Below are 461,373 nucleotides of genomic sequence, written 5' to 3' on the forward strand. Positions count from 1 at the left end.
CTTCACTGGGAAAGTAGGAGGCCCAGTCTTCCTTGCGTTCGACGATGATCATCAACTGGCTGGAAGTTCTGATCGAGCCATTTAAATAATTTGCAGAAGTTATTGCTGTCGGCAACTTTTGCTCAGATACTTCGCGCCAATGACCTTGTACCGCTGACATAGTGATTGATCCATTGAAGAACAAGACCTTTCCTATTAAGCACGAACTTTTTCGAAAGTCCCGTTTCGTTACGCAACTTTTACGGCGGTCATATGAATCCTGTTTTTCGCTTGGCGGTAGTTGAAGACATACCGGCACTGCTGGCACTCGAACAGCAATGTTTCACCACGGACCGGCTCAACAGTCGCAGTTTTCAATGGATGATTAGTCGGGCTCACGGGCAACTGCTGGTGGCCCAACGTGGCGAGCAATTAGTGGGCTATGCGGTGGTGCTGTTTCACCGGGGCACTTCATTGGCGCGCCTGTACTCGATTGCGATAGCCCTTGATGCTCGCGGCAGTGGACTGGGCAAGCAATTGCTCGAACGTGTCGAGGCCTGCGCCGTTGAGCATGACTGCGCCTACCTGAGGCTGGAAGTGCGTATCGACAATCCGACGGCGATTGCTCTGTATGAGCGCAACGGCTACCGGCGTTTCGCGCTGATTCACGACTATTACCAAGACCATGCCGACGCGCTGCGATTGGAAAAACGTATCCTCCACCACCACGATTCACGCAACATCAAGGTGCCTTACTACCCGCAGACCACCGAGTTCACCTGTGGCCCGGCCTGCCTGCTGATGGCCATGGGCGCGCTGCAAGACGATCGAGCGTTGGAGCGCGGCGAAGAACTGCAAATCTGGCGTGAGGCGACCACGGTGTTCATGACGTCTGGTCACGGTGGCTGCAGCCCTCAAGGTCTGGCGCTGGCAGCATGGCGGCGTGGCTTTCGGGTGCGGCTGCAACTGAGCATGGCCGGGCCGCTGTTTCTCGACGGTGTGCGCGATGCTCATAAAAAGGATGTAATGCGCCTGGTACACGAGGAGTTCACGGCGCAGCTGCAAGCCACCGACGTGGAACGAATGATCGGCGGACCACTGGATCTGCCACGGTTACTGCACGATGGTGGACAGCCGCTGGTATTGATCAGCAGCTATCGCCTGACCCGTTCCAAGGCGCCGCACTGGGTGATCGTCACCGATTGCGATGAAGAGTTCGTCTACCTGCATGATCCGGATGTGGATCACAGCCAGCATCGTCAGCCGATGGACTGCCAGCACTTGCCGGTCAGCCATGGGGAATTCGACAAAATGTGCAGTTTCGGACGAGGCAAGCTGCGGGCTGCGGTGATTCTCTACCGGCGTGAGTAAACCTGTGGCGAGGGAGCTTGCTCCCGTTCGAGTGCGAAGCAGTCGATTGCATGGGGGGCGCTTGGCACCCCAGCGGGAGCAAGCTCCCTCGCCACAGGTTATGCGTTTTACTTCAACCCAACCTTGTACAACACACCATCGTCCTCATCGGTCAGCAAATACAAATACCCATCCGGCCCCTGCCGTACATCGCGAATCCGTTTATTGAGTTCACCGAGCAACCGCTCTTCGTGAACGACTTTGTCGCCTTCGAACTGCAGGCGAATCAGTTCCTGACTCACCAGCGCCCCGATAAATACGTTGTGCTGCCAGGCCTTGAAGCGATCGCCGTCGTAGAAGGCCATGCCGCTCAGGCCCGGGGACTTTTCCCAGACATGGTGCGGGGCCACGGTGCCTTCGGCGGTTTCGCCCTTGGCTTCCGGGATCGGCAGGCCGGAATAGTTGATGCCGTGGGTTGCCAGCGGCCAGCCGTAGTTCTTGCCTCGTTCGATGATGTTGATCTCGTCACCGCCTCGGGGGCCGTGCTCATTTTCCCAGAGTGTGCCGCTCCAGGGGTTGAGTGCCGCGCCTTGCGGGTTGCGTTGGCCGTAGGACCAGATTTCCGGGCGAACGCCTTTTTGCCCGACAAAGGGGTTGTCCTTCGGCACCTTGCCATCCGGGTAGAGCCGCACGACCTTGCCTTGGAGCTTGTCGAGGTCCTGCGCCGTGGGCCGGTCGTTATTCTCGCCCAGGGTGATGAACAGATAACCGTCGCGGTCGAACACCAGCCGCGAGCCGAAATGATTGCCGACCGAGAGTTTGGGCTCCTGACGGAAGATCACATTGAAATCCTTGATCGCCGTCAGGTCTTCCGACAACCGTCCGCGACCGACCGCCGTGCCGGCCTTGCCGCCTTCACCGCCCCCTTCGGCGTAAGACAGATAGACCATGCGGTCTTGCTTGAAATCGGGCGACAACACCACATCGAGCAACCCGCCTTGCCCCTTGGCCCAGACCTGAGGCACGCCACTGAGCGGGCCCGAAAGTTTGCCGTCGGCGCTGACCACCCGCAGGTTGCCGGGCCGCTCGGTCACCAGCATCCCTTGGCGGTCGGGCAGAAACGCCAGCGCCCAAGGGTGCTCCAGGCCTTTAACGATTGGCGTGAGCTCAACGGTGCCCTGCTCGCTTTTAAAATCCTGTGTTGGCGCCGCGAAGACGGGCGCCGTGACTGTCAATAACGCGCTGGCACAGAAAGTGGCCAAGAGGGTTTTACCCAACATGCACGATTCCTTTTGTCGTCAAAATGGCTGGCAAGACTTCTGTCCTGCCGTTCAACGGTAGTTGCGGCCCGAGTCCCGGGGCGGTGGATTGGGAATGAATTTCGGTGGGCTGCTGGGAGCCGATCGATCTTGCGGATAGCGGTTGCCGATACCGCCGTTATCGAGCGTTGGGGGTCGTGGCACAGGCACCGTGTTTGGACCGCGGATCACCGGGATGCTTGGCTGGGTGCCTTGCATGCTGTTGGGATTGGCCCGACGGATCGGGCTGTTGTAGGGATTGTTATTGGTGCTGCCCGGCAGGTTCTGCGCCATCAGCAAGGACGAGGACGGCGATGCGGCGTCTGCCAGAGCCAAAGGGCTTAGCAGGCCACTCAATGCCAGCGCGATGACGCCGAGCACACATCGGTTCATGGGGACCTCTCTAAATGAGCGTGCCACATTTCATGGATGAATGAAGCCACGCTACGCCCAGGGTTCGAATTTGTTAACTGAAACCTCCCCCACAAGATGTAACACGAGTTAACGGCACCGCCGATCCGCCCGCAGGACCGGGCCGCTGCCGACTGAAACTTTTGCCCTTGACCACAGGTCACCAGAACATCAACGACGAGATCACGACGATGGCACGGGCAATCTGGAAAGGCGCAATCAGTTTCGGTCTGGTGCACATCCCCGTGGCGCTGGTTTCGGCGACGTCTTCGCGCGGGATTGATTTCAACTGGCTCGACAGCCGCAGCATGGACCCGGTCGGCTACAAGCGCATCAACAAGGTCACCGGCAAGGAAGTCAGCCAAGAGCACATCGTCAAAGGGGTCGAGTACGAAAAGGGACGTTACGTGGTGCTCAGTGAAGAGGAGATTCGTTCGGCCCATCCAGTGTCGACCCAAACCATCGATATTTTTGCCTTTGTCGCCAGCAAGCAGATCCCTCTGCAAAACATCGACACGCCCTACTACCTGGCGCCGGACAAGCGCGGCGGCAAGGTCTATGCGCTGTTGCGCGAAACCCTCAGCAAAACCGACAAGGTCGCGCTGGCCCGCGTTGTGTTGCATTCGCGCCAGCACTTGGCGGCGCTCATGCCGCTGGAATCAGCCATGGTGCTGGTGATGCTGCGATGGCCCGCCGAAGTGCGCAGCCTTGATCAACTGGAACTGGGCAGTGAAGTGACCAAGCCGGATCTGGCCAAAGGTGAGCTGGAGATGGCCAAACGACTGGTGGAGGACATGAGTGCCGACTGGACGCCCGAGGAGTACCGCGACAGCTTCGAAGACAAGATAATGGCGCTGGTCGAGAAGAAAGCGAATGAAGGCAAGATCGAAGATGTCGAAACGGCGACAGGGGAAGAGGTGCGTAAAACCGCCGATGTTATCGATCTGACCGAGCTGCTCAAGCGGAGCCTAGGTGGCAAGGGTGGCGGTAAAACGACAGCAAAAGCCAAAACGACTACAGACAAAAAAGCCACGAAGCATTCTCGTGGCTGACCGCTCCCACAGGTTCGGCGGGCGCGTGGATACTGCGGGAGCGGGCTTGCCCGCGATGGCGTCATGCGCCACAACGCAAAATTCAGATCAAAACAAAAATCACCAGCAACCCACCAAAAACCGCCCACTTCTCCAGGTAGTAGCGAGTGCGGTTACGTTTCTTGAGCGCTTTGCCGCGCAGGCGAATCTTGTAGATTTTGGCGAACAAGCGGTTGATACCACCGACCTTGTCGCCGGCATCGTTCGGCGCCCCCGCCGCCGCCATCACCGTACGGCTGAACCAGCGGTTGAACGCCGCCGCCCAGCGATACTTCATCGGCCGCTCAATGTCACAGAACAGGATGATGCGGTTCTGCGCGGTGGTGTTTTCGGCGTAATGAATGAAAGTCTCATCGAACATCACCGCTTCGCCGTCGCGCCAATGGTAGTTCTCACCGTCGACGTTGATGTAGCAACCGGCATTGTTCGGCGTTTCCAGTCCCAAGTGATAACGGTAGGAGCCGGCATACGGATCGCGGTGACGCACCAGTTTCGAACCCGGCGGCAATTCAGCAAACATCGCGGCCTTGATCGAGCCGATGCTTTGCACCAGCTCAGTCGTGCGCGGGCAGAGCTTTGCGGCCGATGGGTGACTGTCGCCGTACCATTTCAGATAGAAACGTTTCCAGCCACTTTTGAAAAACGAGTTGAAACCAACGTCGTCGTACTGATTCGAACGCTTGATCTCCCCGGCCTTGAGCAGATTCTGGCCTTCGGCGCGAATCTCTTCCCAATGAGCCTGCAAAGGGCTCAAGTCGGGAAAGTCTGCCGGATTGAGATAAGGCTTATTGGGTGTTTTCGAGAACAGATAAAGGAAGCAATTGATCGGCGCCAGAAACGTCGAGTGGTCGCTCAGTTGGCGGCCTAATTTGTGGCGCACTTTTCCACGCAAGTGAACATATGCGATGGAGATGACATAAATAGCGGCAATAATAAGTTTCACGAAAATCGTCACACGTCAGAAGTGAACAAACTGCGTCCCAATGGCGCGTTCTTGAGCCATGCCGACGGTCGGCACAGGGTCGAAAGATGGCATTTTAGCCATACTTTGTAATTAATAGTTAACCTTCAACTGTGAAAATGTGTCCACGTTATTGTTAGCGCGGGTCGGCCGTAATGCGAACCGCTCTCCCGATAGTAGCCTCCTGCCATACCACCATCCGTCGCATATGTAAACACGACACTCAATACGAGGCCCTGTCTGGCTTAGGCTTTGCAAAGCCCGGACCTAGCAGCCCCAGAGCGACGTAATTCTGACGCGGCGGCAATTAAATTAACGTTTAGGACTCCAGCGATACGCTTGGTCAGTCACCGGGAGATGTAACGTGTCAACTCTCAATGAAATCGCAGCGAACCACGCGAGAATGGCTAAGGCAAAAGAAGAAGAGTCGACCGGGCTGAGTGAGCGACACCTTCAAATAGTGGGAAGTTTTGAAATCCCATCCATTGATGAACAACAACACATTCCACTGCACCTCATCACCGGAGGGCAGGACAACCACCTCGGACAAGCCACTGGCTACTTGCTCTGAGTCTCGATCTGGTCAGTCACCGGTTTGTCGCGCGCGGTTCAGCGTGCGGCAAAGCCAGAGTTTCAACTGCTGTTGCTCAGCGGCAAATAGTCATTGGCACCACTGCGACTCACAGGGTATTGCGTCGTTGTCGCCGTCCATTTTCATTCCTGGGCAATTTTGCAGAAAGTTCTTGGCCTCTGCACACGAGGTCATCTGCGAACAATACTTGCGTCCATCACATTTGAAAGGAGCTGAAACAGGCTTTGGCGCAGTCACGACTGTAGCGATTTGTTTGGGATTCGATAGTTGAGCCGCAGCCCAGGACTGTAGTTCAGGGGAAAGCTTCCAAGCCAACAGACCAACAACAAGCATCACCAAAATCAGTTTCATTTTGATCCCATCCATGATGAGAGACCATTTGCGCTCCCGCTATCGATCAGGTGATGGTCAGCGGTGATGACAACGAAGCGCCAGCGCGCCCGGAAACCCGGCCCCTGACGAAGAAGAATAGACCCCTCTGCACCGCCCTGCGCGACATAAGGGAGACGAATCTGAATAGGTGCCCACCCTGACCAAGTGCTGGCCATTCAGTAATCCATCTGAAACACACCAGGCCGGGCAAGCGGTGCTGACTTTACCCAGAGCCACGCCCGGTGTCCCGAACACAACGCTGAACAAAAATAACATCGACGTGTGATCAAGGAGTTCCCCTACGTGTGCCCGCCCCCTGAATGAGCCAAACCATCAGACAGATCCCGGTTCTGCATAAACCAGCGCCGAACCTTGAAGAAGCGTGCGACACGTTATCGCCCACCGTACAACTGCCGTCACACTTATGCGACAATATGCACAATGTCTGGCATGAATCCCGCCTTTATTGCCCAACAGCTTGGACACAGCGTCCAGATGCTGCTCTCGACTTATGCGCGCTGGTTGAACTCTAGCGGTGACTGGGGAGAGATGGAAAGAAACTCCAGAACGCCCCAGGAATGGCCTAAGCGCCAATTGCGCAGCTCGCAACCCATTGATAGGTAAAGTAATTGATCTCCACAGCTAACATCACGATGCAGTTCGGCGCCAAGCCGCTATTCGAAAACGTCTCGGTCAAATTCGGCGCCGGTAACCGCTACGGCCTGATCGGCGCCAACGGTTGCGGCAAGTCGACCTTCATGAAAATCCTCGGTGGCGACCTCGAGCCGTCCGGCGGCCAGGTCATGCTTGAGCCGAACGTGCGTCTGGGTAAATTGCGTCAGGACCAGTTCGCCTACGAAGAATTCACCGTGATCGACACCGTGATCATGGGTCACGAAGAGCTGTGGAAGGTCAAGGCCGAGCGCGATCGCATCTACTCGCTGCCGGAAATGACCGAAGAAGACGGCATGGCCGTGGCCGAGCTGGAAACCGAATTCGCCGAAATGGATGGCTACACCGCTGAATCCCGTGCCGGCGAGCTGTTGCTGGGCCTGGGTATCGGCATTGAGCAGCACTTTGGCCCGATGAGCGAAGTGTCCCCGGGCTGGAAACTGCGCGTATTGTTGGCGCAGGCACTGTTCTCCGATCCTGAAGTGCTGTTGCTCGACGAACCGACCAACCACCTGGACATCAACACCATCCGCTGGCTGGAAAACATTCTGACCCAGCGCTCCAGCCTGATGATCATCATCTCCCACGACCGTCACTTCCTGAACAGCGTGTGCACCCACATGGCTGACCTGGACTACGGCGAGCTGCGCCTGTTCCCGGGCAACTACGACGAGTACATGACCGTAGCGACCCAGTCCCGCGAGCAACTGCTGTCGGACAACGCCAAGAAGAAAGCGCAGATCTCGGAACTGCAATCGTTCGTCAGCCGCTTCTCGGCCAACGCCTCGAAAGCCAAGCAGGCCACTTCCCGCGCCAAGGCGATCGACAAGATCCAGCTGGCCGAGGTCAAGCCTTCGAGCCGTGTGAGCCCGTTCATCCGTTTCGAACAGACCAAGAAGCTGCACCGTCAGGCGGTCATCGTCGAGCGCATGGCTAAAGGCTTCGACGGCAAGCCGCTGTTCAAGGACTTCAGCTTCCAGGTTGAAGCCGGCGAGCGCGTGGCGATCATCGGCCCGAACGGTATCGGTAAAACCACCCTGCTGCGCACCCTGGTCAACGAATTGACTCCGGATGCCGGTACTGTGAAGTGGACCGACGCCGCGGAATTGGGCTATTACGCCCAGGACCACGCTCACGACTTCGAAGATGACTGCAACCTGTTCGACTGGATGGGCCAGTGGACCCAGGGCGGCGAGCAACTGGTTCGCGGCACCCTCGGCCGTATGCTGTTCTCCAACGACGAGATCCTCAAGTCGGTCAAGGTCATCTCCGGTGGTGAGCAAGGCCGCATGCTGTTCGGCAAGCTGATCCTGCAAAAGCCGAACGTGCTGATCATGGACGAACCGACCAACCACTTGGACATGGAATCCATCGAGTCGCTGAACCTGGCGCTGGAGAACTATCCGGGCACGTTGATCTTCGTCAGCCACGACCGTGAGTTCGTATCGTCCCTGGCCACCCGCATCATCGAGTTGAGCGCCGACGGCGTGATCGACTTCAGCGGCACCTATGACGACTACCTGCGCAGTCAGGGTGTTTTGATGTAAGACGGCTTCTAGCCTCAATTGAAAAGCCCTGTCCTGGTGACGGGGCTTTTTGCATTTCAAGGCCAAGGGATGCTTTGGTGCTGACACCTTCGCGGGCAAGCCTGGCTCCTACGGTTTTGTGTCGTTCGCGCGTAATGCGAACAACTCGGGACCTCTAGGAGCGAGGCTTGCCCGCGAAGAGGCCCTCGATAACGCTGCAAAATTCAAAGGCCAATATAGTTAGCCTGCTTCCTTTTATTCCCCACCCACGCCATGATGCAGTTCTCCTGCCGCCGCCCGCGAACGAGCTCTCATGTCTGTGCAGCAACTGCCCCCGCAAAGCTCAATAGCGATCACCCTGCAGATCGTCTCCATCGTTTTCTATACCTTTATTGCCTTCCTCTGTATCGGCCTGCCGATTGCCGTGTTGCCGGGGTATGTCCATGAGCAGTTGGGGTTCAGCGCCATCGTGGCGGGGCTGACCATTGGTTCTCAGTACCTGGCCACCCTGCTCAGTCGGCCCATGGCCGGGCGTCTGTCGGACAGCATCGGTACCAAACGGGCGATTGTTTACGGCTTGTCGGGGATTGCGTTGAGCGGCGGGCTGACATTGCTGTCGACCCTGCTGCAAAGTGTGCCGTGGTTGAGCCTGATCATCCTGATCGCTGGCCGGTTATTGCTGGGCATCGCTCAAGGGTTGATCGGGGTCGGCACGATCAGCTGGTGCATGGGCCAGGTCGGTGTCGAGCACACGGCGCGTTCGATTTCCTGGAACGGCATCGCTTCGTACGGCGCCATCGCCATCGGCGCGCCATTGGGCGTGGTGATGGTCGCTGAACTGGGGTTCACAAGCCTCGGGATCGCGCTGTCGTTACTGGCCCTGCTAGCGCTGCTGTTGATCCGCAACAAACCTTCGGTGCCGGTGATCCGCGGCGAGCGTTTGCCGTTCTGGGCGGTGTTCGGGCGCATTGCCCCCTTCGGCGCGAGCCTGAGCCTGGCGTCCATCGGTTACGGCACGCTCACCACTTTTATTACCCTGTATTACGTCAGCCGTGGCTGGAGCGGCGCGGCTTACTGCCTGACGGTATTCGGGGTCTGCTTCATTCTGGCGCGGTTGTTGTTCATATCCAGCATCAGCCGTTTCGGCGGCTTCACCTCCGCCATCGCGTGCATGACCATTGAAACCGTCGGGTTGGTCCTGCTGTGGCTGGCGCCCTCGACGGGTTATGCCTTGATCGGCGCCGGCCTGACCGGGTTCGGCCTGTCGCTGGTGTATCCGGCGCTGGGGGTGGAAGCAATCAAGCAAGTGCCCAATGCCAGTCGCGGAGCGGGTTTGAGTGCTTATGCGGTGTTTTTTGATCTGGCACTGGCGATTGCCGGACCGCTGATGGGCACGGTGGCGTTGAACCTGGGGTATTCGTGGATTTTCTTTAGTGCGGCGTTGTTGTCGGTGACCGGGCTCGGTTTGACCTTATTACTGAAACACCGCGCAATGGCCTAAGCCTGCCGTAAATCTCCTGTGGGAGCGGGCTTGCTCGCGAATGCGGTGGATCAGACACATTAATGTCGACTGACACGCCCCTTCGCGAGCAAGCCCGCTCCCACATTGGTTTGTGTGTTACCGATCAACCTTATGCCTGGCCGCATACAAACACAGCATCTCCATGGCCAACGTCGCCGCCGCCAGTGAGGTAATGTCCGCGCAGTCGTAGGCCGGTGCCACTTCCACCACGTCCATCCCCACCAGGTTGATCCCGCGCAACCCGCCGAGAATCTCCAGCGCCTGCACCGTGCTCAAACCGCCGCACACCGGCGTTCCGGTGCCCGGCGCAAAGGCCGGGTCGAGGCAATCGATGTCGAAGGTCAGATACACCGGGTGGTCACCGACCCGCGCACGAATCGCCTCGACAATCGCCTCGCACCCTTGCCGATGCACCTGCCGCGCATCCAGTACCTGAAAGCCCTGATGATCGTCATTGGTGGTGCGCAATCCAATCTGCACCGAGCGCGATGGATCCACCAACCCTTCTTTGGCCGCATGCCAGAACATCGTGCCGTGATCGACGCGTTTGCCCTCCTCATCCGGCCAGGTGTCGCTGTGGGCATCGAAGTGAATCAATGACAACGGGCCATGCTGGCGGGCATGCGCCTTGAGCAGCGGATAACTGATGAAGTGATCGCCGCCAAACGTCAGCATCGCGCAACCGCCGCTCAGGATGTGCCCGGCGTGAGCTTCGATGCTTTCCGGCACCGATTGCGGCGTGCCGTAATCGAAGGCGCAATCGCCGTAGTCGATCACCGCCAAGTGATCGAACGGGTCGAACGTCCACGGCCAGTGGCGTTCCCAGGCGATCCCGGTGGATGCCGCCCGAATGCCGCGCGGTCCGAAACGCGCGCCGGGGCGGTTGCTGGTGGCGGTGTCGAACGGCACGCCACTGACCACGACGTCGACACCACGCAAGTCGCGGCTGTAGCGACGGCGCATGAAACTGGTGATACCGGCGTAGGTGCTTTCGGCGGCAGTCCCGTAAAGACTGTCGCGGGTCATGGCCTGATCGTTCTGTGCAGGGACGTCCATGAGTGTGTTCCTTATTGTGGGCTTATTGGCGGCTACGGAAAGTGGCCCACAGACGGGTGCGCTGACGCATGTCCTTGAGGCTCATGCTGCGGTCGGCATACAGCCGCTCACGCACCTCGCTCTGCGGGTAGATGTCGGGATCGCTGCGCACCGCCTCATCCACCAATGGCGTCGCCGCCCGATTGGCCGTGGCGAAGAACAGCGTATTGGTCAGCGCGGCGACGGATTCGGGACGCAACATGAACTCGATGAAGGCCCGGGCGGCTTCGGGGTGCGGCGCATCCTTGGGAATCGCCAAATTGTCCTGCCACACCAGCGTGCCCTCCCGCGGAATGCGGTACGCCACCTCGAATGGCTTGTTGGCCTTGCGCGCCTGATCGGCAGCCATGCTCGCGTCACCGTTGTAGGTCAATACCAGGCAGACGCTGCCATTGGCCAGATCGTTGATCTGGCGTCCGGTGGCGACGTACAGCACCGATGGCTGCAACTGACGCAACAGCGCGTCGGCGGCTGTCAGATCAGCCTTGTCGGTGCTGTAGGGATCTTTACCCAGATAATGCAGTGCCAGGCCGATCACCTCTTGCGGCGAGTCGAGAACCGCAATGCCGCAGTCTTTCAACTTGCTGGCGTATTCGGGTTTGAACAGCAGGTCCAGGCTGTTGAGCGGTACGTTGGGCAAGCGCTGCTGCACTGCTTCGACATTCATTCCCAACCCGAGGGTGCCCCAGGTATAAGGCACGCCATACCGATTGCCGGGGTCGACCGCCGCCAGTTTTTCCAGCATGTCCGGGTCGAGGTTGGCGTAACCCTTGAGGCCATCGTGAGGAATTTCCTTCAGCGCGCCCGCCGCCAGCCCACGGGCCAGCACACTGGACGACGGCACCACCACGTCATAGCCGCTGCCGCCGGTGAGCAGCTTGGTTTCCAGGACTTCCGGCGCATCGAACGTGTCGTAGCGCACATGGATGCCGGTTTCCTTTTCGAACCGTTGCAAGGTCTCGGGCGCCACGTAATCGGCCCAACTGTAGAGATTGAGGACTTTTTCCTCTGCCTGGGCCGGCACGGCCATGGCGAGGAACAGCGCGGGTAAACACAGCTTGAAGAGCGGAGCCATGACAAACACCTGACCGGAGGAAGTGGTTGCAGAATGCGTCGTCAGTTACATTGGAAAAATACCAAGTTAGTTATCCTGACTTTAGTGCGGAGTAATGTTTGATGCTCGGTCAACTTCACGACCTGGACCTGCACCTTCTGCGCCTGTTTGTCAGCGTGGTGGAATGCGGTGGCTTCAGCGCGGCCCAGGGTGACCTGGGGCTGAGCCAGTCGAGCATCAGCCAGCAGATGGCCAGGCTCGAAACCCGGCTCGGTTATCGCCTGTGCAGTCGCGGCAAGGGCGGGTTCAAAGTCACCCCCAAGGGCGAACAACTGCTCCTTGCCATTCGCGCCTTGTTCGAGTCGATCGAAGCGTTCCGACATCAATCCAACGGCGTGGCCGGACGCTTGATCGGTGAAGTGCGCCTGGGCTTGTCCGAAGCGCTTGATCAGTCGGTGCTGCAACGGGTTGCCGAGGCGATCCGGCGCTTTCGCGAACGGGATGAATCAGTGCGTATCGAGCTGATCAGCGCCATGCCCGGCGAGATGGAGCGGTTGTTGCTGCAACAACGGCTGGACCTGGCGATCGGTTATTTCTCACAGGCGCAGAGCGCTTTTGACTACCGCGAGTTGTTCACGGAAACCCAGCATTTGTATTGCGCCCCCGGGCATCCGTTGTTCACCGATGAGGCGCCTGACGATCAAGCACTTCAGGCCTGCGACCGGGTCGATCACCCCTACCGCTTCCTGCGCAGCGACGAGCCGTTTCAGGGGAAGAGGTGTTCGGCGCGTTCCGAGCAGGTCGAAGGCACCCTCGCCTTCATTCTTTCCGGCAAGCACGTTGGCTACCTGCCCGATCACTTCGCCCGCAGCTGGGAAGACAAAGGATTGCTGCGCGCCGTGCGCCAGGGCGATATGAGTTTTGAGGTGGCATTTCACCTGGCGCGCCATCGTGCTCAGGTGCCGGGGGATGCGCAGAAGGCGTTTGAAGAGGATTTGCTCGCGGCGTTTGCGGCGCCCGTTTAATCCCCGGCGCACACTGTGGCGAGGGAGCTTGCTCCCGCTGGGCTGCGAAGCGGCCCCAAAAATCGGCTATCGCGATATTCCAGTTAAACCGCGTGTGCCGGGTTTGCGACTGCTGCGCAGCCGAGCGGGAGCAAGCTCCCTCGCCACAGGTTTTGTGTATGCCCCTCTGTACCGTTTAGCGTTGCCCTCGCTGCTCGCGGCTGGCATCCTGCGCCTCCATTTTCTGACCCGGCCCCGCCTTTCGGCACGCAAACCACCATGACCGCCTCTGAAAAAGCCCCTGCCCCACGCCACAACGACCTGATTTACGGCCTCGACGATCGCCCCCATCTGACCGCCACGGTCTTCGCCGCCCTGCAACACGTGCTGGCAAGTTTCGTCGGCATCATTACCCCGACGCTGATCATGGGCAGCGCCCTGGGCCTGCAAAGTGAAGTGCCTTACCTCATCAGCATGGCACTGTTCGTTTCGGGGCTGGGCACGTTTGTGCAGGCGCGACGGTTCGGCCCGGTCGGCTCCGGCCTGTTGTGCCTGCAAGGCACCAGCTTCTCGTTTATCAGCGTGATTCTCAGCGCCGGGTTCATGGTCAAAGCACGTGGCGGCGGCACCGATGAAATCCTCTCGACGATTTTCGGCGTGTGCTTTTTCGCCGCGTTCATCGAGGTGGTGCTGAGCCAGTTCATCGGCAAGCTGCGGATGCTGATCACCCCGGTGGTAACCGGCACCATCATCACCCTCATGGGCCTGTCGCTGATCAAGGTCGCCATGACCGACATCGCCGGCGGTTTCGGTGCGACGGATCTCGGCGCCGCCAGCCATCTGGCGCTGGCGGCACTGGTGCTGGGAACCATCGTGGTGTTGAACCGGGTGGATGTGCCGTTCCTGCGCCTGGGCGCGATCGTCATCGGCCTGGCCCTCGGTTACGCGGTCGCCTGGTTCATGGGCCAGGTCGATTTCGCCAGCCTGCCCGCCGTGCCGCTGATGAGTGTGCCCGTACCGTTCAAGTACGGTTTCTCCTTCGATTGGGTCGCGTTCGTGCCGGTGGCGGTGATTTTCCTGGTGTCGCCCCTGGAAGCCGCCGGTGACCTGACCGCCAATTCGATGATTTCCCGGCAGCCAGTCAAAGGCCCCCTTTATATCCGCCGGATTAAATCCGGCCTGCTGGCCGACGGTCTCAATTCGGCGATGGCGGCGGTGTTCAACAGCATGCCGATGGTGACCTTCGCCCAGAACAATGGGGTGATTCAGCTCACTGGTGTGGCCAGCCGTTATGTGGCGTTTTTCATCGCCGGCCTGTTGGTGGTGCTGGGGTTGTTCCCGATGATCGGCGCGGTGCTGCAACTGATGCCGAAACCGGTGCTCGGCGGCGCTGAACTGGTGATGTTCGGCACCGTGGCAGTGGCCGGGATCAAGATTCTCGCCGAGGCCGGCCTGCATCGACGCAACATGCTGATCGTGGCGATTTCCCTCGGCATGGGCCTGGGCGTCGCGGCAGTGCCTGACGTATTGCGCGAGTTGCCGAAGGCGCTGCACAACATCTTCGAATCACCGATCACTGTCGGTGCGTTGTGCGCTATCGTGCTGAATATCTTCTTGCCCGAAGAGTTCATCGAGCTGGAAGAAGACGAGTTCGATCCGGAAGCCTCGGTGCTTCAGGTGATGCAGAACCCGGATGTTGCGGCCAAGGGTGAACCCGTGCCTCCCGTGGTTGTCGCACAGTTGAACCGTCCGTAATGCTCGAAGGCCGAGCCATGCACGGTTCGGCCTTTTACTTTACGAGAGCCTGTCCATGCGCAGATTAATTGCCCTGTCCCTCCTGCTGCTCTCTCTCAGTGCATGTGCCCTGTTTCCCAGTCGCGACCCGCTGAACATCAACGTGGTCGGTATCGAGCCGCTGCCAAGCCAGGAACTGGAAGTGCGTTTTGCGGTAAAACTGCGCGTGCAAAACCCCAATGAAACGGCAATCGACTACAACGGCGTGGCGCTGAATCTGGAAGTGAATGGCCGACAACTTGCCTCCGGCGTCAGCGACCAATCGGGCTCGATCCCCCGTTTCTCCGAAGCGGTGGTAGTGGTGCCGGTGAGCATTTCGGCGTTCACCGTGCTGCGTCAGACCCTCGGCCTGAGTCAGACACAAACACTGGATAATCTGCCGTACGTGCTTCGGGGCAAATTGGCTGGCGGCGCGTTCGGCACTATGCGTTTTGTCGATCGCGGCAAACTCAGCCTGCCGGGTTCTACCTCCGGGACCTGGTAACGTTCATCGGCCGCTACATAACGGGGTCGATCACCTGCGTCACACAATGCTTGAGCCCTTCTATGTGCCAGTTGGCCCATAGCCGGGTTTTGCCGTTGCTGCCTTCATCAGGCTCTATCGCCAGCCAGTTTCGAGCAGCAATCAGGTAACGCCCCCTTGCGCCGATGGGCAACATGGTTCCGGTGATGGCGTAGTCGATCTGCTCCTGGTTCCCGCCGATGGACTCCAGAAAGTGCACCGCCAGGGCCGGTGGCGAAGGATGGACGACGCCGGTGGAAATCAATTGATAGATCTTCCCTGATCCGTCGCTGCCATGCCGGGCCAACTTCGATTCGATTACGCAGACCCCAGCCACATGAACATCGCCGGACACCAGCGTGACCTTGCATGATTCGGCATTGGCAAAATCCAGCAGGCGCATGATCAGCCGCTTGCGTTCGTCCCGGTGGGGCAGGCTTCGCCAGTGGTCGCGCAAATCGTCCTCGAGCTCCTGCTGCCCCGAAAGCAGATCCAACGCCTTTTCGGCAGATTGCAAGTCAAGGTAACCCACGGGAATACTCGACATCAGCAGCAGGTGCTTATGCGCCTTGACCTTGCCTAGCCAAGCGTAGATCGCATCCCAACTGACTGGCGAAATGACCCGAGTTTGTTGAACCCGTGGGGCCGTCAAATCCGGCGCACGTTCGCTGCGCAGGTCGGGAACCAGCAATGCCAACTCGCCCAGACCGGTGAACCCCAGGTGAAAGCCGTCAGCGGTGTCGGGAATCGCGCAGGGATGAGTATCAGCGGAAGGCTTGAGGTGAGGATGAGTCTGGATCAGTTGCTGCTGGAAAATCCTGAAATAGCGTTTGGCCATGGCAAACAGCCCCTGAAACACCGGACTCGAATGCAGTATCTCGTCGTAGGAGCCCCAGCCATCGATGATGTCATGGTCATCCCACATCATCACCGTCGGGATGACGCTGAACACTTTCGCCACCTCAGGCTGTTTCCAGCGTTCCAGGTAGAGCCGGGTGAAAAACCTATCCAGATCGGCTTCGATCACCTTACTGTAGACCGCCTTTTTACGGTCGGCGAAGGGTTTGGCGAACCATGTTTTCATGGACGACACATTGCTGCGCATGTCGTCGCTGTAAACCTGATCGCCCCCCATCAACAGCAGGTGATAAGGCTCGCCTTGATGAACGCCCCACATGTGCTCCCAGCGCTCGTTATTCCTGTCCACCTTCTCCATATCCTTGGGGTCCGAGAAGCCGTTGCACGACACATACGCGATGCGCGGCGTCTGGCCCTCGGCAGGAACGACGAAATTGGTCTCCGTACCCTCTATCTTGATCGTGTAGGTAATGGCAACGCTCTGGTCTTGCACCGCTTTGAAATCGATGCGCCAGACGCGGTACTGAGGGTTGAGCAACGGGATATCGGCGGTGGCCAACGGTTTGCCGGCGGTGACACCGCTGGGTACTTTTACGCTGGGCGATAACCCGCCCAAAGGTAAAACCACTAGAGCAGACACGTTATAGACATTACTGTTGATACCACGAAATTGCAGAATCGGGCCTAGTAACAAACTCATGGGTAGTCCATCCATTGACAGGGGTGTGAACGCCTAAAGATTAGACGACAATCGATGCTGCGCATGAAGCGCATCGCCCGCCCGTACAAGGAAGTCACCCACGATGCACCCTGCTCCAACGCTCTACACCGAACGACTGATTTTGCACCCGCTGGAACTGGCCGATGCCGAGGCCATCCAGCAACAATTCCCTCACTGGGACGTGGTGCGTTATCTGAATGTCCTGGTGCCGTGGCCTTATCCCGCCGATGGCGCGATGACTTACCTGCGTGATATTGCCCTGCCGGCGATGGCCCGTGACGAAGAATGGCACTGGTCGATCCGCCTGAAGTCAGCGCCCGATCAACTGATTGGTAATGTCAGCCTGATGAATGAACAGGACAATAACCGCGGCTTCTGGCTGGCCCCGCAATGGCAAGGACAGGGGTTGATGGGTGAAGCCAGTGCAGCGGTGACCGAGTACTGGTTCGAAACACTCGGCCGGCCGTTGCTGCGCGTGCCGAAAGCGGCGCCGAATATCGGCTCGCGCAAACTCTCGGAACGTACTGGCATGCGCTTGATACACATCGAAGAGGGCGACTTCGTCAGCGGGCGATTCCCGAAGGAACTGTGGGAGATCACCCGTGAAGAGTGGCTTCAACTGCGCTGAAGATCCAATGTGTGTGGGGCTTGCTCGCGAAGAGGGCGTGTCAGTCGACATTAATATCAGCTGACACACCGCCTTCGCGAGCAAGCCCACACATTTGTTATGCGTTGAACCGCACACCCGGCTTGGCCCGCTCATCCACCGTCAACTCAAACACGTCCGGGCGCGCGTAGTGCCCGACCACGTCGTAGTCGTAACGGGCGCGGATCAGGTCGGCGGTGTCGATTTCGGCGGTGAGCAAACCCGCCTCGTCGCGCAGCGGTCCGGCGAGAATGTCGCCCATGGGCCCAACAATCACGCTGCCGCCAGCAATCAACGGACGCTGCGCCGGCCAGTTGGCGATTTCCACGCCCAAGGCTTGCGGTGAGGCCTGGACCTGACAGGCACTGACCACAAAGCAGCGTCCTTCATGGGCGATGTGGCGCATGCTGACTTGCCACATTTCCCGCTCGTCCACCGTCGGCGCGCACCAGACCTCCACGCCTTTGGCGTACATCGCGGTGCGCAGCAGCGGCATCATGTTTTCCCAGCACACCACCGCGCCAATCCGCCCGACCTGGCTGTCGATCACCGGCAAGGTCGAGCCATCGCCCTTGCCCCAGATCAGTCGTTCGGTGCCGGTGGGCATCAGTTTGCGGTGCTTGGCGACCAGCCCGGCCTGCGGATCGAAATACAGCGCGGTGCAATATAAGGTGCTGCCCGTGCGCTCGATCACGCCGATCACCAGGTTGGCGCCAGTGCGCGAGGACAATCCGGCCAGGGCTTCTGTCTCGGCACCGGGCACGTCGATGGCGTTGTCGAAATACCGCGCAAACGCTTCCCGCCCCTCTGGCAGTCGATAGCCCAATTGCGTGCCGAAGCCCTCGCCTTTGGGGTAGCCGCCGAGCAATGCCTCCGGCATGACCACCAGTGCCGCACCGGATTCGATAATGGCGGTTTCCCAGGAGAGGATTTGATCGAGGGTGTCGGCCTTGCCGCCGGGCAACGCGCCGATTTGCAGCGCAGCAACGATGGACTTGGGCATCGTGGTAACTCCGTCAGTAATGAGGTGTTGCTCATTCTGCGGCGCCACAGGATCATGAATAAAGCCCGACTCACTGCTGAATGATATGAACCAAATGAATATCGCGACCGTCGATCTCAACTTGCTCAAAGTCTTCGAAGCCCTGCATGAAGAGTCCAGCGCCAGCCGTGCCGCGCTGCGTCTGGGCGTGACGCAATCGGCGGTCAGCGCGGCGTTGCGTCGATTGCGTGAGGTGTATGGCGATCAGTTGTTCGTGCGCACGGGTCGAGGCCTTGCGCCGACGCTCAAGGCCAACCAGTTGAAACCGGTGGTCAGTGATGCGCTGAATAAATGCCGCCAGAGCCTGGCGATGGTCGATCCGGCTGCGCATCAATACGACGGGCGCTCGGTGACGGTGGGTTTGTCGGATGATTTCGAAATTGCCTACGGGCGACGATTGATTGAAGAAATCGCTGATCGCGCGCCGAAACTGCGATTGATCTTTCGCCAGACCCATAGCCAGATCGTCGCCCGGGCCTTGATGGAACGCAGCATCGATCTGGCGATCACGGCAGGCGGGTTTGCCGAGCGTTTGCTCAGTCGTCAGGTGCTGGGTGAAGGCGATTATCGGTGTCTGGTGGATCCCCTCAGTCTGGCCGAAGGACAAGAGACTCTCAGCCTTGAGGCGTTCGTCGCCCGCGAGCACATTCTGGTGTCATCGGGCGGTTTTATCGGGATTACCGATGAAGGCCTGGCAGCGTTGGGGCTGAGTCGGCGGGTCTGCGCGTCGACCACGCATTTTGCGGCGTTGCCGTATCTGCTCAAGGGCAGCCAGGCGGTGGCGACTATTCCAGCCCATGCGGCTCGAAGTATCGCCGCGCTCAGCGGACTGGCGTTGCTGCCCTGCCCTTTGGCGCTGCCACGCTACCCGATCGAACTGGGCTGGCGCACCAGCACGCAGCTCGATCCGGTGGTGCTGAAAGTGCGCGAGGCGATTATCGCGACCTTTTCCCATCTGTAGGCGCTGGCGCAGGCAATTTCGAAACTGTCCGTGCTGGAAGCCTATTTAGCGGCCATCAGGCGATTGACTTCACTGCGCACCATGTTCGCGAATTCCGGCGGCGACATGCCGTCGAGTTCGGCGCGGACCCACTCGGCCCATTTGCCTTTGCGCTTGGCACGCTCACCGAACAACCGTGCGGCTTCGCCCTTGGATTTACCCAGGTTGTTTTGCCAGAGTTCGAACAGACGGGATTTTTCATCTTCCAGCGCCGCGCGCTCGGCAAGGGGTTTGTCGGCCAGATTGAAGCTCATGGGAATTACCTGCTGCGTAAAATAGGCGACATCTTACACTGTAGAAAGAAATGTCCTGCCCTGGATTTTTTTTCAGGGTGGAGTCGCCACGCAAAATTGTGCAACTTTTGCCATGGCGCCAGACTCCATTGTTCACTGCCTTTTCACCTGCAAGGAGTACTCCAATGGCCCGCAAAATCATCGATCAAGTCGCCGAGGATCAAATCAAGGATCAGGTCTTCAGCGAACTTCAGGCCCTGATCGAAGAGTCGGAAAAACTGCTGAAGAGTAGTGCTTCACTGGTCGGTGAAGAAGCGGACACCCTTCGTGGTCAAATCGCCCAGAAACTCCAGCAGGCCCGGGGTTCAGTCTCCAGTATGCGTGACCGGACCAAGCCCGCAGTCGAGGCCAGCGAAATCTACATCGGGGGTCATCCCTGGCAAACCGTAGCCATCTCCGCCGGATTCGGTTTGGTGGTGGGGCTGTTGTTGGGCCGGCGTTAAGCCATTGAGCAACAGTACGGAACCTGTGGGAGCGGGCTTGCTCGCGAAGGCGGCGGTACAGTCAACATTGATGTTGCCTGACACACCGCTTTCGCGAGCAAGCCCGCTCCCACATTAGGGATTGCGGTGGACCTCAGAGCCCTGCCAGCTCTCGCAGATTCGCCAGCGTCTGAGCGTCGAGCGCAATGCCTTCGGCCTTGGCTTTGGCACGCTGCCGGTGACGTCGATCACCCGGTAACCGCTTGAGCCCCACGCCGTGCATCTGCCGGACCAGCTCCTGACTGCGCTCGGCAAAGTTCTGTCCCGCCGATTTGCTCGGGTCGATCACGATCAGCAGTTGACCGGTCCAGGGTGTTTTCGCCCCCGGATGGTTCGACCAGTCGAACTCGAAAGAGAAATGGCCTCCGGTCAACGCCGCCGCCAGCAACTCGACCATCATCGACAACGCCGAGCCCTTATGCCCGCCAAACGGCAGCAACGCGCCGCCTTCAAGGATCGCTTTCGGGTCCTGGGTCGGCTGGCCGAGGCTGTCCACCCCAATGCCCGCCGGCAAACGCTCGCCTTTACGGGCAGCGATCTGTACGTCGCCATGAGCGATAGCGCTGGTCGCCAGGTCGAAGACAATCGGATCACCGTTGGCCCTGGGCGCGGCGAAGGCAATCGGGTTGGTCCCGAACAGAGGACGATCGGCACCGTGCGGCACGACGCAGGTCATGCTGTTGACCACGCTCAGTGCCACCAGCCCTTCATCGGCAAACGGCTCGACGTCTGGCCACAAGGCGGCGAAATGGTGGGAATTACGAATGGCCAGCACCGCAATGCCGGCACTGCGGGCTTTTTCCACCAACAATGACCGCGCGGCCGCGAGGGCCGGTTGGGCAAAACCATTAGCGGCGTCGACCCGGACGAAACCGGAGGCCACGTCCTCGACCACCGGCACCGCCTGACCATTGACCCAACCGCTTTGTAATGTCGACACATAACCGGGAATGCGGAACACACCGTGGCTGTGTGCACCGTCGCGCTCGGCGCCGGCACAATTGAGGGCCAGGGTTTTGGCGACATCGGCTGAGGTGCCGTGGCGCAGGAAGATCTGCTCGAGCAACGCCGTCAGCGCTTCGAAGGACAGGTTTTGCGAAACCGCAGTAGAGACATGATCGTGTGGCGCAGACATCTGAAGCTCCAGAGTAATTATTGGAGGGGGCAACAGCGTACGAAAACCAACCGATTAACAACGGGCGACCAGCAGCCTGTCAACCTTTCGCTTGAACCGGTGCACCTGATCAGAACCGATTGAGCCGAAAAGCTGCTTTGGCGCCTGTTTGCACGAACATCGGGTGGCCGTGCGGTAACTATCTACCACCTTCGACTCACCCGCGACTTTTAGTCTTGAGCCTCAATCCACAGGCGCACCCCGCAGCGCCCTGAACGAGACTCGACAATGCCCACACCTCCCGCCCCACTGTTTTTCCCCGAGGCCCTGCGCGCTCCCAGCCACTGGAATGATCTGGGTAAAACCCATGGGCTGACGCGCAAGGATTTCGAATGGCTCAGTCATCTGGAACTGGCCAGCCAAAGATTACGCAGTCAACAGACCCCATCGATGTTCGCCGAAAAAATTCTGCTCAAGTCGGACGCTCTGGGCCCCATTCCCTTGGCCGGCAGCTTCGTGCTCAGCCTCACTCCGGATGACAAAGGGGAGATTCTCTACACCCCGTACGCCGGCATAAAGAAGTTCGACAGCCGCGCAGCCTTGACCGAACAGCTTAAACGTCAGCTGGACAACGCGACCGAGGACCACGACCTGCTGGCCTTCATGTCGTTGTCTGCGCGTAAAACGCTGGCGGCCGCACCCCGTATTCAAGTGAGCTTTCAGGCCATCGAGGGCGACGTATTCGAAGACCAGCGCACCGTCATCGCCAATAACCAGCGAATGAACGAGCAGGCCATGCTGGACGAGTTGATCAAGCTGCCGACGCTCACCTCGCTCCTCACTACGCTGCTTGATGAGTTGCTGCAGTCGCCATTCCCGGGCGTTGATCAACGCCAGACCCGACTCAACTTTTACTCCGTTGCACCGCCCCATGACGGTAACCAGGAAAGTGCCCCGAGCCGCCGCTGGATCAACTCCATGTCCTTGAGTGACGCCGTGCTGTCGTACTACCGCCATCAGCGATGGCCGAGCGGGCAGCTTCACGAGTTTTCTCATCCGGAAAAAGCGCCGGCGAGCACCGACCAGCGCCACTGGGAAACCGCTGTAAAGACCGCCTCCAGCAAACTGATAAGCCTGCTGTCCGGGAAACTGCAGCACTACTGGGACACGGCAGCGGCCGACGGCGCACTCCGTCGCGACTTTTTCAGCCGGGCCATCCGGGAGAAGGCGCGCGCAGAGTTCCTGATCAAACGCGAAGCCGACATCATCAACCCTGAACAGAGCCAGGCCTTGCACCAGCTGATTCAGCCGACAGCCGGCACGTCCTCGACACTCAGCCTTGAAACCGTGCGTCTTTGGGAACACGAGGCCAACTATGTAGAGCTGGCGGGGTCGCTGATGATCAGTCATTCCTCGTCCAATGCCTTCCTCTACACCCCCACTCAGGGCCTTCAAGTTCTGAAAGACGATCAAGATCTCAAAGACACCTTGCTGAGAAAATTCAGCGCGGTCGGTCACGAAGACGAGCTCTACGGTCTCCTGAATCTGGACGAACGGAATCGGTTCATCGGTTTCAACCACCCACAGGTCTGCGGCGAGGTGATTTCGGGGTCGGTATTCAAAAAGCTGTTTGAGGCGATCATTACCAAGCAACTGCAAAACATGGAATACGTTCTGCAGGTTTACCGCCACAGCGACGGCACCGTGGACCTCCATGCCCTGTTCGACAAGGCACTGGATATACGCTCAATGATCAGCGATCAATTGCTGACGCTCAATGTTCAGGAACGCTGGACTACCCGGCCAGTGTTGTCTGGCAACCAACTGCCGTCCATGGTGCTGGCAGACAAGACAGCGGCTTTGGTAAAAACCTTCAGCGCTGTCGAATCGCTGATCAGCACGGAGTTCGCCTCCCAGCCAATCGCCTCTCTGGCGCTACAGAGCGTTTATCTGGACAAACTGAAACCCCGGCTGGCCCACGCATTTTCCGTGGGTTTGCGCGGCGAAGCCAGCCTGCGGGTACTCAACGCAACGCTGCGGGGTAGCGACCGCGCCATTGTCGATACGGTGCTCAATCCAGATCAACCGGATCGAAAAACGCGCATTGCCCTCAATGGTTTCAAGCCTGATGCCTATTCACTGATTCTTGAGCGTACCGGGCAGAGAAATGTTCTCCCCCTGGCCCATTGCGTACTGTTGACCGAACGTGGCGGGCTCGATGTCCGGCATTCGGGCCGGGCGATTCTGTGGACGCCTGCGGCCGGGCTGGAAGTTTTTGCGACGATCAACAGCGCAACGACGGAACTGAACCGGCGTCTGCTCGACGCCAACAAACGTCTGGAACTGCTGGAAAACCTCAGCCCGGCCCAACGCACATTCAACCAGCGCTACAAGCTCAACTCCTTGCGACTGATTGAAGGCCATGTGTTGCAGCACCTTGCGCAATCCTCCATTGACCACTTCCTGGCCCGTTGCGAACACCTGCGCAGCCTGAAGCTGGACGGTGCGCAGCAGATCAAAGCGTTGAAAAAAATGACGCAAAGGGTTATCGACACCAACTTGCAAAGAGCCACGTTGATCTCGCAGGCAATCACCCGACAACAATCCTTGCCTGCGTGGCTCGGCATGGCCCCTGTCGAAGAACAGCAGTTGCACATCGAACTGCTGGAGCAATACTGCAACAGCGTCACCGACGACAAAGACTACTTGCACGGGATCCAGCCCCTGACGTCCTATGTGCATGACCGATTGGTATCGTTGATTGGCAGCCGATTCCCTGGAACGCAACTGAACCCCGATCACATCAGAATCACGCCAAACCTGGCCCTGGCCGGGCCGTCGCGTAGCTTGACCGAATTTGCCCTGAACCCTATCAACGCGGCTCAAGGCACCGGGTTCAAGATTGCCTCGACAACTTCTCAAGCCCTTCCCGTGCACCTGAATCAGGACACCGTGCGCCAGCTTGTGCAATCACTGAATATCCAGAGCGATTATGCAAAGCGCGTGACAGATGCATTGACTAAGGCCGGCACCGATGCCGACAGTCGAATGCAACGTTTTATTCAGCAACTACCCTGGCAACTGCTGCAACACGCTCATGCGCTGAAACTGCAGCAACGTCTTTCCGGCAGCGCCTTTGATTTGATCTGGCAGGTTCTCGACATGCCGGACGCGATCGCCCGCGCGGCGGTAGCAGGTGCCCACGCCATCGTCAGGCCGCTGGAAATGATCAAGACCGCAGGTGCCGCAGCGGTCAAAACCCTGGGCCTGTACCTGATCGGTCCTGGTGCCGGACATGCCGGGCCGCAAATCCTCTATGCGCCTTACCACGCAGGCCCCATATTCTCCGAATTCGAGAACGAGGCCAGCGTTATCTCAGCGATTAATACACCAGGGCTACTTCAGGAATTGATGATTCGCAGGCTTCCCGAGGCTGAACAGTCTTCATTCAGCAACTTGCTCAAGTCCACCGTCGGGCAACAGAGCGAGATCACCCTCGCCTCCGCCCCCATCAGCGGCAACCTGCTTGCACAGTTGTTCCGCGATAACGTCAGCCTTCTTTCGAACATCCTCGGCTGCCACTCCGAAATCACCGGCCAGGCAGAATGGGAAGCCGCCAAAAACTTGTTCAGCTCTGGTATCAGACTGATTTCGGGCCTGTTGCCGGGCAAACTCTCCCATGTGCTGTTTCTGTGGCAAAGCTACAAAGACTTCAAAGACTCCGCCGAAGCGCTGCAGGATCATCACTGGAAACAGGCATTGCAGACGTTTATTGCCGGTGCCGCGCAATTGGTGTCGTTGGGACGGTTGTCACTGGAGGAGTCTCTCGAGTCGGCGCCGGCAATGGCCACCACGCCACCTGTTGCTCAGCCGTTGGTTGTCCCGCAATGGTCGCAAGTAAAACCGACAGCACCAACGCGCACGGTTTTACAGCCTTTTGAGACCACTGCTGTGGCGTTGAAAGATCTGACCAGGCGCACGACTGATGGCACTTATCTGGAGGCGACCAGCCAACGAACCTACGCACCGGTCGACGGAAAGGTATACCGCGTCGCCAAAACCGGGGCGATCTGGCGAATGATCAACGACCAACAACAGGGGCCCGCGTTACTGACAGCGCCTGGCAAGCAATGGGTGATCGATCCGGACTCACATACGATTCACTACGGCAAAGCCCTGTCGAAAATGCACAACCAATATGTTTCCAATGGCGTAATCAACAGCGTGCTGAATATCGAAGCACGGGGAATGGAAGACATTCGGAGAAAACACCCGGAAAAAGCACGCATGATCGTGCAAGCCATAGACCTGGCTCGCTACTACGCGTTCAACAGTCTGCATAACCTGGTGCAACTCAGACACCTGAAGCCGGGGACGCGGCTGGATACCTTTCTTAAAGCCTTTTTTGATGCTGACAATCTCGATTCCAATATTCTCGACAAAATCAAAAAAGTCATCGTTCCTATCTGCAAGGCCCTGGTGGACCCAAACGAGGATTTGTTGAATACCGATCGTTTTGTGGTCGGTTCAAACACAGACTGGCTCGACAGTACGATCGCTTTTGTTGTGAATGACGATGCTCAGAGACGTGTGCATTTCACTGAGAGGTTTTTTGACCCGAAACTCGACTGGTACGAGTATTGTCTGACTGAGCCTTTCGACGTTGACGACCATTCCCGGGCCGCGACCCTGATTCATGAGTTTTCCCATCTTTTTTCAAAAACCGTGGATATTGCGACGGTTGAGGCAAGGCGTCCGTTCACCGACCTCATCGCCACCGTCACCGGTTTCGGTGTGGTAATCAAACAGACGCAGCAGGACTTCCAGCGAAAAGCATTGTCCCTGGCCACCCCGAGAGAAGAACTGTTTACGCGCTGGAACGAACAAATCCAGGCATGGATCAGTCTGGACTCGATTGAGGGGTTGGAGCATGTGGGTAAGGACATCCTCACAACGACGGGCTGCACGACGATGGATGAAGCTCGCAACGCCTTCCTCAATCCACGAAATGCGAATCTGCGCATCGACACCATTTTGCGCAACGCCGACTCGGTCGCTCGCTTGATATGTGAAATGGGCCGACAACTGGATCCGGTGCCAGTCCCATAACGGTTTGACTTGAAGCACATAAAATCAGGCGCAGGTCACCCGATCTGCACCTGCTTTTCTCGTCCGGGTCAGAGTTCAGTCCTGCTGACCTTGACCATTTTTTCACTCCATCTGTGGATACTGCCTGACGACGCCCTGTTTTTCAGGGGATGCGGGTGAAAAATAAGTTGCACTTTGATGGGCAATTGCCATGACGGTTGTTCTCGCAGACTTCCCCTCAAGGTTAGAATGCGGGAAATCAGGATGAGTCAATGACCGACCACACTCTCTCTCAAGCTCAATACGACGCCATCACCGATGCCGCTGCGCACTGGTGCATGCGTTTGCATGCAATCGACTGCACGGCCGAAGAGCGTCAGGCATTCGAGCAATGGCGTGATGCCCATCCTCTGCACGCCTTCGAGTACGAAGCCATGTTGGAGATCTGGGAGGTTGCGGGCGATTTGCCTCGTCCCGAGTCTCCCGCGCCGACTGTTCGCGGCAAACCGACAATGCCTTGGCGCACTTTCGGCATTGCAGCCACCGTCTGCGCCTTGGCGTTGCCGCTAGCGGCCTATACCGGATGGAACCTGGGTTGGCTGCCCAATGCCTACCAGCATTTCGAGGCGACCGATAATGTTCGTCAGGTCACGCTGGGCGACGGCAGTCAGGTGGAGCTGAACCTGGGCAGTGAACTGACGTTCAGCAATTACAAGGACCAGCGTCGTGTCACGCTGAAAAAAGGCGAAGCCTTCTTCAGCGTCAGTCATGACCTGCAGCATCCATTCATCGTCAGGGCAGCCGATGGCAGGATTCGCGTCACCGGCACCCAATTCAACGTCTGGATGTATGAAGACCAGGTACGCGTGAACCTGATCGAAGGTTCTGTGCTGGTGACCAGCAACGGTACCCTGCCCGGTGAGGGTCTGCGTCTCGAGCCTGCCATGCAGGCGCGTTACCGGCACGGCGACTTTTCGCCGCAAATCAGCCAGACCTCCACCAATGACCATTCGCTGGCGTGGCGCAGCGGCAAACTGGTGCTCGATGATCTGACGCTGACCGACGCCCTGCCCTTGATCAATCGTTATTTGAACAAGCCAGTCATGATCGCGGACCACAGTACCGGCTCGATACGCCTCGGCGGTATCTACAACATCAAAGAGCTCAATAACCTGGTGGCTTCGTTGCCCAAGGTGCTGCCGGTCTATCTGACCCGCAACAAGGACGGCAATCCGGTCCTCAATTCGATCCCGCAACAAGCCCCAAAAAGCTGAAGGCCGCCACCCTTGCGGGGTGCGGCCTTCACTTTTGATTCAAACGCTCTTGCGACTACTGCGCGGCGATTTTCCCTGCTTTTTCATCCTGTTCGCGAATCGTCTGAGCCTGGTACTGCGGATCAGAGGTGATCTGCTGTTCGGTAAATGGCAACACACTCAACTGTTTCTTCGAAAAGGCCAGTGTCTGGTCCCGGGAATACTTCGACGCCGGGTCACTGGACAATGAGAATGCCAGTAAGCCCTGAGCCTGAGGCCCCTTGTCATCGAACGTCACCACCTGCAAATAGCTGGTGCCACTGACGACTTCGCGCTTGCCGTCGGTTCTCGGCACACTTTGGATCGCGTTATACACACCCAGCGTACCCGGCCCGCCGTGGATCGGCGTTTGCTGCCCGCCACTGCTGACCACCTGGATATCGCCCCAGCGGCTATCGGCTTTCAGGCCAAGGGATTTTACCTGTTCGACCGAAGCCAGCATCGCCGCCCGAATCGCTTTGGCGACGTCTGGCCGTTCAATTGCCAGGCCACGCGGTGTGTGTTGCGGATCTTTCGGGTCGAACGCCACACGCCAGATATCAGGGATTTGCTGTAACGGCACCATGACATTCTGAAAATGGACAAAGCCCAGTCCACTGTCCAGATTCACACGGCGATCCCAGGCCTTGAGGCTGGCACATAGCGGCATAAGCGTCGGCGCATCGGTACCGAGATCTGCGGCACAGAATTGCAGCAGATCCGGCATCACTTGGGCCGCCTGATACACCTGATCGTCCATCACCATGTGTTGCAGATCGGCCGCAGCGACAGGGCCGGCCTTGCTCAAGGTGCCCAGACGCGCCAGTGCGAAGCGCGAACGCAGCCCCAATGGCTGATTGTCCTGACTGATCAACGGCGAGAAACCGGTGAGCGGTTGCGCCGGGTTGGCCATCCAGGCCGAATCATTGGAATGCTGCACAAAGTCTTTGCGCAACAGTTGCGGCAACTTGTCTGCCGCATAGATACCTTTTTGCGCAGCCAACGGGTCGATATCCCAGGCGCAAGCGCTGTTGGAGCCGTCGAGCAGGATCATCTGTAACCCGGCCCGCGGATCGCTGCACTTGGCCAGTTTGTCGGCACTGACGTTCGGCACCACCGACAGGTTCATGTAAAGCGTCTGCCCCTGATCGTCCACCGCCAGGGTATTGACCCACGGAATCCCCTGAATCCTGTGCACCGATGCCTGCAAATCCTTAAGGTTGGCGGCACGGTTCATCGCATACCACTGTTGCAAAACCCGGTCGTTATCCAGATTGGCATCGCGCAGGCTGTAGGCGAACTGGTTGTCCCAGTCCAGTTTTCCGGGCCATTGCACAATCGGACCGAATTGCGAGCTATAGACCACATGGGAAATCTGCCGGGTCTGGCCATCGGGTTGCTTCACGTTCACCGTCAGCGTCTGCTTTTTCATCGGCAAGGACTTGCCATCCAGCAGGTAACGGGTCGGGTCCTTGGGATCGAGTTGCAGGCGATACAGGGTAAAGTGCTTGGACGAATCCACGGTGTGGGTCCATGCCAGGTGTTGGTTGAAACCAATATTGATCATGGGCAGGCCGGGCAACGCGGCGCCCATGACATCCAGCTTGCCCGGAATGGTCAGGTGCATCTGATAGAAACGCATCCCGCCCACCCACGGAAAGTGCGGATTGGCCAGCAACATCCCGCGACCGTTGAACGAACGCTCGCTGCCGACCGCCACGGCGTTACTGCCTCGATCCAGGGCGAAGCGTTGCATGCGTGAGGCCGCCAGTTGAAAAGACGCGGGCTCGCCCGCCACATGGGCAACGGTTTTCGGCGGGGTAGCGCCGGCCAACGCTTCGGCAAACTGCCCCACACCGCCTTCGACCAGCAGACGTCGGGTCAACTTGACCAGGTCCTGCGCAGTCAACGCGCGCACCCATTCACCCTGGCACTGCTGCGGCAAACCGTGCGCCCGACGTTCTGTCAGCGAACGGTTGTAACCCGCCACATAACCTTCGATGAGTTCGCGGACTTCAGGTGTTTGCGCCTGCCAGAAAGCGGCGACAGCCTGGGGGGTGTTCAGCCAGTTGAAAAACAGATCGCTGGCCAGGTTCCCGCGCTCTTCGACGGTAAACTGGTCCGGGCCGAAATACCGGGAGCGCTCGCCATTGACAGTGACAATCTCATTGGCCAGCAAGCACAGATTGTCCTGAGCGTAGGCATAGCCAATGCCATAGCCCAGGCCTCGCTCGTTGTCGGCCCGAATATGCGGCACACCGAAACTGGTTCGACGAATCTCGGCAGTCGCCTGCTCTGGCTGGTTGCGCGCATTTGCCGCAAGACTCAGCCCTAGAAACACACCCGCAAGGCTCAACCTGGTTAACTGCCTGGAAATAATCACGCTCGCTCCTGATCGAAAAGACGTATGACACGCAATGCGCCTCCCCTTTAAACGAAGCAAACCGCAAAAATTTAGGCCCTTGAGGGCGTCCCCACGCCCGGCTCACGGGCCGCTGACGTAACGTCGACAAATTTTCTACATGCGGGTCTTCATTATTTGCCTGGCTCGTTCGTCTTATTGATTGAGAGCACCCATCACTTTTTCCTGATCAGGCTCTGAAAAGGAGTTTTTGCATGTACAACCCGCAACTGCCAACGGACGGTAGCCATGCGCCAAAAGCCAGCACCCTGGGCTCCGGCGTTTTCAATCAACAAGCCGAACGCCACGGCAACGAACGGATCAGGTTTTTGCTCAAGAGTTTTGGCCTGCGTACCAGCCTGATTCGCCTGAAAGTCATCGACGCCTTGCTGACCGCCGCCGAAAACGACCGCAGCCTGGGCGTGCGGGGCGTGCACAGCCACTTGCTGGACCTGGACATTCCCCTGTCCTTTCTCAGCGTCCGGGAAGTGTTGAAACGCTTGTGCGGTGAAGGCGTGATCACCCTCAATCCGGACAAAAGCTACAGCCTGCATCCACAGGCTGCTGCTGTCCTTTTTAGCGAGCAATCCAGCCAAGAGGCGTCGCTCAAGGCTTGACCTTGCGACGCATTACGCCATTGATCACCACCACGAGCACTGCCACGCCAATGGCGATGTACTGGAATAACTGCTCTGTGATCATCCCTGCATTTTGCAGCCAGGAAAGGCCGAACATGATCCCCAGTACCACCAGGGAAATCAGAATCGAATATTTCAAACGTTGCGACTGGGTCATTGCGGGTTCCTGAACCAAAAAATGTATCCGGTTTGTATCCGATCGCATGCAAAGCCCCGGCGCTTGCGCGGGAATGAGGGCTGCAATCGGGAACTCATGTTACAGCCGATGAAGCATTTTGACTTCATTGCGGCGATCACCATGGGGATTTTGAAATGCTCCGTCAAATCACGCCGCTGATTCCCCTGCTCGCTCTACGGTGACTATCAGCATCGATAGCGTGAAATCGTTTCCTCGACGACTGAATGGCCGACTATTCACTCATAGTGATGAAGTATTTATCCTACAAACCCCGTACAAATGCCTGCTCCATAGCGGGTACTTTTCCTATAGGGTTATTTCTTATCCAGCTGTAATTTTTTTACAAAACCCCACTCTTTTCCCCCTTGAACTTCCAATCAGACACACAGCGAAAGGTTTTGAAATTTCTAGCTTCAAATAAGCCAATGAAACGCCACATGGCTCATAGCTATTCTTGTCCTGCTGTCCGATCAAACTTCCAGCACCAACAGGAACGTCATGCGCAAACCTTTAATAGATATAAGTCCACCTCGATTACTTGGGTTTTGCCTTGCAATAACTTTTTTCGAACTTCTGACTTATATGGCCAGCGATATGATCATGCCGGCCATGTTGACCGTAACCCATCAATTGAATGCCAGCCCGAGCCATGTTCCTTACGCCTTCAATCTTTATTTGGCGGGGGGCATTTTTTTGCAATGGTTAATCGGTCCGTTGTCAGATCACTTCGGTCGTCGCAGGACGCTGCTGATCGGTTGTGCTGTATTCGCCTTCGCCTGCACCGCAGCGTTCAACGTACAGAGCATCCTTGCCTTCAACGGCTTGCGGCTGATTCAAGGCATGGGATTGGGGTTCATCATCGCGGTGAGCTATCCAGCCTTGCAAGAAATCTTCTGCGAAGCCGACGCAGTAAAAATCATGGCGTTGCTGGGAAACGTTGCGCTGCTCTCCCCGCTGCTGGGGCCCTTGCTCGGCAGCCTGATGCTGGAATGGCTCTCCTGGCGGGAGCTATTTTTACTCTTGGGGGTCAGTGGCGCGATAGCCTGGCTCGGGCTTTACCTGTTCATGCCGGAAACCGTGGGCACCTTGCGCCATGACGGACAGCGACTGACGGCAGTGCCTTTTGAATGGGGCGGTACGCTGCGCCGCTATACAGCCTTGCTCACCAACCCGCCATTTCTGAGCGCAACCGTCGCCCTGGGCCTGATGAGCTTGCCGCTGATTGCATGGATCGGGCTGGCGCCACTCTTGCTGATCCAGCACCAGGGGCTTTCCCCGCTGCGCTATGGCCTATGGCAGATCCCGGTATTTGCGGCCGTCATTTTCGGCAATCTGATACTCAACCGATTGATTGCCAATACTGAGCTACCCCAACTGATTCGCTACGCGTTCTGGCCACTTTGCGGCGGCCTCATCGCCTTGGCCGTCATTTCTTTTACCGGCACTTCAACAGTCCTGTTGGTCAGTTGCCTGTCCCTTTACGCCATCGGTCTTGGCATGAGCAATGCCGCACTCTACCGGCTCGCACTGTTTTCCAGCGACGACAGCAAAGGCCTGGTGTCGGCCATGGTTGGTATGATTTCCATCGCCGTCATGGGTGGCGGCGGCTCGATTATCACTGAGCTGGGTGCCGGTGACAGCCTTGAAGCCTTTGCCTTGATGGCCGGTCTCGCGGGGCTCTTGTGCCTGCTGCCCTTGCGATTGTTTTTGCGACGCTCCCCCATCGCGCATGCCGTCTGACACTACACCATAGGTCTTTAGATGATCCATCTACCCCACACCGATGCGCTTTGCGCGTTGACGCAACCCTATTGCCTGGATTCCGTGCCGGAAGGCCTGTTCGACCAGGCCATGGGTGAAGTCAGCCTGTTTCATTGTCACCACACACCTGGCTACGAACGCTGGCTGAACGCCAACGGCCTTGATGCCAACGCCCTGGAAACGCTGGACGATTGGTCAAGGCTACCGCCGATTTTCGCCAATTACTTCAAACGTCATTCGGTGTTCAGTCCCACTGGCGAAGGTGCGCTGGAGCTGACATCGTCCGGCACCAGCGGCCAGAAAAGCTGCATGCGCTACGATCCTCGCAGCATGGCCGCCGCCCAAGGCATGGTGAGCCATATTTTCCGGCACTACGGCTGGGATACTCCACACAGCCCCTGCAATTACCTGCTCCTGAGCTATGAACCCGAGGCAGCCATCACCCTTGGCACGGCCTATACCGATCAATTTCTGTGCAGCTATGCCCCCGTCAACCGAGTCGTTTACGGCTTGCGTCTGATCGGCAAAGGCCACGAGTTCGACCTCTTCGGTGTCATTCGCACCCTGCAGGAGTTTGCCGAGGAAGGATTGCCCGTTCGTATTCTCGGTTTTCCGGCGTTCCTTTCGCATGCCCTTCAGCGCATGGAGGACACGGGCGTGGCCGATTTGCAGTTGCCTGCCCAGTCACTGGTATTTCTGGGTGGAGGCTGGAAAACCCAGGCGGCACACAGGAAATTCCCCTCCATCAGCTGTATGCCCGAATCAACCGGCAATTGGGTATCGACCTGTCCCGCTGCCGGGACGGTTATGGCGCCGTAGAGCATGCCGTGCCCTATATCCAGTGTGCCCACCATCATTTTCATGTACCGATCTACTCGAAGGTTTTCGTGCGCGCCCCATCCGATTTCACTGTCCAGCCATACGGCCAGCGCGGCTTGCTGGAGTTCGTTTCTCCCTACATTTCGTCGAGCCCTGCCCATGCCGTGGTCATGGGCGATCTGGCGACATTGCACCCCGGCGCCAGTTGCGGATGCGGCCTGGCGACGGATTGGTTCGAGCTGCATGGCCGTGCCGGCACCAGCGCCAGTCGCAGCTGCGCCATGGCCGCTTCTGAATTGATCGGGAGGGCTTGATATGTACCTGATCAATGGCCAACTGCGTGACGACGTTACCCCGGAAAGGGTACTCGAGCTCCTTGAACAACAACTGCCCCGGCTGCTGGCTGCACCAATCGATAGCGAAACCGTCATCGAGTCCGCCGCTCGCTTTGCCACGCAGTTGCAGGCTCGCCACCTGGATCTACCCCTCGATGACGATCAATATCAGGGACTGATCGATTTCTGCCAGCGCAGCAACCTGAGCACCAAGCTTGATCGGGAACTGGGCCTGCAACCGCGTTCGCTGCGACTTATTGACTACCGGCAACCGTGCTTCGAAAGCTGGCACCCGTTGGGGCTGGTGGTGCATATCACCCCGGGCAACGCACCGTTGCTGGCGTTCTGCGCGGTGCTCGAAAGTCTGTTGGCCGGCAACATCAACTGGCTGCGCCCCAGCGCCAGCGATCAGGGTTTGACCGCGCAGTTGCTCGCCACCCTTGTGCGGTGCGACACCAGCGGCAGACTGGCCGAATTCGTAGCGGTTCTACCGGTGGACACCTCTCATATCACTCAACTCTGCGCCAAGGCCGATGGGGTATCCGCCTGGGGCGGAGAAGCGGCGCTTAAATCGATCCGCCAACAGATCCCGTCCGGCTGTCGCTGGATCGATTGGGGACACAAGATCAGCTTCGCCTACCTGTCACTTGATGCGGCGACGCCTTCGGCGCTCGATGCATTGGCGGATGAAGTCTGTCGACTGGATCAACAAGCGTGTTCCAGCCCTCAATGGGTGCTGGTGGACAGCAACGATCCGGCCGTCTTGCAGAACCTCGGAGATCGACTGGCCGAAGCCCTCAACCGTCGCGCCCCGCAATGGCCGGCGTTGGTGCCGACAGATCAGGAAGCGTCGGAAATCACTACCCGCACCGCCATGGCGCGGCTGGATCAGAGCTTCAAGAACCAGATCGGCCAAGTGTGGACCGGCCCCGGATGGCGGGTCATCTGGGAGCACCATCAGAAGCTGGCACCGTCGCCGCTGTTTCGTACGGTGCTGCTCAAACCGGTTCCGCGGCACCTGCTCAGCGAGACGCTGTTGCCCTGGCGCACCGTCCTGCAAAGCTGCGCGCTGATGTGTCCCTCGGCAGACACCCCCGCGCTCGTTCGAACATTGGTCAATGCCGGCGTCAGCCGCATTGCGCCTTGCGAGTCGATTCATGACGGCTACGCCGGCGAGCCTCACGATGGCGTCTACGCGCTGTCGCGTCTGAGTCGCCGCCTCTCGGTGACTCTGCCCCCGGATGCCTCGACTGGCCGTGCAACGCTCGATCCGCTTCCGCCCGACCCTGACACAGCCCATGCCCCCATCATGGACAAAGACACGTTCATGACCCAGCCAATCGTCTCCGCAACACAGTTGTACTTCCGCTCCGGCGGTAGCAGCGGGACTCCGGCCCTGGCCGGCTTCAGCTACCGAGACTTTCAACGACAAATGCGCGCCGCGGCTGATGGCCTGTTCTGTGTCGGGCTCGATCCGTCACAGGACCGGGTGATGAACCTGTTCTACGGCGGCAACCTTTATGGTGGTTTTTTCAGTTTCTCGAACATTCTTGAACAGATGGGCGTTGTGCATTTACCCATGGGGGCCCCCCAGGACGATGACTTCAGCGAAATCACCCGACTGATCGTGGAGCAGCATGTCAACGTGCTGATCGGCATGCCCAGTACGCTGCATTGCTTGTTCCTTAAAGAGCAGGCACGACTTCGCGCCTATGCCGGTATCAGCAAAGTATTCCTTGGCGGCGAACATCCGGGCGAGGCCAGTCGGCGCCTGATGGAAAGCTGTGGGGTGTCGACGATTCGCTCTGCCATCTATGGCTCCGTCGATGCAGGCCCCTTGGGGCATGCCTGCCCGGCAACCGCGAACGGCATATTTCACTTGATGAGCGAAACCCAGCATCTGGAAATAGTTCAGCTCGAACAGGATGTGCCGGTGCAGGCCAATGAAATCGGTCGTCTGCTGTTTACGTCCCGCGCCCGGCAAGGTCAGCGCGTGTACCGATATGACATCGGCGACACCGGCCGCTGGATACCCGGGGCCTGCCCTTGCGGACTGGAAACGCCGCGATTCGAGCTGCTACAGCGGCATGGAAAGCTGGTGCGAATTGGCACGGAACTCATTTCACCTTCGGCGCTGGAACACAGCGTAGGAGTGCCCATTCAAGTTGTCCTGGACCACACCGCCAGCGGAGTCGAACGCATGCAAGTTCGAGCAGATGCGGATGCCGACTGGGTACGCCAAAAACTGCTGACCCATGAAGCATTGGCAAATGCGGTGAGTGCTGCACTTTTAATTGTGGAGGTGACCCTGTGCGCCGAACAAACCTTCACCCGAAACAAACATAGCGGTAAAACACCATTAATTATCGATCAAAGAAAATAAAAGCAGACACTTCGATGATGCTGCTTTCTGACAAAAACACCTGACAAAAAAGAGAACCCAGTGAACCCAACTTATTCGCTTGAACAATTAGTACCTTATATAAGGCAACACTCAAATTTTTACAGCAAACACCTGGAGCATTTGCCCTCGAAGGGTATTACTTTAAAAGATCTGCCACTAACCGACGTATCCGACTATTGGGCCGGCAGCAACGATTTGAGTCATTGGCCGGTCCTGACCGGAAACGTCGATGATGCGCTGGTGTTTAAAACCGGAGGTTCGACCAGTCAGGGCAAACTGGCGGTTTACTCCTGCGAGGAATGGCAAACAAACCCTGGTCAGTACATTCGGAAACAGTCTCTCCTCTCAACTGAACAATGGCGACCGCGTCGCCAATCTGTTCTTTTCAGGGGATCTCTATGCCAGTTTTCTGTTTATCCACGATTCCCTGGCCCATGTCGGACGATCCATCTGTGAATTTCCGTTTACCGGAGACGTCGAGCTGGACGTATTGGCGGATGCCATAGAGCGGTATCGGATCAGCGTTCTGGCCGGAGTGCCGGCACAACTGCTGCGATTCTGCGCCTACCTGGCGCAGCATCGGCGTGTGTTGTGCGGAGTCGAGACGCTGTTATATGGAGGTGAAAGCCTGTTTGCCCCGCAGTTGGCAATCCTCGGGGAAGTGTTCCCCAATGCCCGTATCGCCTCAATCGGCTATGCCAGCGTAGACGCCGGGCTGATAGGCGCCAGTGACCGCGACTGTGCATTGGGCGAGCATCGAGTGTTCGATCAACAAACCCTGTTGGAAATCGTCGATGAACACACCGGTGAAGTGATTGAAGAATGCGATCGCACCGGCTTGTTGGTACTGACCAACCTGACACGCCGGCTTATGCCGCTGCTGCGTTACCCGGTGGGCGACCGTGCCTGTTGGCGTGAGCCGGCCGCAACCCCGAGGCGTAAATTCGCGCTCAAAGGGCGCGGTGCCCACAGTCAACGAATACGAGTCGGCGTTCTATCGCTGTTCACCGAAGAAATACACGAGATCGTTCAGCGTGTAGCGCACAGCGAACAATGGCAATTGCTGATCGAACAGACCGGCACCAAGGATCTGTTGAGCGTGAAGTGGGTGCCCGATCCTCAGTTGCAAGCCGTCGACTCGATGCTCCGCGCATTGCATGAAGCGCTGCTTGCCCACTACCCCGCCATCGACAACCTGATCCGTCAGGGTCTGCTGGAGTTGCGAGTGCTGGCCTGCGCAACCACCGACCTGAAGCTTCACCCTCGTTCAGGCAAACAACTGCGGGTGCTGGATTCGCGCGTGTATGACGTTCTCCCACTGGAGCCCGTGTGATGAACCGGTTGATTGTTCGGCCCTTCCGTCCCTCCGACTCCATTGCCGTGAGCCAGTTATTCCGAGAGGTCTACGGCGATCATTATGTTCAGCCAGATATCTACCTGCCGAACATGATCAGTCAGCACCACGCCGAAGGCAGCTGGCAATCGATGGTAGCCGTGGACGACGGCCGCGTTCTCGGGCATGCCGCGTTGTGTCGTGACACGCCTTCAAGTACCGCGGAACTGGCCCTCAGCGTGGTGCACCCCGCCGCCCAGGGGCAGAATCTCGCGACCCGCCTGGGCCTTGAGCTACTGAAGCAGTCAGACTCTGTGGGGCTCAAGAGTGTCTCGATCAAGCAAGTGACCCACCATCCCTACACTCAACGCATGGCGGAAAAAATCGGCTTCCACAGCACTGGCTTGCTTCCTGACTTTGTCCCTTCGCCCTTCGCTGAACCCTTTCCGGAAACCATCGTGATGGGCTGCCACCTGATCGCCGGACACATGCGCCCGCTCCCCGACATCCCTTGGCCCGAAAGCTGCCGGGCGTTTATGCAGCACTTGTGTTCGGTGTTTGGAACCCACCAGGACAAGACATCACGGCCCGCGATGCCCTTGCAAATAAAGCAACAGCAGCATCGGTTCGACATTGTCATTCAGCGTTTGAACACGCGTTTGCTTGAGCAGATCAGCCAACTACCCAGGCACTGGCTGATCTCGGCACGACTCGAACTGTCCCGGCACTTCGCCCGGGACGTGCACAGTTTTTCGGCTCTGGGCTTCGCCTTCACCGGCCTGATTCCCACGCCAGGTGACGATGGCTGGTTTGCATTGTTTCATCGAGGCGCACAGGTTCGATCCCTCAATCTGCATTGCGTGCACATGCAACAGTTGCATGACGACATGCAGCAGAACGCCAACGCCTCTATTGGTAACCGCTCAGCCGCGTGAGTCATCTCTATAAAACCCATTGGCCGACTGCGCACAGAGTTCCACCATCCAGTCGACGAACACCCGCACCCGCCGGGACAACTGGCGATGAGGAGGATAGAGCGCCGTCAGCGGCATACCCGGTGGCGGCACGTCCCTCAGGACCTCGATCAAACGCCCCTCCTTCAGTTGGCGGGCAACGTGATAATACGGAGTCTGAACCAAGCCATATCCCGCCTCACAGGCTGCCAGATAGCCATCAGCGCTATTGACCGAGACGTGCTTGGGCAGGTCGATCAACCGCAACTGATCATCGAGTACAAATTCCAGTCCGTAGCGTTTGCCGGTGTCATTGGAAAAGTATTCCACCATCTGGTGCCCCTTCAGATCCTCCAGACACAGCGGAGTCCCGCAACGCTGCAAGTAATCCGGGCTGGCACAGGTGACTTGATCCATCACGCCCAGCGGTCGTGCCACCAGTGAGTCGTCCAGGGTCGAGCCACCCCGCAACACGCAATCGATACCTTCGCGGATCAGATCCACAGGCCGGTCATTCAAACCGATTTCCAGTTCGATCAATGGATACCGGGCAGTGAATTGCGGCAAGGCCGGAATCACGATCAAACGCCCCACTCCCGCCGGCATATCCACTCGCAACAGACCCTTGGGGTTGTGGCGAGCAGCGGAAAATACCGCTTCGGTCTCCTCCAGATCCGCCAGCAGCCGCACACAACGCGGGTAATAGGCTGCGCCATCGAGCGTCAGGCTGATCTGCCGGGTGGTGCGTTGCAGCAGTTGCACGCCCAGATGTGCCTCAAGTTGCTTGATCAGAATGGTCACCGAAGCCCGGGGCAACTGCAGGCTGTCCGCCGCTTTGGCAAAGCCGCCCAGTTCGACGATTCGGGTGAATACGCGCATGGCATTGAAACGATCCATTGCTTTGGCTTACCGGCTGATTATTTAGAAATTACAAATAGTGATAGCAGTTTTAGCCGGTTTATCTTGTTTCTGTCGAGGTCAACAATAGGATTTCAATTCACAGGGAGCTGATTTCATGCAAACACGTCAACTGGGCAAAAACGGTCCGCAGGTTAGCGCGATCGGTCTGGGCTGCATGGGCATGACCGATTTCTACACCACGGGCGTGGACACCCGCGAAGCCACGGCCACTTTGCACCGCGCGCTGGAATTGGGGATCAACCTGCTCGATACCGCAGACATGTATGGCCCACATACCAATGAAGCGCTGATCGGCAAAGCCATTGCAGGCAAGCGTGACCAGGTGTTTCTGGCCAGCAAGTTCGGCATTGTCCGCGACCCATCCAATCCCGGTGCACGGGGCGTCAACGGTCGACCGGAATACATTCGCGACGCTATCGACGGCACCCTAAAGCGCCTTGGCGTGGAAACCCTGGATTTGTATTACCAACACCGCATCGATCCGCAGGTGGCCATCGAGGAAACCGTCGGCGCCATGGCAGAACTGGTGAAAGCCGGCAAGGTGCGTTACCTGGGCTTGAGTGAAGCATCGGTCGCCACGCTGGAGCGAGCGAACAAGGTTCATCCGATCAGCGCACTGCAAAGTGAGTATTCGTTGTGGAGTCGCGATCAGGAGGAAAACGGTTGCCTGGCCGCGTGCCAACGCCTGGGCGTTGCCTTTGTGCCTTACAGTCCGTTGGGCCGGGGCTTTTTGACCGGTGCCCTGAGAAGCCCGGATGATTTCGCCGCCGACGACTACCGCCGCTTCAGCCCACGTTTTCAAGGGAAAAACTTCGCAAAGAACCTGTTGTTGGTGCAGCAGGTGCAGGCTTTGGCCGCCGACAAGGGCGTGACCGCGGGCCAACTGGCATTGGCGTGGGTCTTGGCCCAAGGGGATTATCTGATTCCGATTCCAGGCACCAAACAGCGTAAATACCTGGAAGAAAATGTGGCCGCGCTGGATGTGAAGCTGAGCCGCGAAGAGTTGCTGGCCCTGGAAGCGATATTCCCGGCCAATGCCACGGCAGGCCTGCGTTATCCAGAAGAAGTCATGAGGTTGCTTGACCGATAGCAGGTGCCTGGCCCGTTCGATAGTTGAGCGGGCCAGTTGCCGAACATCACGCTCTGGAGTTGACCCCCTTGTCGGTCGGGGTCGTACCGTTGCCCTTGCCGTAAGTTTGCAAGTTCTGCAGTACGTAGATCGCCGTCTTGTATTCAGGGATCAGGCCAGCGGCGTACTTGTCACCCTTGATACTGTTGTTCTGAATGGTGTCCAGTTGCGTGGCGAAATACTCCAGCGCATTGAACTTCGCATCCGGGTCTTTCTGAACGCCAAACCGGTCAAACTTGTCACCGGCATTAAGCAAGGTCATCGAAGTAATATCGGAAATCAGGCCTTTGGCTCTCAAGAAGGCACTGAGATTGCCCAATTGCTTGGCGGAGACATTTTCCGGATCGAAGCCCTTGATGTTCCTGTGCAGTTTCTGTTCATCCATTTTCGCCGTATTCAGCGCATTGGGATTACTTCCCACCAGTGCCAGCATCTGCTTGACCCTGGCGCTGTGGGTGACAGGCTTGCCGCTGCCGGTATCCTTGACCAATAAACCTGCCTTGCTCGTCCAGGCACCTGTATAGCCGATTGTCATGACCGGGCTCCCGACTGTGTGGCGGGATGCCGATCATCCAAAACACACAGACGTCCTTGTGAGGCGACCATAAAAGTTCCTTGTTTAACCGAGTTAAGTGCGCGCGAGTATCGGTGCGCGCTCTAACGTCACCAACAAATATTTCCGTTTTTTACAAATTTTATACATTTACGATACATACCAGAAAGCGCCTTGTTTCATTGCTCTACATGAACTTTTCGATAGGGGCGCAAATAACTAATCAAGTCTTTATGTACGCCTTGGTTAGTTTGTTTGTATCGAGGGTGCCGGGCAAACCAGTCACAGGCTGGCATCCCCCCTGTGGCGAGGGAGCTTGCTCCCGCTAGGGCGCGCAGCGGCCCCAAATCTGCCACCGCGCCGATCCAGATAGAACGCAGGTGTCTGTTTTACGACTGCTTCGCAGCCGAGCGGGAGCAAGCTCCCTCGCCACAAATGCTTTACTCATGCTGTATTACTTCGAAACAATCCGCCTCCTCTTCACCAGAGAAAAAGATCAAAATACATCTTTTTGGCTACAACCCGAGACGAGATCCCCATGCGAACCCACCTGCGTCTGGCCGCCCTGAGCGCCCTCTTCATCTCTTCCCTGGCCCAGGCCGCCGAGCTGATCCCCATCGAAGTTCACCGCGACGCCAATTGCGGCTGCTGCAAAAAATGGGTCAGCCATCTGGAAGCCAACGGTTTCAAAGTTGAAGACCATGTCGAAGCCGACATGAGCCAATTCAAGCAACAACACGGCGTGCCACCTCGCCTCGCGTCGTGTCACACCGGCCTTATCAATGGCAAATTCGTCGAAGGCCATGTACCTGCCGATCAAGTACTGGCCTTGAGCAAGCGTGACGATCTGTTGGGGGTTGCCGCCCCCGGCATGCCCATGGGCTCGCCCGGCATGGAAATGGACGGCATGAGCGATGCCTATCAGGTGATCGGCCTGAAAAAGGACGGCACTGACGTGGTGGTGGCGGACTACCCCGCCCATTGATGCTCGGCGCATACATCGGGCTGTTTCTCGCGGCGTTCGGTGCTGCAACCCTGCTGCCTTTGCAATCCGAAGCAGTGCTGGTGGGGTTGTTGCTCAGCGACCAGTATTGGCTCTGGTCGCTGCTGGCAGTGGCAACGCTGGGCAACGTGCTGGGTTCGCTGCTGAACTGGTGGCTGGGGCGCGGCATTGAGCGGTTTCACGATCGGCGCTGGTTTCCGGTCAGCCCCCGCCATCTCAAGCAAGCCCAAAAGCACTATCAGCGTTACGGCCATTGGTCGTTGCTACTAAGCTGGGTGCCTATCATCGGCGACCCTCTGACGCTTGTGGCTGGCATCATGCGCGAGCCGCTGGGGCGTTTCCTGGTGATCGTGACGCTCGCCAAGGGCGCCCGCTATGGTGTGTTGGCCCTTGCTACGCTGGGGTGGATGAGTTGAACGACCATGCAGGCTCGACAGCTGCTACAAAGAATGCGTCGCTGCTGAAATCGCTTAACTGACCGGCATTACGGCCGTGACCTCTGTTTAATGTCACCCTAATCATGCCGATCCAGCATCGGCAGATTTCCTGTGGAGCTCACCCATGTCGCGCATTTTCTCCCGCTGGTTACCGGGCCTGCTGCTGACGGCGGCCCTGCCCGCTCTTTCGCACGCCCAATCCCAAACCGAAACGCCGGAATACGGCCCGCAACTTGAGGGCTTCGAGTACCCCTACACGGTCAAGCACTTCGCCTTTGAGTCCCAGGGCAAATCCCTGCAGATGGGTTACATGGACATTGCCGCCCAAGGCAAGGTCAATGGACGCAGCGTGGTGCTGATGCACGGCAAGAACTTCTGCGGCGCGACCTGGGACAGCTCGATCAAGGCGCTGAGCGAGGCCGGTTACCGGGTCATCGCGCCGGACCAGATTGGCTTTTGCACCTCCAGCAAACCGGACCACTATCAATACAGTTTCCAGCAACTGGCGTCCAACACCCAGCAACTGCTCAAGGCCCTCGGCATCCAGAAGGCCACCCTGCTCGGCCACTCTACCGGCGGCATGCTCGCTACCCGCTATGCGCTGCAATACCCCGATCAAGTCGAACAACTGGCGCTGGTCAATCCCATCGGCCTGGAAGACTGGAAAGCCCTCGGCGTGCCGTATCGCACGGTTGATCAATGGTATGAACGCGAGCTGAACGTTACGGCGCAAGGTATCCACGACTACCAACGCAGCACCTATTACGATGGCCGCTGGAAGCCGGAGTTCGATCGTTGGGTGAACATGTACGCAGGCCTGGCCAAAGGGCCGGGCAAAACAGCGGTGGCGTGGAACTCGGCGCTGATCTACGACATGATCTTCACCCAACCGGTGTACTACGAGTTCAAGGACCTGAAGGTACCGACCCTGCTGCTGATCGGCACCTCCGACACCACGGCCATCAACAAAGACATCGCACCGCCCGAGGTGAAGGCGAAAATCGGTCATTACGACGTACTCGGCAAGCAAGTGGCGAAATTGATTCCACAGTCGACGCTGATTGAATTCCCGGGCCTTGGCCACGCGCCGCAAATGGAAGAGCCGGCGAAGTTCCATCAGGCATTACTCGACTGGCTGAACAAAACCAATCCCGTTCGTTGATGAGGTAAGGCTGATGGCAGTGCAGATTGCGGTGATCGATGACTGGCAGGACGTCGCTCGCGACGTGGTGGACTGGTCGGTGCTGGACAGCATCGGCCAGGTGAGTTTTATCCATGACTACCCTGCCGACAACGAAACCCTGGCCGAACGCCTGGGCGCATTCGAGGTGATCTGCGTGATGCGCGAGCGCACCCGGTTCGACGAAGACCTGCTGCGCCGCTTGCCCGCACTAAAACTGCTGGTCACTGGCGGCATGCGCAACGCCGCCCTGGACCTGAAAGCCGCCGCCGCGCTGGGTATTCAGGTCTGCGGCACCGACAGCTACAAACATGCCGCCCCCGAGCTGACCTGGGCGCTGATCATGGCCGCGACCCGCAACCTGGTGGCCGAAGCCAACGCCTTGCGCGCAGGCCAATGGCAGCAAGGGCTGGGCGGCGACCTGCAGGGCAAGACCTTGGCGATCCTCGGTCTGGGCAGCATCGGTCAACGGGTAGCCCGGTTCGGTCAGGTGTTCGGCATGCGGGTGATTGCCTGGAGCGAAAACCTGACCGCCGAACGGGCCGCCGAAGTCGACGTCACCTATGTCAGCAAGCAGGAACTGTTCGAGCAGGCCGATGTGTTGTCGGTCCATCTGGTGCTCAGCGAGCGCAGCCGAGGGCTGGTGGACACTCAGGCACTGGACTGGATGAAACCCACGGCATGGCTGATCAATACGGCTCGCGGGCCGATCGTCGATGAGTCGGCGTTGATCAAGGCGCTTCAGAAACAACGCCTGGCGGGCGCTGCGCTGGACGTGTTCGAGCACGAACCGTTGCCCCGTCATCATCCCTTCCGGACACTGGACAATGTGCTGGCCACGCCTCATGTCGGGTATGTCAGCCGGCAGAATTACCAACTGTTCTTTTCGCAAATGATCGAGGACATACAGGCCTGGGCGGCTGGGAAGCCGGTTCGGATTCTTAGCTGAGACCGCGTTATCGTTCATCGCGGGCAAGCCACGCTCCCACAGGTTTGGCGTCATGCCCATTGCCGGCGTCCGACACAAATCCTGTGGGAGCGTGGCTTGCACGCGAAGAGGCCCTAAAACTCACCACGCCTCCCCAAATAATCCGCACCACAATGGCGCACATAACCTCCCATCACGCCCGATTAGCGTGACCTCCCGGTCCCGATCTGACCCACACCAGAAAATAAACCTGCCCTTCGTCGGTGCGGCTCCCCGCAAAGCCTCGTGTTTATACCCTCACCCAACCGATTGTCGAACAATTTCACCCGTTGACCGACCCCGCTCTAAGTTCTGGCCTAGACTGATTTTCGCGGAGTAAAACCGGCTGGTCATTCGGTGAAAATAATCGAAACTTTTGGTGCTGGCCTCGTGTCAGGTGAAAGGTAGGGCCACAGCGACTGGTGCATTCCTTGCAACAGCCACTTCACCCATTCTGCTTCAGCGCATGGGCAGCACTTGCTCACCGATGCGTAGCGCGTTTGCGCCCGGCCACAGGATTTGGCCACGAATACCGTTTGTGCCAGGCCTAGAATTAGATCAACAACACGGGAGATTCATATGATCAGTGCGGCTTTAGATATTCAGGGAGAACGTGCTCATCAGCAGGTCGGGGAAACGAGCACCGTTGGTGTCCTCAGTGCCAAATCGATCAACATGCCGATCCCCAAGACACTGGCACCGGTAGCCAGTCAGAATCCCAATAAAAAGAAAGTCCTGTTCGTCACCTCGGAGATTGCCGACCTGGTAAAGACCGGAGGTCTTGGCGACGTTTCCGCCGCACTGCCGCGGGCCATGGCGCATCTGCACGATGTCCGGGTGTTGATCCCCGGTTACCCGCAAGTGCTGAACAGCGAAAACCCGATTCATATCATTGGTGAACTGGGCGGGCACGCCGCGTTGCCACCCTGCAAGATCGGGCGCATGGACATGCCCGACGGCCTGGTCATTTACGTGTTGATCTGCCCTGAATTGTACGAGCGCGAAGGTTCACCTTATGGCGCCAACAACGGCCGCGACTGGCCGGACAACCATATTCGTTTCGCCCGGCTGGGCCTCGCAGCAGCCGATATCGCCGCCAATCTCGCCCAAATTCACTGGTGCCCCGACCTGGTGCATGCCCACGACTGGCCCGCTGGCCTGGCCCCCGCCTATATGCACTGGCGCGGCCAACGCACCCCGACCCTGTTCACCATCCACAATCTGGCATACCAGGGCGTCACCAGCCTCGGCTCGTGCCCGGAACTCGGTATCCCCATGCACGCCTTGCAACAGGAAGGCATGGAGTTTTACGGCAAGATGTCATTCCTCAAGGCCGGCATGGCCTACTCGAGCCACATCACCACCGTCAGCGCCACTTATGCCCAGGAAATCACCACGCCGGCCTTCGGCTGCGGTCTCGACGGTTTTCTCGCCGCCAAGACCCAGCAGGGTCTGCTCAGCGGGATTCCCAATGGCATCGATGAAAGCTGGGATGCAGCGACTGATCCGCATCTGTTCCACCCGTTCGGCATCGGCGATTGGGAGGGTAAAGCCGTCAACGCCGCGCACGTTCGCAGGCTGTTCGATCTCGAAGACTCCAAAGGTCCACTGTTCGCCGTGGTTTCGCGGCTGGTCTACCAGAAAGGCCTGGACCTGACCGAAGCGGTGGCTGAATACATCGTCGCCAACGGCGGGCAGATCGCGATCATCGGCCGTGGCGAACCGGAAGAAGAACAAGCCATGCGTGAACTGGCGTTGCGCTTCCCCGGGCAAATCGGCGTGCACATCGGCTTCAATGAAACCGACGCTCGCCGGATGTTCGCCGGCAGTGATTTCCTGCTGATGCCTTCGCGTTACGAACCCTGCGGCCTGAGCCAGATGTATGCCCAGCGTTTCGGTTCATTGCCGGTGGCCCGCAATACCGGCGGCCTGGCCGACACCATTGAAAACGGCGTGACCGGTTTCCTCTTCGACGAATCCACGGTAGAGAGTTATCGCGAAGCCCTGGGCCGCGCGTTCAAGGTGTTCGCCTTCCCCGGCCTGCTCAACGCCATGCGTTGCCGGGCCATGGCGGCGCCCTTCAACTGGTGCAAGGCTGTCGAGCCCTACGCCGAACTCTACGAACAACTGGTGACTAAAGCGCTGGGAAAATCGGGCAAACAGTAAGAGGCTTTCAACGATGCCGTTACGGACCCTTGAGACCTGGCCCCACGGCGCAATCATGCTGGACGCAGAACACACGCGTTTTGCCTTGTGGGCGCCAGATGCGTTTTTCGTCAGTCTCGAACTGGACGATGGACAATCCCTGCCACTGCTGCCTCAGGCCGATGGCTGGTTTGTGATCAAGACCCGCTGCCCTGCGGGTACCCGCTACCGCTACAACATCGATGGCGAACTGGAGGTGCCGGACCCGGCCTCCCGCGCCCAGGCGGGCGATATCGACAGCCACAGCGTGGTGGTCGATCCCCTCGCCTATCGGTGGCAACACAGCGCCTGGCAGGGGCGGCCATGGAATGAGGCGGTGATCTATGAACTGCACGTCGGTGCACTCGGCGGGTTCAGCCAGGTTGAGCAGCATTTGGAACACCTGGTCGAGCTGGGTATTACCGCCATCGAACTGATGCCGCTGGCGCAGTTTCCCGGTGAGCGCAACTGGGGCTATGACGGGGTTTTGCTTTACGCGCCTCAAGCCTCTTACGGCTCGCCCGAACAACTCAAACACCTGATCGACACGGCCCACGGCCATGGCCTGGCGGTGATTCTCGACGTGGTCTACAACCACTTCGGCCCCGACGGCAATTACCTGCATCGCTACGCCAAAGGCTTTTTCCGCGAAGACAAACACACCCCGTGGGGCGCGGCGATCGACTTCCGGCGGCGCGAGGTGCGCGACTTCTTTATCGACAACGCGCTGATGTGGTTGCTGGAGTACCGCTTCGACGGCCTGCGCCTGGACGCGGTGCACGCCATCGAAGACCCGGACTTCCTTCAAGAGCTGGCGCAACGGGTTCGCCGGCAAACCGATCCGGCACGGCACGTGTGGCTCATGGCGGAAAACGAGCACAACCAGGCCAGCCTGCTGGAGCAAGGTTTCGACGCGCAGTGGAACGACGACGGCCATAACGCCCTGCACGTTCTGCTCACGGGTGAAACCGATGCTTATTACGCCGACTATGCCGAGCAGCCCACCGAACAACTCGCCCGTTGCCTGAGCCAGGGCTTCGTGTTCCAGGGCCATATCACCCGCCACGGTACACCGCGAGGTGAGCCGAGCGGTCACTTGCCACCCACGGCCTTCGTGCTGTTTCTGCAGAACCACGACCAGATTGGCAACCGCGCCTTTGGCGAGCGCCTGCATCAACTGGCCCATCCTGATGCCCTTTACGCCGCCACCGCGCTGCTGCTGTTGTCGCCGATGATCCCACTAATGTTCATGGGCGATGAGTTCGCCGCCGAGCAACCGTTCCTGTTCTTCACCAGCCACCACGGTGAATTGGCGGAACGGGTGCGCGAAGGGCGACGCAATGAGTTCGCGGCCTTCAGTGCCTTTGCCGACCCGCACAAACGTGAGCAGATTCCCGACCCGAACGCGACGCAGACCTTCGAAGCTTCACGGCCGAAGCTGACCACCAGCCACCAATCGCCGATTTATGACCTATATCGCCAACTGCTGCAGATCCGCCACCGACACATCATCCCGCACCTGCCCGGCGCCCAGGCGCTGGGTGCGCAGGTACTGGCCGAGGGCGCGGTGACGGCGCGCTGGCGGCTGGGCGATGGCAGTCAGTTGCGCATTGACCTGAACCTCAGCGATGCGTCCGTGGTCCACACCCCACAGGCCGACGCGACATTGCTGTTCGAACACCCGCCACAATCGGCCGGTCTGAATCAGGGCATGCTTGCCCCGTATTGCGCGCTAGTCAGCCTCACGGCCGCAGCCCCTTTGCTACCCCCGGATGGAGAGCGCCCATGAGCAATACGCAACTGGAAATACTGGCCAGCCGAGCAGGCCTGGCCGTCGACTGGATCGACGCCAATGGCCGTCCACAGAAAGTGACCCCGGCGGTGTTGCGCTCGGTGCTCAGCGGCCTTGGCCATCCCGCCAATACCGCCCAGGAGATCGACGCCAGCCTGCTGCAACTGCAGGAGGTGCAACAAACCCGACACCTGCCACCGCTATTGACCTGCGACGAAGGCGTTGGCCTTGACCTGTCCCACTACTTCGAACCGCAGACTCCGTGTGAAATCCATCTCGAAGACGGCTCACGGATTAACTTGAAGCTCGATGACAACGCTGTGTTGCCCGGCCTGGTGCCGGTGGGTTATCAGCACGTCAGCATCGACGATCAATCCTTCACCCTGGCGGTGGCACCCCAGCGCTGCTACAGCGTCGGGGATGCCGTTGACAGTAAAAACCCGCGTGCCTGGGGCCTCAGCGTGCAGTTGTACTCGCTGCGCCGTCCCGGCGATGGCGGTTTTGGCGATACCCAGGCCCTCGAAGATCTGGCCCGGGTGGCCGGCGAACGGGGCGCCGAGGCGTTGGCGATCAGCCCGCTGCATGCGATGTTCAGCGGCGACACCCAGCGTTACAGCCCCTACTCGCCGTCCAGCCGCTTGTTCCTCAATAGCCTGTACGCGGCGCCCGGAGCGATTCTCGGTGAGCGAGCCCTGCGCACCGCGATCGACGCCACCGGCCTTGCCGCTGAGCTCAAGCACCTGGAAAAACTGCCGCTGATCGACTGGCCCACCGCCGCCGAGGCCAAGCACCGCTTGCTCGAAGCCTTATATGAAGGATTCACCCACGGCGAACACCCCTTGCACCCAGACTTCAGCAGTTTCCGCCATGCCGGTGGCGAAGCGCTGGAAAATCATTGCCGCTTCGAAGCGATTCAGGAAGCCCGGGCGCGGCGCGGTGAAAGCCTCGACTGGCGCGAGTGGCCCGAACAATGGCGTGACCCGCGCAGCACCGCCCTGGCGCATTTTGCCGAAGAAAACTCGACCCGCATCGGCTACTACGCGTTCTGCCAATGGCTGATTGCGCGCAGCCTGGAACGCGCCCAGACCGCCGCCCGCAGCGCTGGCATGGGCATCGGCCTGATCGCCGATCTGGCGGTGGGCGCCGACGGCGGCGGCAGCCAGGCCTGGAGTCGCCAGGACGAATTGCTCGCCTCACTGACCGTGGGTGCGCCACCGGACATTCTCAACCGTTCCGGCCAGGGCTGGGGCATTTCCGCGTTCTCCCCCGAAGGTCTGGTGCGCAACGGCTTTCGCGCGTTCATCGAAATGCTGCGGGCCAACTTCGCCCATGCCGGCGGCCTGCGTATCGATCACGTCATGGGCCTGCAACGACTGTGGGTGATCCCCAACGACGCGCCGCCCAGCGACGGTGCCTACCTCTATTACCCGGTGGATGACCTGCTGCGCTTGCTGACCCTCGAATCCCATCGGCATCAGGCCATCGTCCTCGGCGAAGACCTCGGCACCGTGCCCGAGGGTTTACGAGAGAAACTCATCGCGCGCTCGATCCTCGGTATGCGTGTGCTGCTGTTCGAACAGGACAATACTCACTTCAAGCCGATTCTCGACTGGCCGGACAACGCACTGGCAACCACCAGCACCCATGACCTGCCGACGCTCAATGGCTGGTGGCATGGCCGCGATATCGACTGGAGCGCGCACTTGAATCTGGTCGACGCGCCGGGTGAAATCGAATGGCGCCAGCACCGTGAGCGCGAGCGCGAAGGTTTGCGCCGGGTATTGAGCGAGGACCCGCAAAATTTCCGCGAAGAGTCCCACGAAACCGATCAGGTGCTCGACGCCGCGATCCGCTTCCTTGGCCATACCCGCGCCCCGCTGGTATTGCTGCCCCTGGAAGATGCCTTGGGTATCGAACAGCAGGCCAACCTGCCCGGCACCACCGATACCCATCCCAACTGGTCCCGCAGGCTACCCGGCGACAGCGAAGCCCTGCTCGATGATCCAGACGCCGCCCGGCGCCTGGAACTGCTCGCCTGTGCGCGACTTCAGGCGGCCGAGCGTGACCAATGACTCAACCGTTCATCCAACCGTTGCGGGCGACCCTGCGGCTGCAATTTCATAAAGGTTTCACCCTGGATCAGGCGGTGGCGCTGGTGCCGTATTTCGCCAGCCTGGGCATCAGCCATGTCTATGCCTCGCCGCTGCTCGCCGCCCGCGCGGGGTCCATGCATGGCTACGACGTGGTGGACCCGACCACCGTCAACCCTGAACTGGGCGGCGAAGCGGCATTGCGCCGTTTGGTCGGTACGTTGCGCGAACAGAACATGGGGCTGATCCTGGACATCGTCTCCAACCACATGGCCGTCGGCGGTGGCGATAATCCCTGGTGGCTCGACTTGCTGGAATGGGGGCGACTGAGCCCCTACGGCGAGTTCTTCGACATTCAATGGCATTCGCCCGACCCCTTGATGGAAGGCCAATTGCTGCTGCCTTTTTTGGGCAGCGATTACGGCATCGCCTTGCAGGACGGCACCCTGCCCTTGCGTTTCGATGCCCGGCACGGCGTCTTTTATGTCGAGCACTACGAGCATCACTTCCCGATTTGCCCGACGAACTACGGCGAACTGCTCAAGGCCGATGATCAATTGAATGCCGAGCAGGCCGACCGGCTCAAATCCCTGGCAGACCGCTTCAGTACCTTGAGTTACCAGACTGACGCGCACAGCCTGGCGATTCCGTTGAAAGCCGAGCTGCGGGAACTCTCCAGCGATCCGGCCATTCTTCACGCGATCCAGCATACGCTAGGCACCTACGACTCACTCACCCCCGAGGGTTTCCAGCGCCTGCATAACCTGCTGGAGCGCCAGAGTTATCGCCTGGCCAGCTGGCGCACCGCGGCGGACGATATCAACTGGAGGCGCTTTTTCGATATCAATGAACTGGGTGGCCTACGGGTCGAACACCCGGCGGTATTTGAGGCGACCCACGCAAAAATCTTCGAGCTGGTGGCCGAAGGTCTGATCGACGGGCTGCGCATCGATCATATCGACGGCCTCGCCGATCCGCGTGGCTACTGCCGCAAATTGCGCCGCCGAGTCGATAGCCTGGCACCGGAGCGGCACCTGCCGATCTACGTCGAAAAGATCCTCGGCGAAGGCGAAACCCTGCACCGCGACTGGTCCGTCGATGGCAGCACCGGTTACGAATTCATGAACCAGTTGTCGTTGCTGCAACACGACCCCGAAGGCGCCCAGACCTTGGGTGAGCTCTGGAGCCGACACAGCGAACGCCCCGCCGATTTCCGTCAGGAAGCGCAACTGGCGCGCCAGCAGATTCTCAACGGCTCCCTCGCCGGGGATTTCGAAAGCGTCGCCCACGCCTTGTTGCAAGTGGCCCGGGACGACCTGATGACCCGGGACCTGACGCTCGGCGCGATCCGTCGGGCCTTGCAGGAACTGATCGTGCACTTCCCGGTGTATCGCACTTACATCAGCCCGCTGGGCCGACACTGCGCTCAGGACGAGGAGTTTTTCCAGCAGGCCATGGACGGTGCAAGGCAAACCCTCGGCGAGGCCGACTGGCCGGTACTCGATTGCCTGGCCGGCTGGCTCGGTGGCCAACCCTGGCGCAAGTACCCGGTGGGTCGCCCACGCAAACTGCTCAAGCATGCGTGCGTGCGCTTCCAGCAACTGACCTCACCGACGGCGGCCAAAGCGGTGGAAGACACCGCGCTTTATCGCTCGGCGGTGCTGCTGTCGCGCAACGATGTCGGCTACAACACCGAGCAGTTCAGTGCCCCGGTGGCTGACTTCCATGCTGCTTGCGCCAATCGCCTCGCCGAATTCCCCGACAACCTGCTGGCCACCGCGACCCACGACCACAAACGCGGCGAAGACACCCGCGCGCGGCTGGCGGTGTTGAGCGAGCGCAGCGCCTGGTATGCCGAGCAGGTCGAACATTGGCGAACATTGGCCAACGAATTGCGCATTGAACCCGGCGCGCCCTCGGCGGGCGACGAGCTGATTCTCTATCAAGCGATCCTCGGCAGTTGGCCGCTGGAGTTGCGCAGCGATGATCGGGTGGCGCTCGAGGACTACGCCAAACGCCTCTGGCAGTGGCAACAGAAAGCCCTGCGCGAAGCCAAGTTGCAAAGCAGTTGGAGCGCACCGAACGAGGGGTATGAGCAGGCGACCCATGGGTTTCTCGAACGCCTGCTGCTCAGCCCCGAAGGCCAGCCACTACGCGCGGCCCTCGGTGCGGCGGCGCAGAGTATCGCCGCTGCGGGTGCGTTGAATGGCTTGGCGCAAACCTTGCTGCGAATGACCGTGCCGGGGGTACCGGACCTCTATCAGGGCAACGAGTTCTGGGACTTCACGCTGGTCGATCCGGACAACCGCCGGCCGGTGGATTACATCAGCCGTCAGCAGGCCATGCACGTGCGATTGGACCTGCCCGATCTATTGGTGAACTGGCGTGACGGGCGCATCAAGCAAGCCCTGATCGCCCAAGCGTTAAACCGGCGTGCCGAGCATGCCGAGCTGTTTCAAAAAGGGACGTATCAAGCCCTTGAAGTCGTCGGCAGCCAGGCTCACCGGGTACTGGCGTTTGCCCGTGAATGGCAGGGAAAACGGGCTATCGTGATTGTACCGATACGTTGTGCCGAACTGCTGGAAGACAGTGCCGAACCACAGGTTGAAGCGCCGCTTTGGGGCGATACACGAGTCAAATTGCCGTTTGCCGCCGCTGAAGAAAATCTGAAGGGACTTTTTGCGAGCGTCGCAGTCACAAAACACAGGGAGCTGATGGTCAGCGCCGCGCTGGGGGATTTCCCGGTCAATCTCTTTATCCAAACTACCCAAGCTTGAGTTCAGTTCAGGAGCATTGCGATGAGTACCGACGATAAACGCATCCGCGAATTTGCCTATCAAATCTGGGAATCCGAAGGAAAACCCGCAGGCCAGGAAAAACGCCATTGGGAGATGGCCTGCAAACTGGCCGACGCTGAAACCCAAGCCAAAGCGCTGGCACCTGGCAAGTCATCGAAAGCTGGCAGCAAAAGCCTCGGTGCCAAGTCCGCGGTCGGCAAGCCCGACGGCAAGCTCAATTCCAAAGGCGTCGAACCCAAAACCAAGGCCAAAGCCAAACCCAAACCCTCTGCTTCGACAGTGACCCCGCCTGGCGAAAAAAACGTCGAGAAAAAGCCTCGCGCTGCGCGCAAACCGCCAACGACCTGACGCGTTTATCGCCTTGCCTCGCTTGATTTGTGGCGTGTTTCTCGCCACCGAGGGCGCGCTCGCCCTCGAAAAAAACCAGAGCCACGGTTCATCGCAGTCGAGTACCGTCACCCCATGCAGGAGCAACTATGAGCAGTCCAAAGAAAACCGCGCCCGAACCTCGTACCGAGGCCTCGCGAATCCGTGAAGGCTTGCCCTTCCCGCTAGGCGCGACCTGGGATGGCCTGGGGGTTAATTTCGCGCTGTTTTCGGCTAACGCGACCAAGGTCGAACTGTGCATCTTCGACGATTCCGGCGAGTTGGAACTCGAGCGTATCGAGTTACCGGAATACACCGACGAGATCTACCACGGCTACTTGCCCGACGCCCACCCTGGATTGATCTACGGCTATCGCGTGTACGGTCCTTACGACCCGGCCAACGGTCATCGTTTCAACCCCAACAAGCTGCTGATCGATCCTTACGCCAAGCAATTGGTCGGCCGATTGAAATGGTCCGAAGCGTTGTTCGGCTACACCATTGGCCACCCTGACGCCGACCTCAGTTTCGATGAACGGGACAGCGCGCCCTTTGTGCCCAAATGCAAAGTGATCGACCCCGCTCACACCTGGGGTCATGACCATCGGGTCAGCGTGCCGTGGGACAAGACGATCATTTATGAAACACACGTACGCGGCTTCAGCATGCGTCACCCCTCCGTCCCCGAGAACTTGCGCGGCACCTTCGCCGGGTTGATGGTCGATGACGTGCTCGAGCACATCCGCAAGCTCGGCGTGTCGACCGTGGAATTGCTGCCTATTCATGCCTTCGTCAATGACCAGCATCTGCTGCACAAAGGCATGACCAATTACTGGGGTTACAACAGCATCGCGTTCTTTGCCCCGGACCCGCGCTACCTGGCCAGCGGCAAGATCGCCGAGTTCAAGGAGATGGTCGCGCACCTGCACGAGGCCAATCTGGAAGTGATCCTCGACGTGGTCTACAACCACACCGCCGAGGGCAACGAACAAGGCCCTACCCTGTCGATGCGCGGCATCGACAACGCCTCTTACTACCGCTTGATGCCCGACGACAAGCGTTACTACATCAACGATTCCGGGACCGGCAACACCCTGGACCTGAGTCACCCGTGCGTACTGCAAATGGTCACCGACTCCCTGCGTTACTGGGCCACGGAAATGCACGTGGACGGTTTCCGTTTTGACCTGGCGACCATTCTCGGGCGCTACCACGATGGCTTCGACGAACGTCATAGCTTTCTCGTCGCTTGCCGTCAGGACCCGGTGCTGCGCCAGGTGAAGATGATTGCAGAAGCCTGGGATTGCGGCCCCGGTGGTTATCAGGTCGGTAACTTTCCGCCGGGCTGGGTCGAGTGGAATGACAAATTTCGCGACACCGTACGCGCATTCTGGAAAGGCGACGACGGCCAACTCGCCGACTTCGCCAGTCGCATGACCGCCTCCGGCGAGATGTTCAATCAGCGTGGCCGGCGACCGTACGCCTCGGTAAACTTCATCACCGCCCATGACGGTTTCACCCTTAACGATCTAGTGTCGTACAACGACAAACACAACGAAGCCAACGACGAGAACAATCAGGACGGCAGCAACAACAACCTGTCCTGGAACCACGGTGTCGAAGGCCCCACCGACGATCCCGAGATCAATGAGCTGCGCCAGCGGCAGATGCGCAACTTCTTCGCCACCTTACTGCTGTCCCAAGGCACGCCGATGCTGGTGGCCGGCGATGAGTTCGCCCGTACCCAGGAAGGCAATAACAACGCCTATTGCCAGGACAGCGAGATCGGCTGGGTCAACTGGGACCTGAGCGAAGACGGCAAGGCCCTGCTCAAGTTCGTCAAACGCCTGATCAAATTGCGCCTGGCCTATCCGATTCTGCGTCGCGGGCGCTTCCTGGTGGGCAATTACAACGAAGACATCGGCGTCAAGGACGTGACCTGGCTGGCCCCGGACGGCAGCGAAATGTCCACCGAACAATGGGAGGAAGGCCACGGTCGTTGCCTGGGCATGCTGCTCGATGGCCGCGCCCAGGAAACCGGCATTCGCCGCAAAGGCGCCGACGCGACCCTGCTGCTGGTGGTCAACGCCCACCATGACATCGTCAACTTCCTGCTGCCGGAAGTGCCTGACGGCGGTTTCTGGACCTGCATGATCGACACCAATCAACCGTCGATTCGTGGTCAGGAACGCTTCGAGTTCGGTCACGAATATTCGGTCACCGGCCGCTCGCTACTGCTGTTCGAATTGCAGCGCGAGGAAGACGAGTAAAGCGCATCCTGTAGGAGCGAGGCTTGCCCGCGAAAGCGGTGTACCAAGCACCAATGATGTCGACTGACACACCGCTTTCGCGAGCAAGCTTCGCTCCTTGTATGTTGGCCGAACACCCGGCTGGATAGCCGGTACAGTTTTGCTGACTATTTGCGACACCTGACACAGCCCGGATTAAAAAAACCGCATCAGACCAAAGACTGAGGCGACGAATAGCGTTCCATGAGCAATACTCTGCTCGCGGCAATCCAGGGTTCGGAGCGCTGCAATTTGCTATTTACCCCGCCTTCACGGGTCTGCCAGCTTGCTTCCCTGCAAGTCATGCGCATGGCTGAGGGCAAGACAGAACAAGGAAGTAGCGCCTATGAAATCCGTTTCCATCAGTGAAAACAGTTTGCCCGCGCAGATCTGGAACAGCGCCCCGCAACTGGACAACATCCCTGTCATCAACACCGAAACGCTGGTCCCGACCGGCGCTCGCGCGGTAGTCATCGCACCGCATCCCGGTGATGAAGTGGTGACCTGCGGTGGCCTGCTGCAGTTACTGTGCTCCCTCGGTCATCCTCTGCAATTGATCTCGATCACCGACGGCAGCGCCAGTCATCCGGGGTCGCGACAATGGTCGGAAAAACGCCTGAGCGTAATCCGCCCCCAGGAAAGCGTCGAAGCGTTGCGCCGGCTCGGGCTGCCGATGCACAGCCTGAAGTGGATTCGCGGCGGCTTCACCGACAGCGGACTGGGCGAGCGGGAGTCTGAGTTGACCCAGTTCATCGTCCGCTACCTGCGCCCTGGCGATGTGGTGTTCAGCACCTGGCGCGAAGACGGTAACGTCGATCACGACGCCGTCGGCCGGGCCTGCGCCAGAGCAGTGGCTTTGGTTGGCGCGACGTTCAACGAAATACCGATCCAGGCCTGGCATTGGCCGACACGCGATCAAGGGCTGATCCCCTGGCATCGCGCACGCAAGGTACGTCTCGACACCTGGACCGTCGCGCGCAAAAGCCACGCCACCTACGCCTACGCCAGCCAACTCGACGGCGAGCCGGCGATCGGCATCGCCCCAATGCTGCCCCCGATGATTCTGGAGCGCATGCGATTGCCGTATGAAATTGTGTTTGTCTGAGTCATTCGAGGAATGTCTTTTGTGGCTGGGGGGGCTTGCCTGTGGCGAGGGAGCTTGCTCCCGCTGGGGCGCGAAGCGGCCCCAAAAGCTTTGCGACTGCTTCGCAGCCGAACGGGAGCAAGCTCCCTCGCCACAAAAGCTCCTTTGCTATAAATCACGCTGAACTGCTCGCCCATGCATCAGTCGCATGCATACATCAGCCCTGATTCAGAGGAGTGAACGTGACCAGCGATGCCGAACGACAGGCCGTCGAATCAATGCCATCGAACGCGCCTCCGGCGATTCATCGTCTGAGAGTGCTGACAGTCAACACCCACAAAGGCTTCACCGCCCTCAACCGGCGTTTCATCCTCCCGGAACTGCGTGAGGCGGTACGCAGCACGTCGGCAGACCTGGTGTTTCTGCAGGAAGTGGTCGGTGAACACGACCGGCATTCTTCCCGTTACAACGATTGGCCACAGACCTCGCAATACGAGTTCCTGGCCGACAGCATGTGGAGCGATTTCGCTTACGGTCGCAACGCGGTCTACCCCGACGGCCACCACGGCAATGCCTTGCTGTCGAAATACCCGATCCGCGAATTTCGCAACCTCGATGTCTCGATCACTGGCCCCGAGCGGCGCGGGTTGTTGCACTGTGTGCTGGATGTGCCGGGCCATGCCGAAGTGCATGCCATTTGCGTACACCTGAGCCTGTTGGAAAGCCATCGACAACTCCAGTTGCAATTGCTCTGCCTGTTGCTCGAGTCGCTGCCCGATGACGCCCCGGTGATCATTGCTGGCGACTTCAACGACTGGCAGTTGCAAGGCAATGCCGCCCTCGCCCGGCGCGACTACCTGCATGAAGCCTTCGAACGCCATCATGGCCGACCGGCGAAAACTTACCCGGCGCGTTTCCCCCTGCTGCGCCTGGACCGGATCTACCTGCGTAATGCCAGCAGTCATGAACCGCAAATCCTCGGCCATAAACCCTGGACGCATCTGTCGGACCATTTACCGCTGGCGGTGGAAGTGCGCCTGTAACACCGTCAAATGACAGTCGCCAAAGACTGCCAGCGCTGACAGAAAAAATGACAGCAATGGCGCGCCGACGCCGTTTGTTTATCCTGCACTGGATCATCCGTCACGCAACCGATAGTCCCCTATCCAACACGTCTGGCGTGCGCCTTTCGGGATGATTTTTTGCACAAACAACAACTTATATACGCGCCAAATATCAGTCACTTACAACGCCTAAAATAGCTATACCGCTTATCGGCCACTTTCTTGACGCAACGCCAGCCGTCTTCTTAGCTAGTGCTTACTACCCCCGGAAATCCATCAGGGGCAAGCCTCCAGACTCCTGTAAAAACGGGCGGGTCTGACCTTGCCTCAATCCATTCGGTCGCCCCTCATTCGGGGTAGGAGAGACGCCAAAGCGAGATACGCATGCGATTGCAAGGTAGACCCCCATGAGAACTTCATTCACCTCACAAGAGATCAAAATCACGTTTTGCACGGTTACGGGTTCATTCCTGCTGTGCTCATCCATGGAGGTGCAGGCCTCGCCTGCCGAGGACGAAACAACCCTCTGGTACAACCAGGAACTGCCGACCCTCACCTTGCCAACCGACTCCGCCACGTATCCCGGCCGCTTACGCTTCAATCCAGACTTACAAAGCTCACGCCTGACGGTTGAAGACGCCGCGCCTTCGGCCTGGGACCACGTCTATGGCAAGACGTCACGACAGGCCCAAACCGATTATCTTGCCCTGGGTTCTTCTATCCCCGGCGCCAGTGAATTCAAAGGCCCGGCGCTGCTGACCGTACAAAGCAACAGCGGCCATACCCAACGGGTTGGACTGATCGGCGGCACCACCCATTTCCAGGGCAATGACAACGGTCTGCTGACCAGTCGCGCCCTTGCCGACCCCGGCCATGACACGCTCAACCTTCAAGGCCAAAGTCTCGGCGCCTACTGGAGCCTGACCGGCCCGCAAGGCTGGCACGTAGACTTGTCGGCCAGCGGTGGCCGGGTCAACGGTTACAGCCGTAACGATCAAGGCGCGCGACAAGCCACCGAAGGCAGCGCGGTGACGTTGTCGGTGGAAGGTGGTTTCCCGATTGGTCTGGGTAATAACTGGGTGATCGAACCCCAGGCACAGTTGATCAATCAACGCATCACGCTGGATACGCCGTATGCCGGCTCCGGGAATTCCTCATCCAGCGACATGACGTCCTGGAGCGGTCGGGTCGGTGCACGCTTGAAAGGCAGTTACGATATCAACGGCCTGCCAGTCGAACCGTATGTGCGCACCAACGTGTGGCACACGGTGTACACCGGCAATACCGTGAGCCTGGATCAGGTCGACAAAATCAGCAGCAGCCGCAATTCATCGACGGTGGACGTGGGTCTGGGTTTGGTGGCTAGAGTGACGCCCTTGGTCAGCTTTTATGTCAGCGCCGATTACAGCAGTGATGTGGATGACAATGATTTGAACGGGTTGATTGGCAGCCTTGGGGTGCGGATGCGGTGGTAACGAGGACTCAAGGGATGTGTTGTGAATTCTGACGCCATCGCGAGCAGGCTCGCTCCCACATTGGTTTTGTATATGACGACAATCCAATGTGGGAGCGAGCCTGCTCGCGATAGGAGCGACGCGGTTCTAGATCAACCCTCAGGACGCAAAATCAACACCGCCAACGGCGGCAGGTTCAACTCCACAGAGAGGGCCTGGCCATGGCTCGGCTCTTCGTCGGTGAACACGCCGCCGCCGTTTCCATAATTGGACCCGGCATAGGTGTCGGCATCGCTGTTGATCAACTCGACCCAGCGCCCGGCAAACGGTACACCGACACGGTAAGACTGACGCGGCACTGGGGTGAAGTTGGCCACCACCAACACCGGCCGCCCGTCCTTGCTCCAGCGCAGCCAGGCGTAGACACTATTGACCGCATCGTCGCCAATCAACCACTGGAAGCCTTGCGGGGCATCGTCCTGATCGTGCAACGCCGGTTCTTCGCGATACAACCGGTTCAGGTCACCGACCAGTTTGCGCACCCCTTGGTGTTCCGGGTATTGCAGCAAATACCAGTCCAGTTGCTGATCGTGATTCCACTCGCGCCATTGGCCGAATTCGCAGCCCATGAACAGCAGTTTCTTGCCGGGATGCGTCCACATGAAACTCAGATACGCCCGCAGGTTGGCAAACTTCTGCCAGCGATCCCCCGGCATCTTGTCGATCAGCGAATGCTTGCCATGCACCACTTCATCGTGAGAAATCGGCAGGATGAAGCGCTCGGACCAGGCATACACCAGGCCGAAACTCAGCTCGTTGTGATGATGGGCGCGGTATACCGGATCCTGCTGAATGTAATGCAGTGAATCGTGCATCCAGCCCATGTTCCACTTATAGGCAAAACCCAGCCCACCCTGTTGCGTGCTCTGGCTGACACCCGGCCACGCTGTGGATTCTTCGGCAATCACCAGCGCGCCCGGCGCTTCCAGGGCCACCACATCGTTGAGATGGCGGACGAAATCAATGGCCTCCAGATTCTCCCGACCGCCATGACGGTTGGGCACCCACTCGCCGGCCTTGCGCGAGTAATCGCGGTACAGCATCGACGCCACTGCGTCCACGCGCAGGCCATCGACGTGGAAATGCTTGAGCCAGTGCAACGCCGACGCCAGCATGTAGCCGTGCACCTCGGTGCGGCCCAGGTTGTAGATCAGTGTGTCCCAGTCCTGGTGAAAACCTTCCTGCGGGTTGCCGTACTCATACAACGCGGTGCCGTCGAACTGCGCCAGGCCGTGGGTATCGGTGGGGAAATGCGCCGGCACCCAATCGAGGATCACGCCGATCTCGGCCTGGTGACAGGCATTGACGAACGCGGCGAAGTCATCCGGCGTGCCGTAACGGGCACTCGGGGCGAATTGCGACAGCAGTTGATAACCCCAGGACCCACCGAACGGATGCTCCATGATCGGCATCAGTTCGATGTGGGTAAAACCCAGCTCCTTCACATAAGGAATCAGCCGCTCGGCCAACTCGGGCCAGGTGTACTGACGGGCGACCTCGCCCAGGTCATCCAGCTCGCATTGCCAGGAACCGGCATGCAATTCGTAAATCGACAGCGGAGCGCTGGTTCGCTGACGTTCACCCCGCGACTGCATCCAGGCGTGGTCCTGCCAGTCGATTTTCAGCGGTGAGGCGACTTTCGACGCAGTGTCCGGGGGCAAAGCGGTGGCAAGGGCCATCGGGTCGGCCTTGAGCGGCAGAATGCCGTGGGCGCCAAGTATTTCGTATTTGTAGAGCTCCCCCGCTTGCAGGCGCGGAATGAACAACTCCCACACACCGCTAGGATGACGCAGGCGCATCGGATGCCGACGGCCGTCCCAGACGTTGAAATCGCCGACCACCGAAACCCTTCTGGCATTCGGCGCCCACACGGCGAAGCGCACGCCGTCGACGCCATCAATCGTCTTCAGTTGCGCGCCGAGGCAACTGCTCAAATCACGGTGGTTGCCTTCGGCAAACAGGTACAAGTCCATCTCGCCGAGTAACGGGCCAAAACTGTAAGGGTCCTCGGCGAGTTGCTCGCCACCGGCCCAACGGGTTCGCAACAGATAGGGCCGGGCCCGCTCGAAGTGCCCGACGAACAGCCCCGGGGTTTGGGTGGTCTCAAGGCTGCCGAGCTCTTCCCCGGATTCCTTGTCCACCACCTGGACGCTTAAGGCGTCCGGTAGATAGGCTCGAATGAATTGCCCGCCAGCGCCATCGCCGTGCGGGCCGAGAATGGCAAAGGGATCCCGATGCTCGGCGCGTACCAACGCATCGATATCCCGCGCCCCGGGTAGCAGCGCCTCTTTAACGTGCCCCTGTTCCTTGTTCGAGAAACTCATGACTACTCTCCACCAAGATCGGAAAAGGGTTTAAGCCCGCTCAATAATCCATACAAACCGTGCAACGGCACGGGCAGCCAGGTGGGGCGATTTTCAGCCTCATAGGCCACTTCATACGCCGCCTTCTCCAGACCGAACAACGCCAGCGCGGCGTCCTCGCCTTCAGGATCTTGCCATGCATGAGCAAGACTAGCTGCCGCCAGCCGATAAGCGTCGACAAATGCTTGCCGCGCTTCCCTCAGATAACGATCGGCGACCCGTTGACGCGCCGCCTGAGCGTCGGCGGTGTTATCGACGTTATGCACGTTGATCGTCATCGCCGCGGCGTAATCGAAGGAGCGCAACACGCCGCTGACATCTTTATAAGGGCTGTGTTTGCCTCGGCGCTCATGCAGCGGCCGCGCCGGTTCGCCCTCGAAATCGATCAGGTAGGCATCGCCCTTGATCACCAGCACCTGCCCCAGGTGCAAGTCACCATGGACGCGAATACGCAGGCCACCAGCCGCTTTCTTACCCAACTCCTGAACATGGCTGAGGATGGTTTTTTTGTTGTCCAGCAATCGACTGACCAATGCCTGATCCGCGGCGTTCAGTTCAGTTTGATGCTGCTTGAGTAACTTCAGGGCATGTTCCAGTTGCGCCGCCACGTCCTTGGCCGAGGCCAGGGCATCTTTCTGGGTGGTGATCTGTGGAGCGAAGTCCGGGTTGGCGCTCGGGGCCGCCAACACCTGGTGCATTTCCCCCAGACGCTGGCCGAGCATGCCGGCAAAATCCTTCAGCTCGCCAAGGGCGTTGTAGTGCTGCTCCTGTTCCGACACGGCATCAGCGAGTTCGTCGCGAAGCGCCCGCTCGAGGTTGTTCTGGGTCCACTCCCACGCGTCGCCCTGATTGCTCAAGTAGCCTTGGGCGATCATCAACAGCGTGTCCTCGCCCGCCGCATCGCGACGAATCACGGCCCCCAGCAGCGGCGAAATATTTTTGAAACCAGCGTGGGTCAGGTACGCACTCATTTCCAGTTCCGGGTGCATGCCTGACGCGACCTTGCGGATCAGTTTCAGCACCAGACTGCTGCCGATCACCACCGAACTGTTGGATTGCTCGGCCGACAGGTAACGCACCTCCGACTCGGCGCTCAGCCCCAGTTTTGCCAATTCGTCGGTTGGCTCGAAACGGATCTCGCCACCGCCCGATGGCAACACGGTGCTGGCCTGCAGCCCCTGCAACACCGCATGAACAAAGCTGTCGAGGCTGAAGGCGTCGGTGATCAAACCGACCTGCCGACCGCGCCGAACCCTGGCCAGCGCCAATTGCTGGGGTAAGGCCGCGCCGACGTGCTCTTCGGAAATAAAGCCGAACGGCAACTGATAGCGGCTGGTCTGGCCAGCGCTGGTGACGTCGATTTCACTCAGCAGCACCGGATGCTGCGGGTCGCCGAAGCGCACGCCGTAAGCGAGGTTGACGCTGTCGATGGTGCCATCCTTGCCGGCATACCAGCGACGATTCTGCAACCAGCTCGGCAGGATGCCCTGTTCCAGGGTGTGGCGGGACGGCGCTTCGAGCAGCTCTTCCATGCGTTTTTTCAGCACCAGAGTAGTGAAGTCCGGCAGGCTTTGCGCCGGCTCCACGTGCCAGCTCGGCATCTGGTTTTCCGCCGCCAGCCCGAACCAATAGAAACCGTAAGGCGCCAGCGTCAGCAGGAAATTCAACTGGCCGATGGGCGGGAACGCGTTGCCGCCGAGCATCTCAACCGGGACCATGCCGACATACGCCGACAAGTCCAGCTCCGCCGCTTGCGCACTGCGGGACACGTTGGCCACGCACAAAATCACCTCGTGTTTGCCGTCCGGCCCGGTGAATTCGCGGGTATACGCCAGAATCCGTCGATTGCTCGGCGAGAGCATCTTCAGCGTTCCACGACCAAAGGCCTTGGACTGCTTGCGCACCGCGAGCAAGCGCCGGTTCCAGTTCAACAATGAATGAGGGTCACCGGCCTGGGTTTCGACGTTGACCGAAAGATAGCCGTAGAGCGGGTCCATGATCGGCGGCAACACTAGGCTGGCCGGGTCGGCGCGGGAGAACCCGCCATTACGGTCGATCGACCACTGCATCGGCGTGCGCACACCGTCGCGGTCGCCGAGGTAGATGTTGTCGCCCATGCCGATTTCATCGCCGTAATACAGGGTCGGTGTGCCGGGCATCGACAGCAGCAGACTGTTAAGCAGTTCCACGCGACGACGATCACGTTCCATCAATGGCGCCAGGCGTCGACGAATCCCCAGGTTGATCCGCGCCCGACGATCGGCCGCGTAGTAATTCCACAGGTAATCACGCTCCCGGTCGGTGACCATTTCCAGGGTCAGCTCATCGTGGTTGCGCAGGAAAATGGCCCATTGGCAATTGGCGGGAATTTCCGGGGTCTGCCGCAGAATATCGGTGATCGGGAAGCGATCCTCTTGGGCCAGCGCCATGTACATGCGTGGCATCAACGGAAAGTGAAAGGCCATGTGGCATTCGTCGCCGTTCTGGCCGCTGGCGTCGGTGTTGCCAAAGTACAGCTGAGTGTCTTCCGGCCACTGATTGGCCTCGGCCAGCAACATGCGGTCGGGATAGTTTGCGTCGATCTCGGCACGGATCTGCTTGAGGACATCGTGGGTCTCGGGCAGGTTTTCGTTGTTGGTACCATCGCGCTCGATCAGGTACGGGATCGCGTCCAGCCGCAGACCGTCGATGCCCATGTCGAGCCAGTAACGCATCACCGACAGCACAGCTTTCATCACTTGCGGGTTGTCGAAGTTCAGGTCTGGCTGGTGAGAATAGAAACGGTGCCAGAAGTACTGACCGGCCACCGGATCCCAGGTCCAGTTGGACTTTTCGGTGTCGAGAAAAATGATGCGGGTGCCGTCGTATTTCTGATCGTTATCGGACCAGACATAGAAGTCGCGGGCCGCCGAACCGGGCTTGGCCTTGCGCGCACGCTGGAACCACGCGTGCTGGTCCGAGGTGTGGTTGATGACCAGTTCGGTAATCACCCGCAGACCGCGTTCATGGGCCTCAGCAATGAAGCGCTTGGCATCGGCCATGGTGCCGTAGTCAGGATGCACACCACGGTATTCGGCGATGTCGTAACCGTCGTCGCGTCGTGGCGAGGGGTAGAACGGCAACAGCCAGATGGTGTTGACGCCCAGATCGGCAATGTAATCGAGTTTGGCGATGAGGCCGGGAAAGTCGCCGATCCCGTCGTTGTTGGAGTCGAAAAAAGACTTAACGTGAACCTGGTAGATCACCGCATCCTTGTACCAGAGCGGGTCCTTGATAAAGGTGGCTGACCTGGGTTTCTTCGCCATTTGTAACTCCTGAAAAATTCTGGGAAAACATCAACTGCTTGAAGAAATGCGGTCAGTGTGGGAGCTGGCTTGCCTGCGATAGCAATCTGTCAGTGAGCATGTTCGGCGCTGGCCCACCGCTATCGCAGGCAAGCCAGCTCCCACATTGATCTTCGCCAGGTTCAGGAACTGGTAATCCTCCAAATCCCGAACGGCTGATGCCACGGTTCGATCCGCATGAACTGGTACTTGCCGTGCCAGGTCCAGCGGTGGCCGTTCATCAAGTCTTCGCCCTGGGTGCTGGCATCGTCGGGGAGGCCCATTTCCCACAGCGGCAGTTCAAAATTCGCCTCCTGGGCGTGATGCGGATCAAGGCTGACGGCTACCAGAATGAAATTGCTGCCGTCGACGCTGCGTTTGCCGAAATACAGAATGTTGTCGTTCCAGGCGTTGTAGACCTTCAGGCCCAGGTGCGTTTGCAACGCCGGGTTCTGCCGGCGGATGCGGTTGAGCTGGGCGATTTCGGCAATGATGTTGCCCGGTGCATTGAAGTCCCGAGGGCGGATTTCGTACTTCTCGGAATTGAGGTATTCCTCCCGGCCCGGCACCGGTGCCGCCTCACACAGTTCAAAACCCGAATACATGCCCCACAGCCCGGAGCCCATGGTCGCCAGCGCGGCACGAATCAGAAAACCGGCGCGCCCGGACTCATGCAGGAACGCCGGGTTGATGTCCGGCGTGTTGACGAAAAAATTCGGCCGGTAGCATTCACGCCACGGCGATTCATTGAGTTCGGTGAAATAGGTCGCCAGCTCGGTCTTGGTGTTGCGCCAGGTGAAATAGGTGTAGCTCTGGGAGTAGCCGACCTTGCCCAGGCGCGCCATCATCGCCGGCGTGGTAAAGGCTTCGGCCAGGAAGATCACCTCGGGGTACAGCGCCCGCACATCGGCGATCATCCACTGCCAGAACGGCAACGGTTTGGTGTGAGGATTGTCGACGCGAAACAGCTTCACACCCTCCTTGACCCAGCCCACGACGATGTCACGCAACTCGATCCACAGGCTTGGAATCGCATCCACGGCATAGAAATCGACGTTGACGATGTCTTGGTATTTCTTCGGCGGGTTCTCGGCGTATTTGATCGTGCCGTCCGGTCGCCAGTTGAACCAGCCCGGGTGCTGTTTTAGCCACGGGTGGTCCTGGGAACACTGAATCGCGAAGTCTAGAGCGATTTCCAGCCCATGCTCGGCAGCGGCCGCGACGAGCCGGCGAAAATCTTCGCGGCTGCCCAGTTCCGAGTGAATCGCCTCATGCCCGCCCTCTTCGCTGCCGATGGCGTAAGGGCTGCCCGGATCGTCGGGGCCGGCGGTCAATGAGTTGTTCGGACCTTTGCGGTAGCTGCGGCCGATCGGGTGGATCGGCGTGAAGTACAGCACGTCGAAGCCCATGTCCTGGATCATCGGCAGCCGCGAATGCACGTCGTTGAAGGTGCCATGACGGGCCGGGTCATCGGTGATCGAGCGAGGGAACAATTCATACCAGCTAGCGAATTGCGCCAGCGTGCGCTCCACCTCCACCGGGTATTCCGGGCTCAGGCTCAGGAAGGGACGATGGTCATCAGCCTGGGCCATCAAGTCCGCGCTGCGTTGGTGCAGAAACAAGGCGACTTGCTCGGTTTCGAGCAGACCGGACAATTCATGATGCAACGCCGCCAGTTGTTCACTGAGCGGGCCTTCGGAGCGTTCGGCGGCCTGCTGGACGTGAGTGCGCCCTTCCTGCAGCTCCAGGCTGACCGAAACGCCGACGGCGTGTTTTTTCTCCAGCTCATAACAAAAACTGGCGTACTGATCGATCCAGGCTTCGAGGCAGAACACATAGCGCCCCTGCTTCTTGACACGAAACTGGCCCTGCCAGCCGTTATTGCCCAGCTCGGCCATCACCTCGCTCTGCCAGGTTTCGTCGCCGTCGGCACGCCAGCGGATGCGCACGGCCAATTTGTCGTGACCGTCGGCAAACACTTTGCTGGTCACCACCACGTCCTGATCAATCACGGCTTTAACGGCGAATTGCCCGCCATCGAGGGTCGGCATGGTGTTTTCGATCACGATCCGCGGCAGCAGTAACGCCTGCGACAGCGGTATATGCGGGTTGTAGCTCAACTCTGTGGGTTTTTTCTCAGCGGTCATCGAGCATCTCTCCTTAACGCCCCAAGGACGCTCTTGTGCCTGGTCGTCGTTCACACGAAGCGATCTGCCCCGGCATGAACTCACTTAAGTTCCGAACAGCAGGCGCCGGTAAAAGTTCAGAGGGATTTGCCAAGTCTTTCGGGGAATCAAATTCCCTGAGTACGGGTCAATCAACTTAAGCACGACTCACGCCATCTGCCACTGGAGACTGTAGCGATGAGTATTCCAATCCCGGCCGAGACACCCGATCCGAACATCGATCAGCCGACGATACCGCCAACGCCGCCGACCGAACCCGACCCCGTCCCCGCGCAGGAACCGCCAGGCACCAGACCGCCACCCCGGGAAGTGCCGCCGAGCAGCCAGCCGCCGGAGATCGTGCATCCGTAAACTGCATGAAACTCACTTACGGGTTTCGATCCTTTTCAAACTGGCGCACGACGACAGGCATCACAGCGAGAATCACCAACGCCAGCAACGTACTGAGCACCGCTGTCGCCTCGCGCCCCATCCCGGCCGAAACGCCAATGGCCGCCGTCATCCACAAACCGGCGGCGGTGGTCAGGCCTTTGACATGGCCCTCGTCGCCATCGGTGTTTTTCAGGATAGTCCCGGCGCCGAGAAAGCCGATGCCGGCGATCACACCCTGCACCACGCGGCTCATGGCATCGGCCTGGGATCCTGACATCTGCGGCACCAGCACAAACAGCGCCGCGCCCAGCGCCACCAGCATATGGGTGCGAATCCCGGCGGCCTTGCCCTTCTGTTCACGTTCGAAACCGAGAATGCCGCCCAGCACAGCGGCCATCAGCAAGCGCACCGTAATGCGCGTCAGTTGTGAAGCATCGCCAATGTCCGCGAACTCCGCTTGCAGCGTCACCCAAACCTCGTGCCACCAGGCGTCCATGGCGCAGTCCTTGTGATGAATTAATGACTCGATAAAGGATGGACCGCACCCACCATTAATCGGTTGCACAGAACGATGACTGGTGGATGAGCCCTAACGCTCAAGAACCCGCAGAAAAAGGACGCCCCCATGACCGTGCGCATCGAAAACCAGACCTGCTTTTTCACCACCGAAAGTGGCGAAGAAATTCGTCTTTGCCCCGACGTGACCATCATCACCGACGGGGAAAAATCCATGTCGGCGGTGGACCTCGACGGCCAGCGCATCTACATCACCGAAGCAGAAGCCGATGCATTGACCGTAGCAGGCGCAACGGATGGGCGTCGGCATCTGAAGGCCACGGACAGTGATTCGGTGATTTGACTGACCCGCATCAACACCCGTCGCAAACACTTGGCATAGGTGTTTGCGGCCAGCCGTTGCGGGTGCATCAAGTTGTCGCAGGCGGGTGCCAGGAACTCATCTGATCCGCTTTTTATTGCTTTAGCTGAGTCTGTTATGCAAACAGATCGCTGGTCATAGTGCTCAGGCCTGATGGAGGCTGATGAGCGAAAGACCATGAGCGATAGAATCCCCGTCCGAACCGTTGAACCTGCCTCATTTATAAAAAGCAATGAGCCTTTGCGTCCAAAGACAAAGGCCAAATCCAGCGACAACCTGATCCACACCCGCAGCTTCACGGGTTTGTTCCGCACCCTGCGCATGAGCGGCGCGGGGTTTCTGTTTCTGCTGTTCTTCGGCACGGTGTGGCTGAACTGGGGTGGCCGCCAGGCGGTGCTCTGGGACCTTTCCGAAAGCAAATTCCATATCTTCGGCGCTACCTTCTGGCCACAGGATTTCATCCTGCTCTCGGCGCTGCTGATCATCGCCGCGTTCGGCCTGTTTGCGATCACCGTGTTCGCAGGCCGGGTCTGGTGCGGTTACACCTGTCCGCAGAGTTCCTGGACCTGGATCTTCATGTGGTGCGAAAAGCTCACCGAAGGCGAGCGCAACCAGCGGATCAAACTGCAAGCCGCGCCCTGGGGCCTGAACAAACTGATCCGCCGCTCGGCCAAACACACCTTGTGGCTGGCCATCAGCCTGCTCACCGGCCTGACCTTTGTCGGCTACTTCACGCCGATCCGCCCATTGGCCGAAGAACTGCTGACCTTGCAAATCGGCGGGGTCAGCCTGTTCTGGGTGCTGTTCTTCACCGGCGCCACTTACATCAATGCCGGTTGGCTGCGCGAAGCGGTGTGCATGCACATGTGCCCCTATGCGCGCTTCCAGAGCGTGATGTTCGACAAGGACACCCTGACCATTTCCTACGATGTGGCCCGCGGCGAAAACCGTGGCCCGCGCAAGCGTGAGGTGAAACCTGCCGAGGTCGGACTGGGTGATTGCATCGATTGCCAATTGTGCGTGCAGGTCTGCCCGACCGGCATCGACATCCGCGACGGCTTGCAGATGGAGTGCATCGGTTGCGCCGCGTGCATCGACGCCTGTGATTCGATCATGGACAAAATGGGCTACGCCCGGGGGCTGATCAGCTACACCTCGGAACATGAATTACAGGGTGGCAAGACTCACCTGCTGCGCCCGCGCTTGATCGGTTACACCGCCGTGCTGCTGGTGATGATCGGCGCCCTCGCCCTGGCGTTGGTGGAGCGGCCGATGGTGTCGCTGGACGTGAGCAAGGACCGTGGCCTGTTCCGCGAGAACAGTGCAGGCCAGATCGAAAACATCTACAGCCTGAAGGTCATCAACAAGACCCAGCAACGTCAGGATTATCGATTGACGCTGGTCGATGGCGATGGCTTCCAGCTGCAAGGCAAGACCGAACTGAGCCTGGCCCCCGGTGAGATCGTCGATGTGCCGGTGTCGGTGGCCATGACCACGGAACGGCCGAACAGCAGCTCGCAGACCATCAGTTTCAAGATTGTCGACAGCGATGAACCGGACATCTACAGCGTGGCCAAGAGCCGGTTTGTTGCGCCGATGAACCGTTGAGCCTTTAAGATGCAGTCCTTTGTCAGATGCGGTCCTCTGTGGCGAGGGAGCTTGCTCCCGCTGGGGTGCGAAGCGCCCCCAAAATTTTACGACTGCTACGCAGCCGAGCGGGAGCAAGCTCCCTCGCCACAACAGCGCAACCACTGAATAACTTCAAACCGGGCCTTTGATGAAACGCTACGAAAAATTCGCCGACGACATCGCTGAACTGATCCGCTCCGGCGTCCTCGGTCCCGGCCAGCGGGTGCCATCGGTGCGCTACGCCAGCCAGACCTACGGCGTCAGCCCGTCCACGGTGTTCCAGGCCTATTACCTGCTCGAACGCCGTGGCCTGATCCGCGCCCGGCCGCGTTCCGGCTACTTCGTCAATGCGCATGCACCGAGCCCGTTCTCCGAGCCGGTGATCAGCAGCCAGGTCAATGAGTCCACCGAAGTCGACGTCAGCGAACTGGTGTTCTCGGTGCTGGATTCGATCAAGGACCCGAACACCGTGCCCTTCGGTTCGGCGTTCCCCAGCCCCACGCTGTTCCCGCTGCAACGCCTGTCTCGCTCGCTGGCCAGTGCCGCCCGGGAAATGGACCCACGCATGGTCGTCACCGACATGTCGCCGGGTAACCCGCAACTGCGTCGGCAAATCGCCCTGCGCTACATGGTCGGCGGGCTGATGCTGCCCATGGAGGAACTGCTGATCACCAACGGCGCCCTCGAAGCCCTGAACCTGTGCCTGCAAGCTGTGACCGAACCCGGCGATCTGGTGGCCATCGAAGCTCCGGCGTTCTACGCCAGCCTGCAAGTGCTGGAACGGTTGAAGCTCAAAGCCGTGGAAATCCCCGTCCACCCACGAGACGGCATCGACCTCGGCGTGCTTGCCCAAACCCTGGAACGGCATCCGATCAAGGCCTGCTGGTGCATGACCAGTTTCCAGAACCCCATGGGCGCGACCATGCCCGAAGCGAAGAAGCAGGAGCTGGTGGAGCTGTTGCGCGGCCATCAAGTGCCGCTGATCGAAGACGACGTCTACGCCGAGCTCTATTACGGGCAACAGGCGCCGAAACCGGCCAAGGCTTTCGATACTGAGGGGTTGGTGATGCATTGCGGATCGTTCGCCAAGAGCCTGGCCCCCGGTTATCGCATCGGCTGGGTCGCTGCCGGGCGTTATGCGCAGAAAATCGAACGCCTTAAGCTCATGACATCGCTCTGCGCCTCGATGCCCGCTCAGGCCGCCATCGCCGATTACCTGCAACACGGCGGCTACGACCGGCACCTGCGCAAACTGCGTTACGCCCTGGAAGAACAGCAAAGTGCCATGCTCGCCGCCATCGCCCGCTACTTCCCGGCCCAGACCCGCGTCAGCCAACCGGCCGGCGGTTACTTTTTGTGGCTGGAACTGCCGCCGCAGATGGATTCATTGAAGTTGTTTCAGATGGCATTGGCACAAGGGATCAGCATTGCGCCGGGGCCGATCTTTTCACCGACCCAGCGGTTCAGGAATTGTATTCGGTTGAACTACGGCAGCCCGTGGGATGAGGCGGCCGAGAAGGCGATGGAGACGTTGGGTAGGATCGTACGCTCGTTTTGACAAAATACCCTTAGTCGCAAAAAAGTCCTGCCAACAAAAGCTGGCAGGACTTTTCCTGATAAATAAATCGATGCCTGACAAGTAATACCCGGCCAATACCGGCCAACCTCAGCAGCGACTACAACATGCAATGGCTCTTCTCCAAGCGCCCCTTAATGATTGGCTCTCTCAGCCAACATCGCTCAATTCCAAAACGCCCGCCCCCCTGACCTGCAAGCCAAGATGCACTCCATTAGGCCAAAACATCACATGTTCAGCATGCAAAAATGTATCCGAGAAATATTGCTGCGGGTCATTTCGAAGGCGCCCTTCTTGTTTATAGAAATAAGTAGGCTCGCCAAGCTGATCCTCTACCAGTTTAAGAACGCTGTAAGCGGACGATGCTCCGCCCAAGAGCCCTTCTGACGCACTCGACCTCTTAGCCACATTCCTCAATCGAAAGAGATCGGGTGCTACGGTCTCAAGATAGAATCGTGTCGGCTCACCTTTCTCCAACACCATCAAGTTTTGAGTTGACGTTTTTTCACCCCTGGCGTCCAGGATACTTTCCATACTCAGAAAATAACCGTAAAACTTCCCGGGTGTCGCAACACGGAGCGTATAACGATCATTATCCCAACGAAAGTGAATCAACAATGGCGCATCGCGTTCGTTATCAGCCACTGTCAGGAAACCACCTTCACTCCGAAGCTGACGATCATATTCCACGCGTTGAGCCGGCGTCAGACGCGGTCGCTTCAGCCTGTTCTCCATAAGCTGATAGTTCAATACCAACGGCTTCCCCTCAAGAAAAAGATAGGCCACCATAGACTTATTTTCATCTTCCACACTCATTCAAACACCTTAACCTTAAATAGAACAATATTACTTTAAATATTCCCGCCAGCAAAATAAAAACAATACAACGACTGACAGCTTGGTGACCACATCGAAAAACAGCCCCAGTGTAAATGGGTAGCGCCTGCAACTTATTTACAGCAGGCGCTCGCTGCCAACCTCACAAAGAAACAGCTTATTCTTTTAGAAAATTACGTTTGCGTCGTTCCAGAATCAAATCATCTGCAAACTTGGCCGCATCCGACAAAAAATTTGCGGGGGAAGTCACCGAAAAATTGCTGTACACATGGTTCAGTATAAAACCTTCCCAAAGCGCCACTTCATCCTGATTAAATATCCATTTAAGTTTTCCATTAATTAGTTTAAGCCCCACCTCTTGCAGAGCGCCAACAAAGAATAGTCACCCAAACTTCAAAACTCAACGTCCTCCCCACAACAAACCCAATACAAAGAATGTCGGAAGTACGTTTTCTTACCAAACTCGCAAGAAGTCATTAGCCAGAAAAAAGACAAAACAATCACAGACAACACAACAATATAAAACCAGTAACTACCAACAAAAGCATGACGCTAATTGATGGGTCCCCCCGCAGAGTGGACGATCCAAAAAAGAAGGGGCATAACTGATGGAGTGTTGTTTTCAAGGCCAATCTTTCACCGACCCAGCGGTTCAGGATTGTATTCGGCTAATGACGACAGCCCGTGGGATGAGGCGGCCGAGAAGGTGATGGAGACGTTGGGCACAATCGTGCGGTCGTTCTGAAAGTTCGATATTGCCGGCGCTGGCCTCATCGCGGGCAAGCCTCGCTCCCACAATGAACTGTGTTGGTCAAAAAGCTTGTGAACGACACAAATCCTGTGGGAGCGAGGCTTGCCCGCGATGAGGCCAGCACTGACAAAGCAACGCATCAGGTTTAACGCCCACCGCCAAGATCGACGAAAGTCCCCGTCGCATAAGAAGCCTTATCCGACAACAACCACACAATCGCCTCCGCCACTTCATCCGGCCGCCCACCCCGAGCCATCGGGATCGCCGATTCCAGCTTGCTGACCCGATCCGGATCACCGCTCAGCGCATGGAAATCGGTGTAGATGTAACCCGGCCGCACGGCGTTGACGCGAATCCCCTCGCCCGCTACTTCCTTGGACAGGCCAATGGTGAAGGTGTCCAGCGCGCCTTTGGACGCTGCGTAGTCGACATATTCGCTGGGGGCGCCCAAGCGGGCAGCGACCGACGACACGTTAACGATGCTGCCGCCCTGCCCACCGTGTTTGGGTGACATGCGCAGGATCGCGTGTTTGGCGCAGAGGATCGGTGCCAGGACGTTGGTCTTGAGGATTTTCAGGATGCGGAATTCGGACATTTCGTCTATCCGTGACTTGTGCCCGACGGGCACCGGCGTGCTTGGGCGCCGAGTGCGCGGCTGCCGCCGGTGATGACGATGACTTTGTCCATGTTGGCATTTCTCCCGTTTCAAGCGTAAGCAGTCGGGGCCAAAAATAACCGCCATTGCGGTTTTACATGAACCTGCGTCAATTCCAATGACACAGACCTGTGGCGAGGGAGCTTGCTCCCGCTGGAGTGCACAGCGCTCTCCCAACCCAGGTCGTTGCGATACATCAGATAAATCGAGATGTCTAGTTTACGACTGCTACGCAGCCGAGCGGGAGCAAGCTCCCTCGCCACAACAGCACACCCGCTGAATAACTTCAAACCGGGCCTTTGATGAAACGCTACGAAAAATTCACCGACGACATCGCTCCCGCATAAGAAGCCTTGTCCACTAAACCAAGCTCCGACGAACGGCCGTGAATTTGGTGAATACCTATTACTTCTGACAGTAGACGGGAGTGTTGCCGTATTGTTTAACTAAGCAGGAGTTCACTTGACTAGCCCAACACTAGTTAAAGTTAACTTCTTCTTAAACTCGCTCGCAAGCACTCAAAACCTCAGGGATTGCAAATGAACAATTCAAATCCTATTCACTACTTCACAAACTTTGACCATGGATGGATTACCGCCCCAGGCAATGAAACAGTCATGAAGGACGACCTTCATCATTATTTATCCCTACCCCTAACACCTGGCGGTGACATTTCGTCGATAGAAGTGAGAAAAAAGCTCGAAACCGTGTTTGAGCAGCGCCCAATCCAAATTGATTTGTGCGTCCGTCTACCAGAGGGCCTCGAGGTGACGCAATTTGCTGTCACTGCTATAGGAGAGGCAAACGGTGGGTATGGAGATTTCACTATTCCTCCATCGGATGGGCAATGGCACGACACATCCGCTTCGTATACACCTAAAACCAGTGGACTAAATACAATCTGGATTCTCCTAAAAGCAAAGGCGGCCAGTGGAAGTATAGACATTGATAACATTTACATTGGTCAGCGATAACATTGATGTTGGTGTGAAACACGGCCCCCGCTATATTGACTGAATAGCCGTGTTTCACTCTCGTTGCTTCATGAACTGATGTTTCTGATCCAGTTCCAGCCTACATTCCCGCTTTTTTACCGTCCGCCACCAAGATCGACGAAAGTCCCCGTCGCATACGACGCCTTATCCGACAATAACCACACAATCGCCTCCGCCACTTCATCCGGCCGCCCACCCCGAGCCATCGGGATCGCCGATTCCAGCTTGCTGACCCGGTCCGGATCACCGCTCAGCGCATGGAAATCGGTGTAGATGTAACCCGGCCGCACGGCGTTGACACGAATCCCCTCGCCCGCCACTTCCTTGGACAGACCGATGGTGAAGGTGTCCAGCGCACCTTTGGACGCTGCGTAGTCGACATATTCGCCGGGGGCGCCCAAGCGGGCAGCGACCGACGACACGTTGACGATGCTGCCGCCCTGCCCACCGTGTTTGGGTGACATGCGCAGGATCGCGTGTTTGGCGCAGAGGATCGGTGCCAGGACGTTGGTCTTGAGGATTTTCAGGATACGGAATTCGGACATTTCGTCGATCCGCGACTTTTGCCCGACGGTACCGGCGTTGTTCACCAGCGCCGTGACCCGACCGAGTTCGGTGTCTACGCGGTGGAACAGACCGATCACTTCGTCTTCGATACTCACATCGGCGCGTACCGCAATGGCTTGGGCGCCGAGTGCGCGGACTTGTTCCAGCACACTGTGCGCCGCCTGCTCGTCGGACTGATAGTTGATACAGATCCGATAGCCTTGTTCTGCGGCCAACAGAGCCGTGGCGGCGCCAATTCCGCGGCTGCCGCCGGTGATGACAATGACTTTGTCCATGCTGGCATTTCCCCCGTTCAAGCGTAAGCAGTCGGGGCCAAGAATAACCGCCATTGCGCGGTTTTGCATGAACCTGCGTCAATTCCAATAACGACAACCTGTGGCGAGGGGGTCCATCAGCCCGCAGCCAGCTGCTCCCCACGATGAACATCGGCCATGAAGCGATCGGCAGGCAGGGGATGCCCCAGCAGATAACCCTGCAACGAGTCGCATCCGAGTTGGGTCAGGAAGTCTTGCTGGACACCGGTTTCCACCCCTTCGGCGACGATCCGCAAACCCAGTGCCTGGCCGAGGGCGACGATGGCCGAGACGATGGCCGCGTCGTCGCTGTCGTGTTCCAGATCGCGGACGAAACCCCGGTCGATCTTCAATTCATTGGCTGGCAGGCGCTTGAGGTACATCAAGCTCGAATAGCCGGTGCCAAAGTCATCGATGGACAGGTCGACGCCCATTTCCGAGAGTTCCTGCAGCACTGTCATGCTCGCATCGGCGTCGCTCATGGCGGTGGTTTCGGTAATTTCCAGGGTCAGGCTGTTGGCTGGCAGATGATGAGTGGCCAGGGCCTTGGCGACGCTCTGTACCAATCCGGCATGGCAGAACTGCAAGGCCGAGAGGTTCACCGCGATGCGCCAGTCGGTGTAACCGAGCACATACCACTCACGCATCTGACGGCAGGCTTCGTTGAGCACCCACTCGCCGATCGGAATGATCAGCCCGGTCTTCTCCGCAAGATCAATGAAACTGTCCGGCTGCAGCATGCCTTGAGTCGGGTGCGCCCAGCGCAGCAACGCCTCGGCGCCCACCGGTCGGCCATTGCCGGCGTCGAACTTGGGTTGGTAATAGAGACTGAACTGATGCTGATCGAGAGCATTACGCAGGTCTTGCAGCAATTGCAGCTGTTTGCGCGCGTTGCTGTTCATCGAGGCGTCGAAGAAACGATGGCCGTTTTTCCCGGCGCCCTTGGCGTGGTACATCGCGGCGTCGGCGTTCATCAGCAATTCCTCGGCGGTCTGACCATTGCCCGGATAGAGCGCGATGCCGACGCTGGCGGAAATCTGCAAGTCATGCTCCGCGACCCGGAACGGTCGCGCAATCAGCCCCACCTGTCGCGCCGCCAGGTTCAACGCGTCATTCGGCTCGGTGAGTTGCACCAGCAGCACAAATTCATCGCCGCCGATCCGCGCCAAGGTGTCCTGGCTGCGCAAATCCTCGCGCAGGCGCAGGCTGACCTCACGCAGCAACTGGTCGCCCATGTGGTGCCCGAAAGCATCGTTGACCGGTTTGAAGCCGTCCAGATCAATGAACATCAACGCAAAACAGCCGCCCTGCTCCTGCACCCTCGACATCGCCTGATCGATACGGTCGGCCAGCAATACTCGGTTCGGCAGCCCGGTCAGTGTGTCGTGCAGCGCCAGTTGAGTGAGTTCTCGATTGGCTTCGGTCAGCGATTGAGCGAGGTCCGCGGTGCGAGCCTCCAGGCGTGCATCGAGGATCGACGTCAGCAAGGCAATGCTCAACACCGCCAGGGTGGTGATCAGAACAAGACTGTCCAGTCCCCTCGCCGTTCAGGCCATCAGCCGCCGCACCACAGAAACTGCCATCGGCAAAACGAGCCGCAGCCATGCCGGTGTAGTGCATACCGACGATGGCGATGCCCATGATCACCGCTGCTCCGCCGCGGATCAGACGAACATACGGTGCGTGCCGACGCAGGCGGAAAGCGATCCACAACGCCGCGCCCGACGCACCGACGGCAATCAGCAGCGACGCGCTAAACAGTGCCGGGTCGTAATCGATGCCCGGCTGCATGCGCATCGCGGCCATGCCGGTGTAATGCATGGCGCTGATGCCTGCGCCCATGACCAGCGCGCCGAACAACAGTTGCCAGGCCGGCAGTTGTGGCTGGCTGACCAGCCACAGGGCAAAACCGCAGGACAAGACCGCAATCAATAGGGACAGCGCCGTAAGGGTCGCGTCATAGCCCAGATCAATCGGCAAGGTGAACGCGAGCATGCCGATGAAATGCATCGACCACACGCCAATGCCCATCGCAAAAGCGCCGCCAGCCGTCCACAGATGCACCGCCCGCCCCTTGGACGTGGCGATGCGACCGGTGAGGTCGAGCGCGGTGTAAGAGGCCAGTATCGCCACACAGAGCGATATGAAAACCAACGTAAGAGAGTAACTACCGATGAGCATGGGACTTCTCGCGACCGCTCCCGCATCCGTTCTCGGGGGAGCAAAGTCGGGGATTGTACTGACTCCGCTGACGAACGCACTCACAAAGTCATCAAAAGGCCATCAAGGCGATTGTGGCGAGGGAGCTTGCTCCCGCTCGGCTGCGCAGCAGTCGCAAACCGGTTGATGCGTTTTGTCTGAATATACGCGTCAGCCTCTTTGGGACGGCTTCGCCGTCCAGCGGGAGCAAGCTCCCTCGCCACAGGGATGGGGTTATTGCTGGTCACTGACCTGAAGCTGTCCATCCCACCCGCCACCCAGTGCAGCAATCAACTGCACGCTGGCGATCAAGCGGCTCTGCAGCAAGCTCAGCACGTTGCGTTCGTTGCTCAACGCCGTGGCCTGAACCACCACCACATCCAGATAAGCGATCAACCCGGCCTTGTACTGGTTCCGGGTCAAGCGAAGGGACTCGCGTGCCGCATCCAGTGCTTCCTGGCGCACCTTGGCTTCGTCTTCCAGCACCTTGAGCTGCACCAGATAGTTTTCCACTTCACGGAAGCCATCGAGCACAGTCTGGCGGTACTTGGCGACGGTCTCGTCATAGGCCGCTTCGCTGCGATCGACTTCCGCCGAGCGCTGCCCACCGTCGAACAGGGTCATGGCCAGTTGCGGGCCGACCGACCAGAAGCGGTTCGGCACGCTGATCCAGTTGTTAGAGGTGCTGCTGCTATAACCGCCGTTCAGGCTCAGGGTCAGGTCTGGGTAGTAAGCGGCTTTGGCCACGCCGATGTTGGCGTTGGCGGCCATCACCGAGCGCTCGGCGGAAGCGATGTCCGGGCGGCGTTCCAGCAACTGCGAAGGCAGGCTCAGCGGCACCTGCGGCAATGCCGGGATGTCCTGTGTTTCAGCCAGGCCGAACTCGGCCGGCGGCAGACCAATCAGTACGGCGATGGCGTTCTCGAACTGCGCGCGCTGCCAAATCAGGTCGACCATTTCTGCCTGGGTGCTTTTGAGCTGCGTGGTGGCCTGGGCCACTGCGTCCTTGCCGGAGACACCAGCGCGGTACTGGTTTTCGGTCATTGTCAGCGAACGTTGATAGGCCTCGACCGTCGCTTCCAGCAGGCGTTTCTGTTCGTCGATCACCCGCAGTTGCAGGTAGTTCTGCACCAGCTCCGATTGCTGGCTCAGGCGCATCGCCGCCAAGTCAGCAAAACTCGCCTCGGCGTTGGCCGTGTCGGCTTCCAGGCCTCGGCGCAATTTGCCCCAGACGTCTGCTTCCCAGCTAACCCCGGCCTGCGCCGTATAGGTGTCGCGAATACCACTGGAGGAACTGCTCAGGCTCGAACTGCTGCTACCGGTGCCTTGGCTGGAACGGGTTTTCCCGACCGTCAGGTCCACCGTCGGGAAAAACGCCCCCCGGGCACTGCGCACCAAGGCCTGGGCCTGTCGGTACTGGGCTTCGGACTGGGCGACGGTCTGGTTTGCACTGTTGAGTTTTTCGATCAAACCATTGAGCTGCTGATCGCCATACAGCTCCCACCAGGCTCCCCGCGCCAGAGAATCGCTGGGATTGGCCTGACGCCAGCCAGCCGCTTCCTTGTACTGTGCCGGCGCGGCGGCTGGCGGGCGCTGGTAATCCGGGCCGATGGCGCAGGCACTGAGCATCGCTACGCACAGCGACAGGCTCAGCAAGCGCGAGCCTCGGGCTGTGATCAGCGGTGCAACCAGGTTGATAAGCGAACGGTCAGTCATAGCGGAGTTTCCAGAGCAGCATCGGTACGCACCCCACGCCAGTGGTTGAAGCGATGGCGCAGTTTGTCGAGATAGAGGTAAACCACCGGGGTGGTGTAAAGGGTCAGCACCTGGCTGAAGACCAGCCCGCCGATGATGGTCAGGCCCAGCGGCTGCCGCATTTCCGCCCCTTCGGCCCGGCTCAGCAGCAACGGCAAGGCACCGAGGATCGCCGCCAGAGTGGTCATCAGAATCGGTCGCAGCCGTTGCAGACAGGCGCTGCGGATCGACTCCAGCGGCTCAAGGCCTTGGTGCCGTTCCAGTTGCAGCGCCAGGTCGATCATCAGAATCGCGTTTTTCTTCACCACGCCGATCAGCAAGAACAACCCAAGCAAGGAAATCAGGCTGAACTCGCCGCCCAGCACATAGATCGACAACAACGCCCCGACCCCGGCCGACGGCAAGGTCGAGAGAATGGTCAGCGGATGAATGTAGCTTTCATACAGCACGCCCAGCACCAGATACACCGCCACCAGCGCGCCAAGGATCATCCACGGCTGGCTCTTCTGAGCGGCGGCGAAGGCGTCGGCGGTGCCGGCCATTTTCGCGATGACGTCTTCCGGCAGACCGACCTTGGCAATCGCCCGCTCGATGGCCGCCGAGCCCTGCTCCACCGTCACGCCTTCGGCCATGTCGAAGGCGATGCTTTCTGAAGCGAACTGGCCTTCGTGGCTGACCCGGTCGTCTTCCAGGCTGTTTTCGTAGTGAGCGATGGTCGACAGCGGAATCCGCGCACCGTCGGCGGTGATCACCTGCACTTGCTTGAGCGTGATCGGGTCCTGGGCGTATTTCGGGTTGACCTCCATCACTACCTGATACTGGTTGAGGCTGTCGTAGATCGTCGAAATCTGCCGCTGGCTGTAGGCGTTGTTCAGCACCGCCGTGACCATGTCCATGTCCACGCCCAGTCGCTTGGCCTGATCCCGATCGACAATCAGGGTCACTTGCGGGGCGCCACGGCCTTCGCGTGCGTCAATCGCCGTCAATTCCGGCAGCGCCTTGAGGGCGGTGACGACTTTCGGATACCACTCGCGCAACGCGCCAAGATCGCCGCTTTGCAGGATGTAGGAATACTGCGAGGAGGTCTGCTCGCGGCCGCCGCCAAATTGCAGGTCCTGATCGGCCATCAGCATCAATTGCGCACCGGGCACCTTGGGCATTTCCTTGCGCAGGCGTTCGATGACTTTCTGCGCGGACAGGTTGCGTTCCTTGATCGGCTTGAGCCGCACCAGCATGAAGGCGTTGTTGGTGCCGTTGTTGCCACCGATAAACCCAGCGACGCTCTCCACCGCCTCGTCCTTGAGCACGGCGCGGCGGAAGACTTCCATCTTCGGCTGCATCACGCTGAACGACAGGCTGTCGTCGCCACGCACGAAACCGATCAATTGGCCGGTGTCTTGCTGAGGCAAGAAGGTTTTAGGAACAACGACATACAGCGCGATATTCACGCCAATCGTCACGATCAGGCTAAGCAAGGTCAGCCGACGGTGACGCAGCACCCAGTCGAGGCTGGTGGCGTATTTGCCGACCATCCACTCGTTGGTCCGTTGGCTCCAGCGTTGCAGGCGGTTTTCCTGCCCCGGCGTATGCGGCTTGAGCCAGCGTGCGCAGAGCATCGGCGTCAGCGTCAGCGACACCAGCAACGACACCACGATGGCGGCCGCCAGGGTGATGGAAAACTCGCGAAACAGGCTTTCGATGATCCCGCCCATGAACAGGATCGACAGAAACACCGCCACCAGCGAGACGTTCATCGACAGCAGCGTAAAACCGACTTCCTGGGCCCCGAGGTACGCGGCCTTCATCGGCGGCACGCCCTTGTCGATGTGCCGGGAAATGTTCTCCAGCACCACGATGGCGTCGTCCACCACCAGCCCGGTGGCCAGGATCAGCGCCATCAGCGACAGGTTGTTCAGGGAGAACCCGTAGAGGTACATCACCGCAAACGTGCCCACCAGCGACACCGGCACCGCCAGGGTCGGAATCAGCGAGGCACGGAAGTTACCGAGAAACAGGAACACCACCAAAATCACCAGCGCCACGGCAATCAGCAAAGTCATTTCCGCTTCATGCAGGGTGGCCTTGATCACCGGCGAACGGTCCATCGCCAGGTTCAGTTTGACGCTGGCCGGCAGCACGGCCTGCAACGCCGGCAGCTGCGCCTTGATCTCGTTGACCGTCTCGATGATGTTGGCGCCGGCCTGGCGGTTGATCACCAGCAACACCGCCGCGTCGTCGTTGAAGAACCCGCTGTTGTAGCGGTCCTCGACGCCGTCGCTGACCTTGGCCACATCCTTCAGGCGCAGGGCCGCGCCGTCGGCGTAGTGAATGATCAGCGACTCGTAATCCTTGGCTTTCTCCAGTTGATCGTTGGCCTGCACCTGCCACAGCCGCTGACCGTCTTCGACCGAGCCTTTGGGCCGGCGTACGTTGGCGTTGGCGATGGTGGTGCGCACATCGTCCAGGGCCACGCCGTACTGGTTGAGCGCCTGGGGTTCGAGTTCGATGCGCACCGCCGGCAACGAACTGCCACCGATCTGCACTTCACCCACGCCCTGCACCTGCGACAGGCTTTGCGACAAAATGGTCGAGGCCAAGTCATAGAGCTGGCCTTTTTCCAGCACATCCGAAGTCAACGACAGTACCATGATCGGCGCCTGGGACGGATTGACCTTCTTGTAGGTGGGCATGCTGCGCATCCCGCTTGGCAGCAAATTGCGCGAGGCGTTGATCGCCGCCTGCACCTCCCGCGCCGCGCCGTTGATGTCGCGGTCCAGATCGAACTGCAAAATCACTCGGGTCGAACCCTGGCTGGAACGGCTGCTCATGGTGTTGACCCCGGCGATGGCGCCGAAGGAACGCTCAAGCGGCGTGGCCACGGTCGAGGCCATGACCTCGGGGCTTGCACCGGGCAAACTCGCCTGAACCACGATCACCGGGAAGTCCATCTGCGGCAGCGGCGATACCGGTAACAGGCCGAAGCTCACACCGCCCAGCAACATGATCGCCAGGCTCAACAACATCGTTGCGACCGGGCGTTTGATGAAAGGTCCGGACAGGTTCATGGCTGTTCTACCGGTTCCACAGACTCGGACTTACGGCCCCAGCGCCGCCCGAGGCGGTCGAAGTACAAGTAGATGACAGGCGTGGTGAACAGCGTCAGCACCTGACTCACCAGCAAGCCGCCGACCATCACCAGCCCCAGAGGTTGGCGCAGTTCCGCGCCGGAACCCGTGGCCAGCATCAGCGGCACCGCGCCGAACAACGCGGCCAGGGTGGTCATCAGAATCGGCCGGAAGCGCAACAGCGCTGCCTGATAGATCGCGGTTTGCGGGTCCATGCCCTGGTTGCGTTCAGCTTCTAGGGCGAAGTCGATCATCATGATCGCGTTCTTTTTCACGATACCAATCAGCAGGATGATGCCGATGATCGCGATCATCCCCAGGTCATTGCCGCTCAACAGCAACGCCAGCAAGGCGCCGACCGCCGCCGAGGGCAAGGTCGAGAGAATGGTAATCGGGTGAATGTAACTCTCGTAGAGCACGCCGAGCACGATGTACATGGTCACCACCGCCGCCAGAATCAGCAGCAAGGTGCTCGACAGCGACGCCTGGAACGCTTCGGCCGCGCCCTGGAACTGGGTCTGCACGCCAATCGGCATGCCGATGTCTTTCTGCACCTGATCGATGATCTCGACCGCATGCCCCAGTGCCACGCCGGGCGCCAGGTTGAAGGACATCATCACCGCCGGGAACTGGCCGATGTGGGTGATCGCCAGTTGCGCCTGACGCTCCTCGACATGCGCCAGGCTGGACAGGCGCACCTGACCGCCATCGGTGGTCTTGACGTGAATCTGGTTCAGCGCATCCGGGCCGATCTTCTCGCCGGACTGCGACTGCAGCACCACGCGGTACTGGCTGGCCTGGGTGTAAATGGTGGAAATCTGCCGCTGACCGAAGGCGTCGTACAGCGCGTCGGTGATGTTCGATACGGATACACCGACCCGCGACGCCGCATCGCGGTCGATCACCAGATAAACCTGCAAGCCCTTGTCCTGCAAATCGCTGGCGACGTCGGTCAACTCCGGCCGTTGCGCCAGAGCCTCCACCAGACGCCCGCTCCACAGGCTGAGCAACTCGGCATCCGGCGACGACATGCTGAACTGGTACTGCGTGCGGCTGACCCGGTCTTCGATGGTCAGGTCCTGCACCGGCTGCATGAACAGACGAATGCCGACCAGCTTGTCCAGCTCCGGTTGCAGGCGCGCAATCACTTCGGTGGCACTCAGGTCGCGATTGCTGTGGGATTTGAGGTTGATCAGCAACCGACCGCTGTTCAACGTCGAGTTGTCACCGTCGACCCCGATATAGGACGACAGGCTCTCGACCGCCGGATCGGCCAGGATCACCTTGGCCAGTTGCTGCTGGCGCTCGCTCATCGCCGCAAAGGAAATCGACTGCGGCGCCTCGGAAATACCCTGGATCACGCCGGTGTCCTGCACCGGGAAGAAGCCCTTGGGCACCACCATGTACAGGAATACGGTCAACGCCAGCGTGCCAATGGCCACCATCAGTGTCAGCGGTTGGTGCTTGAGAACCCACTTTAACTTGCGCCCGTAAGCCGCGATCATCCAATCAATTGCGGCACCACTGGAGCGGTAGAACCGGCCCTGTTCTGCTTCCTTGGGCTCACGCTTGAGCAGCCGCGCGCACATCATTGGCGTCAGGGTCAGGGACACCACCAGAGAAATCAGGATCGCCACCGCCAGGGTGATCGCGAACTCGCGAAATAAGCGCCCCACCACGTCGGCCATGAACAGCAGCGGAATCAACACCGCGATCAGCGACAGGGTCAGGGAAATCAGGGTGAAGCCAATCTGCTTGGCGCCCTTGAGCGCCGCTTGCAGCGGGCTGTCACCCTCTTCGATATATCGGGAGATGTTCTCCAGCATGACGATCGCATCGTCCACCACGAAACCGGTGGCGATGGTCAGCGCCATCAGGGTCAGGTTGTTGACCGAAAAGCCTGCGAGGTACATCACGCCGAAGGTGCCGATCAACGACAGCGGCACGGCCACCGACGGAATGATCGTGGCGCTGGCCCGCCGCAGGAACAGGAACGTGACCATCACCACCAGCGCGATGGCGATCAGCAGTTCGTGTTGCACGTCGGTGACCGAGGCGCGGATGGTCTGGGTGCGGTCGGTGAGTACCGTGACCTCGAGACCGGCCGGCAGGTTGTCGGTGATGCTTGGCAGCAAAGCCTTGATCCGGTCGACCACCTCGATGACGTTGGCCCCGGGCTGGCGCTGAATGTTCAGCAATACCGCCTGGTTTTCGTTGGCCCAGGCGGCAAGACGTTCGTTCTCGGCGCCGTCGACAATTTCTGCCACGTCCTTGAGCCGCAACGGTGCGCCATTGCTGTAGGCCAGAATCAGGTTGGCGTAGTCCTTGGGCGAAGTCAGCTGGTCGTTGGCGTCGAGCATCGACACCCGGGTCGGGCCGTCGAAGTTGCCCTTGGGCTGATTGACGTTGGAGGCGCCGATCAACGTGCGCACGTCCGACAGGTTCAGGCCATTGGCCGCCAAGGCCTCGGGGTTGACCTTGATCCGCACTGCCTGACGCTGGCCGCCGGCAATGCTGACCATGCCGACGCCGCTGATCTGCGCGATTTTCTGCGCCATGCGGGTGTCGACCAAATCATTGAGCTTGGGCAACAGCATGGTTTTTGAGGTGATGGCGAGGGTCAGCACCGGGGTGTCCGCCGGGTTGACCTTGTTGTACACCGGCGGTGCTGGCAGGTCTTTGGGCAGCAAGTTGGTCGCGGCGTTGATCGCCGCCTGCACCTGCTGCTCGGCGACGTCCATGTTGATGTCAAGGCTGAAACGCAGGGTCAGCACCGAGGCGCCGCCGGAACTGGTGGACGCCATCTGGGTCAGGCCGGGCATCTGCCCGAATTGGCGCTCCAGCGGCGCGGTCACGGCGCTGGTCATAACATCCGGGCTGGCACCGGGATAGAGCGTCATGACGCGAATGGTCGGGTAGTCGACCTGGGGCAATGCCGACACCGGCAGCAGCCGATAAGCAATCACGCCGGCCAGAATAATCGCCAGCATGCTCAGGGTCGTGGCGACCGGGCGAAGGATGAACAGCCGCGAGATGTTCATGCGCCGCCCTTTTTCGCCTTGTCGGTGGTCGTCGCGTCAGGCGCAGTGGCGGCCGACTTGCCTTGCAAGTGTTCGGTCGGGGTGGTCGGCACATCCTTGCTGTCGTTGACGACCTCCACTTCGCTGCCTTCCTTCAGGCGGTCGGTGCCTTCCAGCACCACCCGATCGCCAGCGGCCAGGCCTTCGGTGATCACCGTGTTATCACCGTCACTGGCGCCGACTTTCAACTGGCGGATGGTGACCTTCTTGTCACCGTCCATGGCATAGACGAACGTGCCGTTGGTGCCGAACTGGATCGCCGCCGAAGGCGCAAGCACCACGCCTTTGAGGGTGTCGGCCAGCAGGTGGACGTTGACGAACTGATTCGGGAACAACGCTTGATCACGGTTCTCGTAGCGGGCCTTGAATTTCAGGGTACCGGTGGTGACGTCGATCTGGTTATCGAGGCTTTGCAATACGCCAGTCGCCTGCAATTTTGTGTCGCCGCGGTCCCAGGCTTCGGCGGGCAGCTTGGCGCCGGTGCGATAGCGGGCCAGCACGGTTTCCAGGCTGTTTTCCGGCAAGGTGAAGGCCACGCTGATCGGTTGAGTCTGGGTGATGATCACCAGCGCCGTGGTGTCGTTGGCCGCCACAAGGTTGCCGACGTCCAGCTGACGCAGGCCCACACGCCCGGCGATCGGGGCGCGAATTTTGGTGAATTCCAGATTGAGCTTGGCGTCGTTGACCGCCGCCTGATTGGTCTTGACCGTGCCCAGGTACTGCCCGACCAATGCTTCGGCGGTGTCCAGGGTTTGCTTGGCGATACTGTCTTCGCGGTACAGGCCGCGATAGCGCTCGACATCGACCTGGGCGTTTTTCAGTTGCGCCTGATTCTGTAGCAACGTGCCTTCAGCCTGGAGCAAGGCGTTCTGGTAAGGACGCGGGTCAATCTCGGCCAGCAGGTCGCCTGCCTTGACCATTTGCCCTTCTTCGAACGAAATCTTGATCAGCTCGCCGCCCACCCGGCTGCGCACATTGATGGTGTTCAGCGCCGTGACCGTACCCAGCGCCTTGTAATACAGCGGGAAATCGCCCTTAACCGCTGGCGCCACGCGCACCGGAACCGGACCGGTCGCCCCGCCGAACCCCGGACGCATCCCCCCCGACCGGCCGGTGTGCCCGGCAACGGCTTTCTGCCCTGCGCCCTCCTTCGGGCTGCTGCTTGCGGGCCAGAATTTCCAGCACAGGCCAGCGATGACCAACAGGACAAGCAGGCCGAACAGCCAGCGACGAGGATTGCGGGAAGCGGAGGATTGCATGGAATGATCAACCATTGGGCGCGTGAAGCTTCTTTCTACAGGAGGCTGAACGATAAGCACTGGCGGGTATTAAGCAAAGCGCCTTTACCGGCAATTTACCTTTGGCTTACGTAACAGGAGGTTTGGCTAAGACACTGAAGCACAAATGAAAACGGCCTGGACAGAGCCAGGCCGTTAACAATTGTAAAAGTAAACTTATTTCAGAACGGCAAGTGCTGCTTCGTAGTTCGGTTCTTCAGCGATTTCCTTGACCAGTTCGCTGTGCAGGACCTTGTCGTTTTCGTCCAGCACCACGACGGCACGGGCGGTCAGGCCTTTGAGCGGGCCATCGGCAATCGCCACACCGTAGTTCTCGATGAACTCGGCACCGCGCAGGGTCGACAGGTTCTGGACGTTTTCCAGGCCTTCGGCGCCGCAGAAGCGGGCTTGGGCGAACGGCAGGTCAGCGGAGATGCACAGCACCACGGTGTTGGCGATGTCATTGGCCTGGGCGTTGAACTTGCGCACGGAGGTAGCGCAGGTCGGGGTGTCGATACTTGGGAAGATGTTCAGCACTTTGCGCTTGCCGGCGAAGCTCGCCAGGGTCACATCGGACAGATTGCCCGCAACCAGGGAAAAGGCTGGCGCCTGGGAACCGGCTTGTGGCAATTGGCCGTTGACTTGAACCGGGTTGCCTTTAAGAGTGACTTGAGCCATGAACGGAGTCCTTCTGAACGTTGGTGTAGAGAATTTTGACGAGGCCGAAGTTAACCACGAAATGGTCTGGCGACCTATGCCCAGATACAAATTGTGATATGTCGTCGCACAAAACTGGATACACGCGTTTCAACAAAACTTACTGACACTGCATAACCCTGTGGGAGCGGGCTTGTGTGGCGAGGGAGCTTGCTCCCGTTCGACTGCGTAGCCGCCGCAAAGCTTTTGGGGCCGCTTCGCGACCCAGCGGGAGCAAGCTCCCTCGCCACATAAGCCTCACTCCTACAGACAGATCGGTGTCAGCCCAGCAATCGAAGCATATTGCGGTGCCGCGCTTCGAAAACCCGCCGCATGTAGGCATTGACCACCAGCCACTCCAACGGCGCGCCCCCCATGGCCGCATAGGTCACACGGTCGGTGTACAGCGTACCGCCCTCACCCGCTGCAACCCGATGTTCATGACGAAAGGCAGCCATTGGCCCCTTGAGCATTTCATCGATGAAATGGTGCTCGCCCACCTCGCGGATCACCACCGTCCAGCTCACAGGAATGATATTGAACATCCAATGGCAAAAGCGGAACTGGCGACCGGCTTCGATACGCAGGTTACTTAAATCGATATCGCTCAACAGTGTGACGCGCTCTGGAAAGATCTTCGGGAAGTTGACGCCTTCCAGGCAGAAGTCGAGGACTAGCTCAGGTGTGCGGTTGGGGATCAGGGTAGTGAGTTCCAGTACAGGCATAGACGGTAACATTCCTTTGTTTGGCGGGATGGTTGATGAGTAGCTGCGTTGGAGCAAAGTGGTACTAGGACTTCGCTTCAGCAACGGTCATTTCGGGATATTCGCGCCGATCTCGGAACATGATGTAAAGCGGGTCCAGGCCAGACGCTGGCGGGAAGACGACAACATAGTCATCGCAACGAATCGCAGCCATGTCGCTGAAGGACTCCAACACAGGCACAGGCGAAGAGCGAAGGAATCCCAGCCGATACTCGGGGGATGGCGTCAGGGTCGAGATGGTTTCAAGGTTAGCTGGCGCGCTCCAGCTCACAATTGCCGGGACCGGCCCGTCAGCGGTAAAACAATAGGTCTTCAGCTGCTCATTCCAGACGGCGGCTCGCACCCTCACTCTGGACGACAATGCATTGCCATTAGTCGGCGTAATGGCCACCTGTAACAACGTCTTTATTTCTCTCAGGCCTCGGGACATCGTCCCTGGTGGAACGGCGTACGTGCCGCTGCTCATCCTGAACGGAAGATCGACTTCGGCCCCCGTCGCGGCCAGGCCTTGCCAATCCTGGCCCTCGATCGGCAGCAACTCGAGCAGAGGAACGCTGAGCCCATACCTCCCCACTTCGGCCCGACTGGAAAAATCGAATTGCAGCACCGCTGCGTATCGACCTTGATGGTCTTGCGCTCCCGAGGTTATCTGCCAGGTAAACTCCGCCACTGCCGAGCGTATGGCTTTTTGCAGTGCAACCCGATGGGTCTCCAAGGGTTGCGAAAGACCACCATCGAGGAAAATACCCGGTCGCGCATTGGCAAAGGCAAGCGGTGCAAACAGCAGCCCGGACGCTTGAGTCGGCCCTGCTCCCTGCTGGTAACGCTGATCAACGAGCTGTGTTTGCGCGACCACCAGCAGTGCTTCAGCGTCCGCTTGAAAGCGATGGAGGCGTTGATTGATCTCGTTCAGCTTCGCCAGATAACGGTCGTAAATAACGCTGACCTGCTGGGCGATGTTTTGCCACTGCGCGTGTTCGGACCGGGCGTAGGACAGGTCGCGCCGCGCGCTGTCCTTTTTGAACTCGATACGCATTTTCCAGAATTCGTACTGGCGGGTTGCCAGGCGCGCTTCAAATTCAGAAGCCTCCAGAGCACGGATGTCCGCCTCGCGCCCTCGGATGTCTACGTGTTCGCTCTGTCGTTGACGCAAGTATTTGATGCGTTGCTCGAAAAGACTGAGTGCAACTTCTGCAGCGCGCTCTGAAGCCGCCAGATCAACGGCGATTTTTTGTACGTCAGCCAGATTTTGCGCAATACGCTGCTGCGTCATCTGCTCCAGGGTCAGCGGTGCTCCCGGTCTTGCAGCAACCGGACGCGGAACAGGAGCGCCCTCCCCCTTGAACGCAGCACGGCCCTGTTTGTGGTGCCAGTCTTTGACGTAGTACACGACCGAGCCGGAGGAGTGGGCGTTATAGTCATCCTCTGGCGGATAAAACAGCAGGTCCCCCCCTTTGGGGTGACCCACGATGCGGTCGAAATGATTGATCAGTCGGTCGTGATCCTGTTTCGGCAGATCAACGGCCCAGATTCTGTTCACCAGGGCCTGAAATTCCGATTCGGTGTAATCCTTGAGTGTTGCTTTAAGTTCCATCTTTATTGCTTCCTTGTTTCTGGCACACAACGGCTGCCAGATAACAGCATCTGCTCATGCTGTGATGAGCAGATGCCTTTGAATTGTAGGCGTGCAGTTACTCTGGCTTGAAGCCGGGTTTGTTATTGAGTGCGCGCCATTCTTTGACTTCTTTCAGGATGCCCTCAGGGCTGTCCTCTTGGCCTTCCTTGGGATAGAAGATGACGTCAGAGCGGTCGGGGTGTTCGGTAATCATTTCAAAATGCTGAACGCGCTCAATCATATAGTTATCAAACTCGTCCGCTGTTAAGTCCTCTCCTCCATCAAAAAGCTCTCTAAGGAAATCAAGAAATTCAGACTCTGTGTAATCTTCGAGGCGCGAGGTGTGTTTCATAATTAATTGCCTCCTTTGTGTACAAGAACATGTCGTCTCGGCGTCATTACCACAATATTCTCCATGTCATACACCCCGCCACCTTGTGCAATTTCTAATCGGTGATGGAGTTCAAACTTTACTCGACCTCCGTACTGATCATTTGTGATTGGGAAAGGTGCGCTGCCCTTGCGCATAAACCTTAAGTTTGTGGCATTGAACTGAGTGTTTAAGCTTATGTCAGCCGCAACAGTTCTCCAAAACGCCTCTCTGAACCTATGAAAGTTAGCAAACTCCTTCCCTCTTAACTGGTCTGCGATCTGCGAAGGAATCGGCGCACCGTCCGTTCGTGCGACTTCGCCGAGCCATACCCCTGAAACCGACTCCCCAAACCCCATCGCCACACCTGGATCATCTCGCCGGTCCAGAAACAGAACATCCGGCGAAGGCAACTCCATATCCGCCGGATACCCCGGAATACTGGCACCGATCTGCCCTTCGTCAACAGCCGGAAACGTCTCGTTTTGCGGTAGGACCGGGATGGCCGGTGTGCCGGGATAAACCGCTGGAATCGGCGGTATGACAGGTAAGGTTGTAGGACCGAGCTGTTCGATACCTGGCGGAACCAGGGGTGTCCAGGTTCCGACGCCGACCGGACGAATCGGCCAGGGCAGGACCGCAGGAGTGATCCCCAGTTGTCCCTGGCTGCTTTGCGGCGTGGTGATGCTGATTTTGTCGAGGTTGAAAGGATTGGCGCCGAACTCCGCCCGCTCCTGGTAGCGCAGTTCGAACTCGCGTCGCTCACCGACCCAGGTACTTTTCGGTGCATAGGGCGCGAAGCCTTGTTCGATGCGTTTTTTGTTGACCTTATCGAATTGGGCGATGAGCGCCGGATGCTCGCCTAGGGTTCGCCACAGCGCTTCATCGAAAGTGGCGAGCGACTTGAATTCACGGCCACGGAACTGGTCGCCGATCTGCACGGGAATGGCGGCACCTTGTGCCTGGCTCGCGGTTTTCCACCAGTCATTCGCCGCCGGTTTACCGACCCCTGTGACGACGCCCGAGCCTATGGGTGGCAGATTGAAGGTGAAGTAAATCGGCGGCTGATCAGGCACGCACACAATGCAATCGCTGATACGCAGATCGACGCCCGTCGCAATGGCCTCGACCTGTGGTGTCAACATGCTCAGGCCGGGCTGACTGGCAGTGGCAACCTGAGTGGTGTCCTGGGTGAATTGCAGGTGCCTGGCTGGCGATCCGGGAATCTCGGCGCTATAGCGGCCGGTCAGCGGGTCAAGCACCGCGTTGATGACCGGCACATCAGCACCAATATCATCGCCCGTAGTGACAGCGATGATCGCGGTGCCTTCCGGCACGGTTTCAGGTTTTAGTCGGTACGCGACCTCCACTGAACCGCCCGCATCGGCGACCGATTGCATCGCTTGGCGGTCAGTAAGGCCCAACGCTTGCGCCGGCACCCCGAAAGCCTGAAACAAACGCTGACGTTGCTCAGCGCTCAACTCACCATTGCCAAGGGTTGGCGAGTACACCATCGCAGTGACGAACACCGGCCCCGTTTTTGCGGCAATCCCCCCGAAATCAATGAAGGCATTGACGGCAGACTGGACAGCCATCTCAAGCACTGCAGCGCCTTGCTGCGCAACGAATATACCCTCGCGCGTCAAAGCCATCCCGCCAGCCGTCAGCGAAGACATGGGGATCGTAAGCGAGTTAGCCTGCCTGACCCGCTCGACCCGTACATCTTCATCGGTCTGCTGCTTGAAGCGAACTCGAGCTTCACGCTGCTCCGCGTACTGGCGCTGGGCCTCCCAGACCGCTTCCCTTTCGCGCCAGACAATCGTCTGCTCGACATGACGCCTGGCCAGCGCGTTGGACTTGTCAGTGAGTGCGCTTATCTGTGCGGATAGCAGCCGCGCTTCGTGGGCAGCGTTGTAGGCGTTTTCCCAGATCTGGTGGCCGTCGTTGAGTGCCTGGCCGAACTGCCCCAGTCGCGTCAGGTAATCGTTCGAAGTGCGGATAAGTGGATCGTGCCCATCGAATGAGCGAGCGACCGCGTTCCTGCCATTGATCTCGGCGGTTTTTCGGGCGATGAGCCCGTCGATTTCGTTTTTTTCTTTGGTAATCAGGTAAAGCTGCCAGCGTTCACTCGAATCGCTGTTGGGCGGCCGTCGAGTAGCCGATATTTCGTGTTCAAGGGATGGCGCGAGTTGCCCTGCCTTGTCGACAAAACGACGGTCCACCTCAGCCCTGATGACGTCGTGACGCTGCGCCAGCCCCGCCAGAAACTGGTGAAGAGCCTGGACGCGGGCCTGTTCCTGCGTTTGTGCAGCGGCGGCCTGTGCTTGAGCCGCCTCGGCCTGCGCTTTGGCCTCGGCTTGCGCGCGCTCTTTTTCCTTTTTCTGACGATCCGCTTCTATGGCTCGCCTTCGGGCCTTTTGCTTTTTCTTGCTGGTTTTACCGAACCCGCCTGAAACCCCTCCGCCGCCACCAAAACCGCCGCCAGAGCCACCACTGGAAGCGGGTGGTCCGGACCTGATGACAACACTGCCTGACGTTCCATCGTAATGTGTTTGTTGTGCCATACAGTCACTCCTTGTCTGTAGGGCACAGCATGTCGATGGAGCCGCAGTCGGGTGCGGTACATAGTTATCGGTGTGGATTTAAATCGAAGTGCTATTGGGGGGGATGAGCCACCCACGTCGGTAACAAATCCGCTCCTTTTGCGGTTTTTCGTTAGAGGTAGTGTCGATTCAGGCGAACGCCATTCGACTAGACAGCAAATCTCTCAAATCCAGCGGAGACAAGACCATGCGATTCATGATCATTGTGAAAGCCAGCCCGGATTCCGAAGCCGGTGTGATGCCCAGCGAAGAACTGATGACCGCGATGGGCAATTTCAACGAGGAGCTGGCCAAGGCCGGCATCCTTATCGATTGCGATGGCCTGCAGCCCAGCAGCAAAGGCGCCCGCGTGCGTTTCTCGGGTGACCAGCGCACAGTGATCGACGGCCCGTTCGCCGCGACCAAAGAGCTGATCGCCGGCTATTGGCTGTGGCAGGTGAAGTCGAAAGATGAAGCGATCGAGTGGGTCAAGCGCTGCCCTAACCCGATGCCGGGGACAGAGGCCGAGATCGAGATTCGTCAGGTGTACGAGGCCGAAGACTTCGGTGCCGAATTCACACCACAATTGCGCGAGCAGGAAGAACGAGTGCGTGCGCAGGCGAAGAAGCACTGAAGCACACCTGACATACCGCTTTCGCGAGCAAGCCCGCTCCTACATTTGATCTCTGGCGTACACAGAATGTGTGACCAAAACAGATCCAGTGTGGGAGCGGGCTTGCTCGCGAAGAGGCCCTCAGCCTCGCCGCATTACTTGGACTTGGACTTGAGTTTCAGATACGACTGATGCATATCCGATGCCCAGCCATCGATCACGTTTTTCACGTCACTGGCCTTCATCACCTGATCTGCGCTTTCCAGCGGTTTGCCAATGCCCTTGCGCACCACTTGGGCCACGACTTTGTTGTTGGCGCCGTCGAGAAACACCGCTTCGGTGGCCAGATTGGTTTCCTGGTCGCGAATGCCGCTGGCTGTACTGACTGCCGCCGCCACCAAGGCAATCGGGATCACTTCATAAGGCTGGAGGCCTTCGGTCTTGCTGGTAACAGAGGTGATCGCCGCACGCACCACCATAACGCCAGGGCCGGGGCCGCTGGCCAATGGCAGGGATTTACCCACCTCGCGTTTGAGCGCCTGATCGTAGTAGCTGGTGATGCCGTTCAGCGTGGCCTGAGGGATTTTCACCGTCGGTTGCGGTTTGGGATAGAGCTGAGTCGGCTCGATGTAGACACTGGTGAACTTGTTGACGTCGAGCTTGGGGTCCATCCAGCGCATGACCACGGCGCCCGATGGCGACTTGGCTTCCTTAAGCTGACTGTAGTCCTTGAGAAAGCCGGAATACTGGTCCGGCTCGACGACTTTGCTCGAGCAGCCCACCACCCCGAGCGAGGCGATGCACAGTGTGCTCATCAGTAACGCAAGCTTCATGCTGTAACTCCTGTCAGAAGGCCGGGCAACAATATTGCATAGGGGAATTACAGGTATAGCCAATGCCCGGCACTTTGTTATCAAAAAGGCACAATATTCATCCATTGCTGAAGTGATCGCGGCAATATTCAAAGGCCCCTTCGCGGGCAAGCCTCGCTCCTGCAGGTCCGGGTTGCCCGAAGACATCAGCTCAAACAACACAAACCTCATCGGGAAAAACCTGGTCAATCACCACGAAGACCCGCTTTTCGCCGCCAGCTCCCGCCGACTATTGGCCCGCATCGCCTTGATCAACGACACCGTGCCCACCAGGATGATCACCGCGGCGAACAGGAAGTCGATGGTGTACAGCTGGAAGTCATTCAACGGCCCCACCAGAAACACCCGGATCGCACCAATACTCACCAGCGTCGCGAGAAAATCGATGCCCGGTTCATCGCGATAAAACACGTGCAGCAGCGGCAGGCACATCACCAGCAACAACAGCAGCACAATCACCTTGAACGAGCCCTTGCGCTCGACGCTGAACGCGCACTCGTAGGCGCTGTAGGGCTTGTAGTCTTCCTCGCGAATCAACGAATTTTTCTCGTTGATGTACTCCACACGGTTGTACTTCTGGATCGGCGTAAAGGTGTTCGACATTTCCATGCCAGTGGTGATGTGCCTGAACTTCAAATCGATGCGCTCATTGCCCTTGAGGATGTACAGCACCGGTTTGTAGCCGTAGCGATAGGTGTCGAACGGAAAGTCCGTCGACCGCCCCTGGACCCCGATGGGTCTGGACTCGAGTTCTGCGTAGGCACTTTTGTTGGTCGAAGACAGGTTGCGGCTCAGGGGCTTGATTTTGACCTGTTCCATGAGAATCGGCGCAATGCCGTAGGACCACTGCATGGGTTCCATGCGCAGCCGCAGTTCATTGCGGCCCAGATCATAACGATCAAAGGTTCGCTCGGAGACGATCACCGCGCCCGAGAGCATGAACTCGCCATGAACGTTGTTGGTGATGTGCAGCGACAGTCGGTCCTTGCCCGAATCGCTGGCATCGCTGGCCGGCGGCGTGCCGCACCAGGCGTAGCTGCTGAACGTCTCCCCAAGCTGGCCGTTACGGTTCTCTTTGAACACATAAAAATAACTGCCCCACAGCGCCGCCATCAGCAGCAACGCGAAAAGCCCTAAAATCTTCTTGCCCACGCTCAAACCAGACTCCTTTCTTTGCTGACTCCTTATGAGGCGCGGACTCTATCAAAATGCCATCACTGGCCCAAGCAAAAATACCCAGACAAGGAAGACCCCCTCGCCACAGGGCTTCAGCGCCGCCGAAATAACGGCCGAGGTTCAATCACCGAACGCCCATAAAGCACACTCATCCCCGCCAATCCCTTCAGCGCATCTTCGGCGGATTTGTCTTCGCGCACGGCGAAGCTGTCGAAACCGCATTGGCGCATGTGGCTGAGTTGATCGCGCAGTACATCACCAATCGCGCGCAATTCGCCTTGCCAACCGAAGCGCGTACGCAACAGATAGGCCTGGCTGTAGGCGCGTCCGTCACGAAAACTCGGGAAGTCCAGGGCAATCAGCGGCAAGTCGGGAAACCACGGCGTCAGGTTTGTCACTTCGTCGTTGGGACCGAGCCAAACGCCTTCGAGCGCTGATGTTCTGTCGGCATTCAGGGCCAGCCACTGGGGTAACGGCAGTATCAGCGGTCCGGCCGGCAACTCCTCCGTTGCTTCACGAATCAACTGCCACGGATCGTCGCGCACCCACTCAGCGCCCCCGTCTTGCAAACGAATCAGATTGTTCATGCCGACACCTCCAGCATTTTCGGGTACACCCGCTCCTTGAACGGCTCCAGACCGATGCGTGCAAAAGTATCGACGAACAATTCCTCGCTCTCCCGATAGCGAACGAACGTGGCGATGATCCGTTCAATGACATCGGGCACTTCGGCGGCACTGAAGGACGGGCCGATGACTTTGCCCAACGCGCTGTTCTTGCCCTGGGCGCCGCCGAGGGTGATCTGGTACCACTCGCTGCCATTTTTATCGACGCCAAGAATGCCGATGTTGCCGATGTGGTGGTGGCCGCAGGCGTTCATGCAACCTGAGATGTTCAGGCTGATATCGCCCAGGTCGTGCAGGTAATCCAGATCCTCGAATCGCGCCTGAATCGCTTGCGCGATGGGGATCGACTTGGCGTTGGCCAAGGCGCAGAAGTCGCCACCGGGGCAAGCGATGATGTCAGTCAGCAAGCCGATGTTGGCACTCCCCAGGCCTTGCTCGCAGGCCAGGCACCACAGCGCATAAAGGTCTGCCTTGGGCACGTCCGGCAGGACGATGTTCTGTTCATGGGCGATGCGGATTTCGCCGAAACCGAACTGCTCGGACCACTGCGCCATCGCTTCCATTTGCTCGGCGGTGACATCCCCCGGTGGCGCAGCGATGCCCGGCTTGGTCGACAGCACCACGCTGGCATAACCCGTCACCTTGTGCGGCTGAACGTTGCGCGCCACCCAACGGGCGAATGTCGGGTTCTGGGCCAGGCGTGTGCCGAAGTCCAGGTCGGTGCCGGCCAGTGAACGGTAATCGGGGGGCACGAAGGCACTGGCGACACGCTCATATTCGACGTCGGTCAACTGCGCCGGACCGTCCTTGAGGTGCTGCCATTCCTCCTCCACTTCCTTGGCGAACGCTTCGATACCCAGTGCCTTGACCAGAATTTTGATCCGCGCCTTGTACTTGTTATCGCGCCGCCCGTGGCGGTTGTAGACCCGCAACACCGCCTCGACATAGGACAGCAGGTGCTGCCACGGCAAGCCTTCGCGAATCTGCAAACCGAGGATCGGCGTGCGCCCCAAGCCGCCGCCAACGATCACCCGCAAGAGCATTTGCCCGCTGTCATCGCGATAAAGATAGAGGCCGATGTCATGCATCATGATCGCCGCGCGGTCCTGCTTCGCCGAGCAAATGGCGATCTTGAACTTGCGCGGCAGGAACAGGAATTCCGGGTTGATGGTCGACCATTGCCGCAGGATCTCTGCCAGCGGGCGCGGGTCCATCAACTCGTCCGCCGCGACGCCGGCGAAGGCTTCGGTGGTGATGTTGCGCACGCAGTTGCCGGAGGTCTGGATCGCGTGCATTTCCACCTGGGCCAGGCGTTCGAGGATGTCCGGCACCCGAGCCAGCTCGATCCAGTTGAACTGCATGTTCTGCCGGGTGGTGAAGTGGCCATAGCCACGATCGTAGTCCCGGGCGATGCTCGCCAAAATGCGCATTTGCTTCGCGCTCAGCGTGCCGTAGGGAATCGCCACGCGCAGCATGTAGGCATGCTTTTGCATGTACAGGCCGTTCTGCAAACGCAGGGGCAGGAACTCTTCTTCACTCAACTCCCCGGCCATGAAACGTTCGACCTGATCGCGAAACTGCGCAACACGCTCGAACACCAAGGCCCGGTCATAGTCGTCGTACTGATACATGTGGCTGCCACCTCATCAGGAATTTTGCACAGAACCTGTGGGAGCGGGCTTGTGTGGCGAGGGCACTTGCTCCCGCTGGGCTGCGCAGCGGCCCCAATGATGTGAGTGCTGCGCACTCAAGCGGGAGCAAGCTCCCTCGCCACACAAGCCCCCACAGGAATTGCGGTACGTCGAACGCTGCGGCTCGATCTGGGGGGCCAACTATGCGACAGCAGCGCAGCACGTTACAGATTCAGCTAAACACTAAAAAACCGTATCAGAGCGCGGCAGATAGCCGCAGAAAGCCATCCAATCTGATCCGCACAAATGAAATATTCCTGAGTCTGTTTTGTTTGCGGCAGGGTTTCTACAGTTCATGGCATGCCAGACCGGGTGGCCTGGCAAGACTTTGCAACCGTGGAAGAACTGACCATGAGCACAGCAACAATCGGACAGGCCTATAACTACAAGGTCGTTCGCCAATTCGTCGTGGCAACCATCGTCTGGGGCGTCGTCGGGATGGCGATGGGGGTGTGGATCGCCTCGCAACTGGTGTGGCCCGAGATGAACCTCGACCTGCCGTGGACCACCTTCGGCCGCTTGCGCCCGCTGCACACCAGCCTGGTGATTTTCGGCTTTGCCGGCAGCGCGCAATTCGCCGCCAGTTACTACGCGGTACAGCGCACCTGCCAGGTGCGACTGTACTCCGACAAGCTCGCCGCGTTCACCTTTTGGGGCTGGCAATCGGTGATCGTGGTGATGCTGATCACCCTGCCGCTGGGCTACACCACCACCAAGGAATACGCCGAAATCGAATTCTCCGGCGCGGTGTGGATGACGGTGGTCTGGGTCGCTTACGCCATCGTGTTCTTCACCACCGTGGTGCGACGCAAGACCCACCACATCTACGTCGGCAACTGGTTTTTCGGCGCATTCATCGTGGTGATTGCCATGCTGCACGTGGTCAATCACCTGTCGATCCCGGTGGACTGGTTCAAGTCATATCCGGTGTATTCAGGGGCCACCGACGCCATGGTGCAGTGGTGGTACGGGCACAACGCGGTGGGGTTCTTCCTGACCACCGGCTTCCTCGGGATGATGTATTACTTCGTGCCGAAACAGGTCGGGCGACCGGTGTATTCCTATCGTTTGTCCATCGTGCATTTCTGGGCGCTGATCACCCTGTACATCTGGGCCGGCCCGCATCACTTGCACTACACCGCACTGCCGGACTGGGCACAGTCGCTGGGCATGGCGATGTCGCTGATTCTGCTGGCGCCGAGCTGGGGCGGGATGATCAACGGCATGATGACGTTGTCGGGCGCCTGGCATAAGTTGCGCACCGACCCGATCCTGCGCTTCCTCGTGCTGTCCCTGGCCTTCTACGGCATGTCGACCTTCGAAGGGCCGATGATGGCGATCAAGACGGTCAACGCCCTCTCCCACTACACCGACTGGACCATCGGCCACGTTCATGCCGGGGCCTTGGGCTGGGTGGCGATGATCACCTTCGGCGCGATCTACCACATGGTCCCGAAAGTCTTCGGCCGCCCGCAGATGCACAGCATCGGCCTGATCAACGCGCACTTCTGGCTGGCGACCATCGGTACCGTGTTGTACATCGCCTCGATGTGGGTCAACGGCATCACCCAGGGTTTGATGTGGCGCGCGATCAACGACGACGGCACGTTGACCTACTCCTTCGTCGAAGCCTTGCAGGCCAGTCATCCTGGGTTCGTGGTGCGCTTTGTCGGCGGGGTGTTCTTCCTCAGCGGCATGTTGCTGATGGCCTACAACACCTGGCGCACGGTGCGGGTGTCGGACGTGAAGATGGCCGAACTTGAAGCGCAGATTGCCTGAGGCAAGGAGCCTGACAATGATTGAGATGGCGTTGAATCTATTGGGCGTTTTGGGGCTTTGGCTGGCGGTCGAATATTGCCTGAAACACCAAACCGCCCAGAGCCTGGACGATGCCAGCCTGATTCCGTTCGCCGATGACCCCGAGGTGGCGCGGCGGGTGGAGTTGGCCACAGGCAAGAAAGTGAACGCCGTCGCGCCGGAAGAGGCGAAGCCGGGTTGGGGCAACCTCGAAATCTGAGGTACACCCCATCCACTGTGGGAGCGGGCTTGCCCGCGATGGCGGCTTAACTTTCAACATTTGTATCGACTGACACTCCGCAATCGCGGGCAAGCCCGCTCCCACAGGGTTGAGTGTCGATTAGCCGCGCTCGCGGGGAATCAGGCTCTGCAGCTGCTGCGCCAGGAAGTTCGCATCGAAAGCAAAGGTGTCCGGGTCTTTCAAGCCATTGGTCTTGCGCCACTGCCAGGCGCTGGACGGCGGCAGGCACACCAGCGAAATGCTGCCATAGCGCGCTGCAGTCAACCCCATCACGGCCAGGGAAATCTGCCCACCCGCGCCCATCACGTCCGGCACAAACTCCACCGGTTTCCCGGCGATGACGATACTCAGCTTCTCGGTCTTGAACGTCGACGTCTCGACGGGCACGCTCGGCCCGGACGCGACATACGCCTCGCGGCTCACTTCCAACAGATTCGGCGTCAGGACCGGCGCCAGCCACTGCTGGATCTGATCGAACAACTCACCAATGCGCGTCGCCCACACGGCCGATTGCGACTCAAACAGTTGCTTCTTGTGCGCTTCGCTATCTGCGTAGTGGCGAAGCATCTCACCCAATTGCTGTACGTCGTCCATTGCGGTGTTCCTTTGGTTGAAGCGGTGCTGCGGACTTTGAGCATGGCAGATGCTGACAACTCGCGTACGGAAAAGGTGCGAACGGCTGCAGAGGCTCGGTAGATGAACAGCACCATGACACTTCACCAAAGGATGAGCGGTACAGTTGATTTTCGCTGGTATCCGTCATTGGACAAATGGACACTCCCTTCAGGCCTGGCCCATTGACACAGGCCACAGCCTGAGGAAATCCAATGCGCACCATCGGCCTTATCGGCGGCATGAGCTGGGAGTCCAGCGCCGAGTATTACCGTCTCATCAACCAACAGGTACGCGACCGACTGGGGCCGCTGCGTTCGGCGAAGTTGCTGATGTACAGCGTCGACTTCGGCCCTGTTGAACAGGCCCAGCATGCCGGACGCTGGGATGACGCGGCGGCGATTCTGGTGGATGCGGCCTGGCGTCTGCAGGCGGGTGGCGCCGAGTGCGTGGTGCTGTGTACCAACACCATGCACAAGGTGGCCGGGCAGATTCAGGCAGCGATCGATATTCCGTTCCTGCACATTGCCGATCCGGCTGGCCAAGCGGCACTGGACGCTGGTGCTCTGCGGGTGGGTTTGCTGGGCACTGCGTTCACCATGGAGCAAGACTTTCTCAAGGCACGCCTGACGGCCAAGGGTCTGACGGTGCTGGTGCCGGAGGCTGATGAGCGCCAGGCTGTGCACCGGATCATCTATGACGAGTTGTGCGTCGGGGTGATCAGCGAGGCGTCACGCCAGGTTTATCAACGGGTGATCGAGTCGCTGACCGAACGCGGCGCCCAGGCGATCATCCTCGGCTGTACGGAAATAGGCCTGCTGATCAAACCCGAGCACAGCGCCCTGCCCTTGCTCGACACCACCGAACTGCATGCGCAGGCGGCGGTGGCGTTTGCGTTGGGCGACTGAGTCAATAAGGCGCAGAACCTGTGGGAGCGTGGCTTGCCCGCGATGAACGATGACGCGTAATACCTGAAAAAACGCGGTGCATTCTTCGCGGGCAAGCCTCGCTCCCACAGGATTCTCGTCGCTCAAACTTTTTCACTTACTGGCGCGACGCAACCGCGCCATGCTCAGGGTATCGACCAGCCGACCGTCACGCACGGCGTAATCGCGAAACAGGCCTTCGGTCTCGAAGCCGAATTTCTGGTACAGGCCGATGGCTGCTTCGTTGTCGGCGTACACCGAAAGTTCGACCCGTTGCAGGTTCATCCAGTTGTCGGCGACGTCCAGCGCTGCTGCCAGCAGTTTCGAACCGACGCCCTTGCCCTGCCACGCCACGGCGACCCCCATGCCGAAGCTGCCGGCGTGGCTGCGGCGGATTCGCGAAAACTGCTCAAGGCCAATGTTGCCGATGACCGTTCCCTGATGCAGCGCCACCAGTTTCACCGCCCGCTCGTTGTCCGCCATCAGGCGTTGGCGCCAGACTTCGCTGGACTGAAACGGCATTTGCAGCACCTGACGGGCCACGGCCGGGTCGTTGTAGAGCGCGGTGATGCCCTCGATGTGGGATTCGCTGAAGCGTTCGAGGTGAATGGCGGCGTCGTGGTCGGGCATGGTGGTGTTCGTCCTTGATCGGTGTGTGGGCCGATCACTCTAGCCGCCCTTCACCTGTCTGGCGACATCAATACCGGGGAAATACTCTTTTGTGGGGAGAAGACGCTCTGTGGCGAGGGAGCTTGCTCCCGCTCGGCTGCGAAGCAGTCGTAAACCCGGCAAATGCGGTTTATCGGATACAACCGGGTTGAATGATTTTGGGGCTGCTGCGCAGCCCAACTGGGGCAAGCCCCCTCACCACAAATGAGCGGGGGTCAGTCAAGGAACGAGCCTACACGCAAACCATCTGTTTCAGGCGTTCAGCCGGTTGACTGCCCTGTCCTCACTCCCTATCCTCGCGCCTGTCACGACTCATTCGTGATCGGGTTTGACGGCTCGGAAAGTCCAAGACGCACATTGCTCTCTAATGTGCTCGTGCACTCGTGTGCCCGACGCACTGCTCAATGGTGACTGTGTGCGGGGCATCTTCGGGTGCGCCGGGTGTCTTGGACCGGTCCGTCAACCTGCACACAGTTGCCACCTATTCGTTTGACGGCGATGAAGTGGCAGTTCTCTGACTTCCAAGAGGCTACACCCATGACCAACGCAACCACAAAATCCACCCCCTTCGCCCCCTGCGACCACGTCGACCATCACCTCTTCGCCGTCCAACCCGGCATCCCGCTACTCGACGCCCTGGAACACGCCTCGGTCTACCTCAGCTGCGCCGAAGCCCTCGCCCATCAAGCCCCCACCGCCACCCGCCCGGAACACAGCGCTTCATTGCGGTGGGCCAGCCAGCAGATGCTCGGCACCGCGCGCTCACTGGTGCAAGCCTCCATCGACGGTTTGCACCGCGCGCAAGCAGGCGGTGACGCATGAATCCGCACATGCCGATGACTCACAATGACGGTGACATTCCGGTGCTGCTGGTCGCCACCCAAACGCCGCTGGATCTGCTGCACCGCAGCGCCGCCAGTCGTTTTCTGGCGGTGACGCAGATGATGGAAAGCCTGGCCAACCTCGACATCACCCGCGCCAGTGGCGCCGACGTGCAGCAACTGGCGCATGCGGCGGCGATGTTGTTGCGCGATGGCTGTGATGTGATGGATGTACTGGGACGGCGGATTCGAGCGCGAGTCTGACCGTCGAGCCCTAGCCCTGTGGCGAGGGAGCTTGCTCCCGTTGGGGCGCGTAGCCCCCCCAAAACCATTCAATCCGGTACATCAGACAAACCGGGTTATCAGAATTGGGGCTGCTGCGCAGCCCAACGGGAGCAAGCTCCCTCGCCACAAAAGTGTTCTTGCCAGCGGGTTATTCGATCAACTCAAACCACTCCCGTCGCTCACTGAACGTGTTGTGGATCAGCTCGACGATTCCCTGCACCTCGGTCTCATTCCTGGAGTCGGCATTGACCGCCATCCACACCTGGCGCTGCATCGGTTGCTTGAAGAGCCCCGGCAACGCCACCAGCCCCCGGTCGAATTGGCTCATGTAGTGCGGCAGCAGACCGATGCAGGCGCTGCAACGGATCATCTCTAGCATCAGCTCATAGGAATGCAGCTGAACCACCCCCGCCAGGCGCTGCTCCACCAGACTGTTCCACGGCCCAAAAGCGCCGACATGGCGATCGTGCTGCCATTGCACCAGCATGAAATCGGCCAGGTCACCCAGGCTGTCCGGCCGCGCCGCGACCCGTGAATACCGTTTGGCGATGTGCGGCAGATAGTCCAGCCGTGCCAGACGCTGGGGTTCGCTGATGGCAAAACTGGGACCTGGCAACGGCGAATCAGTGCCCGCCAGCCACACCACCACATCGGCACTGATCGCGCGCAGGGACAGTTCGCTGTCCAGGGAAATGATGTCCAGGCCACGGCGCCGCACAGCGCACGAACCAGGTCGCGCCGAGGGCATGTCAACACACCGGTCTCGGCCAGGCGAATCAAGGGCTGTTCGATCACCGGCAACTTGCGCTCATGCACCAGCGCGATCAACCGCGCCTGCAACTGCTGGCCGTCACGACTCAAGGTCAGCGAACTGCCCTGGAACTTGAACAACGAACGTTGCAGCTGATCTTCCAGCTGCGCCAGGTGCTTGCGCAGCAGGGTCGCCCGCACATTGAGACTGCGCGCGGCCTGCATGAAACAGCCGCAACGGGCGCTGACCAGAAAGTACTGCGCCACCTCGGCCTCAATCCCGGCGGCCCGTGCCAGCCAAGACTCGGATGGCCCCTGCGGGGATCGGTATTCGACAACACCCTGACGTCCTGTGGGTTCTATGAATGACATCGATGACTCCCTGTCGATCTTTGGTTTTGATTGCTTCCAGCGCGATGAAAACTCTTAAAACCAGTGAAAAACCTGTGGGAGCGGGCTTGCTCGCGAAGAGGCCGGCACATTCAACATCCCCGGCGTCTGACATTCCGCCATCGCGGGCAAGCCCGCTCCCACAGGATTTATGGTGAATATGGTTTAGCGTTTTTCCTCCAGCACTTTATTGAGCTCGGCGCCGTCGATACTCAACGTCGCGGTATTGAGCATCCCTTCCAGATAAGCCTTGGCAATCTGTTCCTGACGCTGGGCACGCAAGGCCTGGGTCAGGCGTTCGCGCAGTTCGTCCAGGGTCGCGGTGCGGGCCGGTTGCTGTTCGGTGAGTTTGATGACGTGAAAGCCCGCCGCGCTCTGCACCGGCTCCGACACCCCACCGACCTTGAGTCGCGACACGGCGCCGCGCACTTCCGGTACCAGTTGTTGCAAGGGCTGCAGACCCGTGTCGCCACCCCGTTCGGCGCTGGCTCGGTCTTGGGAATACTGAGTCGCCAACGCTGCAAACTCCGTCGGCGCGACCTGGGCTTTTTTGCTCAGTTCCACAGCCTGTTTGCGCACGGCATCGATGTTTTGCGGGTCGCTCACCCCGAGGAAAATCTGGCTGACCCGGTACATCGGCGGCGTCACCCAACCGGCCTTGCCGGCCTCATACGCCTGCTGCAATTCGGTGGCACTGGGGTAATCGGTCGGCACCTGACTAACTGACTGCAAGTAATCGCGAAAGACAATCTGCTCGGTGGCGGCGCGGGTTTGTCGCTCCACCTCCGGGCGCTGACGCCAGCCTTGGGCGTCGGCCTGTTCGAGCACGGCTTTCTCGGCCAGGCGCGAGCGAATCCAGCTTTCCAGCGCCCCGCGATTGGCCCGCAGTTGTTCGCGAGCTTCCGTCGGCAACGTGGCGAGCAACGCTTTGAGTTCTTCAGGGGCGACTTGCTGATTGCCCAGTCGCGCGACCGCAGGCTCACTCGTTGCTAATACCGCCGATGGCGCCGGCTGCTGAGCCGCGACCGGGTCATTGCCCGGTCGCAACCCCAGTGCAACCGCAACCACCAACACGGCCAACGCACCTGCGCCGGCCACTACCGTACGCTTTTTCACAGGGCTGGAACCTCTTGCGCAGGCACCTCGACGGTTTCAGCCTGGGCCTGCAACTGCGCAGCGTTCTGGCTGTATTCACGCAGGTAAACGATGAACTCCTGAAGCAAACGATCCCACAGTTCAAGGTTGCCACGCAGATGATCGTCGCTCACCCCGGCGGCGACCACCACGTCCATCTCCATCACCAGAAACTCGCCCTGTACCGACAACCGGGCAAAGCGTCGCGACGCATTCCACAGCTCCGCCAGCCCGGCCGGCAACTCGCCCTGCACCCGCAAGGCGCAGCTGAAAGTGAAGTCGACGTAGCTGCCCTGCTCCGCTGCCGGATTGCCGAAACGCACCGCGTAGCCGATGCCCTGGCTGGCGCTGAGCAACTGCACGATGCCGCTCTGTTCGGTTTGATTGACCCGGTAACCGGCGGCTTGCAGCACCTCGGTGAGGGATTGTGGCGATACGTGGCTGATCAATTGGGTCATGTGAAGTTCTTCCCTGTCATTCAATGAGCGATCGCGGCCTGGGGCGCGTCAAATTGCGTCTTGTAGAGTTCGTCGCCAAAGCCTTGGGCCAGTTCTTCGAACTTGACCCTGGCTGCGCCTGCGAACGGTTGGCGGATCTTCATCACCTCGGCGACGTCGATCTTTTCGTAGGCCGCGAGGATCTCCTTGGCCACGCCGTACATCTGTTGATTCTTGACCGAACATTGCTGCATTTGTGTGTCACGCTCAGCCAATTGCGTCGCTAGCCGGGCGCGTTCGGCTTCTTTGCCCCGGGCCATCACCAACAATTCTTCATACGCTTTCTTGAATTTGCCGATCTGCTCGCTGCTGGCCGCCGCTTGCGCCTGGGCCTGGCTTTGCAGGCTGTCGTGCTGGCCGGCCAGTTGTTCAGCCACGCCTTTGACCTTGGCCAGTTCCGCCGTCAGTTGCTTGATTTGCGCCTGCGCAGCCTTGGCCTGACTCTCGGCCGCCACTTGCGCGGCGCTGGCCTGAGCCTGCTGGCTTTGCAGGGCCTGCAACTGCTGGGTGGTGCTGCGCAGTTGAGTGCGCAAGCGTTCCTCCATGCCTTCGGCGCTGGCCCCTTGAGTCAGCAGCAACCCCAGGGCAAACAGCAGGATTTTTGTGTGCATGACGCTCTCCCTGCGCCTTAGAAGCGCGTGTTGATTTCAAGCTGCAAGACGTCGATGTCGAATGGCGCGCCGTACACCGCTTCGGAACTCAACCAGCGACCGGTGGCGAAGACGTTCTTGGCCAGACCGTAGTTGCCGCCGAGGAAATAGCCCTTGGCATTGGTGCCGCCGAGGTGGAACGACGAGTCGTTGAAACCGTCCGGCAAGGCGTCCGGCTGGATGTACTTGTAGCCGGCGAAGAAATTCCAGTCGCCCTGCTTCTTCAAGTCCAGCGAGTTGCCGAGGGTGAACTGCACCATCCAGGCATTGGCGCCGCTTTCCACTTCGCCATTGCTGTCGAGGTTGTTGACAATCTGCCCCGCCGAGCGTTTGCGCATCTCCCCTTCGTCGTAACCGAGGTTATGAACATAGTTGGCCTGGCTGCGCAGCTTGAAGTCTTCCGGCAGGTCGGTGTCCCACACCACGTTGAGGTCCAGCAGGTTGAATTCCGAGGCCAGGCCGACGAATTGCGGTTGCGGCGTGGTGGACGGGTTGAGCGGGTTCGGCGTGATGTCGCGCAGCAGGAACACGCTGTTGCCCTTCTGCATGAACGCCGAGCGGCTGCCGTCGGTGTCGCAGCCCGGTGCGCCGGCCCAGGGTTCGCAAGGGCTGGAGCGCTGGCCTTCGATGTCGTCGAAACGGTAGTAGGCCAACGCGCCTTTCAAGCGGTTACTGGAATTGATCGCCCAGTTGGCGCCAATTTGCGCGCCGTACAGCCACTTGTTGTCGCTCTCTTCCTTGTCGAAACCGTTGCTGCTGCTGGTGTCGTTGGTGTACTCCACCGGGAACGCCCCGACGGTGCCGAACAGGCCCCAATCACGGTTGAGCTTGTGGTCGAAAATCGCAGCCACGCCGTCGAAGTTCAGGTCGGTGGAATAGAGCATGTCAGTGGAGAAGAACGGATTGGCGATCCGCCCGCCGGTCAACGTCAACTGATCGGACGGCTTCCAGGTCAGGTAACCCTGATCGAGCCAGATGTCTTTTTTGCCGAAGCCGCCGCCGAGGGTCTGGGTGGTGGACACCGGGTTGTTGTCCGAACCGGTGCCGATGCGGATACCAGCGGTCCATTCCGGCGAGATCACTGCTTTCATGCCCAGTCGCGCCCGCAGGCGAAACAGGTTTTCGCGGTCTTCGCGGGTGTTGAGCAACGGCGGCAGGCTGGTGCTGCTGTTGGGGTTTACGTCGTACGGACCGTTGTTATTGAGCTTGGCGAAGTCGACGATTTCGTTGCTGTTGGTGCCCGAGTAGTAGCGCGACTCGTCGCGCAGGCGAATGTCGCCGTCGAAGCTGATGCGCGAAACCCAGTCCGGGAAGGTATTGGGCTGGGCCCAGTTTTCCTGTTTGGCGGTGGCCATGACTTCAGCCTTGACCTGATCGCGGATCTGATCGCGCACCGCGGCCGGTACATATTGCACCCGTACATCGCCGGGGGCGGCGGCTGGGCCAGCAGCGACGGCAGTGCTGGCCTGACGCGCCTGCACCGCTTCTTTTTCCGCCTGAGCGATCAGGCCGTCGGCTTGTTCCTGCTTCAACACACCTTGCTGCACCAGCAAGCGGATCAGATTGATCGTGGCGTTTTCCGAGGGCGCAGGGGCTGCCGCTGCGTGCCCGACCAGGGTCGCAATGACCATCCCGACCGCCAGGGACAATCGATTCACGTTGGAAATCATCTGCACACAACTCCTTTTGGCAAAACCTGAAAATGTTCGGTTAACCCGGACGCCGCCCTTGCAGGGACAGGCGCACGGGCAAGGTCATGGAGGCCGGTGGCCGTTCGGTTAAATGCGGCGCGCCGCGCAACGCGGCGAGCACCTGGGCGTCGACTTCCGGGTTGCCGCTGGACTTCACCAGCTCGACCCGGGTGATCTCGCCCACGCTGCTCAGCCAGACGTCGGTCTGCAGCGAAAAAGCCAGGTTGCGCAGGTCCGGGTTTTCCCGCAGCAAGCGCTGAAAGGTGAACGCCAAAAACTGGCTGTACGTGCCATTGCCCACACGCCCGCCCCCGGCACCGGCCATGCCGCCGCCCTTGCCGGCGCCGATATTGAAGGCGTCATTGCCGGACTGGGCGTCGCCGTCCATTTGCATCGGGTTGGCCAGGTCATCGGCGGGCGATGGTGGCGCCTCTTCTTCGGGCTTGACCGCCTCCGGTTCCGGGGTCGGTTCAGGCTCGACCATTTTTTCTTCCACGGGGGTTTGCGGCTCCGGTGGCTTTTCCGGGGGCGGAGGCGGCGGTGGTGGCAACGGGATAATCGTCGGCACCTTCGGGGCTTCCCGGCGCACGCCACTCATGTCGTTGGCCCATTGCCAGAGAAACCACGCAGCCACGCCGGCGAGCAGTAACCCGGCGCCCCACTTCACAAAGCGCAGGGGCGACGGCTTGACGGGCGACGGGCGGATGGGGAGTTGTGCGGTCATGGTCAGCCCTGGGTCGGTTTGCCGGTGACGAGACCGACCTGGGACAGTTCGAGCCGGCGCAGCAGGTCCAGCACCTCAATGACTTTCTGGTACTGCACCGTGGCGTCGCCGCGCACGATCACCGGGAAGTCGGGGTTCTGCGCCTTTTCGATGCGCAAGCGGTCTTCGAGCTCACCCAGGGTCACCGGGTAGGCATCGAGAAACACCTGGCCGCCGTCATTGACCGAAATCGCCTTGGTCTTGGCTTCGGACAGCGACACCGAAGCGCTGGCCTTGGGCAGGTTGATCTGGATGCCGGACACCTGGGCGGTGGCGGTGAGGATGAACATCACCAGCACCACCATCAGCACGTCCACCAAGGGCGTGATGTTGATGCTGTCCACCGCCGCATCATCGTCATCGTCGTGGGAGGTATTGACGCTAGCCATGTCAGTACTCCTCAGGCCGGGACGGATGCGTGGGTGTGATGACCACGGCGATGGGCCGCTTCACTGGACTGACTTTCGCCGTGCATCTCCGCCAGGCGGGTGATGAACTCATCGACGAATACCCGCATGTCGGCGCTGACTTCCTTGTTGCGGGTGATCAGCCGGTTGTAGCCAAACAGCGCCGGGATCGCGACGAACAGGCCCATGGCGGTGGCCAGCAACGCAGCGGCCATGCCTGGGGCGATGGCATTGATGTTGACGTCACCGGCCATGGCCGTGCCGAGGAACACCACCATGATCCCCAGCACCGTGCCGAGCAGGCCGATGTACGGGCCGCCGGCGATGGCGTTGGACAGCGTTGAGAGTTTTGAACTGAGCGCCTGGTTTTCGCGGGTGCGCACGCCGTCCATCGAGCAACGAATCGCTTCGATGGTCGCGGCCGAGACTGACGAGGTGTCGGCGCCCTGCTCGCGGCGGGTGCGGATTTCTTTCACCGCGACTTGATACAAGCGCCACAGGGACGAGTGCTGCAAACGCTGGGCGAGGTCCTGATCGTCGGCGAACATCTCCAGGCGCGTACCGACCGTGGCGAACTGCTCGCGGAACGCTTCGTTGGCGGCGCTGAGGCGGCTGACCATGCGGTTCTTGCGGATCATGATGACCCACGACTGGAACATCATCAGCACCAGCACCGCGATGATCACCCAGGCGTCCATCGGCACGGCATTGAGCAGGAAACCGAGGCTGCCGAAGCCGTAACCCGACTGTTCTTCATCGACGCCGTAAGCCAGCAGTTTCGACTCGGCACCCTGGGAATTGGCGTCTGCCAGCAACTGCGCGGCAGGCCGGACGACCTTGGACAGGCGCAGCTCATCGATGGCACCGGTGAATGGCTGATACGTGCCGGCGGTTTCGCTCGGCAGATCGGCGCCGATGGCCATGATTGAATTGAACGCCGGCATCGCTACTGCAAGGCTCGCGGTTTCACGCCCGTTGACGTACAGCGAAACCTTGCTGCCCTCGGCGGTCAGCGCCAGGTGCTGCCATTGACCGGGGTTCAACGGTTGAGTGGACACGGCGCGCTGGCCGTCGATCTCCACGAACGGCGTGCCTTGGCTCAGACCCAGCAACAGGCTGTTCGCCCCTTCCCGCCGCACGAGTACAAGCTGTTCACCATTGGCCTGATCCAGACGCAACCAGGCACTGAAGGTGAACGCGCTACCGGCGTTGTGCTGCAACGATGGACTGCCTGGCAGCAGCAACGGCTGGCCACTGAACTGCAACGCCCGCCCCATCACGCCGTCGATGCTCGCGCCGGTAGCGCTTTGCGCAGTGTTGCCGTAGGCCGTGGTGTCCTTGGGCGGTGTGCCGTTGGCGCCGTCGAAGTGATAGAGCGCGGTGAAATTCGGGTCGAAGGTCAGCTGACCGTTGCTTGTGGCCGGGGCTTTCTGGTTGCCGTAATACATCCAGAGGTCCTGGCGCTGACCGCCGGTAATGACAGGCACATCGACCCAGATCAGCGCCATGCCCATCAACGGGTCGAAGCTTTCGATCTGGTGGTTGAACACAGTCTTGTCATCGGCGGCGACGAAGCGCAGGTCCGAACCGTCCTCCTTGACGCCATCAAAGGTGAAGTTGCCGGTGTGCAAGCGCACCAGCAGCGCGGTGCGACCCAGCGTCTCGTTGATCGCCGCGCCCTGGGGCGTGGTGTCCACCGAAATCTGTTTGCGGTAATGCCAGTCGTCTTGCCACCAGGCCTGGGCGGTGGCCGGGAGCACGAAGCCCAGGCAGATCAGGAAAGCGATGAATAAGCGCTGCATGAAAAATTACTCCGTAGGTTCAGAATGTCGCTTGCAGGTTGAAGTGCAGGCGCGATTCCTGTTTCGAGGTGTTCGGCCCTTCGAGCAGCGGGTAGCCCCAATCCACGCTGCCGGACAGCCATTTGCTCAAGCTCGCGCGGGTGCCCAGGCCAACACTGGCCAGGGCGTAATCGGCGTCCTGATCGGGGAGCTCGTCACGCAGGTACAACTGGGCGCCTTCGGCGAAGGCGTAGAAACGCCATTCCTGGACGTAAGCGCCCAGGTACTTGGCGAGGGACGGCGTACGCAGCTCCTGGGACAACAGGTAGCCGTCGTCACCGGTGCGCTCGGCAGCCAGATAACCGCGCACCGAAGTCGCGCCGCCGGCCGAGAATTGCTCGTTGGATACCAATGGCCCGGACGCCAACTGGAACGCGGCTTTGCTCGCGGTCTGCCAGTCGTTGCCGAAGGTGAAGGTGTAACTGGTGTCGCCCTTGAGCACGGCGAAGCTGGGGCTGGCGCGGTAGCGTTTGTAGTCGAAGTCTTCGTCGGAGCTGCCATAACCGAACAGGCTGCGAGTGCCGGCGACCAGACTCAGGCCCAGGCCCAATTGGGAGTTTTCGGTGTAGCGAAAACCGTTGTAGGCGAAGGTGAACGGTGCGTATTGCAGCGGCACGTTATCGCTCTCGCCAGCCAGGGTCAGGCGCTCGTCGAAGTCCTTGAAGTCGATGCCGGCCGAGAACGAGTTGGACCAGTTGCCGCTGGACGGCAGCGTGTAAATCGCCGAGATCCCGTAGGAATGGCCCTTGCCCAACACGTTGCTGCCGCCGATGGTCGCGACGTTGCTGTCGGATTGATAACCGGACAGTTGCACGCTCCAGCGCTCGTTCAACGGCGCGGTGTAGGAACCGGACCAGACCTTGGCGTTGTCGGTGTCCTGGGGCGCGGTGAAGTAAGTCAGCGAGATGCTGTGGCCCAATTGCCAGAGGTTGTTGTAACCCAGGCTGGTGACCGCGCGCAGTTTCTCGGTGTCGGCGCTGTAATCGTTGTTCAGCCCGACGCTGGCCTGCCACGGATTCTGGTCCTCGACCTGCAAGTCCACGTCCATGGTGCCGGGGCGCTGACCTTCACGCACCAGCGGCATCACCTGCCGGCCCGGGGTCTTGTTGAGTTGCGCCAGCTCACCCTGGACCTTGCTGAAGTCCGGCACTTCGCCTTCCTTCAGGGCCGGCACGTCTTCGCGGATGTCCACGGGCGAATAGTGTTTGGCACCGACCACCCGCACCCGGCCGACCTTGGTTTCGCTGACCTGCAGATAAACGATGCCGTCCTCGACCTTCTGCTCCGGCAACTCGACGAACACCGACTGATAACCACGGGCCTGATAAACCTTCTGCAAGGCTTCGCGGGCGCCTTCGATATCGTTCAGGGTCTTTTGCGGACCGAGAAACGGGTACACCGCCTCTTCAATCGCCCGAGCGTCGAGCACGGTGTTACCACGCACGAAGTATTCGTTCACATCGACCAGTTTTGTCGACGCCGCGGTTTCGGAATCTTCGGCGAACACCGGCTGCACACCGGCCGCCACCAGCAGCCAGCCCCACAGCGCCAGCCGTGACTTGAAAAGATGCTCCACACCACCCCCTGAATTCGAAATGACCGTCGCTGTTTGCCCAGCGTTCGGCCCACTCAATTGCTTGTTGTCGACGTCGCGGCGTGTTTGCCCAGCCAGGTGTGCAGCAGCGCGAAGTTCAAGGAGAACTCGGGCATTTGCAGCAAGGCACCGCAGAACACTTCGCCAATGATTTTCTGGATCAGCTGCACCGCCCGCGGGTTGTTCAGCAGCGTGGCGATGTCGCGGTTCAAGACGTTGAAGCTCCAGACCTTCTGGTTCAGGTCCAGGCCGACGAACCAGCGGAACAGCAGGTTGTAATTGAGCTGCTCGTAGAGTTGCTGCTCGCTGGGCACCGAATAGAGCAGCTGCAGCAGCAGGATGTGCATGACCGTTTGCGGGGCGATGAGCATGCCGGGCTCGGCGTTGAGGCCGTGCAAGATGTCGCGGTGCTCTTCGAGCAGGTCATCGATTTGTGGGCGCAGCAACACCAGTGAATGACCCGGCGGGATGTAGCTGGACACTTCTTTCAAGGCGCCCTGCCAGTCATCCTGGGACACGATCCAGACCCACGGCGCGCCGTAGCGATAGACCGAAACCGGCTTCTTGCGCGCGGCTTCGACGATCTTCGACAGGCGTTGATCGAGTTCTTGCATGCCCACTTTCGAGTAGCGTTCCATAGTCCCCATTGCCTCACTCCCGGCTTCCCGCCCTCGGCTGGAAAAGTGGCCTCGCGGCCCCCTCAAGCGCGTCACATAGGCATGACCGGAATGGCGATGTGCTACCGAACTTTTGTCACAAAAGCTTCATTTCAAAAGAGGGTCAGATCAACCCGTAGGAGCGGGCTTGCCCGCGAAGACGTCGATACAGTCAACATTGATGTCGCCTGATACACCGCTTTCGCGGGAAAGCCCGCTCCTACTACACTCGCCGGATTCGCAAAAAAAAGGGCGACCCGAAGGTCGCCCAAAATTTACAACGAGAGTTCTATAGGGTGAGGCTGCCCCGCTCCTCCTCGGTCAAGCGCTGGCGCGCCGACTCATCCAGCGCCCCGGCCCCCAACACCTGCACCGGGCTGTTCGGGTTGTACCCGGCCTCCGGCGTGCGGCTGGCGCCGTCGCGGGTCGGCGCCAGTTGCTCGGAGCCGAAGCTCAACACCTGCACGGTGAATACCGATGCCTGATTCTGCCGCGCCGCAGCCTGTTGCTGACGCGCCACGTCCTCCGCCGCCTGGGTGGCCGACGACGCCGCGGAACTGGCCGAGGTAATCGCCCCGGTGTTCACCGAAGCGGTCATCGGCACACCGGTCGACTTGCCTTGGGTCTGAATGTTCGCCGCGTTCACCACGGTCAACGCCGCGATGTTGACGTTGCCCGACACCCGAATCCCCGCCTCGCCGGCATCGATGGTGCCCAGCGGAGCGATCAGGTCGATGTCACCCGGCGCTACTTCCGGAATCGGATTGAGCGTGGCGATCCCCGCGCCGGTACTCGGCACCGATGGCGACAGGGTCACATTGCCCCAGGTGTCGTACAGACGTTTGGGTGGCGTATAGACCACGGTGGTTTTCGAACCGCGACCGGCGTTGATATCGCCCTGGGCCGACCAGCCGAGGATCGAGCCGCCAAAGGTGGTCATGATCCGACTCTGCCCCAGTAGAATGTTGTTCTGTGCATACAACTGGATATCGCCCTCGCCCTGGGTAATGACCCCGGCGGTGGACGGCGGCGCGTTACCCTCGATGCCGAAGGTCTGCCCGCCGCCCGGCGTGAGCATCTGGATGCCGCCGCCGAAATCGGTGTGCACACCCGCCCCGCCGAACATGGTGATATCTCCTTTGTAGGTGATCGCATTGCCCGCCACATCCTTGGTCGGGAACAACAGCGCGATGGCCTCCCGGCCCCGCAGGTAGCTGCCCTGGCGCACGCCGCCCACTTCGTTGTACTCACGGCCACCGGCCTTGAGCTCGGCGAAGTACACATCGCGGGCAAACACCCGTTGCTGCTCGGCCGGCAGCGTCGCGAAGTAGCTGCGGGCCTGTTCGGTGTCGCCGCTGAAGCCGAAGCGTTTCTCCAGCCAGTCCACCAGTTCCGCCTCGTAGGTCTTGGCGACCTTGCCGTCCTGGTTCGCCAGGGGCACACCGGCCAGGGCCTGGTTGGCCGGGTCCAGGTACGCCTTGACGAAGCGCTCGTAATCCGCGCCGTTGAGGCCCGCGCCGGCTTGTAGCACCAGGCTCGCGCCGGGGCGCGAATCCCCTGGCACCACGGCGCCGAGGCTGGTGATGCTGACCTTGTCGTCCATCAGGATATTGCGCCCGGCGGTGATTTCCAGCAGGCCGGGGCCGGCGACATTGAAGCTGCTGTAGAGGATGTCGCGCCCGGCTGACACGATGGAAATGTCGGTTGGATTGTTGTGGATGAAGAGGTTGCCGGCGCTGGTGTAATTACCCACGTCGGGGTTCTCATTCAGAGACCCGCCCAGCGGTATGCTGCTGCTGACAATGTCTCGCCCAGCCATCATCCGTACAGGTCCGGCGCCTTCGTACGCGATTCGCCCCGGCCATCTGCCCGTAGAGACTGATGTCATCGACCGTCCAGTGGCGACTGCCAGCAAGTCACCTTCAAGCGCATAGAAGCGAGCAGGATCGACATTAAGGGCCCATTCGCTGGAAGCGCTGCTGGTGTCGAAGGCAAGCAGCGGCAATATGTTCGCATCAGGGCGCGCGAAGTTACCATCGGCTGAAAGATTGCTGGCCTTTATGACGAAACCATCGACGATACCGACAAAGGCCGGCCTGAACGGTGTGGCCAGGGCTGCAGACGATGCTCCGGAGCGACTGACCGACATATCGCCGCCGTAGATGGAATCGCCGGCCATGAATTGCAGTTCACTATTGACGCCGGGAGCAAGCAACAGGGCTGGACGATTGACGCCGTTATAGCCTCTGTCATACAGTTCCGAGGACTTCCCGTAGTAAAGGCTGCCACTGGCTGCCACAGCTCTCAGGATGGACGGATAGACCACCGCCAGATCCGTTGCGGTGCTGAAGGTGAGAGGCGTCAGGTTACCTCCCGACGACCACAAGTCGACCGCAGTATTGGCCGTCCACAGCGTGAACCAACTGACGCCCGATCCGTTGGTGTTACCGTCCTCGAAGCGTGAGGCACTCATCATCGGCGCCCGCCCCGGATCGGCGACGTCCATCACCACAAGGTCGCCTGAAGTCGTCAGATCGAAGGCAGCATCGCCCGGCATGAGGGTCAGTCCACCGGTCGCAAACCCTCGTGTGGATTTGAAGGAATCGTAGGCCCGCGTTTCTCCAGGTGACTGTACTGCGACAGCATTGCCGTATTGAAGGTCGATTCGACCAATGGCGCCGCTGTCGATCTGCGCGTGGCCCCGCAGGTTGATGACCGCGCCGTTCAGATGCCCGTTCACGAACAGGCCCTCGGGATTCAAAGCACCACCCACACGCAGATTGAGATCACCACCGCCGGTCAGTTGCAAACTCCCATCGGCACCTACCCGCCCGGTGCTGCCCACGGCAAGAACCAGTCCTTGACTGCGGCGGTTGCTGCGCGGCTCAAGAAGACTCCCCGCCATTTGATCGAGCACACCAGCATCACCCGCCACTTGAACATTCAGATCGCCCCCACCCAGCGTACCGAAGCCGGTAAAACCAACCATCAGGTCAGCATTGACGGGATCCTGCGCAGCGGTGTAGCTACCAAAGTTGATCCACCACGCGGATGGTTGTGCCCCGGTACCCGTGGCGACTGAACCGTTGCCTTGACGCCACAGCCAGTTACCGACGTTGACCGTGTCGTAGCCGCTGTCGAGCAGGTTGGGCCGCCCATAATTGCTGCTGGAAACATCCATGGCGTTGCCGATCAAGTCACCGCCGACCTTCAGGGTCAGGTTGCCGCCTGAGTCAGGGTACCAAGCGCGATAGACACTGTTGACGCCGCCGTCCACGAATTGCTCGTTTTCGCCTGTATCGTCATTGAGCACTTTACCTTCTGCACCCAGTGCCTTGGGCTGGTTGTATGGATCGCCGGCGTAGGTTGCGTTGGCCGAACTGCCGGCGGTGTAGACCCCATAAAGGGAATCCATTTTCAGATCACCTGCCGATAGCAACTCAAGGTCTGCCGTGCCAGTGCGAATGACACTCCAGCGTTGGCTGCCCGGCTTATATCCGGGGGGACCATCCTCTTCACAGCGAGACGGGTCGTCGATGCACAGATTAGGATCGCCGAACCCAACGAAGTCCACGGGTTGCCCCACCATACTGGTGTCACCAAAAAACTCCAGCGATCCTGCTTCGCTCCACACCATATTTGGCACGCCAAATACACCGTAATGACTGTCAGCCAGATGAAGATCGCCACGGGCCGATGCAGGCTGCACGACCCGGCTGTCCGCCGCCTGTGTATCGGCGCCCGCCACGAGGCGCAACGACCACGACTGCGAGCCCTCTGCCAGCATCGGTGCGATGGCCCAGTTGCTCCCCGCCACTTCCGGACGCAACTGCACCGACTCGACACCGGCCGGCAGTTTGATGTCTGTACCTGAAGGAATTTTCGAACCCACACTCAGTCCCAGGGGGCCGTTGAGACGCAGGACGTTGGTCAAGCCATGGGGCGCGTCCGCAATGCCTGGCAATGCAACGCCTTTAGGCCAGATCAGGCTGCCGATGGTTGCGCTGCTGCCCAGCAGGCTACCCGCCCCCAGCACTGTTCCTGCCTCGAGGGTCTGAGTCGAAGCCAACAAGGTGCCGGCCGCGAACAACAGGTTACCCAAGGCGTCATGCACCGCCGCGGCCAGCACCGTACCGGCCGGCAGCACCAGTGGCTGATCAAGCGTCGCGGCGACCGGCAGACGTGTTCCCGCCGCCAAGGTCGCGCCCTTGAGCGGCACGTCGAAGTTGAGCACCGAGCCCGCCGGAAACGCCGTATCGTCCGCCAGGGTCACGCCGGTACCGGGCACAACGATATCGCCCGCCGCGAAATCAATGCCCGGCAACAGCACCCAGCCTTTGTCATCGTTGCTGGCCCGCGGCTGGGCGAACCCGTCGGTGATGCTGCCGTAGATGTTCAGGTCACCCCCGGCCCGCAGTGTCAGGCTGCCGGATTCGCCGGAGCCGTAGACTCCGCTCAGAACGTTATGCGGATTGAGACTCTCATAGCGATAGCGCGAGAGGTCCAGGTCACCCTGGACCACCAGGTCACCATCGGCCGTCGCACTCACCACCTCCACGCCGGGGCGCAGATGCAACACGTCGCGGTAGCGGCTGTTGTTCAACCCGGCGAGTTTGCGCTGCAACAGATCGTTGTTGCCGAGGGCGTTAGTGATAAAGGCGGTGTTGTCCTTATGGGCGAATTCGTCCAACCAGGCCTGATCGATGACCTGATAAGGCCTACCGCTGGCCGCCGGCACGTCGATCAGCGGCGCGTCGCTGTATTGCCACATAGCAACCAGCGAGATCGAGCGGGCGCCTTGAATATCCAGGGCGCCACTGGCATCGACAGCCACGTCGCCACCCGACACGCCACCCAATCGAGGTACATTGAGCTGCAACGTCCCGCGAGCACGACCGTCATTCATGCCGGGCGCGCCGCCCAGCGCGATCTCGGTGCCGTGGCGCAGGTCGATACGGGCACCGTTGCCCAGGGTCAGGCGCCCTTCCCTGGCGGTCAGGTCGACAATGGCCCGGTTCGGCGAATCGATGATCTTGCCGTAGCTGTCTACACGCAGGCGTCGACCATGGGCGTCGAGCACAGCACCGCTGCTCAAGGTCAGGACATTTTGGGCGGCCAGATAAATGCTGCCGACCCGCTCGCCGCTGGCGTCCACCGTGCCGTTGACCAACAGGCTGCCGTTGTCCAGGGATACATCGATGGTTGAGGCCTTGAGTTCGTTGCCGATCACCAGGTCGCCCTGCTTGAGCTGGAAACTGCGGGAGCCAAACACCTGCCCGTCGTTCAACCGTTGGTTCAACGCGGCGAACTGCTCACTGAGACTGCCGCTACCGCCCAGGCGTTGGGCCTGGATTTCCACGCTACCGGCCAGGTACGGCATGGCGGTACCACCGGCGTCATATTCGCCCGTGCTGCTGCCGAGGATACGCCCTTGTAAATCGACCACTCCGGCCGCGCCGCCCAGGGCCACCGCACTGAGCCGACCGGCCTGGTTGTGGAGGGCCGAGAGGTCGATGCTCGAGCTATCGGCCTGGCGGATGTTGCCGTTCTGGCTTTGCAGGATCACCTCGCCACCGGCGCTGTAACGCGTGACATCGTTGAAGGTTACCGTGCGCCCCGCCACATCGATTATCGCCTCATCAGCCAGGGTCAGGTCATCCGTCGCGCTGAGGGTCAGCTTGCCGCTGGGCAGCACCACCGCACTGGCCAGGTTGAGGCTCTGGCCCTTGAGGGACAACTCGCCGCCAAGCCCGGGGACGGTGCCCGGCTTAGCGGTTGTGCCCGTTACATTGACTGTGCCGCCTGCAGTGATGCGGTTGACCGATCCGGCTTCACCGGTGAGCAACGGAGTGAGGATATTCAGGTTGCCGCCGCTGTAGGCGTAGCCCGTTTTCGCGTCATAGGCCCCTTGGCTTTGATACACCGCCAGGCTGCCTTTGTGGTTGGCCGTCAGGTGTTCGCTGGCGCTGAGGTTGATGTTGGCGAATCCCAGTGCAAGACGGTCCAGGGTGGTGACCGAGCCAGGCTGGGTGAAATCACCGTAGCCAAATTCGATGCGCTGGGCCTGGATATCCAGGCGACCGGCACCGGTGCCGGCACCGCCGGCAATCACCGAACCCGGCGCGCCAACGGCACCGTTCCAGATCAGGTTGGCGGTGCGAATGGTCGCCACGTCATTGGCGCTGCCGGCGCCATAGATGGCCGGGGTGCTGAGCATCAGGTTATTCAGGCGCGACTTGCCTGTTGTCGGGTCAAAGGTGTCGAGACTGGCGGTGCCGTAGAAATTCAGCGCCTGACTGGCCGACAATTCGAGGGTTTCCAGGGCCGGAGCACCGTATTCGGTGTCCCCGCGCAACAGGCGATCGAGCACGGTCTGGCTCAGGGTCAGCCCCGCCGGCAAGACCTGGCGCGTCGCCGCGTTGCTCAGGGCCTGGGCGGTGCCGACGTTGATGTTGCTCAGGGCCAGGGTCAGGTGACGGGTGCCGTAACGCACCTGATCGTCCAACTCCAGGCTGCTGCCGGACGCAGCAACGATGCTGCCTTCGGAGTGAATCCGGGTCACGCCGTTGCACGGTGTCAGGCTGCACCCGCCGATGTTGACCGTGCCACTGGTACCTGACAAAGGGGCCAATACATTGAGCAAGCCATTGGAGGCGGCCAGCAAGCTATAGTTTTGGAACTTCACATTGAGGTTATAGATAAAACCATCACGGACATCGTAAGCGGCCTTGCCCCGTCCGATGGTGTTGATGGCGGCGCCTTGTTCCACCAACAGTTCGCCGCCGTCGGCCAGGAGGAATACCTCAGGCGCCGACAGGGTCGCACCTTCACGCAGCGCGACACTGCGGGACACCCTTTGCGGCGTGATGTAGTTGCCACCCTGGCCATAGAGCACCGAAAACTGGCCGCCAATCACCTGACGCGAAGCATTCAACGCATTGAGGCTTTCGGCATTGAGGGTCACGCCCTCGAAGCCGGCCGTGGCCCCCCACCCTTCGGCGACCACCTCCAGCGCGGTACCATTGCTGGCGACCACCGCGACGGTTCCGCCGTACCCCCCGGTCTGAGGCGCGAACTTGCCGATGCCCTTAAAGGAGAAGGCCTGATCTGCGGCGCCTTTTGCAAAGTTTAACTTCAACGTCTTGGCATCTACCGGCAACAAAGCCCTGGGAACGCCCAAACGCGCGGCGTCGGCCACAGCGAACTGGGCGTAGCTGGTTTCGTTGTATTGCGAGTAGCGACGCAGCACATCTCCCGAGGTCAAGATGACTTGGCTGGACAAACTGTTGCGCTGCCCGGTATTGACCACCGACAGCACGCCGGCGGTGGTCCATGAACCGTTGCGCATCTGTTGCGCGCTTGAAGTGGAGCCTTGCCCCGCCAAACCGTTGACCTCCACCCGGAATGCTCCCGGCAGCAAAGCATAGGTGGACGGCATCAGGGTGTAGGTACCGGCAGCCAGCCCGGGCACACCGGCACCTATGGTGATTTGCTGACCTACCCTCAGATCCACCGCGCCCCCCTCAGGGGCGACCGGCGCATACTGGCTCTGGTTACCCGGCACGATGGCATAGACCGGATTGCTGGACAGCCCCGGTAAGGTGAAACCGCCATTAGCACCGATTTGTACCAGCGGGTTGAAGCGAACATCGGTGGAACCGCCTCTGCCAGAGATAAAACCGGCGCCGAGCAATTCACCGCCACCAGAGAGGTCGAGCACTGAGCCTTCCTGGGCCGCCACCGACTTGCCGCCGAGAATCACGCCGATATTCAGGTCACCATAGTCGGAGAGCACCGCGCCTTGCCCTAGCAACACAACCTTCTTGCCAGCGTATTGATAACTCTGGCCATCGACAGTGCCGCCATAAGGCAGCACCAGCCCCAGGCCGCTGACCGAAGTCAGGCTTCCCGGTAACAGCTCCACTCGATCAGTGGTACCCAAGCCATCGTTTATGCCGACTTCAATCAACCCCAACGGTGCCCGTACCACCCCGCCCTGCTCAATCTTCGCACTGCCCAGTTGCAAGCGGCCAAATGCCGAATAAGGCACTGCAGGTGTGACCTGGGTAGTACGCTCAATGACCAGACTGCGTTCCGGGTCATAGACAGGGGCACTGGCACCTGTATACCCCGCCAACACCCGTGCTCCAACCCCGGTCGCCGGATACAGCTGCGCCGCTTGCAACACCATGTCCGAAGGGGTCAGCAATTGGGTGGTAAAGCCCGTAGGCAATCCCTCACTGGAGAGCCCTGCCAGGAATCGCAAATCACCCCGACTGCGTAGCTGAACCCGGTCGAAACCGGCGCGTTCCAGCTCGACGGTATTGCCGTCGGCCTGCCTCACCGTGCCTTTGCTACTGAACATCACACTGCCCTGCACATCCAGCAGGTCCGCGTTGACGGAAAACACCGCCTTGTTCGCCAATCGCGACACCCCGCCGCCATCGACCACTGGCCGGGTATAGGGGTCAAAACTCGGTCGAGTCGTCGCCAGCCCTGTCGCAAGTGCCATCAACACATGGGGTGCATTGAGCTCGACCCGGGTATTGGCTGGCGCGGTTGCACTCAATCCAAAGCTGCGGGCGTACAGACTCAGGCTCTGGCCAAGGGACATCGACAGGTCGCCATCGACGCTCATCAGGCCGTTGCTTAACAGGGACAGGCTATCGAAACCACCGGCCTGGACCTGATTGACACCTAACCGCCCGTGACCATAGACCAGCGAGTCTGCCGAGGTTTCAGCCGTATCGCTCAGTGGGCTCGCCTGGGCAGCGCGCGCCAGCACCAGTTCACGCACCTTCAACACCCGGTCACTGACCGCACTCTTGAGGTAATAGGGCGTTTCCAGCGCTACCGACAAACTACCGCCGGCGGCCCCTGTTCCACCCGAACGGGCGCTGAATGAACCGTCCAGGTACAGACCATTGGCCGACGCCAGGGAAATACTGCCGCCACTGCTTGCCACAGACGTACGCCCCTGGCCTGGAATATCCAGCACAGCCTGGCTGCCATCCGCTTGCAAACGCGCACCGTCGCGCACCACCACAAACAATTCGGACGCCGAAGTCGATCCTTTCGCGGCATCGATCTGGCCGCCGATGACAATCTGCCCGCCGTCGCGCACCAGGCCGTAGGTCTGACCGCGCATGTCCCGAGCTGTTACGGCCCGGCTCGATACATCGATCAGTGCTTGTTCACCAAGCCAGATGGAACGACCGTGGCCCTGGGCATTGACTTGATCGCGGACCGTATCGCTGACGCTCAACTCGGTAAGACTGACCCGACCGCCCCAGGCGTTGAGGGTACCATTGGCGGTCAGTTGACCGATGCTACGCACATCGATGTTCTGGCCCGGATCGACGCTGATCACGCTGCCCTTACCCAGATTCAATACCGTGCTCGCCATGCCGGCGGCGCTGGAGTTCGCGCTACCGCCAGTGAGGCTAAGGTTCGCACCACGACGCTGGGTAAGGACGCCTTTGATCGCGTCTTCCTGATACAGCTCCGGCGTCCAGCGCCGCAAAGCATCAGCCGGTTCTGCATCGCTGCCGGTGCTCAACGCCTGCTCGCCAAAACGGTACACCGGCATCGTCACATCGAGCCGGGTCCCGTCGGCCACCGTCAGGCCTTCGTTACCGGTGATGTCATAGGCCGAGAAGCCTTTGTCGAAGAAGTCACCGCCCAGTTGCAAGGTGCCCGGTTCAAGCGGCGAGCCGCTGTTGCCGATCAGCACTTTATTGGCCGCTAGCTTCAAGGTCCCGCCACCGCTCACTCCGGTGCCGCGCAGTTCACCGTCAAGGTTCAAGGCGCCGTTACCGGACGATGCGCCGGTACTGGCGGTCAGGGTCAAATCACCGCCCTTGCCGCCACGGGCCTTGCCATTGGCCATGACCGCGGCACTAGAGCTGACATCGATCACGCTGCCCTGGTGCACATCGATGTCGCCGCTGCTGCGTACGGACACGGTACCGCCATTGATGAACGGCAGACCCTGGCGGTCGTTGCCATCGAGCAGCAGGTTGCTCCACCGGCCAGCGGTGTTCAACGTCACGCCCTCACCCAACTTGACCGCGGCACGCTGATCTGTGGCGGGCGAAAGCACGACGTCTTCCATCTGGAAATTATCGGTTCTGATCTGTTTAAGCACATTACCCAAGGCAATGCGACCGCTTCGGGTCGTCAGGTCGGCGTTCATTTCGATCTGCGGTGCATAAAGCGTGATGTCGCCGCCATCGGCTACCTTGAGTGCACCATCGACCTTAATGCCCTCAAGCGCCGCCACCTTGACTGCCCCGAGTTGGAAGCCATTGAGCAGCGCGTTATCCAGCACCAACTTGCCTTGCCGGTCGCTGCCGACCACTGAGGTCAGGTCCAGGCCCGCGGCAATCTTGTCGGTTACCTTGCCGACGGTGACCTGATCAAAGGTGGGGTTCAGGCCGCTGTTGATCACACCGCTGGTCTTGTCATAGATCGGCGTGTAGCTGCCCACCCACAACTGGGCCCGTCGGGCCACGGCGTTTTGCGATTGCTGGTAGCCATCGAGGTTGAGGTTCGGCGCCTGGGTCTGGCGTTCACCCTGGTAGACCTCGCCGACGATCTGGCCTTCCAGCAAGGCGTTGCGGGTCGACACCACCAGCTTGCCGGCATCGCGGCCGACGGTGTAGCCGGCTTCGAAGCGCTCTCGAGGAGCGATCAGCGGGTTGTAGTAGTAATGGGTCTGGCCCCAGCGCTGGCTGTGGTCTTCGTAGCCCTTGTAGATACCGGTGTAGAGGATGTCCCCTGGCGCCCGGGACAATTCATACAAGCGCCCGTTGGGGCCCTTGAGCCAGGACTGGCGTAGGTAGCCGCTCTGCACATCCAAAGTGCCGCCGGACAAGTTCAGTTGCGCCGCTTGCTGGGTCACCACGTCGTTACCGGTGAACGTCAGGGTGCCGCCCTGGGCCGCCCATTCGCCAACGCTGTGGCCTCGGGTGCCCAGGTAACCACCAACCTCCAGCAAGCCACCTGCTGTGTACCAACGATCCGTGGCGTAGCCATTGGTGCCCGCCGGCACGTAGATCAAGTCACGCACGTCCACCCAGACATCGTTGTTGGTCAGCTTGCCGCCTTCGCGGTTCACCGGCGCATCACGCTGTTCGTTGCCCTGCACATTGACCTTGATGGAATTGGATTCCATCGCCACCTTGACGCCGATGGCGCCGGACACATCGATCACCGCGCCATCGCGCACCAGGCTGCGACCGGTGGCGCTGACCGCGACCTGGCCGCCGGTGGCCAGGGTAATGGAGCCGTTCTGAAAGTCGACGCTGCCGCCACTGACGATCTCGACCCGCGACTGATCGCTGCGGTCAACCACGCTGCTGAGGTTGTTGAACTGGCCGCTGATCAGGTTGTTCGGCGTGCCATCCAGACCGGCGGGCCCGGCGTTGCGCTGGCTGTCCAGGGCGCTGCCGCCCGCGGCATCGAGCAGCACCGCCGTGGCGCTGCCCTGCCCCAAGGTCACGCTGCCGCTGCTGTCGCTCGCCGCGCGTTGAGCAGGTGCACGGTGCCACGGGTGTCCACCGAACTGCTGGCGACGGCCACGCCGTTCTGCTGCACGCGATGTCCAGTGAGGGTGATATCGCCTGTGCTGGCCTGGATCAGGCCACTGTTGATCACCGTGCCGGCGCTGCTCCCCGGCTTGAGCGAGGTCGCGACCTCGTTGCCACGGGTGGTGGAGCGCAGGTTGCCGCTGGTGCCCTGTCCACGTCGGATGTAGAAGCTGTCGCCCGCGGCCAGGGTGGTCTGGCCCTTGGCGGTGATAATTGACCCGGCGTTCTCTACTTCGGAACCCAACAACAAGGCATAGCCGCCCCCCGCGGTGGAAGTGGCGGCGCGGTGGGTTTCGATCAGCGCGCCCTGCTGCACTTGGACTTTGCCGGCGGCGTCAGTGAAGGTCGGCTGGCTGCCGGTGGCATCGACGTACAAGCCGCGCTGGCTGAATTGCTCATCGCTGATGTTCGCCGCCACCGCCGCCAGGTTGCGCACGTTGACCTGGCTGCTGCCGCTGAACACGATGCCGTTGCGGTTGACCAGCATCACCGTGCCGTTGCCCTTGATCTGGCCCTGGATCTGGCTCGGTCGTGCCAGGGGATCGTTGACCCGGTTGAGCACGGCCCAGTCCGACTGCTGCTGGAAATCCACCGTGGTGTTGCGCCCGACGTTGAAGGTTTCCCAGTTGAGAATCGCCTTGTCGGCGGTTTGCTCGATCTTCACCGTGGTCTTGCCATCGGCCTGGGTCTGCTGCGGTCCCTTGGCGTTGAGCCAACCCTGGGTCAGGCTGTTATCGACCTTGAGCCCGCCATCGCCCAAACCATCGGACACCACTTGAATCTGGCCGAGCGCAGCTTGCCTACCCGCAGCCTGGGCCGCCTGCTGAGCCGCGATGGCGGCCACGGTGTTGTTGAGGTTGGTCAGCGAACGTTGCAACTGCGCATTGGCCCGTTGCTGCTGCGCCAAGGGTGGCGGCATGCCGGGCTGCGCCGTCGTGGGCCGCCCCGCGCCACCGGCCTGGGACGCGCCCTTGTCGGCAAACCAGGCTGAACTGAACGCCGTCGCCGCATGGGCATTGCCGGCCACCATCAACAACGCAATGACCTGGGCCAGCGGCTTGAGCCGCAACATCGACAACTCGCCATCGCGACGTGGAGCATTCAGGTTCGTCTGGGGTTTGCAGCGCAGCATCCTACTCATCCTTTCGGTTTGCTCTAAGGGGGCGCAACGCAGTGCTGTCAGGCTGCCAGCGTTGGTTATAGGGGATAGGCAGTTACAACCGCTCGGGACCGAACGGATGTCATGAAAATTTCATATGGCTGTGTTGGTGCGGGTGCCACGCGAAGATCAACAACGACCCCGGTCATTGCTGATTGATGTTGTGGATCGCTCCAAAGTGGTTTACATCGGACGACCGATGCCGTTGCAGACGTTGGGGTTGCCAACGCTTAACGGGTTGGTAGCCGACCAGAAGGTGGTCTGAACCGCCAGTTTCCAAGCGGGTGGCAATGGAACCAAGCGGTTAGCGGTGATAGCGGGGTCATTGCTGACGGGAGGGTGCGGGATGTAATGGCGACGGAGGAAGTCTCTTACTTGCGCGCTCTGGGTGGGGTCGGCATAGCACTGGCTGAAGATCAAGTTAGTGAAACCCAGGATCGGGTAGCCTGTGGTCGGGTACGCCACGACGCTTGGATCGTTGGGGTTGGTGGTTGCCGCAAATATCGGCACCCAGGCGTTTGGGTTGGCACGGTTGGCAACAGCGGGATAGGGAATCGAGGTGATGGCTGCCTTGACGTTCGCTGGTGCTGGAGAAACACCTGCAACTTGAGCCACTTTTGTCGCGTCATCCAAACCGGCCAACGTCGACGCCGCATAGGCGGGACTCATATAGGTGATACGACCTTGACCCGCGTTAACCGCATTCATGACACCTTGGCTACCGTTTGCTGATACCGCACCGGCTGGCAAGCTGCCGCTATAGCTGGAAGCGAAGTTGGTGGTGACGGCGAACGTCCCGGTTTCGGCGCACTTGGCATTCAGGAAACGGGTAAACAGCTCCGTAGTGCCACTGGAACCTTGAGGATAAACAACGGTAATCGCGCCGGTACGGCCTGCACCGGTGATCTGGCTCCAGTCAGTAAGCCGTCCGGAGAAGATGCCGCACAGTTGATTAACGCTCAAATCGACATTAGCAGTCCCTGCTTTATTAAAAGGAATAGCAATCGACGTGGCTGCCGACGGTATCTGGATCAATGGCCCCCAGGTCGCACCGTGAGCGCTGACGTAGGTATTCAGTTCGGTAGCGGTGAGCTTCGAGTCGCTAGCAGCCCAGTGCACATTTTTGCTGGTGTCGCCTGGCACGAACCGGGAGTAGTCGTTGCTCAGGAACGCTGCCTTGCCAGCTCCACTGCCCACACCGATGTAAGGTGCAAAACCGGCGGTCAACACGCCGGGCGTTTGGTAAAGCAGCTGAGGCAAAGTAGCGCCGCCACCATTGACATCTGCCATAGCCAACGGCGCGCATATACCACTGCACAACAATGCTACAGCCTTGGAGAAATGATTGAGCATGACAAGACTCCTGTCTTGGAATGCTGCGCCTGGCCCGAGCAACCCGAGCTGTAAGCGCAGCTGAAGGGTATGAAACGACCACCGTTAACTACAAAGAGATCAGCAACGGCTTGCGCCGTTGCTGATCGGTGTTGCGTGTCGCTCAGATGTGGTGTTACAGCGGACGACCGATGCCGTTGCAGACGTTGGTGTTGCCGATGCTAAGAGCGTTGGTTGCGGTCACGAAGCTGCCACGGATGGCGGACTTCCAGGCCGTTGGGAGCGGTACGAAGCGGTTGGCAGTAATTGCTGCGTCGTTGCTGTTCGCTGCCGTGCCGTTGTAGTGACGGGTGAAGAAGTCGCGCACCTGCGTGGTTTGCGCAGCGTCGGCGTAGCACTGGCTGAAGATCACGTTGGTGAAGCCCAGGATCGGATAGCCGGTGGCTGGGTAAGCCACGACGCTTGGATCGGTCGGGCTGGTGGTGGCGGCGAACACTGGAACCCAGGCGTTGGGGTTGGCGCGGTTGGCAGCGGCAGGCACAGCGACGGCGGCGATGGCTGCCGACACGTTGGCAGGCGCTGGCGAAACACCGGCAACCTTGGCGACTTTGGTGGCGTCGCTCAGGCCAGCCAGAGTAGTGGCCGCGTAGTCCGGGCTCATGTAGGTGATGCGACCTTGAGCAGCGTTCAAGGCCGTCATCACTGCCTGGCTGCCGACCGCGGACACAGCATTGGCCGGCAGGCCACCGCTGTAGCTGGAAGCGAAGTTGGTGGTGACGGCGAAGGTGCCGGTCTCGGCGCATTTGGCGTTCAGGAAACGGGTGAACAACTCGGTAGTACCGCTGCTTTCACCACGATAAACCACGTTGATCGCACCAGTACGGCCCGAACCGGTGATCTGGCTCCAGTCAGTCAGACGACCCGAGAACACGCCGCACAGTTGATTGACGCTCAGATCAACGTTGGCAGTGCCGGTTTTGTTGAACGGAATGGCGACCGAAGTGGCCACCGAAGGCACCTGGATCAATGGACCCCAGGCAGCGCCATGGGCCGATACGTAGTTGCTCAGTTCGGTGGCGCTGAGTTTGGAATCGCTACCGGCCCAATGCACATTCTTGCCGGTGGTGCCGGCCACGAACTTGGTGTAGTCGTTGTTCAGGAAGGCCGCTTTGCCGTTGCCGCTGCCGACACCGATGTAGGCGGCGAAGCCAGTGGTCAGTACGCCAGTGGTCTGGTACAGCGGTTGTGGCAGGGTCGCGCCACCACCGTTGATGTCAGCCATTGCAGCCTGTGCCGAGCACAGGGCAGCGAGGGTCAGGGATACCGCGAGAACGTTGCGCTTAAACATGAAGAATCTCCTTTCGTCGTGTTCGTACGTTGGGTGAGTTGCTCGTGCATGACGCCATGGCGCTCAAGTGCTGTGCCCGGAACCGCGAGGGTTGGACGGCGTATGGGGTGAGGCCATGGGTCAGAAGTTCGCAGCTTCCAGTGACAGATAAAGGAAAAAACCTCGGGAGCCGGAGGTTGATTTTTCGGCAAATTCTCGGGTGTTCGCGGGGGCTTTCAACGGTGTTTGCCGCGAGATTTTCAGCGGTTTGGCCGAAGCTCGGCTGGAGGGCTTGATGGGGCGTTGTACATGACAGAACGGCGAACCCGAGGATGGCTCGGGTGATGGTGCGAGGCTTGAAAATAATTTTGTGTGGGTGAACAAAATCTTGTCGTGTTGTGCCATGACCCATTTACAGAAACCACCATCAGTGCGTTTTCACACAGACTGTTTCGGGCCATGTTTCATTTTGCTCATGCACAGATGCTTTTGTGGCGAGGGAGCTTGCTCCCGCTGGGTTGCGCAGCGACCCCAATCCCGGCGATCGCGGTGTTTCAGACATACCGCATGCCCAGGCTTTGCGACTGCTGCGCAGCCGAGCGGGAGCAAGCTCCCTCGCCACAATAAGTGCTCTCACCCCAGACTTTCGTCAGCCTTGCGGATCGAGGTTATCCAGCACCCGGTTCACCGCCAACTCCCCGAGCATGACCACCGATTGAATCCCCAACATTATGTTGCGATGGGGCATGTCCATTAACCCGGCGAACTCACTGAGCATCATGCTGGCCGATGCCAGGGATTCGCAGGCGTTGACCAGCAGGGTTTCGTTATCGACCTTCGCACCCACGTGGTAAATGGTGCTGGGTTTGCGCGCAGTGTCTTTGGGGGTGGGCGGTTTGAGGTAGTGGTCGAGGGCGCGGTCGGCGGCTTCGTGGAGTCTTTTCGAATCGAGGGATTCGTAGGGGGAAACGTCGTCGGGTGCCGGAGGATTTGGCGTTGGTTTGAACATAGATGAAACTCCTAATTGAAATTAAGGAGCCGTCACCCTCGCTACCAAACGAAAGGTGGTGGCCATACGCGGGTTGGTAGACCGGCAATTAGGACCCGGCGCTCCCGAAGGAGCCCTGCGCATGGCCACCATAAAACTGAGACCTGAAAAGGCCTGCAATGGTGGCGCTATGCGCCTAATTGTCGGGCTACCAAACCCGATCGCTGTTTTTCAGCGACAGGGAAACGATATAGCCCGGGCCACAGGCGCACTAGCCGGCGGATTCTGGCGTAGTCGTAGGCAACGACGCAAGAATGTGTAGCCTGAGAGAGTGTCTGGAGATGTGTGTTAAACGCCTTCGTTTAATTCCCGACCAGAACTCAGCCATGCCTTTCACTGCACCAACTGATTGATCTCGATGATCGGCAACAGCACCGCCATGACGATCACCAGCACCACGCCGCCCATGACCACGATCATCAACGGTTCCAGCAACGCGGTCATGCCCATGGCCCGGCGTTCGATGTCCCGGGACAGGGTTTGCGCGGCGCGCTCGAGCATCGGTGGCAGCGAGCCGGTTTTCTCGCCGCTGGCGATCAGGTGGATCAGCACCGGCGGGAAGACTTTCTCGACCCGCAGCGCAGCGGCCAGGTTAACGCCCTCGCGAACCTTGGCCGTGGCGTCGCTGACGCTCAAGCTCAGGCGGTCGTTGGACAAGGTCTGGCGCGCCGCTTCCAGTGCCCGCAACAACGGCACTCCGGCGCCACCGAGGATCGCCAGGGTCGAGGCAAAACGTGCGGTGTTCAGCCCCAGCACGAAGCGCCCGATCAACGGCAAACGCAGGATTCGACTGTGCCAGCTCAAACGCGCCGCCGGGTTGCGCAAGTACAGGCGCCAGCCCCAGAACCCGCCCGCCATCACGCTGAAACACAACCAGCCCCAGCCGCGAATGAAGTCACTGGCATTGAGCATCGCCAAGGTCAGCCCCGGCAGGTCCTGCCGCGCCTGGGAAAACGCGCTGACCACCTGCGGCACCACGTAACTCAGCAGGAAAATCACGATGGCAATCGACACCAGCCCCACCACACCAGGATAGATAAACGCGGTGAGAATCTTGCCCCGCAGGTTGTTGCGCTCTTCGATGTAATCGGCCAGCCGCTCCATCACCTGGGCCAGGTCACCGGACTCCTCGCCCGCCGCAATCAACGCCCGATAGATCTCTGGGAAATCCCGTGGTCGCGCCGCCAACGCTTCGGCCAGGCGCATGCCGCCGCGAACATCGGCGCGCACCGCGCTCAAGGTCTGGGCGATGTGTTTGCGTTCGGCTTGTTCCACCGTCGCGCTCAACGCGGCTTCCAGCGGTAGGCTCGCACCCAGCAGACTCGCCAGTTGCCGAGTGGCCCAGGCCAGGTCGTTGTCCGAGAGTTTGGCGCTGAACAGTCCGCTGCCACCGCCCGCCGGCGTGTTGCTCTCGACCTGCACCAACAACGCCGTCAAGCCACGGCTGCGCAATACACTGAACGCCGCGCTCTGGCTGTCGGCTTCCAGATGGCCGGCCTCGATCTTGCCGTTGGCATCGGCGGCTTCAAAACGGTAGCGGTTCATCAGGCGTCCCGTGTCACGCGAAGGATTTCTTCCGGCGCGGTGGCACCGCTGCGCACCCAGCGCTCGCCGTCTTCACGCATGCTGAACATCCCGGCCTCGCGGGCGGCGGCTCTCAAGGCCTGCTCGCCGGCACCCTGATGGATCAGCGTGCGGATGTCATCGTCGATGCAGAACAGTTCGTGAATGCCGGTGCGACCGCTGTAGCCGGTGTGGTTGCACGCGGCACAACCGACCGGGCGCCAGGTGCCGGGGGCGGCCGGGTCTTGCTGTTTGCAGTGCTGACACAGCCGTCGCACCAGGCGTTGCGCGAGTACCCCAAGCATCGATGACGCCAGCAGAAACGGTTCGACGCCCATGTCGATCAGCCGGTTGACCGCCGACACCGCGTCGTTGGTGTGCAGGGTTGCCAACACCAAGTGACCGGTGAGCGAGGCCTGCACGGCGATTTGTGCGGTTTCCAGATCGCGGATCTCGCCGATCATGATGATGTCCGGGTCTTGCCGCAGAATCGCCCGCAGCGCCAGGGCGAACGTCATGTCGATCTTGGCGTTGACCTGAATCTGGCTGATGCCCGGCAAGTCGTATTCCACCGGGTCTTCAACGGTGAGGATGTTGCTGGTGCTGGCGTCCAGCCGTGCCAGCGCGGCATACAGGCTGGTGGTTTTGCCGCTGCCGGTGGGGCCGGTGACCAGCACGATGCCGTGGGGTTGGCGAATCAGGTGGTCGAGTTTGGCCAGCACTTGCGGGTCCATGCCCAGGGTTTCCAGTTGCAGGCGCCCGGCCTGTTTGTCCAGCAGGCGCATCACCACCCGTTCGCCATGGCCGGTGGGCACCGTGGACACGCGAATGTCGATCGGCCGCCCGGCCACGCGCAAGGCAATGCGGCCGTCCTGGGGCAGGCGTTTTTCGGCGATGTCGAGTTGCGCCATGATCTTGATCCGCGACACCAATGCACCGTGCAGCGCCTTGCGCGGCGAAACCACATCCCGCAGCGTGCCGTCGACCCGATAGCGCACCACCGAATGGCTTTCATAGGGTTCGATGTGAATATCGCTGGCCTCGTCCCGCGCCGCTTGCGTGAGCAAGGCGTTGATCATGCGGATCACCGGCGCGCCGTCCTGAGTGTCCAGCAGGTCGGTGATTTCCGGGATGTCCTGCATCAGCCGGTCGAGATCGACTTCGTTTTCTGCCGCGCCGACCACCGCCGCCGCGCTGCCGGTGTCGGCATAGGCACTGGCGAGCAAGCCGTCCAGTTCTTCGTCGCGCACCCGCTCCAGCCGTGCCGGGCCGAACTGACGCCGCACTTCGCTGATCGACCAGCCCGGCGTCGACGGACACACCGTCAACACCGCGCCCTCTTCCCCAGTGCGCAGCAGGATCCGTTGGGCCTTGGCCCAGGCGTAGGGCAACGCGCTCATGAACGACCACCCTCTCTCGAAAACACCACAACCTCTGTGACCAGTGAGCGCTTTGTGGCGAGGGAGCTTGCTCCCGCTCGACTGCGCAGCAGCCGCAATCTGGGTGCATGCGGTTTACCAGAAGGTTTGAGGTTGCAGGTTTTGGGGGTGCTTCGCCCCCCAACGGGAGCAAGCTCCCTCGCCACAAAAAACAGTCCATTCATTGCATAGGTGTTCATTGGATGGGCACCGCACGAATCGTCGCCCGTGGCTGCGAACTCGAAACCGGCGCCGACCCCGGCACACCCTGCGCCGCCGTCGGCAATTGCGGTGCCTGCATGTCCGGCATGGCCCAGCTGCGCTCCGGTTGCATCCCGCCCTGGGCGCGGCGCATGAAGTCGTAGCGGTTGAGGGTAATCGCGCGCCCGGCGCCGCTGTCGCGAATGATGTACGGACGCAGGAACACCATCAGGTTGGTCTTGGTGATCGCCCGGCGCTCATTGCGAAACAGCGCCCCGATCCCTGGAATCGTCGACAGCCATGGCACCGCGTCATTGCTTTGGCTGTAGCCGTCCTGCAGCAAGCCACCGAGCACCATGATCTGTCCGTCGTCGAGCAAGATGCTGGTGTCGATCGCGCGCTTGTTGGTGACGATCCCGGCGGCGGAAGCGCTGTTGGACGCGCGCTCGTCGATGCTGCTGACCTCCTGATAGATGTCGAGCTTGACCGTGCCGCCTTCGGAAATCTGTGGCCGCACATTGAGCTTCAACCCGACCTCTTCACGGGTCACGGTCTGGAACGGGTTGTTGCTGGTGCCGCCACCGCCGGTGACGTAGCTGCCGCTGACAAAAGGAATGGTCTGGCCGACAAAAATACTCGCCGCTTCGTTGTCCAGAGTCAGCAGGTTGGGTGTCGACAGCACGTTGGTTCCGCCCTTGCTCTTCAAGGCGCGGGCGAGCACTTTCAGGTCGAGGATCTTGCCGATGCCGGGTATGTCCACCGTGCCGTTGACGTAGCCAAGGTTGAGGCCCGCGGGCAACACGTCGATGCTGGTCTTGGCGTTGGTATTGATCCCCGAACCACCAAGGTTGGCACCACCGATGACGCCGTTGCCGCCCAGATTACCGGTCTGCCATTGCACGCCGAATTCACTGGCATCGTCCTCACCGACTTCGACGATCAGGCTTTCAATCACCACTTGCGCACGACGCTGGTCGAGCATGTCGATGACTTCGCGCAGGTTGCGGTATACCGGTTCCGGTGCGGAAATCAGCAAGGTGTTGGTGGTGCCGTCAGCCTGGATGGTCACGCCGCCCGCACTGAAGGCGACGTTCTGTTCACTCTGCTGACCGCTGCCGGTCTGGCCGCTCGAGCCGCTCGAGCCCTGCCCGTAACCGGTGCCGCCCGTGGTGCTGCTGCCCGACGTAGAGGTTTGCGTGCCGCTGCTGCTCTGGCTGCCGCTCGTCCCGTTCTGGCCGCCGCTGGTGTTGCCGCCCATCGCGCTGAGTACCGAACGCGCGCCATCGCTGCTGCCGCTGTCGCTTTCCCCGGTGAGCAAACCGCGCAGGGCCTGGGCCAGTTTGGCGGCCTGGGCGTTGCGCAGGTACACCACGTGCAGGTTGCTCGGGTTGCTTTGGGCGTTGTCGAGTTTGTAGATCAGGTTGCGAGCCAGCTCGGTGCGTTCCGGGCTGCCGGCACGGATGATGATCGAGTTGGAACGCGGATCGCCAATCACCGAAATCTTCTGCGTCGGGTCGTTGCCCGGCGCCTCCAGCAAGTCCGAGACCATGCCGGCGATGTCCGCTGCAATACCGTTCTGCACCTGCACCACGTCGGTGTCGATGGCGCTTGGGCTGTCGATGCCCTGAATGATCTGCGCCACCCGCGACAGGTTCTCGGCGTAGTCGGTGACGACGATGGTGTTGTTGCCGGGGTAGGCGTTGATCGGGTTGTTCGGCGATACGATCGGGCGCAGCACCGGGATCAGGTTCACCGCGTTTTCGTATTGCAGGCGAAAGGTGCGGGTCAGCATGCCGTTGCCGGCGGGTTTGTCGGCGCTGTAAATCGGCCCGCCGAGCAACTTGGCATCGGCCTCCGGCACCACTTGGGAAACCCCACCGACATCGACCACGCTGAAGCCCTGCATGCGCAAGGTAGCGAGCAGCATGTCGTAGGCCTGATGCGCTGGCACCTGCCCTTCGGAGACCAGCGTCAGGTTGCCTTTGACCCGTGGATCGACCAGAAACTGGCGACCGGTGGACCGCGACAATGCGCGCACCACCGCCGGGATATCGACGTCGACAAAGTTCAGCGTCACCGGTTGATTACCCAATGGATTGCTCGCTGGCGCGCTACCGGCAGGCACTGAATTGCTGCGACCGGGGCTGCTGATTGTGTGTTGCACGCCTGGCGGCTGCTTCAATTGCGCCTGGTTTTTTTGCCGATCCGCCAATGCATCGCCGGTGCGGTTGGTGTCGGCCAACGGGCGTCCCAATTCGCTGTCCACCAGCAACGGCGGCTGTTGCGTCGTCGCGGTGTTGCTGCACGCGCTCAGTGCCAGCAATAAAAACGGCGCGGCGATGCGGCAGTGACGCGCATACAGAGAACCTGACCACTTCATGAAGCTTCCTTAGCGCCAAGCGCCTGATCCATGCGAACGGTTCCGGACAGAGTGCCTGCCGTGTCATTGGGCAAAGGTTCGCCTGCGCGCTGCAAACGAACCTCGACCACCTCAAGGGAAAATTGCCGGGGATTGACCAGCAGCCAGCCGACCACGGCATCGGCCGGGGCCTCGTCGAACGTCAAGCGCCAGGCTTGGGGGGTTGCGGTGTCTGGCACCCGCAATTGGTATTGCCCGGCCAGGCCGCTGGCTTCCAGGCTCTGGCGCAGTGATTGTTCGAGGCCTTGCGCGGTGGGCGCCCGCGCCACCTCACGCAGCAAGACCTCCAGCGCTTCGGCCTGAGAACGCAGCTTCGGCGTTTCGGCCTGCCAGTATTCGATCTTTTTCAGCGGCGGTTGAATCAGCAACAGCCAGGTCAACAAGCCAGCCAGCACCAACGCCATGCCCGCGACCATGCGTTTCTCGCGCAGGGCCAGGCCTTGCCAGAGCACTTGGGTGCGGGCGTTGAAGTGCTGCCAGCGCGCACGGTAAATCCCCAGGGAATATTTACTCATCGTCGGCTCCGCTGGCGGTGTCTGCGTCGCTGGCCGCAGCCTCGGTGGCCGGGCGCAAGGTCCAGCCATCTTCGGTGGCGTTGATCGCAACGCCGGCCTGGGTCAGCGCGGTTTGCCATTGCTTGTCGCTGCCGGTTTTGCGCGCATCGCTCAGCAAACTCAGCTGCAATTCGCCCTGCTCAAACACCAGCTGTTGCACGCTGCCGGCGATGAAAGGCATGCCGCTGCCGGCCTGTAGCACCAGGCTGGCGAAGCGCTGGGTCGGGTCGGTCGCGGCGCCGCTCTGGCGGGCGGCCAATTGCTGACGCGCCTGTTGCAGCGGATTGAGGATCACCGGCAGCTCAGGAAAGGCCTGCTTCACCCGCTGGTTCATGTGCGTCTTGAGTCGTTGGCCTTGCGTCGCTTCGCGAGCCGCGTACAGATTCAGTCCCACGGTCCAGACCGCCACGGCCATCGCACAAAAGGCCGCCGCCCGCCCCCAGCCTGGTTGGCCGGCACGGCGTTGTTGAATCCCGCCGTGCAAGCCCCATCCGGGCAAGGCACCGGTCCAGCGTTGTTCGGCGGGTAAGTGTGTGATCGTCTCCTCCGACAATGCTTCGCCGATCCATTGCACGCGGGCGCCGTTCTCCAGCAACAGATCACTCAATGCCTCCTCCACCGCCGGGTGTACGACCGCGTGCTGAAGGCTGTGACGCACCAACAGATGCCCGTCCCGAACACAGGCCACCGGGCCATCCGCGACAGGCAAACAATACGCACCCGAGTACAAACCGCGCAGGGTCAATCGCGCCATCCGCAGTAGCTGACCGAACTGGCTCAGCCATTCCCGGGACAACCACGCGATGTGCACACGCCCCTGCTCGTCCCGTGGGCTGTGAGCGATGTGCATCTGCTCGCAGGCCCCGAGGATCAACGCCTGCGCCGCGCACTGCACCGCTGCCGTGGTTTTGCTGGCCGGTAAAATCGGCAGGTCGATGCTTGCGAGCAAGCTGTCCTGAGGGTGCAGAAAAAATGCAATCGCCGGGGTTTTCCCGCTCTGGCCCAATTGCAGCAAGGTACTTTGACCCTCGCGGGTCACCTGCCCCTGACGGTCCAGCCAGGCGAATTCCAGCGGGCTGTCGAGGGTCAGATCAGCCAATGGCGGCAAGGCGATGCGCAACTGATTCATACGCCCACCCGTGACCAGATCACCTCGGGCAAGCGGTCTTCGCTGCGGTGTAGCAAGGCATCGAGGCGGACCCGACGCTGATCGCTGCGAGCCTTGCCGCGCAAGCGAAACCAGTCACTGGTGATCCCGACTTTGACGGTCGCCAGCTCCAGATTCGGCATGCGCAGACGGTTGACGAAATCCCCACGATTGATGAACCACTGGCCGCCGTCACGCTCGTTGATCAAGGCCTGGGCGCGCTCGATCGACAGCCCCGGCACATAAGCGGCCAGCACCGGTGCGCTGGCGGTGTTGCCGTTGAGCCAGGTATTGGCCGGGAGAACGGTCAGGTAAGGCGTGATCTTCGCCAGCAGCGCGTCATTGATTCCTTCGACACTGCGCAGATCGTCGAGGCTGCGCAGCATCGGGTGCGTGGGCAATTGAGGTTTGCGCACGGCATTCGGCGAGGTATCGCGGCCGCTGTCAAAACCGCTCTTGGGCGGGGCTTTGTCTGCCAACTCAGGGTTCAACAGGCGTGGATAAGAAGCAATCACCCGCTGGCTGATGCGCTGGCTCAGGGTTCCGTTGACCCCGATCAACTGGCACAGGCGCTGGAAATTCACCAGTTGTTGCTCGTCGATTCGTTCATTGGCGACCAGGTTGCGCAGGTTGAACTTGCCCTGCTCGTCTTCCAGCCGGCCTTCGAACGGCAAGTCACGACCGTCATAACGCGCCATCACCAAGGGCTGCGCCCACGGCTGATCGAGTCGGGTCAACGGGTCACGTCGGCGCGCCTCCCACAACAGCTGTCGGCTGATCTCGATGCCGCCGTGCAGCACCCAGGCGCCCTGCACTCGCAACTGCTCAGCCTCAAGGCTTCGGGTAAACACCGTTTGCCGGGTGAGCATGCCGCCGGCAATCACCGCCACCACCGCCGCGATCAGCAAGGCACTGATGATCGCCATGCCGCGTTGCTTCGCCACTGCCAACGAATAGGCTTTCATGACCGCGCTTACAACTGCCAGGAGCCAATATCGGCATTCACGCCCTCGCCGTCCGGCTGGCCGTCGGCACCGAGGGAGAAGATATCGACTTCACCATTCGCGCCCGGATTCAGATAGTTGTAGGGACGGCCCCACGGGTCATTGGGCAGGCGCTCCAGATACGAACGCCAGTTGCTGTTTTTGGCGTCCGCCGGGCGTTCGACCAGCACTTTCAAGCCCTGGGTCATATTCGGATAGGTGCCATGGTCCAGGCGATACAGCTTTAAGGCTTGCATCAAGCCGCCAATGTCCTGTTTGGCGGCCGTGGCCCGCGCCTGGTCTGGACGGTCCAGCACCTTGGGCACCACCATCGCCGCCAGAATCCCGAGAATCACTACCACCACCATGATCTCGATCAGGGTGAAACCTTGCTGCCCCCGAGGCAGGCGAGGCTGCTGATTCAGCAACTTGAAGCGCGCGATATCCATCCCGACATTCCCTGGCTTGATTCGATTCGACGCGCAGTGTTGCAAGAAGATATGTCAGTGATGTTGAAAATCCTCGGGAGCTTTGGTCGTCAAGCCGTCAAGCCCGGGCGCTACCGTCAAGGGCTGTTCCAACTGCCCGAGCGCCTGATGCGACGCCCTTCCCGAGAAGCCGGTTTTACCTTGATTGAAGTGCTGGTGGCGCTGGCGATCATTGCCGTCGCGATGTCCGCCGCGGTGCGGGTAGCCGGGTTGATGACCCAAAGCAATGGCCTGTTGCGTGACAAATCCATCGCACTGCTGGCGGCCCAGAGTCGTCTGGCCGAGCTGCGCCTGGAGGGCCGTTTACCGCTGGGAGCGAAAGCGATCGAATGTGATCAGGGGCGGTTGTTGTTGCGCTGCGAGCAGGCCATCGGCAATGCACAGAACGAACGCTTGTTGAGGGTCGATCTGCAAGTGTTCGACCGCAGTCGCGAGGCGCCGCCATTGGCCCGACTCGACACCTTGCTCAGTCGGCCAATAACGAAGTAAGCCACAACACGGTCCGTGTAGGAGCTGCCGAAGGCTGCGATCTGCTCCTACAGGGATTGTGGTGGATTTAGGGTTGGGTCAGTACGGGCAGCGAAGGTGAATCGGGCAGTTTGTCGAGCACCAGCCGGGTTTGTTCGGTGCCGCGTTCGATCACCACGGCGTCGCCGTCGATGGCCACGACTTTTACCCCTTGGCTCACGCGCTCACCCACCAGAAAGCTGCGCGGCGGGCCGTCGTTGAGGCTGAGGATGGCCACGGCACCACGGCTGCCCGCCAGCACGCCGCCAACCTTGATATCAACCGGCGCCGGTTGGTTGGAAAACCATTGCAGGGCCGGGTTACTGGAGCGCTCGGCAATCAATTGCGGCGCCGCCTCCGGGGTTCGGGATTCGGCCCGGGTGAGCAGCAGTGACGACCAGGTGACGACGCCGGCCAGGGTCGCCAGCAAGGCAACGGCCTGCACGCACTGCGCCGGGGAAAACCGATCGGTGAACGACATGGGCTGAATCTCCTTTTAGTCCCTGCCCTGAGCCTACCGCTTAATTCTCACGTTTTTATTTCACACACCCATCATCTTTGCCGTGCAGGATAAAAACCGACGCAAAGGAGCGCGCAGTCGATGAATGGCTTCAAACAACAGGGCTTTACCCTGATCGAGTTGATGGTGGTCTTGGTGATCATCGGCATCGCCAGCGCGGCGATCAGCCTGAGCATCAAACCGGACCCGTTGCACTTGCTGCGCAAGGACGCGGAGCGTGTGGCGCAACTGCTCCAGGTGGCGCAAGCCGAAGCCCGGGCCGATGGGCGGCCGATCACTTGGCTGGCCGACGCCAAGGGTTTTCGTTTCAGTCGCCACAATGACCAGGACAAAGGCTTCGATCACTTCAACAACGACCCACAACTGCGCCCTCGCCCTTGGCAGACGCCGGGGATGGAGGTGCGCGTGGAGCCCAGGCAAAAAGTCGTGCTGAACGCAGAATGGATCAACCCGCCCTTGCAGCTGAAGCTGTCGGACGGGCTCAACAGCATCAACGTACAACGCAATGCCGCCGGCCAGGTGAGCGTCCAATGAAAGCCCAACAAGGTTTTACCCTGATCGAAGTGATGGTGGCGATCATGCTGATGGCCGTGGTCAGCCTGATTGCCTGGCGCGGCCTGGACAGCGTCACCCGCGCCGACGCTCATTTGCAGGCCAGCACCGAACAGACCGAAGCCCTGCTGCGGGCGCTGAACCAGCTGGAGCGCGACGTCGCGATGCGCGCCAGCATCGAGCTCTCCGAACCGGCCAAACCCGGGGTAGACGACGAACCGCCCAGCGCCCCGCCCGCGCTGACCGTGCGCAGCACCGATGGCAAAGGCTTTCGTCTGGACGTGATCCGCGTCGCGCCCAACCAGAATGGCGAATTGCAGCGCGTGCGCTGGTGGCTCAAGGGTGACACGCTCTACCGGGCTCAGGCGCCGTCGCGCAGTCAGTATCCGCTGCCGGCTCCCACCGGTGGAGTGGCCATACTCAATGACGTCAGCGAAGCCACGTTGCGGGTGTGGGAGGTGGATAAGGGCTGGAGGAAACTGAGCGGTAACCGGCGGGAGAATCCGCTGGGGATCGAGGTCAGTTTGACGCGGCAGACGCCCCAAGGGGTTGAGCAGTATCGGCAGGTGCTGGGGCCGTTGGAGTGACTCAGGAAGACCGCGTTATCGTTCTTCGCGAGCAAGCCCGCTCCCACAGGGTTATCGGTTAGCCGCAATATTTGCGGACAATACACATCCCCTGTGGGAGCGGGCTTGCTCGCGAAGGCGTCAGTCGCAACACCCATAACCTCAGGCCAACCCCTAGCTGAGCACCACCACCCCACCTGGCAACTCAGTGCATTTGGCCCCATACGCATCGCGGATCAACAGCGCCACTCCCGCCAGTTGATCCAGGTTGAAGCGTGCCTGAACCTTGCGCTTGCCCAATTCGCTGTTGAGCAACAGCAACATCCCGGGGCGGTAACGGTTGATCTCGTCGATCACCGTCGACAGCGTGGCGTCGTTGAACACCAGTACTTGCTGACGCCAGGCAATCACCGCCGAGGTGTCTACCGCTTGCGGCATGCCGACTCGCTGGGCGTCATAGGTCAGTTGCTGGCCTGATTCCAGGCGAATGCTGCGCCCCTGCACATCCACCTGCAACGCGCCGTCCAGACAGGTAACGCATACGCTCTGATCAGTGTTGCGCAGGTTGAACCGCGCCTGGCTCGCACTCAACCACCCTGCTCCCGCCTGAACCTTGAGCGGCGCCTGAGCACGGGTCAGGACTTCGACTTCGCCGCTGACCAGTACGAAATTGGCATTGTCACGACGGTTGATCCGCGTCTGGGTATTGAGTTCCAGGCTCACGCCGTCCGCCAGATCGACCCGCCGCTGTTCGCCGACTTCCGTGATGTAGTCAGCGCCGAGCCCGGAGAAACCGCCCGGCACGGTGCCACGAATCAGCAAAAACGCCGCGGACGCCGCGATGGCGCCGCCAAGAAACGCCCGACGACCCAGGTGTCGCGGTGCCTGCAAACCTTCGGCGGCGGGTTGCAATTGCTGCCACAACAGCTTGCTTTGCTCGAATGCACGGGCGTGTTCGGGGCTTTGTGCGCACCACTGGCGCAAAGCACGAGCATCGGCGACGGTCGCACGGCCCGAGGTCAAAAGGATCAACCAGTCCTGGGCTTCGCTTTGCAGCCGGTCCTGGGGTGTCGCCTCAGGGAATGACATACGGAAGATGTTCAAGCGCGGGGGTACTCACGGATTAATCTGGACTCTTCTATCAAGACGGTTTTCCCGCGCCGGGACCGAACCGCTGAATAACTTTTCTTTCCAGGCGCGCGGCGCAATGGCCCAGGGCGGCTTTGATTTCTTTCTCGACCATCCGTGTCGAAATGCCGAAACGCTGGGAGATTTCCAGGTGCGGCGCCTCTTCCAGACGCGCGGCGATAAAGATCTTGCGCCGCCGCGCCGGCAGCTCGTACAGCGCTTTGAGCAGCGACTGAATTTCCTTCTGTCCGCCCACCACCCGTGCCGGGTCGAGCGCTTCGTCAGACACCTGCAACAGCTCCTCCACCTCACTGCCGGTCAGCAACCGGGCATCCGACTGGCGCCGGTCGGCCGCGATGTTCAGGGCCATGCGATAGAGGTAGGCATTGGGTTGCGCGATGTTCGGCGGGGCTTCCATGCGGTCAACCCGCAGGTAGGTTTCGTGCAGGACGTCGTTGGCCAGGTCCTCCGAACCGAGGCGTCTGCGCAAGCGCACCTTGAAATCGTCATAGGACGTCAGGAACAGCCTGACCATCGAACTTTGCCCGGTGTCTTTCATCCCCCGGAAACTCCTTCCCATTGTGTGCATTCCATGCGTTTTCCTGACGATTCCGGTAGCAAAAGCAGCGTGACCGGCTGGCCAAGAGAGCTAGGCGCCGGGCGTTCTATTCTGAGGTTGCGTAAACTTTCCACCAGCGCCGAGTCGCGCTGAACATCACCTGTGGAGCTGACCAGACGACTGTACTGCACCACACCGTCACGGCCGATCCACAGTTGCAACAACGCCCGAAAACTGCCCGGCCGGGTCAACGGCGAGCGGCACAAACGACGTTCGAGCGCCGTTTGAATCGCCGTCGCATAACTGCCGCCCGCAAGCGGCGCATTGTTTGCGACTGTGCCTGACACCGAGGGCACCTCGGCGACCTGCGCCACCTGCAAGGTGAAGGCATCCGCTCGGGCATACCGCGCCATCAGTCCGCTGCCACTGAGCATCAGGCTCAGCGCATCGGTAGCATTCAAGTGCCCTTTCACGGCGACCGAACGACGACCGCGAGTCAGTTGGCGATCCACGAGCACAGCCATGCCGGTGGAGCGACTGAACCGTTCAAGTGCGCTGGCCAATGCCTGGGCCGGGATGTCCAGTTCCAGCGGTGTGCGCGGATCGACCGGACCTGCGGACACTGCCGATGACATCAACCAAAACAGCAACGCCAGGCAAGCCTGGCGAACATGAGTCATGAAAACCTGGCGCCCGTCCCTGGCTCTGCCTCGCTGCACGGCTGACGTACCCCTGAAAACCGTCATCCTGAGGGCTGTATATGAACCTGATGTGACGGCCGGTGCAAAAAAACCATCACGCGCCGTTAAAGCGCTTTGCTCTAGACTCACGCTCCAGAGCGGCCCCTTTGTGGCCGGCCAGGAGGCCTTCAATGAAACATCTGTCGAACCTAGCAGCGGGCGTGTTGCTGATGACCGGGCTGTCGCTGGCCCAGGCCGAACAACCGCCGAGTTGCGTCGAAGTGACGGTTGGTAGCTACAAGGCGCCAGACTACAACTGCCTCAGCCAGCAGATGGGCAACAACCCCGAGGGGGCTGTCGCTGCGCAGAAAAATCAGCAGTCGATGAACGTGCCTATCAACAAGCGGCCACCCCATCAGTTGGGCCTGGCCACACCGGCCGCCACCAGCACGCGCATGGGCAATACCTTTGGCACATCGGTGAAACCGCAGCGGCCGGCACCGGCGACCGGGACTTCGCCGCTGCTCAATGGCAGGTGATCAGTTATTGCATGGCAATTTCGGTAAGTTAAAAAATTTGAGCGACGAAAATCCTGTGGGAGCGTGGCTTGCCCGCGAAGAATGCACCACGGTTTTTCAGGTATTACGCGTCATCGTTCTTCGCGGGCAGCCACGCTCCCACAGGTACTGCGTCTTAACTTATCAATCACTGGGCGTTTGCCGAAAGCTCACCGCCAGGCGATTCCAGCTGTTGATGGTGCTGACGGCCACCGTCAGGTCGACCAGTTCACCTTCGCTGAACTGCTCCCTGGCCAGTGCGTAAACGTCATCTGGCACGTGGCTTTCCGAAAGCAGCGTTACCGCTTCGGTCCAGGCCAGGGCCGCCCGCTCCCGAGGGTTGAAGAAGTTGCTGTCGCGCCAGACCACGATCGCATACAGCCGGCGGTCGCTCTCGCCGAAGCGGCGCGCGTCCACCGAGTGCATGTCGGTACAGAAGGCGCAGCCATTGAGCTGCGAGGCGCGGATTCTGATCAGGTTCAGCAACGCCGGTTCGATGCTCAGGTCGCGGGTCAAGGCCTCCATGGCGATCATGGCTTTCATCGCTTTGGGGGATGCGCTGTAGTAATCCAGACGGGAGTTCATGGGGCGACCTCGTGGATCGGATAGGTGACTCCAAGGTAGAGCCTGTCCCCTGAACGTCACAGGTCCAATTTGTCGAAAAAACCATGGACCGCCCGGTAGCAGGCCAATCGCAGGTTTTTCGCCCACGCAACTTCTGCGCAGGCGTTCATGCGGGTAATCTGGCGCGACGCACAGTCGCCTCAACCGCCCCAGGAGCCCCGCCGGTATGGAACTTCATGTTGTCATCAACGGCCGCAAGGACCTGGCAGGCCAGTTGTACCGGCAACTGCGCGACGCCATTGAATCCGGCCGCCTGACAGCCGGGACGCAGCTGCCGCCCAGCCGCTTGCTGGCCGAACAACTGGGGATCTCGCGCAAGACCATTTCCGACACGTATGCGCAATTGACCTATGAGAACTTCCTTACCGGGGTGATCGGCAAAGGCACTTACGTCAATGCCCGGGCGGCGAAAACCGTCCGCAAGCAGAGCCATTCGGAGCTGGCGAGCTTTGATGTCATCGAACGCTGGCGCAGCCTGCCGACATTCTTGCGCCACCCGACGCTGGAAGGCTCATTGCGTTACGAGTTCATTGGTGGCGCCACCAGCAAGGGTCAGTTTCCGCAGGACGATTGGCGCCGCTGCACCTCCCATGCCTTGCGCCAGATAGCCGGTTCCAAAGGTTTCTATAGCCAGCCCGAAGGCCTGCCGGCGCTGCGCAATGCGATTGCACGGCACATCGCGTTTTCACGTGGGGTCAATTGTCAGGACGAAGACGTGGTGGTGTGCAACGGCGCGCAACAGGCGCTGGACCTGATTTCCCGGGTGTTGACCCAACCGGGCAGCCTCGTGGCCATGGAAGACCCCGGCTACCCGCCAGCGCGCCTGTTGTTCGCAAGCCATGGCGCGACGGTGGTTGGCGTGCCGGTGGATGCGCAAGGCATTCAGGTCGAGCACATTCCCGATGGCACCCGGCTGATTTACGTCACCCCGTCCCACCAGTTCCCTTTGGGCATGCCCATGAGCCAGCCCCGCCGGGAGGCCCTGCTTGCAAGGGCCTATGAGCTGGGGGCGATCATTATCGAAGACGATTACGACAGCGAATTCCGCTACGAAGGCCGGCCCACCGACTCGCTGCAAAACCTGGATCAGCGCGGCATCGTCGCCTACGTCGGCACGTTCTCGAAGACCCTGTTGCCGGAGCTGCGGCTCGGTTACGCGATTTTGCCACCGGCGATTCTCGAAGCGGTGATCCGCGCCAAGCAGCTCACCGACCTGCACACCTCCACCCTGCCCCAATGGGCGCTCGCCAAGTTCATCGCCGAAGGCTGTCTGCTCAAGCACATCCGGCGCTGCCATACGATTTACGCCGGGCGCCGCGAACGGATTCTGGCGCGCATGGCGGGCGACCTTTCGCCGTGGTTTGAAGTGGTGCCGACCACAGCCGGGTTCCACATGGCGGTGCTGTGCAAGGTGCCGGTCGATATTCCATTGGTGATCGAATTGGCAAAAAAAGTCGAAGTGGGGCTCTATGCCCTGGACAGCTTTTTTTACCAGCAAACGCCGCGGGCCGGGCTTTTCCTGGGGTTCGGCGCGATCGAAACCCTGGACATCGACATCGCCCTGGACCGGTTAAGGGACATTTTGCAGCAGCTCGGCTGAGGGATTGGTCTGCGGCTTTATCCGGCGATTGGCTATTGGCGGTCTGGGGGGGCAGGCCTATCCTGATTGGGCGTTATCCCTCAATGAGCAGGATTCGTCCGGCCTGATTCAGGAGTGTGAGCAATGTCCAATGAAGTGATCACCACCGTAAAGGTGCAGGCCGCCGCCGGCCGCTCGGACGAACTGGGTAAGCAACTGCAAAAGATTGTCGACACCCTGCGCGAACTACCGGGCTGCGATTCCTATATGGTCGACCGCTGCCCCGAGGACGGCACCCGCTGGACGGTCAGCGCCCGCTGGCAATCGGAAGCGGCCATGCAATCGCATTTCAACTGCCCCCAAGTGCAAGGCTTTATCGGCCTGATCGACAGCCGACTGGCCAATGCCGTCGACTTCAACAGCTTTCCAATCGTCTGACAAACACCTGTGGCGAGGGAGCTTGCTCCCGCTCGTCTGCGCAGCAGACGTAAATCCGGCGAACGCAGTCTGTCTGGTCCTGCGCGTCCACCGGTTTTGGGGTCGCTTCGCAACCCAGCGGGAGCAAGCTCCCTCGCCACAGTTCATCACCCCTTAGCCCTGCGCACTCTGTGATTGGTCCCCTCACCTTCCCGAAAATTGGCCGTTTGATTGCCCGATAGCGCGGCTTACTGTGGTCCCTGACGACTCACCACCTCAGGTAATCAACCATGAATGCGCTTCGTTTTTTTGCTGCTCCTCTCGCCGCCCTGACGCTGAGTGTTTCAGCCCTGGCCTTCGCCCACGACACCGCACCCCCTTCAGAAAAAATCACCGTCCTGCAGGACCAGATGCTGAAAAACGCACCCGGCAAAAAAGCCTTGATGATCGAAGTCGATTACGAGCCCGGCCAATCGTCCATCGCCCATAAACATCAGGGCACGGCCATGGCTTACGTGCTTTCGGGGGAGATCATTTCTCAGGTCAAAGGTGAAAAAGCGATCACCTACAAGGCCGGCGAGTTCTGGTACGAACCGGCGGGGTCGGAACATCTGGTCTCGAAAAACGCCAGCGCCACCCAACCCGCCAAGCTGCTGGTGTTCATGGTGTTGGCGCCGGATGAGAAAGTGTTGATTCCTTTGGAGAACTGATCGCCGAGGTGATGCTGACGGCCTCATCGCGGGCAAGCCCGCTCCCACAGTGTCCGTGTCGTGCTCAACTCCTGAGTCACCCACAATACCTGTGGGAGCGGGCTTGCCCGCGAAGAGGCCCGCCCAGCCGCTGCAAATCTCAGACAAAAAAAAAGCCCCATCTCTTTCGAGACGGGGCTTTTTCATTCAACGCCTATCAGGCAGCCGGCTCCAGCTCGGCGCTGACAGTCGTATTGGCAGTGGCAGGCACCACCGCTTGACCGCTCAACGCCACATCCAGCAATTCACGGTTGGCCACCGCGTACATGGCGTAGTCAGTGCCGCTGGCGGCACGGATTTCCACCAGCATGGCGCGCCAGCGTTCGATCATGCCTTCGTGCTCTTCCATCCACAGCGCCAGGCGTGTTTCCACGTCCAGGGTGCCGTCGCCCTGTTGCAGGACCGAGATGGTGATCGCACGTTGTTGCCAGTCGACGTCATCGCGGAACGCTTCACGGGCCAGGGCCTGCCAGTTGTTTTCAACCGGCAGGGCGCTGATCTGTTGCAGGTACCAGGTGATGTCCAGCGCGCTGCCCACGGCGAAGTAAGCCTTGGCCACGTCCGCCGGATCCTGGCCGGTCACGTCAGAGGCTTCGATGATCGGCAGCAAGGTGTACAGGTGCGTAGTGCCAGCCACCATGCGCGCCAGCAACTCCGGCACACCGGCTGCGACGTACGCCTGATAGCGGGCCTGCCAGGTTTCGCGAATTTCGCCACTGAGCAGTTCGTCGAGCTTGAGGCCCAACTCCTTCAGGTGCGGACCGAAATGCGCGACGTCACGGGCAGCATTCTGCTCGTTGCGGCGGGCACGCAGGAACCAGCGCGTAGCGCGGCGGCCCAGACGCATCAGCTCGTCCATCAGCTCCAGTTGCACGTCAGCGGAAACCTGATAGTCCAGCGCTTCGATCTGACGGAACCAGTGCGGGAGATGGAAAATGTCACGCACAATCACGTAGGCACCGGCCACGTTCGCCGGGCTCATGCCGGTCGACTCTTTGAGTCGTTGAACGAAGGTGATGCCCATGTGGTTCACCAGATCGTTGGCGATCTGGGTGCTGACGATTTCGCGCTTCAGACGGTGACGGCGCATGGCGTCGGAGAACTTGCTCACCAGCGTCGGCGGGAAAGCGGTTTCCATGTCGCGGGTCAGGTAGTCGTCGTCCGGCACCAGGGAGTTGAGCAGCGCTTCCTTGAGGTCGATCTTGCTGTAGGAGATCAGCACCGACAGCTCGGCACGGGTCAGCCCATGGCCTTCCGCGAGGCGCTCGTTGATCGCTTCTTCCGACGGCAGGAACTCGATGGCGCGATCCAGCTTGCCGCGGCCTTCCAGATCGTTCATCAGGCGCTTGTATTCGGCGATGCGCACGAAAGCACGGCGTGCCGCCAGGGACAGGGCCTGAGTCTGCTTGTAGTTGTTGCCCAGCACCAGGTTGCCGACTTCGTCGGTCATGCTCGCCAGCAACTGGTTACGTTGCTTGTCGGTCATGTCACCGGCATGCACGACTTCGTTGAGCAGGATCTTGATGTTCACTTCGTGGTCGGAGCAATCCACGCCGCCGGCGTTGTCGATGAAGTCGGTGTTGGAACCGCCGCCATTGAGGCCGAATTCGACACGACCCAGCTGAGTCATACCGAGGTTACCGCCCTCGCCCACGACTTTGCAGCGCAGTTCGTTGCCGTTCACGCGCAGCGCATCGTTGGCCTTGTCGCCGACATCGGCGTGGCTTTCGGTGCTGGCTTTCACGTACGTACCGATACCGCCGTTCCACAGCAGGTCTACCGGTGCCTTGAGCAAGGCATTGAGCAGTTCGGTCGGGGTCAGCTTGTCAGCCTGAATGTCGAAGCGCTCTTTCATCTGCGGGGAAATCGCGATGCTTTTTGCGCTGCGCGAGAAGATCCCGCCGCCTTCGGACATGATGCTGGTGTCGTAGTCCGACCAGGCCGAACGCGGCAAATCGAACAGACGCTGACGCTCGGCGAAGCTGTTGGCTGGCTCCGGGTTCGGGTCGATGAAGATGTGCAGGTGGTTGAATGCAGCGACCAGTTGCAGCTTGTCGGACATCAGCAAGCCGTTACCGAACACGTCACCGGCCATGTCGCCGACGCCCACCACAGTGATGCTGTCTTCCTGAACATTGATGCCGCGCTCGCGGAAGTGGCGCTGTACGCCAACCCACGCGCCCTTGGCAGTGATGCCCATTTTCTTGTGGTCGTAACCGGCCGAGCCACCGGACGCAAAGGCGTCGCCGAGCCAGAAGCCGTAGTCGATAGCGATGCCGTTGGCGATGTCGGAGAAGGTCGCAGTGCCCTTGTCCGCCGCCACCACCAGGTACGGGTCATCGTCGTCATGACGCACGACGTTGGCCGGCGGAACCAGCACGCCGTCTTTAAGGTTGTCGGTGATGTCCAACAGGCCCGAGATGAAGATGCGGTAGCAGGCGATGCCCTCGGCCGCGATCTCGTCACGGCTGCCGCCCAGTGGCAGGCGACGCGGCAGGAAGCCGCCCTTCGCACCCACCGGTACGATGACCGAGTTCTTCACTTGTTGGGCTTTTACCAGGCCCAGGACTTCGGTGCGGAAGTCTTCTTCACGGTCGGACCAGCGCAGGCCGCCACGAGCGACGTTGCCGAAGCGCAGGTGCACGCCTTCAACGCGAGGCGAGTACACGAAGATTTCGAACTTCGGAACCGGCTTCGGCAGCTCTGGAATCTGGTGCGGGTTGAACTTGAAGCTGAAGTAGGACTTGTTCTGACCGTGCGCATCGGTCTGGTAGAAGTTGGTGCGCAGGGTCGCTTTGATCAGGTCCAGGTAGCGACGCAGGATGCGGTCTTCGTTCAACACCTGGACATCGTCCAGTGCGCTCAGAATCGCGTGTTCCAGACGCTGCTGCTTGTCTTCCAGATCGTCAGTACCGAGCTTGCGCGCCAGGTAGAAACGGGTCTTGAACAACCGGGTCAACTCGCGAGCGATGTCGGTGTGGTTGTTCAGGGTGCTGGCGATGTAACCCAGGTCGAAGCCCAGACGGATCTGCTTCATGTAACGCGCGTAGGCACGCAGCAGCGCCACATCGCGCCATGGCAGGCCGGCGGTCAGCACCAGACGGTTGAACGCATCGTTCTCGGCATCGCCACGCACGATGTGGACGAAAGCGTCCTGCAAGGTGTCGTTGAGTTGCTGGATGTCGAGTTCCAGTCCTTCGGCGGCGGTGAACGCGAAGTCGTGAATCCAGAACTCGCGGCCGCTGTTGTGGCGCAGGCGATACGGGAATTCACCCAGTACGCGCAGGCCGAGGTTTTCCAGGATCGGCAGTACATCGGACAACGCCAGCGGCGTGTCGGCGTGATACAGCTTGCAGTGCAGCTCACGTTGGCCCGATACCTGACCCAGTGGCTGATAGAAGCTCATCACCAGCGGATTCTTTTCGCTCAGGCTCAGCAGATGCTGCATGTCGACCACAGCCGAGTGGGCGGCGAAACGCTCGCGGTAACCGGCCGGGAAGCCTTTCGGGAAGTCGGCCAGCACGTTGGTGCCCTGGGCTTCGCCGAAGCTCTCGACCACCAGGCTCGCGTAGTCGTCCTGCCAGCTGCGGCAGGCCTGCACCACTTCTTTTTCCAGCAGCAGTGGATCGATATCCAGACGGTTCTTCGGATCGACGCGCAGAATCAGTTGCACACGGGCCAGCACGGACTCGGAGAAGAAGGTCCAGAACTCGCAGTCCGAGGCTTTCAGGCGATCCATCAGCACTTGCTGGATCTTCTGGCGCACTTCGGTGGAGTAGATGTCACGCGGCACGTAGGCCAGGCAGTAGCAGAAGCGGCCGTACGGGTCTTTGCGCAGGAACACGCGGATCTTGTTGCGTTCCTGGATCTGCACGATCGACATCACGGTGGTGAACAGCTCGTCCACCGGGGTCTGGAACAAGTCGTCGCGCGGCAACACTTCAAGCACCTGGGCCAGTTCCTTGCCCAGGTGAGCCTTGGCCTGGAAGCCCGAACGCTTTTCGATGACCTCGACCTTGCGACGGATGTAAGGAATGACCCGCACGCTTTCGCCATACACCGACGAGGTGTACAGGCCCATGAAGCGGCATTCCTTGATGACCTTGCCATCGGCATCGATCTGGCGGATCGACACGTAATCCGGATACGCCGGACGGTGCACGCGGCTTGGGTGTGCCGCCTTGGCGAACGACAGCGGTGTCGGTTCGCGCAGGTAATTGACGGCGTAGTCTTCGATGCGCAGGTCATCGACGCTCAGGCCGGCGCGCAGCAGTCGGGTCAGCCCGAGGAACGAGTCCTGGTCATATTCGATGTAACCGCCCTTCTGATCCTCGCCCACCTGGAATTCTTCGTAGCCCAGGAAGGTGAAGTGGTTGTCCACCAGCCATTCCAGGAAGCTCTTGATTTCCGATTTTTCGTCGGCATCGACGATGAACTGGCTGTTGTCGATGCCTTGGATCATTTCCTGGACCTTGGCTTTCATCGGTTCGAAATCGGCGACCGCGACGCGGACTTCACCGAGAACCTGTTCCAGTTCTTTGGTCAGGACATTGAGTTCGGCCGTGTTGGCGCAACGGTCGATTTCCAGGTACATCAGCGATTCTTGCAGAATGCCTTCGCCCTGGGTGCCTTTGGGCAGGATTTCCAGCAGCTCGCCCTTGCTGCCGCGACGCACGCTCAGCACAGTGGTTTGCAGGGTATGAATGCTGTAGCCGCGACGGTTCAGCTCGGTGCGCACCGAATCCACCAGAAACGGCAGATCGTGGTGCAGCACTTCGACGGCGGTGTGGGTCGACTGCCAGCCGTGACGTTCGTAATCGGGGTTATAGACACGCACTTGTGGATGCGCGTGATCGAAGCGCTCAAGCAGGCGCCACGCAGAAAGGGTGCAGCCGGCGAGGTCGGACAGCCGACGCTGGGTCAGCTCGTCGAGGGAAATAATGCCGAAGAATTGCTCGGCGAACAGCGCCACTTGTGGCAGTGCCTGTTCACTGATGTGCTGCGCCAGTGCCGCTTGCAGTTGGTGCTGGAAGTCGGCTTTGCTGGCTGCGGTGAAGAACGCCATCTGTGGTACTCCGCTTGGGCTTGTTATTGATGGAAGCGTCGCGTGCAAACCCCTTTCGGGGCAATCCGTCACCCTGTTCCTGATTCTCGGGCAGAGGAAACAGGATGACAGGTGGATGAAGCTGGACGAGACACTCAGGTCACATTCACCTTCCATAAATGGGCATCTGCAAAAACGACTGCCAAGGCAACAGGCAATGCCTTTACGGGTGCTCATCCGTTGCGCAGCTTAACGAGTGCGGCAAGGGCCATGCTTGCAGCGCTGCGACATATTCGGTCATCGGTACGCAGCGCGCGGCTTGCGCCTTGAACAACACTAGCAGCCGCACAGCAAAACGGGCGGTTTATACCCTGATTTACGGTGTCTGCGTACTAGAAATGACCAGCAACACACTGAGTGTTCACGACACATTCTCTGACACTCGGGCGAGCATTAATTCCCCTGCGCTGGCAGAATCACCTTTTGTAGTGCTCACCACCTTCGTCGGCCCAGGAAATCCCCATGCAAATGACCACCCCCCTCTTGATCGTCAATCCGTGCGATGACGAAGAAGACAACATGGCGATGCTGTGCTGCCACAGCGAACAGGGCGAAATGTTCCTGATGACTCGCTACCCGGACGAAGACGAACTGGAAATCACCCTCGACGGCGAACCCTCCACCCTTGATGGGGTGAAAGTGACGCTCAGTTCTAGCCGTTTGCTGATCGAAATTGCCGCGGCGGATGCCGATGCACTCAATGGTGACGATTCGCTGGAAATCCTGCACAGCACCGATGCGCAGGATCTGGCGGAAGTGGAAGAAACCTTGCAGAACATTCTCAAGGGCACTGGCACCTATATAAGCCAGCTCTGATGGTGTTCGGGCAGGCCTCATCGCGGGCAAGCCCCGCTCCCACAGGATCTGATGTGTTGCAAAGATTGCAAGCGCACCGCTGAAACTTGTGGGAGCGGGCTTGCCCGCGATGAGGTCAGAACAGCCACCGCCCAGCCCCCCTACAAAATTCCAACAATTTCACCCATCAATTCCCGCACTTTGCACAAAATGCCGTTAGTCGCCGCACCCTGCGATGGATTAAAGTAACGCCCCCAGCCCTGGCGTTATTCGAACGTCTTCGCTCACCCTTTCCAGGAACAGTCATCGATGGAACATCGTGAAGCGCTGCTCGCGCTGCGAACCTTTCTTTCAACGCAGATTCTCGGCCAGGAAAAACTCATCGAGCGCTTGCTCATCGCCTTGCTCGCCGACGGCCACATGCTGGTCGAGGGCGCCCCTGGGCTGGCCAAGACCAAGGCCATCAAAGAGCTCGCCGAGGGCATCGAAGCACAGTTCCATCGCATCCAGTTCACCCCCGACCTGCTGCCGGCCGACATCACCGGCACGGAAATCTATCGCCCGGAAACCGGCAGCTTCGTGTTCCAGCAAGGCCCGATCTTCCACAATCTGGTGCTGGCGGACGAAATCAACCGTGCCCCGGCCAAGGTGCAGTCGGCCCTGCTTGAAGCCATGGGCGAACGCCAGGTCAGCGTCGGGCGCAGCACCTACGACTTGTCGCCGCTGTTTCTGGTCATGGCCACGCAAAACCCCATCGAGCAGGAAGGCACCTACCCGCTGCCCGAAGCCCAGCTCGACCGTTTCCTGATGCACGTGAAAATCGGTTTCCCTGACGCCGCCGTCGAACGGCGGATTCTGCAACAGGCCCGCGGCGAAGCACTGCATGGCGAAACCAAGCCTGAACGCCGGGTCAGCCAGCAGGCGATCTTCGCCGCGCGCAAGGAAATCCTCGGGTTGTACATGGCCGACGCCGTGGAGGAATACCTGGTGCAACTGGTCATGGCCACACGCACCCCGGCCAAGTTCGACCCGGAAATGGCCGAATGGATCGCCTACGGCGCCAGCCCGCGTGGCTCCATTGCCCTGGACCGTTGCGCCCGGGCCCACGCCTGGCTGGCCGGTCGCGACTTCGTCAGCCCGGAAGACATTCAGGCGGTGCTGTTCGATGTGTTGCGCCACCGCATCATTCTTTCCTTTGAAGCCGAAGCCGCTGGCATCGACCAGGACCGGGTGGTCCAGCGGATTCTCGACGTCGTAGCCGTCGCTTGACCCCGATGAGCGCCCTCCTGCCGCCCGAGCCGGGCATCCGCGTCAGCCTCGCCGAGCTGATCGAGATGCGTCATCGCGTGCGTGAAGTGCAGCTGTTTTCCACGCCGAGCCAGCGCAGCCCGCTGATCGGCCTGCACCACTCCAAACTGCGCGGGCGCGGGGTGGACTTCGATCAGGTGCGGGTCTATCAGGCCGGCGATGATGTGCGAAGCATCGACTGGCGTGTCACCGCCCGCACCCAGGAGCCCCATACCAAGCTGTTCCACGAAGAACGCGAGCGACCGATTTTCATCATGGTCGAACAGAGCCGCCGGCTGTTTTTCGGCTCGGGGCTGATGTTCAAATCGGTGCTGGCCGCCCAGGCGGCGAGCCTGATTGGCTGGGCCGCTTTGGGTCATAATGACCGGGTCGGCGGGCTGGTGTTCGGCGACGACGAGCACTACGAGATCAAACCGCGACGCAGTAAACAGAGCCTGCTGCAATTGCTCAATCGACTGGTGCGGGTCAATCAGTCGCTGCACACCGAACGCGAGCCGGACCGCGACGCCTTCGGCATTGCCCTGCGCCGCGCCCGGGAAGTATTGCGCCCTGGCAGCCTGGTGATTGTGATTTGCGACGAACGCGCCTTGTCCGACGGTGCCGAGCAGCAGTTGAGCCTGTTGTCACGCCATTGCGACCTGTTGCTGCTGCCCGTGTCCGATCCGCTGGATCACGCCCTGCCCGCTGCCGGGCTTTTACGTTTCGCGGAACGGGGGGCGCAGCTGGAACTCGACACGTTGAATTTCGACTTGCGCCAGGCCTATCGCGCACAAGCGGAGGCGCGTATCGCCCGCTGGGAGTTGCTGGCGCAGAAACTACGGGTATTGTTGATGCCGTTGAGCACCCAAAGCGAAATGGTCGAGCAACTGCGCGAATACCTGAACCCGCAGCGTCCGGGGAAAGGCCGATGAGCAGCCTCGATCAACTGCAACCGCTGATTTCCCCGCCACCCATCGGCTTCTGGCCGCCGGCGCCGGGCTGGTGGCTGCTGCTGTTATTGCTGCCGCTGATCGGTTACGGCCTGTGGCAGTTGCGCCGCTTCATCCCGAACAAGCGCCCTATCGTCCGCGCCGAACAACCGCTGGACCCGGTACGTCTCGCTGCGCTGGCCGAACTCGCCCAGATGCCCAAGCCCTACGACGGCGCCCCGGCCGGTGCCTGGTTGCAGCAACTCAATGGCTTGCTCAAACGTCTGTGCCGCAACCACTACCCCTACAGCCAAAGCCACACCCTTAATGGGCGCAAATGGCTGGCGTTCCTCGATAACCGCTGCCCGGCCGCCGGCCTCACGCGCTGGATGGTGCTGGTGGAAGGCGCCTACAAACCCGAATGCAAACTCGACGACAAGGCCATTGCCGGCCTGACGCAAGCCGTCGACACCTGGATTCGCAAACATGTTTGAGTTCGCCTGGCCGTGGATCTTCGCCCTGCTGCCACTGCCGTGGCTGATGCGGGTGCTGCTGCCGGTGGCCGACAGTGGCGAACCGGCGCTTAAAGTCAGCTTCCTCAGCGACCTCGAAGGCCTCGCTCGCCGCCGCGCCCGGGCGAATCTGCCGGCCTGGCGTCAGCAAGCACCGTTCATTTTGCTGTGGCTGTTGCTGCTGATCGCCGCGGCGCGCCCGCAATGGCTCGGCGACCCCCTGCCGGTTGCCGCCAGCGGCCGCGATCTGCTGGTGGCGGTGGACGTGTCCGGCTCCATGGATTTCCCCGACATGCAGTGGCAGGACGAAGACGTCAGCCGACTGTCGCTGGTGCAACATTTGCTCGGTGATTTTCTCGAAAGTCGCGACGGCGACCGGGTCGGGTTGATCCTGTTCGGCAGCCAGGCCTATCTGCAAGCGCCTCTGACCTTCGACCGGCACACCGTTCGCGTGTGGCTCGACGAAGCGCGGATCGGCATCGCCGGCAAAAACACCGCCATCGGCGATGCCATCGGCCTGGCCCTCAAACGCCTGCGCCAACGCCCGGCACAAAGCCGCGTGCTGATTCTGGTCACCGATGGCGCCAACAACGGCGGCGAAATTGACCCGCTGACCGCTGCACGACTGGCGGCCAACGAAGGCGTGAAAATCTACCCGATCGGTATCGGCGCCGATCCGGAACAAAGCGGCACCCTGGGATTCCTGGGCATCAACCCGAGCCTGGACCTCGACGAACCGGCCTTGAAGGCCATCGCCCAAGCCACCGGCGGCCAGTACTTCCGCGCCCGCGACGGCGAGGAGTTGCAGGCGATCAAGCGTACCCTCGACAAACTGGAGCCGGTGACCCAGCAACCCACTCAGGCCCGCCCGGCCCAAGCGTTGTATCACTGGCCTTTGGCGATGGCACTGCTGTTGAGCATGCTGCTGGTCATTCGCGAGCGCTGGCCGGATAACCCGTTGCAACGGCTGTTTACCAAGAAGCTGTTTACCAAAGAGCGGTTTCTGCAATCGCAACTGCCCGACTGGCGTCAGCGACTCAAACGCCTGCGCCTGCGGAGGCGCCGATGATTGCCCTCTGGCCGCACTGGTTCCGCCCTTGGTGGCTGCTGTTGTTGCCGTTGCTGGGCTGGTTGCTCTGGCAACTCTGGCATCGGCAGAAGCGCGCTGGCCGCTGGCAAATGATTCTGCCGCCGGCCTTCCATGCCGCGTTGCTCAGTGGTGGCAGCGGTCGCGAGAGCAAACTGCCGTGGGTCGCCCTGGGTCTGGCCTGGGTGTTGACGGTGCTGGCCCTGCTGGGGCCGAGCTGGCAGCGCGTCGAGCAAACCAGCCAGAAACCCGCCGACCCGCTGGTGGTGTTGCTTGAGCTGACCCCGGAAATGCTCGCCACCGACAGTGCGCCGAACAGGCTGGAACAAGCCCGGCGCAAACTGTTCGACCTGCTGCAAAACCGCAGCGACGCCCAGACTGCAATCATCGTCTATGCCGGCAGCGCCCACACCTTGGTGCCGCTGTCGGATGACCTGTCGACCAGCCGCAACCTCGTGGATGCACTCAAGCCGTCGCTGATGCCCCTGGCCGGTCATCGTGCCGATCTGGCGGTGGCCAAGGCCCTTGCGCTGCTGGATCAGGGCGCCCTCGGCCAGGGTCGGATCCTGCTGATCGGTTCGTCGCTGACCGAACAAGAACGCCAAGGGATTCGTCAGGCGCTGGACGACAAGTCCACGCCATTTCTGATGCTCGGTATCGGCACCGCCGAAGGTGCGCCGGTCGCTCAGGACGACGGCAGTTTCCTCAAGGATGACTTGGGCGCAATTCTGGTGCCCCGTCTGGACGGCCCCAGCCTGAAAGCCTTTGCCAACGGCCTGGGCGGACGTTATCGCCAGGCGCGTCTGGACGATGCCGACCTGCGCGGCCTTGGCCTGCTCGATGGCCCACGGGACCTGCGCAACGACGGCCAGACATTACGCCTCGACACTTGGGCCGATCAGGGATACTGGCTGCTGCTGCCACTATTATTGCTGGCCGCCTGTGCCGGGCGCCGGGGTTGGCTGTTCTGCCTGCCGCTGCTGTTCATGCTGCCACAACCGAGTTACGCCTTCGACTTCGAAGACCTGTGGCTGCGTCCCGATCAGCAGGGCCTGCATTTGCTCAAACAAAAGCGCCCGGCCGAGGCCGCGCAGCATTTCGAAGATCCGCAGTGGCAAGGTGTGGCGCTCTATGAAGCCGGCGACTACAGTGGCGCCGCCCAGCGGTTTGCCCAAGGCACCGATGCCCACGCCCACTACAATCGGGGTAACGCCCTGGCCAAAAGCGGTGAGCTGGAAGCGGCGCTGGATGCTTACGATCAAGCACTGGAACGTCAGCCGGATCTGCGCCCGGCCCTGACCAACAAGGCACTGGTGGAAAGCCTGCTCAAGCAGAAAACCTCAGCGCCGCCCGTCGAGCCGGACAAAACCGCCGAGGGCAAAACCGAAACCATCACCCAGGAACCGCCGCCAGGCAGCGCCACCCAACCCAGCAATAGCGAGCCGCAAACCGACGCCGAGCAAACCACGCCGGACGCCGAGCAGCCGCCCACGACGCCACCGCAACCGGGCGCCAATGAAGTCCCGGGCAGCGAGTTGGGGGATGAGCAAAGCACCACGCCACCTCGGCGCCCGGCCAGCGACATGATTGAAGGCGAACAGCGCCAGGCGCTGGAGCAATGGCTGCGCAAGATTCCGGATGACCCCGGCGAATTGCTCAGACGCAAATTCTGGTACGAACAGCAACAACATCAGGATCAGGAAAAAACTCGATGACCCGCTTCACCGCCCTCTTGCTCGCATTGTTGCCCGCCCTGTTGCTCTGCACCGCTCAGGTCCAGGCTGCAGAGCTGGTCGCCAGCGTCGATCGCAGCCGCCTGAATTCTGGCGAGACGGTCGAACTGACCCTGGAAACCAGCGACGTGACCCAGTTCGGCAAACCCGACCTGACCCCACTGGAGCCGCTGTTCGAAGTGCGCGGCACCCGTCAGGTCAACCAACTGAACACGCTCAACGGCAACACTCAAGCAACCACCCGCTGGATCATCACCCTGTTGCCCCGGCAAAACGGCAGCGTGGTGATTCCGTCGCTGCAACTGGGCGACGCCCAGAGCCAGCCGATTACCCTCCAGGTGATCGAAAGCGAAACCCAGGACAGCAGCAACGCACTGGCGCCGGTGTTCATCGAGGCCAGCCTCGACCAGAACAGCGTCTATGTGCAGGCTCAGGCGATCCTGACCTTGCGCATCTACCATTCTGTGTCGCTGTACGACGACAGCAGCCTGACCCCGTTACAAATTCCCGATGCGCGCATCGAACAGTTGGGCGAGTCGCGCACCTACGAAAAAGTCATCAATGGATTGCGCCATGGCGTGATCGAAATGCGCTACGCGATCTACCCGCAACACAGCGGTGAATTGATTATTCCGGCGCAAATGTTCAGTGCCACGCCGGTCGATACCCGGCCGTCCCAGGACGCAACACCCCAAGGGCCTAAACCGGGCAAGCAGATGCGCGTCAAATCCGCCGAGATCCCGCTGACGGTCAAGGCCAAACCCGCCACCTATCCCGCCGATGTGCCCTGGCTGCCGGCCCGCAGCCTGAGCCTGAGCGAAAGCTGGAGCCCGGAACCGGATAATGCGCAGGTCGGCTACTCGCTGACCCGCAGCCTGACCCTGAACGCCGAGGGCCTCGCCAGCTCCCAACTGCCACCCTTGCCCGCCACAGAGATCAACGGTCTGCGGCGCTACCCGGATCAACCGGTGCTGGGCAACCAGAGCAGCGATCGCGGCTTGATCGGCAGTCGCGAGGACCGTGAAGCCCTGGTGCCGACCCGCACCGGCAACATTGATTTGCCGAGCGTGGAAGTGGTCTGGTGGAACACCTTCGAAGATCACCTGGAACACAGCAGCCTGCCCGCCCGCACGCTGCAAGTGGCGAGCAATCCTAGCCTGATCGTCGATACTCCGGCGGGCAGCCCGCAGGCAGTCTCCAGCGCCAGCAACGAAGCCCTCTGGTGGTGGAAACTCAGCACGGCGATCCTGGCCTGCACCACGCTGCTGGGCTTCGGCCTGTGGTGGCGCGCCCGCTGGCAACCGGCGATCCTGCGCGCGACGCAGACCGGCCCGAGCCCACGCACCCTGCTCGATGACCTCAAACGCGCCTGCCAGGCCAACGACTCCCACGCCACCCGCCAGGCCCTCGACGCCTGGGCCCGGCAACAACCGGAAACCCTGGCCGACATGGCGGCGCGTTTTGTGCCGCTGTCCGACGCCCTCGATGGCCTGAATGGCGCGCTGTACAGCGAAACCGGCCAGTATTGGCAGGGCGAAGATCTCTGGCGCGCGATTCGTGCGATCCCGACGGCCGAAGGGGTTCAAGACCTGGTTGGCGATACTGGGTTGCCGCCGCTTTATCCGAAATAATCACCGCACCCTGTGGCGAGGGAGCTTGCTCCCGCCGGGCTGCGAAGCGGCCCCAAGACCACATCACTCGTTTCTTCTGGCATAACGCTTCAGCCATTTTGCGCCTGCTGCGCAGCCGAACGGGAGCAAGCTCCCTCGCCACAGGTCTTCGGTTCGATCAGATCCATCGCGCCATCCCATGTGTTTGCCAGTAAACTCTCCCCTCTTTAGCCGCCACCATTTTCCCCGCGGCCATTACCTTATTTCCTACGGAGTACGCCTTGCGTCTGTTTCACACCTCCGACTGGCACCTTGGGCAGAACCTGCACGGCCAGGAGCGCGATTTCGAGCACGCCTGCTTTCTCGATTGGCTGCTGCGTCAGCTGAAGCTGGATCAGCCCGATGTACTGCTGATAGCCGGCGATATCTTTGACACGGTCAACCCGCCGGTCAAAGCCCAGGAACGCCTCTACGATTTCATCGTCAGCGCCCATGAACAGCAGCCATTGCTGACCATCGTGATGATCGCCGGCAACCACGATTCCGGTTCGCGGATTGAACTGCCGGCGCCGTTGATGCGACGGTTGCGCACTCACGCCCTCGGTCGCGTGCTGTGGCTCGATGACGGTCAACTGGATGCCGAACGCCTGTTGCTGCCGTTGCCAGATGCCAGCGGCGAAATTGCTGCCTGGTGCCTGGCGCTGCCGTTCCTGCGCCCCGCCGAAGTGACCGGCGCGCATTTGGGCGATAACTATTTGCGCGGCATCGGCCAGGTTCATGAATGGCTGATCGAAGCAGCAAACATCAAGCGCAAGCCGGGGCAGGCGCTGATTGCCATTAGCCACGCGCACATGGCTGGCGGTTCGGTCTCGGAAGATTCCGAGCGCAGCCTGATCATTGGTAACGCCGAAGCCCTGCCCGCCAGCCTGTTCGGGCCGAGCATCAGCTATGTCGCCCTCGGGCATTTGCACAAGCCGCAGAAGGTCAACGGTGAAGAGCGCATTCGCTACTGCGGCTCGCCGATTCCGTTGTCGTTCTCCGAGATCAATTACCAACATCAGATCCTCGACATTCAACTCGATGGCGAAACATTGGTCAGCGTCGAACCGCGCCTGATTCCGCGCTCCGTCCACTTGCAACGCCTCGGCTCCGCACTGTTGGCGGAGATTCTGCTGCAACTGGCCGACCTGCCCAACATTGACCTGCTCGCCGATATCCAGCGTCAGCCGTGGCTGGAAGTGCGGGTCCGTCTCGACGAACCGCAACCGGACCTGCGCCATCAAGTGGAAACAGCGCTGCAAGGCAAAGCCGTGCGGCTGGTGCGGATCGCTGCCGAGTACGCTGGCAATGGCAGCCACGAGGGCGTCGATGACGGCACAACTTTGATCGAACTGGATCAACTGACGCCGCAGGAGCTGTTCAGCCGCGCGTGGCAGGACAACTACGGCAGCGAGGTCGACGAGCAAACGCTCAAGGACTTCGCCGAGCTGCTGCAGGACGTGCAGATGGAGAGCGAACAACCATGAAAATTCTCGCGATCCGCCTGAAAAACCTCGCCTCCCTGGCCGGGCCTTTTGAGATCGACTTCACCGCTGAACCCTTGGCCAGTGCCGGTCTGTTCGCGATTACCGGGCCGACCGGTGCCGGCAAAAGCACGCTTCTCGACGCCCTGTGCCTGGCGCTGTTCGGCGCCGTGCCGCGGCTGAACAACACCGGCCGCGACGCCAAGGTCCCGGACGCCGATGGCGAAATCGGCACTGGCGACCCGCGCACACTGCTGCGGCGTGGCACCGGCGAAGGGTATGCAGAAGTGGATTTCGTCGGCATCGACGGTCGCCGTTATCGCGCTCGCTGGGAGGCCAATCGCGCTCGGGAAAAGGCTGGTGGCAAGCTGCAAGCCAGCCGTCAGAGCCTGCGCGACATCGATCAGGATCAGCTGCTGGCCAGCCAGAAAGGCGAATACAAAGCACAGCTCGAAGCCGCGCTGGGCCTGAACTTCGAACAATTCACCCGCGCCGTAATGCTCGCCCAGAGCGAGTTCAGCGCCTTCCTCAAGGCTGACGACAATGACCGCAGCGAACTGCTGGAAAAGCTCACCGACACGGCGCTCTATACCCGTCTCGGTCGCCGCGCCTTCGACAAGACCAAAGAAGCTCGCGAAGCCCATAAGTTACTGCAGGATCAGGCCACCGGGGTCACGCCGCTGTCGCCGGAAGCCCGGGCCGAGCTGGATGAGCGCTTCAACGACGCTCAGCAGCAACTCAAGACCCAGCAGGCGCAGCTCAAACAGTTGGAGTTGCAACACACCTGGCTCAAGGACCTGCGCCAGTTGCAGGACGCACAACAGAGCGCCACCGAGCAACTGCACTGCGCCCAACAACACTGGAACAGCCTCGCCGGCGAGCGCTTGAAGCTGACCCGCCTGGAGCAACTGGCGCCGCAACGGCATCAGTTCGCGCGCAAGACCGAACTCACCGCCCAGCTCACGCCGCTGGCGGCGCAGATTCAGCAACACACGCAACAGCAAAGCGAGCTGACCGAGCGACAGACTCAACTCGAACAGAGCCTAAGCGCTGCGCAAACGGCGCTGACCCACGCGCAAAGCCAACACAGTTCCAGCGCGCCCCTGCTGCGTCAGGCCTTCGAAGAGCAAAGCACCCTCGCCCGCCTGGTCAAGGACGCCAGCCTCAGTGCCGATCTCAAGCTGCAGGCGGAACAGGCCTGCACTCAGGGCCAGGGGACGATTCAGGGTTTGCTCGACCAACAGAAACAGGTCGCCGAACGGTTGCAGCAGATTGCCGGTGAGCTTGAGCAAAGCACCCATCTGGCGCCGTTGAGCGATGCCTGGAACGCCTACCGCGATCGTCTGCAACAATTGATGCTGATCGGTAATCGCCTGAACAAGGGCCAGGCTGAACTGGCCGCTTTGGAGCAAAGCGCCGCCCGCGCTGCTGAGGAACTGGCCACCCAGCGCCAGAGCCTTGAAGTGCTGTACAAAGAGGCCGGCGCCGAGCCTGAAGCGGTGGCCGAGCAGATTCAGATTCTCGGCAGTCTGCTGCAGGACAACCGCAAGCAACTGCGGGCCTTTGAAGAGTTGACGCGACTGTGGGCCAGCCAGCAGGAACTGGACAAACGCGGCGCCGAGCTTCAGCAGCGGCAACTCGCCGCTCAGCAAGACCGCGATCGTCTGACCCAGGCCGGTGTGCAGACCAAGGCCGAGCTGGCCGTCGCCGAACAGACCCTAACCGTCACCCGCGAACTGCTGGAACGCCAGCGTTTGGCGCGCAGTGCCAGCGTCGAAGAACTGCGCGCGCAGTTGCAGGACGATCAGCCGTGCCCGGTTTGTGGCAGCCCGGACCATCCTTATCATCAGCCCGAAGCCCTGCTGCAAAGCCTCGGCCGGCATGATGAAAGCGAACAGGCCAACGCTCAGAAAGCCGTCGACCTGCTCAAGGAAAAACTCACCGATCTGCGCGCCGAAGTCGGCGGCTTGATTGCTCAGCAGAAGGAATTGCTGCAACAGCAAGAACAGCTCGCGACTCAGCAACAAGGCCTGACACCAAGCCTGGAAGCGCACCCACTGTCCGCTCAGCTATTGGCCCAGGACGCAAGCAAACGCGACGCCTGGCTAACGCAACAAAGCAGCCAGTTGAACCAGAGCATCACCCAGGATGAACAACGGCAAACCGCCCTGCTCACCCTGCAACAGGATGCCGCACGCCTGGCGCAACAACTGCGCAGCGCCGAAGCCGCGAATCAGCAAGCGACACAACACCTGATCAACCAGCAACGCGAGTTAAGCAGCGATCGTCAACGTCTGGACGAAGAACTGACGGCGTTCAGCACCCTGCTCCCGGCCGACACGCTGGAGGCCTTGCGCAACGAACCCGCCGCGACCTTCATGCAACTCGACCGGCAGATCGCCCAGCGCCTGCAACAACTCGACCAGCAGCGCGAAGAACTCGGCGAACAGCAACAACGTCAGCAGACGCTGGAGAAAGAACAGTACCAACAGCAGATCCGCACCCAGCAGTTGGACGCCGCGCAACAGCAGTTCACCGCGCTGGCCGGGCAGCAACAGGCTTGCCAGGAAAAACTGACTCAACTGCTGGGCGAACATGCCAGCGCCGAACAGTGGCAGCAGCAACTGGATCAGGCCGTCGAGCAGGCGCGCGCTGCCGAAGCGACGGCCAATCAGCAATTGCAAACCGTGCACACGCGGTTGGTGCAACTGGCCGCGGAACTCAAGGCGCAGCAGGAACGTTCGCAGGCCCTGGAAACTGAAGACCGTGAGTTGAGCGGCAAGATCGCCGACTGGCGCGCGCAGCATCCAGAGCTCGACGACGGCGGACTGGAAGATTTGCTGAGCGTCGACGACCAGCAGGTCAGCGAACTGCGTCAACGATTGCAGCAGAGCGAAAAAGCCATCGAGCAAGCCAAGGTGCTGCTGCAAGAGCGAGATCAACGCTTGCTCGATCATCAGGCGCAGCACAACGGCAATCTCGACGCCGAACAACTGGCCACGGCGCTCGCCGAGCTGCAAAACCTGTTCGTCGCCAGCGAACATCGTTGCGCCGAATTGCGCGCAGAGCAGGCCGAGGATCAGCGTCGACAGAATGCCAATCAGGCGCTGGCGCAGCAGATCGCCGACGCCTACACCGAGTACCAGCGCTGGGCACGCCTGAATGCGCTGATCGGTTCGGCCACCGGCGACACCTTCCGCAAAATCGCCCAGGCCTACAACCTCGACCTGTTGGTGCATCACGCCAACGTCCAGTTGCGGCAACTGGTGCGGCGCTATCGGTTGAAACGTGGCGGTAGCATGCTCGGGTTATTGGTGATGGACACCGAGATGGGCGATGAACTGCGCTCGGTGCATTCGCTGTCCGGTGGCGAGACGTTCCTGGTGTCGCTGGCCCTGGCGCTCGGTTTGGCGTCGATGGCGTCGAGCACGTTGAAAATTGAATCGCTGTTCATCGACGAAGGCTTTGGCAGCCTTGATCCGGAATCCCTGCAACTGGCCATGGACGCCCTCGATGGTTTGCAAGCGCAGGGCCGCAAGGTCGCGGTGATTTCCCACGTGCAGGAAATGCATGAGCGGATTCCGGTACAGATTCAGGTCCACCGCCAAGGCAACGGTCTGAGTACGCTGGAGGTGAAATGAATACGCTGTATTCGTTCCGCCGCTGCCCCTACGCCATGCGCGCCCGCATGGCGCTGCGCTATTCGGGGGTTGCGGTGCAGATCGTCGAGGTCAGCCTCAAGGCTAAACCGGCCGAAATGCTCGCACTGTCGAGCAAAGGCACGGTGCCGGTGCTGAGTGTGGATGGGCGGGTGATCGATGAGAGCCTGGAAATCATGCGCTGGGCGCTGGCGCAGAACGATCCGCAGGATTGGTTGCTCAAGGATGATCCTCAGGGACAGCAATGCAGCGCCGCGCTGATCGATGAGAACGATCAAGTGTTCAAGGTGCACCTGAATCGCTACAAGTATGCCGAGCGTTATCCCGAGCAGCCGATGGCGTTTTACCGGTCAGAGGGCGAGATATTCTTGCGCAAACTGGATGAATTGCTGGAGGGGCGTGACTACTTTCTGGCCGGGCACCCGAGCCTGGCGGATGTCGCCGTGATGCCGTTCGTGCGGCAATTCGCCCACGTGGATCGCGAGTGGTTCGGGCAGACGCCTTATGTGCGATTGCAGGCGTGGTTGCAGCGCTTCATCGAGTCAGACCTGTTCACATCAATAATGAAGAAATAACCGCGCCCCCTACGGCGATTCATGCCAATACCGAGCACATCCCCAACGCCGAGCAATCCACCTGGAACGGCCCAAAGAATTCGCCATTGGATTTGATCGGCGGATTGCCCACCAGCAACCCCAAGGCCTTGGCCGTCTGAATGTTGTGAGCGATGTTGTGGTTGCATTCGATGGCTCGTGCCACCGACCCCGCCGAGCCCTGCCCGATCCCCAACAACGAAGCGCCATTGGTCATGAATGCCAGGAAGGCGATGACCCAGAGTTTGTGCCCTTTCATGCCCCCACCACTCCCGCCACATCAGCGTGATCGACCATTCCGTTTTGCGCGCGGTGTTCGAATTGAATGGCGGGATAAGCGACCTGAATCGGTGCTTGAAGGCTTTGTTGCGATTGAGCCGAAAGGCTGACGACCAACACCATGGCCACGTAAAGACCGATGGCCAGGTAGGCGCCGTATTTGGCAGAAGTGATGATTGCGCTGGCCATGGTGTTCTCCGTGGGCATGTTTCAGTGCTCACAGAATCGATCAAAAAACAGAAGATAACTAGCGAGCTTTATGCATAGTAACTATCAGTTTTATTGATCTAGAACCCAGCGTGTTTCAGTCCTCGATAAAGCTCATCAAGCGCTCACGGGCCGCTTCCAGCTCGTTGGGAACGGGCTCGGCGGCCGACAGAATCGGGGTGGAATAGAGAAACAGGAGAACCACTGCCAGACGCATCGCCATGCTGTCGATCCTTATTGGGGAAGGAGTCAAAAAATCAGCGTCAAATTTAAACTCATGGCCATGTGATATCAAGCAATACATTGATAGCAATATGATGCTGTCGTAAACGCGTTATGCAGGAGCGACATCACTTTGGGGCTTTTCGATGCCTTACAGCTCGATCGGCAAGTGACTTCGCTCCTGCATAAAGGGTGCAGGCTTACATTTCAGTGTTGGATTTTGTGATCCAGCGCGGCGTAGAAGTTGGCGCTCTGTTGCAGGTATTTCTGGGTGTAGCTTTGGGTGTGGGATTTTTTGTCACTGATTTCAACGTTGGCGTTGGCGGGCAGTGCAACAGTGGCAGAGATAGCGGAAGCGGCGATAACAGAGAAGAGATTGAAGTTCATGGCGGTATTCCTCGATTCAGTTGGCTTGCTTGCCCGGTAGGGCCGTGAAGCAAACTTAACTCCCGAGGCTCGGCGCCTTGAAATGCTTTGTAGCATTAGCCGATATCAGTCTCATTAATAGAAGGTTGCAGGCCCCATCAACCGGGGCCTGCGGTCTATTGACGCACCAGGAACTTGAGATCGCTGGGGGCATCCATCGGCAGTTTCTGCACGGTTTTACCCAACAGACCGGTCTTGGCATCGCGCTCGACGACGACAATCTGGTTGCTCTTCTGGTTGGCAATCAGCACGAACTTGCCACTCGGGTCGAGACTGAACTCGCGCGGGTGATCACCGTCCACCGAGCGACGCTGAAGCTCCTTGAGGTGGCCCGTCGCCGGGTCGATGGCGAACACCAGCAACTGATTGGTGGTGCCACGGTTGCTGACGTAAAGGAACTTGCCGTCGGCTGAGGCGTGAAGCGCAGCCGCAGCCTTGCCCGATGTGGGCAGACCCGCCGCCAGATCGACCAACTGCGTTTGCTCAAGCTTGCCGTCCCGGTAATCGAACACCGCGACCTGCGCGCTCATTTCCATGGTCAGCCAGGCGTGTTTACCATCGGCGCTGAACAGCAAGTGTCGCGGGCCGCTGCCGGGTGGTAACTGAACGGACGCGGGCTTGGCGGCGGTCAATGGCAGTTCCGGATTGGCCTTGGGATCGAAGCGATAGACGAAAATCTTGTCCGCTCCCAAGTCGTTGGAAAACACATATTGGCCATCCGGCGATGAAACCACCGAATGCACGTGCGCCGACTTCTGCCGCTCAGGATTGACCCGGCTGGACGGATGACTGCTCATCTGCACGACGGGTTTGAGCTTGCCATCGGTGCCCACCGGTAACACCGCCAAGGTGCCGCCCGGGTCTTCGGCCACCGAGTAGTTGCTGACAAACACATGACTGGCGTCGCCGCTGACGCTCGAATGCGTCGGCTCGTTGCCCAGGGTTTGCACCTGACTGATCAGGCTCAACTCATGGGTCTTGGGGTCGATCGCATAGCTGCTGACACGCCCTACCGGATCGGCCTGGCCCGGACCGTTTTCGTTGACCGCGAACAGGCGCTGTTGATCCCTGGACACGGTCAGCCAGGACGGGTTGGCGCTCTTCACCACTTGCAGGGGTTTGGCGTCGATCTGCCCAGTGCGGCTGTCGAAACTCAGGCGATAAATACCCTGGCTCTGGCCGGCGGTGTACGAGCCCACCAGCAATTCGTAACTGTCGACCGGGGCCGCTTGCACGCCCATCGCGCCGACACTGCCGGCCATCAACAGTGGCCAGAGGTTACGCATCCTCATTCGTTTCGTCCTCGTCGTCCTGACCGCCGAATGCTTCCATGGGCACCAGCCGGTGCTCGCCGGAATCGCCGGTGATGATCCAGCTCTTCAAGTCGGGATCAAACGTCGCCGCCGCGATCTGCGCCATGCTGAACTCCCAGCGCTTGAGCGCCCGACCGTCCATGCATTCGATGTGCAGGTTATCGTCTTCATCGAGGGAGAAATCGAATGCGTGCAGCCCGTCGATCTCCAGCATGTCGCAGTGTTCGAGGGCGTTGATCAAGGTGTCGTTTACGGCAGTCATGGCAGTCAATCTTTGAATGGGAAAGTGGCAATGATAGCTCATTGTTGCAGCAGAACCCTGTGGGAGCGGGCTTGCCCGCGATAGCGACCTGTCTGGCACATCAATGGTGAATGTGCCGCCGTCATCGCGGGCAAGCCCGCTCCCACAGGGATTGTGATCAGCCGTCAGAGAGCATCACGCGATGGCTTGCCATCGACCAGGCGCTGGATGCGCAGCGGATTGCCATTCTTCAGCGCTTCCGGCAGCAGGCTGTCGGGGTAGTTCTGGAAGCAGACCGGGCGCAGGAAACGGTCGATGGCCAAGGTGCCCACCGACGTGCCTCGCGCATCGGAAGTCGCCGGATACGGCCCGCCATGAACCATCGACTCGCACACTTCCACGCCAGTCGGATAGCCGTTGAGCAGGATCCGCCCAACCTTCTGCTCCAGCAATGCCGTCAGCTCACCGAACTGTTCGAAGTCCGCCGGCTCACCAATGATCGTGGCCGTCAGTTGCCCATGCAGGCCGTTCAACGCGGCATTGAGTTGCGCCTGATCCGCCACTTCGACGAACACCGTGGTCGGGCCGAACACTTCCTCTTGCAGCACTTCATCGCCATCGAGCAACAGGCTCACATCGGCCTTGAACAGTTGCGGCTGCGCCTGATTGCCTTGTTGCGGGCTGCCGGCCAAATGCTCGATTTTCGGATGCGCGAGCAGCTTTTGCAGGCCCTTGCCATAGCTACTCAACGTACCGGCATTGAGCATGGTTTGCGCCGGCTGATCGCCAATCAGCCCCGCCACCTGCTGCACGAAGGCGCTGAACTGCGGCGAACGAATGCCGATCACCAACCCCGGATTGGTACAGAACTGCCCACAACCCTGCACAACCGAAGCTGTGAGGTCACGGGCGACACTTTCAGCCCGAGCTTCCAACGCTCGAGGCAGCATGATCACCGGGTTGATGCTCGACATCTCGGCAAACACCGGAATCGGCTGCGCACGTGCCGCGGCCATGTCGCACAGCGCCCGACCACCTTTCAGTGAGCCGGTAAAACCGACCGCCTGAATCGCCGGGTGCTTGACCAGCGCTTCACCGACCCCGCCGCCGTAGATCATGTTGAACACACCGGCGGGCATGGCGGTTTTCTCAGCAGCGCGGATCACGGCGTCGGCCACCCATTCAGCGGTTGCCATGTGGCCACTGTGCGCCTTGAACACCACCGGGCAACCGGCGGCCAATGCCGAAGCGGTGTCACCGCCTGCGGTAGAGAATGCCAGCGGAAAGTTACTCGCACCAAACACCGCGACCGGCCCGAGACCGATGCGGTACTGACGCAGGTCCGGACGTGGCAATGGCGTACGTTCAGGCAGCGCGCGATCAATCCGCGCCCCATAGAAATCACCGCGCCGCAGCACCTTGGCGAACAGACGCATCTGGCCGCTGGTGCGACCACGCTCACCCTGAATACGGCCGGCCGGCAACGCGGTTTCGCGGCAGACCACGGCGACAAAGTCATCGCCCAACGCGTCCAGTTCATCGGCAATCGCATCGAGGAATTGTGCACGTCGTTCGGCGCTCAGGCTGCGATAGGCCGGGTAAGCAGCGGCGGCGGCCTTCGCGGCGGCATCGACTTCTTCAAGGGTGGCCTGGTAGAAATCGTGAGGCAAAGCCTCGCCAGTGCTGGCGTCGACGCTCTGGAGTTTGACGATACCGGTAGCGCTGCGCTGTCCGCCAATGTAGTTGTGACCAAGAATCCGGGTCATGGGTGTCTCCTTAAAGTGTGCCGACGGTGCCGGGTTCGAACGCCGCTTCAACGGGCTCAATGCCGTTGATCAAAGGCGCACCGAACTCGGCCTGGCTGATCTCGAACACATCACCCGGTTGGGTGCGGATGCCGTCAGCGAAAGACAGGGTCGCGGTGCCGAAGAAGTGAATGTGCACATCGCCGGGGCGCAGAAACTGGCTGTATTTGAAATGGTGATACTCGAGGTTTTCCAGGCTGTGGCACATGTTCGCTTCGCCACTGAGGAACTCGTTCTGCCAGAGCACCTCACCGTCACGCAGGATGCGGCTGGTACCGGCCAGATGCTGAGGCAATTCGCCGACCCGAAGCTCCGGGCCATAGCTGCAACTGCGCAATTTCGAATGGGCCAGGTAGAGGTAATTCTTGCGCTCCATCACATGATCGGAGAACTCGTTGCCCACCGCGAAACCGAGGCGATACGGTTTGCCGTCGTGGCCGATCACATAGAGGCCGCTGAGCTCAGGCTCCTCCCCGGCATCTTCGGCAAACGGCGGCAGCGGGAACGGCTTGCCCGGTCGCACGACGATGCTGCCGTCGCCCTTGTAGAACCATTCTGGTTGCACGCCGGCCCGGCCGGTCGCGGGTTTACCGCCCTCCACGCCCCACTTGAAGATGCGCATGGTGTCGGTCATGGCGGTTTCGTCGCCGAACTGCTGATGCATTTTGTCCCGGGCCGACGCGCTGCCCAGATGGGTCAGGCCGGTGCCGCTGACCAGCATGTGCGCCGGGTCCGGGTGATCCAGCGGCGGCAGGATTTGCAGATTGGCCAGCAGCGCTGAATAGTCATGGCTGATGCCCAGACCCAAGGTTTGAACCTGCCGCTCAAGATTGACGCCCGCTTCGATTGCCGCCAGCGCCAGATCCCGCACCGAGCGCGCATCCTGCACTTCGCGCACCAGGCCCTGCTCGACCACGCCGACACGGCGTTCGCCGTTACTCAATTCGAACTGAACTAAACGCATGATTTTCTCCTGTAAAACAATTCTTCAAAACACCGAAAAACCCTGTGGGAGCGGGCTTGCCCGCGATGACGGCGGCACATTCACCATTGATGTGCCAGGCAGATTGCTATCGCGGGCAAGCCCGCTCCCACAGGGTCGGTGGTGCTGGCCTATTTCGTATCAGGTACGGGTAGCGCCCCGGGCGCTGGCGGCGAACTGCTCGGCCGGCAACACATGCTTGCGCTCCAGCAGGCGATAAACCACACCCGTCAGGATCAGGCCGAACACCATCACGCAGGACAGGAAGTACAGCCCCGACGCCAGATTGCCGGTGTATTCCTTCAGCGCGCCGATCACGAACGGACCGATGTAGCCGCCGAGGTTGCCCACCGAGTTGATCAAGGCAATGCCCGCCGCCGCACTGGCGCCGGCGAAGAAGCGACCCGGCAAGGTCCAGAACACCGCGGTGCAGGAAAACAGCGCAAACGCCACCAGGCACAGCGCCGCTAATTGCAACACCGGCACTGTCAGCCAGGCGCTGAGGAACAGACCGATGGCGCCCAACACATACAGCACCGCCAAATGACCGTAGCGATCATTCAAGCGATCTGAGCTGCGCGGAATAATCAGCAAACCGATGATCCCGAAGATGTACGGCACCGACGACACGAAACCGGTCACCACGTCAGTGCCACCGAACTGCTTGATCAACGTCGGCAACCACAAACCGAGACCGTAGATGCTCAGGGTCACCGGCAGATAGAACAGCGCCAGCAACAACACGCGTTTGTCCTTCAGCGCATGCAGCGGATTGCCATGGCGAGTCTGGCCGTACACCTCCAGGTCCTTTTTCAGCTCGCCGGTCAGCCAGTCTTTCTCGGCCTGGTCCATCCATTTCACCTGTTGCGGGCCGTCCGGCAAGTAACGCAGCACCGGCCAGGTCAGCAGGATTGCCGGCATGCCGATGACGATGAACAGCCACTGCCAGCCGTGCAGCCCAAGAATCCCGTCCATGCCCAGCAAGCCGCCGGACACCGGGCCGGTGATCATCATTGCGATGGGTTGGGAAAGGATGAACAACCCGAGGATCTTGCCGCGATGGCGGATCGGGAACCATTGGGTGATGTAGTACAAAACGCCCGGGAAGAACCCGGCTTCGGCCGCGCCGAGCAGAAAGCGCATCACATAGAAGCTGTTCGGTCCCTGGACGAACGCCATGCCGATGGTGATGGCACCCCAGGTGACCATGATCCGCGCGAACCAGCGCCGGGCGCCGAAGCGGTCGAGCATCAGGTTGCTGGGGATTTCCAGCAGGAAATAGCCAATGAAGAACAACCCGGCGCCAAGGCCGTAAGCCGCGTCACCCAGGCCAATGTCGGCGCCCATGTGCAGCTTGGCGAAACCTACCGCGGAGCGATCCACATAGGCGATCAGGTACAGCAGGATCAGGAAGGGAATCAGTTTCAGCGTGATGCGACGAATAAGCCGCAGTTCCTGGCTCATGAGTTCGGTCTCCGATTGTTGTTGTTATAGAACCTCGGGGGCCGCCTCTCGCCGAAAACTGCCAGGGCCATCCCTCCGTTGAAAACGACTATATAGTAATACTATTTAACCAACAACACTTCCAAACAGACGAAATTGCGCTTATGTTACGCCGTAGCTCGAACAATATAGTCATACAATAAGAGAACCGATCATGTCTGATAAGAAACCCACCCTGCGCTCCGCCCAATGGTTTGGCACCGCCGACAAGAACGGCTTCATGTACCGCAGCTGGATGAAGAATCAGGGCATCGCCGACCATCAGTTCCACGGCAAGCCGATCATCGGCATCTGCAACACCTGGTCGGAACTGACCCCGTGCAACGCGCATTTCCGCCAGATCGCGGAACACGTCAAACGCGGGGTGATCGAAGCCGGGGGCTTTCCAGTGGAATTCCCGGTGTTCTCCAACGGCGAATCAAACCTGCGCCCCACCGCGATGCTCACCCGCAACCTGGCGAGCATGGACGTCGAGGAAGCGATTCGCGGTAACCCGATCGATGGCGTGGTGCTGCTCACTGGCTGCGACAAAACCACTCCGGCGCTGCTGATGGGCGCGGCCAGTTGCGACGTGCCGGCGATCGTCGTCACCGGTGGGCCGATGCTCAACGGCAAGCACAAAGGCCAGGACATCGGCTCGGGCACGGTGGTTTGGCAGCTCAGCGAACAGGTCAAGGCTGGCACTATCACCATCGATGATTTCCTCGCGGCCGAGGGCGGCATGTCGCGCTCGGCCGGCACCTGCAACACCATGGGCACGGCCTCGACCATGGCCTGCATGGCCGAAGCGCTCGGCACTTCCCTGCCCCATAACGCAGCGATACCGGCGGTCGATGCGCGCCGTTATGTGTTGGCGCACATGTCCGGCATGCGTGCGGTGGAGATGGTGCGCGAAGACTTGAAGCTGTCGAAGATCCTCACCAAGGAAGCCTTCGAAAACGCCATCCGGGTAAACGCCGCCATTGGCGGTTCGACCAACGCGGTGATCCATTTGAAAGCCATCGCCGGGCGCATTGGTGTCGAACTGGACCTGGATGACTGGACCCGCATCGGTCGCGGCATGCCGACCATCGTCGATCTGCAACCCTCCGGGCGCTTCCTGATGGAAGAGTTCTACTACGCCGGTGGCTTGCCCGCGGTGCTGCGTCGCCTCGGCGAAGCCAACCTGATTCCCAATCCGAACGCCCTCACCGTCAACGGCAAAACCATCGGCGAAAACACCAAGGACGCACCGATTTACGGCCAGGACGAAGTGATCCGCACCCTCGACAACCCGATCCGCGCCGACGGCGGCATCTGTGTATTGCGCGGCAATCTGGCGCCATTGGGTGCGGTGCTCAAGCCCTCCGCCGCGAGTGCCGAATTGATGCAGCACCGTGGCCGTGCGGTGGTGTTCGAGAACTTCGACATGTACAAGGCGCGGATCAACGATCCAGAACTGGACGTGGATGCCAATTCGATTCTGGTGATGAAAAACTGCGGACCGAAGGGTTATCCGGGCATGGCCGAAGTCGGCAACATGGGTTTGCCGGCCAAGCTGCTGGCCCAGGGCGTGACCGACATGGTGCGGATTTCCGACGCACGCATGAGTGGCACTGCTTACGGCACTGTTGTTCTGCACGTTGCTCCGGAAGCTGCGGCCGGCGGGCCTTTGGCGACAGTGAAGGAAGGCGACTGGATCGAGCTTGATTGTGCCAACGGGCGTTTGCACCTGGACATTCCGGATACAGAGCTGGCGGCGCGCATGGCGGATCTGCAACCGCCGCAGCAGTTATTGGTGGGAGGCTATCGTCAGCTGTACATCGACCATGTGCTGCAGGCGGATCAGGGTTGCGACTTTGACTTCCTGGTTGGTTGCCGAGGGGCCGAGGTGCCGCGCCATTCTCACTAATCACCACAATCCCTGTGGGAGCGGGCTTGCCCGCGATAGCGGTGGATCAGTCGCCATCAATGTTGAATGTGATGGCCCCATCGCGGGCCCGCTCCCACAGGGATCTGCGTCTGTATCAGAATCTCGCGCTAGCGACCATCAATCGCCGCGCCTGCTATCATGCGCGGCACCCCATCGCACAGGATCGCGCCGTTCCCCATGGATTACCGCAAACCCTCCGACCGCAAAAGCATGCACTCGCGCATCGTCCAGGAACTGGGCATGCAGATCGTTTCGGGACGGTTCAAACCGGACGACAAACTGCCCGCCGAAGCCCTGCTGTGCGAGGAATACGCGGTCAGCCGGCCGGTCCTGCGCGAAGCCACTCGCGTATTGGTCGCCAAGGGCCTGGTGTATTCCCGCCCGCGGGTCGGCACGGTGGTCAAGCAGCGCAAGGAATGGCACATGCTCGACCCGGATGTGCTGCACTGGCTGATGCAAAGCAGCCCGCAAAATGAATTCTTTGATCTGCTGACCAGCGTGCGCAGCATCATCGAACCGGCCGCTGCCGCGTTGGCCGCGCAGTTCGCCACTGATGAAGACATTGCCTCCATCAGTGAAGCCTACCAACGCATGGAAGCGGCACCGACCCCGGAAGCGTTGTTGCAACCGGACCTGGATTTCCACAGCCGCATTGCCGACGCGACGCATAACGACTTGCTGGCGAACCTGTGCAACATGCTGTCGGTGGCGATTGCCGAAGCGTTGAAGCATTCCAACCAACGACCGAATCTGCATGAACTGGCGATGCCACGGCACAAGGCGATCCTGACCGCTATCGAGAATCGTGATGCGCTGGGCGCGCGGCATGCGACGCTGGTGCAGCTGGATGATGCGCGCAGTGCGTTGAATGTGGTGCTGGGAACCGATCCCTCATAACCACCACTAAATCCTGTGGGAGCGGGCTTGCCCGCGATTACGGAGTGTCAGTCGATATAGATGTTGAATGATCCGCCGCCATCGCGGGCAAGCCCGCTCCCACAGGGACTGATGTGAAGTTTGAGATGAAAAAAAGCCGCAACCTTGGTTGCGGCTTTTTCGTTTCAGCGACCGGTCAGTGAGCAAACAGCGAGTTGCCCTTCTGCCCTGCCAGTTTCTCCGGTTTGATCAGGAACCGCGCCAGCGCTGGCAGCAGCCACAGCGCGCCGAACATGTTCCAGAGCAGCATGAAGGTCAGCATCAGGCCCATGTCGGCCTGGAACTTGATCGCCGAGAAGATCCAGGTGCACACGCCGATCGCCAGGCACAGGCCGGTGAACAGCACAGCTTTACCGGTGGACTTCAGCGTCTGGTAGTACGCCTCTTGCAGCGGCAGACCGGCACGCAGGAAGCTTTCCAGACGGCTGTAGATATAGATCCCATAGTCCACGCCAATCCCCACCCCGAGCGCCACCACCGGCAAGGTTGCCACTTTCACGCCGATGCCCATGAACGCCATCAATGCGTTGCCGAGTACCGAGGTCAGCACCAGCGGCAACACGATGCACAAGGTCGCCGCCCAGGAGCGGAAGGTGATCATGCACATGGTCGCGACGCAGATGTACACCAAAATCAGAATGGTCAGTTCGGAGCGTTTGATCACCTCGTTGGTGGCCGCCTCGATCCCGGCGTTACCGGCGGCGAGGATGAATTCCAGGCCTTCCTTGTTGTTCTCTTTGGCGAAGTCCTGCACCGCATGCACGGCGCGGTCCAGGGTTTCGGCCTTGTGGTCGTTGAGGAACACCAGCACCGGCGCCAGGGAGCAATTGTTGTTGTACAGGCCATCAGCCCGGGCGATGGAGTTGTTCAGCACGTCCGGGTTGCGCGACAGGGTTTCCCATTTCAGGTTGCCCTCGTTCATGCCCTTGATCATCTGCTTGGACACGGTCACCAGCGAGATCGCCGACTGCACGCCCTCGGTGTTCTGCATTTTCCACATCAGCTCGTCGATCGGCGCCATGGCCTCATAACGCGAGCAACCTTCGGACTTGGTCTTGACCATCACCACCAATACGTCCGAACTGGTGGAGTAGTTGTTGATAATGAAACTGTTGTCCTTGTTGTAACGCGAGTCCGGACGCAGTTCCGGCGCGCCCTGGTCGAGGTCGCCGATCTTCAGGTTCTGGCTGTACCAGAGGCCACCACCGAAAGCGATCAGCGCCAGGGCAATGGAAATCGGGGCAACTTTAGGGCTGGCAAAGTTCGACAGCAGGCGCCAGAACGGATGTTCGCGGTGTGCGTCTTTCTTACTGCGTTCGACCGCGCGTTTGCTGATACCGACGTAGGAAATCGCCACCGGCAGCAGGATCAGGTTGGTGAACACGATCACCGCCACGCCGATGGAGGCGCCGATGGCCAGTTCACGGATTACGCCAATGTCGATGATCAACAGCGTGATGAAGCCCACCGCATCCGCGAGGATCGCGATCATTCCCGGCAGGAACAGCTGGCGGAATGTACGGCGTGCTGCTGTCAGCGCGTTCTCCGCCTCGCTGGACTGCAAGGCGATACCGTTGATTTTCTGCACGCCGTGGGAAATCCCGATGGCGAAGATCAGGAACGGCACCAGCATCGAGTACGGGTCAAGCCCGAAGCCGAAGAAGTGCATCAAACCCAACTGCCAGACCACCGCCACTAGCGTCGTGCTCAATACCGCCACAGTGCTGCGCATGCAGTGGGTGAACCAGTACAGCAGGATCAGGGTAATGACGAAGGCGACGCCGAAGAACATCACCACCATGACCAACCCATCGATCAGGTCGCCGACTTTCTTGGCGAACCCGACAATGTGGATCTTCACGTTGGGGTTCTGGGCTTCGAACTTGTTGCGGATCTTGTCTTCGAGTTCATGGGAGAACTTGCGGTAGTCCAGCGCCAGCAACTTGCCTTGATCCTGCGGGTCCGGGTAGGACTCCAGCAGCGGGATGTCGACGATGCTCGACTTGAAGTCGTTGGCCACCAGGCGCCCGACTTGCCCGGACTTGAGCACGTTGTTGCGCAGCAGGTCGAGGCTTTGCTGGGAGCCGTTATAGCTCTGGGGAATCACCTCACCACCGGCGAAGCCCTCCTCCGTCACCTCAGTCCAGCGCACGCTCGGGCTCCACAGCGACTTGAGGCCGGAACGGTCGACGCCGGAAATGTAGAACACCTCGTCGTTGATCTGACGCAGGGTCTCCATGTATTCCTTGGAGAAGATGTCGCCATCGGTGGCTTCCACGGAAATTCGCACCGTGTTGCCCAGGTTCGCCAGATCGTTGCGGTGCTCCATCATTTTTTCAATGAACGGATGCTCGAGCGGGATCATTTTTTCGAAACTGGTGGACGGCCGGATCAACGTTGCCTGCCAGAACAGGAAAATACTGACCAGCAGGCAGATGACGATCACCGCCGGGCGGTTGTTGAAGATCAGGCGTTCAAGAAACGTCGCCTTGTCCTGATGAGGAGTGCTTAAGGATGTCATAGACCCGCCTTCTTATTATTTGCCCGGCTCATTTGGACGACCCGTTTTTTCCATTCTCTGCACCGGTGGGCGAAGTGACGCGAACGCCACCCTGCCCGGCCAGGATCAGATTGCCGTTACCTGCCGCAGTCACCGCCGAAACGGAAATACGGTCCGGGCGGTTGAACACGCTGAAGGTTTCACCATCGTCGCTGCTGCGAATGATGCTGCCGCCGTTGCCGACGATCACGATGGAGCCGTCATCGAGCAATGTAGCGCCGGACAGGCCGAACTCCAGTGCGCCGCGTGCAGCCTTGAGTTCGACTTGTTCCCAGTTGCTGCCGAAATCCGTGGAGCGGTAAAGATTGCCCCGCAACCCGTAGGCCAGCAGCGTGGCCGGTTGCGCAGTGCCGATCACGCCGAACAGCGAGCCTTCGTAGGGGCCTTCAAGCCTTTCCCACGTCTGACCTTCATCGGAGGAGCGGAACATGCTGCCCTGCTCGCCGACGATGAAAATGCCGGAATCCTTGACCGCGGCAATGGCGTTGAGGTGGTACTGGTCTTCGTTGTCGAGGCGATCGCTGACGTTTTCCCAGTTTTTACCGCCGTCGGTGGTTTCCAGCAAGGCACCGTAAGCGCCCACGGCAAAGCCGCTGTTAACGTCCTTGAACCAGACGTCGAGCAGCGGCGATTCGCGTGTCAGGTCTTCGAATTGTTTGGTCCAGGTGATGCCGCCGTCTTCGCTGGCGAGGATCTGCGCGTCATGGCCAACGGCCCAGCCGTGCTTGTCATCGACAAAGAACACCGCCGTCAGCAGTTGCCGGGTCGGCACCTTGGCCTGGGTCCAGGTCACGCCCTGGTCATCGGAATACAGAATGTGCCCGCGATCACCGACCGCCACCAGGCGTTTGCCCGCGTGTACGACATCGAGCATCAGGCCTTTGCTGGCCTTGGCGGATTCAACGGAATAAACCACATCGGTGGCCGACGCGGCAGCGGCCAGCGCAGGCGCCGACAGCACGGTACAGCCCAACAGCGAGAGCGCTGTAGCCAGCAACGCGAACCTGCGTAACGCCGGCGGGCGGCAAATACTCACACCCATGACAGGCTCACTCATAGACCTTCCCCCATTATTATTGTTGGGTCGTTCAACCCTTCAGGGCGCCGTAAGGGGTGCTCACCGGGATTGCCCTATTCAGAAGCATAGTCCTGAAACCCGCAATCCAGAGCCCCTTCGGAAGCTGGCTTATCCTATCGGGGTTTGGAAAGGTCTGACAATCGACGCCACGTTATGTTTTGTTAACTGGAGGGGATAGGGGTTGTGGGTGAATGAGGAGGTATTCGGTGGGGTGATTGGGGTTTGGGGTTTTGTGTACATATCCGTTTTTGCGGTAACGGCGGCTATTGGTTCCGCTCTTACAGCGGGTCACTTTGGAAAAGCGCCAAAGTAACCAAAGCGCTTTTTGCCCCTTTCGTTCGGTGCCTCGCTTAGGCTCGGCATGCCCTCGCTCCGGTCCTGCTCCGTGGGCCCGCCGCCATCGGCCATCCATGGCCGGGGGCGGCTAACCCGGCATCCATGCCGGGTTGCCCACTGCGCAGAACCTCCACTCGGCCTCTCGAGGGGGCGGTGGATCAAGATCAAAAGCTGCAGGCGAGCTAACGCTCGGCCTGTTGAGTGGTGAAAATCAGAGTGGATGTGCTCTGATTTTGGATGTGCTCTGATTTTTTGTGGGAGCTGGCTTGCCTGCGATAGCGGTCTGTCAGCCGACCAATCTTCCCCGGATATACCCAGTCCAACTGTGGGAGCGAGCCTGCTCGCGAAGCTGTTGATCTTGCCGTTGCCGTTGCCGTTGCCGTTGCTTTTGGCTTTGGCTTTGGCTTTGGCTCTTGATCTTGATCTGTTGCCCCTTTCCCAGAGGCCGAACGCAGGTATTGCGCAGGGGGCACCGCGGCAAGGATGCCGCGGTAGCCGCCCCCGGCCATGGATGGCCGATGGCGGCGGGCCCCCGGAGCAATGCCGGAGTGAGGGCATGGCGAGCCTAGGCGAGGCACCGAATGGAGGGGCAAAGCCTTTTGGTTCCTTTTCGGCGTTTGGAAAAGGGACTCGCTGTAAAAGCGAAACCGCCAGCGGCCGTGACCGCAGAAACGGATATGTACACCATCAAAAATCCCGGTCGGCTATCAGGCCGCCATCGCAGGCAAGCCAGCTCCCACAATTTGATCGGTGTACATCTGCAAGAGACAGGTCGGCTATCAGGCCGCCTTCGCGAGCAAGCCCGCTCCCACAGGGGTCCGAGTGAACCCTGCGGGAGCAAGGCCAAACTCAGGCCAGGCTTTTGCTGACCACTTCAAACACATCGCTGGACAGCTGCCCCGAAGCGCGAATCCGCTCCAGCTCACCTTTCATCAACGCCTGACGAGCGTCGTCGTATTTGCGCCACCGGGTCAGCGGAGCCAACTGCCGAGAGGCGATCTGCGGGTTAAACCCGTTCAACTCGATCACCAGATCCGCCAGGAACCGATACCCGGAACCGTCGGCCGCGTGGAAGTTGATCAGGTTCTGCCCGGCAAACGCGCCGATCAGCGCCCGCACCTTGTTCGGGTTCTTGATGGTGAACGCCGGGTGTTGCATCAAGGCTTTGACTCGCTCCAGACCACCGGGCAACGTGCTGCCCGCCTGGACACTGAACCACTGATCCATAACCAGCGGATTGTCCTTGAAGTGCTCGGCGAAGGTCGCCAATGCCGTGGCTTTCTGCTCTTCGAACGGCGAATTCACCAGCACCGCCAACGCCGTCAGACGCTCGGTCATGTTGTCGCTGGTGTCGAACTGCTCAAGGGTCGCCGACAGAACTTCCGGCTTGCCGCTGAGCATCAGGTAAGACAGTGCAATGTTTTGCAGCGCGCGGCGGGCGAAATGCTCGGCCTCGGCCACATACGGGGTTTTCTTCGACAGATCGCGGTTGGCCTGATAACGCAGCCACAAGGCCTCGAACAAACCTTCAGCCAATTGCTTACGGGCAAACTCGCGAGCCGTGTGAATGGCGTCGACGTCAGCCACTTCACTGATCTCGGTCAGATACGCCTCGCCCGGCAACGAGAGCATTTCGGCGACCATCGCCTGATCCAGTGTCTCATCGGACAGCACGGTACGCAGTGCTGAAACCAAACGCTGATCCAGCACCAGCGTCTCACCCTTCTGTTGCTGTTCGATCAACTCTTGCAGCACCTGCACCGACAATTGCTGACCGGCATCCCAGCGGTTGAATCCGTCGCTGTCGTGCTGCATCAGGAACATCAGCTGATCGCGGTCGTACGGGAAGCTCAGTTTCACCGGCGCCGAGAAGCCACGCAGCAACGAAGGCAGCGGCTTTTCAGCAATGTCGATGAAGGTGAAGGTCTGCTCGGCTTCAGTCACCGAAATAACCCGCGATGTGCCTTGAGCACTGGCTTCACCGGCAAGACGCAGGGCAATTTCGACGCCCTTGCTGTCCAGCAGACCCAATTCAACCGGAATCACGAACGGCAGCTTCTCAACCTTGTCCGGGGTTTCCGGGCAGCTCTGGCGGAAGGTCAGGCTGTAGGTTTTCGCAGCGGCGTCGTAGGACTCGCTTACCACCAAACGTGGGGTGCCGGCCTGGCTGTACCAGCGTTTGAACTGGGTCAGGTCAACGCCGTTGGCATCTTCCATGGCCTTGATGAAGTCATCGCAGGTCACGGCCTGGCCGTCATGGCGCTCGAAGTACAGGTCGCTGCCTTTGCGGAAACCGTCAGCGCCAAGCAAGGTGTGGATCATGCCGACCACTTCCGAACCCTTTTCGTACACGGTCAGGGTATAGAAGTTGGAAATCTCGATGAAGCTGTCCGGGCGCACGGCGTGGGCCATCGGGCCGGCGTCTTCGGCGAACTGGTGGGTGCGCAGGTACGCCACGTCCTGGATGCGCTTGACCGTGGCCGAGTTCATGTCGGCCGAGAACTCCGAATCCCGGAACACGGTGAAGCCTTCTTTCAGCGACAGCTGGAACCAGTCGCGGCAGGTCACGCGGTTGCCCGACCAGTTGTGGAAGTATTCGTGAGCGACAATCGCCTCGACCCGCTGGTGCGCGGCGTCGGTCGCGGTTTCGGCGCGGGCCAGCACGGCGCTGGAGTTGAAGATGTTGAGGCCCTTGTTCTCCATGGCGCCCATGTTGAAGTCGTTGACCGCGACGATCATGAAGATGTCCAGGTCGTACTCGCGACCGTAAACCTCTTCGTCCCAGCGCATGGATTTCTTCAGGCTGTTCATGGCGTGTTGGCACTTGTCGATGTTTTCCGGCTCGACGTAGATGCGCAGCGCCACGGAGCGCTCGGTCATGGTGGTGAAGGTGTCTTCGACGCACCACAGGTCACCGGCCACCAGCGCGAACAGGTACGCCGGTTTCTTGAATGGGTCTTCCCAGGTCGCCCAGTGCCGGCCGTCTTCGCCGGGCCCTGAGGCAATCGGATTGCCGTTGGACAGCAGCACCGGATAGCTGTGCTGTTCGGCGACCACCGTGGTGGTGAACGTGCTCATCACGTCCGGGCGGTCGAGGTAATAGGTGATCTTGCGGAAACCTTCGGCTTCACACTGGGTGCAGAACATGGTGCCGGATTTGTACAGGCCTTCCAGGGCGGTGTTGGTTTCCGGGTGGATCCGGACGCTGGTGTCGACCGTGAAGCTTGTGTCGGTCGGTTGCAGGGTCAGGTGGTTCTCGGTCAACTGGTAGTCGGCGGCGCTCAGCTCACGGTCGGCCAATGTCACCGACAGCAGCTCGAGTTGCTGGCCGTCCAGCACCAGCGGCGGCAAGCCCGGGCCACGTTCAGGATTGCGGCGCATCACCAGTTGCGCATGGACCAGGCTGTGGTCCTCGAACAACTCGAAGGTCAGGTGCGTCTCGTCGATCAGGTACTCGGGGGCCTGATAGTCCTTCAGGTAGATCATCTTCGGTTGTTCGGTGCGCATGCTGGAGTCCTTACTGATGCACGGCGAGCTGGTAGGCCGTGTATTTACGAATATTGATCACGCCGGTGTCGAAAATCAGGTACTGGCCCTTGATCCCCAGCAGCGTGCCTTCGGCAATCGGGTTCTTGTCCAGGTTGAAGCTGACGATTTTGGCCGGATACTGCTCGACCGGATAGCGGATTTCCAGAGGTTCGACATCGGTAATCGTCTGGATTGCTTGTAGGCCGAATCGTTCCTGCAAACTGTGCAAACCTTCGGCGCAGCTTTCAAACAACTGATCGCGAACCTGTGCCAGGTCCACCGACACCGCATCGCCCTTGAGCAAAGCACGCCAGTTGGTCTTGTCGGCCACCTGGCTGCGGAACAGGTCTTCGACGAAGCCCGACTGCTGGCGGGTCGAGACGCGCACGATCGGCAAGGCCTGGCTGGCACCCTGATCGAGCCAGCGGGTCGGCAACTGGGTGGCGCGGGTAATGCCGACCTTGATTCCCGACGAATTGGCCAGGTACACCACATGATCGGTCATGCAGAATTTTTCGCCCCACTCCGGCTCCCGGCAAGTGCCGGCTTCATAGTGGCAACGTTCCGGACTCATGATGCAGATATCGCACTGGGCCAGTTTGGTCATGCACGGGTAGCAGTAACCCTGGCTGAAACTGGTTTTGGTCTTGCGTCCGCAATGGGTGCAGTGGATCGCCCCCAGGTATTCCAGGCGCACCGTGGTGCCGATCAACGGATTGACCGGTACCTCGGCGTCACCCAGACGAAAAGCGTACTGAACGTTCGACCCGTCAAGGCGTGCCGACATTTTGCTGATTGCACCGCGGCCAATCTCGATCAATGGATGGCATCCGATTTGAACAGAATGTTTGGCACTTCAATCGACTTCGACTCGCATTCCTGCGGGCCCATGTAGCCGGTGCGCTCTTCCTCGGGCAGGTTCTGGATTTCCCAGGCGATCATCGCTTGCAGGGACAGCTCGCGCTGCTCGGCGGTGAGTTTGCCACCGTCGGACCATTTGCCGATTTCCACCGCCAGTTTCAGGCTCTGGTAGATATCCGGGGTGATGTTTTTGATCATTTCGTTAAAAGAGGACATCAAGGGCTCCGCGCTCTTCATTCATAACTGTTTTAGACGGCCAGTTTACGGCGGTTGTACAAACCGCCCAACAAACCGGTGAAGCATCCGATGAGTAACCCGCTGACGTGGGCCGCGTTGGCAATCTGGCCAAAGCCGATCATAGAGACCAGCCCCGACAGGCACACCAGCAACCACACCAGCATCATCACCAACACCCCTCGGGGCAGGCGATACGCCGGGTTCGGCGACAGAACCTGGAAAATCCAGCAATGCCCGAGCAGGCCGTACAGCACCCCGGACAACCCGCCAAACAGGCTCGGGCCGCTGAAAAGGTATTGGGTATAGTTGGACACCAGGCTGAACAGCAGCGTCAGGCCGATCAGGTTGATGCTGCCCTGACGCGACTCGATACGCCGCCCCAGCTCCCAGTACCACATGCCGTTCATGGCCAGGTGCAGAATGCCGAAGTGGATCAGCATCGGCGTCACCAGACGCCACCACTGCCCCGCCGCCAGGCTGTCGGCCAATGGCGTGAAATGGATGTATTCGCCGACCACACGGAAATCGAGGAAGGTCAGCCAGCGTATCGTCTCGAGGTTATCGCCGAGCAGCGTCACCATGGCGACGATCAGGGTCAATAGCAGCACCAACGCCGTAGCCTTGCTGTGGCGCAATTGCTCGACGAAGCCCGGACGCTGCAGGGTCTGCGTCATCGGAATATCCAGTTGCTGATCGGGGTCGCCCGCCGGAAAGCGTTCGTACAATGAACGTACGTCTTCGCTGATGTTGGCCGGTACCCACAGCACTTGCTCGCCCGCCTCTTCGCTGACCCGATGAGGCACTTGCATGCGCTGCAGCAGTTTGACGAACCCGCTCAAATCCACCGCCAGAGGCAGACGCAATACCGCCACCGCCGTCATCGCAACACCTCCGGCCGCTCGACATCGACCCAGACAAATTTATGCGGGTCGAGACGGGTTTCCTGATCCAGACGATAAGCGACCAGTTTGCCGTAGAGCACCGCGCTGTAATCCAGGCACGCCAGGTTCGGGCGGATCGGCGCCGGTTTGCCGCTGCGCCAGTAGTGGCCGACGAACAACAGCGGCTCATCGACGCCATAGCGCAGCAAGTTGTCTTTTTCGGTGGAGGACAGTGGCGTGCGGGCCACCGGCTCAGGCAAGGCGTCGGGTTGAAACACGATGTCTCCGTAGGTTTGCGGGTCGTCTTCCCAGAACTTGGTGCGGAAAAACGAACGCGTCAGGCCGTCGCCGCTGGTCATGGTCAACCCGTGGGGCAAGCGCATGTCGGTGCCGCGCAACAGGCGATCGAACACGGTGCAGGCAAAACTGCCCGGCACCGCGGAGGCCTGGAGGAAATGCTCATCGATGCAACCGTCGGGGAACAAGCCGCGCAACGGTTCGATCAGGCCGGCATCCCAGCAGGCATGCACCACGCGGAAACGCTCGGCATCGACAAACAATGGCAGTTCATAGAACCATTGCAGAAAGTCGTGCCAATCCTGGGGGTGATCTTCGAACTGGGTCAGGGTTTCATGGAGCAGGCGGGCGTGGCGTGGCGTGTGTTCGCGCACGAACTGCTGGCCGCTGCCCGGCAACGCCGGAGTGCTCCAGCCGAGGGCGTTGAATTCATGGTTGCCCATGATGCACAGCGCCTGACCGGCCTCGACCATGTCGTGGACGATGTGCAGCGCCTCGCGAATCCGCGGGCCGCGGTCGATGATGTCGCCGAGGAACACCGCCATGCGCGACGGATGCCGCCAGACACCACCGTGTTTTTGATAACCGAGCCGGTCGAGCAAGTGCTCAAGGGTCAGAGCGCAACCGTGCACGTCACCGATCAGGTCGTAGCTACGCGCGGGATCGAGCATCAGTCGCCTCCACCACCCAACTTGCTGCCCCAGCCGAGTTTGGTCCGGCAGACTTCATAGTAGTTGTGGTCGAGCGGGTGAATCAGCCGCAGTTTCTGCGCTTTCTTGCTGATGGTGATGGTGTCACCGGGCGCGCAGGTGAAGTGATTCTGCCCGTCACAGGAAACTTGCGGGTAAATCTGCATATCTTTGGACACGACGATTTTCAGCTCACTGTTGCCATCGACCACAATCGGCCTGCCTGACAAGGTATGGGGGTACATCGGCACAATCACAATAGCGTCGAGCTTGGGATGCATGATCGGGCCGCCCGCCGACAACGCGTAAGCGGTCGAACCGGTCGGCGTGGCGACGATCAGACCGTCGGCCTTCTGGCTGCAGACGAACTGGCCGTCGATGTACAACTCGAACTCGATCATCCGCGTCGATTTGCCGGGGTGCAGCACCACGTCGTTCAGCGCATCGCCCTGGCCGATGGCCTCGGCGTGACGCCGGACTTCGGCTTGCAGCAGGAAGCGGTTTTCCACCAGGTAGTGGCCGTCGAGCACTTCGGCGACTTTGACTTCCAGCTCATCGGGGCGAATATCGGTGAGGAACCCCAGGCTGCCCCGGTTGATGCCGAGCACCGGAATATTGTGTCGGGCCAGCGCCCGGGCGGCGCCCAGCAGGCTGCCGTCACCACCGACCACAATCACCATGTCACACACTTCACCGAGCATCTTGCGCGACGAAGTTTGCAGGCCATGACCCGGCAGGACTTCGGCGATGGTGTCTTCGAGGATCACATGCAGGTGACGATCGAGCAGAAACCGTTTCAGTCGGCGGACGGTATCCAGCACCTGAGAACTGCCCAGGCGACCGATGATGCCGATATTACGAAATTGCTCCATGGGGCTCCTATTGGGACGCGGAGGGCCTGCGACGGCGAAAAACACGATTATGGGCGAAAGCGCGGCGTAGACAAAACCCTTTCAGCCACGACGGTGCGCTCGCGTTTCGGGCTATGCTCGCAAGATGATCCTATTTCCAGATTTGCTCCAGTTACCTCACCAGTTGCGCCACCCTGAAGTGCGCGACCTGGCCTGGGTCATCCTCGCGCCGCCAATGCTCAGCGTCACCCCGTGGCCGCAGCGTCATCCGCTGGCCGGCAGCGACTGGGTGCAGGCACCGGAGCGCCTGGAACACTGGCTCAGGCAACTGGATCGCGACAGCTACGATTTGCTGCACTGGCTGGCTCAGGCCAGGACCCGGCGGCTGGGTTTGTACTACGAGCGCCTGTGGCAATACGCCGTGCGGCACGCGCCGGGCATCGAACTGATTGCCGCCAACATGCCGATCCGCCGTGAAGGCCACACCTTGGGTGAACTGGACATGCTGCTGCGTGATCGCGACGGCGTGCATCACCTGGAACTGGCGATCAAGCTCTATCTTGGGCCACAAAATGGTGACGGCCATGACACCGCGCAGTGGCTCGGACCGGGTTGTCATGATCGGCTGGACCGTAAACTGAAGCACCTGAGCCAGCATCAATTACCGATTTCCGCGCGGGCGGAAAGCCGTGCAGTGCTGGCGTCGCTGGATATCCAGGAGTTCAGTGCGCATCTGTGGCTGGGCGGTTATCTGCTCTATCCGTGGCCAGGGCTGACCGAACCACCGAGCGGCGCACACCCTCAGCATCTGCGCGGTAGCTGGCTACATCAGAAGGACTGGGCGGACTTTGTCGTGCAGCGTCCATCCGGCCGCTGGCAACCCCTGCCCCGCCACGCCTGGCTGGCGCCGGCGCACTATCCCGAGGAGCAAACCTGGAACGCTGGACAGCTGAGTGCATGGCTGAGCGATCTGGACCCGCTGGCACCGGCGCAATTGATGGTGCGGCTGACAGAACGTACGAACGGGAATTGGGAAGAGGCGGAGCGGCTGTTTCTGGTGTCCGATCTTTGGCCGAATGTGCCGGGTAATGGTTGAGTTTTTGTGGTGAATGGACGGCCCCTATCGCGGGCAAGCCCGCTCCCACAGGGTTTAGTGTGATCCTGTGGGGGGCGGGCTTGCCCGCGATAGCGGTATTTCAGGCGACATCAATGCTGACTGTGCCGCCGTCTTCGCGAGCAAGTCGAATCGTCGCACCGCCGCTCCCGCAGGGATTGTGGCTGGCCTCAGGAACTAATTAATGCCACGTAAACGGGTCATTGCTTTTTATGCTGCTCAACCCACTGCGCATACGCGTCGATGAATTTCTGCAAGAACGGCCTGACCGACTCCGACAACTTGCCCGTCTCGTCGAACGCTGAACCGGCGCCGCCCAGGTAGGCTTCCGGCTGCTGCATGCACGGCACATTGAGAAACACCATCGACTGCCGAATATTGTGGTTGGCGCCAAATCCGCCGACGGCACCTGGTGAAACGCTGATCACCGCACCCGGCTTGCCGTTCCAGGCGCTCTTGCCGTAGGGGCGCGACCCCACGTCGATCGCATTCTTCAACGGCGCCGGTACCGAACGGTTATATTCCGGGGTCACGAACAGCACCGCGTCGGATGAACTCACTTGTTGTCGGAAAGTGCTGTAGGCTGCCGGCGGTGATTCGCCATCGATGTCTTCGTTGTAGAGCGGTAAATCGCCGATTTCGACGATATTCAGCTTCAGATTGGCAGGCGCCAGCTCGGCCAGCGCCAGCGCGACCTTGCGGTTGATCGACGCTTTTCTCAGGCTGCCGACCAGAACGGCGATCTCGTAGACGTTGCTCATGGAAGATTCTCGACTGTCCGATGGGAAGAGCTTCTAGTTATAGATGATCAAATGACGATTCAACCAGCGGGCGATGGAAAATCGCCGCCCCTGACTATTTTTTTCCTGTAGGAAAACTTACCTCGCCCAACCACGGTCTACAGAACCGCAAATTGAGTGATTTATCTCCAGAGGTTCTAAGCAGATGGCAGCAGTACTCGTCGGTCAGTTCCATGCAAGAGACGCGGAAGGCCGTGTTTATTCCGTGCATGAGTTCCAGGAATCCACCCTGTCGCACGACGGCCTCGCCGGCTCGGTGCCTGTCACCACCTATAAACTGGCCATTGGCGACCGAGTCAACAAACTCGACGATAACGAGTTTGTGCTGGTGCAAACCGGCGTCACCCTCATTCGCGAACCTGAAACGAACGTCGCTTCATAACCCGCTGTTATGAGCAGAAGTCATATGCGCGCACTTGAGTTAGGATTCAGTGACTGACTCCCTCACCTGCTGAACATGGACTTCACGCATGCGTTTACGTCATATCGAAGTGATCCAGGCGCTCCTGCAGACCGGTCACCTGGGCACCGCCGCCGAATGGCTGCAGCTGCCGGTGGCCGAGGTTGAACGCACGCTGCGTGATGCCGAGGATCAGTTGGGTTTCATGCTGTTTGCCAGCGTGCGTGGTCGTCTGCAAGCCACGCGCGAGGCGCGGGAGCTGCAAGTCGAGTTCGCCCACGTCTACGAAGCCCTCGAACCGGTCCAGCGACTGGCCAGCAGCCTCAAGCAATATTTGGCCCCGCCCCTGCGAATCATCTGCACCCCGCCCTTGGCACAACAACTGTTGCCACACAGCATCGCGGCCCTGCGCCGACGCCTCCCCGATGCACCTTGCACCCTCCTGAGCCAGCCGACCCGCGAGATTGTCAGAAGCCTGCTGCTGCGTGAAAGCGATCTGGGCCTGAGCCTGCATGACCCGGACCACGCCGACATCCATTGCCAGGTCATCGCCCAGGGCAAGCTCCAGCTGCTGGCGCCCCATGGCTGGCTGCAACCGAAACAGAAGTACATCTCGCTGCAGGACCTTGCCGGCCAGTCGATGGTTGGCCTGGAAGGTCACGATCCGTTAAGCCCGGCGCTGGACAACAAGCTGCATGCGCTGCGCCCTGCCCCGGTCATCCAGACCCGGGTCCAGACTCATCAGATGATGCGCAGCATGGTCGAGGCCGGTGAAGGCCTGGCGATCGTCGACCCGTTTACCGCCCTCGGCGCCAAGTCGGCCGGGCTCGATGCCTGTCCGCTGGCACCTGCCGTGCCGATCAGCGTGTATGCCTTGAGCCTCAAGACCGCCGAGCCCTCTTCGGCCGTTCAGGCGCTGCTGGACATCATCACGGAACAAGCCGTGGCGATGCTGGCGAGCTGAGCGGGCTTTCCAGCGGATTATCGAACAGCCGATACCAGAACAGCGCCACCTCAGCGGTATTCGGATCGATTCCGCGGTAGCGCAGATGATCGATCCCGCCCACCACATAGCCACAGCGCTCATAGAGCCGGCAGGCCCCCAAGTTGTTGTTCTGGGTTTCGAGCATGATGCCCGGCAGTTTTTTCTTGCGACTCCAGAACTGCGCCACATCCAGCAGCGCCTTGGCCACGCCATGACGGCGCGCCGGAGCATGCACCGCCAATTCATCGATATGGGCGAAGCCGTTCCAGTTGGTGCTGACCACCAGGTGACCTACCGGCTCGTCGTCCAGATAAGCCATGAAAATCTCACTGTCGGCGGCGTCGCGAAAACTGCTGAATTCCTCGGGATCGATGCCGTAACACTTGCGATACGGGATGATTGGCGTCACCGGCCACTGCGCCACCGGCTTACCGACTTGTGCGGCACCATAGGCGGCGACTTCAAAACTGAAATCACTGCCCCAGATATAAGCCGCAAACCCCTCATCGGCGACACGCACCGACAGGCCTGGGTATTTGGGATTCATGACGGGTTGCATACTCGCAAAGGTCCTCATTCCTTGATGCAATCGACGGTGTAGTGCCGTCCATTGCCCTCGTCTTCATGTTGCAAGCCATGCACATCGGCGACAAATCCGGGGAAGCTACTGTCGAACGTACGCGCAAACTTCAGGTAATCGATGATCGAACGGGTCGACTCGGTAAACCGCTCGCCGGGCATGATCAACGGGATCCCCGGCGGGTATGGCACCAGCATCACCGCCGCGATCCGCCCGTCCAGAGCATCGATCGAAACAGCCTCAACCTCCCCGCGTACCAATTGATCATAGGCGTGCGCCGGCTTCATCGCGACTTCCGGCAGTACGGTGTACATGCGCTTGAGGTGTTTGGCCGTGGCGTTGCTGCGATAACAGGCGTGCAATTGATCACACAGGTCACGCAAGCCCATGCCTTGATAACGGGCAATATTGTGTTGCGCCACGCACGGCAGGCAGGTGGCCAGGCTGACGTTGGCGTCGTAACTGCGCTTGAACTCCAGTAACTCGGTGAGCAACGTGCTCCACTTGCCCTTGGTGATGCCCATGGAGAACAGCACCAGGAACGAATACAGCCCGGTCTTTTCCACGACCAGCCCACGTTCCCAGAGGAATTTGCTGACCACCGCCGCCGGAATCCCCCGCGCGCTCAGGGCACCGCCCGCCGTCAGACCCGGCATCACCAGCGTGACCTTGATCGGATCGAGCAGCACGTAGTCGTCGGTCACGCCGCCAAAGCCGTGCCAATCGGCGTCGGGTTGCAGCAACCAGTCTTCGGTGACCACCTGCTCAATACCTTCGGCCGAGGGTGGTTGCCAGATGGAAAACCACCAGTCATCGGCGGCGATATGCTGACGCAGATTGGCCAGGGCCCGGCGAAAACTCAGGGCCTCGTCGAACATTTCCTGCAACAACGAACGCCCGGCCGGCCCTTCCATCATCGCCGACGCCACGTCCAGCGAGGCGATGATGCTGTACTGCGGCGAGGTCGAGATATGCATCATGAATGCTTCGTTGAAACGGTCACGATCCAGTTGCCGCGCCCCGCCGTCCTGAACATGAATCATCGACGCCTGACTGAAGGCTGCCAGCAGTTTGTGCGTGGAGTGCGTAGTGAACACCAGCGGGCTGTCTTCGCTGCGGGAGGTGCCCATACCGTAACGGCCGGCGAAGAACTCGTGAAACGCCGCGTAGGCGTACCAGGCCTCGTCGAAATGCAGCACTTCGACGCTGTTACCCAGGCTCTGCTTGATCAACTCGGCGTTGTAACACAGGCCGTCGTAAGTCGAGTTGGTCACCACCGCCAACTTGACCTTGGGCTCGCGGCCCTGGGTCAGCGGGCTGGCGTCGATCTTGGCCCGGATCGATTCGCGACTGAACTCACTCAACGGAATCGGGCCAATGATCCCCAACTCATTGCGCTCCGGGCACAGGTACAGCGGGATCGCGCCGGTCATGATAATCGCGTGCAGCACCGACTTGTGGCAGTTGCGATCCACCAGCACCAGGTCATCCCGGGCGACCATGGAATGCCAGACGATCTTGTTAGCGGTCGAGGTGCCATTGATCACGAAAAAGGTGTGATCGGCGCCGAAGTTGCGGGCCGCTCGCGCTTCTGCCTCCGCCAGCGGGCCGGTGTGATCGAGCAGCGAACCGAGTTCCGGCACCGACACCGACAAATCCGAGCGCAGGGTGTTTTCCCCGAAAAACTGATGAAACGCCTGCCCCACCGGGCTCTTGTGATATGCCACGCCGCCGCCATGGCCGGGTGTGTGCCAGGAATAGTTGGAGTCGGCGGTGTGCTGCACCAGCGCCTTAAAGAACGGCGGCAACAGACCGTCCAGATATTTGCGTGCCGCGCGGGCGACCTGACGGGCGAGGAAGGGCACGGTGTCTTCGAACAAATAAAGAATGCCGCGCAGCTGATTGAGCTCGGCCATGGCGTCGGCCGGGGCAGTTTCCAGGGTGACCTGCTCGCCCAGGGCAAAGATCGGCAGGTCCGGCGCCCGAACCCGTGCCAGGCGGATCAGCTCGGCCATGTTGTGCAGAAGATGAGCATGGGTGCTGGCGTCTTCGGCGGCAATCAACATGCAAGAGAGGCCGTGATGAGTCGAGGCGACCAGACGCCCTTCGTTGTAATCGACCGCCGAGACGATGCTGAAGCCTTCCTGCTCCAGTTCCCGGGCGATGCCACGCACACGATCACCGGCAACGGTGTCGGCCTTAATGTCGCGGTGGACGATCAGGACCGGGAATTTCAAATCTTTATACATGGGGCTCGGTGTCCTGAAGCGGCAGACCGTGGCCTGCCAATAACCTCAGGGTAGAGGGTTGGAGCGCATGTGGCGAGCGGGATGCCCTGAAGTGGGTCGGCGGGCGCACCAGCATGTGGCCGGCAAGCTCATTGTTCAGACGGTTTACCTGTGGCGAGGGAGCTTGCTCCCGTTGGGCTGCGAAGCGGCCCCCTGCATTCGCTCAGATATACCGCGTTGGCAGGATTTGCGACTGCTGCGCAGCCGAGCGGGAGCAAGCTCCCTCGCCACAAGGGACTCAGGCCTGAGCCTTGGCCTCCGCCAATTGCTGCCACAGCGACGGAGCGCCAGCGGATTTGGCGATGGCTTCCAGACGCGCAATGTGCTGGGCCAGATCTTCTTCACTTGCACGGATGATCCGGATCGGCTGACGATCGGCCGGCAAACGACGGATTTCCGTGGCGGAGTTGTCCGCGCCCTCACCTGAACCATTGCCATCGGACGCATTACCGGCCAGCGACAGGCTGGTCTGGCCGCCGGTCATGGTCAGGTAAACGTCGGCGAGAATCTCGGAGTCGAGCAAGGCGCCGTGAAGTTCACGGCCGGAGTTGTCGACGCCATAGCGCTTGCACAAGGCGTCGAGGCTGTTGCGCTGCCCCGGGTGACGTTCCCGGGCCATCATCAAGGTGTCGAGGATCGAGCAGTGTTGCGTGATGTCCGCACGATCGTGCTGGCCCATCAGGGCGAATTCGTTGTTGATGAAGCCAACGTCGAACGCCGCGTTATGGATGATCAGCTGCGCGCCCTTGATGAACTCGAAGAACTCATCGGCCACTTCAGTGAAACGCGGCTTGCCCACCAGGAATTCGTTAGTGATGCCGTGGACGCCGATAGCGCCTTCGTCACTCTCGCGATCCGGTTGCAGGTAAACGTGGAAATGCCGGCCGGTCAGGCGCCGACCGATCAACTCGACACAACCGATTTCGATAATCCGGTGGCCGTCGGTCACCGGCATGCCGGTGGTTTCGGTATCGAGTACAACGGATCTGGTGGCCATCAGTGCTCAGCTCTCAACGGGTCAATCGTGCAAAAGCGGCGATGTTAACACGCCCGTTGTGTCTTTCAGATACACCGTGTTGCGGCCAATCGCGAGCAGGCTCGCTCCCACTGATCATTCCCACGCAGAGCATGGGAACGATCGGTTTAGGCTTGTTTGTACCCACGCACTTCATCCACGCCACGGTTGGCCAGCTGGTCGGCCCGTTCGTTGCCGTGATGGCCGATGTGCCCGCGCACCCATTTCCAGGTGACGTTGTGGCGGTTGACCTGCTCATCGAGCAGTTTCCACAGATCGGCGTTTTTCACCGGCTCCTTGGCCGCGGTTTTCCAGCCGCGCTTCTTCCAGTTGGCCATCCACTCGTTGATGCCTTTCATCACGTATTGGGAGTCAGTCACCAGCAGCACGTCGCAGGAGCGCTTGAGCTCTTCCAGGCCACGGATCGCGCCCATCAACTCCATGCGGTTGTTGGTGGTGTTGGCTTCGCCGCCCCAGAGTTCTTTTTCAACGCCCTTGCACACCAGCAACGCGCCCCAGCCGCCCGGGCCGGGGTTGCCCTTGCAGGCGCCATCGGTGAAGAGTTCTACGCTATCGCTCATGCCAATCTTTCCAGAAAATGCGGTGGCTCGCCGATCGGTGACCGACGATGCCCGAGGCCGGGGCGGACCCGGCCGGGAAAATAAAATGTGTCTTACGGTTCGAGGTGGCGACGGTTGACCTTGGCCATCGGCAACGGAATCAGCTTGCCCATCGGTTCGCGCCGTTCCTGGCGCACCGGCCGCAGGCCCACCACGATCTTGCGCGCGACCAATAAATAGAAGCCACCACCCGACAACTGCCAGTCACCGGCCTTGCGCTCCCAACCGGCCAGACGGGCCTGCCAGGCGGGCGACGCAAGCGGCGGACGATAGCACCCGAAGCGGCGTTTCTCCAGCGCGAAGCCCAGCAGATTCAGCCAGTCACCCACCCGCGACGGTGAAATGCAACGGGCCTTGCGCAAGGCGTCATGGGCGAACACATGACGCAGGCCCCAACTGCTCCAGGGGTTGATCCCGACAATCAGCAGATGCCCGCCAGGCCGGACACTGCTCGCCGCTTCGCGCAGCAAACCGTGGGGCGACAGGCAGAAATCCAGCCCGTGCTGCAACACCACCACATCGGCGGCGTGCTCGCTCAAAGGCCAGGCCTGCTCTTCGCAGACGATCTCGACCCCCGGCAACGGCGCACCGAGCCGCACATTGCGCTGGACCTGCGGCGCCGACGGTGGCGTCTGCGCCGAGGGGCCGTAATGCACCAGATAGCCGCCGAAGAAGCGCCCCAACTCGTCTTCGAGCATGCGTCGTTCTTCGTCCAGCAGAAATTGCCCGATGGGCCCGGACAGCCATTCACGGGCCGCGCTGATCAATGTCAGCCACTCAGGATCGGCCTGAGCGAACGCTTTATCGGTCATTGCATTCTCCAACGCGCCAGGAAGTTCTAAGATGCGCCAATGTTTTCCGCTTGGCGAATCCGACGATGATACAGATCAGTGCCCTGCCCGCCTTTACCGACAACTACATCTGGTTGTTACAAGACCACAGCACCCAGCGCTGTGCCGTGGTCGATCCGGGCGATGCCGCGCCAGTACAAGCCTGGCTCGCAGCGCACCCGGGTTGGGTGCTAAGCGATATTTTGATCACTCATCACCATCATGACCATGTCGGCGGCGTCGAGCGGCTGAAAAAAGCGACAGACGCGACAGTCTATGGCCCGGCCAGCGAAAGCATCCCGGCGCGGGACGTGGCACTCAAGGACAATGACCGCATCAGCGTGCTGGGCTGGGACTTTGACGTCATCCAGGTGCCGGGCCATACCCTCGGGCACATCGCCTATTATCATCAGGGCCATCTGTTTTGCGGTGACACCCTGTTCGCTGCCGGTTGCGGACGGTTGTTCGAAGGCACGCCCGAGCAAATGCATCACTCGCTGAGCCGCCTCGCGGCGCTGCCCGAAGACACACTGGTCTACTGCACCCACGAGTACACCCTGAGCAATTTGAAGTTCGCCGCAGCAGTCGAACCGAACAACCCCGACACCCTTGAACGACTGGCCAAAGTCACCCGGCAACGCGAAGCCGGAATCATGACGCTGCCTTCAACACTGGCACTGGAAAAGCTCACCAATCCGTTTTTGCGTACCGGCGAAACATCCGTTAAAGAAAAAGTGGACGAACGGAACGGACCCAATAACCGGGCTCCGAGTGCGGTTTTTGCTGCTCTTCGAGCTTGGAAAGATACGTTCTAGGCAGCCTGCTTGGTGATACAAAAATTCTGAATGGTTGACCGCAGGGGGTGCGCTTTCTAGAATCGCCCGACATTTTTGCCCGGAACTTACTTCCAGCCAATGTCGTCACCTATTCGTAAAGCCATCAATTCAGACGCATTGACCCGCTTGGCTCAAGCCATCGCGGTGGCTGTGTCCGCCACTTTGGCGGGCTGTTCCAGCCATGTGCCGCAGACCGAAGCGACACACACTCCGAACATCGCCGCCCGAGCCAAGCAGAAGCCCATCTGGCTCAGCGAAAAACCAACACCGCAAATTCCACAGGACGTCTGGGAGCGCATGCGCCAAGGCTTCCAGTTGCAGGACAACCTGGGCGTCAACCCGCGCATCGAGCAACAGCGCCTGTGGTTCGCCAGTAACCCGTCCTTTCTCGAAAATGCCGGCGAACGCGGCAGCCTCTACATTCACTACATCGTCGAACGCCTTGAAGAACGCAACATGCCGCTGGAACTGGCGCTGTTGCCGGTGATTGAAAGCGCCTACAACCCGATGGCCTATTCCCGGGCCAACGCGGTGGGTCTTTGGCAATTCATCCCTTCCACCGGACGTTACTTCAACCTGCGTCAGACCCGCTTCTACGATGGTCGTCGCGACATCACCGCCTCGACCACCGCGGCCATGGATTACCTGACCCGCCTGCACGACATGTTCAACGGCGACTGGCTGCTGGCCCTGGCGGCCTACAACGCTGGCGAAGGTACGGTCAGCCGGGCCATCGAGCGCAACGAACGACTCGGCCTGCCGACCGACTATTGGAACCTGCCGCTGCCAGCGGAAACCCAGGCCTATGTGCCGAAGCTGCTGGCCCTGTCGCAAGTGGTCCTGGCGCCCGACGCCTATGGCGTGAACCTCAACCCGATCGCCAACGAACCGTACTTCCAGGTCGTCGAAATCAACCAGCGCATGGACCTGTCCAAGGTTGCCGCGGTGGCCAACATCGACGAAGACGAACTGTTCCAGCTCAACCCTGCCTTCAAGCAGCGCACCACCGTCGATGGCCCCCAGCATCTGTTGGTGCCGACGTCCAAGGCACAGCTACTGACCGCCAGCCTGTCGACCATGCGCCCTGACGAGCTGATCAGTCAGCGATCGCTCAAGCCAGTGTTCGAAGGCGCAGACGACAGCGAAATCGCCAGCCTCAAGCGCGCCTATCGAGTCAAACGTGGCGACAATCTGGGCACCATCGCCAAGGCCAACAAGGTCGACGTCAAGGACCTGCAACGCTGGAACAAACTGACCGGAAAGAACCTCAAGGTCGGCCAGACCCTGGTGATGCAGGACACCACCAAGGGCAAATCCGGGCGCGTCAACACCGTGGTCGCGGCGAACAGCAAGACCAACGGCAAGGCAACCAACAAAGCGCAACAGACCCAATACAAGGTCAAGCAAGGCGACTCGCTGTACATGGTCGCCAAACGCTTCAACGTTGAAATGCAGCACCTCAAGCGCTGGAACCCTCGGGTTGGCCAGGCGCTGAAGCCGGGGCAGATGCTGACGGTTGCTTCGCCGAATTAAGCAACACGCCCAGTCGAGGGGCTTTTGTGGCGAGGGAGCTTGCTCTCTCGCCACAGGTTCTGCAATCCGCCGGACCATCACCTGCACAATTAACCACGCATTAACCCCCCGTCTTTTTCCTGTCGATACAAGCTGTTACTGTACGGCCCACAAAGCCCAAGCCGCCTGGATCGGATCTCTGACTTGAAGCGTCCCCTCCTCCTGCTCCTGATCAGCCTGGCCTTGAGCTCCCCCGCAAGCGCGACGATCAGCGAAAGCCATGGTTATGCGCAGTTCGGCACGCTCAAGTACCCGGCCAGATTTACCCACTTCGACTGGGTCAACCCGCAAGCGCCCAAGGGCGGTACGTTGCGGGTGATGGCGTTTGGCACCTTCGATACGCTCAACCCTTACACATTCAAAGGCTCGAGCCCGGTTTCCACCGGCAATTTCCTGCAATACGGCATCAACGAACTCAACGAACCGTTGATGGTCGGCACCGGCCAATACGCACCGTCCGGCGATGAGCCAACCTCCAGTTATGGCCTGATTGCTCAATCGGTGGAATACAGCGAGGATCGCAGCTGGGTGGTGTTCAACCTGCGCCCCGAAGCGCGCTTCCACGATGGCACGCCGATCACCGCTTACGACGTGGCGTTCTCTTACCGTTTGCTGCTCAAGGAAGGTCACCCGCAATACCGCACCAACCTTCAGGAAGTGTCGCGGGTGGATATCCTCAACCCACGGCGCATCCGTTTCGTCTTCAAACGCTCCGGCAACCCCCTGCTGATCCTGCGCCTGGGCGAGTTGCCAGTATTGCCCCAGCATTACTGGGAAGGTCGCGATTTCAAGGCCACTACCTTCGAGCCACCATTGGGCAGCGGGCCGTATCGCATCACCTCGGTAACGCCCGGGCGGCAGATTATCTTCGAACGGGTCAAGGATTACTGGGGCAAGGACCTGCCGGTCAATCGCGGCAAGTACAACGTCGATCGCATGGAAGTCGAGTTCTACCGTGACAGCGACGTGGCCTTTGAAGCGTTCAAGGCCGGTGAGTTCGACATTTACATCGAACACCAGGCGAAGAACTGGGCCAATGGTTACAACTTCCCGGCCGTGCGCCGTGGTGATGTGATCAAGGCGCAAATCCCGCACCAGATCCCGACCCAGAGCCAGGGCCTGTTCATGAACACCCGGCGGTCAACGTTCGCCGAGGCCAAGGTCCGCGAAGCGCTGGGGCTGATGTTCGACTTCGAGTGGACCAACCGCACGCTGTTCAGCGGCGCTTACAAGCGCGCCATGAGCTATTACCCCAACAGCGAGTTCTCCGCCACCGGGCTACCGGTCGGTCATGAGTGGCTGCTGCTCAAGCCCTATCGCGATCAGTTGCCCGCCAAGCTGCTCACCGAGCCGTTCAGCCTCCCGCAGACCGAAGGCCGCGGCATTCCGCGGGAAACCATGCGCAAGGCCCTGGAACTGCTCGCCGAGGCCGGCTGGAAGCTCAGCGGTCAGCGGCTACAGAACACCATCGGCCAACCGTTGCGCTTCGAGATCTTGTTGGTCAATCCGAACCTGGAACGCATTCTTCAGCCTTACGTCGAGAACCTCGCCAGCATCGGCATCGACGCACGGCTGCGCACGGTCGATCGCGCCCAGTACAAACAACGCCTCGATCAGTTCGATTTCGACATGATCCTGATGACCCTCAACCAGACCCTCAGCCCAGGCCTGGAACAATGGCAGTACTTCCACTCCAGCCAGGTCGGGGTCAAGGGCAGCAAGAACTACGCCGGTATCGCCAACCCGGTGGTCGACCATTTGCTCGAACAACTGCTCGCCGCCCAGACCCGCGACGCACAAGTCGCCGCCGGCAAGGCGCTCGACCGGGTGCTGCTGTGGCAGCACTACATCATTCCCAACTGGTACCTCAATTATCACCGCCTGGCCTACCGCAACCGGTTCGCCTTCGTCACCACGCCGCCCTACACCCTGGGCCTGAGCGCGTGGTGGCTGAAATCTTCGGAGAAAGATCGATGAAACCCGTACGCGCCCTGCTCTTGCAGGCCAGCGGTCTGTTGTTCGCCGGGCTGGCCTGCGCCGCCCCGCAACATGCCCTGACCCTGTACAACGAGCCGCCGAAGTACCCGGCCGATTTCAAACATTTCGATTACGTAAACCCCGACGCGCCCAAGGGCGGAATCTTCCGCCAGGCGGGGTTCGGTGGCTTCGACAGCCTCAACCCGTTCATCAACAAAGGCGTGCCGGCCGACGACATCAGCATGATCTACGACACCCTGGCCAAACAGGGTCTGGATGAGCCGTTTACCGAATATGGCCTGATCGCCGGCAAAATCGAAAAAGCCCCGGACAACAGCTGGGTACGCTTCTACCTGCGGCCCGAAGCCCGCTTCCACGACGGCCACCCGGTGCGTGCCGAAGACGTGGTGTTCAGCTTCCAGACCCTGGTCAAGGACGGCGCTCCGCTCTACCGCGTCTATTACAGCGATGTGGAAGAAGTGGTCGCCGAAGACCCGCTCAAAGTGCTGTTCAAGTTCAAGCACAACAACAACCGCGAACTGCCGCTGATCCTCGGACAACTGCCGGTACTGCCCAAACATTGGTGGGCCACCCGCGATTTCAACAAAGGCAATCTGGAACTGCCGCTGGGTAGCGGCCCGTACAAAGTCAGCGAAGTGAAGGCCGGACGTTCGGTGCGCTATGAGCGGGTCAAGGATTACTGGGGCAAGGACCTGCCGGTCAATCGCGGCTTCTACAACTTCGATGTGCTGACCACCGACTACTACCGCGACAACACCGTCGCGCTGGAAGCGCTCAAAGCAGGCCAGTTCGACTACTGGCTGGAATCGGCCGCGAAAAACTGGGCCAAGGCCTACAACATTCCGGCGGTGGCCGAAGGTCGGCTGATCAAGGAAGAAATCCCGAACGGCAACCCCACTGGCATGCAAGGCTTCGTGTTCAACCTGCGCCGCCCGGTGTTTCAGGATGTGCGTGTGCGCCAGGCGCTGACCCTGTTGCTGGACTTCGAATGGACCAACAAGCAACTGTTCAACGGCGCCTACGCGCGCACCCGCAGCTACTTCGAAAACTCGGAAATGGCCGCCACTGGCCTGCCGGACGCCGATCAACTGGCGATCCTCGATCCGTTCCGCGGCAAAATTCCCGAGCAAGTGTTCAGCGAGGCGTTCCAGAACCCGGTGACCGACGCCAGCGGCATGATCCGCACCCAGCAGCGCAAGGCCTATCAACTGCTGCAAGAGGCCGGCTGGCGGATCGTCGACGACAAGATGGTCGACGCCACCGGCAAACCGGTAAGCCTCGAATTCCTGCTGGCCCAGACCGAGTTCGAGCGGATCCTGCTGCCATTCAAGCGCAACCTCAGCGACCTGGGCATCGATCTGGTGATCCGCCGGGTCGACGTCTCGCAATACATCAACCGTGTACGCTCCCGGGACTTCGACATGATCGTCGGCAGCTTCCCGCAGTCCAACTCGCCGGGTAACGAACAGCGTGAGTTCTGGATGACCGACGCCGCCGATAAACCTGGTAGCCGCAACTCCATGGGCCTGAAAGACCCGGTGGTGGACCAACTGGTCGAGCAACTGATCAACGCCGATTCGCGCCAAAGCCTGGTGGCCCATGCCCGGGCGCTGGACCGGGTGCTGCAATGGGGGTATTACGTGATCCCCAACTGGCACATCAAGACCTGGCGCGTGGCGTACTGGAACCACATTGGCCATCCGAAGGTTTCGCCCAAATATGACATCGGCATCAATACCTGGTGGGTCAAGCCCGACGCGACATTGCCGATAGAAGTCGAAACCAAACTGCAAGCCGACCCTGCGGGCACGGAGTAATCAGATGCTGGCGTATATTTTTCGGCGACTGCTGCTGATCATCCCGACCCTGCTCGGCATTTTGCTGATCAACTTCGTGATCATCCAGGCTGCCCCCGGCGGGCCGGTGGAACAGATGATCGCCAAGCTCGAAGGCTTCGAAGGCGCCACCAGCCGCATCGCCGGCGGCGGTGCCGAAGTGTCGGTGGCAGGCTCGGCCTATCGTGGGGCGCAAGGCCTGGACCCGGCGCTGGTCAAGGAAATCGAGCACATGTACGGCTTCGACAAATCGGCGCCGGAACGTTTGTGGATCATGATCAAGAACTACGCCACCCTGGATTTCGGCGACAGCTTCTTCCGCGATGCCAAGGTCATCGACCTGATCAAGGAAAAAATGCCGGTGTCGATTTCCCTGGGGCTGTGGAGCACGCTGATCATGTACCTGGTGTCGATCCCGCTGGGGATCGCCAAGGCGACGCGACACGGCAGCCACTTCGATGTCTGGACCAGTTCGGCAATCATCGTCGGCTACGCGATCCCGGCATTCCTGTTCGCCATCCTGCTGATTGTGGTGTTCGCCGGCGGCAGCTATTTCGACTGGTTCCCGCTACGGGGCCTGACCTCGAACAACTTCGACGAGCTGAGCACCAGCGGCAAGATCCTCGATTATTTCTGGCACCTGGCACTGCCGGTGACCGCATTGGTGATCGGCAACTTCGCGACCATGACGCTGCTGACCAAGAACAGCTTCCTCGATGAAATCAACAAGCAATACGTGGTCACCGCCAAGGCCAAGGGCCTGACCCGCCATCGCGTGCTGTACGGCCATGTGTTTCGCAACGCCATGCTGCTGGTGATCGCCGGTTTCCCTTCGGCGTTCATCGGGATTTTTTTCACCGGCTCGTTGCTGGTGGAAGTGATTTTCTCCCTCGACGGCCTCGGTTTGATGAGTTTTGAAGCAGCGATCAACCGCGACTACCCGGTGGTTTTCGGCACACTGTTCATCTTCACCCTGCTGGGGCTAGTGGTGAAATTGATCGGTGACCTCACGTACACTTTTGTCGATCCGCGCATCGACTTCGAAAGCCGGGAGCATTGAGATGAACCTGTCCCCTCTCAATCGCCGACGTTTCGAACTGTTCAAGGCCAACAAGCGTGGCTGGTGGTCGCTGTGGCTGTTCCTGATTCTGTTCGGCGCAAGCCTGGGCGCCGAACTGATCGCCAACGACAAACCGCTGGTGGTGCACTACGACAACGGCTGGTATTTCCCGGCACTCAAGCGCTACCCGGAAACCGCGTTCGGCGGCGAATTCCCGCTGGAGGCCAACTACAAGAGCCCTTACATCCGCGAACTGCTCAAGGCCAAGGACGCCTGGGTTTTATGGGCGCCGATCCCCTACAGCTACCAGAGCATCAACTACGACCTGAAAGTCCCGGCTCCCGCGCCGCCCTCGGCCGATAACCTGCTGGGCACCGACGATCAGGGCCGCGATGTGCTGGCCCGGGTGATTTACGGCTTCCGGATTTCGGTGCTGTTCGCTTTGACGCTGACCATTCTCAGCTCGATCATCGGCGTGATCGCCGGGGCGTTGCAGGGTTTTTATGGTGGCTGGGTCGATCTGGCCGGGCAGCGTTTTCTGGAGATCTGGTCCGGGTTGCCGGTGCTGTACCTGTTGATCATTCTGGCCAGTTTCGTGCAGCCGAATTTCTGGTGGCTGCTGGGGATCATGCTGCTGTTTTCGTGGATGAGCCTGGTGGATGTGGTGCGTGCCGAGTTCCTGCGCGGTCGGAATCTGGAATACGTGCGCGCGGCCCGGGCGCTGGGCATGCAGAATGGTGCGATCATGTTCCGCCACATCCTGCCCAACGCCATGGTCTCGACCATGACCTTCATGCCGTTCATCCTGACCGGCGCCATCGGCACCTTGACCGCCCTGGATTTCCTCGGCTTCGGCCTGCCGCCGGGCGCACCGTCCCTGGGTGAGCTGGTGGCTCAGGGCAAATCCAACTTGCAAGCGCCGTGGCTGGGTATGAGTGCGTTTGCGGTGCTGGCGCTGATGTTGAGTTTGCTGGTGTTCATCGGCGAGTCCGCTCGCGATGCCTTCGACCCGAGGAAGTGAAATGAATCAGGACAATCTGATCGAAGTGCGCGACCTGGCCGTCGAATTTGTCGTCGGTGAACGCGTGCAGCGGGTGGTCGAGGGCGTCAGCTTCGACATCAAGCGCGGCGAAACCCTGGCGCTGGTGGGGGAAAGCGGCTCCGGCAAATCGGTGACCGCCCACTCCATCCTGCGGCTGCTACCCTACCCACTGGCCCGGCACCCGTCCGGAACCATCACTTATTCCGACCGGAATCTGCTGGACCTGAAAGAGAAAACCATCCGCCACATCCGCGGCAACCGGATCGCGATGATCTTCCAGGAGCCGATGACCTCGCTCAATCCGTTGCATTCGATCGAAAAGCAGATCAACGAAATCCTGGGCATCCACAAAGGCCTGACCGGCAAAGTCGCGACCAAACGCACGTTGGAATTGTTGGAAATGGTCGGCATCCCCGAACCGCAGAAGCGTCTCAAGGCCCTGCCCCACGAGTTGTCCGGCGGCCAGCGCCAGCGGGTGATGATCGCGATGGCCCTGGCCAATGAGCCGGAATTGTTGATCGCCGATGAACCGACTACGGCGCTGGACGTGACCGTTCAACTGAAAATCCTCGAACTGCTCAAGGAATTGCAGGCCCGTCTGGGCATGGCGTTGTTACTGATCAGTCACGATTTGAACCTTGTGCGAAGAATTGCGCATCGGGTATGTGTCATGCAGCGCGGTTGTATCGTCGAACAGGCATCGTGCGAAGAATTGTTCCGCGCGCCGCAGCATCCGTACACGCGGGAACTGCTGGCAGCGGAGCCCAGCGGCAAGCCGGCGACCAATGAGATTGGCCCGCCGCTGCTGCAGGTCGAGGACCTGAAAGTCTGGTTCCCGATCAAGAAAGGCTTTCTGAAAAAGACCGTGGACCATATCAAAGCGGTCGACGGGATCAATTTCAGCCTGCCCCAGGGCCAGACCCTGGGGATTGTGGGAGAAAGCGGTTCCGGCAAGTCGACGCTCGGCCTGGCGATTTTGCGGCTGATCGGTAGCAAAGGCGCCATCCGTTTTGAAGGCAAGCAGCTAGACTGCCTGACGCAGCAACAGATTCGGCCGCTGCGGCGGGAGATGCAGGTGGTGTTCCAGGACCCCTTCGGCAGCCTGAGCCCACGGATGTGCGTGAGCCAGATCGTCGGTGAAGGCCTGCGAATCCACAAGATGGGCACCGAGGCAGAACAGGAACAAGCGATTATTGCGGCACTCAAGGAGGTAGGTCTGGACCCGGAAACCCGGCACCGCTACCCCCACGAATTTTCCGGTGGGCAACGGCAGAGAATCGCCATTGCCCGGGCATTAGTGCTAAAACCGGCGTTGATTTTGCTGGACGAGCCGACTTCGGCCCTCGACCGCACCGTGCAACGCCAAGTGGTGGAGCTGCTACGTTCACTGCAAACCAAGTACAACCTGACGTATTTGTTTATCAGCCATGACCTGGCTGTCGTCAAAGCGCTGAGCCACCAGCTGATGGTGGTCAAGCATGGCCAAGTGGTCGAACAGGGAGACGCGCAAAGTATCTTTGCCGCCCCCCAACATCCGTATACACAGCAGTTGCTGGAAGCCGCTTTTCTGGCACCAGCCACTGCGCAATAAACCTGAAAAGAGGAGCAACACATGGGTTTTCTCGCCGGTAAGCGCGTACTGATCGTCGGTGTCGCCAGCAAGCTGTCCATCGCATCCGGCATCGCTGCCGCCATGCATCGCGAGGGCGCTGAGCTTGCCTTCACTTATCAGAACGACAAACTCAAGGGTCGTGTCGAAGAATTCGCACAAGGCTGGGGCTCGAGCCCTGAGCTGTGCTTTCCGTGCGACGTGGCCAGCGATGAAGAAATCGCCAAGGTCTTCGAAGCACTGAGCAAGAAGTGGGACGGCCTGGACTGCATCGTGCACTCCGTCGGCTTCGCCCCGGGCGACCAACTGGACGGCGACTTCACCGAAGCCACCACCCGTGAAGGTTTCCGCATTGCTCACGACATCAGCGCCTACAGCTTCGTGGCCCTGGCCAAGGCTGGCCGCGAAATGATGAAGGGCCGCAATGGCAGCCTGCTGACCCTGTCGTACCTGGGCGCCGAGCGCACCATGCCGAACTACAACGTGATGGGCATGGCCAAGGCTTCCCTGGAAGCTGGCGTGCGTTATCTGGCCGGCTCCCTGGGCCCGGACGGCACCCGCGTGAACTGCGTATCGGCTGGCCCGATCCGCACCCTCGCTGCTTCCGGCATCAAGAACTTCCGCAAAATGCTGGCCGCCAACGAAGCGCAAACCCCGCTGCGTCGTAACGTCACCATCGACGAAGTCGGCAACGCCGGCGCCTTCCTGTGCTCGGACCTGGCGTCTGGCATCAGCGGCGAAATCATGTACGTAGACGGCGGCTTCAACACCACCGCCATGGGCAACATCGAAGAGTGATCTTCGGTTAGCCATTAAAAACCCGCCTCTTCACAGGCGGGTTTTTTATGCCTGCAATCTTGCAGCGCACTCGATCAACTGTGGGGCTTGCCCGCGATGGCGGAGTATCAGGCACATCAATGTTGGATGTGATGACCTCATCGCGGGCAAGCCCGCTCCCACAGTAATCCGCGCCGGACACTGACTTTGTGTTCACTACTCCCACAGGGGTTAGCGTTTAGTCGTCGATTTGTGTCAAACACCGCGCAAACAACTGCTGGATCGGTAGTGTGCGCTGGCTATAACGCTGCAACAGCACGATCTCCCGGTAGAACGTCAGCTCACCCAACGGGATGATCCGCACCTTCGCCCCATGCTCAAGCCACAGCCCCGCCTCGGGCAATAGTGAAACACCCAGTCCGCATTCGACCATTTTGACGATAGCCTCCAGCTCATCCAGCTCCAGAGCCACCTGCACATCGATCTGCTGCTCGCGTAAAAAGCGAGTCACCAGGCGCCCACCGAAAGAATTGCGGTCGTAGCGTACGTGGGGATGCTCGGCGAGCAACTGCAGCGGGTCGTCGCCCTCAAGATCTGCCGGCACGATCAGCACAAACGGCTCCCGGCGGATGACTTGCACCGACAATTCCTTGGGTAGTTCAAACGGCGGCCTGATCAGAATCGCCAGGTCCACTTCGCCGGTGTCCACCTGACTCAACAGATTCAGGGATACCCCCGGCACCAGCTTCGCCTCCAGCAATGGCGCCTGTTGCCTGAGGCGCAACAGCGCGCGCGGCAACAAGCCGGTCTGCACGGTAGCCACCGCGCCGATTTTCAGTTCGCCACGAAACTCGGCGACGCTATCACTGACGGCCATGCGGCTGAAGGTCTCAAGAATTTCCCGAGCCATCGGCAACGCCCGCTGCCCCGCTGCGTTGAGAATCGCCTGACGTCCGGTGCGATCGAACAGGCGTATGCCCAACGCCTGTTCGAGGTTGCGGATCTGCGCGCTGACCGCCGACTGGGTCAGGCCGATGTGCATACCTGCCGCAGCAAACGTGCCATAACGCGTCACGGCAATGAAGGTTTTCAGTTCCCGCAGCATGCGGCGGCTCTCCAATTGATCGAAATAATTTGAGCTCGCTGCAAAAACTATCGTCTTTCAATCAAAAAGCACAGGACTAAACTCGATCTCAACTCTCAACTCTCAACTCTCAACTCTCGACTCTCACTCCCAACCTATCGAGGCACGTCCGATGCAACTGTCCCCTTTTCACTTGGCTATCCCGGTTTACGACTTGGCCGCTGCCCGGCGCTTCTACGGCGAAGTGTTCGGCCTGGAAGAAGGTCGCTCCAGCGATCACTGGGTCGATTTCAACTTTTTCGGTCATCAACTGGTGATTCATCTGGCACCGAAAAACGCTTCTCAGGAAGCCGCCCATACCAACGCCGTGGATGGCCACGACGTACCGGTGCCGCATTTCGGTGTGGTATTGGGGATGGAGGAATGGGAAAACCTGGCGGCGCGCTTGAAAGCCCTTGGTACGCACTTCGTGATCGAGCCGGGCATCCGCTTTCAGGGACTGGTGGGCGAACAAGCCACGATGTTTCTCTTCGACCCCTGCGGCAACGCCCTGGAATTCAAGGCGTTCAAGAACATCGACCAGTTGTTCGCCAAATGATCGGCCCAACCCTTGACGCCACCGCCCTCAGTGAAGCGGTGGTCCATGGCGGTACAACCGCTGCCGCCATCGCCGAAGCCTTTCTTGAACGCATTCAGGCGCAGGAGCCGGATATCCAGGCCTTCGTTTCGTTCGACGCCCGGCAGGTTCTCGCCGATGCGGAGAAAAACAATGGCCGAGGCCTGTTGGCCGGCGTACCCGTGGGCATCAAGGACATCTTCGACACCGCTGCCTATCCGACGCAATTCTATTCACCGATTTATACCGGCCATCAACCGTCCCGGGACGCCCACGTAGTGACGCTGCTGCGCCAGGCCGGCGCGCTGATCATGGGCAAGACCCACACCACCGAGTTTGCGTACATGCACACCGGCCCGACTCGCAACCCCCACGACTTCGCCCGCACACCGGGCAGCTCCAGCGCGGGTTCGGCAGCCGGGATGGCGGCAGGTTTCTTTGCCTTGGCGCTGGGCACCCAGACCGCTGGCTCGTTGCTCAAGCCGGCGTCCTACTGCGGCCTCTTCGCCTTCAAGCCGTCGCTGGGGCTGGTGTCGCTGGAAGGCGTAAAGCCACTGGCGCCCAGCTTCGACACCGTGGGTTGGTATGGACGATCAGTGCGCGATCTGCACCTCGTGGCGCGAGTATTGATTCCTGGCTTCGTAACACCTGACGTCGAGCGGCGTCCGCTGCAATTGGGTTTCTGCCGCACCTCGCGCTGGGATCAGGTGGAGCCCGAGGTGGCCCGCGCTCTGGAGCAGGCAGTGGATCAGTTGCGCAGCGCCGGCCATCACGTCAGCGAAGTGCGGCTTCCGAATGAGTTCGCCGGTGTGTTCGACGATCATCAGTTGATCAACGATTGCGAAGGTGCGCGCTCGCTGGCGAAGGAGTTTCAACAACACCGGGCACAATTGAGCCCTTCGACACTGGCCATGTTCGAGCGAGCGGCGGCCACAACATGGGAACAGGAGTCCGCTGCCAAGGCACGCCTGGCTAATCTTGCCCCACGCTTGAATGAGCTGTGCCAACCCTTCGACGCCATGCTCGGCGCCACTTGCGGGATGGTCGCGCCGATGGGCCTGGAAAGCACCGGACCGTCAGACTTCATCAAATTCTGGGGGGCGTTCGGCTGGCCGCAGGTGAATATCCCGTTGCCCCGCGCCGAAGCGCAACTACCGATCGGACTGCAGATAATCGGGCGGTTCAGGCACGACGGCTCGTTATTGCGAGCAGCGTCCCGGATTGCAGCGGGCTTGCAGGGCAGCCCTCAAACCCCGACCTGGCCTTGATGGCGAAGCTCATCGAGCGCCAGCATCAGGCTTTCGACTGTTTTGTGAAGATCGGGATTGAATTCGATTTGAGCGACACTGAAACGAATGTCATAGCCACGATGCACCGTGGCATTGCGTTCATCGAGTATTTCCTCGAGCCGCGCCCTGATCTCAGCAATGTCCACCGCGTTGGCGCCGGTCAATAAGGCGGCAAACTCATCGCTGCCCAGCCGGCCGATCACGTCGCTTTCACGAAAAGCGATGCGCAGCACATCGGCGAAGGTTTTCAGGGCATCGTCGCCCTCGGCTCGACCGTACAGCTGGTTGATGCGCTTGAAGTGATCAAGGTCGAAAAACAGCAGGGTCGCGGGTTTGCCCAACTGCTGACAGGCCTCCAGCCCCAACCGGGCCAAGGCCTCGAAGCCATGACGATTGGAGAGTAGCGTCAGCTCATCCATGCTCGCCATCTGCACGCCCATCAGTTCTTGCTCGGCCTTGCGCGCCCTGTCGCGCAGTACATCGCGATCTGCGCTGTCGAGGACGTTCGGCGTGCGCATGTCTGCGCCAGCGCCGGGTTTGAGCGGTTTGCCTGGGGTTAACATCACTCACTCCTTGATGGATATGAACGTTAGAGTCGCTCACACCCGGTATGACTCCCTATAAATGCGCCGCTGGTCAGCTACCTGCCACCGGACACGGTCCTCCAGCATCGGCCCAGCGTTTGAACTGGGTGACGAAGATATCGTGGGGCACCGGCACCGGCGCCCGCCCCTCACCTGGATTCCAGCCCCAAAGCACCAGCTTATCGTCGCTGACGTGCTTGATCAGCGCCGCAAAATCACGATCGCCATTGCTGGAACGGTCCTTGATCATCGCGCACAACTTGTCGGCTGGCAGACCGATCCAGGCCATTTTGTGCGCGGCCGGCGGCAGGCTCCAATGCGGTGCTCCGGGCGGCGCGTTGGGGCCATAACTGGCCGGCGGATTGCGTTCGGCATGGCAACTGGCACACGGCAAACCGGCAGCGCCCTTGCCGTCCAGGCCACGAACCACATTCATTGCGTGAGCAATACCGGCGTCGAACTGCAACGGCGAATCGCCGGGGATATGACAGTTCTGACAACGCGGGCTCTGGAACACCTTCTGCACCGTGTCGAACGCCTTCACCGCCTCTTTATCATCAGCGAACAGGTCCGAGGCATAGCCACCCAGGCCAATCAGCATCACCGCGCCAAGAAACGCATGTCGTCTCATCTCACACCCCCGACAGTTGCAACGGCAATTCCCGCAGACGCTGCCCGGTCAGGGCAAACACCGCGTTCGCCACTGCCGGCGCCACCGGAGGCACACCGACCTCGCCAATGCCACCAGGCTTGTCGCTGCTGGGGACGATATGCACCTCGACCACGGGCATTTCGTTCAGGCGCAGGACCTGATAGTCGTGATAATTGGACTGCTCAACCTGGCCGTTTTTGAATGTCAGTTTGCTGTGCAAGGTAAATCCAAGACCGAAGGTGATGCCCGATTCCATCTGCGCGGCGATGCCCTGCGGGTTCACCGCAATGCCGCAATCCACCGCACACACCACCCGGTGCACGCGAATCCCCAGGTTCTCCTGCGACACCTCGGCCACCTGGGCGACATAACTGCCGAAGGACTCGTGCACCGCCACGCCCAATGCATGACCGTCCGGCAATGGTGCTTTCCAGTTGGCTTTCTCTACTGCCAGATTCAGCACGCCCAGATGCCGTGGATGTGCCTTGAGCAAGGCGCGTCGGTACTCCACCGGGTCCTTGCCGGCCGCGTCTGCCAGTTCATCGACCAACGACTCCATGACGAATGCCGTATGCGTGTGCCCCACCGAGCGCAACCACAGCACGCTAATGCCGGTTTGCGGTGAATGCAGTTCGACCTGATGATTGGCCAGCCCCTCAAGATAAGGGCTGTCGGCCACGCCTTCGACGGAGGTTTTGTCGATGCCATCCTTGACCATGGTTGCCGCGAACGACGTGCCGGTCAGGATCGACTGCCCGACCAGCACATGCTTCCAGGCCATTGGCATGCCGTCGGCACCCAGCCCGATGCGCGCCTGATGCAAGAATGCCGAGCGGTAGTAACCACCGCGAATGTCATCTTCTCGGGCCCAGACGGTTTTCACCGGCCCGCCCGCTGCCTTGGCGACGTACACGGCTTCGCTGACAAAATCCGAGGTCGGATTGGCTCGACGCCCGAAGCCGCCGCCGAGGAATTGGGTGTGGATCTCGACCTGTTCGGGTTTGAGCCCGGTGATCTTCCCCGCGATCATCTGATCCAGCGTCTGAAACTGTGTGCCGGTCCAGATTTCGCATTTGTCCTTGGAGATTTTCACCGTGCAATTGAGCGGTTCCATCGGCGCGTGAGCCAGGTAAGGCACGTTGTATTCGGCCTCAATCGTCTTCGCCGCTTTGCCCAGCGTCGCTGCCGTATCTCCGGCCTGACTGGCGGAAGTGCCGGGGGTGGCGGCGAGCTTACGGAAGCTCTCCAGCAGCTGTTGACTGTCGAGCCCGGCGTTCGGCCCCAGGTCCCATTCGACCTTCAGTACATCGCGCCCCAGCTTCGCCGCCCAATAATGATCGGCAATCACCGCGACCCCCGTGGGCACCTGCACCACTTTGTGCACGCCCGGCACCGCCAGCGCCTCGGCGCCTTCGAAGGATTTGACGCTGCCGCCGAACACCGGTGGGCGAGCGACCATCGCCGTCATCAGCCCATCGAACTGCACGTCCATGCCGAACTTGGCCTGCCCGGTGATTTTCTCCGGGGTGTCGAGACGCTTGGTGGGTTTGCCGATGACCTTCCAGTCCTGGGCTTCCTTGAACTTGATCGAGGCCGGATCCGGCACCGGCAGCTTGGCGGCGTCATCCGCCAGTTCGCCATAAGTGGCGCGTTTGTCGCCGGCAATGACCACGCCCGATTCGGTGCGAATCTGCGAAGGCGCCATGTCGAATCGCTTGGCCGCCGCCTCAATCAGCATCAAGCGCGCCGCCGCTCCGGCCTGGCGATAGCGGTCAAACTCCATCCAGGTCGACGTCGAACCGCCGGTGATCTGCATCCCGCCAAACCCCGGCAGGCCATAATCGGCCGCCGAAGCCGGCCCATGTTCGACGCGGATTTTCGACCAGTCGGCGTCCAGCTCTTCGGCGATCAACATGGTCAGGCCGGTCCAGATGCCTTGGCCCATTTCCGAATGGCCGAGCAGCACGGTGATGCTGTTGTCGTTGCCAATGCGTAAAAAGGCATTGGGGGCGAAGACGTTTCCTTGATTCTCGGCGCCGACGGAAAAACGATTGGCACCCGGGATGACAAACGCCACCACCAGACCGCCACCCAACACCGCACTGCCCTTGAGAAAACCGCGACGCGAGACAGGGTTGATTCTGTTCATGGGTCAACTCCCTTCGACGTGGTATCAACCGATCTCGGCGGCGCGTTTGACCGCGGCGCGGATTCTTGGGTAGGTGCCGCAGCGGCAGATGTTGCCGGACAGCGCCTGGTCGATATCGCTGTCGGTGGGCTTGGGGATCTTCGCCAGCAACGCTGCCGCCGACATGATCTGCCCCGACTGGCAATAACCGCACTGGACCACGTCGAGTTCGGCCCAGGCTTGCTGGAGCGGGTGCGAGCCATCGGCGGACAAGCCTTCGATGGTGAGAATTTTCTGCCCGTGGGCCACCGCCGTGGCGGGCGTGATACAGGAGCGCAGCGGCGCGCCGTCGACGTGTACGGTGCAGGCACCACACTGGGCCATGCCGCAACCGAATTTGCTGCCCGTCAGGTGCGCGACATCGCGCAGCACCCAGAGCAACGGCATGTCCGCGGGGACATCCAGTTCCTGGTCCTTGCCATTGATGTTAAGGGTCAGCATTGCGGGTTTCCTCAGACTCACGGTGTTCTGAAGGGGCGCCTGTGCCGCGAAGCCATCATTTTTGTGCAGGTCGGCGATTACGCGCGCCTTGGGTTATCCCTACAGCTAAGCGCAATTTGACCCACAAGCCATGTTCATCGACCACCGGTCGCTTCCCATTCTCACGACTTGTCGATCTATGGCACACCCGGACCACTACAGGCTGACTACGCTGATAATCCAGAGTGATTAACCCGCAGAGGAGCACCGCCATGCACCGCGTTCAAAAACTCACGCCCTGCCTATGGTTCGACGATCAGGCCGAGGAAGCCGCGAAGTTTTACTGCGCAATCTTCGATCATTCAAAAATCGCCGGCATCACCCATTACGGCAAGGCCGGTCAGAAAATCCATTGCCGGCCGGAAGGTTCGGTGATGACCGTCAGTTTCGAGCTCGATGGGCAAAGCTTCACAGGCCTTAACGGTGGCCCGGTTTTCAAGTTCAATGAGGCGATCTCATTCCAGGTCAATTGCCACACTCAGGAAGAAGTCGACCACTTCTGGGGGCGCCTGTCTGCGGGTGGTCCCGTTGAAGCCCAGCAATGCGGCTGGCTCAAGGATAAATTCGGTGTGTCGTGGCAGGTCGTGCCGGTCGTTCTGATGGACATGATGAAAGACCCCGACACAGCCAAGTCCCAGCGCGCCATGACAGCGATGCTGCAAATGAAAAAACTCGACATCGCCACGCTGCAACGAGCCTTTGACGGCGAGAGCTAATACACTCCAAGGCTGACCCGCCGAGGACACCGAGATGAAGCACACCGTCGCCAAAGATGCAGACAAAGCCCCGCGCTTCTGGCGCGACGACGCCCTGCCCTTCATCGAAGCCCGCTCCATCGCCGACGGTCGCGAGGTCTGCTACAGCCGGCATTCCCACGCGCATTTTTCCATCGGCGCAATCACCGCCGGGCGCAGCACCTATATTCACGAACAATCGGAGTTTCAGGTCAGTGCCGGCACCGTGGTGCTGATGAATCCGGGCGATGTGCATGCCTGCAATCCGATCGACGACCAGCCGTGGTCGTACTTGATGCTGTACGTCGAGACGCCGTGGCTGACCGACTTGCAGCATCAGCTCGGCTTCAGCCAGGACTCGGCGTTTCGCCGGTTTTCCATCACCCACAATCGTGACGTCCAGCTGTTTACCGGCCTGAAGAGTTTGTACGAGGTGTTGATCGACCCGCAGCAAGACGTGCTGTGCAAGCACAGCGCTGCGGTGGAGTTTTTCACCGAGGTGCAACAGCGGCTCAACCCCGTCGATCAACCGTTGCGCGAACCCAATTTCAAGCTGGAGCGGGCCGCCGACTATATCCGCGACAATTGCACACAGATGCTCAAGCTGGAAGACATTTGCGAGGCGGCGCAACTGTCGTCGTCCTACCTGATCCGCGCGTTCAAGCAGCATTACGGCATGACGCCCCATGCGTTTCTGATCAACCGGCGCATCCAGTTCGCCCGGGATCGGTTGCGCAGCGGCAAGTTGATTGCCGATGTGGCGCTGGAGGCCGGGTTTGCTGATCAGGCGCATTTTCAGCGTGTATTCAAACAGCATCTGGCGGCGACACCGGGGCAGTATCGCGGCTAACTCATCCTCCCTCGCCACAAGCCTTGATGGGCGGAACTGCCACACAAACCCCTGTGGGAGCAACTGTCTTGATGTCTTTTATTTTGAAGTTTGATCAAAGGGCAGCCGAACTTCCACAGTCTCAAACCATGTGATTTCCCAAATGAGCAAGCAGTCTGTTTAGGCTGCCTGCTCTCTCCACTCAGTTTGGTCACGGATCATCGCGTTCAGCCTTATCAACAACACCCGCATGCAGGCGATCAGCGCCACTTTCGCGCATTTACCTCTCAGGCGAAGCGCGTCATATCGGGCTTTGAACTCGGGTTGTCGCAAAATCACAGCCCAACTGGCCATGTACATCGCACGTCGCACGGCAAATCGGCCACCGCTTATATGACGAGGCCCTTCGTGGTTGCCGCTGTCGTCGTTGTAAGGGGCGATCCCTGCCAGTGCTGCGATCTCGTGCCGTCCAACCTCTCCCAGCTCAGGCAGGTAGGCCATGATGCTGGCTGCGGTCACGAGCCCTAGTCCCTTAACCGAGCGCAAGCGGGCAATTTTTTCACTGTCCAGGTCTTTGGCGCTTTGGCAGATCAGCTGTTCTATCGACTTTATTGCCTGATCTAAATAGTCGATATGGCTTTGCAACAAGGGTTTTATCGAGTCGACAGAAGCCGTTTTGATACGCCGCCTGTCGTCACTTTGCTGCTGAACAAAGTTTTCGCGTTGCTGTACCAGCGCACGCAAATTGTCCTGTTCGGCGCTGGTGATACGGCTATCGGCGTCCTTTATAATCGTTGCAAATTCGGCGAGAAGCCGCGCATCTATCGCGTCTGTTTTAGCGCGATAACCCATTGCCTTGGCAAAATCTTTCGCCCGACGAGGATTGATTTCGTAAGACGTCAAAGCCGCCCCTTTGAAGCACCTTCATGGGCCCCCGCTCGTAGCCACCGGTGGCTTCCAGTAACACGCGGGTGACTTCGAAGCCTTTTAACCAATCAATCAGCACCGGGAAACCACTGGCGCTGTTCGGAAAACTCGCACCAATGCCTTGCGAATTAATCCAGACTTCCAGACTGTCTTTGGAAACATCAATGCCTGCGCAGGAAAACATGGCTAAACCCTCTTACACTCATAAATGAGAGCGCTCTGGTTGGGCTCCACGCTTGTAATGTTCGAGGTCGGCTCGTTCAACTGTTCGGGCTCAATAACCAGAGTGGAGAGGTGAATGGCAGCATGGGCTCCCACACGTGCTGCTAGCACTCCGGGCGTTCAGCTTGCCACTCACCGCTCTCATCTTCAGTCTAAGTCCTGCGCAAGACACAAGCGGGCTTGCCCGCGATAGCGGTAGTCCCTTCGATATCATTGTTGGCCGACCAGACGCCATCGCGGGCAAGCCCGCTCCCACAGGGAAAAGATTGGCAATAAGAGTGGTGCCAGAAACCACTATCGCAAACCTACGGCAACAACAAATACCCCGCACTCACCGCCAGCAACAACGCCATGCCCCGATTGAACAGGCGCATCCCCGCCGGGTTGCTCAGATAGCCGCGTAAAAACGTCCCGGCATATGCCCAGCAACCCACCGACAGATAGCAGATCACCAGATACACTGCCGCAAACTGCCAGACCAGACGCGCTTCGCCATCGGCGACAAACGCGCCCATCCCCGCCACGCAGGCCAGCCAGGCTTTCGGGTTGAGCCATTGCATGACCGCGCCATACAGCATCGACGGCGCCCGCCCTGACTCCTTGGCATCGAGCTGACCGTTATCAGTGGCCAATTTGAAAGCCATGAACAACAGAAATGCCACGCCGGCCAGTTGCACCACCCGCGTCAGCGCCGGCCAACGCTGCAACACCTCATGCAACCCCAACCCCATCAGCACCAATAACAGCACGAATCCCAGGGTCGCCCCGGCCACATGCCGCTGACTGGCGCGAAAGCCGAACTGCGCGCCAGAGCTCAACGCCACAATATTCACCGGCCCCGGCGTTATAGAGGCGACCAGCGCAAACGCGGCCATGGAAAGAATCAGACTCATTGCACACCTGCTTCAAATCAAGGAAACCAGCGTCCACGATAATGAGCGCGTTGCTCAGGGTATTGAAGAAAATTGCTCTCGATGAGGTAAAACCTACCCCGGCACCGATGAGACTGTTCTTATTACACCCGCGATCGGACTCAATTAGTTATTGCCAGAAATTAACTTACTTTAAAAAACCAACGTCCTGCCACATTCCGAAAAATACTCACACAGTTTGAAACCAAGCAACTCAAAACAAGAAAAAGCAACCAGATATAGTTTCACCCGTTCAAAAAAACCAATCTTCAACAAGTTACATAGTGACCATCAACCTCAAGGACGAACGACCAACTCATGACCACACCACCAAACCTCTTTGCTCAATCGCTCTCCACCGACCAAACTGAACGCCGCGCAATCGCTGACATATTAAAGTCAGCCATTGATAAAGCAGTGTCTCAGAATGAAGAATCGACCTATGCCTACACCACCCAACTGATCGATATCAATCAACTGGTCGTCACCACGATCAAAGGCAGCCATTTCGACAGCACCCATCAATCGGCGAAAACTTTTCTACGCCGACTGATCGCCGACCCACAATTCATAGAAGCGATTGAAATACTGCCTCTTGAGGACGATTACTGGACGTTGGTAAACCAAGACGGTGATATCTGTAAAGTTTATTCCTCCCCAAAGGACATCGGCACCTATATTGAAAGCATAAACATCACCACACTTATAAACACCCTCACCGACCTGACAGGTGACATTGAACTACTGATCAAAGCCGCGACCCTCACAGGGGGCATTGTTTCGTCAAGCGAGCGCATCCCTTTGATCAACTGGCTTCAGTTTCATAATCTGGATGTGCCAAATACTTTCGAGCAAGTAAAAAATCTGATTGAGTATTTGAGTTTTTCGCCACCACCGGCACCAGAATTCGGTAATTATTGGGGTATCTCAGACGAAACAAATGAAACAATCTTGATTGTGCCTGAGCAGCAGCAGCCGCTTATCAAACAAGAAGTCAACACGCTGATGTCAAGGGACGGATCCGCTCCTGAACGCCTCATCAACTATTTGGCCGATTCGCTGCCCAGTCGGTACTCCCGGGTTCTTTTGGAGGAAAATACCGACTTTGCCTGGGAGGTTCTAATCGACACCGAAGAATCCAGAAATTTTGCCCAATCATGCTTCAATGCGCTAGGTTCGGAGCTTTCAACTCCGGACAAACCCATGACCACCGGACAACGCAGCAGGCTTCTTGTTGCTGCAATCATGGTGGATCTGGATTTAGGCACAGACGAGCAGAGGAAGCGGTACTCCGATCTCCTCTACCACTACCCGAACAAAAATGCTTTCGAGGCAAGGGAAGAGCTGAAAGACCGATTAGTGGCCATCGGCGTTAATCCGGATACGGTGATACTAACTCTCCAATTGGTACTTGCTGGCCTAGGGCCAGAGTTCCTTGTCTACGCGCCTTCCTCACTGCAGGTCGGCTCTTCGGGCTGGGTGATACTTCATAAATCGGTTTTGCTGGCTGAACACATCGCCCCTGGCTTATCGCGACACATGCGCTATGAGCAATTATTGGAATTGGGTGCAATATCACCTGTCAGCACCGAACAGCAAAAGTTACATGACGTTATCACCTTGCGGTGCATCATGGACTGGGCATCGATCAATGAGCTTCGGTCAAAAGATGAAGAAAATCTTCCACTGGAAGATATAGCCAAAAATGACATATCACACTACAACGCCTACATCAGTGAGATCTCCGATGCGCTCAAGGCCATTTCTGCGCCCCCTGTCAGTCGCAAGAAACTGGCAAAAGAGACCATTCTGGATGAAACATCCCTTCGCCCCCAACAAGAACTTTTCCCAGTAAAAACCGGCAAATGGAACCCTGGATTTCCTCGAACCGTCCTTGAACTGTACATGAACAATCTTTTAACGAGTAAGGAGTGGGACAGCAAAACAGGGCCGAGCATTTTCAAGCAAGATCCAGACCTCGCAAAACTTACCCCAATCAATAGGCTGTACAAGAATGAAGTAGAAAAATACTACAAGGCATTCACGCCCGGTGTCATCACAATGATTCGACTCGCCCTGTCACGACTGCACCGCAGAGACAGAGTGGTCATTGAATATGGCAAGCTTGCGCTATACCAAGTATTAGGCAGCCGATTCATTCCAGGTCACAGCGCAGACGAAACAGCTTTTTTCGGAATCGTCATTACCTCCTGGTTCGACAACGAGCTTCATTGCTACGAACTTTTTCCCCTCCAGGGGCTTTGCTTAAAAAACGAAGATCTGGCCCGAGGATTCATTCGCGGCGTTTCATTCAATGAGGCCGATGGTCGTGAGTCCCCCAATGGTGATAACGGTAATTTCCAGCGCCTGACCTATTTGCAGCATATCTATGCCGACAATGAAGCTTATTTCGCCGGTAGCAAACCAGTGCTCCATGGAGGAAAAAGAACCAGCCAATTATTGCCAGACAACTTCAGATCGCTTGACGAGTACCTCAACCTTAGTGGTACCGGAATGCTATTGATGCGATTCGGTGAATTCGACGATCAATCACAATCTGCTCATTACTATCGAAGTTCGATGGAGAGCTTTAACTCAGAACGCTTCAAGGGCATAGGCAATCTTGTAGCCGAACACAACCCGCCCATTACCTACGACCAGTTCCATAGTATGGGCTATGACAAAACCGCGATTGAAGATAGAGACGAAGCTTTTAAAAAGCTGATCGACGGCATTCTCGATGTCATCATTCCGTTCAAAGGATGCATTGAAGGGCTCTCCTCGGACGATCCAAAGCGTCGAAGTGGCGCCGTATTCAGCTGCACCATGGATGCAGTTGCTGTTTTGCTGGTATTCGCTGGAGGCGTCGGGCCTTTCTTGAAAGCCGCAGCGAGCAGCACGAAACTGATTAACTTGAGCAGGGTCACCCTAGGTGTCGTCGTGTCCATTTTTAATCCGTTGGATGGCGTACCACAACTGGTGCACGGCGGTGCCAGACTGGTAGGTAAAGGGGCGCTGAAACTGACTCACTTTGGTCAGTCCGTCACCAAAACCGCTGTGAGCCAGTTACGTCATTTGACCAACGCCAGCGCTTCTTATGACCTTGTCAAAGCGTTGAGTAAGACCGGCTCTGCCGCCGAGATTCGCATGACGTTGCCTACGGTGGCCCATGGGCGTGCGCTGTTCAAGGACGATACTATTGAAACCGCCGAGCAGATCGTGGCCCTTTTGGCTAACAAAAATAGTCGTTTGCCGAATGATGGCGCTCATGTCGAGCTGGAGCAGCTGTTCAATAATGCCGTCATAGAGGCAACACTCAAACTAAAGAGCGCCCAGGATCTGGAGTCATTGATCGGCCGGGCAGCATTAGACGACCTGTTCAAGACGTTCATGGCTAACCCCGAAATCAGCTATAGCGCAGCCCGCTCGGCAAATAGGAACTATTCGCACATACTGGAGGATCTGAGCAAGATCGAAACGACCAACCTCACTTACATGAAAAATTATCAGCAAGCGGTGCTCAAACAGGATTTAGGCAAAGCGCCCTATGACGCCATTCTGCCGGATTCCGTCTTCAACCCGCAGGGGTTCACCGATCATGCGCAGCGGGCTGGAGCCTGGATTGTTCATGCCTCAACAACCAAAAGCAACAACCTCGACAGCATCGTGGCAGTACTGCGCGAATACGCGGGTAATGGTAAATCACTGACCGATCCTGCCGTGATCAAAGCGTTGCATGCACGCGTTGCACCTGAAGCCGCAGATATCGTGCGCGTCAGATTTGATGGTCAGCCTTATGCAAGCAGTATCAGCGGTTTCGCTGCAATGAAAGAACATTTGAAAGTGCTCGATGTCAGCCATGAACACTTTGGCAAACAGTTGCTGGGGGCCGTCGCGGGCTTCCATGGTTTAGGTGACGGGAATGGCCGCACTGCTCGGGCGCTATATGCCATCAGCGAATTGCGCGCCAATCGCTTTACCGCAACAACTCCACAGGTCGATAGGCTGCTCCACGGTTTGCCATAACCCCCTCGCATAAAAAGGGACACATAAAAAGGGACAGACCACGATTGAGGTAAATACCGAACAATCGTGGTCTGCCCTCTGTTTTCCCTAACCCTACATTTCGGCAGATCTGAGATTTAGTCGTCGCAAGCCTGCCACGATGCGCCTTGTGGCGGGCCTATACTTCAAGAGTCGGCACACTCGAAGCGACATGCAATCGTGTTTGATGTACGGGGTATCGCGTCGAGTGATCGTTCACGCAGGCCACGGCCTGCCTTCATTGTAGGGAGGAGAAGATCATGGCGCGTAAATACATCGATTGCCGCGAGTTTCCAAGCGATTCCAAATGCTCGGTCGCGCTGTCTGCAGACTCTGAAAACGAACTGCTCGAGGCCGCTGCACAGCATGCGGTCAGTGTTCACAAGCACACCGACTCACCAGAACTGCGTGCTCAACTGAAGACCATGTTTCACGACGGCACCCCGCCTGTTGAAGCACCACGTCCCGCTTGATAAGGAGATCCCTCCGAGCTGCCGCAGGCTGCTCGGGGGATTTGGGGGTATGACTTGAGCGCTTCACAAAGCTCGTTGGCTTGATGGATCCTTTTCTGCCAACTCTATGCACTTCAAAGCCAGGATCGTCGTCGGGTCGACAAGCGCCACGGTGTGCCCATTGATTTCAAACGCCTCGCAATGGTCGAGCACCAGAGGCAATTCCGTACACCCCAGGATCAGAACCCCCGCCCCCAACTCACACAGGTGTTCGGCTGCCAGCAGCAATTGTTCTTTGCAGAGCCCTTGGGTGAATCCGGCCTTGATACCTCGTTGCCCGTAAATGGCTTCCATGACCATCGCTTGGTAATCGACGCCAGGCGTGAGGATTTGAAGCCCGGCGCGACGTGCGGCCTGGTGATAAACCTGACTTTGTACGGTACCGGATGTCGCCAAAAGGCCGATCGCCTTACCCGAACCAAATTTCTGCACTATCCATTCCACCGTTTCGGTCAGCATGTTCACGATGGGCACCCTCAGGTGCGTCTGAATACGTTCGACGAACGCATGGGCGGTATTGCAAGGTATCGCGATGGCGTTTGCTCCCGCGCTTTCGAGACGCTTGCAGGTTGCATACATCGCCATCGTGGGATCCGTTTCATCTCGGAGCAGATTGGCCGTTCGGTCCGGTATTTGCGGGTTTTGCTCGACCACCATTTTGATGTGCTCCTGATCCTTCCCCGCAGGCGTATGGGCGACCACCTTGCCCATGAAATCCACGGTGGCGGCAGGCCCGACGCCGCCCAGGATGCCCAATTTGAAGGGGGGACGTCTTGGCTGTCCGCTCTCCAGCGTGGCGAAGTTCGCGTAGATCTCATTGATGTCCAGGACGGCAACCCCTCGACGCTGCAGGTCAGTGCAGACCAGCGAAAGCTCTGTCATGCCGGGCAAGATCACCGTGGCTCCCTGCGCCTGCAATGAGAGGCAAGCCTGGTAAACCGCTTCAAGAGGTACGCCTTCCAGGTGGCCGTCCTTGATGCCGTTCAGGCCGTACATGGCCTCCATCAACGCCGATTGCGCTTGCGGATCCGGGTAGACAATCTTGAAATCCTTTTCGAAATGTCGTTCGAACAATCCGCAATGGCGGACAAAGTCGGAGGCGATGACTCCCAAGGTCGTTTGCGGCTCGACGACGTGACTAACGTGCCGGGTCAAAGCAGCCATCATGTCCAATACCGCAATGCCAAGCTCCTCCTGGATTTCAGCGCGGAAGGTATGGCTCGCGAAGCAGGGAAGCATCACGGCATCGAAGCCACTTTCCTCGAACGACTTGCACACCTGGAACACATAGAACTTGCGCGAAGTCATGCTCGCCCCGCTGTCCAGGGGCAGCAGCACGTCCTTGAAAGGGTGCTGCTCAAACAGAAAATGGTATCGACCCTGGTCCTCCAGCACGGCTCTGGACTTGACCAACTTATAGAACAGATCTCCCCCGGCCAGTGACCCGAGTCCACCGACAATGCCCAGCTTGCGGACAATAGAAGTTTTGTTGGTCGACCTCGCTTTAACTTTCATGACCCGACTCCTCAAGCCACCGAAACCGGTTCGGATCGAGACCGCACTGGAACCTGTGCCTGGCCCTCCTCCGCGGGTTCTTCGTGAGGCTCGGATTTGGCGACGACGGCCGTTGCGATACTGTTCCCCACTACGTTGGTGGCGGTTCGAGCCATGTCCAGGAACTGGTCAATGCCAATGATCAACAGCAGGCCTGCCTCAGGAAGATTGAACATTGGCAGTGTCGCAGCGACGACAACGACTGAGGCACGTGCAACACCCGCCATTCCCTTGCTGGTGACCATCAACGTCAAAAGAATCAGCAGTTGCTGGGTAAAGCTGAGGTCGATGTTGTACGCCTGGGCTATGAACATGATGGCGAACGCCTGGTACATCATCGAACCGTCAAGGTTGAACGAGTAACCCAGGGGCAACACGAAGCTGGACACCCGTTTTGGAGCGCCGAACTTCTCCAGCGCCTCAATGGTTTTTGGGTAAGCGGACTCGCTGCTGGCGGTTGAAAACGCCAAGAGGATCGGCTCGCGAATAAGCTTGCCGAGGTCAAAAACCGATCGTCCGAGGAACGCATAGCCTGCGCCGAACAACACGGCCCAAAGGATGACAATCCCCAAGTAGAACTCGGCGATCAGCTTGCCGTAATCGACGAGCAAACCAAGTCCCTGGGTAGTAATGGCAGATGCGATGGCGGCGAAAACACCAATCGGCGCGAAAGCCATTACGTAGTCGGTGATCTTGAACATCACCTTTGCCAACTCCTCAATGGAGTCCGTTATCTTCGTGTAGCCAGCACGTTTGGCACCGGCCAGGGCGAATCCGAAGAACAGCGAAAAGACCACAATTTGCAGGATCTCGTTATTAGCCATGGCCTCGGCAATACTGCGAGGGAACACATGGCTGATAAAGGTCTTGAGGCTGAAATCCCCCGTATTGACTGGCACGGCGGCGGTTGCATGTTGAACAACCTCCATATTCAATCCGGCACCGGGTTGAAACAGGTTAACCAGCCCCATCCCGATCATGAGTGAGATGACTGAGGCCGTCACGAACCACGCCATCGCCCGCATGCCGATCCGTCCAACGGAACGAGAGTTACCCATGCTGGCGATGCCACCGACCAGCGTCGCAAATACCAGGGGGGCAATGATCATCTTGATCAATCGCAGGAAAATGTCGGTGACCATCGAAAAGTAAGCTGCAATCTCCTTGGCACTTTGCTCGCTTCCTGCGAAATGGTGACACGCCCAACCCACAAGCACGCCCAGCACAATGCCAATCGCAATTCGACGTGGAAGCTTATTTTTCTTCACGGAGCTGTCCTCAAGTAGTTTTTAGATTTTTTTACTTGGCAGGGTCAATTTGATTCGCCCAATGCTCTGAGGGGCATCGGTGCTGTGCTGATTCTAAGGACCGGATCGACCCGGCATGATGAGTAATCCTGCTAGGCCCATGCGCTTTTGGAATAGTTTTTGAACAGCCGCGATGACCAGGCAATTGCGACGTAAAATGGCGCTCTCACAGCGGGAGATCCTGATATGCAAATCAAATGGCTGGATGACCTTCTAGCGATTGCCGAGTTGAAAAATTTCTCGCGCGCGGCTGAGGTCCGGTGTGTGACGCAGTCGGCGTTGTCACGCCGTATTCGGTCACTTGAGGAATGGGTGGGGGTCGAACTGGTGGACCGTGGCACCTATCCCGTTCAGCTCACAGCTGCCGGAGTGACTTTCTGTGAAGAAGGCAGAGAGGCGCTGGCAGGATTACTGAGATTGCGCTCAACGTTGCGCGAAGTGGAGCGGATGCCGGGACGATCCATCCAGGTCACGGCTGGCCACAGCCTCTCGATGACCTTTCTTCCTAAATGGCTCTCGCAGTTCCAGCAACACAATGAGCAGTTCAATGCGCGAGTGGTCGCCGCCAATATTCATGATGCCGTCATCGCGTTAGAGGAAGGCAGTTGCGATTTGATGATGGTCTATCACCACCCTCTTGCGCCCATCCTGCTGAACCCTGAGCGCTTCGGCAGCCTGACGCTCGGGCACGATGCCTTTATCCCCTTGTGCGCGGCAAACGATAGAGGCGAACCGCTGTTCCGCTTGCCCGGCAGCTCCGGCAAACCGGTGCCCTATCTCGCCTACACCGCAACGACTTTTCTGGGTCGCGTTGCCGACATCGTGATCAAGAACGGTCCTGCACCGGTCGTGCTGGAGCGCTGTTATGAAGCGGATATGGCGATGCTCCTGATGCGCATGGCTATCGAGGGCTACGGCGTGGCCTGGTTGCCACAAAGCGCAGTCGTCGACGAGATGGAGCGAGGGCTATTGGTCAGAGCGGGTGGCGAGGAATGGAGTACGCGCCTGGAAATCCGCTCGTACTGTGCAATTGCCAATCAAAATCCGACGATGCGCAATCTCTGGAAAACCCTGGAAAGTGCCTCATTACGCTTGCTCACCGCAGCTATTCAGAATCAAGAGATGACACCGAAAGCATCATGATATGTGGAAGCGCCAGTACCTGTTACAGGAGCGCTACGGATATCTAACGGCCCACTACACTCTCCCTGACGGAACACGGTCAATGCGGGAGCTGGCTTGTCTGCGATGGCATCACCTTGGTCTGTCAGATACGCCTGGCCAGTATTGTCTCGCCGTCATGATCCTGGACTGCCCGCTAAACGCCAATCAAAAGCGCGGGTGGTGGCCGCGACCGGCGTCAGAGTGGTGGCGGTTCTCTCAGGCTTTGGGCACGGGTTAATGCGTAGTGCAGATCAAGGAGTTTCCGATGGCCGATGAAAACAAGAAAATGAGCCTTATGGGCCTCACCACATTGGTGACGGTGAACATGATGGGGTCGGGCATTATCATGTTGCCGACGAGCATGGCCCAGCTTGGGGCCGTTTCATTGCTGTCATGGATCGTCACCGCCATAGGCTCCATGGCCATCGCCTATTGCTTTTCCCAGTGCGGCATCTTCTGTCTGCGCTCAGGCGGGTTGTCCGCCTATACCGAAGAGGCGCATGGCAAATCAGGATTCTTCCTCTGCTCGTACCTGTACTTCCTTTCGCTGGCCATCGCCAACGTGGCAGTTGCTATCTCCGCGGTGGGCTACATGACATCGTTCGTGCCCTGGTTGGGTAGTGGCGCCATTGCGCTGTTTACAGGAACGGTCGGCTTGCTCTGGTTGACCACCGTGGCCAACTTTGGTGGCCCCGGCATCACGGGCAAGATCGGTGCGATTACCGTGTGGGGTGTGATCATCCCGGTGGCCGGCTTGAGCATCATCGGTTGGTTCTGGTTCAAGCCCGATGTACTGGCTGCTGCCTGGAACCCGAACAACCTGCCAATGTCCGAAGCCATCAGCAAGGCTATTCCCCTGACCCTGTGGGCCTTCCTCGGCATGGAGTCAGCCGCGCAAGCCTCCGATGCAGTGGAAGATCCCAAGCGCACCGTGCCGCTGGCCTGTCTGTTAGGCACACTGGGAGCGGCAGGGGTCTATGTGCTGTCGACCACGGTCATCCAAGGCATCATACCCAACGCCGAACTGGCCAATTCTTCGGCCCCTTTCGCGCTCGTCTATGCACATATGTTCAACCCCACCGTCGGCAACATCATCATGGCGCTCGCAGTCATGGCCTGTGTCGGCTCGCTGCTGGGCTGGCAGTTCACCCTGGCACAAACAGCCAAAATGACGGCTGACCAGGGAATGTTCCCAAAACTGTTCAGCAAGATCAGCGCACGGAATGCCCCCATCGTCGGCATGCTCGTCTGCGGTGTTTTGCAAACCTTGATGGCGCTGTCGACCATTTCGCCCAATGCCAGCGCCCAGTTCGGGAAGCTCGTGAGCCTGGCGGCAGTGACCAACCTGATCCCCTACGTGACGGCGGCCACCGGCCTGCTGGTCATGATGTACAAAGCCAAAGTCAGTGCAGGCGTATACACACGCAACACGGCACTGCTACTGATTGCGGTGGCCTATTCGTTGTACGCCCTCTATTCCTGCGGCAAGGATGCGGTATTCGGTGGCACCCTTGTCCTTGCGTTCGGCTACTTGCTCTATGGCTTCCTCTCCAAGCGTTTTGTCGATGAGTCTCCAATCGCTCAGGCCAAGGCCAGCAACATCTGAATTCGGGGAACCAGGATATGAACATAAAACAGACCAACACCACCCACCTGCTGCTCGTCTGCCTGCTCACGCTGGTGCCGGTATTGGCTAATGCCAATACCCTTGAACGTGTGCGGGCGAGTAACACCTTCACCCTCGGCTATCTGCCAGACTTCGCACCTTTTAGCGTCCATGCAGGCGGCGAAGCCAGCGGCTATGCCATCGAGCTTTGTCTGAAAATCGCTGACAAGGTCAAGACCGAGTTGGGTTTGCCCGGTTTGCAAATACGTTACCAGCCCGTCGCAGCCAACGACGAGATGAGTGCCGTCAGTTCGGGCAAAGTCGACATACTCTGTACACCGACACTGCCCACACTGGAGCGGCGCAAGACCGTGAGCTATTCGGTGCCGATCTACACGGCCGGCCTGTCGGCAGTGGTGCGCCAGGAAGCACCAGAAGCGTTGCTCAATGTACTTAACGGACAAGTAGCCCATACCGGGCCGACTTGGCGAGCGACCATCAACCATGGGCTGTCCAGCCAAACTTATGCCACCACTGCTGGCGGAGTCACCGAAACCTGGATCCGTCAGAAGATGCAATTGCTCGGTGTGGTGGCGACCCTGGTCACGGTCGAGAATATTGACGCTGGCCTCAAACTGGTCGCTGAAGGCAAAGCCGATACCTTCTTCGCCGAACGCATGATGCTCAAGAACCTCCTCGCCAAAGACTACTCCGCAGGAAACCTGGTCCTGCTCGATCGTATTTTTGACTACGCTCCGACTGCAATGGCAGTGGATCGAGACGATGAAAACTTCCGTTTGCTGGTCGACACCACGCTGAGTGAAATGTACCGATCGGGCGAGATCGGACAGGCATACGACAACTATCTGGGAGGCGTCAGCGAAACGGACAAAAAGCTGTTCAAGGTCTATGCGGCACCTTAGAGCCGTAGCCAACAATCGGGGTCGGATAAGTAAGTCGCTTCGTCTGTTAAAAAGCGGCCAGGCAATGCCAGTCAGTTAAGGTGTGGAACCTGGCCGTTTGGACGCGGCGTTCCTCATTCGTCAAACGCGCGAACGCAAGTTCGCTTTCGGCCAAAAGTGGCCGATGGTCGTTGCATTTGGCTCGCCTCCGAGCGTTTGGCTAAGCTGAATAAAGCGGGATGAACTGAAACCTGAGTGATAGCGACCATCAACGGATCTGGATTGGCATCAAGACGGTAACTCCCAAAGGAGACGACCATGTATGCGGTTATAAGAACCTACTTGGGTGCTGGAGCAAAGCAGCTGTTCGATCTTTTGGAACAGCGCAAGGCCGACGTCGAAGCTACCCTGCGGACAGTACCTGGCCTGGTAAGCTACACACTGCTGAATACCGGTGATGGCGGTACGGCGGTGACTGTTTGCGCGGACAAGGCCGGCAGCGATGCGAGCTTGAAAGTCGCGCGCGACTGGATTCAGAAAAATGCCTCGAATATCCACGCGAATCCGCCGATCGTGACGGAAGGTCCGGTGATTGTGCAGATCAAATAGCGCGCCTTTCCAGTTGATCTTACGTAGAAGGGACAGACCGTGATTTAAGGCGAATGCCGGCCAATCGTGGTCTGTCCCCTGTTGTCCCCTGTTTTTTTCTCTGCTGAGTGAGCCCGCTCCCACATGGATTGCGCTAACCCACTGGCATTTGCCTTAACCAAGCAGGCATAAGTGTACGGCGATTTGCGCTCACCGCTGTATGGGCCGGCCCACTCGTCACTCATGATAAAAATACGGCTCTCGTTACTGGAGCCGTCGACATGGACCTCGCCACCCTCACCCTGTTTCTCCCGGCCTGCTTCGCCCTGAACATGGCCCCCGGTCCGAACAATCTACTGTCGGTCAGCAACGCCACCCGTTATGGCTATCGTCGCACCTGTGTGGCGGGTGTCGGTCGCTTGCTGGCGTTTGCCGGGATGATCGCCCTGGCCGCCGCCGGGTTGTCGGTGGTGCTGCAAACCTCGAAATGGCTGTTCTATGCGATCAAGATCATTGGCGCCGCTTACCTGTTGTATCTGGCCTGGCAACTGTGGCGCGCCAATCCCGAGGCCGAACAGCACATCACCGGCAAGTCGATGGGGATCCTGGCTCTGGCGCGGCAGGAATTCCTGGTGGCGGCGGGTAATCCCAAGGCAATCTTGCTGTTCACCGCATTCCTGCCGCAGTTCGTCGACCCGACCCAGCCGGTAGCCGCGCAATTCGTCGTGCTCGGCACGTTGTTCCTGCTGCTGGAGTGGATCGCCATCAGCGCCTACGCCTACATGGGCCTGCACATGCGCCGCTGGTTCGCCGAACCACGGGGCAAGCGGATATTCAACCGTTGCTGCGCGGGATTGTTGTCGGCAGCGGCTTCGGTGCTGTTGATGGCGAAACGAACCTGATCCTTACCCTTGAGACGGCCCTTTCAGTTCGACCTGGTTGCCGTCCGGATCGAAGCAATAGATCGACAATCCGTGGCCTTCGGCGCCGAAACGCACGGCGGCTTTCTCGGGTTTCAGGTCGAAGGACTGCAAGTGACGGACCAGCGCTTGCTCGTCGAACGGTTCAATGCGCAGGCAGAAGTGATCGACGTTGCGCCGCTCGTGGCCAGCGCCAGCGCCGCCCTTGCGACCGAGTTCGCCCTGGATGTCGACGAGGTCAATCATCGAGGTGCCCGCACGCAAATGCACCATGCCCAGATCGTCGCGGCGCTTGATCAGTTCGGCGCCGAATACCTCGCCGTAAAAAAGGGTGCTTCGTTCGAGATCCTTGACGCGCAGAACGATGTGATCGATGTGTTTGATCGTAAACGGTCGCATTAGGATGATTCCTGAAAATATCGTTTACAGAATTATCGGTGACCCGATGACTGTAGCTCAGGGCCGCAAAAATTCACTGTCGATTTTCCGGTGGAGGCACCGAGCGACGCGGCATATGCTCAGCCCATGAACCTACAAAACGCTGTGCTCCCGCCCCACGCCGAGATGGTTCGCGCCATGCTCGAACGCGACACCGCCTACGAGGGGGTGTTCTTTACCGCGGTCAAAACCACTGGCATTTTCTGCCGCCCCGGCTGCACGGCGCGCAAACCGAAGCCGGAAAACGTCGAGTTCTTCGCCCATGCCGACGAGGCGATGTCGGCGGGCTATCGGGCCTGCCTGCGTTGCAAGCCGCTGGACGCCGCGGCCATCGCGCCGGACGGGGTGCAGCGGCTGCTCAAATCCGTGGACGCCGATCCCGACCTGCGCTGGACCGATGCCCAGTTGCTCGCCGAGGGCATCGAGCCGCTGAAACTGCGCCGCTGGTTCAAGCAGCATTTCGGCATGACCTTCCACGCCTGGCTGCGCAGCCGGCGCCTGGGCATCGCCCTCGGCGGCATCAAACAGGGTGAATCCATCGACAACGCTGCGTTCGACTCCGGCTACGAATCCCTGAGCGGCTTTCGCGATACGTTTCAAAAGTCGTTCCATATCACGCCCGGCCGCGCCGTCCACAGCGAGCCACTGCTGTTCACTCGACTGACCACACCGCTGGGGCCGATGATCGCCATGGCCGAACAACGTGGGCTGGTGCTGCTGGAGTTTCTCGATCGACCGGCACTGACCAAGGAAATCGAAGAACTGCAAAACCGTTATGGCTACGCCGTGGCCCCAGGTCACAACGGGCATTTGCAGCAGATCGAAGAAGAACTGGCGCAATACTTCGCTGGTAAACGAACCGAATTCAACGTACCGCTGCACCTGCCCGGCAGCGCTTTCGCCCGGCAGGTATGGGCCGAACTGATGAAAATCCCCTACGGCCAGACCACTACTTATGGCGCGATCGCCGCGCAACTGGGCAAGCCCGGCGCCAGTCGCGCCGTGGGCCTGGCCAACGGACAAAACCGCCTGGCGATTATCCTGCCCTGTCACCGGGTGATCGGTGCAGACGGCTCGTTGACCGGCTATGGTGGAGGACAACCGCGCAAGGCGTTTCTGCTCAGGCTGGAAAGGGCCGCGGTGCAAATCACCGAACAACTCGCATTCTGATCACTGCGCCTTTTATTCAAAAAAAGTCATAAGGAAGGACATTCGATGGACACACTCGACAACCAATTCCACCAACTGCACCAGAGCGGCCTGCTGATTCTGACCAACGTTGCCGATGCCACCGGGGCGCGACTGGTGGAACAGCTGGGCAGCAAGGCTATCGCCACCAGCAGCGCGGCAGTGGCTTGGGTTCACGGTTACCCGGATGGCAATACCTTGCCGCTTGAACGTCTGGTTTCCACCGTCGAGTCCATCGCCCGGGTCATTACGGTGCCGTTGACCGTGGACATCGAGGCCGGTTATTCCGATGACCTGGGGCGGGTTGCGGACGTGATCGACGCCGTCATCGCCGCCGGTGCTGTGGGGATCAATATCGAGGACGGTGCGTCGCCGCCCGAGCTGCTGGCCCGCAAGATCGAAATCGCTCGCCAGGTCGCCGATCGTCGGGACGTAAAGCTATTTATCAACGCTCGCACCGACGTGTATCTCAGGGGTTTGGTGCCGGCCGAAGATCGCGTGGCAGAGACCCTCAAGCGCGCCGCGTTGTATCAGGCCGCCGGTGCCGACGGGCTGTTCGCGGCGGGCGTCACGGCGGCGTATGAGATCGAAGCGCTGTGCCGTGGCACGACACTGCCGGTGAACGTGCTGGGTTTCGCGGGCCTGCCTTCGCCTGAAGAACTGCAAGCCCTCGGCGTGCGCCGTTTGAGCGCCGGGTCGAGCATCGCCGAATTCCTCTACGGTGCCATGGCATCGGTGGCGAAAAGCTTTCTGCAAACCGGAAAACTCGATAGCAGCGACCTCAAGGCCTTCACTTATGGCCAAGTGAACGCCCTGCTGGCCCCCACCGGCAAAGTTTGACCGCAAGCAATGGAGTGCGGCGCTGCGGGGTGACGACTAATCTTCCCGCAGTCACCCGCGCTTCAGGATGCTCCATGCCCGACACCTATCAACTGGCCAGTGAATTTCTCTCGGCCCTCGATGCCGACTGGCAACGCCACATCAGCCTCATCGGCCCCTGCCTGCATCAGCCCCATGCGGCTCGCGATCCTTACGAATCGCTGGTGCGAGCGATTGCCTATCAACAATTGCATGCAAAAGCCGGCGATGCGATTGTCGGCCGGATGCTGGCGTTGTTTCCGGCGAGCACCTTCCCCAGGCCGGAGCAGATTCTGGCGACAGACTTCGAACAGATGCGCGGTTGCGGGTTTTCCGCCAGCAAGATCGCGACCATTCAGGGCATCGCTCAGGCAGCTCTGGACGGCGTGGTGCCGGATTACGCCACAGCGCTGGCCATGGACGATGAAGCGTTGATCGAGCGGTTGATTACCTTGCGTGGCGTTGGCCGCTGGACGGTTGAAATGCTGTTGATTTACAGCCTGGAGCGGCCAGACATTTTGCCGGCTGATGACTTTGGGGTGCGCGAGGGATATCGGCGGCTGAAGGGGTTGGAGGTACAGCCGACTCGTAAGCAGATGATTGAAATCGGGCTGGCGTGGCGCCCTTATCGGACGGTGGCAGCGTGGTATTTGTGGCGGGTGCCCAGCCGGTAGACCGCGTTATCGTTCATCGCGGGCAAGCCCGCTCCCACAGGGATATTCTGTGAACACATTATTTGTGAACACTGAAGACCATGTGGGAGCGGGCTTGCCCGCGAAGGCGCCCGAACAGCCACCCTAAATTCCACTGCCCAGGAACACTGACAGTCTAGGCTGTCTTGAGCCATCCCAAGACCCAACGGAGGTTCCCATGCAGCTCGAAGGCTCCTGCCATTGCGGCGCAGTGTCGTTCAGCCTGACCAGCGCCCACCCCTACCCTTATCAACGCTGCTATTGCTCGATCTGTCGTAAAACCCAGGGTGGTGGCGGTTATGCGATCAACATCGCTGGCGATGCCGCCAGCCTCAAGGTGCACGGTCGCAAGCACATCTCGATTTACCATGCGCGGCTCAAGGAAGAAGGCGACAAACGCGCCCGTCGCAGCACCGCCGAGCGGCATTTCTGTTCCGTTTGCGGCTCGGGATTATGGGTGTTCAGTCCTGAATGGCCGGACCTTGTTCACCCATTCGCCTCGGTCATCGACACGGCGCTGCCGGTGCCACCCGAGTACACGCACGTGATGCTCGGTTCGAAAGCATCATGGGTGGAAGTCCAGACGCAGCCCGCTGATCGACAGTGCGATGTCTGGCCCGAAGAGTCCATCGCCCAATGGCATGAGCGCCTGGGTTTGAGCCGCTAAGGCCGTTCACAGTCTTTGACAGTTTCCCGACAAAGCTGTCAAAGATTGCCGGCCCGCACCTGCCTAGCATGGGCGCATCCAACCTCCCTTCGGGTGCTCCCATGTTTCGTTCGTTGTGTCTGCCGTTGACTTCATGCTGCCTGCTCATCTCTTCCGACTCATTGCACGCCGAAGACTGGCGCTACAGCCTGCGAGCCGGTGCCGCCAGCGTGCCGCGTTATAGCGGCAGTGATGAACGCGTAGTCGCGCCGTTGTTGGGGGCAAAGATCATTTGGCTGGGCAGGTGGTTTATACCTTTTGAGATCCAGGATCGTTCTCACCGTAGGAACGATCAACAATCCTGTAGATACTCTGTTCACGGTCAAGCTTTTAGCAGATGTTTTTCGCTGAAAAGCTTGGCCGTATCGAAATCCTCTCCAGCACGTATGCAGGCCCACAAGCCTGTCAGGTATTTGCGCATAACCGCGCAGATGGCCTGCATTTTTCGTTTTCCACGACCGACTAGCACGTCGTAAAAAGCCTTCACATAAGGATCGCAACGGATCGCTGACATGGCAGGCATGAACATCGCCGAGCGCAGGTAGGCGTTGCCACCCTTGCTCAGGCGCCCGGGTTTGTCGATGCTCGTTCCAGACTGGGTCAGTCGCACGTCCAGCCCTGCATAACGACTGATCTGCGGGGATTTGAGTGTCACTGGCAGGGTCGTCAGTTCAGCCAGCACTGCAAATGTCGAGACCTCACCCATTCCGGGTGCAGCCACCATGTGATCAAACTGCTCCTGCAAAATTGGACAGCTAGCGATGATGTCTCGCCCGGCTCGCCTAAACCGTTCGATGCGCCTGCCGAACATCGCAATAGCTTCTTCCTCATCCTCAATCAGCATCGCTGAAGTTGTTTCGGTCGCTTGAAGGGCATGCATTCTTCGCTCGGGTGCAGTGGCAGGTCAGACGGTTGATATGCCGGCCAATGGCACGCAACTCAAGCTGGGCGGGGCTTGGAGGAGTCCACAAGCGAGGCGTCATGCGTTCGCCGTACTCCGCTAGCAACTGGGCGTCGATGGCGTCCGTTTTACTGTGTTGAAGCATCAGTCTTGCAAAATTGCGGGAGCTTTTCGGGTTGATCACAGAAACCGGCAAGCCTGCAGTGCTTAACTCCAGGGCCAGATCCAGGTAATAAATCCCGGTGGCTTCCATGACCACAGAAAGCGGTTTGAGTGCTATCAGCTTTTTCACGGCAGCCTTGCGCCCCTTGGGCGTTTGAGCGATATCCCACGAGCCAGCTGCACGGCCTTTGTCACGCCATCCCATTGCTGTGGTGCGAGAACCAACATCCAATCCGACGTGTACACTCATGCTTTCCACTCCAAGGAAACTGGGTGAAGATGGCTCCTGGTTCCCCCGACCTCGAACTTCATGCCACTGCAACCTTGTAATGCGAAGTCCGACTTGTCGGCTTCTCGATACTCTTCGTGGTGGGCAATGAGGCGGGGGGGCCTCTCTACAGACAAGGTCAGGAGCAAATCCTGCCTTCAGGAGCGATCGGCCTCCCCCAGAAACACATCTTTGAGACAACACCGAGGAGCTTAGCTGCTCTCGCCGGGTGTTCGGCCAACATACAAGGAGCGAGGCTTGCCCGCGAAGGCGTCCGTAAGAACACCACAGCTAATCGACATGCGCCCAAGTCATGCGAAACGACGCCCCGCCCCACGGAGAGTCCGCCACTTCCACTTGCCCGCCATGGGATTGCGACACCCGTCGCACCAACGCCAGGCCCAAGCCGAAACCACCGGTGCGGCGGTCGCGACTGGCGTCCAGGCGCGAGAACGGTTCGAAGATTTTCTCCCGCCCGTCCAGCGGCACGCCCGGCCCGTCGTCGTTGACCCGCACTTCGTAATGATCGCCGGTGCGCACTAACGATACTTCCACCCGTTCGTCGGCATAGCGAATGGCATTGCGCAGCAAATTGATCACAGCCCGTGCCATGAAGCGCGGTTCGATGCGAACCTCATCGACCTGACACTCGACAATCAGCAATTGCACCCCGGCGGCTTCGGCCTCCAGCGCCACGCTACCCACCACACTGTCGAGCCAATGGCTGGCCTGAATGTTCTCCCGCGAAATTACCGTAGCGCCACGCTCAAGGCTGGCGTACGTCAGCAGCTCGGAAACCATTTCTTCCAGCTCGCCGAGGTCGGCGTACATGTCGGCAATCAACTTGCGGTTCTGGGTCGGATCGGGTTGTTGCTTGAGTTGATCGAGTTCGAACGACAACCGTGCAATCGGCGTGCGCAATTCGTGGGACACCGCGTTGGTCAGCTCGCGCTGATTGGCGATAAGCCCCTCGATGCGCGCGGCCATCAGGTTGAAGTGTTCAGCCAGGTCACGAATGTTCGAGCGTTTGGACAGCTGGATGCGCGCCGACAGGTCGTTGTCGCCAAAGCGTTCGGCGGCCAGGCGCAGTGTCTCCAGATCGCGCCAGTGCGGGCGCACCCAGAAAAACAACACGAAACCGATCATCACCGCGATCATCAAATAGGCCGCGGCAATGTAGAACGGCATCAGGCTCGGCTCGGCCGGCAGACTGATGCTGAGCAGTTGCGGGCCGTCGTCAATGCGCGAGATGAACTGCGTGTACTGGTCGCGAATGACCAGCAGCCCCTGGGCCAACTCGGCTTTTTCCTGATCGGTCAGGGCCAGTTGATCGCTCTCGACCAGCGTCAGGCCCAAGCCGTAGTGGGGGCGCACGGCTTCCAGTTGGCGCTCCCGGGCCGAACCGTCCAGGCCGCGCAACTGCTCAGTCAGCGACCACGCCTGACCACGCACCGCCTCTTGGTTGTAGCTCTGCATCTGACCGTCGAGCAGCGCATCGAACGTACGCTCGACGGTTTGCAGCGCCAGTATCAAGCCAACCGTCATTACCAGAAACAGCCCGAGAAATAACCGCAGCATTTACAGCTCCCACCCAAATGGATTGAACAGATAACCCTTGCCCCACACGGTCTTGATGCACACCGGCTCGCGTGGGTTGTCCTTGAGCTTGCCGCGCAATTTGCTGATGTAGACGTCGACGCTGCGATTGAGGCCGTCGAAGGCAATACCGCGCATGCGGTTGAGGATATCGTCGCGGGACAGAGTCTTGCCGGCGGCGCTGGCCAGCAACCACAGCAGTTCGAATTCCATGGTGGTGAGCTCGATGCCCTCGCCCGCCAGGCGCACTTCGCGGCAGCTGCGATCGATGCTCAGATGGCCGAATTCCAGCGAACTGCACACGCTGCTGTCTGGCATCTGACGGCGTTGCAAAGCGCGCAAACGGGCCAGCAGTACCGGTGGTTTTATCGGTTTGATCACGTAGTCGTCGGCGCCGGATTCCAGGCCGAGGATGTGATCGAGATCGTCTTCCTTGGCGGTGAGGATGACGATCGGCGTGTCAGAGACGCTGCGAATTTCGCGGCACACGTGCAGGCCGCTCTGGCCCGGCAGCATCAGGTCGAGCACCACGATTTTCGGTTTGAAGTCGAGGAAAGCGGCCAACGCCAGATCACCGCGATGCACCTGCCGGACCTCGAAGCCGTGTTGGGACAGGAAATGCGCGATCAGCCCGGCAAGCTTTTCGTCATCTTCCACCAGCAGCACTTTGCCAAAACCCAGGTTATCCATAACGACCGTTTGCCAACCCTTGAGTGAAGTGGCCGGCATTATGGCGCCAATCGGTGACGGGACGGTGATGACGGGCAGCAAAAACCGGCCACGGGGGCCGGTTTTAGGCGATGTTTCATACTCTTAAGAGTTTTTAACAATTCAGACGCAGAAGATTGCAACGTGCGGATGGCATTTTCAGGAGCACGACTTGCCGGCGAAAGCCTTCTTGAGATCGCCTTCGCGGGCAAGCCTCGCCCCTACAAGGTTATGCGGCGGCTGGGACACCACTGTGAAAGCGGAACTCCACATCCGGCGACTCGATCAACGCCTGCTCGGCGTCACGCACCTTGTCGATCACCTGGGCAATGTCCTTGGCGTCGCCGTACTGATAGGCCAGTTTCAGGTAACCCTGGAAATGCCGGGCCTCGCTCTTCAGCAGGCCGAAGTAGAACTTGCCCAGCTCTTCATCCAGATGCGGCACCAACGCCTCGAAACGCTCGCAGCTGCGGGCTTCGATGAAGGCGCCGACCACCAGGGTGTCCACCAGCTTCACCGGTTCGTGGCTGCGCACCACTTTGCGCAGCCCCGAGGCATAGCGCCCGGCGGACAGCTGACGCAGCTCGATCTTGCGCTTTTTCATCAGGCGCATGACCTGTTCGTGGTGCACCAGTTCTTCCCGGGCCAGACGCGACATCAGGTTGATCAGATCGACGTGGGAGTGATATTTGGCAATCAGGCTCAACGCCGTGCTGGCCGCCTTGAATTCGCAGTTTTTGTGGTCGATCAGCAGCGTTTCCTGATCGGCCAACGCGGCCTGGACCCAGCCATCGGGCGTGCGGCAGCCAAGGAACTCGTGAATTTCGGGAAGGATCATGGGGCTCACGGATAAAAGGTACAGAACGAAGGGCGCCGATTATACCGGCCTGCCGACAGACCACCAGCCGCGACCGTTGATATGCATCAAGTCGCGAATGCCCGACCAGCAACTATAGTTGTGCAACGCAGTGTTTTTACCTTCCTGGAGATCCCGATCATGCAAGCCATCCGCAGCATTCTGGTGGTCATCGAACCCGAACACTCGGAGAGCCTGGCGCTCAAACGGGCCAAACTGATCGCTGGCGTGACCCAGGCTCATCTGCACCTGCTGGTCTGCGATAAAAAGCACGACCACAGCGCGATGCTCAGCGTGCTCAAGGCGGCCCTGCTGGCGGACGGTTACAACGTCACCACCGAGCAAGCCTGGAACGAAAGCCTGCACGACACCATTATCGACGTGCAGCAGGCCGAAGGTTGCGGGCTGGTGGTCAAGCAGCATTTCCCTGACAGCCCACTGAAAAAGGCCCTGCTGACCCCGGCGGACTGGAAACTGCTGCGCTACTGCCCGACCCCGGTGCTGCTGGTGAAAACCGCCAAACCCTGGGCCGGCGGGGTGATCCTGGCGGCCATCGATGTCGGCAATATGGACGGCGAACACCGCACCTTGCATGCCAGCATCATCGATCATGGCTACGACATTGCCAGCTTGGCCAAGGCCCATCTGCACGTGATCAGCGCCCATCCGTCGCCGATGCTGTCGGCGGCCGATCCGACGTTTCAGCTCAAGGAAACCATCGAGGCCCGTTACCGCGAGCAGTGCAAGGCGTTCCAGGCCGAGTTCGACATCGACGACGACCACCTGCACATCGAGGAAGGTCCGGCGGATGTGTTGATTCCGTTCATGGCCCATAAGCTGGGGGCCTCCGTGACGGTGATCGGCACGGTGGCGCGGACTGGGTTGTCCGGGGCGTTGATCGGTAATACGGCGGAAGTGGTGCTCGATGCGCTGGAGAGCGATGTGCTGGTGCTCAAGCCGGATACGGTCATGGATCATCTGGAAGAGATCGTGACCCGGCATTGAGATTTTCGGCGTCAAGTAGATCGCCATCGCGGGCAAGCCCGCTCCCACAGGTCGATGAAGTACCTGTGGGAGCAACTGTCTTGATGTCTTTTATTTTGAAGTTTGATCAAAGGGCAGCCGAACTTCCACAGTCTCAAACCATGTGATTTCCCAAATGAGCAAGCAGTCTGTTTAGGCTGCCTGCTCTCTCCACTCAGTTTGGTCACGGATCATCGCGTTCAGCCTTATCAACAACACCCGCATGCAGGCGATCAGCGCCACTTTCGCGCATTTACCTCTCAGGCGAAGCGCGTCATATCGGGCTTTGAACTCGGGTTGTCGCAAAATCACAGCCCAACTGGCCATGTACATCGCACGTCGCACGGCAAATCGGCCACCGCTTATATGACGAGGCCCTTCGTGGTTGCCGCTGTCGTCGTTGTAAGGGGCGATCCCTGCCAGTGCTGCGATCTCGTGCCGTCCAACCTCTCCCAGCTCAGGCAGGTAGGCCATGATGCTGGCTGCGGTCACGAGCCCTAGTCCCTTAACCGAGCGCAAGCGGGCAATTTTTTCACTGTCCAGGTCTTTGGCGCTTTGGCAGATCAGCTGTTCTATCGACTTTATTGCCTGATCTAAATAGTCGATATGGCTTTGCAACAAGGGTTTTATCGAGTCGACAGAAGCCGTTTTGATACGCCGCCTGTCGTCACTTTGCTGCTGAACAAAGTTTTCGCGTTGCTGTACCAGCGCACGCAAATTGTCCTGTTCGGCGCTGGTGATACGGCTATCGGCGTCCTTTATAATCGTTGCAAATTCGGCGAGAAGCCGCGCATCTATCGCGTCTGTTTTAGCGCGATAACCCATTGCCTTGGCAAAATCTTTCGCCCGACGAGGATTGATTCGTAAGACGTCAAAGCCGCCCCTTTGAAGCACCTTCATGGGCCCCCGCTCGTAGCCACCGGTGGCTTCCAGTAACACGCGGGTGACTTCGAAGCCTTTTAACCAATCAATCAGCACCGGGAAACCACTGGCGCTGTTCGGAAAACTCGCACCAATGCCTTGCGAATTAATCCAGACTTCCAGACTGTCTTTGGAAACATCAATGCCTGCGCAGGAAAACATGGCTAAACCCTCTTACACTCATAAATGAGAGCGCTCTGGTTGGGCTCCACGCTTGTAATGTTCGAGGTCGGCTCGTTCAACTGTTCGGGCTCAATAACCAGAGTGGAGAGGTGAATGGCAGCATGGGCTCCCACACGTGCTGCTAGCACTCCGGGCGTTCAGCTTGCCACTCACCGCTCTCATCTTCAGTCTAAGTCCTGCGCAAGACACAAGCGGGCTTGCCCGCGATGCTTTTAAGGGTTACCCGCCGAACGCATCCTTGAGAAACCCCGGCGCAATGTAGCGCTGGTAATGCGCCTCAGAGAGCAGAAAAAATTCCCGATCAATGGCATCGCGCAACTCCGGCAGGTTCCAGTCGCGGAACTCCGGCAGCAACACCATCCCGTAGGCTTCCAGATTATTGATGACCCGCGCGCCCCGGGCGATCAACTGGTACGCCCAGCAATATTCCGACTGATGCGGCACAAAACGGATCTTGCGCTGCTCCAGCTGCATTCTCAGCAGTGCAGGATCGAAAATTTCTACCTTGGCGGCCATCACCTGCGACAACAGCTGCTCAAGCCGCAGCCACACCGCGCGTTTTTCTTCCTCGTTGTAACCATTCCAGTTGATCACTTCGTGGTGGAAACGCTTGCAGCCACGGCACACCAGATCACCGTAAACAGTGGAGCAGAGGCCGACGCAGGGGGTCTTGATGGTCTGATTGGGCATAGGTAGGCAAAACACGGGAAAGCAGAACAGGTCAGCATGTTAGCCCTTTGTCTAGCATTCATCACCCCTCAAAATTCAGGGCCTAACTTACCTTTAATTTTTTTTTGCCGTAGAATCAGCCAGCCTTTTAAGGCGCCAATGTCCGTTAAGAAGCTGTTTTCAAAGCGTCACGAGCACAGTCGTTCCTTCAGAGCGGTGTTGGCGAAGGGTTTTTCCAGCGGGGAAAAGCCCAACGCCAACCCTCATCAGCTCCCCGTTCTGCAGGCGTAAAACTTTGAAAGCAGCTTCTGTAAGGAATTGCCGGTAATTCTGGCTAAGCGGCCCACAACGCCACGCAGCGCATTAGTACGGCAATTTCGGGATGAGCGTCCCGGACACCCATTTGGGACCACTGATGAGGGTAATAACTGTGCTTGAAGCCTACCGCAAACATATCGAAGAGCGCGCAGCACTGGGTATCGTTCCCCAGCCGCTTAACGCCGAACAAACTGCAGGCCTGGTCGAGCTGCTGAAGAATCCCCCGGCTGGCGAAGAAGCTTTCCTCGTTGACCTGATCACCAATCGCGTTCCGCCAGGCGTGGACGAAGCTGCCTATGTAAAGGCCGGTTTCCTCTCTGCCCTCGCCAAAGGCGAAGCCAAATCCCCTCTGATCGACAAGAAACGCGCTGTTGAACTGCTCGGCACCATGCAGGGTGGCTACAACATCGTGACGCTGGTCAATCTGCTGGACGACGCCGAACTGGCACCAGTAGCCGCCGAAGAACTCAAGCACACCCTGCTGATGTTCGATGCCTTCCACGACGTGGCTGAAAGAGCCAAGAACGGCAACGTTCACGCCAAAGGCGTTCTGCAATCCTGGGCTGACGGCGAGTGGTTCAAGAAGCGCCCGGTGCTGGCCGACAAGATCAGCCTGCGCGTCTTCAAGGTGACCGGCGAAACCAACACCGACGACCTGTCCCCTGCTCCTGATGCCTGGTCCCGCCCGGACATCCCGCTGCACGCCCTGGCCATGTTGAAAATGGCTCGCGACGGCATCGTGCCGGACGTGCAAGGCTCCATCGGCCCGATGAAGCAGATCGAAGAAATGCGCAACAGCGGCTTCCCGATCGCCTACGTCGGTGACGTGGTCGGTACCGGTTCGTCGCGTAAATCGGCCACCAACTCGGTGCTGTGGTTCTTCGGTGACGACGTTCCTTACGTGCCGAACAAGCGTGCTGGCGGCTTCTGCTTCGGCAGCAAGATCGCTCCAATCTTCTACAACACCATGGAAGATGCCGGCGCACTGCCAATCGAATTCGATGTTACCAACATCAACATGGGCGACGTGATCGACCTGTACCCGCACGCTGGCAAAGTCTGCAAGCACGGTACCGACGAAGTCATCACCACCTTCGAAATGAAGACCCCTGTGCTGCTGGACGAAGTCCGTGCCGGCGGTCGTATTCCGCTGATCATCGGCCGTGGCCTGACCGACAAGGCTCGCGCCGAACTGGGTCTGCCAGCGTTCGACCTGTTCAAGAAGCCGGATGCCCCGATCGAAAGCACCAAGGGTTTCACCCTGGCGCAGAAAATGGTCGGCAAGGCATGCGGCGTAGCCGGTGTGCGTCCAGGCACCTACTGCGAACCGAAGATGACCACCGTCGGTTCCCAGGACACCACTGGTCCGATGACCCGTGACGAACTGAAAGACCTGGCGTGCCTGGGCTTCTCCGCTGATCTGGTGATGCAGTCGTTCTGCCACACCGCGGCTTATCCAAAGCCGATCGACGTGACCACCCACCACACCCTGCCTGACTTCATCATGACCCGCGGCGGTGTTTCCCTGCGTCCGGGCGACGGCATCATCCACAGCTGGCTGAACCGCATGCTGCTGCCGGACACCGTCGGTACCGGTGGCGACTCCCACACCCGTTTCCCGATGGGCATTTCGTTCCCGGCCGGTTCCGGTCTGGTCGCATTCGCCGCTGCCACTGGCGTGATGCCACTGGACATGCCGGAATCGATCCTGGTGCGTTTCAAAGGCGAGATGCAACCGGGCGTCACCCTGCGTGACCTGGTTCACGCCATTCCTTACTTCGCGATTCAGGCTGGCTTGCTGACCGTCGAGAAGAAAGGCAAGAAGAACGCCTTCTCCGGCCGCATCCTGGAAATCGAAGGCCTGGACAACCTGAGCATCGAACAGGCTTTCGAGCTGTCCGACGCCTCGGCCGAACGTTCGGCTGCCGGTTGCACCATCAAGCTGTCGAAAGAGTCGATCACCGAATACCTGCAATCGAACATCACCCTGCTGCGCTGGATGATCGGTGAAGGCTACGGTGATGTGCGTACCCTGGAACGTCGTGCTCAAGCGATGGAAGCCTGGATCGCCAACCCTGAGTTGATGGTTGCCGATGCTGACGCCGAATACGCTGAAGTCATCGAAATCGACCTGGCCGACATCAAAGAGCCTGTGCTCTGCGCGCCAAACGATCCGGACGACGCCCGTCTGCTGTCCAGCGTTGCTGGCGAGAAGATCGACGAAGTGTTCATCGGTTCGTGCATGACCAACATCGGTCACTTCCGCGCTGCCGGCAAGTTGCTGGAACAGGTCAAAGGTCAGCTGCCAACTCGTCTGTGGCTGTCGCCGCCGACCAAAATGGACGCTCACCAGTTGACCGAAGAAGGCTACTACGGCATCTACGGCAAGGCCGGCGCACGCATGGAAATGCCAGGCTGCTCGCTGTGCATGGGGAACCAGGCACGTGTAGAGCCGAACTCCACCGTGGTGTCGACGTCGACCCGTAACTTCCCGAACCGTCTGGGTGACGGCGCGAACGTCTACCTGGCTTCGGCCGAGCTGGCGTCCGTTGCGTCCATCCTGGGTCGCCTGCCGACCGTCGAGGAGTACATGGAATACGCTGGCAAGATCGACAGCATGGCGGCCGATGTTTACCGCTACCTGTCCTTCGACCAGATCGCCGAGTTCCGTGAAGCTGCTGCGAACGCCAACATCCCGGTCGTTCAAGCCTAACGCTGCAACGCCATAAAAAACGCCGCCCATCGTGAGATGAGCGGCGTTTTTTTATGCCTTCAGGAAGACCGAGTTATCGTTCATCGCGGGCAAGCCACGCTCCCACAGGGATTTGCGCGAGCCATGAATCACAAAAAAAATGTGGGAGCGGGCTTGCCCGCGATGACGGCCTTACAGACAACATAGATGTTGAATGTGCCGGCCTCATCGCGAGCAAGCCCGCTCCCACAGGGTATTCAGCGTGCCTGGAAGATCTATCCTCAGGCCATCAGGGAATAGATCAACGCCGAAATCGCCACCAGGCCCACCGCCGTCACGAAGACGTTAGAGGCTTGACCACGAAAACGCGCCATGGCCGGAACCTTGCGGATTGCGTACATCGGCATCAGGAACAGGATCGCCGCGATGATCGGGCCACCGAGGGTTTCGATCATGCCGAGAATGCTCGGGTTCAGCGTGGCAACGATCCAGCACACCACCAGCATGAACGCCGCAGTCATGCGGTCCAGCGTCTTCGGTGCCGGGCGCTTGCCGCTCTTGACGATCAGGCCCTTCAAGCCTTCGCTGGCGCCGATGTAGTGGCCCAGGAACGACTTGGAAATGGCCACGAAGGCAATCAACGGCGCCGCGAAGGCGATGGTCGGGTTGCTGAAGTGGTTGGCCAGGTACGACAGGATCGACAGGTTCTGCGCCTTGGCTTCCGCCAGTTGCGCCGGCGATAGGGTCAGCACGCAGCTGAAGACGAAGAACAGCACCATCACCACCATCAAGATGTGGGCACGGGACAGGATCTGCGAGCTGCGCTCTTCGGCATGCGCGCCGTAGCGACGCTTCTGGTCCACTGCGAACGCCGAGATGATCGGCGAGTGGTTGAACGAGAACACCATCACCGGAATCGCCAGCCACAGGGTGTGCAGCAGCGCCGACGACTCAGGCAGCGTGGTTGCAGTGCTGAGGATGCCGCCATTCCAGTGCGGAATCAGGAACACCGCCAGGAACAACAGCGCGACGATGAACGGATACACCATCAGGCTCATGGCCTTGACGATCACCTGCTCACCGCAACGCACCACTGCCAGCAGGCCGAGAATCAATACGAACGACAACACGGCGCGCGGTGGCGGCATGATGTGCAGTTGATGTTCGAGGAAACTGCCCACGGTGTTGGTCAAGGCCACGCTGTAGATCAGCAGGATCGGGAAGATCGCGAAGAAATACAGCAATGTGATCAACGCGCCGGCCTTGATGCCGAAATGTTCTTCCACAACTTCGGTGATGTCGGCGCCTTCGCGGCCGGACAACACAAAGCGGGTCAGGCCGCGGTGTGCGTAAAACGTCATGGGGAACGCCAGCACTGCCAGGATCAGCAGCGGCCAGAAGCCGCCCAGCCCCGCGTTGATCGGCAAAAACAGGGTACCAGCCCCGATTGCCGTGCCAAACAGGCCCAGCATCCAGGTGGTGTCATGGCGATTCCAGCTTGCGAGGCTCGCTGGTGTCGCCGCTACATAGCGTTCGTCGACGCTATTGGCCTGATCATTCATCCGGTCGGATCTCCGCTTTCCGGTCACTTGCCACCCGACCAGGACGAGTCGGAAAAATCCGACAGGCAGCGTCCTGGCCGAAACAGGGGCGCGATTGTCCGGGATTAATCAGCAGAAGCAAAGACTTAGCTGAGGAATGGTTATGCGGATCAGATGCAACTGGCGCCTGCGTTCTCTGTAGGAGCAAGGCTTGCCCGCGAACCAGTCGCCTCGGTCCAACAGGAATACCGCGTTATCGTTCTTCGCGGGCAAGTCGGATCGCCGCACCGCTCGCTCCTACGAATCGTGGACAAACTCCCACCATCTGCCTCGCTCTGATCTAGTGTTGTCATTAGAAGGATCGCAAGCTTCGCCAGCTCCGACACGGGGAGCCAAAAACCCTGGCCATTGCCAAACCGCTCTGGAGTCAGCAATCTGAAATGACGTTCGAGCCCCGACATTCCGCTGCCCGCAGGAGCCCAGCATGACCGCAACTGTTCTGGTACTGGTTGAAACCATCAATGAATACCTGCCGATTCTCGAACATCAGGGGTTTCATCTGATCCTGGCCCCGACCCCGGCCGAACGCGCCACTGCCATTGCCCGACAGGGCCGTCAGATCGATGCGGTGCTGACGCGCGGTCCATTGGGCCTGCACGCCAATGAAATTGCCGCCCTGCCCAACCTCAAGATCATCTGCGTGATCGGCGCCGGCTACGAGCACGTCGACCTGCAAGCCGCCGCCGACCGCGGCATCACCGTCACCAACGGGGCCGGCGTCAATGCCTCTTCCGTCGCCGACCACGCCATGGCGTTGCTGCTGGCACTGGTGCGCGATATTCCCCGGGCCGATGCGGCCGTGCGTCGGGGTGAATGGCCGAAAATCATGCGCCCTTCCCTGGCCGGCAAACGCCTGGGCATCCTCGGCCTTGGGGCTGTCGGCATCGCTATCGCCAAACGTGCGGCCAACGGCTTCGACATGAGCGTGAGCTACCACAACCGCCAGCATCGCAGCGACGTGCCCTATAGCTTCTGCTCGACGCCGACCGAACTGGCGCGCCACTCGGATTTCCTGATAGTCGCCGCACCCGGCGGGCTCGGCACTCAACACTTGATCAACAGACAGGTGCTCGACGCCTTGGGCCCCCAGGGGTTCATCGTTAACATCGCGCGGGCCAGCGTGATCGTCACGGCAGACCTGATCAGCGCGCTGGAACAGCGACGGATCGCCGGTGCCGCGCTGGATGTCTTCGATAACGAACCTCAGGTGCCGGACGCCCTCAAGGGGTTGGCCAACGTGATTCTGACCCCGCATGTCGCCGGATTGTCACCGGAAGCCACCCAAGGCACCGTGGAGCTGGTCGGCAAAAACCTGACGGCGTTTTTTTCCGGTCAACCGGTACTGACCCCGATTGCTTTACCGCCGCCGACGGCAGCCACCCGACACAATCACTAAAGGACGCCCAACAGTGTCCAGAGTCGCCGGGATTCGGCATCGGCGCTGATCAGTTCTCCAAGCAGCTCGCTCAGGGGCTTATTGCCCCACTCCACGCCCCGCTTGATCAAATAGGGCACCGGGCTGTGGGGTTCGGTGCGCGCCAGGTACTCGGCGATCAACAGCAATTGCCGGTACGCCTCTTCACGATTCGCCGGCTCGCTGAACACCTGGGGGGCCGGGACGATGTCCGGCACGGCGGCCGGGCTCGATGTCGCCACCGCAGGCGTTTCGACAGGCGCCGGGGTCGGTTTTCGTGGATGCATGGCGATGAACTCCTGAACCAGCGTCAACAACGCTTCGATCACATCCTGCAGCGCTTTGAAGCCTGGGGCCTGATTGCCGAGATACGCGTCGCTCCACACCTCCAGGCGTTGCAGGTGCTGCTGGCTGAGCAGCAGCGTGCCCTGGCTGCGCAACCAGAATGACAACGGGGTGGCGCGAATCTGTTCGGTGATTTTTTTCTGTTCGTTGCGCGCGTTCTCGGCTGAGGTCTTGGCCGTTTTACTGTCGCTGGCCTGTACCTGTTGCAGTTGCAACCGGCGCCAGGCATCCAGACAGAAGCCATCGAACTCGTTGTTGCGCGACTCGAACAGCGGCACTCGGGTCAGCAACACTTCAGCGTAGCGTCGAGCCAGCCATTCAAGCGGTATCACCCGCCATGACTGATCGCCGTCCTCCGCCTGTGGGTGCAGGTGCTCGGGATAACGCTCGCATAACCCGGCAATCAGCGCCAGGCTGCCCGGCAACCCTTCGAGCCCGTCCTGATGCAACCAGGCCTCACCCAGCCAGGCGCTGAGCATCAAATCCTTGCTGCGTTCGAGCAGCAGGCTGGTGGTCAGTTTTTCCAGTTCCGGCCATTGGGCGCGCTTGATCGACGACTGCCACACCCCCGTGGGCAAACTGGTGTCGTCCTCACGGCGCATTTCGCGCAACCGGTCGAACTCAGGCTCATAACGCAGGTCCTGGCCACAGGGGGCCTCCACGCTGATCGGTTCGAGCAGTTGGGTAATCAGTTCCGGCAACGGCGTTGAAGGTTGATTCACAGGCCCTCCTTATTAGATTCGATAGCCGCGGTCGATCTCGTCACCATGAACGGTGAGCGCGGGGCCCGGGTTGGCAAGGGCTGAATGGACAGCGGCAATTTCGAGCCCTGGGTCATCAACGACAGACGCACAAACATCAGGGTTTGCTCGGCGGTGGTGGTGCTGGACTGGGTCGTCACGGGCAGGCGCAAGGTCAACGGAAAGTCCGTGTAGTCCATGTTCGGCTGGCGTTGCACCGACACGTGCGAACGCATCAAGCGCAATAACGACCACGGACCGCTGTACTCCCAGCCCGCTTCCAGATCCCGCACCACCAGGCTCGGCTGTAACGGATCGTTGGCCGGGCGCTGGTAGCCATTTCGGGCCCAACGCAAGCTCAGTCGAATCGGTTGACCGACCATCCAGCGCAGGTTCTGCTGGGCCTCGCCGGGGTAACTGAGCTGTTGATTGCCGGCATTCAAGCCCCAGGCAATCACCTGATCGGCACCGCGTTCTTCCTCTCGATCGGTGCGCCAGCGCACGTCCATCTCCAGCCCCAACACTCCGCTCTTGTCGCGTACAAACATCGGGCCCAGCCAGGTGCTGGCTTGCTTCAGACGATTGAGAAAATCCTCGGCGGCCAGGCGCTCCGGGGTCTGGCTCAGCAACAAGCCGGCCTGTGCCACCGGCAAGCGCTTGTCGATCAGTTCCAGCAAATGCTGGACTCGAGCCGGGTCGGCATCGGCGGCTTGAAGGCCATTGGCAAACGGAAAGCGCTCCGCCAGGTACTGATTGAAATAATTGGCCAGGTCGTTCCACGCGGCCGCCGCCTGTTGCTGTTGCAGGAACTGGCAGCGTTGCATGGCGGTTTGTTGCAGGTCCACTGCCCGCAACGCCAGTGTTCCGCGCCCACCAGACAAATTGGCGGTTTGCAGGATCTGGCCACAGGACGTGGCGTCCATTTCGATGAAATCGCGGCTCACCAACTGCTCGATCTGCGCCGGCGAACTGGCGGGATTCTGTTCCTTGTACTTGAGCAGTTCTTCGTTGAGCGCACTGAACTGCGTCACGCGTTCATAATCCAGCGCCGAGAGGTTTTGTTGCTGGACTTTCAGCCATTCCAGCGCCGAGGTGCGTCGCTCGGTGATGCCAAGCATGGTGTTGAATTGCTGCTTGAGGCTCAGTTTCAAATCCTGCACGTCGTTGGCGCCATACAGTTGCAGGCCGAGGTTTTTCGAGCCGTCCCACTGGCTGATTTCGGTGCGCCCGCTGAACAGCGGCTGGGCGACGATTTCGTCGAGGCCGCTGACGATTTCGGCCAGGGCGCGGCGGTTCAAGGCAGTTTGCAAACGTGTGGCCAGATCGCTGCGACGCACCTCGATAAAGGCTTTCTGCAAGGCAATCGCCTGGGAGGCCTGCACATTGAAAACGCCGCTATGGACCTGAGCGTTGTGTTCGCGCAGGCTCGACAACATGGCCTTGACCACCGCGCCTTCGGCTGCTTGCAACAAGGCCCCGCGATACGCCGGGGGAATGCGTGGCAACTCTTCGGCGGCATAACTTTTGTAGCTGGCGAAATAGTTCAGCGCACTGTCGAGGTCGTCGCCATCAACGCCCTGCCCTTGCCCATTCGGGGCCTCCGAGCGATCCGCCTGTAAGGCGATGGCCACAAAGTCACGCTTGAACAACGCCTGCACCGCGTTGTTGAGCTGCACCACATGTTCCTGCAAGACCAGTTGCCCGCTGCCTTGCTGAATCAATAAATTATCCCGGGAGCCGGCCTGGACGATCCATTGATCGCGAAAGCTCTGTTGCAGCTTGGCCGCCTGCATTTCCAACTGTTGCTCCAGTTGCGGTCCGAGCAAGACGCTTTTGCGCACGTTGTCCAGCAACTCGCGATAGCCAGGCACCAGGTCCTGGCCCTTGCCGCGGCCCCATGCCGAATTCGTCAAGCCGATCACGGCTTGCAGGTCATCGACCAGTGCGCGCAAATCTTCGAGTTCGGTGAGGGAGTTACCACTGCCGGCTTCCAGCCGTTCCAGATGCAGCTTGAGATAACCGGCCTGGCGCACGAAATTGTCGGCCAGGAAATACTGGTCCAGCCAGCGTTCCATGAGCCCGAGGAAATTTTCCTCGATCACCGGACGCTCGACGGTCAGGTCGAGAGGTCGCAAGTCGCTGCCATCGGCATCGAACAACGCACGGTTGTAAAAACCGGCGCGGTGCAACGTGCCGACGTTGAGGTTCAGCGACAACGCGTTGTTGCTCAGCAACACCAGATCTTCGAGGGGCGCCTTGGGGTTGTTCAGCGCCTGACTGAACCACTGGTTCTGCTGCTCCAGACGCACCGCGCGCTCCACCAGATCCTTGGCCTTGACGTAGTTTTGCCATTGAGCCGGATCTTCGCTTTCGACGTTGCCCCGTCGTTCGGTGTTGCGGATGGTCTTGAGTTGCGCCAGCTCTGCGCTCAACAGGTCGCGCAACGGCAGCATCAAATGGCTCTGGGCGGTCAGGCGCAACTCGCTCGCCAACTGCGCATCCAGCGAAGAGAACCAGGAGGTCGGAAATACCACTGAGGTGAAGCTCCAGCCCGGCGCCTTTTCCAGCACTCGCCAGAAGCCCTGGACATTGCGCCGGGTCGACTCCAGCCGATGAGATTCATCCGTGACCGCCGTGTAGTTTTTCTGCGCCCCTTGCAGCAGGCGCGAGAGTTCATGGGCCTCCTTGACCGAATCCTGCCAGACCCACAGCATGCCCGCGCCCCAGACCAGCGCGACCACCAGCGCCACCCCACCGGTCACGCGGTGCCAGCGTTGACGCAGGCGTAACAGACGCGGCACCACCTGGGCCAGACCGCGCTCGGCGACCACCCGCCGCTGCCACAATTGCCGGGCAAAGGCGCTCTGCTGCAACCCGGTGTCGTAGGCCGAAAATCCGTCAGCGCTGTCTTCCGAGGGCTGATTGGCCGTGAAATAAATACCGCGAAAACGTGGCGCCTCACCTTGAGCATTGCCCTGGAAAACCGGCTCCAACAAGGATTGCAGATGGCGCCGCAAGGCCTCGAAACGTTCCGGCAAGCCATACAATTCACTGCTCAACTGCCCGGACAAGGCGCCGATTTCGATGATCGATTCCGCCAAGGCCCGAGTAACCTGATCCAGCGCCTGATCACTCCATTGCGCCTGCCAGACTGCATCGGGTCCGTGGGGCGAGGACCAACCCAGCGTGCGTTCGCGGGCCTCGACCGGCAGCGCGGTGATCAATTCCTGAAAGCCTGGCAACTCTTCCATGCCGGTAATGACCACGTACACCGGCAGGCTCAGCCCGAACCGTTGCAACAGATCGATGAAACGTCGACGTGCCGCCAACCCGAGGGCTGCGGCTTGCTCGACGTTGCCCAGTCGACTGACCGGCACCGTCCAGATCACCCCATCCAGCGGACGTTGACTGCGCAGGCGCAGAATCAATCCCAGCAAGCGCCACCAGCCGCCCCGTTGCAGGTGCATGCCTTCATCCGGCAAAAACAGCGCCTGGGGCACCACCAATACTGCACCTTCAGGGTCCGACCACCAGCGACCGAACCAAGCCGGTTTGTCGCTGGGCTGCAAGCGCCACTGAGTACATAACTGGGTGCCCTGGGTTTCGTTGCCGAGCATCAGCAGCCAGGGAATCTGGTAGCGGTCCTGGGCACCCTGCTCCTGCTCCATGTGCCGCACCGCCAGGTAAAAACTGCGAATCGCCGCCCCGCTTTGCGTGCGCAACCACCAGACCGCCACCCCGACAATCGCCAGCACCAACAGCACGGCGATGATGAGGCCGATAATCCCCTGCGTGCTCATGAGTCTTGCTCCGAGGCGGTCACGGAATCGGTCATCTGCAAGACCGGTTCGAGCTCCAGACGAATGTCACGCCAAAACAACTGCCCCAACCCGGTCAGCAGCAGGACCATGGCGAGAATCCCCAGACCCAGGCGAAAACCGTCGGGCAATGAAAGGCGCACCGACAATTGCATCGGTGGCACCGCCGAAGGCTGTTCGAGCCGGGCACTGACGTCGGCATAATCCGCCTCGTGCTGCCAGGCAAAGGTGAACAGCGCCAGGCGCCATTTTTCATGTTGGGCCTGATTCTGTTCACCGCGCAGACGTCCCCGAAACCCCAGCACCAGACATTGCAAATAAACATTGGCCAGATCGCGAGTGGTGGGGATCTGCTCATCCAGCAGTTCCTTGATCGCCAGCGGTATCCGCTCACCGGCCTGACGGCTGGCGTACAGCCTCGATTCCAAGGGTTTTTCCTGCCAGGCCGATTGGCCCGGCCAAGGCGTAAACAGCAAGGTTTCATCGACCAGCGCGACAAAGGCGTAGACCAGCGCTTTGACTTGCTCGGTGGCGGCGTCACCGACTTTGGCGAAGGCGGTTCGCCAAAGGCGTTGGGAGATTTGCGTGGAGAGCTCGACCACCGCGTCCACCAGCGCTTCGTCCTCGCTGTCCTTGGGCAACTGGTTCCAGTCCTGGGACCATTGCTGCCAGGCCTGGCGAAAAGCACTGCTCAGCGGCGCTTCGTGGAGGCCTCGTGTACCCGTCCCGACATTGCCCTCAGACATATGACGTTCCTTCCTTGATCAAGCACTTTCACTCGCCTGGGCCACAAACAACACCACTTGCCATGGACTGCTGGCCAGCCTGGAAGCCGGTGCGGCAATCAGCAACGGCAACTGCCCGTCGAACCATTGGCCTTCGGCCATCACCACAAACAGCCGCGTATCATCGCCGACGCTGTAGGCCACTTGTTCATTGCGACTCATGGCCTGATGGGACAAACCACTCATGCGCTGGCGACTGAGCAGCGCGATGTGCGGCTGCGACGCAATGATCGCCCCGCGCAACCATTCGCTCGCGGCCTGCTCACTGGCACCGTTGGGCATGCGCAAACCGATGACCAGCCGCTGGCTCGGCTGGTCATCGGGCAATTGAATCGAGAAGGCCTGCTCACTGCGTTCGAACGCCAGGCTGCGATATCCGGCGCGGATCAGTTCGAGGGTCTTTTCAAGCCAGTCGAGCACCGCTTCATAGCCTCGCTGCAACTCCAGAAAATCCAGCGGGGCGAACGCCGGAACACCGGCCAATGGATCGAGCGCCGACCAGGCGCCGGCCAGGCCGAGCAGCAAACCATAGAGTGCCTGAGGCGTGGCCACTCGACTGTTCAGCAGGCCTTCGACTTCCGGCAACCGCGCCCAGAGCGCCGTCAACTGGCGACGAATTTCCAGCGCGTCGTCCTGATTGCCGGCCTGCTGCGCCTGACGCAAACGACCGGCGAGGAACATGCATTTCTCCCGCGCCCGGGCACACAGCGCCGCCACGCGCCGACCCACTACCGACTCGGGCAACAGGCACGGCGTCGGCGGGGTGTACGGCAACTGAAGAAAGCCGCCGCCCTCCTTGCGAATTCTCAGCAGTGGCAGACAGACGGAATCCGCCTTGTTCAATTGCGTGCACAAACGCGGATTCGGACGCCAGACCGTGATCGATTCGGGGTACTCGCCACTGGTGAGGTCCGGCAGCGCATCGCCGACCACCGATTGCAATCGGCCCTTGAGCGGCAGCAATTGACCGGCGCGCCACAGCGGACTGATCGCCAGGTAAACGGTAACGGTGGCGTTGTCCGTGGCGTCGATCGCTTCACTGACGTCGAGCTCCAGCATCGGCCCGACACCAGCCTGCAGATTGACCGGCAAACCGTCCGGCAAGGTCGCCTGTAAATTGATCAGTCGTACCAGCCCGGCACTCAATGCCGAGGGATCGAACTCAACGCGAGTCACGCCCCAGAACCACGGATTACAGGCTTGGGCGAAATGCGCCACCAGCGCCTCGGCCCGCAGCCCTTGCAACTGAAAATGCTGGGGCAACAACTGCATGCCCTCATGCCAGCAAACCGCGTCAGGTAGCAGACTCATACGATTCCCTTCGACGTCTCGTGTCGCCGCGCCAATGGCGGCCTGGCCCTGTGTTCAGTTCGGGTGGTCGCTGACCAGCGTCATCTCGCGACTGTCGAACTTGAGCCAGGCGTTGCTCTGATCGTCCAGCCGTAACCGGTGTGCTCCGGGAGTGTTATAGCTGGCGAAGACTAAAAGTCCAGCCGCCCGCTTGCCCCCCAGCGGGAAGGGTTGTTTGTCGATGAATTGACCGGGCACCAGCTCCAGCCCCCAGACGGTCATCAGCTGTCGGTAGTCGCGCTGGAACTGCTCGCGTTCGGCGAACCACTGCCGGGCGGTGATGCCCGACAACTGCTTGAGCAGGTCCGCGTCGTTCACCGCGATGAAGTCCACCGCGATCGGCGTGTCATCGTTGGCGCGGGGCGCGACGTCCAGCGTCAGGTTATCGAGGTCGACGCGAGGCCCGAACAACGAACACCCGGCGAGTGACAGTAATAGAACCAAAGAAAATAAACGTGCGTGCAAAATGAATTTTCCTTTTCTCGACACGGTCCAAAATTGCTTTTTGTTTGCTTTTTTATAGACCTGTTCTAGCGTCTTGGGTAGTTCGGTCGGCACGACGAATGTGGAAGGTTCGTCAAAGGAATGACAGGTCCTCTGCCCTCCCTTTCTAACCTACGGTCCAGTAAGGGAATGCGATGAAACGGGCCTCCCGATGCATTGCACCCGCCTCATGCATCGGAGTCAGCCACCATGGCAGAAAGTACTCAGCACAAGCTAGACAGGGTTCGCCCACCCCGGGTGCAAATCACCTACGACGTCGAAATCGGCAACGCGATCGAGAAGAAAGAATTACCGTTGGTTGTCGGCATCCTGGCCGACCTTTCCGGCAAGCCTCTCGAGCCACTCCCGAAATTGAATGAACGGCGTTTCACCGAAATCGACCGCGACAACTTCAATGAAGTCCTCGCCTCGATCGGCCCGCGCGCCACCTTGCAGGTCAACAACACCCTCAGCGGCGACGACAGCAAACTCAACATCGAGCTCAACTTCAAACACATCGACGACTTCGATCCGGTCAAGGTGGTTGAGCAGGTCACTCCGCTGCGGCGCTTGTTCGAAGCGCGCCAGCGTCTGCGCGACCTGCTGACCAAGCTCGATGGCAACGATGATCTGGACAAGCTGTTGCGCGACGTCATCGCCAACACCGAGGGACTGCAAGAGATCAAGTCGGCCCGCCCGGACACCGCCGCTCCCGCCCCCGCTGGCGACAGCGAAGCACCGGCCGAACCGCAAGCCTGATCGTTCATCCACTTAGGGAGAATTTGCCATGCCCGCCTCATCCGCCGCCCAGAGCCAAGCCAGCGACAGTACAGCCCAGACCTTGTCCCTGCTCGATGAAATCATCGCCAAAGGCCGCATGGCCCATGACGACAGCCAGCAGGATTACGCCCGCGACATGCTCGCGGAATTCGCCACCCAGGTACTCGACGAAGGCATGGCCATCGACAAGGACACCGTGGCGATGATCAACGACCGCATCAGCCAGATCGACGAGCTGATCAGCGCTCAGCTCAATGAAGTGTTGCACCACCCGGACCTGCAAAAACTCGAAGCGTCCTGGCGCGGCCTGCACCTGTTGGTGAAGAACACCGAGACCAGCTCCCGGCTGAAACTGCGGTTGCTCAACGTGACCCAGAAAGAGCTGCAGAACGATCTGGAAAAAGCCGTCGAGTTCGACCAGAGCGCACTGTTCAAGAAGATCTACGAAGAGGAATACGGCACCTTCGGCGGCCACCCGTTCAGCTTGCTGGTGGGTGACTACACCTTCGGCCGGCACCCGCAAGACATCGGCCTGCTGGAGAAACTCTCGAACGTCGCCGCAGCCGCTCACGCGCCGTTCATCGCCGCCGCCAGCCCTCGACTGTTCGACATGAACAGCTTTACCGAACTGGCCGTGCCGCGTGACCTGTCGAAAGTCTTCGAAAGCCAGGAACTGATCAAGTGGCGTTCGTTCCGCGAAAGTGAAGATTCGCGCTACGTGTCGCTGGTGCTGCCGCACTTCCTGCTGCGTCTGCCCTACGGCCCTGACACCTCACCGGTGGAAGGCATCAACTACGTCGAAGACGTCAACGGCAGCGACCACGGCAAATACCTGTGGGGCAATGCCGCGTGGGCCTTGTCGCAACGAATCACCGAAGCTTTCGCCAAGTACGGCTGGTGCGCAGCGATTCGCGGCGCCGAAGGCGGTGGTGCGGTGGAAGGGCTGCCGGCCCATACCTTCCGCACCACCTCGGGCGATCTGTCGCTCAAATGCCCGACCGAAGTGGCGATCACCGACCGTCGCGAGAAAGAGCTCAACGACCTCGGCTTCATCGCCCTGTGTCACAAGAAGAACAGCGACGTGGCGGTGTTCTTCGGTGGCCAGACCACCAACAAGTCCAAGCTCTACAACACCAATGAGGCGAACGCCAACGCGCGGATTTCGGCGATGCTGCCATACGTGCTCGCGGCCTCGCGTTTCGCGCACTACCTGAAGGTGATCATGCGCGACAAGGTCGGCAGTTTCATGACCCGCGACAATGTGCAGACCTACCTCAATAACTGGATCGCCGACTACGTGCTGATCAACGACAACGCGCCGCAAGAGATCAAGGCGCAGTACCCGTTGCGTGAAGCCCGGGTGGACGTGACCGAGGTCGCCGGCAAACCGGGCGCCTACAAGGCCACGGTGTTCCTGCGGCCGCACTTCCAGCTTGAGGAACTGACCGCGTCGATCCGACTGGTCGCGACCCTGCCGCCACCGGTAGCTGCCTGACCTGCCTCCCGCCGGCCTAACCCGGCGGGATTCCCCTGCTTATCTAGCACGATTACTTTCAGGAGTTTCATGCGATGGATGCAATCATTCTCGACCTCGGCGGCGACATCAAAGGCGATAGCCTGCTCGAGGGTTACAAGGACAAGATCGAAGTCATGTCCTACAGCCACAACGTGGCGATGCAGGTGACCAACGACGTCAGCAACTCGGAGCGTACCTCCGGCAAGCCGCACATCGGCGAGTTCACCCTGACCAAATTCGTCGACAGCTCGACGCCATCCCTCAATGAGTATTGCTGCGCCGGCAAACCGATCCCGGAAGCTAAAATCACCATCGGCCGCAACGCCGCTGAAGGCAGCGGTCAGCTGATGCCATTCATCATCTACACCCTGACCAACGTCGTGCTGTCCAACGTCAGCGTCAGTGGCGGTACGGGCGGCAAACCGGTGGAAACCCTGTCGCTGAACTTCACCAAGATCAAGTGGGAACTCACCGCCCAGAAAGACGACGGCACCAAGGAAGGCACGGCCGCCTCGACCTGGGACATGGCCGCCAACAAGCTCGTCAAGTAAGCGGACGCGTCGGCCATGGCAGGCACCGGCATGCTCCCACCGTTGTTCGAGCGCCTCGCCGCCAGCGAGGTCGACACTGTGCAGGTGTTCGATCGCCAGGGGCTGCTCGACTCGGTGCACACGGAGTTGCTGCGCCTGTTCAACACCCGACGTGGCCAACGTCCGCTGACCTCCCCGCCGAGCATTCTCGACTACGGCATCGCTGACTGGACTGCCTTGCAACAGCAGCGCAGCGATGACCGTCGTCAGTTGGCGCGGGAAGTGCGCGAGGCCATCAGCCATTTCGAACCGCGCCTGCGGCTGGGCGAGGTCCAGGTCAATCCGGTGCCCGGCCATCCGCAGCAACTGAGCATTCGGCTGGTGGGCGAGTTACGCAGCGGCCAGCAGCACTGGCCCGTGGCATTTGTCATCGAGAAGGTCAGCGATGGCCTTGAGGTGCGTCATGAGCGACTCGATTGACCCGCAACTGCTCGATTACTATCAACGCGAACTGACTTGGCTGCGGCATGCCGGGAGCATTTTTGCCGAGCGTTATCCCAAGGTCGCCAAGCGCCTGGAATTGTCCCCCGGTGAATGCCCCGACCCGCATGTCGAACGACTGCTCGAAGGTTTCGCCTTGCTCGCGGCACGCTTGCAACGGCGGCTCGATGACGACTACGCCGAATTCAGCGATGCCTTGCTCGAACAACTTTACCCGCTGGCCATGCGGCCGTTGCCCTCCTGCGCGATCGTGCAGTTCGAGCCGGACCCGAGCAAAGGCAACCTGGCCGGTGGTTACCCGTTGCCAAGGGACACGCCGCTGTTCGTCACCACCACTAAAGGCGAAAGCATCCACTTTCGCACCAGCGCCGCGGTTCGCTTGTGGCCGGTGGAAATCAACGAAGCACTGCTGCTGGGCAGCGACGAAGCCCAGGCCCTGACCGGTGTGGTGCAAGCGCGCTCGGCCCTGCGCCTGAGCCTGCGCTGCCTCGGTGAAAGCCAGTGGTCGGAGCTGGCGATCAAACAGTTGCGCGTGCATCTGGCCGCCTCCCCGGTGATCAACGCCTGCCTGTATGACCTGCTCGGCGCCCACGCCGTGAAGGTGCTGGCCGGACCCGTCGGCAGCGTGCCAAAAGTGCTGGCGGGGCTGCCAGACATCGTCGGTTTTGCCAGCGACGAAGTGCTGTTACCGGACGAGGACGGCGTGCATCCGGGCATGCGCCTGCTTGCCGAATACTTTGCCTTCCCGGACAAATTCAGTTTCTTCGACATTCCGTTGGCCGGTGCCACCAGCGATAGCCAGACGCTGTACCTGTACATCGTCTTCGACCGCGTCCCGGCCAACCGTCTGCACCTTCAGGCCAGCGACTTCGCCTTGGGCTGTGCGCCGGTGATCAATCTGTTTCCACGAACCTCGGAGCCCCTGCGCCCGGACGGCACCCGCAGCGAGTACCGTCTGGTCGCCGACAGTCATCGGGAAAACAGCGTCGAGATCCACAGCATCCGGGCGATGCGCGCCAGTTCCAGTCAGGGTGTGCAGCGCGTTCCCGCCTATTACGGCAGCCAGCATATCGGCGGCGAAAAGCAATGCTACTGGCACGCGCGACGGGTCAGCGGCATGACCCCGAATCGTCTGGGCACCGACCTGATGGTGAGCCTGGTGGACACCCGGCTCGACCCATTGTCCGAGACCACCGAATACAGCCTCACCGCCGAACTGCTGTGTACCAACAGGCATCTGGCCCAGAGCCTGCCGGCCGGGACGTCACTGGGTTTCGAACGACCGGGGCCAGTGGCCTGGGCCCGCCTGCGCAACCCACCCAGCCCGCAAAGCCTGCCGCGACTGGATGGCGAATCCCGCTGGCGCTTGGTGTCGCAACTGACCCTCAATCATTTGTCGCTGGTCGAGGGGCCACAGGCGCTGGAGGCCCTCAAGGAAATCTTGCAGTTGCACAACCTGCGCGACGAAGCCAGCGCCTTGCGGCAGATTGAAGGCTTGCTCGGCCTTGGCTGCGAACGGGTGATCGCCCATGTCGGCGAAGATGCGTGGCGTGGCTGGCGCAATGGGCTGGAGGTTCAGCTGCAACTCGATCCGCAGCATTTCGTCGGCAGCAGCGCCGTGTTGTTTTCAGCAGTGCTGGCGCAATTCTTTTCACTCTATGCCACGGCCAACCGCTTCGTGCGCACGGTCCTGGTCCAGTCAGACAAGGAGGTCAAGACATGGCAACCCCAAGCCGGCATGCCGCTGTCCCTCTGAGCCTGAGCCAAAAGCTGCGGCGCGACCCGCAGGCGTTCGAGTTGTTGCAGGCCTTGCTGCTGCTGGAGCGCGAACACCCACAAGCCGAATCCCTGGGCAGCGGCACCGCGCCTCAAGCTGAAGCCCTGCGCCTGCGCGGGCCTTTAACGCCGCTTTTTTCCGCCAGCGAGATCGAAAGCCTGACCCAGGAAGCGGGCCAGCAACCGGCGCTGAGTACTCCGGTGTTTGGCCTCGGCGGGCCCGACGGTCCCCTGCCCTACGCCTATCAGGAATGGCTGCAGCAACGGGCCCGCGCCAAGGACCATGCACCGGCCGAGTTCCTCGACCTGTTCCAGCATCGCTTGCTCAGCCTGCTGTACAAGGTGATGCGCAAACACCGGATTGCCGTTGGCTTCACGGCCCCCGGCGCGTCCCCGGTGCAGACGCAACTGCGGGCGCTGACCGGGTTGTTGCCCAAAGCCTTGCAGGAACGTCAGGCCGTTCCCGATTCCGCCGTACTGGCGTGCAGCGCGCTGTTTGCCGACGGTCGTCGTTCCCTGGCCGGCTTCGCCGCGATCGTGCGTGAGCACTTCGAACTGCCAGTAGAACTCAGCGCCTATGAAGGTGCCTGGCGGGAAATCCCACCGGCCAGTCGCAGTCGACTGCAACCGGGCGGGCGCAACCTGCAACTGGGTCGTAGCGCGGTGGCCGGCATTCGGGTCTGGGATGAACACGCCGGCATCCGCCTGACCCTCGGCCCGCTGACCTCGGCGCAGGCGGCGCGATTTCTGCCGGACGGCGAATCCCATCCAGCACTGGCCAGCCTCTGCGCGCTGTATTTCGGCCCCGATCTGGATTGCACCCTGGTGCTGTTGGTGCGCGGTGCCAGTGCGATGAAACTCGGTCGCCAGGCCCCACCCTTGCTCAGTTGGAACGGCGGCCTGCAACGCCAGACCAGCCTCGCCGTGCAACAGATCGAAACCCGCCTTCGTCAGCTGGAGATCACCTGAACATGGAACTGGCCAGCCTGATCGGACGCCTCAACCCGGACAACCGCCGCGCCCTCGAACGGGCCGCGCAACGTTGCCTGCAACGGGGTCATCATTACGTCGAAATCGAACACCTGCTGCTTGAGCTGCTGGACATCGAGGGCGGTGACTTCGCTTACTTGCTGCCGCGCTTCGGTTTGGAACGCGATGCCCTGACGGCGGAAATCAACAAGGCCCTGGAACTGTTCAAATCCGGCAGCACCCGCACCCCGGCGCTCTCGGCGCAAACCATCGGCCTGCTCGAAGACGCAGTGGTTCAGGCCAGCGTGCTTGGCCTGGAAAGCATCCGCTCCGGCTTGCTGCTGTTGGCCTTGCTCGACCGCGACGAACGCCGCAGCCTGCTGCTCAATAGCGCCTCGTCGCTGTTGAAAATTCCGCGGGAAGCCTTGCGCAGCAACCTGCTGGAATGGACCGAAAACTCTCGCGAACACGTCGGCGGTACACGACCCGTCAATGCTGGCAAGCCGCAGCCGAAACAAGACTCGGTGCTCGATCAGTTCACCCAGGACCTGACCGCCGACGCTCATGCCGGGCGCATCGACCCCATCGTCGGCCGCGACGGCGAGATTCGCCAGTGCATCGACATCCTGCTCAGGCGGCGACAGAACAACCCGATCCTGGTCGGCGCGCCGGGCGTGGGCAAGACAGCTGTGGTCGAAGGCCTGGCCCTGCGCATTGCCGCCGGCGATGTACCGCCGTCATTGCAGGAAGTCAGCCTGCGGGTACTCGACCTCGGTTTGTTACAGGCCGGGGCCGGGGTCAAAGGCGAGTTCGAGCAACGGCTCAAAGGCGTGATTGACGCGGTGCGCAGCGCCGACAAACCAATCATTCTATTCATCGACGAAGCCCACACGCTGATTGGCGCTGGCGGCGCGGAAGGCGGCAGCGACGCGGCCAACCTGCTCAAACCGGCGCTGGCCCGTGGTGAGTTGCGCACCCTCGCCGCCACGACCTGGCTTGAGTACAAAAAATATTTCGAGAAAGACCCGGCCCTGGCCCGGCGTTTTCAGTTGGTGCAAGTCGAGGAGCCGGACGAAACCACCGCCGTGGAAATGCTCCGTGGCGTGGCCGCGAAACTGGAACAGCATCACGGCGTGCAGGTGCTGGACGCGGCGATCCACGAAGCGGTGAAACTGTCCCATCGCTACATCTCCGGGCGCCAATTGCCGGACAAGGCCATCAGCGTGCTCGACACCGCGTGTGCCCGGGTCGCCCTCGGCCAGCATGACGTGCCGCCACCGCTGGAAAGCCTGCGCCATCGCCAGCAAAGCCTCAAAGACGAAGTCGAACGCCTGCGTCGCGAACAAGCCACCGGGCTCGATCACCGGGAACGCATCACCCTGCTGGAAACCGAATCCGTGGGTAACGTGCAGGCCATTCGCGAACTGGAAACCCGCTGGAACGAAGAACGGATTGCCGTGCGCGAACTGCTGGAAACCCGCCGCGAGCTGCTCACCTTGAGCGAGCGCGCCGACAACGACAAACCGGACGAAGCCACCGACAGCCGCATCGATCATCTGGCTGCTGAATTGGTGCGACTCGAGGCCGGTCTGGACGCCATTCGCCAGGACGATCCGCTCGTGCCAGAACAGGTCGACGCCAAAACCGTGGCCGCCGTGATCGCCGGCTGGACCGGCATACCCGTAGGCAAGATGCTCGCCGACGAAGCCCACGCCGTACGCACCCTCGGCCAGCGCATGGGCCAGCGGGTCATGGGCCAAAGCACCGCGCTGAACACCATCGCCCAACGCCTGCAAGCCTACCGCGCCGGCCTCACCGACCCGCAAAAACCGGTCGGCGTATTCCTGCTGGTCGGCCCCACGGGCGTGGGCAAAACCGAAACAGCTTATGCGTTGGCCGACGCGCTCTACGGCGGCGAACGCAACCTGATCAGCATCAATCTTTCGGAATACCAGGAAGCCCACACCGTCAGCCAACTAAAAGGCGCCCCGCCCGGCTACGTCGGCTATGGCAGCGGTGGCGTGCTCACCGAAGCGGTGCGGCGCAAACCCTATTCGGTGGTGCTGCTCGACGAAATCGAAAAGGCCCACCCGGATGTGCTCGAAGCCTTTTACAACGTCTTCGACAAAGGCGTCATGGAAGACGGCACCGGGTTGGTGGTGGATTTCAAAAACACTGTGATGTTGGCCACCAGCAACGTCGGGGCTGAGTTGCTGCTCGACACACCGACCGCGCAACTGGGCACCGATGCCTTCAATGAAGCGCTGCATAAAGTGCTGCTGAAAGCGTTTCGACCAGCGTTTCTGGCACGCATGACGGTGGTGGCGTATCGGCCGCTGGATGAGGTGACGCTGGAAGGGATTGTGTTGGCGAAGCTGGAGAAATTGCGTGGGCGGTATAAGGCTGCGACCGGGAAGCAGTTTGAGTTCGATGCCGGGATTGTGCAGGCGGTGTTGGCCAAGTGCAGTGCGGCGGGTGCGAGGGATGTTGAGAACGTGTTGATGACTCAGGTGACTGGGAAACTGGCGGAGTGGGTGTTGGAGTGAATAAAAAAGCGCTGCTTAGCAGGACGTTGGGGAGCCAAACGCCATAAGTAACGTAACCACTCTTTTTAAAGATCATTGAGTAGGTAAGTAATATGTGCACAGGAAATCAATTAGGGCGTGGTGGAAATACGGGGAACGTGCCTTTTGTCGGACTGGATGGCTGGACAATTTTTCTCTCTTCTGAGAACGGGGCCAAACAATTCAACAGTGACCTTATACATATATTCGATGTCCAGTTGCCACAGATGTACGGAGATGAGTACGACATGGACAACGAGCTTAAGCTTCGCCTGGAGAAGCTTGCAATAGAAATGGAAACCTATCGAACGCGCAGCCTCCCTATAGTCATACACTGCAATCACGGACGAACAAGATCCGTCATATGTGTTGCTGTGTATTTGATGTACATTCATGAAATTAGCGCCGAAGACGCTTTAGCGTCTATACAAGCAGCATTTATAGCGGCTGACGATGCCCACTACGACGCCCCCGGAGAAAGAGTAGATAGAGCTCTAAAGATGTATGAAGCATTGAATGGCACAGCGCCCATTAGACGCAGTGCTCGTTCAGCCAGTAAAAAAATATGCACAGGAAACTGTGGCTGAAAAGCTTCTCAATACTAAAAAGAGAGGAGTCGCCTTGAACATTCCCTGGGAACGCACCAAACAGGCTTACTTTGACGATTACGAACATGCAAACAAGTTAAGCAACTCGGAACAGCCCGACTTTAATGTTCTGCGAGAATTGTGTACGGGCCATATCTACAATCACCACTATCGTGCTTCCAGTAAGCGAGCGAGCAGCGCCGTATCTTCGGAAAAAATGGATGTCTGGAATAACTTCTCTCAATGGGCCACCTTCGGTCCTGGAGCCAGGCGCAGGGATAAAAAAATGCTGCAAATCAAAACTTCCGGAGGCACTGACTTCGCTGCTAGCAAGGCCGCAATGGGGGCCTGTACAGGCATCACTGCCATTTATCCATTACCGATCTGAATCAGGGCATTCTTTTGACCGCCGGATCCGATATTTCAGGCTCACTGCTGTATCACTGCTTGAGGTTGCTCAATGCCCCGCACCACCGACAGCAACACCAGCCTCTCCCTCTGCGCCGCCTCGCTGTCGGCGCTTTACCCTGAGTCGCTGTCCGGTGAAGAGGTCCTCAACGCCCTAGGCTCGCACACCCTCGCCGGCCTCAACGACGGCGTCTCCCTCACCCTGACCAATGCCGTCGCCACCCACGTCACCACCACCCTGCACAACGACGCCCTCACCCGTCCAATGGACGCCCTGGTCGCCGAAATCCGCCAACTCCCCGCCGATGCCACCGCCGAGCGCTATCAGCTTGTACTACGGCCATGGCTGTGGTGGCTGACCCTGGCCAGCAACAACCGCGTATTCCAGAACCTCAGCACCTCTGACATCGTCACCACGATTTTCAAGGCTCATGGTTTTACCGATTTCCTGCTAAAGCTCAGCGGCAGCTACACCCCGCGCGAATACTGCGTCCAATACGGCGAAACCGATTTCGCCTTCGTTTCGCGGTTGCTGGAAGAAGAAGGCATCTTCTGGTTCTTCACCCACGAGGACGGCAAGCACACGCTGGTACTGGGTGACAGCAACGATGCCTTCGTGCCCATCCCCAATGGGCCAAAGGTGAATTATCTCGGTCAACAAATGGGCGAGCGTGAATTGCACGGCATCCGCTCCGGAGAGGTCTGCGTGCAGGCGGTGGCCGGGGTGTACCGGGCGACGGATTACGAGTTCACCACCCCGACCACCTCGCTCTACAGCCAGGCCGAAGCAGTCGCCGGGCCGCGGTCGATGTACGAGCACCCGGGCAGCTACAATGCCAAGGCGCGCGGCGATGCGCTGACCAAGCAGCGCGTCGACGGGTTGCGCAGTCAGGAGAAGCGTTTTGTCGGTGAGAGCGACTGCCGCTGGCTCGTGCCGGGGCACTGGTTCACCCTCGCCGGGCACGATGATTCGACGTTGAACATCGATTGGGTGGTGACGGCGGTCACTCATGAAGCCAGCCACGATGACTATCGAAACCGCTTCGAAGCGATCCCGAAAGCCACGCCCTTCCGCCCGGTGCGGACAACGCCCAAACCGCGAATGCACACCCAGACCGCCATGGTCGTCGGCAAGTCGGGCGAAGAAATCTGGACCGACGAATACGGCCGGATCAAGTTGCAGTTCCCCTGGGATCGCGATGGCAAGAACGACGAAGCCAGTTCCTGCTGGGTGCGGGTGGTGCTGCCCTGGAGCGGCAAGGGTTTCGGCATGCAATTCGTGCCGCGCATCGGTCAGGAAGTGATCGTGACGTTTATCGATGGCGATCCGGATCGACCGCTGGTGACCGGTTGCGTCTACAACGGTGACAACGCCCTGCCCTACGCGCTGCCGGCGAATCAGACCCAGTCCGGGATCAAGACCCAATCGTCCAAGGGTGGCGGCGGTTTCAACGAGTTGCGCTTCGAGGACAAGAAGGACGCCGAAGAGGTGTTTTTGCAGGCGCAGAAGGACCTGAAGATCAATGTGCTCAACAACACCACCGCCACTGTCGGCCATGACGAAACCCTCACCGTGCAGAACGCTCGCACGCGCACGGTCAAGGACGGCGACGAGACCGTCACCCTGGAGAAAGGCAAACGCAGCGTGACCATCCAGACCGGCAGCGACACGCTCGATGTAAAGGACAGTCGCACGGTGACCGTGGGGGCGGACCAGACCCACAGCACCGGTGGCAATTACACGCACAAGGTCACCGGCGATTACAGCCTGACGGTGGACGGCAACCTGACCATCAAAGTAACTGGCACCCTGACCCTGCAAAGTGGCGGCAGTTTCACGATCAAGAGCGGCGCCGATCTGGCGGCCGAGGCCAGTACGTCGATCAGCCAGAAGGCCGGAACGTCCCTGAGCAATCAGGCCGGCACCTCGTTGGAGAACAAGGCCGGCACGACCATGACCAACGATGCCGGGATCAGCCTGACCAACAAGGGCGCCGCTTCGCAGACCGTGGATGGCGGCGGCATGCTGACCATCAAGGGTGGTCTGGTGCAGGTCAACTGACAAGGATAACCCATGGCCATCACGCCACTGGATTTGCAGCAGAACGATAAACACCTCAAAGGTCGCTTGCTCGATGGCCAGCTCGACGGTGCACTGAACATCAAGGATGACGGGCGCGTGCAAGCTGATTTGCACTACAGCCAGGGCGAACTGCAAGGCACCACTTTGCTTTACCACCCCAATGGCAAGGTCTCGGCGCAGCTGCCGTTTGTCCATGACAAGCTGCAGGGGGTTGCCAGTTTCTATGCCCCCGAAGGCAGCCTGCAGCGCAAGGCGACTTACCGCCGAGGGCTGCTGCATGGCGAGGCGTTCAATTACTTTCCCGATGGGCAACTGGCGGAGGCCGAGTTCTATCGCAATGGCGTTCGCGACGGGCGTTATCAGCGCTTTCATCCCAACGGCAAACCCGCCGTCGAGGCCCATTATCTCAATGGCCAGTTGCTGGAGCCGGAACAGGGCTTCGCCGCCGATGGGCGACCGCTGGATGCCGAGGGTAAACCGATCTCAAGGGTTCGCTGGTGGTTCAGGCGCTGGAGTGATCCTGCCCAAGCCTGAGTCTTGCATTGATGTCATGGCCTCTTCGCGAGCAAGCCCGCTCCCACACGTTGATCGTGTAAGTCAGGGAATCAGCATCTGCATCTGCCCCGGCATGACGATTTTGATCACCCCAGCCCAGTTGCACATCAAGGTGCTGTTGGCATCGATGGCCGGCATGCCGCCCAGCAGCAGGGTCGGTGCGCCGCCGGGAATCCAGGGGGTGGCGGTGGCCGGGATGCAGGGCATCGGTGTCAGTACGCCAAGCGCTGCGGCGGTGGCGGCCGCGACCATCGGGTTGGCCATGCTCATGCACGTGCCGAACGGCATGACGTTCACCAGCGGAATGTGGTCCATGATGTTCGCCGCCGGCATGCCCCCAGTCAGCGTGCGATTCACCGGCAGCACGTTGAGTACCGCTGGCGCCGCGCCGAAACTGCATTGCAGGGTCGCGGTGGCGCAAACTTGCGGACAGCCCATGTCGAATCTCCTTCCTGGAAGCGATGCTCCCTGAACCATAGTCCGCCGCGCCTGTTCGCGCACATCAGGAACGCTGATTATCCGGCAACACGCTAACCTATAAGACCGAACCGTGCTTGTGGCGACCCCGGCGCACCATTAGATTAGCCAATGATGTCTGGCCTCCAAAATAAGCAGAAGGGATAAGCATGGCGCTTACTGACCAGTCCACCCGTATCCGCTCCGGCGAAGAACTCGATGCCAGCCTGATCGATCCGTACCTCAAGGCGCACATTCCGGGCCTGAGTGGCTTGCCTGTGATCAGCCAGTTTCCGGGCGGTGCGTCGAACCTGACTTACCTGCTCGAATACCCCGAACAGGAATTCGTCCTGCGTCGGCCGCCGTTCGGTCACAAGGCCAAGTCCGCCCATGACATGGGCCGCGAATTCCGCATCCTCAATCAGCTGCGGGACGGTTTCCCCTATTGCCCCAAAGCCTACGTGCACTGCACCGACGAATCGGTGATCGGCGCCGAGTTTTATGTGATGGAACGGGTCAAGGGCATCATCCTGCGCGCCGAACTGCCGCCGGAACTGGGGCTCGATTCGGCGAAGACCGAAGCCCTGTGCAAGAGCTTCATCGACAAATTCGTGGAACTGCACCGGGTCGACTACAAGGCCTATGGCCTGGGCGACCTCGGCAAACCCGAAGGTTATGTAGCGCGGCAAATCAAAGGCTGGAGCGAGCGCTACGAAAAAGCCCTGACCCCGGATGCGCCAAAGTGGGAAGCGGTAAAGGCCTGGCTCAACGACAAGATGCCGGCCGATCACCCGACGTCGAGCATCGTCCACAACGACTACCGCTTCGACAACGTGATCCTCGATCCCGAGAACCCGATGCAGATCATTGGCGTGCTGGATTGGGAGTTGACCACCCTCGGCGACCCGCTGATGGACCTGGGCAACACCCTCGCCTACTGGATCGAAGCCGACGACCCGGCGCCGGTGCAACTGATGCGCCGCCAGCCAAGCCACGCTCCCGGCATGCTGACCCGCCGTGAGTTCGTCGATTACTACGCCGAGCGCGCCGGCATCCAGATCGACAACTTCGACTTCTACTACACCTACGGCCTGTTCCGTCTGGCCGGCATCGTGCAGCAGATCTACTACCGCTTCTTCCATGGTCAGACCCAGGACAAACGCTTCGCGCAGTTCATTCACATGAACAAACTGCTGGAGCAGATGAGCTTGCAGGTCATTCAGAAATCCAGCCTCTGATCAGGCCCCATAACAAGGAAAAATCATGTCAAAGACTCAGTTGTTCGACCTCGACGGCAAGATCGCTTTCGTCTCAGGTGCCAGTCGCGGCATTGGTGAAGCCATCGCCAAACTGCTGGCGCAGCAAGGCGCCCACGTGATCGTTTCGAGCCGCAAGCTCGACGGCTGCCAGCACGTCGCCGACGCAATCATCGCCGCCGGCGGCAAGGCCACCGCCATTGCTTGCCACATCGGTGAGATGGAACAGATCACCCAGGTCTTCGCCGCCATCCGCGAACAATTCGGGCGCTTGGACATCCTGGTCAACAACGCCGCGACCAACCCGCAGTTCTGCAACGTACTGGACACCGACCTCAGCGCCTTCCAGAAAACCGTCGACGTGAACATTCGCGGCTACTTCTTCATGTCGGTTGAAGCCGGCAAACTGATGCGCGAACACGGTGGCGGCAGCATCATCAACGTCGCCTCGATCAACGGTATTTCGCCGGGGATCTTCCAGGGCATCTACTCGGTGACCAAGGCTGCCGTGATCAACATGACCAAAGTCTTCGCCAAGGAATGCGCGCAATTCGGCATCCGTTGCAACGCCTTGCTGCCGGGTCTGACCGACACCAAATTTGCTTCGGCTCTGGTGAAAAACGACGCCATTCTGCAAACCGCGCTGCAGCAGATTCCGCTCAAGCGTGTGGCGGATCCGAGCGAGATGGCAGGGGCGGTGTTGTATCTGGCGAGTGATGCTTCGAGCTATACGACTGGGGTTTCGTTGAATGTGGATGGTGGATTTCTGTCCTGATTTGGTTCTGCGAATAAACCGAAGGCTGCCTCAGGGCTGCCTTTTTGTTTTCAGCACTCACCACTGATCGTTCCCACGCTCTGCGTGGGAATGCCTCACCGGACGCTCTGCGTCCGCTCTTTGGGGACGCGGAGCGTCCCTGACTGCGTTCCCACGCAGAGCGTGGGAACGATCAGATTCCCGCAAGAATATTTATTCCACAATTTGCATATTGGGAATTTTTGTTCCATAAATAGCCCTCCTGAAAATAAAAATCCAAAGGACCCCGGCTATGCGCGAACTCGGTATCGGACTCATCGGCACAGGTTTCATGGGCCGCGCCCACGCCTTGGCCTTTCGCAACGTCAGCGCCGTTTTTGAATTACCGCTGAACCTCAAACTCGCCGCCCTCGCCGACGCCGACCCGCAACGCGCGCGCCACTGCGCCGACGCCTGGGGCTTCGATACCGCTCACAGCGACTGGCAACAGCTGATCAATGACCCCAAGGTCAACCTGATCGCCATCACCACCCCTAACCATCTGCACTACCCCATGGCCATGGCCGCCCTCGCCGCCGGCAAGCCGGTGTACTGCGAAAAGCCGTTGGCGGTGAACCTCGAACAGGCCAGCGCAATGCGTCTGGCTGCTAAAGCCGCAGGCGTGGTAACGCGGGTCGGTTACAACTACCAACACAACCCGATCATCGGTCTGGCTCGCGATTTGATCCAAAGCGGCGCGTTGGGGCAGATCATCAGTTTCCAGGGCGAATTCAGCGAAGACTTCATGGCCGACCCCGTATCACCCTGGTCCTGGCGCTGCGACGCCAGTTACGCCGGCGGTGCCTTGGCGGACCTGGGCAGTCACTTGCTGGCCATGGCCCGTCATCTGCTGGGCGACGTCGAGGCGGTGTGCGCGGATACCCAGACCGTACATGCACAACGCCCCGCAACGTCAGGTGGCCAGGAGCAACGTGAGGTCGCGGTCGACGATCAGGTCCACGCGTTGCTGCGATTCGCCAACGGTGCGCGAGGGACGTTCAGCAGCAGCTGGCTCAAACACGGTTACAAGAATCACCTGAGTTTCGAAATCAGCGGCACCCAGGGCACCCTGGCGTTCGATCAGGAACGTTTGAATGAACTGCGGATGTATCGCGCAGGGCAAGGCGGTTTCCAACGGCTGCTGGCCGGGCCGGATTTACCGGGTTATGCCGCCTTCAGCCCGGCGCCGGGGCATCAGTTGGGTTACAACGAACTCAAGACCCTTGAAGTGCATGAGTTGGTGATGGCGCTGGCCGGCCTGGGTCAGGACGGGACAGATTTCGAACAAGCGTGGGAAGTCGAACGCTTGGCGACGGCGATTCGTTTGGCGGCACTAGAGTCGCGGTGGGTCAGGATCGAGGAAGTCTGACCCACCACTCAGGCCACACCCGCCAGTCGCGCAGTAGGCAACTGGCGGTACACACCATCACGCCGGAGCAAACTTACTGAGTGACACAACGGGTCATGGTAGTGGTCCGGGTCACCTGCCCTTCAGCCCTCACCTCACCCTGCACTTCGGTGTTTTCGGAGGTCTGACAGGTACGAACCGGTGGCGGTGGCGGCGCAGCGGGTGGTGGAGGTGGCGGACTGGCGCAACCACCCAGAATCGCCGCGCAGAATGCGAGCGACAGTGGCGAAAAAGCACATTTTCCAAAACTGTTCATAGGCTGACCCGCGGTAAGTGATCGACATTTTCCGCGACTCGAAAACCACCCCGCGAACCCGCGGCCCTGTCACAGAAAAGAAATACCCTCGCATTCCTTATAGCTTAGCTACCCGCCAATGCCAGAAAGACAGCAACCACTCCATTACCGCAGGCCTGCGGGATATGACGCCTAAAGAGCGGAGGATCGATTCAAGCCACTGCTTTCAAGCTCATAGCGCAGCTCTTCAATCAACGCCGCCACTGCCTCCGGCGTCCGGAGCGTCGCCACGTTCAACCCGCTGACCACCAGATCCACCTGCCCTGTCGCCGGATGGTAAAGCTTCACCGTCAACGAATTATCCCCGGCAAGCGCACACTCACAGGCCAACGGCAAAAAGCTCCGCTCCAACTGCATACGCAATTGCACCAGGTCACTCATCCCGACTCACCTTGGCGACAGCGTAAAATCGACTGCCCGCTTGTTCTTTTCGCACCCATGAGGTTGTTCCTTCAGCTGCATCGAAGAGGACGCGATACCGGGCCCAAGCCACGTCTCGCACCCCGACAGCCTAGAAAAAGCCCCATATGATCAACACATGAAATTGCACCACCCGCACTAGTGCATTTGCACCTTAACGTTGCCCCTTGATCCGCTTCACGCCGGAGAACAGACCTCGCTCGCGAGCCCAGACAATCGCCTCGCTACGGCTATGCACATCGAGTTTGGAATACACCGTCGACACATGATTGCGCACCGTATTGGGTGCCAGCTTCAGACGCGCAGCAATCTCCTTGTCAGCCAGGCCTTCACAGATCAGGCCGAGCACATCGCGCTCCCGGGCGGTCAGGTCGGTGAACGACACACTGGGCAACTGCGGCGAATTGACGTTCTTCACGTTGGCGAGTTTTTCGATCAGCGTGCGGCTGAACCAGGACGCATCTTTCATCACCTCTTCGATCGCCGACACCAACTCCAGCTCGGTGCGTTTGCGCTCGGTGATGTCCATCAACACCAGCAGGTAGCAAGAGCCATCCTGAATGTTCACGGTGTCCGCCGAGACCGCACAATCAATCAGCCCGGCATCCTTCCTGCGCACCCGAACATCGACACGATCCACCCGCCCGCTTTTCTCCAGGGTCGCAAACAGTCGCGTGCGAGCGCCCGCGTCATCAATGAAGCCGAGTTGCGCCACGGTCTTGCCGAGCACTTCATCATTGGGAAATGCGAGGGACTCGAGGAAGGCTTCGTTGACGTCCATCACCACTTGGTCGGCGGCGCGGCACACCAGGATCGGCACCGGAGTGAGGCGAAACGCTTTGGCGAACCGTTCCTCGCTCTGGCGCAGGGCGATTTCGGCCTTGTGCCGAAGCTCCATGTTGACGAAGGAAAACAGCATGCAAGCTTCGTCGTTGAGCTCAAGCGGTTGCCCGGCAACGATCACCTGCTTGCTGCCGCCGTCGGGCAATTGCAGTTCGGCCTGCATCTGCGGAATGGTTGCCCCGTCACGCAAACGCTGCTTGGCCAGATCCTTGTTTTCAGCGCGCTCCAGCACATCCAACTCATAGGTCGAAGCGCCGATCACCTGATCACGGGCATAGCCAGTCATTTCCAGGAAGCCCTGGTTGACTTTGATGTAGCGCAAATCGCTGAGGCGACAGATCACCGCCGGGGCCGGGTTGGCATTGAAGATCTTTTCGAAACGCTGCTCGGCGCTGGCCCATTCGGTGACGTCGTTCATGATCAGCACCAACGACTCCGGCTCACCGGCGCGGTCGGCCAACACCATGCTGCGCACGCTGTGGACCCAGGTGCGCTCATCGTTTTCGACTGGCGTCAACTCGATCAGCACATCGCTGAACGTCTCGCCACGGGCAACGCGGCTGATCGGATAATTCTCCGGCGCTACCGGGTGATTGTTGCGATAACGCAAGGCAAACCGCTGCGCGTACTCCTTGGCATTGGCGCCCAGTTCACCGATCCGACTGACACCGTGCATGGCCAGCGCGGCGTCATTGGCCCAAAGAATGGTCTGGTCGAGCTCCAGCAAAATCACCCCATCGGACAGCCCGGCAATGATCTGCTGCAACTGGCGGCGATTGGTTTCGGTGGTCAGGATGTCCTGGCTCATTGGATCTCCACAATTGCGGCGGCACCTTTGCGCACGGCCCAGTGAAGATTACGACCGCAGACGCTTGCGATAGTGCAAAGCCGGCACCCGCTGCCCTCCCAAAGTAGCCCTATGCTCAATAAGGAAAGAGTGGTTTAGTGCCGTTCTTTGATTATCTGGAGAGTTGCCATGGTGTTTGATTCTCTTCATTTCACCCCCTGGTCCGCCCTCGTGGGAGGGGCGCTGATCGGCGTGGCCGCAAGCGTAATGGTGGTGGCCAACGGGCGGGTTGCCGGGATCAGCGGGCTGTTGGGCAGCCTGCTGGAGCGTCATGATTCAGGACGGGGCGAAAAGGCCCTGTTCCTGCTCGGACTGTTGGTGGCACCGCTGGTCTGGGCGCTGTTTCATGCATGGCCGGTCATCGAATTCAAAACCGGTGCGGTGGGCCTGATTGTCGCCGGATTATGCGTCGGTATCGGCACTCGTTACGGCTCCGGCTGCACCAGTGGCCACGGCGTGTGCGGTATCTCGCGCCTGTCACCGCGCTCCATTGCCGCCACCTTAAGCTTCATGTTCACAGGCTTCGTGACAGTGTTCGTCCTGCGTCATCTGCTGGGGTAAGTAACATGCGCAAACTGACCGCTTTCCTCGCCGGCCTGCTGTTCGGCATCGGCCTGTTGCTGGCCGGCATGGCAAATCCGGCCAAAGTTCTGGGTTTTCTGGACATTACCGGTCTATGGGATCCCTCCCTGGCGCTGGTCATGATCGGGGCCATTGCCGTGGCTTGGGCGCCGTTCCACTGGGCCATGAAACAACCGACGTCCTTGCTGGGGGCGCCGATGCAGTTGCCGGTCAGCCGTGAGCTGGACCGACGCCTGATCGGTGGCAGCCTGCTCTTCGGCGTCGGTTGGGGCATTGCCGGTATCTGTCCCGGTCCGGCGCTGGTGTTGCTACCGACGGGCCACTGGCAGGCCTGGGTTTTCGTCATCGCCATGCTGGCGGGGATGCTGATCTTCAAAGCGTTGCAAACCCGCCGTTGAGCATCCCGCCAACGCAATGAGGCTATCGAACAACCGATGCCTCAAGCCGCTCGCTTGCCACTGGCAATCGCATCCGAAGCCGCCAGCATCGCCCGCAACAACACTGCACACCCTGCGGCCAGGTCATCCGGCGCGGCGTTTTCGATTTCGTTGTGGCTGATACCGCCCTCGCAAGGCACGAAAATCATCCCGGCCGGGCCGAGCTCGGCGAGGAAAATCGCGTCGTGCCCTGCCCCGCTGACGATGTCCATGTGCGACAGCCCCAGCCCTTGCGCCGCGCCGCGTACCGCTTCGACGCAGCCCTTGTCGAAGTACAGCGGCGGGAAGTCGGCGGTGGGAGTCAGTTCAAAGGTCAGGCCGTGTTCCTCGCAGGTGGTTTCGATGACTTCGCGGACTTCGGCGATCATTGAATCGAGTCGCGCCGGCTCCAGATGACGGAAGTCCAGGGTCATGCGCACTTCACCGGGAATCACGTTGCGCGAGCCGGGGTAGGCTTGCAGGCAGCCGACGGTGCCGCACGCGTGGGGTTGGTGGCCGAGGGCGGCGCGATTGACCGCGCCGACGATCACTGAGGCGCCGACCAGAGCATCCTTGCGCAGGTGCATCGGCGTCGGGCCGGCGTGGGCTTCGACGCCGCGCAGTTTCAGGTCGAACCATTTCTGTCCGAGAGCGCCCATCACCACGCCGATGGTTTTGCGCTCGTCCTCAAGAATCGGGCCTTGCTCGATGTGGGCCTCGAAATACGCACCGACGGCGTGGCCGCTGACCTTGCGCGGCCCGGCGTAACCAATGGCGTTCAGGGCTTCGCCGACAGTCACGCCCTCGGCATCGACTTTGGCCAGGGTTTCTTCGAGGGTGAATTTTTCCGCAAACACGCCAGAGCCCATCATGCAGGGGGCAAAACGCGAGCCTTCTTCGTTGGTCCAGACCACCACTTCCAGCGGCGCTTCGGTTTCCACGCCCAGGTCATTGAGGGTGCGCAACACTTCGACCCCGGCCAGCACGCCGAAGCAGCCATCGAACTTGCCGCCGGTGGGCTGGGTGTCGATGTGGCTGCCGGTCATCACCGGTGGCAGGTTCGGGTTGCGCCCCGGACGGCGGGCGAAGATGTTGCCGACGGCGTCGATGCTGACGGTGCAGCCGGCTTCCTCGCACCAGTTCACGAAAATGTCCCGGGCCTGACGGTCGAGGTCGGTCAGGGCCAGTCGGCAGACCCCGCCCTTGACCGTGGCGCCGAGTCTGGCCAGGTCCATGAGCGACTGCCACAGACGGTCGCGGTTGATGTGCTGATGGGTGGATTGCAGAACGTCTATGGCAGCGTTCATGGTGATCTCCTCAGGCAGTTGTTATGGATTTCTTCAGGCAAATTTTTGGTAACTGTGAGGGCGCCATCGCGGGCAAGCCCGCTCCCACAGGGATTTTCAGTGTTCACAAAATCCATGTGGGAGCGGGCTTGCCCGCGATGAGGCCGGTGCTCACACCGCAGATTTCACAGCAGTAGGACTCGGCCGCATCACACTCAACCCGTAATAAATCAGCCCACCAAGGGCCGAACCGGTGAACCAGCCATAGCTGTAAAACCAGCTGAATGCATCGCTGCCCAGCGACAGCAGCGTTAACGCCACCGGCACGCCGAACGCGATAAAGCCGAACCAGTTCCACGCCGGGTAAACGTCATCGCGGTAAAGTCCGGCCAAATCCAGTTGCTGTTTCTTGATCAGGAAATAGTCCACCACCATGATCCCGGCGATCGGGCCCAGCAGGCTCGAATACCCCAGCAACCAGTTGGAATACACCGTCTCCAGGCTTAAATCCGAAACGATCAGCCCGAGCTTTTTCAACAATTCATGAGCCATCAGCGCCAACCCGACCAACCCCGTGAGCATCACCGCCGTGGTGCGGTTGATGTACTTGGGCGCAACGTTCTGGAAATCGTTGGTCGGCGACACGATGTTGGCCGCGGTGTTGGTGGACAAGGTGGCGATGATGATCAGCGCCATGGCCAGTGCGACCCAGACCGGGCTCTGGATATGGCCGATCAGGGTGACCGGATCAGAGACAGTGACACCCACCAGTTTGACCGACGCGGCCGTCATCACCACGCCGAGGGAGGCGAACAGGAACATGGTCAGGGGTAAACCGATGATCTGCCCGACGATCTGGTCCTTCTGGCTTTTCGCGTAGCGGCTGAAGTCCGGGATGTTCAGCGACAACGTGGCCCAGAAGCCGACCATGGCGGTCAGCCCGGCGGCGAAATAACTGGCCACGCCGGCCCCTTCCGGACGCTTGGCCGGGATCGCCAGCAACTCGGTCATCGATACATTCGGCATGGCCCACACCAACAGCCCCACGCCCACCAGCACCAACAACGGTGCCGAGAGGGTTTCCAACCATTTGATCGAGTCCGCGCCGCGAATCACCACCCACAGGTTCAAGGCCCAGAACAGCATGAAGCCGATCACCTCGCCGGTACCGCCAAGGGCCTTCCAGCCATCGAACACCGAGCCGAGAAACAGGTGAATCGCCAGCCCGCCGAACATGGTCTGGATGCCGAACCAGCCGCACGCCACCAGGGCGCGGATCAGGCACGGGATGTTGGAACCGAGAATGCCGAAGGACGAGCGCAGCAATACCGGAAACGGAATGCCGTACTTGGTGCCGGGGAAGGCATTCAGGGTCAGCGGGATCAGCACGATGATATTGGCGAACAGAATCGCCAGCAGCGCTTCGCCCACGGTCAGGCCGAAGTAGGCAGTGAGCACACCGCCGAGGGTGTAAGTCGGCACGCAGATCGCCATGCCGACCCACAGCGCGGTGATGTGCCATTTGTTCCAGGTTCGTTCGCGCACCTTGGTCGGTGCCATGTCGTGGTTGTATCGGGGACTGTCGAGGACATCGCTGCCGGCTTCGAGCTCAAACAAGCCGTCGCGCTCGGTCACTTGCGATCTGATCTGTTGCATGGCCGCTCCACTGTTCTTTTGATTATTTTTGCTCATCAGAGGCTGGCGCAATGCGCGCGAGCCGGACGATGGCCGGAGAAACTGACAACTTTTACGGACCGGCCACGGTGTCAGCGGCGGCATCAATAAACGTGCCGGGTGCCCCGCTTGCGCCTCGGGCAGTGCCATAAAACTTTGCTAACCAACTGATGTTAATCAGCTTTATTTATCCAACTAGCGAGTCCCCGGTCAGTTGCCCTGTCACTCAGGCCGAATGCCAGGCAAGTTGTCCGAACAGTCAGGACTCAATCTGGTGCGTCGATCTTTTTTTGAAAGGTTGCGCATCAACCATAGACCATCCTCAACCGGCTGATTTCACATAGAAAATCTTGACCATATTTCCAACCTGTCAAGTGCGTCAAAATGGTGAGCGGTCTCACCATTTTGGTGATTTTCATTTTTTATCGTTATTTATCAATCAGTTAAAACAGTAATAAGCTTATAAAAAATATTCTTGCTCAATCCACAAACTGCAGCTAGCGTCTATTCTTGACAGCGCTGACAGGAATACACCGATTGGCGTCTGCTTCATATAAAACATCTAGAACCGGCAATAGTCGGTCATGCCTGCGAGGAACTCGGAATGTCTCTGTTGATCCGTGGCGCCACCGTTATTACCCATGATGAAAGTTATCGCGCCGACGTCTATTGCGCTGACGGCGTGATCAAAGCCATCGGTGAAAACCTCGATGTTCCCGCCGATGCGCAAGTGCTCGACGGCAGCGGCCAATACCTGATGCCCGGCGGCATCGATCCGCACACCCACATGCAACTGCCCTTCATGGGCACGGTGGCCAGCGAAGATTTTTTCAGCGGTACTGCGGCGGGATTGGCCGGTGGCACCACGTCGATCATCGACTTCGTGATACCCAACCCACAGCAATCGTTGATGGAGGCCTTTCATCAATGGCGCGGCTGGGCCGAGAAGTCGGCGTCTGACTATGGCTTTCACGTCGCCATCACCTGGTGGAGCGAGCAAGTCCGCGAGGAAATGGCCGAGCTGGTCAGCCAGCACGGGGTCAACAGCTTCAAGCATTTCATGGCCTACAAGAACGCGATCATGGCCGCCGACGATACGCTGGTGGCGAGTTTCGAGCGCTGCCTGGAATTAGGCGCGGTGCCGACCGTGCACGCGGAAAACGGCGAGCTGGTCTATCACCTGCAACGCAAGTTGATGGCCCAGGGCATCACCGGGCCGGAAGCGCATCCGCTGTCGCGGCCTTCGCAGGTGGAAGGCGAAGCCGCGAGCCGGGCGATCCGCATTGCCGAAACCCTCGGCACGCCGCTGTATCTGGTCCATGTCTCGACCAAGGAAGCCCTCGACGAAATCACCTATGCCCGCGCCAAGGGCCAACCGGTTTACGGCGAAGTGCTGGCCGGGCATCTGCTGCTGGACGACAGCGTTTACCAACACCCGGACTGGCAGACTGCCGCCGGGTACGTGATGAGCCCGCCCTTCCGTCCACGCGGTCATCAAGAAGCCCTTTGGCATGGCCTGCAAGCGGGCAACCTGCACACCACCGCCACCGACCACTGCTGCTTCTGCGCCGAGCAAAAAGCCGCCGGCCGTGACGACTTCAGCAAGATCCCCAACGGCACCGCCGGGATCGAAGACCGCATGGCGGTGCTCTGGGATGAAGGGGTGAACACCGGGCGCTTGTCGATGCAGCACTTCGTTGCCCTCACCTCCACCAACACCGCGAAGATCTTCAACCTCTATCCGCGCAAAGGGGCGATTCGTGTCGGGGCCGATGCCGATCTGGTGCTGTGGGACCCGGAAGGCACGCGGACGATTTCAGCCACGACCCATCACCAGCAAGTCGACTTCAACATCTTTGAAGGCAAGACCGTGCGCGGCGTGCCGAGCCACACCGTCAGTCAGGGCCGAGTGGTGTGGGCCGATGGTGATTTGCGGGCCGAGCGTGGTGCCGGTCGGTATGTCGAACGGCCGGCGTATCCGGCGGTGTTTGATTTGCTGAGCAAGCGGGCTGAGATGTGCAGGCCGGTTGCTGTGAAACGCTGAACCTGTACTCCCGATCCGATCGTTCCCACGCTCTGCGTGGGAATGCAGCCCGGGACGCTCTGCGTCCCATTGGAACGCGGAGCGTCCCTTGAGGCATTCCCACGCAGAGCGTGGGAACGATCAGCCCACCAGAGGCAGCACCTCAAATAACCGTGAGGCCAACACCGTGATCAAGACTTTGAACCACCTCCCGCATCCCCATGAGGACGCGGCCGCCCTCGCCGGCCATTTCACCGATCTGGCGCCGCCACTCAACGACCGTCAGGCGCATCTGGAGGCCTCGCGCTGCCTGTATTGCTACGACGCGCCATGCGTGAATGCCTGTCCAAGCGACATCGATATTCCATCGTTCATCCGCAATATCCATCAGGAAAACGTTCAGGGCGCGGCGCAGAAAATCCTCTCGGCCAACATCCTCGGCGGCAGTTGCGCCCGGGTCTGCCCGACGGAAATCCTCTGCCAGCAAGCCTGCGTGCGCAACAACGCCCAGGAATGCGCGCCGGTGCTGATCGGCCTGTTGCAACGCTATGCCGTGGACAACGCGAACTTCAGCGAACACCCGTTCCAACGCGCCGCCGCCACCGGCAAGCGCATCGCCGTGGTCGGCGCGGGCCCGGCGGGTTTGTCCTGCGCTCACCGCAGTGCCATGCACGGCCATGACGTGGTCATTTTCGAGGCGCGGGAAAAGGCTGGCGGTCTCAACGAATACGGAATCGCCAAATACAAACTGGTGGATGATTACGCGCAGAAGGAGCTGGAATTTCTGCTGGGGATTGGCGGGATCGAGATTCGCCACGGGCAGAAACTCGGCGACAACCTGAGCCTCAGCGAACTGCATCAGCAATTCGACGCGGTGTTCCTCGGCATCGGCCTCAACGCCAGCAAACAATTGGGCCTGGCCCATGAAGATGCCCCCGGCCTGCTCGCCGCCACCGACTACATCCGCGAACTGCGCCAGACTGATGACCTGACGCAACTTCCACTGGCCGAACGCTGCATCGTTCTCGGTGCCGGCAACACCGCCATCGACATGGCCGTGCAAATGGCCCGCCTCGGTGCCCGCGATGTGAATCTGGTGTACCGCCGCGGCGTCGAGGACATGGGTGCCACCGCTCACGAACAGGACATCGCCAAGGCCAATCAGGTACGCCTGCTGACCTGGGCACAACCTGAAGAGGTGCTGCTCGACGATCAGGGTAACGTGCGCGGCATGCGCTTCGCCCGTACCCGATTGGTGGAAGGTCGTCTGCAAACCACTGGCGAAACCTTTGAACTGGCCGCCGACGCGATCTTCAAAGCCATCGGCCAGGCTTTCGACGCCGCTGCCCTCGCCGATCCGCTGGCCCGAGAACTCAAGCGTCAGGGCGACCGCATCCTGGTCGACGAACAGCTGCGCACCAGCATTCCCGGCGTGTATGCCGGCGGCGACTGCACCAGCCTCGATCAGGACCTCACCGTGCAAGCCGTGCAGCACGGCAAGCTGGCCGCCGAGGCCATCAACGCTCAACTCATGCTCAACGTGGAGGCTGCGTAAATGGCCGATCTCTCGATTGTTTTCGCCGGCATCAAAGCCCCCAATCCGTTCTGGCTGGCCTCCGCGCCACCGACCGACAAAGCCTACAACGTGGTTCGCGCGTTCGAGGCCGGCTGGGGCGGCGTGGTCTGGAAGACCTTGGGTGAAGACCCGGCGGCGGTCAACGTATCGTCGCGTTACTCGGCGCACTTCGGGCCCAACCGTGAAGTGATGGGTTTTAACAACATCGAACTGATCACCGACCGTTCGCTGGACATCAACCTGCGGGAAATCACCCAGGTCAAAAAGGACTGGCCGGACCGTGCGCTGATCGTGTCGCTGATGGTGCCCTGTGTCGAAGAGTCGTGGAAAAACATCCTGCCGCTGGTGGAAGCCACCGGGGCCGATGGCATCGAGCTGAATTTCGGCTGCCCCCACGGCATGCCGGAACGGGGCATGGGCGCGGCGGTCGGCCAGGTGCCGGAATACGTCGAGCAGGTCACTCGCTGGTGCAAAACTTACTGCTCGTTGCCGGTGATCGTCAAACTCACGCCGAACATCACCGACATCCGCGTCGCCGCTCGTGCCGCCCACCGTGGCGGCGCCGATGCGGTGTCGTTGATCAACACCATCAACTCGATCACCAGCGTCAACCTGGAACGCATGGTCGCCAATCCCGCCGTCGGTAGCCAAAGCACCCATGGTGGTTATTGCGGCTCGGCGGTCAAGCCGATTGCGCTGAACATGGTCGCCGAAATCGCCCGCGATCCTCAGACCCAAGGCTTGCCGATCTGCGGCATTGGCGGGATTGGCAGCTGGCGCGATGCGGCGGAATTCATTGCGCTGGGCAGCGGTTCGGTACAGGTATGCACGGCGGCGATGCTGCATGGCTTCCGGATTGTCGAGGAGATGAAGGACGGTTTGTCACGCTGGATGGACAGTCAGGGCTACGCCAGTGTCTCGGAATTTTCCGGGCGGGCGGTGGGCAATACCACGGACTGGAAGTACCTGGACATCAACTATCAGGTAATTGCGAAGATTGATCAGGAGGCCTGCATCGGTTGCGGTCGCTGCCACATTGCTTGCGAAGATACCTCGCACCAGGCGATTGCCAGCCTCAAACAGGCAGACGGAACGCATAAATATGAAGTGATTGATGATGAGTGTGTGGGGTGCAATCTGTGTCAGATCACGTGTCCGGTGCAGGATTGTATTGAGATGGTGCCGATGGATACCGGCAAGCCGTTTCTGGATTGGAACCATGATCCGAGGAATCCGTACCACGTTGCACTTTAAGCCCTGCGGCGCCTGAACGGACGCCATCGCGGGCAAGCCCGCTCCCACAATGATTTATGTCGTACACAAATTCCGTGTACACCGAGAATCCTGTGGGAGCGGGCTTGCTCGCGAAGAGGCCAGCTGCCGCGGCGCGCAACTCAAGGCTCCAACCCGATCCCACGCAATATCACACTCGTCACCGTCTGCACCGCCCGCTCGAACTGCATGTCCGACAACGGCTGGTGATCATTAAGAATATTCACCTGGTGGTCAAAGTCGGCGTAATGCTGGGTCGAAGCCCAGATCATGTACAGCAGGCTGGAAGGCTCCACCGGCAGGATGCGTTTGTCCTCCACCCACTGGCGAATTTTCGCTTCTTTCATCTTGGCCCAGTCGTACAGGCTGGCGTCCAGTTTCTCACCCAGTGTCGGCGCACCGTGGATGATTTCGTTGGCCCAGACTTTCGAGCCGTAAGGGCGACTGCGGGAATGGTTCATTTTGGCGCGGATGTAGCTGCTGAGCACCACTCGCGGGTCGTCGAACATCTCGAAGCACAGAGCATCCTGCTTCCAGACCTCCAGCAAACCCAGGAGCACCGCACTGTACAGCTCGCTCTTGGTGCTGAAGTAGTAATGCAGGTTGGAACGCGGCAGTTGCACTTCGGCGGCGATGTCAGCCATGGCGGTGCTGCCGAACCCTTTTTCGGCGAAGACTTTTTCGGCCCCCAGCAGAATCTTTTCGACGTTACTGCGACGAATCTCGATCTTGTGATTGCCCATGAGGGCTCCCTGACAACAGCGTTGGTCAAGACTAGCATCCGCTCTGGATCGGGGCGACAGGGGGAAACGAAACTTCGTACAGCGGTCTTGCGGCTCGGTGGGCCGGTATTGATGGCCTTCAACAAGTCATCGTATAACTTGTGATTGACATTCCCTCAAAGGCTTGCAAATAATCGCCGCCAATGTTGTACGACGACGTATAACAAAAATAAGAATAACAAAAACCAGGGAGCGTTACTGTGAGCAGACTCGCCCGCAATTCCTTCGCCAGCACCCCTCACCCCACCTTCGCCCGTCGCCATACCCTCAGCCTGATCGGGTGCGGCAGCCTGGCCTTCGCCCTGCCCATGACCAGCCAGGCCGAAGGTTTCGTCGATGACGCCAAGGCCACGCTGAACCTGCGCAACGCTTACATCAATCGCAACTTCACCCACCCGAACAATGCCCAGGGCAAGGCTGAAGAGTGGACGCAAAACTTCATCCTCGACGCTAAATCCGGCTTCACCCAGGGCCCCGTCGGTTTCGGCGTGGATGTGCTCGGTATGTATTCGCAGAAGCTCGACGGCGGTAAGGGCACGGGCGGCACGCAATTGCTGCCGATCCATGATGACGGCCGCCCCGCGGACAATTTCGGTCGTCTGGGTGTGGCGCTGAAAGCCAAGGTGTCGAAAACCGAATTGAAGGTCGGGGAATGGATGCCGGTGCTGCCGATCCTGCGCTCCGATGACGGCCGCTCGCTGCCGCAAACCTTTCGCGGCGGCCAGGTCACCTCTACCGAAATCAGCGGCCTGACGCTCTACGGCGGCCAGTTCCGCGGCAACAGCCCGCGCAATGACGCGAGCATGGAAGACATGTCGATGAACGGCAGAGGCGCGTTCACCTCCGACCGCTTCAACTTCGGCGGCGGCGAGTATGCGTTCAATGAAAAGCGCACTCAGGTCGGCGTCTGGTACGCGGAGCTCAGCGACATCTATCAGCAGCAGTATTTCAACCTGAGCCACAGCCAGCCCATGGGGGACTGGACCTTGGGGGCCAACCTCGGTTACTTCATCGGCAAGGAAGACGGCAGCGCGCTGGCCGGCGACCTCGACAACAAAACTGCGTTCGCCCTGCTCTCGGCCAAGTACGGCGGCAACACCTTCTATGTCGGCCTGCAAAAACTCAGCGGCGACAGCGCCTGGATGCGCGTCAACGGCACCAGCGGCGGCACGCTGGCCAACGACAGCTACAACGCCAGCTATGACAACGCCAGGGAACGTTCCTGGCAGGTGCGTCACGACTACAACTTCGTCGCCCTCGGCATCCCCGGTCTGACGCTGATGAACCGCTACATCAGCGGCGATAACGTACACACCGGGGCGATCACCGACGGCAAGGAATGGGGCCGCGAATCGGAACTGGCCTACACCGTGCAAAGCGGCGCGCTTAAGAGCCTCAACGTCAAATGGCGCAACGCGACCATCCGTCGCGATTTCAGTACCAACGAATTCGATGAAAACCGGATTTTCATCAGTTATCCGATTTCGTTGTTGTAAGGCCAGCACCTTTGCAGGTTGGCATAAATCCCATGTGGAAGCGGGCTTGCTCGCGAAGACGGCGGCACAGTCAACATTAGTGTCGCCTGACACACCGCCTTCGCGAGCAAGCCCGCTCCCACAGGTTCGGCACATTCATGAGAGATGAATGAACATGACCCTCCGTCAATTTCAACCAAAGTCGCGTTGACAAGCACCGGAAACCCTAACAATACTTCGACAAGTCATACGACAACCTACAACAAATCCAATAACGACAATTTTGTGTAAAGGGACTTTCATGACGACCACACCCATAGTCCGCGCGCCGTTCAATCGCCTGCTCCTGACCGGCGCCGCCGGTGGCCTCGGTAAAGTCCTGCGCGAACGCCTGCGACCTTACGCCAACGTACTCCGCCTGTCGGACATCGCCGACATGACGCCAGCCAATGATGATCGCGAAGAAGTCGTGCCATGCGACCTCGCCGACAAGCAGGCGGTGCATCAACTGGTCGAAGGCGTGGACGCGATCCTGCACTTTGGCGGCGTGTCGGTGGAGCGTCCGTTCGAGGAGATCCTCGGCGCCAACATCTGCGGCGTGTTCCATATCTACGAAGCCGCCCGCCGCCACGGTGTGAAGCGGGTGATTTTTGCCAGTTCCAACCACGTCATCGGCTTTTACAAGCAGGACGAAACCCTCGACGCCCACTCCCCTCGTCGCCCGGACGGCTACTACGGCTTGTCCAAGTCCTACGGCGAAGACATGGCCAGTTTCTACTTCGATCGCTATGGCATCGAGACCGTCAGCATCCGCATCGGCTCCTCGTTCCCGGAACCGCAAAACCGCCGAATGATGAGCACCTGGCTGAGCTTCGATGACCTGACCCAATTGCTCGAACGCGCGCTGTACACCCCGGAGGTCGGCCACACCGTGGTGTATGGCATGTCCGACAACAAGAGCGTCTGGTGGGACAACCGTTTCGCGGCGCACTTGGGTTATGCGCCCCAGGACACGTCCGAAGTGTTCCGCGAAAAAGTCGAAGCCCAACCGATGCCCGCCGAAAATGATCCGGCCCGGATCTATCAGGGCGGTGCCTTTGTCGCGGCCGGGCCGTTCGGCGACTGAGCCCTCGCCAATCCCCTCCATAACAACCCAAGGGAATGCGTTGCCATGCAAGCCGAATTGATTGTCGATGCCCGCAATGCGGTCGGTGAAAGCCCGGTGTGGGTCCCCGAGGAAAACGCCCTGTACTGGGTGGATATTCCGGCCGGAGGATTACAACGCTGGCACGCCGACAGCGGGCACGTTCACGCCTGGAAAGCCCCGCAGATGCTCGCCTGCATCGCCCGTCACAGCACGGGTGGCTGGGTCGCCGGCATGGAAAACGGATTCTTTCACCTGCAGCCGCACAACGATGGCAGCCTAGACAGCGAACTGCTGGCCCACATCGAACACGCCCGCCCCAACATGCGCCTGAACGATGGCCGCTGTGATCGTCAGGGCCGTTTCTGGGCCGGCAGCATGGTACTGAACATGGGCGCCAACGCCGCCGACGGCACGCTCTATCGCTACAGTGCCGGGCAACCCGGGCCGCTCGACGCCCGGCTCAGCGGTTTCATCGTGCCCAATGGCCTGGGCTTCAGCCCGGACGGCAAGACGATGTACCTCTCGGATTCGCACCCGAATGTGCAACAGATCTGGGCCTTCGATTACGACATCGACAGCGGCACGCCGTCCAACCGTCGGCTGTTCGTCGACATGCATCACTTTCTTGGCCGCCCCGATGGCGCGGCAGTGGATGCCGAAGGTTGTTATTGGATCTGCGCCAACGACGCCGGGCTGATTCACCGTTTCACCCCCGATGGCCGACTGGATCGTTCCCTCCCCGTGCCGGTGAAGAAACCGACCATGTGCGCCTTCGGAGGCAGCCAGCTCGACACCCTGTTTGTGACCTCGATCCGCCCCGCTGACGACCATGACGAACAGTCGCTGGCCGGCGGCGTGTTCGCCCTCAACCCCGGCGTCAAAGGCTTGCCGGAACCGGTGTTCAACGAATTGCTTTAACCCCTCTGCTGCATCGCTGTGCCTTGAATAAAAAAAACAACAAGACTGGAGACGCAACCCATGGACTTCAAACGCACCTTGCTCGCCGCCGCACTCCCCATCACCGCAGCACTCACCTTCACCCTCAGCAGCGCCGCCCAGGCGCTGGAAATCAAATTCGCCGACATCCACCCCGCCGGTTACCCGACCGTGGTCGCCGAGGAACAGCTGGGTAAAACCCTGGTGGCCGACAGCGACGGCAAGCTGACGTTCAAGATGTTCGCCGGCGGAGTGCTCGGCTCGGAAAAAGAGGTCATCGAACAGGCCCAGGTCGGCGCCATTCAGATGGCCCGGGTCAGCCTCGGCATCGTCGGGCCGGTGGTGCCGGACGTGAACGTGTTCAACATGCCGTTCGTGTTTCGCGACCAGGCGCACATGCGCAAAGTCATCGACGGTGAGGTGGGCGACGAGATCCTCGACAAAATCACCCACTCCGAATTCAACCTGGTCGCCTTGGCCTGGATGGACGGCGGTACGCGCAATATCTACACCAAAAAACCGGTACGCAGCCTCGCCGATCTCAAAGGCATGAAGATCCGCGTGCAAGGCAACCCGATGTTCATCGACACCATCAACGCCATGGGCGGCAACGGTATTGCCATGGACACCGGCGAGATCTTCAGTGCGTTGCAGACCGGGGTAATCGACGGCGCGGAAAACAACCCGCCGACCCTGCTCGAACACAACCACTACCAGAACGCCAAGTTCTACAGCCTGACCGGGCACCTGATTCTGCCCGAGCCGATTGTGATGTCGAAAATCACCTGGGAAAAACTCAGCCCCGACCAGCAAGTGCTGGTGAAAAAAGCCGCCAAAGCCGCACAGGCCCAGGAGCGCACGCTGTGGGATGCGAAGTCGGCCAGCAGTGAAGAAAAACTCAAGGCTGCCGGCGTCGAGTTCATCACCGTCGACAAAAAACCTTTCTATGAAGCCACGGCCTCGGTCCGGGAAAAATACGGCGCGCCTTATGCCGACCTGATCAAGCGCATCGAAGCCATTCAGTAACCCTCCCTGCATTCATGAAAGGCCCGGCACCGTTGACGAGCGAATTGTCAGCGGCGCCCGGTTACGGTGAAACCCGATGAAGAATCTGCTGCTGCGCATCAACGACAGGATTTACATGACCTGCATCTGGGTCGCCGGCCTGTCGGTCCTGACTATTTCCCTGATCATTCCCTGGGGCGTCTTCGCCCGATACGTCCTCGGTACCGGTTCCAGTTGGCCGGAACCCACCGCGATTTTGCTGATGATGGTCTTCACCTTCATCGGCGCCGCCGCCAGTTATCGCGCCGGTGCGCACATGGCCGTGGCCATGCTCACCGACCGTATGGCCCCCGAACTGCGCAAGACCATGAGCATCGTTTCGCAGCTGCTGATGGCGACCATTTGCCTGTTCATGGCCATCTGGGGCACCAAACTCTGCCTGTCCACCTGGAATCAATTCATGAGCGCCCTGCCCACCCTGCGTGTGGGCATCACCTACATGCCAATCCCTGTGGGCGGTGTGTTGACGCTGATTTTTGTGCTGGAAAAACTCTTGCTCGGTGACCAGAGCAACCGTCGGGTCGTGCGTTTCGACCTGGTTGAAGAAAGCGAAGGTGCCGCATAAATGGACGCTCTGATTCTGCTCGGCAGTTTTATCGCTTTGATCCTGATCGGCATGCCGGTCGCCTACGCCCTGGGGCTTTCTGCCCTGATCGGTGCGTGGTGGATCGACATCCCGTTCCAGGCGCTGATGATTCAGGTCGCCGGCGGTGTGAACAAATTCTCGTTGCTGGCGATTCCCTTCTTCGTACTCGCTGGCGCGATCATGGCCGAGGGTGGCATGTCCCGCAGGCTGGTGGCGTTCGCCGGGGTGTTGGTGGGGTTCGTGCGCGGCGGGTTGTCGCTGGTGAACATCATGGCCTCGACCTTCTTCGGCGCGATTTCCGGTTCTTCAGTGGCGGACACGGCGTCGGTCGGTTCGGTGCTGATTCCGGAAATGGAGCGTCGCGGCTACCCGCGGGCTTTCTCCACCGCAGTGACGGTCAGCGGTTCGGTGCAAGCCCTGCTGACGCCGCCCAGCCATAACTCAGTACTCTACTCGCTGGCCGCTGGCGGTACCGTTTCGATCGCTTCGCTGTTCATGGCCGGCGTGGTGCCGGGCCTGCTGATGAGCGCATGCCTGATGGTGCTGTGCCTGATCTTCGCCAGGAAGCGCAACTACCCCAAGGGCGAAGTCATCCCCCTCAAACAGGCGCTGAAAATCTGCGGTGAAGCGATGTGGGGGTTGATGGCGATGGTCATCATTCTCGGCGGGATTCTCTCGGGCATCTTCACCGCCACCGAATCGGCGGCGATCGCGGTGCTGTGGTCGTTCTTCGTCACCATGTTCATCTACCGTGACTACAAGTGGCGTGAGCTGCCCAAGTTGATGCACCGCACGGTGCGCACCATTTCGATCGTGATGATCCTGATCGGCTTCGCCGCCAGCTTCGGCTACATCATGACGCTGATGCAGATCCCGGCGAAGATCACCACGATGTTCCTGACCCTGTCGGACAACCGTTACGTGATCCTGATGTGCATCAACGTGATGCTGCTGTTGCTCGGCACGGTGATGGACATGGCGCCGCTGATCCTGATCCTTACGCCGATTCTGATGCCGGTGATTCTGGGCATTGGCGTGGACCCGGTGCAGTTCGGCATGATCATGCTGGTGAACCTGGGGATCGGCTTGATCACGCCGCCAGTGGGCGCGGTGCTGTTTGTCGGCTCGGCGGTGGGCAAGGTCAGCATCGAAAGCACCGTTAAAGCGCTGCTGCCGTTCTACGGCGTGTTGTTCCTGGTGCTGATGGCCGTGACTTACATTCCCGCCATTTCGCTGTGGTTGCCGCATTTGGTGTTGTAACAACGGCTGGCAAATCTCCCTGTGGCGAGGGAGCTTGCTCCCGTTGGCTCGCGTAGCGGGCCCCAGCAATTTTCCAGAGGGACCGAGTTACCTGGATTTACGACTGCTTCGCAGCCGAACGGGAGCAAGCTCCCTCGCCACAAAAAACCTCATGCAGCCAATGAAGATCGCCATGACACCCACACTCCTCGAACTCGAAGACGAACTCACCCGCCTCACCCTCGCCCCGGAACTCGGGGCGAGCATAGTCAACTGGACCGTACGCAGCACCGGCCAGCCGCTGTTGCGCCACAGCGACCAACACGCCTTGAACACCGGCCTGCCCGGCAAGCTCGCCTGCTATCCCCTGGCGCCGTGGTCGAACCGTATCGCCGAAGGCGGTTTCGACTGCCCCGGTGGCTGGCTCGCGCTGACGCCCAACAGCCTCACCGATCCGCTGCCGATTCATGGCAGCGCCTGGCAGCAGCCGTGGCAGATCGTCTCGCACACTTGCGATGAAATCGTCCTGCAACTCGACAGCACCACGCCCTTCGCTTATCGCGCAAGGCAACGTTTTCATCTGAGTGAGGGCAAGTTGAGCATCGGTTTACAGGTCACTCATCTAGCCGAACACGCCGCCTGGCATGGGCTCGGTTTACACCCCTATTTCCCGCGCACCGCAGGCACTCGGTTGCAGGCGCAGGCGCGACAGGTCTGGTTATGCGACAGCGCAAAACTGCCAACACAACTCACTTCGATACCCAAGGATTGGGACTTCAGCCAGCCCCGGGCATTACCCGAAACGCTGGTGGACAATGGCTTTTGCGCATGGGACGGCCACTGCCTGATCCAGCAACCCAAGCTGGGTTATGAACTGGAATGCCAAGCCACCGGCAGCGACTACTACCTGCTCTCCTGCCCTGAGGGCCTGGAGTTTTTCTGTATCGAACCGGTGAGCCACCCGGTCAATGCCCATCACTTGCCGGGTCGGCCAGGGTTGCGTTTGCTGGAGCAAGGCCAATCCGCCGAGCTCGGTTTCAGCCTGCGCTATCGCTACGCCAACAGCTGAGTCAACACCGCGCGCAACTTGCCGGGCTTCACTGGTTTGTTCAGCAGCGGCGCGTCGAGGCGCTGCAATGAGCGCCGACACTGGTCGGTGCGGTCTGCGGTGATGATCACCGCCGGAATCGCCTGGCTGAAATGCTCGCGCAAATGCCGAACCACCTCACAGCCCACCACCCCGTGATCCAGGTGATAGTCCGCCAGAATCAGTTCCGGCGCCTGTCCTTGCAAAGCCATCAGCGCGGTGGCCTCGTCGGTGGCGGTGACCACCTCGCACCCCCACTGCCCGAGCAGCGCGCTCATGCTTTCAAGAATGCTGACCTCGTTGTCCAGCACCAACAGCCGCCGGCCCGGCAACGGGTTGCCGGTGCTTGGTTGTGGTGCGGCCTGGCTGATGGGCAATGGAATCTCATGGGAAATCGGCACCTCGATGCTGAACATCGAACCGCGCCCCGGCCGCGAATGTACCTGAATCCGGTAGTCGAGGATCTTGGCGATGCGTTCGACAATCGCCAGTCCCAAGCCCACGCCCTTGCGATCGGCGGCGCGCCCGACGTCCAGTTGGTTAAATTCGAGGAAGATCGAGTCAAGACGATCCGCCGCAATCCCGCGCCCGGTGTCCCACACTTCGATACGCAGCACATCGCCCCGGCGTCTTGCCCCCAGCAGAATGCAGCCCTCGTCGGTGTAGCGGCAGGCATTGCTGAGGAAGTTGCGCAGGATTCGGGTCATCAGGCGCAAGTCGGTATGAAGGGCGTAATCGCCCATGTGTACCCGCAGGTTCAACCCCGCTGCCGCAGCCACCGACTGAAACTCCGAGACCAATGGCGCGAACAATTCGTCAAGGCGGTACAGGGCAATGTCCGGCTTCACCGCAGCCTGATCGAGCCGGGAAATATCCAGCAGATCGGTGAGCAAGTCTTCGGCCCCTTCCAACGCCTGATGCGTGCGCTCCACCAGCACCTGCTCGACGTCGGGCAGTTTGCGTTCGCGCAAGGTCGAGATCAGCAAACGCGCGGCGTTGAGCGGTTGCAGCAAGTCGTGACTGGCGGCGGCGAGGTATTTGTCCTTGCTGCGATTGGCCGCCTCGGCGGCATCACGGGCATCGCGCAAGGCTTCTGCGATCTGTTTGCGCTGGGTGATCTGCTGTTGCAGATTGCGGTTGGCGTCCAGCAACTCGTTGGTGCGTGCGGTAACCCGCTGCTCCAGTTGGTCATTGAGTTGTTGCAGGCGCTGCTGAGCCAGTTTTCGCTCAGTGATGTCGGCGACAAAGCCCTCCACCAGGCCCTCCTGATCCGGTTTGAGCAGCAAGTTCATCAACACGTCGAGGACGCTGCCGTCCTTGCGCCGCAGCTGAGTTTCATAGCCCAGCAGGCTGCGCTCGCGCTGGAGGATTTCGCCGATGCTTTCCAGCTCTTGTGCCCCGCCGACGAACAGCGTGCCCGCCAGGTCCGTCAGGGAAAACAGCACCTCCTGCGGGTCCTGATAGCCGAGCATCCGCGCCAGTGCCGGATTGGCGGCGCGCATGCCTTCCAGCAGGCTGGCCTGGAAGATCCCGTGCACCGCGTTTTCGAACAGCCATTTGTAGCGGTTGCGTTCGGTTTCCAGTTCATCCAGGCGCGCGGCCAGTTCCGGGTAATGACTCTTGCGCGCCGAGTGATTGCCTAAACCCAGTAACCCGGCCAGCGCCCGTTGTTGCTCGTCAGAGGGCTTCGCCATAGACGACCTCGACGTCGCGCTGACTGGATTCGCGCGGGTTGGTGAGAATGCACGGGTCGTGCATGGCGTGTTGCGACAGAAACGGAATGTCCGCCGTACTCACCCCGTGCAAGCCCAGGGTTTCATGGAAGCCGATGGCATGTTTGAGGGCGATCAGGTGTTCGACCAGACGCCCGCAAATCTGCCGGTGATTCAGGCCACGGCAATCAATACCGAACGTCTCGGCGATCACCTTGAAGCGCTCCGGCGCCGAGCTGTAGTTGAACGCCACCACGTGCTCCACCAGCACCGCGTTGCACAAACCGTGAGGCAGATCGAGGAAGCCGCCGAGGCTGTGGGACATGGCGTGCACCGCGCCAAGAATCGCGTTGGAGAACGCCAGCCCGGCCTGCATGCTGCCGAGCATGATTTTTTCCCGCAGGGCGATGTCACTGGGGTTGGCGATCATTTGCACCAGATTGCCGTTGATCAGCCGCATCGCCTCCAGCGCATGCGGGTCGGTGAGCGGCCCGTGACCGGTGGAGACGAAGGCTTCGATGGCATGGACCAACGCGTCGATGCCGGTACAGGCCGACAGGAACGGGTCCATGCTCAGGGTGGTTTCCGGATCGATCAGCGACACGTCCGGCACCGCGGCCTTGCTGACGATGGAGAATTTCATGCGTTCTTGTTGATTGGAGATGATCACGAACTGCGATACATCAGCCGAAGTGCCAGCGGTGGTCGGGATCAGGATCAGCGGCGGGCTGGGCATGCGCAACATGTCCACGCCCTCGAATTCGAGGATGTTGCGCCCGTGGGCGACGACAATGCCGATGCCCTTGCCGCAATCCATCGGGCTACCGCCGCCGACCGCGACGATCACATCGCAGTGATTCTCCCGGTACAGCTCGGCGCCGAGCATGACCTCTTCGATCCGCGGGTTGGGCGAGACGTCGCTATATAGAAAGTAATCAATACCCTGGGCTTGCAGGCTGGCCTCGACATCGGCGACCCAACCGGCGGCAATCACACCGGGGTCGCTGACCACCAGCACTTTGCGGGCGCCGAAGGTCTTGGCGTAGTTGCCGACGTTATGCCGGCAGCCGGCACCAAAGATGATTTCAGGCGAAACGAATTTACGCAGCTGGCTGAGATTCTGGCTCATTGGAAAGCCTGTTTTTATTGTTTTGAAGGTAAAGCCACACTAACGCATCCGGCTGCGAATGCAATCAGACCAATGGGTAGCCGCCTGGGATGTGCTCGAGTTTTGTATTCACCGGAGATCCCTGTGGGAGCGGGCTTGCCCGCGATGAGGCCATCACATCCAGCATTACCGTTGGCTGATACACCGCTATCGCGGGCAAGCCCGCTCCCACAGGGATCTGCGTCGGATACGCCTTTTGGATTCATCCGCGATAGATCAGCCGCGAAGCCTTTTCGTTGCGCAACGTCAGGTGTTCCATGCCCTGCCCCGGCGCGTCGGCTTCGTCCCGGGCCTTGAGAATAACGTCGTGGTGCGGCGACTTGCTGCACACCGGGTCGGCGTTGCTCGCATCACCGGTGAGCATGAACGCCTGGCAACGGCAGCCGCCGAGGTCCTTGTGCTTTTCATCGCAGGAACGGCACGGCTCTTTCATCCAGTCATCACCACGAAAACGGTTGAAACCGAAGGAGTCGTTCCAGATGTGTTCGATGCTGTGCTCGCGCACGTTGGGAAACTGCACCGGCAACTGGCGGGCACTATGACAAGGCAAGGCCGTGCCATCCGGGGTGATGTCGAGAAACAGGTTGGCCCAGCCATTCATGCAGGTCTTGGGGCGTTCTTCGTAGTAATCCGGGGTGACGAAAATCAGCTTGCACGGGTGGCCCTCGGCCTCAAGCCGCTGGCGGTATTCATGGGTGATCCGTTCGGCACGCTGCAACTGTTCGCGGGTCGGCAACAGGCCGACGCGGTTGAGTTCGGCCCAACCGTAGAACTGGCACGTCGCCAACTCAACGAAATCCGCCTCCAGCTCCAGGCACAGTTCGATGATCTGCGCGATCTGGTCGATGTTGTGCCGATGGGTGACGAAGTTCAGCACCATCGGGTAGCCCTGGGCTTTCACCGCCCGGGCCATGGCCAGTTTCTGGGCGAAGGCCTTGCGCGAGCCGGCGAGCAGATTGTTGACCTCTTCATCGGCGGCCTGAAAACTGATCTGAATGTGGTCCAGCCCCGCGATCTTGAAATCGCGCACCTTCTGTTCGGTCAGGCCGATACCCGAGGTGATCAGGTTGGTGTAGTAACCCATGTCCCGCGCGGCCTTGATCAGCTCGGCCAGGTCTTGGCGCACCAACGGTTCGCCACCGGAAAAACCCAGTTGCGCAGCACCCATCTCCCGCGCCTCGCGGAACACGCGAATCCACTCTTCTGTGCTCAACTCCTCACCCTGTTGGGCGAAGTCCAGCGGGTTGGAGCAATACGGGCATTGCAGCGGGCAGCGATAGGTCAGTTCCGCCAGCAACCACAGCGGTGGGCCGGGTTGATGTTCGATCAGGCTCACAGGCTGATCCCCCGGTGCCAGACCCGCTCGGTGGTGACGGTGTGATACGGCGGGCGGCCCAGCTCATAGGCCATGCTCATCGCGTCGAGCATGCTCCACAGCACATCAAGCTTGAACTGTAGAATCTCCAGCATGCGTTGCTGGCCTTCGACCGTGACGTAGTGCGCCAGGGTGATGCGCAAACCATGCTCGACATCACGCCTCGCCTGGCTCAGACGCGTACGGAAATAGTCGTAACCGGCCGGGTCGATCCATGGGTAATGGGTGGGCCAGGCGTCGAGCCGGGACTGGTGAATCTGTGGCGCGAACAATTCGGTCAGCGAGCTGCTGGCCGCTTCTTGCCAGCGCGCGCGACGGGCGAAATTGACGTAGGCATCCACGGCGAAACGCACGCCCGGCAGCACTAGCTCTTGCGAGAGGATTTGTTCGCGATCCAGCCCCACTGCTTCGCCCAATCGTAGCCACGCTTCGATGCCGCCTTCACTGCCGGGGACGCCGTCATGGTCGAGAATCCGTTGCAGCCATTCCCGGCGCACGTCGCGGTCCGGGCAGTTGGCGAGGATTGCGGCATCCTTGAGTGGAATGTTCACCTGGTAATAGAAGCGATTGGCGACCCAGCCCTGAATCTGCTCACGGGTGGCGCGCCCGGCGTACATGGCTTGGTGGAATGGGTGGTGGATGTGGTAACAGGCGCCTTTGGCGCGCAGGGCGGCTTCGAATTCGATGGGGGTCAGGGGGGTGTCAGTCATTGCGGTTCTCCGGATTTTGCGGTGTCTGGTCTGGCGCCTTCGCGGGCAAGCCCGCTCCCACAGTTGATCGGTGTGAACATAGGTTTTGTGTGCACCGCAGATCCTTGTGGGAGCGGGCTTGCCCGCGATGGGGCCATCCGCTACAACTCAATACTCATGCCATCGAACGCCACTTCAATCCCGCGCCGCTCCAGCAGTGCGCGCTCGGCCGAGTCTTCATCGAGGATCGGGTTGGTGTTGTTGATGTGGATCAGCACCTTGCGCTGGCGATTGAGGCCCTCCAGCACGTCGAGCATCCCGCCGGGGCCGCTTTGTGGCAGGTGGCCCATTTCGCGGCCCAGGCTCTGGCCGACTTCGCACACGCGCATTTCATCGTCGCGCCAGAGCGTGCCGTCCAGCAGCAGGCAATCGGCGCGCTGCATCCAGCTCATTACCTCGGCATCGACCTGCCCCAGCCCCGGCGCATAGAACACCGATGCACCGTTGCGCAGGTCTTCGATGAACAGGCCGATGGTGTCGCCCGGTTGCGGGTTGCCGCGATTGGGCGAGTACGGCGGCGCATTGCTGACCAAGGGAATCGCGCGAAATTGCAGGTGTGGGCAGGCCGCGATGCGGAACGGCTCGCGATCCAGTTCGATGGGTTGCCACTGCAAGCCACCGTTCCAGTGCTGGAGCATGCTGAACAAGGGAAAGCCGCTGCTCAGGTCTTCGTGAACCCGCTCGGTGCACCAGACCGAATGCGGGCAGCCTTCGCGCAGGCTCAACAGCCCGGTGCAATGGTCGATCTGACTGTCCAGCAGGACGACACCGGCAATCGCCGTGTCCCGCAAGCGTCGGGCCGGTTGCATCGCCGGAAAACTTTCCAATTGCGCGCGAATATCCGGTGAAGCATTGCAGAGCACCCACTCCACACCGTCGTCGCTCAGGGCAATGGACGACTGCGTGCGGCGTTGTGCGCGCAGGTTGCCGTGGCGCATCGCCGCGCATTGACGGCAGTTGCAGTTCCATTGCGGAAAACCGCCGCCAGCGGCGGAACCGAGAACGCGGATGTGCATGGGAGGGCTCCAGAAGGCAGGCCCGGCCAACGCGACGGCTGACCGGGCGATCAATCAACGGTTGGCGAAATACATCGTCACTTCGAAGCCAATGCGCAGATCGGTAAACGCGGGTTTATTCCACATGGGTCAATCCTCTTCTTGTGCCGGACGATTCCGGTAAGACCATTAATGCATGGGGGATGAGATGACCGAATGCTACTTTCGAAGGAGGTTGTGGGGTGCGTTGGTAGGGGGTATTGCGCGGTCTTCAAGTACACCCATAACCCTGTGGGAGCGGGCTTGCCCGCGATGGCGGTGTCACATTCAACACATGCGTTGAATGACAGTTCGCTATCGCGGGCAAGCCCGCTCCCACAGGTTTCAATGGTGCTCTTGCGGGTTAGAAGAACCCCAGCGGATTGATGTCGTAGCTCACCAACAGGTTTTTGGTCTGTTGGTAATGGTCGAGCATCATCTTGTGGTTCTCACGGCCGACACCGGACTTCTTGTAGCCACCAAACGCGGCATGGGCCGGGTACAGGTGGTAGCAGTTGGTCCAGACGCGCCCGGCCTTGATCGCCCGGCCCATGCGGTAGGCGCGGTTGATGTCGCGGGTCCACAGGCCGGCGCCGAGGCCGAATTCGCTGTCGTTGGCAATCGCCAGGGCTTCGGCTTCGTCCTTGAAGGTGGTGATGCCCACTACCGGGCCGAAGATTTCTTCCTGGAACACACGCATTTTGTTGTGACCCTTGAGCAGGGTCGGCTGGATGTAATAGCCGCTCGACAAGTCGCCTTCAAGACGCTCGGCCGCGCCGCCGGTGAGCAGCTCGGCGCCCTCCTCCTGAGCGATTTTCAGGTACGAGAGGATCTTGTCGTATTGCTGCTCGGACGCCTGGGCGCCGACCATGGTCTCGGTGTCCAGCGGGTTGCCGCGCTTGATCTTGACGATCTTCTTCATCACCTCGGCCATGAACGGCTCGTAGATCGATTCCTGCACCAGCGCCCGGGACGGACAGGTGCAGACTTCGCCCTGATTGAAGAACGCCAGCACCAGACCTTCGGCGGCTTTCTCGATGAACTGCGGCTCGGCGTTCATGATGTCTTCGAAGAAAATGTTCGGCGACTTGCCGCCCAGTTCAACGGTGCTTGGAATAATGTTCTCGGCCGCGCAATGCATGATGTGCGCGCCCACCGGGGTGGAACCGGTGAAGGCGATCTTGGCGATGCGCTTGCTGGTGGCCAGCGCTTCACCGGCTTCGCGACCGAAACCCTGGACGATGTTCAGCACACCGGCCGGCAGCAAGTCGGCGATCAGCTCGGCGAACACCATGATCGACAGCGGCGTTTGTTCGGCGGGTTTGAGCACGATGCAGTTGCCGGCGGCCAGGGCCGGAGCGAGTTTCCAGGCGGCCATCAGCAGCGGGAAGTTCCACGGGATGATCTGCCCGACCACACCCAGCGGTTCGTGGAAGTGATAGGCGGTGGTCAGTTCGTTGATCTCGGCGGCGCCGCCTTCCTGAGCGCGGATGCAACCGGCGAAGTAACGGAAGTGGTCGGCGGCCAAAGGTACGTCGGCGTTGAGGGTTTCGCGCACGGCCTTGCCGTTGTCCCAGGTTTCGGTGACGGCGAGGATTTCCAGGTTCTGCTCGATGCGGTCGGCGATTTTCAGCAGCACCAGCGAGCGATCCTGCGCCGAGGTTTTGCCCCAGGCATCGGCGGCGGCATGGGCGGCGTCCAGGGCCTTTTCGATGTCGGCGGCGCTGGAGCGCGGGAACTCGGCGATCACTTCCCCGGTAACCGGTGAGGTGTTGGTGAAGTACTCGCCGTTGATTGGGGCAACGAACTCGCCGCCGATGAAATTGCCGTAGCGCGGTTTGAAGGAAACGACGGCGCCGGGTGTTCCGGGTTGTGCGTAGATCATGGTGGGCCTCTGTCTGGGTCGATGCCTGTCAGGCCAACAGGCGATGAACCGATAGTAGAGAGCCCCGCCTACCAGACGAATGCGCCGTTGGCAGGGGGATTCTCGTTATTTGGTAGTAGGTGATCGTTCCCACGCTCTGCGTGGGAATGCAGCCCGGGACGCTCTGCGTCCCCTCCAGAGCCGAACGCGGAGCGTCCGTTGAGGCATTCCCACGCGGAGCGTGGGAACGATCAGTGCAGCGATCAGTGTTTGGCAACGAGATCCTTGGGCAACTTGAACGTCCAGAGCATGCCGCCCTGGTTGAAGTCCTTGACGCGCTTGGCCACTTCGCCGCCCCACAGCGGTACCGCGCCGCCCCAGCCGGAGAGCACCGAAACGTATTGTTCGCCGTCCATTTCCCAGGTCACGGGCGAACCGAGCACGCCGGAACCGGTCTGGAATTCCCAGACTTTCTCGCCAGTCTTGGCATTGAATGCCTGCAGGAAACCTTCCGGCGTACCGGTGAACACCAGGTTGCCCTTGGTGGTCAGCACCCCGCCCCACAGCGGCGCGAAGTTCTTGTGGCGCCAGACTTCCTTGCCGGTTTTCGGGTCGATGGCGCGCAGCACGCCGATGTAGTCTTCGTTCAACGGTTTGATAGTGAAACCAGCGCCGAGGAACGCCGCGCCTTTCTTGTAGGCGATGCCTTCGTTCCAGATGTCCATGCCCCACTCGTTGGACGGCACATAGAACAGGCCGGTGTCGCGGTTGTAGGCCATCGGCATCCAGTTTTTCGCCCCCAGGAACGCTGGCGCGACAAACACCGAACTGCCTTTGGCCTCGGAGCCCGGCGCACCCGGACGGCTGGTTTCGTTGTAGATCGGCCGACCGTTTTTATCCAGGCCGCTGGCCCAGGTGATCTTGTCCACGAACGGGAAGCCGCGAATGAATTTGCCGTTGGTGCGATCGAGCACGTAGAAGAAACCGTTACGGTCCGCGGTGGCCGCGGCTTTGATTTCCTTACCGCCTTCGTTGTAGTTGAACGACACCAGTTCGTTCACGCCGTCATAGTCCCAACCGTCGTGGGGCGTACTCTGGAAGTGCCATTTGATCGTGCCATCGTCCGGGTTCAGCGCCAGGCGCGACGATGAGTAGAGGTTGTCGCCAGGACGCAGGTGCGAGTTCCACGGCGCCGGGTTACCGGTGCCGAATAGCAGCAGATTGGTTTCCGGATCGTAGTAGCCGCCCAGCCAAGGTGCCGCGCCGCCGGTTTTCCACAGATCGCCCGGCCAGGTCTTGCCCGCTTCGCCGCCGGAGATGCCGTTTTCTACCGCTTTGCCATCCTTGTAGACATAGCCCATGTGGCCTTCGACGGTGGGACGAGTCCACAGCAGGCTGCCGTTTTTCGGGTCGTAGGCTTCGATCTTGCCCACCACCCCGAACTCGCCGCCGGCCACGCCGGTGATCAATTTGCCGTTGATCACCAACGGCGCGGCGCTGATGGAATAGCCTTCCTTGTGGTCGGCGACTTTCTTGCTCCAGACGACTTTGCCGGTGTCCTTGTTCAGGGCCACGAGCTTGGCGTCGAGGGTGCCGAAAATCACCAGGTCGCCATACAGCGCCACGCCACGGTTGATCACATCGCAGCACGGGCGGATGTCATCGGGCAGGCGTGCGTCGTATTGCCAGAGTTTGCGACCGGTGCGCGCATCCACCGCGAATACCCGCGAGTAGGAACCGGTCATGTACATCACGCCGTCCTTGATCATCGGCTGCGCCTGCTGACCGCGCTGCTTTTCCCCGCCGAACGAAAAGGCCCAGACCGGTCGCAAGTCCTTCACGTTGTCGACATTGAGGGTGTCCAGCGGGCTGTAGCGCTGACCCTGGACGCCCAGTCCGTTGGTGACGATCTGCTCCGGGTTCTTCGGGTCCTGGAGGATGTCTTGATCGGAGACTGCGGCCAATGCCTGGCAAGACAACAGCATGGCACTGAGCAGCACGCTCAAGGCGAAGGGTTGGCGACGTGCGGGTTGGGTCATGACGGCTACCTCTGCGGTTTTTGTTATACCCGGGAAATTTTCCCGGTCTGGTGCAGATTCTTGGGCGCCGCCGCCCATGCAACAATTGCCCGCAGTACGGAGATTTCTAGTTCCTTGGTACAGGGTCGGAGGAGAAGATCACCGAAAGATCGTTCCCACGCTCCGCGTGGGAATGCAGCCCGGGACGCTCCGCGTCCCTTGCAGAGCCGAACGCGGAGCGTCCGTTGAGGCATTCCCACGCAGAGCGTGGGAACGATCAACGATCATCACTTGCCCGCGGTGGAATCCACCCGCCTCATCTGCCCCCGCTCGTAACGCGGGTACAAATGGCTGACACTGCGAATCAGCTCATAGCGGCTCAGGCTGATCCCCACGAAACGCTCGGGGATGGGGCTGCGGATCATCTCGGCCATGTCGCTGCCGTTGGCGGCGCCGTCGCGCATGAGTTGATCGAGCCAGGAGAGGTAATCGCGCATTTGCTCGAATGGTTTGGTGTCCGTCGCCACGGGGCCATGACCGGGAACGATCAGCGTCCACGGCAACCCCTCAAGCGTGGCGATGTCCGCCAGCCACACCGACAGTCCCGGACTGTTGGGCGTGGTCAGGGCCCGTTGATAAAACACCAGATCCCCGGCAAACAGCACGCCGGTTTTCTGGTCGAGAATAGCCAGATCCGCACCGGTGTGCCCACCCAGACTCAGCAGCCGCAGATCGTGGTTCCCAAAACTTTGCACGCCAGGCGTCAGCGCCTGCGTGGGCAACACCACTTCGGTGCCGCGCATCCAGTCACCCACCAGTCGATACATGTTTTCAGCCATGACATCGCCCTGTTGCCGCAACAGTTCAGTGGTACCGGCCAAGGCTCCGATCGGCACGTCGGTGAAAGCCTGATTGCCCAGCACATGGTCAGGATGGTGGTGGGTCAGCAGCACCTGGATCACCGGTTTATCGGTGGTCGCCGCAATCGCTTTGCGCAGGGCTTCGCCATAGCGTTTCGACGGCCCGGTGTCGATGACCACCACGCCCTGCTCGGTGACGATGAACGCGGTGTTGACGATGTTGCCGCCGTTGCTCTTGGCGAAATTATCGGTGCTGCCTTCCAGCAACCAGGTGTCTTCGGCGATCTGCCGGGGCTTGAGTGCGTAATCGGGATCGGCCAAGACCGGCAGGCTCAGACTGATGAACAACAGCAGTATCCAGCGCATCACTCGCTCCTTGAGTCAGGGAATGGCCGCATCGAATTGATTGCCGCTGTTGTCGCGCAACACCAGGCGCGTCTGCCCTGCGCCTTCGATATCGAAGGCCAAATTGGGGTTTTCGCTGACCGCCGGGAACAACTCCAGACGCGCCAGCAATTGATCGTTTTGATCGCGCAGCTCGGCCTGGTTGATGAAAAATTCCGGGATGCCACTGACCATGCCGTTGTCCATCGGATGCGCCACCTGCACACGCACGCGACTGAATTCGCCACGGGGATAACGACCGCCGAGCACTTCGCCGATGCGTTCTTCCCAACCCGGCTGGGTGCGCACCACGCTCGGCGCCGTACAACCGCCGCCCGCCGCATCGATCAGGGTCGAGCCGACATGCCACAGCCCGTCGCGGGTCAGTACCGCCGCACGCAACGGCGTGGCCTGTTCCACGCGGATGCGGATCGACAGCCATGGCAGCACATCGGTCAAGGGTTCGAAGTCGACGATTTTTGGCAGCGGATTGAGTTCGGCCCAGGCGAGGATTCGCACCACTTCGCCCTTGAACGCCCGGGCGTCGATTTCCAGCGGTACTTGTCGAGCGTCTTCGGCAAACGGCGGCGCGAGCAACTTGACCCGCTCGTCGAACACGAACGGTGCGTCGCCGAGCATCTGCTTGTGATAGAACGTCCACATCACCGACGGCACCGGATCGACATCCACCGCGTGCGCGGCCAAGGGCAACCAGCAGGCCAACAGACAACTCGCTCGCCAGTTCACTATTGATACATCTCGGGCACGTCATACCGCAGGCCATAACGGGCATAAATGGCGTTCACCGAGCCCTCGCGAATCAACGTTTCCAGCGCCTCTTCCACTGCATAGGCCAGTTGCCGGTTGCTTTCATGCACCGCCATGCCGATCTCCCAGAGCTGTTTACCCATATTCGGGTAAGCGTTTTCCGCCAACGCCACTTGCGGGTCGGCGGCCTGATGGACTTGCCAATCGATCTCGCCGCGCATGGCCATTACCGCGTCAACTTCACCGGCCTTCATGGCGGCAAAGGCCTGGGGCACGCCTGGGTAATGGTGGGTCTTGGCGGCGAGCATGCCGTTGAACACCGAGGTCAGGTAAAACGAGGGCACGCTGTCGACTTCGACGCCGATCGGGTGTTGCTGGAACACCGCGACGCTGGCCACTGAATTCAGTCGACGACGGTCATAGGCCACTTGCCATTGTTCGGTCTGGTACGGCCCGAACATCACCACATGGCCGTTTTCCAGCTCGCCCAGTTCGTTGCGTTTCTGTGAGTAATCGCGATCGTAGGGCACGCGCATCATCAGGTCGGCCAGTTGCTGATTGTGCAACTGACTGGCCCGCCAGATGTAATCGCGCAGGTCGTCGTCAAGCTTTTCCCCGGCGGGTGCCCAGATCAGTTTCAGGCGTACCCCCATGGCCTTGGCCAGGGCCTGGGCGAGCTCGACATCGACCCCGCGAGCCTCGCCAGCGTCTTCAAAACTGTAGGGCGCGAAGTCCTTGTACACCGCGACTTTCAGCTCGGCGGCGGCGATCATTTCGTCATAGGTACGGACCTGCGCCTGCGCTGCCTGGCAACACAGCCACACAGCGCTGATCAACACCGCGAGCAAACGCATGGGTCACTCCTCGACGTGCACGCTGTCCAGGTAGCTGCGCACCGCCCACAAGGCTTCCTGACTCAGGTAGTCGGCCATCTTCGGCATGTAGACCCGGCCATCACGTACGGCGCCATTGCGTACCCGCTCGACGAACCACTCATCACCGGCCTCGCCGCCATCGAGCATGCGCAAGTCAGGGGCGATGCCGCCGGACTTGGCTTCCAGGCCATGGCAGGCCGCGCAGTTCTGGTTGTAGGCCGAAGAGCCGATTTGCACGGCTTTGTCGCGTTCCGGGGTGGAACGGTAAGGGTTCACCGCCGCCCAACCGTCGGCATCGACCTGCACACCGGCGTCCTTGATCGGGGTCAGTCCCTGGGTTTCGATGGCCTGGGGTACCACGTTGCCGTGAGCCCAGACGGAACCTGCGCTGATGAAACCGGCCAGCAGTCCGGCAACGAGCAAGGCGTTGCGTTTTGTTGTCATTGTTCTGCCCTCAAGATTGCACGCAAAACCTCTTTGAAGAGGCTATGGCAGCCATCTTAGGAACGGCTTTGCGCCAACCCCATGCTGCTTTGGTGGCCGCGGCCTACTCCCTTGGTAGTAGGGCTTGTGGCGCAGGCCCAACCAATACGGGTCGGGCGCCGTGAAGCTTGTCGACGCCGATCAGGGTCAGGATCAGCAACAACGGCAGGAGCAGTGCTTTGAGAATTCGCATGGTCAATCTCCCCCCTTGAGTGATGGCCGTTGTAGCCCATGCTAAAACCGCGCCGCCCGGGGTGAGTTACTACCTTGGTACTGGCCCATCGGTACTTTCTGCATATTTCCCCGCCCGTCCAGGGTTCCTATGCTGACGCTACCTGTGATGGAGTGCCTTTATGCGCCAGCTCGCCCCTTATGCCTTGATCTACCTGTTGGCGATTGCCTGCGCCGCCGGGGTGGCGACCCAGGCTCAGGCGGCGGACGCACCCTTGCAGGTGCAAATCGGCTACCTCGGTTATCGCCCCGATCCTGGGCCATTGCTGTCGAATGTTATTCCCGAACCGGCCGATGCCGGCCTGCGTGGCGCCGAACTGGCAATCACCGATAGCAACAGTACCGGGCGCTTTCTCAATCACAGCTACAGCCTGGTCAGTGCGAGCGCCGACAATCCGGAGGCGCTGATCGAAGCGGCCAAGGCCCAACACGAGCAAGGCCTGCGCCTGTTTGTGGTGAATGCACCGGCGCAGACCCTGCGCCGACTCAGCGCCGTGCTCCCCGACAGCCTGCTGTTCAACGCCGGCAGCCCGGATGACAGCCTGCGCAGCACCGACTGCTTGCCGAACGTGCTGCACAGCCTGCCGAGCCGGGCGATGCTGGCCGATGCACTCGCGCAATTTCTGGTACTGCGCAAATGGCAACGGGCGCTGCTGATCGTCGGCCCGACCGCCGACGATCAAGCCTACGCCACCGCCCTGCGCCGGGCGGCGAAACGCTTCGGCCTGCAACTGGTCGCGGAAAAAGCCTGGAGTTTCGATAACGACCAGCGCCGCAGCGCCCAGGCCGACATGCCGCTGTTCACCCAGACCGCCGAGTACGACGTGGTGCTGGTGGCCGATGAACGGGGCGACTTCGGCGAATACGTGCCCTATCAGACCTGGTATCCACGGCCGGTGGCCGGCACTCAGGGCCTGACGCCGGTGGGCTGGCACAAGACCGTGGAAACCTTCGGTGCCGCGCAGTTGCAGAAACGCTTCGAAGCCCTGGCCGGGCGCTGGATGAACGACCGGGATTTCGCTGCGTGGATGGCCGTACGCAGCATCGCCAGCGCGGTGGGCAAACTGCGCCAGGCCGATGCCATGGCGATCCGTACGCTTGAAATCAGCGATCAATTGCCGCTGGACGGTTTCAAGGGCCGCAAGCTCAGTTATCGGTCGTGGAACGGTCAGTTGCGCCAGCCGATCCCCATCGTGCAACCCCGGGCGCTGGTCAGCACGTCGCCGCAAGACGGTTTCCTGCACCCCTTCAACGAAATGGACAGCCTGGGTTACGACAAAGCCGAGGTCAGCTGCCGCTTTCTCTGACAGCCCTACCACCACAATAAGAAGGAATCTGCCATGCGCCGCACCCTGCTTTCCTGCGCCCTGCTGCTCGCCGCCGGGCACGCCGCTGCCAGCACCGCCTGGGTCTCCAACGAAAAGGACAACAGCCTGAGCCTGATCGATATGCAGACCCTGCAAGTCACCGACACCCTGCCCGTCGGCCAGCGCCCGCGCGGCCTGTTGCTATCCCACGACAATAAGCTGCTGTACATCTGCGCCAGCGATTCGGATCGGGTCCAGGTGATGGACGTCGCCACGCGCAAGATCATCAAGGAACTGCCCTCGGGCAAAGACCCCGAGCAATTCGCCCTGCACCCCAACAATCGCTGGTTGTACGTCTCCAACGAGGACGATGCGCTGGTGACGGTGATCGACACCGAAACCTCCAAAGTGCTTGGGCAGATCAGCGTCGGCGTCGAACCTGAAGGCATGGCCGTCAGCCCCGACGGCAAGTGGGCGGTGAACACCAGTGAAACCACCAACATGCTGCACTGGATCGACACCAGCACCCAGACCTTGGCCGACAACACCCTGGTCGATCAGCGGCCGCGTTTCGTCGAATTCAATCCCGATGGCTCGCAGCTCTGGGCCTCGGCGGAAATCGGCGGCACGGTGACGATTCTTGACGTCGCCAGCCGCAAGATTCTCAAAACCCTGACCTTCCAGATCAAAGGCGTGCACCCGGACAAAGTCCAGCCGGTGGGGATCAAACTCAGCGCCGACGGCAAGTACGGTTTCGTCGCCCTCGGCCCGGCCAACCATGTGGCGGTGATCGACGCCAAGACCTTCGAGATTGTTGATTACCTGCTGGTGGGCCGACGGGTCTGGCAGATGTCGTTCACCCCGGATCAACGCCAATTGCTGGCCACCAATGGCGTCAGCGGCGATGTGTCGGTGATCGATGTCGACAGCCTCAAGGTGACCAAATCGGTGAAGGTCGGGCGCTATCCCTGGGGCGTGGTGGTCACGCCATGAACGCCCTCGACGTCAGCGACCTGAGTTTCGCTTACGGCGCGCGCGAGGCGTTGCGTCAGGTGAGTTTCAACCTGGCACCGGGGCGTTTTGCGGCGTTGCTGGGACCGAACGGCGCGGGCAAGTCGACGCTGATCGCCCTGCTCACCCGCCTTTATGATGTGCAGCGCGGTGATATCCGGGTCGGCGGCTGTTCGTTGCGCAACGCGGCACGTCCGGCGTTAAAGCAGTTGGGTGTGGTGTTTCAGCAAAGCACCTTGGATCTGGACCTCAGCGTCGAGCAAAACCTGCGTTACCACGCCGCGCTGCATGGCTTGTCCCGGCGCCAGACCAGCCTTCGTGTTGACGCCGAACTGGCGCGCCAGGCGCTGACCGAACGTCGTCGCGAACGGGTGCGCGAACTCAATGGCGGCCATCGTCGGCGGGTGGAAATCGCCCGCGCGTTGCTGCATGAGCCAAGCCTGTTGCTGCTCGACGAGGCGAGCGTCGGCCTCGATCCGGCCAGTCGCCTGGCGCTCAACCAACACATCCGCAGCCTCTGCCGCGAGCAACACATCAGCGTGCTCTGGACCACTCATTTGCTGGATGAAGTGCAGCCCAGCGACGACTTGCTGATCCTGCATCAAGGCCGCTTGGTGGCCAGCGGACAGGCAGACGCCCTGAGCCTGGAACATGGCGGCGACCTCGGTTCGGCCTTCGCTCGCCTGACCACCTCGCCCTCTTCAGGAGCAGTCGCGAGATGAACGCTTACTGGCAATGTTTCAGCGGTATCGTGCTGCGCGAATGGCTGCGCTTTGTGTTGCAGCGCACGCGGTTTCTCAGCGCGCTGGTGCGGCCTTTGTTGTGGCTGCTGGTGTTCGCCGCCGGGTTCCGCGCGGCACTCGGCATCGCCATCATCGAGCCCTACGACACCTACATTCCCTATGAGGTTTACATCATCCCGGGGCTGGCCTGCATGATCCTGTTGTTCAACGGCATGCAAGGTTCGCTGTCGATGGTCTATGACCGGGAGATGGGCAGCATGCGCGTGCTGCTGACCAGCCCCCTGCCCCGGACCTTCCTGCTGTGCAGCAAATTGCTGGCGACGTCGCTGATTTCGCTGTTGCAGGTGTATGCCTTTCTGGCGATTGCCTGGCTGTACGGCGTGCAACCACCGGCCATGGGTTTATTGCTGGCCTTGCCGGCATTGCTGCTGGTGGCGTTGATGCTCAGTGCGCTGGGCCTGTTGCTGTCCAACGCCATCCGCCAGCTGGAGAATTTTGCCGGGGTGATGAACTTCGTGATCTTCCCGCTGTTTTTCCTGTCGTCGGCGCTGTATCCGTTGTGGAAAATGCGCGAGTCCAGCGAATGGTTGTATTGGTTGTGCGCCTTGAACCCGTTCACTCATGCAGTGGAGCTGGTGCGGTTTGCGCTGTACGAACGCTTCAGCCCGTTGGCGCTGGCGGTGTGCGTAGGGCTGACGCTGGTGTTCGCCCTGCTCGCCGTGCTCACCTTCAATCCACAGCATGCGGCCTTGCGAAAATCCGGCTAACAACACTAGTCCCTGTGGGAGCGGGCTTGCCCGCGATGGCGGTGTGTCAGCCAACATCAGTGCTGGATGTGAGGGCCTCATCGCAGGCAAGCCAGCTCCCACAGGTCTGAGGTGTTCACATATTTTGTTTTCACATGCTATTCAATGTGGGAGCAAGCGGCCTTGCGCAAAACCAACTGACAACACTAATCCCCTATGGGAGTTTTGTGTTGAACAGGTCAAAATTACTACTTTAGTACTGGTTTACCTGTCTATCGTCGCATTCACAACGCACCGCTACTGGCATGTAATGGGTTCATAACTATAAGGACTGAACCCCCATGCCGCGTGCACGACGTGTTCTGCTGTGCCCTTCTCTCGCCGCGCTGTCGCTGAGCCTGTTGCTGGGCGCCGCACAGGCCGAAACAGCGCTGTTCTCAGCCGACGGTTATCGCGTCGGCCTGTACCGCAGCCCGACCCCGACTCAGCTCCAGGGCGCGAGTATCATCGACACCCCCGCCCTGCAAAACCTGCTCAAGCAGACACCCCGGCCGGTGCTGATCGACGTCTACCGCCGGCAATGGCTGCAAGGCCGTTTCATCGAAGATCAGCCCCACGAGAACCTGCCCGGCAGCCATTGGCTGGCCAATACCGGTGATGGCGACCTGACGCCCCCATGGCAGGAATATTTCGCGCGCCACCTGCAGCAATTGACGGCGGGCGACCTGACTCGACCGTTGGTCTTCTACTGCCGCTCCGATTGCTGGTTGAGCTGGAACGCGGTAAAACGCGCCGCTTCCATAGGCTATAAAACACTGTATTGGTACCGCGACGGGCTGGATGCGTGGCAAGCGGCGAACCTGCCCGTGACGCCGGCCCGGCCTGAGCCCTTTCCCTGACTTGAGCGCTTGCGTGTTGTTGCCACACCCGAATCAAAAATAATGAGGTGAAAGGCCATGTACAAAATTCTGATTGCCGACGATCACCCGCTGTTTCGCGAAGCCATACATAACGTCATCAGCGACGGTTTCCCCGGCAGTGAGGTCATGGAGACCGCCGACCTCGACAGCGCCCTGGCCCTGACCCAGGAACACGATGACCTGGACCTGATCCTGCTCGACCTGAACATGCCCGGCATGCATGGCCTTAATGGCCTGATCAACCTGCGTAACGAGGCGCCGACCATTCCGGTGGTGATCGTTTCGGCCGAGCAGGACAAACAAATCGTGCTGCAAGCCATTACCTATGGCGCGGTGGGGTTCATCACCAAATCGTCGCCACGGGCGCAGATGACCGAGGCCATCCAGCAGATTCTCAATGGCAACGTCTACCTGCCGCCGGACATCATCCGTACACAAAAAAGCGGCACTCATCGCCGGATGAATGACACCCCGAGCTTCCCGCCGGAGCTGCTGCAGGCGCTGACTCGCAAGCAGTTATTGGTGCTTGAGCGCATGACCAAAGGCGAATCGAACAAGCAGATCGCCTACACCCTGGAAATCGCCGAAACCACGGTCAAGGCCCACGTCTCGGCGATCTTGCGCAAACTCAATGTGCACAACCGGGTGCAGGCAATATTGAGTGCTGGGGATATTGATTTCGGGTCGTATTTACGGCGGTAACTGCCCGGTTCTGTCGATCGTTCCCACGCTCCGCGTGGGAATGCAGCCAGGGACGCTCCGCGTCCCAAAGAGCGGACGCAGAGCGTCCGGTGAGGCATTCCCACGCAGAGCGTGGGAACGATCACATCAAGGCCGGCCGAGCAGATGACTCATCGCCGTCTTGAGCTTCATCGGCCGCACCGGTTTGTGCATCAGGGTATGGCCCAGTTCGCGGATTTGCTGCTTGAGTTCATTGCTGTAGTTGGCGGTGATCATCATCGCCGGGATCGCCGAGGCGCGACGGGCGTTGATGCGGGCCACGGCGTCGACACCGTTCTGCTCGTCATCCAGGTGATAGTCGGCGATCAGCAGGTCGGCTTCGTCGTGATAATTATCCACTTGCCGCGCCAGGTCCTCCTCCGACAGTGCCGTGACCACCCGGCAGCCCCAACCTTCGAGCAAGGTGCGCATCCCGGCACAAATCGCCGCGTCGTTGTCCAGCACCCACACCCGAGCACCGCGCAGGCGCTCAAGCATTGGTTCGCTCATCAGCAGATTCGGCAACGCCTTCGGCGCCGTGGCACTCAACGGCACTTCGACGGAAAACATCGAGCCTTTGCCCGGCCACGAACGCACATGAATCCGGTGGCCAAGAATGCGGGCGATTTTCTCGACGATCGCCAGACCCAGCCCCAAGCCGCGATCCTGATCCGGACGCTGCACGTCACCGCGTTTGAACTCCTGAAAAATCTCCTCCAAACGGTTTTCGGCAATGCCCATGCCGCTGTCCCAGACTTCGATGGTCAGCCGCTGATGATGACGCCGACAACCAAGCACCACCCGCCCGCTGTAGGTGTAGCGAATCGCATTGCTCAGCAGGTTGCGCAGGATCCGTGCGAGCAACTGAATGTCACTGCGCACCAGCGCCGAACACGGAATGAAATGCAGTTCAAGGCCTTCACTGCGGGCCACCTGGGTGTATTCGGCGGCGAGGTTTTCCAGCAATTCGCTGAGGGCGAACGGCGCGATGTCGGCCTTGATCACCCCCGCATCGAGTTTGGAAATATCCACCAACGTGCCCAACAGGTTCTCCACGTCTTCCAGGGAATTGCTGACATTGCGCACCAGATTCTCGTTGGCCACCGGCTCCCGGCGTTCCAGCAACGCGCTGGTAAACAGCCGCGCGGCGTTGAGCGGTTGCAGCAAGTCATGGCTGACGGCGGCGAGAAATTTGGTCTTCGACAGGTTGGCCTGCTCGGCCTCGAGCTTGGCTTCGCGCAAGCGTGATTCCACGCGGCGGCGCTCGTCGATTTCGCGCAATAGCTGGTCGTTGAGGGTGGTCAGTTCGGTGGTGCGTTCGCGTACCCGCAACTCCAGGTTCTGATAGGCCTGATGCAGCGCCTCGGCGGTGCGACGGCGCTCGGTGATGTCGCGGATCAACACGAAAATCCCCACCACTTCCCCACTGGCCAGGCGATTGGGCACGTAGGAGCGCAGCATGTAGCGCTCCTGATTGTTGATGTTGGTTTCGGCAAACTCGAACGTCACGCTCTCACCGGCCAGGGCCCGCGCCACGTAGGCTTCCAGGCGCTGATAATGCTGCTCGCTATGCACTTCGCGCAGGCTCTGCCCGAGCATCACGCCCCGGGGCCAGCAATACCATTCTTCATAGACTTTGTTGGTGAACTCATACACCAGATCGGCATTGAGGTAGGCGATCAGCGCCGGCACATGGTCGGTGATCAAGCGAATCCAGCGCTCGCTTTCGCTGAGGGCTTCGGCGTGCCGGTAGCGTTCGGTGATGTCAGTGAAGGTGTTGACGAAACCACCGGTGGGCAACGGATGGGTGCGAATTTCCAGCACCCGGCCATCGCAGAGGCGCTGCTCGCATTCCTGCACCTGCCGCCCGTTGGCATCGCGACTGGCCGGGGTCAGCAGGTTCAGCTCGCTGTCGGCGATCACTTCGGCGAACGGTCGATGGGCCGCCACCGGGGCCAGGCCGCTGAGCTCCAGGAAGCGCCGGTTCCACAGTTCCAGAATGCCCTCGGCATTGACCATCGCCACCCCTTGGGACAGGTTGTCGACCGCCCGTTGCAACAGATGCGATTTTTGCGCCACGGCCTGCTCGCGGCGCAGGGTTTCGCTGAGTTTGACGTCGGTAATGTCGGTGAACAGGATCACCCGCCCGCCTTCCTGGGTCGGCCGTTCGCTGACTTGCAGCCAGCGGCCATTGTGCAGGCGGTAGAGCAGGCTTTCGTCGACATGCCCCCGGGGTTCTTCACTGAACAGCCCGGTTGAGGTCATCAGCCGCTTGACCTCGCGCAAGCGCATGCCCGCGTTAATCCGCACCCGGCTGTTGCCCCAGAACGCCTTGAAGCGGCTGTTGAACAGCACGATCCGCTGCTCGGCATCGAACAATACAAAGGCGTCGGAAATGCTTTCGATGGCGTCGATCAAGTGTTGATGGGCGGTTTCGGCCCGTAGCCGCGCTTCGCTGAGCAAATGGTTGCCAGCCTTGAGTTCGGCCATGGCCTGGTTCAGGGCATCGGTGCGCTCGCGCACCTGTTCGGCCAGCACCACCGAATGCTGGAACGCCGCATACGGGTCGTTGCCGCGGGTGATGCCGGATTCGATGCGCTCGATCAACGCGCCATTGATGCGCTGTAGTTTCTGGTTTTCGTGCCGCAGGCTGGCGATCTGCGCCTGAAGGTCAGCGCTGTCCAGGGGCGCGGCCTCGGGCAATGGCGACCCCGGTGAAGGTTTGGTTGATGTGCATGCCATTGAACTGTTCTCCGTAGGTGTTGAAACCCATCACCCGCTGGTCTTGCAAAAACGCGCCGACCTGCTCGAGACGGCCGGCGTCTTCCAGTTCCAGGCGCCTGAGAAAGCAGTCGCAACCGATGGTCAGCAGCAGGTCGCCGAGACGCTCGCGCAAACCGTCGAACAGGTCTTGCAGATTCGGCAGCATGGGGCCGGGCTGCATGACGGTGAGGACGATGCCGTTCTCCACCGCACAGTAGAAACTCAGGCTCAGGTCCGGATGCACCTGCTGGATCGCCCGCACGTAATACTGATCGTTGATCCGCACCGCCAACGGGTGCGCGGCAAAGACTCGGTAATCAAGGTCCGCCACCGCCACGCCGATATGCCGGGCGTACTCTTCGGCGGCCGGCTCGGCGTTGAGTTCGAACACCCGGCGCGAGGCGCTATCGGCGGCGGTGACCACCAGTTTTTCGGCTCGGGGCAGGATGTGGTGGGTGGTAAAGACTTCGAAGTCCAGCCAGGTATTGACCAGCACCACCACCGCCGCGCCGCTGTGAAACTCGCCGCCGAAATACACGTGGGTGTGGGTCAAGTAATTGTCATCGCCGGCCGAACCACCGAAATGCGGAATGTCGCCCAACGCCGCGCTCAAGGCGGCGAGCACCATTTCTTCACGGCTGGACAAGCCATCGAGCAGGGTCAGGGCAAAGCTGTTGCCCTTGATCGGCGCCAGGGTATTGCTGCGACAACCGCTGACCAGGCGCTCAACCATTTGCTGGGCATCGATCAGGCTGAAATGCTCCATCTCGTCGATCAGTTCGGTTGGAGATGGAAAAGTGCCGGTGGTCGAAGCCCACCGCCGTCACGCAGCTACGGCCATAGCCTTGGGGGGTGATTTCCCCGGCGCTGGTGCAGCCCACCAGGCGAATGCCACCGAAACTCTGCTGCAACGCCTGCCCCAGCGCCTGCAAGTCGTACTCGGCGGAACAGAAGAACAGCACGAAGCCCAAATGCGGGTGCAAGAGTTGTCGCGCCAGATCCTGGGCCGCTTGCTGGGCATCGATGGCCTGGGACATGGCACTGACCACACCGTCGCTCTGAACCTGCTGCATCGTCGCCCCTCGCCGGTGCGCCTGTATGAGGCACTAGTGTACGAAGCCTGCGGGTGGCGGCGAATGCTACTTGGGTAGCGGGTGGGGGGTTCGATGGGATGAGAGTGGTGCTGGATCAGCGAGAATCTGTGCTGGAGTTGGGAAGCTTGAGCTTTTGTGGCTAGAGGACTTGGTAAGTTAAGACGCAGAACCTGTGGGAGCGTGGCTTGCCCGCGAAGAACGATGACGCGTTATACCTGAAAAACCGCGGTGCATTCTTCGCGGGCAAGCCACGCTCCCACAGGATTTTCGTCGCTCAAATTTCTTAACTTACCGGCATTGGAACTTGCCCCCGCTGGACTGCGAAGCAGTCCCCCAAATTCTGGCCGATGCGCGACTAGAATCGGGAGGGGGGTCGCTTCGCGACCCAACGGGAGCAAGCTCCCTCGCCACAGGAAGCTCCCTCGCCACAAGTAGTGGTTAGTCAGCCAGTTACCAGGTCAACACCGCCCCCACCGCAAACGTATCGGTGTCTTCATTCTGGGCGCTGGTGTCGTGGCCGTTGATTTCGAATTGGTTGTACTCGGCCACCAGCTTGAGGTTGTCGTTGACGTCATGGAACAGCGCGATGCCGCGAGTCTCGTAATCGGCGCCGCTGCCGACCACGCCGTTTCCGTCGTCCTCGGTCTTGCCGTAAGACAGGGCCAGGCGGTTCTTGCCCAGTTTGTAGGAGCCCTGCAACAGGTAACCGTCGCTGTCGACATTACGCAGGGTCGGCTCGCCCGCGTTGTTGGTGAAGAACGGGTTAATGCCTTTGGCCTGGAAACCGGAACCGGTCAGCGACAGCCCGCCCATCTTCGCCTGCACACCATAGCCGACGCCTTTGGAGGTGACGGATTCGACGCTGGAGTCGGTGTTGTCCGACGTCTGGTAGCTGCCGTTGAGCCAGCTGTAAATCTTCGCCCCGCCGACGTCGAACTGATAGGTGATCTCGCTCTCGGTGCGCGGGTTCTCCTGATAGGCCTTGCCGGTTGCGCTGCTGTCGTTGGTGTCGACCGGGTCCATGATCCCCACCGCCACCCGCAAACCGTCCATCACCGGGGTGCGATAGGTAATCTGCGACGTCGGGAACGGGTACGGATAACCGCTGCCGATGTTGCCGAACGACACCCCACCGCCGTCCACCAAGCCCAACGTATCGCTGACCTGACCGTAACCGGCCAGCAGTTCGTCGAGCAGGATGTTGGAGCGGGCAAACAGGCCGAAGTCCTTGCCGATCAGCACCTCGCCCCACTCCGGGTTGGCCACTGTGCCGTAGAACTGCCGCACGTCGATGGCGGTGTCGGTACCGTTGGTTTCGCTGTCGTTGATGGTCACCCAGAACGAAGCCCGGGCGCCGAGCTTGAGGTCATCGACCTGCTTGCCCATGTTGAAACCCAGGTAGTTGGGCAGAAACCCCATCTTCACCCGCGCCTGGCGCCGGTCGTACTGCTCGCCGGCCCGGTCCACGTCGCTGTTCACATAGAAGGCGTTGATGTAGCCATCCGTGGAGAACGTGGTCTGGTCCTTGTCGTACAGCATAATCTCGGCCTCGGCCATTGAGCTCAGGCCAAGGGACGACAGGCTGGCGATGAAGGCCGGTAAGAAACGATGCTTGAAGTTCTTATTGTTGTGCATGGCGCGCTCCGCAACGGGGGACTTGATGTCGGAGGCGATTATCGAAAGCTGACCGGCGGCGTCATACGCTGCCTTGGGGGCGGTTGTCAGGTGCTTTGGGGTGGCCGGTGTAGCGCGGCAAATTCGGTGTAAGACCGCCCGTCGGACAGGCCCGGAACTTAGGGTGTAAGCCTGTGGACCCGACTGGCGTCCACAGGACCCGGTGCCCGCTAGGCGAGCGCTCTAAACAGCATGTAAGCGGCGACCACCACGCAGATGCTGGCGAAGCCGATCTGCAGCCCTCGGGCCGGCATCCGCGCGCAGAGTTTTCGACCAAGGATCATCCCGACGATGCTGGCGACAATGAACGACACGCCCAAACCATCGATCCGCACCCCGGCATGAAACGCGCCAATCACCCCGATGATTGAGATCAGGCTGATCACCATCAACGACGTGGCGACGATCCCGCGCATCTGCACATCGGTCAGTTGCTTGAACGCAGGCACTATCAGAAAACCGCCACCGACCCCGAGCAACCCCGAGACCACGCCAGTGACCGCTCCGAGTGCCGCCAGGGTCGCGGTACATTTGGCGGTCCAGGAAAAACGCCCGGTCTGCTGATCGAGCATGCAGTTTTTCTGGCCCCAATTGGCATGGCCGTGATCGCTGGGGCCGTCGTCGAGCTTTTCCGGGCGCAGCATCCGCCAGGCCACCATGATCATCAGCAAACTGAACAGCACCTTCAGAATCTTTTCCGGCAACTGATGGGCGAAGTAGATACCCACCGGCGCAAACACCGCGCCGAGCAAAGCAATCAACAGCGCCGCGCGATAGCGCACCAGGCCATGGCGCAAACCGTCGACCGCACCGATTGCCGCCGCACTGCCCACCGCGAACAACGCGACGGGCGCCGCTTGGGTCATGCTCAGGCCCAGCCCGAGCACCAGGGCCGGCACTGCAAGAATACCGCCACCGGCGCCAGTCAAACCGAGCACCAGGCCCATGACCAGGCCAAAAAAACTTGCCAACAACATAGATTTTTCTCTTCAGTCGTTACTGTCGCCATAGTGCCGGGTTCAGCTCCAGCTTTTCAGCACCGCTCCGCAGTACAGGCCGGACAGCGTCTTCATCACCTGAATCACTTCGTGACTGGCTAAACCATAGAATATGTACTTGCCTTCACGACGGGTCGCGACCAATCCCTCGTCGCGCAGGATGCCCAGTTGTTGGGACAGTGTGGGCTGGCGCACGCCGGTCATTTTCTCCAGCTCGCCGACGTTGCGCTCGCCCTGGGTCAGCTGGCAGAGAATCAGCAAGCGGTCCTCGTTGGCCAAGGCCTTGAGCAGCGCGCACGCCTTGGAGGCTGAGGCCCTGAGCTGGGCGACTTCACATTCGTTCAGACTGGATTGCATTTGCAGGATGCCTTCGATCTCACTTAAGCTGCAAACATTATGTTTAAACATAAAGTGTTGCAACCGGTTAGTGTCTTCCTGCCCCTTTTCACAGGTTCGCGCCCATGTCTGCCTTGATAGAAGCCTTCCTCGACCCCGCATCAAAGACCTACAGCTACGTGATTTACGAGCACGATGGCGGACACTGCGCGATTGTCGACCCGGTGCTCGATTACGACGGTGCCGCCGGTCGCACCTCGACCGTCCAGGCTGACAGGATCATCGCCTTCGTTCGCCAACACCGGTTGCAGGTGCAATGGCTGCTCGAAACCCATGCCCATGCCGATCACCTGTCGGCTGCGCCGTATCTGCGTCGGGAACTGGGGGGCAAGATTGCGATTGGTCAGTCGATCAGCAAGGTTCAGGGCGTGTTCAAGACGCTGTTCAATCTTGAACCGGAATTCAGAGTCGACGGTTCGCAGTTCGATCACCTGTTCGCGCCGGACGAGTCATTCCGCATCGGCAACCTCAAGGCCACGGCCCTGCATGTGCCCGGGCATACTCCGGCAGACATGGCTTATTTGATCGATGGCGATGTGATTATGGTGGGCGATACGCTGTTCATGCCGGATGTCGGCACCGCACGTTGCGACTTCCCCGGTGGCAACGCCAACCAGATGTTCGCCTCGATCCGCAAACTGCTGGCCTTCCCCGCCAGCGTGCGCCTCTTCGTCTGCCACGATTACCCGCCCGAGGGCCGCGCCCCGCAATGCCAGAGTACGGTCGGCGAGCAGCGCAAAAGCAATATTCATATTCACGACGGCATTGATGAGGCCGCTTTCGTCGCCATGCGCACCCAGCGCGATGCCGGTTTGGACATGCCGACACTGCTGTTGCCGGCGATTCAGGTGAATGTGCGGGCGGGGAATTTGCCGCCGGCCGAAGACAATGGCGTGACCTACCTGAAAATCCCCCTGAATCAACTCTAGTCCCGTAGCAGCTGTCGAGCACCGCGAGGCAGCTGCTACAGCCGCTACAACTGCGATCTTCAATTGGCCAACGTCAACCCATTCGCCGGCAACGGCAACGCCGTCTTGTAGCGCACTTGCTTGAGCGCAAAGCTCGAACGGATGTTCGCCACCCCCGGCACCTTGGTCAGAAAATCCATCATGAAGCGCTCCAGCGACTGAATGGTCGGCACCAGCACGCGGATCAGATAGTCCGGGTCGCCGGCCATCAAATAACACTCCATCACTTCCGGGCGATCCGAGATCGCCTCTTCGAAATGCTGCAACGCCTCCTCCACCTGCTTCTCCAGGCTGACGTGAATGAACACATTCACATGCAGCCCCAACAGGTCAGCATCCAGCAGGGTCACCTGCTCGCGAATCAGCCCCAGTTCTTCCATCGCCTTGACCCGGTTGAAGCACGGCGTCGGCGACAGGTTCACCGAGCGCGCGAGGTCGGCGTTGGTGATGCGCGCGTTCTCCTGAAGGCTGTTGAGAATGCCGATATCGGTACGGTCCAGTTTGCGCATGAGATAAAACCACCTGTTTTTTATGTTTATGCAGAATTTCTATCCTTAAATAACCTCTAGCGCAACGAAACACAGAGAAATATTCTTCTTGGCCCGGCCTATGATTGTTGTAGGACAAGAATTCTTTTACCGAAGAATGACTGCCAGCTCACTACAAGAAATTCACAAGATCGAGCGTAGAAGCCATGAACCAAGCGTACGAACCGCTGCGCCTGCACGTTCCCGAACCTTCGGGCCGCCCCGGCTGCAAAACCGACTTCTCCTACCTGCATCTGACCGATGCTGGCACGGTGCGCAAACCCCCAATCGACGTAGAACCAGCCGATACCGCTGATCTGGCCAGAGGCCTGATTCGCGTGCTCGACGACCAGGGCAATGCCCTCGGCCCATGGGCTGAAGGCGTACCCGTCGAGATCCTGCGCAAAGGCATGCGCGCCATGCTCAAGACGCGGATCTATGACAACCGCATGGTGGTCGCCCAGCGCCAGAAAAAAATGTCGTTCTACATGCAGAGCCTCGGCGAAGAAGCCATTGGCAGCGCCCAGGCCCTGGCCCTGAACATCGACGACATGTGCTTCCCCACCTACCGTCAACAAAGCATCCTGATGGCGCGCGAAGTGCCGCTGGTGGACCTGATCTGCCAACTGTTGTCCAACGAGCGCGATCCGCTCAAGGGCCGTCAGTTGCCGATCATGTACTCGGTCAAGGAGGCCGGTTTCTTCACCATTTCCGGCAACCTCGCCACCCAATTCGTCCAGGCGGTGGGCTGGGGCATGGCCTCGGCGATCAAGGGCGACACCAAAATCGCCTCAGCGTGGATCGGCGACGGTGCCACCGCTGAATCGGACTTCCACACCGCCCTCACCTTCGCCCACGTGTACCGTGCGCCGGTGATCCTCAATGTGGTCAACAACCAGTGGGCGATCTCGACGTTCCAGGCGATTGCCGGCGGTGAAGCCACCACCTTTGCCGGACGCGGCGTCGGTTGCGGCATCGCCTCCCTGCGGGTCGATGGCAACGATTTTTACGCGGTGTACGCTGCATCCGCCTGGGCCGCCGAACGCGCTCGTCGCAACCTCGGTCCGACCATGATCGAATGGGTCACCTACCGCGCCGGCCCGCACTCGACCTCCGATGATCCTTCCAAATACCGTCCCGCCGACGACTGGAGTCACTTCCCGTTGGGTGACCCGATTGCGCGCCTCAAGCAGCACCTGATCAAAATCGGTCAGTGGTCCGAAGAGGAACACGTCGCGGTCAGTGCCGAACTGGAAGCCGAAGTGATCGCCGCGCAGAAAGAAGCCGAGCAGTACGGCACCCTCGCCGGCGGCCAGATTCCGAGCGCCGCGACCATGTTCGAAGACGTCTACAAAGAGATGCCGGAGCACTTGAAGCGCCAGCGTCAAGAGTTGGGGATCTGACATGAACGATCACAACAATAAAATCGAGTTGGAAACCGCCATGACCACGACCACCATGACCATGATCCAGGCCCTGCGCTCGGCCATGGATGTGATGCTTGAGCGTGACGACAACGTCGTGGTGTTCGGCCAGGACGTCGGCTATTTCGGTGGTGTGTTCCGTTGCACCGAAGGCCTGCAGACCAAGTACGGCACCTCCCGGGTGTTCGATGCGCCGATCTCCGAAAGCGGCATCGTTGGCGTCGCCGTGGGCATGGGTGCTTACGGTTTGCGGCCGGTGGCCGAGATCCAGTTCGCCGATTACGTCTACCCGGCATCGGACCAGATCATTTCCGAAGCGGCGCGCTTGCGTTATCGCTCGGCCGGCGAGTTCACCGCGCCGATGACCCTGCGCATGCCCTGCGGCGGCGGCATCTATGGCGGCCAGACTCATAGCCAAAGCATCGAGGCGATGTTCACTCAGGTCTGCGGCTTGCGCACCGTCATGCCATCCAACCCTTACGACGCCAAAGGCCTGCTGATCGCCTCCATCGAAAACGATGACCCGGTGATCTTCCTCGAGCCAAAACGCCTGTACAACGGCCCGTTCGACGGTCACCACGACCGCCCGGTAACCCCGTGGTCGAAGCACCCCGCCGCGCAAGTGCCGGACGGTTACTACACCGTGCCGCTGGACGTTGCCGCCATCACCCGTCCGGGCAAGGACGTGACCGTGCTCACTTACGGCACCACCGTCTATGTCTCGCAAGTCGCCGCTGAAGAAACCGGCGTCGATGCCGAAGTCATCGACCTGCGCAGCCTGTGGCCGCTGGACCTGGAAACCATCGTCAAGTCGGTGAAGAAAACCGGACGTTGTGTGGTGGTGCACGAAGCCACCCGCACCTGCGGTTTCGGCGCCGAACTGGTCGCGCTGGTGCAAGAGCATTGCTTCCACCACCTGGAAGCGCCGATCGAACGCGTCACCGGTTGGGACACCCCCTACCCGCACGCGCAAGAGTGGGCGTATTTCCCTGGCCCATCCCGTGTGGGCGCGGCGTTGAAACGGGTCATGGAGGTCTGAATGGGCACGCACGTTATTAAAATGCCGGACATTGGCGAAGGCATTGCAGAAGTTGAATTGTCTCAGTGGCACGTCAAGGTCGGTGACATGGTCGTCGAAGATCAGGTGCTGGCTGATGTGATGACCGACAAGGCGATGGTCGACATCCCCTCGCCGGTGCACGGCAAGGTGATTGCACTGGGCGGACAGCCGGGCGAAGTCATGGCGGTCGGCAGCATCCTGATCAGCATTGAAGTGGAAGGCGCGGGCAACGTGAAGGAATCGACTGCACCAGCGGCTGCTATTAAAGAAGCCCCTGTGGCGGCGCCGAAAGTTGAAGCCGTCGTAGAAAGCAAACCGGCTGTAGTTGCCCCGCGTCCGGCTGTCATTTGCCAGGGACCGATGGTCGCTCGCGAAGCCGATGAACGTCCGCTGGCCTCCCCGGCCGTGCGCAAGCATGCGCTGGACCTCGGCATTCAATTGCGTCTGGTGCGTGGCAGCGGCCCTGCCGGGCGGATTCTGCACGAAGACCTCGAAGCCTATCTGGCTCAGGGTCAGTCGAACGCATCGACGGCCACCGCCGCTTACGCCCAGCGCAACGACGAACAGCAAATCCCGGTGATCGGCATGCGCCGCAAGATCGCCCAGCGCATGCAAGACGCCACCCAGCGTGCCGCCCACTTCAGTTACGTCGAAGAGATCGACGTCACCGCCGTCGAAGAACTGCGCGCACACCTGAACGAAAAACACGGCGCGACCCGCGGCAAGCTGACCTTGCTGCCGTTCCTGGTACGCGCATTGGTCGTGGCTCTGCGCGACTTCCCGCAGATCAACGCCCGTTACGACGACGAAGCCCAGGTCATCACCCGCCTCGGCGCGGTGCATGTGGGCGTCGCCACGCAAGCCGACATCGGTTTGATGGTGCCAGTGGTGCGTCACGCCGAAGCCCGCAGCCTGTGGGATAACGCCGCGGAAATCTCTCGCCTGGCAACTGCCGCACGCACTGGCAAGGCCAGCCGTGACGAGCTGTCCGGCTCGACCATCACCCTGACCAGCCTCGGTGCCCTGGGTGGCATCGTCAGCACCCCGGTGCTGAACCTGCCGGAAGTGGCGATCGTCGGCGTGAACAAAATCGTCGAACGGCCGATGGTCGTCAAAGGCCAGATCGTGATTCGCAAGATGATGAACCTCTCCAGCTCCTTCGATCACCGCGTGGTCGATGGCATGGACGCGGCGCTCTTCATCCAGGCCATCCGTGGCCTGCTCGAACAACCCGCAACGCTGTTTGTGGAGTAAGGCATGCAACAGACTTTGAACACCACGCTGCTGATCATCGGCGGCGGCCCTGGCGGTTATGTGACGGCGATTCGTGCCGGTCAGTTGGGTATTTCGACCATTCTGGTGGAAGGCGAATCGTTGGGCGGCACCTGCCTGAACATCGGCTGCATTCCATCCAAGGCGTTGATTCACGTCGCCGAGCAGTTCCACCAGACGCAGCATCACAGCCAACACTCGGCGCTGGGCATCAGCGTATCGACGCCGACCCTGGACATCGGCAAGAGCGTCGAATGGAAGGACGGCATCGTTGATCGCCTGACCACTGGCGTCTCGGCGCTATTAAAGAAGCACAAGGTCCAGGTCATTCAAGGCTGGGCCAAAGTGGTCGACGGCAAAACCGTCGAAGTCGGCGATACGCGGATTCAGTGCGAGCACCTGGTGCTGGCCACCGGCTCGAAAAGCGTCAACCTGCCGATGCTGCCGATCGGCGGGCCGATCATCTCTTCCACCGAAGCCCTGGCGCCGACCAGCGTGCCGAAGCGGCTGATCGTGGTCGGTGGCGGTTACATCGGCCTGGAGCTGGGGATTGCCTATCGCAAACTCGGCGCCGAAGTCAGCGTGGTCGAGGCGCAGGATCGCATCCTGCCGGCCTACGATGCCGAACTGACTCATCCGGTACACGAAGCGCTCAAGCAACTCGGCGTGAAGCTTTACTTGAAGAACAGCGTTGAAGGCTTTGATTCACAAGGAAATACCCTACAAGTTCGTGACCCGAACGGCGACACCCTGAACCTTGAAACCGATCAGGTGCTGGTGGCCGTCGGTCGCAAACCCAACACCCAGGGCTGGAACCTCGAAGCCTTGAACCTGGAGATGAACGGTTCGGCGATCAAGATCGACAACCGTTGCCAGACCAGCATGCGCAACGTCTACGCCATCGGCGACCTGAGCGGCGAACCGATGCTCGCCCACCGGGCCATGGCCCAGGGTGAAATGGTTGCCGAACTGATCAGCGGTAAACACCGCGAGTTCAACCCGACCGCCATCGCCGCCGTGTGCTTTACCGACCCGGAACTGGTGGTGGTCGGCAAGACCCCGGACGACGCCAAGGCTGCGGGGCTGGACTGCATCGTGTCCAGCTTCCCGTTCGCCGCCAATGGCCGGGCGATGACGCTGGAATCGAAAAGCGGCTTCGTGCGGGTCGTGGCACGGCGGGACAATCATCTGATTGTCGGCTGGCAGGCGGTGGGTGTGGGTGTTTCGGAGTTGTCGACGGCGTTCGGTCAAAGCCTGGAAATGGGCGCCCGGCTGGAAGACATCGCTGGCACCATCCATGCCCATCCGACGCTGGGTGAGGCGGTGCAGGAAGCGGCGTTGCGTGCGTTGGGCCACGCGTTGCACCTATAACCGCCTCACGCTGATCGTTCCCACGCTCTGCGTGGGAATGCCTCAATGGACGCTCTGCGTCCGCTTTAGGGACGCTCTGCGTCCCGGGCTGCACTCCTTTGCTGCGCGTGGGAACGATCAGTAACCGTAATCCGGGCTGCGAAATGGACCCGGAATGAAGTATTGTTGTCCCCATCCAGAAAAATGTCAGAAGCCTTGAACCGTTTCGGCGGTTGTTAAGTGATAGAGGGTGTCATGGGTAACGAAAGCATCAATTGGGACAAGCTGGGTTTTGACTACATCAAGACAGACAAGCGCTATCTGTCGCACTGGCGTAATGGCGAGTGGGACAAAGGCACCTTAACCTCTGACAACGTGCTGCACATCAGCGAAGGCTCGACTGCCCTTCACTATGGCCAGCAGTGCTTCGAAGGCCTGAAGGCCTACCGTTGCAAGGACGGTTCGATCAACCTGTTCCGCCCGGACCAGAACGCCGCACGCATGCAACGCAGCTGCGCGCGCCTGCTGATGCCGCAGGTGTCCACCGAACAGTTCATCGAAGCGTGCAAGGACGTGGTCCGCGCCAACGAGCGTTTCATCCCGCCTTACGGCACCGGCGGCGCGCTGTACCTGCGTCCGTTCGTGATCGGCGTGGGTGACAACATCGGCGTGCGTACCGCACCCGAGTTCATCTTCTCGATCTTCTGCATCCCGGTCGGTGCCTACTTCAAGGGCGGCCTGACCCCGCACAACTTCCTGATCTCCAGCTATGACCGTGCCGCCCCACAAGGCACCGGCGCGGCCAAGGTCGGTGGCAACTACGCCGCCAGCCTGATGCCAGGCTCCCAGGCCAAGAAGGCGCACTTCGCCGATGCCATCTACCTGGACCCGATGACCCACACCAAAATCGAAGAAGTCGGCTCGGCCAACTTCTTCGGGATCACCCACGACAACAAGTTCGTCACACCGAATTCCCCTTCGGTGTTGCCGGGCATCACCCGCCTGTCGTTGATCGAACTGGCCAAGACCCGTCTGGGCCTGGAAGTGGTCGAAGGTGACGTGTTCATCGACAAGCTGTCCGACTTCAAGGAAGCCGGCGCTTGCGGTACCGCTGCAGTGATCACCCCGATCGGTGGCATCAGCTACAACGACAAGCTGCATGTATTCCATAGCGAAACCGAAGTCGGCCCGGTCACCCAGAAGCTCTACAAAGAGCTGACCGGTGTACAGACCGGCGACATCGAGGCGCCAGCAGGCTGGATCGTCAAGGTTTGATTTGACGCGACTGTCCGTTTGAACACAAAAGCCCGGCCTTCACGTTGAAGGTCGGGCTTTTTTTCGTCCGCGTTTCGCACAAAACGTCACTAGACTTGCCACGTGTAACCGCCATCAACAGGTGCCACCAAAAACCATGGGTAAATTCTGGCGAAAGTATCTGGCCTTGCTGGAAACAGACTTCACCACGCAAGTGTTCGACAACATCAAGAACCTGCTGGTGTGCGCCCTGCTGTTCGCGGCGGGCACCAACGCGTTGCGAGGCGGTCATCAACTGTTTATGGGATTGCTCGCCTCAAACCTCGCTGGCTGGGGGTTGATTGCTATATCAGCACTGCTGATGCTGCTCAATGTCAGCGACGGCTTACGCCGGTTGTCCAGGTTGCCGTATCACACGGCGTTCCAGATCATCCTGTGCCTGGTTTACCTGGTGCTGGCGGTGCGGGTGGTGGAGATCGTCTGGGATTTCAGGGCGTAGCGGTCACGGCATGAGGTGTTTGCCAACTCAACTCATCCTGAGCGATCCGGGCAAACAACCACTCCACAAAGATTCGTGTGTGCGCCGTCACGTCCGGCGCAACACCGTAGTAATAACGCGGCAACGGCATGCGCAACTCGGGTAACGGGCAGATCAGGTGTCCACTCAACAGATGGTTGCCCAGCAAAGAGGTCGGGCACAAGGCAAGGCCCTGTCCCTCCACGGCGGCCTGAAGCACCCGGTGCATGTGATCAAACTGCCGGGTGGCCTGAGTGGCTGACTGGCTTTGACCAAAGTGCATGGCCCAATTATGCCAATCTTCGCGGCGTGCCTTGGCGGTCAGTAACGTATACCGACTCAGGGACGTGAGGTCCTCAAGTGGCAGGCGCTCGATCAGCGCAGGTGCCGCGACCAGCAACAGTTCGTCTTCGAACAGCGCTCGCGCCTCAATCGCCGGTGCCCAATCGTCACGACCACGGCGAATGACGATATCGAACCCGTCGCGTGCCTGATCAGGTGCCTGGGTTTGAGTAATCACCTGCGGCTCGATGCCTGGGTGCTGCGCAATGAAATCCGCCAGCCTGGGCGTCAGCCAAAGTACGGCAAAGGACGGACGCACATTGATCTTCACCGTAGGCAGCGAGGCATGCTGCTTGAGCGCAGCGGCGGCGTTGGCGATCTGCGACAGCCCGGCACTGACCTGCTCATAAAAGCGCTGGCCGGCCGGCGTTAGCACCGACTGACGGATTCGCCGTTCAAACAGCAGCACACCCAGGTACTCCTCGAGCAATTTGACGTGCCGGCTGACGGCACTGTGGCTGACATGCAGCTCTTCGGCCGCCAGGCTGAAGCTCTGATGACGAGCAGCAACGGCGAAGGCGCGAACAGCATTAAGAGGCGGTAGTGGATTTATCATGCGTCTAATTTAGTCACCTATGCGCTGCAATTAAAGCGTTTGTCACGCCTTCGTCGCCACGCCAATCTGCCAGCACGCAGCAGCGCCACCTGACGGAGCACGACATGAACAGCTACGGCCTCTTTGTACTTTTCGCCACCCTGACCATTTTGAGCCCGGGGCCGGGCGTGGTCCTGACCCTGTCCAACGCGGTGCGCCACGGTTGGAGGGGGGCCGTGCCGGGCATTCTGGGGATCGCGTCGGGGGCGTTTGTGGTCGCCGCCATCAGCGCCACCAGTGTTGGCCTGATACTCAGCACCTCCGCGAATGCCTTTACCGCATTGAAATACGCAGGAGCCGCCTATTTGTTGTACCTGGGCTATAAAAGCTGGCGCTCGGATCGTTCCAGCACGCTGCTTGAAACGCGGCCCTCAAGCCCGGGTTATCGCTTCCTTGAAGCGGCTTCGATGCAGCTTCTGAACCCCAAGGCGGTGTTTTTCTTTCTGGCGGTGTTCCCGCAATTCATCGACACTTCGGCGCACTTCTATGCCCAGTTCTTCAAACTGGTCGCTTCCTACGCCGTATTGGTGATCCTGGTGCATGGCGGCTATGCCTTGCTGGCCAATGCCGCCAAAGGCTGGTTGTCGAGCCCGAAGGGTTCCTGGCTGACCGCGAAAGTTTCGGGCGTGACCTTCGCAGGCTTTGGCGTGCTCATGGCCTCGGCCAGTCGCTAAGCCGCAGGACTGGCAATCGCGCGGCGCCTGTTCTCGGTGGCCGCGGGTTGTGCTGTTGTCGCCTGAACCGGCAAATCAACAGCGAACCGGCTACTGAGTTCCTTGCGCCCCACCGCCGTCAATGCCAGCGCCCGACTGTCCAGGTCCTGCGTCACCCATTTGCGTTTGATCGCCATTTGCAGCAATGCCGCGCCCAAGGCGCCGCCCAGGTGCGGCCGGCGCATGCTCCAGTCCAGGCACGGGCAGGCGAAACGGCGGCGCACGGTGCCGAGGTCTTTGACGTCGATACCCAGTCCTTCGAACAACGCTTCACCGCTGTCGCTCAGTCGATAAGCCTGCTCATCGGTTTCCAGCAACCACCCCGCTTCGATCAGCCGGTCATGCAGCAATACCGCCAACGTACCGGCCATGTGGTCGTAGCAGGTGCGGGCGAATTGCAGGCGATCCGGAGTGCGCGAGTTGAACGTCGGCGCGGCGTTCTGGCCGATCACCATCAGCGCTTCCAGCGCTTGGGCCACGCGTTTGTCTGCGAGGCTGTAGTAGCGATGGCGACCCTGAACGTGCAAACGCACCAGCGCCAGTTCCTTGAGCTTGGCCAGATGCGCGCTGGCGGTCGAAGGGCTGACTTCGGCAATCGTCGCCAACTCGGTGCTGGTGCGGGCGTGGCCGTCCATCAGCGAGCAGAGGATTTTCGTCCGGGCCGGCTCTGCAATGGCTGCGGCCACTTGAGAGACGCCGACGTCGTGTTGTTCTGCGTTCATATTTCGCTCCCGGACGAATCAAGATCCTTTCTGACCGGAGATAGTAGCAACACTTTTCAACCACTGATAAGGCTGCGACCCATGGACCCGATCATCGCTGCGACTCACGCCGACCCTTACCCCTACTACGCGCAACTGCGCGCCGAGGGCGGATTGGTTTTCCATCAGGGACTGAAATTGTGGGTCGCCAGCAGCGCCCGGGCCGTTGCCGCCGTGCTGGCGCATCCGGACTGTCATGTGCGGCCGTCCCATGAGCCGGTGCCCAAGGCCATTGCTCAAGGCATGGCCGGCAAGGTGTTCAGTCAGTTGATGCGAATGAACGAGGGCGAACGGCAGCGTTGCCCGAGGGCGGCGATAGAGCCAGGGCTGGCGCTGATAGATGTGAACGAGGTCAACGCATTGATCGGCGCTCGGTTGATCCCCCCGGGCGCCGACGGGCTGTACGCGGCGATGTTTCGCGGGCCAGTCTGTGTGGTGGCGGCGTTGCTGGGGTTCTCTCCGGCTCAGGGCCGGGCCATCAGCGAGCTGACCGCCGACTTCGTCGCCTGCCTGTCGCCTCTCAGTGATCAAGCGCAATTGGAAGCCGCCCATGTCGCGGCGGAACAGCTGAAGGGTTATGTCATCGAGCTTCTGGACGACCCGAACAATCGAAGCACCTTGCTCACCGGTATCCGGCAGCGTTTCGCGACGACATCGACCGACTTTGAAATCTTGATCGCCAACCTGATCGGCCTGTTCTCCCAGACCTACGAAGCCAGCGCCGGATTGATCGGCAATGGGCTATTGGCGTTGATTCGAAACCCACAGTTGGATTCGGCTCAAGTTGATGACTTGATCGCTGAGGTCCAGCGCTTCGACCCGTCGGTGCAAAACACCCGCCGTTTCGTTGCCGCACCGTGTGAAATCGACGGCATAAGCCTGAACCCCGGCGACGTCATCCTGGTGCTGCTGGCTTCGGCCAATCGCGATCCGCAGCTTAATGACGATCCCGATACGTTCCTGCTCGACCGCCCGAACCGCCGCAGCTTCACTTTCGGCGCGGGGCGTCATCAATGTCCGGGACAGGTGCTGGCCATGAGCATTGCCAGTGCGACGCTGAGCAAAATTCTGACCATGAAACCCGCGCTGGACCGGTTGACCTGGCACTACCGCCCTTCCCTGAACGGCCGCATTCCGCTCTTTGCCTGAAAGACACCTCAAGCGTGGCGATGCTCGATCGTCAGGTGAGACAACTCATGAATCGGCGCCAGGCGTTCGCGAATGGCGTCGGCACTGACACCCGCCACGGCCACGACACTGACAATCGCCGCCCGCGCCTGAGGGCCGACTTGCCAGACGTGAAGGTCACTGATGCGAACATCGTCCGCCGATTCGAGCAACTCACGAATTTCGGTGGCGACGTGTTCGTCAGTGGTGTCGAGCAATACTGCCGCGCTGTCACGCATCAAGCCATAAGCCCATCTCGCAATCACGATGGCGCCGACGATGCCCATCACCGGATCCAGCCAGACCCAGCCCAGGTAGCGCCCGGCCAACAACGCCGCGATGGCCAGTACCGAAGTCAGCGCGTCGGCCAGTACATGGAAATACGCCGAACGCAGGTTGTTGTCGTGATGATGGTGATGGTGGCTGTGATCGTGATGATCATGGCCGTGATGCCCATGGTTGCCCGCCAGCAGAAGCGCACTGACGATATTCACCACCAGCCCCACCACCGCTATCACCGTCGCCTCGGTGAAAGCCACAGTGGTCGGTTGAAACAGCCGCAGGATGGATTCGCCGGCAATGCCCAACGACACCAGCCCCAGCACCACGGCAGAGGCAAAAGCCGCCAGATCCCCGACCTTGCCGGTACCGAAACTGAAGCGCGAATTGTTGGCATGTCGCCTGGCAAAACTGTAGGCGGCAGCGGCAATGCCCAAGGCCCCGGCGTGAGTCGCCATATGAAAGCCGTCCGCCAGCAACGCCATGGAACCGGTGATGTAACCGGCGGCAATCTCGCCAATCATCATCACGAAGGTCAGCGCCACCACCCACAACGTGCGGCGCGCGTTCTCATCGTGGGCGGCGCCCAGAAACAGGTGGTCGTGGGTATAACGCGAAGCCTGAGGTGTCAGTGTCATGGGGCTGGCCTCTATTTCGAGTAACGGCGAATGGCTTGCAACAAATCTTCAACGCCTTCGGCGCGGGCTTCATCGCTGAGTCCGGGATGCGCCACATGTTCACGGGCATGGGCGTCGATGAACTGGTCCATCAAACCATTGACCGCTCCGCGGATCGCCGCGACCAGGTGCAGGGTTTTGGCGCACTCGGCGTCGGACTCCAGCGCCCGTTCCACCGCCTGAACCTGACCGGCAATCCGCCGGACACGATTTAGCAGGTCGTCTTTGTGTTCGTGGATGTGCGACATACGTATACCCCCTACCCCTATTCAGGCAGGCATGGTTACCGATATGGCCGGGGCTGGCAAGTCAGGGTGACCGATCAAAAACAATGACCAGAGTTTCAGACCAGTCCTACATCTATCCAATGCCCGTTGATATAGCGTCCACATCGCTTTCAAAAAATGAACCAAGGACGCTCGTGGCTCGCAAAACAGACATACCTCGGGTTCAAAACCCACCGTCAGGCGACGGGCACCACATCACCAGCCGCTACATGACCGCCACCGAACTGGCAGAGCGCGACGCCAGACAAAAATCCTATGACGACATGTTGGCCCGACAGCAGGCATATGAAGACCGTGTTGTCAGGCAGCCTCATCAGCTGGGTCAAACCAGCTCCATGGGTTGCGTGTTCGCCAAAAGCTGCAACCTCCCCGACGGCGTAATCAACCACGACAGCCCAGCCGGGTTCGTCCCTGTCGAGAAACTGACCGACTACGGAAAATTCTCCCTGCTGGGTGGCCGCGAAAGGGATGCAGCGGGACGGGTGCTGCTGGTGCAGGCGTAGTGACGGCTGGTGTTGCGGCTGGCGCATTGGCCGGAATGGTCGCATTGCTGTGGCCGTCGAGCTTGGGCGACAGCTCCCTGTACACAGAAGAACAGCTCAAATCCCTCAAGGAGGGCCGCACACGAGTTCGACTGCATGTCGAGCAACAAGCTGATGGCACCTTGAAGGGTTATGGGTACAACACCCAGAGGCGCCGCGACTGGGAAATGATTCCTGTAGTCCGCTTCAAGAGTCAGGGTTCTCAACAAGTGGACAGGTGAACAGATAGGCCCCGCAAAACCCGGCAGAACCACCACGAAATAAATTAGGAGGTTATTTATGTTTTTATGGATCAGTGGTTTTTTAAAAGGTGACGGCGAGGATGACTCCTTAAAATACGACCTTACAGTTCGACCTGAGCGGGAAGTCGCGGTAATGGGTGTTCTTGGCTGGAAAAGTCTTGATGCAAGCGCGGATGGGGAATGGTTACTAACCAGCGAGCAAGTCCAACAAATCGCTAAAGTTCTCAATGAGCAGTTACCGACTGAACTGGACCTCTTCATAGGGGTGCGGGAGTAGGTACAGCTGAGCCGGGAACTAAACAGTGAGCCTTCTCTACCAAGATCCATCAATGAGCCATGAGGAAGCGACGAGACTTCTAGCTAGCGACGTAGAAACTAACGTTGTCGCCGCATTGATTTCTATTGGCCTGAATGAGCAAGACAAGACCTGGGCTCAGAACACCTGCCTGAAATACCTCGAGAGTGAGTCCGAATCAGTTGCAGCATCTGCCATCACCGCGCTCGGTCACATAGCCCGCAGACATGCTGATCTGGACATGGGTGCTGTGCGCCCGGCCCTTGAGAAGGTGAAGGGGAAATTCCCCTCCCTGGAAGGGACTGTTGCGGACACTCTTGATGATATTGAGACATTCACCTGACTCTCCCATCAGCAAAAGGGCACTGGCCGTGAACCGGGCGCTGAAGAACATCGACCCGCAGCAATAGCCGCCGTCACCGATCGTTCCCAAGCTCTGCGTGGGAATGCAGCCAGGGACGCTCTGCGTCCCAAAGAGCGGACGCAGAGCGTCCGGTGAGGCATTCCTTTGCTGCGCGTGGGAACGATCAAAAAACCCACTCTCTCCTCTCAGCGACAGCGGGGTTTATCGTTTCAACTTACACGCCCATCAATCATCCCGCGTCAGCACTTCCAGCAATTCAATCTCGAAAATCAGATTCGAATTCGGCGTAATCGCCCCCATCGAGCGCTCGCCGTAGGCTAGGTGCGCCGGCACCAGCAGCTTGCGCTTACCGCCGACCTGCATGCCCATGATTCCCTGGTCCCAGCCCTTGATCACCCGTCCCGTGCCAATCACGCACTGAAAAGGCTTGCCCCGGCTGTAGGAGGAGTCGAACTCAGTGCCGTCTTCCAGCCACCCGCGATATTGGGTGGTGATCAGCGCACCTTTGACGGCGGCTTTGCCGTCGCCCACTTCAAGGTCGATTACCTGCAACTCATCATTCATTACATTCACTCTATCTGTGCGCTTGCCCGAGCGGGCTTGATGGGCGCCGTTTTCCCAGAAATGCGGGCTATTGGCAAGCCGGGTCGATTAATCCGTTCACTCCTTGGGTTGGCCAAAAGGAATGCCGTTAAAGGTGTGGGTGCAACAAGGGCAGTAAGGGGTCATGTACTCAGCCGTCAGTTCAGGATTGACGATCTGCAGACAGCCCTGATCATCGACATACAAACCGCTGAAATAGCTCGACTCCCCCAGCCGCACCTGCTCCTGCCTGTCCTTTTCATGCAGGGCAACCATCCAGAACACCGGCTCAGGTCGATCCAGGCGAGCCACCGCTTCGCTAAAAACCTCATCCCATTGCCGACCGACGCGGGACAGCAGGAACCGGAACAATGGTGTGTAATCGAATCCATGCCGACGAGTGCCATGCATCGAACCGCGTGACGACTCATTGTGGGTTTCGGCTTTGGTATGGCGCTGATGCCGGTACTCACCCGAGTAATCATTCAGCCGAACACCCCAGGTACGAGTGTTGATCTTGCGGTAGAGGGGTTTCTTTTCCAACGAGTCGCTCCTGACATCCAGTCACTCAAACACCCTATGCGTTTTACTCGAACGGTGGACAATATCAATCAGCCCGCCGTGGCTGATTGTTTCAGACGGTTTGAAGTGGCACTGGCGTAATAGTGAGATCGCCAGCCTGCTCGCGATAACGGTGCTGAAAACCGGCGAAAACCATGACGAGGAATACCGCGTCGTCTGGCCGGATGGCAGCATCCGCTGGCTGCGGGAAACCGGCAATGTGGTCAAGAACGACCATAACGCAACGATCAAGATGATGGGCGTGGTCCGCGACATCACCGAAGAAAAAGCCTCCGCCAGTTACCTGCAACACCTGGCCCATTACGACCCACTGACGGGTCTGCCCAATCGCCTGGTGCTCGAAGAACGCCTGTCCGATGCCCTGGAACAAGCCCGCCTCAGCGCCACACGGGTGGCACTGGTGTTTGTCGACCTCAATGGTTTCAAAGAGATCAACGACCACTATGGCCATGCGGCCGGCGACCGTGTGCTGGTCACCATCGCGACACGCCTGAAGAGAATCCTGCGCTCAACCGACACCGTCGCGCGCATCGGCGGCGACGAATTCGTGGTAATCCTCCAAGGCCTTTCCAAAGGCAACAGCCTGCAAGACGAAGCCCGCGGCATCTGCCAGAAAATCTTCGTTGAACTCGCGCCACCGGTGACCATCGGCAACGACCAGCGCCACATCGGCAGCAGCCTCGGGGTGGCGGTGTTCCCGGATCATGCGCCGAGCATGGACCGCTTGATTCACATTGCGGACCTGGCGATGTATGAGGCCAAGCGCAGTGGGAATAATCAGTATCGGTTGGGCGGCCAGGCAGTGAGCCGGGTCTGACGCAGGCGCCTCAGATCTTGAACTGTTTGACCAGGACTTCGAGGCCGTGCCCGATGCCGTGGAGGTCATTGACCGTCTGCACGCCACGCTGGGTTTCATCGGCAACGCTGTCGATTGCCCGGGCGATTTGATGCACGCTGCGGTTAATCTCCTCCGCCACCGAAGTTTGCTCCTCCGCAGCACTGGCGATGTGCGCGTTCATGCTGTTGATAGTGGCGATTAATTCGACGATGTTGCCCAGCGACTCACCGGCCTGATGAGCCTGAGTGCTGGCCCCCTCCCCGGCTTCACCGGATTGATGCATTGAGGTCACGACGGTGTTGGTGGCTCGCTTGAGTCGCTCGATCATCGCCTGAATTTCCTGGGTGCTTTGTTGGGTACGACTGGCAAGAGCACGTACCTCGTCGGCAACCACCGCAAAACCTCGCCCGGCATCACCGGCACGGGCGGCCTCGATGGCCGCATTCAGGGCCAGGAGATTGGTCTGCTCGGCAATCGAACGGATGACATCGAGCACCGTGACAATCGCCGAAACGTCGCTTTGCAGGCTGTCCAGAGACGCACCGCTGCGTCCCAGGTCCAACGTCAGTCCCTGAATACGAGCAATGCTGCCGTCGACCACTTGCCGGGCGCGTCGAGTCTGCTGATCGGTTTCCATGGCCGCGTCCGATGCACTCTGAGCACTGACCGCGACTTCCTGCGCCGCCGACGACATTTGATTGATCGCCGCCGCTACTTGATCGGTCTCCTGACGCTGCTGCTCCATGGCCAGGTCCATATGCCGGGCCTGATTGGCCACTTGCCCGACAGCGTTGCTCAATTGCCCGGTCATTGCCACGATTTGACTGACCAACCCATGAATTTTGCCGATAAAAGCGTTGAATGAACCGGCCAACTGGCCGAACTCATCCTGGCTGCCGACGGGTAAGCGTCGGGTCAAATCCCCCTCACCGGCAGCAATCTCGTCAAGACTGTCGCGGATCAGCGTCAGCGGTCGCAGGCCGGCATTGACCAATAGCAGCGCCAATACGCCAATAATTGCCAGCAACACCACGGCCACCATGACGATCCCGTAAACAATACTGCTCACCCGTCGGTCGATGTCCGCACGAACCTGCGCCACCTGGGTTTCAATGCTGTCCAGATTGACGGCAGTGACCACTACCATGTCCCATTTGGGCAGGAAAAAACTGTAGGCCAGTTTCGGCACAACTTTATCGGTATTGACCAAGGCCCCGGCGTAGTTGACGTAGTGCGAGTCGTTCTTTGCTGCCGCGACCATCTCGCGATTCAGATAAACCCCGTCGCGGTCCTTGCGATCGCTCATGTTGGTACCCACACCTTCGCTGCTTTCACCGCGAAACAGGCGCACGACTTGACTATCGTAGCCGATGAAGTAGCCGTCATCGCCATACTTCATTTTCGACAGTTGGCTGATAGCCAGGGCCCGACTTTGCAGGTCGCCACTGTTTGCGTTGTTATACAACCCTGCTATGGAACTGCGGGCGATGCTTGCATAATCTTCGAGCCTGGTCCGACTCTCGGCCAGCAACCGATCGCGGGTTTGCGTGACTTCCTGCTCCGCCAACGACAGCAGGATCTTGCTGGTGGTGATACTCAGTACCACTGCGAACAACGCCACGGGCAGTAAGGTGAGCAGCAGTATTTTTCGTTTAAATGACATATCCGGTTTCCTTCGCCGCGCGACCTGGACTGCTAACTGAATAGGCGCCCGCAACCTGCTGCGAGCACCTTCCGGCGCCGTTACCAGAGAGCAATGTCGTAAGTGAAATAGATCCGGTTGCTGTCACGTCCGCGCGCGAAGTCCGAACGGTAGACATAGTTGCGCAGTTTCACGCCAAGCCCCTTGAATGTGCCGCTCTGGACCACATAGGCCAGTTCTGTGTCGCGTTCGGACTCTTTGATGTTGGTGTCGGACTTGCCATCGTTGCCTTTGAGATAACGGGTCATGAACGTCAAGCCAGGCACGCCCACCGGTGCAAAGTCGTAACCGTAACTGAGCATCCAGGTCTTCTCGTCCTCTTCGATGAACTTGCCGATGCCGACGTTGCTGAACGAGTACACCGTCGCACCGCTGATGTACGGCAGCCCGGCGTCACCGCTGAGTTGTTGATAACCGCCGCCAAAGGTGTGCCCCGCCACCGCGTAGGACAGTTGGCCGCTGAGCATGTCGTTATCAATTTTCGAGGCGTAGGAACGGCCCGCATCCTTGCTGTTGAAATAGCGCAGGTCACCGGTCAACACCCCGGGGCCCAACGGCAGATCATGCTGGATGCCGGCAAAATTCTGCCGATAGAAGTCTTCCAGCTCACCGTAGAAGTAACTCAGACGGGTGTTCTTGCCGAGTTTGTAATCACCACCGGCGTAGGTGAAATCGCCACCTTTATCGCCTGAGTAACCGTCAGGAACGATCGACACGCTGTCGGTGGAATCGCGCAGTTTGAATCGGTCCAGATGACCGCCCGTCAGGGTCAGGTTTTCGATATCGGTGCTGGTAACTTGCCCCCCCTCATAGGTCTGCGGCAGCAAACGCGCATCGTTGTAGATCAGTACCGGCGTTTTGGGCAGCAGAGTGCCGTATTTGAGGGTGGTCTTGGCCAGTTTGACCTTGGCCGTAGCCCCGGCACTGGCGAACTCGTCGGCGGCGCGACCGTCATCGTGCACCGGCAACAGACCGGTGCCACTGCGGCCACGCCCGGAATCAAGTTTGACCCCCAGCAGCCCCAATGCGTCGACCCCGAAACCGATAGTGCCGGGGGTGAAACCCGACTGAAAATCCAGCAGGAAACCCTGAGCCCACTCGGTGCGCTCACTTTTGGCGGTTCTGGCCGAACGCGCACTCAAGCCATGCTCATCGCGAAAGTTTTCGTTGATATAGACGTTACGCAGTTGCAACTTCAACTTGCTGTCGTCGATGAAATCACTCGCACCGGCAGTGGCCATCGGCAACACGCCCAGAAGAGGAAGAAAAGCCCCGCGAGTCAGAAAGTGGGTCATGTCGAACTACTCATATTGTTGTTTTAAGGATGCACGTGACCGCGCGTCCTCCATCGGACGCGTGAAGTTTTATTAAGTGGCGAGTCAGGGATGAATCAGGCGAACAGCGTCAAGGCCCCGGTCAGTAGGGCTAAAGCTGTGACCACCAGGGAAGTGAGCACCGCCCATTTGAAGGTGGCGCGCTGGAAGTCGCCCAGGTCGCGATCGACCATCCCCACCAGCAACAGGGTCGAGGCCACCAGCGGGCTCATCAAGTGCACCGGTTGGCCAAGAATCGACGCCCGGGCGATTTCCACCGGGTCGATCCCGTAGGCTGCCGCCGCGTTGGCGAGGATCGGTACCACACCGAAGTAATAGGCATCATTGGACAGCACGAAGGTCAACGGCATGCTGGTGATCGCCACCACCAGCGGAAACAGGTGCCCCCAGGACGGTGGAATCCAGTCCACCAGAGTTTGCGCCAATGCGTCGACCATTTTGGTGCCCGAGAAAATCCCGGCGAAGATGCCCGCGGCGAACACCAGCAGTACCACGGTCATGGCATTGCCGGAGTGGGCGAGAATGCGCTCCTTCTGAATATCCAGCTGCGGGTAGTTGATCATCAGCGCCAGCACGAAGCCAATCAGAAACAGGATTGCCGAGTGCATGAGCCCCATCACCAGCGCGACCATCACCGCCGTCACCAGCAACAGGTTGACGTAGGCCAGTTTCGGGCGTTTGTGCGGCGTGTCCTCAAGAATCGCCTTGATGTAGCAATCACTCCCGCCGCTTTGCAGCTGGACGTTGCCAATGCGTTTACGCTCGGCGCGGCCCAGCAGGAACGCGGTGAATACCACCCACGCAGCGCCGCCGATCATGGTGGGCAACAACGGAACAAAGTACGCCCCGGCATCCAGCCCCAGCGCGGCGATCGCCCGGGTCGCCGGGCCGCCCCAAGGGGTCATGCCGCTCATGATGCTCAGCGAGAGCATGGAAATAGTCGCCAGAATCATCGGGTTCATGCCGATGCGCTTGTACAACGGCAGCATCGCCGCGCAGGTGATCATGTATGTGGTCGTGCCGTCACCGTCCAGGGCGACAGTCAGCGACAGCAGCGCAGTGCCGACCGCAATTTTCATCGGGTCGCCGTTGACCCGCTTGAGAATCTTGCGGATCAGCGGATCGAACAGCCCCGAGTCGATCATCAAACCGAAAAACAGAATTGCGAACAGCAGCAGCGCTGCCGACGGGGCAACCATTTTCAGACCGTCGAGCATCATTTTGCCGGTGGTTCCACCAAAACCGCCGATCACCGCAAAGACGATCGGAACAACGGTCAACGCAACGATCGGTGACAGACGCTTGGTCATGATCAGAAAGGTGAACACAACCACCATGGCCAAGCCGAGTAAGGCGAGCATAGGGCAACTCTCTCTTGTTGTTATGGAGTGCGTGGCCGATGCGCAGGCGAACGACCCCGAGCCCGCCAGGCGACGCGATCAGCGACGCCCGGCAGCAGGTAGTTAAAAGGTTAGTTTTTGCAGCGCTTACGCGGTACTAAATGTGCGTGGGGGTCCCGACGGGGTCCCAGGTTTGATCGCCCTCCGGGACAGCCGGTGTTTTACCGTCCAGGGTATCGAGCAAGACCTGACGGTCGCAGGCGCTCTCGGAGATCGACATCACCACGGTCGCCACGGCGTTACTTGCCAGGCTGGTCAGGGCTCGCGCCTCGGACATGAAACGGTCGATCCCGATCAACAGCGCCAGGCCTGCCAACGGAATGTCGTGGATGACCGTGAGCGTGGAAGCCAGTGCCACGAAACCGCTGCCAGTCACCCCTGCCGCGCCCTTGGACGACAGCAGCATGATCGCCAGCATGGTCAAGGTTTGGGTCATGGTCAGATCGATGTTGCAGGCCTGGGCAATGAAAATTGCCGCCAGAGACAGGTAGATCGCCGTGCCATCGAGGTTGAACGAGTACCCCGTCGGCAGCACCAGCCCCACTACCCCCTTGCTGCAACCCAGGGCCTGAAGTTTCTCCAGCATGCGTGGCATGACCGGCTCAGTGGAGGAAGTCCCCAGCACCACCAGGAACTCTTCACGCAGGTAACGCAGCAGCTTCCACAGGCTGAAGCCGTGGGCGCGGCAAATGCTTCCCAGCACCACAAAGACGAAGAAGGCGCAGGCAACGTACAAGGTCATGATCAACTTCGCCAGCGAACCCAGCGAGGTGATGCCGTACTGTCCGACGGTGAACGCCAGTGCCCCGAAGGCACCGATCGGCGCAAAACGCATCAAGTAGGAAAAAATCTTGAAGACCATCTGCGATGCCGCTTCCAGTACGTCGAGCACTGGCTTGCCACGTTCACCCAGGGAAGACAGGGCGAAACCGCACAGCACCGCGATAAACAGCACCGGCAGCACTTCACCTTTACTGAACGCACCTATAAAGGTGTCAGGGATGATGTGCATGAAAAACTCGACCACCCCAAGCTTCGCCGCAGACTCGGTGTATTGAGACAGGCCCGCCGTACTCAAATGGCTCGGATCGATGTTCATGCCCACACCCGGCTTGAACACATAGACCGCGACCAGGCCGATGATCAGACTGATCACCGTCAGCCCGAGAAACAGCAGCATGGTCTTGCTCAGCAAGCGACCGAGGGAGCGTTTGTCGCTCATCCCGGCGATGCCGGTGACGATGGTGCAGAACACCACCGGCGCAATCATCATTTTGATCAGCTTGATGAAGGCATCACCCAACGGCTTGAGGGCAATGGCCTGCTGAGCCCAGAAGTGCCCGACCACGACGCCCAGCAGCACGGCGCAGAGGATCTGGAAGTAGAGCGATTTAACAACTTTCATGGCATCACCCATTTTTAGAATTGTTCTGATGCAAAAACGACAGTGACTGCGCGGGAAGGCTACCCGGCGAGCCGTTGGGAAACCGGGGCATACACAAAGCCGGAAAACAGCCTTCGGGCGGTACGAACAACGGAGGCGCGGATTGTCTCACCGTTCTCACCGGTGTAGGACAATACGACATCGATGCCGCCGCTCGGGTGCTCGATCCGCACCTGTTGCAGACGCGGCCCATCGGTATTGCCGAGCATCTGCGCAACCACACTGCCTTTGCTGACGCATGCCGTGGCCAGACCGATGGAACCAGTGATGGCCAGGGCTCGGTGGCAGTTGTGCGGCATGAAGTAGCGAACCTGCAACGTGCCACCGGCCTTGGCCGGTGAAACCAGCACAGGTTTGGGGATGACCTTGTCGCTGACGTCGCCCAGGCCCATGGCCGTGCCGGCCCGCAGTCGCAGAGCCTCGAGACGGCGCATAAAGTCTTTGTCGGTGTCCAGTTCGGCCGGCGTTTCATCGCCGCGTTTGCCCAGGTGACGCGCCTCGATGATCAGCATCGGCATGGCCATGTCGATGCAGGTCACCGGAATGTCGTCGAACCAGTCCTGGGTGCTGCCGGTTGGAAACAGCTTGCCGGTCTTGCTGCCCGCCGCGTCAAGGAATGTCAGTTGAACCGGTGCCGCGGTGCCAGGCACGCCATCGATGGCGGTGTCGCCTTCATAGCTGACTTTGCCGTCTGGTGTCTGCACGTCAGAGGTGACGAAGGTGCCGGTGTTGAGATTGCGAATCCGCACGCGAGTCAGCTCACCGGCCGCCTTGACCAGACCCTGCTCGATGGCAAACGGCCCGACCGCGCAGAGCATGTTGCCGCAGTTCGGGGCGGTGTCCACCCGACGCTGGGACACCATGACCTGAACGAACAGGTAATCGACATCGGCATCGGGATGCAACGAAGGGCTGACGATGGCGACCTTGCTGGTCTGCGGGCTGCCACCGCCGATGCCGTCGATCTCCAGTTCGTGACCGGAGCCCATCACCGAGAGCAGCAACTCATCGCGTTCTTCAACCGAAACCGGCAGATCCCAGGCGAGAAATACCGGTCCCTTTGAGGTACCACCGCGCATTAGCACACAAGGAATTCGTTGCATGGTCACTAACTCTTGTTGATCAATCGGGGTAATTGATGTCTTGCAAACAAGAGTGACAGGGAAGTAATTGTGTTTCCAATGCAAAGATCGGAGCAATTATTGCGTTTCACAAAAGAAAGTTTTACCGTGATTCAGCGCCCTCCTCCGACGAGATAGAACATGGAATATGAGCTTCAGGACATCCGATCTTTCGTGAAAATCGCCGAACTGGGGAGTTTTCACGAAGCTGCCGATGCACTGCATCTGTCACAACCAGCCTTGAGCCGACGGATAAAAAAACTTGAGGAGGGTTTAGGGACTACGTTGCTTGATCGCACCACACGCAAGGTCAGCCTGACCAGCGTCGGCCGCGACTTCCTGCCCAAGGCTCGTCGATTACTGGATGACTTCGACGATTCGATCCTGAACATCCGTGAATTGGCCGAACGGCAAATCGGTCAGGTGACCCTGGCCTGCATTCCAACCGCTGCGTTTTACTTTCTGCCGTCGGTGATTCGTCTTTATAACCAGCGCTATCCGAAAATCCGCATCCGCTTGCTCGACCTCAGCGCCAATGAAGGGCTCGAAGCAGTGTTGCGGGGGGAAGCTGACTTCGGCATCAACATGATGAGCGGCCAGCACCCGGACATCGAATTCGTTTCACTGGTCAACGAACCCTTCGTCCTGGCCTGCCGTCGTGACCATGAACTGGCCCAGCGGACGTCCGTGACCTGGTCAGAACTGAGCGATTACCGGTTGATCGGCGTCGGTCGCCTGAGCGGCAACCGCATGTTGCTGGACCACGCCCTGTCGGGCCTGAGCTGGCGTCCGCAGTGGTTTTATGAAGTGCAGCATTTGTCCACCTCGCTGGGCATGGTCGAAGCCGGACTAGGGGTTTCCGCCATGCCGAGCCTTGCGATGCCGGCGGCGGATCACCCGACACTGGTGAGCATCCCGCTGACTGACCCCGTGGTAAACCGGACACTTGGCCTGGTGTACCGTCGGGGCGCATCGTTATCGCCAGCGGCGGAGAAGTTCGTTTCGATTCTGCTCGAACAATGGCCCCACTGAACCATGGAGTTCGATCAACAACCTCGTTGCTGACTGAACAGACGCCAGCCTTTATCCTGACGCCCCGCTGAAAATCGGGCGAGCGCCGCTCTCGCCTGCACCACCCAGGAGTTCGTCATGCCCCACGAAGGCAACCTTTTACAAGCCGCTGTCGTCTTTTTGTTCGCGGCGGTGCTCACCGTCCCTTTGGCCAAGCGCCTGCAACTGGGGGCGGTGCTCGGCTATCTGTTTGCCGGGGTGATCATCGGGCCTTCGGTGCTGGGTTTGATCGGCAACCCGCAAAGCGTCCTCCATATTTCCGAACTCGGGGTGGTTTTGTTGCTGTTCATCATCGGCCTTGAGCTGTCGCCACGACGCTTGTGGGTGATGCGCAGATCGGTGTTCGGCGTGGGTCTGGCGCAGGTGTTGCTGACCGGTTCGGTGATTGGCGTGCTGGCGTTATTCGTGTTCGGCCAGTCCCTGAACAGTGCCATCGTGCTGGGCCTGGGCCTGGCGTTGTCATCCACTGCGTTTGGCTTGCAAAGCCTGGCCGAGCGCAAGGAATTGACCAGCCCCCATGGGCGGTTGGCGTTCGCGATTTTGCTGTTCCAGGACATCGCCGCGATCCCGTTGATCGCGATGGTGCCGCTGCTGGCCGGCGGTGATCACACCAGCAGCGCCACCGCAGATGTGAACCATGGCTTGCGGGTGCTGGGCAGTATTGCGGTGGTGGTGATCGGCGGGCGCTATCTATTGCGACCGGTGTTTCGCGTGGTGGCCAAGACCGGTCTGCCGGAGGTGTCCACTGCCACGGCCTTGCTGGTGGTCATCGGCACGGCATGGCTGATGGACCTGGCCGGCGTGTCCATGGCACTCGGCGCGTTCCTCGCCGGTTTGCTGCTGGCGGACTCCGAATACCGCCACGAACTGGAAGCGCAGATCGAGCCGTTCAAGGGCCTGCTGCTGGGGCTGTTTTTCATCAGCGTCGGCATGAGTGCGAATTTGAGCCTGCTTCTAAGCACGCCATTGGCGGTGCTGGGGTTGACCCTGCTGCTGATCGCGATCAAGTTGCCGCTGCTGTTTGTGGTCGGCCGACTGGCCGGAGGCTTGGGCAAGGTCAATGCGATTCGTTTGGGGATCGTGCTGGCGGCCGGTGGTGAATTTGCCTTCGTGGTGTTCAAGATCGGTCGGGATCAGGGCTTGTTCGAACCGCGTCTGTACGACTTGCTGGTACTGACCATCACCCTGTCCATGGCATTGACACCGCTGTTGCTGCTGGCCTGCGCACGGCTGGTCAAACCCAAGGTGCAACCGGTGGAGGTACCGCAGAAGTTTCGCGAAATCGACACCGACACACCCCGCGTGGTCATCGCCGGCATGGGCCGTATGGGGCAGATCGTGGCGCGGATTCTGCGGGCGCAGAACATCAAGTTCGTGGCGCTGGACACGTCGGTGGAAACCATCGAACTGTCCCGCAGCTTCGGCGGCGTGCCGGTGTTCTACGGCGACCCGATGCGCCCGGAAATCCTCAGTGCGGCCAAGGTCGAGCAAGCGGAGTTTTTCGTGATCGCCACCGATGATCCGGACACCAATATCAAGACGGCCGAGGTGGTGCACAGGCTCTATCCGCACATCAAAATCATCGCTCGCGCCCGTAACCGTCAGCATGTGCACCGGTTGGTGGATGTCGGGGCGCAGGCGGTGCGGGAAACCTATTACTCCAGCCTGGAAATGACCCGGCGCACCCTGGTTGGACTGGGGCTGACACAAGCCCAGGCGGATGCACGGATCAAGCGCTTTACCCATCACGACGAACAGGTGCTGGAAGCTCAGCACGCGGTGTATGACGATGCGGCCAAGGTGATGCAGACCGCGCAGGAAGCACGGGCGGAATTGGCAAAATTGTTTGAGTCGGATCAGCTGGAAGAGGAAGCGGGTAAGGTTTGAGGTGACGGTGAGGGCCTCTTCGCGGGCAAGCCTCGCTCCCACAGTGGAGCTATGTAGCACCACAAATCCCTGTGGGAGCGGGCTTGCCCGCGATGAACGATAACGCGGTGTATCGGATAAATAACAACAACCAAGGAATCCACAATGGCTACTGACTCCCCCGCCCTGAAGGAAATCTTCAACGCCGAACGCCTCGCGCACATCGCCACCGAGATGACCGCGGTCTATCCCGGCTTCGATGCCAAGGCTTTCCTGAAACTGGCCAAAACCGGTCTGGCGGAATTGTCAGTCATGCAACGCATGGCCCGCGTCAGTGAATGCCTGCACGCGGTGTTGCCACTCGATTATGAAGAATCCCTGGACGTCCTGCGTGCCCTCGCACCGCGCCTGAACAGCGCCTTCGTCAGCATGTTCTTGCCGCATTACGTCGCGACCTACGGCACTCATACGTTCGACCTGTCGATGAATGCGCTCAAATATTTCACGTCCTTCGGCTCATCGGAATTCGCGATTCGGCACTTTCTGCGCAGCGATATCGAACGCTCGTTGGCGCTGATGCACGATTGGTCGCTGGATGACAACGAACACGTCCGGCGCCTGGCGAGCGAAGGTAGCCGACCGCGCCTGCCATGGTCGTTCCGCCTGGAACAAGTCCAGGCCGACCCGACACTGGCGGCTGCGATCCTCGACAACCTCAAGGCCGACGACAGCCTCTACGTGCGCAAATCCGTGGCCAACCACCTCAACGACATCACCAAGGATCATCCCGAGTGGGTCCTGGCGCTGATCGAGGGTTGGTCGCTGGACAACAAGCATACGGCGTGGATCGCCAGACACGCGCTGCGCAGTTTGATCAAACAAGGTAACAAGCGGGCGCTGGCAATCATTGGCGCAGGCGGCAAGCCCGAGGTTGAAATCATTGACGTGAAGGTCGAACCGGCGGTGATTCGCCTGGGTGAGAAAATCACCCTGTCTTTCAGAGTGAAGTCCACGGTCCCGGACAGTCAGCGATTGGTGATCGATTACGCGATCGATTATGTCAAAGCCAACGGCAGCACCTCGGCAAAGGTGTTCAAACTTAAAGCCCTCACGCTGTCCGACAAGGCCAGCGAAGCCATCAGCCGCAGTCAGCACATCAAGGAACTGACCACCCGCAGGCACTATGCCGGCCAGCACGCGGTGCACATTCTGGTAAATGGCGAACGCTTGGCCAGCACCCAATTCCGAATTATCGCTGACGCTCATTGACGCCCACACCAGAGCCCCCGGGCAGCATGCGCGTGAGCGTGTTGTCGCGGACCCAGTAGTGATGGAACAACCCCGCCGCTGCATGCAAACCAATCAACCAGTAGCCAGTGCTGCCAAGCAATTCATGCCAATGCTTGAGTTGCTTGGCCAGATCGGGATCCACCGCCACCGGCGCCGGCATAAAAAAACCGAAATACGGCATCGGCTTGCCCCCGGCGGCCAGCATCAACCAGGCCAGTAGCGGCGTAGCGATCATCAGCCCATACAGCGCAAGGTGCATGAGGTGCGAGACGCCCGTCTGCCAGGTGGGCGGGGCCGGGGTAATCGGTGGCCGGGGCGTGAGGCGCCCGAGCAAGCGAACCCAGACCAGCGCAAAAATGCTCAACCCGAATACGCCGTGCAGCCCCAGGAAAAGGCCCCTCAAATCATTTCCACGGGGCAGTAGCCCTTTAATCTCGATGCAACCATAAACGCCGACGAACAGCGCCAGCATCAGCCAGTGCAAGGTGATCGAGAGTTTTCCATACCGGTGTACTGCTGAATCTCGGGTCATACAGGGCCTCGTGAAGATCAGTGGCGGCTGCCGATTCATTTCGTACAGCCTGGATCCGGTTTCGTCGAACCGACCGGCGCCACCCTGCCCATCCAGTCTTAAGACAGTCTGAAGGTCCACCTTCAGACTCCGTTAAGAATTGCCTTTGATACTCCTCCCAAACTTACTCAGGGAGGCGCTCTTGCCCATGCCCGATTTCGACTGGAACATCCCTCTGCCCCTGCACTTCGGCCAAGCCGAAACTCCGCAGATGAGTCTGGCCAGAGCCTTGCCGGACGATCCCCAGCGTCCGGTTTTCGAAACCTTTATCCAGCAGCGTTTTCGAAAAGCCCATGGCGCCGATATCCGCCACTTCATGCCGCAACTGTTCGGCATGAGCGATACCTCAGACACTTTGTGTGCGGTGGCGGGCATACGACTGGCCAGTACCGAACCCTTGTTTCTGGAGCGTTACCTGGACGAGACGATTGATCCGCTGATCAGCGACGCGGCCGGCCAACCCGTGGACCGGGCAGGTATCGTCGAGGTCGGTAACCTCGCCGCCAGCGATACCGGCAGCGCACGGCTGAGCATCATCGCCATCACCTACCTGTTGGCCATGGGCGGGCTGGAATGGGTGGCGTTCACCGGCAACATCGGGCTGGTAAACAGCTTTCATCGACTGGGTTTGAAGCCGGTGACGCTGTGCGCCGCCGATCCCGAGCGGCTGGGCGAGGACCGTCACCACTGGGGCAGTTATTACGAGAGTCAGCCATGGGTGCATGTCGGCAATATCCGCGCCGGTTTCATCCATTTGCGCAACATCGGTCTGTTCAATCGCCTGGGGTTGCCGACGTCCCTTGAGGAGTCCACCCATGTCGCCTGAAATGGAGCGGTTCAAGCAGACCCTGCGCAATCACGCTGAACGCAAGACCAACGCCATCGCCTTGTGGGGCGATCAGTTGAAACTGGACTACGCCACGCTGTACGCCGAGGTCATGTACCGCCAACAGCGTCTGCGCGATGAGCACGTCAAAGTGGTCGCGTTGGCCCTGGATAATGGCTCCGAGGCGATGCTCTGGGACCTGGCCGTCCTGTTCGAAGGGCTGACCTGCCTGACGTTGCCGCCCTTCTTCAGCCCGGCGCAACGCAATCATTGCCTGCAACAGAGCCAGGCCGAACTGGTGATTGCCGAACCGGAACTGGAGGCCGAACTGCAAGCGGCGGGCTACGAAAAAAACGGTGAATTCTGGCATCGCACCTTCAGCGGCCCGAACCTGATACCCGAAGGCACCGCCAAACTGACCTTCACCTCAGGCACCACCGGCACGCCCAAAGGCGTGTGCCTGAGCGCCGAAAGCCTTTTGCGGGTGGCCCGTGAACTGGATCAGGCGAGCAAGCCCACCGATCCGCGGCATCACCTGGCGCTGCTGCCCCTGGCGATTCTGCTGGAAAACCTAGGCTGCTATGCCGCGCTGTATGCCGGCGCGACCTTGAGCGTACCGAGCCAGAAAACCCTGGGCATTCAGGGCGCCAGCGGTGTCGATGTGCCGCGGCTGCTGGGGTGCCTGGCCGCCCGTGCGCCCGAGAGCTTGATCCTGGTGCCACAGTTGCTGCTGATGCTGGTCAGCGCCGCCGAGCAAAAAGCATTGAACCCCCAATCGTTGCGGTTTGCCGCGGTCGGTGGTGCACGGGTTTCCGAAGAGTTACTGCATCGCGCCCAGCGCATCGGCATTCCGGTCTATGAGGGTTACGGGTTGTCGGAATGTTCGTCGGTGGTGTGCCTCAATCGCCCGGGCGCGCGCCGCCCTGGTAGCGTCGGCCGTCCCCTGCCCCATGTCGAGATTCGCCTGGCCGACGATGGTGAAGTGCTGGTCAAGGGCTCGACCCTGCTCGGCTATCTGGGGCAAGCGCCCTTCAGCGATGATTGGTGGCCGACCGGCGATCTCGGCGAGTTCGACCCGGAAGGTTTTCTCTACCTCAACGGGCGCAAGAAGCATCAGTTCGTCACCAGTTTCGGCCGCAACGTCAATCCGGAATGGGTCGAGGCCGAACTCACTCAGCGTCGCCACATCGCTCAGGCGTTTGTCTATGGCGAAGCGATGCCAACCAATCACGCCCTGCTCTGGCCCCATCGGCCGGACTGCACCGATGAAGAGCTCGCTGCCGCCGTGGCCCAGGCCAACGAGGCCTTGCCCGATTACGCCCAGGTTCATCACTGGACCCGTCTCGATCACCCCTTCACCCCCGCCAATGGCTTGCTGACCGCCAATGGCCGACCGCGCCGCGACGCCATCGTCGAGCATTACCGGGCGCGGCTCACTGAATCCGTTTTTTCCGAGGAACCTGCACCATGAGTTTTTTCGACACCCTGCAAGAAGCCAGTCACCAGGAACGCCACGAGCTGTTCAACCTGCCAATCATCCGCGATGCCCTTGAGGGCAATGTGAGCCTGGACAGCTACCGCGCCTTCCTCACCCAGGCCTACTACCACGTGCGCCATACCGTGCCGTTGATGATGGCGTGCGGCGCACGTTTGCCGCAGCGCCTGGAATGGCTGCGCAAGGCGGTGTGCGAGTACATCGAGGACGAATACGGCCACGAACAATGGATACTCAACGACATCGCAGCCTGTGGCGGCGACAAAGACGCCGTGCGTGACGGTCGTCCATCGCTGCCGATCGAGTTGATGGTCAGTTTCCTCTACGACCTGATTGCCCGGGACAACCCGGTGGGCCTGTTCGGCATGGTCAACGTGCTGGAAGGCACCAGCATTGCCCTGGCCACCCACGCGGCCGGCAGCATCCGCGAGCGTTTGGCGCTGCCGGAAACCGCCTTCAGCTACCTGAGTTCCCATGGTTCGCTGGATATCGAACATATGCAGACCTACCGCCGGCTGATGAACACACTCGAAGACCCGGCCGATCAAGCCGCAGTGATTCATGCCTCGAAGGTCGTTTACAAGCTCTATACAGACATGTTCCGCGGCCTGCCCCGCGATGGGGAGAACCTGCATGCAGCTGCATGAAGCCCGTGTGGTTTTGACCGGGGCCAGCGGCGGTATCGGCCTGGCCATCGCCAGCGCCCTGTGTGCCAGGGGCGCGCGGGTGTTGGCCGTGTCCCGGCACCGGGAGGCGCTGGAACCCTTGCTCGAACGCTACCCGCTGCACCTGTGTTGGGTCGGCGCTGACCTGACCGTCCCCGGCGACCGACACAAAGTGCTGGCCGCGGCCAAAGCCATCGGCGGCATCAACCTGCTGGTCAACGCTGCCGGGGTCAATCACTTCGCCATGCTCGAACAGCTCGATGACAGCGAGATCAATGCGATGCTGGCGGTGAACATCAGCGCGCCGATCTGCCTGACCAAGCTTTTGCTGCCGCTGCTCAAGCAGGCTGAGAGCGCCATGGTGGTGAACGTCGGCTCGACCTACGGCTCCATCGGCTACCCCGGTTACGCCAGCTATTGCGCCACCAAGTTTGCCCTGCGCGGTTTCTCCGAAGCCCTGCGCCGGGAGCTGGCCGACACCCGGATCAACGTGCTTTACGTTGCCCCCCGGGCGACCCACACCAGCATGAACAGCCCGGCGGCCCAGGCGCTGAACGATGCGCTCAAAGCCAATGTCGACGATCCGCAAACCGTCGCCTCGGCGGTCATCCACGCGATTGCCGGTGACCGGCGCGATTTGTACCTGGGCTGGCCGGAACGCTTTTTCGTCCGCCTGAACAGTCTGTTGCCGCATCTGGTGGACCGTGGCTTGCGCAAGCAATTGCCGCTGATCCGTCGCCTGAGTCAGAAGACCGATAACGAGAGCCTCAAACCATGAAAAAAATCCTCACCAGCTTGTTGCTCGCCGTACTGAGCCAAAGCGTCTGGGCGCTGGACGCCGCCGATCAGCAGCGCCTCAATGCCATTCAGCAAAGCTGGGCGCACATTCAATACGAATTGCCCGCCGAACAGCGCACCGCAGCCTTCGAAAAACTCGCGACTCAGGCCTCGGCGTTCACCCAGGAACGCCAATCCCTGGCCGAAGCGTGGATCTGGTCCGGTATCGTCACCAGCAGTTGGGCCGGAGCCCAGGGTGGTCTCGGTGCCCTGAGCAAGGTCAAGGCGGCCAAAGTCGATCTGGAAAAAGCCCTGGCCATTGACCCCAAGGCCCTGCAAGGCTCGGCCTACACCAGCCTCGCGGCGCTGTATGATCGAGTGCCCGGCTGGCCTATCGGTTTCGGCGATGCCGACAAGGCCGAGCAACTGTTGAAGCAGGCCTTGCAACTGAACCCGACCGGCATCGACAGTCTGTACTTCTGGGGCGATCACCTTTACCGTCAAAAGCGCTATGGTGAAGCCAGGGACGCGCTGCAAAAAGCCCTGCACGCCGCGCCCCGTCCTGGCCGGGAAAGCGCCGACGCCGGGCGTCGCAAAGAGATCGAAGCGTTACTGGTGGACGTGAACAAGAAACCCGACTGACAGGAGTCCGTGTGCGCTTATTACTGATCGAGGATGACGTAGCCCTTGGCGAGGGCATTCATCAGGCTCTGGGCCGTGAGGGTTACACCGTCGATTGGCTGCAGGACGGCAGCAACGCCTTGCATTCACTGCTCAGCGAAACGTTTGATGTGGCCGTGCTCGACCTGGGCCTGCCGCGCATGGATGGTCTGGAAGTGTTGCGCCGTTTGCGTGCCAGCGGTTCGAACCTGCCGGTACTGATCCTCACCGCCCGGGATGCCACCGAAGATCGCATCGCCGGGCTGGACGCCGGCGCCGACGATTACCTGATCAAACCCTTCGACCTGGCCGAACTCAAGGCTCGCCTGCGGGCCTTGTTACGCCGCAGTGCCGGTCGCGCCCAAGTGCTGATCGAACACGCCGGCATCAGCCTGAACCCCGGTACCCAGCAAGTCAGTTATCAGGGCGAGCCAGTAGCCCTGACGCCCAAGGAATATCAACTGCTCCATGAATTGCTCTCGCCTCCAGGTCGGGTCATGACCCGCGATCATCTGATGCAACTGCTTTATGGCTGGAATGAAGAAGCCGAAAGCAACACCCTGGAAGTGCACATCCATCACCTGCGCAAGAAGTTCTCCAGCGACCTGATCCGCACCATTCGTGGGGTGGGTTATCTGGTGGAGGAGCGTCGATGACCTCGATCCGGCGTCGCACCCTGACGCTGATCATCGGCCTGATGCTGACGGGGTTGGCGATCATCAGCGTGTTCAACCTGCACGACAGCAATCACGAAATTGCCGAAGTCTATGACGCCCAGCTGGCGCAGAATGCCCGACTGCTGCAGGGTGTGATGCGCATGCCGCTGGCCAGCCATGAACACGCCGAACTGTACCAAGCGTTCAACAAGGCCTTGAGTGAAGCGGTGCCGGGAGTCGATGGTCACCCCTATGAAAGCAAAATTGCCTTTCAGGTGTGGAATCGCAAGGGCGAAGTGCTGGTGCACACCGCCAGCGCCCCCTCCTTCACCGTGCCACCGACGACACACGGTTTCAGTGATGTGGTGGATCTGCACAACCGCCATTGGCGGGCGTTCATGCTCGAAGACAAGCAGAATGACCTGCGCATCTGGGTCGGTGAACGAGACGACGTGCGTACGGACCTGGTAGACCGGATCGTGCGTCACACCCTGTGGCCCAATGTGTTGGGCAGCCTGATTCTGGCGGCCATGGTCTGGCTGGCCATTGGCTGGGGGCTCAAACCCCTGGCCGATATGGCGGCGACGTTGCGGGCACGGCACAGCGGTTCTCTGGAGCCGTTGCAACTGACCCCGTTGCCCAGCGAACTGGAACCGATGCAAGCAGCGCTCAATCGCATGCTCGCGCAAATTCAAGAGGTGCTCGGCCGTGAGCGGCGCTTCATCGCCGACGCCGCCCACGAATTACGCACGCCGCTGGCCGTGTTGCGGGTGCATGCGCAAAATCTGCAGGAGGCCGGCACGGAACAGGAACGTCGTGAGTCCCTGGCGTTTCTGATTGCCGGGGTCGACCGCACCAGCCGTCTGGTCAATCAGTTGTTGACCATGGCCCGTCTCGAACCCAAGGCCGCGGCCCCGGTGCTGCACAGCATCGACTTGAGTGAAACCGTGCGCGCCAGCCTGGCCCAGCTCACACCCTGGCTATTGAGCAGGAACCTGGAGCTGGCTTTCGACGCCGAGGACCGGCCTTTCAAAGTCCTCGCCGATGCTGGCGCCATCGACATCGCCCTGAACAACCTGGTCACCAACGCGGCGAATTTTTCGCCGGAGCATGGCGTCATCACCGTGCAATTGAGCCGGGACGACGGGTTCTACAACTTGAGCGTCCAGGACCAGGGACCGGGCATCAACGAAGCGGATCGCGCCCGATTGTTCGAACGCTTTTACAGCCGTGGAAACACCGGCGGCGCGGGCTTGGGACTGGCCATCGTCAACACCATCGCAACGCGGCTGGGCGGGCGGATTACCCTGGTCAATCCGCCGGAAGGCGGGTTGCGGGCAACGCTGTCGATTCCTGTTGACCCGCACCATTGAACACTCTGTGGCGAGGGAGCGTGCTCCCGCTGGACCGCACAGCGGCCCCAAAAAGGGACTGCTGCACAGCCCAACGTCGGTCACTCACTCACCCCAGCAGACCGCGCCTACTTGGGTAGATCAATTTTATCCAACACTCGGTTTGCGGTGATCTCCGCCACCATGATGCTGTTTGAAATGCCCAGCAGGGCGTAGCGCGACTCACCCTCCAGATGATCCACCAACTGATGGACCATCACATCGACCGAGGCCAGTGTCTCGACTAGAAAAACCGCCAGGGTTTCGGCCGTGGCCTCCGGGGCCACGGCAAACAGCTTGCTGGGTTTACGCGCGGTGGCTTTGATGTCGGCATTCGACGGAAAGTGGAAGTTCAGAGCCCGCTCGGCGGCCTCGTTGAGCTTCTTTGAATCGGGTTCGTACGGGGAGACCGGATCGGCGTCCGGCGGATTGGGTGGGACCTTGAACATATTCTGAGTTTCCTATTGGGTGCCACCCCTCTTGCGACTAAACGAGAGGGGAGGCAACTGCACGCAGGTTAGTCGACCGGGAAACTCAGAAATCCGGCGCGCCCGAAGGCGCCCTACGTACAGCTACCATCAAGTACAGGAATGAAAGACCTGCATGACAGATGCACGCACAACTGAGTTAACGCGGGCGACTAAACCCGATCACTGATGGGCAGTGACGGGAATCAAGTTACCGAGCGGGCCCAAGGCGCACAAGCCGGCGGATTCTGTCTTACGTGTAGGGGGTGGCGCAAGGCGTCGTAGCCTTTGGATGGTAACGGCAAGCTTCATTTAAACGATCGCGATTTTTCTTGTTTAAATGGGCCTTCCCAGCAACAACCCCTGCTCACGCTCACACAACTCCACCACGTAATCCCACAACACCCGCAGCCGCACCGACTTGTGCAGCTCGCGCCGCGTGCTGATCCAATAACTGCGCTGGATGCTTTCGTCCGGCAGCAACGGCACCAGCTCGGGATCGGCGCTGGCCATGTAGCACGGCAGCACGGCGATTCCCAGGCCCGAGCGCGCGGCCTGTTGTTGGGCGATGACGCTGGTGCTGTGAAAGACCACCTGAGGGTTGCGACAGAAGCTGTTGAGGAACATCAGTTCCTGACTGAACAGCAAATCATCGACGTAGCCGATCCACGCATGGCGGCCGAGGTCTTCGCGACTGCGCAGTGGCGGCGAACGGTCCAGATAGGCCTGGCTGGCGTAGAGCGCCAGTCGGTAATCGGTGAGTTTGCGGGTGACCAGCATGTCGGCGGCCGGGCGTTCGAGGTGGATGCTGATCTCGGCTTCACGGTTGAGGATGCTGACGAAGCGCGGCACCGCGACCAATTCCACCTCCAACCCCGGATAGCGTTCGAACAACCCGTTCATGCGGCTGGCGAGGAACATGATGCCCAACCCTTCCGTGACCCCAACGCGGATCTTGCCCAACGGCGCGGATGATTGGGTGATTTCTTCCTGAGCCAGCAGCGCGACGTTTTCCATGGCTTCGGCGTGCTTGAGCAGCGCTTCGCCGGCCGGGGTCAATTCATAGCCTTGGGCATGCTGGACGAACAGCGCGGTGCCGAGGCTTTTTTCGATGGCTTCGATGTGCCGGGCCACGGTGGCGTGAGTGGTGTTCAAACGGCGAGCGGCGGTCAGCAAGCGGCCGCTGCGCTGCAATTCGAGAAAAAACCGCAGGTCATTCCAGTCGAACATGAACCATCCTTGACGTTATGACGTTAACGACGCTGTCTGAAAACGCACAGCAGCTGCGCAAAAACTAACATTCTTTTAACGAAAGCTAACAACTAGGATGACCGACAACAAGAACAACAATACGAGGTCAGGGATGCAGACTTCCCTTGATGAATACGACTACATCGTGGTCGGTGCCGGCCCGGCCGGGTGTTTGCTGGCCAATCGACTGTCGGCCAACCCGCAACACCGCGTGTTGCTGCTCGAAGCCGGCGGCCGCGACAACTACCCGTGGATTCACATCCCGGTGGGTTACCTGTTCTGCATCGGCAACCCGCGCACCGACTGGTGCTTCAAGACCGAAACGCAACCGGGCCTGCAAGGCCGCGCCCTGAGCTACCCGCGGGGCAAGGTGCTTGGCGGCTGCTCCTCGATCAACGGCATGATCTACATGCGCGGCCAGGCTGGCGACTACGACGGCTGGGCGGCCGAGGGCAATCTCGGCTGGGGCTGGCAAGACGTGCTGCCGCTGTTCAAACAGAGCGAAAACCATTTTGCCGGTGATTCGGAATTTCACGGTGCTGCCGGCGAATGGCGGATCGAGCGGCAACGCCTGTCGTGGCCGATCCTTGATGCCTTTCGCACCGCAGCCGAACAAAGCGGCATCGCCAGCATCGATGACTTCAACCAGGGCGACAATGAAGGTTGCGGTTACTTCCAGGTCAATCAGAAGGCCGGGGTGCGCTGGAACGCGGCCAAGGCGTTTCTCAAACCAATCCGCCAGCGCGCCAATCTCACGGTGCTGACCGACGTTGAAGTCGACCGCGTGCTGCTGGAAAACGGCCGCGCCTCGGCGGTCAGCGCCCGTTGGCAAGATCAAGCGAAAACCTTCAAGGCGCGCAAGGAAATCATCCTGTGTGCCGGCTCCGTCGGTTCACCGGGCATCCTCCAGCGTTCCGGCATCGGCCCTCGCCCGTTGCTGCAAAAACTCGGCATCGGTGTTGCCCATGAACTGCCCGGCGTGGGCGGTAACCTGCAGGATCACCTGCAACTGCGGCTGATCTACAAACTGGAAAACGCCCGCACCCTGAACCAGATCGCCGGCACGCTGTGGGGCAAGATGGGCATGGGCCTGCGCTATCTGTATGACCGCAGCGGTCCGCTGTCCATGGCTCCGAGTCAACTCGGTGCCTTCGCGCGTTCGGGGCCGGAGCAGACCTCGGCCAACCTCGAATACCACGTGCAACCGTTGTCGCTGGAGCGTTTCGGCGAACCGCTGCACGCCTTTCCTGCCTTCACCGCATCGGTCTGTGATCTGCGCCCGCAAAGTCGTGGGCGCATAGACATTCGCTCCGCCGACCCGCGGGAAGCACCGCTGATTCAACCCAACTATCTGAGCCATCCGCAAGACTTGCGGGTGGCAGCCGACGCGATCCGCCTGACCCGCCGCATCGTTTCCGCCCCCGCCTTGCAAGCGTTCAAACCGGTGGAGTACCTGCCCGGCGACAGCTTGCAGAGCGAAGAGCAATTGCACGAAGCCGCCGCCCGGATCGGCACGACGATTTTCCACCCGGTGGGCACCTGCCGGATGGGCAACGACGCGGACGCGGTGGTCGATGCCGAGTTGCGCGTCCACGGCATCCCCGGCCTGCGCATCGCCGATGCCTCGATCATGCCGCGCATCACCTCGGGCAACACCTGCTCGCCGACGTTGATGATCGCCGAGAAAGCCGCGCAGTTGATCCTCAACTCTGTTGTAAACACCAACCCTGTGGGAGCGGGCTTGCCCGCGATAGCGGTGTGACATTCAACATCACTGTTGACTGAACCACCGCCATCGCGGGCAAGCCCGCTCCCACAGGGATTGCATAGATTCACGGACATCGAGCATCACCCCCTACAAGGAACACGCAACACCAGTGGAACAACAAAAACAATCACTGTGAGGGATACCGATATGTCAGAACATGTTCAGACCCTGGAAGCCGTCCGCAGCGCGGGCACCAGTCAGGAAACCCAGAAAGTCATCTTCGCCTCGTCCCTGGGGACGGTGTTTGAGTGGTACGACTTTTTCCTCTACGGCGCCCTCGCGGCGGTCATCAGCAAACAGTTCTTCGCCGGGGTCAACGACACCACGGCGTTCATCTTCGCGCTGATGGCGTTTGCCGCCGGCTTCATCGTGCGGCCGTTCGGGGCGCTAGTGTTCGGACGCTTGGGGGACATGATCGGGCGTAAATACACGTTCCTCGCGACCATCGTCCTCATGGGCCTGGCAACCTTCTGCGTCGGTTTGCTGCCGACCTACGCGAGCATCGGCATCGCCGCGCCGATCATCCTCGTGGTGCTGCGCATGCTTCAGGGCCTGGCGCTGGGCGGTGAGTACGGCGGCGCTGCGACTTACGTCGCCGAACACGCGCCGATCGGCAAACGCGGTTTCCACACCAGCTGGATTCAGTCCACCGCCACCCTCGGCCTGTTGCTGTCGCTGCTGGTGGTGCTCGGCTGCCGCTACTTCACCGGCGACCAGTTCGAGGTGTGGGGCTGGCGTATTCCGTTCCTGCTGTCGATTGTACTGCTGGGCATATCCACCTGGATTCGCCTGAGCCTGCACGAGTCACCTGCGTTCGTGAAAATGAAAGAGGAAGGCAAGCTCTGCAAGTCGCCGTTGCGCGATTCCTTCGGCAAATGGGAAAACCTTAAAGTGGTGCTGATTGCCCTGTTCAGCATCAACGCCGGGCAAGCGGTGACCTTCTACGCGGCGCAGTTCTATGTGCTGTTCTTCCTCACCCAGTTCCTGAAAATGGACCCGGCCCTGGCCAACAGTCTGCTGATCGTCAGCGTGATCATCGGCGCGCCGTTCTTCATCTTTTTCGGCTGGCTGTCGGACAAGGTCGGGCGCAAACCGGTGCTGATGATCGGCCTGCTGCTGGCCACTGCGCTGTACTTCCCGATCTTCAAGTCCATCGCCCACTACGCCAACCCGGCCATCGACCTGGCCAGCCGCCAGGCACCGATCACCGTGCTGGCCGACCCGGCCACCTGCACCTTCCAGTTCGACCCGGTGGGCAAGGCAAAATTTGATAGCCCGTGCGACAAGGTCAAAACCTTCCTGGTCAAACAGGGCCTGCCCTACAACAGCGCAGCGGCCCCGGCTGGCAGCGCCGTGCAGGTGAGCATTGGCGAGGTGAAAATCGATGGCTACGACGAAGCGGCCCTGCGCGGTGCAGTAACCCTGGCCGGCTATCCGTCACAAGCCGACACCCAACAGATCAACAAACCCATGATCGTTGCGCTGATCGTCGCGCTGATCATCATCTCCGCCATGTGCTACGGCCCGCTGGCGGCGCTGATGGTCGAACTGTTCCCGACCCGCATCCGTTACACCTCGATGTCCCTGCCCTACCACATCGGCAACGGCTGGTTCGGTGGTTTCCTGCCGACGGTGTCGTTTGCCCTGGTGGTGTACACCGGGGACATTTTCTACGGGCTGTGGTACCCGGTGGTGATTACCGGGGTGAGCCTGGTGGTGGGGATGATGTGTTTGCGTGAGACGAAGAATGTGGATCTGGATAAAAACTGACGACACAAACCTCTAGCGAAATCTTACCTGTGGGAGCGAGCTTACCTGTGGCGAGGGGGCTTGCCCCCGCTGGGTCGCGAAGCGGCCCTGAAACCTTACTCGGTGTGTCAGGTACGCCGCGATTGCAGGTTCTGCGACTGCTGTGCAGCCGAACGGGGCGATGCGGCGTTCCGACAAGCCCCCTCGCCACAATGTGTTCTACACATCAGGTTTTGAGCACCTCAAACGTCACTTCGTCAGGATAGAACGCCACATACCCGCCAATCTGCGCAACCGACACCTTGGGGTGCTCATAGCTCCATACCGCATTGGCACTTTCATGCCCGGGGATTTGCAGGCTGAAATAGCTGGCATCGCCCTTGTACGGGCAATAGCTGGTGTGGTCGGTGCGGGCGAAATACTGTTCGGCGATGTCCTCCCGCGGGATGTAGTACACCGGAGGATAATTGGTCTCATGCATGACCAGCGCGCGAGTGGACGACGCCACTTGAATGCCATGGAACTTCACCACCACGCAACCGGGTTGAGGCTCGATGGTGATGGGTTTACCGGGACCAGGGGCTTTCATGGATAGGTTCCTCTGCTGCTGTTGCGCTGTATCCGTGACCCATCAGGTATACCCCATGTTTTAGCATCGCGAGCACTTCACAGCCGAACGGAGCTTGCTTGCGCTACAGTGAAGCCCCCAAAACAGCATGCCCTAAACCTGGAGAGCAGCATGGACATTGCCAACATCCCCTTCGGCACCACCGACTGGTCGCAAATCGATCCCACCGAACACCCCGGGCGAGACCGGCAGCGCCCTATGGCGCACCCAACAGTTCGGCGCGATTCGCGCGCGTATCGTCGAATACACGCCGGGGTATCTGGCCGATCACTGGTGCTCAAAGGGGCATGTGCTGTTTTGTCTGGAGGGGGAATTGCACACTGAACTGGAAGACGGTCGAGTCTTCGTTCTCACGCCGGGCATGAGCTATCAAGTGGCTGACAATGCCGAAGCACATCGTTCATCCACTGCCATTGGCGCCAGGTTGTTTGTGGTGGACTGACCACTGTCATCAACCGCAACAGCTTAAGCTGTACATCCATACAGATAAAGATTGATCCATCGCTCATCAGCCGCCATTCTGTGCACCTCTCGAACACTGATCGATGGTGGTTATGCAGCTGTACCTCTGTGAAAAACCTTCCCAGGCCAAAGACATCGCGGCCGTGCTCGGCGCCAAGCGTCGGGGCGACGGCTGCTGGCTGGGAACGGGCGTCACGGTAACCTGGTGCATCGGCCATCTGCTGGAAACTGCACCACCAGATGCCTATGACGCGCGTTACAAGCGGTGGGTGCTGGCGGATCTGCCGATCATTCCCGAAAAATGGAAGATGACCGTCAAACCGCGCACGGCCAGCCAATACAAAGCGGTCAAACGCTTGCTCGGCGAGGCCAGTGAACTGGTGATTGCCACCGACGCCGACCGTGAGGGCGAAATGATCGCCCGGGAACTGGTGGAGCATTGCCGTTATCGCGGGCCGATCCGGCGATTGTGGCTGTCGGCGCTGGACGATGCGTCGATCCGCAAGGCACTGGCGGCGCTAAAGCCCGGGGCCGATACATTCAGCCTCTATCATTCGGCATTGGGCCGTTCCCGGGCCGACTGGTTGATCGGGATGAACATGAGTCGGCTGTTCACCCTGCTGGGGCGTCAATCCGGCTATCAGGGTGTACTGCCGGTCGGCCGGGTACAAACGCCGACCTTGCGCCTGGTGGTGGATCGCGACCGCAGCATTGCCGATTTCGTCCCGGTCGCTTATTGGGCGATCGATGTGCAACTGCTGCACGACGGCACCGCGTTCACCGCCCAGTGGCGTGCAGCCTCCGACGCTTGCGACGATCAAGACCGTTGCCTTAATCAGGCGCTGGCTCAGAAAGCGGCTACGGCCATTAGAGGTGCGGCGAGCGCGCGGGTGATCAAACTGCGCACCGAACGGATGCGCGAAGTCGCGCCTTTGCCGTTCGATCTGGGCACGTTGCAAGAAGTCTGTTCGAAGAAGCTCGGGCTGGGCGCTCAGGAAACCCTCGATATCGCCCAAGCGCTGTACGAAACCCACAAAGTCATCACCTACCCACGCAGCGACTGTGGTTATCTACCGCTGAGTCAGCACAGCGAAGCCCCAGGTATTCTTGCTGCGCTGAGGCAGGCCGACCCGGCCCTCAACGCCTTGCACAATTACCTGGAACCCCAGCGCCGCTCACGGGCCTGGAACGATGCCAAGGTCAGCGCTCACCACGGCATCATTCCCACGGCGGCGGCGAAAAACCTCGACCGCCTGGTAGGCAAGCAACGGGCGGTCTACACCCTGATTCGTGCGCGTTACCTGGCGCAGTTCCTGCCCAACCATGAATACGACCGGACCCAGGCCGACTTCGACTGTGCCGGTGAAGCCTTGCGCGCCGTGGGCAAGCAGATTGTCGAGCCCGGCTGGAAACGCGCCCTGCCCGAGGCCCTCGCGCCTGCCAAGGGCCGCGAAGCACCGGCACCGCAAACACTGCCGGCACTGGCCGAAGGGCGTGACTGCGCGGTGGCCGATGTGAAGCTCAAGGACCTCTGGACACAGCCACCCAAGCCGTTCACCGAAGGCGATCTGATCAAGGCGATGAAGAACGTCGCCAAACTGGTGGAAGATCCGCTGCTCAAGCAAAAGCTCAAGGACACCACCGGCATCGGTACCGAAGCCACCCGCGCCTCGATCATCCAGGGCCTGCTGGACCGCGGCTACCTGATCAAGAACGGCAAGGCCCTGGCCGCGACGCCGGCAGCGTTCAGTCTGATCGACGCCGTGCCGCGCGCGATTGCCGATCCCGGTACCACGGCAATCTGGGAACAGGCCCTGGACATGGTGCAGAGCGGTGAAATGAGCCTGGAAGAGTTCGTCACCAAACAAGCTGCGTGGATGAGCAAGCAGGTAGCACGTTGCGCCGGCCTGAACCTGACCATCAGCGGGCCGGCAAGCCCGGCCGGGCGTGGCGCCACACCGTGGAAAAACAAACGCAAACCGGCCAAACGCAAACCTTCGACCGGCACCAAACGCGCGGCTAAACCGGTGAGCAAGTCTTAAGGCACTTGCAACGAATCGAAACCTGTAGGAGCGTGGCTTGCCCGCGAAGAAGTTACCGCGGTTTTCGGGTATTACGCGTTATCGTTCTTCGCGGGCAAGCCTCGCTCCTAAAGGTTCTGCGGCGCATCAGGCAACAGCCCTGCTTTCTGAAAGGTACGACCATGGTGACAATCAGAAGCCAGCCCTCAATAGAACTTCACGCCGCTCAGCGCGACGAACTGGAAACCATCGAAAACCTGATGCAGTTCTACATCTACGACTTCAGCGAATGGCTGCCGCTGAAACTCGGGGATCATGGCTTCTTCAACATCCAGCCCAAGCTTGATTACTGGCGCAACCCGGCAACCAAGCCGTTTCTGATCAAGGTTGACGGCGAGCTTGCCGGTTTTGTGATCGTGGATAACGAAACCCACATCGTCGGCGCCGAGCACAACATCGGCTACTTTTTTGTCAGTCGACGCTTTCGTGGCCAAGGCGTCGCGAAGTTTGTCGTCTCTGCCCTCTTGAACCGGTTCCCCGGTCAATGGCAGATTTTCCACATCGATGCCAACCAGCCTGCACGGCTGTTCTGGGCCAGGGTGATACCTGATCTCACGGGCGGCGAATTCACCCTGCATCACCTGCCGATCGATGGTTATCCGTGTACCGTTTACCGCTTTAAAAGATCGCAGCCTTCGGCACCCGTACAAACTCCGTAGGAGCGAGGCCCCGCGAAGAACGATGACGCGGTCCTGCCGTTTGTCCGTGTGATGGCTTTCGCGGGCAAGCCTCGCTCCTACGGGCCGGCGTGCCAGCCACGCCTGACTTTCTAATTCCAAAACCACTTTGTCCGACAATATGTAGTGAGCAAAAATAATCACTACAAAACCGTTGACGCCTCCGATTTGCCCTTGCATGATGCAGACATCTCCCCGATCGGGAGTACAGGCAACACGTTTGAGCAAGCTCGTCTGACCGCCGAGCTGTTTTTCCCGGATACACGCTGCCCACAAGGCAGATTGAAGAAGCTGACCTGGCCTGAACGTCCAGTACAAGGGCGAGAAGCGCTGGCGATCAATCCTCATGAAGCTTGTGGCCGACCCTGAAAATGTCGGCAGTGGCCTCCAGGTTTTCGCTGCTTCTCTTCGTTGTGACGCTATTGCGTAGCAGTTATTCAACACGACTACATGCAACAGACGCGGGACCCCGTCGTATTGACGGCCGACCGCTGACGTCCTGGTTTCGGTGCCAGGGATCAACTAACCGATGGGCTACTTGTATTAGCGAATCAACTTTGAAAGATCACCAAATGGTCAAGGGGCTTACAATGAATCTGAACAATCAACCTACTATCGATGAACTGGCTCGCTTGTTCGCTGCGCAAAAAGACAGCCAGGACAGCCATATTCTGTGGATCAGCAAATCGGGCCAGGTTCATATCGACTGCCTGTCGCCCCATGCCCACGAAGAAGAATTCGACCGCAGCAACCAGAACCTGCTCGCCCGACTGAAGATGTACCGTCGCGGCCAGGGTTATGTCGGCAAGAAAGCCGCGGCCGACAAGGACTTCATCGGTAATGTGCTGCAAACGCTGAAACAGGCGTGGGCATCGATGCAGAACCAGAACGAAGTTCGGGTGATTGATCGGTTGTATTGATATCCCCTCTCAGTAAAGAAAGAAGGCCCCGCTCGGAATATCGAGCGGGGCCTTTTCGTTTGTCTCGTGCGCACCAAACAAAGCTATGGTTAACCCTATGCCCTGCTGGATCTCTGGAGGCTTGCGATGAACAACATCCTGATATTCATAGTGCTCGCGATGGCGAATGTTGCCCATGCGAACACCCTCCCTGGTATTCCCTCATTCGATGTGGACTGCCCCGGTAAAGTCGTCGTCCATGCGGATCAGGACGGCCCGGTATTGATCAACAGTAAAGAGGCGGTAACCAAAGCCATCAACGATCGCCGTTTCGAAGCCAGGGGTTCGGGCATCACGATCTCGATCATCCTCGCCGATGACGATTCGGTGACCGTGTCCTCCACCGGCAAGGCTCCCAATGGGGTGTGTCAATCAGTGGATGACTGACTGTTCGCCGACTCGACTGCAGCCGCGCCCATTACCAGCTCCATAAAGGCCACAGACGCCGCACTGTGGTAGTTGTTTTTGCGCCGAAGCAGCGCGGCCCCTCGGTTGGGCGCCTCCCCCAACAGCGGAATTTTGCGCAATGCCCGCTCCGCTGTGGCGATGGGTTCCGGCAGGATGGTGGCCATCGGCGCGTGACGAATGACCTCTAACAGCGTACTCACCGAGTTCACCTCGATCGCCACTTTGGGCGTGATGTTCTGTTGCCGAAAATACCCGTCAATGGAGGATCGGGTGATGAAGTCCGGCGTCAGCAACGCGAAATCCAGTTGCGCCACCTCCTTTGGCGAGAGCGGGTTCTGGCGCTCGTACAACGGATGACCAAGCCCGACCATCACCCCCAAGGTCTCGACAAATGCCGGCACGCACTCGATGTCGGGGCTCCTCACCGGGGTAAAGGCGATGGCGATGTCCAGCGAGTCATCGAGCAAACCGGCCTCGATGTCATCCATCGATAACTCGAAAATCTGCAGATGGATGTTCGGAAACTTCGCCACGTAGTCGCGCACTAGCGGCCCCACCAGATACGCCATGAACGTCGGCGTCATGGCCAATCGCAAGCTGCCGCGAGACAAATCCTTCACGTCATGCAGCGCGCGCTTCCCCGCTTCAAGTTCCACCAGTACCCGACGGGCACTTTCGATATAAGCCAGCCCCGCATCGGTCGGTTTGACCGTGCGCGAAGTTCGGTCGAACAGGTTGACGCCCAAGGTTTCCTCCAGTTGCCGGATCTGCTGGGACAGCGTCGGTTGAGAGACATGCAACACCTCGGCGGCGCGGGTGAAGCCGCCGTGGTCGGCGACTGCCAGCAAGTAGCGCAAATGTCGGAGCAGCATGGGCACACCATCTATAGGCAGGACTTATGCAATGCATTGTATATCGATCTTGGACGCTATGGATCAATCGACCGAAGATGGCTCCACTTTCCAGCCGCAACCGATAGGAGTCACACCATGCAACAGTCCCACACTTACCAGGATCCGAGCCTGGCCCTGACCACTTCGATCCTCGATGCCAAGGCGCGCAAGAATCTGTCCTGGCAGGATTTGACTGACGGCACCGGCCTGGGCCTGGCCTACGTCACCGCCGCCCTGCTCGGCCAGCATCCGCTGCCGGAAGCCGCCGCCAAGGTGATTGGCGAGAAACTCGAACTGGAAGCCGACGCTGTGGCCCGCCTGCAGATCATTCCATTGCGCGGCAGCCTCTCGGGTGTCCCGACCGACCCGACCATCTACCGTTTCTACGAAATGATCCAGATCTACGGCACCACGCTCAAAGCCCTGGTTCACGAGCAATTCGGCGACGGCATCATCAGCGCGATCAACTTCAAGCTGGACATGAAGAAAGTTGAAGACCCGGAAGGTGGTTCTCGCGCGGTGATTACCCTGGACGGCAAGTTCCTGCCGTTGCGTCCTTTCTAAAACGATCCATTCAATTAATACGCAATACCTGTGGGAGCGTGGCTTGCCCGCGAAGAACGATGACGCGCAATACCTGAAAAACGCGGTGCATTCTTCGCGGGCAAGCCCGCTCCCACAGGTTCTGTGTCTTAACTCACCGGCATTAGCCTCCCTCATTCATTGCAAGGAAGTCCGCCATGAAAGCGCTCATCGACGGTTTATTGAAGTTCCAGAAAGAAGCCTTCCCACAACGTACCGACCTGTTCAAACACTTGGCCACCACTCAGCATCCCGGCACCTTGTTCATCACCTGTTCCGACAGCCGCGTGGTGCCGGAACTGCTGACCCAGCAAGAGCCCGGCGAACTGTTCGTGGTGCGCAATGCCGGCAACATCGTGCCCTCTTACAGCCCGCATCCCGGCGGCGTGTCGGCCACGGTCGAATATGCAGTCGCGGTATTGGGCGTGACGGACATCGTGATCTGCGGGCATTCGGATTGTGGCGCCATGACCGCCATCGCCCAGTGCAAATGCATGGATCACCTGCCCGCGGTCAGTGGTTGGTTGCAACACGCCGAGTCGGCCAAGGTGATCAATGACTCCCGTCCTCACGCCAGCGACGCAGCCAAGGTAAGCTCGATGGTCCGGGAAAATGTCATTGCTCAACTGGCGAATATCCAGACTCACCCGAGCGTGCGTCTGGCCCAGGAAAAAGGCCTGCTGAATCTGCATGGTTGGGTTTATGACATTGAGACCGGTTCGGTCGATGCCCTGGATGCCGACAATCACAGTTTCGTGTCGCTGGCCGAACAGCCGTGCACTTGCGCCGTGCACGGCAAAACGGTTGAAGCCGCCTGAAGGTGTCGACCGCACAAGCTGCGCCAGGCTTGGCGCAGCGTTATAACCGCCAATGCGTAGTCACAAGGCTGTCATTTGTCGTCCGACCGACGCTCAGGCGTGTCTTCAGCATTGGGCGCTTCTGGAGGATGCCCTGGCGTGAACACATGGGTGAGCAATTCGCTGGCATCGATGTTGACGACACCCGGGACCGAACGTGCCACAGCAACAGCCTGCTCACACTGTCTATGGGTGTTGACGCGACCACTCAATGCCACCGTGCCCGCATGGGTTTTGACATGGACATTCAGGCCAAGGGTGGTATCGGCCAATGTCAGGGCCGACTTCACCCGGGCGGTAATCCACGTGTCGTGAACGACCGTTTCCAGACCATGAGAGTAATGTTGAAAGGAATGAAGTTTCATGGCGCAATCCTCTCTCACGTAATCAGATGCGCTGTCCGTCCCCGTGCAGACACGGACACATACTAAGTATAGTGCGTGCCGTGGCCTGCGGTCGGGGGGCTGTCCCTGAGGCCGGTAAGATAAAAGAGCAACGAATATCCTGTGGGAGCGTGGCTTGCCCGCGAAGAATGCACCGCGTTTTTTCAGGTATAACGCGTCATCGTTCTTCGCGGGCAAGCCACGCTCCCACAGGTTTTGCGCGTCTCAGCGTTTGACCGACAGATCCGTCTGGGTCATGCGGCTACGGATGGTGAACACGCCATCCCCCGAGAGAATCGCGCTGCGCGCAAACAGGCGCCCACTTTCCCAGTTCGAAAGCCCCAGTTCCGGCTTGTTCAGCGCGTACTGTCCATCGACCCAGCGGGTAATCCCGTTGCCGACAAAAGGTGCGTTGACCGCGTTGTAGAAACGCTCCTGCGCCGAGGCATCTTCACTGATCAGCGACACGGTGAATTGCGGGCTGTAGCGGTTGAACAAGGCGATGGCCTGATCCAGATCGTCGACGATCTTCAGGCTGACTTCCGGGGTTTCTTCCCACTCCCACTCGCGCCCCAATTGATCTTCGGGCAGCGGTTCGGCCAACGCTTCGGTCTGATAGCCTTCGGCGCGGTACACCTCGACGCTCGCGGTCTGCCAATCGGCTGGCAAATGCTGCTCACTACCCTCGACGATATGCAACTTGCAGCCCTGGCCCCGAGCGGTGCCGGCCAGTTGCAGTGCGTCGAGAAACAGCGGCACCAGCTCGGCGGCGCGGTCGCGGAGGATCAGGCAAACGTTCAGGGTGTTGCAGACTTTGCGGTCCAGCGAGTTGCGTACCACGGCGGCAAAGCGTTGGGCATCGGCGTCCTGGTCGGCGATCAACCACGCACCACCGGTGCCGTGCAGGCTGACCGCGGTGCCGGCCTGTTGCGCGATGCTGCCCAACTGGCTGACCGCTCGTCCCGAACCACGGGCCACAGCCAATGACAGGCGTCGGTCGGCGAACATCGCCCAACCGGCGGCATGATTGACGCTTTCCACCAGGGAAACTGCTCCGGTCGGCAATCCGGCATCGCTCAATGCCGGATTCAATGCATGGGTGACGATGGCTTGCGCAGTGCCCAACGCATCGCTGCCAATGCGCAACACCGCGGTGTTACCGGTGCGCAAGACACCGGCGGCATCGGCGAAGACATTCGGTCGGCCTTCGAACACGAACGCGACGATACCCAGCGGCGACACCACTTGCTCGACTTTCCAGCCGTCGTGCTCGACGCAGCTCACGACTTTGCCGCGCGTGGCCGGAGCATCGCGCCAGGCCCGCAGGCCGGCGATCATGTCGCCGCGCATGCGTTCATCGGCCAGTAACCGCGTGGTGGAACGCCCGCGCGCTTTGGCCCGCTCGATATCGGCCAAATTGGCCGCCGCAATCAAGGCCCAGCATTCCGGGGTCTCCAGGCGTTGCGCAAAGTGATCGAAGAACTCGCTAATGGCTTGATCCGAGACGCCGGACATCGCAGTGAACGCCGCTTCGGCGCGCTCGATGGCGACCGCCGCCGCTTGCTGGTCCGCCACCGGGATCAGCAACAATTCACCGCTGACCTGCTCCACCAGCAGATGGTCGCCGGGTTGAAAGCGCGCCGCCAGTTCGGGGCTGACGACAGTGACACGATTACCGGCAAAAGGGATTGGTGTGCCAGCGACTAGACGTTCGAGCGCAAGAGACATGAAACGGTTTCACCATGCAGGAGAGCGGCCAGAAAATGTATAGGAAAATCCGTGGAGCGTCATTCACCGGGGCGCGGTGGCGGTTATTTTTTCGCCAGTCGAAATACATCTTGCTCCAGGCGATTGCTCCCCTGTTTGCGCCATTTGGCGTTCGCGTCATAGACCACCAGCAGCAAGGGTTCTTCGACGCCCGCGGTGCTGATAAAGGTTAGTCCTTCGGCATGATCGCGGCCTTTATCCTCTCCTTGCCCGTAAGGAACCTCCAGAGCCGGCGTCAATTGTTCGCTGAAGACAAAACTTTCGTCTGTTGGCCTGGCGCCGTCGAGCCATCGAAATACGCTGACAGGCCCGTCGAGGTTCATCGTCGGCCCGGCCAGGATCAACATGTCGTCACCATCGATGCATAAGTCCCTGACGCCGAGTCCGCCCAACTGGAGAAAATGCTTTCGATATTTGCGCCCCTTGGGCCCGATTTTTTTCAGCGTCAGCGTGTGGACGGCCTTGGGATGGTCTTCGGGTTCAACCTCCAGAACAATGGTCCAGCCCCGCAGCACAGGTCCTCGCAACCCGATAAAAACACGCTTGCCATTGATCTCGAGGCCTTCGGTATCGAACCCGTTGTCCTTGCCGGGAATGTGTAGAAATGCCCCCACATGTTCGTCGTCCTTGAGCTCATCGAGCAATTCGTTGCCCAATTGATTGCCGGCCAATTGGGCGGCAACTCGATCATCGTCGGCGGTGCTCTTCACCAAAGTGAACGTTCCGTTTTCTTCGACCACCGGAATCCGGGCCAGGAGAAAACGATTGCCATCGCTGCTGACAGTTGCCAGACGCTCGGCGTTTTTCTTCAGGGACTTGGTGCTATCGGGTTTTTTCCGTTTCAGGCTGTGAGACCCCACAATCCAGAGATACCCCGTGTCGCGGTCGTAGCTCATGCCTTCCAGGTCTGCTTCAACGAATTCTTCGCCAATCGTCGGGATGACCGGCAGCGCCAACAGGGACGCCAACGAGAATTGCTTGTGCTGGTCAAACAGAAACTCGCCCGCACCGACGCGCTCACGCAAGGTGAAGCGCTCCAGGCTCAAGGATTCATCATTGGCGACCCACAGGGTGTCGCCTATCTGGACCACGGCAGACAACCCTTTGCGCAAATGAGTGTCCGGGTCATTGAAGACTAGAAGCGCGGAACCGAAATTCACCATGAAGTCACTCGCCCCTTCACCCGTTTGGGTGAGTCAAAGAATGCCTGCTTCACGGTAGCGGTCATCGGGCCCTAGTCAAGAAATGCCATCAGAACACCGACCAGCCGATCCGCTGACTCAACAACTCCAGCGCGGCCATGCCGGCGAGGGAGTTGCCGGCGGTGTTCAATTCCGGAGACCAGACGCACACCGTGAATTGCCCCGGCACCACCGCGACGATGCCCCCGCCCACACCGCTCTTGCCCGGCAGACCGACGCGATAGGCAAAATTACCGGCTTCGTCGTACAGCCCGCTGGTGGCCATGATCGAGTTGACTTGTTGGGTCTGGCGGGCGCTGAGGATCTGGGCGCCGCTGTGTTTGCAAAAACCGTCGTTGGCCAGGAAACAGAACGCCCGGGCCAGATCCACGCAACTCATGCGCAGCGCGCAATGGCTGAAGTAGCTGCGCAGCACGGCTTCGACGTCGTTATGGAAGTTGCCGAACGATTGCATCAGATAAGCCATGGCCGCGTTACGCGCGCGATGCTGGTATTCCGATTCGGCGACCTTGCCGTCCACCATGACATTCGGGTTGCCGGACAAACGGCGGACAAAATCGCGCATCGACAACGCCGGCGCGGCAAAACGTGACTGGTTGATGTCGCAGATCACCAGCGCACCGGCGTTGATGAAGGGATTGCGCGGGCGCCCGCGCTCGAACTCCAGTTGCACCAGCGAGTTGAACGGCTGGCCGGACGGTTCATGGCCCAGGCGGTCCCAAATCGCTTCGCCGGAATGGTCGATGGCCTGCACCAGGCTGAACACCTTGGAAATACTCTGCACCGAGAACGGCGTGTCGGCGTCTCCAGCACAAAACAACTCGCCGTCGTTGCCATACACGGCAATGCCCAACTGATTGGACGGCACGGTGCCGAGGGCGGGAATGTAGTCAGCCACTTTGCCCTGACCGATCAACGGTCGGACTGCGTCAAGGATCTCGTTCAACAGCGCTTGCATGCCGGGTTCCGAAGTCTCGCCCCATGGGATTGCGGGGACACTGTCGCTAGACGCCTCTGGCCGAGGCTGAATCACAGTTTTGTATGGGAATGTATCTGTCGCGGCCCGGGATACATGAACTTGCACCGGACGACCTTTCGGACATACCGCCCATACACCCGGTTGCAACACTCCTGCCGTCCGCTGACCACTCGCAAAACCGGGTCGGCCCTTGCTCAGGAGTGTTGTCATCATGACCCAAGTTCCCCGTTACCACGGCTGGTCGCTGTTTGGCCTGCTGTCCTTGCTGGTGCTGTTGATGACCGGCCTGATTCTGCTGCTGAACCCGGACCTGGTGGAAGCCACCCGCAGCGCCATTCGCGCCACCGCACGCACTTCGTTTGCGCTGTTTCTCGCCGCGTTCACCGCCTCGGCTTTGGCTGTGCTGGTGCCCTCGCCTTTCACCCGTTCGTTGGTGCGCGAGCGACGTTTCATTGGCCTGGCCTTCGCGTTTTCCCATCTAGTCCACGCCATCCTGATCTACAGCTATGGCCAACTGAACCCCGAGTTCTGGCCCAGCCGTACCACGGCTGGCAACATTCCGGGCTCGGTCGGTTACCTGTTCATTCTGCTGATGGCGTTGACCTCGTTCAAAGCCACGGCGCGCCTGATCGGCCCCAAGGCCTGGAAAGCCCTGCACGTCAGCGGCATGTGGGTGATCGCGGCGGTCTTCACCTACTCCAACTTCAAACGCATTCCCATGAGCGCCTGGTACGTCCTGCCGTTCGGCCTGATGTTTTCGGCGATCGTCATTCGGCTGCTGGGCAAGATTGCACTGAAGTACAAACGGTCGACCCGGAATGCGCTGTCGACCGAATGAAACCTCAACAACACCAACAATCCCCTGTGGGAGCGGGCTTTTGTGGCGAGGGGGCTTGCCCCCGTTTGAGTGCGTAGCGCTCACAAGATCTTTGGTACATCAGAGATTTTGGGGCTGCTTCGCAACCCAACGGGGGCAAGCCCCCTCGCCACAGCTGCTCCCACAATGAATGCGACTGTCGTTCAAATCCCGGAGTTAAAGCCATGAACACTTCTCTCTCGTCGGCCATCAAAGGCCTGCACCTGAACCTCGATCGGGCCGGCAGCTGGATCGCGCCCCTGACCTTGCGGGTATTTCTAGCCTGGGAATTTTTCGAGTCAGGCCTGGAAAAATGGAACGGCCAGAACTGGTTCGCCGACATCCAGCACAACTTCCCGTTTCCCTTCAACCACGTTCCGGCCACGCTGAACTGGGAACTGGCGATGTGGGCCGAACTGATCTGCGCCCTCGCTCTGCTGGTGGGCCTTGGGACGCGGCTCTCGGCAATCATTCTGATCGTGGTCACGATCGTTGCGACCGCTGCCGTTCACTGGCCGGCCGATTGGTCTACATTGAGTGAACTTGCCCAGGGTTATGCCATCAGCGACAAAGGCCACGGCAACTTCAAACTGCCGCTGATCTACCTCGCAGCCCTCCTGCCTCTGTTGTTCTCGGGGGCCGGCAAACTCAGCATGGACGCGTTGTTGGCTCGATACTTCTGGCGGCGCAGTCACCGCTGATACGCCAGCGTCTCGATACCCCCACCAACTTATGTAAAGGAGCCATCATGAGCGTAACCACCCAATGGATCGAGATCAGCAGCGCCGAGGGCACATTCGGCGCTTACCTGGCCATTCCCCACACCCGTAAAGGTCCGGGGATTGTGCTGATTCAGGAAATCTTCGGCGTCAACGAGCACATCCGCTCGGTCGCCGAGCAATACGCCGCCGACGGCTACCTGGTCATCGCGCCGGATTTGTTCTGGCGCAACGGTCACCGTATTGAATTGGGCTACGACGAAGCCGGCTGGAAACGCGCCGTCGAGCTGATGAACGCCACCGACACCCAAAAAGCGCAGGCCGACATCAAACTGGCCATTGACGCCCTGAAAGCACAGCCGGGGCTGGACGGCAGAATTGCGTCTATCGGTTTCTGCTTCGGCGGCATGCTGTCGTACAACACCGCGGCCAACGGTTTTGTCGACGTGGCGATCGCCTACTACGGCGGCGGCATTCAGAACCAACTGGATCGGGCCAATGAAATCAAGGTGCCGCTGCTGATGCACTTTGGCGAGCAGGACAGCCACATCCCCATCGATGCGGTGAAGCAAATCGCCGAGCGTTTCGAATTCAACGATGACGTCGATATCGAGGTGTATCCGGGTGCCGAACACGGCTTCAACTGCTCACACCGTGACAGCTACAACCAGCGGGCGGCGGTTGAGGCACATGGCAATACGTTGCTCTTTTTGAGTCAGAACCTTTAAGGCCTGATCGCCGGGGTTGGCGACATCAACAATCGGTGAGCATTCAATCCCGGAAACCCGCATGGACAACCTCTCAAAACCCAGACCGGCTTCACTGCGTATCCCCTCCACGGTCTGGGCCCTGGGTTTTGTCAGTCTGTTCATGGACCTGTCGTCAGAGCTGGTGCACAGCCTGCTGCCGGTGTTTCTGGTCACGACCTTGGGCGCGAGCGCGTTGACCGTCGGGGTGATCGAGGGCATCGCCGAGGCGACCGCGATGCTGACCAAGATATTCTCCGGCGCCATCAGCGATTTTATCGGCCGGCGCAAAGGCCTACTGTTGATGGGCTACGGTCTGGCAGCCTTGTCGAAGCCGCTCTTTCCCCTCGCGCAGTCGGTGGAGGTGGTGTTCACCGCGCGTTTTCTGGATCGCATTGGCAAAGGCATTCGTGGAGCGCCGCGAGATGCGCTGGTCGCCGATATAGCACCCACCGAAATCCGTGGCGCCTGCTTTGGTTTGCGCCAGTCGATGGACACCGTGGGCGCCATTTTCGGTCCGGTCCTGGCTATCGTGCTGATGCTTTGGCTCGGGCAGATCCATCTGGTGTTGTGGTTTGCGGTGATCCCGGCGGTGATCTCGGTGGCGCTGATTGTCGGTGGGGTAAAAGAACCGACCGCTGCCGCTGGCAAACACACCTTTCGTTCGCCCATTCACTGGAAAGTCCTGCGGGACTTTTCCCGTGGTTACTGGTGGGTGGTGATCGTCGGCGGGCTCTTCACGCTGGCCCGTTTCAGCGAAGCCTTTCTGGTTTTGAAGGCGCAACAGACAGGCCTGACGGCCACTTGGGTGCCGATGGTGATGGTGGTCATGTCGTTGTTTTATGCGGTGTCCGCCTACCCTGCCGGCTGGTTGTCCGACCGGATCAGTCGCACCCAAGTGCTGTGTATCGGCATCGTCCTGCTGATCCTTGCGGACCTGTTATTGGCGCAAGCGGACTCGATCATGACCATGCTGGCGGGCGTGGCCCTGTGGGGCCTGCACATGGGCTTCAGCCAAGGGATTCTCGCGACGCTGATCGCCGACACCGCCCCCGAACACCTCAGGGGCACGGCCTTCGGCCTGTTCAATCTGATCAGCGGCGTGTGTCTGTTGATCGCCAGTGTGCTCGCGGGCGCGCTGTGGGAGACTTCGGGCTCAGCCAGCACTTTCGTCGTCGGGGCGGGGCTGGCGGCTGCGGCGCTGCTGTTGCTTCTGTTGCGTAAGCCTTAGGGGCGAGTGCCAGGATTGAGCCCGCTAACATTGAGTGCCAAAAACCTGTTAATGGGGCAAACGATGCAGATGATTAAAGTAGGGCCGAGCGGTTTGAATCAGCTCCGTGAGTCTTTGAGTGAAGCAGGACTGCCCTGCGATGATGTCAGCGAACCGGGGCTGCAGTTTTATCACTTCGAGGTGGATGGGAACCGGGTTGCTTATGGAGGGCTGGAGGGTTCTGGCCCTGATCTGTTGCTTCGTTCAATGATCGTTTCTGAGACCCGTCGTGGCGAGGGGCTAGGTAAAGCCGTGTTGTCTGAACTGGAACGCCATGCCATCTCCCAAGGCGCAATCCGACTTCACTTGCTGACCCAAAGCGCGGCTGGTTTTTTCACAGCCAATGGCTATGAACTGCTCGATAGGCGCGAAGCGCCTGACGTAATCAGTCGAACAGCTCAGTTCCAGCATCTGTGTCCTGCGTCAGCAAGTTATCTACGAAAAACTTTAAAGGCTCCGTTTCGGACTGAGTCAGGGCTCTCCAAGGCTGAATAGTACGGTAAGTCGCTCACACCGACGTGTTAAACGCCAACGCGGCGCGAATCAGCGCCTTCAACGCCTCTTCATCAACCCCGGCAGAGCCGAGCAAGCCCACAACACATACCTGTTCGTTATAGCACTGTTCACAATGGGTATATCCGCGCTTCAGCATTCGGCTACCGTCATCATATATGACTGGATCATGCAGGCTCTGCACCTGTGTGTTGAAGCGATGTTTGCCTCTGTTGCGACACACCCAAAGCCCCCAGACATGAGGAAACCCTGATGAGCGCTCACAAAGCTGTCGCTGTTTTGCTGGCCTTGCTCAGTGCAGGCTCCCTGGGATCTACCGCCTTGGCCGAGGAAACAGGTTTTATTGCCGCCACCTCATCCGAACTTCAGTGGAAAGCCGCTCCGGCGGTGGGGCCCGGCGCAATGATTGCAGTGATTGAAGGAGACCTGAAAGCCGCCGAGCCCTTCACCCTGCGCTTGAAGCTGCCAGCAAATACAAAAATCGGCGTGCATACCCATCCTGTGACCGAACGCGTAACCGTTATCTCGGGCATTTTCTACTTCGCCACCGGAGATAAATTCGATCCGGCACGGGCCAAGGCCTATCAACCGGGTGACACCCTGATCATTCCCGTCGGAATGTCGATGTACGGCGCCAGTCGAGAACAGGAAACCGTGCTCCAACTCCATGGCACGGGGCCTTGGGGGATCACCTACGTCAACCCGGCGGACGACCCCAGGAACAGCAAAATGTAGCGTCCCTGACGGTGGTCAGCTTCGCGCATCCGATTTCCCGGATTCGCCTCTTCTCGCGCAACGAAACAATGCGCCCACCCTGCTCCAGCGGACACACCGACACCAGACACGCCAGGTGGCTGCGATCATGCAGCTCAAACGTGCAATCCAAATCCCGTAGCCCTTCCCCGCCGCGCAGCAGAATCGCATCGGTCAGTTCGTTTGAGCAGCATTATAAAGGCTTATGGGGTCAGACCACGTAGCGCCTGGGCCAATCGGCTGATCAGTGTGGCGATGTCGAGCGTCGGCTTATTGATGACGGTTTGTGATCGTCGAATGAAAGCCTGACCCTCGCGGTCAGGCGAAACACCCAGCAGCTCCGAAGTTGCCCAATCACTGATCAGCTCGCAATCACCCAATCACGCTCGCATACACCGACCGATCAACATTCCCGCCGGACAGAATCACGCCCACCTTTTTGCCCAGCATCATTTCACGCTCCTGAATGAGCGCTGCCAGCGCTGCCGCACCTGCCCCTTCAGCGAGGTTGTGGGTATCGGTGTAATACACGCGCATGGCCTCGGCAATCTCGCCCTCGCTGACCGAGACGATTCGTGCCGAAGCGGCCCCGTAGATGGCGAACGCATCGGGAACAGGCTTGCGCACGGCCAAGCCATCGGCAAAGGTATTTGCCGAGGCGGTCTCGTATATTGTCCCAGCTTCAAACGATAACTTCGCCGCCGCAGCCTCTTTGGAAACCACGCCCACCACTTGGGTGTTCAGGCCCAGCGCATCTCGGGCGGCGATCACTCCGCAAATCCCCGATCCACAGCCAATCGGCACGTAGACGGTATCCAGATCGGGCGCAGCGATGAACAGCTCCAGCGCATACGTGGCCACACCTTTGACCAACTCGGTGTGGAACGGCGGCACCAGGTAGAGGCCATGCAGGTGCGCCAGACGCGCGGCCTCTTCACGGGCGTCGTCGAAATCGCGACCGCACTCAACCACTTCGCCGCCAAAGCCACGCATGGCATTGTTCTTTTCCAGCGAATTACCTTCCGGCACAACAATCAAGGCCCTCAAACCCAGCGTGTTTGCCGCCAGCGCCAGGCTCTGACCATGGTTGCCGCGCGTAGCGGAGACAATGCCCTTCACACCTGGGTGCTCGCGCCGCAGCCAGTGCAGGAAGGTAATGCCACCCCGCACTTTGAAAGCGCCTGTAGGTGTGTGGTTTTCGTGTTTGACCCAGACAGTGCAACCTAATCGCTCAGCCAGCAATGGCCAAGGGTATTGGGCGGTGGCAGGCATGACTTGGTAGACGTGGCGGGCCGCTTGTTCGATATCGTTGCGAGTCAGTTTGTGCATGAGTTGTCTTCCTGAGGCTTTTCCCAGTCTAGGCATGGGCACGTCACGCCGGCTTTCAAAAAACTGACCTGACTTTTACGCCCCCTCTTCACTACTATGGTGTTCATGAGCCTTCGAAACCGTCTGCAACCCTCGCTCGTACCTGAACCGATTCGTCGTGTCGAGGCAGGGCCGTGGGCGATCGAATTGCTACCCGGCGCCGCCTACGCGACCCGATATGTTGCGACCCAGGCAGCGATCGGCTTTGCCTTCGACAGCCAACGAGGCTTGCACGCCATCGGCAGCGACCGAGTGCGCCCCTTCGATGCCATGCCCAACGGACTGGCGTTCGTCCCCGTTGGCTGTGATGTGTTGTCCGAATCACCCAAGGGCGGTGAATACCTGCGGGTCATGCGCACCGACGGTATTTCATTGCCGGGTGACCGGGCATTCAACAATCGCATTGATCAGCCAGCCGTTAACCTCGCCCTGCGAATGCGCCGCGCGTTGTTGCAGGGCTCCGTGGAGGACGACTGTGAAGCCTGGGCACTCGCATTGGCTGAACGGGCGGCGGGCATCGACGCATCGGCGCCGCCGGCCCAAGGCTCTATAACCGGCAGCCGGATGCGCCTGCTCGATGAATTCATTGATGCAGGCATCGACGGCCCACTGGGTATACAGGCAATGGCGGGGTTGCTTGAATTGTCCGAAGGTTATTTCATGCGCGCATTCAAGAACACGACGGGCAAGAGCCCTCATAGCTATCTAATCGACCGACGCCTGGCCAAGGCCCGAGCATCGATGCGCGATTCGACCGCCAGGCTGTCGGAGATCGCACTCACCTGCGGCTTTAACTCCCAAGCGCACATGACGACCGCTTTCAAGCAACGCCTTGGAGTCAGTCCAGCGCAATTGCGAAGGCGTTCGACGTACAGTCAAAACTAGATTATTGGCCGTTTTGCCGTTTGGTTGAGGACCCGCCATCGGCCTCGGTCAGCCACTACCGACAGAGTTTCTGACGCCATCAAGGCCGCGGCCATGGGCGTTCTCCAGACGACATAAAACCCTCCCGGTAACGAGTACAGGGAGGGTGAAATAACGCAGGTGTAATCAGCCCTTGGCCTGGCTCATACGCGTGAACAGCTCCGTAGGCACTTTCTTGCCGTTGGACGTGTATTGGTTGCTCCTGTACGTGTAGGTTTCTGCCTCGGAAAGGTAACCGTCATTGTTGGTGTCCATCGCTTTGAACTCCTCACTCTTGGTCGGGGCCACGGCCAGGAATTCCTTGAGCGCAACACGGCCGTCGTCATCGGTGTCGGTGCGGGCGAAAGAAGCGTCGCCGCACTTGCCCTCACCGCACTTGCCTTCGGCCTGGGTTGCCTTGGCGCTGGCGTCACTGGAACCACATTTACCTTCGCCACACTTGCCCTCCCCAGCCTTCTCTGCGGAAGCCAACTGATAGCCCTGGGGCAGCGTCTCCATGGCAAAGGCGGTCGAGGCGAGGCTCATAGCACCAGCCAACGCGACTGCGGCCAGGCCAATACGGGTTTTGTTCGGAATACGGGACATAGTATTTCTCCAGATGCTGTGCGCGATTGGAACGCGCGGTCATGCCACAAGGGCAGAAAAACCCTTGAGGATGCACTCGGCGAAATGAATCGAGCCGGGAATCCCGGAGCGAACATGCATTAGCATCCACCTCGACAGGGCAACCTCATTTGGGCCCGGTCATTTGGACGCAGTGATGTATCCGCGAAGTGTCAGCAGGCAGGACATTTGTAAGCCAATCCCTGAACCCGTGATCCGGATACAGAGAGATACACCCGATGGCATTGAGTCATGAATAACGGATGTCACTGATATCGATAGCCACCAGCAGCTGCGACGCGATCGCATGATTATTAGCGTCACGGCGATAGGCCCTGCGCTTGCTGGGCAAACGGAGCCCCTGGGTTTCAACATAGTCATGAACGTACTGGGCAGCGGGAAATCCGCCACTGACGTCAACGCTGTAGTCGTGCCGGCGCAGCAGAAAGTCTTCACCGAAGTAGAAGTCCTGCACCGGACAGTGCGTGACCACGCTCTCTGGAAAGTGCACCCGCAAACGACGCCAATGTTGGTCGCCTTCCTCCCAAGGGTCGACCTCTTCAACCCTGACACCCGGCAAGATGAACAGAAATGGCATCGTCATGTATGACCACAACGCGTAACCATTGAAGTATGCCCGGTGCAGCGGGTCCCAAGGTGTCGTTTCTGCGTGGTCATCGAAAGACGCCCTCGGATCCGAGCGCTCCGCCACCACTTGGCCATCCGTGGTTTCAATGGCGATTCGATCGGGCGTGTACGCCGTACGCTGGTTCGGGGCGCCGAAAGGCATTACCGACGCTCTCTGCTCATGCAGCCAGACCGTCATCTGACGCGAGTCACTATCCTGGGTCAGCCCCTTCATGCCCCACAGCGAACCGCCGGTCACAATGCTGGCGCTCACCGTGTCAAAGCTGTTCCAGCGTTCTTGTCCGCCGTGGGCTGTCAGTACCCGTTCCAGCAGATCGCAGTGCTGTTCATTCATGGCGATAACCCTCTTCATTGCTGAGCCGGCCCACCCGCGGGTTTAGACGATCTGCACTGAACGCTGTACGTTCGGAACCCAAGAGAGCGAAGCCTGAGGCGACAATATCCCCACACCCAACGTCTATCGCGTGGGTTTTCAAACCCTTTAGTCAACCCTCTGGAAGCCCACACCAATGAACGTCTTGAACATTACCAGCCATGGCAACAACAGCTTTTCCGACCGACTGTCGCTCGGGGTTAAAACCATGGCGATTGGAACCTACGGCGCTTACTTTGCTCTCGCCCTCATCTACTTCTGGTTCGGCGGCATGAAATTCACGCATTACGAGGCACAGGGATTGGTTCCGCTTGTAAGCAACAGCCCTCTATTGGGATGGGTTTATGACATTTTCAGTGTAGATGTCTTTTCTCGCTTACTCGGAGTCCTGGAGATCTCGATCGGTGCTCTAATTGCAGGTCGCCTGCTATCACCCAAGCTTTCTTTAATTGGAGGAGCGTTGTCTGCCGGACTGTTTTTCACCACGTTGACCTTTATGTTCTCGACACCTGGCGTGGTTGAACCCGGTCTCGGCTTCCCAGCCATTACGGTTGCACCGGGCCAATTTCTCCTGAAAGACATAGGGTTGCTTGCCGCGTCTGTATTCGTGGCGGGCCATTCTCTAACCCGATTGGAAACCCGTTGAACTGATCATTTCCCTCCTGGGATGGCCTGAAGCACTCCGATGCTTTCAGGCCATTTCCCTATGTCAGCGATTTCATCCAGTCCCGGGGGCTGCTGCCCGTCTTGCGGCGAAACGCACGAGCCAGCGCCGAGGGACTTTCATAACCGACTTCGTCAGCGATCAGCGTAATCGGCCGGCCTTCACGCAGGCGTTTCTGCGCCAGGCTGATCCGCCAACTCAGAAGATAATCCGCAGGTGTCTGCCCGATAACGGATCGGAAATGCGCGGCATAGGCGGCGCGCGACATATTCGACTCACGTGCCAGCTCTGCGACTGACCAGGCACGATGAGGTGCGTTGTGCATCTGCACCAGCGAGCGCACCAGCCGCGAATCGGCCAGTCCGGCCATCATTCCGGTACTTAATGCCTGGTGGTCGAGCAGATGTCGGAGCAGCAAAATGATCAGTAGCTCGAATAGGCGATCAAGCATTGCTTCCCTGCCACAATGTCCGGCTGCCGCCTCACCGAACAGCCATCTCAGTGTATCGGCCAGCAGCGGCAGCTCATCCAGGGACAGCACCAGAAGATCAGGTAACGAAGCAGACAACGGGTTATCGACACCACCATCAAACTTCATTGACGCACACAAGAGTCGAGCCCCTTCGGGCTCACCCGGGATCAGTTGATGCGGGCTTGGGCGCGGCAGAAAAATCAGACTGGGCCGGGTAAGCAGCAGATCACGGCCATCAGGGCTCCGTAAAGTGACGCGACCTGCCTGCAGCAGGTGGATATGGCCGCGCTGGTCAGCGCCATCGTATGACGCCACACCGCAAAGCTTGCCACTGTGAAACAGGTTTGCGCGCACGCCGAACTGTGACAACAAGGTAGACAAGCGGTCCATACGGAATCTCATCGCAAGATATAGACGATCAGTATCGTAGCACCGACTGTTCCACGCAGACCGTTCAGGCCTGTAGGTGACTACCGGGAAGCGATATGCCGCTGTGTCAATCAGTGGCCATCGCGAGGTCGCCTTTGGCAGTCATTCCAAACCTCACGTATCACATCCTTAAGCATCAACGCCTCCGCCCAACGATCAGTGATGTCGCGTCCATCGGCACCCGTAATGGCATAAGGCGGTGGGCCGAGTTCACAGGTGAAGGAAAGGCTATCGGGCGTGTTCGGTCGGGCCAGCCAATCTTCGATCCCATAGCGCCACCAACCCAGGAAACGCTCCAGCCACGGTCGATGCTGGGCGAAGCTCAGGGGCACCTGAACCTGTTCGCCGTTGGAGACACGTCCATGAAACCCCCAACTGTGCCGCAGGACGGTGTGGATCTGTTCGTCGTCCTCGGCGGCAGCCGGCTCTGGCAGTTCGCGGCCCACAACATAGTGGGACAAGTCAGCCAAAAGCTTGAGGTCGGGCATTTCAGCGAGAATGTCGAGGGTGAACAACAGGTCACTGGTGAGGCGATAACGGTGGGTTTCCAGCAGAACAGGAAAGTCCACCTGCTCGGCCAGACGCTGCCAGCCTTCGATCAGTTCGATAGCTTGCTTCAGCGTGCGCGGCCGCACGTCTGCTTGCAGCGTGAGGTGGTGGCAGCCGTAGCGGGACGCGACATCGATCGCTGCCGCCAGATCATCCACGGTGCGGGGGAACACTTGACCTTCGATTTGCAGGCCCTGCGCCTTGGCGGCGGCATGCAGGCGTGCGGCATGTGGCGCGACCCAGAAATGGTCGGTGATACCGTCGAAGCCGGCGGCGGCGATTTTCTCCACTTGCGCTTCCAGGGAAAGGTCGCATTGGCCACGGTAATCTTGCATGGCCCACTGGGACTGAAAGACCAGGAATTCACGCATGTCAGTTCCTCAGCAGTTGTTTGAGCGGTACATCGGCATCGGCCAGAGCGTCCACCGAGAGGCGGTTATGGAGAGCGATCAGTCGTTCGCACAATTTGATGTCCTTGGCGACGCTATTCCCCTGCCCCCAGCCGCAAGCGCCTTGCAGACGTTGTTCGGCATCGAGGTAGAACAACAGGAATCCGCCACCGGGGGTTGTCCGGCTCGCCGTGGGTTGCGTGTTTGCGATCACGCCCACGGTCTGCAATCCCCAGTCGTATTGATCGGACCAAAAACCGGGAATGACCTCGAAGGGCAGTTCGCCGCCCAACAGATTCAGGGCAGCGTGACGACCTTGGGTTTCGGCGTTGCGCCACGTTTCCTGACGCTGGAAAACCCCTTGCGGGTGCAGCCGAAACTCACAGACATCGCCCGCCGCAAAGATGTCCGGCGCGCTGGTGCGCAGTTGGGCATCGACGCGAATGCCCTGGCCGACCTCAAGTCCTGCGGCTGCGGCCAGTTCAGTGTTGGGTTGCATGCCGATGCCTACCACCACCAGGTCGCAGGGCAACCACTGGCCGTCGACCAGTTGCACGGACTCAACGTGAGTAGTGCCCTGCACCGCCTCAATGGCCACATTCAACCGGACATCCACGCCCTGACTGCGATGCAGTTCCAGCAGAACACTGGACAGTTGCTCCGGCAACACCCGACCCGCCAAACGCGGTCCGGCCTCAAGCAAGGTCACCGTGCAACCCAAGGCCCGGGCGGTGGCGGAAACTTCGAGTCCGATAAAGCCGCCGCCGATGATCACCACCCGGGTGTCAGGCTGCAACGAAGCGCGCAGTGCCAGGGCCTCGTCATGTGTGCGCAGATAAAGCACATTGAGCAGACGCTCGGGCACCGAGGCGAGTCTGCGCGACCGCCCTCCCGTCGCCAATAACAGCCGGGCGTAATGCAGCCAGCTGCCGTCGGCCAACTGCAGACGATGCTGCTGCGGATCCAGGCATTTCACCGGGTTACCCGCCAGGTGTTCGATGTCCAGATCGGCGAGCTGAGCGGTGTCGCACAAGCTGTAACCCGCCAGATCGATCGTGCCCTGCAACAGCCCTTTGGACAGCGGCGGACGTTCATAGGGCGGATGGGACTCGTCGCCTATCAGAATCAGGCGACCGCTATAACCTTCGCCGCGCAAGGTCAGGGCCGCGCGGCCACCCGCATGCCCGGCGCCGACGATGACCAGTGGAGCATTGGCAGGATTCATGGCACAGGCTCCGTGCAGTTAGACCGTGATGGCGAGCAGCACACGCCCCGCTTCGACCCGGACTTCATAGGTCTTGAGGTTGACGCACACCGGTGCGCCAAGGGCTTTGCCGGAGCGGTAGTCGAAACGCCCGTTGTGCTTGGGGCACTCGACGACATGTTCCATCACCAGGCCATCGGCCAAATGGATGGACTCATGGGTGCACAGGCCCGCAGTGGCGAAAAACTCGCTGTCGGCGGAACGGTAGACGGCATAGGTGTGCTGGCCATGGTCGAAACGAATGACATCTTCGTCGTCAATATCGTCCACGGCACATACATCGATCCATTGATCGGTCATGGCGTTTTCTCTTGTAGTGGTGCAGACAGGAAGGTGTCAGGCCGGCGTTACTTCAGGTTCTGCCTGGACGTTGGCGGCCGTCGCTGCGCGTTGTGGCAAAGGGCGACGGACGAAATAGGTCGGGTCTTTGCGCTGCTTCCAGATGGTCGGGATGATTTCCTTGAAAGCCTCGAACAGGCCGCTGTAAGGCGGCGGGGAGTCGCGGCGAATCTCTTCGTGAAGCTGCGCCAGCGCGTGAAACGGCACCATCGGATACATGTGGTGCTCAAGGTGATAGTTCATGTTGAGGTACATGAAGCGCAGCACCGGGTTCATGTAAATCGTGCGGCAGTTGCTGCGGTGATCGAGTACGTCCTCGGCCAGGCCCACATGCTGCGACAGGCCGAACAGGTAGGACAGCCAACCGCCATAGAGGGTGGGCAGACCTATAAACATCAGCGGCAACCAGCTCTGCAGATAAAGCGCAGTGCCCACGGTGAGCACATAAATCGCTAGCCAGACGCGTGCGTCCCTCACCACCTTGGGCCACTCGGATTCGGGGATGAACGTCTGTTCTTCTTCACCCATCCGCCCTACCGCATGCTTGCAGACTGACCACATCGTCTTCAACGCGTAAGGCATCCTGAACAGGCTCAGCACCATATTGATCAGGCTTGGCGGACGTGGTTCGACGATCTCCGGATCGCGGCCGACGATAACGGTGTCGGTGTGGTGCCGTGCGTGGCTCCAGCGCCAGACTTGGGGTTCGAACATGAACATGAAGCTCGACAGCTGGTAGACCGCATCATTCATCCAGCGGGTCTTGAACGCCGTACCGTGACCCGCTTCGTGCCAACGGGCATTGGACGCCGTGCCGTAGAGCATCCCGTAGACGAAGAAGAACGGAACGCAGGCCCATGAGCCCCAGAACCAGTAACCGCCGAACCCGGTCACGACCATCGCCGACAGCCAGATCGCGGTATCAAGCAAGGCCGGGCCATCGCGGCGCTGCATCAATTCCTTCATGCGTTTACGAGAAATGGGGGATTGATACCAGCTTGCCGATACCAGGCCTTTTTGCGCCGCTCGGGCGGCTTCAGGGCCGGTCAATCGATAATCCCGAGGCATGGGTTTACCGGGGTTTTCAAAGGCTGCGTTTTGTTCAGGCATTTTATTGTTCTCCGCAAGCTTGATTGTTTTAGGCACTTGCTTCGATGCGGGATCACATCGCTGGGGAAAATATAGAGAGCGCAGAAATCACCCTCAAGCCCTTGAATACATTCCCTATCAAGCTATCATCCAGGCCCATTGAAGCTTGATAGTTTTCTATCAAAGCGCTTGCGGGGGCCGCCATGAACAACAACAAACGCCCAACCATCGCCACCGTTGCCGAGCACGCTGGCTTGAGTGTCGCCACCGTAGACCGGGTGCTCAACGCCAGGGCGCCGGTCAACCCGGCCACCGCCGAGCAGGTATTCCAGGCCGCCGAAGCGGTCGGTTATTTCGCCGCCCGGCTGATCGGCCAGCGGATCCGCGAACGTCGTCCCACCTATCGTTTCGGCATCCTCTTGCTCGGCACCGCCCAGGCGTTTTATGGCAACGTGGCCACCGCCATCACCGAGGCGGCGCAGCGTCAGGCTGATGCCAATCTGAGCATTCAATTCGAGTACGTCTTCGATCGCACGCCCAGCGCGATCATTGCCCAGATCGAACAACTGGCGGTGCAGTGCGATGGTCTGGCGGTGGTCAGCTTCGCGCATCCGCAGATCAATGCCGCCATCGCGCAGATCAGAGAGGCCGGCGTGCCGGTGATCGCGCTGCTGTCCGACATTCATGAGGCGGCGGATGAGCCTTACGTCGGCCAGGATAATCACGAGGTCGGACGAACCATGGGCTGGCTGATGGCTCACACGTGTGGCGCCCGCAAAGGCAGCGTCGGGGTGTTGCTCGGTGGTCACCGTTTTCTTGGCCATCAGGCGCGGGTCGAGGGGTTGCGCAGCTATCTGGCGGAGCGCGCCCCAGGGTTGCGGCTGCTGGAAGCGGTGATCAATCTGGACAATTGCGACATCACCGAAGAGGCGACGCTGGACCTGCTGGCGCGGCACGATGACTTGCGCGGTTTGTGCGTGGTCGGCGGTGGCGGCGACGGGGTCATCAATGCCCTGTCGCAGTTGCCGAAGCAGCCGTCACTGTGCTGCATTCTGCAGGAGTCGACCGAGCTGTCGCGACAAGCGCTGGATCAGGGACTGATCAGCCTGCTGATCGACTCCCAGCCCCGATTACTGGCAACCGCGCTGGTCGATTTGCTGGTCGAACTGCAGACCACGCCGGACTTCGATCCGATACGGCATCGAATCCATGTTCCATTGCAGATCATCACCTCAGAGAACGCCCGACACTGACGGTGTGAGCCCCCATCAGAGGTTGGATTCCGAACGGAAAGCATCGGCACTCAACCCGAACCGATTCATCTTGTTGTACAACCCGCCGCGAGAAACATTCAGCTGCCTCGCGGCCAGGCGGATGTTGCCGCGGGTATCCCTGAGGGCCGCGATGATCGCATTCATTTCATGGGTGCCAAGGTCAAGGGCGGCCCGGGGTGCGGGCACACTTCCTGGCGCCGGCTGATGTAGCTTCTGCTTGATTTCAAGCGGTAGATCAGCTGGCTGAATCAGTTCGGTCACCGCCAGATTGGTCGCGCGTTCAATGGTGTTTTCCAGCTCGCGAACGTTACCCGGCCAGCTGTAGGCCGAAAGAATATCCAACGCCTCTGGCGAGATGCCCTGCACCGATTTGCGTAGCGACCGGGTGCAACGATTGAGAAAATGTCGCGCCAGCAATGGAACATCTTCCCGACGCATCCGCAGCGGTGGAACCGTCAGGTTCAGCACATTGAGCCGGTAGTAAAGATCCTCACGAAAAGCGCCATCGGCAACGGCCTGGCTCAGGTTACGGTGGGTGGCGGCGATGATGCGTACATCCACTTGCTGCGATTTTTTCGCGCCCACGCGCGTCACCTCACCTTCTTGCAAAACGCGCAGCAGGCTGACCTGGGCATCGAAAGACATGTCACCGATTTCGTCGAGGAAGATCGTTCCGCCATCGGCCAATTCGAATTTCCCGGCAGAGCCTCCACGGGCCGATCCGGTGAAGGCGCCCTCGACATGACCGAACAGTTCGCTCTGCACCAGATCTCGCGGAATGGCCCCGCAATTGACGGCCACAAACGGACCACTGCAACGGTCGCTGGCGTTATGGATTGCCTGGGCAAACAGCTCCTTGCCAGTGCCGCTTTCACCCAGAATCAGTGTGGTCGAGTCACTGCGACTGGCAATCCGTCCCAGGTGCAACGCGTCCTGTATGGCTCGCGAACTGCCTTGAATGGTCTCGAAGGTGTAACTGGCTTGAGTGCCGATGATCCGCCGGGTAATTTCCCGAATACGCCGGTTCTCGCGCAACGAAACAATGCGCCCACCCTGCTCCAGTGGACACACCGACACCAGACACGCCAAGTGGCTGCGATCATGCAGTTCAAACGTGCAATCCAAATCCCGTAGCCCTTCCCCGCCGCGCAGCAGAATCTGGTTGGTCAGTTCGCTTTGCCCCAGACGCTGGAACGGGCTGCCTAGCAGATCCTGGCCCACGCGGAACAATTGACGGGCATAGCGATTGAGCGCCTTGATGCAGCCCCGCTCATCCAGCACCACGAGGCCCTCGTTGAGCACTTCGAGGACGGTTTGCTGTTCTTCCAGCAGAGCTTGCAGCGCCATCTGCCGCGAGACCGCTTCGGCCGCTGCCTGGACGGTGCCCAAGGTATGGAAATGAAACCAGCCAGGCTCTGCGGTCAGGGTCAGCATGGCCAGCGTCCGGCCCTGGGCATCCCTGATCGGCGCAGCGGCACAATGCATGCGCCGGCGACGCAGACCGATCCCGAAGTTTTCCTCAGCCAGCACATACACCAAGCGATCTTCGGTAATCGCCAGCCCGGTGCAGTTGGTGCCCTGCACCGACTCCAGCAGCCGACTGCCCACCGGCGTGAGGTCCAGGCCGCAAAAATACAGGGTCGTGCCTGCGGCATCGGTCAGATTGATATGGCCCCTGGGGTTGTACGCCAGCAATCCCTTCATGACCTCCGCCGCCGCGGCGATCAAGGCACGATTGGCCGCCAGCGTTGCGGCCAGAACGGCTGGGGCGACAAACCGGTATTCGCCATCCTCAGGATCGAGGCCGGCACTGACACTGCGCAGCCAGGAGTCCCAAATAACCTGCCTGACCCCGGCAGGTCGATCGATGCGCCCTTTCAGGCAAGCCAGCCAAGCCTGGTCCAGCTCGGCGATCGGTCCTTCGTTCAACGATGCAGGCCCGAGCGCGGTGATGTAATCGAGGTCTTGCGCGCTGAAGGCTGTTAGCTGTGGGTTCACCATCATCGATTCGCTTCTATGTTCACGTTTTAGACATGTCAGTGTAGACATGTCATGCAAATGAACACATTTTTCAATCAATATTAATTAACTCCTTAAATATCAATGATTTATACATTGGCACAGCCCTTGCTCTCTTGATTGACGTCAGCGAGGACATTCCTGCTGCGAGTCATTGAACAACAATAAAAGGGAGTCATTTCATGAGTACGTCCAAGATCATCCGCCTGGGTCTCATCGGTGCTGGCCGCATGGGCAGCTTTCACGGCCTGACTGCCGCCCGGCACATTCCCGGCGCCTGCCTGGCCGCCATCGCCGACCCAACACCCGGTCAAGCCGTACGCCTGGCGGCAGAATTGGGTGTGCAACGGGTCTATACCGACCCACAGCAACTGCTCGATGACCCGGAAATCGACGCTGTCTTGATCGCCGCCCCCGCCCGCAGCCATGCCGAACTGGTGATCAGTGCGGCCCGGGCCGGCAAAGGCGTGTTTTGTGAAAAACCCATGGCCATCACCCTCGACGAAGCCGACCGCGCCATCGCCGCAGCCGCCAATGCGCGAGTGCCACTACAGGTCGGCTTCAACCGCCGTTTCGCCAAAAGCTTCCGGGCCGCGCACCTGGACGTGGCCGCAGGCCGCATCGGTACGCCGCAACTGCTGCGCTCGTTGACCCGCGACCCGGCGCTGAACAATCCGGCTGCCTCGCCGCAGTGGGTGATTTTCCTCGAAACCCTGATCCATGACTTCGATACCCTTCGCTACCTCAATCCCGGTGCAGAAGCGGTTGAGGTTTTTGTCATGGCCGATGCCCTGATCGCACCGGATTACAAGGCCAAGGGCTTCCTGGACACAGCAGTGGTCACGATCCGTTTCGACAACGGCGCCATCGCGACGGCCGAGGCCAATTTCCAGGCCGTGTATGGCTACGATGTTCGAGGGGAAGTGTTCGGCAGCGCTGGCATGCTGACCATGGGCAGCCTCAATGACTCTGACCTGGTGCGCTATCTGGCCAATGGCATCCAGGCCGACACCCAGCGCATGGACACCGACCTGCTGCGTGATGCCTATGTGGCCGAACTCAACCACTTTGTCGACTGCCTGCGCACCGGTGAAAAACCGCTCGCCAGCGGCGAAGACGCCCGTGCTGCACTGGCCATTGCCCGCGCGTGTATCGAGTCCTTCCAGCAGGGCAAACCCGTGCGCGTGCAAGGAGCCCATTCATGAGTTTCACACCGTTCAAACTGGCGATCAGTGCCGAAATGGTCTTCCTCGACTTGCCATTCGCAGAGCGCGTAAAACGCATTCACGCGCTGGGGTTCAGCGCCGAAATCTGGGACTGGACGAAGAAAGATATTCCGGCCCTTGTCGCCACGGGCGCTGACTTCACTTCCATGACCGGCTACATCTCGGGCAACCTGACCGACCCCGAAGACATCCAGTACCTGCTCGACAGCGCACGAGAATCGCTGGCCGTCGCCGCACAACTGAATTGCCCGAGTCTCAACTTGCACGGCACTGGCCTGGGCGACAAAGGTTTGCCGGTCAAACCCGTGGCCCACACCACCGGACGCATGTGGTTGAGCGCCTGCAAGACCCTGGAAAAAATCGCTCGCCTGGGCGAAGACGCAGGCCGGGTATTCTTGCTGGAAAACCTCAATACCGAGGTGGACCACCCTGGCACTCCCTTCGCTCGCGCCGACGATACCCTCTCGCTGATCGAGGCCGTGGGCAGCCCTCATCTGAAGATGAACCTGGACCTTTACCATGCCCAGATCGGCGAAGGAAACCTGATCGAACTGATCCAGCGCGCAGGCAGCGCCATCGGGGAAATCCAGGTCGCCGATGTCCCCGGCCGCATGGAACCCGGCACCGGTGAAATCCATTATCCAGCGATTGCCAAAGCTTTGTTCCGCATGGGATACACCGGTGTCGTCGGGCTCGAGGGCTGGGCCAGCGGCGACAGCGAAGCGGCACTAGAACGCTTTCGGCAAGCCTTCACGCTGGATTGAGGACGCTGGCGCTCTCGACGGGTTTGATTCAGAGAGCGCCAGAAACACCACGTTTGATCTTGATGAATTTCAACTCATAACAAAAAAGGAAAAACCATCATGCGTCGCTGCACACTTCTTTTTGCCACGCTGTTATTCCTGTTCAGCCAATGGGCCGCCGCCAGCTATCGCATCGGCGTCAGCATTGCCAGGGTTGACGACAACTTCATGACCTATGTGCGCAGCGGCCTGGAAGATGCCGCCAGGAAGGAGAACGTCCAGATTCAGTTCGAGGATGCCCAGGGCGATGTGGTTCGCCAGCTCAATCAGATTCAGGGCTTTCTCGGCCAGAAGGTGGACGCCGTCATCGTCCTGCCCGTGGACACCGCCGCCACCGCCAACATGACTCGCGCCGCCGTCGAAGCGAAAATACCGCTGGTCTACGTCAACCGCCATCCGGACGAACGCGTCCTGCCCAAAGGCGTGGTCACGGTGGCGTCCAACGACGTTGAGGCCGGGCAACTGCAAATGCGCTACCTGGCTGACAAGATGGCGGGCAAAGGCAACATCGCGATCATCATGGGCGACCTGGCGCAGAACTCCACGCACGACCGCACCGAAGGCGTCAAACAGGTGCTCAAGGACTATCCCGGGATCAAGGTCGTCGAACAACAAAGTGCCGAGTGGCAACGCAACAAAGGGATGGACCTGACCAGCAACTGGCTCCTGGCCGGCACCGGCTTCGATGCCATCGTGGCCAACAACGACGAGATGGCCATCGGCGCCGCCATGGCGCTGCAGCAAGCTGGCAAAGCCACGGGCGAGATTGCAATTGTCGGCATCGACGGCCTGCCTGACGGCCTCGCGGCCATCAAGCGCGGGATGCTCGTAGCCTCCGTCTTTCAAGACCCCAAGGCACAAGCGACCAGCGCGCTGCAAGCGGCCATCAAGATGATCAAAGGAGAACCGGTCGAGACGGATGTCTGGGTGCCCTTTCAGCTGATCACACCGGAGCAGGTAGCCGTGTTTGAGCAGCATTATAAATAGCGTCAAACGGCGGCAAGAAGGGGCGCTCAGAACTCAACCGCGCACCAGGTAGGCTCCTGACGGAACCCGATGTCGCAGCTTTTTGCAGCGGCCGGGTGCGGGCTGATGCCCGGCCGGGCGATCGGGAAACCAGATTCGGCATTTACCCGGAGGCGGCCAATGGCCGCGGGGAATCTCAACCTCATCGTACGCGGGCTCTGGCTTGACGGAAGCCACTGGCATTTCTCCTTCGGGCCGTGACCTGTCCGGAGTGGATTGTTCAGCGGCGACCATTTCTGCTTCGCGGCGCCTTTGGGTCTCCTCTTCGAGCCCCTTCTGTACTGCGGCCCGATCCTCTTTGGCATTGGGTGAGCTACTCGAAGCCCTGGCCTGCTGCGGCGCCTGGATCAATTGGAAGTTGCGGTTGCGTAACGCGACGTTGCGACCAACCCGCATGTTTGAGCGCGCCGCCAACGTTTCAGCCTGCTGGTACTCCCCCTGCTGAAGACGCAACACGCCGAGATAATGCAGCGTCGCGGGATTGTTCGGCTGGATATGCAGGGCACGCTCCAGCGTGGCAGCGGCTTGGTCCAACTGGCCATTTTCATACTGCCGCGAGGCGGTTTCGATCAGGGTGGTTGATGCGCTATTACTTTGCGAGGGCGCGCTTCGCTCGGCAGCAACCGAGCAAAGCGACGCGACGGCGCAGAACGCCAGGATAAGAACCGGCAGAAAACACTTGGTTGGCATCAGTGGGGGACTCGGCTGATCTCGGACGGTGCTGTCGTAAAACAGGCCACCAGCGCTGCTCGGCATCGCCGATACAGGGTCCCTGTTGACCTGACCAGTACCCTGAAGTTCCCGCTGCAACAGCCACTGCGGATGGCGTGGAATCATAGGCCGCTGGGGTGTACGGAGAAACAAAGCCAACGGGAGTGAGGCGATGTCTACTTCTGAGGCGTCGGACTTCGTGGACAGTGAAGGAATCTCTCTTCATACCGGTCGAAACAGATCGCTTTAGATCGATAGCGGCAATTGCCTGATGTCCGTATATGGACTCCTCCTCGTTGCAAGCCTCCTTCGCTTTGGCGCCCGTGCCGACTGCACACGTATATTCGGCCTCTTACAACGGCATCGTTTTGATGCAGGGCCATGATGGGCTATTCGCGCGTCGGCTCCCAATCGCTTCTACGTGCTTTACGCACCTGGACATTAGAGGGTTTTGCCGACGCCGGTTCGACCGGTTTGCCATTGCTCGGGTTGCTTCGCAATCGTGGTGTGGGGGTGATTCTCCTGGAGTGAATAATTCAGGCCGCTGCCCGATCCGGTTGGTAATCAGTGCCGTTGCGCAGCATCGCCCAGGCCATGCGTGCAGTTTTGTTGGCCAGTGCGATAGCGGCCACGTTGGGATGTGAACGTTCGGCTAAACGGACAGCCCACTGGCTGAGTCGATCGTCTTTGGATTTTGCTGTGCGCAGTGCCGACCGCGCACCGTGGATCATCAGCGTTCGCAGATAAGCATCCCCGCGTTTGCTAATGCCAAGCAGTCGATCCTTGCCGCCAGAGCTGTGTTGCTTTGGCGTCAACCCTAGCGAGGCGGCCAGTTGTCGGCCGTTGGCAAACTGACTGGCATCACCGATGGCAGCAACCAGCGCGGTGGCAATCATCGGGCCGACTCCACGCAGCTGCTGTAAACGGACGGCCATTGGCTCACATGCCGCGATCGCAGATATCTCGCCATTGAGTTCGCCCACGCGCTCATCAAGTGCGCGCAGGTCATCCCACAAACCCTTCAGCAGACGACGAAAACGTATCGTCAAACCGTTATCCGCGTCTTCTAGCCAGCACGGTATTGCGCGACGCAGCATCAGTAACTCCTTCGGCGCAATGAGGCCGTACTCGGCGATCAGCCCACGAACCTGATTGGCTTTGGCGGTCCGCTGTTCAATTAAGCCGGCCCGGATGCGATGCGTCGCCTGGATATCCTGTTGTTCGATGGTCTTGACGGCGACGAAGCGCATGCTGGGGCGGCTCATCGCCTCACAGATTGCCTCGGCATCGTTGGCGTCGTTTTTGTTGCTCTTGACGTACGGTTTGACGAACTGAGGCGCGATCAGCCTCACCTGAAATCCGCGTGCCTGTAGCTGCCGCGCCCAATGGTGCGCACCGCTACAACTTTCCATGCCGATCTCACAGCCGGGCTCGATCTTGTCCAGCACCGTTTGCAGCCAGCGATCACGAGGTAAACGCTGCCGCCAGACTGGTTGCTCATGACGATCCACGCCGTGAATCTGAAACACGTTCTTGGCCAGGTCGACCCCAATTCGCATAAGCTTCATGTGTGGACTCCTTCTCACTGTTGACTGTGGTTCGCACTTTCAGTCTGGCACTCAAGATGCCGAAGTGAGGAGGAGTCCATCCCATTGCTTCGGGTCCGATTTCGGTCAGTCGCGACAGGCAGAAGTCGGCCAAAAGCGGTCGCTCCAGAGTGTCTACTTAATCAGGGGCGATTCAGTGGCAATGACCGGCAGAGAACGGCCAGTAGCGGTCATTCATTCTTGAACACCAAAAAATCGATAGGACTGAATACGAGCGAACTACCGAGGGCCGGCGCGGGCCATGATGATCCAACGCTCGACTCACTGGAAAAAATGCTCGCCAAGGGTGCCTGCTTAACTGACCGGCATTCACCGCTCCGCGCTCCAGCCAGATGAAATGATTTGAATCCAATACGCTCGTTGTAGAGAATCGCCACCTTCACCTCAAAAGGAAACGAGCGATGAAGTTCGAAGGGACTTTCCAATACATGGGCAATCAAGGGATCGTCTTCAACATCTCGCAGATCACCCTCACCGACAGCGAACGTGGGCGCCTGCGCGAGCTGCATTTTGGCGAGGCAAAAAACGCCCACTATGAGGTCAACAGCAAGGTCGTCGAGGTGTACGACAAGATGCTGGCCAAAAACCTGCCGTGCTTGATGATGATCGGCATCTCCAAGCCGTTGACCCGGCAACAGGGCGATGCCCTCAACGCCCAGCGCACCACGATCGCCAACCTTGCAGCCACGGCCTTCACTGCCGCCGCCAAGGCCGTGGCCCCCTCTTACGTGGCGATATCTGTAGGGGCCGGTGTGCGCACGTATGCCAATGAAATCCTACCCACCTACCATGCTGGCGACGTACTGGTCAGCATCGAGGCGCAGGTCAACGGCGGTATCGGCCCGCAACGCACCCTCTCGACATTGATCATCAAGACCTGACTGGAGACGTACATGTCCGTAATTACTCAATTGGTCATTGCCTTGGTGTTGTCCTTTCTGCTCGATCAATTCCTCAAACCGTATCTGCTACGCAAGTGGTTAGGAGTGGTGTTGGTGGCGGCGGGTGCGGTTGGCTGCGTTGTGGCAGGTCAGATCCGCTTGTTGGGGTTTGATCTGGGGTTGCTGTCGGTTTTTGCCGTGGCGATGGGGATGGGATTGTTCATGAAGCGGCGGCGGTTTGAGTAGGTTGGCTGAGCGAGAAAGGCAGACGGATTTAATATCAGAAAATAAAGCCGTCCCCTTAAGTAGGCTCTACGGATTTCTGGGGAACCCCGGTGTCAGGATAGTTGTGAGTTCGGTTATCAGAACGTGGTTTAAACTGTGAGAGTAAATGTCGTGATATGCAGCTTTGGGTCGTTTTTGGCCTCTCGCGATGGGCAGAAAACGACCAAACCCGACCGCTCACGAGCGACCGTTTTTGGCCAAAAGCAGACCATGGACACGCAGTTAATACGTCAGTAATGTGCAAAGTAATATGTCGCTTTCCCCCTTCTTGATGTCGCGTTTACAACGTCGATTTTTTTGATTGCTCAAGGGATTACGCATGAACATGGAATATTATGCCAAAAGCCGTTCGGCACCTAAAAGTTGAATTTAAGGAGCAATAAAGTGGAAATCAAGATTGATGTATTGGATTCTCCAACAGAAAAGGACAAAGGAGTTCTGAATAATAGGTTTTCAGAATATCTTCGAATTCAATATCCAAATCTACCACCAGAATCGGAAGATAAAATATTTATGGTTATTGCACACGATGAAGCAGGCGACTACATCGGTGCAATAAGCTGTAATTGTTACTGGGATGGCTTAGAAATTGACACCTTTTGGGTTAAGGAATCTCATCGCGGTAAAAAAGTAGGATCTATGCTTTTGGAAAAAGCAGAAGCGATTGGTGCCAACAATGGGGCAGTAGTTGCATTCTTAAAAACCGTTGATGCTAAAAAGTTCTATGAGCGGCATGGGTATGAGATTTATGGTGTTCTTGAGGATCGCCCAATCGGGACTAACCTGTATCATTTAAAGAAACGGCTAGTAAAACATGCATAACAACTGGTTCAAATCGTTCACTTCGCTCAATGGGACGGGCTAAAGCCCCCCTTAACCAAATGCTGGTCAGAGTCCGCTTCGGGTCGCTTTCAGTCCTTCGCGACAGGCAGAGAGCGGCTATTACCCGACATCGTAGTCGTGGCCGAGCGCCTTCGCACCGTGCATGCGACCTACTCCTCAAAGCGACCGGTGGCATCACGATCGCGCTCGTATCGTCGCGTGAGCGGAAACAGTGGCAACCAGGATTCGCGACGGATGATCCAGCTTTCGTAGGTTGGCTTCAGTTGGTCAGGGGCATCCAGGGATCCCAGGTTCACTTCGATTTCGTCGGCGGTGCGCGCGAAAACGGACGAGCCGCAGCGGGGACAGAAAAACCGCCCGGCGTTGTCGCGTGTTTCGCCATCGATCGTCACCGCATCCTGAGGGAACACCGCCGAGGCGTGAAAAAGCGCCCCATGATGTTTGCGGCAGTCGAGACAGTGACAAAGGCCGACCCGGTATGGGAGTCCCGACGCCTCAATTCGGACGTTGCCGCACAGGCAACCGCCGGTGAATCGGTCCATGCTGCGTCTCCTCTAAAACCAAGCGGCACGACGGCGCCATTGCGTGACGCAGCGACGCTTGAGCGTTTCGTTGAAGCGACTACTTAATGTTGTTCTGGGCGCACAACTCCCGCAATTCCGGGGTAAAAGGCAGTAACTCGATGTTGTCGCCCGAGATGAAGTTGGGAGCCGTGCTGCCAGAGCTCGAGCTGGAGGACGCGCCGTCCGATGAGGCGGATCCCCCGCCGTGATAGGCCTTGTAATAGTAGATGGTGAACTGCGCAAACGGGTAACGCTTGGCCAGATGGGTCAACTTGGCCGAGCAGGATCGCGGCTGCAAGAAAGAGCTCGCGCGCGGGTCGTCGACCGTACACGGCGAGTCGGAGTTGTAGATGATCACCGTCGGAATCTGTCCTGACGCAACGGCAAACTGGGTATAAAGAGCACCAAAGTTAAGCAGCATTCGCTCCTCCGCATGCCCTGTGAAAGTCCAGGTGTTGACCTTCCACTGCTGGGCCAGCACGTCGGCCACGCTTGCCCGCAACGCTTTTGTCTTCGATACCGTTTGGCGGTTGATCTCGTTTTGCTCGTACTCAGGGTGGCCCTTGTCCACGCCACCTCGTTTTAGTTGCGGCAGCGCTTTATTAGGTAACACTTTCGGCAGGGAGGCGTCGCTGGCAGGTAAATCCTCATTCAATATACCCGCCACAATCTGACCGGCATTGGCTGCACTCCAGAACAGGTAAAACGTATTGCTGCCCTGAAAAGTGAGGATAGTCCATAACCGTTTCTTTTCCTTGTCCCTGGCTACCGCTGCGAGGGCTGTATCCAGCGTATCAAAACATTCAGGCATCGTTGCCCTCTCCAGCAGGTTGTCCTGGATGAACAGCCTAGTACAGGCCAGCAGCGCCGGTGCCCTTGTCTTCCCCGTTACCTGCGATATTTCACAGAACTAACAGTATCGACTTTCGGCCATCGCAGTTTCTGACAACGAACCCGGCTGATACGCAGAGGTCAAAGCAGGTGATGACGTCGCCAATGTTCAAAGGCCTCTGGCCTGCTTCATTCAAGGGCGAAGCCAGTCGTTCACACACTTTAGGGTGCGCGGGATAATTTCAGCAGGCTCGGATTTCTGCCGAGGGGCAGGTGCTGGCTGCTGCTCACATCCAATGCTCCCGTATCGGAGTACTAAAATGACTCAGTCAATGCGGTTCTTCCTATCGATCATCCTTGCGACAGCTTCACTGGCATCGGCGAGCTTCCTGAACACTGCTGGTGCGGCAACCGCCGAGGATCTGGATGTCGACTCTCGGCAAGCGTTGCAAACGCTCTACAAGTCCACGCCATTTGCTGAAAGCATTTCGCACAACGCCAAAGCGATTCTTGTCTTCCCGAAAATCATCAAGGCAGGCCTTGTGTTTGGCGGCAGCTATGGTGAAGGCGTGTTGTTGAAGGACAAGAAAGTAGAGAACTATTACAACTCCGTAACCGGGTCCTGGGGGCTGCAAGCAGGCGCCCAGTCATATGGCTATGCGGTTTTCCTGATGACCGACAAAGCCGTGGACTATGTACGTAAAACCAAGGGTTGGGAAATAGGCGTAGGACCCACCGTTGTAATGGTTGATGAAGGGGTGGCGAAGAATCTGTCCAGCACGACAGTGAAGGACGATGCCTACGCGTTCATTTTCGACCAGCAGGGGTTAATGGCCGGGATCAGCATCGAAGGCACCAAGATTTCCCTGATCAAGCGCTAAAGCCGGTCGTTTGGCGCACGGATGCGCCCCCTTGCCAACCAGATACCGTGCAGATACTGTCAGCTCTATGAATCAGCCATGCATTGCCTCGACCTCCACTACCACGACCGCCCGAGGCGGGTCGTGAGAGGTGTCGTGAGCCAATAACGCACGAACTTCAAAAGGCCCGCCAGCGATGGATAGGGCCTTTTCTTTTGCCCTTGTGTCGCTGGTCCAAACGCAAGGAAAAGCACTATGTATGCACTGTTGATTCTCGATATGCAGGTTGGATTGTTTCATGGCCCGGATAAGCCATGGGCTGGCGAAGCGCTGATAAACACTTTGAATAGCCTGTTGAGCAAAGCCCGGAGCGCAGGCGCGCCAGTTTTTCTGGCTCGCCACGTAGGTCCGCCAGGCTCGCCTATCGAACCTGGAAGCCCGTTGACGCAACTGGTGCAGGAACTGCTGCTACAAGGCGACGAAGTGATCTTCGAAAAAAGCCGACCCAACGCTTTCGCCATGACTGACCTGGTCGATCGGCTAAAAGCTTGTGGATCTCAAGGCGTGGTTATTGCCGGAATGAAGACCCAGTATTGTGTCGACAGCACCTGCCGCGCCGCACGAGATCTTGGGTTCGATGCAGTGCTGATCGCCGATGGTCATACCTGCACCGACACCCTTGCGTTGAAGGCCGAAAATATCATCGCTCATCACAATGCAACCCTGGCGGGCCCATTCTGTCGCGTCGTTCACGCTGAGCACTGGCACTTCTAACCGGCATTGATAGATCGGCTCAAGACTGGGTCGATCTGTCCGTCTGTCGGCGTCGTTGATTCTGCTGCTCCGCTGCGTATCACAGTGTGTCTCGCTAGTATGTTGATACATGAGTTTTCACCTGTCCCGCCATTCGACACAGGCCAGATACGTCGCCGCGCTCAAATGCAAGCCAGGTTTGAAGGGGATCACTCAGAACCCCTGGCCAACGGCTTGCAAAGGAGACATCACCATGAAGATGGCACTGCAGAACACAACCGGCAAAACTCGCCGCCGTCTGGTCGGCTCATCGATCCTCGCGCTCACCCTGTTCAGCGCTGTCGGTGCGGCCCACGCACAAACGAGCGCAGCTGTGCAGCCAGACGCAATCAGCGCCAGCGCCACTCATGCGGCACCCTCCCCGTTCGGCCCGCTGAAGCATGTCAGCGCCGGACTGTTGAACGTGGCGTACGCCGAAACAGGCCCGGCCGATGGGCCGGTAGTCATTCTTCTGCACGGTTGGCCGTACGACATTCACAGCTATGATGAAGTCGCGCCATTGCTTGCAGCAAAGGGCTATCGAGTGTTGATGCCGTATGCGCGTGGCTACGGTGATACGCATTTTCTGTCCGATAAAACGCTTCGCAATGGTCAACCGACCGCGCTGGCAAGTGACGTCATCGATTTTATGGATGCGCTGAAGATCAAACAGGCCGTGCTCGGTGGCTATGACTGGGGCGCGCGATCGGCCGACATCGTCTCGGCGTTGTGGCCAGAACGGGTCAAGGCGCTGGTCTCGGTCAGCGGCTATCTGATCGGTAACCAGGCGGCCGGCAAGAACCCGCTGCCACCCAAGGCCGAGTTGCAGTGGTGGTATCAGTTTTACTTCGCCACCGACCGCGGTCGCTCCGGGTACGAGAAAAACACCCATGACTTCGCCAAGCTGATATGGCAACTGGCTTCGCCGAAATGGGCGTTCGACGACGCCACTTTCGACCGCAGCGCCAAGGCGCTGGAGAACTCCGACCATGTCGACATCACGGTATTCAACTACCGCTGGCGCCTGGGTCTGGTTCAAGGCGAAAGCCAATACGAAGCTTTAGAGCAGAAACTGGCTACGGCGCCTTCCATTAGCGTACCGACCATCACCCTTGAAGGCGATGCCAACGGCGCGCCGCACCCTGCCCCCGAGGATTACGCCAAGCGCTTCACCGGCAAATACGAGTTCCGGCTGATCAGCGGCGGCATCGGCCACAACCTGCCGCAGGAAGATCCGCAGGCATTCGCCAAGGCTGTGATTGATGCGGACCACCTTTGAATCCGGTCTGACATCCGTGCACTTCCCCCGCTAAGCACCGTCACAACAACGGCTCGTTCCATCTAACGAGCCGTTTTCTATTTTTTGCACTCCGCCAACACCACTTCGCAGGTATTCGGCGTGCCACCGGATCGGCCGGCATAGCGTATGCAATTAGCCAGGGATTTTTCGCGAGCCATGTTCAAGGTGGAGCCCCAAGCCAGACCACCCTCGCCGGCAGTGGGTAGCGCTTTTGCATAGCAGTTTGAGCCTATGTTTGAGGCCGAATAGCGAGCCGTGGCAGCTTTGCCTGAACATCCAGTCGTCAGCACCAGGTTGATGGCTAGCAGGGAGAGTAGGACCCATGACGAGCATTGGCACGCTGTTGTTCCGGTCATCCCGTTTCCCCTGTAGCAAGAGGCGTGAGACATGTTTGTGCTCACGTACTACTCAGATTAGACGGTACTGCGCCTACCCTGGGCTCCGTTTAGCGGACTGATTTACGCTGGCCCTGACATTATCGATTTGTTCTTGATGCCCGGCAGTTTTCGGGCCAAAAGCGGCCCGTTCTGCTGCGGTACTGAATTACTGGTTTTCATGCACAAGCGGATGGTAAAAACCGGCGCGACAAAACGTGCCGGCTACGTTTCACCATCACTATTTCATTTTTTAATGGAAATAATCGTGGCTCTGCCACCCTCCAGGTGAAAGGAAAACGATACACGGTCTCCAGCCATCAGCCCTGTCATCTGATCATCCGTTACGGAAAAGGCCATGGTCATCGGCGGCCATTGCACAGCTGGCACGGCGCCATGAGCGATAGTCACTGTGTGCTTCTCGGAGTTAATTGCCTTGATTGTGCCCTCCGCTTTGGCTACTGGAGCCTGCTTTACGTCTTGCTTCATCTGCATGCCCTCCATACCGTCCATTTTCATGCCCGGCATATCCTCTGCGTGGGCCGAAAGAGACAGTGTGAATACGGTGCTTGCAACGGCAATCAGGGTCAGTTTCATACGACTTTTCCTTCAGGGGTGTTGGTTTCAACTGGGAGGTGCCGGCGACGCATCAGGCGATACGCTGCCGGAATGACAAACAGGGAAAGTAAGGGTGCAGTGACCATCCCGCCGACCATGGGTGCAGCAATGCGACTCATCACCTCGCTGCCGGTGCCGCTCCCCAAAAGAATGGGTAACAGGCCGGCAATGATGACGGCAACAGTCATGGCCTTAGGTCGAACGCGCTGCACAGCGCCTTCACGAATCGCAGCAACCAGCCCACGCTCAGTGCTGTCACCGAGGTCTTCACGTTCGGCCCAAGCGTGCTTCAGGTAGAGCAGCATGATCACGCCGAACTCGGCAGAAACCCCGGCCAATGCGATAAAGCCGACTCCGGTGGCGACCGACAGATTGAATCCCAACAGATAGAGGAACCATGCTCCACCAGTCAGTGCGAATGGCAGAGTGGCCATGATCAGCAAGGCCTCATCGAAGCGGGCGAAAGTCAGGTAGAGCAACACGAAAATGATCAACAGCGTGGCAGGCACCACCAGCTTGAGTCGTGCGTTGGCCCTTTCGAGAAACTCGAACTGTCCCGAGTAGCTCAGGCTCATGCCGGGCTGCAACTTGACCTGCTCATTGACGACTCGGCGTAGATCGGCGACCACAGAAGCAATGTCCCTCCCCCGCACATCGATGTACACCCAGCCTGAAGGCCGTGCGTTCTCGCTCTTGAGCATCGGCGGACCGTCCGTGACCTTGACCTTCGCCACAGTGCCGAGGGTGATCTGGCTCCCCAGAGGGGTGTAGATCGGCAATTGCTCCAAGGCGCCGAGCGAGTCACGCCACTCCCGTGGGTAACGCACGTTGATCGGGAAGCGTGCGAGCCCCTCAATGGTCTCACCGACATTTTCACCGCCGATAGCGCCGGCCACGATGGACTGCACATCGGCGATATTCAGTCTGTAGCGGGCGGCGGCCTTGCGGTCGATATCCACGTCGATATAGCGGCCACCGGTCAGTCGTTCAGCCAGGGCCGAACTGACACCCGGCACATCCTTGGCCGCACGCTCGACGGCTTGGGTGACAGCATCGATCTGCGCCAGGTTGGTGCCAGCAACCTTCACCCCGATGGGGCTCTTGATACCCGTGGCCAGCATGTCGATACGATTGCGAATCGGCGGTATCCAGATATTGGTCAGCCCTGGAACTCGCACCACGCGATCCAGTTCTTCCACGAGTTTTTCCTGGGTCATGCCTGAACGCCATTGCTCTTGCGGTTTGAACTGGATAGTGGTTTCGAACATTTCCAGCGGTGCCGGATCGGTGGCGGTTTCAGCGCGACCGGCTTTACCGAAGACATGTTCAACCTCTGGAACGGTTTTGATCAGACGATCAGTCTGTTGCAGCAACTGCGCCGCTTTCTGCGCCGACAATCCCGGCAGAGCGGATGGCATATAGAGCAGATCGCCCTCGTCCAACGGGGGGAGAAACTCGCCACCCAAGCGAGACATTGGCCATAGCGCACTGACAAAAACCAACAGCGCCATCAGCAGCGTAATCTTGGGTCGACACAAGACTGCGTCCAGAGCGGGCTGATAGATCCGAATCAACCACCGGTTCAATGGGTTCTGTCGTTCACTGGGAATTCGTCCCCGAATCCAGTAGCCCATCAGCACCGGTACCAAGGTCACTGACAATCCCGCCGCTGCGGCCATGGCGTAAGTCTTGGTGAAAGCCAACGGGCCGAACAACCGCCCCTCCTGCGCTTCCAGGGTAAATACCGGAATGAACGACAGGGTGATGATTAACAAACAGAAGAACAGCGCCGGGCCTACCTCTGCCGCCGCTTCGGTCATTACATGCCAATGACGCTCACCCTTCAGCTCCTCTCCAGGATTTGCCACGTGCCAAGCCTCAATCTTCTTGTGGGCGTTCTCGATCATCACCACCGCAGCATCGACCATCGCGCCAATGGCGATAGCAATCCCGCCCAAGGACATGATGTTGGCGTTGATCCCTTGGTAACGCATGACGATGAAGGCAATCAGCACCCCCACCGGCAGCGAAATGATCGCCACCAGGGACGAGCGCAAGTGCCAGAGAAAGATCCCGCAGACCAACGCGACAACGATGAACTCCTCGATTAGCTTGTGGCTGAGGTTTTCCACAGCGCGGTCGATCAGTTTGCTGCGGTCATAGGTGGTGACGATTTCCACCCCGGCCGGCAAACTGTTTTTCAGTTCGTCGAGTTTCGTCTTGACCGCAGCAATGGTCTCGCGAGCGTTCTTGCCGCTACGCAAAATCACCACGCCGCCGACAGTCTCGCCTTCGCCATCGAGTTCAGTGATGCCACGCCGCATTTCCGGTCCCAACTGGATCGTGGCGACATCGCCAAGGGTCACCGGCACGCCTCCCGAAGCCAGCTTGAGCGGGATCGCCCGAAAGTCATTGAGCGTCTTCAGGTAGCCGGAAGCACGCACGATAAACTCGGTCTCTGCCATCTCCAGCACCGCACCACCGGTTTCCTGGTTGGCCTTGCCGATGGCTTCGGTCACCTCGGCCTGAGTAATGCCGAGGCTGGCCAGTTTGAGCGGATCGAGCTGCACTTGGTACTGCTTGACCATACCGCCCACGGTGGCCACTTCCGCAACGTTGGGCAGGGTCTTGAGTTCGAACTTGAGGAACCAGTCCTGAAGTGCTCGAAGCTGTGCCAAATCGTGTCCGCCACTGCGATCCACCAGCGCGTACTGGAAGATCCAGCCCACGCCCGTCGCGTCCGGCCCCAACGCCGGTTGGGCGCTGGCCGGCAACCGACTTTGTATTTGGCTCAGATACTCCAACACCCGCGAGCGGGCCCAATACAAGTCAGTACCGTCTTCGAACAGCACATAGACAAAGCTGTCACCAAAGAAGGAGTAGCCGCGCACGGTCTTGGCGCCGGGCACCGAAAGCATGGTGGTTGCCAACGGATAGGTCACTTGGTTCTCGACGATCTGCGGTGCCTGTCCCGGATACGGGGTGCGGATGATCACCTGAACATCGGAGAGATCCGGCAGCGCATCGATGGGCGTGCTCTGCACCGACCAGATACCCCAAGCCGTGACAAACAGTGTCGCCAGTAGCACCAGGAAGCGGTTGGCTACTGACCAACGAATCAGGGCAGCAATCATAGCTGGCTCCCTGATTTGTCCAGGCGCTCAACACGCAAGCCATCGTCGGTCTGACTCACCGCAACCCGGACCTTGTCGCCCGTTTTTAGGCCCTGCATCAGAGCCGGGTTGGCGAGTGGGAACGTCATCGTCATACCGGGCATGCCCAGCGTCTTGAAAGGACCATGGGCAAGCGTGACTTCTTTGTCGTTGATCTCAACGATCTGCCCATCCGCTTCATGAAAGCTGGAGGCTGCTGCGCTGGGTGGTGAATCTTTCTCCGTGCTTGTAACAATGCCCTTAAGACTGGCCTCCGAGTCGAGCAAGAACTGGCCCGACGTCACCACCTTCTGGCCTTCTTCCAGACCTTTCAATATCGCCGTTTTGCCATCGCTTTCCTGCCCGAGGTGCACCTCCACGGGACGGTAGCGGCCCGCGTCTTCGGCGAGCATCACCAGGGCACGTCGGCCAGTGCGAATGACGGCTTCGCTCGGCACCCACAACACACTTTGCTCGGACGAACGATTCAGGCGTACCTGCGCCGTCAAACCCGGTTTGAGGCGCCCGTCCGGATTGGGGAGTTCCACGCGCACACGAAGAGTACGGCTGTCCGGATTGGTCTCGGGCAAAATCGCGCCGACCTTGCCATTGAGCACTGTCCCCGGGAAGGCTGGCAGACGCGCTTCGATCGCCTGCCCCACGGTGATAGATCCGGCATCCGATTCTGGAACGGCCACGGCTAGCCAGACACTGCTCAAGCCATTGACGCGTGCCAGAGTGTCGCCAGTCGCCACGGTCATCCCCGCACGTACGTTCAATTCTTGCAGCACACCGGCAATGGGGCTGGTAAGCGTCAGGTAGGGCTGGACCTTACCGCCACGCTCTACCTGAGTAATCAGTGTTGCCGGCATCCCTGTGAGTCGTAGTCGCTGGCGGGCCGCAGCCAACAAGTCAGCATCTCCATTGCGCCTCAGCGCAAGAAACTCTGTCTGGGCAGCGGCCCACTCAGGCACCAGGATATCCGCTAACGCCGCGTTGGCTTTGAGCACATCACCGGGAGCATGGTCATAAACCCGCTCCACAAAGCCAGTGGTGCGTGCCTGAATCACCGCGACATCACGTTCGTTGAACGCCAAGACACCTGTCACATCGAGGCTGGAGTCAAAGATCCCACGGCCGACTGTGGCAAAACGCAGACCGAGATTCTGGGTCAGACCTGGATCGATACTGACGGTCGCACGGTCCCCTGCTCCACTGGCGTACTGAGGAACCAGTTGCATGTCCATGAAGGGGGATTTCCCCGGCTTATCGAACTTTTGCTGCGGGTACATGGGGTCGTACCAATACAGAGCCTTGCGTTCATCCGGTGAATTGAGGCTCTGTTCCGGGGCGATAGCTGGTACTCCGCTCATGCGCTGGTGAGCGAACCAGTAGCCACCGGCAACACCCAATACCAGCGAGATACCTACCAGCAATGCCCCGTTCCATTTTTTAAGGATCATTGGCTGGACTCCCCATAAGCAAAATACAGACGCGCACTGGTCAGCGCTCGCTGCTCTTCCACGTCGATCTGTTTGAGGCGGGCTTCGATGAGTTCACGCCGGGCGGCGACAACGGCGTTCAAATCACCTTTGCCGGACCGATAACTGGCCATGCTGAGTTCGACCTTTTCCCTGGCCAGCGGCAACAGGCTTTCCTGGTTTCGGCGCACGGCACGATTCAGGCGCTCATAGTCAGCCAGCTCGTTTTCCAGTTGCTGAATGTGCTCGCGAGACAGGGCTTCGCGCTCGGCCTCAAGCTGACTGAGTTCAGCCTGTCTGGCTGCAATTTTGGGGTTCTGGCGGGATTCAGGAAACAGCGGCAGGTCCCAGGAAAATTGCACGCTGACCATATCGCCAAACTCACGGCCACGGCGCTGGTAATCCAGCTCCCAGCTCCAGTCTGACTGCTTCTGCGACACGGCTTCACGAACCTTGGCTTGCGCTTCGCGGGTCATCGGCACAAACGCGGCCAACTCGGGATGGCGCTGCAATTTATGGGAGTAGCTTGAGGTATCGACGGGCCATTCGGGCAAGCTGCCCACAGGCTTGTCGTTGGCGGCTGAGCCAATCCAGCGTTTGAGGGCTGCTCGGGCCTGCGCTCTCTGGAGAATCAGATCGTCCTGTTGCTCCGCCAGTTGAGCCGCTTCTTGCTTGGGCGTCACCGCATCGGCGGGTTGAGCGCGACCACCGACAATCTGAGCCCGGACGGTATCGCTCAACAGGCGGTTTTCTTTGTAGAAGTCCTGGAAAAGTGCGTCTTTGCGCTCGACCGAGTAGCTGCTGATCCAGGCCAACGCCGTGGACTGGCGTACCTTCAGACGTTCGACTCGACGCTCCGCAGCGGCGCGATCAACGGCCGCATCGGCGACCTCAATGCGCGCTTTGCGCTTGTCGCTGTTGAGCATTTCTTGCCTGACCCCGACCATTTGCATGGTCATGAAGTCCTGGTCGATGCTCCAGCGATCCGGACCGCCAATGGGGTAGTTCTGAACACCCAGTACCAGTTTGGGGTCAGGTAGCTCACCGGCTGGAATAGCCGCGCTGCTGGCAGCCTGAATTTTGGCGTCTTGTGCGGTCAGCGACGGCGCATTGTTTTCGGCCAGCCGCAACGCTTCATCGAGTGTCAATGCGGCAGCGAAGCTCGGCAATGCCAGCACGCTTGCCACCAGACCGGCCACGAGGGGCCAACCTGTGCAATAGCACTTGGAGTTCATGTTTACGATTCCTGTGATCATCCACTGCACGCGTCAAAAGACATGCGCGCAGCTAGTCCATCCCGCTAATGCGAAATGCGGCTCAATGTGGGACAGGAATCAAACGCGAGGCGGTCGCCATACCCCGGACGGGGTTTGTATGGGTAGGGAATCGCTGGAGAAGGAAAGCACTACGGGGCTGAATACGGTTACTGGAGTCTTGAAGATCGAAACTTGCAGCATGCTGCCCGTCTTGCATTCCTGGCCCGGCTTACAAGGTTTGCCGTGCTCGGAAGGGCTTTTCATATCGTTGCAGCAGTCCATGCCCATGTCGTCCATCATCGCCATGCCCATCGTCTTCATTGGGCAAGGCTCTGTCGGTGCCTGAACGCCCGCCATCCCGCTGAGGGGAAGCGCCAGGCTGATCATGAAGATGAGGCAAAACCGCAGATAGCGTTTCATGGGCTGGAGTGTAGTCGCTGAAAATGGCTCTTACAATTGGACACCTGTCATCAACAACCTGTCGTCAGGCTCCGACGTAGGCGATAACACCGAACATGAATTAAGCCAACATTACGTGAAAAAAATAGACGTTTATGAATTCCACTTTATCGGTGCCATGGGAGACGATCGTGCGTGCGCGCCCTCCCAAGGTGCGCAAGTTGCCAAAATTGTCCGGTTACCTACGCTACTGGAACGCACGCATCAGTCCCCATTCTGGAGAACCAAGATGATCAGCAAAAACACGATTTGTCTCTGGTACGACGGCACCGCGCTGGACGCTGCGAAGTTCTATGCCGAGACGTTTCCGGACAGCGCTGTGGGAGCTGTCCTTCGCGCGCCTGGCGACTATCCGGCGGGCAAACAGGGCGATGTCTTGACGGTCGAGTTCACGGTGATGGGCATCCCGTGTCTCGGGCTGAACGGAGGTTCGGCGTTCAAGCACAACGAGGCTTTCTCGTTCCAGGTTGCGACCGACGACCAAGCCGAAACCGACCGCTTGTGGAACGCGATTGTCGGAAACGGCGGCCAGGAAAGTGCATGCGGCTGGTGCAAGGACAAGTGGGGGCTGTCGTGGCAGATCACACCACGCGTTCTGACAGCTGCGATAACCGATCCTGATCGCGCGGCGGCCAAGCGCGCGTTCGACGCCATGATGGGGATGAAAAAGATCGACATCGCTGCGATCGAAGCGGCTCTGAAGCGTTAACCAGCGGTGCTTGGGGCTGGGCGCTTAGACCTGTCGGATGCGGGCCGGGGCTGAAGGCCCCCTTGGCCTGGTCATGCGCAAAAACCGAACCGCGCTCGGCCATCGCAGAGAAGTGTTTTGCTGAAGCCCGAAAACCATTTGCCGCTAAGAACTCGATCTAGAGTGTCGGAGGTTTTGTCATGCATTGGCGAGTCGAACAGTCATCTGAACCCAGCAAGCTCTAGTCCCCCCGTAGCCTTGGAAGAGATGGCATTGGCCAACCCCAAACGTGCCTTGAGCAAACGCGGCTAGGCGCATTCACGCCGTTATCGTCGACTCTATTGCCGACCGTACTCCCAGGAGCCTTTTCCCAGTGTCTGACATGCCGACCCACTTCGCTTACACAAAACGCTTCAACGCCGTACTCGCCTACATTGATGCCAATCTCGAAGGTGACCTGTCGGTGAAGACGTTGAGCCATGTGGCGAATTTTTCGGTGTTTCACTTCCATCGACAATTCAGCGCGTTCGCAGGAGTGCCCGTCTCACGTTATGTGCAACTGATGCGGCTACGACGCGCGGCACATCGCCTCGCCGCCCTCGCTGATCACTCGGTACTGGACGCCGCACTCGGTGCCGGCTTTGAAAGTCCCGAGGCATTTTGCAGGGCATTTAGACGGGCATTCGGTATGACGCCGAGTGCATTCAGGAAGGAACCGAACTGGCAGGTCTGGAATGCGGTATTCGCAATCCCTCACTTTTCCAGGACTATCATCATGCAAGTACGAATCGTGGAATTTCCTGAAGTCCGGGTAGCAGCGCTTGAGCACTGCGGACCAGCCGGGCTCGTCGATGAGAGCGTGCGCAAGTTCATCGAGTGGCGTATGCAGAGCGGACAGTCGCCGGTGGCATCGAGTCGCACCTTTGGCATTCCCTATGGCAACCCCGATACGACACCTCCACAAGCCTTCCGCTTCGCCATCTGCGGCGAGATTCACGAGGCCGTGGCGCCGAATGGGTTCGGCGTGCACGAGATCGTCATTCCTGGCAGTCGTTGCGTCGTGGTGCGACACGCGGGGTCACCGGATCACATCGGCGAAACGATCTATCCGATTTACCGCGATTGGCTTCCTGCCAGTGGAGAAGAACTTCGAGATCAGCCGCTGTTCTTTAATTACCTGAGCGTCTATCCCGAAACGCCGCAGGATCAATGGCAAACGGATGTGTATGTTCCGCTGCAATAGCGGAGCAAGCAGCTTTCGCCCCTGAGCTGACGTTGACGTGGTCCGCTCAGGGTTGTGGATTTCGGCCAGTCATGACTGGCAGGCATCGGCCTCCCAAAGCCAAAGGTTACATTCAGTCTCCTCGCCCCCCTAATGATCGCGTTCTGCTATCGGCTAGTTATATTGGCGCCAAAAAAAAGAAGTCGCGCGATTACAGCTGAGGTGTAGGGCGTGAAATATAGGCCTATGATTTATATGAATTTTTAAAAAAAGTCGGAATGGGTAGCGCAGAGCTATCTAGAGACCTCTATTATTTCGTTATCACCGAGTTCGGTCGAATCACTGTTATACGCCAGCGACAAAGCACGCCCTTAATCTATAAGGATAGGAGAGTAACATGTCGATAAAAAAAAGAACTGCCTTACTCGTGCTGGCCTTTAGCTTTTTCGGAGTTACGAGTTGTGCCGACATAAGAAATTATTCAGATATCTCAAGCGAAAGAGACAAGAGCATTGTTCCTGACATTGACTATTATGACCTTGCATACAATATAGATATTATTGTGCTTCCTGCAGAGATAAAAACCAAAGAAAATGTAAATATCGACAATAATTTTTCAGGCGAATTACAAATTTCAAACTGGGGGAATGCTATCAAGAATGCGACCCAGAAAGAAATCTATAACAGTGATCGCTTTATCGAATTTGGAACTTACAGCGGCCGCATTGAAATAAGCGCAGAAGTATCTTCAGTCTCTATAAGCAACGCTTGGAGTGGAGTTCGATCGAAGTGCAATGTTATTTATACCTATAAAGATTTAGCGGCAGGAAAAATACTCTCCAAGCATGAGAGCGCCATTGAAGTAATGACACCACCCTTTATCATACCAAAATCCAGCAATAGTGTTTTTTACAACTTTGACCAACTTACATATGCCATTGCTCGCGAGGCGATTATTGGCCTCGTTCGGCCGCCACCTATTGCTGATATTCAGCTAACACAAAGGCAAGTGAAATTTTATAATTCGAATATTAAAAGAAAACCCAACCAAATTATTAGCTATGTCCCCATTGATAATCTTGTTCACAAAAATAAAAAAGAACTAAACTCTGCTTTTTCAACGACTAAGAAAATACAAAAAAAAGGTAATAAATTGGTTAAGAAAAATAAATCAAAAGCTAGAGTAGACACCGTCTCTGCTCCCGCTGCCCTCCCCCTGAAACCTAACACAACTAGTGATACACCCATCGCAAACACCGTTAAATCGAGTGAAAACTCTGTCAGTCAGAACTCAAGCCAGGCTGCACCTGAAACTAAAAAGGACGACAGTAGTTTAACAGGCATTGCCAGTTCATCGGAACGCGTGAAGGATGGCAACGTTAAAAACGACGAACCCCGTTATGACGGCAGTGGATACATAGCGACTCCGGGGCACTATCAACCTCAAAGCGAGGTATCGGCGGAGCAAGAAAAAGCAATGGATGCATGGATTAAAGAGGAAAATGCAAAGTCACAGAGAGCGTCTGGCAATGCCGCTTCAAGTACAGGATATACAGGCGCGCCGGGACTCTATCAACCTCTAAACAAGGTATCGATAGAGCAAGAAAGAGCAATGGACAAATGGTTGAAAGAGGAAAAAGCAAGGTTACAGGGAGCGACTGGCAATGCCGCTTCACCTACCGGGTATACAGCCGCCCCCGGACTCTATCAACCTCTAAACAAGGTATCGGCAGAGCAAGAAAGAGCAATGGATGAATGATTGAAGGAGGAAAAGGCAAATTACAGGGAGCGACTGGCAATGCCGCTTCACGTACCGGATATACAGCCGCGCCGGGACTCTATCAACCTCAAAACAAAGTATCGGCGGAGCAAGAAAAGACAATGGATGAATGGACGAAAGGGCAATAAACAAACTCCGCAGCCACCCCAAATAGCGCGGATCGGAAAATCGGATTCATAGTCTTGGCTGATGTCTCTACGCTCGTCGTGCCTTGCCAAGACCATCCAAGGAATGTCATTCCAGTAGCGAGACCAGGCGCGGTTCAATTGAACACGTATACACCTCGAGTAGAGCCAGCGTCACCGGTAGTTTGAAGCGCCGTCGGCCAGCGCTACCGGGGTTGAGGTATAACCGTTCGCCGCGCCATTCTATGCGTGGTTTATGCGAATGGCCGGTGATCACCAGCCTTATGTCTGCATCGAGCACCGTTGGGACATCGGCAATGTCATGTACCAGCAAGGTCTGCCATCCATTCAGGTCGAAACATAGGCGGTCGGCGAGATTTTCTGCCCAAGGGGCGTCCAGATCATTGTTCCCGCGCACTACGTACAGCGGGGCAATGGACGCCAGTTGATCAAGGATTTCGAGCTTGCCGATGTCGCCGGCGTGAATGATCCGTTCACAACCCTCCAGGGCAGCAAGGGCTTCGGCGCGCAGTAAGCCATGGGTATCGGAGATCACGCCAACTTTCATGCAAAGCTCCAGACCGGGCTCAAGTATGGGAACTCAGGGTACCTTGCGGGTCATATGAATGAGTGCTGATCTACGACTATCCAGAGAAGATCGCTCTTCGACAGCAAAGGGCAGGAAGCCCAGTTTTGGATAAAGCAGCAAGCCTGCTGTGTTTTCATTGAAACATGAGATCTGGACCTCTGTGGCGTCATAGCGATTGAACGCCAGAGCGGTCATCGTCTCCACGATGAAGGTCGCCACACCTTTACCTCGTGCCTCTTGGGCAACGATGACATTGCCGATACAGCAAACCCCACCCGTTTCAGCACGATAAAAGTTAGCAAAGCCGACGACGCTATTTCCGGTCTCGACAACCGTCGAGTCGAATCGTTGAGTAATAGCGTTAGATAGCTGAGCTTCCGTCAGAGGGTATTGGGCTTTCGGAAACATATAAAACAGTTCCTGAGCGTCAAGGGGAAAGCTACAAATAGTTTTGATGTCATCAGCCTTCACTGGCCTGTGTCGCAATATCATCGCGCGTCCTTGAGGTCTATGTTTACCGTTACCAAGCGGGATTGGAGCGTATCCTGCCCCAATCCCGCCCTTTCCTATTTCTGGCCACCCGACAATGGTGGGGTTCGAGGCGGGATCAATCGCTTCGTCCCCGTCGACTCAAACGCCGAAGCCAAGCGAAGCAACGTCGAATCGTCATAGGCACGACCGGCGAAGGTCAGCCCGACGGGCATGCCGATGTCCGGCATGATTCCCATCGGCACCGTGACCGTGGGAACACCCAGGTGACGGATGGCGAGGTTGCCGTTGGCGACCCAGACACCGTTACTCCATGCGATATCCGCAGACTTCGGATCGACATCGGCATTCGCCGGCCCAACGTCGGCCACCGTCGGGAAAATCACCGCGTCGAGCCCCAGCCGATCCATCCAGTCCTCAAGATCGATTCGGCGCGTCTGTTCAAGGCCGCGGAGTCCGTCAGGCACCGTGGTGATCTGGTCCCAAGGGGTGATGCCGCGCTCGGCCATCCGCACATACTCGTCCATGCCAGCGGCAAGGTCGCCCTCACGGTTGGGCAGCGTCCCTGGGTCGTGCGGAAAAATCAGCGGTCCGTTCACATCGACCAAGCGATTGAGTTTTGGATCGCCGTTGGCCCGCAGAAAATCGTCGAACGCCCAGGCCGTCAGATCCCACAATTCATGGTGAAGGAACTCTTTGGAAACCAGGCCGCGGTTAAACACCGTTGGCGCACCCGGACGATCGCCCTCGCAATTGGAGACCAGCGGAAAGTCGACCTCGATCACTTCGGCACCAAAGGCTTCGAGTGCCTTGCGAGCCTCTTCCCAGAGCCCGATCACGGAGGGACGAGTGTTGATTCGCTGCCCCGTCGGACCGCCGATCCCAGGCGCTTCGCTGGTGCCTGCTTCGGGATCCGCGTTGATGTACATACGAGGAACGCCCAAGCGCCTTCCGGCGAGGGCATCGGTATTCGCGGCAAGCGACCCATAGGAGGCGGGACGCACCGAGGCGACACTCGGGATAGGCACCCAGGGTTGCATCCGCCACAGATCGCCCCGTGTGTCGGGATCATCCGCCACCACCACGTCGAGCACTTCGAGCAGGTCTGCCATGGTTCTGGCAAACGGCACGACAACGTCCATGGTCGGCGTCAACGGCCAGTTCCCGCGTACCGAGATCACTCCGCGCGAAGGCGTATAGGCACACAAACCATTGTTCGACGCCGGGCCACGGCCGCTCGACCAGGTTTCTTCGGCGAGGCCGAATGCCGCGAAACTGGCGGCGGTTGCAGTGCCGGCGCCGTTCGATGAGCCCGATGCAAAGGGAGCGGTGAGATAGTCAGCGTTGTACGGGCTCTGCGCACGGCCGTAGACCCCGCGCTGCATGCCGCCGTTGGCCATGGGCGGCATATTGGTCTTGCCCAGGCAAATCGCGCCGGCGGCACGAAGCCGTTCGATGGTGAACGCATCGCGATAAGCAATCAGGTTCGCGAAGGCGGGACTTCCAGAGGCCGCGGTGAGCCCCTTCACCAGATAACTGTCTTTGGCCGTATAAGGAATGCCGTCGAGCGGCCCCAGCGTCTCGCCCTTGGCCCGACGGGCATCGGAGGCCTGCGCTTCCTTGAGCGCATCGGGGTTGCGAACCACCACTGCGTTGAGGGCGGTGGGCGTGTCGGCTCCGTCGTAGGCATCGATCCTGGCGAGATAGGCCTGGACCAGCTCAACCGCCGTCGTCTGGCCCGATTCGAGCGCAGCACGCAATTGGGCAATGGAAACCTCGGTGACCTCAATCATGCTGTTACCGCCGGCTGCTGATGGGTGACTGGATTTTGGGCTCAAGGACATCACTTATCTCAAAATGGGTTTTCGTATCGATTCTCGTTGCACTGCATTAGCGCGGTCGATTACTCACAATACGTGCTTAACATGCGATCAATACGCGATGAGTACGTCGTACCCGTGATTGTGCATAAGATTAGAGAAAGAACCCACTCCATGAACAGCCCGGAACGCTACGCATCCTGAAGCCGCTCACGCAGAAACTCGATAAACCGCTGGGTTTTAGCTGGCAACAGCCGCGTCTCGGTAAGGGCGTAAACCGAGACGGGTGAAGCCTGCCACTGCGGCAAGACTCTGCGCAGTGTGCCATCGGCGAGGTCTTGCGCAACGATACCTTCCCCCAATAACGCGATACCCAGATCCAGCGTCGCCAGACGTCGAATCATTCCCACGCTGTTGAGTTCGAATCGACCGCCCACCTCAACCTCCACCTCCCCTTCACTGCCGGAGAGTATCCAGCGGTCGGCGCGCGTGCCGCGCATACGCAGGCATTCGTGGCTGGTCAGGTCCGTGGGATGAATCGGATCACCGTGCAGTTCGAGATAACGGGGTGAGGCATACAGGCCGCGGCGCAAACTGGCGAGCTTACGGGCGATCAGGTTCGAACTCGCGGGCTCGCCCATGCGAATGACCACATCAACCGGCTCACTCACCAGATCGACCTGACGCGGAGTCAGATCAAGCTCGAAGCTGATACCGGGATACAACCGGGCAAACTCAGCAATCAGCGGCGCCAGGTAGATATTGGCGAAATCCACCGGAAGCGAGGCCCGCAGCACACCGCTGGGTCGGGCAAGCATTTCGCCGAGCTGCTCGTGCGCAAGCCGGGCTTCGTCGACGATGCGTTTGCAGCGATCGAAGTACAACTGCCCCGCCTCGGTCAGCTCGATTTTGCGCGTGGTGCGATGCAAAAGCCTTAGCCCGATTTCCTTCTCAAGACCACTTATCCGGCGCGACAGTGTCGAGTTCGGCATCCCCATCGCCTCCGCCGCCCGGCGAAAACTGCGCGCCTTCACGACTTCGACGAACAACGCCATGTCGTTGAGAAACTCCAATCTCATTGCTCCATCAGTGGATCAGTCAATTCAGTTTTACCTGGTTTATCCCGGATTCGGATTGATCAATGATAGCCACATCGTTTATCGAGGAGTACCGCAATGCATTCGCTTTTTTTCTCAAGTCCAGATCGGTCGCCTTACACTGTCCAACCGCATGGTCATGGCCCCGATGACTCGCTCGCGTTCTGATGATTCCGGGGTGCCTACCGAGCTGGTGCCGACCTACTACGCGCAGCGCGCCGGTGCTGGGTTGATCATCTCTGAAGGGGGTGTTTCCTGTGGCCTTGGGCAAGGGTTATGTGCGTACTCCCGGTATCGAAACCGCTGAGCAAGTGGCCGCCTGGAAGCAGGTGTCCGAAGCCGTACATGCTCGCGGCAGTCGGATCTTCATGCAGCTGATGCACTGCGGTCGCATCTCGCACCCTTCGCTGCTGCCGAATGACGCCCTGCCACAGGCCCCCTCCGCGATCAAACCCGCCGGCCAGACCTGGACAGCTTCAGGCCTTCAGGACTTCGTCACCCCACATGCGCTGAGCGTGGTCGAGATTGCCGCGGTCATCGAGGGCTACCGTCAGGCCGCACGCTTGGCCATTGAGGCCGGCTTCGACGGTGTCGAGCTGCATGCCGCTTCGGGGTATTTGCCTGAACAGTTCCTCTCGACGAGCAGCAATCAGCGCACGGATGAGTACGGTGGATCGGTTGAAAACCGTGCTCGCTTTGTACTGGAAGTGTTGAATGCCATAGCGACGGAAATTGGCAGCGATCGCGTCGGCATCAAGCTCTCCCCTGAAATGAACTTCAACGACATCGTCGATGCCAACCCGCAAGAAACCTACACCTGGCTGGTCGAGCAATTGCGCGGGTTGAATCTCGCCTATCTGCACGTTGCCCTGTTCGGCGCCAGCGTCGACTACCACGCCTTGTTGCGCCCGCTGTTCGATGGCAGCTACCTGATCGGTGGCGGGCTCGACCAAAACGCCGCCCAATCCCTGCTCACTAAGGGCCAGGCCGACGCGGTGGTGTTTGGCAACGCATTCCTCGCCAACCCAGACCTGCCCGAGCGTTTTCGCACAGGCGCCGAGCTTAATGTGCCGGACAAAGACACGTTCTACGCACCGGGCGCTCAGGGGTATATCGATTACCCAGCCATGAGCCCGGCTCAAAGCGCCTGAGAAAACTGCCATTCCCATGCATGCCCTGACATTGCCCTGCGGCGGATTGGATAAAGGCGGCGTGACGCTGACTACCACCAACCAGCTGATTGCAGAACTCGCCGGAAGCTGGGCTACGCCGCAAGGCGGACAGTTGGTGCAAGTGCTGATGGAAGTACTTCAAGGCTAAAGAATGGATGCAAAACCTGTGGGAGCGGGCTTGCTCGCGATGAGGGAGTGTCAGTCGACATTAATGTTGCCTGATACACCGCTATCGCGGGCAAGCCCGCTCCCACAGGGATTGTGTTTGACGGACTGTTGCCGTCTACATCTCGACCTGCGTGCCCAACTCGATCACACGATTGAGCGGCAACTTGAAGTATTTGAGGTTGCTGTTGGCGTTTTTCAGCAAAAACGCGAACAGGCTTTCGCGCCAGCGGGCCATGCCGATACGCTTGGTCGGAATGACAGTCTCCCGGCTGAGGAAGTAAGTGGTGCGCATCGGGCTGAAATCCAGCTCTTTCACATGGCATAGGCTCAACGCCAGAGGTACGTCAGGCTCCTCTATAAAACCAAAGTGCAGACTGACTCGAAAGAACCCTTCACCATAAGCCTCGACCTCGAATCGCCGATCCGCCGCCACACGCGGGCTGTCTTCAGACACTACGGTGAGCAACACCACCTGCTCGTGCAGTACCTGGTTATGCAACAGGTTATGCAAGAGGGCATGAGGGACCGCATCAGCCCTGGCCGTCAGAAATACCGCGGTACCTTGCACACGATGGGGGGGTTGCGAGCCGATGCTGCTGATGAACAACGGCAGCGGCAGCGAGGTTTCGTCCAGTCGCTCGACAATGATCTTTCGGCCCCGTTTCCAGGTGGTCATCAAAATGAACAGGGCAATACCGGCAATCACCGGGAACGCCCCCCCCTGGAAGATCTTCGGTGCGTTGGCGGCAAAGTACAGGCTGTCCACCAGGAGAAAACCCAAGAGCATCGGAATAGCCAACCAACGAGGTGTTTTCCAAAGCAGCAATACAACGGCCGAGGACAGAATGGTGGTAATCAGCATGGTCCCCGTCACCGCCACACCATAAGCCGCCGCCAGCGCACTGGACGATTCAAAGCCGATGACCAGCAACACGACGCCGACCATCAGCGCCCAGTTCACCATGCCGATGTAAATCTGCCCCTGCTCCTGACTGGAGGTGTGCTGGATAAACATACGCGGCACGTAACCCAACTGAATGGCCTGGCGAGTCAGTGAGAATGCCCCGGAAATCACCGCCTGGGAGGCGATGATGGTGGCCAGTGTCGAGAGCGCGACCATCGGCAGCAGCGCCCAGTCAGGTGCCAATAGATAGAATGGATTACGTACCGCTTCAGGGTTCCCGAGGATCAGCGCGCCCTGGCCAAAGTAGTTGAGTACCAAGCCGGGGAGCACCAGGATGAACCAGGCACGAGCAATGGGTTTGCGACCAAAATGGCCCATGTCGGCATACAGTGCTTCAGCACCGGTCAATGCCAACACGACGGCGCCCAGAATGGCAACGCCAATGCCCGGATGAACCACGAAAAATTGCACTGCCCACGCAGGATTCAGCGCTTGCAGCACTTCCGGCCGTTGCAAGATGCCGTAAATGCCGAGTGCGCCCAACACCACAAACCACAGCACCATGACCGGGCCGAACAGGATGCCGATACGCGCCGTGCCGTGTTTCTGTATCAGGAACAGGGCTACCAGGACGACCACGGACAGCGGAACCACCCAATGCTCAATGCCATCGAACGCAAGCTGTAACCCTTCAACCGCAGAGAGCACCGAGATGGCCGGGGTGATCATGCTGTCCCCGTAAAAAAGTGCCGCGCCAAACAGGCCAAGCAATACCAGGACCCTGCTCATTTTGGGATACGGCGCCGCAGCCCGACGTGCCAGTGCCGTCAAGGCCATGATGCCCCCCTCGCCCTGGTTGTCGGCGCGCAGGATAAACAGCACGTACTTGATCGAGACGACCCAGATCAGTGACCAGAAGATCAACGACAGAATGCCCAGTACACCGTCGTGATTGGCCTGGACTCCGTAGTGACCGGCAAACACTTCTTTGAGGGTGTAAAGCGGGCTGGTGCCGATATCCCCATAAACCACGCCCACTGCCGCGATGAGCAAACCTACTCCCGAGGTTCTGGAATGGGATTCTTCATGGGCAGGGATTGCTGTTTCGCTCACGGGTCGTTTCTCGGAAATTGAGGTAAAGAAATTACATGCCACCCTCGAGCAAGAGGGTTTGCGGGGTCACTGCGTAGACATTTCGACTCGACCGACATGAACCCCAACAGCTTGATAAGAAGGAGAGATTGCAGGCCTGGCGATGATCAAAAAACGCGGCCAGTATCATTGCGGGGAAGAGTATCCACCGTAAAAAAACCGTAAAATTCTACCGACAGCACGCTCCGCCAACGACCATCCAGCGACTCGCACCTACTTCGCCGCCCCGCCACGAGGTTTATAGAACAGGAACTTCCGGGTCTCGGCCGTCCTGGTGTATTTCTTCGCCCAGTCGGGTTTCCACCGTTCTGTCGTGGAAATACAAAGCACCATGGGTTCGGTCCTTGAGTTGCTTGTTGAGCGCCTTGCGCGCGATTTCCTTGGCGAGGACATACTCGTCGTCTTCCTTTACCTGATCCGCACGTCCGTCGCACCACCACGAAAACTGGCAGGAGCCCGTTTCAGAACCCTGCTTGACCACGGCGCACACCGTTTCGGGAAAAACCCTTCTGGCCGAGCCGGTTCATGACCACGCTGGCGACGGCTTCCATGTCCGCACCGGCCACACCTTTGGCTTCCCAATAGATGCTGCGTGCAAGGCAGGTGATTGCATCGTCCAGAGGAGCTGCGCCCGCCGGATCGACCGCCTGCACTTCGGAAGGGGTGATGACCGCGGACTTGGGCACTGCAAGGTCGCTGTCCTTCTCGGCGGCTTTCTCTTCCAGGACCTGCGCCTTGTCTTCAGCCACTTCCTGTTTTTGCTCCTGATCGGTCGCCAATACCTCGCCGCCTAGAAGGATGATTGCGAAGCAGGTGACTACCCATTTTAATCGCATGATCGATACTTCCGATGACACTGGCTTGAGCAATGAAGCGGTGATGTTGTGGCGCTGACCTGCTGTGATTGTAGTCGTCGCCAGTCATTCCAGCCGCCTGACAATAAACGCATTACGGCGCAAAAAGGCATTGCGTCCAGAGGGGTGAAATCGCGCATCATGGACGCAGTCCGTCCAAGGGAGAATTTCATGCGCAGCTTGTCATCCGTTTTGCATCTTGCCGTGTTGTCATTCGGGCTGGTGTTCAGCGTCGCCGCGTCGGCGGCCGATGAAACGCAGCTGGTCGAGTCGATCAACGTTTACCGCAGCCAGGCGCAACGCTGCGGCGGCCAGGCGTCTTCGGAGTTACCGCCACTGGCGAGCGATCCGCGCCTGGTCCTGTCCGCCAACAGCATCGGCGACTTGCAGCAGGCACTGGCCCGCGCGGCTTATCCGATGGTCAATGTGCAGGCGATCAGCTTGTCCGGCCCGCGTGATGCGCCGTCCGCCATGAAGGCTATTCAGGAGAGCTTCTGCCAAGTGGTGCTGGACCCGCAATTCGTCGACATCGGCGTCAGCCGCGATGGCCGTGAATGGCGCATTGTGCTGGCGCGTCCGCTATTGACCGGGCGTTTGGGTGATTGGCAGGCGGAGGGACAGAAACTGCTTGAAGCGATGAACAGCGCCCGCGCTCAGACGCGCCAGTGCGGCACTCAAGCCTTTACCGCCACGACGCCGCTGGCCTGGAACGCCACACTGGGCTCCGCGGCCGAGACCCACAGCCGGGCCATGGCCAACAATAACTATTTCGATCACAAGGACCGCGACGGCCGCACACCGGGTGATCGGGCTGAACTGGCGGGTTACGCCGGTCAGCAGGTCGGTGAGAACATCGCCGCCGGGCAAGACACGGTTCGCAAGGTGGTCGATGGCTGGCTGGCCAGCCCCGGCCATTGCGCCAACCTGATGAACCCTCAATTTCGCGAGCTGGGCGCGGCTTACGCGGTGGACCCGAAGAGTGACGCGGGCATCTATTGGACGGCGATGTTTGGGACGCCGTGAAGGCTTGAATCGACAGTTGAAAAAGGAATCGTCATTTGAATAAAGCCCCCTCCTCGACCGTCGAACAGGACCTGTCGAAGCCTGAGGCCATCAGCCTGCGGGAAGCGTTTCTGTTCTGGCTGAAGCTCGGATTCATCAGTTTCGGCGGGCCAGCCGGACAGATCTCGATCATGCACCAGGAGTTGGTGGAGCGCCGACGCTGGATCTCGGAACGGCGCTTTCTGCATGCCCTCAACTACTGCATGTTGCTGCCCGGGCCGGAGGCTCAGCAGCTGGCGACCTACATCGGTTGGCTGATGCACCGCACATGGGGCGGCCTGATTGCCGGCGCGCTGTTTGTGCTGCCTTCGCTGTTCATCCTGATCGGGCTGTCGTGGGTGTACATCGCCTTTGGCGAAGTGCCGGTGGTGGCCGGGCTTTTTTATGGGATCAAGCCTGCCGTGACCGCCATTGTGGTGCAGGCGGCCCACCGAATCGGCTCGCGGGCATTAAAGAACAACTGGCTATGGGGAATCGCCGCGGCCTCATTCACGGCCATCTTCGTGTTCAATGTGCCGTTCCCGCTGATTGTGCTGGGCGCTGCGATTATCGGTTATTTCGGCGGACGTCTGGCGCCTGAAAGGTTCAGGACCGGGGGCCACAGCGCTGCGAAAAAATCCTTCGGCCCGGCCTTGATCGACGACGACACCCCGACTCCCGAACATGCCCGTTTCAGCAGTTTTAAATTGCTGCGACTGCTGCTGGTGGGTGCGGTCTTGTGGGTGCTGCCGATGGGGATTCTCACCGCCCTGTTCGGCTGGGAAGGCACCCTGACCCAGATGGCCTGGTTCTTTACCAAAGCAGCATTGCTGACGTTCGGCGGCGCGTATGCCGTGCTGCCTTATGTGTATCAGGGCGCTGTTGGTCACTATGGCTGGCTGACACCCACGCAGATGATCGATGGGCTGGCGCTCGGCGAAACCACCCCCGGGCCGCTGATCATGGTGGTGGCCTTCGTCGGTTTTGTCGGCGCCTATGTGCATCAGGTGTTCGGCCCTGATCAAATGTTCCTGGCCGGCGCCCTCGCCGCCACGCTGGTGACCTGGTTTACCTTCCTGCCTTCATTCCTGTTCATCTTCGCTGGCGGTCCGCTGGTGGAGTCGACGCACAACGAACTCAGGCTCACCGCGCCGCTGACCGCGATTACCGCGGCGGTGGTCGGCGTGATTCTTAATCTGGCGTGTTTCTTCGGCTACCACGTGCTGTGGCCCAACGGCTTCAGCGGCCAACTCGACTGGCCTTCGGCGCTGATCGCCATTGCAGCGGCCATTGCCTTGTTCCGCTTCAAGCGGGGGGTGATCGAGGTGCTGCTGGGTTGCGGGTTGATTGGATTGGCGGTGCATCTGCTGCGCTAGCGCCCGACAAAATCAATGAAGTTGCCGCTGCCGCTGTAGCTCGGTCTTCAACCAGAGGTTGGCCGGTTGTATACCTGCCGGACAGCGCACTTCATAGGCGAGGCCACTCTTGCTGCTCTGGGTGGCCGCCTGCTCAATGAAGTCTTCTGCGCTGTTTACCTTGTCCTCCTCCTCAAGGTACTCCAGCTTCTTCTGCAGATGCGCCCGGGCCTGAGGGCCGTGGTATTCGCTGCCGTTGCGCACAAACCGGCATTCGCTGTGCTCGATAAAGTCCAGCAAGCTGTTTATTTCCTGAGTGGCCTGAGGTGAGGTTTGTGCCTGGGCATTGAACGCCATGATGGTCAGGCCGATACCCGCCGCGATCAGCCTTTGACCGAGGGGTCGAGTGATATGCCAAGTCAGAAATCCCATGGTTATTCCTCAGGAAAGAATTCAGAGCGGCAATGACCCCGCTCTGAAACCGGGCGCGAAAGGGTCAATCGTCGCCCTGGTTGTCATTGTCGTCACGGTCGCGGTGTCGACGGCGATCATCACGGCGATCATAATCCCGGTCATACCCTCGACCATCGTAATAATAGCCTCGGTCATGGTCGCGACGGTATTCACGGCGGTGATCATGATCCCGATCGTACCTGTCTCCATCTTCCCAATGAGGATAGCAACCTCCCAGCAGGAGAGTGCTTGCAATGGTCAGGGTCATTATCGCGATGCGCTTCATTTGAACGTCCTAAAAGGTCAGGGCTGCGGGGATGAGGTGACGCTGGCGGCGAATTCAATTGCCGTGCGTTCAAACCCATCAATACGACCTTCCAACCGATCAATGATTCATTCAGCGCCTGGCCTTACAGCGTCCTTTGGCTGTTCCCGATGGTTTTGGCTTTTTCGATGGCCCACTCCATCGCAGCCTCCATGTCCAGCAGATGCGGCGACGGGTGGTTGTCCTCGACGATGACCGAGCCGTCCGGCCGGTAAACACCGATGAACATCTTCAGCGAGCCATCTCTTAATATCTCGGCTTTGACCTCGATGCTGCATCCGTTCGATAGCGTTTCCGAGTGGATCATGTGGCGCTCAGTCATGACTGCATTCCTCCCGTCGTAGCTATCAGCGTAAACCATGCAGCGCCGAGCGCGATGACGCTCAAGCGTCTATCTGCACCACCTCGATCCCCAGCTTTTGATAATCCTCGACATTGCCCGAGGCCACGTGACGTTCGGTGATCAGCGTATGCACACGGTTGCAAGGCGCAACAACGAAGGGCTCCACCGCCCCCAGTTTGTCCGCGGTGGTGACGGCAATCACGTGGGAAGCGCTGGCGAGCATCGCCTGCTTCACCGGCACCTCATCGAAATGCAGCGAGCTGATGCCGACTTCCGGATGAATGGCGCAGACCCCGGTGAACACCAGGTCGGCCTTGACGCCTTCGATCAGCCGCAGGGTTTCATGGCCGCCGGAAGACATCGTCGCGGGATTGAGCTGACCACCGGCGACGATCACCGTGATGCCTTTATATTCGGCCAGGGTGATCGCGATCATCGGCGACGCGGTGATGGCCGTGATGGAGATGTCAGCGGGCAGCGAGCGCGCGATCTGCAGCGTAGTACTGCCGGAATCGAAAATCACGATCTGGCCGCTTTTGACCCGGCGTGCGGCGAGTTGGGCCAGACGGGTTTTCACCTCATCGGTTTCGCCGACCCGGGTGAAGTAATCCTTGCCCGTGTCCTTGGGCCGTGGCAGCGCCCCGCCGTGCACCCGCTGCACCAGCCCGGCGCTGGCCAGCTCTGACAAATCCCGGCGGATGGTGTCTTCGGACACCGTGAAATGCTGGCTCAATTCGGAGGCCATGACCTTGCCGTCGCGTTCGAGGATCAGCAGGATTTTCTGACGGCGCAGTTGTGGGAGTTCGGCGGTGGAATGCTCGACTTGCATGGTTATGCCTGTTTTTGCGTGTTTGTGCGAGATTAGCCAAACACCGGGATGAACACAACCAGCAGCAATGCCAGGCGCTCCCACAGGGATTGTGTTTGACTGATGCCCATCACAACGCACTCACGATGAACTCGCGCAACCATTGATGCGCAGGGTCGCGATGCACCCGTTCGGCCCAGAGCATCGACATCTCATAACCCGGGACTTCAAGCGGTGGCTCGACCACTTCTAGCGCACGCGCATCGCGAACCAGCCGCGACGGCAGCATCGCCACCATGTCAGTACTCTCCACCACCGACCGGACAAACAGGAAATGGGGAACCGACAGCACTACCCGGCGCGTCAGGCCCACCTGCGAAAGCGCTTTATCGGTAACACCCTGGAAGCCCCCGCCATCCGGTGACACGATCACCTGGTCGAGCTCACAGAACTGCTCAAGCGTTGGCCGCTTTTTCAACTGCGGATGGCCTGCCCGCCCTACCAATACATACCGCTCGGTAAACAACGCGCGGCGCCGCAAGCCGAGGGGCGCGTCCTCGCTGGTGTGAAAAGCCAGATCGATTGCCCCCTGCTCCGCTTGTCTGGCGATCTGTGACGGAACCAGGTCAAACACCGCCAGACGCGTGCCCGGTGCTGCCGAACGCAGCCCTGCCAACGCTGGCAACACGATGGTCGACTCACCGTAGTCAGACGCCATGACATTCCACGTCTGCCGTGCCTCGGCCGGGTTGAAAGGACTGGCGGGCGATACAGCGCGCTCCAAGGCTTCCAGTGCCTGGCGCAACGGCTCGCGCAACTCATCGGCCCTGGCCGTGGGCCGCATGCCCCGTGGCCCTGGCAGCAACAGCGGATCACCGAAAATGTCCCGCAATTTGGCGAGATGAACACTCACTGAAGGTTGAGACAAATTCAGGCGTTGCGCCGCACGGGTCACGTTGTGTTCCGAGAGCAAGACATCAAGGGTCAGCAGCAAGTTGATGTCCAGACGTCGCAGATTATTCATGACAATACCTAGCATATTGGTTATTCATTTCCAATATACCGGGCAACATCCGATTCTGCAGGCTCCTGATACTGGAGACTGCGCAATGAATGTTCTGCTCGTTTATGCCCATCCCGAACCCAAATCCTTGAACGGTTCACTCAAGGACTTTGCCGTCAAACGCCTGGAGGCTGCCGGCCACCAGGTGCAGGTCTCCGATCTATACGCGATGGACTGGAAGGCCTCGCTGGATGCCGATGACAGTCCCGGCCGGCCGACTGACGCGCGGTTCGATCCTTCGCTGGACTCCAAGCGCGCCTTCGAAGAAGGCCGGCAAAGCCAGGACATCGCCCTCGAACAGGAAAAACTGCTCTGGGCCGATGCCCTCATTCTGCAGTTTCCGCTGTGGTGGTTCTCGATGCCGGCGATCCTCAAAGGCTGGGTGGAACGCGTTTATGCCTATGGGTTTGCCTATGGCGTGGGGGAACACTCCGATGCGCGCTGGGGCGACCGCTATGGGGAAGGTACGCTGGCGGGCAAACGGGCGATGCTGATCGTCACCGCAGGTGGATGGGAGTCTCATTACAGCCCTCGGGGCATCAATGGGCCCATCGATGATCTGTTATTCCCCATTCAGCACGGCGTACTGTTTTACCCCGGCTTCGACGTGCTGCCACCGTTCGTGATCTATCGGACCAGCCGAATGGATGAAGCGAAATTCACAACGACCTGTGACGCCCTCGGACAACGGCTTGATGACCTCGGGAGGACCGCGCCGATTCCTTTCCGACCGCAAAATGCAGGGGCGTATGACATCCCGCAACTCACGTTGCGCCCCGAGATTGCTTCGGATCAGTCTGGCTTTGCGGCTCACGTCGGAGAGGCTGAACGCGATGAGCCAGGCGTACGTGCGCCATCCGCAAAAGCGCGCGCCGTGTAGAACAACCTGGCTACCCGCAAACACGAAAAAGCCCGCACAAGGCGGGCTTTGGAAATCGATGTAGGTGGCCAGTGCTGGTCTCTGGCTTACAAGGTTTATCGGGCCTCTCACAGAACAGGATTTTTAACTTTGGGCTGTTCTGCCTCACACGGCATAAGGGCTGGATCTCAGCGCGGAGATCTTTCTAACCGTGTACCCTTGGGAGCGCGCCCCACGCTTCCTCGCTATCCCTTTGCGCATCAGTCTGCGTCTTCACCTACAGCTTCAGAATAGCAAATCATTCGAGGCCTGGGTCAGGCTTTTTAGACCGATTCTCTTCCAAGGAAACAGTGGGAGGATTGAACAATTCTAATGGCGCGCGCCCTCACCACAATGGATCTCTTCTTCCCCTCTACGGGTGAAATTTCCCACTCGGCCCCGCGCCCGTTTTTGTTGTGCGAAAAATCTTATAGCCCACCGTTTGCTTGTTCGACGTCATATCGACATCGATCACCATGACATTCGAGTGATTACCGTAAAAGGAATCCGGATCGATACACGACAGCGTGGAAATTCCATTAGGCAGGGTGTGCGAGTGGTTCATGTTGTAGATCTGTTCGGGCCTGATGTTGGGGGTGTACTGGTTTATCGGGCTGGACATCAATTCATTGATCACCGTGCTTTTCTCACCGCGCGAAACCTCCAGCGTGGCGTGATAGGACGTGTGCATGTCGCCCGTCAGGAAGGTCAGGCGTGTCACGTTTTTTTCCAGGACATGCTCAAGGATGCGGCTTCGCTGCTCCTCGAAAGCAGGGTCCGACCATTTGTCACCTTCAGAGTTTTTCACCACCCCCACGAACGGCACGCTGGTGACAACGAACTTCAGGTCATCGCGGTAACGCGACAGCCAGCGCAACAGGTCCTCTTCCTGAACCTCATCGAGCAGGCGCCTTTGCGCTGTACTTCGGTAATAGCGGGTGTCCATGACAAAGAACTTCACCGCGCCGTAGTTGAACTCGTAGTGGTAATGATGCTCGGCATGACGGCTCGAAGGGTTGTGCGAATGCTGAAACTCCCAATACGCCTTGATGGCGGCGTTCGCCAGCGCTTGCGTGGACGAGCCGGTGGCCGTGTCGAAGTTGTTGATCAGTTCATGGTCGTCAAGAATCATGTAATGGGACAACTCTGTCAGCGTCCGGCGCGCGGGCACACAGTCCTCCCAGGCATCCAGATACTTGTCGCGAAAGAACTGCACATCGATGGAGGGCTGGCGCGGAATGTCCGAGTAAATCTGGTCGCCGCAATGGATCATAAAGCGTGCGTCGTTGTTTTTGGCCACACGAGAAATCTCGACCCAGGCGCGGTCGGGTCTCTCCAGTATCCCGAGCGAATGAAGATTGCAGGAGCCAAGCACGAAGGAGAATGACCCGGTCAGCTCCACCGCTGGAAAGGTGCGAAAGCGCCCTTCGGTATAGGCATCACGAACTCGCTCATCGGCTGCCGCACCGCGGGTCTTGCCGAAGGCCACCTTCACGACATAAGGCGTATCGGGATCGAGTTTTTTCCACTCCAGAACGCCGGTGTAGAACTCCATCGGCTGGGCTTCGAGCACCTTGGTGGGGCCTGTCGCGTTGTTGTCGCAATCCACCACATCAACAAAAGCCACCGGCCAACGCTCGCTGGCGCGTACCCAAACTTTAATCGACGTATCGGTGGTATGACCAAGAATGAGCCGTGCCATCTGATTTCCTCCTGAAACCTGAGCAGCAGTTCAGTCGATAAATCAGTATCGCGCCACCAAGACATCACACCCGACGCGTAGACGGGGTCAAAGGCTCTACATCGGTTATTCGATCGACGTAGGAGCTGCCGAAGGCTGCGATCTTTTGATCTTCAGCACATGACAGTCCACGATTTCAAAAATCGTTGAACGGAGAAATTGTGGTCTGTCCCGGTATTTCACCTCCAACTTCTGCTAGATTTGCCAGCCCATGGCACGACAAGGAATGTTCGCACATGAAATTCGGCTACCTGATCATCTACGTCCCGGACGTCCTCACCTCCCTGCAATTCTTTGAAACAGCATTCGGAATCACCACCCGATTCCTCCACGAATCCAACACCTACGGCGAACTCGAAACAGGGGAAACTGCTCTGGCCTTCGCCGCCGATGAACTCGCGGCGATGAACTTCAGTGCGGGTCACATCTCGGCCCACGCCTCCGTCAAACCATTGGGTATGGAAGTTGGCCTGGTGACCGACGACGTCGCCGCCGCCCACGCCAAAGCGCTGAACGCCGGCGCCACCGAAATAGCCGCCCCGCTCGTCAAACCCTGGGGGCAAACCATCTCCTACGTTCGCTGCCCGGATGGCACGCTGGTGGAGCTTTGCACTCCAGTCCAGGCTTGAGCAACAGGCAAAAAAAGGAGTATCGAAACACCGGGACAGTCCACTATTTCAAAAATCGTTGAATGGAAAAATTGTGGTCTGTCCCGGTATTTCACGAGCATTAGTTTCGAACACCATTGTCATATGCACCACCCGTGAAATGTCCCATATAGGGCATTTCCCTCATTCGACCTGACCAGTCATTTGCATCGGATTTGACCAGCACGATTCGTGGACATGACCGGCAGAGAACGACCCAACACAGACGTTGAGCGACGCCAACCTTTTGCGGCGTCGTTTTGAGCTTTTCAATGCTCCAGCAACAAGGCCTCAGTAAGCCTTGCCGCCGTTCAGCTCTCAAGGAGCGCTTATCCGCAACGGAAATCCGTACGATTCGAAAAGATCCCAAACGTCCTCGCGATCGAAGAGCCGCCACCCCTGTGTCGTGAACTGCATCAGGTCATCCTCGCCGGGAAAGGAGTAGTAGGCCCCGGCAGATGGATCTTGAGACGTCCCCGTCATGGGCTCATCGCGCTCCAAGCGCCTGATTGCGTTCATGATGAGACGGGCGCCTGGTTGATAAAGTGAAAGGATGTGCCACAGCAAGGAGCGTTCCTTTTCGACTGCCACGCGCGCAGTCTCAATGATGCGACCAACATCAATGCCGGGACTGTCGATCCAATGGAGAGTACAACCGATCTCCGGGTCCCCGTTCAGCAGCGCCCGGAAGGTCGCGAGAACACCTCGATATTGAGGCAAGAGGCCAGAGTGAAGATTGAGGACGCCGCGTGGCGGAATTGCCAATGCTTCATTCCTCAGGATTTGACCAAAGCGGATTGAGATGAACAGATCCGCTCCCGCATCCTGCAGCATTTGCAGGCCCGCAGGATCCCTCAAGCTGGGCAATACCCGCACAGGAACCCCAAAGCGTTGCTGCAGTTCTGCAAAACCGAATCGATGCCCGCTGCTGACCTGGTCGCTCGATCCGATTAACCCAGGGGCCAAGGCATTGAAGAAGTCCTGCTCGATCAATGCCAGTTGTCCGAGCATGCGTGGCACCTTCCTGCCCGATCCCACTCTCTCCGAGAGGAATATTCCCACTGTGCTCTCGTGAATCTCGGGCAACAGGAAATTGAGAGTGAGATTGCTCTCCACGTCCCGGTTCACCAGAAAAGCGATTCGCAACTTCAGACCTCCTCCGGCAGACCTGCCTTGAGATGCAGCAACGGCCAATTCAACACAAGCGGATCGATCCCATTTCCATTGTTTTGCCACGACGTATGGACGCAAGGCCCGATCTGCTCGATCAATTCCGGCATCAGACCTAGCATAGTTGCTATTTCGTCATTGCTACGCCCCCCCCCAGCAGCTTCTGGCCGTTCTCTGCCGATCATGGTTACAAAGCGTGCTGGTGAAATCCGATGCAATCGGTGGTCAGAACGAATGCAAATGACTGGTCAGGGCGAATGCAAACGGGTGATCAAGTGGAGTGCAATTGCGCTCCCAAGCCACCCCAAATTTAATGAACCCCGCCCCCACCCGCTCGCCTAACTGAATGACTATCAGGAGGTGACTAATGCAAATCGAAACAATCTGGGTCGTGCTCACAGCAGTACTTGTACTGATTGAGTTGTGGGCGATAAATCGGGTGCGAAAAGCCGAAGGTAAATCGAGCAACAAACTGGTGTGGATGGTGGTGATCGTGTTTGTGCCGCTGATTGGGTTGATAGCATGGGCCTTGGCGGGACCGAAGCACATCGCCCACAACCCGCATTCACCGCAGACCAGACAATAACGCCGAACGGCGTGCGGTAACGATCTGGGAACTGCGCAATTTCAAAGAACAAAGCCCTGATGATTTGGGGCTTTGTCGCTTCTGGCTGGAACACCCTCCAGCCCTCGCGCCGGCAACACGATGCCAACACTCACTACGAACGCAACACCCCGATCGCCCGCCGATACTTCTCAACGCGCTCCAGATCCTCCCATGACGGTTGAGCGATCCTCGACAAGTCGCTGTTCTCTTCCAGATCCGCCAGTTTCACCACCCGCCCGATCGGGTTCTGCGCCGCGCGCTCGACAAACTCCTCGTAGGACTCGTCCGGCACCTTGGTCACCGACGCAATTGCCATTAGCACCGTTTCGCTGAAACCTTCGTTACGCAGATCGTCGAAGCTGATGCCGCAGTCCTCGACCACGTCATGCAACACCGCGACGATGCGTTCTTCCAGCGTGTTCACCCGCAGCATGACTTTCAGCGGATGCAGGATGTAAGGCGCGCCGCCCTTGTCCACCTGCCCCTCATGCGCCGCAGCGGCAATGGCAATGGCGCGTTCCAGTGTCTGACTCATGGGGTTCTCCTCGGGTTAAACGCCGTAGCGGCCAGTGAGATGAATGTTGCGCTTGAACCACCCGGCAATCGCCCTCCACCGCCCCACAGGCTTGGCACCCTCAGCATGGCGTTCGAGAATCATCGATACCAGCGTCGCCTGATCAACGCCCGGATGACCGTCCACCAGCTCAGCGACCCAGCCACAACCGGCCTTCTGCACATGCAGACGCCAATCACCCGGCCACGCCTCAAGTCCCGACGCCGCCAACCACGCCGCTCCGCCCTGCTCGCAATGACCGCCGCCGATGGACTGCTCGAAACAAAAAGGTGTGTCCGGACGGGAAAGGTCAATGTGGAAGAGGTAAATGTCCTGGGTTTTGTGCTGTGGCGTAGGGGCGTTGTTGCGGCTGCCGATTTCGATCATGGGGTGCGTTCCATCCTTGAATTCCCGTTGGCTTTCAGTCTACGACGGTGGTGATGCTGAACGGAAGCAAGCGTCCTCGCCGCCGAAAACCCCGCGCCTGATCGTTCGATGAGTGCATGGCCAGGATTTTGAAGTCCGAAAATCTTGTAGGAAACAACCGTTTGTGGCGAGGGAGCTTGCTCCCGCTGGGCTGCGAAGCAACCCCAAACCCTGCTAGCCCGTTTCCTCAGACCCACTGCAACGCCCGGTTTTGCGGCGGCTGCGCCACCGAACGGGGGCAAGCCCCCTCGCCACAGTGACCGCGTGTGGTCCTACAGCCCGGTTGCGGCTATCAAAATTGCTGCCTAGAGTGGTCTGTCACTGAGCGAATTCAGCGATAGGGTTTCGCAGCCCTGACGATACGTGTAGTAACCTTGCACCCCATAACCAGCAACGGTCGCACAAACGCGCCCGTACTCCGTTTTATGGTGGCTGTGTGTGGGAGACCTTCGGGTCTGCCGGGTTCCTCGTATCCTCGGTCTGCGAACCCGCACATAGCTACCACCCATTTGTTTCGCAGCGAACGGCAGTAGCTCTTCTTACAGATTCGAGGAAGATTTACTTATGAGTACTAACAACCCGCTCCGCCACTACACCCCGATGTCCCATTTCGCCACCGACCACCCCGTCCTACTCATCGATGCCGACGCCCCACTGCGCGAACTCCACAACTGCCTCAGCGAACGCCTCAGCGCCGTCCTCAAATACCTCAACCTCATGGCCTGCACCAGCCTGCCGGACTACGCCGAGCATGACATCAACACCGTTACCAACATCGCCCGGATCATGGTCCAGGATGTGAGCGATGTGTTTCGAGTGATTGAACAGCGTGGGTTTGAGGCACCTAAAGGGCAGTAACAGATTATCGGCTGAAAAAACCCGCATTATTGCGGGTTCTTTATTTCCTGCTTTGAAGCTATTTTCTGTTTAGTCTCTGAGCTTTATTGAATAAATAACTATTCCTTTCCCTCGCGTCATTTTTTTGTCCTCCACATCACCCTCGATGGTGCGATGATTCCACGATAGACTCAGTTTAAGGCGCAAAGCCATAACACAGAAAAACTTGTAGTTTTCATGGAAAATATGCGCGCCCTAGCTATGCTTTCCTCAATAACCGGCATGTATTTCTAACCAAAGACGCTTCTGTATAAGAGGAGGCTACTACTCGGCATTGTTTGTAGCAAACTGCATATTCCAACCAACACATAGGATAAAACCGCAGTCGAGCCGTATACCAACGAGAACGCCGCCATGGAAGAAAAAAAATTAAAAATCACTAGAAACTTAAAAATTGGAGCCTTAGATGCAGAAGGAGACTCCGAACTACTTAATCGTTGTTTTGTAGATAACGGCTATCTCGATCGTCTATTGGATGTTGAATCCCCGGCATCTATTATACTTGGCAGAACAGGCTCTGGAAAAAGCGCGCTACTATACAAAATAAAATCTAGCGCACAGAAAGTTGTAAACCTTGACCCCAATGATATCTCAGTTAGATTCCTAGAATATTCAGACATCATTCAGTTTTTTGACGCCTTAAATATAAACCTAGATCTATTTTATAAACTTTTGTGGCGACACGTGCTGACTGTTGAGTTCCTGAAACTTAGATATGATATAAAAAGCGAATACGAAAGCAAGAGCTTTCTGGATGGTATATTCAGCAAATTCAGTAGAGATGTGACAAAGCGAAAAGCATTAGAGTACTTCAATGAATGGGGCGATAGATTTTGGTTGGATACAGACGAGCAACTTAAAATAATAACTAAAAAGCTTGAGACAGACACAAAGAGCAGTATTGGCGCAAAATACTCCGAAGTATCACTGACATTAGATGGGGCAAAAAGGCTTTCTGACGAGGAACGCTGTGAGATAAAGCAGAGAGCCAGCTTAGTCGTAAACGGGCTTCAAATTAGAAAACTCAACGAAGTATTGGACTTACTGGCAGAACACTCTTTTGATGATCCACAGAAAAAATTCTACATCCTGATTGATCAACTTGATGAAGAATGGGCAGGCACGGAAACTAGAGTCAGGTTTATCAGAGCACTAATTGAGGAAATAAAAACGTTCAGGAGAATAAAACAAACAAAAATTATTGCCGCCCTTCGGAAAGACTTATTGGTTTTAGTTTTTGATGTAACTCGAGACTCTGGATTTCAAGAGGAAAAATATGAGTCTTATATTCTCGAGTTACGCTGGTCACCTGAGGAACTTGAGCGCCTTATAGAACTTCGCATAAATGAAGTATTCAAAAGCCAGTACACAAAACAACAAATAATACTGGATGATATTTTCCCAAAAGCCCGTAAAGGAGGCGGACAAACATCCATTGAGTTCATAATAGAAAGAACTCTTCGCCGCCCCAGAGACGTTTTGCAATTTGTAAATGAAAGTTTTGCAATTGCTTCAGATAGAGAACGAGTTTCGTGGCGCTCTCTATTTGCCGCTGAAGCCCAATATTCTGAAAAAAGATTAAAATCTCTAAAAGAAGAATGGGGCGAAGTTTATCCCTCCTTCGACGACACCATTGAAATCCTTCGCGGACTCAAAGCAACATTTACGCGCTCATTGATTAAGGACTCACGTCTCGAGGAGGTAATGCTAGCACTTTACGAGCATAAGAATAGCGACCCTTGCTCTACCATCGTTAAAAAATACTATGATTCACAAGGCATAAAAGAAGCGGACATTTTGTCCAGCATGCTTTCCTGCTTATATCGGATAGGCGCGATTGGTGTAAAAACTGGTGCAATGGATACGTATATATGGTGCTACGTGGACCAAGCCTCAGTAACACGAGGCGAAATAAAGCGCGTAGAGCATATGAAAATCCATAAAATGCTTCATCGTGCGCTGGATATAATAACAGAACAACGGGAGATTTTTGAGGCGGTCGATTTGGATTGATGCTTACTTCCAAACTCAGTCGAAATTAATCATTAGAGGTAGTAACTACCATGATGCGACTCGTAAATTTCCTAACATCGTTATGGGGGATCCTCACGGCCGCCGCAGTACTTTTTCCAGGCGCCGCCGCAATTTTAAAATTACCCATCGCGGTAGAAAACTCACAAATCGGAGCGTTATATCCGACATTCGGCAGCATCATTGCAGCTTTCTCCCTGTTATTTCTTACTGCCTACCAAGACAAACTATCGTCTTTAACTCTCGCAAGAAATATCTCAACCATGGCGGCAACATTGGCAATAATTTCATTATTCACCTTTGTAGGCATTAGAATTTTTGCGCTAGACATTGATTACGAACGAAGAACGATTGACACAGAAAGAAATCTTCTTGTGCAAGAGGGGAAAATCCGAGGTCTCATATTGTACTCAGAGAAGATCTATACACCAACAGCCCTAGCTCCTTCAGAGACACAAAGCAAGAGGGGTGACCCTTGGGATTTAGCGTGCCTAGCCTCTTTCATCTTAATGTTTAGCTCACTCACAGTGGCGTTTGGCTCTTTGGGAATACACACATATCAAAAGCACCGTGGTGTACTTTAACAATAACAGCAAAGGGGATAACCTATTGATTTAGACACAAATCAAATAGATTTTTTATCCGACAAATACACCCCTTTTTTGTATTAAATTTTTCATGAAAAAATCGGCTACAACCTTATCCACCCAGAGTTCGAAACAACATCTGGACATTATTTCCTCACGATGATAGATGTAAACTCTATCGCTTAGGCTGGGTAGCGTCCAACCCAATCCGGTGAACCCGCGCAGTAGGAGCTTACCTTGGTTAACTTCAATTACTTCAGAACTCTTGATCCAGAAACTGCTGATCTCGCCCGTGAACTGATTGATGCCAATATCAATCAGCGCTCCGAATTTTCTTCCTTCGTGAACCTTTGGATGGGTTTCAACGGATGGATGGAGTGTGTGACCGACGCGAACACTGACGCGGAAATGATTACTGCGCTGGTCAGCCATCAGCGGCTTTCGGACGCTTACGATGACCTCATGAAGCACTGCCCGGACTTTCAGGAGAAAGTGGAGATATTCGCAACGATGTGGCCGGTTCTGAATGTCCGCGACGTACGTCGGAAACTTGGCCGAGACGCGTTCTGGCGATTTTCGCGAGAAGAATTGATGGCAGAGGTCGTGCGCGAAAATGTCAAGCTTCAACCCATCACATGGAGCGCTGGCGATGTTCCGACTTGGCCGCATCTACTTCGAACTGTCTATGCTGTTCGATGCAACCTATTTCACGGCTCCAAATCACCTCAGAATTACCGAGACCATGAGCTTGTTGTGAGTTGTGACAAAATCCTTCGGATGTTCATCGATCATACTGGTTGCTTCGAGTGGCGTGATTGATAGGTTTGCTTGTTAATCCGTCCGGACTAGAGCAGCTTCAAAGCTAATGACAAAAAGGTGATAGATCTATTTTCTGACCGCCAAGCCCCTTCCACTGGCTCGGAGCCCCTTCCACGCCTACGTCTGGAGCCACCATCATGACCCGCGTCCTATTGACTGCTCTTATGCTGCTCGCTCTAAGCATTCCAGCACACGCCCAAATGCCTCCATTCCCCGCCTCCTTCCGCACTCAAAACATCCCGGCAGGAGACGTCACCCTCCACGTCCGCATCGGCGGCAAAGGCCCAGCCGTGGTCCTTCTACATGGCTTCGGCGACACCGGCGACATGTGGGCGCCACTCGCCGCAGACCTGGCCCGGGATCACACGGTCGTGGTGCCGGACCTTCGCGGTATGGGCTTGTCATCGATCCCGGACAGCGGCTACGACAAGAAGACCCAAGCCGCCGACATCCGTGCAGTGTTGGCAGCACTGGGTATCGAACACTCGGTGGTCATCGGCCACGACATCGGCACCATGGTCGCCTACGCCTACGCCGCGCGTTATCCGCAGCTCACCGATCGCCTGGTGGTGATGGATGCGCCAGTGCCGGGCATTCCGCCCTGGAACGAGATTGTCCGCTCACCGATGCTTTGGCACTTCGACTTTGGCGGGCCGGATGCTGAACGCTTGGTCGCCGGTCGTGAGCGCATTTACCTGGACCGGTTCTGGAACGAGTTTGCAGGCGACCCCAGCAAGGTGGATGAAGAAACCCGTCAGCATTACGCCGCGCTCTATGCCCGCCCCGACGCCATGCGCGCAGCCTTCGCTCAGTTCCGCAGCATTCGCCAGGATGAGGTGGACAACAAGGCTTCAATGGCGACGCGGCTGACGATGCCGGTGCTGGCCATCGGCGGTGAAAAATCCTTTGGCAGCAATGAAGCGATCGTGATGCGCAATGCGGCGGACAAGGTCACGGAAGTGGTGATTCCGGGGGCAGGACATTGGCTGATGGAAGAAGCGCCAACGGAGACTATTCGAGCGATTCGTGACTTTATTGCGCAGTGATAGAGAAAGAAGGCCCTGTCTCCAGGGCCTCCCAGACAACAGCAATCAGTAAACCTGCACCCGCCACAACTCCCGCGAAGAGGAAGCCGGCGACATCGGCAGCCTCCCATGCAGCGTCCGATAGTTATCGATCAACACCAAATCCCCCTCACTCCACTGATGAGCAATCAGACACTCCGGGTCATAAACCAGTGCATTGACCTGTTCCAGCAACGCCTGTTGAGCCTGCTCGTCATGGTCCTGCACAGCCTGGCTAAGCGTCTGCAGTGTCGAGTCGGTGCCCTCTTGGTAACGCAGAATGAGTGTATGCGATCCATGAACCCCACCTACCTAAGGATGGGTTAGCGATTTACCGTGGCATTTCCGGGGAGCAGTTCCATGGCAGCAAAGCTTCGTAGTCCTCTATCGATGAAGCGTGCGGTAACCGCTCCAGTACGTGGCGCAGCCACGTATAGGGCTCTTGGCCGTTGACCTTGGCGGTCTCGACCAGGCTATAGATCTGCGCGCTGGCGGTCGCGCCGTTGGTGGTATCGCTGAACAACCAGGCCTTGCGCCCGATGACAAACGGCTTGATCGCTCTTTCAGCGGCGTTATTGTCGATGGGTAAATAACCGGCTTCGATATAGCGCTCCAGCCGGCTCCAGTTGTTCGCCAGATAATGCACAGCCTTGCCCAGTGCACTTTGCGGCGTCACTTGGGATTGGGTTTTATCCAGCCAGCTTTTCAGTTGAGTCAGGATAGGCAGGCTCTTTTCCTGGCGTCCGATAAACCGCAGCTCATCGTTGGCGTCCTTCAACTCACGTTCTATGCCGTACAGCTTGTTGATCATCGTCAGCGCGATATCCGCACGCCCAGTCTTGCCCTTGGGCTGCACTTTTTGCGCTTCAACGAACTTGCGTCGCGCATGGGCCATGCAGGCCAGCCGTTCGACCCCCGGTTGCAACGCCAAGGCGTTATAGCCCGCGTAATCATCGGTCATAACATAGCCGCGATAACTTTCCAGCAGACGCAACGGAACCTCCTGCGCACGGCTGGACGTGTAGTCGAACAATACGACTTTGCGATCTGGCGGGCCGCTGGCTTGTACCCACATCCAGGATTGGCTGGTCGGGTCTCGATCTGGCTCTTTCAATACTTGAACACGGGTTTCATCGCAGTGGATCACCGGGCTTTCCAGTAATCGGTCGCGCATCAGGTTCAGCAGTGGCTGAAAGTGTTCGCTGCACTGGATCACCCAGCGAGCCAGTGTTTGCCTTGGTATATCGATGCCGTGTCGACTTAACACCGTCTCGAAACGATGCAGCGGCAAGCCATCGACATACTTGGTGGTCAGCAACATTGCCAGCACGCTTGGGCTGGCCATGCTCTTTTCGATCAGTTGAGCCGGTTTGTCGGCGGTGACCGGTGCCGTTTCGCAGTCACGGCAACCATAAACCTTGCGGATATGTTTGATGACACGGATCTGCATCGGCACGATATCCAGCTGTTCGCTGATTTCTTCGCTGATCACATGCTTGCGGCAACCGCAGGCACAGGTCAGTTCGTGCTCGGGCAGTTCGTGGATCACCTCGACACGCGGCAACTCAGCCGACAATGGCTTGCGTTTACCACGGCGCGACACCGGGGCAACGACTTCTTCTTCGACATCGCCGATCAACGGCATCGGCTCGCTCTCGGGCTCATTGAACAGTGCAAGTTGCGGCGTATTGGGCTCCGCTGTCTGCTCGGACTTACGCCCGAACAAGCGGTCGCGCAACAGCTTGATCTGTTCTTTCAGGTCAACGATGTGAGTCTGGTAAGACTGGACCACTTCTCCCTGGCGATTGAGTGCATCAAGCAGCATCTGCTTGAGCAAAACGGGGTCATCAGGAAGGTCGTCGGGCAGAGAAATCATGGCCCGGATTATACCGGGTCAGGCTACGTAGCGTGGGGTCAAAACCTGGTGAGGACGGTTGCGCCACAGGTCAAAACCGTCAAGCAGCCAGTTCAGTTCCTGGACGGTCAGAACGATCACTTCATCGCTGAGATCAGGCGATGTTTTGAATCGTTCGGACTCCAAGCGCTTAAGCCAAAGGCAGAAGCCGTTGCGCTCCCAGTACAAAATCTTCACGCGGTTACGGGGCTTGTTGAGAAAGACGAAGAGCACGGGATCGAACACCGCCACTTTTATATCCAGCTCGACCAGCGCAGCGAGGCCATCAATGGACTTTCTGAAGTCCACGGGCTTGGGGTAGAGATAGACTTTTTCGACTTTGGCGTCGGGTCGCATCATGGCGAGCTGGCTCCTGAGGGAATCGGGAGCACAGCATCCGTGATCGGCTATGCACTTTGAATGTGGGGTTCATGGAGCGGTTACGAATGAGTTCGCCGCTGCGGGGGTGATGATCCACCAGGCTGTACATGCGTGGCGAACCACCGAAGTAGGTCATTTTGGTGTAGTAGGTGATGTTCACATCCTGCCATTGTCGGGCGACTTGCTGCCCGACTTTGCGCAGTACGTTTCGGCTGTCAACGATGGTGGTTTGGCCCTCGCCCGGCTGCGGTGCGGTCTTGCAATACAGCATGAATTTGCTGGCGCAGAATTTCGGGTTGCGTTGAACCTGTGCGTCGCTGTCGGGCAGCATGTTCAGGTCCCAGTGCAAAGGCGTTTTTTCCAGCGAGTGCACCACACCTTGGGGTTTGTCCGCAGGCTTGACCACGTGTACGGCACCGAAGGCCCATTCGTACAGCGTGCCGAAGCGTTCGCAGCTGCGGGCGAAACTGTCCTGATCGTCGAAGCGACAGCCCTTGAGGCAGACGAAACCGAAGGTTTCCACCAGCGCCTCCAGCAGACCCGTGGACAGTCGCTCGAAACCCAGCCCCAATGGGTCCCGCACTACCAGGCCAAAGAGCGGAAGTTTTTGCAGTTCGTATTCGAAGCCTTTGGCCTGAGGGTTTTCTGTTTGGTGGTAGAGCCATGGCCGGCCTTGAAAGGTGACCAGCACATGGTGGTCGAGGTCGACTTGGGCGCGGGCGCGAAGGGTTTGGCTACCATCGAGGTTGCACACCGGTACGGCGTGCCAGGGGCTGTCGACACGGGTCAGCCCTTCGGCCAAGCCGAAGGTGAATTTGGGCCCGGCATTGCTGTACTGATGGACCGACAATCGAATGTCATCGCCGAAGAAGCGATCCACTGCCGCATTCAGTGCCTGCCCTCGATACATCATTTGGTAGGCTTTGAAGTTGATTTGCTGCAGGTACTCGTCCTCGCTCTGCCCGTCTTCACGGCACAGACGCAGGTCGTTGTAGAGGTGACTGCAGAGGTTGTCATGCGCCCGGCTGAGGGATTCATCATCGCGGCTCTGCTCGATCAGGTCCCCGAGGTTTTTCCACGGCAAGCGGGCCTGCTTGATCAGGCTGGCACGAACCGACTCGGCACTTTGGGCCTGTGGGAACAGGTCTTCCATGCTGACCCACTGAATCGTGTGGGTGGTGCACAGTTCACGCAAAGCCCGGTTGTAGGTCTCGCGAACGTCGTCGGCCACCCCGACGATGTCATTGAACGTCGTGCCGTCACTGAGGATCGACACCACACAGCCCGGAGCGTGCAGCGCGGCGATGGCTTGGCCGAGTTGGTCGAGGCGTTCGATGGCGATGACCTCGCCGTAGTCCGGCAGCACGCCGAATGTCTGGTCAATGGCGTTCGGCGACTTGCAGGGAAAACCCGGCAGTACCAGACGCACCGGCAGGCTCTGATCGAAGTAATGCCCCAGGCGTAGCGCGAGATGCGCTCTGCCTTGTGTGTCGAAACAATCATCCGTGCCTTTGAGCAGATAACCCGCGAGCAAATCGCTGACGGCAGCGATCCATGCGTCTCTATGTTCCATAGAACAACTTCCTTGAGAGTGTGTGTATCAATAGGATTTAACGGTGTCGCCATGCTCGGTGAACGCATGCGCTGTACCGCAGACTTGCTGCAGAATGCGCAGCAACCCGGCCGGCTGTTCGCAGCAGAAGTTCGGGGCCTGGGCCTGCAATGCTGGGCTCAGGCCATATCCCCAGGTGACCGCCGCCGAGTACATGCCTGCAGCACGGGCGGTCTTCAGATCGATCTCGGTGTCACCGACGAACAAGCAGCGTTGCGGATCAACCGACAATCGCCGGGCGGCTTCCCATGCGACATCCGGCTGAGGCTTGAGCGCCCTGCCCGCGCGATGCCCCAGAATCGTCCCGAAGGTACTTTGTGGAAGCAGCGCATCGGCTACTTGCCGGGCCATTTCGTCAGCCTTGTTGGTGACGATAGCCAGCGGCACTTCCAACTGGCGACAGCCTTCAAGCAATTCCAATACGCCGCTGAATGGCCGGGAAAATTGAAGCAGGTTGTTTTGGTAGAGCGCTACATAGCGCTGGTGCATGGCGAGCGCATCAGCGACACCAAACTGCGTGGCAACTCGCTCGATCATCGCCGTGGTGCCGCCGCCGATGTAACCGCGCACTGTTTCTGTAGTCAGCGTCGGACAACCGTGCTCGAGCAATACCTGGTTCAGGCACCAGGTGATGTCAGGCAAGGTGTCGACCAAGGTCCCATCCAAATCGAAGAGTACGGCTTCGACCGGCAACCGAGACGCCATCATTGAGCACTCGCGTAGTGACAAGGACGCCCCTTGCGGAACACTAAGCGGTGGTAGCGTTCATCGACATTGCTGCGTTTTTCGAGGGTGACCACACCCCGTCGCTTGATCGCCACCGAATGCCAGGGCGTACGCCACAGGTCACTGGTTGGCACCAGCCGAATACCGATCTTCGTCGACACCGCCAATTGCGGGTGAATCGACAGGCGCAGGCAATGCGGGTAGCGCGCCTGTAACAGCGCACTCCAGGCTTCACTGCGCTGGATCACCCGCTGCGAGGCCGGTTTGGCGACCTTCTTCACCGCATTAAGGCTCATGCCGGCGAATACTTTCAGTCCCGAGTAATCCTCGGACAGGAAGCGATGGATACCGCAGTACATCAACATCATGTGCGGATCATCCTTGAAGCGCTGCTGCAACAAGATCAATGACTGACCGTGCTCGATCATCATCTCCTCACGCATGGCGTCCAGACAATCCAGCGGAGGATAGGCATCCCTGAGATCGAAATGGGCGAACGTGCCGGGATAGTGCTGTTCGGCATAGTCCTGGATAGCGTCGGTGTAGGCTTTGACGTCCGCATCGGGAACATGCACCAGGTCAGAGAACACATAGCCATCGGAGCAGATATGAATCAGCGCCCCCGGTGCGTAGATCTCCTGGATCTCCTTGCACAGGCGATGTAACTCGTCGATTGCATGATGCTCAGCAAGATCAGGCAGATGGCTGAGGGTTTTCTTGCGGCTGGGCGACTTGCCGGGAAAGGCTGGCAAGACCATTTCGACCTTGCGACCGCTCTCGACCGCCTGCATGACTTTCGCTAGATGGGGTTCCAGTACCTGCAACGAAAGTTCGGGATCCTGCCCCGGGGCAAGGCTACGACGTCGAAACAGGCATTCGAGGATTTGCTGGGCAATGTTCATGTGTGGGGTGTTCTGGTGCTCGTGCATCAGCTGACCGCACACCTGTTGAGCAACGGTGTTTGAACCTTGCATAGACAATCCCTTGTGTGGTGAATAACGGCCATTTCTTGGCCTCAGCAGATATTCCTTACCTGCGGGCGGCTAAATTCCTACAAGTCGTGAGGGCTGTCAATCGTGGCAATCAGGAATATTGCGGGCTGCACGATTCCCTCCCGTGGTGTAGGCACCGATGCATTGGTCCCGTATCGCTTGAAGGCGAATGTCGAACGCCATCTGGGCATCGCAGTGCGTGGCTCGTCTAATCTCGAACATTTCATTCCCCATTAACCATTGGTAGACGGAGAACTAAAAAGCCCCGTCCATTTCTGGCGGGGCCTTGGGTAATTACGTCATATCCTGTGAACGCATGACCTCATGGCCCGCCAGAAGCGGTCATGGAGGTGCATATCATGTTCATGTGGCGTGTGTAGGTCATGGGCTGATAGTGTTTTGGAGATCCGGGTTGTCAATTTTGAGGGATAAATAAATGCGTCCCCTTTTAGCCCGCCGTCCCTTTTAGCCCGCACTCTTTTAGCCACATTCAAGGTTTGTACTTTAGGTATTGTTTTTGCCCTTCGCTTTTTAATAGCCCAGCTTTAGGCACCTGAAATGTACGGAATGAGACGCCCGATTGGTCTGTATGCTCACGCTTGAGCAAATAAAACATATCGTCCGACTCCGCCACTTGGCATGCAGTGTAACTGTCAAGATTACGATACTCCAGAGTACGCTCTTCACACTTTGCTGCTGTTTTGAGTGCAGCATTACGACCGGACTCTGAGGGTATACTGACGGTGATATACCACGCGAAACTGGCAAATCCAGCAAGCACTATAGAGGCAATTAAAAACTTTAAGGGTACGCTTAACTCACTGGCTCGTTGGCGTCTTCGAAATATCCACCCAGATAGATTCGGTTGTGACGACAACTTCTTTCCTGGTTCTTCGCTCAACGCTATCACTATCGTAAAGGCAAAAACCAACGCAACGCTAAGCAAGATGGCCGCAATGGTCGCTCCTAGCCCAGCACCACCGTAGGCAGCAAGCTTTTGGGCACTAAAATTCATGCGATCAATTGGTACATCAAGAGTTAAATAATATTTCTCAAGGTGTGCGTATCCACTCAGAATGAAAGCTCCTAACATACTAGCGATTAAGAGCGACACCTCAACACTCCAGTACTTTTTGGATCGCTCCAATTCATTTACGCTTCTTAGCTCAAACCCTGACTCGCCCATTTCTGGATCTCCTTGCGATATATAAACTGGACTCCTTCACCATTAGATCAGGCAGTAAAAAGTAACAATACTATCTTACTCAAATACTTCCACCACCTTGCCCGCGTCTAAATCATGAAATCAATTAACGCCTTCTGCCCGGCTTCCAGACATAGTGAGAAAATACAAACATGGCACATACAAAAGCAAAAAATAAAACTCCAACGGCACCCCAGTTAGGCAAACCACTCAAGAATTTGATTTTATCTATCTGGGGGATAAAAACCACGGTTCCAATTGAAGCACCGATGAAGATTCCTACCCTGGAAGCTCGCACACTGGTGTAACTGCCATTCAACGTGTCATCGAGCTCCGTTTTCCGCAATCTTGGAACGTAGAAGCGCAAACCGAGAAAGCAAAGAACCACGTAAATTGCAAGCCAGATCGCATTAAAGTACGTGTCATCCAGGGCTATTAATTGTTTCAGCCCCAGCATGACTATCGCGGAATAAAAAGCTGCACAGGCAAAGACCATAGGCCATGCCCAGAGGTAATAGCGAATTTTTTGAACTTCCATAAACACATAATCCATCATGCGTGCAACATTAAAACCCTCAGAGCCCCGTATCCAATACGGGGACAACCTGAAGTTGTTAACTAATCAAAAGTTAGCCGGTGTGTTAGCACTGATGATTTCAGCCTCATCCGCCCCAATATTGCGAAACCGATGCGGCAGCGTCGTCGGAAAGTAATACCCATCCCCGGCATTCAACACACTAATCTGACCATCAACAGTGAGTTCAACAGTGCCACGGGTAACGAGCCCACACTCCTCCCCTTCAGCATGCACGATGGGCTCTTCACCAGAACTCGCCCCAGGTGCGTACTGCTCGCGTAAAAGCCGCATCTGCCGACTCGGCACCGAAGCCCCGATCAGCAACAACCGCAACCCATGACGGCCGAGATCCGGCTGTTCATTGGCGCGGAACACGTATTGGTGCTCACGCGGCGGTTGGTCGAAGGTGAAGAAGTCCGCCAAGGACATGGGAATGCCTTCGAGCAGTTTTTTCAGGGAGCTGACGGAGGGACTGACGCGATTCTGTTCGATCAGGGAGATGGTGGCATTGGTGACGCCGCTACGCCGGGCCAGCTCGCGCTGGGACAGTTTGTAGCTTTCGCGTACTAATTTGAGTCGTGAGCCCGTGTCCATGACAGCCTTATGCGAAGAATACTTAAGGGGTAATGGGGGTGGGTGGCGGGCGACTGGTGGCCGCGGATTACGCCGTTTCCCGTCCCGGAACCGTGGAAGGCGGGTATTAAATCACGTTTGTTGGTGTTGCTCAGCAGGTTCGATAAACGGCAGATAAATCAAATAGGTGAATGATAGTCGTCCGTCCATGTACGAAACCTGTGAGAGCGGGCTTGCCCGCGATGGCGGTGTGTCAGGCGACATCAATGTTGACTGTGCTGCCCTCATCGCGGCATAGGTATCTACACATCTCTAAAGTCTTCGGCTGGCCACCCAGCCGATGGCCTCTTTAGCAAAACCCGCCAGTTCCTGGGGCGTGTATTGCTCCAATGTCTCGCACATGGCCAAAAGCATGTATAAACCGGCCAGCAGCGCGGAAGCCGTCACCGGCTGCGAGCGCTTCATCTGTCGACCAGACAGACGGACCAAAAAATCCCGTGTTTGCTCAGCAAACTCCCCCTCTGCCCGCATCAGACGCCAACTGACCGCACACGCCTGACTGGCAATCAGCAGCCGTTTGAACACGGCTTCACCGCTTTCTTGCTGCCAGTTTTCCAGCTGCTGCCCGCCACCTTTGAGCAGTTTGAAGTAGGACTCAATACGCCAGCGCCAGTAATACCAGAGCGCCAATCGTTCACCCGCGACCTCTTGTTCAAGGTTGCTCAGCAAATACCATTCGGCCAGCAAATGACCGTCCGCCCCCATGATTCGGCTAACGATCAACCGCGCCGGTAATGGCTCCCCAGACTTATGCCGTGTCTTGCGTTCGGTCCTGTCTTTGAGAAACGGCTGAGCTTTGCGAGTCAGTACGACTGAGGTTTCCCCGACCCATTGAATCGCAGGCTTGCCTTTGTATTCAACCTTGCGGGTTTCTTTGTAAATGAGCCCATTGCCGATCTGGCTTAGCGGCTGATATTGGCCTTCATAACTCGCTGTAGAGCCCGCTTTTACACGTAACAGCCAGTTCCAGTTCTCAGCTTGCCACTGCCTCATGTGAGCCACAGAGTCAGCTTCTCGATCCACAATATGGACCAGAGGCTTGGCAAATTTTTGTTGCTCCAACCAAGCAATACGAGCGGTTAGCTCATCCAGATGTTTTTCAGGAACCAGCACTTCTTCGGCTCGCGTGCTGAGCACGCCGTCCCTGGTCGCTAGATTCTGAGCAGGAGTACAGATCGGTGCACCGTCACGATCCGTGACGAGCAGGCTGCTTTGCAGCTCGTAACCGATGTCGCCCCGGTGGGTCATTTGCAGGCGATCAGCCTTGCTGTGGTGGTGCATGTAATTGAGCCGAGACCAATCATGCATGACCAGCGCGTAATCATCGCAGTCATCTCGACAACCCTCGTGGGCTAACGCCAGCAGCGGTTTAACCAGGTCAACGGGCCGAACCCGGTCATTGCTCAAAAATCGCCAAAGGGCTTGCGTCTGTGCAAAAGCCTTGTCGCTTCGCGGCAAGGCTTTCATCCCGGCGGCCAGCGCCGGTAGTCCATTACTGTGTCCCATGACTAACTCGTCGTATCGTTTTGTCAGTCGGGCATCTAGCCCGGTCATTTGATATCCATGCCGTCCCTTTATAGACCAGGATCGGGAGATGTGTAGATACCTATGCTCATCGCGGGCAAGCCCGCTCCCACAGTGGTTGGTGTTGTTCGCAAAATTTGTATGTCGCCAATCCCCTTGTGAGAGCGAGCCTGCTCGCGATGGCGGTGTGTCGGGCGACATCGATGGCGGCTGATATGACCTCATCGCGAGCAGGCTCGCTCCCAGTTTGGTCCCGGTTGACCACCCATTTGGTGTGTTCGGCCTGGATCCCTGTGGGAGCGGGCTTGCCCGCGATGGCGGTGTGTCAGGCGATATCAATGTTGACTGTGCTGCCCTCTTCGCAAGCCCGCTCCCACAGGGGTTGCGGTGCCCTGCCATGACTGGCATTGGCCGGCGGCACATTTTTGGGGGGCCGCCGGTAAGGTTTTACTTAGATCCCGAACCGATCGCGCAGCGCGTAATACGCGGCGCCCATGGCGGTGAGTGGGGCCTGGAAGGTGCGGCCGCCGAGCATGGGCATATGCGGGAGCGAGGCGAAAGCATCGAAGCGTTCGGCGTCGCCGCGGATCATTTCCGAGATGAGCTTGCCGGCCAGGTGTGAGCAGGTGACGCCGTGGCCGCTGTAGCCTTGCATGTAGTAGGCGTTTTTCTCGATGCGGCCGAATTGCGGCATGCGGGACATGGTCAGCAGGAAGTTGCCGGTCCAGCGGTAGTCGATTTTTACGTCCTTCAATTGCGGGAAGGTTTTGAGGATTTTTGGTTTGATCAGTTGTTCGATGTCGTCGGGCTCGCGGGCGCCGTAGACCACGCCGCCACCGTACAGCAGGCGGTTGTCAGCGGTGAGGCGGTAGTAGTCGAGCAGGTAGTTGCAGTCTTCGACGCAGTAGTTGTTGGTGATCAGGCTGCGGGCGACACGTTCGGACAGCGGCTCGGTGACGACGATTTGCGAACCGCAGGGCATGCTTTTGCGCGTGACGCGGTTGTCGAGGTCTTGAGGCAGGTAGGCGTTGCCGGCGATCAGCAGGTATTTGGCCCGCACCACGCCTTTGGCGGTGCGCACGGTGATCGGTTCGCCGTAGGTGATTTCCACGGCGGCGGATTGTTCGTAGATTTTGCCGCCCAGGCTGATAATCGCGGCGGCTTCGCCGAGGGCCAGGTTCAGCGGGTGGATGTGGCCGCCCTGCATGTCGAGCAGGCCGCCGACGTAGTTGTCGCAACCCACTTCGCGCTTGATGTCAGCCGCGTCGAGCATTCTCAGGTTTTTATTGCCATAGCGTTCCCAACTATTCTTCTGCTCGGCCAGGCCGTTGAGTTGTTTTTTGTTCAGCGCTGCGAAGATGCCGCCGGGGCGATAGTCGCATTTGATGTCGTACTCTTTGATGCGCGAACGGATGATGTCGGCGCCTTCGAAGATCATGCTGCCGAGCACTTCGGCGGTTTTGTCGCCGTAGCGTTCTTCGATCACATCGACGTCGCGGCTGTAGGAGTTGACCAGTTGACCACCATTGCGACCGCTGGCGCCGAAGCCGACTTTGGCGGCTTCCAGTACGGTGACGCTGTAGCCCGCTTCGCTGAGGAACAGCGCCGAGGACAGACCGGTGTAGCCGGCGCCGATCACGCAGACGTCGCACTCCACCAGTTCTTCAAGAATCGGGAAGTCGGCCGTGTGATTGCGGGTCGCGGCGTAGTAGCTGTTTACATGGGTTTGTTTCATACGTTTCTCCGAGGGCCGCCGGCATGTGCCGGCGACCGCCGCTGTAAAAGTGTTAGAGCTTGATCCAGGTCGCTTTGAGTTCGGTGTACTTGTCGAACGCGTGCAGCGATTTGTCCCGACCGTTACCCGACTGTTTGAACCCGCCGAACGGCGCGGTCATGTCGCCGCCGTCGTACTGGTTGACCCAGACGCTGCCGGCGCGCAAGCCGCGAGCGAAGGTGTGGGCCTTGCTGAGATTGCTGGTCCATACGCCGGCGGCCAGACCGAAGATGCTGTCGTTGGCGATCTGCAGGGCTTCTTCCGCGGTGTCGAAGGTGATCAGCGACAGCACCGGGCCGAAGATTTCTTCCCGGGCGATGGTCATGGCGTTGGTCACGCCGTCGAATATCGCCGGTTCCACGTACAGGCCACCGGTGTCTGCGAGGGTACGATTGCCGCCAGCAATTAATTGCGCGCCCTGGTCTTTGCCGATCTGGATGTAGCGCAGCACGTTCTCCAGTTGGCGCTGGTCGACGACTGCGCCAACAGTGGTTTCAGGATCGAGGGCATGGCCGGGTTTCCAGGCTTGCAGTGCTTCCACCAGCAGTGGAATGAATTGCTCGCGAATCGAACGCTCCACCAGCAGACGCGAGCCAGCGGTGCAGACTTCGCCCTGGTTGAAGGCGATCGCACTGGCCGCCGCTTTAGCGGCTGCACGCAAGTCTGGCGCATCGGCGAACACCACGTTCGGGCTCTTGCCGCCCGCTTCCAGCCAGACGCGTTTCATGTTGCTTTGCCCGGCGTAAATCAGCAGTTGCTTGGCAATCGCGGTCGAGCCGGTGAAGGCCAGCACGTCGACGTCCATGTGCAACGCCAACGCCTTGCCGACGGTGTGACCGAAGCCTGGCAGGACGTTGAACACGCCTTTGGGGATGCCGGCGTCGAGGGCCAGTTGCGCAATGCGAATGGCCGTCAGCGGTGACTTTTCCGAAGGTTTGAGAATGAACGAGTTGCCTGCCGCGAGGGCCGGGGCGAACTTCCAGCTGGCCATGATCAGCGGGAAATTCCACGGCACGATAGCAGCGACCACGCCTGTCGGTTCTCGGGTGATGAGGCCAAGTTGGTCGTGCGGTGTGGCGGCGACTTCGTCGTAGATTTTGTCGATGGCCTCGGCGCTCCAGCGGATCGCGTTGGCGGTCGCTGGGATGTCGATGCTCATGGAATCGCTGATCGGTTTGCCCATGTCGAGGGTTTCCAGCAGCGCCAGTTCTTCCTGGTTGGCGAGGATCAAGTCCGCGAAGCGAATCAAAATGCGCTTGCGTTCTGCGGGTGCCAACCGCGCCCAGATACCGGATTCGAATGTGCGGCGCGCGACGGCGACTGCCGCGTTGGCGTCGGCTTCGTCGGTGCTGGCGATGTTCGCCAGGAAGCGGCCGTCGACCGGGCTGATGCATTCGAACGTATCGCCGCTGAGTGCCGGGCGGTATTGGCCGTCGATGAATGCGCGGCCTTCTAGTGTGAGGGACTGGAAGCGTTGTTCCCAGTCGCTGCGAGTGTTTGTCATGGTTGTGACTCTACGCAGAGGAATAAATGATCGTTGACCAACTAAAGATTTGAAATGCGATCTCTGTGGGAGCGGGCTTGCCCGCAATTGCGGTGTATCAGGCGCCATTAATGTTGGCTGTGATTACGCCATCGCGGGCAAGCCCGCTCCCACAGGGGGTGGTGGTGTACACACGATTTGTGTACACCCACATTTCATCCTTGAGCCCATCAAACCGTGTGCAAGTACCAGTTGTACTCAAGGTCCGAGATGGAGTTTTCGAACTCGGCCAGCTCGCTTTCCTTGCACGCCACGAACACGTCGATGTACAGCGGGTCGATGTAGCGCGCCATGACTTCGCTGTCGTCCAGCTCGCGCAGCGCATCGCGCAGGTTGTTCGGCAGGCTTTGCTCGTTCTGCTCGTAGCTGTTGCCTTCGACCGGGGCGCCCGGTTCGATTTCGTTGGTCAGGCCGTGGTGAATACCGGCCAGTACCGACGCCATCAGCAGGTACGGGTTGGCATCGGCGCCGGCGACTCGGTGTTCGATGCGCACGGCATCTGCCGAACCGGTGGGCACACGTACCGCAACGGTACGGTTGTCGATGCCCCAGCTTGGCGAGTTCGGTACGTAGAACTGCGCGCCAAAACGGCGGTACGAGTTGACGTTCGGGCACAGGAACGCCATCTGCGCCGGCAGGGTCTCGAGCACACCGCCGATCGCGTGACGCAGTGCGGCGTTCTGCTCGGGATCCTCGCTGGCAAAGATGTTGTTGCCTTCTTTGTCGAGAATCGAAATGTGCACGTGCAAACCGTTGCCCGCCTGGCCCGGATACGGCTTGGCCATGAAGGTGGTGTCCATCTCGTGGTCGTAGGCGATGTTCTTCACCAGACGCTTGAGCAACACCGCGTAGTCGCAGGCCTTTATCGGGTCAGAGACGTGATGCAGGTTTACTTCGAATTGCGCCGGGGCGCTTTCCTTGACGATGGCGTCGGCAGGAATGCCCTGCTCTTTCGCGCCTTCGAGGATGTCTTGCAGGCAGTCAACGTATTCATCCAGATCATCGATCAGATACACCTGAGTAGAGTGCGGACGTTTGCCGGACACCGGCGAGCGTGGCGACTGCGGACGACCGTTCACGTTGTCCTGGTCGATCAGATAGAACTCCAGTTCGAACGCTGCGCAAATGGTCAGGCCCATGTCATCGAACTTGCTCACCACCTGACGCAACACTTCGCGCGGGTCAGCGAAGAACGGCTGGCCTTCGAGTTCGTGCATGGTCATTAACAGCTGCGCGGTCGGGCGCTTCTGCCAGGGTTCGATGCTGAGGGTATTGGGGATGGGGAAGCAGATGCGATCCGAGTCGCCGATGTCCAGACCCAGGCCGGTGCTTTCCACCGTAGAGCCGTTGATGTCCAGAGCAAACAGTGACGCCGGGAGGTTAATGCCTTTTTCGTAAACCTTATGAAGACTGGTGCGTTCGATGCGCTTGCCGCGCACCACACCGTTCATATCCGCAATCAGAAGGTCGACGTACAAAACCTCAGGATATTTCTTAAGGAATGCGTTTGCTTCGTTGAGTTGAACGGCACGCAGAGGGACCGACATGATGCACCTATTAGCTGTTAATTATTATGTTCACTTCACGCTCGAGAGCCAGTCAACCCGAACGGCAAAGTGAAGTCAATAGCGAACACCTGGCCTTTCAGCCTTTATTTTCTGGCCTTTTTTGGACACCAGAGTGCCAGATAAGGCTTGCACACCGCGTAGATCCTCAGCATCGGATGTCCGGCGTTTAGAATTTTTTACATGAGAGTTGTTAATTAAAATCAACAAGGCTAAGCTCCGGAAAAGCTCGTTCAAGTGTGAAACTTCGAGGTGATAAAAATGGCATTCAAGCCATTGATCGGCGTTACTGCGTGCATCAAACAGATTGGCCTGCACCCCTACCACGTCAGCGGCGACAAGTATTTGCGTGCTGTCAGCGTCGCGGCTTTGGGGTTGCCAGTGGTCATTCCTTCCTTAGGCGACCTGACCGAAATCGATGACCTGCTCGCGCAGCTCGACGGTCTGTTGCTGACCGGCTCGCCCTCGAATGTGGAACCCTTCCACTATCAAGGCCCGGCCAGTGCCCCCGGTACGGATCACGATCCGCAACGGGACGCCACCACCCTGCCCTTATTGCGCGCAGCCATTGCCGCCGGTATTCCGGTGCTCGGCATCTGCCGGGGCTTTCAGGAAATGAACGTGGCGTTCGGCGGCAGCCTGCATCAGAAGGTGCACGAACTGCCCGGCTACCTCGATCACCGCTAAGCGGATCACCCGGACCTGTCAGTGCAATACGCGCCTGCTCATGCGGTCAACGTGCAGCGAGGTGGTGTGTTTGAAGCGCTGGATTTGCCGCAGGTGTTCCAGGTGAACTCGATTCACAGCCAGGGCATCGACCGGCTCGCTCCCGGCCTGCGCGCTGAAGCTGTCGCACCGGATGGTTTGATCGAGGCAATTTCCGTCGAGCACAGCAAGGCCTTCGCCGTTGGCGTGCAATGGCACCCGGAATGGCAAGTGCTTTCGAATCCTCCTTATTTGAGTATTTTCCAGGCGTTTGGCGAGGCGTGCCGGCAACGGGCGGCGCTGCGTAATACGCGCTGACTTCAAACAGCATTCAACGATTTAACTGCCCCCGTGAGTCTGGCGGGCGTGCCTTTGCGCGCCGGTCGTTCACGTAATAGATGAACCGCAATAACAACAAGTACGACCAGGCAGCCAGGATGGCGGTGCCGAATAAGCCCGCGGTATGGGCAATGCCAGTCAGGCAAGCGCAAATCCCTGTGAGAGCGGGCTTGCCCGCGAAAGCGGTGTGTCAGGTATCGATGATTTCAACGACACACCGCCATCGCGGGCAAGCCCGCTCCCACAGGGGAATCAGTGCTCCTACAGGCATCGCCCGACCCGGGTTTGCAATCCACTCTTAAGTCAGGCCGCGTTGGCCCGACGACTGAAACCTGTTGGGAGTTTCATATGGCAAACGCCTCCAGCATCTACAGGAAGGCTCTTGAAGGTCACCAGGCACCGAAAAAGGTGTTGGTGAAAGTCGACCGCGTCACCAAGAAATTCGACGAAACCACCGCCGTGGACGATGTGTCCCTGGAGATCCATCAAGGGGAAATCTTCGCCCTGCTCGGCGGTTCCGGCTCGGGTAAATCGACGCTGCTGCGCATGCTCGCCGGCTTCGAACGCCCGACCGAAGGGCGGATTCTGCTCGACGGTGTCGACATCACCGACATGCCGCCGTACGAACGGCCGATCAACATGATGTTCCAGTCCTACGCACTGTTCCCGCACATGACGGTGGCGCAGAACATCGCCTTCGGTCTCAAGCAGGACCGTTTGCCCGCCAGCGAAATCGACGCCCGTGTCGAAGAAATGCTGCGGCTGGTGCACATGACCCAGTACGCCAAACGCAAACCCCATCAGTTGTCCGGCGGCCAGCGTCAGCGTGTGGCACTGGCGCGTTCATTGGCCAAGCGTCCTAAGCTGTTGTTGCTCGACGAACCGATGGGGGCACTGGATAAAAAGCTGCGCTCGCAGATGCAACTGGAGTTGGTGGAGATCATCGAGCGCGTCGGCGTGACCTGCGTGATGGTGACCCACGATCAGGAAGAAGCCATGACCATGGCCGAACGCATCGCGATCATGCACCTGGGCTGGATCGCTCAGATCGGCAGCCCGGTCGACATCTACGAAGCGCCGGTCAGCCGCATGGTCTGTGAGTTCATCGGCAACGTGAACGCCTTCGACGGAACCGTGGTCGAGGATCTGGAAGGTCACGCGATCATTCACAGCCCGGATCTGCAACAGAAGATTTACGTCGGCCACGGCGTGAGCACCTCGGTGCAGGACAAGTCGATCACCTACGCCATCCGCCCGGAAAAAATGCTGGTCAGCACCCTCAAGCCCGAAACCCGTTACAACTGGTCCGAAGGCAAGGTGCATGACATCGCCTACCTCGGCGGCCACTCGGTGTTTTACGTGGAGTTGCCCGGCGGCAAGATCGTCCAGTCGTTCATGGCCAACGCCGAACGCCGCGGTGCGCGCCCGACCTGGGACGATCAGGTCTACGTGTGGTGGGAAGACGACAGCGGCGTGGTACTGCGCTCATGAGAAACTTCAATCAGCAGTTCCTGCGCCTGGTGCCCAGTGGCCGCAAACTGGTCATCGGCATTCCGTTCCTGTGGCTGTGCCTGTTTTTCCTGTTGCCGTTCTTCCTGGTGATGAAGATCAGCTTCTCGGAAGCGGCGCTGGCCATTCCTCCTTACTCCGAGATCTACACCTTCGCCGAGCAGAAATTCCAGCTGTTGCTGAACCTCGGCAACTACTCGCTGCTGACCGAAGATGAGTTGTACATCTCGGCTTACTTCGGCTCGTTGAAGGTCGCGTTTTTAAGCACACTGATGTGCCTGGTGATCGGTTTCCCGATGGCCTACGCGATCACCAAGGCCAACAAGGAAACGCAGAACGTTCTGCTGCTGTTGATCATGATGCCGACCTGGACCGCGATCCTGATCCGCGTTTATGCGTGGATGGGCATTCTCAGCAACAACGGGTTGCTCAATGCATTCCTGATGTGGACCGGGCTCACGTCTCAGCCGATCGAGATCCTCAACACCAACATCGCCGTGTACATCGGGGTGGTTTACGCGTACCTGCCGTTCATGGTGTTGCCGCTTTACGCCAACCTGGTCAAGCACGATGGAAGTCTGCTGGAAGCCGCGTCGGACCTGGGCTCGAGCAACTTCAACAACTTCTGGAAAATCACCGTGCCGCTGGCCAAGAACGGGATCATCGCCGGTTGCATGCTGGTGTTCATTCCCGTGGTCGGTGAGTTCGTGATTCCGGAACTGCTGGGTGGCCCGGAAACCCTGATGATCGGCCGCGTGCTGTGGCAGGAGTTCTTCAACAACCGCGACTGGCCGGTGGCGTCCGCCCTGGCGGTGGTGATGCTGGCGATCCTGATTGTGCCGATTCTGCTGTTCAACCGTAGCCAGGCCAAAGAGATGGAGGGACGGGGATGAAACGCTTCGGATTTTCAAAGTTCATGCTGATTTTCGGCCTGTCGTTTATCTACCTGCCGATGCTGATTCTGGTGATCTACTCGTTCAACGCTTCGAAACTGGTGACGGTGTGGGGCGGTTGGTCGGTGAAGTGGTATGTCGGCCTGCTCGACAACTCGCAATTGATGGGCTCGGTGGTGCGCTCGCTGGAAATCGCCTGCTACACCGCGATTGCGGCGGTAGCGCTGGGCACCCTCGCCGCTTTCGTGCTCACCCGCGTGACGCGCTTCAAGGGTCGTACGCTGTTTGGTGGTCTGGTGACGGCGCCGCTGGTGATGCCGGAAGTGATCACCGGTCTGTCGCTGTTGCTGCTGTTCGTGGCCATGGCGCAGTTGATCGGCTGGCCGCAGGAGCGTGGTTTGGTGACGATCTGGATCGCTCACACCACGTTCTGTGCAGCGTATGTGGCGGTGGTCGTGTCGGCGCGCTTGCGTGAGCTGGACCTGTCGATTGAAGAAGCGGCGATGGACTTGGGTGCGCGTCCGTTCAAGGTGTTCTTTCTGATCACCATTCCGATGATCGCGCCGTCGCTGGCGGCGGGCGGCATGATGTCGTTTGCTCTGTCGCTGGATGATCTGGTGTTGGCGAGTTTCGTCTCTGGCCCCGGCTCGACGACGCTGCCGATGGAAGTGTTTTCGGCGGTGCGTCTGGGCGTGAAGCCTGAGATCAATGCCGTGGCCAGTCTGATTCTGCTGGCGGTGTCGCTGGTGACGTTCCTGGTCTGGTACTTCAGCCGCAAGGCCGAAGCCACGCGCAAACGGGCGATCCAGGAAGCGATGGACCAGACCGCCAGCGAGTCCTGGCAGCAACCGAAAAAGAAAATGGCAGAAGCGACGGCCTAGTGCCACTAATGTTCAGTTAAGTGAGCACCCTCCTGTGGCGAGCGAGCTTGCTCGCGCTTGAGTGCGCAGCACTCACAAAATAGGCAAAGGTTGCCAGAATTTTGGGGGCCGCTACGCAGCCCAGCGGGAGCAAGCTCCCTCGCCACAGGTTTTGTGTTCACTGCACTTTTGCTTTGCGTATTTGAATAAAAAGAAAATGGAGTTGTACCGATGAAAATGTTTGGCAGGACTCTGCTGACACTGTCCTTATTGGGCGCGATGGCTACCGGTGCCCAGGCCAATGACAAGGTATTGCGCGTCTACAACTGGTCGGATTACATCGCCCCGGACACGGTCAAGAAGTTCGAGGACGAGACCGGCATCCGCGTGACCTACGATGTGTTCGACAGTAATGAAACCCTTGAGGCACGCTTGCTGGCCGGTAAATCCGGCTACGACATTGTGGTGCCGTCCAACAGTTTCCTGGCCAAGCAGATCAAGGCCGGCGTGTATCAGCCGCTGGATAAATCGAAGTTGCCGAACTGGAAAAACCTCAACCCGGTACTGCTGAAAAACGCCTCTGCCAGCGATCCTGACAATGGCCACGCTTTCCCGTACATGTGGGGTTCGATCGGCATCGGTTACAACCCGGCCAAGGTCAAGGAAGTGCTGGGCACTGATGCGCCGGTGAATTCCTGGGACTTGCTGTTCAAACCGGAAAACGCCGCGAAGCTCAAAGCCTGCGGCATCAGTTTCCTCGATTCGCCGACAGAAATGCTCCCCGCCGCCCTGCACTATCTGGGCTACCCGGTGAACTCCCAGGACAAGGCGCAGATCGCCGAAGCCGAAGCGCTGTTCATGAAGATTCGCCCGTCGGTGGCTTATTTCCATTCGTCGAAGTACATCTCCGACCTGGCTAACGGCAACATCTGCGTCGCCGTCGGTTACTCCGGCGACGTGCTGCAAGCCAAGGCCCGCGCCCAGGAAGCTGGCGACAAGGTGAAAATCGAATACAGCATCCCGAAAGAAGGTGCCGGCAGCTTTTACGACATGGTCGCCATCCCACGGGACGCGGCCAACGTCGACAACGCCTACCTGTTCATGAACTTCCTGATGCGCCCGGACATCATCGCCGAAGTCACCAACAGCGTCGGCTACAGCAACGCCAACGCGGCGGCCACGCCGTTGGTGGATGAAGCCATTCGCGACGACCCGGGTTCCTACCCGCCGCAAGCGGTGATGGCGACGTTGTATGCGATTCCAGATATGCCGATTGCTACACAGAGGGTGATGACCCGGGGCTGGACGCGGGTGAAGCTCGGTAAGTGATTCACGATCGAACACAAAATATCTGACTACCACGGACCAAAATGTGGGAGCGGGCTTGCTCGCGAAGGCGCCATCACATTCAACATCATTGGTGACTGACCCACCGCTTTCGCGGGCAAGCCCGCTCCCACAGGTATCTGCTTCGATCAAAGGATTTGTGAACGACACTGATCACTGTGGGAGCGGGCTTGCCCGCGATGGCGGTCGTGTAGTCAACATGGAATCCGGCTCCCACAGGGGTGATGTATCGGATACAAAATATTTGAGCACCACAGACCAATGCAGGACCGAGGTGTTCTCTCCTTTTCCGTTCACGCAGCGCCTTACCACCGCTGCACTCCTCTCTAAAGAACGGCTTCACCTGGCTTCCTCGGTTAAGGTGAACTTCAGGCGCCCTCGGGCGCCTTTTTTTATGCCGAGACCAGCGGCCATTCGGCCAGCGCCCGGTACCGGCCTTTATGGGATTCGAACAAGGTGAAGCGGTCAGCACGCAGGAAAAACTCTGGCGGCGTAGCGGATTCGGGGACCGGCGCCCGGTAGTCGCGCATCAGGGTCAAATGCGGGCGAAATTCCCGGCGGGTGTCTTCAAAGCCGAACGGCAACATGGCCTGCTCCAGCGCATACACCAACTGCAGCAACTGCGGTTCTGCCTGCGCGGGCGCCAGCAACAGAACCCCGGAGCGACGCCAGACTTCCAGACGATCAAGCACAACCGTCAACGGCACGCCGGGCATCCGCACATTGGCGGCGGCCTCGCAGACGCCCGCTATCTGCGCCATCCCCACCGTGCCGAGAAACAGCAGCGTCAGATGAAAGTTCTCCGCCGGCACCGGGCGCCCGACGTTGAGCGCCAGCGCGCCGCGCCATTGTGCGATGGCCCGGCGTTGTTCGGGGGCGCAGTTCAGGGCGAAGAACAGCCGCTTGAACGGCTCGCGGGATTCATCGCTCATGTCTGCCACCTCAAGGCTTCGGGGACCCTTTGATTTTACAAAGGGATACCACGCCAGCAAGTGCATTTCTGGCACCTGCCGACATGCGCGTTATAGTTGAAGCAACCGAATCGACGGGAGGGCGCCATGCGTCAGATCATCAGTAAAGAGCCATGGTGGGCCGTGCCACCGAAGCCCGGCCAGGATGAGTTCGAGCTGGAATGGGGCTGGCTGGTTCACTACAACGAAGGTGAGCCGCGCTTCGAGTTCATCAAAGAGCGACCGTCGGACAGCGAAATTCGTAATCGCAAAAGCTGCAGGACCACCCCGACGCCGGAATGACCCTGCTGCCACTTCAGGCTTTGACGAGCATCTCGAAACCGCCAAATATCGCCCGCTGGCCGTCGAACGGCATCGGATTGACGTCTGGTTGCATCCGCGGATCGCTCATGAGTTTCGCCATCCCGGCATCACGGGTAGCCTTGTCGGGCCAGACGATCCAGGAAAACACCACGGTTTCGTCTTCCTTGAGTTTTACCGCCATGGGGAACGAAGTCACTTTGCCATCGGGCACGTCATCGCCCCAGCATTCGGCGAGGCTGAGTGCACCGTTTTCCTTGAAGATCGCGGCGGCGGATTGCGCGTGTTGCTTGAATTTTTCGCGGTTGGCGGTGGGTACTGCAGCGACGAAGCCATCGACATAAGCCATGATCGTTCTCCTCGGGTTATGGGGTGATCCGCTGGGTAGTCGAATCAACGTGGCTAAAATCGACAGATCCCGCGTTCTGATCGACCGACGGCTCGACTTGCTGTTCAACCGGCTGTTCAACTGGCTGTCCGACTGAATGTTCAACTGACTGTTCAACTGACTGTTCCACTGATTCTTCAACTGGCTGTTCGATGGTGGCGGCCAGGCTGCCCTCGATCTGCCTGGCCATGTACAGCGTTCCGGCCATGACGCCGGTGGCGGGGTTATTCACCAGCTTCACCCATGCCTTGTCGAATGAATTGCCCAGACTGCTGCGAATCAGTGCCTCGCTATCGGGCCGGTCGTTGGCCTGAATAATCGCGCGCACCCCCGCCACACCCAAGGAAATCAACGCCCCGGCCGCCTTCCCTGCCACAGCCGCCACCGCGCTGGCCGCCCCTCGGGGGGCCATTTCGGCTTGTATTCGCTTACTGGCACGCTTGGCCACCGGCGCCATGCCGGCGTCCGTCGCAGCAATGCCCTTCTCGCCGCCCGCCGTGTGGATCTTCTCGATCAGCGCCAGGTAGGCCGGTAATTTGCTCAGTTCGGCATGCACCACCTGGTACAGCGAAGCGTCACGGGTGGACGGTGGGCCCAGCGAAATAGCCGGAATTTTCTGGACACGACTGTTGAGCTGCGCCATGGGCACGCCATGACGCTTGGAAATAACGTCGAGTTGCTGACCCATCAGCTGCACATAAAACTCTGTCGCCTGGCCGAGGATCGCGTCGGGATCGATCTCCACCGCCACTGGTTCCAGCACCCGCCGGTGATATTGCTCCAGCAGATAGGCCGCCAGGCGTTGGGTCGTTGCATCCTGCTCGTCCCCGGCATTGATGGTGTACCAGCTGACTTTCATCGACAGCCATTCCTGGGTCCAGTAGCTGCTGAACCAGGGGATGAAGACTTCTTCGGTCTGCTGGTAAACCCGCGTGCGCCAGTGCTCCATGGACCCGCGGGCGTAGACCCTGGCCTGTTCGGTGGCCTGTTGCGAAGCGGCGACAATCTCCCGGTCCACCTGCTGCCAGGTGCTCTGGGACACCACCACCGGCACCACGATTACCGGGACAGGCGTGGGCGTGGCGCATCCCGCCAATATCACTAACACAGCGACGATCAGCGAACGCAGGTTCAAGATCGCGGCGTCCTACGGACTTCGCCGAACGGAGTGTTCGACGCTAAAAAGCGTACTGATTTGAGTATAGGTCGGGGGCGGGGGCCGTCCGTCAGATGAATGGATGGCGCCCTCAAGACCACCGAAGATCGCCACCATCATTCACATCAATATTCACCATCGCCGCGAATGCCTTCCGCAAAAAAACCGTCAGGTGCAGGATTAATCCCATCCCAATCAAACCCCGCACCGGAGGGGCAAATCATGTTGATCCATCTCCTGACCTGCCTGGCCCTGACGGCCGTCACCCTGACCCTGTTTTCCCGCTTCGTACTGGATATCGGTCAAACCCAGGAGCCGAAATCATGATTCACTCCGTCAGCCTAGCCGTGAGCTTCCCGGTGTTCGACAGCAACTATTATTCGCAGCAAGTCGTGTCTCGCAAAGCAGTCGCGCTGGTATTCGACGAGCACTTCGAGGCCTTGCTGATGCCGGCAGCAACCAACCACTTCAGTAACGAAGTGGTTGGGCTCAACGATCAGTTCCGCTTTTTGAATGATGTGCTGGTTGAGCATCTGCTGGAGACTGAAATGGCTCAGCATTGGTCACGGTCGGGACAAGCGTTCACCTTCTGACACGCTGGCGTCCATCTTCCTGACTGGTACTCAAGATCCGCACCGGGCCCTGACGATTGAGAACCTCGATCATGACGTTTTCCCCCGAGCGCCTGAGCATCAAGTCCACAGATTCCCCCCCCCACAGCCAAACGCCGCAAGGCGATGGTGTCCAGAAACGCCGGGAGCACCGGTTCGTCGAACAGGATGTTGAACTTCCTCGGACTGAAGCTCATCCCCAGACATGACTGAATCATCGAAGCCTGGGAAGACGCGACAGTGCGCACGCCCCAGCCAGATAAGGATGAGCGGTCCATCAGGGCGCTGACGACCGATGCCGCGCGTTCCGGGTAAGCGACGCCCGCGAACAGGGCATGACCGGCATTGGAGGTACGGATTCGACAAGGCTTCTTGTTGCCGTCCAGAGCCAATACATAAGTACCCAGCTCTTCGTCGAAAAAGTGCGTATCGAATTCTTCGCGCAAGCGTTGAGCCTTGTATTTCAGGCGCTGGGCCCGCTCCGGCTCACCCAGCCGACGGGCGATTTTGGCGGCACCGGTCCAGACGCCCATGAAGCGTGGTCACGCTGCGCCCGGCCAAGTGTCGAATCAACGGAAAATGGAAGATATCGACATGAAAATGCATCACGTCGAATTGATCCGCCTGCCGCAGGACTTGATCAAGCATCAGGATGTGATGAGGCGCCCCGTCCTTGATGCGTGGATCGAACCGCAGGGCCTGGTGCGCGCCTGACTCCAGACGTGCCGAGGTTTGCGAATCGCCGCTGGCGAAGAGCGTGACATCATGGCCCTGGCGCACCAGTTCTTCGGTCAGGTAAGACACGATCCGCTCAGTGCCACCGTACAAACGGGGCGGACAACGTTCGGTGAGCGGCGCGATCTGAGCGATCCTCATGGAGAGGCCCTCCGTTATGGGGTCGAAGGATAATGGCCTCCAGCACCTCGGCGTTTCCTCTCGTTCAGCTCTGGTGGCCCTGTCCTCGATTGACGGTACGCCTGCTGCAACAGTTCCATCCGGTTATACGACCTAATCCTGTAGCCGCTAACTTTCCGCCATAAGTTATACACCCCGGGGCTCACCGGTCGCCGCTCTCAAGACTTCTGAGCAACTGGCCCAGACCATCGGCAAAACAGGTCGGCTCCGTGCACCGAAAACGTTCGAGCAAACGCTGGTTATCGGCCCGGACTTGCACCGCAAAGGCTTATTCAGGCCGGCGCACCGCCCTCACCTTCCCGCTGTTGCCGCCGCCACAGAAAAACCGGTCGTGGCCATCGAACTCGAGCCCCGACACCCCGATGCCAGCTGGCATCTGGACGCTCTCCAGCACCTCGCCCGTGGCCGGATCGACTCGCCGCAACTCACTCTCGTCACTTTCCCAGGTGCCGTGCCACAGATCGCCCTCGACCCAGGTCACCCCGGTGACGAAGCGGTTGGATTCAAGGGTGCGCAGCACTGCCCCGGTCTGGGGATCGACCTGATGAATCTTGCGCTCGCGATATTCGCCGACCCAGAGCGTCCCTTCGGCCCATGCAAGCCCCGAGTCACCGCCGCCGCCGGGCGCGGGGATGGTGGAGAGCACACGTCCGGTCTGCGGGTCGATTTTCTGGATGCGATCCTCGGCGATCTGAAACAGGTGCTGACCGTCGAAGGCTGTACCGGCATGGGCCGCGACATCGATCGAGCGCAGCGTCTTGCCACTCGCGGGGTCAAGGGCGTTGAGTTTGTCGCCGGAGGCAAACCAGACGCGCTGACCGTCATGGGTAACGCCATGCACGCTGTCGACGCCTGGAAAGGGTCCGTATTCGCGGATAATTTGGGCTGTTGAATGTTTCATGTCTTGCTCCTCATTTACTGACTGCATTCACTGGGTGGGTGAAGTGGATGCTAGTCATTGGGCAGCAACCCAGTGAGTAACAATACCGTCGCGAATCCCGGAACCTGCGGAGTCATCCAGCGACGGGCCCGGCCGTGACCGAATGACTGCACCTTGCCGGCAGCCGCCAGCGTGTCGAGGGTTCGTTGCACGGTGCGCTGACTGGCGCCAAGCGCCAACGCCAGGGCCGAGCTCGACCACGATTCGCTGTCGGCGAGGAAGGCGAGCAGCGTCGCATGTTGCTCTTCGACAGGCCGCGCCAGCACCACGACGTCACGCGCAACGCGCGGCACCAGCGCAAACCCTCGCCGGGTCGCGACGACATCGGCGATCAGGTGCAGCGCCGCGCGCAGCCGCCCGAGTTCGACGCGCAACCGCGCACGATGAGAGTCATCCGCGAACTTCATCCGAAAGGCACGCGCAATCAGCGTCTCCCTCGGCACGTCGGCGGGCCATGCTTCGCCTAGCGCTCGGGCGAGCGCGAATAGCACCGGCCGCCGGGCGAGTGAAACCGACGAGCCTGCATCGCGCACGACATACCGGCACGCGTCCACGACCAGCGCAGGGGATGCCAATAACGCTTCAATTTCATCGAGCAGCATCGGACGTTCCTGGCCACCGACAATCAGCCGCGCCGCCGGCGTGTCGAGGATGCGGGCGGCGCTTTCGACCTCTGCCGTCAACGCGGGGATAGCGGCGTGTTGTGCGGCGCGCTCGGCCCGTTCGAGTGCAACGCGCGCCGCTTTTGTTTGCAGGCGACGCATCGCGATGCCCGCCACGACCAGTTCGTAGGCCGCTCTCGATGCGGGTGGTAACGACGTTGGATCGAGTTCGGCGAGCCGGTGTTCGGCCTCGTCGAGGTGCCCGATCAGCAGCAAGCGGCGGATCTCGAGGTACCGTGCATGGGCGGCGTTGACCCAGTCGCCGTGCGCCTGAAGCGTCGCCCGCGCGGCGTCGAGTGCCTTGGTTGGCCAGTTCAGATCCCGCGAGGCGAACGCGATCTCGGCCTCGGCGACGACACACCGCGCCCGGGCCAACGCCTCTTTCGGCCCGAAAGCACGTGCGGCGCTGCGCACCAGTGTCTTCGCGCGCACAAGGTCGCCCAACTGCGCCATCGCGATGCCGCGAAGCGCGAGGGCTGGCGCATCGTCGCGCAAGGCGATGCGGTTCAGCGCACCGAGGGGATCACCCGTTGCGAGCGCACGGGCCGCCGCCGTGATCAGCGAATCCATCTGAAGCGCGCCACCTGTCATCCCCCCCCCACCGATCGATGCCCGCTGATCAGTCTATCTCACGACCGCCGATCCGCTATGGGAGCCGCTTACTTGATCCGATAGTGAAAGGTATTGCGCACGGCCGGCACCGCAACCGCGTGGCCGTCAACGATTCTCGGCTGGTAACGGAAGGTGTTGGCGGCGGCCAGCGACGGACGCATGAACAACGGATGGCAACCGTCCAGCACCTTGGGGTTCTCGATGTTGCCTTGGGGATTGACGGTGTATTCCACGGTGCAATCGCCTTCGATGTTTTTATCCAGCGCCCGTTGCGGATAGTCCGGCGCGTCCTTGCTCAGGGGCAGGTATTGGCGGCTGTCGGCAGCCACTTGGGCGGCCTGCTGACGCGCGCGTTCGGCGGCCAAACGCGATTGTTCGGCGCGTTGTGCCTGCTCTTGGGCCTGGCGCTGCTGTTCGAGGTCATGAGTACGTTTTTCTGTCTCCTGACGCTGGCGTTGTTGCTCGGCCTGGAGTTCGCGTTTTTTGTCTTCGATGCGTTTGCGC

The 461,373-nt window shown here is 59.5% G+C and carries 399 protein-coding genes and 20 pseudogenes (2 of these 419 running past the window's edge); 202 read left to right on the top strand and 217 right to left on the bottom strand.

All coding sequences use genetic code 11. The features are described 5' to 3' along the window. A protein-coding gene (locus PSH65_RS17045; protein WP_305421416.1) for a RimK family protein crosses the window boundary here: on the bottom strand, window positions 1–52 show its beginning. 1,427 nt of this gene lie to the left of the window's left edge; only the first 52 of its 1,479 coding nucleotides appear in the window; the start codon lies at window positions 50–52; its stop codon lies beyond the left edge, outside the window. Window positions 53–252: 200 nt separating this feature from the next. Here PSH65_RS17045 and rimI point away from each other — a divergent pair, with 200 nt between their 5' ends. After that, window positions 253–1,350: a ribosomal protein S18-alanine N-acetyltransferase gene (rimI, locus tag PSH65_RS17050; protein ID WP_305421417.1), complete on the top strand. Its 1,098-nt coding sequence runs from the start codon at window positions 253–255 to the stop codon at window positions 1,348–1,350. 107 nt (window positions 1,351–1,457) lie between these two features. Here rimI and PSH65_RS17055 read toward each other — a convergent pair whose 3' ends face one another. After that, window positions 1,458–2,609 carry a PQQ-dependent sugar dehydrogenase gene (locus PSH65_RS17055; protein WP_305421418.1) on the bottom strand — a complete coding sequence of 384 codons (1,152 nt, stop codon included), beginning with the start codon at window positions 2,607–2,609 and terminating at the stop codon, window positions 1,458–1,460. A gap of 51 nt (window positions 2,610–2,660) precedes the next feature. Beyond that, the gene (locus PSH65_RS17060; RefSeq protein WP_305421419.1) at window positions 2,661–3,020 is read right to left on the bottom strand and encodes a hypothetical protein; all 360 of its coding nucleotides are present in this window, start codon (window positions 3,018–3,020) and stop codon (window positions 2,661–2,663) included. Window positions 3,021–3,229: 209 nt separating this feature from the next. Between PSH65_RS17060 and PSH65_RS17065 the strand changes: the two genes are divergently transcribed. Continuing rightward, window positions 3,230–4,090 carry a Ku protein gene (locus PSH65_RS17065; RefSeq protein WP_305427006.1) on the top strand — a complete coding sequence of 287 codons (861 nt, stop codon included), beginning with the start codon at window positions 3,230–3,232 and terminating at the stop codon, window positions 4,088–4,090. An 82-nt stretch (window positions 4,091–4,172) separates the two neighbouring features. Here the strand turns inward: PSH65_RS17065 and lpxO are convergent, their stop codons facing one another. Beyond that, on the bottom strand, window positions 4,173–5,072 hold the full coding sequence (gene lpxO / locus PSH65_RS17070; RefSeq protein WP_305421420.1) for a lipid A hydroxylase LpxO: 900 nt from the start codon (window positions 5,070–5,072) through the stop codon (window positions 4,173–4,175). Between the two features lie 382 nt (window positions 5,073–5,454). Between lpxO and PSH65_RS17075 the strand changes: the two genes are divergently transcribed. Then, window positions 5,455–5,661: a hypothetical protein gene (locus PSH65_RS17075; protein ID WP_095054913.1), complete on the top strand. Its 207-nt coding sequence runs from the start codon at window positions 5,455–5,457 to the stop codon at window positions 5,659–5,661. 90 nt (window positions 5,662–5,751) lie between these two features. On the opposite strand, the gene PSH65_RS17080 is transcribed toward PSH65_RS17075, so the two are convergent. Next, window positions 5,752–6,033: an excalibur calcium-binding domain-containing protein gene (locus tag PSH65_RS17080; protein WP_305421421.1), complete on the bottom strand. Its 282-nt coding sequence runs from the start codon at window positions 6,031–6,033 to the stop codon at window positions 5,752–5,754. Between the two features lie 306 nt (window positions 6,034–6,339). On the opposite strand from PSH65_RS17080, the pseudogene PSH65_RS17085 reads away from it, so the two are divergent. The 3 genes and pseudogenes from PSH65_RS17085 to PSH65_RS17095 all read left to right on the top strand — a co-directional run. Continuing rightward, a pseudogene (locus PSH65_RS17085) lies at window positions 6,340–6,678 on the top strand (hypothetical protein); the annotation flags it as partial. A 5-nt stretch (window positions 6,679–6,683) separates the two neighbouring features. Then, on the top strand, window positions 6,684–8,273 hold the full coding sequence (locus PSH65_RS17090) for an ABC-F family ATPase (protein ID WP_305421422.1): 1,590 nt from the start codon (window positions 6,684–6,686) through the stop codon (window positions 8,271–8,273). Between the two features lie 292 nt (window positions 8,274–8,565). Beyond that, on the top strand, window positions 8,566–9,753 hold the full coding sequence (locus PSH65_RS17095) for an MFS transporter (RefSeq protein WP_305421423.1): 1,188 nt from the start codon (window positions 8,566–8,568) through the stop codon (window positions 9,751–9,753). Between the two features lie 117 nt (window positions 9,754–9,870). Here the strand turns inward: PSH65_RS17095 and speB are convergent, their stop codons facing one another. Together speB and PSH65_RS17105 are read right to left on the bottom strand one after the other, a co-directional pair. After that, the gene (speB, locus tag PSH65_RS17100; protein WP_305421424.1) at window positions 9,871–10,830 is read right to left on the bottom strand and encodes an agmatinase; all 960 of its coding nucleotides are present in this window, start codon (window positions 10,828–10,830) and stop codon (window positions 9,871–9,873) included. Between the two features lie 22 nt (window positions 10,831–10,852). Beyond that, a complete protein-coding gene (locus PSH65_RS17105) occupies window positions 10,853–11,944 on the bottom strand; it encodes a polyamine ABC transporter substrate-binding protein (protein ID WP_305421425.1) in 1,092 nt (363 codons plus the stop codon). A gap of 101 nt (window positions 11,945–12,045) precedes the next feature. Between PSH65_RS17105 and PSH65_RS17110 the strand changes: the two genes are divergently transcribed. The 3 genes from PSH65_RS17110 to PSH65_RS17120 all read left to right on the top strand — a co-directional run bounded on the left by PSH65_RS17110 (window position 12,046) and on the right by PSH65_RS17120 (window position 15,205). Then, the gene (locus PSH65_RS17110) at window positions 12,046–12,948 is read left to right on the top strand and encodes a LysR family transcriptional regulator (RefSeq protein ID WP_305421426.1); all 903 of its coding nucleotides are present in this window, start codon (window positions 12,046–12,048) and stop codon (window positions 12,946–12,948) included. Between the two features lie 258 nt (window positions 12,949–13,206). Beyond that, complete coding sequence (locus PSH65_RS17115; protein WP_305421427.1) at window positions 13,207–14,682, top strand: nucleobase:cation symporter-2 family protein; 1,476 nt, start codon at window positions 13,207–13,209, stop codon at window positions 14,680–14,682. A 55-nt stretch (window positions 14,683–14,737) separates the two neighbouring features. Beyond that, window positions 14,738–15,205 (top strand): LEA type 2 family protein, encoded by a 468-nt coding sequence (locus PSH65_RS17120; RefSeq protein WP_305421428.1) that lies wholly within the window; start codon window positions 14,738–14,740, stop codon window positions 15,203–15,205. Between the two features lie 13 nt (window positions 15,206–15,218). On the opposite strand, the gene PSH65_RS17125 is transcribed toward PSH65_RS17120, so the two are convergent. Continuing rightward, the gene (locus tag PSH65_RS17125; protein WP_305421429.1) at window positions 15,219–16,781 is read right to left on the bottom strand and encodes an alkaline phosphatase D family protein; all 1,563 of its coding nucleotides are present in this window, start codon (window positions 16,779–16,781) and stop codon (window positions 15,219–15,221) included. Window positions 16,782–16,884: 103 nt separating this feature from the next. Here PSH65_RS17125 and PSH65_RS17130 point away from each other — a divergent pair, with 103 nt between their 5' ends. Then, a complete protein-coding gene (locus PSH65_RS17130) occupies window positions 16,885–17,430 on the top strand; it encodes a GNAT family N-acetyltransferase (RefSeq protein WP_305421430.1) in 546 nt (181 codons plus the stop codon). A gap of 97 nt (window positions 17,431–17,527) precedes the next feature. Here the strand turns inward: PSH65_RS17130 and PSH65_RS17135 are convergent, their stop codons facing one another. Then, window positions 17,528–18,451: a carbon-nitrogen hydrolase family protein gene (locus tag PSH65_RS17135; RefSeq protein WP_305421431.1), complete on the bottom strand. Its 924-nt coding sequence runs from the start codon at window positions 18,449–18,451 to the stop codon at window positions 17,528–17,530. Between the two features lie 85 nt (window positions 18,452–18,536). On the opposite strand from PSH65_RS17135, the gene PSH65_RS17140 reads away from it, so the two are divergent. Then, window positions 18,537–19,451 (top strand): LysR family transcriptional regulator, encoded by a 915-nt coding sequence (locus PSH65_RS17140; RefSeq protein ID WP_305421432.1) that lies wholly within the window; start codon window positions 18,537–18,539, stop codon window positions 19,449–19,451. 41 nt (window positions 19,452–19,492) lie between these two features. Here the strand turns inward: PSH65_RS17140 and PSH65_RS17145 are convergent, their stop codons facing one another. After that, a complete protein-coding gene (locus PSH65_RS17145) occupies window positions 19,493–19,744 on the bottom strand; it encodes a hypothetical protein (RefSeq protein ID WP_007897387.1) in 252 nt (83 codons plus the stop codon). 164 nt (window positions 19,745–19,908) lie between these two features. On the opposite strand from PSH65_RS17145, the gene PSH65_RS17150 reads away from it, so the two are divergent. Then, window positions 19,909–20,226, top strand: a complete 318-nt coding sequence (locus tag PSH65_RS17150) for a YqjD family protein (RefSeq protein WP_305421433.1) — start codon at window positions 19,909–19,911, stop codon at window positions 20,224–20,226. 133 nt (window positions 20,227–20,359) lie between these two features. Here the strand turns inward: PSH65_RS17150 and PSH65_RS17155 are convergent, their stop codons facing one another. Continuing rightward, window positions 20,360–21,400: an Ldh family oxidoreductase gene (locus tag PSH65_RS17155; protein ID WP_305421434.1), complete on the bottom strand. Its 1,041-nt coding sequence runs from the start codon at window positions 21,398–21,400 to the stop codon at window positions 20,360–20,362. A gap of 267 nt (window positions 21,401–21,667) precedes the next feature. On the opposite strand from PSH65_RS17155, the gene PSH65_RS17160 reads away from it, so the two are divergent. Then, the gene (locus PSH65_RS17160; RefSeq protein ID WP_305421435.1) at window positions 21,668–26,488 is read left to right on the top strand and encodes a dermonecrotic toxin domain-containing protein; all 4,821 of its coding nucleotides are present in this window, start codon (window positions 21,668–21,670) and stop codon (window positions 26,486–26,488) included. Window positions 26,489–26,739: 251 nt separating this feature from the next. Further along, the gene (locus tag PSH65_RS17165) at window positions 26,740–27,741 is read left to right on the top strand and encodes a FecR family protein (protein ID WP_305421436.1); all 1,002 of its coding nucleotides are present in this window, start codon (window positions 26,740–26,742) and stop codon (window positions 27,739–27,741) included. A gap of 55 nt (window positions 27,742–27,796) precedes the next feature. Here PSH65_RS17165 and PSH65_RS17170 read toward each other — a convergent pair whose 3' ends face one another. Beyond that, window positions 27,797–30,142: an acylase gene (locus PSH65_RS17170; RefSeq protein ID WP_305421437.1), complete on the bottom strand. Its 2,346-nt coding sequence runs from the start codon at window positions 30,140–30,142 to the stop codon at window positions 27,797–27,799. 233 nt (window positions 30,143–30,375) lie between these two features. Here PSH65_RS17170 and PSH65_RS17175 point away from each other — a divergent pair, with 233 nt between their 5' ends. Beyond that, complete coding sequence (locus PSH65_RS17175) at window positions 30,376–30,777, top strand: fe2+ zn2+ uptake regulation protein (RefSeq protein WP_305421438.1); 402 nt, start codon at window positions 30,376–30,378, stop codon at window positions 30,775–30,777. Here PSH65_RS17175 and PSH65_RS17180 read toward each other — a convergent pair. After that, on the bottom strand, window positions 30,767–30,955 hold the full coding sequence (locus PSH65_RS17180; RefSeq protein WP_305421439.1) for a hypothetical protein: 189 nt from the start codon (window positions 30,953–30,955) through the stop codon (window positions 30,767–30,769). The genes PSH65_RS17175 and PSH65_RS17180 overlap by 11 nt on opposite strands. A 519-nt stretch (window positions 30,956–31,474) precedes the next feature. Here PSH65_RS17180 and PSH65_RS17185 point away from each other — a divergent pair. From PSH65_RS17185 to PSH65_RS17205, 5 genes and pseudogenes are all read left to right on the top strand, one after another. Beyond that, a complete protein-coding gene (locus tag PSH65_RS17185) occupies window positions 31,475–32,716 on the top strand; it encodes an MFS transporter (RefSeq protein WP_305421440.1) in 1,242 nt (413 codons plus the stop codon). A 21-nt stretch (window positions 32,717–32,737) separates the two neighbouring features. Beyond that, a pseudogene (locus tag PSH65_RS17190) lies at window positions 32,738–33,870 on the top strand (acyl-protein synthase). A gap of 1 nt (window position 33,871) precedes the next feature. After that, on the top strand, window positions 33,872–36,274 hold the full coding sequence (locus PSH65_RS17195; RefSeq protein ID WP_305421441.1) for an aldehyde dehydrogenase family protein: 2,403 nt from the start codon (window positions 33,872–33,874) through the stop codon (window positions 36,272–36,274). A gap of 60 nt (window positions 36,275–36,334) precedes the next feature. After that, window positions 36,335–37,628 (top strand): annotated as a pseudogene (locus PSH65_RS17200) (phenylacetate--CoA ligase family protein). After that, entirely contained in the window at window positions 37,628–38,563 is a 936-nt protein-coding gene (locus PSH65_RS17205; RefSeq protein ID WP_305421442.1) for a GNAT family N-acetyltransferase, read from the top strand. Before PSH65_RS17200 ends, PSH65_RS17205 begins: the two are co-directional and overlap by 1 nt. Here PSH65_RS17205 and PSH65_RS17210 read toward each other — a convergent pair. Further along, a complete protein-coding gene (locus tag PSH65_RS17210; RefSeq protein ID WP_305421443.1) occupies window positions 38,552–39,478 on the bottom strand; it encodes a LysR family transcriptional regulator in 927 nt (308 codons plus the stop codon). The genes PSH65_RS17205 and PSH65_RS17210 overlap by 12 nt on opposite strands. 118 nt (window positions 39,479–39,596) lie before the next feature. Between PSH65_RS17210 and PSH65_RS17215 the strand changes: the two genes are divergently transcribed. Next, entirely contained in the window at window positions 39,597–40,592 is a 996-nt protein-coding gene (locus PSH65_RS17215; protein ID WP_305421444.1) for an aldo/keto reductase, read from the top strand. Window positions 40,593–40,638: 46 nt separating this feature from the next. On the opposite strand, the gene PSH65_RS17220 is transcribed toward PSH65_RS17215, so the two are convergent. Continuing rightward, complete coding sequence (locus tag PSH65_RS17220; protein ID WP_305421445.1) at window positions 40,639–41,166, bottom strand: hypothetical protein; 528 nt, start codon at window positions 41,164–41,166, stop codon at window positions 40,639–40,641. Between the two features lie 556 nt (window positions 41,167–41,722). On the opposite strand from PSH65_RS17220, the gene PSH65_RS17225 reads away from it, so the two are divergent. From PSH65_RS17225 to PSH65_RS17290, 14 genes are all read left to right on the top strand, one after another. Next, entirely contained in the window at window positions 41,723–42,169 is a 447-nt protein-coding gene (locus tag PSH65_RS17225; RefSeq protein ID WP_305421446.1) for a DUF411 domain-containing protein, read from the top strand. Continuing rightward, window positions 42,169–42,603: a YqaA family protein gene (locus PSH65_RS17230; protein WP_305421447.1), complete on the top strand. Its 435-nt coding sequence runs from the start codon at window positions 42,169–42,171 to the stop codon at window positions 42,601–42,603. Before PSH65_RS17225 ends, PSH65_RS17230 begins: the two co-directional genes overlap by 1 nt. Window positions 42,604–42,748: 145 nt before the next feature. After that, the gene (locus tag PSH65_RS17235; protein ID WP_305421448.1) at window positions 42,749–43,786 is read left to right on the top strand and encodes an alpha/beta fold hydrolase; all 1,038 of its coding nucleotides are present in this window, start codon (window positions 42,749–42,751) and stop codon (window positions 43,784–43,786) included. A 13-nt stretch (window positions 43,787–43,799) separates the two neighbouring features. Beyond that, window positions 43,800–44,753 carry a D-2-hydroxyacid dehydrogenase family protein gene (locus tag PSH65_RS17240; protein WP_305421449.1) on the top strand — a complete coding sequence of 318 codons (954 nt, stop codon included), beginning with the start codon at window positions 43,800–43,802 and terminating at the stop codon, window positions 44,751–44,753. Between the two features lie 597 nt (window positions 44,754–45,350). Next, the gene (gene glgA / locus PSH65_RS17245; protein WP_305421450.1) at window positions 45,351–46,937 is read left to right on the top strand and encodes a glycogen synthase GlgA; all 1,587 of its coding nucleotides are present in this window, start codon (window positions 45,351–45,353) and stop codon (window positions 46,935–46,937) included. A gap of 13 nt (window positions 46,938–46,950) precedes the next feature. After that, window positions 46,951–48,744, top strand: coding sequence for a malto-oligosyltrehalose trehalohydrolase (gene treZ, locus PSH65_RS17250; RefSeq protein WP_305421451.1), 1,794 nt, complete (start codon window positions 46,951–46,953; stop codon window positions 48,742–48,744). Then, window positions 48,741–50,819, top strand: coding sequence for a 4-alpha-glucanotransferase (gene malQ / locus PSH65_RS17255; protein WP_305421452.1), 2,079 nt, complete (start codon window positions 48,741–48,743; stop codon window positions 50,817–50,819). Before treZ ends, malQ begins: the two co-directional genes overlap by 4 nt. Continuing rightward, complete coding sequence (locus tag PSH65_RS17260) at window positions 50,816–53,614, top strand: malto-oligosyltrehalose synthase (protein WP_305421453.1); 2,799 nt, start codon at window positions 50,816–50,818, stop codon at window positions 53,612–53,614. Before malQ ends, PSH65_RS17260 begins: the two co-directional genes overlap by 4 nt. 21 nt (window positions 53,615–53,635) lie before the next feature. Beyond that, window positions 53,636–53,983 (top strand): DUF2934 domain-containing protein, encoded by a 348-nt coding sequence (locus PSH65_RS17265; protein ID WP_305421454.1) that lies wholly within the window; start codon window positions 53,636–53,638, stop codon window positions 53,981–53,983. A 128-nt stretch (window positions 53,984–54,111) separates the two neighbouring features. Next, window positions 54,112–56,271, top strand: a complete 2,160-nt coding sequence (glgX, locus tag PSH65_RS17270) for a glycogen debranching protein GlgX (RefSeq protein ID WP_305421455.1) — start codon at window positions 54,112–54,114, stop codon at window positions 56,269–56,271. 222 nt (window positions 56,272–56,493) lie between these two features. Beyond that, a complete protein-coding gene (locus PSH65_RS17275; RefSeq protein WP_305421456.1) occupies window positions 56,494–56,658 on the top strand; it encodes a hypothetical protein in 165 nt (54 codons plus the stop codon). Further along, the gene (locus PSH65_RS17280; RefSeq protein WP_305421457.1) at window positions 56,636–57,394 is read left to right on the top strand and encodes a PIG-L deacetylase family protein; all 759 of its coding nucleotides are present in this window, start codon (window positions 56,636–56,638) and stop codon (window positions 57,392–57,394) included. Before PSH65_RS17275 ends, PSH65_RS17280 begins: the two co-directional genes overlap by 23 nt. A 221-nt stretch (window positions 57,395–57,615) precedes the next feature. Beyond that, a complete protein-coding gene (locus PSH65_RS17285) occupies window positions 57,616–58,416 on the top strand; it encodes an endonuclease/exonuclease/phosphatase family protein (RefSeq protein WP_305421458.1) in 801 nt (266 codons plus the stop codon). 428 nt (window positions 58,417–58,844) lie between these two features. After that, entirely contained in the window at window positions 58,845–59,912 is a 1,068-nt protein-coding gene (locus PSH65_RS17290; protein ID WP_305421459.1) for an autotransporter outer membrane beta-barrel domain-containing protein, read from the top strand. A gap of 131 nt (window positions 59,913–60,043) precedes the next feature. Here the strand turns inward: PSH65_RS17290 and glgB are convergent, their stop codons facing one another. The 3 genes from glgB to PSH65_RS17305 all read right to left on the bottom strand — a co-directional run bounded on the left by glgB (window position 60,044) and on the right by PSH65_RS17305 (window position 67,784). Continuing rightward, window positions 60,044–62,275, bottom strand: a complete 2,232-nt coding sequence (gene glgB, locus PSH65_RS17295; RefSeq protein WP_305421460.1) for a 1,4-alpha-glucan branching protein GlgB — start codon at window positions 62,273–62,275, stop codon at window positions 60,044–60,046. 2 nt (window positions 62,276–62,277) lie between these two features. After that, window positions 62,278–65,619 (bottom strand): maltose alpha-D-glucosyltransferase, encoded by a 3,342-nt coding sequence (treS, locus tag PSH65_RS17300; protein ID WP_305421461.1) that lies wholly within the window; start codon window positions 65,617–65,619, stop codon window positions 62,278–62,280. A 161-nt stretch (window positions 65,620–65,780) separates the two neighbouring features. After that, window positions 65,781–67,784: an alpha-1,4-glucan--maltose-1-phosphate maltosyltransferase gene (locus tag PSH65_RS17305; RefSeq protein ID WP_305421462.1), complete on the bottom strand. Its 2,004-nt coding sequence runs from the start codon at window positions 67,782–67,784 to the stop codon at window positions 65,781–65,783. A 216-nt stretch (window positions 67,785–68,000) separates the two neighbouring features. On the opposite strand from PSH65_RS17305, the gene PSH65_RS17310 reads away from it, so the two are divergent. Beyond that, window positions 68,001–68,174, top strand: a complete 174-nt coding sequence (locus PSH65_RS17310) for a hypothetical protein (RefSeq protein WP_305421463.1) — start codon at window positions 68,001–68,003, stop codon at window positions 68,172–68,174. Between the two features lie 16 nt (window positions 68,175–68,190). On the opposite strand, the gene PSH65_RS17315 is transcribed toward PSH65_RS17310, so the two are convergent. Further along, the gene (locus tag PSH65_RS17315) at window positions 68,191–68,691 is read right to left on the bottom strand and encodes an MgtC/SapB family protein (RefSeq protein WP_305421464.1); all 501 of its coding nucleotides are present in this window, start codon (window positions 68,689–68,691) and stop codon (window positions 68,191–68,193) included. A gap of 129 nt (window positions 68,692–68,820) precedes the next feature. Here PSH65_RS17315 and PSH65_RS17320 point away from each other — a divergent pair, with 129 nt between their 5' ends. The 3 genes from PSH65_RS17320 to mapR all read left to right on the top strand — a co-directional run bounded on the left by PSH65_RS17320 (window position 68,821) and on the right by mapR (window position 72,259). After that, window positions 68,821–69,054, top strand: coding sequence for a DUF3203 family protein (locus PSH65_RS17320; protein WP_305421465.1), 234 nt, complete (start codon window positions 68,821–68,823; stop codon window positions 69,052–69,054). Between the two features lie 195 nt (window positions 69,055–69,249). After that, entirely contained in the window at window positions 69,250–70,680 is a 1,431-nt protein-coding gene (gene ccoG, locus PSH65_RS17325; protein ID WP_305421466.1) for a cytochrome c oxidase accessory protein CcoG, read from the top strand. 169 nt (window positions 70,681–70,849) lie between these two features. Then, complete coding sequence (gene mapR, locus PSH65_RS17330) at window positions 70,850–72,259, top strand: GntR family transcriptional regulator MpaR (RefSeq protein ID WP_305421467.1); 1,410 nt, start codon at window positions 70,850–70,852, stop codon at window positions 72,257–72,259. 168 nt (window positions 72,260–72,427) lie between these two features. Here the strand turns inward: mapR and PSH65_RS17335 are convergent, their stop codons facing one another. Next, window positions 72,428–73,093 (bottom strand): hypothetical protein, encoded by a 666-nt coding sequence (locus PSH65_RS17335; RefSeq protein ID WP_305421468.1) that lies wholly within the window; start codon window positions 73,091–73,093, stop codon window positions 72,428–72,430. A 657-nt stretch (window positions 73,094–73,750) separates the two neighbouring features. Here PSH65_RS17335 and PSH65_RS31850 point away from each other — a divergent pair. Further along, window positions 73,751–73,859, top strand: a pseudogene (locus PSH65_RS31850) (GntR family transcriptional regulator); the annotation flags it as partial. Between the two features lie 151 nt (window positions 73,860–74,010). Here the strand turns inward: PSH65_RS31850 and PSH65_RS17340 are convergent. Continuing rightward, window positions 74,011–74,487 (bottom strand): annotated as a pseudogene (locus PSH65_RS17340) (SDR family oxidoreductase); the annotation flags it as partial. A gap of 572 nt (window positions 74,488–75,059) precedes the next feature. Here PSH65_RS17340 and PSH65_RS17345 point away from each other — a divergent pair. Continuing rightward, window positions 75,060–75,494 (top strand): hypothetical protein, encoded by a 435-nt coding sequence (locus tag PSH65_RS17345; RefSeq protein WP_305421469.1) that lies wholly within the window; start codon window positions 75,060–75,062, stop codon window positions 75,492–75,494. Between the two features lie 116 nt (window positions 75,495–75,610). Here PSH65_RS17345 and PSH65_RS17350 read toward each other — a convergent pair whose 3' ends face one another. The 11 genes and pseudogenes from PSH65_RS17350 to PSH65_RS17400 all read right to left on the bottom strand — a co-directional run bounded on the left by PSH65_RS17350 (window position 75,611) and on the right by PSH65_RS17400 (window position 93,820). Next, the gene (locus PSH65_RS17350) at window positions 75,611–76,357 is read right to left on the bottom strand and encodes an SDR family oxidoreductase (protein WP_305421470.1); all 747 of its coding nucleotides are present in this window, start codon (window positions 76,355–76,357) and stop codon (window positions 75,611–75,613) included. A gap of 116 nt (window positions 76,358–76,473) precedes the next feature. Then, window positions 76,474–78,556: pseudogene (locus PSH65_RS17355) on the bottom strand (putative bifunctional diguanylate cyclase/phosphodiesterase). Window positions 78,557–78,808: 252 nt separating this feature from the next. After that, window positions 78,809–80,290: an efflux transporter outer membrane subunit gene (locus PSH65_RS17360; RefSeq protein ID WP_305421471.1), complete on the bottom strand. Its 1,482-nt coding sequence runs from the start codon at window positions 80,288–80,290 to the stop codon at window positions 78,809–78,811. Beyond that, window positions 80,287–83,394 (bottom strand): efflux RND transporter permease subunit, encoded by a 3,108-nt coding sequence (locus tag PSH65_RS17365; RefSeq protein WP_305421472.1) that lies wholly within the window; start codon window positions 83,392–83,394, stop codon window positions 80,287–80,289. Before PSH65_RS17365 ends, PSH65_RS17360 begins: the two co-directional genes overlap by 4 nt. Next, complete coding sequence (locus PSH65_RS17370; RefSeq protein WP_305421473.1) at window positions 83,391–86,495, bottom strand: MdtB/MuxB family multidrug efflux RND transporter permease subunit; 3,105 nt, start codon at window positions 86,493–86,495, stop codon at window positions 83,391–83,393. Before PSH65_RS17370 ends, PSH65_RS17365 begins: the two co-directional genes overlap by 4 nt. Continuing rightward, window positions 86,492–87,808, bottom strand: a complete 1,317-nt coding sequence (locus PSH65_RS17375) for an MdtA/MuxA family multidrug efflux RND transporter periplasmic adaptor subunit (protein ID WP_305421474.1) — start codon at window positions 87,806–87,808, stop codon at window positions 86,492–86,494. Before PSH65_RS17375 ends, PSH65_RS17370 begins: the two co-directional genes overlap by 4 nt. Before the next feature lie 180 nt (window positions 87,809–87,988). Then, a complete protein-coding gene (gene tpx / locus PSH65_RS17380) occupies window positions 87,989–88,489 on the bottom strand; it encodes a thiol peroxidase (RefSeq protein ID WP_305421475.1) in 501 nt (166 codons plus the stop codon). A gap of 299 nt (window positions 88,490–88,788) precedes the next feature. Further along, a complete protein-coding gene (locus PSH65_RS17385) occupies window positions 88,789–89,232 on the bottom strand; it encodes a polyketide cyclase (RefSeq protein ID WP_305421476.1) in 444 nt (147 codons plus the stop codon). Between the two features lie 64 nt (window positions 89,233–89,296). Continuing rightward, window positions 89,297–90,865, bottom strand: a complete 1,569-nt coding sequence (locus PSH65_RS17390) for a bacteriocin immunity protein (RefSeq protein ID WP_305421477.1) — start codon at window positions 90,863–90,865, stop codon at window positions 89,297–89,299. A gap of 97 nt (window positions 90,866–90,962) precedes the next feature. Continuing rightward, the gene (locus tag PSH65_RS17395) at window positions 90,963–91,238 is read right to left on the bottom strand and encodes a bacteriocin immunity protein (RefSeq protein ID WP_305421478.1); all 276 of its coding nucleotides are present in this window, start codon (window positions 91,236–91,238) and stop codon (window positions 90,963–90,965) included. Between the two features lie 2 nt (window positions 91,239–91,240). Continuing rightward, the gene (locus tag PSH65_RS17400) at window positions 91,241–93,820 is read right to left on the bottom strand and encodes a hypothetical protein (protein ID WP_305421479.1); all 2,580 of its coding nucleotides are present in this window, start codon (window positions 93,818–93,820) and stop codon (window positions 91,241–91,243) included. A 226-nt stretch (window positions 93,821–94,046) separates the two neighbouring features. Here PSH65_RS17400 and PSH65_RS17405 point away from each other — a divergent pair, with 226 nt between their 5' ends. Further along, window positions 94,047–94,472, top strand: coding sequence for a YciI family protein (locus tag PSH65_RS17405; RefSeq protein WP_305421480.1), 426 nt, complete (start codon window positions 94,047–94,049; stop codon window positions 94,470–94,472). 134 nt (window positions 94,473–94,606) lie between these two features. Here PSH65_RS17405 and PSH65_RS17410 read toward each other — a convergent pair whose 3' ends face one another. From PSH65_RS17410 to PSH65_RS17425, 4 genes are all read right to left on the bottom strand, one after another. Next, on the bottom strand, window positions 94,607–95,284 hold the full coding sequence (locus PSH65_RS17410) for a DUF3313 domain-containing protein (protein WP_305421481.1): 678 nt from the start codon (window positions 95,282–95,284) through the stop codon (window positions 94,607–94,609). Window positions 95,285–95,512: 228 nt separating this feature from the next. Beyond that, on the bottom strand, window positions 95,513–96,481 hold the full coding sequence (locus PSH65_RS17415) for a hypothetical protein (protein WP_305421482.1): 969 nt from the start codon (window positions 96,479–96,481) through the stop codon (window positions 95,513–95,515). 110 nt (window positions 96,482–96,591) lie between these two features. Next, window positions 96,592–97,086, bottom strand: coding sequence for a DUF934 domain-containing protein (locus PSH65_RS17420; protein WP_305421483.1), 495 nt, complete (start codon window positions 97,084–97,086; stop codon window positions 96,592–96,594). After that, window positions 97,083–98,756: a nitrite/sulfite reductase gene (locus tag PSH65_RS17425; protein ID WP_305421484.1), complete on the bottom strand. Its 1,674-nt coding sequence runs from the start codon at window positions 98,754–98,756 to the stop codon at window positions 97,083–97,085. The genes PSH65_RS17420 and PSH65_RS17425 overlap by 4 nt, the downstream gene beginning before the upstream one ends. A 411-nt stretch (window positions 98,757–99,167) precedes the next feature. Here PSH65_RS17425 and ccoN point away from each other — a divergent pair, with 411 nt between their 5' ends. Together ccoN and PSH65_RS17435 are read left to right on the top strand one after the other, a co-directional pair. Then, window positions 99,168–100,595: a cytochrome-c oxidase, cbb3-type subunit I gene (gene ccoN / locus PSH65_RS17430; protein ID WP_305421485.1), complete on the top strand. Its 1,428-nt coding sequence runs from the start codon at window positions 99,168–99,170 to the stop codon at window positions 100,593–100,595. 16 nt (window positions 100,596–100,611) lie between these two features. Then, window positions 100,612–100,833, top strand: coding sequence for a cbb3-type cytochrome c oxidase subunit 3 (locus PSH65_RS17435; protein ID WP_305421486.1), 222 nt, complete (start codon window positions 100,612–100,614; stop codon window positions 100,831–100,833). 120 nt (window positions 100,834–100,953) lie between these two features. On the opposite strand, the gene PSH65_RS17440 is transcribed toward PSH65_RS17435, so the two are convergent. Continuing rightward, on the bottom strand, window positions 100,954–101,448 hold the full coding sequence (locus tag PSH65_RS17440) for a hypothetical protein (RefSeq protein ID WP_305421487.1): 495 nt from the start codon (window positions 101,446–101,448) through the stop codon (window positions 100,954–100,956). Window positions 101,449–101,681: 233 nt separating this feature from the next. Here PSH65_RS17440 and PSH65_RS17445 point away from each other — a divergent pair, with 233 nt between their 5' ends. Then, window positions 101,682–102,374 (top strand): aspartate/glutamate racemase family protein, encoded by a 693-nt coding sequence (locus PSH65_RS17445; RefSeq protein WP_305421488.1) that lies wholly within the window; start codon window positions 101,682–101,684, stop codon window positions 102,372–102,374. Window positions 102,375–102,506: 132 nt separating this feature from the next. On the opposite strand, the gene PSH65_RS17450 is transcribed toward PSH65_RS17445, so the two are convergent. Then, on the bottom strand, window positions 102,507–103,022 hold the full coding sequence (locus tag PSH65_RS17450; protein ID WP_305421489.1) for a GNAT family N-acetyltransferase: 516 nt from the start codon (window positions 103,020–103,022) through the stop codon (window positions 102,507–102,509). A gap of 576 nt (window positions 103,023–103,598) precedes the next feature. On the opposite strand from PSH65_RS17450, the gene PSH65_RS17455 reads away from it, so the two are divergent. Both PSH65_RS17455 and PSH65_RS17460 read left to right on the top strand, forming a co-directional pair. Continuing rightward, the gene (locus PSH65_RS17455; RefSeq protein ID WP_305421490.1) at window positions 103,599–103,883 is read left to right on the top strand and encodes a DUF3077 domain-containing protein; all 285 of its coding nucleotides are present in this window, start codon (window positions 103,599–103,601) and stop codon (window positions 103,881–103,883) included. After that, window positions 103,880–104,146 (top strand): short-chain dehydrogenase, encoded by a 267-nt coding sequence (locus PSH65_RS17460; protein WP_305421491.1) that lies wholly within the window; start codon window positions 103,880–103,882, stop codon window positions 104,144–104,146. Before PSH65_RS17455 ends, PSH65_RS17460 begins: the two co-directional genes overlap by 4 nt. Before the next feature lie 169 nt (window positions 104,147–104,315). On the opposite strand, the pseudogene PSH65_RS17465 reads toward PSH65_RS17460, so the two are convergent. The 22 genes and pseudogenes from PSH65_RS17465 to gspG all read right to left on the bottom strand — a co-directional run bounded on the left by PSH65_RS17465 (window position 104,316) and on the right by gspG (window position 139,731). After that, window positions 104,316–105,289, bottom strand: a pseudogene (locus tag PSH65_RS17465) (LysR family transcriptional regulator). Window positions 105,290–105,472: 183 nt separating this feature from the next. Further along, window positions 105,473–106,423, bottom strand: coding sequence for a peptidylprolyl isomerase (locus tag PSH65_RS17470; protein ID WP_305421492.1), 951 nt, complete (start codon window positions 106,421–106,423; stop codon window positions 105,473–105,475). Beyond that, a complete protein-coding gene (locus PSH65_RS17475; RefSeq protein WP_305421493.1) occupies window positions 106,420–106,899 on the bottom strand; it encodes a YbjN domain-containing protein in 480 nt (159 codons plus the stop codon). The genes PSH65_RS17470 and PSH65_RS17475 overlap by 4 nt, the downstream gene beginning before the upstream one ends. Window positions 106,900–106,919: 20 nt before the next feature. Next, complete coding sequence (locus tag PSH65_RS17480; RefSeq protein WP_305421494.1) at window positions 106,920–107,549, bottom strand: DNA repair protein; 630 nt, start codon at window positions 107,547–107,549, stop codon at window positions 106,920–106,922. 17 nt (window positions 107,550–107,566) lie between these two features. Further along, window positions 107,567–109,258 (bottom strand): putative porin, encoded by a 1,692-nt coding sequence (locus PSH65_RS17485; protein WP_305421495.1) that lies wholly within the window; start codon window positions 109,256–109,258, stop codon window positions 107,567–107,569. Between the two features lie 40 nt (window positions 109,259–109,298). After that, window positions 109,299–110,003, bottom strand: a complete 705-nt coding sequence (locus tag PSH65_RS17490) for an energy transducer TonB (protein WP_305421496.1) — start codon at window positions 110,001–110,003, stop codon at window positions 109,299–109,301. Window positions 110,004–110,005: 2 nt separating this feature from the next. After that, window positions 110,006–110,431, bottom strand: coding sequence for a biopolymer transporter ExbD (locus PSH65_RS17495; RefSeq protein ID WP_305421497.1), 426 nt, complete (start codon window positions 110,429–110,431; stop codon window positions 110,006–110,008). 11 nt (window positions 110,432–110,442) lie between these two features. Then, on the bottom strand, window positions 110,443–112,251 hold the full coding sequence (locus PSH65_RS17500; RefSeq protein WP_305421498.1) for a DUF2341 domain-containing protein: 1,809 nt from the start codon (window positions 112,249–112,251) through the stop codon (window positions 110,443–110,445). Between the two features lie 19 nt (window positions 112,252–112,270). Further along, on the bottom strand, window positions 112,271–113,866 hold the full coding sequence (locus tag PSH65_RS17505) for a ShlB/FhaC/HecB family hemolysin secretion/activation protein (protein ID WP_305421499.1): 1,596 nt from the start codon (window positions 113,864–113,866) through the stop codon (window positions 112,271–112,273). 53 nt (window positions 113,867–113,919) lie between these two features. Further along, window positions 113,920–114,531, bottom strand: a complete 612-nt coding sequence (locus PSH65_RS31855) for a transposase (protein WP_370694650.1) — start codon at window positions 114,529–114,531, stop codon at window positions 113,920–113,922. Window positions 114,532–114,829: 298 nt separating this feature from the next. After that, a pseudogene (locus PSH65_RS17515) lies at window positions 114,830–127,263 on the bottom strand (filamentous haemagglutinin family protein). A gap of 210 nt (window positions 127,264–127,473) precedes the next feature. Further along, window positions 127,474–128,643, bottom strand: a complete 1,170-nt coding sequence (locus PSH65_RS17520; protein ID WP_305421500.1) for a substrate-binding domain-containing protein — start codon at window positions 128,641–128,643, stop codon at window positions 127,474–127,476. Window positions 128,644–128,797: 154 nt separating this feature from the next. Further along, window positions 128,798–129,970, bottom strand: coding sequence for a substrate-binding domain-containing protein (locus PSH65_RS17525; protein ID WP_305421501.1), 1,173 nt, complete (start codon window positions 129,968–129,970; stop codon window positions 128,798–128,800). Window positions 129,971–130,090: 120 nt separating this feature from the next. Continuing rightward, window positions 130,091–130,354 (bottom strand): hypothetical protein, encoded by a 264-nt coding sequence (locus tag PSH65_RS17530; RefSeq protein WP_305421502.1) that lies wholly within the window; start codon window positions 130,352–130,354, stop codon window positions 130,091–130,093. A 244-nt stretch (window positions 130,355–130,598) separates the two neighbouring features. Beyond that, window positions 130,599–130,958, bottom strand: a complete 360-nt coding sequence (locus PSH65_RS17535) for a DUF6124 family protein (RefSeq protein WP_305421503.1) — start codon at window positions 130,956–130,958, stop codon at window positions 130,599–130,601. A 372-nt stretch (window positions 130,959–131,330) separates the two neighbouring features. Further along, window positions 131,331–132,542, bottom strand: coding sequence for a type II secretion system inner membrane protein GspF (gene gspF / locus PSH65_RS17540; protein WP_305421504.1), 1,212 nt, complete (start codon window positions 132,540–132,542; stop codon window positions 131,331–131,333). Continuing rightward, window positions 132,542–133,960 carry a type II secretion system ATPase GspE gene (gene gspE / locus PSH65_RS17545; RefSeq protein ID WP_305421505.1) on the bottom strand — a complete coding sequence of 473 codons (1,419 nt, stop codon included), beginning with the start codon at window positions 133,958–133,960 and terminating at the stop codon, window positions 132,542–132,544. The genes gspF and gspE overlap by 1 nt, the downstream gene beginning before the upstream one ends. A 214-nt stretch (window positions 133,961–134,174) precedes the next feature. Next, window positions 134,175–136,559, bottom strand: a complete 2,385-nt coding sequence (gspD, locus tag PSH65_RS17550; protein ID WP_305421506.1) for a type II secretion system secretin GspD — start codon at window positions 136,557–136,559, stop codon at window positions 134,175–134,177. Next, window positions 136,556–137,113, bottom strand: a complete 558-nt coding sequence (gene gspM / locus PSH65_RS17555) for a type II secretion system protein GspM (protein WP_305421507.1) — start codon at window positions 137,111–137,113, stop codon at window positions 136,556–136,558. The genes gspD and gspM overlap by 4 nt, the downstream gene beginning before the upstream one ends. Next, entirely contained in the window at window positions 137,106–138,281 is a 1,176-nt protein-coding gene (gspL, locus tag PSH65_RS17560) for a type II secretion system protein GspL (RefSeq protein ID WP_305421508.1), read from the bottom strand. The genes gspM and gspL overlap by 8 nt, the downstream gene beginning before the upstream one ends. Next, on the bottom strand, window positions 138,278–139,264 hold the full coding sequence (gene gspK / locus PSH65_RS17565) for a type II secretion system minor pseudopilin GspK (RefSeq protein ID WP_305421509.1): 987 nt from the start codon (window positions 139,262–139,264) through the stop codon (window positions 138,278–138,280). The genes gspL and gspK overlap by 4 nt, the downstream gene beginning before the upstream one ends. 8 nt (window positions 139,265–139,272) lie before the next feature. After that, the gene (gene gspG / locus PSH65_RS17570) at window positions 139,273–139,731 is read right to left on the bottom strand and encodes a type II secretion system major pseudopilin GspG (protein WP_007901208.1); all 459 of its coding nucleotides are present in this window, start codon (window positions 139,729–139,731) and stop codon (window positions 139,273–139,275) included. A 147-nt stretch (window positions 139,732–139,878) separates the two neighbouring features. Between gspG and gspI the strand changes: the two genes are divergently transcribed. Continuing rightward, on the top strand, window positions 139,879–140,259 hold the full coding sequence (gspI, locus tag PSH65_RS17575; protein ID WP_305427007.1) for a type II secretion system minor pseudopilin GspI: 381 nt from the start codon (window positions 139,879–139,881) through the stop codon (window positions 140,257–140,259). A gap of 67 nt (window positions 140,260–140,326) precedes the next feature. On the opposite strand, the gene PSH65_RS17580 is transcribed toward gspI, so the two are convergent. Beyond that, the gene (locus PSH65_RS17580) at window positions 140,327–140,758 is read right to left on the bottom strand and encodes a type II secretion system protein N (RefSeq protein WP_305421510.1); all 432 of its coding nucleotides are present in this window, start codon (window positions 140,756–140,758) and stop codon (window positions 140,327–140,329) included. A 120-nt stretch (window positions 140,759–140,878) separates the two neighbouring features. Between PSH65_RS17580 and gspH the strand changes: the two genes are divergently transcribed. Both gspH and PSH65_RS17590 read left to right on the top strand, forming a co-directional pair. Next, the gene (gene gspH, locus PSH65_RS17585) at window positions 140,879–141,331 is read left to right on the top strand and encodes a type II secretion system minor pseudopilin GspH (protein WP_305421511.1); all 453 of its coding nucleotides are present in this window, start codon (window positions 140,879–140,881) and stop codon (window positions 141,329–141,331) included. Continuing rightward, complete coding sequence (locus tag PSH65_RS17590) at window positions 141,328–141,936, top strand: prepilin-type N-terminal cleavage/methylation domain-containing protein (RefSeq protein WP_305421512.1); 609 nt, start codon at window positions 141,328–141,330, stop codon at window positions 141,934–141,936. Before gspH ends, PSH65_RS17590 begins: the two co-directional genes overlap by 4 nt. A gap of 153 nt (window positions 141,937–142,089) precedes the next feature. On the opposite strand, the gene PSH65_RS17595 is transcribed toward PSH65_RS17590, so the two are convergent. From PSH65_RS17595 to PSH65_RS17605, 3 genes are read right to left on the bottom strand one after another with little or no spacing between them, the layout of a single operon-like run. Then, on the bottom strand, window positions 142,090–143,019 hold the full coding sequence (locus tag PSH65_RS17595; RefSeq protein ID WP_305421513.1) for a FecR family protein: 930 nt from the start codon (window positions 143,017–143,019) through the stop codon (window positions 142,090–142,092). Between the two features lie 37 nt (window positions 143,020–143,056). Beyond that, window positions 143,057–143,602: an RNA polymerase sigma factor gene (locus tag PSH65_RS17600; RefSeq protein WP_007901197.1), complete on the bottom strand. Its 546-nt coding sequence runs from the start codon at window positions 143,600–143,602 to the stop codon at window positions 143,057–143,059. After that, a complete protein-coding gene (locus tag PSH65_RS17605; RefSeq protein ID WP_305421514.1) occupies window positions 143,599–144,282 on the bottom strand; it encodes an STN domain-containing protein in 684 nt (227 codons plus the stop codon). Before PSH65_RS17605 ends, PSH65_RS17600 begins: the two co-directional genes overlap by 4 nt. Window positions 144,283–144,473: 191 nt before the next feature. On the opposite strand from PSH65_RS17605, the gene PSH65_RS17610 reads away from it, so the two are divergent. Next, a complete protein-coding gene (locus tag PSH65_RS17610) occupies window positions 144,474–144,821 on the top strand; it encodes a hypothetical protein (RefSeq protein ID WP_305421515.1) in 348 nt (115 codons plus the stop codon). Between the two features lie 162 nt (window positions 144,822–144,983). On the opposite strand, the gene PSH65_RS17615 is transcribed toward PSH65_RS17610, so the two are convergent. Beyond that, window positions 144,984–145,424 (bottom strand): carboxymuconolactone decarboxylase family protein, encoded by a 441-nt coding sequence (locus PSH65_RS17615; RefSeq protein ID WP_305421516.1) that lies wholly within the window; start codon window positions 145,422–145,424, stop codon window positions 144,984–144,986. Between the two features lie 205 nt (window positions 145,425–145,629). Here PSH65_RS17615 and PSH65_RS17620 point away from each other — a divergent pair, with 205 nt between their 5' ends. From PSH65_RS17620 to PSH65_RS17630, 3 genes are all read left to right on the top strand, one after another. Continuing rightward, a complete protein-coding gene (locus PSH65_RS17620) occupies window positions 145,630–147,063 on the top strand; it encodes a PLP-dependent aminotransferase family protein (RefSeq protein ID WP_305421517.1) in 1,434 nt (477 codons plus the stop codon). Window positions 147,064–147,186: 123 nt separating this feature from the next. After that, on the top strand, window positions 147,187–147,480 hold the full coding sequence (locus PSH65_RS17625) for a putative quinol monooxygenase (RefSeq protein ID WP_305421518.1): 294 nt from the start codon (window positions 147,187–147,189) through the stop codon (window positions 147,478–147,480). Window positions 147,481–147,749: 269 nt separating this feature from the next. Further along, entirely contained in the window at window positions 147,750–148,169 is a 420-nt protein-coding gene (locus PSH65_RS17630; protein ID WP_305421519.1) for a cupin domain-containing protein, read from the top strand. Window positions 148,170–148,365: 196 nt separating this feature from the next. Here the strand turns inward: PSH65_RS17630 and PSH65_RS17635 are convergent, their stop codons facing one another. Further along, on the bottom strand, window positions 148,366–153,273 hold the full coding sequence (locus PSH65_RS17635) for an NAD-glutamate dehydrogenase (protein WP_305421520.1): 4,908 nt from the start codon (window positions 153,271–153,273) through the stop codon (window positions 148,366–148,368). 501 nt (window positions 153,274–153,774) lie between these two features. Here PSH65_RS17635 and PSH65_RS17640 point away from each other — a divergent pair. The 10 genes from PSH65_RS17640 (at window position 153,775) to PSH65_RS17685 (ending at window position 167,022) form a co-directional block, all read left to right on the top strand. Then, window positions 153,775–154,128: a hypothetical protein gene (locus tag PSH65_RS17640; RefSeq protein WP_305421521.1), complete on the top strand. Its 354-nt coding sequence runs from the start codon at window positions 153,775–153,777 to the stop codon at window positions 154,126–154,128. Window positions 154,129–154,416: 288 nt separating this feature from the next. Next, entirely contained in the window at window positions 154,417–155,376 is a 960-nt protein-coding gene (locus tag PSH65_RS17645) for a MoxR family ATPase (protein WP_007901181.1), read from the top strand. 5 nt (window positions 155,377–155,381) lie between these two features. Then, on the top strand, window positions 155,382–156,326 hold the full coding sequence (locus PSH65_RS17650; protein WP_305421522.1) for a DUF58 domain-containing protein: 945 nt from the start codon (window positions 155,382–155,384) through the stop codon (window positions 156,324–156,326). Continuing rightward, window positions 156,323–156,817 carry a DUF4381 domain-containing protein gene (locus PSH65_RS17655; protein WP_305421523.1) on the top strand — a complete coding sequence of 165 codons (495 nt, stop codon included), beginning with the start codon at window positions 156,323–156,325 and terminating at the stop codon, window positions 156,815–156,817. The genes PSH65_RS17650 and PSH65_RS17655 overlap by 4 nt, the downstream gene beginning before the upstream one ends. Then, window positions 156,810–157,904 carry a VWA domain-containing protein gene (locus PSH65_RS17660; protein ID WP_305421524.1) on the top strand — a complete coding sequence of 365 codons (1,095 nt, stop codon included), beginning with the start codon at window positions 156,810–156,812 and terminating at the stop codon, window positions 157,902–157,904. Before PSH65_RS17655 ends, PSH65_RS17660 begins: the two co-directional genes overlap by 8 nt. Then, entirely contained in the window at window positions 157,901–159,637 is a 1,737-nt protein-coding gene (locus PSH65_RS17665) for a tetratricopeptide repeat protein (RefSeq protein ID WP_305421525.1), read from the top strand. Before PSH65_RS17660 ends, PSH65_RS17665 begins: the two co-directional genes overlap by 4 nt. Then, complete coding sequence (locus PSH65_RS17670) at window positions 159,634–161,286, top strand: BatD family protein (protein WP_305421526.1); 1,653 nt, start codon at window positions 159,634–159,636, stop codon at window positions 161,284–161,286. Before PSH65_RS17665 ends, PSH65_RS17670 begins: the two co-directional genes overlap by 4 nt. A 260-nt stretch (window positions 161,287–161,546) precedes the next feature. Continuing rightward, on the top strand, window positions 161,547–162,791 hold the full coding sequence (locus PSH65_RS17675; protein ID WP_305421527.1) for an exonuclease SbcCD subunit D C-terminal domain-containing protein: 1,245 nt from the start codon (window positions 161,547–161,549) through the stop codon (window positions 162,789–162,791). Then, a complete protein-coding gene (locus tag PSH65_RS17680) occupies window positions 162,788–166,429 on the top strand; it encodes an AAA family ATPase (protein ID WP_305421528.1) in 3,642 nt (1,213 codons plus the stop codon). Before PSH65_RS17675 ends, PSH65_RS17680 begins: the two co-directional genes overlap by 4 nt. After that, window positions 166,426–167,022: a glutathione S-transferase gene (locus tag PSH65_RS17685; protein WP_305421529.1), complete on the top strand. Its 597-nt coding sequence runs from the start codon at window positions 166,426–166,428 to the stop codon at window positions 167,020–167,022. Before PSH65_RS17680 ends, PSH65_RS17685 begins: the two co-directional genes overlap by 4 nt. Window positions 167,023–167,041: 19 nt before the next feature. Here the strand turns inward: PSH65_RS17685 and PSH65_RS17690 are convergent, their stop codons facing one another. From PSH65_RS17690 to PSH65_RS17730, 9 genes are all read right to left on the bottom strand, one after another. After that, window positions 167,042–167,299, bottom strand: coding sequence for a hypothetical protein (locus tag PSH65_RS17690; protein WP_305421530.1), 258 nt, complete (start codon window positions 167,297–167,299; stop codon window positions 167,042–167,044). Continuing rightward, the gene (locus PSH65_RS17695; RefSeq protein ID WP_305421531.1) at window positions 167,296–167,508 is read right to left on the bottom strand and encodes a hypothetical protein; all 213 of its coding nucleotides are present in this window, start codon (window positions 167,506–167,508) and stop codon (window positions 167,296–167,298) included. Before PSH65_RS17695 ends, PSH65_RS17690 begins: the two co-directional genes overlap by 4 nt. Window positions 167,509–167,623: 115 nt before the next feature. Continuing rightward, the gene (locus PSH65_RS17700; protein ID WP_305421532.1) at window positions 167,624–167,749 is read right to left on the bottom strand and encodes a hypothetical protein; all 126 of its coding nucleotides are present in this window, start codon (window positions 167,747–167,749) and stop codon (window positions 167,624–167,626) included. A gap of 206 nt (window positions 167,750–167,955) precedes the next feature. Next, the gene (locus tag PSH65_RS17705) at window positions 167,956–168,135 is read right to left on the bottom strand and encodes a hypothetical protein (protein ID WP_030130499.1); all 180 of its coding nucleotides are present in this window, start codon (window positions 168,133–168,135) and stop codon (window positions 167,956–167,958) included. A gap of 155 nt (window positions 168,136–168,290) precedes the next feature. After that, window positions 168,291–169,460, bottom strand: coding sequence for a lactonase family protein (locus PSH65_RS17710; protein WP_305421533.1), 1,170 nt, complete (start codon window positions 169,458–169,460; stop codon window positions 168,291–168,293). Beyond that, a complete protein-coding gene (locus PSH65_RS17715) occupies window positions 169,453–169,749 on the bottom strand; it encodes a DUF5629 family protein (protein WP_305421534.1) in 297 nt (98 codons plus the stop codon). Before PSH65_RS17715 ends, PSH65_RS17710 begins: the two co-directional genes overlap by 8 nt. A gap of 164 nt (window positions 169,750–169,913) precedes the next feature. Then, the gene (locus PSH65_RS17720; protein WP_305421535.1) at window positions 169,914–171,494 is read right to left on the bottom strand and encodes an aldehyde dehydrogenase (NADP(+)); all 1,581 of its coding nucleotides are present in this window, start codon (window positions 171,492–171,494) and stop codon (window positions 169,914–169,916) included. A gap of 10 nt (window positions 171,495–171,504) precedes the next feature. Then, window positions 171,505–172,497: an AraD1 family protein gene (gene araD1, locus PSH65_RS17725; RefSeq protein ID WP_305421536.1), complete on the bottom strand. Its 993-nt coding sequence runs from the start codon at window positions 172,495–172,497 to the stop codon at window positions 171,505–171,507. Window positions 172,498–172,656: 159 nt separating this feature from the next. Continuing rightward, on the bottom strand, window positions 172,657–173,979 hold the full coding sequence (locus PSH65_RS17730) for an MFS transporter (protein ID WP_305421537.1): 1,323 nt from the start codon (window positions 173,977–173,979) through the stop codon (window positions 172,657–172,659). A 193-nt stretch (window positions 173,980–174,172) separates the two neighbouring features. Between PSH65_RS17730 and PSH65_RS17735 the strand changes: the two genes are divergently transcribed. Next, window positions 174,173–175,909 carry an IlvD/Edd family dehydratase gene (locus PSH65_RS17735; protein WP_305421538.1) on the top strand — a complete coding sequence of 579 codons (1,737 nt, stop codon included), beginning with the start codon at window positions 174,173–174,175 and terminating at the stop codon, window positions 175,907–175,909. A 198-nt stretch (window positions 175,910–176,107) separates the two neighbouring features. Further along, a complete protein-coding gene (locus PSH65_RS17740) occupies window positions 176,108–176,827 on the top strand; it encodes a FadR/GntR family transcriptional regulator (RefSeq protein ID WP_305421539.1) in 720 nt (239 codons plus the stop codon). A 175-nt stretch (window positions 176,828–177,002) separates the two neighbouring features. Here the strand turns inward: PSH65_RS17740 and PSH65_RS17745 are convergent, their stop codons facing one another. The 8 genes from PSH65_RS17745 to PSH65_RS17780 all read right to left on the bottom strand — a co-directional run bounded on the left by PSH65_RS17745 (window position 177,003) and on the right by PSH65_RS17780 (window position 188,205). Next, window positions 177,003–179,387, bottom strand: coding sequence for an RND family transporter (locus PSH65_RS17745; RefSeq protein WP_305421540.1), 2,385 nt, complete (start codon window positions 179,385–179,387; stop codon window positions 177,003–177,005). Window positions 179,388–179,415: 28 nt separating this feature from the next. Then, the gene (locus PSH65_RS17750) at window positions 179,416–180,483 is read right to left on the bottom strand and encodes a YCF48-related protein (RefSeq protein WP_305421541.1); all 1,068 of its coding nucleotides are present in this window, start codon (window positions 180,481–180,483) and stop codon (window positions 179,416–179,418) included. Between the two features lie 1,206 nt (window positions 180,484–181,689). Further along, on the bottom strand, window positions 181,690–184,347 hold the full coding sequence (gene pepN, locus PSH65_RS17755) for an aminopeptidase N (protein WP_305421542.1): 2,658 nt from the start codon (window positions 184,345–184,347) through the stop codon (window positions 181,690–181,692). A 10-nt stretch (window positions 184,348–184,357) separates the two neighbouring features. After that, the gene (locus tag PSH65_RS17760; RefSeq protein ID WP_305421543.1) at window positions 184,358–185,188 is read right to left on the bottom strand and encodes a DUF2797 domain-containing protein; all 831 of its coding nucleotides are present in this window, start codon (window positions 185,186–185,188) and stop codon (window positions 184,358–184,360) included. Next, window positions 185,185–185,445 carry a YeaC family protein gene (locus tag PSH65_RS17765; protein WP_038984092.1) on the bottom strand — a complete coding sequence of 87 codons (261 nt, stop codon included), beginning with the start codon at window positions 185,443–185,445 and terminating at the stop codon, window positions 185,185–185,187. The genes PSH65_RS17760 and PSH65_RS17765 overlap by 4 nt, the downstream gene beginning before the upstream one ends. A 32-nt stretch (window positions 185,446–185,477) precedes the next feature. After that, the gene (locus PSH65_RS17770; protein WP_305421544.1) at window positions 185,478–186,347 is read right to left on the bottom strand and encodes a rhomboid family intramembrane serine protease; all 870 of its coding nucleotides are present in this window, start codon (window positions 186,345–186,347) and stop codon (window positions 185,478–185,480) included. Further along, window positions 186,344–187,318, bottom strand: coding sequence for a metallophosphoesterase (locus PSH65_RS17775; protein WP_305427008.1), 975 nt, complete (start codon window positions 187,316–187,318; stop codon window positions 186,344–186,346). Before PSH65_RS17775 ends, PSH65_RS17770 begins: the two co-directional genes overlap by 4 nt. Next, window positions 187,315–188,205, bottom strand: coding sequence for an NAD(+) kinase (locus PSH65_RS17780; RefSeq protein ID WP_007906781.1), 891 nt, complete (start codon window positions 188,203–188,205; stop codon window positions 187,315–187,317). The genes PSH65_RS17775 and PSH65_RS17780 overlap by 4 nt, the downstream gene beginning before the upstream one ends. A 124-nt stretch (window positions 188,206–188,329) precedes the next feature. Here PSH65_RS17780 and PSH65_RS17785 point away from each other — a divergent pair, with 124 nt between their 5' ends. Further along, window positions 188,330–189,280, top strand: coding sequence for a DUF1853 family protein (locus tag PSH65_RS17785; RefSeq protein ID WP_305421545.1), 951 nt, complete (start codon window positions 188,330–188,332; stop codon window positions 189,278–189,280). A 218-nt stretch (window positions 189,281–189,498) separates the two neighbouring features. Here the strand turns inward: PSH65_RS17785 and PSH65_RS17790 are convergent, their stop codons facing one another. After that, window positions 189,499–190,059 carry an NADPH-dependent FMN reductase gene (locus tag PSH65_RS17790; RefSeq protein ID WP_305421546.1) on the bottom strand — a complete coding sequence of 187 codons (561 nt, stop codon included), beginning with the start codon at window positions 190,057–190,059 and terminating at the stop codon, window positions 189,499–189,501. Window positions 190,060–190,243: 184 nt separating this feature from the next. Between PSH65_RS17790 and PSH65_RS17795 the strand changes: the two genes are divergently transcribed. Beyond that, window positions 190,244–190,480 carry a hypothetical protein gene (locus tag PSH65_RS17795; protein WP_305421547.1) on the top strand — a complete coding sequence of 79 codons (237 nt, stop codon included), beginning with the start codon at window positions 190,244–190,246 and terminating at the stop codon, window positions 190,478–190,480. Window positions 190,481–190,568: 88 nt separating this feature from the next. Beyond that, window positions 190,569–191,462: a LysR family transcriptional regulator gene (locus PSH65_RS17800; protein WP_305421548.1), complete on the top strand. Its 894-nt coding sequence runs from the start codon at window positions 190,569–190,571 to the stop codon at window positions 191,460–191,462. Here PSH65_RS17800 and PSH65_RS17805 read toward each other — a convergent pair. From PSH65_RS17805 to PSH65_RS17825, 5 genes are all read right to left on the bottom strand, one after another. After that, window positions 191,428–192,042, bottom strand: coding sequence for a GNAT family N-acetyltransferase (locus tag PSH65_RS17805; RefSeq protein ID WP_305421549.1), 615 nt, complete (start codon window positions 192,040–192,042; stop codon window positions 191,428–191,430). The two genes, PSH65_RS17800 and PSH65_RS17805, sit on opposite strands and share 35 nt — an antisense overlap. Window positions 192,043–192,056: 14 nt before the next feature. After that, complete coding sequence (locus tag PSH65_RS17810) at window positions 192,057–194,312, bottom strand: Orn/Lys/Arg decarboxylase N-terminal domain-containing protein (RefSeq protein WP_305421550.1); 2,256 nt, start codon at window positions 194,310–194,312, stop codon at window positions 192,057–192,059. Between the two features lie 277 nt (window positions 194,313–194,589). Beyond that, window positions 194,590–195,348, bottom strand: coding sequence for a DNA polymerase III subunit epsilon (dnaQ, locus tag PSH65_RS17815; RefSeq protein ID WP_192343676.1), 759 nt, complete (start codon window positions 195,346–195,348; stop codon window positions 194,590–194,592). A 146-nt stretch (window positions 195,349–195,494) separates the two neighbouring features. Then, window positions 195,495–195,947 (bottom strand): ribonuclease HI, encoded by a 453-nt coding sequence (gene rnhA, locus PSH65_RS17820; protein WP_003180633.1) that lies wholly within the window; start codon window positions 195,945–195,947, stop codon window positions 195,495–195,497. Window positions 195,948–196,039: 92 nt separating this feature from the next. After that, window positions 196,040–196,798, bottom strand: coding sequence for a methyltransferase domain-containing protein (locus PSH65_RS17825; RefSeq protein WP_052964263.1), 759 nt, complete (start codon window positions 196,796–196,798; stop codon window positions 196,040–196,042). A gap of 65 nt (window positions 196,799–196,863) precedes the next feature. On the opposite strand from PSH65_RS17825, the gene gloB reads away from it, so the two are divergent. From gloB to fabI, 8 genes are all read left to right on the top strand, one after another. Continuing rightward, on the top strand, window positions 196,864–197,631 hold the full coding sequence (gene gloB / locus PSH65_RS17830) for a hydroxyacylglutathione hydrolase (protein ID WP_305421551.1): 768 nt from the start codon (window positions 196,864–196,866) through the stop codon (window positions 197,629–197,631). Between the two features lie 99 nt (window positions 197,632–197,730). Continuing rightward, window positions 197,731–199,185 carry a transglycosylase SLT domain-containing protein gene (locus tag PSH65_RS17835; protein ID WP_305421552.1) on the top strand — a complete coding sequence of 485 codons (1,455 nt, stop codon included), beginning with the start codon at window positions 197,731–197,733 and terminating at the stop codon, window positions 199,183–199,185. Window positions 199,186–199,368: 183 nt separating this feature from the next. Further along, a complete protein-coding gene (locus PSH65_RS17840) occupies window positions 199,369–201,201 on the top strand; it encodes an extracellular solute-binding protein (protein ID WP_305421553.1) in 1,833 nt (610 codons plus the stop codon). Next, entirely contained in the window at window positions 201,198–203,039 is a 1,842-nt protein-coding gene (locus tag PSH65_RS17845) for an extracellular solute-binding protein (RefSeq protein ID WP_305421554.1), read from the top strand. Before PSH65_RS17840 ends, PSH65_RS17845 begins: the two co-directional genes overlap by 4 nt. A 4-nt stretch (window positions 203,040–203,043) precedes the next feature. Further along, on the top strand, window positions 203,044–204,117 hold the full coding sequence (locus tag PSH65_RS17850) for a microcin C ABC transporter permease YejB (RefSeq protein ID WP_048394544.1): 1,074 nt from the start codon (window positions 203,044–203,046) through the stop codon (window positions 204,115–204,117). A 1-nt stretch (window position 204,118) separates the two neighbouring features. Further along, on the top strand, window positions 204,119–205,138 hold the full coding sequence (locus tag PSH65_RS17855; protein WP_305421555.1) for an ABC transporter permease: 1,020 nt from the start codon (window positions 204,119–204,121) through the stop codon (window positions 205,136–205,138). A gap of 1 nt (window position 205,139) precedes the next feature. Next, on the top strand, window positions 205,140–206,750 hold the full coding sequence (locus PSH65_RS17860; RefSeq protein WP_305421556.1) for an ABC transporter ATP-binding protein: 1,611 nt from the start codon (window positions 205,140–205,142) through the stop codon (window positions 206,748–206,750). A 21-nt stretch (window positions 206,751–206,771) separates the two neighbouring features. Next, window positions 206,772–207,566, top strand: coding sequence for an enoyl-ACP reductase FabI (fabI, locus tag PSH65_RS17865; protein WP_007906751.1), 795 nt, complete (start codon window positions 206,772–206,774; stop codon window positions 207,564–207,566). Between the two features lie 217 nt (window positions 207,567–207,783). Here the strand turns inward: fabI and PSH65_RS17870 are convergent, their stop codons facing one another. Continuing rightward, a complete protein-coding gene (locus PSH65_RS17870; protein ID WP_305421557.1) occupies window positions 207,784–208,650 on the bottom strand; it encodes a LysR family transcriptional regulator in 867 nt (288 codons plus the stop codon). 151 nt (window positions 208,651–208,801) lie between these two features. On the opposite strand from PSH65_RS17870, the gene PSH65_RS17875 reads away from it, so the two are divergent. Further along, on the top strand, window positions 208,802–209,227 hold the full coding sequence (locus tag PSH65_RS17875; protein ID WP_305421558.1) for a VOC family protein: 426 nt from the start codon (window positions 208,802–208,804) through the stop codon (window positions 209,225–209,227). Further along, on the top strand, window positions 209,224–210,513 hold the full coding sequence (locus PSH65_RS17880; RefSeq protein WP_305421559.1) for an amidase: 1,290 nt from the start codon (window positions 209,224–209,226) through the stop codon (window positions 210,511–210,513). The genes PSH65_RS17875 and PSH65_RS17880 overlap by 4 nt, the downstream gene beginning before the upstream one ends. Here the strand turns inward: PSH65_RS17880 and PSH65_RS17885 are convergent. From PSH65_RS17885 to PSH65_RS17900, 4 genes are all read right to left on the bottom strand, one after another. Beyond that, on the bottom strand, window positions 210,492–211,097 hold the full coding sequence (locus PSH65_RS17885; RefSeq protein WP_305421560.1) for a GGDEF domain-containing protein: 606 nt from the start codon (window positions 211,095–211,097) through the stop codon (window positions 210,492–210,494). The two genes, PSH65_RS17880 and PSH65_RS17885, sit on opposite strands and share 22 nt — an antisense overlap. 73 nt (window positions 211,098–211,170) lie before the next feature. Continuing rightward, on the bottom strand, window positions 211,171–211,749 hold the full coding sequence (locus PSH65_RS17890; protein WP_305421561.1) for a hypothetical protein: 579 nt from the start codon (window positions 211,747–211,749) through the stop codon (window positions 211,171–211,173). Window position 211,750: 1 nt separating this feature from the next. Further along, on the bottom strand, window positions 211,751–213,919 hold the full coding sequence (locus tag PSH65_RS17895) for a xanthine dehydrogenase family protein molybdopterin-binding subunit (protein ID WP_305421562.1): 2,169 nt from the start codon (window positions 213,917–213,919) through the stop codon (window positions 211,751–211,753). A gap of 24 nt (window positions 213,920–213,943) precedes the next feature. Continuing rightward, window positions 213,944–214,399 (bottom strand): (2Fe-2S)-binding protein, encoded by a 456-nt coding sequence (locus PSH65_RS17900; protein ID WP_305421563.1) that lies wholly within the window; start codon window positions 214,397–214,399, stop codon window positions 213,944–213,946. 251 nt (window positions 214,400–214,650) lie between these two features. Between PSH65_RS17900 and PSH65_RS17905 the strand changes: the two genes are divergently transcribed. Together PSH65_RS17905 and PSH65_RS17910 are read left to right on the top strand one after the other, a co-directional pair. Then, on the top strand, window positions 214,651–215,154 hold the full coding sequence (locus PSH65_RS17905; protein ID WP_305421564.1) for a VOC family protein: 504 nt from the start codon (window positions 214,651–214,653) through the stop codon (window positions 215,152–215,154). Window positions 215,155–215,188: 34 nt separating this feature from the next. Next, window positions 215,189–216,022, top strand: coding sequence for an AraC family transcriptional regulator (locus PSH65_RS17910; RefSeq protein ID WP_305421565.1), 834 nt, complete (start codon window positions 215,189–215,191; stop codon window positions 216,020–216,022). A 159-nt stretch (window positions 216,023–216,181) separates the two neighbouring features. On the opposite strand, the gene PSH65_RS17915 is transcribed toward PSH65_RS17910, so the two are convergent. From PSH65_RS17915 to PSH65_RS17925, 3 genes are all read right to left on the bottom strand, one after another. Further along, window positions 216,182–216,904 carry a transposase gene (locus PSH65_RS17915; protein ID WP_305421566.1) on the bottom strand — a complete coding sequence of 241 codons (723 nt, stop codon included), beginning with the start codon at window positions 216,902–216,904 and terminating at the stop codon, window positions 216,182–216,184. After that, on the bottom strand, window positions 216,837–217,112 hold the full coding sequence (locus tag PSH65_RS17920) for a transposase (RefSeq protein WP_305421567.1): 276 nt from the start codon (window positions 217,110–217,112) through the stop codon (window positions 216,837–216,839). The genes PSH65_RS17915 and PSH65_RS17920 overlap by 68 nt, the downstream gene beginning before the upstream one ends. A gap of 343 nt (window positions 217,113–217,455) precedes the next feature. Next, a complete protein-coding gene (locus tag PSH65_RS17925; protein WP_305421568.1) occupies window positions 217,456–218,043 on the bottom strand; it encodes a LysE family translocator in 588 nt (195 codons plus the stop codon). A gap of 336 nt (window positions 218,044–218,379) precedes the next feature. Here PSH65_RS17925 and PSH65_RS17930 point away from each other — a divergent pair, with 336 nt between their 5' ends. Together PSH65_RS17930 and PSH65_RS17935 are read left to right on the top strand one after the other, a co-directional pair. Then, a complete protein-coding gene (locus PSH65_RS17930) occupies window positions 218,380–222,087 on the top strand; it encodes a hypothetical protein (protein ID WP_305421569.1) in 3,708 nt (1,235 codons plus the stop codon). 278 nt (window positions 222,088–222,365) lie between these two features. Then, window positions 222,366–222,578: a DUF1059 domain-containing protein gene (locus tag PSH65_RS17935; RefSeq protein ID WP_008074349.1), complete on the top strand. Its 213-nt coding sequence runs from the start codon at window positions 222,366–222,368 to the stop codon at window positions 222,576–222,578. Window positions 222,579–222,641: 63 nt separating this feature from the next. Here PSH65_RS17935 and PSH65_RS17940 read toward each other — a convergent pair whose 3' ends face one another. Further along, window positions 222,642–224,132, bottom strand: a complete 1,491-nt coding sequence (locus tag PSH65_RS17940) for an amino acid racemase (RefSeq protein ID WP_305421570.1) — start codon at window positions 224,130–224,132, stop codon at window positions 222,642–222,644. 11 nt (window positions 224,133–224,143) lie between these two features. After that, entirely contained in the window at window positions 224,144–225,439 is a 1,296-nt protein-coding gene (locus PSH65_RS17945) for a dicarboxylate/amino acid:cation symporter (RefSeq protein WP_305421571.1), read from the bottom strand. Window positions 225,440–225,664: 225 nt separating this feature from the next. Here PSH65_RS17945 and PSH65_RS17950 point away from each other — a divergent pair, with 225 nt between their 5' ends. The 5 genes from PSH65_RS17950 to PSH65_RS17970 all read left to right on the top strand — a co-directional run bounded on the left by PSH65_RS17950 (window position 225,665) and on the right by PSH65_RS17970 (window position 230,640). Beyond that, window positions 225,665–226,621 carry a LysR family transcriptional regulator gene (locus PSH65_RS17950; protein ID WP_305421572.1) on the top strand — a complete coding sequence of 319 codons (957 nt, stop codon included), beginning with the start codon at window positions 225,665–225,667 and terminating at the stop codon, window positions 226,619–226,621. 286 nt (window positions 226,622–226,907) lie between these two features. Further along, the gene (gene potE / locus PSH65_RS17955) at window positions 226,908–228,248 is read left to right on the top strand and encodes a putrescine-ornithine antiporter (RefSeq protein WP_305421573.1); all 1,341 of its coding nucleotides are present in this window, start codon (window positions 226,908–226,910) and stop codon (window positions 228,246–228,248) included. A gap of 17 nt (window positions 228,249–228,265) precedes the next feature. Further along, complete coding sequence (locus tag PSH65_RS17960; RefSeq protein ID WP_305421574.1) at window positions 228,266–229,171, top strand: amino acid ABC transporter substrate-binding protein; 906 nt, start codon at window positions 228,266–228,268, stop codon at window positions 229,169–229,171. A gap of 297 nt (window positions 229,172–229,468) precedes the next feature. After that, a complete protein-coding gene (locus PSH65_RS17965) occupies window positions 229,469–229,759 on the top strand; it encodes a hypothetical protein (protein ID WP_305421575.1) in 291 nt (96 codons plus the stop codon). Window positions 229,760–230,019: 260 nt separating this feature from the next. After that, window positions 230,020–230,640, top strand: a complete 621-nt coding sequence (locus tag PSH65_RS17970; RefSeq protein WP_305421576.1) for a LysE family translocator — start codon at window positions 230,020–230,022, stop codon at window positions 230,638–230,640. Between the two features lie 3 nt (window positions 230,641–230,643). Here the strand turns inward: PSH65_RS17970 and PSH65_RS17975 are convergent, their stop codons facing one another. Further along, window positions 230,644–231,057: a VOC family protein gene (locus tag PSH65_RS17975; RefSeq protein ID WP_305421577.1), complete on the bottom strand. Its 414-nt coding sequence runs from the start codon at window positions 231,055–231,057 to the stop codon at window positions 230,644–230,646. Between the two features lie 126 nt (window positions 231,058–231,183). On the opposite strand from PSH65_RS17975, the gene PSH65_RS17980 reads away from it, so the two are divergent. The 5 genes and pseudogenes from PSH65_RS17980 to PSH65_RS18000 all read left to right on the top strand — a co-directional run. Next, window positions 231,184–232,266, top strand: a complete 1,083-nt coding sequence (locus PSH65_RS17980; protein WP_305421578.1) for a bifunctional transcriptional activator/DNA repair enzyme AdaA — start codon at window positions 231,184–231,186, stop codon at window positions 232,264–232,266. A gap of 45 nt (window positions 232,267–232,311) precedes the next feature. Further along, window positions 232,312–233,124, top strand: a complete 813-nt coding sequence (locus tag PSH65_RS17985; RefSeq protein WP_305421579.1) for an isocitrate lyase/phosphoenolpyruvate mutase family protein — start codon at window positions 232,312–232,314, stop codon at window positions 233,122–233,124. 74 nt (window positions 233,125–233,198) lie between these two features. After that, a complete protein-coding gene (locus PSH65_RS17990) occupies window positions 233,199–233,816 on the top strand; it encodes a DNA-3-methyladenine glycosylase (RefSeq protein ID WP_305421580.1) in 618 nt (205 codons plus the stop codon). 196 nt (window positions 233,817–234,012) lie between these two features. Further along, window positions 234,013–234,501 (top strand): GFA family protein, encoded by a 489-nt coding sequence (locus PSH65_RS17995; RefSeq protein WP_305421581.1) that lies wholly within the window; start codon window positions 234,013–234,015, stop codon window positions 234,499–234,501. Between the two features lie 101 nt (window positions 234,502–234,602). Continuing rightward, a pseudogene (locus PSH65_RS18000) lies at window positions 234,603–234,773 on the top strand (MipA/OmpV family protein); the annotation flags it as partial. Between the two features lie 89 nt (window positions 234,774–234,862). Here PSH65_RS18000 and PSH65_RS31860 read toward each other — a convergent pair. The 5 genes from PSH65_RS31860 to PSH65_RS18020 form a co-directional block, all read right to left on the bottom strand. After that, window positions 234,863–235,420 (bottom strand): transposase, encoded by a 558-nt coding sequence (locus tag PSH65_RS31860; protein ID WP_370694651.1) that lies wholly within the window; start codon window positions 235,418–235,420, stop codon window positions 234,863–234,865. Continuing rightward, the gene (locus PSH65_RS31865) at window positions 235,374–235,853 is read right to left on the bottom strand and encodes a transposase (protein WP_370694652.1); all 480 of its coding nucleotides are present in this window, start codon (window positions 235,851–235,853) and stop codon (window positions 235,374–235,376) included. The genes PSH65_RS31860 and PSH65_RS31865 overlap by 47 nt, the downstream gene beginning before the upstream one ends. A gap of 309 nt (window positions 235,854–236,162) precedes the next feature. After that, the gene (locus tag PSH65_RS18010) at window positions 236,163–237,449 is read right to left on the bottom strand and encodes an ATP-binding protein (RefSeq protein ID WP_305421582.1); all 1,287 of its coding nucleotides are present in this window, start codon (window positions 237,447–237,449) and stop codon (window positions 236,163–236,165) included. After that, a complete protein-coding gene (locus tag PSH65_RS18015) occupies window positions 237,450–238,157 on the bottom strand; it encodes a winged helix-turn-helix domain-containing protein (protein ID WP_305427009.1) in 708 nt (235 codons plus the stop codon). It abuts the gene before it with no gap. Window positions 238,158–238,404: 247 nt separating this feature from the next. Continuing rightward, entirely contained in the window at window positions 238,405–239,013 is a 609-nt protein-coding gene (locus tag PSH65_RS18020; RefSeq protein ID WP_007906324.1) for a tRNA-(ms[2]io[6]A)-hydroxylase, read from the bottom strand. Between the two features lie 159 nt (window positions 239,014–239,172). Between PSH65_RS18020 and PSH65_RS18025 the strand changes: the two genes are divergently transcribed. After that, a complete protein-coding gene (locus PSH65_RS18025) occupies window positions 239,173–240,036 on the top strand; it encodes a universal stress protein (RefSeq protein ID WP_305421583.1) in 864 nt (287 codons plus the stop codon). Between the two features lie 171 nt (window positions 240,037–240,207). On the opposite strand, the gene PSH65_RS18030 is transcribed toward PSH65_RS18025, so the two are convergent. Further along, window positions 240,208–241,137: a transposase gene (locus PSH65_RS18030; RefSeq protein ID WP_305421584.1), complete on the bottom strand. Its 930-nt coding sequence runs from the start codon at window positions 241,135–241,137 to the stop codon at window positions 240,208–240,210. A 240-nt stretch (window positions 241,138–241,377) separates the two neighbouring features. Further along, the gene (locus tag PSH65_RS18035) at window positions 241,378–241,848 is read right to left on the bottom strand and encodes a DUF1289 domain-containing protein (protein ID WP_305421585.1); all 471 of its coding nucleotides are present in this window, start codon (window positions 241,846–241,848) and stop codon (window positions 241,378–241,380) included. A 409-nt stretch (window positions 241,849–242,257) separates the two neighbouring features. Between PSH65_RS18035 and acnB the strand changes: the two genes are divergently transcribed. Further along, entirely contained in the window at window positions 242,258–244,858 is a 2,601-nt protein-coding gene (acnB, locus tag PSH65_RS18040) for a bifunctional aconitate hydratase 2/2-methylisocitrate dehydratase (RefSeq protein ID WP_305427010.1), read from the top strand. 260 nt (window positions 244,859–245,118) lie between these two features. Here acnB and PSH65_RS18045 read toward each other — a convergent pair whose 3' ends face one another. Further along, window positions 245,119–246,399, bottom strand: coding sequence for a serine/threonine transporter (locus PSH65_RS18045; protein ID WP_305421586.1), 1,281 nt, complete (start codon window positions 246,397–246,399; stop codon window positions 245,119–245,121). A 463-nt stretch (window positions 246,400–246,862) separates the two neighbouring features. Here PSH65_RS18045 and PSH65_RS18050 point away from each other — a divergent pair, with 463 nt between their 5' ends. Continuing rightward, window positions 246,863–247,834 (top strand): 2-hydroxyacid dehydrogenase, encoded by a 972-nt coding sequence (locus PSH65_RS18050; protein ID WP_305421587.1) that lies wholly within the window; start codon window positions 246,863–246,865, stop codon window positions 247,832–247,834. Here PSH65_RS18050 and tssA read toward each other — a convergent pair. The 5 genes from tssA to PSH65_RS18075 are packed head-to-tail and all read right to left on the bottom strand — an operon-like array spanning window position 247,831 to window position 255,355. Beyond that, entirely contained in the window at window positions 247,831–248,919 is a 1,089-nt protein-coding gene (tssA, locus tag PSH65_RS18055) for a type VI secretion system protein TssA (RefSeq protein ID WP_305421588.1), read from the bottom strand. The two genes, PSH65_RS18050 and tssA, sit on opposite strands and share 4 nt — an antisense overlap. Continuing rightward, complete coding sequence (locus PSH65_RS18060; protein ID WP_305421589.1) at window positions 248,916–252,737, bottom strand: type VI secretion protein IcmF/TssM N-terminal domain-containing protein; 3,822 nt, start codon at window positions 252,735–252,737, stop codon at window positions 248,916–248,918. Before PSH65_RS18060 ends, tssA begins: the two co-directional genes overlap by 4 nt. Continuing rightward, window positions 252,734–253,501, bottom strand: coding sequence for a DotU family type IV/VI secretion system protein (locus PSH65_RS18065; protein WP_305421590.1), 768 nt, complete (start codon window positions 253,499–253,501; stop codon window positions 252,734–252,736). The genes PSH65_RS18060 and PSH65_RS18065 overlap by 4 nt, the downstream gene beginning before the upstream one ends. 18 nt (window positions 253,502–253,519) lie before the next feature. Beyond that, a complete protein-coding gene (gene tssK, locus PSH65_RS18070) occupies window positions 253,520–254,851 on the bottom strand; it encodes a type VI secretion system baseplate subunit TssK (RefSeq protein WP_305421591.1) in 1,332 nt (443 codons plus the stop codon). Window positions 254,852–254,905: 54 nt separating this feature from the next. Beyond that, the gene (locus PSH65_RS18075; RefSeq protein ID WP_305421592.1) at window positions 254,906–255,355 is read right to left on the bottom strand and encodes a type VI secretion protein; all 450 of its coding nucleotides are present in this window, start codon (window positions 255,353–255,355) and stop codon (window positions 254,906–254,908) included. A 228-nt stretch (window positions 255,356–255,583) separates the two neighbouring features. Between PSH65_RS18075 and tssB the strand changes: the two genes are divergently transcribed. The 11 genes from tssB (at window position 255,584) to PSH65_RS18125 (ending at window position 267,621) form a co-directional block, all read left to right on the top strand. Next, window positions 255,584–256,132, top strand: a complete 549-nt coding sequence (gene tssB / locus PSH65_RS18080; protein WP_026331704.1) for a type VI secretion system contractile sheath small subunit — start codon at window positions 255,584–255,586, stop codon at window positions 256,130–256,132. Window positions 256,133–256,160: 28 nt separating this feature from the next. Next, entirely contained in the window at window positions 256,161–257,648 is a 1,488-nt protein-coding gene (tssC, locus tag PSH65_RS18085) for a type VI secretion system contractile sheath large subunit (RefSeq protein ID WP_008067879.1), read from the top strand. A gap of 74 nt (window positions 257,649–257,722) precedes the next feature. Beyond that, complete coding sequence (locus PSH65_RS18090; protein ID WP_007906301.1) at window positions 257,723–258,220, top strand: Hcp family type VI secretion system effector; 498 nt, start codon at window positions 257,723–257,725, stop codon at window positions 258,218–258,220. Between the two features lie 15 nt (window positions 258,221–258,235). Further along, window positions 258,236–258,679, top strand: a complete 444-nt coding sequence (tssE, locus tag PSH65_RS18095; RefSeq protein WP_305421593.1) for a type VI secretion system baseplate subunit TssE — start codon at window positions 258,236–258,238, stop codon at window positions 258,677–258,679. Beyond that, window positions 258,663–260,456: a type VI secretion system baseplate subunit TssF gene (gene tssF / locus PSH65_RS18100; RefSeq protein ID WP_305421594.1), complete on the top strand. Its 1,794-nt coding sequence runs from the start codon at window positions 258,663–258,665 to the stop codon at window positions 260,454–260,456. Before tssE ends, tssF begins: the two co-directional genes overlap by 17 nt. After that, entirely contained in the window at window positions 260,420–261,445 is a 1,026-nt protein-coding gene (tssG, locus tag PSH65_RS18105) for a type VI secretion system baseplate subunit TssG (RefSeq protein ID WP_305421595.1), read from the top strand. The genes tssF and tssG overlap by 37 nt, the downstream gene beginning before the upstream one ends. A gap of 2 nt (window positions 261,446–261,447) precedes the next feature. Further along, entirely contained in the window at window positions 261,448–263,991 is a 2,544-nt protein-coding gene (tssH, locus tag PSH65_RS18110) for a type VI secretion system ATPase TssH (RefSeq protein WP_305421596.1), read from the top strand. A 266-nt stretch (window positions 263,992–264,257) separates the two neighbouring features. Further along, a complete protein-coding gene (locus tag PSH65_RS31870; RefSeq protein WP_370694705.1) occupies window positions 264,258–264,596 on the top strand; it encodes a dual specificity protein phosphatase family protein in 339 nt (112 codons plus the stop codon). Continuing rightward, on the top strand, window positions 264,526–264,984 hold the full coding sequence (locus PSH65_RS18115; RefSeq protein WP_305421597.1) for a hypothetical protein: 459 nt from the start codon (window positions 264,526–264,528) through the stop codon (window positions 264,982–264,984). Before PSH65_RS31870 ends, PSH65_RS18115 begins: the two co-directional genes overlap by 71 nt. A gap of 72 nt (window positions 264,985–265,056) precedes the next feature. Next, window positions 265,057–267,066: a type VI secretion system tip protein VgrG gene (gene tssI / locus PSH65_RS18120; RefSeq protein ID WP_305421598.1), complete on the top strand. Its 2,010-nt coding sequence runs from the start codon at window positions 265,057–265,059 to the stop codon at window positions 267,064–267,066. Window positions 267,067–267,078: 12 nt separating this feature from the next. After that, the gene (locus PSH65_RS18125) at window positions 267,079–267,621 is read left to right on the top strand and encodes a toxin-antitoxin system YwqK family antitoxin (RefSeq protein ID WP_305421599.1); all 543 of its coding nucleotides are present in this window, start codon (window positions 267,079–267,081) and stop codon (window positions 267,619–267,621) included. A 63-nt stretch (window positions 267,622–267,684) separates the two neighbouring features. Here PSH65_RS18125 and PSH65_RS18130 read toward each other — a convergent pair whose 3' ends face one another. Beyond that, on the bottom strand, window positions 267,685–268,080 hold the full coding sequence (locus PSH65_RS18130) for a DUF4280 domain-containing protein (protein ID WP_007899527.1): 396 nt from the start codon (window positions 268,078–268,080) through the stop codon (window positions 267,685–267,687). A gap of 188 nt (window positions 268,081–268,268) precedes the next feature. Here PSH65_RS18130 and PSH65_RS18135 point away from each other — a divergent pair, with 188 nt between their 5' ends. The 3 genes from PSH65_RS18135 to PSH65_RS18145 all read left to right on the top strand — a co-directional run bounded on the left by PSH65_RS18135 (window position 268,269) and on the right by PSH65_RS18145 (window position 271,516). Next, window positions 268,269–269,336, top strand: coding sequence for a phosphotransferase family protein (locus PSH65_RS18135; protein ID WP_305421600.1), 1,068 nt, complete (start codon window positions 268,269–268,271; stop codon window positions 269,334–269,336). Between the two features lie 25 nt (window positions 269,337–269,361). After that, the gene (locus PSH65_RS18140; RefSeq protein WP_052964181.1) at window positions 269,362–270,129 is read left to right on the top strand and encodes an SDR family oxidoreductase; all 768 of its coding nucleotides are present in this window, start codon (window positions 269,362–269,364) and stop codon (window positions 270,127–270,129) included. Between the two features lie 271 nt (window positions 270,130–270,400). Next, complete coding sequence (locus tag PSH65_RS18145) at window positions 270,401–271,516, top strand: Gfo/Idh/MocA family protein (protein WP_305421601.1); 1,116 nt, start codon at window positions 270,401–270,403, stop codon at window positions 271,514–271,516. Between the two features lie 466 nt (window positions 271,517–271,982). Here the strand turns inward: PSH65_RS18145 and PSH65_RS18150 are convergent, their stop codons facing one another. Then, the gene (locus tag PSH65_RS18150) at window positions 271,983–272,231 is read right to left on the bottom strand and encodes a DUF1652 domain-containing protein (RefSeq protein WP_305421602.1); all 249 of its coding nucleotides are present in this window, start codon (window positions 272,229–272,231) and stop codon (window positions 271,983–271,985) included. A 193-nt stretch (window positions 272,232–272,424) separates the two neighbouring features. Continuing rightward, window positions 272,425–273,921 (bottom strand): helix-turn-helix transcriptional regulator, encoded by a 1,497-nt coding sequence (locus PSH65_RS18155; protein ID WP_305421603.1) that lies wholly within the window; start codon window positions 273,919–273,921, stop codon window positions 272,425–272,427. A gap of 168 nt (window positions 273,922–274,089) precedes the next feature. On the opposite strand from PSH65_RS18155, the gene PSH65_RS18160 reads away from it, so the two are divergent. Then, window positions 274,090–274,521, top strand: coding sequence for a YeeE/YedE family protein (locus PSH65_RS18160; RefSeq protein ID WP_305421604.1), 432 nt, complete (start codon window positions 274,090–274,092; stop codon window positions 274,519–274,521). 5 nt (window positions 274,522–274,526) lie between these two features. Beyond that, window positions 274,527–274,940: a DUF6691 family protein gene (locus PSH65_RS18165; protein ID WP_305421605.1), complete on the top strand. Its 414-nt coding sequence runs from the start codon at window positions 274,527–274,529 to the stop codon at window positions 274,938–274,940. A gap of 41 nt (window positions 274,941–274,981) precedes the next feature. On the opposite strand, the gene PSH65_RS18170 is transcribed toward PSH65_RS18165, so the two are convergent. Both PSH65_RS18170 and PSH65_RS18175 read right to left on the bottom strand, forming a co-directional pair. Next, window positions 274,982–276,265: a Zn-dependent hydrolase gene (locus tag PSH65_RS18170; protein ID WP_305421606.1), complete on the bottom strand. Its 1,284-nt coding sequence runs from the start codon at window positions 276,263–276,265 to the stop codon at window positions 274,982–274,984. A gap of 150 nt (window positions 276,266–276,415) precedes the next feature. Further along, window positions 276,416–277,900: an NCS1 family nucleobase:cation symporter-1 gene (locus tag PSH65_RS18175; protein WP_305421607.1), complete on the bottom strand. Its 1,485-nt coding sequence runs from the start codon at window positions 277,898–277,900 to the stop codon at window positions 276,416–276,418. A 622-nt stretch (window positions 277,901–278,522) separates the two neighbouring features. On the opposite strand from PSH65_RS18175, the gene hydA reads away from it, so the two are divergent. From hydA to preA, 3 genes are all read left to right on the top strand, one after another. Further along, the gene (gene hydA / locus PSH65_RS18180; protein WP_305421608.1) at window positions 278,523–279,962 is read left to right on the top strand and encodes a dihydropyrimidinase; all 1,440 of its coding nucleotides are present in this window, start codon (window positions 278,523–278,525) and stop codon (window positions 279,960–279,962) included. A gap of 166 nt (window positions 279,963–280,128) precedes the next feature. Continuing rightward, window positions 280,129–281,496 carry an NAD(P)-dependent oxidoreductase gene (locus tag PSH65_RS18185; protein ID WP_305421609.1) on the top strand — a complete coding sequence of 456 codons (1,368 nt, stop codon included), beginning with the start codon at window positions 280,129–280,131 and terminating at the stop codon, window positions 281,494–281,496. Then, window positions 281,497–282,771: an NAD-dependent dihydropyrimidine dehydrogenase subunit PreA gene (gene preA, locus PSH65_RS18190; RefSeq protein WP_305421610.1), complete on the top strand. Its 1,275-nt coding sequence runs from the start codon at window positions 281,497–281,499 to the stop codon at window positions 282,769–282,771. It begins immediately after the preceding gene. 140 nt (window positions 282,772–282,911) lie between these two features. On the opposite strand, the gene PSH65_RS18195 is transcribed toward preA, so the two are convergent. Continuing rightward, window positions 282,912–283,532, bottom strand: a complete 621-nt coding sequence (locus PSH65_RS18195) for a TetR/AcrR family transcriptional regulator (RefSeq protein WP_007899508.1) — start codon at window positions 283,530–283,532, stop codon at window positions 282,912–282,914. 239 nt (window positions 283,533–283,771) lie between these two features. Between PSH65_RS18195 and PSH65_RS18200 the strand changes: the two genes are divergently transcribed. The 7 genes from PSH65_RS18200 to PSH65_RS18230 all read left to right on the top strand — a co-directional run bounded on the left by PSH65_RS18200 (window position 283,772) and on the right by PSH65_RS18230 (window position 291,088). Beyond that, complete coding sequence (locus PSH65_RS18200; protein WP_305421611.1) at window positions 283,772–285,067, top strand: OprD family porin; 1,296 nt, start codon at window positions 283,772–283,774, stop codon at window positions 285,065–285,067. A gap of 280 nt (window positions 285,068–285,347) precedes the next feature. Continuing rightward, window positions 285,348–286,172, top strand: a complete 825-nt coding sequence (locus tag PSH65_RS18205; protein WP_305421612.1) for an NAD(P)-dependent oxidoreductase — start codon at window positions 285,348–285,350, stop codon at window positions 286,170–286,172. 45 nt (window positions 286,173–286,217) lie between these two features. Continuing rightward, on the top strand, window positions 286,218–287,111 hold the full coding sequence (locus PSH65_RS18210; RefSeq protein ID WP_305421613.1) for an SMP-30/gluconolactonase/LRE family protein: 894 nt from the start codon (window positions 286,218–286,220) through the stop codon (window positions 287,109–287,111). A gap of 60 nt (window positions 287,112–287,171) precedes the next feature. Beyond that, complete coding sequence (locus PSH65_RS18215) at window positions 287,172–288,155, top strand: TRAP transporter substrate-binding protein (RefSeq protein ID WP_305421614.1); 984 nt, start codon at window positions 287,172–287,174, stop codon at window positions 288,153–288,155. Window positions 288,156–288,231: 76 nt separating this feature from the next. Then, window positions 288,232–288,759, top strand: a complete 528-nt coding sequence (locus PSH65_RS18220; protein WP_305421615.1) for a TRAP transporter small permease — start codon at window positions 288,232–288,234, stop codon at window positions 288,757–288,759. Then, on the top strand, window positions 288,760–290,040 hold the full coding sequence (locus PSH65_RS18225; RefSeq protein WP_305421616.1) for a TRAP transporter large permease: 1,281 nt from the start codon (window positions 288,760–288,762) through the stop codon (window positions 290,038–290,040). 172 nt (window positions 290,041–290,212) lie between these two features. Continuing rightward, a complete protein-coding gene (locus tag PSH65_RS18230; protein WP_305421617.1) occupies window positions 290,213–291,088 on the top strand; it encodes an aldose 1-epimerase in 876 nt (291 codons plus the stop codon). On the opposite strand, the gene PSH65_RS18235 is transcribed toward PSH65_RS18230, so the two are convergent. The 13 genes from PSH65_RS18235 to PSH65_RS18295 form a co-directional block, all read right to left on the bottom strand. Then, entirely contained in the window at window positions 291,073–292,800 is a 1,728-nt protein-coding gene (locus PSH65_RS18235; protein ID WP_305421618.1) for a NahK/ErcS family hybrid sensor histidine kinase/response regulator, read from the bottom strand. The two genes, PSH65_RS18230 and PSH65_RS18235, sit on opposite strands and share 16 nt — an antisense overlap. Beyond that, window positions 292,784–293,947 (bottom strand): alcohol dehydrogenase-like regulatory protein ErcA, encoded by a 1,164-nt coding sequence (gene ercA / locus PSH65_RS18240; RefSeq protein ID WP_305421619.1) that lies wholly within the window; start codon window positions 293,945–293,947, stop codon window positions 292,784–292,786. Before ercA ends, PSH65_RS18235 begins: the two co-directional genes overlap by 17 nt. 241 nt (window positions 293,948–294,188) lie before the next feature. Next, window positions 294,189–295,322 carry a pyrroloquinoline quinone biosynthesis protein PqqE gene (gene pqqE / locus PSH65_RS18245; protein ID WP_305421620.1) on the bottom strand — a complete coding sequence of 378 codons (1,134 nt, stop codon included), beginning with the start codon at window positions 295,320–295,322 and terminating at the stop codon, window positions 294,189–294,191. Further along, a complete protein-coding gene (gene pqqC, locus PSH65_RS18250) occupies window positions 295,319–296,071 on the bottom strand; it encodes a pyrroloquinoline-quinone synthase PqqC (protein ID WP_305421621.1) in 753 nt (250 codons plus the stop codon). Before pqqC ends, pqqE begins: the two co-directional genes overlap by 4 nt. 140 nt (window positions 296,072–296,211) lie before the next feature. After that, window positions 296,212–297,126 carry a pyrroloquinoline quinone biosynthesis protein PqqB gene (gene pqqB, locus PSH65_RS18255; RefSeq protein WP_305421622.1) on the bottom strand — a complete coding sequence of 305 codons (915 nt, stop codon included), beginning with the start codon at window positions 297,124–297,126 and terminating at the stop codon, window positions 296,212–296,214. A 54-nt stretch (window positions 297,127–297,180) separates the two neighbouring features. Then, window positions 297,181–297,252, bottom strand: coding sequence for a pyrroloquinoline quinone precursor peptide PqqA (pqqA, locus tag PSH65_RS18260; protein ID WP_010455123.1), 72 nt, complete (start codon window positions 297,250–297,252; stop codon window positions 297,181–297,183). A gap of 256 nt (window positions 297,253–297,508) precedes the next feature. Beyond that, the gene (locus tag PSH65_RS18265) at window positions 297,509–299,029 is read right to left on the bottom strand and encodes an aldehyde dehydrogenase family protein (protein WP_123359747.1); all 1,521 of its coding nucleotides are present in this window, start codon (window positions 299,027–299,029) and stop codon (window positions 297,509–297,511) included. A 242-nt stretch (window positions 299,030–299,271) separates the two neighbouring features. Continuing rightward, complete coding sequence (locus PSH65_RS18270) at window positions 299,272–301,047, bottom strand: PQQ-dependent methanol/ethanol family dehydrogenase (RefSeq protein ID WP_305421623.1); 1,776 nt, start codon at window positions 301,045–301,047, stop codon at window positions 299,272–299,274. A 266-nt stretch (window positions 301,048–301,313) separates the two neighbouring features. Then, window positions 301,314–302,252, bottom strand: a complete 939-nt coding sequence (locus PSH65_RS18275; protein ID WP_305421624.1) for a quinoprotein relay system zinc metallohydrolase 1 — start codon at window positions 302,250–302,252, stop codon at window positions 301,314–301,316. Window positions 302,253–302,267: 15 nt separating this feature from the next. Then, window positions 302,268–303,017 carry a quinoprotein dehydrogenase-associated SoxYZ-like carrier gene (locus tag PSH65_RS18280; protein WP_305421625.1) on the bottom strand — a complete coding sequence of 250 codons (750 nt, stop codon included), beginning with the start codon at window positions 303,015–303,017 and terminating at the stop codon, window positions 302,268–302,270. Beyond that, a complete protein-coding gene (locus tag PSH65_RS18285) occupies window positions 303,017–303,892 on the bottom strand; it encodes an ABC transporter substrate-binding protein (protein ID WP_305421626.1) in 876 nt (291 codons plus the stop codon). The genes PSH65_RS18280 and PSH65_RS18285 overlap by 1 nt, the downstream gene beginning before the upstream one ends. A gap of 3 nt (window positions 303,893–303,895) precedes the next feature. Then, complete coding sequence (gene pedF / locus PSH65_RS18290; protein ID WP_305421627.1) at window positions 303,896–304,357, bottom strand: cytochrome c-550 PedF; 462 nt, start codon at window positions 304,355–304,357, stop codon at window positions 303,896–303,898. Window positions 304,358–304,460: 103 nt separating this feature from the next. Continuing rightward, complete coding sequence (locus PSH65_RS18295; RefSeq protein WP_305421628.1) at window positions 304,461–304,589, bottom strand: hypothetical protein; 129 nt, start codon at window positions 304,587–304,589, stop codon at window positions 304,461–304,463. Between the two features lie 160 nt (window positions 304,590–304,749). Between PSH65_RS18295 and PSH65_RS18300 the strand changes: the two genes are divergently transcribed. The 6 genes from PSH65_RS18300 to PSH65_RS18325 all read left to right on the top strand — a co-directional run bounded on the left by PSH65_RS18300 (window position 304,750) and on the right by PSH65_RS18325 (window position 310,056). Beyond that, complete coding sequence (locus PSH65_RS18300) at window positions 304,750–305,934, top strand: ABC transporter substrate-binding protein (protein ID WP_305421629.1); 1,185 nt, start codon at window positions 304,750–304,752, stop codon at window positions 305,932–305,934. Window positions 305,935–305,967: 33 nt separating this feature from the next. Continuing rightward, window positions 305,968–306,927, top strand: coding sequence for a YVTN family beta-propeller repeat protein (locus tag PSH65_RS18305; protein ID WP_305421630.1), 960 nt, complete (start codon window positions 305,968–305,970; stop codon window positions 306,925–306,927). Beyond that, window positions 306,924–307,667 (top strand): ABC transporter ATP-binding protein, encoded by a 744-nt coding sequence (locus PSH65_RS18310; RefSeq protein WP_305421631.1) that lies wholly within the window; start codon window positions 306,924–306,926, stop codon window positions 307,665–307,667. The genes PSH65_RS18305 and PSH65_RS18310 overlap by 4 nt, the downstream gene beginning before the upstream one ends. Beyond that, entirely contained in the window at window positions 307,664–308,455 is a 792-nt protein-coding gene (locus PSH65_RS18315; RefSeq protein ID WP_305421632.1) for an ABC transporter permease, read from the top strand. The genes PSH65_RS18310 and PSH65_RS18315 overlap by 4 nt, the downstream gene beginning before the upstream one ends. Before the next feature lie 320 nt (window positions 308,456–308,775). Beyond that, the gene (locus PSH65_RS18320) at window positions 308,776–309,333 is read left to right on the top strand and encodes a PQQ-dependent catabolism-associated CXXCW motif protein (protein WP_305421633.1); all 558 of its coding nucleotides are present in this window, start codon (window positions 308,776–308,778) and stop codon (window positions 309,331–309,333) included. A 57-nt stretch (window positions 309,334–309,390) separates the two neighbouring features. Next, window positions 309,391–310,056 (top strand): response regulator transcription factor, encoded by a 666-nt coding sequence (locus PSH65_RS18325; RefSeq protein WP_305421634.1) that lies wholly within the window; start codon window positions 309,391–309,393, stop codon window positions 310,054–310,056. Window positions 310,057–310,182: 126 nt separating this feature from the next. Here the strand turns inward: PSH65_RS18325 and nahK are convergent, their stop codons facing one another. The 5 genes and pseudogenes from nahK to PSH65_RS18350 form a co-directional block, all read right to left on the bottom strand. Further along, complete coding sequence (gene nahK, locus PSH65_RS18330) at window positions 310,183–312,816, bottom strand: hybrid sensor histidine kinase/response regulator NahK/ErcS' (RefSeq protein ID WP_370694653.1); 2,634 nt, start codon at window positions 312,814–312,816, stop codon at window positions 310,183–310,185. After that, window positions 312,746–313,910, bottom strand: a pseudogene (gene nosP, locus PSH65_RS18335) (nitric oxide-sensing protein NosP). Before nosP ends, nahK begins: the two are co-directional and overlap by 71 nt. Window positions 313,911–314,381: 471 nt before the next feature. Further along, window positions 314,382–315,566: a porin gene (locus PSH65_RS18340; RefSeq protein WP_008005357.1), complete on the bottom strand. Its 1,185-nt coding sequence runs from the start codon at window positions 315,564–315,566 to the stop codon at window positions 314,382–314,384. Between the two features lie 209 nt (window positions 315,567–315,775). Then, on the bottom strand, window positions 315,776–316,582 hold the full coding sequence (locus PSH65_RS18345) for a sulfite exporter TauE/SafE family protein (RefSeq protein ID WP_305421635.1): 807 nt from the start codon (window positions 316,580–316,582) through the stop codon (window positions 315,776–315,778). Window positions 316,583–316,624: 42 nt separating this feature from the next. Beyond that, window positions 316,625–316,960 (bottom strand): helix-turn-helix transcriptional regulator, encoded by a 336-nt coding sequence (locus PSH65_RS18350; protein ID WP_305421636.1) that lies wholly within the window; start codon window positions 316,958–316,960, stop codon window positions 316,625–316,627. A gap of 104 nt (window positions 316,961–317,064) precedes the next feature. Here PSH65_RS18350 and PSH65_RS18355 point away from each other — a divergent pair, with 104 nt between their 5' ends. After that, window positions 317,065–317,928, top strand: coding sequence for an MBL fold metallo-hydrolase (locus tag PSH65_RS18355; RefSeq protein ID WP_305421637.1), 864 nt, complete (start codon window positions 317,065–317,067; stop codon window positions 317,926–317,928). 59 nt (window positions 317,929–317,987) lie between these two features. On the opposite strand, the gene bkdR is transcribed toward PSH65_RS18355, so the two are convergent. Then, a complete protein-coding gene (gene bkdR / locus PSH65_RS18360) occupies window positions 317,988–318,476 on the bottom strand; it encodes a Bkd operon transcriptional regulator BkdR (protein WP_017339472.1) in 489 nt (162 codons plus the stop codon). A 185-nt stretch (window positions 318,477–318,661) separates the two neighbouring features. On the opposite strand from bkdR, the gene PSH65_RS18365 reads away from it, so the two are divergent. The 6 genes from PSH65_RS18365 to PSH65_RS18390 all read left to right on the top strand — a co-directional run bounded on the left by PSH65_RS18365 (window position 318,662) and on the right by PSH65_RS18390 (window position 325,353). Continuing rightward, window positions 318,662–319,897 carry a 3-methyl-2-oxobutanoate dehydrogenase (2-methylpropanoyl-transferring) subunit alpha gene (locus PSH65_RS18365; protein ID WP_305421638.1) on the top strand — a complete coding sequence of 412 codons (1,236 nt, stop codon included), beginning with the start codon at window positions 318,662–318,664 and terminating at the stop codon, window positions 319,895–319,897. A 1-nt stretch (window position 319,898) separates the two neighbouring features. After that, entirely contained in the window at window positions 319,899–320,957 is a 1,059-nt protein-coding gene (locus tag PSH65_RS18370; RefSeq protein WP_305421639.1) for an alpha-ketoacid dehydrogenase subunit beta, read from the top strand. Then, entirely contained in the window at window positions 320,958–322,232 is a 1,275-nt protein-coding gene (locus PSH65_RS18375) for a dihydrolipoamide acetyltransferase family protein (RefSeq protein WP_305421640.1), read from the top strand. Between the two features lie 3 nt (window positions 322,233–322,235). Further along, entirely contained in the window at window positions 322,236–323,621 is a 1,386-nt protein-coding gene (gene lpdA / locus PSH65_RS18380) for a dihydrolipoyl dehydrogenase (RefSeq protein WP_305421641.1), read from the top strand. Window positions 323,622–323,855: 234 nt separating this feature from the next. Next, window positions 323,856–324,875: a branched-chain amino acid aminotransferase gene (locus tag PSH65_RS18385; protein WP_305421642.1), complete on the top strand. Its 1,020-nt coding sequence runs from the start codon at window positions 323,856–323,858 to the stop codon at window positions 324,873–324,875. A 136-nt stretch (window positions 324,876–325,011) separates the two neighbouring features. Continuing rightward, entirely contained in the window at window positions 325,012–325,353 is a 342-nt protein-coding gene (locus PSH65_RS18390; RefSeq protein ID WP_305421643.1) for a hypothetical protein, read from the top strand. On the opposite strand, the gene PSH65_RS18395 is transcribed toward PSH65_RS18390, so the two are convergent. Continuing rightward, entirely contained in the window at window positions 325,343–326,269 is a 927-nt protein-coding gene (locus PSH65_RS18395; RefSeq protein WP_305421644.1) for a LysR substrate-binding domain-containing protein, read from the bottom strand. The two genes, PSH65_RS18390 and PSH65_RS18395, sit on opposite strands and share 11 nt — an antisense overlap. Window positions 326,270–326,373: 104 nt before the next feature. Here PSH65_RS18395 and PSH65_RS18400 point away from each other — a divergent pair, with 104 nt between their 5' ends. Beyond that, window positions 326,374–326,982, top strand: a complete 609-nt coding sequence (locus tag PSH65_RS18400) for a LysE family translocator (protein WP_305421645.1) — start codon at window positions 326,374–326,376, stop codon at window positions 326,980–326,982. On the opposite strand, the gene PSH65_RS18405 is transcribed toward PSH65_RS18400, so the two are convergent. Continuing rightward, entirely contained in the window at window positions 326,979–327,743 is a 765-nt protein-coding gene (locus PSH65_RS18405) for a helix-turn-helix transcriptional regulator (protein WP_305421646.1), read from the bottom strand. The genes PSH65_RS18400 and PSH65_RS18405 overlap by 4 nt on opposite strands. An 81-nt stretch (window positions 327,744–327,824) precedes the next feature. Here PSH65_RS18405 and PSH65_RS18410 point away from each other — a divergent pair, with 81 nt between their 5' ends. Beyond that, entirely contained in the window at window positions 327,825–328,931 is a 1,107-nt protein-coding gene (locus tag PSH65_RS18410) for a cytochrome P450 (protein WP_305421647.1), read from the top strand. A gap of 8 nt (window positions 328,932–328,939) precedes the next feature. Here the strand turns inward: PSH65_RS18410 and dmeF are convergent, their stop codons facing one another. Next, window positions 328,940–329,866, bottom strand: coding sequence for a CDF family Co(II)/Ni(II) efflux transporter DmeF (gene dmeF, locus PSH65_RS18415; RefSeq protein ID WP_305421648.1), 927 nt, complete (start codon window positions 329,864–329,866; stop codon window positions 328,940–328,942). Between the two features lie 11 nt (window positions 329,867–329,877). Continuing rightward, window positions 329,878–330,153, bottom strand: coding sequence for a metal/formaldehyde-sensitive transcriptional repressor (locus PSH65_RS18420; protein WP_217854637.1), 276 nt, complete (start codon window positions 330,151–330,153; stop codon window positions 329,878–329,880). A gap of 173 nt (window positions 330,154–330,326) precedes the next feature. Between PSH65_RS18420 and PSH65_RS18425 the strand changes: the two are divergent. The 3 genes and pseudogenes from PSH65_RS18425 to PSH65_RS18435 all read left to right on the top strand — a co-directional run. Then, window positions 330,327–330,946 (top strand): annotated as a pseudogene (locus PSH65_RS18425) (S-type pyocin domain-containing protein); the annotation flags it as partial. A gap of 67 nt (window positions 330,947–331,013) precedes the next feature. Further along, a complete protein-coding gene (locus PSH65_RS18430; protein ID WP_205888623.1) occupies window positions 331,014–331,253 on the top strand; it encodes a pyocin S6 family toxin immunity protein in 240 nt (79 codons plus the stop codon). 25 nt (window positions 331,254–331,278) lie between these two features. Next, window positions 331,279–331,614 carry a hypothetical protein gene (locus PSH65_RS18435; RefSeq protein ID WP_305421649.1) on the top strand — a complete coding sequence of 112 codons (336 nt, stop codon included), beginning with the start codon at window positions 331,279–331,281 and terminating at the stop codon, window positions 331,612–331,614. 246 nt (window positions 331,615–331,860) lie between these two features. Here the strand turns inward: PSH65_RS18435 and PSH65_RS18440 are convergent, their stop codons facing one another. Beyond that, the gene (locus PSH65_RS18440; RefSeq protein ID WP_018929733.1) at window positions 331,861–332,199 is read right to left on the bottom strand and encodes an FKBP-type peptidyl-prolyl cis-trans isomerase; all 339 of its coding nucleotides are present in this window, start codon (window positions 332,197–332,199) and stop codon (window positions 331,861–331,863) included. 96 nt (window positions 332,200–332,295) lie between these two features. Continuing rightward, a complete protein-coding gene (locus PSH65_RS18445) occupies window positions 332,296–332,760 on the bottom strand; it encodes a hypothetical protein (protein ID WP_305421650.1) in 465 nt (154 codons plus the stop codon). Window positions 332,761–332,914: 154 nt separating this feature from the next. Here PSH65_RS18445 and PSH65_RS18450 point away from each other — a divergent pair. Beyond that, a pseudogene (locus PSH65_RS18450) lies at window positions 332,915–333,616 on the top strand (diguanylate cyclase domain-containing protein); the annotation flags it as partial. A 10-nt stretch (window positions 333,617–333,626) separates the two neighbouring features. Here PSH65_RS18450 and PSH65_RS31875 read toward each other — a convergent pair. The 6 genes and pseudogenes from PSH65_RS31875 to PSH65_RS18475 all read right to left on the bottom strand — a co-directional run bounded on the left by PSH65_RS31875 (window position 333,627) and on the right by PSH65_RS18475 (window position 340,620). Beyond that, a complete protein-coding gene (locus PSH65_RS31875; RefSeq protein ID WP_370694706.1) occupies window positions 333,627–334,448 on the bottom strand; it encodes a methyl-accepting chemotaxis protein in 822 nt (273 codons plus the stop codon). An 84-nt stretch (window positions 334,449–334,532) separates the two neighbouring features. Further along, a pseudogene (locus tag PSH65_RS31880) lies at window positions 334,533–335,300 on the bottom strand (cache domain-containing protein); the annotation flags it as partial. An 80-nt stretch (window positions 335,301–335,380) separates the two neighbouring features. Continuing rightward, on the bottom strand, window positions 335,381–336,634 hold the full coding sequence (locus PSH65_RS18460; RefSeq protein WP_305421652.1) for an OprD family porin: 1,254 nt from the start codon (window positions 336,632–336,634) through the stop codon (window positions 335,381–335,383). A gap of 95 nt (window positions 336,635–336,729) precedes the next feature. Beyond that, the gene (locus tag PSH65_RS18465) at window positions 336,730–338,034 is read right to left on the bottom strand and encodes a CitMHS family transporter (protein ID WP_305421653.1); all 1,305 of its coding nucleotides are present in this window, start codon (window positions 338,032–338,034) and stop codon (window positions 336,730–336,732) included. A 136-nt stretch (window positions 338,035–338,170) separates the two neighbouring features. Beyond that, window positions 338,171–339,490, bottom strand: coding sequence for a C4-dicarboxylate transporter DctA (gene dctA / locus PSH65_RS18470; RefSeq protein WP_305421654.1), 1,320 nt, complete (start codon window positions 339,488–339,490; stop codon window positions 338,171–338,173). A 47-nt stretch (window positions 339,491–339,537) separates the two neighbouring features. Then, entirely contained in the window at window positions 339,538–340,620 is a 1,083-nt protein-coding gene (locus PSH65_RS18475; protein WP_305421655.1) for a 4-oxalomesaconate tautomerase, read from the bottom strand. Between the two features lie 159 nt (window positions 340,621–340,779). Between PSH65_RS18475 and PSH65_RS18480 the strand changes: the two genes are divergently transcribed. From PSH65_RS18480 to PSH65_RS18490, 3 genes are all read left to right on the top strand, one after another. Continuing rightward, a complete protein-coding gene (locus PSH65_RS18480; RefSeq protein WP_105345608.1) occupies window positions 340,780–341,670 on the top strand; it encodes a LysR family transcriptional regulator in 891 nt (296 codons plus the stop codon). Window positions 341,671–341,787: 117 nt separating this feature from the next. Further along, window positions 341,788–343,596, top strand: a complete 1,809-nt coding sequence (locus tag PSH65_RS18485; RefSeq protein WP_305421656.1) for a monovalent cation:proton antiporter-2 (CPA2) family protein — start codon at window positions 341,788–341,790, stop codon at window positions 343,594–343,596. A 144-nt stretch (window positions 343,597–343,740) separates the two neighbouring features. Further along, a complete protein-coding gene (locus PSH65_RS18490; RefSeq protein WP_305421657.1) occupies window positions 343,741–344,844 on the top strand; it encodes a DNA alkylation repair protein in 1,104 nt (367 codons plus the stop codon). Here PSH65_RS18490 and PSH65_RS18495 read toward each other — a convergent pair. Next, window positions 344,825–345,397: a cytochrome b gene (locus PSH65_RS18495; protein ID WP_305421658.1), complete on the bottom strand. Its 573-nt coding sequence runs from the start codon at window positions 345,395–345,397 to the stop codon at window positions 344,825–344,827. The genes PSH65_RS18490 and PSH65_RS18495 overlap by 20 nt on opposite strands. A gap of 187 nt (window positions 345,398–345,584) precedes the next feature. Here PSH65_RS18495 and PSH65_RS18500 point away from each other — a divergent pair, with 187 nt between their 5' ends. The 7 genes from PSH65_RS18500 to PSH65_RS18530 are packed head-to-tail and all read left to right on the top strand — an operon-like array spanning window position 345,585 to window position 351,888. Next, complete coding sequence (locus PSH65_RS18500; protein ID WP_305421659.1) at window positions 345,585–346,262, top strand: thermostable hemolysin; 678 nt, start codon at window positions 345,585–345,587, stop codon at window positions 346,260–346,262. Further along, window positions 346,252–347,733 carry an AMP-binding protein gene (locus PSH65_RS18505; protein ID WP_305421660.1) on the top strand — a complete coding sequence of 494 codons (1,482 nt, stop codon included), beginning with the start codon at window positions 346,252–346,254 and terminating at the stop codon, window positions 347,731–347,733. Before PSH65_RS18500 ends, PSH65_RS18505 begins: the two co-directional genes overlap by 11 nt. Beyond that, complete coding sequence (locus PSH65_RS18510) at window positions 347,730–348,404, top strand: TenA family transcriptional regulator (protein WP_305421661.1); 675 nt, start codon at window positions 347,730–347,732, stop codon at window positions 348,402–348,404. The genes PSH65_RS18505 and PSH65_RS18510 overlap by 4 nt, the downstream gene beginning before the upstream one ends. After that, on the top strand, window positions 348,391–349,200 hold the full coding sequence (locus tag PSH65_RS18515) for an SDR family oxidoreductase (RefSeq protein WP_205888637.1): 810 nt from the start codon (window positions 348,391–348,393) through the stop codon (window positions 349,198–349,200). Before PSH65_RS18510 ends, PSH65_RS18515 begins: the two co-directional genes overlap by 14 nt. After that, on the top strand, window positions 349,197–349,841 hold the full coding sequence (locus PSH65_RS18520) for a tetratricopeptide repeat protein (RefSeq protein ID WP_305421662.1): 645 nt from the start codon (window positions 349,197–349,199) through the stop codon (window positions 349,839–349,841). Before PSH65_RS18515 ends, PSH65_RS18520 begins: the two co-directional genes overlap by 4 nt. Window positions 349,842–349,852: 11 nt before the next feature. Then, window positions 349,853–350,515, top strand: a complete 663-nt coding sequence (locus tag PSH65_RS18525; protein ID WP_305421663.1) for a response regulator — start codon at window positions 349,853–349,855, stop codon at window positions 350,513–350,515. After that, window positions 350,512–351,888 carry an ATP-binding protein gene (locus PSH65_RS18530; RefSeq protein ID WP_305421664.1) on the top strand — a complete coding sequence of 459 codons (1,377 nt, stop codon included), beginning with the start codon at window positions 350,512–350,514 and terminating at the stop codon, window positions 351,886–351,888. Before PSH65_RS18525 ends, PSH65_RS18530 begins: the two co-directional genes overlap by 4 nt. A 107-nt stretch (window positions 351,889–351,995) precedes the next feature. Here the strand turns inward: PSH65_RS18530 and PSH65_RS18535 are convergent, their stop codons facing one another. Both PSH65_RS18535 and PSH65_RS18540 read right to left on the bottom strand, forming a co-directional pair. Then, a complete protein-coding gene (locus PSH65_RS18535; protein ID WP_305421665.1) occupies window positions 351,996–352,355 on the bottom strand; it encodes a DUF6124 family protein in 360 nt (119 codons plus the stop codon). 354 nt (window positions 352,356–352,709) lie between these two features. Continuing rightward, window positions 352,710–353,603 (bottom strand): LysR family transcriptional regulator, encoded by an 894-nt coding sequence (locus PSH65_RS18540; RefSeq protein WP_305421666.1) that lies wholly within the window; start codon window positions 353,601–353,603, stop codon window positions 352,710–352,712. A gap of 133 nt (window positions 353,604–353,736) precedes the next feature. On the opposite strand from PSH65_RS18540, the gene PSH65_RS18545 reads away from it, so the two are divergent. Both PSH65_RS18545 and PSH65_RS18550 read left to right on the top strand, forming a co-directional pair. Continuing rightward, window positions 353,737–355,386 (top strand): GMC family oxidoreductase, encoded by a 1,650-nt coding sequence (locus PSH65_RS18545; RefSeq protein ID WP_305421667.1) that lies wholly within the window; start codon window positions 353,737–353,739, stop codon window positions 355,384–355,386. Between the two features lie 153 nt (window positions 355,387–355,539). After that, entirely contained in the window at window positions 355,540–357,162 is a 1,623-nt protein-coding gene (locus PSH65_RS18550) for an MFS transporter (RefSeq protein ID WP_305421668.1), read from the top strand. 205 nt (window positions 357,163–357,367) lie between these two features. On the opposite strand, the gene PSH65_RS18555 is transcribed toward PSH65_RS18550, so the two are convergent. Next, a complete protein-coding gene (locus tag PSH65_RS18555; protein ID WP_305421669.1) occupies window positions 357,368–357,730 on the bottom strand; it encodes a DUF427 domain-containing protein in 363 nt (120 codons plus the stop codon). A gap of 150 nt (window positions 357,731–357,880) precedes the next feature. Between PSH65_RS18555 and PSH65_RS18560 the strand changes: the two are divergent. The 5 genes and pseudogenes from PSH65_RS18560 to PSH65_RS18580 all read left to right on the top strand — a co-directional run bounded on the left by PSH65_RS18560 (window position 357,881) and on the right by PSH65_RS18580 (window position 362,335). Next, a pseudogene (locus PSH65_RS18560) lies at window positions 357,881–358,211 on the top strand (DHCW motif cupin fold protein). Between the two features lie 112 nt (window positions 358,212–358,323). Next, the gene (locus PSH65_RS18565) at window positions 358,324–360,273 is read left to right on the top strand and encodes a DNA topoisomerase III (RefSeq protein ID WP_305427012.1); all 1,950 of its coding nucleotides are present in this window, start codon (window positions 358,324–358,326) and stop codon (window positions 360,271–360,273) included. A gap of 161 nt (window positions 360,274–360,434) precedes the next feature. Beyond that, entirely contained in the window at window positions 360,435–360,971 is a 537-nt protein-coding gene (locus tag PSH65_RS18570) for a GNAT family N-acetyltransferase (RefSeq protein ID WP_305421670.1), read from the top strand. A gap of 608 nt (window positions 360,972–361,579) precedes the next feature. Then, window positions 361,580–361,909 (top strand): hypothetical protein, encoded by a 330-nt coding sequence (locus PSH65_RS18575; protein ID WP_123719150.1) that lies wholly within the window; start codon window positions 361,580–361,582, stop codon window positions 361,907–361,909. A 126-nt stretch (window positions 361,910–362,035) separates the two neighbouring features. Beyond that, a complete protein-coding gene (locus tag PSH65_RS18580) occupies window positions 362,036–362,335 on the top strand; it encodes a hypothetical protein (protein WP_305421671.1) in 300 nt (99 codons plus the stop codon). Here the strand turns inward: PSH65_RS18580 and cynR are convergent. Next, the gene (gene cynR / locus PSH65_RS18585; protein ID WP_305421672.1) at window positions 362,317–363,228 is read right to left on the bottom strand and encodes a transcriptional regulator CynR; all 912 of its coding nucleotides are present in this window, start codon (window positions 363,226–363,228) and stop codon (window positions 362,317–362,319) included. The two genes, PSH65_RS18580 and cynR, sit on opposite strands and share 19 nt — an antisense overlap. Window positions 363,229–363,345: 117 nt before the next feature. Here cynR and cynS point away from each other — a divergent pair, with 117 nt between their 5' ends. Then, window positions 363,346–363,813: a cyanase gene (gene cynS / locus PSH65_RS18590; RefSeq protein ID WP_305421673.1), complete on the top strand. Its 468-nt coding sequence runs from the start codon at window positions 363,346–363,348 to the stop codon at window positions 363,811–363,813. A 176-nt stretch (window positions 363,814–363,989) separates the two neighbouring features. Beyond that, on the top strand, window positions 363,990–364,649 hold the full coding sequence (locus tag PSH65_RS18595; protein WP_305421674.1) for a carbonic anhydrase: 660 nt from the start codon (window positions 363,990–363,992) through the stop codon (window positions 364,647–364,649). Window positions 364,650–364,720: 71 nt separating this feature from the next. Here PSH65_RS18595 and PSH65_RS18600 read toward each other — a convergent pair whose 3' ends face one another. The 4 genes from PSH65_RS18600 to glsB form a co-directional block, all read right to left on the bottom strand. Further along, window positions 364,721–365,053, bottom strand: a complete 333-nt coding sequence (locus tag PSH65_RS18600) for a BON domain-containing protein (RefSeq protein ID WP_305421675.1) — start codon at window positions 365,051–365,053, stop codon at window positions 364,721–364,723. A gap of 243 nt (window positions 365,054–365,296) precedes the next feature. Continuing rightward, on the bottom strand, window positions 365,297–366,799 hold the full coding sequence (locus PSH65_RS18605; protein WP_305421676.1) for an aldehyde dehydrogenase family protein: 1,503 nt from the start codon (window positions 366,797–366,799) through the stop codon (window positions 365,297–365,299). Window positions 366,800–366,882: 83 nt separating this feature from the next. Beyond that, window positions 366,883–368,001, bottom strand: coding sequence for a DUF3616 domain-containing protein (locus tag PSH65_RS18610; protein ID WP_305421677.1), 1,119 nt, complete (start codon window positions 367,999–368,001; stop codon window positions 366,883–366,885). Between the two features lie 88 nt (window positions 368,002–368,089). Next, window positions 368,090–368,998 (bottom strand): glutaminase B, encoded by a 909-nt coding sequence (gene glsB, locus PSH65_RS18615; RefSeq protein ID WP_305421678.1) that lies wholly within the window; start codon window positions 368,996–368,998, stop codon window positions 368,090–368,092. 229 nt (window positions 368,999–369,227) lie between these two features. Between glsB and PSH65_RS18620 the strand changes: the two genes are divergently transcribed. From PSH65_RS18620 to arsN2, 5 genes are all read left to right on the top strand, one after another. Further along, window positions 369,228–369,857, top strand: a complete 630-nt coding sequence (locus PSH65_RS18620) for a ferric reductase-like transmembrane domain-containing protein (RefSeq protein WP_305427013.1) — start codon at window positions 369,228–369,230, stop codon at window positions 369,855–369,857. A 203-nt stretch (window positions 369,858–370,060) separates the two neighbouring features. Next, window positions 370,061–370,576 (top strand): DoxX family protein, encoded by a 516-nt coding sequence (locus tag PSH65_RS18625; RefSeq protein ID WP_305421679.1) that lies wholly within the window; start codon window positions 370,061–370,063, stop codon window positions 370,574–370,576. 47 nt (window positions 370,577–370,623) lie between these two features. After that, entirely contained in the window at window positions 370,624–371,322 is a 699-nt protein-coding gene (locus PSH65_RS18630; RefSeq protein WP_305421680.1) for a dienelactone hydrolase family protein, read from the top strand. A gap of 61 nt (window positions 371,323–371,383) precedes the next feature. Beyond that, complete coding sequence (locus PSH65_RS18635) at window positions 371,384–372,571, top strand: MFS transporter (protein WP_305421682.1); 1,188 nt, start codon at window positions 371,384–371,386, stop codon at window positions 372,569–372,571. A 63-nt stretch (window positions 372,572–372,634) separates the two neighbouring features. Then, on the top strand, window positions 372,635–373,105 hold the full coding sequence (gene arsN2, locus PSH65_RS18640; protein WP_305421684.1) for an arsenic resistance N-acetyltransferase ArsN2: 471 nt from the start codon (window positions 372,635–372,637) through the stop codon (window positions 373,103–373,105). 13 nt (window positions 373,106–373,118) lie between these two features. Here arsN2 and PSH65_RS18645 read toward each other — a convergent pair whose 3' ends face one another. Then, complete coding sequence (locus PSH65_RS18645) at window positions 373,119–373,262, bottom strand: hypothetical protein (protein ID WP_305421686.1); 144 nt, start codon at window positions 373,260–373,262, stop codon at window positions 373,119–373,121. 113 nt (window positions 373,263–373,375) lie between these two features. On the opposite strand from PSH65_RS18645, the gene PSH65_RS18650 reads away from it, so the two are divergent. Further along, on the top strand, window positions 373,376–373,858 hold the full coding sequence (locus tag PSH65_RS18650; RefSeq protein WP_305421687.1) for a cupin domain-containing protein: 483 nt from the start codon (window positions 373,376–373,378) through the stop codon (window positions 373,856–373,858). Here PSH65_RS18650 and PSH65_RS31885 read toward each other — a convergent pair. Next, a pseudogene (locus PSH65_RS31885) lies at window positions 373,851–374,060 on the bottom strand (AAA family ATPase); the annotation flags it as partial. The gene PSH65_RS18650 and the pseudogene PSH65_RS31885 overlap by 8 nt on opposite strands. Window positions 374,061–374,248: 188 nt before the next feature. Then, window positions 374,249–375,205 carry a threonine dehydratase gene (locus PSH65_RS18655; RefSeq protein ID WP_305421688.1) on the bottom strand — a complete coding sequence of 319 codons (957 nt, stop codon included), beginning with the start codon at window positions 375,203–375,205 and terminating at the stop codon, window positions 374,249–374,251. Window positions 375,206–375,301: 96 nt separating this feature from the next. Here PSH65_RS18655 and PSH65_RS18660 point away from each other — a divergent pair, with 96 nt between their 5' ends. Next, window positions 375,302–376,129, top strand: coding sequence for a helix-turn-helix transcriptional regulator (locus PSH65_RS18660; RefSeq protein ID WP_370694654.1), 828 nt, complete (start codon window positions 375,302–375,304; stop codon window positions 376,127–376,129). 165 nt (window positions 376,130–376,294) lie between these two features. Here the strand turns inward: PSH65_RS18660 and PSH65_RS18665 are convergent, their stop codons facing one another. Beyond that, a complete protein-coding gene (locus PSH65_RS18665) occupies window positions 376,295–376,753 on the bottom strand; it encodes an EF-hand domain-containing protein (protein WP_305421690.1) in 459 nt (152 codons plus the stop codon). Between the two features lie 268 nt (window positions 376,754–377,021). Then, window positions 377,022–377,753, bottom strand: coding sequence for a hypothetical protein (locus tag PSH65_RS18670; RefSeq protein ID WP_305421692.1), 732 nt, complete (start codon window positions 377,751–377,753; stop codon window positions 377,022–377,024). A 175-nt stretch (window positions 377,754–377,928) separates the two neighbouring features. On the opposite strand from PSH65_RS18670, the gene PSH65_RS18675 reads away from it, so the two are divergent. Further along, window positions 377,929–378,438: a YkgB family protein gene (locus PSH65_RS18675; RefSeq protein WP_305421694.1), complete on the top strand. Its 510-nt coding sequence runs from the start codon at window positions 377,929–377,931 to the stop codon at window positions 378,436–378,438. A gap of 58 nt (window positions 378,439–378,496) precedes the next feature. Here the strand turns inward: PSH65_RS18675 and PSH65_RS18680 are convergent, their stop codons facing one another. The 5 genes from PSH65_RS18680 to PSH65_RS18700 form a co-directional block, all read right to left on the bottom strand. Next, window positions 378,497–379,318: an AraC family transcriptional regulator gene (locus tag PSH65_RS18680; protein WP_305421695.1), complete on the bottom strand. Its 822-nt coding sequence runs from the start codon at window positions 379,316–379,318 to the stop codon at window positions 378,497–378,499. 110 nt (window positions 379,319–379,428) lie between these two features. Further along, entirely contained in the window at window positions 379,429–380,277 is an 849-nt protein-coding gene (locus PSH65_RS18685) for a sugar phosphate isomerase/epimerase (protein WP_305421696.1), read from the bottom strand. A 1-nt stretch (window position 380,278) separates the two neighbouring features. Continuing rightward, a complete protein-coding gene (locus PSH65_RS18690) occupies window positions 380,279–381,520 on the bottom strand; it encodes an NAD(P)/FAD-dependent oxidoreductase (protein ID WP_305421697.1) in 1,242 nt (413 codons plus the stop codon). 18 nt (window positions 381,521–381,538) lie between these two features. Further along, window positions 381,539–381,859: a MocE family 2Fe-2S type ferredoxin gene (locus PSH65_RS18695; protein ID WP_123719133.1), complete on the bottom strand. Its 321-nt coding sequence runs from the start codon at window positions 381,857–381,859 to the stop codon at window positions 381,539–381,541. A 36-nt stretch (window positions 381,860–381,895) separates the two neighbouring features. Further along, entirely contained in the window at window positions 381,896–383,008 is a 1,113-nt protein-coding gene (locus PSH65_RS18700) for a fatty acid desaturase family protein (protein ID WP_305421698.1), read from the bottom strand. 182 nt (window positions 383,009–383,190) lie between these two features. Here PSH65_RS18700 and PSH65_RS18705 point away from each other — a divergent pair, with 182 nt between their 5' ends. After that, window positions 383,191–384,240 carry a LacI family DNA-binding transcriptional regulator gene (locus tag PSH65_RS18705; protein ID WP_305421699.1) on the top strand — a complete coding sequence of 350 codons (1,050 nt, stop codon included), beginning with the start codon at window positions 383,191–383,193 and terminating at the stop codon, window positions 384,238–384,240. A gap of 15 nt (window positions 384,241–384,255) precedes the next feature. On the opposite strand, the gene PSH65_RS18710 is transcribed toward PSH65_RS18705, so the two are convergent. Beyond that, window positions 384,256–386,262 (bottom strand): sigma-54-dependent Fis family transcriptional regulator, encoded by a 2,007-nt coding sequence (locus tag PSH65_RS18710; RefSeq protein WP_305427014.1) that lies wholly within the window; start codon window positions 386,260–386,262, stop codon window positions 384,256–384,258. Between the two features lie 200 nt (window positions 386,263–386,462). Between PSH65_RS18710 and PSH65_RS18715 the strand changes: the two genes are divergently transcribed. From PSH65_RS18715 to PSH65_RS18725, 3 genes are all read left to right on the top strand, one after another. Continuing rightward, window positions 386,463–387,485: a Gfo/Idh/MocA family oxidoreductase gene (locus PSH65_RS18715; protein WP_305421700.1), complete on the top strand. Its 1,023-nt coding sequence runs from the start codon at window positions 386,463–386,465 to the stop codon at window positions 387,483–387,485. Beyond that, window positions 387,482–388,270 (top strand): TIM barrel protein, encoded by a 789-nt coding sequence (locus tag PSH65_RS18720; RefSeq protein WP_305421701.1) that lies wholly within the window; start codon window positions 387,482–387,484, stop codon window positions 388,268–388,270. Before PSH65_RS18715 ends, PSH65_RS18720 begins: the two co-directional genes overlap by 4 nt. Before the next feature lie 99 nt (window positions 388,271–388,369). Then, window positions 388,370–389,296, top strand: coding sequence for a sugar ABC transporter substrate-binding protein (locus tag PSH65_RS18725; protein ID WP_305421703.1), 927 nt, complete (start codon window positions 388,370–388,372; stop codon window positions 389,294–389,296). 33 nt (window positions 389,297–389,329) lie between these two features. On the opposite strand, the gene PSH65_RS18730 is transcribed toward PSH65_RS18725, so the two are convergent. Both PSH65_RS18730 and PSH65_RS18735 read right to left on the bottom strand, forming a co-directional pair. Then, the gene (locus tag PSH65_RS18730) at window positions 389,330–390,025 is read right to left on the bottom strand and encodes a tetratricopeptide repeat protein (protein WP_305427015.1); all 696 of its coding nucleotides are present in this window, start codon (window positions 390,023–390,025) and stop codon (window positions 389,330–389,332) included. 557 nt (window positions 390,026–390,582) lie between these two features. Then, window positions 390,583–391,614: an IS110 family transposase gene (locus tag PSH65_RS18735; RefSeq protein WP_221106335.1), complete on the bottom strand. Its 1,032-nt coding sequence runs from the start codon at window positions 391,612–391,614 to the stop codon at window positions 390,583–390,585. 440 nt (window positions 391,615–392,054) lie between these two features. Between PSH65_RS18735 and PSH65_RS18740 the strand changes: the two genes are divergently transcribed. The 3 genes from PSH65_RS18740 (at window position 392,055) to PSH65_RS18750 (ending at window position 393,641) form a co-directional block, all read left to right on the top strand. Continuing rightward, on the top strand, window positions 392,055–392,534 hold the full coding sequence (locus PSH65_RS18740) for a hypothetical protein (RefSeq protein ID WP_305421705.1): 480 nt from the start codon (window positions 392,055–392,057) through the stop codon (window positions 392,532–392,534). 12 nt (window positions 392,535–392,546) lie between these two features. Further along, entirely contained in the window at window positions 392,547–392,780 is a 234-nt protein-coding gene (locus PSH65_RS18745) for a hypothetical protein (protein WP_080370383.1), read from the top strand. Between the two features lie 423 nt (window positions 392,781–393,203). Further along, entirely contained in the window at window positions 393,204–393,641 is a 438-nt protein-coding gene (locus PSH65_RS18750) for a GNAT family N-acetyltransferase (protein ID WP_305421707.1), read from the top strand. 170 nt (window positions 393,642–393,811) lie between these two features. Here the strand turns inward: PSH65_RS18750 and PSH65_RS18755 are convergent, their stop codons facing one another. Both PSH65_RS18755 and PSH65_RS18760 read right to left on the bottom strand, forming a co-directional pair. Next, window positions 393,812–394,204: a GFA family protein gene (locus tag PSH65_RS18755; RefSeq protein ID WP_305421708.1), complete on the bottom strand. Its 393-nt coding sequence runs from the start codon at window positions 394,202–394,204 to the stop codon at window positions 393,812–393,814. 79 nt (window positions 394,205–394,283) lie between these two features. Continuing rightward, the gene (locus PSH65_RS18760; protein WP_305421709.1) at window positions 394,284–395,036 is read right to left on the bottom strand and encodes a hypothetical protein; all 753 of its coding nucleotides are present in this window, start codon (window positions 395,034–395,036) and stop codon (window positions 394,284–394,286) included. 340 nt (window positions 395,037–395,376) lie between these two features. Between PSH65_RS18760 and PSH65_RS18765 the strand changes: the two genes are divergently transcribed. Continuing rightward, window positions 395,377–395,937 carry a lipid-binding SYLF domain-containing protein gene (locus tag PSH65_RS18765; protein WP_305421710.1) on the top strand — a complete coding sequence of 187 codons (561 nt, stop codon included), beginning with the start codon at window positions 395,377–395,379 and terminating at the stop codon, window positions 395,935–395,937. A gap of 72 nt (window positions 395,938–396,009) precedes the next feature. Here the strand turns inward: PSH65_RS18765 and PSH65_RS18770 are convergent, their stop codons facing one another. Beyond that, window positions 396,010–396,318 (bottom strand): hypothetical protein, encoded by a 309-nt coding sequence (locus PSH65_RS18770; protein ID WP_305427082.1) that lies wholly within the window; start codon window positions 396,316–396,318, stop codon window positions 396,010–396,012. Here PSH65_RS18770 and PSH65_RS18775 point away from each other — a divergent pair. After that, window positions 396,208–396,690, top strand: coding sequence for an isochorismatase family protein (locus PSH65_RS18775; protein ID WP_305427016.1), 483 nt, complete (start codon window positions 396,208–396,210; stop codon window positions 396,688–396,690). The genes PSH65_RS18770 and PSH65_RS18775 overlap by 111 nt on opposite strands. Window positions 396,691–396,922: 232 nt before the next feature. Beyond that, the gene (locus tag PSH65_RS18780) at window positions 396,923–397,987 is read left to right on the top strand and encodes an alpha/beta fold hydrolase (protein WP_305421712.1); all 1,065 of its coding nucleotides are present in this window, start codon (window positions 396,923–396,925) and stop codon (window positions 397,985–397,987) included. 77 nt (window positions 397,988–398,064) lie between these two features. On the opposite strand, the gene PSH65_RS18785 is transcribed toward PSH65_RS18780, so the two are convergent. The 6 genes from PSH65_RS18785 to PSH65_RS18810 form a co-directional block, all read right to left on the bottom strand. Further along, complete coding sequence (locus PSH65_RS18785; protein WP_305421713.1) at window positions 398,065–398,364, bottom strand: hypothetical protein; 300 nt, start codon at window positions 398,362–398,364, stop codon at window positions 398,065–398,067. Window positions 398,365–398,628: 264 nt separating this feature from the next. After that, window positions 398,629–398,979: a copper-binding protein gene (locus tag PSH65_RS18790; RefSeq protein ID WP_305421714.1), complete on the bottom strand. Its 351-nt coding sequence runs from the start codon at window positions 398,977–398,979 to the stop codon at window positions 398,629–398,631. Then, complete coding sequence (locus PSH65_RS18795; protein ID WP_305421716.1) at window positions 398,976–402,134, bottom strand: efflux RND transporter permease subunit; 3,159 nt, start codon at window positions 402,132–402,134, stop codon at window positions 398,976–398,978. The genes PSH65_RS18790 and PSH65_RS18795 overlap by 4 nt, the downstream gene beginning before the upstream one ends. Beyond that, window positions 402,131–403,615 (bottom strand): efflux RND transporter periplasmic adaptor subunit, encoded by a 1,485-nt coding sequence (locus PSH65_RS18800; RefSeq protein WP_305421717.1) that lies wholly within the window; start codon window positions 403,613–403,615, stop codon window positions 402,131–402,133. The genes PSH65_RS18795 and PSH65_RS18800 overlap by 4 nt, the downstream gene beginning before the upstream one ends. Continuing rightward, complete coding sequence (locus PSH65_RS18805) at window positions 403,612–404,868, bottom strand: TolC family protein (RefSeq protein ID WP_305421718.1); 1,257 nt, start codon at window positions 404,866–404,868, stop codon at window positions 403,612–403,614. The genes PSH65_RS18800 and PSH65_RS18805 overlap by 4 nt, the downstream gene beginning before the upstream one ends. A 99-nt stretch (window positions 404,869–404,967) precedes the next feature. Next, the gene (locus tag PSH65_RS18810; protein ID WP_305421719.1) at window positions 404,968–405,309 is read right to left on the bottom strand and encodes a hypothetical protein; all 342 of its coding nucleotides are present in this window, start codon (window positions 405,307–405,309) and stop codon (window positions 404,968–404,970) included. Between the two features lie 268 nt (window positions 405,310–405,577). Here PSH65_RS18810 and PSH65_RS18815 point away from each other — a divergent pair, with 268 nt between their 5' ends. From PSH65_RS18815 to PSH65_RS18830, 5 genes and pseudogenes are all read left to right on the top strand, one after another. Next, window positions 405,578–406,057 (top strand): VOC family protein, encoded by a 480-nt coding sequence (locus tag PSH65_RS18815; protein ID WP_305421720.1) that lies wholly within the window; start codon window positions 405,578–405,580, stop codon window positions 406,055–406,057. A gap of 43 nt (window positions 406,058–406,100) precedes the next feature. Continuing rightward, window positions 406,101–406,218 (top strand): annotated as a pseudogene (locus PSH65_RS31890) (LysR family transcriptional regulator); the annotation flags it as partial. Window positions 406,219–406,409: 191 nt separating this feature from the next. Beyond that, window positions 406,410–407,279 (top strand): GyrI-like domain-containing protein, encoded by an 870-nt coding sequence (locus tag PSH65_RS18820; protein WP_305421721.1) that lies wholly within the window; start codon window positions 406,410–406,412, stop codon window positions 407,277–407,279. 376 nt (window positions 407,280–407,655) lie between these two features. After that, window positions 407,656–409,017 (top strand): hypothetical protein, encoded by a 1,362-nt coding sequence (locus tag PSH65_RS18825; RefSeq protein ID WP_305421722.1) that lies wholly within the window; start codon window positions 407,656–407,658, stop codon window positions 409,015–409,017. Further along, a complete protein-coding gene (locus PSH65_RS18830; protein WP_305421723.1) occupies window positions 409,014–409,166 on the top strand; it encodes a hypothetical protein in 153 nt (50 codons plus the stop codon). Before PSH65_RS18825 ends, PSH65_RS18830 begins: the two co-directional genes overlap by 4 nt. A gap of 106 nt (window positions 409,167–409,272) precedes the next feature. Here the strand turns inward: PSH65_RS18830 and PSH65_RS18835 are convergent, their stop codons facing one another. The 4 genes from PSH65_RS18835 to PSH65_RS18850 all read right to left on the bottom strand — a co-directional run bounded on the left by PSH65_RS18835 (window position 409,273) and on the right by PSH65_RS18850 (window position 413,134). Continuing rightward, window positions 409,273–409,731 carry a metallophosphoesterase family protein gene (locus PSH65_RS18835; protein ID WP_305421724.1) on the bottom strand — a complete coding sequence of 153 codons (459 nt, stop codon included), beginning with the start codon at window positions 409,729–409,731 and terminating at the stop codon, window positions 409,273–409,275. A 33-nt stretch (window positions 409,732–409,764) separates the two neighbouring features. Next, window positions 409,765–410,244, bottom strand: coding sequence for a GNAT family N-acetyltransferase (locus tag PSH65_RS18840; protein WP_305421726.1), 480 nt, complete (start codon window positions 410,242–410,244; stop codon window positions 409,765–409,767). A 74-nt stretch (window positions 410,245–410,318) separates the two neighbouring features. Next, entirely contained in the window at window positions 410,319–412,034 is a 1,716-nt protein-coding gene (locus PSH65_RS18845) for an amidase (RefSeq protein ID WP_305421728.1), read from the bottom strand. A 218-nt stretch (window positions 412,035–412,252) separates the two neighbouring features. Continuing rightward, complete coding sequence (locus tag PSH65_RS18850) at window positions 412,253–413,134, bottom strand: LysR family transcriptional regulator (RefSeq protein ID WP_305421729.1); 882 nt, start codon at window positions 413,132–413,134, stop codon at window positions 412,253–412,255. A gap of 102 nt (window positions 413,135–413,236) precedes the next feature. On the opposite strand from PSH65_RS18850, the pseudogene PSH65_RS18855 reads away from it, so the two are divergent. After that, a pseudogene (locus PSH65_RS18855) lies at window positions 413,237–414,309 on the top strand (alkene reductase). A gap of 27 nt (window positions 414,310–414,336) precedes the next feature. Further along, window positions 414,337–414,478 (top strand): annotated as a pseudogene (locus PSH65_RS18860) (isochorismatase); the annotation flags it as partial. A gap of 135 nt (window positions 414,479–414,613) precedes the next feature. On the opposite strand, the gene PSH65_RS18865 reads toward PSH65_RS18860, so the two are convergent. Beyond that, entirely contained in the window at window positions 414,614–416,515 is a 1,902-nt protein-coding gene (locus PSH65_RS18865) for a potassium transporter Kup (protein WP_305421731.1), read from the bottom strand. A 252-nt stretch (window positions 416,516–416,767) separates the two neighbouring features. Beyond that, a pseudogene (locus PSH65_RS18870) lies at window positions 416,768–417,390 on the bottom strand (cell wall hydrolase). A 189-nt stretch (window positions 417,391–417,579) separates the two neighbouring features. On the opposite strand from PSH65_RS18870, the gene PSH65_RS18875 reads away from it, so the two are divergent. After that, the gene (locus PSH65_RS18875; RefSeq protein WP_052963006.1) at window positions 417,580–418,431 is read left to right on the top strand and encodes a CAP domain-containing protein; all 852 of its coding nucleotides are present in this window, start codon (window positions 417,580–417,582) and stop codon (window positions 418,429–418,431) included. Window positions 418,432–418,466: 35 nt separating this feature from the next. After that, entirely contained in the window at window positions 418,467–419,825 is a 1,359-nt protein-coding gene (chrA, locus tag PSH65_RS18880) for a chromate efflux transporter (RefSeq protein ID WP_305421734.1), read from the top strand. A gap of 12 nt (window positions 419,826–419,837) precedes the next feature. Here chrA and PSH65_RS18885 read toward each other — a convergent pair whose 3' ends face one another. The 5 genes from PSH65_RS18885 to PSH65_RS18905 all read right to left on the bottom strand — a co-directional run bounded on the left by PSH65_RS18885 (window position 419,838) and on the right by PSH65_RS18905 (window position 422,757). Beyond that, window positions 419,838–420,236 (bottom strand): DUF5329 domain-containing protein, encoded by a 399-nt coding sequence (locus tag PSH65_RS18885; RefSeq protein WP_305421735.1) that lies wholly within the window; start codon window positions 420,234–420,236, stop codon window positions 419,838–419,840. A gap of 64 nt (window positions 420,237–420,300) precedes the next feature. Then, window positions 420,301–420,543: a hypothetical protein gene (locus tag PSH65_RS18890; protein WP_305421736.1), complete on the bottom strand. Its 243-nt coding sequence runs from the start codon at window positions 420,541–420,543 to the stop codon at window positions 420,301–420,303. A 124-nt stretch (window positions 420,544–420,667) separates the two neighbouring features. Beyond that, complete coding sequence (locus PSH65_RS18895) at window positions 420,668–420,904, bottom strand: hypothetical protein (protein WP_305421737.1); 237 nt, start codon at window positions 420,902–420,904, stop codon at window positions 420,668–420,670. A gap of 61 nt (window positions 420,905–420,965) precedes the next feature. Then, entirely contained in the window at window positions 420,966–421,754 is a 789-nt protein-coding gene (locus tag PSH65_RS18900) for a DeoR/GlpR family DNA-binding transcription regulator (protein WP_305421739.1), read from the bottom strand. A gap of 109 nt (window positions 421,755–421,863) precedes the next feature. After that, a complete protein-coding gene (locus PSH65_RS18905; RefSeq protein ID WP_305421740.1) occupies window positions 421,864–422,757 on the bottom strand; it encodes a LysR family transcriptional regulator in 894 nt (297 codons plus the stop codon). 85 nt (window positions 422,758–422,842) lie between these two features. On the opposite strand from PSH65_RS18905, the gene PSH65_RS18910 reads away from it, so the two are divergent. Next, window positions 422,843–423,676 (top strand): NAD(P)H-dependent oxidoreductase, encoded by an 834-nt coding sequence (locus PSH65_RS18910; protein ID WP_305421741.1) that lies wholly within the window; start codon window positions 422,843–422,845, stop codon window positions 423,674–423,676. Between the two features lie 391 nt (window positions 423,677–424,067). Here PSH65_RS18910 and PSH65_RS18915 read toward each other — a convergent pair whose 3' ends face one another. After that, window positions 424,068–425,396 carry an alkaline phosphatase gene (locus PSH65_RS18915; protein WP_305421742.1) on the bottom strand — a complete coding sequence of 443 codons (1,329 nt, stop codon included), beginning with the start codon at window positions 425,394–425,396 and terminating at the stop codon, window positions 424,068–424,070. A gap of 275 nt (window positions 425,397–425,671) precedes the next feature. On the opposite strand from PSH65_RS18915, the gene PSH65_RS18920 reads away from it, so the two are divergent. Next, window positions 425,672–426,064, top strand: a complete 393-nt coding sequence (locus PSH65_RS18920) for a VOC family protein (RefSeq protein ID WP_305421743.1) — start codon at window positions 425,672–425,674, stop codon at window positions 426,062–426,064. Window positions 426,065–426,400: 336 nt separating this feature from the next. On the opposite strand, the gene PSH65_RS18925 is transcribed toward PSH65_RS18920, so the two are convergent. Further along, the gene (locus PSH65_RS18925; RefSeq protein ID WP_305421744.1) at window positions 426,401–427,093 is read right to left on the bottom strand and encodes a formyl transferase; all 693 of its coding nucleotides are present in this window, start codon (window positions 427,091–427,093) and stop codon (window positions 426,401–426,403) included. A gap of 526 nt (window positions 427,094–427,619) precedes the next feature. Between PSH65_RS18925 and PSH65_RS18930 the strand changes: the two genes are divergently transcribed. Continuing rightward, window positions 427,620–427,838, top strand: coding sequence for a PLD nuclease N-terminal domain-containing protein (locus PSH65_RS18930; protein ID WP_305421745.1), 219 nt, complete (start codon window positions 427,620–427,622; stop codon window positions 427,836–427,838). A gap of 133 nt (window positions 427,839–427,971) precedes the next feature. On the opposite strand, the gene PSH65_RS18935 is transcribed toward PSH65_RS18930, so the two are convergent. Next, window positions 427,972–428,394: an HD domain-containing protein gene (locus tag PSH65_RS18935; RefSeq protein WP_305421746.1), complete on the bottom strand. Its 423-nt coding sequence runs from the start codon at window positions 428,392–428,394 to the stop codon at window positions 427,972–427,974. A 15-nt stretch (window positions 428,395–428,409) separates the two neighbouring features. Next, entirely contained in the window at window positions 428,410–428,799 is a 390-nt protein-coding gene (locus PSH65_RS18940; protein ID WP_305421748.1) for a hypothetical protein, read from the bottom strand. Window positions 428,800–429,402: 603 nt separating this feature from the next. Between PSH65_RS18940 and PSH65_RS18945 the strand changes: the two genes are divergently transcribed. From PSH65_RS18945 to PSH65_RS18965, 5 genes are all read left to right on the top strand, one after another. After that, window positions 429,403–429,696, top strand: coding sequence for a fructose-bisphosphate aldolase (locus PSH65_RS18945; protein ID WP_305421749.1), 294 nt, complete (start codon window positions 429,403–429,405; stop codon window positions 429,694–429,696). A gap of 393 nt (window positions 429,697–430,089) precedes the next feature. Further along, a complete protein-coding gene (locus tag PSH65_RS18950) occupies window positions 430,090–431,748 on the top strand; it encodes a P-loop ATPase, Sll1717 family (RefSeq protein WP_305421750.1) in 1,659 nt (552 codons plus the stop codon). A 50-nt stretch (window positions 431,749–431,798) separates the two neighbouring features. Beyond that, window positions 431,799–432,350, top strand: a complete 552-nt coding sequence (locus tag PSH65_RS18955; RefSeq protein ID WP_305421752.1) for a hypothetical protein — start codon at window positions 431,799–431,801, stop codon at window positions 432,348–432,350. Window positions 432,351–432,590: 240 nt separating this feature from the next. After that, on the top strand, window positions 432,591–433,172 hold the full coding sequence (locus tag PSH65_RS18960) for a hypothetical protein (protein ID WP_305421753.1): 582 nt from the start codon (window positions 432,591–432,593) through the stop codon (window positions 433,170–433,172). A 137-nt stretch (window positions 433,173–433,309) separates the two neighbouring features. Next, on the top strand, window positions 433,310–434,218 hold the full coding sequence (locus PSH65_RS18965) for an alpha/beta hydrolase (RefSeq protein ID WP_348529736.1): 909 nt from the start codon (window positions 433,310–433,312) through the stop codon (window positions 434,216–434,218). 45 nt (window positions 434,219–434,263) lie between these two features. On the opposite strand, the gene PSH65_RS18970 is transcribed toward PSH65_RS18965, so the two are convergent. From PSH65_RS18970 to PSH65_RS19035, 13 genes are all read right to left on the bottom strand, one after another. Then, on the bottom strand, window positions 434,264–434,464 hold the full coding sequence (locus tag PSH65_RS18970) for a TauD/TfdA family dioxygenase (RefSeq protein ID WP_305421756.1): 201 nt from the start codon (window positions 434,462–434,464) through the stop codon (window positions 434,264–434,266). A 103-nt stretch (window positions 434,465–434,567) separates the two neighbouring features. Then, on the bottom strand, window positions 434,568–436,112 hold the full coding sequence (locus PSH65_RS18975) for an IS66 family transposase (RefSeq protein WP_305421757.1): 1,545 nt from the start codon (window positions 436,110–436,112) through the stop codon (window positions 434,568–434,570). Window positions 436,113–436,130: 18 nt separating this feature from the next. After that, complete coding sequence (gene tnpB / locus PSH65_RS18980) at window positions 436,131–436,490, bottom strand: IS66 family insertion sequence element accessory protein TnpB (RefSeq protein ID WP_049285761.1); 360 nt, start codon at window positions 436,488–436,490, stop codon at window positions 436,131–436,133. Then, window positions 436,417–438,084, bottom strand: coding sequence for an L-tyrosine/L-tryptophan isonitrile synthase family protein (locus PSH65_RS18985; protein WP_305421758.1), 1,668 nt, complete (start codon window positions 438,082–438,084; stop codon window positions 436,417–436,419). The genes tnpB and PSH65_RS18985 overlap by 74 nt, the downstream gene beginning before the upstream one ends. Before the next feature lie 27 nt (window positions 438,085–438,111). Next, on the bottom strand, window positions 438,112–438,828 hold the full coding sequence (locus PSH65_RS18990; protein WP_348529769.1) for an HAD-IA family hydrolase: 717 nt from the start codon (window positions 438,826–438,828) through the stop codon (window positions 438,112–438,114). Beyond that, complete coding sequence (locus PSH65_RS18995; protein WP_305421760.1) at window positions 438,828–439,823, bottom strand: isocyanide synthase family protein; 996 nt, start codon at window positions 439,821–439,823, stop codon at window positions 438,828–438,830. Before PSH65_RS18995 ends, PSH65_RS18990 begins: the two co-directional genes overlap by 1 nt. Window positions 439,824–440,331: 508 nt before the next feature. Then, complete coding sequence (locus PSH65_RS19005) at window positions 440,332–441,027, bottom strand: hypothetical protein (protein ID WP_305421761.1); 696 nt, start codon at window positions 441,025–441,027, stop codon at window positions 440,332–440,334. A 124-nt stretch (window positions 441,028–441,151) separates the two neighbouring features. Then, a complete protein-coding gene (locus PSH65_RS19010) occupies window positions 441,152–441,583 on the bottom strand; it encodes a hypothetical protein (RefSeq protein WP_305421762.1) in 432 nt (143 codons plus the stop codon). Window positions 441,584–441,667: 84 nt separating this feature from the next. Then, the gene (locus PSH65_RS19015; protein WP_008011722.1) at window positions 441,668–442,216 is read right to left on the bottom strand and encodes a cupin domain-containing protein; all 549 of its coding nucleotides are present in this window, start codon (window positions 442,214–442,216) and stop codon (window positions 441,668–441,670) included. A gap of 291 nt (window positions 442,217–442,507) precedes the next feature. Then, the gene (locus PSH65_RS19020) at window positions 442,508–443,809 is read right to left on the bottom strand and encodes a transposase (RefSeq protein ID WP_305421763.1); all 1,302 of its coding nucleotides are present in this window, start codon (window positions 443,807–443,809) and stop codon (window positions 442,508–442,510) included. A gap of 421 nt (window positions 443,810–444,230) precedes the next feature. Further along, a complete protein-coding gene (locus PSH65_RS19025; RefSeq protein ID WP_305421764.1) occupies window positions 444,231–445,514 on the bottom strand; it encodes an FAD-binding oxidoreductase in 1,284 nt (427 codons plus the stop codon). Between the two features lie 52 nt (window positions 445,515–445,566). Further along, complete coding sequence (locus PSH65_RS19030) at window positions 445,567–447,057, bottom strand: aldehyde dehydrogenase (protein ID WP_305421765.1); 1,491 nt, start codon at window positions 447,055–447,057, stop codon at window positions 445,567–445,569. 209 nt (window positions 447,058–447,266) lie between these two features. Next, window positions 447,267–448,643 (bottom strand): glutamine synthetase family protein, encoded by a 1,377-nt coding sequence (locus PSH65_RS19035; RefSeq protein ID WP_050681361.1) that lies wholly within the window; start codon window positions 448,641–448,643, stop codon window positions 447,267–447,269. A 279-nt stretch (window positions 448,644–448,922) separates the two neighbouring features. On the opposite strand from PSH65_RS19035, the pseudogene PSH65_RS19040 reads away from it, so the two are divergent. From PSH65_RS19040 to PSH65_RS19060, 5 genes and pseudogenes are all read left to right on the top strand, one after another. Next, window positions 448,923–449,684, top strand: a pseudogene (locus tag PSH65_RS19040) (gamma-glutamyl-gamma-aminobutyrate hydrolase family protein). A gap of 369 nt (window positions 449,685–450,053) precedes the next feature. Next, window positions 450,054–451,196: a polyamine ABC transporter ATP-binding protein gene (gene potA, locus PSH65_RS19045; RefSeq protein WP_030128944.1), complete on the top strand. Its 1,143-nt coding sequence runs from the start codon at window positions 450,054–450,056 to the stop codon at window positions 451,194–451,196. 29 nt (window positions 451,197–451,225) lie between these two features. Beyond that, window positions 451,226–452,107: an ABC transporter permease subunit gene (locus PSH65_RS19050; protein WP_305427017.1), complete on the top strand. Its 882-nt coding sequence runs from the start codon at window positions 451,226–451,228 to the stop codon at window positions 452,105–452,107. Next, window positions 452,104–452,988 (top strand): ABC transporter permease subunit, encoded by an 885-nt coding sequence (locus PSH65_RS19055; RefSeq protein ID WP_305421766.1) that lies wholly within the window; start codon window positions 452,104–452,106, stop codon window positions 452,986–452,988. The genes PSH65_RS19050 and PSH65_RS19055 overlap by 4 nt, the downstream gene beginning before the upstream one ends. Window positions 452,989–453,198: 210 nt before the next feature. Continuing rightward, window positions 453,199–454,296, top strand: coding sequence for a polyamine ABC transporter substrate-binding protein (locus tag PSH65_RS19060; protein WP_305421767.1), 1,098 nt, complete (start codon window positions 453,199–453,201; stop codon window positions 454,294–454,296). A 410-nt stretch (window positions 454,297–454,706) separates the two neighbouring features. Here PSH65_RS19060 and thpR read toward each other — a convergent pair whose 3' ends face one another. Then, window positions 454,707–455,246: an RNA 2',3'-cyclic phosphodiesterase gene (gene thpR / locus PSH65_RS19065; protein WP_305421768.1), complete on the bottom strand. Its 540-nt coding sequence runs from the start codon at window positions 455,244–455,246 to the stop codon at window positions 454,707–454,709. A gap of 126 nt (window positions 455,247–455,372) precedes the next feature. On the opposite strand from thpR, the gene PSH65_RS19070 reads away from it, so the two are divergent. After that, a complete protein-coding gene (locus tag PSH65_RS19070) occupies window positions 455,373–455,567 on the top strand; it encodes a hypothetical protein (protein WP_305421769.1) in 195 nt (64 codons plus the stop codon). Window positions 455,568–455,580: 13 nt separating this feature from the next. On the opposite strand, the gene PSH65_RS19075 is transcribed toward PSH65_RS19070, so the two are convergent. Both PSH65_RS19075 and PSH65_RS19080 read right to left on the bottom strand, forming a co-directional pair. Further along, entirely contained in the window at window positions 455,581–455,934 is a 354-nt protein-coding gene (locus PSH65_RS19075) for a DUF1428 domain-containing protein (protein WP_305421770.1), read from the bottom strand. A 16-nt stretch (window positions 455,935–455,950) separates the two neighbouring features. Further along, complete coding sequence (locus PSH65_RS19080; RefSeq protein WP_305421771.1) at window positions 455,951–457,108, bottom strand: hypothetical protein; 1,158 nt, start codon at window positions 457,106–457,108, stop codon at window positions 455,951–455,953. 344 nt (window positions 457,109–457,452) lie between these two features. Between PSH65_RS19080 and PSH65_RS19085 the strand changes: the two genes are divergently transcribed. Continuing rightward, window positions 457,453–457,722: a hypothetical protein gene (locus PSH65_RS19085; protein ID WP_305421772.1), complete on the top strand. Its 270-nt coding sequence runs from the start codon at window positions 457,453–457,455 to the stop codon at window positions 457,720–457,722. On the opposite strand, the gene PSH65_RS19090 is transcribed toward PSH65_RS19085, so the two are convergent. From PSH65_RS19090 to PSH65_RS19110, 5 genes are all read right to left on the bottom strand, one after another. Then, the gene (locus PSH65_RS19090; RefSeq protein WP_305421773.1) at window positions 457,683–458,273 is read right to left on the bottom strand and encodes a hypothetical protein; all 591 of its coding nucleotides are present in this window, start codon (window positions 458,271–458,273) and stop codon (window positions 457,683–457,685) included. The two genes, PSH65_RS19085 and PSH65_RS19090, sit on opposite strands and share 40 nt — an antisense overlap. Then, window positions 458,227–458,616, bottom strand: a complete 390-nt coding sequence (locus tag PSH65_RS19095; RefSeq protein ID WP_305421774.1) for a glycosyltransferase — start codon at window positions 458,614–458,616, stop codon at window positions 458,227–458,229. The genes PSH65_RS19090 and PSH65_RS19095 overlap by 47 nt, the downstream gene beginning before the upstream one ends. Before the next feature lie 307 nt (window positions 458,617–458,923). Further along, the gene (locus PSH65_RS19100; protein ID WP_305421775.1) at window positions 458,924–459,556 is read right to left on the bottom strand and encodes a glutamine cyclotransferase; all 633 of its coding nucleotides are present in this window, start codon (window positions 459,554–459,556) and stop codon (window positions 458,924–458,926) included. 50 nt (window positions 459,557–459,606) lie between these two features. After that, a complete protein-coding gene (locus PSH65_RS19105) occupies window positions 459,607–460,827 on the bottom strand; it encodes a helix-turn-helix domain-containing protein (RefSeq protein WP_305421776.1) in 1,221 nt (406 codons plus the stop codon). 89 nt (window positions 460,828–460,916) lie between these two features. Further along, window positions 460,917–461,373 carry the 3' portion of an energy transducer TonB gene (locus tag PSH65_RS19110; RefSeq protein WP_305421777.1) on the bottom strand. The gene runs 338 nt beyond the window's last position, so only the last 457 of its 795 coding nucleotides appear in the window; the start codon falls outside the window, past its right edge; it ends in the stop codon at window positions 460,917–460,919.

It is taken from the genome of Pseudomonas sp. FP603, from assembly GCF_030687415.1.
Lineage (GTDB): Bacteria > Pseudomonadota > Gammaproteobacteria > Pseudomonadales > Pseudomonadaceae > Aquipseudomonas > Aquipseudomonas wuhanensis.

What these genes read in the sequence shown, in the direction of transcription:
- rimI (WP_305421417.1), top strand. Translation starts at nt 253, where the DNA reads ATGAATCCTGTTTTTCGCTTGGCGGTAGTTGAAGACATACCGGCACTG.
- PSH65_RS17055 (WP_305421418.1), bottom strand. Translation starts at nt 2,609, where the DNA reads ATGTTGGGTAAAACCCTCTTGGCCACTTTCTGTGCCAGCGCGTTATTG.
- PSH65_RS17060 (WP_305421419.1), bottom strand. Translation starts at nt 3,020, where the DNA reads ATGAACCGATGTGTGCTCGGCGTCATCGCGCTGGCATTGAGTGGCCTG.
- PSH65_RS17065 (WP_305427006.1), top strand. Translation starts at nt 3,230, where the DNA reads ATGGCACGGGCAATCTGGAAAGGCGCAATCAGTTTCGGTCTGGTGCAC.
- PSH65_RS17080 (WP_305421421.1), bottom strand. Translation starts at nt 6,033, where the DNA reads ATGAAACTGATTTTGGTGATGCTTGTTGTTGGTCTGTTGGCTTGGAAG.
- PSH65_RS17095 (WP_305421423.1), top strand. Translation starts at nt 8,566, where the DNA reads ATGTCTGTGCAGCAACTGCCCCCGCAAAGCTCAATAGCGATCACCCTG.
- speB (WP_305421424.1), bottom strand. Translation starts at nt 10,830, where the DNA reads ATGGACGTCCCTGCACAGAACGATCAGGCCATGACCCGCGACAGTCTT.
- PSH65_RS17105 (WP_305421425.1), bottom strand. Translation starts at nt 11,944, where the DNA reads ATGGCTCCGCTCTTCAAGCTGTGTTTACCCGCGCTGTTCCTCGCCATG.
- PSH65_RS17110 (WP_305421426.1), top strand. Translation starts at nt 12,046, where the DNA reads ATGCTCGGTCAACTTCACGACCTGGACCTGCACCTTCTGCGCCTGTTT.
- PSH65_RS17115 (WP_305421427.1), top strand. Translation starts at nt 13,207, where the DNA reads ATGACCGCCTCTGAAAAAGCCCCTGCCCCACGCCACAACGACCTGATT.
- PSH65_RS17120 (WP_305421428.1), top strand. Translation starts at nt 14,738, where the DNA reads ATGCGCAGATTAATTGCCCTGTCCCTCCTGCTGCTCTCTCTCAGTGCA.
- PSH65_RS17125 (WP_305421429.1), bottom strand. Translation starts at nt 16,781, where the DNA reads ATGAGTTTGTTACTAGGCCCGATTCTGCAATTTCGTGGTATCAACAGT.
- PSH65_RS17130 (WP_305421430.1), top strand. Translation starts at nt 16,885, where the DNA reads ATGCACCCTGCTCCAACGCTCTACACCGAACGACTGATTTTGCACCCG.
- PSH65_RS17135 (WP_305421431.1), bottom strand. Translation starts at nt 18,451, where the DNA reads ATGCCCAAGTCCATCGTTGCTGCGCTGCAAATCGGCGCGTTGCCCGGC.
- PSH65_RS17140 (WP_305421432.1), top strand. Translation starts at nt 18,537, where the DNA reads ATGAACCAAATGAATATCGCGACCGTCGATCTCAACTTGCTCAAAGTC.
- PSH65_RS17145 (WP_007897387.1), bottom strand. Translation starts at nt 19,744, where the DNA reads ATGAGCTTCAATCTGGCCGACAAACCCCTTGCCGAGCGCGCGGCGCTG.
- PSH65_RS17150 (WP_305421433.1), top strand. Translation starts at nt 19,909, where the DNA reads ATGGCCCGCAAAATCATCGATCAAGTCGCCGAGGATCAAATCAAGGAT.
- PSH65_RS17155 (WP_305421434.1), bottom strand. Translation starts at nt 21,400, where the DNA reads ATGTCTGCGCCACACGATCATGTCTCTACTGCGGTTTCGCAAAACCTG.
- PSH65_RS17160 (WP_305421435.1), top strand. Translation starts at nt 21,668, where the DNA reads ATGCCCACACCTCCCGCCCCACTGTTTTTCCCCGAGGCCCTGCGCGCT.
- PSH65_RS17165 (WP_305421436.1), top strand. Translation starts at nt 26,740, where the DNA reads ATGACCGACCACACTCTCTCTCAAGCTCAATACGACGCCATCACCGAT.
- PSH65_RS17175 (WP_305421438.1), top strand. Translation starts at nt 30,376, where the DNA reads ATGTACAACCCGCAACTGCCAACGGACGGTAGCCATGCGCCAAAAGCC.
- PSH65_RS17180 (WP_305421439.1), bottom strand. Translation starts at nt 30,955, where the DNA reads ATGACCCAGTCGCAACGTTTGAAATATTCGATTCTGATTTCCCTGGTG.
- PSH65_RS17185 (WP_305421440.1), top strand. Translation starts at nt 31,475, where the DNA reads ATGCGCAAACCTTTAATAGATATAAGTCCACCTCGATTACTTGGGTTT.
- PSH65_RS17195 (WP_305421441.1), top strand. Translation starts at nt 33,872, where the DNA reads ATGTACCTGATCAATGGCCAACTGCGTGACGACGTTACCCCGGAAAGG.
- PSH65_RS17205 (WP_305421442.1), top strand. Translation starts at nt 37,628, where the DNA reads ATGAACCGGTTGATTGTTCGGCCCTTCCGTCCCTCCGACTCCATTGCC.
- PSH65_RS17210 (WP_305421443.1), bottom strand. Translation starts at nt 39,478, where the DNA reads ATGGATCGTTTCAATGCCATGCGCGTATTCACCCGAATCGTCGAACTG.
- PSH65_RS17215 (WP_305421444.1), top strand. Translation starts at nt 39,597, where the DNA reads ATGCAAACACGTCAACTGGGCAAAAACGGTCCGCAGGTTAGCGCGATC.
- PSH65_RS17220 (WP_305421445.1), bottom strand. Translation starts at nt 41,166, where the DNA reads ATGACAATCGGCTATACAGGTGCCTGGACGAGCAAGGCAGGTTTATTG.
- PSH65_RS17225 (WP_305421446.1), top strand. Translation starts at nt 41,723, where the DNA reads ATGCGAACCCACCTGCGTCTGGCCGCCCTGAGCGCCCTCTTCATCTCT.
- PSH65_RS17230 (WP_305421447.1), top strand. Translation starts at nt 42,169, where the DNA reads ATGCTCGGCGCATACATCGGGCTGTTTCTCGCGGCGTTCGGTGCTGCA.
- PSH65_RS17235 (WP_305421448.1), top strand. Translation starts at nt 42,749, where the DNA reads ATGTCGCGCATTTTCTCCCGCTGGTTACCGGGCCTGCTGCTGACGGCG.
- PSH65_RS17240 (WP_305421449.1), top strand. Translation starts at nt 43,800, where the DNA reads ATGGCAGTGCAGATTGCGGTGATCGATGACTGGCAGGACGTCGCTCGC.
- glgA (WP_305421450.1), top strand. Translation starts at nt 45,351, where the DNA reads ATGATCAGTGCGGCTTTAGATATTCAGGGAGAACGTGCTCATCAGCAG.
- treZ (WP_305421451.1), top strand. Translation starts at nt 46,951, where the DNA reads ATGCCGTTACGGACCCTTGAGACCTGGCCCCACGGCGCAATCATGCTG.
- malQ (WP_305421452.1), top strand. Translation starts at nt 48,741, where the DNA reads ATGAGCAATACGCAACTGGAAATACTGGCCAGCCGAGCAGGCCTGGCC.
- PSH65_RS17260 (WP_305421453.1), top strand. Translation starts at nt 50,816, where the DNA reads ATGACTCAACCGTTCATCCAACCGTTGCGGGCGACCCTGCGGCTGCAA.
- PSH65_RS17265 (WP_305421454.1), top strand. Translation starts at nt 53,636, where the DNA reads ATGAGTACCGACGATAAACGCATCCGCGAATTTGCCTATCAAATCTGG.
- glgX (WP_305421455.1), top strand. Translation starts at nt 54,112, where the DNA reads ATGAGCAGTCCAAAGAAAACCGCGCCCGAACCTCGTACCGAGGCCTCG.
- PSH65_RS17275 (WP_305421456.1), top strand. Translation starts at nt 56,494, where the DNA reads ATGAGCAATACTCTGCTCGCGGCAATCCAGGGTTCGGAGCGCTGCAAT.
- PSH65_RS17280 (WP_305421457.1), top strand. Translation starts at nt 56,636, where the DNA reads ATGAAATCCGTTTCCATCAGTGAAAACAGTTTGCCCGCGCAGATCTGG.
- PSH65_RS17290 (WP_305421459.1), top strand. Translation starts at nt 58,845, where the DNA reads ATGAGAACTTCATTCACCTCACAAGAGATCAAAATCACGTTTTGCACG.
- glgB (WP_305421460.1), bottom strand. Translation starts at nt 62,275, where the DNA reads ATGAGTTTCTCGAACAAGGAACAGGGGCACGTTAAAGAGGCGCTGCTA.
- treS (WP_305421461.1), bottom strand. Translation starts at nt 65,619, where the DNA reads ATGGCGAAGAAACCCAGGTCAGCCACCTTTATCAAGGACCCGCTCTGG.
- PSH65_RS17305 (WP_305421462.1), bottom strand. Translation starts at nt 67,784, where the DNA reads ATGACCGCTGAGAAAAAACCCACAGAGTTGAGCTACAACCCGCATATA.
- PSH65_RS17310 (WP_305421463.1), top strand. Translation starts at nt 68,001, where the DNA reads ATGAGTATTCCAATCCCGGCCGAGACACCCGATCCGAACATCGATCAG.
- PSH65_RS17315 (WP_305421464.1), bottom strand. Translation starts at nt 68,691, where the DNA reads ATGGACGCCTGGTGGCACGAGGTTTGGGTGACGCTGCAAGCGGAGTTC.
- PSH65_RS17320 (WP_305421465.1), top strand. Translation starts at nt 68,821, where the DNA reads ATGACCGTGCGCATCGAAAACCAGACCTGCTTTTTCACCACCGAAAGT.
- ccoG (WP_305421466.1), top strand. Translation starts at nt 69,250, where the DNA reads ATGAGCGATAGAATCCCCGTCCGAACCGTTGAACCTGCCTCATTTATA.
- mapR (WP_305421467.1), top strand. Translation starts at nt 70,850, where the DNA reads ATGAAACGCTACGAAAAATTCGCCGACGACATCGCTGAACTGATCCGC.
- PSH65_RS17335 (WP_305421468.1), bottom strand. Translation starts at nt 73,093, where the DNA reads ATGAGTGTGGAAGATGAAAATAAGTCTATGGTGGCCTATCTTTTTCTT.
- PSH65_RS17345 (WP_305421469.1), top strand. Translation starts at nt 75,060, where the DNA reads ATGAACAATTCAAATCCTATTCACTACTTCACAAACTTTGACCATGGA.
- PSH65_RS17350 (WP_305421470.1), bottom strand. Translation starts at nt 76,357, where the DNA reads ATGGACAAAGTCATTGTCATCACCGGCGGCAGCCGCGGAATTGGCGCC.
- PSH65_RS17360 (WP_305421471.1), bottom strand. Translation starts at nt 80,290, where the DNA reads ATGACTGACCGTTCGCTTATCAACCTGGTTGCACCGCTGATCACAGCC.
- PSH65_RS17365 (WP_305421472.1), bottom strand. Translation starts at nt 83,394, where the DNA reads ATGAACCTGTCCGGACCTTTCATCAAACGCCCGGTCGCAACGATGTTG.
- PSH65_RS17370 (WP_305421473.1), bottom strand. Translation starts at nt 86,495, where the DNA reads ATGAACATCTCGCGGCTGTTCATCCTTCGCCCGGTCGCCACGACCCTG.
- PSH65_RS17375 (WP_305421474.1), bottom strand. Translation starts at nt 87,808, where the DNA reads ATGGTTGATCATTCCATGCAATCCTCCGCTTCCCGCAATCCTCGTCGC.
- tpx (WP_305421475.1), bottom strand. Translation starts at nt 88,489, where the DNA reads ATGGCTCAAGTCACTCTTAAAGGCAACCCGGTTCAAGTCAACGGCCAA.
- PSH65_RS17385 (WP_305421476.1), bottom strand. Translation starts at nt 89,232, where the DNA reads ATGCCTGTACTGGAACTCACTACCCTGATCCCCAACCGCACACCTGAG.
- PSH65_RS17390 (WP_305421477.1), bottom strand. Translation starts at nt 90,865, where the DNA reads ATGGAACTTAAAGCAACACTCAAGGATTACACCGAATCGGAATTTCAG.
- PSH65_RS17395 (WP_305421478.1), bottom strand. Translation starts at nt 91,238, where the DNA reads ATGAAACACACCTCGCGCCTCGAAGATTACACAGAGTCTGAATTTCTT.
- PSH65_RS17400 (WP_305421479.1), bottom strand. Translation starts at nt 93,820, where the DNA reads ATGGCACAACAAACACATTACGATGGAACGTCAGGCAGTGTTGTCATC.
- PSH65_RS17405 (WP_305421480.1), top strand. Translation starts at nt 94,047, where the DNA reads ATGCGATTCATGATCATTGTGAAAGCCAGCCCGGATTCCGAAGCCGGT.
- PSH65_RS17410 (WP_305421481.1), bottom strand. Translation starts at nt 95,284, where the DNA reads ATGAAGCTTGCGTTACTGATGAGCACACTGTGCATCGCCTCGCTCGGG.
- PSH65_RS17420 (WP_305421483.1), bottom strand. Translation starts at nt 97,086, where the DNA reads ATGAACAATCTGATTCGTTTGCAAGACGGGGGCGCTGAGTGGGTGCGC.
- PSH65_RS17425 (WP_305421484.1), bottom strand. Translation starts at nt 98,756, where the DNA reads ATGTATCAGTACGACGACTATGACCGGGCCTTGGTGTTCGAGCGTGTT.
- ccoN (WP_305421485.1), top strand. Translation starts at nt 99,168, where the DNA reads ATGAGCACAGCAACAATCGGACAGGCCTATAACTACAAGGTCGTTCGC.
- PSH65_RS17435 (WP_305421486.1), top strand. Translation starts at nt 100,612, where the DNA reads ATGATTGAGATGGCGTTGAATCTATTGGGCGTTTTGGGGCTTTGGCTG.
- PSH65_RS17440 (WP_305421487.1), bottom strand. Translation starts at nt 101,448, where the DNA reads ATGGACGACGTACAGCAATTGGGTGAGATGCTTCGCCACTACGCAGAT.
- PSH65_RS17445 (WP_305421488.1), top strand. Translation starts at nt 101,682, where the DNA reads ATGCGCACCATCGGCCTTATCGGCGGCATGAGCTGGGAGTCCAGCGCC.
- PSH65_RS17450 (WP_305421489.1), bottom strand. Translation starts at nt 103,022, where the DNA reads ATGCCCGACCACGACGCCGCCATTCACCTCGAACGCTTCAGCGAATCC.
- PSH65_RS17455 (WP_305421490.1), top strand. Translation starts at nt 103,599, where the DNA reads ATGACCAACGCAACCACAAAATCCACCCCCTTCGCCCCCTGCGACCAC.
- PSH65_RS17460 (WP_305421491.1), top strand. Translation starts at nt 103,880, where the DNA reads ATGAATCCGCACATGCCGATGACTCACAATGACGGTGACATTCCGGTG.
- PSH65_RS17475 (WP_305421493.1), bottom strand. Translation starts at nt 106,899, where the DNA reads ATGACCCAATTGATCAGCCACGTATCGCCACAATCCCTCACCGAGGTG.
- PSH65_RS17480 (WP_305421494.1), bottom strand. Translation starts at nt 107,549, where the DNA reads ATGCACACAAAAATCCTGCTGTTTGCCCTGGGGTTGCTGCTGACTCAA.
- PSH65_RS17485 (WP_305421495.1), bottom strand. Translation starts at nt 109,258, where the DNA reads ATGATTTCCAACGTGAATCGATTGTCCCTGGCGGTCGGGATGGTCATT.
- PSH65_RS17490 (WP_305421496.1), bottom strand. Translation starts at nt 110,003, where the DNA reads ATGACCGCACAACTCCCCATCCGCCCGTCGCCCGTCAAGCCGTCGCCC.
- PSH65_RS17495 (WP_305421497.1), bottom strand. Translation starts at nt 110,431, where the DNA reads ATGGCTAGCGTCAATACCTCCCACGACGATGACGATGATGCGGCGGTG.
- PSH65_RS17500 (WP_305421498.1), bottom strand. Translation starts at nt 112,251, where the DNA reads ATGCAGCGCTTATTCATCGCTTTCCTGATCTGCCTGGGCTTCGTGCTC.
- PSH65_RS31855 (WP_370694650.1), bottom strand. Translation starts at nt 114,531, where the DNA reads ATGGGGACTATGGAACGCTACTCGAAAGTGGGCATGCAAGAACTCGAT.
- PSH65_RS17520 (WP_305421500.1), bottom strand. Translation starts at nt 128,643, where the DNA reads ATGCTCAATCATTTCTCCAAGGCTGTAGCATTGTTGTGCAGTGGTATA.
- PSH65_RS17525 (WP_305421501.1), bottom strand. Translation starts at nt 129,970, where the DNA reads ATGTTTAAGCGCAACGTTCTCGCGGTATCCCTGACCCTCGCTGCCCTG.
- PSH65_RS17530 (WP_305421502.1), bottom strand. Translation starts at nt 130,354, where the DNA reads ATGGCACAACACGACAAGATTTTGTTCACCCACACAAAATTATTTTCA.
- PSH65_RS17535 (WP_305421503.1), bottom strand. Translation starts at nt 130,958, where the DNA reads ATGTTCAAACCAACGCCAAATCCTCCGGCACCCGACGACGTTTCCCCC.
- gspF (WP_305421504.1), bottom strand. Translation starts at nt 132,542, where the DNA reads ATGAACCGCTACCGTTTTGAAGCCGCCGATGCCAACGGCAAGATCGAG.
- gspE (WP_305421505.1), bottom strand. Translation starts at nt 133,960, where the DNA reads ATGAGCGCGTTGCCCTACGCCTGGGCCAAGGCCCAACGGATCCTGCTG.
- gspD (WP_305421506.1), bottom strand. Translation starts at nt 136,559, where the DNA reads ATGAAGTGGTCAGGTTCTCTGTATGCGCGTCACTGCCGCATCGCCGCG.
- gspM (WP_305421507.1), bottom strand. Translation starts at nt 137,113, where the DNA reads ATGAGTAAATATTCCCTGGGGATTTACCGTGCGCGCTGGCAGCACTTC.
- gspL (WP_305421508.1), bottom strand. Translation starts at nt 138,281, where the DNA reads ATGAATCAGTTGCGCATCGCCTTGCCGCCATTGGCTGATCTGACCCTC.
- gspK (WP_305421509.1), bottom strand. Translation starts at nt 139,264, where the DNA reads ATGAAAGCCTATTCGTTGGCAGTGGCGAAGCAACGCGGCATGGCGATC.
- gspG (WP_007901208.1), bottom strand. Translation starts at nt 139,731, where the DNA reads ATGGATATCGCGCGCTTCAAGTTGCTGAATCAGCAGCCTCGCCTGCCT.
- gspI (WP_305427007.1), top strand. Translation starts at nt 139,879, where the DNA reads ATGCGACGCCCTTCCCGAGAAGCCGGTTTTACCTTGATTGAAGTGCTG.
- PSH65_RS17580 (WP_305421510.1), bottom strand. Translation starts at nt 140,758, where the DNA reads ATGTCGTTCACCGATCGGTTTTCCCCGGCGCAGTGCGTGCAGGCCGTT.
- gspH (WP_305421511.1), top strand. Translation starts at nt 140,879, where the DNA reads ATGAATGGCTTCAAACAACAGGGCTTTACCCTGATCGAGTTGATGGTG.
- PSH65_RS17590 (WP_305421512.1), top strand. Translation starts at nt 141,328, where the DNA reads ATGAAAGCCCAACAAGGTTTTACCCTGATCGAAGTGATGGTGGCGATC.
- PSH65_RS17600 (WP_007901197.1), bottom strand. Translation starts at nt 143,602, where the DNA reads ATGAAAGACACCGGGCAAAGTTCGATGGTCAGGCTGTTCCTGACGTCC.
- PSH65_RS17605 (WP_305421514.1), bottom strand. Translation starts at nt 144,282, where the DNA reads ATGACTCATGTTCGCCAGGCTTGCCTGGCGTTGCTGTTTTGGTTGATG.
- PSH65_RS17610 (WP_305421515.1), top strand. Translation starts at nt 144,474, where the DNA reads ATGAAACATCTGTCGAACCTAGCAGCGGGCGTGTTGCTGATGACCGGG.
- PSH65_RS17615 (WP_305421516.1), bottom strand. Translation starts at nt 145,424, where the DNA reads ATGAACTCCCGTCTGGATTACTACAGCGCATCCCCCAAAGCGATGAAA.
- PSH65_RS17620 (WP_305421517.1), top strand. Translation starts at nt 145,630, where the DNA reads ATGGAACTTCATGTTGTCATCAACGGCCGCAAGGACCTGGCAGGCCAG.
- PSH65_RS17625 (WP_305421518.1), top strand. Translation starts at nt 147,187, where the DNA reads ATGTCCAATGAAGTGATCACCACCGTAAAGGTGCAGGCCGCCGCCGGC.
- PSH65_RS17630 (WP_305421519.1), top strand. Translation starts at nt 147,750, where the DNA reads ATGAATGCGCTTCGTTTTTTTGCTGCTCCTCTCGCCGCCCTGACGCTG.
- PSH65_RS17635 (WP_305421520.1), bottom strand. Translation starts at nt 153,273, where the DNA reads ATGGCGTTCTTCACCGCAGCCAGCAAAGCCGACTTCCAGCACCAACTG.
- PSH65_RS17640 (WP_305421521.1), top strand. Translation starts at nt 153,775, where the DNA reads ATGCAAATGACCACCCCCCTCTTGATCGTCAATCCGTGCGATGACGAA.
- PSH65_RS17645 (WP_007901181.1), top strand. Translation starts at nt 154,417, where the DNA reads ATGGAACATCGTGAAGCGCTGCTCGCGCTGCGAACCTTTCTTTCAACG.
- PSH65_RS17650 (WP_305421522.1), top strand. Translation starts at nt 155,382, where the DNA reads ATGAGCGCCCTCCTGCCGCCCGAGCCGGGCATCCGCGTCAGCCTCGCC.
- PSH65_RS17655 (WP_305421523.1), top strand. Translation starts at nt 156,323, where the DNA reads ATGAGCAGCCTCGATCAACTGCAACCGCTGATTTCCCCGCCACCCATC.
- PSH65_RS17660 (WP_305421524.1), top strand. Translation starts at nt 156,810, where the DNA reads ATGTTTGAGTTCGCCTGGCCGTGGATCTTCGCCCTGCTGCCACTGCCG.
- PSH65_RS17665 (WP_305421525.1), top strand. Translation starts at nt 157,901, where the DNA reads ATGATTGCCCTCTGGCCGCACTGGTTCCGCCCTTGGTGGCTGCTGTTG.
- PSH65_RS17670 (WP_305421526.1), top strand. Translation starts at nt 159,634, where the DNA reads ATGACCCGCTTCACCGCCCTCTTGCTCGCATTGTTGCCCGCCCTGTTG.
- PSH65_RS17680 (WP_305421528.1), top strand. Translation starts at nt 162,788, where the DNA reads ATGAAAATTCTCGCGATCCGCCTGAAAAACCTCGCCTCCCTGGCCGGG.
- PSH65_RS17685 (WP_305421529.1), top strand. Translation starts at nt 166,426, where the DNA reads ATGAATACGCTGTATTCGTTCCGCCGCTGCCCCTACGCCATGCGCGCC.
- PSH65_RS17690 (WP_305421530.1), bottom strand. Translation starts at nt 167,299, where the DNA reads ATGAAAGGGCACAAACTCTGGGTCATCGCCTTCCTGGCATTCATGACC.
- PSH65_RS17695 (WP_305421531.1), bottom strand. Translation starts at nt 167,508, where the DNA reads ATGGCCAGCGCAATCATCACTTCTGCCAAATACGGCGCCTACCTGGCC.
- PSH65_RS17700 (WP_305421532.1), bottom strand. Translation starts at nt 167,749, where the DNA reads ATGGCGATGCGTCTGGCAGTGGTTCTCCTGTTTCTCTATTCCACCCCG.
- PSH65_RS17705 (WP_030130499.1), bottom strand. Translation starts at nt 168,135, where the DNA reads ATGAACTTCAATCTCTTCTCTGTTATCGCCGCTTCCGCTATCTCTGCC.
- PSH65_RS17710 (WP_305421533.1), bottom strand. Translation starts at nt 169,460, where the DNA reads ATGCGTAACCTCTGGCCACTGTTGATGGCCGGCAGTGTCGGCGCGATG.
- PSH65_RS17715 (WP_305421534.1), bottom strand. Translation starts at nt 169,749, where the DNA reads ATGACTGCCGTAAACGACACCTTGATCAACGCCCTCGAACACTGCGAC.
- PSH65_RS17720 (WP_305421535.1), bottom strand. Translation starts at nt 171,494, where the DNA reads ATGACCCGGATTCTTGGTCACAACTACATTGGCGGACAGCGCAGCGCT.
- araD1 (WP_305421536.1), bottom strand. Translation starts at nt 172,497, where the DNA reads ATGCGTTTAGTTCAGTTCGAATTGAGTAACGGCGAACGCCGTGTCGGC.
- PSH65_RS17730 (WP_305421537.1), bottom strand. Translation starts at nt 173,979, where the DNA reads ATGAGCCAGGAACTGCGGCTTATTCGTCGCATCACGCTGAAACTGATT.
- PSH65_RS17735 (WP_305421538.1), top strand. Translation starts at nt 174,173, where the DNA reads ATGTCTGATAAGAAACCCACCCTGCGCTCCGCCCAATGGTTTGGCACC.
- PSH65_RS17740 (WP_305421539.1), top strand. Translation starts at nt 176,108, where the DNA reads ATGGATTACCGCAAACCCTCCGACCGCAAAAGCATGCACTCGCGCATC.
- PSH65_RS17745 (WP_305421540.1), bottom strand. Translation starts at nt 179,387, where the DNA reads ATGACATCCTTAAGCACTCCTCATCAGGACAAGGCGACGTTTCTTGAA.
- PSH65_RS17750 (WP_305421541.1), bottom strand. Translation starts at nt 180,483, where the DNA reads ATGAGTGAGCCTGTCATGGGTGTGAGTATTTGCCGCCCGCCGGCGTTA.
- pepN (WP_305421542.1), bottom strand. Translation starts at nt 184,347, where the DNA reads ATGCGCACCGAACAACCGAAGATGATCTACCTGAAGGACTATCAGGCC.
- PSH65_RS17765 (WP_038984092.1), bottom strand. Translation starts at nt 185,445, where the DNA reads ATGTCCTCTTTTAACGAAATGATCAAAAACATCACCCCGGATATCTAC.
- PSH65_RS17770 (WP_305421544.1), bottom strand. Translation starts at nt 186,347, where the DNA reads ATGACGGCGGTGGCGGTATTGCGTCTGCCTCTGGCGGTGGATTTGAGC.
- PSH65_RS17780 (WP_007906781.1), bottom strand. Translation starts at nt 188,205, where the DNA reads ATGGAGCAATTTCGTAATATCGGCATCATCGGTCGCCTGGGCAGTTCT.
- PSH65_RS17785 (WP_305421545.1), top strand. Translation starts at nt 188,330, where the DNA reads ATGATCCTATTTCCAGATTTGCTCCAGTTACCTCACCAGTTGCGCCAC.
- PSH65_RS17790 (WP_305421546.1), bottom strand. Translation starts at nt 190,059, where the DNA reads ATGAGCAACGTCTACGAGATCGCCGTTCTGGTCGGCAGCCTGAGAAAA.
- PSH65_RS17795 (WP_305421547.1), top strand. Translation starts at nt 190,244, where the DNA reads ATGGCAGCAGTACTCGTCGGTCAGTTCCATGCAAGAGACGCGGAAGGC.
- PSH65_RS17800 (WP_305421548.1), top strand. Translation starts at nt 190,569, where the DNA reads ATGCGTTTACGTCATATCGAAGTGATCCAGGCGCTCCTGCAGACCGGT.
- PSH65_RS17805 (WP_305421549.1), bottom strand. Translation starts at nt 192,042, where the DNA reads ATGCAACCCGTCATGAATCCCAAATACCCAGGCCTGTCGGTGCGTGTC.
- PSH65_RS17810 (WP_305421550.1), bottom strand. Translation starts at nt 194,312, where the DNA reads ATGTATAAAGATTTGAAATTCCCGGTCCTGATCGTCCACCGCGACATT.
- dnaQ (WP_192343676.1), bottom strand. Translation starts at nt 195,348, where the DNA reads ATGGCCACCAGATCCGTTGTACTCGATACCGAAACCACCGGCATGCCG.
- rnhA (WP_003180633.1), bottom strand. Translation starts at nt 195,947, where the DNA reads ATGAGCGATAGCGTAGAACTCTTCACCGATGGCGCCTGCAAGGGCAAC.
- PSH65_RS17825 (WP_052964263.1), bottom strand. Translation starts at nt 196,798, where the DNA reads ATGACCGATAAAGCGTTCGCTCAGGCCGATCCTGAGTGGCTGACATTG.
- gloB (WP_305421551.1), top strand. Translation starts at nt 196,864, where the DNA reads ATGATACAGATCAGTGCCCTGCCCGCCTTTACCGACAACTACATCTGG.
- PSH65_RS17835 (WP_305421552.1), top strand. Translation starts at nt 197,731, where the DNA reads ATGTCGTCACCTATTCGTAAAGCCATCAATTCAGACGCATTGACCCGC.
- PSH65_RS17845 (WP_305421554.1), top strand. Translation starts at nt 201,198, where the DNA reads ATGAAACCCGTACGCGCCCTGCTCTTGCAGGCCAGCGGTCTGTTGTTC.
- PSH65_RS17850 (WP_048394544.1), top strand. Translation starts at nt 203,044, where the DNA reads ATGCTGGCGTATATTTTTCGGCGACTGCTGCTGATCATCCCGACCCTG.
- PSH65_RS17855 (WP_305421555.1), top strand. Translation starts at nt 204,119, where the DNA reads ATGAACCTGTCCCCTCTCAATCGCCGACGTTTCGAACTGTTCAAGGCC.
- PSH65_RS17860 (WP_305421556.1), top strand. Translation starts at nt 205,140, where the DNA reads ATGAATCAGGACAATCTGATCGAAGTGCGCGACCTGGCCGTCGAATTT.
- fabI (WP_007906751.1), top strand. Translation starts at nt 206,772, where the DNA reads ATGGGTTTTCTCGCCGGTAAGCGCGTACTGATCGTCGGTGTCGCCAGC.
- PSH65_RS17870 (WP_305421557.1), bottom strand. Translation starts at nt 208,650, where the DNA reads ATGCTGCGGGAACTGAAAACCTTCATTGCCGTGACGCGTTATGGCACG.
- PSH65_RS17875 (WP_305421558.1), top strand. Translation starts at nt 208,802, where the DNA reads ATGCAACTGTCCCCTTTTCACTTGGCTATCCCGGTTTACGACTTGGCC.
- PSH65_RS17880 (WP_305421559.1), top strand. Translation starts at nt 209,224, where the DNA reads ATGATCGGCCCAACCCTTGACGCCACCGCCCTCAGTGAAGCGGTGGTC.
- PSH65_RS17885 (WP_305421560.1), bottom strand. Translation starts at nt 211,097, where the DNA reads ATGTTAACCCCAGGCAAACCGCTCAAACCCGGCGCTGGCGCAGACATG.
- PSH65_RS17890 (WP_305421561.1), bottom strand. Translation starts at nt 211,749, where the DNA reads ATGAGACGACATGCGTTTCTTGGCGCGGTGATGCTGATTGGCCTGGGT.
- PSH65_RS17895 (WP_305421562.1), bottom strand. Translation starts at nt 213,919, where the DNA reads ATGAACAGAATCAACCCTGTCTCGCGTCGCGGTTTTCTCAAGGGCAGT.
- PSH65_RS17900 (WP_305421563.1), bottom strand. Translation starts at nt 214,399, where the DNA reads ATGCTGACCCTTAACATCAATGGCAAGGACCAGGAACTGGATGTCCCC.
- PSH65_RS17905 (WP_305421564.1), top strand. Translation starts at nt 214,651, where the DNA reads ATGCACCGCGTTCAAAAACTCACGCCCTGCCTATGGTTCGACGATCAG.
- PSH65_RS17910 (WP_305421565.1), top strand. Translation starts at nt 215,189, where the DNA reads ATGAAGCACACCGTCGCCAAAGATGCAGACAAAGCCCCGCGCTTCTGG.
- PSH65_RS17920 (WP_305421567.1), bottom strand. Translation starts at nt 217,112, where the DNA reads ATGTTTTCCTGCGCAGGCATTGATGTTTCCAAAGACAGTCTGGAAGTC.
- PSH65_RS17925 (WP_305421568.1), bottom strand. Translation starts at nt 218,043, where the DNA reads ATGAGTCTGATTCTTTCCATGGCCGCGTTTGCGCTGGTCGCCTCTATA.
- PSH65_RS17930 (WP_305421569.1), top strand. Translation starts at nt 218,380, where the DNA reads ATGACCACACCACCAAACCTCTTTGCTCAATCGCTCTCCACCGACCAA.
- PSH65_RS17935 (WP_008074349.1), top strand. Translation starts at nt 222,366, where the DNA reads ATGGCGCGTAAATACATCGATTGCCGCGAGTTTCCAAGCGATTCCAAA.
- PSH65_RS17940 (WP_305421570.1), bottom strand. Translation starts at nt 224,132, where the DNA reads ATGAAAGTTAAAGCGAGGTCGACCAACAAAACTTCTATTGTCCGCAAG.
- PSH65_RS17950 (WP_305421572.1), top strand. Translation starts at nt 225,665, where the DNA reads ATGCAAATCAAATGGCTGGATGACCTTCTAGCGATTGCCGAGTTGAAA.
- potE (WP_305421573.1), top strand. Translation starts at nt 226,908, where the DNA reads ATGGCCGATGAAAACAAGAAAATGAGCCTTATGGGCCTCACCACATTG.
- PSH65_RS17960 (WP_305421574.1), top strand. Translation starts at nt 228,266, where the DNA reads ATGAACATAAAACAGACCAACACCACCCACCTGCTGCTCGTCTGCCTG.
- PSH65_RS17965 (WP_305421575.1), top strand. Translation starts at nt 229,469, where the DNA reads ATGTATGCGGTTATAAGAACCTACTTGGGTGCTGGAGCAAAGCAGCTG.
- PSH65_RS17970 (WP_305421576.1), top strand. Translation starts at nt 230,020, where the DNA reads ATGGACCTCGCCACCCTCACCCTGTTTCTCCCGGCCTGCTTCGCCCTG.
- PSH65_RS17975 (WP_305421577.1), bottom strand. Translation starts at nt 231,057, where the DNA reads ATGCGACCGTTTACGATCAAACACATCGATCACATCGTTCTGCGCGTC.
- PSH65_RS17980 (WP_305421578.1), top strand. Translation starts at nt 231,184, where the DNA reads ATGAACCTACAAAACGCTGTGCTCCCGCCCCACGCCGAGATGGTTCGC.
- PSH65_RS17985 (WP_305421579.1), top strand. Translation starts at nt 232,312, where the DNA reads ATGGACACACTCGACAACCAATTCCACCAACTGCACCAGAGCGGCCTG.
- PSH65_RS17990 (WP_305421580.1), top strand. Translation starts at nt 233,199, where the DNA reads ATGCCCGACACCTATCAACTGGCCAGTGAATTTCTCTCGGCCCTCGAT.
- PSH65_RS17995 (WP_305421581.1), top strand. Translation starts at nt 234,013, where the DNA reads ATGCAGCTCGAAGGCTCCTGCCATTGCGGCGCAGTGTCGTTCAGCCTG.
- PSH65_RS31860 (WP_370694651.1), bottom strand. Translation starts at nt 235,420, where the DNA reads ATGCATGCCCTTCAAGCGACCGAAACAACTTCAGCGATGCTGATTGAG.
- PSH65_RS31865 (WP_370694652.1), bottom strand. Translation starts at nt 235,853, where the DNA reads ATGAGTGTACACGTCGGATTGGATGTTGGTTCTCGCACCACAGCAATG.
- PSH65_RS18010 (WP_305421582.1), bottom strand. Translation starts at nt 237,449, where the DNA reads ATGCTGCGGTTATTTCTCGGGCTGTTTCTGGTAATGACGGTTGGCTTG.
- PSH65_RS18015 (WP_305427009.1), bottom strand. Translation starts at nt 238,157, where the DNA reads ATGGATAACCTGGGTTTTGGCAAAGTGCTGCTGGTGGAAGATGACGAA.
- PSH65_RS18020 (WP_007906324.1), bottom strand. Translation starts at nt 239,013, where the DNA reads ATGATCCTTCCCGAAATTCACGAGTTCCTTGGCTGCCGCACGCCCGAT.
- PSH65_RS18025 (WP_305421583.1), top strand. Translation starts at nt 239,173, where the DNA reads ATGCAAGCCATCCGCAGCATTCTGGTGGTCATCGAACCCGAACACTCG.
- PSH65_RS18030 (WP_305421584.1), bottom strand. Translation starts at nt 241,137, where the DNA reads ATGTTTTCCTGCGCAGGCATTGATGTTTCCAAAGACAGTCTGGAAGTC.
- PSH65_RS18035 (WP_305421585.1), bottom strand. Translation starts at nt 241,848, where the DNA reads ATGCCCAATCAGACCATCAAGACCCCCTGCGTCGGCCTCTGCTCCACT.
- PSH65_RS18045 (WP_305421586.1), bottom strand. Translation starts at nt 246,399, where the DNA reads ATGAATGATCAGGCCAATAGCGTCGACGAACGCTATGTAGCGGCGACA.
- PSH65_RS18050 (WP_305421587.1), top strand. Translation starts at nt 246,863, where the DNA reads ATGACCGCAACTGTTCTGGTACTGGTTGAAACCATCAATGAATACCTG.
- PSH65_RS18060 (WP_305421589.1), bottom strand. Translation starts at nt 252,737, where the DNA reads ATGAGCACGCAGGGGATTATCGGCCTCATCATCGCCGTGCTGTTGGTG.
- PSH65_RS18065 (WP_305421590.1), bottom strand. Translation starts at nt 253,501, where the DNA reads ATGTCTGAGGGCAATGTCGGGACGGGTACACGAGGCCTCCACGAAGCG.
- tssK (WP_305421591.1), bottom strand. Translation starts at nt 254,851, where the DNA reads ATGAGTCTGCTACCTGACGCGGTTTGCTGGCATGAGGGCATGCAGTTG.
- tssB (WP_026331704.1), top strand. Translation starts at nt 255,584, where the DNA reads ATGGCAGAAAGTACTCAGCACAAGCTAGACAGGGTTCGCCCACCCCGG.
- tssC (WP_008067879.1), top strand. Translation starts at nt 256,161, where the DNA reads ATGCCCGCCTCATCCGCCGCCCAGAGCCAAGCCAGCGACAGTACAGCC.
- PSH65_RS18090 (WP_007906301.1), top strand. Translation starts at nt 257,723, where the DNA reads ATGGATGCAATCATTCTCGACCTCGGCGGCGACATCAAAGGCGATAGC.
- tssE (WP_305421593.1), top strand. Translation starts at nt 258,236, where the DNA reads ATGGCAGGCACCGGCATGCTCCCACCGTTGTTCGAGCGCCTCGCCGCC.
- tssF (WP_305421594.1), top strand. Translation starts at nt 258,663, where the DNA reads ATGAGCGACTCGATTGACCCGCAACTGCTCGATTACTATCAACGCGAA.
- tssG (WP_305421595.1), top strand. Translation starts at nt 260,420, where the DNA reads ATGGCAACCCCAAGCCGGCATGCCGCTGTCCCTCTGAGCCTGAGCCAA.
- tssH (WP_305421596.1), top strand. Translation starts at nt 261,448, where the DNA reads ATGGAACTGGCCAGCCTGATCGGACGCCTCAACCCGGACAACCGCCGC.
- PSH65_RS31870 (WP_370694705.1), top strand. Translation starts at nt 264,258, where the DNA reads ATGGACAACGAGCTTAAGCTTCGCCTGGAGAAGCTTGCAATAGAAATG.
- PSH65_RS18115 (WP_305421597.1), top strand. Translation starts at nt 264,526, where the DNA reads ATGGCACAGCGCCCATTAGACGCAGTGCTCGTTCAGCCAGTAAAAAAA.
- tssI (WP_305421598.1), top strand. Translation starts at nt 265,057, where the DNA reads ATGCCCCGCACCACCGACAGCAACACCAGCCTCTCCCTCTGCGCCGCC.
- PSH65_RS18125 (WP_305421599.1), top strand. Translation starts at nt 267,079, where the DNA reads ATGGCCATCACGCCACTGGATTTGCAGCAGAACGATAAACACCTCAAA.
- PSH65_RS18130 (WP_007899527.1), bottom strand. Translation starts at nt 268,080, where the DNA reads ATGGGCTGTCCGCAAGTTTGCGCCACCGCGACCCTGCAATGCAGTTTC.
- PSH65_RS18135 (WP_305421600.1), top strand. Translation starts at nt 268,269, where the DNA reads ATGGCGCTTACTGACCAGTCCACCCGTATCCGCTCCGGCGAAGAACTC.
- PSH65_RS18140 (WP_052964181.1), top strand. Translation starts at nt 269,362, where the DNA reads ATGTCAAAGACTCAGTTGTTCGACCTCGACGGCAAGATCGCTTTCGTC.
- PSH65_RS18145 (WP_305421601.1), top strand. Translation starts at nt 270,401, where the DNA reads ATGCGCGAACTCGGTATCGGACTCATCGGCACAGGTTTCATGGGCCGC.
- PSH65_RS18150 (WP_305421602.1), bottom strand. Translation starts at nt 272,231, where the DNA reads ATGAGTGACCTGGTGCAATTGCGTATGCAGTTGGAGCGGAGCTTTTTG.
- PSH65_RS18155 (WP_305421603.1), bottom strand. Translation starts at nt 273,921, where the DNA reads ATGAGCCAGGACATCCTGACCACCGAAACCAATCGCCGCCAGTTGCAG.
- PSH65_RS18160 (WP_305421604.1), top strand. Translation starts at nt 274,090, where the DNA reads ATGGTGTTTGATTCTCTTCATTTCACCCCCTGGTCCGCCCTCGTGGGA.
- PSH65_RS18165 (WP_305421605.1), top strand. Translation starts at nt 274,527, where the DNA reads ATGCGCAAACTGACCGCTTTCCTCGCCGGCCTGCTGTTCGGCATCGGC.
- PSH65_RS18170 (WP_305421606.1), bottom strand. Translation starts at nt 276,265, where the DNA reads ATGAACGCTGCCATAGACGTTCTGCAATCCACCCATCAGCACATCAAC.
- PSH65_RS18175 (WP_305421607.1), bottom strand. Translation starts at nt 277,900, where the DNA reads ATGCAACAGATCAGATCGCAAGTGACCGAGCGCGACGGCTTGTTTGAG.
- hydA (WP_305421608.1), top strand. Translation starts at nt 278,523, where the DNA reads ATGTCTCTGTTGATCCGTGGCGCCACCGTTATTACCCATGATGAAAGT.
- preA (WP_305421610.1), top strand. Translation starts at nt 281,497, where the DNA reads ATGGCCGATCTCTCGATTGTTTTCGCCGGCATCAAAGCCCCCAATCCG.
- PSH65_RS18195 (WP_007899508.1), bottom strand. Translation starts at nt 283,532, where the DNA reads ATGGGCAATCACAAGATCGAGATTCGTCGCAGTAACGTCGAAAAGATT.
- PSH65_RS18205 (WP_305421612.1), top strand. Translation starts at nt 285,348, where the DNA reads ATGACGACCACACCCATAGTCCGCGCGCCGTTCAATCGCCTGCTCCTG.
- PSH65_RS18210 (WP_305421613.1), top strand. Translation starts at nt 286,218, where the DNA reads ATGCAAGCCGAATTGATTGTCGATGCCCGCAATGCGGTCGGTGAAAGC.
- PSH65_RS18215 (WP_305421614.1), top strand. Translation starts at nt 287,172, where the DNA reads ATGGACTTCAAACGCACCTTGCTCGCCGCCGCACTCCCCATCACCGCA.
- PSH65_RS18220 (WP_305421615.1), top strand. Translation starts at nt 288,232, where the DNA reads ATGAAGAATCTGCTGCTGCGCATCAACGACAGGATTTACATGACCTGC.
- PSH65_RS18225 (WP_305421616.1), top strand. Translation starts at nt 288,760, where the DNA reads ATGGACGCTCTGATTCTGCTCGGCAGTTTTATCGCTTTGATCCTGATC.
- PSH65_RS18230 (WP_305421617.1), top strand. Translation starts at nt 290,213, where the DNA reads ATGACACCCACACTCCTCGAACTCGAAGACGAACTCACCCGCCTCACC.
- PSH65_RS18235 (WP_305421618.1), bottom strand. Translation starts at nt 292,800, where the DNA reads ATGGCGAAGCCCTCTGACGAGCAACAACGGGCGCTGGCCGGGTTACTG.
- ercA (WP_305421619.1), bottom strand. Translation starts at nt 293,947, where the DNA reads ATGAGCCAGAATCTCAGCCAGCTGCGTAAATTCGTTTCGCCTGAAATC.
- pqqC (WP_305421621.1), bottom strand. Translation starts at nt 296,071, where the DNA reads ATGACTGACACCCCCCTGACCCCCATCGAATTCGAAGCCGCCCTGCGC.
- pqqB (WP_305421622.1), bottom strand. Translation starts at nt 297,126, where the DNA reads ATGCACATCCGCGTTCTCGGTTCCGCCGCTGGCGGCGGTTTTCCGCAA.
- PSH65_RS18265 (WP_123359747.1), bottom strand. Translation starts at nt 299,029, where the DNA reads ATGATCTACGCACAACCCGGAACACCCGGCGCCGTCGTTTCCTTCAAA.
- PSH65_RS18270 (WP_305421623.1), bottom strand. Translation starts at nt 301,047, where the DNA reads ATGACCCAACCCGCACGTCGCCAACCCTTCGCCTTGAGCGTGCTGCTC.
- PSH65_RS18275 (WP_305421624.1), bottom strand. Translation starts at nt 302,252, where the DNA reads ATGCGCTGGATACTGCTGTTGTTCATCAGTCTGAGCCTGCCGGTCTTG.
- PSH65_RS18285 (WP_305421626.1), bottom strand. Translation starts at nt 303,892, where the DNA reads ATGCGTTTGCTCGCGGTGTTGATCAGCGCTGTGTGGCTGTGTTGCCAG.
- pedF (WP_305421627.1), bottom strand. Translation starts at nt 304,357, where the DNA reads ATGACAACAAAACGCAACGCCTTGCTCGTTGCCGGACTGCTGGCCGGT.
- PSH65_RS18295 (WP_305421628.1), bottom strand. Translation starts at nt 304,589, where the DNA reads ATGCGAATTCTCAAAGCACTGCTCCTGCCGTTGTTGCTGATCCTGACC.
- PSH65_RS18300 (WP_305421629.1), top strand. Translation starts at nt 304,750, where the DNA reads ATGCGCCAGCTCGCCCCTTATGCCTTGATCTACCTGTTGGCGATTGCC.
- PSH65_RS18305 (WP_305421630.1), top strand. Translation starts at nt 305,968, where the DNA reads ATGCGCCGCACCCTGCTTTCCTGCGCCCTGCTGCTCGCCGCCGGGCAC.
- PSH65_RS18310 (WP_305421631.1), top strand. Translation starts at nt 306,924, where the DNA reads ATGAACGCCCTCGACGTCAGCGACCTGAGTTTCGCTTACGGCGCGCGC.
- PSH65_RS18315 (WP_305421632.1), top strand. Translation starts at nt 307,664, where the DNA reads ATGAACGCTTACTGGCAATGTTTCAGCGGTATCGTGCTGCGCGAATGG.
- PSH65_RS18320 (WP_305421633.1), top strand. Translation starts at nt 308,776, where the DNA reads ATGCCGCGTGCACGACGTGTTCTGCTGTGCCCTTCTCTCGCCGCGCTG.
- PSH65_RS18325 (WP_305421634.1), top strand. Translation starts at nt 309,391, where the DNA reads ATGTACAAAATTCTGATTGCCGACGATCACCCGCTGTTTCGCGAAGCC.
- nahK (WP_370694653.1), bottom strand. Translation starts at nt 312,816, where the DNA reads ATGGCATGCACATCAACCAAACCTTCACCGGGGTCGCCATTGCCCGAG.
- PSH65_RS18340 (WP_008005357.1), bottom strand. Translation starts at nt 315,566, where the DNA reads ATGCACAACAATAAGAACTTCAAGCATCGTTTCTTACCGGCCTTCATC.
- PSH65_RS18345 (WP_305421635.1), bottom strand. Translation starts at nt 316,582, where the DNA reads ATGTTGTTGGCAAGTTTTTTTGGCCTGGTCATGGGCCTGGTGCTCGGT.
- PSH65_RS18350 (WP_305421636.1), bottom strand. Translation starts at nt 316,960, where the DNA reads ATGCAATCCAGTCTGAACGAATGTGAAGTCGCCCAGCTCAGGGCCTCA.
- PSH65_RS18355 (WP_305421637.1), top strand. Translation starts at nt 317,065, where the DNA reads ATGTCTGCCTTGATAGAAGCCTTCCTCGACCCCGCATCAAAGACCTAC.
- bkdR (WP_017339472.1), bottom strand. Translation starts at nt 318,476, where the DNA reads ATGCGCAAACTGGACCGTACCGATATCGGCATTCTCAACAGCCTTCAG.
- PSH65_RS18365 (WP_305421638.1), top strand. Translation starts at nt 318,662, where the DNA reads ATGAACCAAGCGTACGAACCGCTGCGCCTGCACGTTCCCGAACCTTCG.
- PSH65_RS18370 (WP_305421639.1), top strand. Translation starts at nt 319,899, where the DNA reads ATGAACGATCACAACAATAAAATCGAGTTGGAAACCGCCATGACCACG.
- PSH65_RS18375 (WP_305421640.1), top strand. Translation starts at nt 320,958, where the DNA reads ATGGGCACGCACGTTATTAAAATGCCGGACATTGGCGAAGGCATTGCA.
- lpdA (WP_305421641.1), top strand. Translation starts at nt 322,236, where the DNA reads ATGCAACAGACTTTGAACACCACGCTGCTGATCATCGGCGGCGGCCCT.
- PSH65_RS18385 (WP_305421642.1), top strand. Translation starts at nt 323,856, where the DNA reads ATGGGTAACGAAAGCATCAATTGGGACAAGCTGGGTTTTGACTACATC.
- PSH65_RS18390 (WP_305421643.1), top strand. Translation starts at nt 325,012, where the DNA reads ATGGGTAAATTCTGGCGAAAGTATCTGGCCTTGCTGGAAACAGACTTC.
- PSH65_RS18395 (WP_305421644.1), bottom strand. Translation starts at nt 326,269, where the DNA reads ATGATAAATCCACTACCGCCTCTTAATGCTGTTCGCGCCTTCGCCGTT.
- PSH65_RS18400 (WP_305421645.1), top strand. Translation starts at nt 326,374, where the DNA reads ATGAACAGCTACGGCCTCTTTGTACTTTTCGCCACCCTGACCATTTTG.
- PSH65_RS18405 (WP_305421646.1), bottom strand. Translation starts at nt 327,743, where the DNA reads ATGAACGCAGAACAACACGACGTCGGCGTCTCTCAAGTGGCCGCAGCC.
- PSH65_RS18410 (WP_305421647.1), top strand. Translation starts at nt 327,825, where the DNA reads ATGGACCCGATCATCGCTGCGACTCACGCCGACCCTTACCCCTACTAC.
- dmeF (WP_305421648.1), bottom strand. Translation starts at nt 329,866, where the DNA reads ATGACACTGACACCTCAGGCTTCGCGTTATACCCACGACCACCTGTTT.
- PSH65_RS18420 (WP_217854637.1), bottom strand. Translation starts at nt 330,153, where the DNA reads ATGTCGCACATCCACGAACACAAAGACGACCTGCTAAATCGTGTCCGG.
- PSH65_RS18430 (WP_205888623.1), top strand. Translation starts at nt 331,014, where the DNA reads ATGTTTTTATGGATCAGTGGTTTTTTAAAAGGTGACGGCGAGGATGAC.
- PSH65_RS18440 (WP_018929733.1), bottom strand. Translation starts at nt 332,199, where the DNA reads ATGAATGATGAGTTGCAGGTAATCGACCTTGAAGTGGGCGACGGCAAA.
- PSH65_RS31875 (WP_370694706.1), bottom strand. Translation starts at nt 334,448, where the DNA reads ATGACCGGGCAATTGAGCAACGCTGTCGGGCAAGTGGCCAATCAGGCC.
- PSH65_RS18460 (WP_305421652.1), bottom strand. Translation starts at nt 336,634, where the DNA reads ATGACCCACTTTCTGACTCGCGGGGCTTTTCTTCCTCTTCTGGGCGTG.
- PSH65_RS18465 (WP_305421653.1), bottom strand. Translation starts at nt 338,034, where the DNA reads ATGCTCGCCTTACTCGGCTTGGCCATGGTGGTTGTGTTCACCTTTCTG.
- dctA (WP_305421654.1), bottom strand. Translation starts at nt 339,490, where the DNA reads ATGGGTGATGCCATGAAAGTTGTTAAATCGCTCTACTTCCAGATCCTC.
- PSH65_RS18475 (WP_305421655.1), bottom strand. Translation starts at nt 340,620, where the DNA reads ATGCAACGAATTCCTTGTGTGCTAATGCGCGGTGGTACCTCAAAGGGA.
- PSH65_RS18480 (WP_105345608.1), top strand. Translation starts at nt 340,780, where the DNA reads ATGGAATATGAGCTTCAGGACATCCGATCTTTCGTGAAAATCGCCGAA.
- PSH65_RS18485 (WP_305421656.1), top strand. Translation starts at nt 341,788, where the DNA reads ATGCCCCACGAAGGCAACCTTTTACAAGCCGCTGTCGTCTTTTTGTTC.
- PSH65_RS18490 (WP_305421657.1), top strand. Translation starts at nt 343,741, where the DNA reads ATGGCTACTGACTCCCCCGCCCTGAAGGAAATCTTCAACGCCGAACGC.
- PSH65_RS18495 (WP_305421658.1), bottom strand. Translation starts at nt 345,397, where the DNA reads ATGACCCGAGATTCAGCAGTACACCGGTATGGAAAACTCTCGATCACC.
- PSH65_RS18500 (WP_305421659.1), top strand. Translation starts at nt 345,585, where the DNA reads ATGCCCGATTTCGACTGGAACATCCCTCTGCCCCTGCACTTCGGCCAA.
- PSH65_RS18505 (WP_305421660.1), top strand. Translation starts at nt 346,252, where the DNA reads ATGTCGCCTGAAATGGAGCGGTTCAAGCAGACCCTGCGCAATCACGCT.
- PSH65_RS18510 (WP_305421661.1), top strand. Translation starts at nt 347,730, where the DNA reads ATGAGTTTTTTCGACACCCTGCAAGAAGCCAGTCACCAGGAACGCCAC.
- PSH65_RS18515 (WP_205888637.1), top strand. Translation starts at nt 348,391, where the DNA reads ATGCAGCTGCATGAAGCCCGTGTGGTTTTGACCGGGGCCAGCGGCGGT.
- PSH65_RS18520 (WP_305421662.1), top strand. Translation starts at nt 349,197, where the DNA reads ATGAAAAAAATCCTCACCAGCTTGTTGCTCGCCGTACTGAGCCAAAGC.
- PSH65_RS18530 (WP_305421664.1), top strand. Translation starts at nt 350,512, where the DNA reads ATGACCTCGATCCGGCGTCGCACCCTGACGCTGATCATCGGCCTGATG.
- PSH65_RS18535 (WP_305421665.1), bottom strand. Translation starts at nt 352,355, where the DNA reads ATGTTCAAGGTCCCACCCAATCCGCCGGACGCCGATCCGGTCTCCCCG.
- PSH65_RS18540 (WP_305421666.1), bottom strand. Translation starts at nt 353,603, where the DNA reads ATGTTCGACTGGAATGACCTGCGGTTTTTTCTCGAATTGCAGCGCAGC.
- PSH65_RS18545 (WP_305421667.1), top strand. Translation starts at nt 353,737, where the DNA reads ATGCAGACTTCCCTTGATGAATACGACTACATCGTGGTCGGTGCCGGC.
- PSH65_RS18550 (WP_305421668.1), top strand. Translation starts at nt 355,540, where the DNA reads ATGTCAGAACATGTTCAGACCCTGGAAGCCGTCCGCAGCGCGGGCACC.
- PSH65_RS18555 (WP_305421669.1), bottom strand. Translation starts at nt 357,730, where the DNA reads ATGAAAGCCCCTGGTCCCGGTAAACCCATCACCATCGAGCCTCAACCC.
- PSH65_RS18565 (WP_305427012.1), top strand. Translation starts at nt 358,324, where the DNA reads ATGCAGCTGTACCTCTGTGAAAAACCTTCCCAGGCCAAAGACATCGCG.
- PSH65_RS18570 (WP_305421670.1), top strand. Translation starts at nt 360,435, where the DNA reads ATGGTGACAATCAGAAGCCAGCCCTCAATAGAACTTCACGCCGCTCAG.
- PSH65_RS18575 (WP_123719150.1), top strand. Translation starts at nt 361,580, where the DNA reads ATGAATCTGAACAATCAACCTACTATCGATGAACTGGCTCGCTTGTTC.
- PSH65_RS18580 (WP_305421671.1), top strand. Translation starts at nt 362,036, where the DNA reads ATGAACAACATCCTGATATTCATAGTGCTCGCGATGGCGAATGTTGCC.
- cynR (WP_305421672.1), bottom strand. Translation starts at nt 363,228, where the DNA reads ATGCTGCTCCGACATTTGCGCTACTTGCTGGCAGTCGCCGACCACGGC.
- cynS (WP_305421673.1), top strand. Translation starts at nt 363,346, where the DNA reads ATGCAACAGTCCCACACTTACCAGGATCCGAGCCTGGCCCTGACCACT.
- PSH65_RS18595 (WP_305421674.1), top strand. Translation starts at nt 363,990, where the DNA reads ATGAAAGCGCTCATCGACGGTTTATTGAAGTTCCAGAAAGAAGCCTTC.
- PSH65_RS18600 (WP_305421675.1), bottom strand. Translation starts at nt 365,053, where the DNA reads ATGAAACTTCATTCCTTTCAACATTACTCTCATGGTCTGGAAACGGTC.
- PSH65_RS18605 (WP_305421676.1), bottom strand. Translation starts at nt 366,799, where the DNA reads ATGTCTCTTGCGCTCGAACGTCTAGTCGCTGGCACACCAATCCCTTTT.
- PSH65_RS18610 (WP_305421677.1), bottom strand. Translation starts at nt 368,001, where the DNA reads ATGGTGAATTTCGGTTCCGCGCTTCTAGTCTTCAATGACCCGGACACT.
- glsB (WP_305421678.1), bottom strand. Translation starts at nt 368,998, where the DNA reads ATGCAAGCGCTGTTGAACGAGATCCTTGACGCAGTCCGACCGTTGATC.
- PSH65_RS18625 (WP_305421679.1), top strand. Translation starts at nt 370,061, where the DNA reads ATGAACACTTCTCTCTCGTCGGCCATCAAAGGCCTGCACCTGAACCTC.
- PSH65_RS18630 (WP_305421680.1), top strand. Translation starts at nt 370,624, where the DNA reads ATGAGCGTAACCACCCAATGGATCGAGATCAGCAGCGCCGAGGGCACA.
- PSH65_RS18635 (WP_305421682.1), top strand. Translation starts at nt 371,384, where the DNA reads ATGGACAACCTCTCAAAACCCAGACCGGCTTCACTGCGTATCCCCTCC.
- arsN2 (WP_305421684.1), top strand. Translation starts at nt 372,635, where the DNA reads ATGCAGATGATTAAAGTAGGGCCGAGCGGTTTGAATCAGCTCCGTGAG.
- PSH65_RS18645 (WP_305421686.1), bottom strand. Translation starts at nt 373,262, where the DNA reads ATGCTGAAGCGCGGATATACCCATTGTGAACAGTGCTATAACGAACAG.
- PSH65_RS18650 (WP_305421687.1), top strand. Translation starts at nt 373,376, where the DNA reads ATGAGCGCTCACAAAGCTGTCGCTGTTTTGCTGGCCTTGCTCAGTGCA.
- PSH65_RS18655 (WP_305421688.1), bottom strand. Translation starts at nt 375,205, where the DNA reads ATGCACAAACTGACTCGCAACGATATCGAACAAGCGGCCCGCCACGTC.
- PSH65_RS18660 (WP_370694654.1), top strand. Translation starts at nt 375,302, where the DNA reads ATGGTGTTCATGAGCCTTCGAAACCGTCTGCAACCCTCGCTCGTACCT.
- PSH65_RS18665 (WP_305421690.1), bottom strand. Translation starts at nt 376,753, where the DNA reads ATGTCCCGTATTCCGAACAAAACCCGTATTGGCCTGGCCGCAGTCGCG.
- PSH65_RS18670 (WP_305421692.1), bottom strand. Translation starts at nt 377,753, where the DNA reads ATGAATGAACAGCACTGCGATCTGCTGGAACGGGTACTGACAGCCCAC.
- PSH65_RS18675 (WP_305421694.1), top strand. Translation starts at nt 377,929, where the DNA reads ATGAACGTCTTGAACATTACCAGCCATGGCAACAACAGCTTTTCCGAC.
- PSH65_RS18680 (WP_305421695.1), bottom strand. Translation starts at nt 379,318, where the DNA reads ATGGACCGCTTGTCTACCTTGTTGTCACAGTTCGGCGTGCGCGCAAAC.
- PSH65_RS18685 (WP_305421696.1), bottom strand. Translation starts at nt 380,277, where the DNA reads ATGCGTGAATTCCTGGTCTTTCAGTCCCAGTGGGCCATGCAAGATTAC.
- PSH65_RS18690 (WP_305421697.1), bottom strand. Translation starts at nt 381,520, where the DNA reads ATGAATCCTGCCAATGCTCCACTGGTCATCGTCGGCGCCGGGCATGCG.
- PSH65_RS18695 (WP_123719133.1), bottom strand. Translation starts at nt 381,859, where the DNA reads ATGACCGATCAATGGATCGATGTATGTGCCGTGGACGATATTGACGAC.
- PSH65_RS18700 (WP_305421698.1), bottom strand. Translation starts at nt 383,008, where the DNA reads ATGCCTGAACAAAACGCAGCCTTTGAAAACCCCGGTAAACCCATGCCT.
- PSH65_RS18705 (WP_305421699.1), top strand. Translation starts at nt 383,191, where the DNA reads ATGAACAACAACAAACGCCCAACCATCGCCACCGTTGCCGAGCACGCT.
- PSH65_RS18710 (WP_305427014.1), bottom strand. Translation starts at nt 386,262, where the DNA reads ATGGTGAACCCACAGCTAACAGCCTTCAGCGCGCAAGACCTCGATTAC.
- PSH65_RS18715 (WP_305421700.1), top strand. Translation starts at nt 386,463, where the DNA reads ATGAGTACGTCCAAGATCATCCGCCTGGGTCTCATCGGTGCTGGCCGC.
- PSH65_RS18720 (WP_305421701.1), top strand. Translation starts at nt 387,482, where the DNA reads ATGAGTTTCACACCGTTCAAACTGGCGATCAGTGCCGAAATGGTCTTC.
- PSH65_RS18725 (WP_305421703.1), top strand. Translation starts at nt 388,370, where the DNA reads ATGCGTCGCTGCACACTTCTTTTTGCCACGCTGTTATTCCTGTTCAGC.
- PSH65_RS18730 (WP_305427015.1), bottom strand. Translation starts at nt 390,025, where the DNA reads ATGCCAACCAAGTGTTTTCTGCCGGTTCTTATCCTGGCGTTCTGCGCC.
- PSH65_RS18735 (WP_221106335.1), bottom strand. Translation starts at nt 391,614, where the DNA reads ATGAAGCTTATGCGAATTGGGGTCGACCTGGCCAAGAACGTGTTTCAG.
- PSH65_RS18740 (WP_305421705.1), top strand. Translation starts at nt 392,055, where the DNA reads ATGAAGTTCGAAGGGACTTTCCAATACATGGGCAATCAAGGGATCGTC.
- PSH65_RS18745 (WP_080370383.1), top strand. Translation starts at nt 392,547, where the DNA reads ATGTCCGTAATTACTCAATTGGTCATTGCCTTGGTGTTGTCCTTTCTG.
- PSH65_RS18755 (WP_305421708.1), bottom strand. Translation starts at nt 394,204, where the DNA reads ATGGACCGATTCACCGGCGGTTGCCTGTGCGGCAACGTCCGAATTGAG.
- PSH65_RS18760 (WP_305421709.1), bottom strand. Translation starts at nt 395,036, where the DNA reads ATGCCTGAATGTTTTGATACGCTGGATACAGCCCTCGCAGCGGTAGCC.
- PSH65_RS18765 (WP_305421710.1), top strand. Translation starts at nt 395,377, where the DNA reads ATGACTCAGTCAATGCGGTTCTTCCTATCGATCATCCTTGCGACAGCT.
- PSH65_RS18780 (WP_305421712.1), top strand. Translation starts at nt 396,923, where the DNA reads ATGAAGATGGCACTGCAGAACACAACCGGCAAAACTCGCCGCCGTCTG.
- PSH65_RS18785 (WP_305421713.1), bottom strand. Translation starts at nt 398,364, where the DNA reads ATGACCGGAACAACAGCGTGCCAATGCTCGTCATGGGTCCTACTCTCC.
- PSH65_RS18790 (WP_305421714.1), bottom strand. Translation starts at nt 398,979, where the DNA reads ATGAAACTGACCCTGATTGCCGTTGCAAGCACCGTATTCACACTGTCT.
- PSH65_RS18795 (WP_305421716.1), bottom strand. Translation starts at nt 402,134, where the DNA reads ATGATTGCTGCCCTGATTCGTTGGTCAGTAGCCAACCGCTTCCTGGTG.
- PSH65_RS18800 (WP_305421717.1), bottom strand. Translation starts at nt 403,615, where the DNA reads ATGATCCTTAAAAAATGGAACGGGGCATTGCTGGTAGGTATCTCGCTG.
- PSH65_RS18805 (WP_305421718.1), bottom strand. Translation starts at nt 404,868, where the DNA reads ATGAACTCCAAGTGCTATTGCACAGGTTGGCCCCTCGTGGCCGGTCTG.
- PSH65_RS18810 (WP_305421719.1), bottom strand. Translation starts at nt 405,309, where the DNA reads ATGAAACGCTATCTGCGGTTTTGCCTCATCTTCATGATCAGCCTGGCG.
- PSH65_RS18815 (WP_305421720.1), top strand. Translation starts at nt 405,578, where the DNA reads ATGATCAGCAAAAACACGATTTGTCTCTGGTACGACGGCACCGCGCTG.
- PSH65_RS18825 (WP_305421722.1), top strand. Translation starts at nt 407,656, where the DNA reads ATGTCGATAAAAAAAAGAACTGCCTTACTCGTGCTGGCCTTTAGCTTT.
- PSH65_RS18830 (WP_305421723.1), top strand. Translation starts at nt 409,014, where the DNA reads ATGATTGAAGGAGGAAAAGGCAAATTACAGGGAGCGACTGGCAATGCC.
- PSH65_RS18835 (WP_305421724.1), bottom strand. Translation starts at nt 409,731, where the DNA reads ATGAAAGTTGGCGTGATCTCCGATACCCATGGCTTACTGCGCGCCGAA.
- PSH65_RS18840 (WP_305421726.1), bottom strand. Translation starts at nt 410,244, where the DNA reads ATGATATTGCGACACAGGCCAGTGAAGGCTGATGACATCAAAACTATT.
- PSH65_RS18845 (WP_305421728.1), bottom strand. Translation starts at nt 412,034, where the DNA reads ATGATTGAGGTCACCGAGGTTTCCATTGCCCAATTGCGTGCTGCGCTC.
- PSH65_RS18875 (WP_052963006.1), top strand. Translation starts at nt 417,580, where the DNA reads ATGCGCAGCTTGTCATCCGTTTTGCATCTTGCCGTGTTGTCATTCGGG.
- PSH65_RS18885 (WP_305421735.1), bottom strand. Translation starts at nt 420,236, where the DNA reads ATGGGATTTCTGACTTGGCATATCACTCGACCCCTCGGTCAAAGGCTG.
- PSH65_RS18890 (WP_305421736.1), bottom strand. Translation starts at nt 420,543, where the DNA reads ATGAAGCGCATCGCGATAATGACCCTGACCATTGCAAGCACTCTCCTG.
- PSH65_RS18895 (WP_305421737.1), bottom strand. Translation starts at nt 420,904, where the DNA reads ATGACTGAGCGCCACATGATCCACTCGGAAACGCTATCGAACGGATGC.
- PSH65_RS18900 (WP_305421739.1), bottom strand. Translation starts at nt 421,754, where the DNA reads ATGCAAGTCGAGCATTCCACCGCCGAACTCCCACAACTGCGCCGTCAG.
- PSH65_RS18905 (WP_305421740.1), bottom strand. Translation starts at nt 422,757, where the DNA reads ATGAATAATCTGCGACGTCTGGACATCAACTTGCTGCTGACCCTTGAT.
- PSH65_RS18910 (WP_305421741.1), top strand. Translation starts at nt 422,843, where the DNA reads ATGAATGTTCTGCTCGTTTATGCCCATCCCGAACCCAAATCCTTGAAC.
- PSH65_RS18915 (WP_305421742.1), bottom strand. Translation starts at nt 425,396, where the DNA reads ATGGCACGGCTCATTCTTGGTCATACCACCGATACGTCGATTAAAGTT.
- PSH65_RS18920 (WP_305421743.1), top strand. Translation starts at nt 425,672, where the DNA reads ATGAAATTCGGCTACCTGATCATCTACGTCCCGGACGTCCTCACCTCC.
- PSH65_RS18925 (WP_305421744.1), bottom strand. Translation starts at nt 427,093, where the DNA reads ATGCTCGGACAACTGGCATTGATCGAGCAGGACTTCTTCAATGCCTTG.
- PSH65_RS18930 (WP_305421745.1), top strand. Translation starts at nt 427,620, where the DNA reads ATGCAAATCGAAACAATCTGGGTCGTGCTCACAGCAGTACTTGTACTG.
- PSH65_RS18935 (WP_305421746.1), bottom strand. Translation starts at nt 428,394, where the DNA reads ATGAGTCAGACACTGGAACGCGCCATTGCCATTGCCGCTGCGGCGCAT.
- PSH65_RS18940 (WP_305421748.1), bottom strand. Translation starts at nt 428,799, where the DNA reads ATGATCGAAATCGGCAGCCGCAACAACGCCCCTACGCCACAGCACAAA.
- PSH65_RS18945 (WP_305421749.1), top strand. Translation starts at nt 429,403, where the DNA reads ATGAGTACTAACAACCCGCTCCGCCACTACACCCCGATGTCCCATTTC.
- PSH65_RS18950 (WP_305421750.1), top strand. Translation starts at nt 430,090, where the DNA reads ATGGAAGAAAAAAAATTAAAAATCACTAGAAACTTAAAAATTGGAGCC.
- PSH65_RS18955 (WP_305421752.1), top strand. Translation starts at nt 431,799, where the DNA reads ATGATGCGACTCGTAAATTTCCTAACATCGTTATGGGGGATCCTCACG.
- PSH65_RS18965 (WP_348529736.1), top strand. Translation starts at nt 433,310, where the DNA reads ATGACCCGCGTCCTATTGACTGCTCTTATGCTGCTCGCTCTAAGCATT.
- PSH65_RS18975 (WP_305421757.1), bottom strand. Translation starts at nt 436,112, where the DNA reads ATGATTTCTCTGCCCGACGACCTTCCTGATGACCCCGTTTTGCTCAAG.
- tnpB (WP_049285761.1), bottom strand. Translation starts at nt 436,490, where the DNA reads ATGATGCGACCCGACGCCAAAGTCGAAAAAGTCTATCTCTACCCCAAG.
- PSH65_RS18985 (WP_305421758.1), bottom strand. Translation starts at nt 438,084, where the DNA reads ATGGAACATAGAGACGCATGGATCGCTGCCGTCAGCGATTTGCTCGCG.
- PSH65_RS18990 (WP_348529769.1), bottom strand. Translation starts at nt 438,828, where the DNA reads ATGGCGTCTCGGTTGCCGGTCGAAGCCGTACTCTTCGATTTGGATGGG.
- PSH65_RS18995 (WP_305421760.1), bottom strand. Translation starts at nt 439,823, where the DNA reads ATGCAAGGTTCAAACACCGTTGCTCAACAGGTGTGCGGTCAGCTGATG.
- PSH65_RS19005 (WP_305421761.1), bottom strand. Translation starts at nt 441,027, where the DNA reads ATGGGCGAGTCAGGGTTTGAGCTAAGAAGCGTAAATGAATTGGAGCGA.
- PSH65_RS19010 (WP_305421762.1), bottom strand. Translation starts at nt 441,583, where the DNA reads ATGGAAGTTCAAAAAATTCGCTATTACCTCTGGGCATGGCCTATGGTC.
- PSH65_RS19015 (WP_008011722.1), bottom strand. Translation starts at nt 442,216, where the DNA reads ATGGACACGGGCTCACGACTCAAATTAGTACGCGAAAGCTACAAACTG.
- PSH65_RS19020 (WP_305421763.1), bottom strand. Translation starts at nt 443,809, where the DNA reads ATGACCGGGCTAGATGCCCGACTGACAAAACGATACGACGAGTTAGTC.
- PSH65_RS19025 (WP_305421764.1), bottom strand. Translation starts at nt 445,514, where the DNA reads ATGAAACAAACCCATGTAAACAGCTACTACGCCGCGACCCGCAATCAC.
- PSH65_RS19030 (WP_305421765.1), bottom strand. Translation starts at nt 447,057, where the DNA reads ATGACAAACACTCGCAGCGACTGGGAACAACGCTTCCAGTCCCTCACA.
- PSH65_RS19035 (WP_050681361.1), bottom strand. Translation starts at nt 448,643, where the DNA reads ATGTCGGTCCCTCTGCGTGCCGTTCAACTCAACGAAGCAAACGCATTC.
- potA (WP_030128944.1), top strand. Translation starts at nt 450,054, where the DNA reads ATGGCAAACGCCTCCAGCATCTACAGGAAGGCTCTTGAAGGTCACCAG.
- PSH65_RS19055 (WP_305421766.1), top strand. Translation starts at nt 452,104, where the DNA reads ATGAAACGCTTCGGATTTTCAAAGTTCATGCTGATTTTCGGCCTGTCG.
- PSH65_RS19060 (WP_305421767.1), top strand. Translation starts at nt 453,199, where the DNA reads ATGAAAATGTTTGGCAGGACTCTGCTGACACTGTCCTTATTGGGCGCG.
- thpR (WP_305421768.1), bottom strand. Translation starts at nt 455,246, where the DNA reads ATGAGCGATGAATCCCGCGAGCCGTTCAAGCGGCTGTTCTTCGCCCTG.
- PSH65_RS19070 (WP_305421769.1), top strand. Translation starts at nt 455,373, where the DNA reads ATGCGTCAGATCATCAGTAAAGAGCCATGGTGGGCCGTGCCACCGAAG.
- PSH65_RS19075 (WP_305421770.1), bottom strand. Translation starts at nt 455,934, where the DNA reads ATGGCTTATGTCGATGGCTTCGTCGCTGCAGTACCCACCGCCAACCGC.
- PSH65_RS19085 (WP_305421772.1), top strand. Translation starts at nt 457,453, where the DNA reads ATGATTCACTCCGTCAGCCTAGCCGTGAGCTTCCCGGTGTTCGACAGC.
- PSH65_RS19090 (WP_305421773.1), bottom strand. Translation starts at nt 458,273, where the DNA reads ATGGGCGTCTGGACCGGTGCCGCCAAAATCGCCCGTCGGCTGGGTGAG.
- PSH65_RS19095 (WP_305421774.1), bottom strand. Translation starts at nt 458,616, where the DNA reads ATGAGGATCGCTCAGATCGCGCCGCTCACCGAACGTTGTCCGCCCCGT.
- PSH65_RS19100 (WP_305421775.1), bottom strand. Translation starts at nt 459,556, where the DNA reads ATGAAACATTCAACAGCCCAAATTATCCGCGAATACGGACCCTTTCCA.
- PSH65_RS19105 (WP_305421776.1), bottom strand. Translation starts at nt 460,827, where the DNA reads ATGGATTCGCTGATCACGGCGGCGGCCCGTGCGCTCGCAACGGGTGAT.